At 67.1% G+C, this 455927-nt stretch carries 407 protein-coding genes, 1 tRNA gene and 6 pseudogenes (2 of these 414 running past the window's edge); 196 read left to right on the top strand and 218 right to left on the bottom strand.

Annotated features, from left to right (window positions below):
- Positions 1-380, bottom strand: partial view of an SDR family oxidoreductase gene (locus CFB47_RS22475; RefSeq protein ID WP_089462318.1) — the start only. It extends 430 nt beyond the left edge of the window; the window shows 380 of its 810 coding nt (coding positions 1-380); it begins with the start codon at positions 378-380; its stop codon lies off the left edge, out of view.
- Positions 377-1210: a molybdenum cofactor biosynthesis F family protein gene (locus CFB47_RS22470; RefSeq protein WP_089459002.1), complete on the bottom strand. Its 834-nt coding sequence runs from the start codon at positions 1208-1210 to the stop codon at positions 377-379. The genes CFB47_RS22475 and CFB47_RS22470 overlap by 4 nt, the downstream gene beginning before the upstream one ends.
- A 170-nt stretch (positions 1211-1380) precedes the next feature.
- On the opposite strand from CFB47_RS22470, the gene CFB47_RS22465 reads away from it, so the two are divergent.
- From CFB47_RS22465 to CFB47_RS22455, 3 genes are all read left to right on the top strand, one after another.
- Entirely contained in the window at positions 1381-2175 is a 795-nt protein-coding gene (locus CFB47_RS22465) for an AraC family transcriptional regulator (protein WP_089462317.1), read from the top strand.
- A 224-nt stretch (positions 2176-2399) separates the two neighbouring features.
- The gene (locus CFB47_RS22460; protein ID WP_256946741.1) at positions 2400-3368 is read left to right on the top strand and encodes a DMT family transporter; all 969 of its coding nucleotides are present in this window, start codon (positions 2400-2402) and stop codon (positions 3366-3368) included.
- Positions 3369-3631: 263 nt separating this feature from the next.
- The gene (locus CFB47_RS22455) at positions 3632-4180 is read left to right on the top strand and encodes a permease (RefSeq protein ID WP_089442008.1); all 549 of its coding nucleotides are present in this window, start codon (positions 3632-3634) and stop codon (positions 4178-4180) included.
- Between the two features lie 100 nt (positions 4181-4280).
- On the opposite strand, the gene CFB47_RS22450 is transcribed toward CFB47_RS22455, so the two are convergent.
- The gene (locus tag CFB47_RS22450) at positions 4281-4415 is read right to left on the bottom strand and encodes an entericidin A/B family lipoprotein (protein ID WP_006485835.1); all 135 of its coding nucleotides are present in this window, start codon (positions 4413-4415) and stop codon (positions 4281-4283) included.
- 233 nt (positions 4416-4648) lie between these two features.
- Here CFB47_RS22450 and CFB47_RS22445 point away from each other — a divergent pair, with 233 nt between their 5' ends.
- Positions 4649-5944, top strand: a complete 1296-nt coding sequence (locus tag CFB47_RS22445) for an aspartate carbamoyltransferase (RefSeq protein WP_089427078.1) — start codon at positions 4649-4651, stop codon at positions 5942-5944.
- Between the two features lie 111 nt (positions 5945-6055).
- Here CFB47_RS22445 and CFB47_RS22440 read toward each other — a convergent pair whose 3' ends face one another.
- Both CFB47_RS22440 and CFB47_RS22435 read right to left on the bottom strand, forming a co-directional pair.
- A complete protein-coding gene (locus CFB47_RS22440) occupies positions 6056-6475 on the bottom strand; it encodes a type II toxin-antitoxin system VapC family toxin (protein WP_089462315.1) in 420 nt (139 codons plus the stop codon).
- Positions 6472-6711, bottom strand: coding sequence for an Arc family DNA-binding protein (locus tag CFB47_RS22435; protein WP_089448087.1), 240 nt, complete (start codon positions 6709-6711; stop codon positions 6472-6474). Before CFB47_RS22435 ends, CFB47_RS22440 begins: the two co-directional genes overlap by 4 nt.
- A gap of 322 nt (positions 6712-7033) precedes the next feature.
- On the opposite strand from CFB47_RS22435, the gene CFB47_RS22430 reads away from it, so the two are divergent.
- The 6 genes from CFB47_RS22430 to CFB47_RS41265 all read left to right on the top strand — a co-directional run bounded on the left by CFB47_RS22430 (position 7034) and on the right by CFB47_RS41265 (position 12778).
- Positions 7034-9277 carry a TonB-dependent siderophore receptor gene (locus CFB47_RS22430; protein ID WP_089462314.1) on the top strand — a complete coding sequence of 748 codons (2244 nt, stop codon included), beginning with the start codon at positions 7034-7036 and terminating at the stop codon, positions 9275-9277.
- A gap of 3 nt (positions 9278-9280) precedes the next feature.
- Entirely contained in the window at positions 9281-10048 is a 768-nt protein-coding gene (locus CFB47_RS22425) for a tetratricopeptide repeat protein (RefSeq protein WP_089462313.1), read from the top strand.
- The gene (locus tag CFB47_RS22420) at positions 10045-10728 is read left to right on the top strand and encodes a Fe2+-dependent dioxygenase (protein ID WP_089462312.1); all 684 of its coding nucleotides are present in this window, start codon (positions 10045-10047) and stop codon (positions 10726-10728) included. Before CFB47_RS22425 ends, CFB47_RS22420 begins: the two co-directional genes overlap by 4 nt.
- A gap of 330 nt (positions 10729-11058) precedes the next feature.
- Complete coding sequence (locus CFB47_RS22415; RefSeq protein WP_256946740.1) at positions 11059-11739, top strand: M15 family metallopeptidase; 681 nt, start codon at positions 11059-11061, stop codon at positions 11737-11739.
- Positions 11740-11849: 110 nt separating this feature from the next.
- On the top strand, positions 11850-12434 hold the full coding sequence (locus tag CFB47_RS22410; RefSeq protein WP_089458584.1) for an NTP transferase domain-containing protein: 585 nt from the start codon (positions 11850-11852) through the stop codon (positions 12432-12434).
- A gap of 203 nt (positions 12435-12637) precedes the next feature.
- Positions 12638-12778: a hypothetical protein gene (locus CFB47_RS41265; RefSeq protein WP_021158153.1), complete on the top strand. Its 141-nt coding sequence runs from the start codon at positions 12638-12640 to the stop codon at positions 12776-12778.
- 71 nt (positions 12779-12849) lie between these two features.
- On the opposite strand, the gene CFB47_RS22405 is transcribed toward CFB47_RS41265, so the two are convergent.
- The 8 genes from CFB47_RS22405 to panE form a co-directional block, all read right to left on the bottom strand.
- Positions 12850-13608 (bottom strand): SDR family oxidoreductase, encoded by a 759-nt coding sequence (locus CFB47_RS22405; protein WP_089462310.1) that lies wholly within the window; start codon positions 13606-13608, stop codon positions 12850-12852.
- Positions 13605-15152 carry an FGGY-family carbohydrate kinase gene (locus CFB47_RS22400; protein ID WP_089463513.1) on the bottom strand — a complete coding sequence of 516 codons (1548 nt, stop codon included), beginning with the start codon at positions 15150-15152 and terminating at the stop codon, positions 13605-13607. Before CFB47_RS22400 ends, CFB47_RS22405 begins: the two co-directional genes overlap by 4 nt.
- Before the next feature lie 29 nt (positions 15153-15181).
- A complete protein-coding gene (locus CFB47_RS22395; protein WP_089462309.1) occupies positions 15182-16270 on the bottom strand; it encodes an alcohol dehydrogenase catalytic domain-containing protein in 1089 nt (362 codons plus the stop codon).
- A gap of 46 nt (positions 16271-16316) precedes the next feature.
- Entirely contained in the window at positions 16317-17330 is a 1014-nt protein-coding gene (locus CFB47_RS22390; protein ID WP_089458587.1) for an ABC transporter permease, read from the bottom strand.
- Positions 17317-18837, bottom strand: coding sequence for a sugar ABC transporter ATP-binding protein (locus CFB47_RS22385; RefSeq protein ID WP_089463512.1), 1521 nt, complete (start codon positions 18835-18837; stop codon positions 17317-17319). The genes CFB47_RS22390 and CFB47_RS22385 overlap by 14 nt, the downstream gene beginning before the upstream one ends.
- Before the next feature lie 62 nt (positions 18838-18899).
- Complete coding sequence (locus CFB47_RS22380; RefSeq protein WP_089462308.1) at positions 18900-19844, bottom strand: substrate-binding domain-containing protein; 945 nt, start codon at positions 19842-19844, stop codon at positions 18900-18902.
- Positions 19845-19965: 121 nt separating this feature from the next.
- The gene (locus CFB47_RS22375; RefSeq protein ID WP_089462307.1) at positions 19966-20925 is read right to left on the bottom strand and encodes an AraC family transcriptional regulator; all 960 of its coding nucleotides are present in this window, start codon (positions 20923-20925) and stop codon (positions 19966-19968) included.
- Between the two features lie 238 nt (positions 20926-21163).
- Positions 21164-22111 carry a 2-dehydropantoate 2-reductase gene (panE, locus tag CFB47_RS22370; RefSeq protein ID WP_089462306.1) on the bottom strand — a complete coding sequence of 316 codons (948 nt, stop codon included), beginning with the start codon at positions 22109-22111 and terminating at the stop codon, positions 21164-21166.
- 259 nt (positions 22112-22370) lie between these two features.
- Between panE and CFB47_RS22365 the strand changes: the two genes are divergently transcribed.
- A complete protein-coding gene (locus CFB47_RS22365) occupies positions 22371-23924 on the top strand; it encodes a methyl-accepting chemotaxis protein (protein ID WP_089462305.1) in 1554 nt (517 codons plus the stop codon).
- Positions 23925-23949: 25 nt separating this feature from the next.
- On the opposite strand, the gene CFB47_RS22360 is transcribed toward CFB47_RS22365, so the two are convergent.
- Positions 23950-24627: a response regulator transcription factor gene (locus tag CFB47_RS22360; RefSeq protein ID WP_089459004.1), complete on the bottom strand. Its 678-nt coding sequence runs from the start codon at positions 24625-24627 to the stop codon at positions 23950-23952.
- Between the two features lie 387 nt (positions 24628-25014).
- Here CFB47_RS22360 and CFB47_RS22350 point away from each other — a divergent pair, with 387 nt between their 5' ends.
- Complete coding sequence (locus tag CFB47_RS22350; protein WP_089462304.1) at positions 25015-25509, top strand: hypothetical protein; 495 nt, start codon at positions 25015-25017, stop codon at positions 25507-25509.
- Positions 25510-25541: 32 nt separating this feature from the next.
- On the opposite strand, the gene CFB47_RS22345 is transcribed toward CFB47_RS22350, so the two are convergent.
- The 7 genes from CFB47_RS22345 to CFB47_RS22315 form a co-directional block, all read right to left on the bottom strand.
- Entirely contained in the window at positions 25542-26048 is a 507-nt protein-coding gene (locus CFB47_RS22345; protein WP_089462303.1) for a hypothetical protein, read from the bottom strand.
- A gap of 133 nt (positions 26049-26181) precedes the next feature.
- Positions 26182-27603: a sigma-54 dependent transcriptional regulator gene (locus CFB47_RS22340; RefSeq protein WP_089462302.1), complete on the bottom strand. Its 1422-nt coding sequence runs from the start codon at positions 27601-27603 to the stop codon at positions 26182-26184.
- A gap of 111 nt (positions 27604-27714) precedes the next feature.
- Positions 27715-28299, bottom strand: coding sequence for a hypothetical protein (locus CFB47_RS22335; protein WP_089458594.1), 585 nt, complete (start codon positions 28297-28299; stop codon positions 27715-27717).
- A 156-nt stretch (positions 28300-28455) separates the two neighbouring features.
- Positions 28456-30282 (bottom strand): chemotaxis protein CheA, encoded by a 1827-nt coding sequence (locus CFB47_RS22330; RefSeq protein ID WP_089462301.1) that lies wholly within the window; start codon positions 30280-30282, stop codon positions 28456-28458.
- 44 nt (positions 30283-30326) lie between these two features.
- Positions 30327-30608 (bottom strand): hypothetical protein, encoded by a 282-nt coding sequence (locus CFB47_RS22325; RefSeq protein WP_089441983.1) that lies wholly within the window; start codon positions 30606-30608, stop codon positions 30327-30329.
- Between the two features lie 74 nt (positions 30609-30682).
- Complete coding sequence (locus CFB47_RS22320) at positions 30683-31273, bottom strand: hypothetical protein (protein ID WP_089441982.1); 591 nt, start codon at positions 31271-31273, stop codon at positions 30683-30685.
- A 112-nt stretch (positions 31274-31385) separates the two neighbouring features.
- Positions 31386-31709, bottom strand: coding sequence for a hypothetical protein (locus CFB47_RS22315; RefSeq protein ID WP_089458596.1), 324 nt, complete (start codon positions 31707-31709; stop codon positions 31386-31388).
- 1666 nt (positions 31710-33375) lie between these two features.
- Between CFB47_RS22315 and CFB47_RS22300 the strand changes: the two genes are divergently transcribed.
- The 5 genes from CFB47_RS22300 to CFB47_RS22280 are packed head-to-tail and all read left to right on the top strand — an operon-like array spanning position 33376 to position 39925.
- Positions 33376-33813, top strand: coding sequence for a hypothetical protein (locus CFB47_RS22300; RefSeq protein WP_242808612.1), 438 nt, complete (start codon positions 33376-33378; stop codon positions 33811-33813).
- Positions 33806-34813, top strand: coding sequence for a UDP-glucuronic acid decarboxylase family protein (locus tag CFB47_RS22295; RefSeq protein WP_089462299.1), 1008 nt, complete (start codon positions 33806-33808; stop codon positions 34811-34813). Before CFB47_RS22300 ends, CFB47_RS22295 begins: the two co-directional genes overlap by 8 nt.
- Positions 34810-35799, top strand: a complete 990-nt coding sequence (galE, locus tag CFB47_RS22290) for a UDP-glucose 4-epimerase GalE (RefSeq protein WP_089458598.1) — start codon at positions 34810-34812, stop codon at positions 35797-35799. The genes CFB47_RS22295 and galE overlap by 4 nt, the downstream gene beginning before the upstream one ends.
- Positions 35800-35834: 35 nt before the next feature.
- On the top strand, positions 35835-37238 hold the full coding sequence (locus CFB47_RS22285) for a UDP-glucose/GDP-mannose dehydrogenase family protein (RefSeq protein ID WP_089462298.1): 1404 nt from the start codon (positions 35835-35837) through the stop codon (positions 37236-37238).
- A 26-nt stretch (positions 37239-37264) separates the two neighbouring features.
- Positions 37265-39925 (top strand): glycosyltransferase, encoded by a 2661-nt coding sequence (locus CFB47_RS22280; protein ID WP_089462297.1) that lies wholly within the window; start codon positions 37265-37267, stop codon positions 39923-39925.
- Between the two features lie 45 nt (positions 39926-39970).
- Here the strand turns inward: CFB47_RS22280 and CFB47_RS22275 are convergent, their stop codons facing one another.
- Positions 39971-40894: an AraC family transcriptional regulator gene (locus CFB47_RS22275; RefSeq protein WP_089462296.1), complete on the bottom strand. Its 924-nt coding sequence runs from the start codon at positions 40892-40894 to the stop codon at positions 39971-39973.
- Between the two features lie 181 nt (positions 40895-41075).
- Between CFB47_RS22275 and CFB47_RS22270 the strand changes: the two genes are divergently transcribed.
- From CFB47_RS22270 to CFB47_RS22255, 4 genes and pseudogenes are all read left to right on the top strand, one after another.
- Positions 41076-41537, top strand: coding sequence for a (2Fe-2S)-binding protein (locus tag CFB47_RS22270; protein ID WP_006480868.1), 462 nt, complete (start codon positions 41076-41078; stop codon positions 41535-41537).
- A 2-nt stretch (positions 41538-41539) separates the two neighbouring features.
- Positions 41540-43750, top strand: a complete 2211-nt coding sequence (locus tag CFB47_RS22265; RefSeq protein ID WP_089462295.1) for a xanthine dehydrogenase family protein molybdopterin-binding subunit — start codon at positions 41540-41542, stop codon at positions 43748-43750.
- A gap of 466 nt (positions 43751-44216) precedes the next feature.
- Positions 44217-44615, top strand: coding sequence for a winged helix-turn-helix domain-containing protein (locus CFB47_RS22260; protein ID WP_089458603.1), 399 nt, complete (start codon positions 44217-44219; stop codon positions 44613-44615).
- Between the two features lie 512 nt (positions 44616-45127).
- Positions 45128-45319, top strand: a pseudogene (locus CFB47_RS22255) (lytic transglycosylase); the annotation flags it as partial.
- 19 nt (positions 45320-45338) lie between these two features.
- Here CFB47_RS22255 and asnB read toward each other — a convergent pair.
- Complete coding sequence (gene asnB, locus CFB47_RS22250) at positions 45339-47306, bottom strand: asparagine synthase (glutamine-hydrolyzing) (RefSeq protein ID WP_089462294.1); 1968 nt, start codon at positions 47304-47306, stop codon at positions 45339-45341.
- Positions 47307-47571: 265 nt separating this feature from the next.
- Positions 47572-48405 (bottom strand): autoinducer binding domain-containing protein, encoded by an 834-nt coding sequence (locus CFB47_RS22245; RefSeq protein WP_089462293.1) that lies wholly within the window; start codon positions 48403-48405, stop codon positions 47572-47574.
- Positions 48406-48688: 283 nt separating this feature from the next.
- Here CFB47_RS22245 and CFB47_RS22240 point away from each other — a divergent pair, with 283 nt between their 5' ends.
- Entirely contained in the window at positions 48689-49594 is a 906-nt protein-coding gene (locus CFB47_RS22240; RefSeq protein ID WP_089458606.1) for a LuxR family transcriptional regulator, read from the top strand.
- A gap of 127 nt (positions 49595-49721) precedes the next feature.
- Here CFB47_RS22240 and CFB47_RS22235 read toward each other — a convergent pair whose 3' ends face one another.
- Together CFB47_RS22235 and CFB47_RS41260 are read right to left on the bottom strand one after the other, a co-directional pair.
- Complete coding sequence (locus tag CFB47_RS22235) at positions 49722-51368, bottom strand: NRAMP family divalent metal transporter (protein ID WP_089462292.1); 1647 nt, start codon at positions 51366-51368, stop codon at positions 49722-49724.
- A gap of 119 nt (positions 51369-51487) precedes the next feature.
- Positions 51488-51625 carry a hypothetical protein gene (locus tag CFB47_RS41260; RefSeq protein ID WP_179243746.1) on the bottom strand — a complete coding sequence of 46 codons (138 nt, stop codon included), beginning with the start codon at positions 51623-51625 and terminating at the stop codon, positions 51488-51490.
- Positions 51626-52727: 1102 nt separating this feature from the next.
- Between CFB47_RS41260 and CFB47_RS22230 the strand changes: the two genes are divergently transcribed.
- On the top strand, positions 52728-52997 hold the full coding sequence (locus tag CFB47_RS22230; protein WP_089432988.1) for a hypothetical protein: 270 nt from the start codon (positions 52728-52730) through the stop codon (positions 52995-52997).
- A gap of 125 nt (positions 52998-53122) precedes the next feature.
- Positions 53123-54610 (top strand): carbohydrate porin, encoded by a 1488-nt coding sequence (locus CFB47_RS22225; RefSeq protein ID WP_089441968.1) that lies wholly within the window; start codon positions 53123-53125, stop codon positions 54608-54610.
- Between the two features lie 94 nt (positions 54611-54704).
- Here CFB47_RS22225 and treA read toward each other — a convergent pair whose 3' ends face one another.
- Entirely contained in the window at positions 54705-56444 is a 1740-nt protein-coding gene (gene treA, locus CFB47_RS22220; RefSeq protein ID WP_089462291.1) for an alpha,alpha-trehalase TreA, read from the bottom strand.
- Between the two features lie 377 nt (positions 56445-56821).
- Between treA and CFB47_RS22215 the strand changes: the two genes are divergently transcribed.
- The gene (locus CFB47_RS22215; protein WP_089441966.1) at positions 56822-58210 is read left to right on the top strand and encodes an MFS transporter; all 1389 of its coding nucleotides are present in this window, start codon (positions 56822-56824) and stop codon (positions 58208-58210) included.
- Between the two features lie 388 nt (positions 58211-58598).
- Complete coding sequence (locus tag CFB47_RS22210) at positions 58599-59813, top strand: winged helix-turn-helix domain-containing protein (RefSeq protein ID WP_089462290.1); 1215 nt, start codon at positions 58599-58601, stop codon at positions 59811-59813.
- Between the two features lie 58 nt (positions 59814-59871).
- On the opposite strand, the gene CFB47_RS22205 is transcribed toward CFB47_RS22210, so the two are convergent.
- Both CFB47_RS22205 and CFB47_RS22200 read right to left on the bottom strand, forming a co-directional pair.
- Positions 59872-60090: a DUF1653 domain-containing protein gene (locus CFB47_RS22205; protein WP_006480837.1), complete on the bottom strand. Its 219-nt coding sequence runs from the start codon at positions 60088-60090 to the stop codon at positions 59872-59874.
- A 57-nt stretch (positions 60091-60147) separates the two neighbouring features.
- Complete coding sequence (locus CFB47_RS22200) at positions 60148-60600, bottom strand: GNAT family N-acetyltransferase (RefSeq protein WP_089462289.1); 453 nt, start codon at positions 60598-60600, stop codon at positions 60148-60150.
- A 223-nt stretch (positions 60601-60823) separates the two neighbouring features.
- On the opposite strand from CFB47_RS22200, the gene CFB47_RS22195 reads away from it, so the two are divergent.
- Positions 60824-61084, top strand: coding sequence for a type II toxin-antitoxin system Phd/YefM family antitoxin (locus tag CFB47_RS22195; RefSeq protein ID WP_089441963.1), 261 nt, complete (start codon positions 60824-60826; stop codon positions 61082-61084).
- Positions 61081-61347: a Txe/YoeB family addiction module toxin gene (locus CFB47_RS22190; protein WP_011354451.1), complete on the top strand. Its 267-nt coding sequence runs from the start codon at positions 61081-61083 to the stop codon at positions 61345-61347. The genes CFB47_RS22195 and CFB47_RS22190 overlap by 4 nt, the downstream gene beginning before the upstream one ends.
- Positions 61348-61361: 14 nt before the next feature.
- Here the strand turns inward: CFB47_RS22190 and CFB47_RS22185 are convergent, their stop codons facing one another.
- The gene (locus CFB47_RS22185) at positions 61362-61802 is read right to left on the bottom strand and encodes a DUF4087 domain-containing protein (RefSeq protein ID WP_179250176.1); all 441 of its coding nucleotides are present in this window, start codon (positions 61800-61802) and stop codon (positions 61362-61364) included.
- Between the two features lie 137 nt (positions 61803-61939).
- On the opposite strand from CFB47_RS22185, the gene CFB47_RS22180 reads away from it, so the two are divergent.
- Positions 61940-62563, top strand: coding sequence for an HAD hydrolase-like protein (locus CFB47_RS22180; protein WP_089462288.1), 624 nt, complete (start codon positions 61940-61942; stop codon positions 62561-62563).
- 395 nt (positions 62564-62958) lie between these two features.
- Positions 62959-63537, top strand: coding sequence for a DUF4142 domain-containing protein (locus CFB47_RS22175; RefSeq protein WP_089458612.1), 579 nt, complete (start codon positions 62959-62961; stop codon positions 63535-63537).
- Positions 63538-63650: 113 nt separating this feature from the next.
- Here CFB47_RS22175 and CFB47_RS22170 read toward each other — a convergent pair whose 3' ends face one another.
- Entirely contained in the window at positions 63651-64250 is a 600-nt protein-coding gene (locus CFB47_RS22170; protein ID WP_089463511.1) for a GNAT family N-acetyltransferase, read from the bottom strand.
- A 54-nt stretch (positions 64251-64304) separates the two neighbouring features.
- Positions 64305-65219: a LysR family transcriptional regulator gene (locus CFB47_RS22165; RefSeq protein ID WP_089462287.1), complete on the bottom strand. Its 915-nt coding sequence runs from the start codon at positions 65217-65219 to the stop codon at positions 64305-64307.
- 109 nt (positions 65220-65328) lie between these two features.
- On the opposite strand from CFB47_RS22165, the gene lysA reads away from it, so the two are divergent.
- Positions 65329-66567, top strand: a complete 1239-nt coding sequence (lysA, locus tag CFB47_RS22160; protein ID WP_089462286.1) for a diaminopimelate decarboxylase — start codon at positions 65329-65331, stop codon at positions 66565-66567.
- A gap of 79 nt (positions 66568-66646) precedes the next feature.
- Here lysA and CFB47_RS22155 read toward each other — a convergent pair whose 3' ends face one another.
- Positions 66647-67534 carry a DMT family transporter gene (locus CFB47_RS22155; protein WP_089462285.1) on the bottom strand — a complete coding sequence of 296 codons (888 nt, stop codon included), beginning with the start codon at positions 67532-67534 and terminating at the stop codon, positions 66647-66649.
- A 126-nt stretch (positions 67535-67660) separates the two neighbouring features.
- On the opposite strand from CFB47_RS22155, the gene CFB47_RS22150 reads away from it, so the two are divergent.
- Positions 67661-69118, top strand: coding sequence for a PLP-dependent aminotransferase family protein (locus CFB47_RS22150; RefSeq protein ID WP_089462284.1), 1458 nt, complete (start codon positions 67661-67663; stop codon positions 69116-69118).
- Between the two features lie 13 nt (positions 69119-69131).
- Here the strand turns inward: CFB47_RS22150 and CFB47_RS22145 are convergent, their stop codons facing one another.
- Entirely contained in the window at positions 69132-70040 is a 909-nt protein-coding gene (locus tag CFB47_RS22145) for a LysR family transcriptional regulator (protein ID WP_089463510.1), read from the bottom strand.
- Positions 70041-70194: 154 nt separating this feature from the next.
- Here CFB47_RS22145 and CFB47_RS22140 point away from each other — a divergent pair, with 154 nt between their 5' ends.
- The gene (locus tag CFB47_RS22140; protein WP_089462283.1) at positions 70195-71061 is read left to right on the top strand and encodes an NmrA family NAD(P)-binding protein; all 867 of its coding nucleotides are present in this window, start codon (positions 70195-70197) and stop codon (positions 71059-71061) included.
- Between the two features lie 36 nt (positions 71062-71097).
- Here CFB47_RS22140 and CFB47_RS22135 read toward each other — a convergent pair whose 3' ends face one another.
- Positions 71098-71292 carry a hypothetical protein gene (locus CFB47_RS22135; RefSeq protein WP_089462282.1) on the bottom strand — a complete coding sequence of 65 codons (195 nt, stop codon included), beginning with the start codon at positions 71290-71292 and terminating at the stop codon, positions 71098-71100.
- Positions 71293-71485: 193 nt separating this feature from the next.
- Between CFB47_RS22135 and CFB47_RS22130 the strand changes: the two genes are divergently transcribed.
- Together CFB47_RS22130 and CFB47_RS22125 are read left to right on the top strand one after the other, a co-directional pair.
- The gene (locus CFB47_RS22130; protein WP_089462281.1) at positions 71486-72190 is read left to right on the top strand and encodes a M35 family metallo-endopeptidase; all 705 of its coding nucleotides are present in this window, start codon (positions 71486-71488) and stop codon (positions 72188-72190) included.
- A complete protein-coding gene (locus tag CFB47_RS22125; RefSeq protein ID WP_143330852.1) occupies positions 72187-72663 on the top strand; it encodes a hypothetical protein in 477 nt (158 codons plus the stop codon). Before CFB47_RS22130 ends, CFB47_RS22125 begins: the two co-directional genes overlap by 4 nt.
- An 87-nt stretch (positions 72664-72750) precedes the next feature.
- On the opposite strand, the gene CFB47_RS22120 is transcribed toward CFB47_RS22125, so the two are convergent.
- Positions 72751-74184, bottom strand: a complete 1434-nt coding sequence (locus tag CFB47_RS22120) for a nicotinate phosphoribosyltransferase (RefSeq protein ID WP_089462279.1) — start codon at positions 74182-74184, stop codon at positions 72751-72753.
- Positions 74185-74257: 73 nt separating this feature from the next.
- On the bottom strand, positions 74258-75298 hold the full coding sequence (locus tag CFB47_RS22115; protein ID WP_089458618.1) for a bifunctional nicotinamide-nucleotide adenylyltransferase/Nudix hydroxylase: 1041 nt from the start codon (positions 75296-75298) through the stop codon (positions 74258-74260).
- 191 nt (positions 75299-75489) lie between these two features.
- Here CFB47_RS22115 and CFB47_RS22110 point away from each other — a divergent pair, with 191 nt between their 5' ends.
- The 3 genes from CFB47_RS22110 to CFB47_RS22100 all read left to right on the top strand — a co-directional run bounded on the left by CFB47_RS22110 (position 75490) and on the right by CFB47_RS22100 (position 77954).
- Positions 75490-75942 (top strand): type II toxin-antitoxin system RatA family toxin, encoded by a 453-nt coding sequence (locus CFB47_RS22110; protein ID WP_027789550.1) that lies wholly within the window; start codon positions 75490-75492, stop codon positions 75940-75942.
- Positions 75943-76156: 214 nt separating this feature from the next.
- Entirely contained in the window at positions 76157-77044 is an 888-nt protein-coding gene (locus CFB47_RS22105; RefSeq protein ID WP_089458619.1) for a DUF4261 domain-containing protein, read from the top strand.
- 121 nt (positions 77045-77165) lie between these two features.
- On the top strand, positions 77166-77954 hold the full coding sequence (locus CFB47_RS22100; protein ID WP_089462278.1) for a lysozyme inhibitor LprI family protein: 789 nt from the start codon (positions 77166-77168) through the stop codon (positions 77952-77954).
- Positions 77955-78097: 143 nt separating this feature from the next.
- Here CFB47_RS22100 and CFB47_RS22095 read toward each other — a convergent pair whose 3' ends face one another.
- Genes CFB47_RS22095 through CFB47_RS22075 form a run of 6 tightly spaced genes read right to left on the bottom strand, consistent with a single transcriptional unit; the run spans position 78098 to position 82033 of the window.
- Positions 78098-78517 carry a hypothetical protein gene (locus tag CFB47_RS22095; protein ID WP_256946739.1) on the bottom strand — a complete coding sequence of 140 codons (420 nt, stop codon included), beginning with the start codon at positions 78515-78517 and terminating at the stop codon, positions 78098-78100.
- Positions 78514-78897: an adenosylmethionine decarboxylase gene (gene speD / locus CFB47_RS22090; RefSeq protein ID WP_089458622.1), complete on the bottom strand. Its 384-nt coding sequence runs from the start codon at positions 78895-78897 to the stop codon at positions 78514-78516. Before speD ends, CFB47_RS22095 begins: the two co-directional genes overlap by 4 nt.
- The gene (locus CFB47_RS41255) at positions 78894-79043 is read right to left on the bottom strand and encodes a hypothetical protein (RefSeq protein WP_155291822.1); all 150 of its coding nucleotides are present in this window, start codon (positions 79041-79043) and stop codon (positions 78894-78896) included. The genes speD and CFB47_RS41255 overlap by 4 nt, the downstream gene beginning before the upstream one ends.
- Positions 79040-80557, bottom strand: coding sequence for a DUF4178 domain-containing protein (locus CFB47_RS22085; protein ID WP_089462276.1), 1518 nt, complete (start codon positions 80555-80557; stop codon positions 79040-79042). Before CFB47_RS22085 ends, CFB47_RS41255 begins: the two co-directional genes overlap by 4 nt.
- Positions 80558-80566: 9 nt before the next feature.
- The gene (locus tag CFB47_RS22080; protein WP_089462275.1) at positions 80567-81619 is read right to left on the bottom strand and encodes an SPFH domain-containing protein; all 1053 of its coding nucleotides are present in this window, start codon (positions 81617-81619) and stop codon (positions 80567-80569) included.
- Between the two features lie 27 nt (positions 81620-81646).
- On the bottom strand, positions 81647-82033 hold the full coding sequence (locus CFB47_RS22075) for a DUF350 domain-containing protein (RefSeq protein WP_021163477.1): 387 nt from the start codon (positions 82031-82033) through the stop codon (positions 81647-81649).
- 121 nt (positions 82034-82154) lie between these two features.
- On the opposite strand from CFB47_RS22075, the gene CFB47_RS22070 reads away from it, so the two are divergent.
- The 6 genes from CFB47_RS22070 (at position 82155) to CFB47_RS22045 (ending at position 87865) form a co-directional block, all read left to right on the top strand.
- Positions 82155-83669: a polyamine aminopropyltransferase gene (locus CFB47_RS22070; RefSeq protein ID WP_089462274.1), complete on the top strand. Its 1515-nt coding sequence runs from the start codon at positions 82155-82157 to the stop codon at positions 83667-83669.
- Positions 83669-85288 (top strand): NAD(P)-binding protein, encoded by a 1620-nt coding sequence (locus CFB47_RS22065; RefSeq protein ID WP_089462273.1) that lies wholly within the window; start codon positions 83669-83671, stop codon positions 85286-85288. The genes CFB47_RS22070 and CFB47_RS22065 overlap by 1 nt, the downstream gene beginning before the upstream one ends.
- Positions 85289-85412: 124 nt before the next feature.
- Positions 85413-86159: an N-acetylmuramoyl-L-alanine amidase gene (locus CFB47_RS22060; protein ID WP_089462272.1), complete on the top strand. Its 747-nt coding sequence runs from the start codon at positions 85413-85415 to the stop codon at positions 86157-86159.
- Between the two features lie 54 nt (positions 86160-86213).
- Positions 86214-86603: a lysozyme inhibitor LprI family protein gene (locus tag CFB47_RS22055; protein ID WP_047849625.1), complete on the top strand. Its 390-nt coding sequence runs from the start codon at positions 86214-86216 to the stop codon at positions 86601-86603.
- Between the two features lie 93 nt (positions 86604-86696).
- The gene (locus CFB47_RS22050) at positions 86697-87275 is read left to right on the top strand and encodes a hypothetical protein (RefSeq protein ID WP_089463509.1); all 579 of its coding nucleotides are present in this window, start codon (positions 86697-86699) and stop codon (positions 87273-87275) included.
- Between the two features lie 50 nt (positions 87276-87325).
- Positions 87326-87865 carry an N-acetyltransferase gene (locus tag CFB47_RS22045; RefSeq protein WP_089458629.1) on the top strand — a complete coding sequence of 180 codons (540 nt, stop codon included), beginning with the start codon at positions 87326-87328 and terminating at the stop codon, positions 87863-87865.
- Here CFB47_RS22045 and CFB47_RS22040 read toward each other — a convergent pair.
- Entirely contained in the window at positions 87860-88780 is a 921-nt protein-coding gene (locus tag CFB47_RS22040; protein WP_089459007.1) for a LysR family transcriptional regulator, read from the bottom strand. The genes CFB47_RS22045 and CFB47_RS22040 overlap by 6 nt on opposite strands.
- Before the next feature lie 153 nt (positions 88781-88933).
- On the opposite strand from CFB47_RS22040, the gene CFB47_RS22035 reads away from it, so the two are divergent.
- The gene (locus tag CFB47_RS22035; protein WP_089462271.1) at positions 88934-90127 is read left to right on the top strand and encodes an FAD-dependent oxidoreductase; all 1194 of its coding nucleotides are present in this window, start codon (positions 88934-88936) and stop codon (positions 90125-90127) included.
- Between the two features lie 26 nt (positions 90128-90153).
- Here the strand turns inward: CFB47_RS22035 and CFB47_RS22030 are convergent, their stop codons facing one another.
- The 3 genes from CFB47_RS22030 to CFB47_RS22020 all read right to left on the bottom strand — a co-directional run bounded on the left by CFB47_RS22030 (position 90154) and on the right by CFB47_RS22020 (position 93517).
- The gene (locus CFB47_RS22030; protein ID WP_089462270.1) at positions 90154-91500 is read right to left on the bottom strand and encodes a glutamine synthetase family protein; all 1347 of its coding nucleotides are present in this window, start codon (positions 91498-91500) and stop codon (positions 90154-90156) included.
- Between the two features lie 152 nt (positions 91501-91652).
- Entirely contained in the window at positions 91653-92210 is a 558-nt protein-coding gene (locus CFB47_RS22025) for a helix-turn-helix domain-containing protein (RefSeq protein ID WP_089427004.1), read from the bottom strand.
- A 17-nt stretch (positions 92211-92227) separates the two neighbouring features.
- Positions 92228-93517 (bottom strand): FAD-binding oxidoreductase, encoded by a 1290-nt coding sequence (locus CFB47_RS22020; protein WP_089462269.1) that lies wholly within the window; start codon positions 93515-93517, stop codon positions 92228-92230.
- Between the two features lie 281 nt (positions 93518-93798).
- On the opposite strand from CFB47_RS22020, the gene codB reads away from it, so the two are divergent.
- Genes codB through CFB47_RS22005 form a run of 3 tightly spaced genes read left to right on the top strand, consistent with a single transcriptional unit; the run spans position 93799 to position 97110 of the window.
- Entirely contained in the window at positions 93799-95094 is a 1296-nt protein-coding gene (gene codB, locus CFB47_RS22015; RefSeq protein WP_373453152.1) for a cytosine permease, read from the top strand.
- Positions 95095-95138: 44 nt separating this feature from the next.
- Complete coding sequence (gene codA / locus CFB47_RS22010) at positions 95139-96392, top strand: cytosine deaminase (protein ID WP_089462268.1); 1254 nt, start codon at positions 95139-95141, stop codon at positions 96390-96392.
- Between the two features lie 40 nt (positions 96393-96432).
- On the top strand, positions 96433-97110 hold the full coding sequence (locus CFB47_RS22005) for a TetR/AcrR family transcriptional regulator (protein WP_089462267.1): 678 nt from the start codon (positions 96433-96435) through the stop codon (positions 97108-97110).
- A 72-nt stretch (positions 97111-97182) separates the two neighbouring features.
- Here CFB47_RS22005 and CFB47_RS22000 read toward each other — a convergent pair whose 3' ends face one another.
- Both CFB47_RS22000 and CFB47_RS21995 read right to left on the bottom strand, forming a co-directional pair.
- Positions 97183-97605, bottom strand: coding sequence for a hypothetical protein (locus CFB47_RS22000; RefSeq protein WP_089462266.1), 423 nt, complete (start codon positions 97603-97605; stop codon positions 97183-97185).
- 166 nt (positions 97606-97771) lie between these two features.
- Positions 97772-98698: a LysR family transcriptional regulator gene (locus tag CFB47_RS21995; protein ID WP_089462265.1), complete on the bottom strand. Its 927-nt coding sequence runs from the start codon at positions 98696-98698 to the stop codon at positions 97772-97774.
- Positions 98699-98811: 113 nt separating this feature from the next.
- Between CFB47_RS21995 and CFB47_RS21990 the strand changes: the two genes are divergently transcribed.
- The 3 genes and pseudogenes from CFB47_RS21990 to CFB47_RS41785 all read left to right on the top strand — a co-directional run.
- Positions 98812-99477, top strand: coding sequence for a DsbA family oxidoreductase (locus CFB47_RS21990; protein ID WP_089462264.1), 666 nt, complete (start codon positions 98812-98814; stop codon positions 99475-99477).
- A gap of 96 nt (positions 99478-99573) precedes the next feature.
- Positions 99574-100746 (top strand): FAD binding domain-containing protein, encoded by a 1173-nt coding sequence (locus CFB47_RS21985; RefSeq protein WP_089463507.1) that lies wholly within the window; start codon positions 99574-99576, stop codon positions 100744-100746.
- A 76-nt stretch (positions 100747-100822) separates the two neighbouring features.
- Positions 100823-101053: pseudogene (locus tag CFB47_RS41785) on the top strand (DUF488 family protein); the annotation flags it as partial.
- 69 nt (positions 101054-101122) lie between these two features.
- Here CFB47_RS41785 and CFB47_RS21975 read toward each other — a convergent pair.
- On the bottom strand, positions 101123-102418 hold the full coding sequence (locus tag CFB47_RS21975; protein WP_089462263.1) for a nitrous oxide reductase family maturation protein NosD: 1296 nt from the start codon (positions 102416-102418) through the stop codon (positions 101123-101125).
- A gap of 623 nt (positions 102419-103041) precedes the next feature.
- Here CFB47_RS21975 and CFB47_RS21970 point away from each other — a divergent pair.
- The gene (locus tag CFB47_RS21970) at positions 103042-103779 is read left to right on the top strand and encodes a sulfite exporter TauE/SafE family protein (protein ID WP_089462262.1); all 738 of its coding nucleotides are present in this window, start codon (positions 103042-103044) and stop codon (positions 103777-103779) included.
- A 100-nt stretch (positions 103780-103879) separates the two neighbouring features.
- Here CFB47_RS21970 and CFB47_RS21965 read toward each other — a convergent pair whose 3' ends face one another.
- From CFB47_RS21965 to CFB47_RS40605, 5 genes and pseudogenes are all read right to left on the bottom strand, one after another.
- A complete protein-coding gene (locus tag CFB47_RS21965; protein WP_089458639.1) occupies positions 103880-104458 on the bottom strand; it encodes an NnrU family protein in 579 nt (192 codons plus the stop codon).
- A 311-nt stretch (positions 104459-104769) separates the two neighbouring features.
- Positions 104770-105381, bottom strand: coding sequence for a TfoX/Sxy family protein (locus CFB47_RS21960; RefSeq protein WP_089463506.1), 612 nt, complete (start codon positions 105379-105381; stop codon positions 104770-104772).
- A complete protein-coding gene (locus tag CFB47_RS21955; RefSeq protein WP_089462261.1) occupies positions 105378-106487 on the bottom strand; it encodes a malate/lactate/ureidoglycolate dehydrogenase in 1110 nt (369 codons plus the stop codon). The genes CFB47_RS21960 and CFB47_RS21955 overlap by 4 nt, the downstream gene beginning before the upstream one ends.
- A gap of 55 nt (positions 106488-106542) precedes the next feature.
- Entirely contained in the window at positions 106543-107997 is a 1455-nt protein-coding gene (locus CFB47_RS21950; RefSeq protein ID WP_046548379.1) for a M20 family metallopeptidase, read from the bottom strand.
- 113 nt (positions 107998-108110) lie between these two features.
- A pseudogene (locus CFB47_RS40605) lies at positions 108111-108227 on the bottom strand (2-nitropropane dioxygenase); the annotation flags it as partial.
- A gap of 428 nt (positions 108228-108655) precedes the next feature.
- Between CFB47_RS40605 and adiC the strand changes: the two are divergent.
- Together adiC and CFB47_RS21940 are read left to right on the top strand one after the other, a co-directional pair.
- Entirely contained in the window at positions 108656-110188 is a 1533-nt protein-coding gene (gene adiC / locus CFB47_RS21945) for an arginine/agmatine antiporter (protein ID WP_089441921.1), read from the top strand.
- Between the two features lie 3 nt (positions 110189-110191).
- Positions 110192-112531 (top strand): Orn/Lys/Arg decarboxylase N-terminal domain-containing protein, encoded by a 2340-nt coding sequence (locus CFB47_RS21940; RefSeq protein ID WP_089462260.1) that lies wholly within the window; start codon positions 110192-110194, stop codon positions 112529-112531.
- A 160-nt stretch (positions 112532-112691) separates the two neighbouring features.
- On the opposite strand, the gene ftrA is transcribed toward CFB47_RS21940, so the two are convergent.
- Complete coding sequence (gene ftrA, locus CFB47_RS21935; protein ID WP_089462259.1) at positions 112692-113666, bottom strand: transcriptional regulator FtrA; 975 nt, start codon at positions 113664-113666, stop codon at positions 112692-112694.
- A 110-nt stretch (positions 113667-113776) separates the two neighbouring features.
- On the opposite strand from ftrA, the gene CFB47_RS21930 reads away from it, so the two are divergent.
- Both CFB47_RS21930 and CFB47_RS21925 read left to right on the top strand, forming a co-directional pair.
- Positions 113777-114196, top strand: coding sequence for a rhodanese-like domain-containing protein (locus CFB47_RS21930; RefSeq protein ID WP_089441919.1), 420 nt, complete (start codon positions 113777-113779; stop codon positions 114194-114196).
- 101 nt (positions 114197-114297) lie between these two features.
- Positions 114298-114624, top strand: a complete 327-nt coding sequence (locus CFB47_RS21925) for a superinfection immunity protein (RefSeq protein ID WP_059728940.1) — start codon at positions 114298-114300, stop codon at positions 114622-114624.
- Between the two features lie 15 nt (positions 114625-114639).
- Here CFB47_RS21925 and CFB47_RS21920 read toward each other — a convergent pair whose 3' ends face one another.
- Both CFB47_RS21920 and CFB47_RS21915 read right to left on the bottom strand, forming a co-directional pair.
- Complete coding sequence (locus tag CFB47_RS21920; RefSeq protein WP_089463505.1) at positions 114640-115815, bottom strand: cytochrome P450; 1176 nt, start codon at positions 115813-115815, stop codon at positions 114640-114642.
- A 104-nt stretch (positions 115816-115919) separates the two neighbouring features.
- Positions 115920-116186 (bottom strand): YodC family protein, encoded by a 267-nt coding sequence (locus tag CFB47_RS21915; RefSeq protein WP_089441916.1) that lies wholly within the window; start codon positions 116184-116186, stop codon positions 115920-115922.
- Positions 116187-116323: 137 nt separating this feature from the next.
- Between CFB47_RS21915 and CFB47_RS41250 the strand changes: the two genes are divergently transcribed.
- On the top strand, positions 116324-116473 hold the full coding sequence (locus tag CFB47_RS41250; RefSeq protein ID WP_179243748.1) for a hypothetical protein: 150 nt from the start codon (positions 116324-116326) through the stop codon (positions 116471-116473).
- Between the two features lie 50 nt (positions 116474-116523).
- On the opposite strand, the gene CFB47_RS21910 is transcribed toward CFB47_RS41250, so the two are convergent.
- From CFB47_RS21910 to CFB47_RS21890, 5 genes are all read right to left on the bottom strand, one after another.
- Positions 116524-117384, bottom strand: a complete 861-nt coding sequence (locus CFB47_RS21910) for an isocitrate lyase/phosphoenolpyruvate mutase family protein (protein ID WP_089462258.1) — start codon at positions 117382-117384, stop codon at positions 116524-116526.
- Positions 117385-117559: 175 nt separating this feature from the next.
- A complete protein-coding gene (locus tag CFB47_RS21905) occupies positions 117560-119227 on the bottom strand; it encodes an ankyrin repeat domain-containing protein (protein ID WP_089462257.1) in 1668 nt (555 codons plus the stop codon).
- A gap of 193 nt (positions 119228-119420) precedes the next feature.
- Positions 119421-119846 carry an N-acetyltransferase gene (locus CFB47_RS21900; RefSeq protein WP_089462256.1) on the bottom strand — a complete coding sequence of 142 codons (426 nt, stop codon included), beginning with the start codon at positions 119844-119846 and terminating at the stop codon, positions 119421-119423.
- 55 nt (positions 119847-119901) lie between these two features.
- Entirely contained in the window at positions 119902-120762 is an 861-nt protein-coding gene (locus CFB47_RS21895) for a MurR/RpiR family transcriptional regulator (RefSeq protein ID WP_089426983.1), read from the bottom strand.
- A 55-nt stretch (positions 120763-120817) separates the two neighbouring features.
- Positions 120818-121171, bottom strand: coding sequence for a YgiW/YdeI family stress tolerance OB fold protein (locus tag CFB47_RS21890; RefSeq protein WP_089462255.1), 354 nt, complete (start codon positions 121169-121171; stop codon positions 120818-120820).
- A gap of 232 nt (positions 121172-121403) precedes the next feature.
- On the opposite strand from CFB47_RS21890, the gene CFB47_RS21885 reads away from it, so the two are divergent.
- Positions 121404-122066 carry a response regulator gene (locus CFB47_RS21885; RefSeq protein ID WP_089441911.1) on the top strand — a complete coding sequence of 221 codons (663 nt, stop codon included), beginning with the start codon at positions 121404-121406 and terminating at the stop codon, positions 122064-122066.
- A complete protein-coding gene (locus tag CFB47_RS21880; protein WP_089462254.1) occupies positions 122063-123439 on the top strand; it encodes an ATP-binding protein in 1377 nt (458 codons plus the stop codon). Before CFB47_RS21885 ends, CFB47_RS21880 begins: the two co-directional genes overlap by 4 nt.
- Before the next feature lie 312 nt (positions 123440-123751).
- Here the strand turns inward: CFB47_RS21880 and CFB47_RS21875 are convergent, their stop codons facing one another.
- Positions 123752-124444 carry an NAD(P)-dependent oxidoreductase gene (locus CFB47_RS21875; RefSeq protein ID WP_089462253.1) on the bottom strand — a complete coding sequence of 231 codons (693 nt, stop codon included), beginning with the start codon at positions 124442-124444 and terminating at the stop codon, positions 123752-123754.
- Positions 124445-124637: 193 nt separating this feature from the next.
- Here CFB47_RS21875 and CFB47_RS21870 point away from each other — a divergent pair, with 193 nt between their 5' ends.
- From CFB47_RS21870 to CFB47_RS21860, 3 genes are all read left to right on the top strand, one after another.
- Positions 124638-125084 carry a MarR family winged helix-turn-helix transcriptional regulator gene (locus CFB47_RS21870; RefSeq protein WP_089462252.1) on the top strand — a complete coding sequence of 149 codons (447 nt, stop codon included), beginning with the start codon at positions 124638-124640 and terminating at the stop codon, positions 125082-125084.
- A gap of 32 nt (positions 125085-125116) precedes the next feature.
- Positions 125117-125485 carry an antibiotic biosynthesis monooxygenase gene (locus tag CFB47_RS21865; protein ID WP_039366539.1) on the top strand — a complete coding sequence of 123 codons (369 nt, stop codon included), beginning with the start codon at positions 125117-125119 and terminating at the stop codon, positions 125483-125485.
- A gap of 572 nt (positions 125486-126057) precedes the next feature.
- Entirely contained in the window at positions 126058-126258 is a 201-nt protein-coding gene (locus tag CFB47_RS21860; RefSeq protein WP_046548390.1) for a membrane protein, read from the top strand.
- A 479-nt stretch (positions 126259-126737) separates the two neighbouring features.
- Here the strand turns inward: CFB47_RS21860 and blaPEN-bcc are convergent, their stop codons facing one another.
- Complete coding sequence (gene blaPEN-bcc / locus CFB47_RS21850) at positions 126738-127676, bottom strand: PEN family class A beta-lactamase, Bcc-type (protein ID WP_089462250.1); 939 nt, start codon at positions 127674-127676, stop codon at positions 126738-126740.
- Between the two features lie 128 nt (positions 127677-127804).
- On the opposite strand from blaPEN-bcc, the gene penR reads away from it, so the two are divergent.
- Positions 127805-128695 (top strand): beta-lactamase transcriptional regulator PenR, encoded by an 891-nt coding sequence (gene penR, locus CFB47_RS21845; protein ID WP_089433036.1) that lies wholly within the window; start codon positions 127805-127807, stop codon positions 128693-128695.
- A gap of 501 nt (positions 128696-129196) precedes the next feature.
- On the opposite strand, the gene CFB47_RS21840 is transcribed toward penR, so the two are convergent.
- From CFB47_RS21840 to CFB47_RS21825, 4 genes are all read right to left on the bottom strand, one after another.
- Entirely contained in the window at positions 129197-129448 is a 252-nt protein-coding gene (locus tag CFB47_RS21840; RefSeq protein ID WP_011354368.1) for a hypothetical protein, read from the bottom strand.
- A gap of 96 nt (positions 129449-129544) precedes the next feature.
- Complete coding sequence (locus CFB47_RS21835) at positions 129545-131767, bottom strand: amylo-alpha-1,6-glucosidase (RefSeq protein WP_089462249.1); 2223 nt, start codon at positions 131765-131767, stop codon at positions 129545-129547.
- A gap of 138 nt (positions 131768-131905) precedes the next feature.
- Positions 131906-132565 carry a YdcF family protein gene (locus tag CFB47_RS21830; protein WP_089462248.1) on the bottom strand — a complete coding sequence of 220 codons (660 nt, stop codon included), beginning with the start codon at positions 132563-132565 and terminating at the stop codon, positions 131906-131908.
- Positions 132566-132799: 234 nt separating this feature from the next.
- The gene (locus tag CFB47_RS21825) at positions 132800-133840 is read right to left on the bottom strand and encodes a rod shape-determining protein (RefSeq protein WP_089441899.1); all 1041 of its coding nucleotides are present in this window, start codon (positions 133838-133840) and stop codon (positions 132800-132802) included.
- Positions 133841-134109: 269 nt separating this feature from the next.
- Here CFB47_RS21825 and CFB47_RS21820 point away from each other — a divergent pair, with 269 nt between their 5' ends.
- Positions 134110-136533: a patatin-like phospholipase family protein gene (locus CFB47_RS21820; RefSeq protein WP_089462247.1), complete on the top strand. Its 2424-nt coding sequence runs from the start codon at positions 134110-134112 to the stop codon at positions 136531-136533.
- A gap of 58 nt (positions 136534-136591) precedes the next feature.
- On the opposite strand, the gene CFB47_RS21815 is transcribed toward CFB47_RS21820, so the two are convergent.
- The 3 genes from CFB47_RS21815 to CFB47_RS21805 form a co-directional block, all read right to left on the bottom strand.
- Positions 136592-137215, bottom strand: a complete 624-nt coding sequence (locus CFB47_RS21815; protein ID WP_089462246.1) for an FMN-dependent NADH-azoreductase — start codon at positions 137213-137215, stop codon at positions 136592-136594.
- Between the two features lie 308 nt (positions 137216-137523).
- The gene (locus CFB47_RS21810; RefSeq protein WP_046548399.1) at positions 137524-138654 is read right to left on the bottom strand and encodes an ATP-binding protein; all 1131 of its coding nucleotides are present in this window, start codon (positions 138652-138654) and stop codon (positions 137524-137526) included.
- A gap of 64 nt (positions 138655-138718) precedes the next feature.
- Positions 138719-139429, bottom strand: coding sequence for a response regulator (locus tag CFB47_RS21805; protein WP_039366515.1), 711 nt, complete (start codon positions 139427-139429; stop codon positions 138719-138721).
- Between the two features lie 222 nt (positions 139430-139651).
- Between CFB47_RS21805 and CFB47_RS21800 the strand changes: the two genes are divergently transcribed.
- Positions 139652-140566: a glutaminase gene (locus CFB47_RS21800; protein ID WP_089462245.1), complete on the top strand. Its 915-nt coding sequence runs from the start codon at positions 139652-139654 to the stop codon at positions 140564-140566.
- Positions 140567-140701: 135 nt separating this feature from the next.
- Positions 140702-141076, top strand: a complete 375-nt coding sequence (locus CFB47_RS21795) for a cytochrome c (RefSeq protein WP_089441894.1) — start codon at positions 140702-140704, stop codon at positions 141074-141076.
- Between the two features lie 286 nt (positions 141077-141362).
- Here the strand turns inward: CFB47_RS21795 and CFB47_RS21790 are convergent, their stop codons facing one another.
- Positions 141363-142376, bottom strand: coding sequence for a hypothetical protein (locus tag CFB47_RS21790; RefSeq protein WP_089462244.1), 1014 nt, complete (start codon positions 142374-142376; stop codon positions 141363-141365).
- 371 nt (positions 142377-142747) lie between these two features.
- On the opposite strand from CFB47_RS21790, the gene CFB47_RS21785 reads away from it, so the two are divergent.
- Both CFB47_RS21785 and CFB47_RS21780 read left to right on the top strand, forming a co-directional pair.
- The gene (locus CFB47_RS21785; RefSeq protein WP_089462243.1) at positions 142748-143383 is read left to right on the top strand and encodes an isochorismatase family cysteine hydrolase; all 636 of its coding nucleotides are present in this window, start codon (positions 142748-142750) and stop codon (positions 143381-143383) included.
- Positions 143384-143635: 252 nt separating this feature from the next.
- Positions 143636-144589 (top strand): fatty acid desaturase family protein, encoded by a 954-nt coding sequence (locus CFB47_RS21780; RefSeq protein WP_089462242.1) that lies wholly within the window; start codon positions 143636-143638, stop codon positions 144587-144589.
- A gap of 21 nt (positions 144590-144610) precedes the next feature.
- Here the strand turns inward: CFB47_RS21780 and CFB47_RS21775 are convergent, their stop codons facing one another.
- From CFB47_RS21775 to CFB47_RS21765, 3 genes are read right to left on the bottom strand one after another with little or no spacing between them, the layout of a single operon-like run.
- Positions 144611-145759, bottom strand: a complete 1149-nt coding sequence (locus tag CFB47_RS21775; protein WP_089462241.1) for an aromatic ring-hydroxylating dioxygenase subunit alpha — start codon at positions 145757-145759, stop codon at positions 144611-144613.
- Entirely contained in the window at positions 145752-147350 is a 1599-nt protein-coding gene (locus tag CFB47_RS21770) for a GH3 auxin-responsive promoter family protein (protein WP_089462240.1), read from the bottom strand. Before CFB47_RS21770 ends, CFB47_RS21775 begins: the two co-directional genes overlap by 8 nt.
- The gene (locus tag CFB47_RS21765; RefSeq protein ID WP_089462239.1) at positions 147350-148288 is read right to left on the bottom strand and encodes a fatty acid desaturase; all 939 of its coding nucleotides are present in this window, start codon (positions 148286-148288) and stop codon (positions 147350-147352) included. Before CFB47_RS21765 ends, CFB47_RS21770 begins: the two co-directional genes overlap by 1 nt.
- Before the next feature lie 140 nt (positions 148289-148428).
- Here CFB47_RS21765 and CFB47_RS21760 point away from each other — a divergent pair, with 140 nt between their 5' ends.
- On the top strand, positions 148429-149271 hold the full coding sequence (locus tag CFB47_RS21760; RefSeq protein WP_256946738.1) for a metal-dependent hydrolase: 843 nt from the start codon (positions 148429-148431) through the stop codon (positions 149269-149271).
- Positions 149268-150167: a hypothetical protein gene (locus tag CFB47_RS21755; protein ID WP_089462237.1), complete on the top strand. Its 900-nt coding sequence runs from the start codon at positions 149268-149270 to the stop codon at positions 150165-150167. Before CFB47_RS21760 ends, CFB47_RS21755 begins: the two co-directional genes overlap by 4 nt.
- Here CFB47_RS21755 and CFB47_RS21750 read toward each other — a convergent pair.
- Both CFB47_RS21750 and CFB47_RS21745 read right to left on the bottom strand, forming a co-directional pair.
- The gene (locus tag CFB47_RS21750) at positions 150155-151270 is read right to left on the bottom strand and encodes a hypothetical protein (RefSeq protein WP_089462236.1); all 1116 of its coding nucleotides are present in this window, start codon (positions 151268-151270) and stop codon (positions 150155-150157) included. The two genes, CFB47_RS21755 and CFB47_RS21750, sit on opposite strands and share 13 nt — an antisense overlap.
- 9 nt (positions 151271-151279) lie before the next feature.
- Positions 151280-151990 carry a hypothetical protein gene (locus CFB47_RS21745; RefSeq protein WP_089462235.1) on the bottom strand — a complete coding sequence of 237 codons (711 nt, stop codon included), beginning with the start codon at positions 151988-151990 and terminating at the stop codon, positions 151280-151282.
- Between the two features lie 61 nt (positions 151991-152051).
- Between CFB47_RS21745 and CFB47_RS21740 the strand changes: the two genes are divergently transcribed.
- Positions 152052-153512 (top strand): fatty acid desaturase family protein, encoded by a 1461-nt coding sequence (locus CFB47_RS21740; RefSeq protein WP_089462234.1) that lies wholly within the window; start codon positions 152052-152054, stop codon positions 153510-153512.
- Between the two features lie 48 nt (positions 153513-153560).
- On the opposite strand, the gene CFB47_RS21735 is transcribed toward CFB47_RS21740, so the two are convergent.
- From CFB47_RS21735 to CFB47_RS21725, 3 genes are all read right to left on the bottom strand, one after another.
- Entirely contained in the window at positions 153561-154292 is a 732-nt protein-coding gene (locus tag CFB47_RS21735; RefSeq protein WP_089462233.1) for a ribonuclease T2, read from the bottom strand.
- A 211-nt stretch (positions 154293-154503) separates the two neighbouring features.
- Positions 154504-155082: a hypothetical protein gene (locus tag CFB47_RS21730; protein WP_089458671.1), complete on the bottom strand. Its 579-nt coding sequence runs from the start codon at positions 155080-155082 to the stop codon at positions 154504-154506.
- A 96-nt stretch (positions 155083-155178) separates the two neighbouring features.
- Entirely contained in the window at positions 155179-156582 is a 1404-nt protein-coding gene (locus CFB47_RS21725) for an HdeD family acid-resistance protein (RefSeq protein WP_089462232.1), read from the bottom strand.
- Positions 156583-156925: 343 nt separating this feature from the next.
- On the opposite strand from CFB47_RS21725, the gene CFB47_RS21720 reads away from it, so the two are divergent.
- The 8 genes from CFB47_RS21720 (at position 156926) to CFB47_RS21685 (ending at position 164901) form a co-directional block, all read left to right on the top strand.
- Positions 156926-157564, top strand: a complete 639-nt coding sequence (locus CFB47_RS21720) for a hypothetical protein (protein WP_089462231.1) — start codon at positions 156926-156928, stop codon at positions 157562-157564.
- A gap of 34 nt (positions 157565-157598) precedes the next feature.
- Positions 157599-158165 carry a helix-turn-helix transcriptional regulator gene (locus CFB47_RS21715; protein WP_089462230.1) on the top strand — a complete coding sequence of 189 codons (567 nt, stop codon included), beginning with the start codon at positions 157599-157601 and terminating at the stop codon, positions 158163-158165.
- 117 nt (positions 158166-158282) lie between these two features.
- Entirely contained in the window at positions 158283-158492 is a 210-nt protein-coding gene (locus CFB47_RS21710) for a hypothetical protein (RefSeq protein ID WP_089462229.1), read from the top strand.
- 95 nt (positions 158493-158587) lie between these two features.
- A complete protein-coding gene (locus CFB47_RS21705) occupies positions 158588-159169 on the top strand; it encodes an HD domain-containing protein (protein WP_089462228.1) in 582 nt (193 codons plus the stop codon).
- Between the two features lie 56 nt (positions 159170-159225).
- Positions 159226-159954: a bifunctional 2-polyprenyl-6-hydroxyphenol methylase/3-demethylubiquinol 3-O-methyltransferase UbiG gene (locus CFB47_RS21700; RefSeq protein WP_089462227.1), complete on the top strand. Its 729-nt coding sequence runs from the start codon at positions 159226-159228 to the stop codon at positions 159952-159954.
- Positions 159955-160260: 306 nt separating this feature from the next.
- Complete coding sequence (gene macA / locus CFB47_RS21695; RefSeq protein WP_089462226.1) at positions 160261-161442, top strand: macrolide transporter subunit MacA; 1182 nt, start codon at positions 160261-160263, stop codon at positions 161440-161442.
- 2 nt (positions 161443-161444) lie between these two features.
- The gene (locus CFB47_RS21690) at positions 161445-163514 is read left to right on the top strand and encodes a MacB family efflux pump subunit (protein WP_089462225.1); all 2070 of its coding nucleotides are present in this window, start codon (positions 161445-161447) and stop codon (positions 163512-163514) included.
- Positions 163515-163527: 13 nt separating this feature from the next.
- Positions 163528-164901: an efflux transporter outer membrane subunit gene (locus tag CFB47_RS21685; RefSeq protein ID WP_089462224.1), complete on the top strand. Its 1374-nt coding sequence runs from the start codon at positions 163528-163530 to the stop codon at positions 164899-164901.
- Positions 164902-164943: 42 nt separating this feature from the next.
- Here CFB47_RS21685 and CFB47_RS21680 read toward each other — a convergent pair whose 3' ends face one another.
- A complete protein-coding gene (locus tag CFB47_RS21680) occupies positions 164944-166482 on the bottom strand; it encodes an MFS transporter (RefSeq protein WP_089462223.1) in 1539 nt (512 codons plus the stop codon).
- A gap of 177 nt (positions 166483-166659) precedes the next feature.
- Here CFB47_RS21680 and CFB47_RS21675 point away from each other — a divergent pair, with 177 nt between their 5' ends.
- Positions 166660-167565, top strand: a complete 906-nt coding sequence (locus tag CFB47_RS21675) for a LysR family transcriptional regulator (RefSeq protein WP_089458680.1) — start codon at positions 166660-166662, stop codon at positions 167563-167565.
- 55 nt (positions 167566-167620) lie between these two features.
- On the opposite strand, the gene CFB47_RS21670 is transcribed toward CFB47_RS21675, so the two are convergent.
- From CFB47_RS21670 to CFB47_RS21645, 6 genes are all read right to left on the bottom strand, one after another.
- A complete protein-coding gene (locus CFB47_RS21670; RefSeq protein WP_089462222.1) occupies positions 167621-168760 on the bottom strand; it encodes an enoyl-CoA hydratase/isomerase family protein in 1140 nt (379 codons plus the stop codon).
- Positions 168757-169548, bottom strand: a complete 792-nt coding sequence (locus CFB47_RS21665; protein WP_089462221.1) for an enoyl-CoA hydratase — start codon at positions 169546-169548, stop codon at positions 168757-168759. The genes CFB47_RS21670 and CFB47_RS21665 overlap by 4 nt, the downstream gene beginning before the upstream one ends.
- Positions 169548-170447, bottom strand: a complete 900-nt coding sequence (gene mmsB, locus CFB47_RS21660; protein WP_069252269.1) for a 3-hydroxyisobutyrate dehydrogenase — start codon at positions 170445-170447, stop codon at positions 169548-169550. Before mmsB ends, CFB47_RS21665 begins: the two co-directional genes overlap by 1 nt.
- An 18-nt stretch (positions 170448-170465) precedes the next feature.
- Positions 170466-171980 (bottom strand): CoA-acylating methylmalonate-semialdehyde dehydrogenase, encoded by a 1515-nt coding sequence (locus CFB47_RS21655; RefSeq protein ID WP_089462220.1) that lies wholly within the window; start codon positions 171978-171980, stop codon positions 170466-170468.
- A gap of 115 nt (positions 171981-172095) precedes the next feature.
- Positions 172096-173802: an AMP-binding protein gene (locus CFB47_RS21650; RefSeq protein ID WP_089462219.1), complete on the bottom strand. Its 1707-nt coding sequence runs from the start codon at positions 173800-173802 to the stop codon at positions 172096-172098.
- A 159-nt stretch (positions 173803-173961) separates the two neighbouring features.
- On the bottom strand, positions 173962-175095 hold the full coding sequence (locus CFB47_RS21645; RefSeq protein ID WP_023477775.1) for an acyl-CoA dehydrogenase family protein: 1134 nt from the start codon (positions 175093-175095) through the stop codon (positions 173962-173964).
- A 137-nt stretch (positions 175096-175232) separates the two neighbouring features.
- Here CFB47_RS21645 and CFB47_RS21640 point away from each other — a divergent pair, with 137 nt between their 5' ends.
- From CFB47_RS21640 to CFB47_RS21625, 4 genes are all read left to right on the top strand, one after another.
- The gene (locus CFB47_RS21640) at positions 175233-176267 is read left to right on the top strand and encodes an AraC family transcriptional regulator (protein WP_011354321.1); all 1035 of its coding nucleotides are present in this window, start codon (positions 175233-175235) and stop codon (positions 176265-176267) included.
- Between the two features lie 125 nt (positions 176268-176392).
- Positions 176393-177964: a nodulation protein NfeD gene (locus tag CFB47_RS21635; RefSeq protein ID WP_089462218.1), complete on the top strand. Its 1572-nt coding sequence runs from the start codon at positions 176393-176395 to the stop codon at positions 177962-177964.
- Positions 177961-178734, top strand: a complete 774-nt coding sequence (locus CFB47_RS21630) for a slipin family protein (protein ID WP_089441872.1) — start codon at positions 177961-177963, stop codon at positions 178732-178734. The genes CFB47_RS21635 and CFB47_RS21630 overlap by 4 nt, the downstream gene beginning before the upstream one ends.
- A 157-nt stretch (positions 178735-178891) precedes the next feature.
- Positions 178892-179833, top strand: coding sequence for an Abi family protein (locus CFB47_RS21625; protein WP_089462217.1), 942 nt, complete (start codon positions 178892-178894; stop codon positions 179831-179833).
- 428 nt (positions 179834-180261) lie between these two features.
- Here the strand turns inward: CFB47_RS21625 and CFB47_RS21620 are convergent, their stop codons facing one another.
- On the bottom strand, positions 180262-181539 hold the full coding sequence (locus CFB47_RS21620; protein WP_089441870.1) for a haloacid dehalogenase-like hydrolase: 1278 nt from the start codon (positions 181537-181539) through the stop codon (positions 180262-180264).
- A 505-nt stretch (positions 181540-182044) separates the two neighbouring features.
- Here CFB47_RS21620 and CFB47_RS21615 point away from each other — a divergent pair.
- From CFB47_RS21615 to CFB47_RS21595, 6 genes are all read left to right on the top strand, one after another.
- The gene (locus CFB47_RS21615; RefSeq protein ID WP_089458686.1) at positions 182045-182944 is read left to right on the top strand and encodes a M24 family metallopeptidase; all 900 of its coding nucleotides are present in this window, start codon (positions 182045-182047) and stop codon (positions 182942-182944) included.
- A gap of 45 nt (positions 182945-182989) precedes the next feature.
- Complete coding sequence (locus CFB47_RS21610; RefSeq protein WP_089462216.1) at positions 182990-184777, top strand: SDR family oxidoreductase; 1788 nt, start codon at positions 182990-182992, stop codon at positions 184775-184777.
- 30 nt (positions 184778-184807) lie between these two features.
- Complete coding sequence (locus CFB47_RS21605) at positions 184808-185713, top strand: metal-dependent hydrolase (RefSeq protein ID WP_046548452.1); 906 nt, start codon at positions 184808-184810, stop codon at positions 185711-185713.
- A gap of 78 nt (positions 185714-185791) precedes the next feature.
- Positions 185792-186079 (top strand): hypothetical protein, encoded by a 288-nt coding sequence (locus CFB47_RS21600; RefSeq protein WP_089458688.1) that lies wholly within the window; start codon positions 185792-185794, stop codon positions 186077-186079.
- A gap of 457 nt (positions 186080-186536) precedes the next feature.
- Positions 186537-186695 (top strand): hypothetical protein, encoded by a 159-nt coding sequence (locus CFB47_RS41245; RefSeq protein WP_179250180.1) that lies wholly within the window; start codon positions 186537-186539, stop codon positions 186693-186695.
- A 153-nt stretch (positions 186696-186848) separates the two neighbouring features.
- The gene (locus tag CFB47_RS21595) at positions 186849-187439 is read left to right on the top strand and encodes a DsbC family protein (protein WP_089462215.1); all 591 of its coding nucleotides are present in this window, start codon (positions 186849-186851) and stop codon (positions 187437-187439) included.
- A gap of 130 nt (positions 187440-187569) precedes the next feature.
- Here CFB47_RS21595 and CFB47_RS21590 read toward each other — a convergent pair whose 3' ends face one another.
- Together CFB47_RS21590 and CFB47_RS41780 are read right to left on the bottom strand one after the other, a co-directional pair.
- Positions 187570-187848, bottom strand: a complete 279-nt coding sequence (locus CFB47_RS21590) for a hypothetical protein (RefSeq protein ID WP_011354312.1) — start codon at positions 187846-187848, stop codon at positions 187570-187572.
- A gap of 238 nt (positions 187849-188086) precedes the next feature.
- Entirely contained in the window at positions 188087-188497 is a 411-nt protein-coding gene (locus CFB47_RS41780) for a hypothetical protein (protein WP_256946736.1), read from the bottom strand.
- 140 nt (positions 188498-188637) lie between these two features.
- Between CFB47_RS41780 and CFB47_RS21575 the strand changes: the two genes are divergently transcribed.
- Positions 188638-189939 carry an NCS2 family permease gene (locus CFB47_RS21575; RefSeq protein ID WP_089462214.1) on the top strand — a complete coding sequence of 434 codons (1302 nt, stop codon included), beginning with the start codon at positions 188638-188640 and terminating at the stop codon, positions 189937-189939.
- Positions 189940-190037: 98 nt separating this feature from the next.
- Here CFB47_RS21575 and CFB47_RS21570 read toward each other — a convergent pair whose 3' ends face one another.
- The 3 genes from CFB47_RS21570 to CFB47_RS21560 all read right to left on the bottom strand — a co-directional run bounded on the left by CFB47_RS21570 (position 190038) and on the right by CFB47_RS21560 (position 193031).
- Positions 190038-191996 (bottom strand): serine protease, encoded by a 1959-nt coding sequence (locus CFB47_RS21570; protein WP_089462213.1) that lies wholly within the window; start codon positions 191994-191996, stop codon positions 190038-190040.
- A gap of 229 nt (positions 191997-192225) precedes the next feature.
- Positions 192226-192516, bottom strand: a complete 291-nt coding sequence (locus tag CFB47_RS21565; protein ID WP_039366385.1) for a DUF1488 domain-containing protein — start codon at positions 192514-192516, stop codon at positions 192226-192228.
- Positions 192517-192755: 239 nt separating this feature from the next.
- Positions 192756-193031 (bottom strand): DUF2964 domain-containing protein, encoded by a 276-nt coding sequence (locus CFB47_RS21560; protein ID WP_256946735.1) that lies wholly within the window; start codon positions 193029-193031, stop codon positions 192756-192758.
- A gap of 335 nt (positions 193032-193366) precedes the next feature.
- Between CFB47_RS21560 and CFB47_RS21555 the strand changes: the two genes are divergently transcribed.
- From CFB47_RS21555 to CFB47_RS21525, 8 genes are all read left to right on the top strand, one after another.
- Positions 193367-195271 carry a sigma-54-dependent Fis family transcriptional regulator gene (locus CFB47_RS21555; protein ID WP_089462212.1) on the top strand — a complete coding sequence of 635 codons (1905 nt, stop codon included), beginning with the start codon at positions 193367-193369 and terminating at the stop codon, positions 195269-195271.
- Positions 195272-195342: 71 nt separating this feature from the next.
- On the top strand, positions 195343-195645 hold the full coding sequence (locus tag CFB47_RS21550; RefSeq protein WP_089426933.1) for a 2Fe-2S iron-sulfur cluster-binding protein: 303 nt from the start codon (positions 195343-195345) through the stop codon (positions 195643-195645).
- Positions 195646-195701: 56 nt separating this feature from the next.
- Complete coding sequence (locus CFB47_RS21545; protein ID WP_089462211.1) at positions 195702-196196, top strand: SRPBCC family protein; 495 nt, start codon at positions 195702-195704, stop codon at positions 196194-196196.
- A gap of 92 nt (positions 196197-196288) precedes the next feature.
- Positions 196289-196666 carry a DUF2946 domain-containing protein gene (locus CFB47_RS21540; protein ID WP_089462210.1) on the top strand — a complete coding sequence of 126 codons (378 nt, stop codon included), beginning with the start codon at positions 196289-196291 and terminating at the stop codon, positions 196664-196666.
- A gap of 302 nt (positions 196667-196968) precedes the next feature.
- The gene (gene copC / locus CFB47_RS21535; protein ID WP_089462209.1) at positions 196969-197334 is read left to right on the top strand and encodes a copper homeostasis periplasmic binding protein CopC; all 366 of its coding nucleotides are present in this window, start codon (positions 196969-196971) and stop codon (positions 197332-197334) included.
- An 80-nt stretch (positions 197335-197414) separates the two neighbouring features.
- Entirely contained in the window at positions 197415-197861 is a 447-nt protein-coding gene (locus CFB47_RS21530) for a copper chaperone PCu(A)C (RefSeq protein ID WP_089462208.1), read from the top strand.
- 31 nt (positions 197862-197892) lie between these two features.
- The gene (locus CFB47_RS41240) at positions 197893-198066 is read left to right on the top strand and encodes a hypothetical protein (RefSeq protein ID WP_171026713.1); all 174 of its coding nucleotides are present in this window, start codon (positions 197893-197895) and stop codon (positions 198064-198066) included.
- 99 nt (positions 198067-198165) lie between these two features.
- Positions 198166-198795, top strand: a complete 630-nt coding sequence (locus CFB47_RS21525) for a LysE family translocator (RefSeq protein WP_089462207.1) — start codon at positions 198166-198168, stop codon at positions 198793-198795.
- A 15-nt stretch (positions 198796-198810) separates the two neighbouring features.
- On the opposite strand, the gene CFB47_RS21520 is transcribed toward CFB47_RS21525, so the two are convergent.
- On the bottom strand, positions 198811-200136 hold the full coding sequence (locus tag CFB47_RS21520; protein WP_089462206.1) for a leucine-rich repeat-containing protein kinase family protein: 1326 nt from the start codon (positions 200134-200136) through the stop codon (positions 198811-198813).
- A 141-nt stretch (positions 200137-200277) separates the two neighbouring features.
- Here CFB47_RS21520 and CFB47_RS21515 point away from each other — a divergent pair.
- Positions 200278-200362 (top strand) — tRNA-Leu (locus CFB47_RS21515).
- 194 nt (positions 200363-200556) lie between these two features.
- Here the strand turns inward: CFB47_RS21515 and CFB47_RS21510 are convergent.
- From CFB47_RS21510 to CFB47_RS21465, 10 genes are all read right to left on the bottom strand, one after another.
- Positions 200557-201804, bottom strand: coding sequence for a RhtX/FptX family siderophore transporter (locus CFB47_RS21510; protein WP_089463504.1), 1248 nt, complete (start codon positions 201802-201804; stop codon positions 200557-200559).
- 22 nt (positions 201805-201826) lie between these two features.
- Positions 201827-203338: a PepSY domain-containing protein gene (locus CFB47_RS21505; RefSeq protein ID WP_089462205.1), complete on the bottom strand. Its 1512-nt coding sequence runs from the start codon at positions 203336-203338 to the stop codon at positions 201827-201829.
- A gap of 1 nt (position 203339) precedes the next feature.
- A complete protein-coding gene (locus CFB47_RS21500) occupies positions 203340-203603 on the bottom strand; it encodes a hypothetical protein (protein ID WP_089462204.1) in 264 nt (87 codons plus the stop codon).
- Positions 203603-205834, bottom strand: a complete 2232-nt coding sequence (locus tag CFB47_RS21495) for a TonB-dependent siderophore receptor (RefSeq protein ID WP_089462203.1) — start codon at positions 205832-205834, stop codon at positions 203603-203605. Before CFB47_RS21495 ends, CFB47_RS21500 begins: the two co-directional genes overlap by 1 nt.
- A 113-nt stretch (positions 205835-205947) precedes the next feature.
- Positions 205948-207714, bottom strand: coding sequence for an ABC transporter ATP-binding protein (locus CFB47_RS21490; protein ID WP_373453151.1), 1767 nt, complete (start codon positions 207712-207714; stop codon positions 205948-205950).
- Positions 207711-209432, bottom strand: coding sequence for an ABC transporter ATP-binding protein (locus tag CFB47_RS21485; protein WP_089462202.1), 1722 nt, complete (start codon positions 209430-209432; stop codon positions 207711-207713). The genes CFB47_RS21490 and CFB47_RS21485 overlap by 4 nt, the downstream gene beginning before the upstream one ends.
- Entirely contained in the window at positions 209429-210481 is a 1053-nt protein-coding gene (locus CFB47_RS21480) for a Gfo/Idh/MocA family oxidoreductase (protein WP_089462201.1), read from the bottom strand. The genes CFB47_RS21485 and CFB47_RS21480 overlap by 4 nt, the downstream gene beginning before the upstream one ends.
- Positions 210478-215952, bottom strand: a complete 5475-nt coding sequence (locus tag CFB47_RS21475; RefSeq protein WP_089462200.1) for a non-ribosomal peptide synthetase — start codon at positions 215950-215952, stop codon at positions 210478-210480. The genes CFB47_RS21480 and CFB47_RS21475 overlap by 4 nt, the downstream gene beginning before the upstream one ends.
- A complete protein-coding gene (locus CFB47_RS21470) occupies positions 215949-220355 on the bottom strand; it encodes a non-ribosomal peptide synthetase (RefSeq protein WP_089462199.1) in 4407 nt (1468 codons plus the stop codon). The genes CFB47_RS21475 and CFB47_RS21470 overlap by 4 nt, the downstream gene beginning before the upstream one ends.
- A gap of 123 nt (positions 220356-220478) precedes the next feature.
- Positions 220479-221420: an AraC family transcriptional regulator gene (locus tag CFB47_RS21465; RefSeq protein ID WP_089462198.1), complete on the bottom strand. Its 942-nt coding sequence runs from the start codon at positions 221418-221420 to the stop codon at positions 220479-220481.
- A gap of 217 nt (positions 221421-221637) precedes the next feature.
- On the opposite strand from CFB47_RS21465, the gene CFB47_RS21460 reads away from it, so the two are divergent.
- Genes CFB47_RS21460 through CFB47_RS21445 form a run of 4 tightly spaced genes read left to right on the top strand, consistent with a single transcriptional unit; the run spans position 221638 to position 225798 of the window.
- Complete coding sequence (locus tag CFB47_RS21460; protein WP_089462197.1) at positions 221638-223290, top strand: (2,3-dihydroxybenzoyl)adenylate synthase; 1653 nt, start codon at positions 221638-221640, stop codon at positions 223288-223290.
- The gene (locus CFB47_RS21455; RefSeq protein WP_089462196.1) at positions 223287-224060 is read left to right on the top strand and encodes a thioesterase II family protein; all 774 of its coding nucleotides are present in this window, start codon (positions 223287-223289) and stop codon (positions 224058-224060) included. The genes CFB47_RS21460 and CFB47_RS21455 overlap by 4 nt, the downstream gene beginning before the upstream one ends.
- Positions 224057-224362 (top strand): isochorismate lyase, encoded by a 306-nt coding sequence (locus tag CFB47_RS21450; RefSeq protein WP_089462195.1) that lies wholly within the window; start codon positions 224057-224059, stop codon positions 224360-224362. Before CFB47_RS21455 ends, CFB47_RS21450 begins: the two co-directional genes overlap by 4 nt.
- Positions 224359-225798, top strand: coding sequence for an isochorismate synthase (locus tag CFB47_RS21445; protein ID WP_089462194.1), 1440 nt, complete (start codon positions 224359-224361; stop codon positions 225796-225798). Before CFB47_RS21450 ends, CFB47_RS21445 begins: the two co-directional genes overlap by 4 nt.
- A gap of 25 nt (positions 225799-225823) precedes the next feature.
- On the opposite strand, the gene CFB47_RS21440 is transcribed toward CFB47_RS21445, so the two are convergent.
- Positions 225824-226708 carry a LysR family transcriptional regulator gene (locus tag CFB47_RS21440; RefSeq protein WP_089462193.1) on the bottom strand — a complete coding sequence of 295 codons (885 nt, stop codon included), beginning with the start codon at positions 226706-226708 and terminating at the stop codon, positions 225824-225826.
- 77 nt (positions 226709-226785) lie between these two features.
- Here CFB47_RS21440 and CFB47_RS21435 point away from each other — a divergent pair, with 77 nt between their 5' ends.
- On the top strand, positions 226786-228087 hold the full coding sequence (locus CFB47_RS21435) for an aspartate aminotransferase family protein (protein ID WP_089462192.1): 1302 nt from the start codon (positions 226786-226788) through the stop codon (positions 228085-228087).
- Between the two features lie 35 nt (positions 228088-228122).
- Here the strand turns inward: CFB47_RS21435 and CFB47_RS21430 are convergent, their stop codons facing one another.
- Entirely contained in the window at positions 228123-229205 is a 1083-nt protein-coding gene (locus CFB47_RS21430; protein WP_089462191.1) for a LuxR C-terminal-related transcriptional regulator, read from the bottom strand.
- Positions 229206-229692: 487 nt separating this feature from the next.
- Here CFB47_RS21430 and CFB47_RS21425 point away from each other — a divergent pair, with 487 nt between their 5' ends.
- A complete protein-coding gene (locus tag CFB47_RS21425) occupies positions 229693-229965 on the top strand; it encodes a hypothetical protein (protein ID WP_089462190.1) in 273 nt (90 codons plus the stop codon).
- 291 nt (positions 229966-230256) lie between these two features.
- Here CFB47_RS21425 and CFB47_RS21420 read toward each other — a convergent pair whose 3' ends face one another.
- On the bottom strand, positions 230257-231006 hold the full coding sequence (locus tag CFB47_RS21420) for an SDR family oxidoreductase (RefSeq protein ID WP_089462189.1): 750 nt from the start codon (positions 231004-231006) through the stop codon (positions 230257-230259).
- A gap of 45 nt (positions 231007-231051) precedes the next feature.
- On the opposite strand from CFB47_RS21420, the gene CFB47_RS21415 reads away from it, so the two are divergent.
- The 3 genes from CFB47_RS21415 to CFB47_RS21405 all read left to right on the top strand — a co-directional run bounded on the left by CFB47_RS21415 (position 231052) and on the right by CFB47_RS21405 (position 233412).
- Positions 231052-232029, top strand: a complete 978-nt coding sequence (locus CFB47_RS21415; RefSeq protein ID WP_089462188.1) for an AraC family transcriptional regulator — start codon at positions 231052-231054, stop codon at positions 232027-232029.
- Between the two features lie 73 nt (positions 232030-232102).
- Positions 232103-232960: an AraC family transcriptional regulator gene (locus CFB47_RS21410; protein ID WP_089441849.1), complete on the top strand. Its 858-nt coding sequence runs from the start codon at positions 232103-232105 to the stop codon at positions 232958-232960.
- A gap of 44 nt (positions 232961-233004) precedes the next feature.
- A complete protein-coding gene (locus CFB47_RS21405; protein ID WP_089458703.1) occupies positions 233005-233412 on the top strand; it encodes a DUF2000 domain-containing protein in 408 nt (135 codons plus the stop codon).
- 30 nt (positions 233413-233442) lie between these two features.
- On the opposite strand, the gene CFB47_RS21400 is transcribed toward CFB47_RS21405, so the two are convergent.
- The 3 genes and pseudogenes from CFB47_RS21400 to CFB47_RS41235 all read right to left on the bottom strand — a co-directional run.
- Entirely contained in the window at positions 233443-233793 is a 351-nt protein-coding gene (locus CFB47_RS21400; protein ID WP_089458704.1) for a VOC family protein, read from the bottom strand.
- A gap of 66 nt (positions 233794-233859) precedes the next feature.
- Positions 233860-234783 (bottom strand): DMT family transporter, encoded by a 924-nt coding sequence (locus CFB47_RS21395; protein WP_089462187.1) that lies wholly within the window; start codon positions 234781-234783, stop codon positions 233860-233862.
- A gap of 13 nt (positions 234784-234796) precedes the next feature.
- A pseudogene (locus CFB47_RS41235) lies at positions 234797-234913 on the bottom strand (2OG-Fe(II) oxygenase); the annotation flags it as partial.
- Positions 234914-235306: 393 nt separating this feature from the next.
- Here CFB47_RS41235 and CFB47_RS21385 point away from each other — a divergent pair.
- Complete coding sequence (locus CFB47_RS21385) at positions 235307-236158, top strand: LysR substrate-binding domain-containing protein (RefSeq protein WP_089433083.1); 852 nt, start codon at positions 235307-235309, stop codon at positions 236156-236158.
- A gap of 82 nt (positions 236159-236240) precedes the next feature.
- Here the strand turns inward: CFB47_RS21385 and CFB47_RS21380 are convergent, their stop codons facing one another.
- The 5 genes from CFB47_RS21380 to CFB47_RS21360 form a co-directional block, all read right to left on the bottom strand.
- Positions 236241-236942: an ABC transporter ATP-binding protein gene (locus CFB47_RS21380; protein WP_039366289.1), complete on the bottom strand. Its 702-nt coding sequence runs from the start codon at positions 236940-236942 to the stop codon at positions 236241-236243.
- Entirely contained in the window at positions 236942-237715 is a 774-nt protein-coding gene (gene livG / locus CFB47_RS21375) for a high-affinity branched-chain amino acid ABC transporter ATP-binding protein LivG (protein WP_069252315.1), read from the bottom strand. Before livG ends, CFB47_RS21380 begins: the two co-directional genes overlap by 1 nt.
- Positions 237712-238983 (bottom strand): high-affinity branched-chain amino acid ABC transporter permease LivM, encoded by a 1272-nt coding sequence (locus CFB47_RS21370; protein ID WP_089462185.1) that lies wholly within the window; start codon positions 238981-238983, stop codon positions 237712-237714. The genes livG and CFB47_RS21370 overlap by 4 nt, the downstream gene beginning before the upstream one ends.
- Positions 238984-238994: 11 nt before the next feature.
- The gene (livH, locus tag CFB47_RS21365) at positions 238995-239921 is read right to left on the bottom strand and encodes a high-affinity branched-chain amino acid ABC transporter permease LivH (protein ID WP_041493199.1); all 927 of its coding nucleotides are present in this window, start codon (positions 239919-239921) and stop codon (positions 238995-238997) included.
- A gap of 182 nt (positions 239922-240103) precedes the next feature.
- Positions 240104-241219 (bottom strand): branched-chain amino acid ABC transporter substrate-binding protein, encoded by a 1116-nt coding sequence (locus CFB47_RS21360; protein WP_089426904.1) that lies wholly within the window; start codon positions 241217-241219, stop codon positions 240104-240106.
- 812 nt (positions 241220-242031) lie between these two features.
- Here CFB47_RS21360 and CFB47_RS21355 point away from each other — a divergent pair.
- The gene (locus CFB47_RS21355) at positions 242032-242655 is read left to right on the top strand and encodes a hypothetical protein (protein ID WP_089441846.1); all 624 of its coding nucleotides are present in this window, start codon (positions 242032-242034) and stop codon (positions 242653-242655) included.
- 85 nt (positions 242656-242740) lie between these two features.
- Here CFB47_RS21355 and CFB47_RS21350 read toward each other — a convergent pair whose 3' ends face one another.
- The 12 genes from CFB47_RS21350 to CFB47_RS21300 form a co-directional block, all read right to left on the bottom strand.
- Positions 242741-242962, bottom strand: a complete 222-nt coding sequence (locus CFB47_RS21350) for a SymE family type I addiction module toxin (protein ID WP_089441845.1) — start codon at positions 242960-242962, stop codon at positions 242741-242743.
- Between the two features lie 587 nt (positions 242963-243549).
- Positions 243550-243981 carry a hypothetical protein gene (locus tag CFB47_RS21345; RefSeq protein ID WP_089462184.1) on the bottom strand — a complete coding sequence of 144 codons (432 nt, stop codon included), beginning with the start codon at positions 243979-243981 and terminating at the stop codon, positions 243550-243552.
- Between the two features lie 70 nt (positions 243982-244051).
- Positions 244052-244321 carry a hypothetical protein gene (locus CFB47_RS40590; protein WP_143330851.1) on the bottom strand — a complete coding sequence of 90 codons (270 nt, stop codon included), beginning with the start codon at positions 244319-244321 and terminating at the stop codon, positions 244052-244054.
- 199 nt (positions 244322-244520) lie between these two features.
- Positions 244521-244730 carry a hypothetical protein gene (locus CFB47_RS21340; RefSeq protein WP_060314343.1) on the bottom strand — a complete coding sequence of 70 codons (210 nt, stop codon included), beginning with the start codon at positions 244728-244730 and terminating at the stop codon, positions 244521-244523.
- An 11-nt stretch (positions 244731-244741) separates the two neighbouring features.
- Positions 244742-249085: an RHS repeat-associated core domain-containing protein gene (locus CFB47_RS21335; RefSeq protein ID WP_256946733.1), complete on the bottom strand. Its 4344-nt coding sequence runs from the start codon at positions 249083-249085 to the stop codon at positions 244742-244744.
- Positions 249082-249540: a DcrB-related protein gene (locus tag CFB47_RS21330; RefSeq protein WP_089441842.1), complete on the bottom strand. Its 459-nt coding sequence runs from the start codon at positions 249538-249540 to the stop codon at positions 249082-249084. Before CFB47_RS21330 ends, CFB47_RS21335 begins: the two co-directional genes overlap by 4 nt.
- Positions 249541-249557: 17 nt before the next feature.
- Positions 249558-251696: a type VI secretion system Vgr family protein gene (locus tag CFB47_RS21325; RefSeq protein ID WP_089441841.1), complete on the bottom strand. Its 2139-nt coding sequence runs from the start codon at positions 251694-251696 to the stop codon at positions 249558-249560.
- Between the two features lie 405 nt (positions 251697-252101).
- Positions 252102-252614: an OmpA family protein gene (locus CFB47_RS21320; RefSeq protein ID WP_089459017.1), complete on the bottom strand. Its 513-nt coding sequence runs from the start codon at positions 252612-252614 to the stop codon at positions 252102-252104.
- A gap of 86 nt (positions 252615-252700) precedes the next feature.
- Complete coding sequence (locus tag CFB47_RS21315; protein WP_089441840.1) at positions 252701-253969, bottom strand: diguanylate cyclase domain-containing protein; 1269 nt, start codon at positions 253967-253969, stop codon at positions 252701-252703.
- On the bottom strand, positions 253966-254682 hold the full coding sequence (locus tag CFB47_RS21310) for a YfiR family protein (protein ID WP_089462183.1): 717 nt from the start codon (positions 254680-254682) through the stop codon (positions 253966-253968). Before CFB47_RS21310 ends, CFB47_RS21315 begins: the two co-directional genes overlap by 4 nt.
- Before the next feature lie 281 nt (positions 254683-254963).
- Positions 254964-257210, bottom strand: a complete 2247-nt coding sequence (locus CFB47_RS21305) for a xanthine dehydrogenase family protein molybdopterin-binding subunit (protein ID WP_089462182.1) — start codon at positions 257208-257210, stop codon at positions 254964-254966.
- Position 257211: 1 nt separating this feature from the next.
- Positions 257212-257706, bottom strand: a complete 495-nt coding sequence (locus CFB47_RS21300) for a (2Fe-2S)-binding protein (protein WP_089462181.1) — start codon at positions 257704-257706, stop codon at positions 257212-257214.
- Positions 257707-257833: 127 nt separating this feature from the next.
- Between CFB47_RS21300 and CFB47_RS21295 the strand changes: the two genes are divergently transcribed.
- Positions 257834-258727 carry a LysR substrate-binding domain-containing protein gene (locus tag CFB47_RS21295; protein WP_089462180.1) on the top strand — a complete coding sequence of 298 codons (894 nt, stop codon included), beginning with the start codon at positions 257834-257836 and terminating at the stop codon, positions 258725-258727.
- Between the two features lie 9 nt (positions 258728-258736).
- On the opposite strand, the gene CFB47_RS21290 is transcribed toward CFB47_RS21295, so the two are convergent.
- Positions 258737-259627: a LysR substrate-binding domain-containing protein gene (locus tag CFB47_RS21290; protein ID WP_089462179.1), complete on the bottom strand. Its 891-nt coding sequence runs from the start codon at positions 259625-259627 to the stop codon at positions 258737-258739.
- 243 nt (positions 259628-259870) lie between these two features.
- Between CFB47_RS21290 and CFB47_RS21285 the strand changes: the two genes are divergently transcribed.
- From CFB47_RS21285 to CFB47_RS21245, 9 genes are all read left to right on the top strand, one after another.
- Positions 259871-260773 (top strand): amidohydrolase family protein, encoded by a 903-nt coding sequence (locus tag CFB47_RS21285; protein WP_089458716.1) that lies wholly within the window; start codon positions 259871-259873, stop codon positions 260771-260773.
- 36 nt (positions 260774-260809) lie between these two features.
- Positions 260810-261715, top strand: coding sequence for an amidohydrolase family protein (locus tag CFB47_RS21280; RefSeq protein WP_089462178.1), 906 nt, complete (start codon positions 260810-260812; stop codon positions 261713-261715).
- A gap of 81 nt (positions 261716-261796) precedes the next feature.
- On the top strand, positions 261797-263191 hold the full coding sequence (locus CFB47_RS21275) for a UbiD family decarboxylase (protein WP_089462177.1): 1395 nt from the start codon (positions 261797-261799) through the stop codon (positions 263189-263191).
- On the top strand, positions 263188-263802 hold the full coding sequence (locus CFB47_RS21270; protein WP_089441833.1) for a UbiX family flavin prenyltransferase: 615 nt from the start codon (positions 263188-263190) through the stop codon (positions 263800-263802). The genes CFB47_RS21275 and CFB47_RS21270 overlap by 4 nt, the downstream gene beginning before the upstream one ends.
- Positions 263799-264911, top strand: a complete 1113-nt coding sequence (locus CFB47_RS21265) for a GTP-binding protein (RefSeq protein WP_089462176.1) — start codon at positions 263799-263801, stop codon at positions 264909-264911. The genes CFB47_RS21270 and CFB47_RS21265 overlap by 4 nt, the downstream gene beginning before the upstream one ends.
- Positions 264912-264972: 61 nt before the next feature.
- Positions 264973-266346, top strand: coding sequence for a nucleobase:cation symporter-2 family protein (locus CFB47_RS21260; protein ID WP_089462175.1), 1374 nt, complete (start codon positions 264973-264975; stop codon positions 266344-266346).
- Between the two features lie 85 nt (positions 266347-266431).
- Positions 266432-267814 (top strand): amidohydrolase family protein, encoded by a 1383-nt coding sequence (locus CFB47_RS21255; RefSeq protein ID WP_089462174.1) that lies wholly within the window; start codon positions 266432-266434, stop codon positions 267812-267814.
- 14 nt (positions 267815-267828) lie between these two features.
- Complete coding sequence (locus CFB47_RS21250; RefSeq protein WP_089462173.1) at positions 267829-268554, top strand: aspartate/glutamate racemase family protein; 726 nt, start codon at positions 267829-267831, stop codon at positions 268552-268554.
- A gap of 280 nt (positions 268555-268834) precedes the next feature.
- The gene (locus CFB47_RS21245; RefSeq protein ID WP_089462172.1) at positions 268835-270076 is read left to right on the top strand and encodes an FAD-binding oxidoreductase; all 1242 of its coding nucleotides are present in this window, start codon (positions 268835-268837) and stop codon (positions 270074-270076) included.
- 30 nt (positions 270077-270106) lie between these two features.
- Here CFB47_RS21245 and CFB47_RS21240 read toward each other — a convergent pair whose 3' ends face one another.
- From CFB47_RS21240 to CFB47_RS21200, 9 genes are all read right to left on the bottom strand, one after another.
- Positions 270107-270874, bottom strand: coding sequence for a FadR/GntR family transcriptional regulator (locus CFB47_RS21240; protein ID WP_089462171.1), 768 nt, complete (start codon positions 270872-270874; stop codon positions 270107-270109).
- 189 nt (positions 270875-271063) lie between these two features.
- Entirely contained in the window at positions 271064-271936 is an 873-nt protein-coding gene (locus CFB47_RS21235; protein WP_089463502.1) for an amidohydrolase, read from the bottom strand.
- A 60-nt stretch (positions 271937-271996) separates the two neighbouring features.
- Complete coding sequence (locus CFB47_RS21230) at positions 271997-272938, bottom strand: ABC transporter substrate-binding protein (RefSeq protein ID WP_089441826.1); 942 nt, start codon at positions 272936-272938, stop codon at positions 271997-271999.
- Positions 272939-273035: 97 nt separating this feature from the next.
- Complete coding sequence (locus CFB47_RS21225; RefSeq protein WP_089462170.1) at positions 273036-274073, bottom strand: ABC transporter permease; 1038 nt, start codon at positions 274071-274073, stop codon at positions 273036-273038.
- Positions 274074-274100: 27 nt separating this feature from the next.
- A complete protein-coding gene (locus tag CFB47_RS21220) occupies positions 274101-275639 on the bottom strand; it encodes a sugar ABC transporter ATP-binding protein (protein ID WP_089462169.1) in 1539 nt (512 codons plus the stop codon).
- Positions 275640-275651: 12 nt separating this feature from the next.
- Positions 275652-276428, bottom strand: a complete 777-nt coding sequence (locus CFB47_RS21215; protein ID WP_089462168.1) for an SDR family oxidoreductase — start codon at positions 276426-276428, stop codon at positions 275652-275654.
- A gap of 43 nt (positions 276429-276471) precedes the next feature.
- Positions 276472-277749, bottom strand: coding sequence for an L-fuconate dehydratase (locus CFB47_RS21210; protein ID WP_089462167.1), 1278 nt, complete (start codon positions 277747-277749; stop codon positions 276472-276474).
- A gap of 23 nt (positions 277750-277772) precedes the next feature.
- Positions 277773-278615 (bottom strand): ureidoglycolate lyase, encoded by an 843-nt coding sequence (locus tag CFB47_RS21205; protein WP_089462166.1) that lies wholly within the window; start codon positions 278613-278615, stop codon positions 277773-277775.
- A 41-nt stretch (positions 278616-278656) separates the two neighbouring features.
- Complete coding sequence (locus CFB47_RS21200; protein ID WP_089462165.1) at positions 278657-279421, bottom strand: SDR family oxidoreductase; 765 nt, start codon at positions 279419-279421, stop codon at positions 278657-278659.
- A gap of 663 nt (positions 279422-280084) precedes the next feature.
- Here CFB47_RS21200 and CFB47_RS21195 point away from each other — a divergent pair.
- From CFB47_RS21195 to CFB47_RS21185, 3 genes are all read left to right on the top strand, one after another.
- Positions 280085-280375, top strand: coding sequence for a DUF3331 domain-containing protein (locus CFB47_RS21195; protein WP_039366241.1), 291 nt, complete (start codon positions 280085-280087; stop codon positions 280373-280375).
- A 167-nt stretch (positions 280376-280542) separates the two neighbouring features.
- Positions 280543-281529 (top strand): oxidoreductase, encoded by a 987-nt coding sequence (locus tag CFB47_RS21190; protein WP_089463501.1) that lies wholly within the window; start codon positions 280543-280545, stop codon positions 281527-281529.
- Between the two features lie 214 nt (positions 281530-281743).
- Positions 281744-282040 carry a DUF4148 domain-containing protein gene (locus CFB47_RS21185; RefSeq protein WP_089426868.1) on the top strand — a complete coding sequence of 99 codons (297 nt, stop codon included), beginning with the start codon at positions 281744-281746 and terminating at the stop codon, positions 282038-282040.
- Positions 282041-282237: 197 nt separating this feature from the next.
- Here CFB47_RS21185 and CFB47_RS21180 read toward each other — a convergent pair whose 3' ends face one another.
- The 6 genes from CFB47_RS21180 to CFB47_RS21155 all read right to left on the bottom strand — a co-directional run bounded on the left by CFB47_RS21180 (position 282238) and on the right by CFB47_RS21155 (position 287967).
- Complete coding sequence (locus CFB47_RS21180; protein WP_089462164.1) at positions 282238-283434, bottom strand: TauD/TfdA family dioxygenase; 1197 nt, start codon at positions 283432-283434, stop codon at positions 282238-282240.
- Positions 283435-283456: 22 nt separating this feature from the next.
- On the bottom strand, positions 283457-284413 hold the full coding sequence (locus CFB47_RS21175; RefSeq protein WP_089462163.1) for an alpha/beta hydrolase: 957 nt from the start codon (positions 284411-284413) through the stop codon (positions 283457-283459).
- 33 nt (positions 284414-284446) lie between these two features.
- Positions 284447-284935 (bottom strand): thioesterase family protein, encoded by a 489-nt coding sequence (locus CFB47_RS21170; RefSeq protein ID WP_048243371.1) that lies wholly within the window; start codon positions 284933-284935, stop codon positions 284447-284449.
- Positions 284936-284947: 12 nt separating this feature from the next.
- Complete coding sequence (locus tag CFB47_RS21165; protein WP_039366226.1) at positions 284948-285913, bottom strand: L-carnitine dehydrogenase; 966 nt, start codon at positions 285911-285913, stop codon at positions 284948-284950.
- Positions 285914-286000: 87 nt separating this feature from the next.
- Positions 286001-286930, bottom strand: coding sequence for a 3-keto-5-aminohexanoate cleavage protein (locus CFB47_RS21160; protein WP_039366557.1), 930 nt, complete (start codon positions 286928-286930; stop codon positions 286001-286003).
- Positions 286931-287013: 83 nt separating this feature from the next.
- Complete coding sequence (locus CFB47_RS21155; RefSeq protein ID WP_089441815.1) at positions 287014-287967, bottom strand: choline ABC transporter substrate-binding protein; 954 nt, start codon at positions 287965-287967, stop codon at positions 287014-287016.
- A 62-nt stretch (positions 287968-288029) separates the two neighbouring features.
- Between CFB47_RS21155 and CFB47_RS40585 the strand changes: the two genes are divergently transcribed.
- Both CFB47_RS40585 and CFB47_RS21150 read left to right on the top strand, forming a co-directional pair.
- Entirely contained in the window at positions 288030-288416 is a 387-nt protein-coding gene (locus CFB47_RS40585; RefSeq protein WP_179258962.1) for a hypothetical protein, read from the top strand.
- Positions 288417-288578: 162 nt separating this feature from the next.
- A complete protein-coding gene (locus tag CFB47_RS21150; protein WP_089441814.1) occupies positions 288579-290162 on the top strand; it encodes an isocitrate lyase in 1584 nt (527 codons plus the stop codon).
- A gap of 54 nt (positions 290163-290216) precedes the next feature.
- On the opposite strand, the gene CFB47_RS21145 is transcribed toward CFB47_RS21150, so the two are convergent.
- Positions 290217-291095: a LysR family transcriptional regulator gene (locus CFB47_RS21145; RefSeq protein ID WP_089462162.1), complete on the bottom strand. Its 879-nt coding sequence runs from the start codon at positions 291093-291095 to the stop codon at positions 290217-290219.
- A gap of 121 nt (positions 291096-291216) precedes the next feature.
- Here CFB47_RS21145 and CFB47_RS21140 point away from each other — a divergent pair, with 121 nt between their 5' ends.
- From CFB47_RS21140 to CFB47_RS21105, 8 genes are all read left to right on the top strand, one after another.
- Positions 291217-291666, top strand: a complete 450-nt coding sequence (locus tag CFB47_RS21140) for a DMT family transporter (protein ID WP_089462161.1) — start codon at positions 291217-291219, stop codon at positions 291664-291666.
- Positions 291667-291906: 240 nt separating this feature from the next.
- Positions 291907-292851, top strand: a complete 945-nt coding sequence (locus tag CFB47_RS21135) for a GlxA family transcriptional regulator (RefSeq protein WP_089441811.1) — start codon at positions 291907-291909, stop codon at positions 292849-292851.
- 489 nt (positions 292852-293340) lie between these two features.
- Complete coding sequence (locus tag CFB47_RS21130) at positions 293341-295053, top strand: M36 family metallopeptidase (RefSeq protein ID WP_089462160.1); 1713 nt, start codon at positions 293341-293343, stop codon at positions 295051-295053.
- A gap of 79 nt (positions 295054-295132) precedes the next feature.
- On the top strand, positions 295133-296383 hold the full coding sequence (locus CFB47_RS21125) for a M20/M25/M40 family metallo-hydrolase (RefSeq protein ID WP_089463500.1): 1251 nt from the start codon (positions 295133-295135) through the stop codon (positions 296381-296383).
- Between the two features lie 265 nt (positions 296384-296648).
- Positions 296649-297008, top strand: a complete 360-nt coding sequence (locus tag CFB47_RS21120; RefSeq protein ID WP_089458737.1) for a YbjQ family protein — start codon at positions 296649-296651, stop codon at positions 297006-297008.
- A 947-nt stretch (positions 297009-297955) separates the two neighbouring features.
- Positions 297956-298765 (top strand): 2OG-Fe(II) oxygenase family protein, encoded by an 810-nt coding sequence (locus CFB47_RS21115; RefSeq protein ID WP_179258966.1) that lies wholly within the window; start codon positions 297956-297958, stop codon positions 298763-298765.
- 37 nt (positions 298766-298802) lie between these two features.
- Positions 298803-299429 (top strand): DUF47 domain-containing protein, encoded by a 627-nt coding sequence (locus CFB47_RS21110; protein WP_089462158.1) that lies wholly within the window; start codon positions 298803-298805, stop codon positions 299427-299429.
- Between the two features lie 13 nt (positions 299430-299442).
- Positions 299443-300453 (top strand): inorganic phosphate transporter, encoded by a 1011-nt coding sequence (locus tag CFB47_RS21105; RefSeq protein WP_089462157.1) that lies wholly within the window; start codon positions 299443-299445, stop codon positions 300451-300453.
- 56 nt (positions 300454-300509) lie between these two features.
- On the opposite strand, the gene CFB47_RS21100 is transcribed toward CFB47_RS21105, so the two are convergent.
- The 5 genes from CFB47_RS21100 to betC form a co-directional block, all read right to left on the bottom strand.
- Positions 300510-301760 carry an MFS transporter gene (locus tag CFB47_RS21100; RefSeq protein WP_089463499.1) on the bottom strand — a complete coding sequence of 417 codons (1251 nt, stop codon included), beginning with the start codon at positions 301758-301760 and terminating at the stop codon, positions 300510-300512.
- A gap of 227 nt (positions 301761-301987) precedes the next feature.
- Positions 301988-303400 carry a cysteine--tRNA ligase gene (cysS, locus tag CFB47_RS21095; protein WP_089462156.1) on the bottom strand — a complete coding sequence of 471 codons (1413 nt, stop codon included), beginning with the start codon at positions 303398-303400 and terminating at the stop codon, positions 301988-301990.
- Positions 303401-303774: 374 nt separating this feature from the next.
- A complete protein-coding gene (locus CFB47_RS21090) occupies positions 303775-304914 on the bottom strand; it encodes a porin (protein WP_089441785.1) in 1140 nt (379 codons plus the stop codon).
- Between the two features lie 260 nt (positions 304915-305174).
- Positions 305175-306143 (bottom strand): choline ABC transporter substrate-binding protein, encoded by a 969-nt coding sequence (gene choX, locus CFB47_RS21085; protein WP_089462155.1) that lies wholly within the window; start codon positions 306141-306143, stop codon positions 305175-305177.
- Between the two features lie 45 nt (positions 306144-306188).
- A complete protein-coding gene (betC, locus tag CFB47_RS21080; RefSeq protein WP_089462154.1) occupies positions 306189-307724 on the bottom strand; it encodes a choline-sulfatase in 1536 nt (511 codons plus the stop codon).
- A gap of 263 nt (positions 307725-307987) precedes the next feature.
- Here betC and CFB47_RS21070 point away from each other — a divergent pair, with 263 nt between their 5' ends.
- Positions 307988-308893: a LysR family transcriptional regulator gene (locus CFB47_RS21070; protein WP_089441782.1), complete on the top strand. Its 906-nt coding sequence runs from the start codon at positions 307988-307990 to the stop codon at positions 308891-308893.
- Positions 308894-309062: 169 nt separating this feature from the next.
- The gene (purU, locus tag CFB47_RS21065; RefSeq protein WP_089441781.1) at positions 309063-309947 is read left to right on the top strand and encodes a formyltetrahydrofolate deformylase; all 885 of its coding nucleotides are present in this window, start codon (positions 309063-309065) and stop codon (positions 309945-309947) included.
- An 18-nt stretch (positions 309948-309965) separates the two neighbouring features.
- Here purU and CFB47_RS21060 read toward each other — a convergent pair whose 3' ends face one another.
- Together CFB47_RS21060 and CFB47_RS21055 are read right to left on the bottom strand one after the other, a co-directional pair.
- Positions 309966-310958 carry a DMT family transporter gene (locus tag CFB47_RS21060; RefSeq protein ID WP_089462153.1) on the bottom strand — a complete coding sequence of 331 codons (993 nt, stop codon included), beginning with the start codon at positions 310956-310958 and terminating at the stop codon, positions 309966-309968.
- 168 nt (positions 310959-311126) lie between these two features.
- The gene (locus CFB47_RS21055; RefSeq protein WP_089462152.1) at positions 311127-311744 is read right to left on the bottom strand and encodes a TetR/AcrR family transcriptional regulator; all 618 of its coding nucleotides are present in this window, start codon (positions 311742-311744) and stop codon (positions 311127-311129) included.
- Positions 311745-312168: 424 nt separating this feature from the next.
- Here CFB47_RS21055 and CFB47_RS21050 point away from each other — a divergent pair, with 424 nt between their 5' ends.
- The 3 genes from CFB47_RS21050 to CFB47_RS21040 are packed head-to-tail and all read left to right on the top strand — an operon-like array spanning position 312169 to position 317409.
- On the top strand, positions 312169-315018 hold the full coding sequence (locus tag CFB47_RS21050) for a type VI secretion system Vgr family protein (protein ID WP_089441778.1): 2850 nt from the start codon (positions 312169-312171) through the stop codon (positions 315016-315018).
- A 3-nt stretch (positions 315019-315021) separates the two neighbouring features.
- Positions 315022-317106, top strand: coding sequence for a phosphatidylserine/phosphatidylglycerophosphate/cardiolipin synthase family protein (locus CFB47_RS21045; RefSeq protein WP_089462151.1), 2085 nt, complete (start codon positions 315022-315024; stop codon positions 317104-317106).
- Between the two features lie 3 nt (positions 317107-317109).
- A complete protein-coding gene (locus CFB47_RS21040) occupies positions 317110-317409 on the top strand; it encodes a hypothetical protein (RefSeq protein WP_306426907.1) in 300 nt (99 codons plus the stop codon).
- A gap of 112 nt (positions 317410-317521) precedes the next feature.
- Here the strand turns inward: CFB47_RS21040 and CFB47_RS21035 are convergent, their stop codons facing one another.
- Positions 317522-318514, bottom strand: a complete 993-nt coding sequence (locus CFB47_RS21035) for an IS5-like element ISBmu23 family transposase (protein ID WP_007182917.1) — start codon at positions 318512-318514, stop codon at positions 317522-317524.
- 79 nt (positions 318515-318593) lie between these two features.
- On the opposite strand from CFB47_RS21035, the gene CFB47_RS21030 reads away from it, so the two are divergent.
- Together CFB47_RS21030 and CFB47_RS21025 are read left to right on the top strand one after the other, a co-directional pair.
- Positions 318594-319640: a sel1 repeat family protein gene (locus tag CFB47_RS21030; RefSeq protein ID WP_256946730.1), complete on the top strand. Its 1047-nt coding sequence runs from the start codon at positions 318594-318596 to the stop codon at positions 319638-319640.
- Between the two features lie 219 nt (positions 319641-319859).
- Positions 319860-320897 carry a sel1 repeat family protein gene (locus CFB47_RS21025; RefSeq protein WP_179243754.1) on the top strand — a complete coding sequence of 346 codons (1038 nt, stop codon included), beginning with the start codon at positions 319860-319862 and terminating at the stop codon, positions 320895-320897.
- Between the two features lie 115 nt (positions 320898-321012).
- Here CFB47_RS21025 and CFB47_RS21020 read toward each other — a convergent pair whose 3' ends face one another.
- From CFB47_RS21020 to CFB47_RS20970, 11 genes are all read right to left on the bottom strand, one after another.
- Positions 321013-322668 (bottom strand): APC family permease, encoded by a 1656-nt coding sequence (locus CFB47_RS21020; protein WP_089462150.1) that lies wholly within the window; start codon positions 322666-322668, stop codon positions 321013-321015.
- A gap of 179 nt (positions 322669-322847) precedes the next feature.
- Positions 322848-323711, bottom strand: coding sequence for a glycine betaine ABC transporter substrate-binding protein (locus CFB47_RS21015; RefSeq protein WP_089426843.1), 864 nt, complete (start codon positions 323709-323711; stop codon positions 322848-322850).
- A gap of 134 nt (positions 323712-323845) precedes the next feature.
- The gene (locus CFB47_RS21010; RefSeq protein ID WP_089458746.1) at positions 323846-325000 is read right to left on the bottom strand and encodes a hybrid-cluster NAD(P)-dependent oxidoreductase; all 1155 of its coding nucleotides are present in this window, start codon (positions 324998-325000) and stop codon (positions 323846-323848) included.
- A gap of 29 nt (positions 325001-325029) precedes the next feature.
- Positions 325030-326271, bottom strand: coding sequence for an aromatic ring-hydroxylating dioxygenase subunit alpha (locus CFB47_RS21005; protein ID WP_089441772.1), 1242 nt, complete (start codon positions 326269-326271; stop codon positions 325030-325032).
- A 52-nt stretch (positions 326272-326323) separates the two neighbouring features.
- Positions 326324-327109: an electron transfer flavoprotein subunit beta/FixA family protein gene (locus tag CFB47_RS21000; RefSeq protein WP_089462149.1), complete on the bottom strand. Its 786-nt coding sequence runs from the start codon at positions 327107-327109 to the stop codon at positions 326324-326326.
- A complete protein-coding gene (locus tag CFB47_RS20995; protein ID WP_089441770.1) occupies positions 327106-328275 on the bottom strand; it encodes an electron transfer flavoprotein subunit alpha/FixB family protein in 1170 nt (389 codons plus the stop codon). The genes CFB47_RS21000 and CFB47_RS20995 overlap by 4 nt, the downstream gene beginning before the upstream one ends.
- A gap of 4 nt (positions 328276-328279) precedes the next feature.
- On the bottom strand, positions 328280-330205 hold the full coding sequence (locus tag CFB47_RS20990) for a (Fe-S)-binding protein (protein ID WP_089462148.1): 1926 nt from the start codon (positions 330203-330205) through the stop codon (positions 328280-328282).
- Positions 330206-330208: 3 nt separating this feature from the next.
- Positions 330209-332272, bottom strand: a complete 2064-nt coding sequence (locus CFB47_RS20985) for an NADH:flavin oxidoreductase (RefSeq protein ID WP_021160633.1) — start codon at positions 332270-332272, stop codon at positions 330209-330211.
- A gap of 76 nt (positions 332273-332348) precedes the next feature.
- Positions 332349-332882: a DUF5943 domain-containing protein gene (locus tag CFB47_RS20980; RefSeq protein WP_043180450.1), complete on the bottom strand. Its 534-nt coding sequence runs from the start codon at positions 332880-332882 to the stop codon at positions 332349-332351.
- Between the two features lie 140 nt (positions 332883-333022).
- A complete protein-coding gene (locus tag CFB47_RS20975; RefSeq protein ID WP_042588480.1) occupies positions 333023-333994 on the bottom strand; it encodes a dipeptidase in 972 nt (323 codons plus the stop codon).
- 31 nt (positions 333995-334025) lie between these two features.
- On the bottom strand, positions 334026-335300 hold the full coding sequence (locus CFB47_RS20970; RefSeq protein WP_069260596.1) for a serine hydroxymethyltransferase: 1275 nt from the start codon (positions 335298-335300) through the stop codon (positions 334026-334028).
- Positions 335301-335747: 447 nt separating this feature from the next.
- Here CFB47_RS20970 and CFB47_RS20965 point away from each other — a divergent pair, with 447 nt between their 5' ends.
- The gene (locus CFB47_RS20965; RefSeq protein WP_089462147.1) at positions 335748-336773 is read left to right on the top strand and encodes a GlxA family transcriptional regulator; all 1026 of its coding nucleotides are present in this window, start codon (positions 335748-335750) and stop codon (positions 336771-336773) included.
- A 58-nt stretch (positions 336774-336831) separates the two neighbouring features.
- Here the strand turns inward: CFB47_RS20965 and CFB47_RS20960 are convergent, their stop codons facing one another.
- The gene (locus CFB47_RS20960) at positions 336832-338244 is read right to left on the bottom strand and encodes a discoidin domain-containing protein (protein WP_089441766.1); all 1413 of its coding nucleotides are present in this window, start codon (positions 338242-338244) and stop codon (positions 336832-336834) included.
- 272 nt (positions 338245-338516) lie between these two features.
- Between CFB47_RS20960 and CFB47_RS20955 the strand changes: the two genes are divergently transcribed.
- The 3 genes from CFB47_RS20955 (at position 338517) to CFB47_RS20945 (ending at position 342031) form a co-directional block, all read left to right on the top strand.
- The gene (locus tag CFB47_RS20955; protein ID WP_089462146.1) at positions 338517-339938 is read left to right on the top strand and encodes a PLP-dependent aminotransferase family protein; all 1422 of its coding nucleotides are present in this window, start codon (positions 338517-338519) and stop codon (positions 339936-339938) included.
- A gap of 262 nt (positions 339939-340200) precedes the next feature.
- Complete coding sequence (locus tag CFB47_RS20950) at positions 340201-340959, top strand: hypothetical protein (RefSeq protein ID WP_089462145.1); 759 nt, start codon at positions 340201-340203, stop codon at positions 340957-340959.
- A 184-nt stretch (positions 340960-341143) separates the two neighbouring features.
- On the top strand, positions 341144-342031 hold the full coding sequence (locus CFB47_RS20945) for a DMT family transporter (RefSeq protein ID WP_089463498.1): 888 nt from the start codon (positions 341144-341146) through the stop codon (positions 342029-342031).
- On the opposite strand, the gene CFB47_RS20940 is transcribed toward CFB47_RS20945, so the two are convergent.
- The gene (locus CFB47_RS20940; RefSeq protein ID WP_089462144.1) at positions 342020-342937 is read right to left on the bottom strand and encodes a LysR substrate-binding domain-containing protein; all 918 of its coding nucleotides are present in this window, start codon (positions 342935-342937) and stop codon (positions 342020-342022) included. The genes CFB47_RS20945 and CFB47_RS20940 overlap by 12 nt on opposite strands.
- Positions 342938-343318: 381 nt before the next feature.
- Here CFB47_RS20940 and CFB47_RS20935 point away from each other — a divergent pair, with 381 nt between their 5' ends.
- Positions 343319-344341, top strand: a complete 1023-nt coding sequence (locus CFB47_RS20935) for a class I fructose-bisphosphate aldolase (protein WP_089458764.1) — start codon at positions 343319-343321, stop codon at positions 344339-344341.
- A gap of 152 nt (positions 344342-344493) precedes the next feature.
- On the opposite strand, the gene fdhA is transcribed toward CFB47_RS20935, so the two are convergent.
- From fdhA to CFB47_RS20890, 8 genes are all read right to left on the bottom strand, one after another.
- A complete protein-coding gene (gene fdhA / locus CFB47_RS20930; protein ID WP_027789739.1) occupies positions 344494-345690 on the bottom strand; it encodes a formaldehyde dehydrogenase, glutathione-independent in 1197 nt (398 codons plus the stop codon).
- Positions 345691-346034: 344 nt separating this feature from the next.
- Positions 346035-347225, bottom strand: coding sequence for an efflux RND transporter periplasmic adaptor subunit (locus CFB47_RS20920; RefSeq protein WP_089462142.1), 1191 nt, complete (start codon positions 347223-347225; stop codon positions 346035-346037).
- On the bottom strand, positions 347225-349189 hold the full coding sequence (locus CFB47_RS20915) for an efflux transporter outer membrane subunit (protein WP_089462141.1): 1965 nt from the start codon (positions 349187-349189) through the stop codon (positions 347225-347227). The genes CFB47_RS20920 and CFB47_RS20915 overlap by 1 nt, the downstream gene beginning before the upstream one ends.
- An 8-nt stretch (positions 349190-349197) precedes the next feature.
- Complete coding sequence (locus tag CFB47_RS20910; RefSeq protein ID WP_089441758.1) at positions 349198-350136, bottom strand: glycosyltransferase family 2 protein; 939 nt, start codon at positions 350134-350136, stop codon at positions 349198-349200.
- Positions 350137-350146: 10 nt separating this feature from the next.
- A complete protein-coding gene (locus CFB47_RS20905) occupies positions 350147-351748 on the bottom strand; it encodes a DHA2 family efflux MFS transporter permease subunit (protein ID WP_089462140.1) in 1602 nt (533 codons plus the stop codon).
- Positions 351745-353028 carry a glycosyltransferase gene (locus CFB47_RS20900; RefSeq protein ID WP_089462139.1) on the bottom strand — a complete coding sequence of 428 codons (1284 nt, stop codon included), beginning with the start codon at positions 353026-353028 and terminating at the stop codon, positions 351745-351747. Before CFB47_RS20900 ends, CFB47_RS20905 begins: the two co-directional genes overlap by 4 nt.
- A gap of 17 nt (positions 353029-353045) precedes the next feature.
- The gene (locus CFB47_RS20895) at positions 353046-353615 is read right to left on the bottom strand and encodes an isoprenylcysteine carboxylmethyltransferase family protein (protein ID WP_046549619.1); all 570 of its coding nucleotides are present in this window, start codon (positions 353613-353615) and stop codon (positions 353046-353048) included.
- A gap of 67 nt (positions 353616-353682) precedes the next feature.
- Positions 353683-354585 carry an alpha/beta fold hydrolase gene (locus CFB47_RS20890; protein WP_089441755.1) on the bottom strand — a complete coding sequence of 301 codons (903 nt, stop codon included), beginning with the start codon at positions 354583-354585 and terminating at the stop codon, positions 353683-353685.
- A gap of 732 nt (positions 354586-355317) precedes the next feature.
- Here CFB47_RS20890 and betI point away from each other — a divergent pair.
- The 3 genes from betI to betA are packed head-to-tail and all read left to right on the top strand — an operon-like array spanning position 355318 to position 359130.
- Positions 355318-355902 (top strand): transcriptional regulator BetI, encoded by a 585-nt coding sequence (betI, locus tag CFB47_RS20880; RefSeq protein ID WP_089462138.1) that lies wholly within the window; start codon positions 355318-355320, stop codon positions 355900-355902.
- A 32-nt stretch (positions 355903-355934) separates the two neighbouring features.
- Complete coding sequence (gene betB, locus CFB47_RS20875; RefSeq protein ID WP_089458771.1) at positions 355935-357404, top strand: betaine-aldehyde dehydrogenase; 1470 nt, start codon at positions 355935-355937, stop codon at positions 357402-357404.
- Positions 357405-357429: 25 nt separating this feature from the next.
- Positions 357430-359130 carry a choline dehydrogenase gene (gene betA, locus CFB47_RS20870; RefSeq protein ID WP_089458772.1) on the top strand — a complete coding sequence of 567 codons (1701 nt, stop codon included), beginning with the start codon at positions 357430-357432 and terminating at the stop codon, positions 359128-359130.
- Positions 359131-359214: 84 nt separating this feature from the next.
- Here the strand turns inward: betA and CFB47_RS20865 are convergent, their stop codons facing one another.
- The 9 genes from CFB47_RS20865 to CFB47_RS20825 form a co-directional block, all read right to left on the bottom strand.
- Positions 359215-359799 carry a dual specificity protein phosphatase family protein gene (locus CFB47_RS20865; protein ID WP_089458773.1) on the bottom strand — a complete coding sequence of 195 codons (585 nt, stop codon included), beginning with the start codon at positions 359797-359799 and terminating at the stop codon, positions 359215-359217.
- A 13-nt stretch (positions 359800-359812) separates the two neighbouring features.
- Positions 359813-360307, bottom strand: a complete 495-nt coding sequence (locus CFB47_RS20860; protein WP_089462137.1) for a hypothetical protein — start codon at positions 360305-360307, stop codon at positions 359813-359815.
- Entirely contained in the window at positions 360304-361446 is a 1143-nt protein-coding gene (locus tag CFB47_RS20855; RefSeq protein WP_089441801.1) for a glycosyltransferase, read from the bottom strand. The genes CFB47_RS20860 and CFB47_RS20855 overlap by 4 nt, the downstream gene beginning before the upstream one ends.
- Before the next feature lie 474 nt (positions 361447-361920).
- Positions 361921-363012: a hypothetical protein gene (locus tag CFB47_RS20850; RefSeq protein WP_089462136.1), complete on the bottom strand. Its 1092-nt coding sequence runs from the start codon at positions 363010-363012 to the stop codon at positions 361921-361923.
- A 235-nt stretch (positions 363013-363247) separates the two neighbouring features.
- On the bottom strand, positions 363248-363751 hold the full coding sequence (locus CFB47_RS20845; protein WP_039369510.1) for a hypothetical protein: 504 nt from the start codon (positions 363749-363751) through the stop codon (positions 363248-363250).
- Between the two features lie 121 nt (positions 363752-363872).
- Positions 363873-364697: an OmpW family protein gene (locus CFB47_RS20840; protein WP_089462135.1), complete on the bottom strand. Its 825-nt coding sequence runs from the start codon at positions 364695-364697 to the stop codon at positions 363873-363875.
- Positions 364698-364770: 73 nt separating this feature from the next.
- Positions 364771-366024 carry a DUF2957 domain-containing protein gene (locus CFB47_RS20835; protein ID WP_089462134.1) on the bottom strand — a complete coding sequence of 418 codons (1254 nt, stop codon included), beginning with the start codon at positions 366022-366024 and terminating at the stop codon, positions 364771-364773.
- 71 nt (positions 366025-366095) lie between these two features.
- Positions 366096-367709, bottom strand: coding sequence for a DUF2957 domain-containing protein (locus CFB47_RS20830; RefSeq protein WP_089462133.1), 1614 nt, complete (start codon positions 367707-367709; stop codon positions 366096-366098).
- Between the two features lie 617 nt (positions 367710-368326).
- A complete protein-coding gene (locus tag CFB47_RS20825) occupies positions 368327-368623 on the bottom strand; it encodes a cupin domain-containing protein (RefSeq protein WP_089458784.1) in 297 nt (98 codons plus the stop codon).
- 434 nt (positions 368624-369057) lie between these two features.
- On the opposite strand from CFB47_RS20825, the gene CFB47_RS20815 reads away from it, so the two are divergent.
- The 4 genes from CFB47_RS20815 to CFB47_RS20800 all read left to right on the top strand — a co-directional run bounded on the left by CFB47_RS20815 (position 369058) and on the right by CFB47_RS20800 (position 372849).
- Entirely contained in the window at positions 369058-370002 is a 945-nt protein-coding gene (locus CFB47_RS20815) for an ABC transporter ATP-binding protein (protein WP_089441744.1), read from the top strand.
- Between the two features lie 3 nt (positions 370003-370005).
- Positions 370006-370767 (top strand): ABC transporter permease, encoded by a 762-nt coding sequence (locus tag CFB47_RS20810; RefSeq protein ID WP_083266168.1) that lies wholly within the window; start codon positions 370006-370008, stop codon positions 370765-370767.
- Positions 370768-370940: 173 nt separating this feature from the next.
- Positions 370941-372362 (top strand): MFS transporter, encoded by a 1422-nt coding sequence (locus tag CFB47_RS20805; protein WP_089462132.1) that lies wholly within the window; start codon positions 370941-370943, stop codon positions 372360-372362.
- A 142-nt stretch (positions 372363-372504) separates the two neighbouring features.
- A complete protein-coding gene (locus CFB47_RS20800) occupies positions 372505-372849 on the top strand; it encodes a hypothetical protein (RefSeq protein WP_179258965.1) in 345 nt (114 codons plus the stop codon).
- A gap of 42 nt (positions 372850-372891) precedes the next feature.
- Here CFB47_RS20800 and CFB47_RS20795 read toward each other — a convergent pair whose 3' ends face one another.
- The gene (locus CFB47_RS20795; protein WP_039369487.1) at positions 372892-373122 is read right to left on the bottom strand and encodes a hypothetical protein; all 231 of its coding nucleotides are present in this window, start codon (positions 373120-373122) and stop codon (positions 372892-372894) included.
- Positions 373123-373283: 161 nt separating this feature from the next.
- Between CFB47_RS20795 and CFB47_RS20790 the strand changes: the two genes are divergently transcribed.
- Positions 373284-375047 (top strand): ATP-binding protein, encoded by a 1764-nt coding sequence (locus CFB47_RS20790; protein WP_089462131.1) that lies wholly within the window; start codon positions 373284-373286, stop codon positions 375045-375047.
- Positions 375048-375206: 159 nt separating this feature from the next.
- The gene (locus CFB47_RS20785; protein WP_089458787.1) at positions 375207-375638 is read left to right on the top strand and encodes a YciI family protein; all 432 of its coding nucleotides are present in this window, start codon (positions 375207-375209) and stop codon (positions 375636-375638) included.
- Between the two features lie 69 nt (positions 375639-375707).
- Here the strand turns inward: CFB47_RS20785 and CFB47_RS20780 are convergent, their stop codons facing one another.
- Positions 375708-376304, bottom strand: a complete 597-nt coding sequence (locus CFB47_RS20780) for a TetR/AcrR family transcriptional regulator (protein ID WP_089458788.1) — start codon at positions 376302-376304, stop codon at positions 375708-375710.
- A 182-nt stretch (positions 376305-376486) separates the two neighbouring features.
- On the opposite strand from CFB47_RS20780, the gene CFB47_RS20775 reads away from it, so the two are divergent.
- The 7 genes from CFB47_RS20775 to CFB47_RS20745 all read left to right on the top strand — a co-directional run bounded on the left by CFB47_RS20775 (position 376487) and on the right by CFB47_RS20745 (position 382370).
- On the top strand, positions 376487-377257 hold the full coding sequence (locus tag CFB47_RS20775; RefSeq protein WP_089441739.1) for an alpha/beta hydrolase: 771 nt from the start codon (positions 376487-376489) through the stop codon (positions 377255-377257).
- An 88-nt stretch (positions 377258-377345) separates the two neighbouring features.
- Positions 377346-378152 (top strand): DinB family protein, encoded by an 807-nt coding sequence (locus tag CFB47_RS20770; RefSeq protein WP_089462130.1) that lies wholly within the window; start codon positions 377346-377348, stop codon positions 378150-378152.
- Complete coding sequence (locus tag CFB47_RS20765) at positions 378149-378889, top strand: alpha/beta fold hydrolase (RefSeq protein WP_089462129.1); 741 nt, start codon at positions 378149-378151, stop codon at positions 378887-378889. Before CFB47_RS20770 ends, CFB47_RS20765 begins: the two co-directional genes overlap by 4 nt.
- A gap of 110 nt (positions 378890-378999) precedes the next feature.
- On the top strand, positions 379000-379878 hold the full coding sequence (locus tag CFB47_RS20760) for an alpha/beta hydrolase family protein (RefSeq protein WP_179243756.1): 879 nt from the start codon (positions 379000-379002) through the stop codon (positions 379876-379878).
- Between the two features lie 82 nt (positions 379879-379960).
- Positions 379961-380854, top strand: coding sequence for a LysR family transcriptional regulator (locus CFB47_RS20755; protein ID WP_089458791.1), 894 nt, complete (start codon positions 379961-379963; stop codon positions 380852-380854).
- Positions 380855-380985: 131 nt separating this feature from the next.
- Entirely contained in the window at positions 380986-381312 is a 327-nt protein-coding gene (locus CFB47_RS20750) for a carboxymuconolactone decarboxylase family protein (protein ID WP_039369463.1), read from the top strand.
- A gap of 50 nt (positions 381313-381362) precedes the next feature.
- On the top strand, positions 381363-382370 hold the full coding sequence (locus tag CFB47_RS20745) for an aldo/keto reductase (protein ID WP_089458792.1): 1008 nt from the start codon (positions 381363-381365) through the stop codon (positions 382368-382370).
- A gap of 97 nt (positions 382371-382467) precedes the next feature.
- Here the strand turns inward: CFB47_RS20745 and CFB47_RS20740 are convergent, their stop codons facing one another.
- Both CFB47_RS20740 and CFB47_RS20735 read right to left on the bottom strand, forming a co-directional pair.
- Positions 382468-382698 carry a hypothetical protein gene (locus CFB47_RS20740; RefSeq protein WP_089441800.1) on the bottom strand — a complete coding sequence of 77 codons (231 nt, stop codon included), beginning with the start codon at positions 382696-382698 and terminating at the stop codon, positions 382468-382470.
- A gap of 207 nt (positions 382699-382905) precedes the next feature.
- Positions 382906-383805 carry a hypothetical protein gene (locus tag CFB47_RS20735; protein ID WP_089441733.1) on the bottom strand — a complete coding sequence of 300 codons (900 nt, stop codon included), beginning with the start codon at positions 383803-383805 and terminating at the stop codon, positions 382906-382908.
- Between the two features lie 79 nt (positions 383806-383884).
- Between CFB47_RS20735 and CFB47_RS20730 the strand changes: the two genes are divergently transcribed.
- Together CFB47_RS20730 and CFB47_RS40565 are read left to right on the top strand one after the other, a co-directional pair.
- On the top strand, positions 383885-384223 hold the full coding sequence (locus CFB47_RS20730) for a helix-turn-helix transcriptional regulator (protein WP_011354126.1): 339 nt from the start codon (positions 383885-383887) through the stop codon (positions 384221-384223).
- An 81-nt stretch (positions 384224-384304) separates the two neighbouring features.
- Complete coding sequence (locus CFB47_RS40565; protein ID WP_143330849.1) at positions 384305-384961, top strand: hypothetical protein; 657 nt, start codon at positions 384305-384307, stop codon at positions 384959-384961.
- Here the strand turns inward: CFB47_RS40565 and CFB47_RS20725 are convergent.
- Positions 384958-385641: an alpha/beta fold hydrolase gene (locus CFB47_RS20725; protein WP_256946728.1), complete on the bottom strand. Its 684-nt coding sequence runs from the start codon at positions 385639-385641 to the stop codon at positions 384958-384960. The two genes, CFB47_RS40565 and CFB47_RS20725, sit on opposite strands and share 4 nt — an antisense overlap.
- Before the next feature lie 336 nt (positions 385642-385977).
- Between CFB47_RS20725 and CFB47_RS20720 the strand changes: the two genes are divergently transcribed.
- The gene (locus CFB47_RS20720; protein WP_089462127.1) at positions 385978-387192 is read left to right on the top strand and encodes an MFS transporter; all 1215 of its coding nucleotides are present in this window, start codon (positions 385978-385980) and stop codon (positions 387190-387192) included.
- A 28-nt stretch (positions 387193-387220) separates the two neighbouring features.
- On the opposite strand, the gene pbpC is transcribed toward CFB47_RS20720, so the two are convergent.
- Together pbpC and CFB47_RS20710 are read right to left on the bottom strand one after the other, a co-directional pair.
- Positions 387221-389617, bottom strand: coding sequence for a penicillin-binding protein 1C (pbpC, locus tag CFB47_RS20715; RefSeq protein ID WP_089463497.1), 2397 nt, complete (start codon positions 389615-389617; stop codon positions 387221-387223).
- Between the two features lie 72 nt (positions 389618-389689).
- A complete protein-coding gene (locus CFB47_RS20710; RefSeq protein ID WP_089462126.1) occupies positions 389690-395692 on the bottom strand; it encodes an MG2 domain-containing protein in 6003 nt (2000 codons plus the stop codon).
- Between the two features lie 286 nt (positions 395693-395978).
- On the opposite strand from CFB47_RS20710, the gene CFB47_RS20705 reads away from it, so the two are divergent.
- Positions 395979-397247 (top strand): lipoprotein-releasing ABC transporter permease subunit, encoded by a 1269-nt coding sequence (locus CFB47_RS20705; protein ID WP_089462125.1) that lies wholly within the window; start codon positions 395979-395981, stop codon positions 397245-397247.
- Between the two features lie 32 nt (positions 397248-397279).
- On the opposite strand, the gene CFB47_RS20700 is transcribed toward CFB47_RS20705, so the two are convergent.
- On the bottom strand, positions 397280-398092 hold the full coding sequence (locus tag CFB47_RS20700; protein ID WP_089462124.1) for a hypothetical protein: 813 nt from the start codon (positions 398090-398092) through the stop codon (positions 397280-397282).
- 591 nt (positions 398093-398683) lie between these two features.
- Here CFB47_RS20700 and CFB47_RS20695 point away from each other — a divergent pair.
- Complete coding sequence (locus CFB47_RS20695; RefSeq protein ID WP_089462123.1) at positions 398684-400630, top strand: Xaa-Pro dipeptidyl-peptidase; 1947 nt, start codon at positions 398684-398686, stop codon at positions 400628-400630.
- 136 nt (positions 400631-400766) lie between these two features.
- Here CFB47_RS20695 and CFB47_RS20690 read toward each other — a convergent pair whose 3' ends face one another.
- Positions 400767-401675, bottom strand: coding sequence for a LysR family transcriptional regulator (locus CFB47_RS20690; protein WP_089458802.1), 909 nt, complete (start codon positions 401673-401675; stop codon positions 400767-400769).
- A gap of 143 nt (positions 401676-401818) precedes the next feature.
- Between CFB47_RS20690 and CFB47_RS20685 the strand changes: the two genes are divergently transcribed.
- From CFB47_RS20685 to CFB47_RS20675, 3 genes are all read left to right on the top strand, one after another.
- On the top strand, positions 401819-402940 hold the full coding sequence (locus tag CFB47_RS20685; protein ID WP_089462122.1) for an alkene reductase: 1122 nt from the start codon (positions 401819-401821) through the stop codon (positions 402938-402940).
- Between the two features lie 74 nt (positions 402941-403014).
- Positions 403015-403455 (top strand): DoxX family protein, encoded by a 441-nt coding sequence (locus CFB47_RS20680; RefSeq protein ID WP_089441722.1) that lies wholly within the window; start codon positions 403015-403017, stop codon positions 403453-403455.
- Between the two features lie 76 nt (positions 403456-403531).
- Entirely contained in the window at positions 403532-404539 is a 1008-nt protein-coding gene (locus CFB47_RS20675; RefSeq protein WP_089462121.1) for a zinc-binding dehydrogenase, read from the top strand.
- A gap of 95 nt (positions 404540-404634) precedes the next feature.
- On the opposite strand, the gene CFB47_RS20670 is transcribed toward CFB47_RS20675, so the two are convergent.
- Positions 404635-405564, bottom strand: coding sequence for a 2-hydroxyacid dehydrogenase (locus tag CFB47_RS20670; protein WP_089462120.1), 930 nt, complete (start codon positions 405562-405564; stop codon positions 404635-404637).
- Between the two features lie 166 nt (positions 405565-405730).
- Between CFB47_RS20670 and CFB47_RS20665 the strand changes: the two genes are divergently transcribed.
- The 6 genes from CFB47_RS20665 (at position 405731) to CFB47_RS20640 (ending at position 410798) form a co-directional block, all read left to right on the top strand.
- A complete protein-coding gene (locus tag CFB47_RS20665) occupies positions 405731-406654 on the top strand; it encodes an ABC transporter substrate-binding protein (protein WP_089462119.1) in 924 nt (307 codons plus the stop codon).
- Positions 406651-407829, top strand: coding sequence for an ABC transporter permease (locus CFB47_RS20660; protein ID WP_089462118.1), 1179 nt, complete (start codon positions 406651-406653; stop codon positions 407827-407829). Before CFB47_RS20665 ends, CFB47_RS20660 begins: the two co-directional genes overlap by 4 nt.
- Entirely contained in the window at positions 407826-408764 is a 939-nt protein-coding gene (locus CFB47_RS20655; RefSeq protein WP_089458808.1) for an ABC transporter ATP-binding protein, read from the top strand. The genes CFB47_RS20660 and CFB47_RS20655 overlap by 4 nt, the downstream gene beginning before the upstream one ends.
- The gene (locus CFB47_RS20650; RefSeq protein ID WP_089462117.1) at positions 408761-409528 is read left to right on the top strand and encodes an ABC transporter permease; all 768 of its coding nucleotides are present in this window, start codon (positions 408761-408763) and stop codon (positions 409526-409528) included. The genes CFB47_RS20655 and CFB47_RS20650 overlap by 4 nt, the downstream gene beginning before the upstream one ends.
- A gap of 32 nt (positions 409529-409560) precedes the next feature.
- On the top strand, positions 409561-409956 hold the full coding sequence (gene arr / locus CFB47_RS20645) for an NAD(+)--rifampin ADP-ribosyltransferase (RefSeq protein ID WP_089458810.1): 396 nt from the start codon (positions 409561-409563) through the stop codon (positions 409954-409956).
- 158 nt (positions 409957-410114) lie between these two features.
- Positions 410115-410798: a lytic transglycosylase domain-containing protein gene (locus CFB47_RS20640; protein ID WP_089462116.1), complete on the top strand. Its 684-nt coding sequence runs from the start codon at positions 410115-410117 to the stop codon at positions 410796-410798.
- Positions 410799-410825: 27 nt separating this feature from the next.
- On the opposite strand, the gene CFB47_RS20635 is transcribed toward CFB47_RS20640, so the two are convergent.
- Positions 410826-411701 (bottom strand): LysR family transcriptional regulator, encoded by an 876-nt coding sequence (locus tag CFB47_RS20635; protein ID WP_089462115.1) that lies wholly within the window; start codon positions 411699-411701, stop codon positions 410826-410828.
- Between the two features lie 172 nt (positions 411702-411873).
- Here CFB47_RS20635 and CFB47_RS20630 point away from each other — a divergent pair, with 172 nt between their 5' ends.
- Positions 411874-412947, top strand: a complete 1074-nt coding sequence (locus tag CFB47_RS20630; RefSeq protein WP_089462114.1) for an alkene reductase — start codon at positions 411874-411876, stop codon at positions 412945-412947.
- Positions 412948-412973: 26 nt separating this feature from the next.
- Here the strand turns inward: CFB47_RS20630 and CFB47_RS20625 are convergent, their stop codons facing one another.
- From CFB47_RS20625 to CFB47_RS20595, 7 genes are all read right to left on the bottom strand, one after another.
- Positions 412974-413297, bottom strand: coding sequence for a helix-turn-helix domain-containing protein (locus tag CFB47_RS20625; RefSeq protein WP_089462113.1), 324 nt, complete (start codon positions 413295-413297; stop codon positions 412974-412976).
- A gap of 194 nt (positions 413298-413491) precedes the next feature.
- Positions 413492-413932: a dihydroneopterin aldolase gene (locus CFB47_RS20620; RefSeq protein WP_039346594.1), complete on the bottom strand. Its 441-nt coding sequence runs from the start codon at positions 413930-413932 to the stop codon at positions 413492-413494.
- Positions 413929-414561, bottom strand: coding sequence for a sarcosine oxidase subunit gamma (locus tag CFB47_RS20615; RefSeq protein WP_089441709.1), 633 nt, complete (start codon positions 414559-414561; stop codon positions 413929-413931). Before CFB47_RS20615 ends, CFB47_RS20620 begins: the two co-directional genes overlap by 4 nt.
- Positions 414551-417562, bottom strand: coding sequence for a sarcosine oxidase subunit alpha family protein (locus CFB47_RS20610; protein ID WP_089462112.1), 3012 nt, complete (start codon positions 417560-417562; stop codon positions 414551-414553). The genes CFB47_RS20615 and CFB47_RS20610 overlap by 11 nt, the downstream gene beginning before the upstream one ends.
- Complete coding sequence (locus CFB47_RS20605) at positions 417559-417855, bottom strand: sarcosine oxidase subunit delta (RefSeq protein WP_089462111.1); 297 nt, start codon at positions 417853-417855, stop codon at positions 417559-417561. The genes CFB47_RS20610 and CFB47_RS20605 overlap by 4 nt, the downstream gene beginning before the upstream one ends.
- Before the next feature lie 22 nt (positions 417856-417877).
- Entirely contained in the window at positions 417878-419122 is a 1245-nt protein-coding gene (locus CFB47_RS20600; protein ID WP_006480591.1) for a sarcosine oxidase subunit beta family protein, read from the bottom strand.
- 16 nt (positions 419123-419138) lie between these two features.
- Positions 419139-420524 (bottom strand): L-serine ammonia-lyase, encoded by a 1386-nt coding sequence (locus CFB47_RS20595; protein ID WP_089426777.1) that lies wholly within the window; start codon positions 420522-420524, stop codon positions 419139-419141.
- A gap of 289 nt (positions 420525-420813) precedes the next feature.
- Here CFB47_RS20595 and CFB47_RS20590 point away from each other — a divergent pair, with 289 nt between their 5' ends.
- From CFB47_RS20590 to denD, 8 genes and pseudogenes are all read left to right on the top strand, one after another.
- Complete coding sequence (locus CFB47_RS20590; protein WP_089463496.1) at positions 420814-421881, top strand: GlxA family transcriptional regulator; 1068 nt, start codon at positions 420814-420816, stop codon at positions 421879-421881.
- 189 nt (positions 421882-422070) lie between these two features.
- Positions 422071-422775, top strand: coding sequence for a FadR/GntR family transcriptional regulator (locus CFB47_RS20585; protein ID WP_011354089.1), 705 nt, complete (start codon positions 422071-422073; stop codon positions 422773-422775).
- Positions 422776-422803: 28 nt separating this feature from the next.
- Positions 422804-423733, top strand: a pseudogene (gene ltnD, locus CFB47_RS20580) (L-threonate dehydrogenase); the annotation flags it as partial.
- 19 nt (positions 423734-423752) lie between these two features.
- Positions 423753-425051 carry a 3-oxo-tetronate kinase gene (gene otnK / locus CFB47_RS20575; RefSeq protein ID WP_089462109.1) on the top strand — a complete coding sequence of 433 codons (1299 nt, stop codon included), beginning with the start codon at positions 423753-423755 and terminating at the stop codon, positions 425049-425051.
- Complete coding sequence (locus tag CFB47_RS20570; protein ID WP_089462108.1) at positions 425048-425686, top strand: aldolase; 639 nt, start codon at positions 425048-425050, stop codon at positions 425684-425686. The genes otnK and CFB47_RS20570 overlap by 4 nt, the downstream gene beginning before the upstream one ends.
- Before the next feature lie 112 nt (positions 425687-425798).
- Entirely contained in the window at positions 425799-427124 is a 1326-nt protein-coding gene (locus CFB47_RS20565) for an MFS transporter (protein WP_089462107.1), read from the top strand.
- A gap of 80 nt (positions 427125-427204) precedes the next feature.
- On the top strand, positions 427205-427981 hold the full coding sequence (gene otnI, locus CFB47_RS20560; RefSeq protein WP_089462106.1) for a 2-oxo-tetronate isomerase: 777 nt from the start codon (positions 427205-427207) through the stop codon (positions 427979-427981).
- Positions 427982-428009: 28 nt separating this feature from the next.
- Positions 428010-428981 (top strand): D-erythronate dehydrogenase, encoded by a 972-nt coding sequence (denD, locus tag CFB47_RS20555; RefSeq protein WP_089462105.1) that lies wholly within the window; start codon positions 428010-428012, stop codon positions 428979-428981.
- Positions 428982-429029: 48 nt separating this feature from the next.
- Here the strand turns inward: denD and CFB47_RS20550 are convergent, their stop codons facing one another.
- From CFB47_RS20550 to CFB47_RS20540, 3 genes are all read right to left on the bottom strand, one after another.
- Positions 429030-430118 (bottom strand): lysylphosphatidylglycerol synthase domain-containing protein, encoded by a 1089-nt coding sequence (locus tag CFB47_RS20550; protein WP_089441699.1) that lies wholly within the window; start codon positions 430116-430118, stop codon positions 429030-429032.
- On the bottom strand, positions 430115-431284 hold the full coding sequence (gene hpnI / locus CFB47_RS20545; protein ID WP_089458822.1) for a bacteriohopanetetrol glucosamine biosynthesis glycosyltransferase HpnI: 1170 nt from the start codon (positions 431282-431284) through the stop codon (positions 430115-430117). The genes CFB47_RS20550 and hpnI overlap by 4 nt, the downstream gene beginning before the upstream one ends.
- 62 nt (positions 431285-431346) lie before the next feature.
- A complete protein-coding gene (locus tag CFB47_RS20540; protein WP_089462104.1) occupies positions 431347-431697 on the bottom strand; it encodes a hypothetical protein in 351 nt (116 codons plus the stop codon).
- Between the two features lie 189 nt (positions 431698-431886).
- Between CFB47_RS20540 and CFB47_RS20535 the strand changes: the two genes are divergently transcribed.
- Positions 431887-432414 carry a cytochrome b gene (locus CFB47_RS20535; protein ID WP_089462103.1) on the top strand — a complete coding sequence of 176 codons (528 nt, stop codon included), beginning with the start codon at positions 431887-431889 and terminating at the stop codon, positions 432412-432414.
- Here CFB47_RS20535 and CFB47_RS40560 read toward each other — a convergent pair.
- From CFB47_RS40560 to CFB47_RS20525, 3 genes are all read right to left on the bottom strand, one after another.
- Entirely contained in the window at positions 432384-432614 is a 231-nt protein-coding gene (locus CFB47_RS40560; protein WP_105749932.1) for a hypothetical protein, read from the bottom strand. The two genes, CFB47_RS20535 and CFB47_RS40560, sit on opposite strands and share 31 nt — an antisense overlap.
- A 66-nt stretch (positions 432615-432680) precedes the next feature.
- The gene (locus CFB47_RS20530) at positions 432681-432956 is read right to left on the bottom strand and encodes a DUF4148 domain-containing protein (RefSeq protein ID WP_089463495.1); all 276 of its coding nucleotides are present in this window, start codon (positions 432954-432956) and stop codon (positions 432681-432683) included.
- An 80-nt stretch (positions 432957-433036) separates the two neighbouring features.
- Complete coding sequence (locus CFB47_RS20525) at positions 433037-433381, bottom strand: DUF4148 domain-containing protein (RefSeq protein ID WP_089462102.1); 345 nt, start codon at positions 433379-433381, stop codon at positions 433037-433039.
- Positions 433382-433624: 243 nt separating this feature from the next.
- Between CFB47_RS20525 and CFB47_RS20520 the strand changes: the two genes are divergently transcribed.
- The gene (locus tag CFB47_RS20520; protein ID WP_089462101.1) at positions 433625-434314 is read left to right on the top strand and encodes an aspartyl/asparaginyl beta-hydroxylase domain-containing protein; all 690 of its coding nucleotides are present in this window, start codon (positions 433625-433627) and stop codon (positions 434312-434314) included.
- 98 nt (positions 434315-434412) lie between these two features.
- On the opposite strand, the gene CFB47_RS20515 is transcribed toward CFB47_RS20520, so the two are convergent.
- On the bottom strand, positions 434413-434805 hold the full coding sequence (locus CFB47_RS20515) for an ASCH domain-containing protein (protein WP_256946724.1): 393 nt from the start codon (positions 434803-434805) through the stop codon (positions 434413-434415).
- Between CFB47_RS20515 and CFB47_RS20510 the strand changes: the two genes are divergently transcribed.
- Positions 434804-435073 (top strand): MoaD/ThiS family protein, encoded by a 270-nt coding sequence (locus CFB47_RS20510; RefSeq protein ID WP_089441691.1) that lies wholly within the window; start codon positions 434804-434806, stop codon positions 435071-435073. The genes CFB47_RS20515 and CFB47_RS20510 overlap by 2 nt on opposite strands.
- A 67-nt stretch (positions 435074-435140) precedes the next feature.
- The gene (locus CFB47_RS20505) at positions 435141-436289 is read left to right on the top strand and encodes a sialidase (RefSeq protein WP_089462100.1); all 1149 of its coding nucleotides are present in this window, start codon (positions 435141-435143) and stop codon (positions 436287-436289) included.
- A gap of 36 nt (positions 436290-436325) precedes the next feature.
- Here the strand turns inward: CFB47_RS20505 and CFB47_RS20500 are convergent, their stop codons facing one another.
- Positions 436326-437249 (bottom strand): LysR substrate-binding domain-containing protein, encoded by a 924-nt coding sequence (locus CFB47_RS20500; RefSeq protein WP_089462099.1) that lies wholly within the window; start codon positions 437247-437249, stop codon positions 436326-436328.
- Positions 437250-437396: 147 nt separating this feature from the next.
- Between CFB47_RS20500 and CFB47_RS20495 the strand changes: the two genes are divergently transcribed.
- Positions 437397-437822: a PACE efflux transporter gene (locus tag CFB47_RS20495; RefSeq protein WP_089463494.1), complete on the top strand. Its 426-nt coding sequence runs from the start codon at positions 437397-437399 to the stop codon at positions 437820-437822.
- 38 nt (positions 437823-437860) lie between these two features.
- Here CFB47_RS20495 and CFB47_RS20490 read toward each other — a convergent pair whose 3' ends face one another.
- The 6 genes and pseudogenes from CFB47_RS20490 to CFB47_RS20465 form a co-directional block, all read right to left on the bottom strand.
- A complete protein-coding gene (locus tag CFB47_RS20490) occupies positions 437861-438619 on the bottom strand; it encodes a hypothetical protein (RefSeq protein ID WP_143330848.1) in 759 nt (252 codons plus the stop codon).
- Between the two features lie 132 nt (positions 438620-438751).
- Positions 438752-439480, bottom strand: coding sequence for a trimeric intracellular cation channel family protein (locus CFB47_RS20485; protein ID WP_373453150.1), 729 nt, complete (start codon positions 439478-439480; stop codon positions 438752-438754).
- A gap of 199 nt (positions 439481-439679) precedes the next feature.
- Positions 439680-440627: a choline ABC transporter substrate-binding protein gene (locus CFB47_RS20480; protein ID WP_089441687.1), complete on the bottom strand. Its 948-nt coding sequence runs from the start codon at positions 440625-440627 to the stop codon at positions 439680-439682.
- Positions 440628-440725: 98 nt separating this feature from the next.
- Entirely contained in the window at positions 440726-441724 is a 999-nt protein-coding gene (locus CFB47_RS20475) for a GlxA family transcriptional regulator (RefSeq protein ID WP_011354068.1), read from the bottom strand.
- A gap of 108 nt (positions 441725-441832) precedes the next feature.
- A complete protein-coding gene (gene choW, locus CFB47_RS20470) occupies positions 441833-442729 on the bottom strand; it encodes a choline ABC transporter permease subunit (protein ID WP_089441685.1) in 897 nt (298 codons plus the stop codon).
- Positions 442722-444010: pseudogene (locus CFB47_RS20465) on the bottom strand (glycine betaine/L-proline ABC transporter ATP-binding protein); the annotation flags it as partial. The gene choW and the pseudogene CFB47_RS20465, both read right to left, overlap by 8 nt.
- A 485-nt stretch (positions 444011-444495) precedes the next feature.
- On the opposite strand from CFB47_RS20465, the gene CFB47_RS20455 reads away from it, so the two are divergent.
- The 3 genes from CFB47_RS20455 (at position 444496) to CFB47_RS20445 (ending at position 450032) form a co-directional block, all read left to right on the top strand.
- The gene (locus CFB47_RS20455; RefSeq protein ID WP_089462096.1) at positions 444496-447909 is read left to right on the top strand and encodes a DUF2339 domain-containing protein; all 3414 of its coding nucleotides are present in this window, start codon (positions 444496-444498) and stop codon (positions 447907-447909) included.
- Positions 447906-449249 (top strand): DUF3999 domain-containing protein, encoded by a 1344-nt coding sequence (locus tag CFB47_RS20450; RefSeq protein WP_089462095.1) that lies wholly within the window; start codon positions 447906-447908, stop codon positions 449247-449249. Before CFB47_RS20455 ends, CFB47_RS20450 begins: the two co-directional genes overlap by 4 nt.
- Before the next feature lie 129 nt (positions 449250-449378).
- Positions 449379-450032 (top strand): lytic transglycosylase domain-containing protein, encoded by a 654-nt coding sequence (locus CFB47_RS20445; protein ID WP_089441681.1) that lies wholly within the window; start codon positions 449379-449381, stop codon positions 450030-450032.
- A gap of 8 nt (positions 450033-450040) precedes the next feature.
- Here CFB47_RS20445 and CFB47_RS20440 read toward each other — a convergent pair whose 3' ends face one another.
- From CFB47_RS20440 to CFB47_RS20430, 3 genes are all read right to left on the bottom strand, one after another.
- Positions 450041-450739 (bottom strand): response regulator, encoded by a 699-nt coding sequence (locus CFB47_RS20440; RefSeq protein ID WP_089462094.1) that lies wholly within the window; start codon positions 450737-450739, stop codon positions 450041-450043.
- 40 nt (positions 450740-450779) lie between these two features.
- Complete coding sequence (gene kdpB / locus CFB47_RS20435) at positions 450780-452864, bottom strand: potassium-transporting ATPase subunit KdpB (protein ID WP_089463492.1); 2085 nt, start codon at positions 452862-452864, stop codon at positions 450780-450782.
- A 359-nt stretch (positions 452865-453223) separates the two neighbouring features.
- The gene (locus CFB47_RS20430) at positions 453224-454012 is read right to left on the bottom strand and encodes a GNAT family N-acetyltransferase (RefSeq protein WP_089462093.1); all 789 of its coding nucleotides are present in this window, start codon (positions 454010-454012) and stop codon (positions 453224-453226) included.
- A gap of 279 nt (positions 454013-454291) precedes the next feature.
- Between CFB47_RS20430 and CFB47_RS20425 the strand changes: the two genes are divergently transcribed.
- The 3 genes from CFB47_RS20425 to CFB47_RS20415 form a co-directional block, all read left to right on the top strand.
- A complete protein-coding gene (locus CFB47_RS20425; RefSeq protein ID WP_039346660.1) occupies positions 454292-454597 on the top strand; it encodes an NIPSNAP family protein in 306 nt (101 codons plus the stop codon).
- A 324-nt stretch (positions 454598-454921) separates the two neighbouring features.
- The gene (locus tag CFB47_RS20420; RefSeq protein ID WP_089458837.1) at positions 454922-455572 is read left to right on the top strand and encodes an NADPH-dependent FMN reductase; all 651 of its coding nucleotides are present in this window, start codon (positions 454922-454924) and stop codon (positions 455570-455572) included.
- Positions 455573-455800: 228 nt separating this feature from the next.
- A protein-coding gene (locus CFB47_RS20415; RefSeq protein WP_011354057.1) for a hypothetical protein crosses the window boundary here: on the top strand, positions 455801-455927 show its 5' portion. Its footprint extends 92 nt past the window's final position; only the first 127 of its 219 coding nucleotides appear in the window; the start codon lies at positions 455801-455803; its stop codon lies off the right edge, out of view.

Genomic DNA, 455927 nt, shown 5'->3' with positions numbered 1-455927 from the left:
GCCGACAGGTTGACCGACAGCGTCCGGTCGAGCGTCGGCTCGTCGATCTGCGTGAACGGCGTCAGCGGAAAATACGCGGCATTGTGGACGACCACATCGAGCCGGCCGCCGTCGCGCTCGACCGCCGCGACCAGTGCGCGCAGTTCGTCGCGGCTCGCGGCATCCACCCGATAGGCGCGCGCCTCGCCGCCCGTGCTCGCAAGCGCGTCGGCCTGCGCGGCGGCCGCCTCGCCGTTCAGGTCGGCAAGCGCGACGAACGCGTCGGATTCCGCGAACCGGCGTGCGATCGCCGCGCCGATTCCCTGCGCGGCGCCCGTGACGAGCACGACGCGCCCGCTGAAATCCGCCCGCAGGCGGCCGCTGCCCGGCACGGCATTCATCGCTGCGCCTCGCCGCCGAGCGGATGCACGGTTTCGTTGAGCACCTGCGCGTGCGCGCCGACGGGGAAGTTCGACAGCGTGCCGAAATCGCCGCCCTGGTAGCCAAAGATCTTACCGTCCGTCTTGCGCTGCGCGAGGTCGATCAGGACGACGCCGAGCGTGGGCACCACCTTTTCTCGCCACACGAACAGATACAGTTCGTCCGCAATCCTGAAGTAATGACAGCGGTCGACATCGGCCAGCCCGCCTTCGACACCCTGCAGGCACTGCCACGCGTAGAAATTCTCGTTCAGGTAGATGTGCTCGTAGCATTCGGTCGGGCTGTAGCGATACATCGTCCGCTTGCCGATCAGCTCGCGCGTGGGCTTGTGCAACGGCCCCGGCTGCGTATGGCCGCCGAGCGTGCCGTGCCGGAACTCGGCCTCGACGCCCGTCAGCGGCAGCCCGCGCGCAACCCGTGTGAACGCGTCGATGCGCGTGTCGGCTTCGGTCGGCAGCGCGCCGACGACCGACGTCCATACGCCGTTGTCGAGATCGATCACGAGGCTGACCGACGTCGCGCGGGCGGCCGAATCGATGTAGTCGACGAAGTACAGCCCGTCGCGCAGCCGCGTCACGCGGCACGGCTCGCGGCCGCCCGTGTCGGTCGCCGCATCGCGCCACTGCAGTGCGCCGGGCTCGAACGTATAGACGCGCCACGCGCCCGATGCGTCGCCGAGCGCAAGCGTCCGCCCGGCGAGCGCGTCGACGGATGCGAGGATGTTCGCTTCCGGCGCGAAGCCGTCCGCGAGCGCGCCAACCTGAATGAATACCGGATCCTGTCGTTCCACCTGCCGTCTCCCGCGCAGCTTCAGGCCCGGCGGGCCGTGTACGCTGCTCATGTGCACATGGTGCGGGCTGCGCGCGCCGCGCGGTATCGGCCAAAAGGATGAAGGGCGCGCGGCGCCGGAACGCGCTAAAGTGCACGACATCCGCGCCGCGCCCGGCGCGAGGAGCGCACATGCACCGCGTCACCCATTACCGACGGACCGACGAAGGCATCGAGGCAATCAGCCTCGAATCCGACCGTGCATTTCCACGCCACGCGCACGACGAATTCGGGGTCGGCGTGATCGTCAGCGGCGCGCATCGGTCGTGGAGCGGCCGCGGGCAGGTCGACGCACTGGCCGGCGACGCGATCATGGTCAACCCGGGCGAGATGCACGACGGCTCGCCGATCGAGGCCGGCACGGGCCGGCGCTGGCGAATGCTGTACCTCACACCCGCGCTGGTTGCTGGCGTGGCGGCGGAAGAAGGCCTCGGCGGCATCGAACTGGCGCATCCGGCGGTACGCGACGTGCGGCTCGCGGCCGCCGTCGGCCAGCTGCATGCACGTATCGTCGCGGGAGAATCCCAGCCGCTCGCCCGCGACGAGGCGCTCGTGATGCTCGTCGCCGGGCTGCTCGCCCGGCATGCGAACCGCACGCTGCCGGCGGCGGGCGTCGCACCGGCGATCCGCCTCGCCCGCGAGCGGCTCGACGCGGCGCCAGCCGCGCCCGTTTCGCTCGCCGAGCTGGCCGACCTGAGCGGCGTCAGCCGCTTCCAGCTGCTGCGCGGGTTTGCCCGCGAACTCGGCATCACACCGCACGCGTACCTGATCCAGTCGCGTGCGCGGCTGGCGCGTGCGCTGCTTGCCAGCGGCTTGCCGATCGCCGATGCCGCGGCCGAAGCCGGCTTTGCCGATCAAAGCCATTTGACGCGTGCGTTCGCGCGCCAGTTCGGGATCACGCCGGGGCGGTTCACGCAGGCCGTTTGACGCCGCCGTCATCCTGCAGGGCCCGTCGCCAAACATACCGACCTCGAAGGCTGCGACCACGTCGACTGCTGCGACGGCACGCCGCGCCATGCGCTGCTCGCGGTGACTGTCGCCCGCCCCGGTCATCCGAGCATGCCGAATCGCGCGCTCCGTATTCGACACGCCCGCGCACGCTGCAATTTCGTTCAAGACGTGCACGGCCGCCGTACGCGACGATGCGGCGCATGAAGACACGACTGATCGGCTATCTCTATCTCGCGGCCGCCATGGCGGGCGTCGGCAGCACCGTCATCGCGAGCCGTCTCGCGGCCGGCGGCCTGCCGCCGTTCGCGGCCACCGCGCTGCGCTTCCTGATCGCGACACCGCTGCTGTTCGCGCTGATGCGCGCGCAGCGCATGCGCTGGCCACGCCTCTCCACGCGCGACGCCGTGCTGCTCGTCATCCAGGCGGCGGCGGGCGGCGTCGGTTATACGGTGCTGCTGATCTGCGGCACGAAGCTGTCGTCGCCACTCGACGCGGGCGTGATGCTCGGCACGCTGCCCGCGATGTCGACGCTGATCGCGGCCGTCGTGCTGCGCGAGCGGCAGACGCCGCGCGATTGGGTGGCCGCCGCGCTCGCAACGGCCGGCGTGCTGTTCGTCACGTTCGCGCCCGGCCAGGCCCTGCCGTCGCTCCGCACGCTCGCCGGCGACGCGCTGGTGCTCGCCGCCGTCGCCTGCGAGGCCGTATTCATCCTGCTCAACCGGCGGCTGGCCGCACCGTTGCCGCCGCTGGCGCTGTCCACCGCGATGTCCGGCCTCGGCTTCGTGCTCGCCCTTGTGCCCGCCGCGTTCGAATGGCACGCGGTGGCGACCGGCTGGACTGTCGGCGCGGTGTCGGCGATCGCCTATTACGCGCTGGTGCCGACCGTGCTCGGCTACCTGTGCTGGTATGCGGGCTCGGCGCGCACGAGCGGAACCGAGGCCGCGCTGTTCACGGCGGTCGCGCCGGTCTCGGCGGTGCTGTTCGCGGTCGCGCTATTCGGCGAAACGCTCAGCGGCACGCGTATCGCGGGTATCGCGCTCGTCGTCGCCGGCATGGTCGTCGGCGCGACGCGGCGACGCGAACCGCCAGCCGAAGTACGCGATACGCACCCGGTGGATCCGGGTCGACCGTCCCGCCCCGCGCCCGCCGCACAGACAGCCACCGACTGACTCGCGCTCCTCGCGCCGTTGCGCCGTTGCGTCGTTGCGTCGTTGCGTCGTTGCGTCGTTGAGTCGTTGAGTCGTTGAGTCGTTGCGTAAACGGCGGCGGCTCCGCCCCGCCGTGTAACCGGGCGACCGCCGCGTTCCCCCGTGCGGCCGGCAACTGTAGGAATGTGTCCGCGCACCGCAAAACCGTTGCGCCCCACCCCGCAAGATGCAATATTCGCGTGGCCGGGACCTTTGACAACCATCGAACAACAATCCGCCACGCAATGAACAGGAAGGAAGCCAGAACAAGAATCGCGGTGCTGCTGTCCGCGGGAACGAGGAAGGCCGACGCATTGGCCGAACTGTCCGGACAAGGACTCAAGGATCGCGTGCTTGCGCACCTGATCGCGTCGCACCCCGATCCCGAACGCTGCCGCCGGAACAAGCTGCACGTCAGGATCCTGGTCGCGCTCGGCATCGCCCAGCTCGCGATCAGCCTCATGCTCGCGTACTACTTCTTTGCCACCGGCGCCGGCAACGGCCTCGTGCTGGTGTTCCTCGCGTTGACCGTGCCGCTGTCGCTGCTGTTCATCTGGGGCTTTGCAACCCATCGTGTCGGCGCGTACCACGCGTTCATCCTGCTGTCGCTGCTGCAGGTGCCGAAGACCATCGCCGCGCTCGGACGCGATCCGTCGACCGCGCTGCCGAGCCTCGCGATCACGGTCCTGCTGGTGGGCTATGTCTGGTTCGTCCGCAACCGCCTGTTCCCCGACTACGGCTGGTTCACGCCGCGCAAGGTCGAAGGCCGTTACGCGTTCGTCGAGCACGCCTGACGTCATCGGCATCGAGTGCTGGCCGCAAGAAAAAAAGGCGGCGGGCCGCCCCGCAATCGCGGGACGGCCCGGCGCCTTCTGCATTCCGGAACCGCTCGGCTTACTTGGCCTTTTCAGCCGAATCGCTGATCGCCTGGCCGCCCTTCGAAATGTCCTGCCCCACACCGGCGACCGTGTTGCAACCGGCAAGCGCGGCGGTCACCACCAGCAGCATTGCAGCAATCGTACGCGTCATTCTCATTCTCCTTGGAATCAACAAGCCCGACGGGCGAATCGTGTGCGGCGTCGCGCCCGGCAAGATGCCGGGCACGGGGCCTGACCTGATTATACGGAGACGGCCGCCGCGCGCCAGTCCGAACCCGCCGCCTGTCACATGGGCCACACAGCCGGTTCGCGCAGATTTTCCTTGACTTCAACGCGCCACGAACTAATATACGCACCGCGTATATTTTTCGTCAGGAGCCGCCGATGACCGTTCCCCAGCAAGCCTTCCTCCGCGACGCCATGCGCCGCCTCAACATGACGCGCGAAGCGTTCGCCAGCCGCATCGGTGTGAGCCGGCGCGCGCTGGATACCTGGCTGCTGCCCGACGATTCGCAGGAATCGCGCGGAATGCCCGAGATCGTCGAACGCTTCGTGTCGGAAATCGTCGAGCGCTCGGTACCGGAAGGCGGCAACTATACGCAAAGCGTAGATAACCAGGGGCTCGCCAAGCAGTTCTTTTTCGAGGGCAAGCCGCAATTGCTGTCGGTCGACCAGTTCTCGCGGGAATCGGTCGAGGCGCTGTTTCGCGTGGCCGACGTGATGCAGCCGATCGCGCGCCGCCACAAGATTTCGCGCGTGCTGGAAGGCGCGGTGCTCGGCAACCTGTTCTTCGAGGCCAGCACGCGTACGCGCGTGTCGTTCGGCGCCGCCTTCTGCCGGCTCGGCGGTTCGGTGTGCGACACGACGGGCTTCACGTTCTCGTCGATGGCCAAGGGCGAATCGATCTACGACACGAGCCGCGTGATGGCCGGCTATGTCGACGCGCTCGTGATCCGCCATCCGGAGAAAGGCTCGGTGGCCGAATTCGCGCGCGCGACCAACCTGCCCGTGATCAACGGCGGCGACGGCCCCGGCGAGCACCCGAGCCAGGCGCTGCTCGATCTCTATACGATCCAGCGCGAGTTCTCGCGGCTCGGCAAGATCGTCGACGGCGCGCACATCGCGCTGGTCGGCGACCTCAAGTACGGCCGCACCGTGCACTCGCTCGTCAAGCTGCTCGCGCTGTACCGCGGGCTCAAGTTCACGCTCGTGTCGCCGCCCACGCTCGAGATGCCGGCCTACATCGTCGACCAGATCGCGACGAACGGCCATGTGATCGAGCAGACGACCGATCTCGCAGCCGGGCTGCGCGGCGCGGACGTCGTCTATGCGACGCGGATCCAGAAGGAGCGCTTCACCGACGAGTCGTTCGAAGGCTACACGCCGGATTTCCAGATCAACCAGGCGCTCGTCGATTCGGTGTGCAAGCCGGACACGCTGATCATGCACCCGCTGCCGCGCGACAGCCGGCCCGGCGCGAACGACCTGTCGGTCGACCTGAACCGCGACCCACGCCTCGCGATCTTCCGCCAGACCGACAACGGCATTCCGGTGCGGATGGCGATCTTCGCGGTGCTGCTCGGTGTGGAGAACCTCGTCCAGCATTCGATGCGCGACGCGACGTGGCGCCCGCCGGCGTATCTCGGGCCGGAGGATGCGGTGTTTCACGGGGTCGATTGAGAAGGAACTGCGGGGGCGGGCCAGTCTGGGGCCCCCGCAGTTCAACGGAAAGCGCGCCGGGCAGCCCGGCGCGCTTTATTTTTTGGGCGGTGACAGGTGAGCAATCAGCGCCTAGGACGCCCACGGATCGATCACCCGCAGGCCGACCGCCTCGAATGGCGCGACGTCGCGCGTCGCAATGATCAATCCGTTCGCCTCGGCCGTCGCGGCGATGAAGCAGTCGGCGGGCGCGATCGCGGTGCCCGCGGCACGGGCCCGCGCGCGGATGCCGGCATAGGCTTTCGTCGCCACCTCGTCGAACGGCAGGATCCGACCGCGAAACAGCGGCACGACACGCTGCTCGATGCTTTGATGAAGCCAGTCGCGCCTGCGACCTTCCGGCAACGCCGCCACGCCGAAGCGCATTTCGGCGAGACTGATCGCAGCCAGAAACAGCGTTTCGACGTTCTGGGCATCGAGCCACTCGATCACGGCCGCGCTCGGCTCGCGCCGCAACGGCTCGGACATCACGTTCGTATCAACAAGGATCATTCGAAGCTCATCGGGTCGGTTAGCGTCTTGTCGCGCTGCGCGTCGAAATCGACACCGCCCGCCTCCCGTCCGATTTCCGCCAACAGCGTCCCCAGCTTGAGCCGGCCTCCGGGAAGAACGGCCTGCTCGAGGATGTCCCGCACCTCGGCTTCGGTGCTTCGCCCATGCTGGGCCGCACGAATCCGAAGCGCACGGTGAACTTCATCGGGCAGGTTTCGAACCGTAATCACAGGCATGATGCACCTCACTACATTTGCTTTCAATGCAGTCATATTAGCACCTTGATGTCATGGCTGGCGATCCGCGACAGAACCACTCTACCCCGCCAGACACGCCCGCCACACCTGGCCTTTCGGCCATCAACACCGCCCCGCGCGCCCCACCGCCACCCCGTCACATTAGTTGACACTTTCCTTACCAATGCTAACAAGAACGCTTCTCATTCAATAAAAAATTACATAGAATGCCGCCTGAAAACAAATCGTAATAATTCCCGGCGGCATGCACACTTCCGTAGCGCACCGCCCCCGGGGCCACACCGCGAGGTCGAAGCGCACCATGAAGTCACGTCCCGACGAGCTGAAGCTCGGCAAATTCACCACCCTGTGCAGCGTGCTCGCCGCAAGCCCGGCCTTCGCGGCGGACGGCACGCCGCCGCCCGCCCCGGCCGGCACCGAGGGCCATCTCGCGCCGATCGAAGTCCAGGGCAAGGCCGAACACAGCTACAAGGCCGACTTCTCCGCTTCCGCGAAATTCACCGCGCCGCTCGTCGACACGCCGAAGTCCGTCACCGTGATCCCGCAGGAACTGATCCAGAACAGCGGCGCGTCGACGCTGACCGAAGCGCTGCGCACCGTGCCCGGCATCACGTTCGGCGCCGGCGAAGGCGGCAACCCGCTCGGCGATCGCCCGTTCATCCGCGGCTACGACACGCAGGGCAGCATGTTCGTCGACGGCATGCGCGACACCGGCGCCACGACGCGCGAGATCTTCAACACCGAGCGCATCGAGATCACCAAGGGTTCCGACGGCGCGTACGGCGGCCGCGGCGGCGCGGGCGGCAGCATCAACCTGATCACGAAGGCCCCGCACCTCGGCACCACCGCCGCCGCGAGCGCGGGCCTCGGCACCGACCGCTACCGCCGCTTCACGGCCGACGGCAACTGGCAGTTCGCCGACCACGCCGCGTTCCGCCTGAACCTGATGAGCCACAACAACGACGTCGCCGGCCGCGACGCGGTGAACAACGAGCGCTGGGGCGTCGCACCGTCGATCGCGTTCGGCCTCGGCACATCGACGCGGGTCGTCGCGAGCTACTACCACCTGCAGACGGACGACCTGCCCGACGGCGGCATCCCGTACTACTACGGCTTCAACCTCCCGAAAGGCGTCGCCGCCGACGGCCCGGCGCCCGTCGACCGCCACAACTTCTACGGCCTGACCAACCGCGATTTCCGCAAGACGACGTCGGACATCAGCACGCTGAAGATCGAGCACGACCTCACGTCGTCGCTGACGATCCGCAACACCACCCGCTATACGGAATCGACACAGGACTACATCTGGACGCAGCCCGACGACAGCCAGGGCAACGTGGTCAACGGCAAGGTCTGGCGGCGCGCGAACAACCGCAACAGCGCAATCAACAGCATCGCGAACCAGACCGAGCTGTTCGGCGAATTCCGCACCGGCCCGTTCAAGCACAGCTTCACGACCGGTATCGAGCTGTCGCGCGAATGGGGCAAGCGCGACACGTACAACGTCGCCGCCGCGAACGGCAAGATCTGCCAGAACGGTGTCGGTGCCGCGTCCGGCTACAACTGCACGAGCCTGTGGTCGCCGAACCCGAACGACCCGTGGGCCGGCTCGATCACGCGCAACAACGACTACGCGTATGCGCGCACCGTGACGAAGTCGATCTACGGCTTCGACACGATCGAGATCACGCCGCGCTGGCAGGTCAACGGCGGCGTGCGCATCGACGACTACTCGACCCGCTTCACCGACACCAAGGCCAACGGCGGCAAGACCACCACGCGTGACGACACGCTCGTGAACTGGCAGGCCGGCCTCGTGTTCAAGCCCGCGCAGAACGGCAGCATCTATGCGTCGTACGCGACGTCGTCGACGCCGGCCGGCATGCTGCTCGGTGAAGGCAGCGAAACGCAGTCGCTCACGCCGGGCCGCGGCGGCGTCGGCTCGAACGCCGATCAGCTGTCGCCGGAGAAGAACCGCAGCATCGAGCTCGGCACGAAGTGGAACGTGCTGAACGACAAGCTCGCGCTGACCGCCGCGCTGTTCCAGATCGATACGACGAATGCGCGCGTGACGCTGCCGAACAACCAGTACGCGATGGTCGGCAACAAGCGCGTGCAGGGTCTCGAACTCGGCGTCGCGGGCCAGATCACGAAGCAGTGGCAGCTGTTCGGCGGCTATACGTACATGAAGAGCGAGCTGCGCGACAACGGCAAGGACACGGCGAACAACGGCAACCGGTTCCCGAACACGCCGAAGCACAGCTTCACGATGTGGTCGAACTACGACGTGACGCCGAAGTTCACCGTCGGCGGCGGCGCGTTCTACATGTCGCAGGTGTTCGGCGATCCCGCCAACCAGCACGCGGTGCCGTCGTACTGGCGCTTCGATGCGATGGCGCAGTACCGCATCAACAAGAAGCTCGACCTGCAGCTGAACGTGAACAACCTGTTCAACCGCACCTACTTCGACCAGGCGTATCCGGCGCACTACGCGTCGATCGCACCGGGCCGCTCGGCGTTCGTCACGCTGAACGCGCGCTACTGATCGATGGAGGCCGTGTCGCTGAAGGCGCTCGCGTCGGTTTCGCCGCGCGAGTTCGCCGACATCCTGGCCGGGCCGCCCGAGCGCGCCGCCGCGTGGGTCGCGGCGGCGGCCGACAACGGCATCGTCGATGCACAGGCCGTCTACGGGCAATACCTGCTCGACGGACACGGCGTCGCGCGCGATCCGGCGGCCGCGTTCAACTGGTTCCGGCACGCGGCGCGCGCCGGCCACGCGATGGCGATGAACATGCTCGGCCGCTGCTACGAGTTCGGCTGGGGCACGGCCGCATGCGCGCCGGTCGCCGTGTACTGGTACCGGCTCGCCGCGCAGGCAGGGCTCGACTGGGGCATGTACAACTACGCGACGGCGCTCGCGCTGGGTAACGGCGTCGACGAGAACCGCGCCGAGGCGCTCGACTGGTTCCAGCGCGCGGCCGCGCTCGGCCATGCGAAATCGATCAACCTGATCGGCGGCTTTTACGAGGACGGCTGGGTCGTACCGGTCGACCGCGACGCCGCGTTCGACCACTATCGACGCGCCGCCGTGGCCGGCGACTTCCGCGGCCAGTTCAACCTTGCGCGGCTGCTCGCCGAGCGCGGGCGCATCGATGAAGCGCTCGCGTGGCTTGCACGCGTGCCGGCCACCGCTACCCCCGCGTTCGTCGCGAAGATGCGCGCGTATCTCGCGTCGTCGCCGATCGACGCGTTTCGTGCGGCGGCGCTGCAGTTGCCACCCCAGCCGCAGCCACATTGTATGGACACCGCATCATGATGCTTCACATCCCCGGCGTACTGACGAAAGCGCAGGTCGCGCAATGTCGCGAACTGCTCGATGCGGCCGAATGGGTCGACGGCAATGCGACGTCCGGCACGCAGTCGGCGCTCGCGAAACGCAACCGGCAATTGCCGGAAGGCGCGCCGGCCGCACGCGCGGTGGGCGACGCGATCCAGGACGCGCTCGCACGTCATCCGCTGTTCTTCTCGGCGGCGCTGCCGCTCAAGGTGTTTCCGCCGCTGTTCAATCGCTACGAAGGCGGCGAGACGTTCGGCACGCACGTCGACAACGCGATTCGCCTGCTGCGCGGCACGGATTTCCGCGTGCGCAGCGACCTGTCGGCGACGCTGTTTCTCGAAGAACCCGATGCGTACGACGGCGGCGAGCTGTGTGTCGAGGATACGTACGGCACCCATCGCGCGAAGCTGCCGGCGGGCGACCTCGTGCTGTATCCGGCGTCGAGCCTGCATCACGTCACGCCCGTGACGCGCGGCGAGCGCGTCGCGTCGTTCTTCTGGATTCAGAGCATGGTGCGCGACGACGGCGACCGCACGCTGCTGTTCCAGCTCGATACGCAGATTCAGGCGCTTTCCGCGGAAAAAGGCGCGAAGGATCCGATGGTCATTTCATTGACGGGGATTTATCACAACCTGTTGAGGAAGTGGGCGGATGCATAACCAACGATATGCAAGGCAGCCGCTGGACGTATTGCGCGGCTCGGTCGTGCGCTACGACGGTCCCGTCGATCCAATCGAGGAAAGCGGTTGGGAGGCGCCGTCACACGACACGCGAAACGACGGCGTCCACGCGGGCACGACCATCGATACGCGAGGATAAGAGGCTCACGCCCCCGCAGCGGAAACCGCGACACATCCTCCGCCGGAGTCTGGCATATTGGCGATTCGTCTGACCAAATCAACCACGAGCACCCGGCCTCGCGCAACCGCGCTTCCTGCTGCCAGCCGGACGTGGCCCGCAACCGTCATTGCGCCACTTCGTCCACTATCGTGATTTCGCTCTCCGATCCCGTTGTCCGGTCCATTACCCTGCTGGAGTCGCACGAAGGGTTTGTCGATCTCGCAGGTTTCCATGTGCGCATCGCCGTCGATCTCGGCCGCCGCGACATCGAAAGCAGAAGCCCGCATTTCCTGAAAGTGCGTCGTGGCGTGGCGGACCGGCTGATCGCCGCAGCGCACGCACTCCCCGCTGGCCTGCGCCTGTACGTCAAGGAAGGCTATCGCCCGCTGGCCCTGCAGCGCGACTACTTCTCCGCACACCTCGCGCATCTGCGCCGCACGTTGAATCCGCTTCCGGACGAAGACGCGTTGATCGCCCTGACGAGCCACCACGTCGCGCCGCCGGAAGTCGCCGCGCACCCAACGGGTGCAGCCGTCGACCTCACACTGATCTCGGCAGAAGGCATCGAGCTCGACATGGGCTGCATCATGAACGCCACCGACCAGGAATCCTCCGGCGCGTGCTACACGCACAACCCGTTCATCAGCCGCGCAGCCGCCCGCAACCGTCAGGTGCTGATCACCGCGCTGTCGGGCGCCGGCCTGACCAATTACCCGTCGGAATGGTGGCATTGGTCGTTCGGCGACCGCTATTGGGCCGTGATGCATGATCAATCGCACGCCCTCTACGGCCCCATCGAGGAAAACAGGCTCGACGAAGCCGCGCGCTGACCGCTGACATTCTTTCCGACGAAACGCGCCCGGCTCGGTAACATCCTCACTTGTCGATCCCTGCCCGCTCCCGCACAATCGCAGCACCTGCATCACTCTCCCCCGCGCCGATGTCCTATGCGTCACTCGCCACCGGCGTCCTCCTCGCGGGCGGCCTCGGTCAGCGCTTCGACCCGAGCGGCCTGCACAGCAAGCTGCTCGCGCTGCTACCCGACGGCACGCCGGTGGCGGTCGCGGCCGCCCGCCATCTCGCGGCGGCCACGGCCGACGTGATCGCCGTCGTACGTCCCGGTGCCGAAAAACTCGCGATGCTGCTGAACGAAGCCGGCTGCCACGTCGTCTATGCGCCCGACGCCGTGCGCGGCATGGGCGCGAGCCTCGCGGCCGGCGTGCGCGCGACGCCCGACGCGAACGGCTGGCTCGTCGCGCTCGGCGACATGCCGTGGATCGCGGCGTCCACCTACGAAACGGTCACGCGCGCGCTCGACGCCGACGACGCGTCGATCGTCGCACCCGCGCACCACGGCGTGCGCGGCCATCCGGTCGGGTTCGCCGCGCACCATTTCGATGCACTGGCCGCGCTCGACGGCGACACGGGCGCCCGCGCACTGTTCGCCAGCGCGGCGGTCAGGCTGCTCGACGTCGACGATCCCGGCATCGTGCGCGACGTCGATACACCGGCGGATTTGCGCTGATCGGGATCGCACCACGCGCGCGGTGCAAAGCAGCGCCAGCGCCGCGCCCAGCGGGCTCCTGCTGAAACTCGTCCATCCGCGGCTTGCACCGACGACACACCACCCGCCGCCACAATCCCGCTGCAAACGCGCACCCGATTGGCTATAACGGAGACGAGGCGCCCCTGCCGCGCCACCGCCGTCACGCACTGCGCGAGTTCACCATGACCGATCACACGACCCCGACGCCCGAGCCACCGGCCGACCCGAACCGCGACCCGGAGGACGATCCGCTGTCGTCGCCGCCCGGCCATCACGACAACCCGCAGCAACCGGACGGACCGCCGAGCAAGGATCCGGTTTAGCCGCAAGGCGACCGTTCCACCCATTCGCCGCGCGGTTCCCGTCGTCATGCGCCATCGCCGCATGACGTTGCCTAGCGCGCCGTATACCCGCCGTCGATCGGCAGCGACACACCGCTGACCATCGACGCCGCATCGCTCAACAGGAACAGGATCGGTTCGACGACCTCGCCCGGCTCCGCGAATCGCCCGAGCGGAATCGCGGCCAGCATCGGCGCCCGCTTTTCCGGTTCGCTCCACGCGAACTGCGCCATCGGCGTGAGCGTGACGGTCGGGTTCACACTGTTCACACGAATGCCGTGCGGCCCGAGTTCGATGCACAGCACGCGCGTGATCGCATCCATCGCCGCCTTCGACGCGCAGTAACTCAGATGCGCGGGCAACCCGACGAGCGCGGCCTGGCTCGACACGTTGACGATGCTGCCCCGCGCCTGCGCGACACCACGCGCGTCGCGCGCGATCATCTTCCGTGCGACGGCCCGGGCAACGAGCGCCGCGCCGCGCGCATTGACGGCCATCACGCGATCGAAATGCGCGGCGCTCACCTCGAGCGCCGATTCGAGCGACGCGATCCCCGCGCAATTCACGAGGCCGTCGAATGCCTCGTGCGCGGCGAGCGCCGTATCGATCGCATGCTCGTCGCCACCGACATCGAGCCGCATCGTCTCGCACGCGGCCTCGCCGGCCAGCGCATCGAGCGCGGCCAGGTCGCGCCCGGCCGCGACGACCTGCGCGCCCGCCCGCGCCAGCGCGACCGCGCACGCGCGCCCGATCCCGCTCGATGCCCCCGTGACGAGCACCCGCGAACCGCCGAAATCGAATCGTGTCTTCATGATGGCGTGTGCAACCCGTGCATGATCGGTTTGAGCGCCGGATACAGCGCCGTATAAAGCGCAAAGCGCGCCGCGTACGCTTTCGCACGTTCGGCATCCGGCCGTGCGCGCTCGACGAGCGTGACCCAGCCGCCTTGCGCGTCGTCGTGTGATACGAGCCCTGCCCCGACGCCCGCGAGCAAGGCGGCCCCCATCGCGGCTTCGACATCCTGCTCGATCGTCCACACCGGGAAGCCCGTCACGTCCGCGATGATCTGCATCCACAGCGCCGAATGCGCGGCCCCGCCGACGACGATCAGCCGGTCATCCAAAGCCACCGCGCCGCGTCGGCCGGCCTCGATGTTGTGCCGCAACGCGAACGCGACGCCTTCGAGCACCGCGCGATACAGGTGCGCCCGTGTATGCGCGAGACTCAGCCCGACGAACGCGCCGCTCGCCTTCGCGTCCCACACAGGGCTGCGCTCGCCCATCAGGTACGGCAGGAACAGCATGCCGTCGGCGCCCGGCGGCACGCGTTCGGCCGCTTCCTCGAGCAGCATGTGCGGGTCGCCGTGCGGCAGCAGGCGCGCCGCTTCGATTTCCGCGTGGCAGAACTGGTCGCGAAACCAGGCGACCGACGCGCCGGCCGTGATCGCGCCGCCGAACACGTACAGGTCGCGCTGCCCGTTGAACACGTGCGGCATGCTGACGAGCCCGTGACGCGCATCGACGTGCGGGCTCACGTAACCCCAGCACATGCTGGTGCCGATCATCGCGACATGCTGCCCCGTGCGCGTCGCGCCGGCCGCGAAGGTCGCGACGGCCGCATCGACGCCGCCGGCGACGACCGGCGTGCCGGCCGGCAGCCCGAGCGGCTCCGTCCATTGCGACAACAGCCCGCCGACGATGTCCGTCGATTCGACGAGCCGCTCGGGCATCATCGTCGCCGGAATGCCGAGCATGTCGAGCGCGTCGTCGGACCACTCGCGGCGCGCAACGTCGTACACGCCGCCGATATTGCCGGCCGAACTGTGATCGACCGCGACCTCGCCGGTCAGCAGGTAGATCACGTACGCGTTCGGCGGCAGGAAATAGCGCACGTTCGCCCACACGTCCGGCCGCTGGTCGCGCAGCCACAGCATCTTCGTGAAGCCGTAGTAGCTGTCGACGCCGTTGCCCGTGATCACGCGCAGCCGCTCGACGTTCACGTTCGCGTCGACCCAGTCGACTTCCGCGGTCGCGCGCCGGTCCATCCAGATCAGGCACGGATGGAGCGGCCGCATGTCGATGTCGACCGGAATGCCCGAGCCGCCGTACAGGCTGCCCACGCACACCGCGCGGATCGCATCGGCCGGCACGCCCTGCGCGCGCGCATCGCTCACGCAGCCGGCGATGCACGCGAGCACCGCATCGAACCACACCTGCGGCCATTGCTCGGCCCACAGCGGGCGCGGCGTATCGGGCTGGTAGCCGGCCGAGCGCCGCGCGACGATCGTGCCGTGCCGGTCGACGAGCAGCGCCTTGGTGCTCTGCGTGCCGATGTCGACGCCTATGACGTATTCCATGATGTCTCCGGTGAGGCGCACGCGGGCCGTCAGCGGGCCGGCTTCAGCAGCACCTTGATCGATTCGGGCGATTTCGCGACGCGGATCGCGTCGTCCCAGTCCTCGAGCGCGAAATCGTGCGTGACGATGCCTTTCGACGTGACGAGCCCGCGCGCGAGCAGGTCGATCGCGATCGGATAGCAGTATGGCCCCAGGTGCGCGCCGCGTACGTCGAGCTCCTTGCGATCGCCGATGATCGACCAGTCGACGGTCGCATCCTCGCCGAACACGCTGAATTCGACGAAGCGGCCGAGCTTGCGGATCAGGTCGAGCCCCTGGCTCACGCCGACCGGCGCGCCGGTCGTCTCGATGTAGACGTCGCAGCCGTAGCCGTCGGTGAGCGACCGGACGATCTCGCGCGCGTCGTCGCGCGTCGGGTTGATCGTCACGTCCGCACCATACTCGCGCGCGAGTTCGAGCCGCTCGTCGATCAGGTCGATCACGACGAGCTTCTTCGGCGTCTTCAGGTGCGCGACCTGCGTCATCATCAGCCCGAGCGGGCCCGCGCCCGCGATCACGACCACGTCGTCGAGCTGGACATCGCCGCGGTTCACCGTATGGATCGCGCACGACAGCGGCTCGATGATCGCCGCATCCTCCAGCGACACGCCGAGCGGAATCTTGTGGACGATCGCGGTCGGCGGAATGCGCATGTATTCGGCCATCCCGCCGTCGGCCACCTCGCGCTGGAAGCCGAAGATGTTGTGCACTTCGCACATCCAGTATTGGCCCGACTTGCAATAGCGGCACTTGCCGCACGGCACGATCTGCTCGGCGATCACGCGCTCGCCCACCGCCACGCCGAAATGCCCGGCCGCGCCGTCGCCGAGCGCTTCGACATGGCCGAAAAATTCGTGGCCGGGAATCACGGGCGCCTTCACCCACGGGCTCGGGCCGCCCCAGAACATCTTCGCGCCCGTATAGCACTTGCAATCGCTCGCGCAGATTCCACATGCGGCGATGCGGATCACGAGCTCGTTCGCGCCGGGGCGCGGCTTCGCGACCTGTTCGACGCGATAGTCCTCGGGGCCGTGGCAGACGACCGCGGTCATCCGCGGCAGGGCTTCGGGTGTCGTCATGAGTTGTCTCTTTTGTAGATGATATGGATGACTGATGAATCGGCCGTTACCGCGACCGTTCGCGGCTGATGTAGATCGCGAGCAGGATGATTCCGCCCTTGATCACGTTCTGCACATACGGGTTCACGCCGATCATGTTCAGCCCGTTGTTGAGCACGCCGAGCAGCAGCGCACCGACCAGCGTGCCAAGGATCGCGCCGCGCCCGCCGGAGATCGACGTGCCGCCCATCACGACGGCCGCGATCGCGTCGAGCTCGAAGCCCACGCCCGCGTTCGGCTGACCGCTCATCAGGCGCCCGGTCAACACGATCGCGGCGAGCGCCGACGTGAGCCCGGCCAGCGTGTAGACGATCAGCTTCACGCGCGCGACCCGCACGCCGGTGAGCCGCGTCGCCTGCTCGTTGCCGCCGATCGCATACACGTAGCGGCCGAACGGCATCCGGTCGAGCAGCAGCCACGCGATCGCATAGACCACCAGCATGATCAGCACGGGCGCCTGGATGCCGAACACCTTGCCGCTGCCGAAGAACGCGACCCAGTCGGGCAAGCCGTCGATCGGATAGCCGCCCGTGTAGATCAATGCGAGGCCGCGCGCGATGCCCATCGTCGCGAGCGTGACGATGATCGGCGGCATCCCCGCGAACGCAACGAACACGCCGTTCAGGAAGCCGAAACCAAAGCCGACCGCGATGCCGATCGCGAGCGCGGCAACCGCGTTCACGCCCGCGACCATCAGCCCGGCCGCCAGCGTGCCCGACAGCGCCATCACCGAGCCGACCGACAGGTCGATCCCGCCGGTCAGGATCACGCAGGTCATGCCGACCGCGATGATCGCGTTGATCGACACCTGGCGCAGCACGTTTTCCAGGTTCGCGGCGGACAGGAAGCTCGGGCTCGCGATCATCATCGCGATGCACACGACGATCAGGCCGACGAGCGGATAGAACAGCGTCGAGCGCCGCAGCTGCGCCCACCTCGCGCGTGGCGGCGGGGCGTCGCCGTTTCCGGCGGTGGCCGTGAGCGTCGTGGAAGGCGTGGAAGAAGAATCAGGCAGGTTCATGGGTCGCTCCTCGCGTGCCGGCCGTGGCATAGGTCATGACCGTGTCGGGATCGATCTCGTCGCCGTCGAGCGTCGCCTCGATGCGGCCCTGCCGGAACACGGCGACGCGATCGCACATGCCGACGATTTCCGGCAGCTCGGACGAGATCATGATGATGGCGTAGCCTCGCGCGGTAAGTTCGCGCATCAGCCCGTATATTTCGGCTTTCGCGCCGACGTCGATGCCGCGCGTCGGCTCGTCGAAGATCAGCACCGACGTGTGATGGTTCAGCCAGCGCGCGATCACGACCTTCTGCTGGTTGCCGCCGGACAGCGTCGCGACCTCGGTATGGATCGACGGCGCCTTCACGCCGACGCGCCGCATCACGTCGAGCGTGGTGCGCGCTTCGCCGCGACGGTCGATCAGCCAGTGCATCGACCGGTACTTGCCGAGGTTGTTCAGCGAGATGTTGTCGCGGATCGAGAACGACGTGACGAGCCCTTCCGTCTTGCGGCTCTCCGGCAGGATGCCGATGCCCGCACGCAGCGCGTCGGCCGGATCGGCGAGCTTCGCCGCCGTGCCGCGCACGCGCACGTCCTTGCGGTGTGCACGCGTCGCGCCGATCACCGCGAGCGCGGTTTCCGTGCGGCCCGAGCCGACCAGCCCGGCGAAGCCGAGGATCTCGCCGGCATGCAGCGTGAAGCGGTTCACCGGGCCGCCGCGCTCGATCTGCAGTTCGTTGACCTCCAGCACCCGCGGCGCATCGGCCGCGCGCGCCGGCTTCGGCGGAAAGCTGCTTGCGATCCGGCGGCCGACCATCATCCGTACCAGTTGCTCGACGTCCGTGCGCGCGACGTCGGTCGTCGCCACGTACTGGCCGTCGCGCAGCACCGTGATGCGGTCGCACACCGCGAAGATCTCGTCGAGGTGATGCGAGATGAAGATCATCGCGACGCCCTGCCGCTTCAGCTCGCGCATGATCGCGAACAGGTGCTCGGCCTCGGCCGGCGTGAGCGTGGCGGTCGGTTCGTCGAGGATCAGGATGCGCGCGTCGAGCGACAGCGCCTTGCCGATCTCGACGAACTGTTGCTGCGCGACCGACAGCGCACGGATCGGCGCATCGAGATCGATCGCGACGCCGAGCCGCGCGAAGATCGCGGCCGCCGCGTGCCGCATCCGCTTGCGGTCGCGCGCGCCCCACCGGTTGCGCAGCTCGCGGCCGAGGAACAGGTTGTCGACGGCGTCGAGGTGCGGAATCAGGCTGAATTCCTGGAACACGATGCCGACGCCCGCCGCGACCGCATCGTGATAGTCCGCGAAATGGCGGGCGGTGCCGTCGATCTCGATCGTGCCCGTATCCGGCTGGTGAATGCCGCACAGGATCTTCATCAGCGTCGACTTGCCCGCGCCGTTCTCGCCGAGCAGCGCGTGAATCTCGCCGCGCGCGATCTCCAGATCGATGTCGGCGAGCGCCTTCACGCCCGGAAAGCTTTTCGTGATGTGGCTGAGCCTGAGTATCGTGTCCATCGGCTTCTCCGTGCGAAGAGCGCCGGCCGTGCCGCCGCCCTTCGTGTCGCATCGCACGTCGTTCACCATCTGAAACCCTTCGCGTTGCCGCGATCGACCACCTTCACGTCGACGGGAATCGCCTTCGGCACCGTCGCGCCCCACTTGCGCGCGATCGCGATGCCGAGCGCGATGCGCACCTGGTCGGCCGGGAACTGCGCGGTCGTCTCGATGAACTTCGAATTCGGCTTCTGGATCGCGGCGATCGCCTCGGGCGCGCCGTCGACGCTCGTCAGCTTGATGTCCTTGCCCGAGCTCTCGATCGCGGCGAGCGAGCCCATCGCGCCGCCGTCGTTCACGCTGAAGATGCCCTTCAGGTTCGGATGCGCGGAGATCATGTTTTCCGTGACCGACAGCGCGGTCGCGCGCTCCTGCTTGCCGTTCTGCGTATCGACGAGCTTCACGTTCGGGTATTTCGCGAGCCCGGCCTTGCAGCCGCGCACGCGTTCGAGAATCGGCACGACCGGGATGCCGTCGAGAATGGCGACTTCGCCGCTGCCGCCGATCGCTTTCGCGAGGTAGTCGCACGACATCACGCCCGCGTCGTAGTTCTTCGAGCCGACGAACGAATCGACCGGGCCGTTCGCGTTCGCATCGACGGCCACCACCACCGCACCGGCCTTCTTCGCCTGCGTGATCGCCGACTGGATGCCGGTCGAATCGGTCGGGTTCACGAGCAGGATGTCGATCTTCTTCTGCAGCATGTCCTCGACGTCGCTCACCTGCTTGCTGACGTCGTGATGCGCGTCGGTGACGACGACCTGCGCGCCGATCGACGCGGCCGCGTCGTTCAGCGCTTTCTGCATCGTCACGAAATACGGGTTGTTCAGCTCCTGGAACGTCATGCCGATGCGCAACGGCGCGGCCTGCACGGCGACGGCGGGCAGCCAGGCCGCGGCGGCGAGCGCGGCAATCACCGCCATGCGGGCGGCGCGGCGGGGGGATGAAGCGGGCGATGCATGCGTCATGACGGTGTCTCCGGTTATGTGTGCGGCTTTTTCGTGGGTGAACGCGCCCCTCGCGACGTGGGCGACGCGATTGCGCTGGGTGAAACGGTGCGGAAAATTCAGGCGGGCCGAGGCCCCGCGATCATCCGGGCTGCGGTGCGAGCGCCGGGATGCCGGGTGTGACGACACGCGGCGGCAGCGGATTGCCGGTGGGCGCCGCGTGCAGCGCGAGTTCGCGGCTGCGCGCGTTCAGGCGCTGCAGCGCGCGGAATTCGGACGGCGCCATTCCCTTCACCGCGCGGAACTGGCGGTTGAAGTTCGACACGTTGTTGAAGCCGGCCTGGAAACAGATATCGGTGATGCTCGCGTCGTCGGCGAGCAGCATCTGGCACGCGGACTCGATCCGCAGACGATTCACGTACTGCACGAACGGCATGCCCGTCTGGCGGTGGAACGCACGCGAGAACGCGCTGATGCTCTGCCCGGTCAGTTGCGCGAGATCGGATTCACGCAGCTCGGACGCGAGGTTCTTGCCGATGTACGACAGCGCATGGCTGAGCCGCGTGGGCGTGACGTCGGTCTGGTCGTACGCGGGGCTCGCGAGCAGCGTGCGTTCAGCCGCTCCGCAAAGCCGTTCGAGGATCGTCATGAACAGCGCGATGCGGCGCATGCCGCGCGCGGCCAGCAGCTCGTCGAACAGCGGCGCGATCGCGGCGCTGGTGGCCGCATCGAAGCCGACCCCGCGCCGCGCATCGTCGAGCAGCGCCTGCGCGTCGCGGCATTCGGGAAACGCGTCCATGCAACGGCGCACGAACGCCGGGTCGAACTGGATCACGAGATTGCGGCGCTCGACGGTTTCGCCTTCGGCCATGTCGCTGACCCAGTTGTGCGGCAGGTTCGGGCCGAGCAGCACGAGATGGCCGGGGCCGAACGAGCCGATGTGGTCGCCGACGAAATACTTGCCGCGCGTCGCGACGATCAGGTGCAGTTCGAATTCGGGATGGAAATGCCAGCGGATCGTGCGGTACGGATAGCCGTGCGACCAGACCTTGAACGACTCGTCGCGTCGCACGTCGACCACTTCCAGATCGGGGTGCATCATGTTGGCGTCTCCATTCCCATGTCTCGCTGGCCGGCCTGTTCGGCTGCTTGCGCGTCACCGCGCATTTCACGCGGCGACGCGACCGGTCGCATGGGAAGCAATGTAGGTCGATCGAGCGCGCGGCTCCACCAACTTTACGCCTGATTTCCGATACTTTTTTGCGCATTCCGGCCATACAGGGCGCCGGACGGCAAATTTGTGCAGCGCGGAACGGCCGCGCGGCCGCCCGCGCCGATGCTCATGCGGCCGCGTGCTCGCGCGCCGTCCGCACTTCGTATGCCTTCAGGTGGTTGTACGCGATCCGCAGCAGCGACAATGCATCGGCCGCCTGCGGGTCGCGACGCGCGAGCAGATCACCGATCACGTGATCGGCTTCGACGCGCGCATGGTTCTCGACGTCGCGCAGCATCGACGCGGTCAGCGGCGACGGCGTCAGCACCATCCGCTGCATCCGCTCGATGGCGGCCGGGTCGGGCCGGTGGCCGTTGTGCTCGGCAATCGCGCTGCATTCGCCGAGCATCGTCTCCAGCAGGCGACGGCCGTCCGGCGCGGCGAGAATGTCGCCCACCGAGCCGCGGAACAGCGACGTGCTCGCGGCGAGCGTCGCGAGGAACACCCACTTCTCCCACATCCGCGCGACCACGTTGTCGCTGAGCGTCGCATCGAATCCCGCGCCGCCGAGCACGTCGGCCACCGCGCGCACGCGCGGCGATTCGCCGCCCGCGAGTTCGCCGAAGGTGACCCCGTGCGTGTCGTTGAGGTGCACGATGCGCTGCTCGCGATCGAGCGTCGCCGCGATCACGCACAGCCCGCCGAGCACCTGAGCGGCGCCGAACCGGTCGCGCAGCACGTCGAGATGACGCATCCCGTTGAGCATCGGCAGGATCAGCGTCTGCGGGCCGACGAACGGCGCGAACGACTGAATTGCGTCGTCGAGGCTGTACGCCTTGCAGCTCAGCAGCACCAGGTCGAACGGCGCGACGCCGGCAGCCGCGTCGCCCGCGCGCACGGTCTGCACGTTCGCGAGCGTCAGGTCGCCGCGCGGGCTGCGGATCAGCAGCCCGTCGCGCGCCAGCGCGGCCGCGCGGCCGTCGCGCACCAGGAACGTCACGTCGCGCCCCGCCGCGGCCAGCCGGCCGCCGAAATACCCGCCGACCGCGCCGGCCCCTACTACCAGAATTCGCATCGTTGCCTCCTTTCGGTTTCATTTGCCGCCGCGCCGCCGAACCGCTGAGGCGGACGTGCGGCGCACACGCCATCGCCCCGTGAGTATAGCGACACCCGTTATGCATATGCATAGATACCCTTGCCGGGATGACAGGCATGCGTCCTCGGTACCGGTTCCTAGGGATAACCCGTCTACGGTGACGCCCGTCGGACGCCGTCAAGACACTTACCCCGTCACGCCGTTCCGGGGAGCATCCACGACTGACCGACCACACACCATGCGCAACCTTTCCCTGAATCAGAAACTCGCCTCGATGATCGTCATCCTCTGGCTCGGCCTGCTTGTGATCGCCGGACTCGGCGCATGGCAGACGCGCGCATCGATGATCACGGACCGCCGCGAACAGCTCGCGTCGCTGGTCGCGCAGGCCGCGAGCGTGACCGACCATTTCTACAAGCTGTCGCAGCAGAATGCGCTGCCGGAAGCCGAAGCGAAGCAGAAGGCGATCGAGGCGATCGCCGCGATGCGCCACGGCGCCGACGGCTACATCTCGATCAACGACTCGAAGCCGGTGATCGTGATGCATCCGATCAAGTCCGAGCTCAACGGCAAGGACGTGTCGAATTTCACCGATCCGAACGGCAAGCACCTGTTCGTCGAGATCGTGAAGGCCGGCAACCTGGAAGGCGGCAAGGGCTTCGTCGAGTATCTGTGGCCGAAGCCGGGCGCCGACAAGCCGCAGGACAAAACCAGCGCGGTGCAGCGCTTCGCGCCGTGGGACTGGTATCTCGTGACCGGCATGTACATGAACGACGTCCGCTCGGCGGTGCTCGAAAGCGTCGGCCGCTGGCTCGCGATGACGGCCGTGCTCGGCGGGATCGCGACCGCCGTGATGGTGCTGGTGCTGAAGAGCGTGCGCGCGAACCTCGGCGGCGAGCTGGAGGTGGCGCTCGACGCCGCGCAGCGCATCGCGCAGGGCGACCTGACCGCGCGCGTGACCGTGAAGCAGGACGATCGCGGCAGCCTGCTGCATGCGTTGCACACGATGCAGGGCGGGCTGATCGACATGGTGTCGCGCGTGCGGATGGGCACCGAGAACATCAACGTCGGCGCGAGCGAGATCGCGTCCGGCAACACGGACCTGTCGCAGCGCACCGAGGAACAGGCGGCCGCGCTCGTCCAGACCGCGTCGAGCATGGACCAGATGACCGCGAACGTGAAGCAGAACGCGGACAGCGCCGCGCAGGCCGCGTCGCTCGCCGACCAGGCCGCGCAGGTAGCGACGCGCGGCAGCGCGGTGGTCGACGACGTCGTGCGCACGATGAACGAGATCACCGACCGCTCGCACAAGATCGGCGACATCATCGGCGTGATCGACGGGATCGCGTTCCAGACCAACATCCTCGCGCTGAACGCGGCGGTCGAGGCGGCGCGCGCCGGCGAACAGGGCCGCGGCTTCGCGGTGGTCGCGGCCGAGGTGCGCTCGCTCGCGCAACGCTCGGCGACGGCGGCGAAGGAGATCAAGTCGCTGATCGTGTCGTCGAACGAGACCGTCGAACAAGGCGCGGCGCTCGTCACGCATGCGGGCGAGACGATGGCCGAGATCGTGCAGTCGGTGCGGCGCGTGAACGAGATCCTCGACGAGATCAGCCATGCGTCGCGCGAACAGAGCGCCGGGATCGAGCAGGTCAATCGCGCGGTGGGCGAAATGGACCAGGTGACGCAGCAGAACGCGGCGCTCGTCGAACAAGCCGCGGCCGCCGCGCATTCGCTGCGCGATCAGGCCGAGGCGCTGCGGGATGCGGTGACGCGGTTTGCGTTGCCGGTTTGACGGTGGCCGCCCGGCGCACGCGTGCTCACGCGGCGCGGCCGGGCCGTGACGCGGTCAGGCCAGTGCCAAGCCCCAACCCCGCCGCCCGCTGGATCAGCTCGACGTCGTTGCTCACACCGAGCTTCTTCATCGCACTGATCTTCTGCGCGCTGACCGTCTGCTTGCCCTTGCTCAGACGCTGCGCGATCGTCTTGATCGGCACCCCCGACAGATACAGGCGAATGACCTCGATCTCGCGCGCCGACAGCTTCACGGGCGCCTCGCCGCGCTCGCCGAATGCATCGACCGCGCGCCTGACGAGCGGCGACAGGTAACGCCCGCCGCTGTAGCTCGAATGAATGGCCGTGACGATATGGCCGACCTCGTCGAACTTGCTGACGATGCTCACGCCGCCGATCGCGAGGATCGACCCGAAGATCAGCGGATTCTCGTTCGCGACCAGCGCGACGATCCCGACGTTCGGACGCGTGCGCCGCAGCCAGTCGAACATCGCGAGCCCGTCCATCTGCTCGTCTGCCCGGATCGCATAGTCGACCAGCACGACATCGCAGTCGACGCCGCCGAGCGACGCGACCAGTTCGGCCACGCTCCGGTACACCGCGACGATCTCGATCGCACAGCCGCTGCCCGCGACCTGCTCGATGCCGGCCAGCGTCAACGGCCAGTCGTACGCGAAAACGACGCGAACATTGAATTTCCTCATGCGCAGTTCCAGGTGATTCATCGGCCGCGCGACACGGGGCACGCACGGCCGATTTGGCGTTGAAAGGACATTCAGGCTATTTTTAGCCTGAATGTCGATTCTATGAAGCTGCGCGCAGGCGGGATATCGGACGGCATCGGGATCGGTCGTCCGGGACGTAATACGAGTTTGATATTTGAGCCGGTTCGAACGCCCGACACGAGGCGGCCGGTCGCCGCTGACATCCGCCGAATGGCCAGCGTGGCGGCCGATCCGGGCCAAGCGACCGGCCAGCAGGTAAAATCGACGCCTTTGCATCCCGCGCCGGGCCACCGGCGGCGAGCGACGCGCCGATGCCGGCCGCGCGCCGCCGCCCGTTTGCCGGCTGCCCGTACCCCCGCTTTCCCCATGACCGAATCCGACCTGCAACCCGACGACACCTCCATCCACGAAGACGGCCTCTGGCGCGACAACGGCTGGACGGCCCGCATCATCAAGAACGAAGACGACGACGGCTGGGCCGTCGAGATGATCAAGGACGGCGAGTCCGAGCCCGCGCTCGTCGGGCCGTGGACCATGGGCCGCGACAAGAAGAACCCGAAGCCGATGGACGCGAACGCGTTCCGCACGCTCGTGAAGACCGCGACCGAGGTGCTGATGCGGCACGAGCAGCAGCGGCGCGCGATGCTGCACAAGGAAGTGACGGTTCAGGGCGAGGACGACCAGGAGGTGTCGGTGACGCTCGACATCGTGCCGGACGAATTCGAGCCGTACGCGCAGCTCAAGGCATTCGATCCGTATGGCGAGTTGCTGGCCGAAGCGAAGGTGTCGGCCGGGTTCAAGCTCAACAAGGCCAGTGCCGAGCGCTGGGTCGCATCGGGCTTCGAGCGGCCGGCCGCCTGATCGCGCGCGGCGCGGCGCGCCGGGCCGCGCGCTCAGGCGCCGGCGCCCTGCCGTGCGCGCCGCAGCCGGCGCGCCGCCAGCTTGCGCCGCACGAGCTGTTCGAACTGCTGCGTCGCGACCGCCGGGTCGCGCGCGGCCAGCCCGAGCGCATTGCGCACGAGCTGGATCGGCGTCAGCACGAGGCCCCACGGCACCCCCCACCAGCCGAACACGGCCGACGCCAGCAGCGCGACCGCCTGCTTCCTGCGGCCGCAACGCCTGCAGCACACATGGCGTCGCGTCGCCCAGCGCGTGACGAACAGCAGCGACACGACGCGATGCGACGCATGGACATCCACCGGCTGGTCGTCGCGACCGCAGATCGGGCACGGCCCGTAACGCCAGTCGTGCACGTACTCCCAGACTTTCGCGTCGGGCACCCGTTCCGCCTCGACGACGATCGGATGCGCTTGCGCGCACGCCGCACGGCAATAGCGGCGGCCATCGATCGACCGCCCGCCGGCCAGGAACGTCCTGCCGCAGTGACTGCACTCTGCCACGGTAACCTCGGATAAGCGTGATGCGCCGCGTGCCGGCCGCGCGCAGCATGGCTGCACCGGCGGTCCGGACGGGCCGTTTACTGTCTTAACGGCCGGCATCGCGCGGTCTTGAGCGGCGGTGTGCCGCCGCGCGTCAGGCGTGCAGCCCGTGCGCGGTCATCAGCCGGTACAGCGTCGCGCGCGAGATGCCCAGCTCGGCCGCCACGTCCGCATGCTGGTGGCGGTGGCGCATCAGCGTTTCCTCGATCGCGTGCCGCTCGGCCTGCCGGCGCGCTTCCGCGAGCGTCGGCGGCCGCCGCGACGTGTACGGGTGCAGTTCGAGATCCGCGGCCGAGATCATCGGGCCGTTCGTCATCACGACCGCGAACCGGATCCGGTTGATCAGCTCGCGCACGTTGCCGGGCCATGGGTAGTTGTGGATCGCTTCGATCGCGCACGGCATGAAGCCGCGAATCCGGTGCGAACTGTCGCCGCGATAGCGCCGCAGCACGTGGTCGGCGAGCAGCATGATGTCGCGGCCGCGCACGCGCAGCGGCGGCTCGTCGATGCGCAGCACGCACAGGCGGTAGTACAGGTCGGCACGGAACCGCCCCGCCTGCATCGCGGCCTCGAGATCGACGTGGGTCGCCGACACGATCCGCACGTCCACCGGAATCGACGCGTGCCCGCCGAGCCGCTCGATCGTGCCTTCCTGCAGGAAGCGCAGCAGGCTCGCCTGGCTCTCGAACGGCATGTCGCCGATTTCGTCGAGAAACAGCGTGCCGCCGTGCGCGGCCTCGATCCGGCCGATCTTGCGCTGGTGCGCGCCCGTGAACGCGCCGCGCTCGTGGCCGAACAGTTCGGCCTGCAGCAGCGTCGGCGGAATGGCCGCGCAGTTCACGGCGACGAACGGCGCGTCGGCGCGCGACGACTGCTGGTGGATCGCCGCCGCCGTCAGCTCCTTGCCGGTGCCGGATTCGCCGGCGACGAAGACGGTGGCGTCCGTGTTCGCGACCTTGCGGATCGTCGCGAACAGCCGTCGCATGGCGTCGCATGCGCCGATCATCGTGCCGCCGGGGGGCGCCGCAGCAGCGTCCGGGCTGCCGTCCGCGAGCTTCAGCATCCCGTATGCATGGCCGACCAGATAGCCGATCGTCGTATAGGCGTTCGCATTGCGCACATAGTCGAAGCAGCAGTGGCGAATCAGGCGCGCGACGGTGAGATCCCGCAGGCGCTCATGGTCGGCGAGTGCGACCCAGCCGACGCGCGGATCGCGCAGCAGCGTTTCGAACGACATGACGTCGAGCGACGCGAAGCTGCCGAAGTCGACGATGCCCGCATGCGGGCGATTCACCCTGACGAGATTCAGTGCGTCCGCAACGGTTTTCGCGCGCCACACGTCCCAGCCGCGTGACGCGAGGCAGTCGACGAGCGCGGCATCGTGCTGCTGCGACAGGTAGACGAGTGGCCGCGGCGGCACGACATGGTTGCGCCGGACGGCAACGAACGGCGCCGGTCCTGCCTCGCGTTCGAGATCCTGCGGGCCCGACACCCTGATCTGGCAGCAATAGTTCACGATGGCCTCGTCGCTTGGATGGGTGGTCGAAACGGCCGTTGCCGGATCGCGCGGGGCGGGACATCGTGGTCCCGCGGCGCAGCGCCGGGCCGTCCTCGGATTGACGTTTCGTTATCGGCAGAACACGACGCGCTGCGTGTAGATCTGCGGCTCGACGACCGGCTTCGCGGCACGGTTGAGGTCGTCACGATAGGCGCGGTAGGTCTTGCCGTTCACCGTCACCTCCGTCGCAGGGGCCGTCTCGATCGAGCCGAGCCCGTTGCGCTGCCACCCGCTCACCCGCTCCGCCGCCGTCACGCTCGACTCGCCGGCGATCTTCTGCGTGATCGCGCTGCCGTCGCTCCATGGCTGCGTCTGCATGTCCTCGGCATGCTGCATCGCGCCGATCGTCTTGCCGGTCGATGTCGGCCCCTTCTGCGCTTCGAACGGTGCGCCACGGCCGTACACCGGCGATTGCCACGACGGGGCGTGGCCTTCCTCCGGCATCATGTAGATCATCTGCGGATCGCCGATCATCATCATCGGCGCGCATGCCGTGTTGTCGGCGCGACCGAGCGTCGACAGCGCCTGCTGAACGCTCACGGCGTTCGCGGCGGTCTGCTCGCCCAGGATCACGAAGACCGCCGGGTTCTGAAATACCGACTGCGCCGCGGCTTGTGCGCTGTACAACAACAGAGCGATCAAAAAGATCCTCATGATTGAGGCCTCCTTGCATCCTCGTCAGGCAAAAAGAGGTGTTGACCTCGGGGATGGGATCAACACCCGTCAAACAGGAAACGACCGTCGGGCATCGGGTTCGAACGTCTCCCGTGCGGCCGGTGTTCCGGTCACACGGGAAACCGACCCGCATGCTTACGACGACGTGCTCGTCGAGATGACGGCCGGAGCCGGCACGACCGGTACAGCCGGGGCGGCCTGCTGGTCGACCGAAGCCGGCGGCAATGCTTGCGCCGGATCGGACAACGCCGGCATGTCGGCGGGCTGCGCAGCCGCTGCTTCCGGCGCCTTCGCGTCGGCGGCCGGCATGTCGGCAGGCGTCGCGGCGACGGCCGGCTGCGCGGCTTCCGGTGCGGGCGCTTCCGCGGCGACCGGCGCCGGCTCGGCGGCCTTCGCATCGGCTGCCGGCGCGGGCATCGCGGCTTCAGCCGCGGGCGCCGCAACGACGGCCGCCGCCGGCGTCGGGTCCGCAGCCGGCGCGGCAGCGGCCTGCGCTGCGTTGTCGGTCGCGGCCGGCATCGGCTCCGGCGCCTTGTCGGCGACGGGCTGCACGGGCTCGGGGGTCTTGTCGGCGACCGCCGGTGCGGGTTCCGGTGCCTTGTCGGCCACCACCGGTGCAGGTTCCGGTGCCTTGTCAGCGACTGCCGGTGCAGGTTCCGGTGCCTTGTCGGCGACCACCGGTGCGGGTTCCGGCGCCTTGTCGGCCACCACCGGTGCGGGTTCCGGCGCCTTGTCGGCCACCACCGGTGCGGGTTCCGGCGCCTTGTCGGCCACCACCGGTGCCGGTTCCGGTGCCTTGTCGGCGACCGGTTGCACGGGCTCGGGGGCCTTCGTCTCGGCGACCGGTGTGGCAGGCGCTTGCGATGCCTTGTCCGCGACTGCCGGTGCGGCGATCACGGCGGCAGCCGGCACGGCCGCAATCGCAGCAGCCGGGACGATCGACGCCGCAGGTGCGGCAGCCACCGCAGGTGCGGCGGCGACGGCCGGTGCCGCGGCTGCTACGGCGGGGGCTGCTACGGCAGGTGCGGCCGCAACAGCAGGCGCTGCCACTGCCGGTGCGGCGGCTGCGACAGCCGGCGCAGCAACAGCCGGCGCCGCGGCAACCGGCGCCATCGACGGCACGGGCACCGGTACCGGCACCGACACGGGTGCTGCCTGCACAAAATTCGTCGCCACCGGACGGGGCTGAGCCGGTGCCGGCGCGGCAGCGCCGAGCGGCGGCAAGCCCATGCGGTCGCGCACGATCGGATCTCGATACTTCACGTCGTCGGCGACCGTCGCTTCCACGCTCGGCGCCACGTTCGAACGGGCGAGCGGCGCGGTCGTGCCCGGGCACAGGTGCCCGGTCGCTTCCACCGCACGCCGGTTCGCGTCGCTCTGGCAGAGCAGCGCGAGCGCCACGTCGGTCAGGCCCATCGCACGGAATTCACGCGCATCGAGACGTCGCACGCAGGCCTGGTCGACCAGCGTCGTGCCGCCCGTCGCGCCGAAGCCCGGGAACGACACACCGACGCTCACCGAGCCCATGCAGGTATCGGACAGCGTGGTCGTGAGGCCCGGCGCCTGGATCGAGGGGTTCGTCTTGATCGTCTGCGTCCCGGAGTAATTGACGTTTTCCGAGGTCTGGGTGTTGTACGGGTTGGTGCCGGGCGCGCCGGACGACTGCAGCGAACTCACGCTCTGCGGCGTCACGTTCGAACCGCCACTCGTGCCGGACGGCATCGTCACGTTCACGTTCACGCTCGAATTGCCGCTGCCGCGGACCCCGCTGGAGCTGGTGGCATTGCCGCCGCGCGAGCTCGTGGTGTTCGTGTTCATGCTCGAGCCGCCGCCCTGGCTGATGGCCGTCGAGCCGCTCGACGACTGCGAGCTCGAAGTCGAGTCGGCGGTTTGCGCCTGGGCGCCGATCGTGGTCATCGCGAACATCGCAGCGCATGCCACCTTGATCCTGTTGCTGTTCATTTCACTCTCCGGACGAGGTTTGACCTCCCACCCAGGCAACCGTACTAGTTCCCCTGATTCCCTTCAGCTTTGCCTGCTTCCCCGAACTGTTTCCAGCCGTTGCCCAGCTGGGACCATGAGCCTGCCGACATGCCCTGCCACTGCTGGGCGTCGGATCCGCCGATGGCACTGCCCGAAGAAAGCGTTTGTTGTTCTGACGGTTTGGTTGTCTGGTCAGGTTTGTTTGACGTCTGCAAATTCGATTGCACGTCGTCGGCAATACGGTCAGCGCCATACGCCGTCAGAGACGCGAGCATCAGAGCGGCGGCAATCAGTTTCTGCTTCATGCCAACTCCTTACGTGACAACAATGTGGGGAAAAGAGACCAGCGTCGCTGGGAAACTGGTCCCCCCACACCTGACTAATGACTGCTTCCGGTCGCACTTGAACTGCCCTGGCTTCCACCCGATGCGGACGGCGAGCCGGCCGGACCCGTACTCCACACGGTCGACGAGTTGTAGTGATTCGAACCCGCGATCGCGCCCGAACCGCCACTGCCCGTCAGGCCAGCGGCACCCGCGTTGGCATTGCCCTGGTCGTTTCCGCCCGTTGCCGTGTAGTGGTTCGCGCCGAGTACGATCGTGGCGGTTACCCCTCCCGATAGCGCATTCGCGTTCTCGTTCGTGCTGCTGTTTCCACCGTACGAGCCTGCGGCACCGATACCGCCGCCTGCCGCAAATGCGCCTCCGTTCGTGCCAGAACCACTGGCCGTCGAAGTCGAGTTGTGGAAAGCGGATGCCGTGCCGGCGGAACCAGCGGGTGTGACGGTACTGCCTGCATTCGCGCCCGCCGTCGAAGTCGAATTGCTGGTATAGCTACCGGAACCGACCAGCACCGACCCTGAAACACCGGCCGCAACGGATTGCGTCTGGTTGGTCGTGGACGAACCCGCTGCCAATGCAGCCGACGATAAGACGGTGAGCGCTGTCGCTAATATGACGTTGGCTTTCATAGCAATCCCTTGCTGTGATGAAGTTCAGCGGTGGCGGAGCCGGGCCTGCCCCCCATCGGACGAAACCCGGCATCCGTACCGCCAGCCAATGACGAACGCTGCGCGTCGCGGCTTAGTGGTGATACGTCCAGCCGATTGAACCGGCATTCGCACCGCTGGTGCCACCTGCCTGTGCGCCGCCGAAGCCGAAGCCGCCCACTTGCGAAGTGTTGGTGTGGTCCGTGTACGAGATCGAGCTGCTGCTGCCATGGCCGGCCGTGGCGCCAGCTGCACCGAGCGCTGCACCGGAATCGGTCGCGCCGAAAACGCCGAACCCGACGACCCCGGCCGCCGTCGAACCGCCGCTCGACGAGTTGCTGCTCGACACCGTGCCGCTACCTGCGAACGCTGCACCCGAAACCGCCAGAACTGCTGCTGCAATCAGAAGCTTCTTCATGGTCGACTCCAAAACGGCGTGGACGGAGTGAATCAGGAAGATCGCACGCCTTCAATCTTCCCGACTTGAGCAATCCTCAAAATTAAGGATCACTATCTAATAAATAAAATCTCATTGCCTTTTAAATCACGTTTTTATGTTTTTGCCAGACGAAGCTTAGCTTCGAGATTTTTCGTTATCCAAATTTTTTTGGTAGGTGTTTTCTATTATTTTTATGAACATTGGCCTTGCACCGAAAACTCCCTTGCTTGATATGCCGGAACGATGCGCACATCTTTCCGGCTGGCGATATTCGATACCCCGCCGGACGGCATGTCATGAATCGACATCCCGTTTCCGGAATCGAAAATTCGCGAATACATTAACCACCGCAAATCGCAGCGCCGCTTGAAATACACCTTTTACGCGGGCGACAAGAGCCTGCATTGCAGCCGGGTGGCCTGTGTTCTCCCTGAGCTATCGACGAAGCGTCTTCCGGATAATCCGGCCGACAGGCTGTTCGGTCTAATCCGGCCGGCGCCGGCATGGGCCAGGCGCGATCGGAGCGGCCCTGCATGGCCGGGGACGAATCGGCATCACGCTGTCCGGCACGAACAGCCTGATCCATCCGGGTGAACTGAATGAGAGCGAGTACCGCTGTCGCCCGACTGCCGTGCGGCGCGACAACCGCGACAACCGCGCCAGCAGGCGGCGCGCGCGGCGGGCAAGAAACCGGGACAGCGCAACCCGCGAAGCTGGCACAGCGTCGCGAGCGTCACCCCGGCCTTTCCGACTACCCCAGTGATGCGTAAAGTACGCACCGATCAAGCCACTGCTTATGGTCTTCATCGCCGTTTCCCCGACTGCTTATTGACGAGTTGGCCGCCCCACCGCTTTGTTACATCGTTTCAGCCGCCCGCCGGTGCGTCGAATACCGCAAGCAGCGTGCCACGCGATATTCCACCGCAGCTTGCGCGCGGCACACGGCCGCCATGGCGGCCCACAGCGCCGGGAACGACATTTTTTGTTTCAGGAATGTATCGCAATAACAGTCTGACACCCGCTCCGATCGTTGAGCACCGCGACGCAATCGCCGGATTAGACGGACGAATCCGGCCCGCAGGCCCGCACCGGGCGGCCTGATGAACGAGTGTTTCAAACTTGAGAACGGGGCTGCCGCGCAAGGCCGGCGGCGCGGGCATTTCCGCCGGCAAACCGTGGGGCGCGGCGTGTGCGGCCCCTTCCCGTGCCATCACAAACGAGAATCGATTCGCCCGACACCGGGCACCGAAAGCCCGACACGGCAGCCTCGGGCGCGCCTTCGACATGCGTTTCTCCCGATGACCGAAACGAATTTGATTCATCCGTGAAAATACCGACAGGATCACGCACCGCTCGAGGGCCGAAATAGACCGTAAAAAAGAAAATTTTTGTGGCGGCGTAATCATTCAAATGAATGCAAACTCGGGCCTCGTCATGCCGCACATCATTTTTTCACCTTCATTCGCTCCGCCTTTCACGCACCGAATCGTCCGATTCGCGTCACATTCGGGAAGCGCCTTGAATCGTTTAGCGATGCATTTCTCACCGATGAAACATTCAAGCTCAACACCTGTTCGACGACGCCATTTCATAAAAAGCCTGATTCATCATGCGTTGCGTCGTATCGAATCGCATCGACCCGGCAATGGAATCGCCCGCTTTTCTGTCCCCACGATACATGCATGAAACAGAAGCGCGCATATCGCGCGGCAATTGCGCCGCCGCTCCCGTGCGCATCGCGGCGGCATCGTTCATGGCATGCCGATTGCCTTGTTTCCGGCTCTCACCGAGCGGCACGTCGAAGCACAAGATCACGGACGGCGGCCGGCTCGTCAATCAGCGTATCGGGGAAAAGGCGATGAAGATCACCACCGGGCGATCGACGTGCGCGTCGTTCAGGCATCAACGGGGTAGCCAACGAAACCGGAGCGCCTGTCGCGGCGCTTCGTCGACCTCGGCCCATGCGAGCCGGCGCTTGCCGAAGCGCTACCCGTGCGGCGGGATGGAACGCGTGCGCACCGCCGTCGAGCAAATCGACGTGTGGTTCCTCGATCTGCTCGACGAAGGTGAAAGCCATGAATGACCGGGTCGCGCTCGAGACGCGCGCCGGTCAGCGCGTCCTGGTGACGGGCGGCGCCGGCTTTCTCGGCAGCTACGTATGCGAACGCCTGGTCATGGAAGGCGCGTGCGTCACGTGCATCGACAGCCTGCTGACGGGGCGCAAGCTCAATGTCGCCGACCTGAAGGCGTCCGGCCGCTTCGAATTCGTGAAGGGCGACGTCTCGCTCGGCCTGCCGCAACTGCAGGTGGACGAGATCTGGAATCTCGCGTGCGCGGCATCGCCGCCCACCTACCAGATCGATCCCGTCCATACGATGATGACCAACGTGCTCGGCATGAACCACTGCCTCATGCTCGCGCGCAAGACGGGCGCCCGCGTGTTCCAGGCGTCGACCAGCGAGATCTACGGCGACCCGGACGTGCATCCGCAGACGGAAACCTATCGCGGCAACGTGAACACGATCGGCCCGCGCGCGTGCTACGACGAGGGCAAGCGCGCGGCCGAAGCGCTGTGCTACGACTACTACCGCACGCACGGCGTCGACGTGCGCGTCGCGCGCATCTTCAACACCTACGGCCCGCGGATGTCGCCGCGCGACGGCCGCGTCGTGTCGAACTTCATCGTCGGCGCGCTCAACGGCGCGCCGCTCGAGATCTACGGCGACGGCCGGCAGACGCGCTCGTTCTGCTTCGCCAGCGACCTGATCGACGGCTTCTTCTGCCTGATGAACGCCGAGCGCAACGTCGGCACGCCGGTCAACATCGGCAACCCCGGCGAATTCACGATGATCGAGCTCGCGGAGAAAGTGCTCGCGATGACGGGCGCGACATCGGAAATCGTGTTCCGGCCGCTGCCGATCGACGATCCGCACCAGCGCAAGCCCGACATCTCGGTCGCGTCGGCCGAGCTCGGCTGGCGGCCGGCCATCGATCTCGACGAAGGGCTGCGCCGGACCGTCGACTATTTCAGCCGCGAACTGTGGCTCGAGCCGGTGCTGCGCGTAACCGGGGCCCCGGCATGAAAGTGCTCGTGACAGGCGGAGCGGGCTATATCGGCAGCCATACCTGCAAGGCGCTCGCGGCAGCGGGACACGAACCGGTCGCCTACGACAACCTGTCGACCGGCCATCGCGATGCGGTGCGCTGGGGGCCGCTCGTCGCGGCCGACATTCTCGACCGCGACGCGCTGTCGAAGGCGTTCGCCGTGCATCGGCCCGACGTCGTGATCCATTTCGCGGCGCTCGCGTACGTCGGCGATTCGGTGCTCGCGCCCGACCGCTATTACACGGTCAACGTCACCGGCACCTGCACGCTGCTGAGCGCGATGCACGCGGCGGGCATCGGCCGGATCGTGATGTCGTCGTCGTGCGCGACGTACGGCATTCCGGACGGGCTGCCGATCTCGGAGCGCACGCCGCAGCAGCCGATCAATCCGTACGGTTTCACGAAGTACGCGATGGAACGGATGGCCGCCGATTTCGAGCGCGCGTACGGGCTGAAGTGGGTCGCGCTGCGCTACTTCAACGCGGCCGGTGCGGACCCTGACGGCGAGATCGGCGAATGCCACGAACCGGAAACGCACGCGCTGCCGCTCGCGATCCGCGCGGCACTCGGCACCGGCCGTGCATTCCAGGTGATGGGCACCGACTACCCGACCCCCGACGGCTCGGCGATTCGCGACTACGTGCATGTGAGCGACCTCGCCGACGCGCACCTGAAAGCGACCGCCTATCTGTGCGGCGGCGGCCACAGCGTCGCCCTGAATCTCGGCACCGGCAAGGGAACGTCGGTGCTCGAGGCGTTGCGCGCCGTCGAAGCCGTGACGGGCCGCCGCGTGCCGACGGTAACGGCCGCGCGCCGCCCGGGCGACCCGCCCGAACTGTACGCCGACGCCACGAAAGCCGCGCTCGTGCTCGGCTGGCGGCCGCGTTTCACCGCGATCGAACCGATGGTCGAACATGCCGCGGCGTGGTTTCAGAAAGCACTGCAATTCGAATCCGGCAATTGAGCAAGTTTCCTTGAACGCCACGCGGGGGAATCACCATGAAGGTACGGATCGCCATCGTCGGCACGGGCTACGTCGGGCTGGTCAGCGGCGCGTGCTTTGCGGATCTCGGGCATGACGTCGTCTGCATCGACAACAATCGCGGCAAGATCGACGCGCTGAACGAAGGCCGCATGCCGATCTACGAACCGGGCCTCGACGCCGTCGTCGCCCGCAACGTCGAACGCGGCACGCTGCGCTTCAGCAGCGACCTCGCGACGAGCGTGCGCGATCGCGACGCGGTATTCATCGCGGTCGGCACGCCGACGCTGCCGGGCACCGACCAGGCGGACCTGCGGTACGTCGAGGCGGCCGCGCGCGAGATCGCGTCGAACCTGACCGGCTTCGCGGTCGTCGTCACGAAATCGACGGTGCCGGTGGGCACCAACCGGATCGTCAAGCGGATCGTCGAACGCTGCGCGCCGGACGGCATCGACGCGGCGATCGCATCGAATCCGGAGTTCCTGCGCGAAGGCTCGGCGATCGACGATTTCATGCACCCGGACCGCGTCGTGTTAGGCGCCGAGCATCCGCGCGCGATCGAGATCATGAAGGCCATCTATGCGCCGCTGGAGGCGATGGGCCATCTCGTGCTCGCGACCGAGATCGAAACGGCCGAACTCGTGAAGTACGCGGCGAATGCGTTCCTCGCGGTGAAGATCAGCTACATCAACGAGATCTCGGATCTGTGCGAAGCCGTCGGCGCCGATGTCGAACTGGTCGCGAACGGAATGGGCCTCGACCGCCGCATCGGCGCATCGTTCCTGAAGGCCGGCCCCGGCTGGGGCGGCTCGTGCTTCCCGAAGGACACGCGCGCGCTGAAGGCAACGGCTTCCGAACATGCGGTGCCGCTGCGCATCGTCAGCGCGGCGATCGAATCGAATGCGCTGCGCAAGGAGCAGATCCTGCGCCGCATCGAGAAGGCCTGCGGCGGCTCGATCAAGGACAAGCGCATCGCGGTGCTCGGTCTCACGTTCAAAGGCCAGACCGACGACGTGCGCGAAAGCCCGAGCATCGACGTGATCCAGCTGCTCGTCGGCGCGGGCGCGCATATCCGTGCGTACGACCCCGCGCGTCCGCATGAAGCGTCGCGGCTGCTGCCGCAGGTCTTCATGGAGGGCTCCGCGATCGACGCGGTGCGCAGTGCGGACGCCGTCGTCGTGATGACCGAATGGAAAGCGTTCGAGGCACTCGATCTCGCCGACCTCGCGGATCACATGGCCGATCCCGTGATGCTCGACATGCGCAACCTGTTCAGCGAGCGGCTCGCCGTCGATAGCGGCTTTCGCCGCTATGAGCGCGTGGGCCGCGCGTGCGGCGAACGCACGCCGGCCGACCCGGCATCGGAACAACCGCCCGCCAGCGAGGACACCCGGCTGCCACGCAGCCTGCTTCAAGACTGATGATCTGACCTTGACGGGAGAGCACCATGAAGAAGCTGGTTGCGTCGCTTGCGGGCGGCCTTGCGCCGGATACCGCCGACACCATCGACACCGCCTCCTCCGGCGCGGATCGCGCCGCCTCGACGAGCGCGGACGTGCCGCTCGTCGTCCCGTTGATGGACAGCGGCACCCGCATCGTCTTCCACCTCCTCGCGCTGGCCTGGTTCGTCGCGCTGGGCATCTTCTGGCGCTGGTGGTTGCGCGACGAGCACTACGTCGACGCCTTCCGCTTCGGCGTCAACTGCTTCGTGCTGTTCTGGACCACCTTCATTCCCGGCTACTTCATCTTCATCATCCGCTCGGCGGTCGTGCCGAACCCCGCGCTACCGGTGCCGCGAGACTGGCGCGTCGCGATGGTCGTCACCAAGGCGCCGTCCGAGCCGTTCGACATCGTCCGCACGACGCTGCTCGCGATGCTCGACCAGACCTACCCGCACGATACGTGGCTCGCCGATGAGGATCCGTCGCCCGAGACGCTCGACTGGTGCCGCGCGCACGGCGTATTCGTGTCGACGCGGCGCGGCGTCGCCGCGTACCACCGGACGAGCTGGCCGCGCCGGACCAAGTGCAAGGAAGGCAATCTCGCGTACTTCTACGACAAGGTCGGCTACGACAACTACGATTTCGTGTCGCAGCTCGATGCCGACCATGTGCCAACCCGCACCTATCTCGAGGAGATGCTGCGGCCGTTCGTCGATCCGGCCGTCGGCTACGTGTCGGCGCCGAGCATCTGCGACAGCAACGCGGCCACGAGCTGGAGCGCACGCGGGCGCGTGAACGTCGAGGGGCCGCTGCACGGCACGATGCAGGCCGGCTATGCGGGCGGCCTCGCGCCGCTGTGCATCGGCTCGCACTATGCGGTGCGCTGCCGCGCGCTGCGCGAGATCGGCGGGCTCGGGCCCGAGCTCGCCGAGGATCACTCGACCACGATGATCTTCAATTCGAAGGGCTGGCGCGGCATGCATGCGCTGAACGCGATCGCGAACGGCGAAGGGCCGCGCACGTTCGGCGACCTGGCCACGCAGGAATTCCAGTGGTCCAAGAGCGTGATGATCATCATGCTGCGCTACACGCGCCACTATTTCATGGGGTTGCCGCTGAAGCTGAAGGCGCAGTTCCTGTTTTGCCAGCTGTGGTATCCGCTGTGCGCGCTCGCGATGGCCGGCGGCGTCGTGATTCCGGTCGTCGCGCTGCTGACCGGCCGCGTGTGGGCGCACGTCGACTACCTCACGTACCTCACCTACGCGCTGCCGCTGGCCGTGCTGCTGCTGTGCGTCGTGACCTGGGCCACGCGTTCGACCCAGTCGTGCCGCCCGCTGAATACGAAACTGCTGTCGTGGGAAGGCCTGTCGTTCGTGTTCGCACGCTGGCCGTGGGTCGTGCTCGGCTGCGTATCGGCGGTGCTCGACTGCGTGCGCGGCAAGGAATTCCCGTTCAAGGTCACGCCGAAAGGCGGCGCGGTCGAACAGGACGCGCCGCTGCGCGTGGTCGCCCCGTATCTGCTGATCTCGCTGTTCTGCAGCCTGCCCGTCGTCACGGTCGAGGATCCGCGCAACGCCGCCGGCTTCTATCTGTTCTCGACGCTGACGAGCATCCTGTATCTGGTGATCGCGGCCGTCGTCGCGGTGAATCATGGCCGGGAGCAAGGGCTCGCGTGGTCGGCGTTCAGGCAGATGTTCTTCAGCCGCCTGCCCGTGCGCAACGCGCTGTTCGTGGTCGCGCTCGCGATGCTGCTGTCGGGCATCGGGCTGCGCGCGCCAAGAGGCTGGCAGGCGATGATGTGGCGCTCGGGGTTGCCGGCCGTGGTCGCGCCCGTGCCGGGCGAACCGGTGAAGCAGCCCGAACTCGGCGCCTACGACCCCGAGAGCACGCTCGCGGGTGAGCGGAATCTCGCGTTCGATCATGTGTTCGTGTCGTGGAACGCGCCCGACATCCGTGCGGAAATCGACGATGCGTACCGGCGCGCGCAGGCGCGCAACCGCGCGCTGATGCTGACCGTCGAGCCCTGGGCGGCCGGCGACACGCGACAAGGCGCGCTGCTCGACGATATCGCGCACGGGCGCTACGACGCGCGGATCGCGGCCACCTGCTCGGCACTCGCCGCGTTGAAAAGCCCCGTGTTCGTGCGCTGGGGCCACGAGATGGAGGCCGACACCGGGCGCTATCCGTGGGCCATCGGCGATGCATCGGCTTACGTGCAGGCATACCGGCGGGTCGTGACCGCCTGCCGCGCGATGACCGACCAGATCCGCTTCGTGTGGTCGCCGGCCGGCAACCGGAACCTCGACGACTATTTCCCCGGCCGCGGCTATGTGGACGACGTCGGCCTGTCCGTGTTCGACTGCCCGCGCTGCGCGGTCTGGCCGGCCGGCGGCCACGCGTCCGCCGCGAGCATCCTGCGGACCAAGTACGAGCGGGTGGCCGACTACGGGCTGCCGGTGATGGTCACGGAGCTCGGCGTCGACGGGTCGAGTTCGCGCAAGCGCGAGGCGCTCGACGAATTCCAGCGGTCGCTGTGGCGCTATCCGCTGCTGAAGGCCGTGGTGTATTTCAACGCGGTCGACACGCCCGGCGCGTGGCCCGCGCATTACGTGCCGGACTGGCGGATCGCGCCGGCCTTCCTGCAGACGACGGTGGTCGCCCGGTGACACGCGCGGCGAGCGACCGCGCGCCGGCTTTCCGGCGATCCGCCGTCAGCCGAGCAGTTCCTTCCTGCGCAGCTGCACGACGTCGCGCATCGGCGGCGCGCCGAACAGCCGGCTGTATTCGCGGCTGAACTGAGACGCGCTTTCGTAGCCGACGACGGCGGCCACCGACCCGACGTCGCCGCCCTGCCGCAACAGCAACCGCCGCGCCTCGTGCAGCCGCAACTGCTTCTGGTACTGCAGCGGGCTCAGCGTCGTCACGTGCTTGAAATGATGGTGCAGCGACGACACGCTCATGTTGACCGCCTGCGCGAGCGACTCGACGCGCATCGGCTCGGCGAAGTGATCGCGGATCCATTCGATCGCGCGGGCGATCCGGTGCGTCTGGCTGCCCGCGATCGCCATGTGCCGCAGCCGCGTGCCCTGCCCGCTCGTCATCAGCCGGTACAGCAGTTCCTTTTCGATCAGCGGCGCGACGACCGCAATGTCGGCCGGCGTATCGAGCAGCCGCATCAGCCGCAGCGCGGCATCGAGCAGCGGCGGCGTCAGCTCGGCGAGCGCGATCCCCTCGCCTTCGGGGCCCGCATCGGGTTCGGGCAGCCGCATCTCGGCCGCGAGTTCGACGATGCGCTGCGGATCGAGCGTCAGCGACAGGCACAAATACGGCGCGTCCGGCGACGCGCTCGTCACGCGCGACAGGATCGGCAAGTCGATGGAGGTAATCAGGCAATTCTGCGCGTCGTACTCGTAAGCCTGACCGGCCACGATCACGCGCTTCGAGCCTTGGGCGGCGATCACGAGCGCGGCCCGCGACACGCCGCAGCCGAGATCGACCGGCCGCGTGTGCCGGTGCAGCATCAACCCCGGCACGGCCGTTGAATGCGAGCCGTCCGCGGGCGCGAAGCGGCTGATCAGCGTCGCCAGCTCGCGCTGCCCGGATTCGCGCGACGCCACGATATCGGTCATGTCCATGACGCTTCCTCGATCAATTTCCTCATGTCGCGGGAGCATAGCGAAACCGCCCGCCGCCTGCCGGGGATTTGCAGGATTGTTCAATAAATTTGCAGGATTGGGTAGACGCAAAAACCGGCTGCTCGCGCACACTGCCCGCTGACCGGGCGCATGCCGGGTTTTCCCCACGGAGACAATCACAATGCCTACCTCCTTTGTCCTGAACGGCAAGAACGTCACGCTCGACGCCGATCCGTCGATGCCCGTCCTCTGGGCGATTCGCGAACACGCGGGACTGACCGGCACGAAGTTCGGCTGCGGCATGGCGCAGTGCGGCGCGTGCACCGTGCATCTCGAAGGCCAGGCCGTCCGCTCGTGTGTGCTGCCGCTCGCCGGCATCGCGGGCAAGCACGTCACGACGATCGAAGGCCTGCAGAGCAAGCCCGCGCAGGCCGTGCAGGCCGCCTGGGTCAAGCTGCAGGTGCCGCAGTGCGGCTACTGCCAGTCCGGCCAGATCATGTCGGCCACCGCGCTGCTCGAACAGAACCCGAAGCCCACCGACGCGGACATCGACGCCGCGATGAACGGCAACCTGTGCCGCTGTGCGACCTACGCCCGCATCCGGGCGGCGATCCACGACGCGGCCGCGACGCTGGGAGCCTGACCATGACGATCGAACTCGACAACACCGGGTCGGTGCGTCCGTCGCGCCGCACGTTCCTGAAGGCCGCGGGCGCCGCGGCCGCCGTCAGCCTGACCATCGGCTTCGACTTCAGCGGCTTCGGCCGCCGCGCGCTCGCCGCGACCGCGCCCGCCGCCGGTTTCGCGCCGAATGCATTCCTGCGCATCACGCCCGACGGCACCGTCACGGTCATCGCGAAGCACGTCGAAATGGGCCAGGGCGCCTATACCGGCATCGCGACGATCGTCGCCGAAGAGCTCGACGCCGACTGGTCGCACGTGCGCGTCGAAAGCGCGCCCGCCGATGCGAAACGCTACGCGAACCTCGCGTTCGGCACGATGCAGGGCACGGGCGGCAGCTCGGCCATGTCGAACTCGTGGCAGCAACTGCGCGAAGCCGGCGGCAAGGCCCGCGCGATGCTGGTATCGGCCGCGGCGGCCCGCTGGAAGGTGCCGCCGAGCGAGCTGACGACCGCCAACGGCGTCGTCACGCATGCGAAGAGCGGCAAGACGGCCGCATACGGCACGCTCGTCGCCGACGCGTCGACGCTGCCGGTGCCGGACAAGGTCACGCTGAAGCAGCCGGCCGATTTCAAGCTGATCGGTCACGCCATTCCGCGCGTCGACGCGTCGGCGAAATCGAACGGCACCGCGCATTTCACGCTCGACACAACCGTCCCCGGCATGCGCGTCGCGCTGCTGCAGCGCCCGCCGCGCTTCGGCGCGAAGGTGAAGTCGTTCGACGCGACGGCGGCCAAGGCCGTGCCGGGCGTCGTGTCGGTCGTGCAGGTGCCGGGCGGGGTCGCCGTCGTCGGCACCGGCTTCTGGGCCGCGAAGCAGGGCCGCGACGCGCTGAAGATCGAATGGGACGAAACGAACGCCGAAAAGCGCGGCTCGGACGAGATCATGCGCGAATACCGGCAGCTCGCCGACAAGCCGGGCACGTCGGCGCGCAAGGACGGCGATGCCGACGCGGCGATCACGGGCGCCGCGCGCAAGATCAGCGCGACGTACGAATTCCCGTATCTCGCGCACGCGCCGATGGAGCCGCTCGACGCGGTCGTCAAGCTGACGGCGAACAGCTGCGAGATCTGGGCCGGCGACCAGTTCCAGACCGTCGACCAGGCCAACGCGGCCCGGACGGCCGGCCTGAAGCCCGAGCAGGTGCAGATCCACACGCTGTACGCGGGCGGCAGCTTCGGCCGGCGCGCGAACGCATGGTCGGACTACGTGGTCGAGGCCGTGTCGATCGCCAAGGCGCTCGGCGCGGACGGCAAGCCCGTCAAGCTGCAGTGGACGCGCGAGGACGACATCCAGGGCGGCTTCTACCGGCCGATGTACTTCCACAAGCTCGACGCGGGGCTGACCGCGGACGGCAAGCTGGTCGGCTGGCGCCACCGGATCGTCGGCCAGTCGATCCTAGCCGGCACGCCGTTCGCGGCGTTCATGGTGAAGAACGGGATCGACGCCACCTCGGTCGAGGGCGCGGCGAACCTGCCGTACGCGGTGCCGAACGTGTCGGTCGAGCTCACCACCACCCAGGTCGGCCTGCCCGTGCTGTGGTGGCGCGTGGTCGGCAGCTCGCACACGGCGTACGCGGTCGAGGCGTTCATCGACGAAGCCGCGCACACGGCCGGTAAAGATCCGTACGCGTTCCGCCGCGACCTGCTCGCGAAGGAGCCGCGCATGCGCGCGGTGCTGGACCTGGCCGCGCAGAAGGCCGGCTGGGATCCGGCCAAGCCGCTGCCGAAGGGCCGCGGGCGCGGGATCGCGGTCGCCGAGGCGTTTAAGAGCTATGTCGCGCAGGTGGCCGAGGTGTCGGTCGACGCGGACGGCAAGGTGAAGGTCGAGCGCGTGGTGTGCGCGGTCGATTGCGGGATCGCGATCAATCCCGACATCGTCGCCGCGCAGATGGAAGGCGGCATCGGCTTCGGGCTCGGCGCGGCGATGCACAGCGCGATCACGCTGAAGGACGGCCAGGTCGAGCAGCGCAACTTCGACGGCTACCACGTGCTGCGGATGGCCGAGATGCCGAAGGTCGAAGTGCATATCGTGCCGTCGGCCGAAGCGCCGACCGGGGTCGGCGAGCCGGGCGTCGCGCCGATCGGGCCGGCGGTCGCGAACGCGATCTTCGCGGCGACGGGCAAGCGGCATTACGTGCTGCCGTTCGATTCGGCGGATAGCGCGAAGGCTTGAGGATGGCCCGGAACGCCGGCCGCGGGCGGAGACGTCTCGCGGCCGGCGTTTTTTTATTCAGGAGGCTGGCAATGTAGGGTTCGATGTCGGCAAAAAACACCCGTAACACATTGATTCGCATGAACAATCCATCGACCCATGTAGGGCTCGATGTAGGGTTCGATATCGGGTTCGCCATTCGGCTGCAGCGACACTCCGCCGGCCCGCCCCCCGCCTCGCCCCGCACGTTACGTCGGACGTAACGCCCGTAACGTCGCCGGCCGATGCTACGTAACAATCCTTCAAAGTTATCCCGCCCCCGTTTCTCTCTGCCCCGCGCCTCCCGTTAAAATTTCTTTTAAATTCAAGGCTGCCGCGCCGCCTGCAGGGGCGCCGCCTCCGGTCGATCCCCGACGATCCGCTCCCTGGCCCGAAAGTTGCAGCACAGGACCCGCAAACACTCCTTTATGGACATGCGAGGGCCACCATGGATTGCAAATACCTGTACATCGACAACATAAAAATCAACTTCGTGCGCCGCACGATCGAAATCGACAACAAGATCATTGATGTGACGCCGCGTGAATTCGACGTCGTCGAATTCCTGCTCGACAACATGAACAAGATCGTGCCGCGGCAGGCAATCCAGGAAGCCGTGTGGGGTCGTGAGCTCGGCGTGTCGTCGCGCACGCTCGACACCCATATCTCGCGTATCCGTTCGAAGCTGCAGCTCGATCACGACAAGAACCTGCGGATCATCCCGATCTACGCGGTCGGCTATCGTCTCGTGCTGTTCGGTGCGGCGATGACGCACGTCGAGCGCCACGAAGCCGCGCCGATCCTGCGCGTGGCGCCGCCGGCCGTGATGGCCGCCGACTACGCCTGACGCTTTCCCCGCGCCGCTCGCACACGGCGCGCCGGTCACGCTCCCCCCAACGCGCTGCGGCGATCCGCAGCGCCTCGCGGCCCGCCCGTCGGGCGCGGCCTGCACGCCGCCCGGCCCGCCAGCCAGTCGCGACCCGACCGCCGCCTCCGGGCGGCGGTCGCTTTTGCGCGCCGGCAGCCGAACGTCCTCGCGCATCACGCTTCGTCGCGCCCGCTCCGTCCATCGCCGCCCATGCCGCCGTCCATGCCCGTGACGACGGATTCCGGCGTGACACTCGGCCTGCGTCGTCCCTACAATCGACGCAGCAGCCGCGCGCCCTTCGCGCCGCCGGCCCCGGAACGAACGGAATGACCATGAAAATGCGCGCGTCGCGAACCGTTGTCGCCTGCCTGTATGTGCTGGTTGCGCTCATGTGCGCCACGCCGCCACCCGTTGCGCATGCAGCCGACGATGGCGCGCTGCACGTCGCGTCGATGACGTCCGGCAATCCCGATGAAGACAGCGCGGGGCGCGACACGCCGCCCGCACGCCAGCGACGGATGGATGCCGCCGCGACCACCCCGCCCGAGCGCGCACGCCGGCAGGCGTCGCCCGCGGCGTCCGCCGATCCGCCTTCGTGCCATGCGCGGCCCGTGACGACGATGTGCCGCGGCCTGCACTCGAACGCCGCGAAGCAGCGCTGCATGCGCTGCCTCGACGAGTGACGACGCGCGGTGCACCGCTTTATGCGGCGCGCTGCGCTTCCAGCCAGGCCTGGAACATCAGCACCGTCCACAACTGGTGCTGCCAGTTCATCCGGCCGGTCACGTGCTGCCGCCACAGGCGCTCGACCGCGGCCGCATCGAAGAAGCCTTCCTCGCGCAACCGCGACGGCCGCAGCAGCGCCTCGGCCCAATCTCGCAGCGCGCCGCGCAACCAGTGGTCGACGGGCGCGCAGAAGCCCTGCTTCGGCCGGTCGATCAGCGCGGACGGCACGTACCGGTCGAGCAGCCGGCGCAGCAGCGCCTTCGATTGCCCTTCCGGCAAACGCACCGCCGCCGGCACGCGCCACGCGAATTCGACGACGTGATGATCGAGGAACGGCATGCGCGTTTCGAGGCTCACGGCCATCGCCGCGCGATCGACTTTCGCGAGGATGTCGGTCGGCAGGTACGTGAGCGTATCGATCGCCATCGCCTGCTCGGCGAAGCTCAGGTGCGCGGGCCACGCGGATGCGGTGTCGAGCGGCGTCGCCGGCTCCTGCCCCGACAGCGCGAGGCGCTCGGGATGATGCACCGACGACATCAGCAGCCGGTACAGCCCGATGCGGCTCTCGGCCGTCATCACGTGGCCGAGCTTGTGCAGGCGATCGCCGATGCGCGCGGCCGATTCGCGTGCCTCCACGCCGCCCCACGCACCCTGCGCGACGGCCGCGAGCTGGTCCGCATGATCCGGCCGCAACGCATGCAGCGCGGCGGCGATCCGGGCGCGCACGGCGCCGGGGACCCGATGCAGCTTGCGCCACAGGCGCGGCGTCAGGAAGTAGCGCGTATAGCCGCCGAACAGCTCGTCGCCGCCGTCGCCGGACAGGCTGACCTTCACGTGCCGGCGCGTCAGCTCGGACACGAGAAAGGTCGGGATCTGCGACGCATCGGAGAACGGCTCGTCGTAGATCGACGGCAGCTTCGGCACGACGCCGAGCGCGTGGTCGGCCGTGACGTAGAGCTCGGTATGACGCGTGCCGAGGTGACGCGCAACCGCCTTCGCATACCCGGCTTCGTCGTAGCCGGCTTCATGGAAGCCGATCGTGAACGTATCGACCGGCGTCGACGATTGCGCCTGCATCAGCGCGACGATCGTCGACGAATCGACGCCGCCCGACAGGAACGCACCAAGCGGCACGTCGGCCTCCATCTGCCGCGCGACGGCCTGGCGCAAGACCGCGTCGAGCTGGCCGACGGCCTCGTCGGCGCTGCCCTCGAACGGCTGCGCGCGACCGTCCTCGATCGCCTGATCGAGCGTCCAGTACGCACGCAGACGCGGCGTATCGCGCGCATGCTCGAACTGGATATACGTGCCGGGCGGCAACTTGCGGATGCCACGATAGATCGTATGCGGCGCGGGCACGCTCGACTGGCGCAGATACAGGCACAACGCGTCGCGATCGATCGCGCCGTCGAAGCCCGGATAGCCGCGCAGCGCCTTCAGCTCGGACGCGAACACGAGCGCGTCGCCGATCCGGCCATAGTAGAGCGGCTTCTCGCCGATCCGGTCGCGCGCGAGCGTCAGCACCCGCGATTCGCGATTCCACAGCGCGATCGCGAACATGCCGGTCGCGCGCCGCAACGTCGCCTCGACACCCCACGCGACGATCGCCGCGATCAGCACCTCGCTATCGGAGTGGCCACGCCACGCCGGTGCGCGCCCCGCGCGCTCGAGCTCCGCGCGCAGTTCGCGATGGTTGTAGATTTCGCCATTGAAGACGATGACGTAGCGGCCGCACGTGGATGCCATCGGCTGTCGGCCGTAGACCGACAGGTCGACGATCGCGAGCCGCCGGTGGCCGAGCGCGATGCCGGCTTCCGGATCGACCCAGATCCCCTGTCCGTCCGGCCCGCGATGCGCGAGGCTTGCCGTCATGCGCGCGAGCGTGCCGCGCGCTGTCTCCTCATCGAAGGCGACGCTATTCAGAAAGCCGTCGATTCCGCACATTGATTTGTCTGCCCCTGTTGACCAGTTCCGTCACGCATGGCGCAACCTCGCGGCCCGCCGTCCGGCGTGACGGTCGAGCCATATTACGAAGAAATAAATCAGCAATAATTCACTGGTGAATGCTGCAATCACTCGAAAAAAACGCTGTCAAGCAGCGTGCGTGCATCACGACGGTACGCGCGGCCGACGTGCCCCGCCGGGCAGGCCACGGACGGGCCGGCCCGGCGATCATCGGGTCACGCGGAAAAACGGGGAACGGACCGCGTCAGGACGGCAGCCGGCGCGCCGCCAGATACGCAAGCTGCGCGCGGTTCTGCACGTTGAAGAGTTTTTCGAGCGAGCGGATATGGTGACCGACCTTGTGCAGCGACGTGCGCAGCGCGCTCGCGATCTCCTGGTCGGACAGCCCGTGCACGAGACGGTCGAGCACCTGCTGTTGCTCGTCGCCGAGTGCGAAGCCGCGCATCCGTGCGATGCGTGCCTCGAGGAACGGCAACGCGACACGATGCACGGCGAGGCTCACCGACAGCGCACCGCCGATCACGCGATCGTCGATCCAGTCGGTGCCGTGCGTCTCCGACGTCACGTTCACCGCGACACGCAAATCGAGACGCGGCGCCGACAGCCCGAACAGCACGCCGCTGTTCATCGCGTGCGCGCGCAGATGGCCGGCGAGCGCCAGCATCTTGCGGTCGCCGCTGCCCTGCGCGGCCGCCTCGATCTCGTCGAGCCGCCACGCGACCGGAAAGCCGCTTTGCCGCACCTGCGCGAACCGCGGATCGCTCTCGTAGAGCATCCCTTCGATAAATGGCTGCATGAACGTCGCGGGCGCGAGGTCGCGCAGCAGATGCGCGCACAGGATGCGCCGCCCGATCATTTCGAAAGCGCCGTAACCGAGCGTACTGAAACCGATTTGCCGCAAGCGCGCATGGCATTGCGCGAAATCGACCGGAGTAAGGTCGGTTTTACCGGACTCAATTGGAGCGCCGGTAAAAACGTCGTGCCCGATTGCCTGATATTGATTCGAATAAGCCGCAGTCGTTGCGATATCGGCCTGCGAAAACCACTCGACGCGTGGTGCGCCGTCAGCATATGTCATGAGGAGCCCGCCCTTTCCCAATATGTGAACCTGCGCCCCGTCACGATCTGGTCTTTTCTTTTTGGATTGTCTGGTCTTCGTTATCGGCGTGCGAATAGGAATCTTCCGCCGCCATTAGTATTACGGCATATTACGCATACACAGGCATTTTTGTACAATGCCCCCGCGTTTCGTCAGGGATGACGATCGGCGCATATCACACGATGCTCGATCGCACCGCCACGAACGCCGTACACGATACGGCCGCCGCCAGGCGATGCGCGTCGATTCCGAGGGATGGCACATGTCCGATATTGCATTGCATGAAGAAGCGGTCGCCCCAACCTTTCCCCGCCCGACGCACGGGTTGAACGCGTGCCCGGACGTGCTGCGGGAGCGCCCCGTGCAGGTCGTCTGGTGCGACGACGTGAAGCGCGGCGAGCTCACGCAGCCGCACGCGCCGAAGCTCGGCGTCGCCGATACGCTCGCGCACGCGCAGAGCACGGCCGAACGCAGCCGCATCGTCGCAAGCCTGCTGCACCTGACGGGCTTCTCGACGTTCGCATATTTCGCGCTCGAATTCGCGCATGAGCGCGTCGAAAGTCTCTACCTGCACGAAGCCTTCACGCCGGCCACCTATCGCGGCGACTACGTGCGGCACAGCCATCACGACATCGACCCGCGCACGCTCGGCGCGCGCGTGTGCAACATGCCGATCGTGTGGGACCTGCAGCAGTTGCGCCGCGAACACCGCGAGCGCGACGCCGGCCCGCGCGCGACGCCGGCCGCGCTCGACGGCTTCCTGCAGACGATGCAGGACGACGGAATGTGCAGCGGCATCATGTATTCAATGGCCGTGCCCGGCACGCGGCTGCATGCGTTCATGAGCTTCACCGCACCACGCCGCACGCGCGAATGGATCACGCCGGCGACGATCGAGCAGGCGCTGTCGATCGGGCTGTCGGTGCACAAGTTCGCGTCGCCGCAGCTGATCTCGACGTCGCGCGAGCGCGCGGTGAACGGGCTCACGCCGTTCGAGCAGGAGTTGCTGCTCGGCATCGCCGAAGGCGCCTCCGACAAGGAGATCGGCCGGCGCCTCGACACCAGCGCACACAACGTCGACTATCACCTGCGCAAGCTGCGCAAGCGCTTCGGCGTCGCGAACCGCATCCAGCTCACGTACCTGACGTCGAAGCTCGAGCTGATCTGACGATCGCGCGGCGTGCGCGGCCTGTCGCAAACGGACGCGTAAACGCACATGCCGGCCTCGCGGGCCGGCATGTACGGGTTGCGGCGCGGTGCCGGGTCCGGCGCCGCTTCCTGGAAGACGACCTGCGTTACTTCAGCAGCGTCATCTGCACCACCTTGACGATCACCAGACCGACCGCGATCACGAGATAGCCGCGCAGCACGGCCATCCACACGCGCGTCGTCATCGTCATCTTCTGCGGCTCGAGCGTCTCGAGCGGCGGCATGCGCCACGTATCGCGCTGCGTACGGTCGACGCCCGGTTCGACGACACGCTTGTTGCGGCGGATCAGCACCGTCGCAAGATAGCCGACGATCGCGAGCACGCTGCCGCCCACCAGCACGTCGAGGATCGCTTCGCCGCTGATGTCCGGATACATCACCGATGCGGTCAGGATGATCGACAGCATCACGAGCACCCAGATCACCGCGCCGGTGAACACGTTGAGCTTCGTCGAGTTGATCCACGGGCCGAGCACCTGCTTGTCGTTGCAGAGCAGCAGCAGGAACACGGTGGCGCTCGGCAGCAGCACGCCCGCGAGCGTCTGCACGGCTTCCGTCAGCAGGCCCAGCGGGCTGCCCGGGATCAGCACCAGCGCAGCGGCGGCCGCGACGATGCCGAAGTAGACGAGATAGAAGCCCTTCGCGTCCGACACGTTGCGGTGCAGCGAGTGACGGATCTTGAACACGTCGCCGATCGCGTAGGCGGTCGACAGCGAAACGGCCGCCGCGCCGATGATGCACGCGTCGAGCAGCGCGACGGCGAACAGCGTCGCGCTCGTGCGGCCCGAATACTTCTCGAGGCCCGCGATGATGCCGCCGGCGTCGGTGAAGTTGCCGAATTCCGGATGGCCCGAGAACAGCTGGGCCGAGAACGCGATCATCGCCACTGCGCCAACCAGCACGAAGGCGATGCCGATCCACAGGTCCGCCTTTTCATACTTCATGAAGCGCGGGGTGATGCGCTTGTCGATCACGTAGCTCTGCTGGAAGAACAGCTGCCAGGGGGCGACGGTCGTACCGACGATGCCGATCACGAGCAGCATCACGTCCGACAGCTTCGAATGCGCGGGCCAGTTCGGGATGAAGAAATCGCGCGTGATCTGCCCGACCGGCGGATGGATCGCCACGAGCACCGGCACGAGCAGCAGGCTCAGCAGGCACAGCCCGATCGCGAACCGCTCGAAGCGCCTGAAGTCGCCCGTACTCACCGCGGCCATGGTCAATGCCGCGGCCACGCACACGCCGGCCACCTTCGGCAGCCCGAAGAAATCCAGCACGAACGTGATGCCGATGAACTCGGTGACGATGGTGAGCGCATTGAGCAGGAACAGGTCGATCACGCTGAACGCGCCCCAGAACTTGCCGAAGCGCTCGAAGATCAGGCGGGCGTGGCCGACGCCTGTGACCGCGCCGAGGCGCAGCACCATTTCCTGGTTCACGTACAGCACGGGCACGAGCAGCAGCAGCGTCCACAGCAGCGTCGTGCCGTAGTTCTGGCCGGCCTGCGTATAGGTACCGAATGCGCCGGCGTCGTTGTCGCCGACCATCACGATGAGGCCCGGGCCGATGATCGCGAGCAGCGTGCGCAGACGCGCCCACCACGTGCCGCGTGCACCGGTGTCGTGACGTGCGATCGTGCCGAGTGCGCCGCGGATATCGCCCAGGTGGGCTTCGTCGAGCACGGCGCTGCGTTCGGCGACGATCGGTGGAGAAACGTTGGATGGCGTGGACATGATTTATTCCGTACGGCTAAGGGTTATCTGAAGAGCGTGTGACCTTGGAATACGCGCGGGGCGGCCGCGCGATGGCGGCCGTGCGTGCGCATGCCGAGGCGCGCTCGGTACTTCCTGCTTCAGTGGATCAACGATTTCAGCTGGTTCAACAGGCGGGCGAACACCCGCGGACGGGCGTCGAGCGTCAGCATCGCTTCGTAGTGGTTGCGCGATTCGGTGACGTGCGGGAGATTCGACAGCAGAAGGCCGAAGTTCATGATCTGGCTCCGTGCGGCGACGGCAGGCTGCCGGCCGCGTGTGGGGCGCGGGGCCAGTCCGGGGCCTGAACGACGTGTCAGGCTAGTCGGCCGGATTGTCCCTGCGACCCGGGTTCAAAAGGGTCTGTGCGTGCAACGGGCATAAGGGACAACTGTCACTGTCGTTCATGGCGGCTCCTGTGCGGTGTTCCGGAGAACACGGTTGACCGCCGTCAGGCGGGCGGGCCGGCATTCGCGATGCCTGAAAAGGCGTGCGCGAACGCGGCCGCCTGCCGGGCGGCGGTGAAACCGGCGGGCGCATGCGAAAACGCATCACGCTAACCGGCGCGAATCAGGGTGCACGTAGGGGGTTACTGCGGAATACTGCTGCGCGCACCGTTTGCCTGGGAGACAAACGGCGGCTTCGATGAGGCGCGGACGTCGGTCGCTCAGGCGGAAATTTCGTTCGAAGATCGACTACTGCAGGCGTCCAAGGCGGCGGCCCCAAGAGTGAAGATGGCGGATTCTATGGACGCCCCGAAAGTGAAGTCAACCCCTCGAAACCCCATTTCTCGAAATAAATTTCGCGCGTCGCGGCACTGAAAGAATTGCCCTTGAAAACACGTGGCGCAACCTTTCAGGGCATGCGGTGCAGCCGGGAGGCGATGCGTATGAACAACGCGGCGGCGCGTCCGGTCGCGCGCCTTCGTTGCCGATCCGTTGCCGATTCGTTGCCGATTCGTTGCCCGCCCCGTGCCGGAACGGGCCGCCGAAGTGCCCGCGCAACGTGCGCCATTTTTTATGCGTTTTTTACTTGCGCTGCAGCAAACGACGCGAATACAATCCGCCGCAATTCATCAAGGGAGTCCCTCCGTGGACACATGCTCTAGTTGCAGTTCGATGCCGGTCCAGGCCGGCCAAGCCATCGCGAGATAGCAGCCAGACGCATGTCTTTCGCCGCTAACTCGCATTCGTCGGGTTAGCGCGCTTCCTCCCGAGCCGGTCATCGCCGGTTCGTCCGTTGCACGCTCCGTTACGTTCCACCCTCCGATCGCAGGCCGCGTCATGCGCCCGCGCTCGACCACGTCGTCCGGCCCGAGCCGGACACGACGGAGGCAGCGTCATGTTTTTTCAATCGTTCGCGGTCAGACTCAAGCGCATCGTGCATGTCGCATGCGACCGCTCATTCGTCTCCGGCCTGTCGCCGCTCGCCCACGCGTTCAGCAACTGGCGCGGCACGGCGCTCGCCCACGTGCCGGCGGCGCCCCGCCCGCTCGACTGCCTGCTGGTCGCCGTGATGGCCGCCGCGGTCGCCCTCGTCGCGCTGCTGTGCTCGGCCGCGCCGCGCCTCGGCTTCGCGCAGGTGGGCCGCATCGGCGGCTGGCTGCCGTAAGCCCCGCCGGCGTGCGGCAGCGCCACGCGCCAGGTGCCGCCGCGCGACCGTCTCGTCTCGCCACGCTTCCCGCAACACGTTTTCGTTTCTTCAGCCTAACTAATCAAACCGCCAACGGAACCCACATGAAGAACTACCTCGAACCCGTCCCGCGCAAGCTCCGCGTCAATGCGCTCGCCACGCTGCTGCTGTCGCTCGCCGCCACGTCCGCGTTCGCGCAAGCGTCGTCACCGGCCGCGGCCGAACCGGCGGCCGGCGCCAGCGACGCCGCCGCGCCCGCACAACAGGCCGCCGATGCTGCCGCGCCCGCCCCCACCGGCTTCTGGGAGCGCTCGAACCTGCTCGGCAACATGGGCGGCCTGCGCGACGTGCTCGGCGATCACGGCATCACGCTGAGCCTGCAGGAAACCAGCGAGTACCTGTACAACACGTCGGGCGGCACGCATCGCGGCGGCGCGTACCAGGGGCTCACGCAATTCGGTTTCAACGTCGACACGGGCAAGGCGGTCGGCCTGCCAGGCGGCACGTTCAACGTGTCGGCGCTGCAGATTCACGGCACCAACCTCACGCAGCGCTATCTGCAGACGCTGCAGACCGCGACCGGCATCGAGGCGAATTCGACCACGCGCCTGTGGGAACTCTGGTACCAGCAGTCGCTGCTCGACGGCAAGGTCGACGTGAAGGTCGGCCAGCAGAGCGTCGACCAGGAATTCATGGTGAGCCAGAACGCGGCGACGTTCATGAACGCCACGTTCGGCTGGCCCGTGCTGCCGTCGACCGACCTGCCGGCCGGCGGCCCCGCGTATCCGCTGTCGTCGCTCGGCGTGCGGCTGCGCGTGAAGCCGTCCGATGCGTGGACCGCGATGGTCGGCGTGTTCGACGGCAACCCGGCCGGCCGCAGCGACGGCGATGCGCAGGTGCTGAACGCGCACGGCACCAACTTCAACCTGCGCAGCGGCGCATTCGTGATCGGCGAAGTGCAGTACGCGCTGAACGCGCCGCCCGCCGATCCGAAGGCGCCGCAACCGGCCGGCCTGCCGGGCACGTACAAGCTCGGCTTCTGGTATCAGTCGCAGCATGCGAACGACCCGCGCTACGGCACCGATGGCCTGTCGCTCGCGGATCCCGCCAGCAACGGCATTGCCGCGACCCATCGCGGCAACTACTCGTTCTACGCGGTCGCGGACCAGATGGTATGGCGGCCGTCGGCCGACAGCCCGCGCTCGGTCAACGTGTTCGCGCGCGTGATGGGTGCGCCGGGCGACCGCAATACCGTCGATTTCGCGGCGAACGCAGGCGTGACGCTGAAGGCGCCGTTCAAGGGACGCGACAACGACGTCGCGGGCATCGCGGTCGGCTACGCGAAGATCGGCTCGCATGCGCGCGGCCTCGACGGCGACACCGGCGTCTACACGACGCCCGGCTATCCGGTGCGCCGCGCGGAGACGGTCGTCGAAGCGACGTACCAGTACCAGGTCACGCCGTGGTGGCAGCTGCAGGCCGACCTGCAGCACTTCTTCCGTCCGGGCGGCGGCATCCCGAACCCGAACGCGGCCGGCGCGCGCATCGGCGACGAAACGGTCGTAGGCGTGCGCACGACGATCACGTTCTAACGCGGGCCTGAAGCAAACACGGGCCGGACGGCCGCTTGCGCGACAGTCCGGCCCGTGCGTTCTCTTGCAACCCCAGCGCGGCCCGCGCCGCGCGTCACTCGCCGTACAGCCCGAGCAGTTTCAGCGTGACGCCGTTGGTCCAGCCGAAGCCGTCCTGCAGCGGATATTCACCGCCCCCGCCGCCGCCCGTGCCGGCGCCTTCGACCACGTACTTCTCGACGAGCTTGCCTTCGGTCGCATACACATGCTTCACGTCGGACAGGAAGCGCGTGCCGATGTCCTTCGCAAGCGCCGGTTCGCCATAGCGGCGCAGCCCGTCGATCGCGATCCACTGCAACGGCGCCCAGCCGTTCGGCGCATCCCACTGCTGCCCGGTGTTCTCGGTGGTCGTCGCGAGGCCGCCCGGCTGCAGCAGCGTCTTGCGCACCTCGCGCGCGGTCGCCTTCGCGCGCTCGGGCCACGCGACGCCCGCGAACAACGGATACAACGCAGCGGCCGTCACCGCGTCGCGCGGCTTGCGCAGTTGCCAGTCGTAGTCGCCGTAGTAGCCGCGGCGGTTCCACAGATAGCGGTTGATCGCGGCCGCCCGCCGCGCCGCGCGCGCAGAGAAATCAGTCACGCACGCCACGTCGCGCGTGATCGCGCAGCCCTTCACGATCGTCGTCTCGAGATGGAACATCAGGCTGTTCAGGTCGACCGGCACGATCGACGTCGTGCGGATCGTCGCGAGCGTCTTGCCGTCGCCGAACCAGCGCGAGCTGTAGTCCCAGCCGCTTTCGGCGCCCGCGCGCAGGTCGCGGTAGACCTCGTTTGCCGGACGCGCCGGCACCGACTTCGCGGTCGTCACGTCCTCGAGATACGACTCGTCGCGCGGCGTATCGCTCGCGTCCCAGTAGCGGTTCAGCACCGCACCGTCGGGCATCGCGACCACATGGCGCGTGGCCTGCCCGCGCGGCGTCGTGGCTTCGCCCTGCATCCAGTACGCATGTTCCTTGCGCAATTCCGGCAGGTATTTCTGATAGACCTTGTCGCCTTCGGCCTGCGCGGCGAGCGTGACCATGTACGCGAAGAACGGCGGCTGCGAGCGGCTCGCGTAGTACGTGCGGTTGCCGTTCGGGATGTGCCCGATCGTGTCGATCAGATGGGCGAAGTTGTCGAGCATGTTGTCGACGAGATCCTCGCGCCCGGACACCTGCAGCCCCAGCATCGTGAAATAGGTGTCCCAGTAGTAGCCTTCGCGGAAGCGGCCGCCGGGCACGACATACGGCTTCGGCAGCGGGATCAGCGAGCTGTACGGCGGCACCGTCGTGCTCGTGCGCGTGAGCTGCGGCCACAGCCAGTCGATGTGCTCGCGCAGCGTCTGGTTCGGCGGCGGCGTCACGCCGCCTTCCGGGGGCGGCGTGAAATGCTGCGCGACGAACGCCTTCAGCGAGAAGCCCGGCTGCGATTTCTGTTGCTGATACAACTGCACGATCGTCGCCGGATCGCCATCGGGCGTCGCGTCGACGAAGGTCTTCTGGTCGGGATAGATCTGCGCGGTCTGCACCGCGACGAACAGGTCGCCGTAGAGCTGGCTCGGCGGCGGCAGCAGCGTGCCCGAGGCGGCGACGACAATCGCGGTCGTAGCCGGCGGGGCCGGCTGGGTAGTTGCCTGCGCGGCGGCCTGGTTTGCGTTGTCGGCCTGGGCGGCGCAGCCGGCAACGGCGAGATACGCGACGGCCAGCGCGGCAGCCCAGCGAAGACGCGGCGCGGGTGGCGCGAGAGGCGGTGAGAGTCGGCTTGAGAAGCGACTCGAGAAGCGCGATGCGATCGATGCGGCACGACGTGACGTCATGACGTGTCCCCTCCTTTCGATGGTGAGTGGGTCGGCACGAGGTCTCGTTCGCGCGCGCGCTCGTCTCGATGGCCCTCGATCGATGCGCGTCGTTTGGTGATGCGAGTGGATCCGACTGTCGCACGAAACGTGCGGATCAAGCAAGTTTCGATTCGTGCAACTCGCGCGGATACAGATCACCGGACATGGCCCGCCACGCACGCGCGTCGAGCGCGGCGCATCGCGCAGCCCGAGCGCGCGCAGCAGCGTCATGCAGTCGTTCTTTCCCTGTCGCCGCCAACCAGGACGACTGTTGCAACATGCGGAACAACTGTTGTCGTACGTGACTCAACGGTCACATTGTGGGCATAATGGCGTCTTTACCGCGCGCCCAGCCCATGTCGCCCGTCTTTCTAGCACCGCTCATCGTTGCCTGTGCGTTGTTCATGGAAAGCGTCGACGCGAACATCATCGTCACCGCCCTCCCCGCGATGGCGCGGGACTTCGGGCACAGCCCCGTCACGTTGAACATTGCGATCACCGCCTACGTGGTCGGGCTCGGCGTGTTCATCCCGATCTGCGGCTGGCTGGCCGACCGCTTCAGCGCACGTTCCGTATTCCGCACCGCGATCGGCATCTTCGTCGTCGGCTCGCTGATGTGCGCGGCCTCCAATTCCCTCGGCGTGCTCACGTTCGCGCGCTTCATCCAGGGCGTGGGCGGCGCGATGATGGTGCCCGTCGGCCGCATCATCATCTTCCGCGCCGTGCCGCGCTCGGATCTCGTGCGCGCGATGAACTACCTCGCGATTCCCGCGCTGTTCGGGCCTACGGTCGGGCCGCTCGTCGGCGGCTTCATCACGACCTACCTGCACTGGCGGATGATCTTCTTCATCAACGTGCCGATCGGCATCTACGGGATCTACCTCGCCAGCAAGCACATCGCGAACACGCGCGAGCCCGATCCGGGCCCGCTCGACTGGTTCGGCTTCCTGCTGTCGGCCAGCGGCGCCGCGCTGCTGCTGATGGGCCTCACGCTGATCGATGGCGCGCTCACGTCACGCTCGAACGCGCTCGTCATGTGCGTGGCCGGCACCGTCCTGCTCGCGCTGTACGTACCGTACGCGCGCCGCAAGGAGCGCCCGGTGCTCGACCTCAGCTTCCTCAAGATCCCCACGTATCACGCGAGCGTCGTCGGCGGGTCGCTGTTCCGTATCGGCCTCGGCGCAGTACCGTTCCTGCTGCCGCTCGCGCTGCAGGAAGGGCTCGGCATGAGCGCGTTCCATTCGGGGCTCATCACGTGCGCGTCCGCGTTCGGCGGCGCGATGAGCCGCTCGACGGCCACCCATACGCTGCGCCGCTTCGGCTTCCGCACGGTGCTGATCTACAACGCGGCCTTCGCGGGGCTCGCGATCGCCGCGTACGGCGTGTTCCATCCCGGCATGGCGACCTGGGCGATCTGGCTGATCGTGCTCGTCGGCGGCATCTTCCCGGCGCTGCAGTTCACGAGCCTGAACTCGATGATCTACGCGGACATCTCGCCGCGCGACGCGGGCCGCGCGACGAGCCTCGGCAGCGTCGTGCAGCAGATGTCGCTCGGCCTCGGCGTGACGGTCGCCGGCCTCGTGCTGCACATTTCGCACTGGCTGCAGGGTCATCAGAAGATGATGTGGTCGGATTTCTGGCCCGCGTTTCTCGTGGTCGGGCTGTGCTCGTTCGCGTCGATTCCGATCACGCGGCGGCTGCCGCCCGGCGCCGGCGACGAAGTCGCGCGCGGCAAGCGGCAATAGCCACCAGGCAGACGGGCGGGAAATCACGAGAGGGACGGAACGGGCAAAAGAAAAGGAAAAACCGCCCGCGAAGCAAACCGGAAAATACAAAAAAATCAGCGGACATCCACACGGGGCCGGTGCACAGCCGCATGGATGTCCGCTCAGGGCTCCGGGTCTCCCGATGGGGGTTGAGAATCCCGGATTCGCTTCCTGCGTGCCATGGACATATGTGCGTCGGAAGCAAAAGCGTTGCGCGTGTTTATCGTTGCGCCATGAACTGCACTATAGGGAAACTTGCGCAACGCATCTGTCAAGCATTGTCAGACACGGTGCATCGGCACGTCGCACGCGTGCGCCGCTTTCGCGCTAAAGTGGTTCCCGACCATCACTCCCGGCCGCCCTTCCGATGCTTACGCTCTCGACCGCCGCCGCCCGCGCGCTGCATCTCGCCGCGCAAGGCCTGCTGACGCCGCCCCGCCGCAAGGCAACCAAAGCCGACGTGCTCGACACGATCCGCCGGATGGCGCAGCTGCAGATCGACACCATTCACGTCGTCGCGCGCAGCCCGTATCTCGTGCTGTTCAGCCGTCTCGGCGATTTCGCGCCGCAGTGGCTCGACGAACATCTCGCCGAGGCGCGCCTGTTCGAATACTGGTCGCACGAAGCGTGCTTCCTGCCGGTCGAGCAGTTCGGCCTGATGCGCTACAAGATGCTCGATCCGTCGGGAATGGGCTGGAAATACGCGGCCGAGTGGCATGAGCAGAATCGTCCCGAGATCGAGCGGCTGCTCGCGCGGATTCGCGCCGAGGGCCCGGTACGGTCGGCCGATTTTGCCCGCGAGGATGGCGCGAAAGGCAACGGCTGGTGGGATCGCAAGCCCGAGAAGCGCCACCTGGAAGTGCTGTTCACGACGGGCGACCTGATGGTGTCGGAACGCCGCAATTTCCAGCGCGTGTACGACGTGCGCGAGCGCGTGCTGCCCGACTGGGACGATACGCGCGACCTGCCGCCGCGCAGCGCCGTGCTGCCCGCGCTGCTCGACTACACGTGCCGGGCGCTCGGCGTCGTGCGCGCGGACTGGGTGGCCGACTACTATCGGCTGCCGCGCCGCTCCTACCGCGCGGAACTCGAGCAGCTCGCCGGCGCGGGCGACCTGATTCCGGTGGCGATCGACGACTGGAAGGAGCCGGCCTACGTGCATCGCTCGCTCGAAGCGTTGCTGCCGGCCGCGCAGGCCGACACGCTGCGCTCGACGGTCACGACGCTGCTGTCGCCGTTCGATCCGGTGGTATGGGACCGCCGGCGTGCGTCGACGCTGTTCGGATTCGACTACACGATCGAATGCTATACGCCCGGGCACAAGCGGCGTTACGGCTATTTCTGCCTGCCGGTGCTGCATCGCGGGCGGCTGGTCGGGCGCATCGACGCGAAGGCGCATCGCACGCTCGGCACGTTCGAACTGAAGGCGGTGCATGTCGAGCCGGGCGTGCGGTTCGGCACGGGGCTCGCAGCCGATGTCGCGAAGGCGGTGAGGAAGCTCGCGGCGTGGCACGGCACGCCGGACGTCACGGTCGGGCAGCAGGCCCCGCCGGAGCTGGTGAAGGCGCTGGCCGGCGGCTAGACGCCCACGCAGCCGGCTGGCACGACGGCGGCGCGGACGTGTACGTGCCGGCCGTCAATCAGTCGCGCAGCTTGCGGAAACGCGGGGTGCCGTCTTCGAGGTTCCCGTTGAACATCGCTTCCGGCCGGACCCACAGCCCGCGCGCATGCGGCCACAGGTGTTCGTACACGACCACCGATTCCTCGGTTTCAGAATGGCGGGCAACGCCGATGTAGCGGTACAGGCCGCCCTTGTAATGGCGATGCGTTGCGAGCTGTTCGGCTTCCTGTTCGGTCATGATGGGCTTCTCTTCGGCAAAAACGGAAAGCGCGTATTGTATGCGCTGCGCCGCGCGTCAGCGTTTCGCGTAGATGTCCGGGCGGCGGATTTCCATCACGCGCTCGGGATTCGCGCACGGCTCGAAGCCGACCGGCCGGTACAGCGCGTGCGCATCGGACGTCACGAGCATGATGCGGCGCAGCCCCTGCACCACCTCCTGTGCAAACACGTGGTCGATCAGCGCGCGGCCGTAGCCGTTGCCGCGCTCGGCCGGCAGCACGAACACGTCGCACAGGTACGCGAACGTCGCGTGATCGGTCACGAGCCGCGCGAACCCGACGAGCCGGTCGCCCACGTAGGCGCCGAAACACAGCGAGCCCTCGATCGCCCGCTCGACCACGTCGCGCGGAATGCCCTGCGACCAGTACGCGTCGCGATGCAGGAAGTCGAAGATCGCGTCGACGTCGAGTTCGCGCTTGTCGGTGGAAAATCTCAGCGTGGCGGGGGTGGCGGGGGTGGCAGCGGGCACGTCGGTCTCCGGTCGCGATGGCGGAAGGCGAGACGCTGACGATACCGCGCGGCGGGGCGAGCTACAAGCGCAGACACTTGTCGCCTCGGCCAGACGGCGCGCAGGCTCATTCCGGACGCTTCTGGTGTGTTACGCAACTGGGGCGGGTAGACTTGTACAGCAAACCGTACACCTCTATCGACTGTGCTAAACTTGTACGGTTATATGTACAAGTGAGGCAATCATGCGCACGATTCATTTTTCGGATGCCCGTGGCAATCTGAAGACCGTTATCGACCAGGTCGTCGACGACGCGGACGTGACGCTCATCACGCGCCGCGATGCGCCGAACGCCGTCATCATGTCGCAGGACTACTACGACAGCCTGATGGAGACGGTGCACTTGCTGCGCTCGCCGGCCAACGTCGCCCATCTCGAGCGCTCGATCGCGCAACTACGCAAGGGCAAGGCAAAGGAGCGCAAGCTCGCGGCGGATGACGAATGAGCGTACGCCGCGTGCTCTTTACTTCCGACGCGTGGGACGACTATGTCTACTGGCAGGGGCAGGATCGCAAGACGCTCAAGCGTATCAACCAGCTCATTCGCGAAGCCCAGCGAACGCCGTTCGAAGGAATCGGAAAGCCCGAACCGTTAAAGGCCAACCTCTCCGGTTTCTGGTCGCGCCGTATCGACGACACGAACCGCCTGGTCTACGAGGCTGACGACTTGCAGATCAGCATCGTGTCCTGCCGTTACCACTACGAATAGCATCGCCCCGCGGGTCATGGCGCCCGCAACGTGCGATCTGCCTTGCAACGCTTCAACGGCAGCGGCCGCGCTGCGACTATCCGCGTCACCTCGCGCGTGCGCGGGTCGATTTCGAGGTCGAGGCATGCGCAACCGTAGCCATGCCCGCCGGCGTTGGTGACGACCCAGCCCTTCGTCGACATGTCGGGCATCGTGTCGAGGCCCGGCACCGGCTCGTTGCCCATCGTCAACAGTGTCCAGGTGCCGTCCTTGTCGTTCAGCCACCAGTTGGCCGGCGACGGATTCTCAAGCCATCCGCAGCGCCTTTCCGGTGCGGCAGATACCTGCGTCGCGGCTGCCAACGTCAACGCTGCACCCAGCATCCACATTGCAAGACGTGCACGAGTGATTGTCATGTGATCGATCCGGAAACGAATGGGCATCGGGAAACCGTCATTGCGGGTGCCGGACAGCATACCGGGCTTTCTCTCGGATGTCGCTCGTCCGCACCGGCCGTCCGGTCGCATCGGTCGTGCGCGCGGCGACGACGAGATCGGCTTTCAGCAGATTCGGTGACAATGTCGCCTGCCCAACAAGTTCGCCACGCCGCTGCATGCCCTACCGCCTCATCGCATTCGACTTCGACGGCACGCTCGCCGATTCGCTCGACAGCTTTCTCGCGGCGCTGTCGGAAGCGTCGCGCCTGCACGGCTTTCGCGACGCCACGCCCGAGCTGCGCCCGGCGCTGCGCGGCATGTCGGCGCGCGACATCATTCGCGCGCTCGACGTGCCGATGTGGAAAGTGCCGCGCGTGACGATCGACATGCGCCGCCTGATGCAGCCGCGTGTCGCGCAAGTGGCGCTGTTCCCCGGCGTCGGCGAAACGTTCGACGCGCTCGCCGCGCGCGGCATCCGCATCGCGATCGCCACGTCGAATACCGAGGCGATCGTGCGTGACCGGCTCGGCCCGCACGCCAGCAGCCGTGTCGAGCACTTCGCATGCGGCATTCCGCTGTTCGGCAAGGCGCGTCGCCTGCGCGCGCTCGTTCATGAGGCCGGCGTGCACAGCGACGAAGTGCTGTACGTCGGCGATGAAATCCGCGACGCCGACGCGGCACGACGCGCGCGCATCGCATTCCAGGGCGTCGCGTGGGGCTACACCGCACCGGACGCGTTGCAGGCGCATTGCGCGACACCGTTGCTGCCGCGTCTCGACGCATTGCTCGATCGCGTGTGACGCATGCGCGCGCTTTGCGCGTCCGGTTCTCCCCATCGCTCGATGAATCACGTCATCGCACGACACAGCCGCACGACGATGAAACGCGGATGACACCCCCGTGCATCCCGCACGCGTCATGCGCGCAAAAATTGCCGCCGACGCACACGCAACAGGTACGCCCTACCTGTCGGCGTGCTGGCTCATCGATTCGTCTTACCAACCGTTACACAAACCACAGCGCGGTTGCACCTGCTACCGGATCGCTCTCCTAGAATCAGTCGGGCCGGGAAACGCTTCGACCGGCGCCGCGGCAGAGCGGCGGTCGAATCCGGCCCGGGCGCGCCCGGTCTCTCGCACAGCGACGGATCCCGTGATCCGTTTTTCAACCAGAGCCCCGATCGAAAGGAGGTCCCATGAACCGCTTTCCCCAACTCTCGCGCCTTGCTTTGTCTGCCGCTGGCCTGCTTCTCGTCGCCGTGACGGCGACCGCGCAAACCGCACAACCGGCACCGGCTTCACCCAACGCACCGGCCGCCGCCGCGACGCGGATCCACGAAGCCGACCAGGCCTTCATCACCGACGGCACGAAGACCGTGTCGACGCAGCACGACGCGGCACGCATCGCCGATTCGCGCACGTCGGACAGCCAGGTCAAGGCGTTCGCGCAACGCGTGTCGACCGACGATGAAAAGATCATCCAGGCGATGCGCGCGGCCAGCCCGCGCGGCGTCGACGTGCCGGCCAACGATCCCGACACGGCCGTGCTGGGCAGCATCAAGAACCTGCGCGGCGCCGAGTTCGACAAGGCGTATATCGAGCAGGTCGCGCTCGCCGGCCAGCAGAAGGCCATCTCGGCATTCCAGGCCGAAATCGCGTCGGGCCGCGACACCAAGCTGAAGGAAGTCGCACGCCAGTCGCTGCCGATCCTGCAGAAGCACTACGCGGACGCGCAGAAGCTCGCGGAACGCCACCACCTCGCGTCGGCGCAGTAACGCGCCGCAGCGCCGCGCATCACGCGCGGCGCACCGCTTCCCCTGTCGTCGCGTCGCCGCTCCTCTTCCGGCGGCGCGACGCACGCCAAACGTCACGCTTCACGCTTCCCTCGTTACGTCGCGAGCTTCGCCAGCAGCCGCGCACGCACTTCCGGCCATTCGTCGTCGATGATGCTGAAGCGCACCGAATTGCGCTTGCGGCCATCCGGCATGATCCGTTCGTGCCGCACGATCCCTTCCTGCTTCGCACCGAGCCGCAGGATCGCCGCGCGCGATTTCTCGTTCAGCTCGTCGGTCGTGAACTGCACGCGCACGCAGTGCAGCACGTCGAACGCATAGCCCAGCAGCAACCATTTCGCCTCGGTGTTCGCGCGCGTGCGCTGCGCCGATTCGCTCAGCCACGTATGGCCGATCTCGAGCTTGCGGTTCTTGCGATCGATCTTCCAGAAACGCGTGCTGCCAATCACGCGGCCCGATGCGCGATCGACGATCGCGAACGGCATGACGGTGCCGGCCGAACGCCCTTGCAATGCGGTGTCGATATACGCGTCGATCGTCTCCGGGCCCGGCACGACCGTGACCTTCAGGTTCCACAGCTGGCCATCGGCAGCGGCGTCCAGCAGCGCCTGCCGGTCGGATGAATCGAGCGGCCTCAGCTCGACGTGTTTGCCGGTGAGGATCGGTGGTTCGAGGGAAGCAGAAGCGTCGGTCATGAAGGATTCCGGAAAGTGGTGGCGATGGCGGCGAAACACGATCATACGGCCGCTTCAGCCGACGAGCGTGGCCAACCGGCGGCGAATCGCCTTCGCCTCGCCGCGCAACGCATTGGTAAACGCATCGACGAGCAGGCTCTTTGGCCGGTGCTCGGGCACGATCACGCTGACCCGGTACGGAAACGATCGCGTGAGCGGCCGCACGTGCAGGTCGCGCCCGACGAAATCGAGCGCGGTCAGCGGATTGACGATTGCGGCGCCGAGCCCCTGCCGCACGAACGCACACACCGACACGGCCGACGGTGTTTCGACGACCGAGCGCGGCGCCACGCCGAGCTGCGCGAACGCCTCGTCGATCAGGATGCGGTACGGATCGTTCAGCGACAGGCTCACGAACGGGCGATCCGCGAGATCCGGCAGATCGATCGCGTCCTGCGCGAGCAGCGGATGGCCATCGGGCAGCACGCACACTTCGTCGACTTCGAGCAGCGGCGTGAGCACGGTGCCGGCCGGCGCGACGTCGCGCTCGGTCAGCCCGAGGTCGTAACGCTGCGCGGTCAGCCATTCTTCGAGCACCGGCGATTCCTGCGTCGCCACCGACACGCTGACGCCAGCGTGCTGCTCGCTGAAACGCCGGCACGCTCCGGGCAGGATCGCGTGCGAGAACGCCGGCAACGCGATCACCGACAGTTGACCGTCACGAAACTCGCGCAGGCGCGCAGCAGTCGCCGCGACACGTTCAAGCCCCACATACGCAAGCCGCACGTCGTCGAACAGCGTGAGGGCGGCCATCGTCGGCCGCAGCCGGCCGTGCGCGCGCTCGAACAGCGCGAAGCCGACGACCTGCTCCATGCGCGCAAGCTCGCGGCTGATCGTCGGTTGCGACGTATAGAGCATCTCGGCCGCGCGCGTCGTGCTGCCGGTGACCATCAGCGCGCGAAAGACCTCGATATGGCGGTGCGTGAGCATGATCTGCTATATCAAATATGAATCGAATGTCGATAACCAGGCATTTTACTGGATAGACGATCAGGTGCATCATTGCCGTTATCCATTCATTCGCCCCGATTCATCCGCCATGTCCCTCGATTCCCGCCAGCTCGCGACGCTCGCGCAGCAATACGGCACCCCGCTGTGGGTGTACGACGCCGACGTCATCCGCGACCGCATCGCCCAACTGCGCCAGTTCGACGTGATCCGCTACGCGCAGAAGGCGAACTCGAACGTCCATATCCTGAAGCTGATGCACGAGGAAGGCGCGTGCGTTGATGCCGTGTCGCTCGGCGAGATCGAGCGCAGTCTCGCGGCCGGCTTCAGCCCGGCAGGCGAGCCGGAAGGCGTCGTGTTCACGGCCGACCTGATCGACCGCCCGACGCTCGCGGCCGTGCTGAAGCACGGCGTGACCGTGAATGCCGGTTCGCTCGACATGCTCGCGCGCATCGGCGAGCATGCGCCCGGCCACCGCGTGTGGCTGCGCGTCAACCCCGGTTTCGGCCACGGCCACAGCAACAAGACCAACACCGGCGGCCCGCAGAGCAAGCACGGCATCTGGATCGACGACGTGCCGCGCGCGATCGAGATCGTGCGCCAGTACGGGCTGAAGCTCGTCGGCATCCACATGCACATCGGCTCGGGCGTCGACTACGGCCACCTGTCGCAGGTATGCGATGCGATGGTCGATCTCGTCACGTCGCTCGGCCATGACATCGACGCGATCTCGGCCGGCGGCGGCCTGTCGATCCCGTATCGCGACGGCGAGCCGCGCGTCGACGTCGGTCACTACTTCAGCCAGTGGGACGCCGCGCGCAAGCGGATCGAGCGTCACCTCGGCCACCCGGTGCGCATCGAGATCGAGCCGGGCCGCTTCCTCGTCGCCGAAGCCGGCACGCTCGTCACCGAAGTGCAGGCCGTCAACCGCCGGCCGAAGCACGATTTCGTGCTGATCGACGCGGGCTTCAACGACCTGATGCGCCCGTCGATGTACGGCAGCTACCACGCGGTATCGGTGCACACGCACGATGGCGCGCTGCCCGCCGGACGGCCGCTCGTCGATCTCGCGATCGCCGGGCCGCTGTGCGAATCGGGCGACGTGTTCACGCAGGACGCGGGCGGCGTGGTCACGCACCGCAAGCTGGCACAGCCGCAGATCGGCGACCTGCTGTTCCTGCACGATGCAGGCGCATACGGCGCGTCGATGTCATCGAACTACAACAGCCGGCCGCTCGCGCCGGAAGTGCTCGTCGATCGCGGCGCGCCGCGACTGATCCGCCGCCGGCAGACGATCGGCGAATTGCTCGCGCTCGAAACGTTCGAGTAACGCTTGCGCGCCAGATGATCGAGTGTGAGCGGGCGCACCTTCGACAGGTCGCGCCCGTGCATCCGATCAGCCCCACACGTCAGCCCGCGCGCCGCACGGGCGCCATTTTCGAGAAGTATTTCGCGCCCGCCACGCAGCCGACCACGACGACCGTCACCACGACCATCGACGACGGCACTGCCTCGTGCAGGAGCCCGGCCGCCAGCAGCAGGCCGAAGAACGGCTGCAGCAGCTGCAACTGACCGACGCCCGCGATCCCGCCGAGCGCGAGCCCGCGATACCAGAACACGAAGCCGATCAGCATGCTGAACAGCGACACGTACGCGAGCCCCCACAACGCGGCGGCATCGACGTCGTCGAACGACGCAGGCCAGGTAAGCCACGTGAGCGGCAGCATCAGCGGCAGCGACAGCACGAGCGCCCACGAGATCACCTGCCAGCCGCCGAGCTCGCGCGACAGGCGTGCGCCTTCCGCGTAACCGAGCCCACATGCGACGATCGCGGCCAGCATCAGCGCATCGCCGACTACCGACGCCTGGCCGCCGTTGCGCAGCGCAAACGCGGCCACCGCACCGCTGCCGATGATCGAGAAGATCCAGAACGGCAGCCGCGGCCGTTCACCGCCGCGCCACACGCCGAACAGCGCGGTCGCGAGCGGCAGCAACCCGACGAACACGATCGCGTGCGCCGATGTGACGTGCTTCAGCGCAAGCGCCGTCAGCAACGGAAAGCCGATCACGACTCCGAGCGCGACGATCGCGAGCGACACGGCCTCGGCACGCGTCGGCCGCCGCTGCTTCAGCCCGACGAGCAGCAGCAGGCCGAGCGCGCCGGCGATCGTCGCGCGCGCAAAGGTGAGAAACAGCGGGTCGAGCCCCTGCACCGCGATACGCGTCGCGGGCAGCGAGCCACTGAAGATGATCACGCCCAGCAGGCCGCTGAGCCATCCGTCGGTCGTCTTTTGCACGGGAAATCCTGAACGGGGAAAGTGGATGACCGATGATCCGCCGCCCGCGAAAAGCGCGTAAGCTACAGCCCAATACAATTCGGACAAACTGTACTGGACAACCGGCCGTACAGTTCATTCTTCGCCATGAGCCAGGCCGCCCCGCTTCCCGTTCCACCCACCCCGTCGCGCACGCGCGTGGAAACCGTGATGGATACGTTGCGCGCACGCATCGCGAGCCGCGCGCTGGTGCCCGGCGCGCGCGTGCCGTCGATCCGGATGATGGCGGACGCGCTGGGCGTGTCGAAATCGACCGTCGTCGATGCGTACGAGCGGCTCGCGAGCGAAGGCGTGCTGGTTGCGCGGCGCGGCTCGGGTTTCTATGTGTCGGGGCATGCACCGCCGCTCGCGCTCGCCGATCTCGGCCCGCAGCTCGATCGCGGACTCGATCCGCTCTGGCTGTCGCGCCAGTCGCTCGAAGCGGCGCCGACGTCCGTGAAGCCCGGTTGCGGATGGCTACCGCCGTCGTGGCTGCCGGACGAGAGCCTGCGCCGCGCGCTGCGCGCCGCGTCGCGCGACGAAGCCGACGCGCTGACCGACTACGCGACGCCGCTCGGCCTGCCCGCGATGCGCCAGCAGCTCGCGTGGCGGCTCGCGCAGCACGGCGTCCAGGCCGACCCCACGCAGATCATGCTGACCGACGGCGGCTCGCACGCGCTCGATCTCGTCTGCCGGCTGCTGCTGGAGCCGGGCGACACGGTCGTGCTCGACGATCCGTGCTACTTCAACTTCCAGGCACTGCTGCGCGCGCACCGTGCGCGCATCGTCAGCGTCCCGTACACGCCGAACGGCCCCGATCTCGCGCGCTTCGAGCAGGTGCTCGCCGAGCACCGGCCGCGCCTGTACATCACCAACTCCGCGCTGCACAACCCGACCGGCGCAACGCTCTCGGCGCCCGTAGCGCACCGGCTGCTGACGCTCGCGGCCGAACATGGCCTGCTGATCGTCGAGGACGACATCTTCGCGGATTTCGAGACCACGCCCGCACCGCGCCTCGCGGCCTTCGACGGACTGTCGCGGGTCGTGTCGATCGGCAGCTTCTCGAAGACGCTGTCGGCCGCGATCCGCTGCGGTTACGTCGCCGCGCGCCCGGAATGGATCGAGGCGCTCGTCGACCTGAAGCTCGCGACGTCGTTCGGCCATGCGCAGATCGGCGCGAACGTCGTCCACCGGCTGCTCGTCGACGGCACGTACCGGCGCCACGTCGACAGCCTGCGCGCGCGCCTCGCGGACGCGATGGGCGAAACGCTCCGGCGCGTCACGCGCGCCGGGCTCAGGATCTGGACGGAGCCGCGCGGCGGCCTGTTCGTGTGGGCGGCGTTGCCCGACGGGCTCGACGCCGCGCGCGTCGCGCGCCATGCGCTGGATCACGACGTGGTGCTTGCGCCCGGCAACGTGTTCAGCGCGTCGCACAATGCAACGTCGTACCTGCGCTTCAACGTGTCGCGCTGCAAGGGGCCGGCGGTGTTCGATGCGCTGGCGCGGGCGATGGAGGCGGTGCGGGCGGCGGACACGACCGGACGCATGCTCGCCCGCGAATCGTGACGGCGGGCGCGCGCTAGCTGCCGTCCGCCACGATTTCCGCGACGAAATCGACGAACGCCCGCACCTTCGCGGGCGGCAAGTGGCGCGACGGGTAGTACGCGAACAGCGGGAACGCCTCGCCGCGCCAAGCCGCAAGCAGCTCGACGAGCCGCCCCTGTTCGATCAGCCCCGCCACCCCGCTCGCCTTGAAGCGTGCAATGCCGACGCCGGCCAGGCATGCACCGAGCATCGTACCGGCGTCGTTGACGAGCAGCCTGCCTGTCGTCTTCACAGGCACGCGCTTGCGGCCGAGCTGATAGACCCATTCGAGCGGCTGGCCGGTCAGCGTGTTGCGCATCTGGATGCACGCATGGCCGACGAGGTCGGCTGGCGCCTCGGGACGCCCGTATCGTTTCACGTACGCGGGTGCGGCGACCGTCACCGCTCGCGTCTCCAGCAGCTTGCGCGCCACCAGCGACGACGAAGGCGGTTCGCCGAACCGCACCGCGACGTCGAATCCTTCTGCAACCAGATCGCCGAGTTGCTCGCGCGCCGCCAGTTCAAGCGACAGATCGGGATGGCGCGCCAGGAGCGCGGGGAGATGCGGCGCCAGCACCCGCCGCGAAAAATACGCGTCGACATTCACACGCAGCCTGCCGCGCACGGCCGCCGCCGAACCGGCGGCCAGCGTGACCGCGTCGCCGATGCCGGCGAGCAGCGGGCCGATGTCCTCGTACAGGCGACGCCCCTCGTCCGTCAGCGTGACCGAGCGCGTCGTGCGATCGAGCAGCCGCACACCGACGCGCGCCTCCAGCCGGCCCACGGCCCGGCTGACACCGGACGGTGACAGGCCGAGCGCGTCGGCCGCGCGCGCGAAGCTGCCGCTTTCGACGATCGCGGCGAGCACGCCCACGTTCGCCAGGATCCGCCCGTCGATGCCCATGATTTCACTCATGACAAAAGATCACCAATCAAATGACATGGATTCGATTCCATCAGGAATCGCCGCTCCCTATCATGCAACCCGATGCATTGCGACGGCAAGCCCGGTCGTTCCGGCATGCCGCTTCTCCCCTTCTCGATGAGGATTTCGAATCATGTACGCCATTACAGGCATCACCGGACAAGTCGGCGGCGCGCTCGCCCGGACATTGCTCACCGCAGGCCAGCCCGTAAGGGCCGTCGCGCGCGACGCCAATCGCGCCGCGCCGTGGGCCGCGCGCGGCTGCGACGTCGCACTCGCCGACATGACCGACACCGCCGCGCTGACGACGGCCTTCTCGAACACGGCCGGCGTATTCGTGCTGCTGCCGCCCTGCTTCGATCCATCGCCCGGATTCCCTGAAACGCGCGCGGTCATCGACGCCGTCGGCGCGGCGTTGCGCGCCGCTCGGCCGCGCAAGGTCGTTTGCCTGTCGACGATCGGCGCGCAGGCGACGCAGGTGAACCTGCTGACGCAGTTGACGATGATCGAGCAAGCGTTCGGCGACCTGCCGATGCCCGTCGCGTTCCTGCGCCCCGCATGGTTCCTCGAAAACGCCGCATGGGACGTCCCGACCGCGCGCGACACGGGCGTGATCCACAGCTTTCTGCAGCCGCTCGACCGCCCGGTGCCGATGGTTGCCACCGAAGACGTCGGCCGCACGGCGGCGGCCCTGCTGCAGGACGAATGGTCCCGCACGCGCATCGTCGAACTCGAAGGACCGCGGCGCGTCAGCCCGAACGACCTGGCCGCCGCGTTCGCCCGCGTGCTCGGGCGGCCCGTACAAGCCGAGGCCGTCCCCCGTGACACGTGGGCCGGCCTGTTCGATGCGCAGCGGATGCGCTACCCCGAACCGCGCATGCGCATGCTCGACGGCTTCAATGAAGGCTGGATCGACTTCGCGTCGGCGCCTGCGGACGTCCTGAAGGGACACCTCGACGCAGACGCCGTGCTGCGCACGATTGTCACGCGCGCCGCCTGAGCCGGAACGAGGCGGCGGGATACACCGCCGCCTGCCTCACACCTCCCCCGCGTGCGCCCTCGCCCGCACTTCGGCAAACGAAGTATCGACGAGCAGGCGCCCCGTATCGAACACCGTTTCCAGTGCGTCCTCCCACTCGCCTTCCAGCATCCGGTCGTCCCACGCGGCGGGCTCAGGATCTGGACGGAGCCGCGCGGCGGCGTGCGGATGGGCGCGAGCCACCGTATCCATGCTGGAGAATGATGAAGCCCGGCAATCGGGCGGACAACTACGGAATGAATCGGCAATCTGCCGCCAAGCAGGCCGACATCCGATAAAGCATTTCGATTGGGTTACCTCGTTTCGCAAATCGTACACGTCCAATAGACGAGCATGCCTCCGTCAGTCGATAGTTTTCGTCCTCTTCCGGACAACTATCGAATCAATGAGCGAAAACTTCGATTCACGTGACGCCACGCACCAAGAAGACTGCGACGAATGGATATGCGTCGGAACCACTTATACAAACACCACACCGGGATCCACTCACACCATCGAACTCGACATGGCGCAAATCTGCGAAAACATGTCGAACAAAGCATTCAGGCGCCTGATTGCTCGGCTGCGCGATGCTGCGATTGTCCTGATTCGTGAGCGAATTCATGGCCTCGCCGCTTGGGATCACGAAGAACAGCGCCGCGCCCAGACTTGGTTCGGCCGATCAGATGACATGGTCCGCCGAAGACTCGACACCGGATTACCCAAACTTCTGCGCGTCATGCAAGAGCTGAAACCTGAGAACGTCATCAGGTGGGACGAGCAAACGCAGAGAAACATAACGTGCACCGTGTTTCCCGACAACGGAATCACGGATGCCGCAGTATGCAAACCCGATTCGCACCGGCGGATAATCGCGATTTATCCGCACTTCTGCACACTTCCCGATGCTCGGCTTTCTACCAACTGCAAGCTGAAAGTCCTGATTCATGAATGCACGCACTACGTCGACACATTCAACTCAAACGACGAAATCTACGGGTTCGGCACCGGTCTGAAGTACTGGGCTCAGACACACCACGATGTAGCGATCGACAATGCAGACAGCCTCGCCTGCTACATTTCATTTTTCGACGACAGGATTCTGTGGTGACATTTCTTGCACGCGCGATAAGCGTCGCGATCTGGTTCTGCCTCTCGTTTTCGATGTCATCCGTGGCTTGTACCATTTCCGAAGACATGCTCGACAGCGTCCCGCTCAATTCCGACGCGATCCCTAACGAGGATCGCGTCAAGATTGCAGAGATGGTTATTCGCGCTCGTCAATGGCCGGATGCAGAGATTCGTGGCATCGTCACTGCCGGCGCCTACATCGGGGAAGTCAATCCACACGCGCTTGCGCTGCGACGAGCGGTGAACCTGAAGGAATACCTGATACAACTCGGCGTCAAGAACGAGAACATCTGGTCTGATACCCACATCATCTCGAAACCGTATCCGAAAGACAGCGCCGGTTACGAAGGTTATCTTCAGATCGGACTGACACTGGTGCCGCTTTGCAACGATGGATGTCGGCACCTGTGCGGCGACCCGCGCGTCACGCCAACATCCAGAGCACTTCACTGAGGTCGTCCGCAACCAAAACGACATCGCAATCAAGTCGCGTCGGCGACGGCGTGACCCGAGCCTCTCACGCCGCCACCGCCGCCTGCTTCACACCTCCCCCGCGTGCGCCCTCGCCCGCACTTCGGCAAACGACGTATCGACGAGCAGGCGCCCCGTATCGAACACCGTTTCCAGCGCGTCCTTCCACTCGCCTTCCAGCATCCGGTCGTCCCACGCGCCGGGCAGCGTCGTCGTCCGATACTCACCGGTGCGGAAACTGCGCAGCAGCGTGAGCCGCCCCTTCTTCGAGCGCTTGCCCTGATCGGTGACCGGGTCCTTGCAGACGTCGTGCCACACGTCGCCACGCCGGATCGCCGAGCACTTCATCGCGAAGCGCTGCGTATCGCGGTTCACCTGTTGCAGCAGCCCGCCGCCCATGCCGAACACGACGTTGCCGGCCGCATAGCCCGCGTCGTCGAGCGCGGACAGAATCGCTTCGATCGACAGTTCGTCGACGCCATCGCCCTGGATCACGCGTACACGATTCAGCACGCGCCGCCCCTTGCCGTTCACGGTCGAGCCGAACGATGCATCGAGCGCGCGCACGGTCTGCAACACGATCGCCACCGGGTCGCCCGAATCGGGCCGCACGACCAGCGTCGCGCCGGAATCGAGCACGGCTTGCCGAAGCTCGCCGCCCCACAGATCGAGTGCGGCGAACAGATCATAGGAGTCCGACACGACCGACACGATCGCACCGGGCAGGCCGAAGCGGCGGATCATGTTCCGGTACGCATCGGCCTCGTGTTCGCGGCCCCACGACGTGATCGTGCTGTGCTCGGCCGCCGGCACCGAGTAAGCGGCCATCGGCTCCCGATAGAAGCGGTTCGCGGCCAGCACGCCGAGCACCGTATCCGAACCCATGAAGTTGACGAGGTGCGCGGCACCGCCGATCGCGGCCGACTCCGCGCTCGACACGCCGCGCGCGCCGAAGTCGTGCAGCTTGAACGGCAGTTGCGCGAGATCGTCGTCGGTCTTTTCCAGGAAGCGGCGAATCGTCTGCCGCAGGTGCCAGCTGCGCGTCGCGACCGTCACCGGATACCACACGCGCAGCAGCATCGTCTCGAGATACGACGCGAGCCAGAACACCTGCGGGTCGCCGCATTCGACCGTCATCAGCACGTTGTGCACCGGCACGACCGAGCCCTCGGGCACCGCGCGGATCCTTACCGGCAGGTAGCCGTCGTAGCGTTCGACGATATAGCGCCAGCCTGCCTCGTTGAACGGCTCGCCATGCACCGTGAAGAAATCGCGCGCCTCGTCGATCATCGCGTGCGTGATCGGCTTGCACAGATATTCCTTCAGCAGCATCTGCAGGCCGAAGAACACCGTGCGGTCGTAGCGGCCGCCGCGCGATTCGACGTACGAGAACATCGCCGATGCGTCGGGCGGATATTGCAGGAAGTGGGAAGCCTTGTACGAATCCGTGTTGAGGATCGGATTGGCGAGAACCGCGGCAAAGCCGCCGAGATCGTTTTGCATGGCTAGAGCTCCTCTAGGCCGTTGAAGTGCCGCCGCGTCTGTCGCGGCGGACGAAATGCGGGGAATCAGCGGATCACAGCTTCCCCAGGAAGTGATACGCGATGTCGAAGTGATCCTCGAACATCACGCTGCGCATCTGCGCGAATTCGTTGAGCGGCACCCAGCGCGCCTTGTCGGCATCGTCGCTGCCCTTCACGCGCGGCAGCTCGCCGGTCGGGAAGTTGAACAGGCACGCATGCGTGATCGTGCGGCCGCGCAGCGAGCGCGTCGGGTGATCGAACACCTGGCGATCCTTGATCGAGCCGCGCAGCACGGGCTCCGGCAGCTTCAGGCCGGTCTCCTCGCGCAGCTCGCGGATACAGGCCGCGTCGAGCCGCTCGTCCTGGTTCACGAACCCGCCGGGCAGCGCCCACAGGCCGCGGCCCGGCTCGCTGCGGCGGCGCACGAGCAGGATATGGCCCGAGTGCACGACCACCGCGTCGACCGTCACGAACGTGACCGGATACGGCGCCGCGGCCCACGCCTTGCGATATCCGGCGATGAATTCGGCTTCCGACTTCAACTGCGCGAATTCCGGCTGCGTGCGGAAACGTTCGAGCCAGCCGAACACAGGTTCCGGCACGGCCCACTGCACGAAGCTGTTGGTGCGTTCGGCGAAATACTGATCGCGGATCTCGGTGGCGGAAATGTCTTCCGTTGCGTCGACGTCGACGAGCTCCCATTGCGGGAACATCCGCAGGTAATACGAGGTGGCGTCCTTCTCGTGGCCGATCAGCCCGACCTTGCGCTGCGCGATGTCGCCGAGCGCGGACGCGACGGCGTCCTGCACCCAGCGCACCCAGTCGCCGTCGTTGTAGGTCGAATCCTGCAACGGCGCGATGGTGACGCGGTCGCGCTCGGACGCGTCGAGCAGCGAAGCCAGCATCTGGCGGCGCTCGTCGAACGAGAACGGATCCTTGATGGTGCGGGGCTTGTCGGTCGATCCGATCAGCACGCACACGCGCTCGGCCCGGCTCAGTGCCGACTTCAGCACGTTCAGGTGACCACGATGCGGAGGCTGGAAACGACCAATGAAAACGAGCGCGTCGAAGCGCCGGTTCTGTTGCGTACTCATGAGGCTCCCTCAAGAGATTGAAACGCTTCGGGTCTTTCCCGAAGGGTTGAAACGAATCCTAGGGGAAATCCCGAGGTGCGTCAATCCAGCCCATTCGAGCACACGCTCGACTTGACGAAGTCTGACGAAACACCGGTTATTGGCGCGGTACACTCGATTTCATCCCACTCCGCGCCAGGGCGCCCGCCATCATGAGGATCTCAGTCAGCCGCACCGTCGGCGTCGATCGCAGACGCCTCTTCACGTGGTCGCAGGATTATGCGCGGCGGCTCGTGTGGGACAGCTTCCTCACCGACGCCTACCTGCTCGACGGCATGACGGCCGACGTCGGCGTCGATGCATTCTGCCGCAGCCAGTCGGGCGCGACGATGGTGTCGCGCTACATCTCGTACCGTCCGCCGCAGGTGGCCGCCGTCGAAATGGTCGACGGGCCGAAAGTGCTCGAACGCTTCAGCGGCAGCTGGAACTTCACCGAGCACACACCCGGCACGACCGAAGTGAAATTCACGTACCACTTCCGCGCCCAGCCGGCCTGGCTGCGCTGGCTGCTCGAGCCGCTGATCGGCGCGTTCTACCTGGTGCAGACGCGCCGGCGTCTCGATTCGTTCAAGCGCTGGGCCGAAGCCGAAGCGCTGCCGCACTGAGCGGCGACGCGGGCCGCACGGCCCGGCGCGTCCGCGCCACCTCCTCCCGAATGCGTTCGAACACGCCATCGCCGCGCCGTCCCGGTATGCGCCACGCATTTGCCAGATTCGCCGAACCCGGGGAAACTACGGGCGGCCGTCACCCCGACGGCGCGCCCCGGCCGAGAGAACGGGGCACTTCTCCCCGCAACGGCTTCGACACGAACCTACTCCAATGAGCCTGATATCCCGATTCTTTGGCCGCAAGGAAGAACCCGGCAACCCCGTCGCGCTGGTCGCGGCACCCGACGTCGAGAACCCGCTGAGCGTGACGGTCGTCTTCGACGGCCCGCTGCAGGTCGATATCGCCGCGCTGACGGCAGCGCTGCGCGCGTACCACCCGAGCATGAAGCAGGCGCGCGTCGAGACCGAGCCGACACTGGAGCAGGTATTCGGGCTCGCCGGCTGGGGCAACCACGTCGTCCGGCTCGTCGGCTTCGACGCGCCCTATCCGTCCGAGGCACTGGAAACGTGTGTCGCACCGGCCCACTACGGGCAGGACCTGAAACAGCAGGTACGCGCGAGCCGCAGCCACGTGATCCTCTACTACGCCGGACACGAAGCCAATCCGCTCGACCAGTACGTCGCGCTGGCGGCCGTCGCCGGCGCGCTTGCCGAACAGAACGGCCTCGCGGTGCTGAACGAGCACGCGCACACGTCGCTGCCGGCCGGCGTCTTCAACGCGAAGGAACTCGGCGAGGAAAGCCTCGAAGTGCTGCGGGACATCCCGTTGAACCTGTTCTTCTGCGGCTTCGTGAAATACGAAGTCGAAGGCGTCGACGGCGTGTGGATGCGCACCTATGGCGCCGACGTGTTCGGCCTGCCCGATTTTGCCGCGCTCGCGGAAGGTCATCACGAAGGCGAACGCTATTCGGGCATCTTCAACAACGTGATGCACTACCTGCTGGAAAGCGGCGCGCGCATGCACGCGGGCGAAACGATGCAGATCGGCGCGGAAACGTTCATGAAGCTGCGCGAACCGCTCGAGCACGAGTATTACCTGCAGGGGCCGGCGCAGGTGCTGGTGGCCGAGCTGATCTCGGCGGATCAGATCAATCGCTGATTTCACCTCGCCGTATCTTGTTGCACGGCGTACGGGTTCAAGGCTACGTGAACCGCGTGCGCCGCCGCGTCACATGACGGCGGCGTGACAGCCGCCGCTCGAACCCGATGAGGAGCTCTCCGTGTTCGCTATTCGCCTGGGTCTCACGCTGGCCGCCATCGGCCTCTCTTTATCGGCCCATGCCGACAGCATCGACTGCTCGCGCGCGAAGACGCGCACCGACCGCCTGATCTGCAGCGACAAGGCACTCGTATCGGCCGACAGCACATTGGCAAGCGCCTACTACGGCGCGATCGACATCGCAGCCGACCAGCAGGCCGTCGTCCGGTCGCAACGTGCATGGCTCGCGCAACGCGATGCGTGCGCCGATGCAGCCTGCATCGCCACCGCTTACCGCGACCGTACGGCAGCGCTGAAGCAGGTGAAACACGCGGGCTGGAAAACCTATCGAGACCCGGCGCTCGGCATCTCGTTCGAGTACCTCGGGAACCGCCAGATCAAGAAGCCGTGCCCTGAAATCGGCGGCAACCGCTGCGTCGCGATCGTCGGCCGCAACATGACGAACAGCAGCTATTTCATCGCATTCGAGATCGTCGACGGCGCGCTCGAACCCGTTGCGGAAAAGGAAGCCGGATTCGAGCGGCAGGACGACGGCAAATGGATGTCGACGTACGGTCGCGGCGCGCCGCAGGCGGTCGAACGCTTCTCCGGCGTCGGCTGGCGCGGTATGCGCGCGACAATCACGTGCGGCATCAGCGATCCGGAAACCGGCTTCCACGCGGCCGGCGGCGACTGCTACTGGGCCGTGCTGAGCAACGGCAAGCGCGCGGCCGTCGCGAATACGCAGGGTATCGTCGGCACCGACGATGCGACGATGCACAGCGTGTCGTCGTTCCGGTTCGAGCGCTAGCGGGAACGTCGTGACATGCGATGCGTCATTGCAACCTCCCCTCAGCAGCTTGTCGCCGACACCCGCAGGCGTAAAAGCGCACTCTGCATGGCACGATCCGCAACGCTCGCTCCTCCAGCCGCGCCGTTCGAACCGCATCCGCGCTAACGCGCGCCGTCCCCGCGCAACGGGAACGTTTCCGCCCCGGCGTCTCGGCGCAACGTGACTTCCGTACCGGTCAGCCATCCTGACGATTTCAGGATCGGGCGTGCGATCGCGTACAGCCGATCCGCGCTCGCACCATAGAAGTACAGATAGCCGTCGTTACCATCGCGATGCAGTTCGGTCTCGCCCAGCTCGCCGGCCCCGGCCTGCTTCACCGCACGATCCAGCCGTTGCTCCAGCGCATGAAGGCGCGCCTTGTCCTTCTCGTCGTAATCGAAGTGCACCATCACGACCGGCCCGGGCGGCTTCGGCGGCACGTCCGCGGCGGTGGCATTGCCGGCGAGCAGCACCCAGCCAAGCCACGCAGCAAATCGAATTCTGTTACGCATATCGATAAAGGAAGTGAATCGCCCGCTCACGTCGACGCACGGCCTCGCGCAACCTGCTGCCGGACTTGCGCCTGCGTGCCGAGCGCAGCGGCGATCGCATCGACCGCATCGGCCGCACGCGCCGCGCCGCACATGAACGCGTCGACGGCCGCGAAGCAGTGCTCGGGCCACGTGTGGATCGTGATGTGCGATTCGGCGAGCAGCACGACGCCCGTCACGCCATGCTCGCCACCGAAATGATGGAAATGCGCGCCGATCACGCGCGCGCCCGCCTGGTGCGCCGCTTCGGTGAGAATCGACTCGAGCCGGGCGGCGTCACGCAGCAGCGCCGCGTCGATGCCGGCCAGATCGGCCAGCACGTGCGAGCCGAACGTCGCGCGCGGCGGCGCGATCCCGTCGCGCGCGGTCATTTGTGCGACCCGTACGACGAGTACCCGCTGCGCGCCGACGAACTGCCCCAGCCGCTGCCCCCCGAGCCGCTGCCGCCGATCGATGCGCAGCTGAACAGCGTGACGACGATCAGGCCGTAGATGCCGTAGAGGATGTACCGGATCACGCGTTGCCCCCGTCCGATGCAAAGGTCTTCCACAGCCACTCAGGCAGCCACAGCACCAGCAAGCCGACCAGCACGTAGACGGAACGGCCGCTGAACGAGAACAGCGCGCCCATGTTCAGGATCACGAGCAATGCGCTGAACACGAGCGGCAGCGGTGCGAAACTATGCGGGCCCTTCCGCCCGAACAGGCCCGTCGACGCGGTGGCGCCGGTTGCCGCCGCAGCCGCGGCCGTCGCGAGCGCCGGCGTGCCGAAGCGTTCGGCGAGTGTGCTGCCCGACAGCGGCCGCGCACGCGACCAGACGATCTCCGCGTCGCTGCGCTCGCGCGTCAGCTTGTCCTTCTGCCAGCCGTAGTCGATAATCGACGTGCGATCGCCGACCTGCACGCGCCAGTTGAACGCACCGACCACGTAGACGACCTCCGACTCGTATTCCTCGCGCAGGCGGTAGGTCTTGTCACCGTCGGTCACGTCGGCATCGCTGCCGATCGTCGGCCACTGGTCGAGCACCTGCACGCGTTCCCAGCGCCCTTCGCTCTGCACGAGCCACAGGAACCCGCGCGTCGGGTTCAGCAGCAGGTATTCGTCCCACGTCTCCTCGTCGTCCGGCACGCGGCAACGCATCATCCCGATCACCGTGTACTTCACACCGTCGAACGTGCCGATCGCGCCGAGTTCCAGCGCCCCCTTCACCGCTTCGAGCTTGCGCTGCGCCGCGAACACGGTCTGCTGTTCGGCCGTGCACTGCACGCCCGCATGGCAGGTGCCGCACACCACGTAGTCGGCCACGTTCGGCGCATACGACAGCGGCGCGCCGCAGCTCGGGCACGCGAACGGCACCATTTCCGCGCCGCGCTTCTCGCGCGTATCGTGGTCGGTATCGCGCAGCCCGGTGAAGGCGAGCGCATCGAATTCGAGGGCTTCGCCCGTGTAGACGGCCGGACTCCCGCCGTTCGAATCGGCGTCGGAATAGTCGTAGGTCGCGAACGCGTTGCCGGTGCGCAGGTCGACGACGCGCGCCTCCCAGCCGGCATCGACGCGGAACGGCAGTTCGCCGTCGCCGCCCGTGCAGCGCGCGGTGCGCACGTCCGACACGAGAAACGCGCGGCCGCCATGGTCGATCCGCATGCCCGGTTCCAGCGTGCCGAACGCAGGCCACGCGCCGCCGGACGCATCGTCGGGCTCGCGCACCGTGATCGCATACTGGCCCGACGCATCCGACAGCCAGCCGAACGTGCCGTCGTCGAACACGACGTACCACTCGCTCCACGCGCCGGCGTCGTAGGTCATCTGGATGCGCCCGAGCACCGTGAACGCACGCTTGCCGTAGCGACCGGCCGTGCCGATCTGGATCGGCGATGCATCGTCGAGCACCGTCGCCAGTTCGCCGATGCGTTCGACGTCGGTGCCGCGCTTGAGCAGCGTGCTGCGGCAGAACGCGCAGACGGCCATCACCGCCGCCGCCGAGCGAAACTCGACCGGCGCGCCGCACTGGGGGCACGAGGTACTGAACATGCGCGACGCTTACCGGGTGAGCTTCGCGAGGATCTCGGCCTTCGCGCGCGAATATTCGTCTTCGGTCACGAGACCCTTGTCGAACAGCGCCTTCAACTGTTCGAGCCGCTGCACGTAGTCAGTGCCCTCCGCCGGTGCGGCAGTCGGTGCGGCAGCCACCGGCGCTGCGGCGGGCGCGGGCGGTGCGGCCGGCGCCGGTTGCGCGGCACCCGCCATCTGGCCGGCCATCGCCTGCCCGATCGCCGCACCGGCAGCGAGCCCCGCGCCGATCCCGGCGATGCCGCCCGGGTTCTGCGCGGCGAGCGGAATCGCCTGCGCGGTCTGGTATTGCGTGGCGCGTGCAAGATCGCCGGCCATGCCTGCGCTGATCCGCAGGTCGAGCGCCTTCTGCAGTTCGGCCGGCAGCGACACGCTTTCAACCGCGAACGCGTCGAGCGCGAGGCCGTAGCGCGTGAACACCGGCACCAGCGCCTCGGCGACGCGCTGCGACAGCAGCGACTGGTTCGCGGCCATGTCGACGAACGGCACGTCCGCCGAGCCGAACGTCGTGCTCATCGCGGTGACGACCAGGTTGCGCAGTTGCTGTTCGAGATCGTCGACCGTGTACTGCGCGCGCGTGCCGCTGACTTCGCGATGGAACGCGCCCGCATCGACGATCCGGTACGAGTAGATGCCGAACGCGCGCACCTGCACGAAGCCGAATTCGCGATCGCGGATCGTCACCGGCTGCGCGGTGCCCCAGCGCCGGCCGAGCTGCAGCCGCGTGCTGAAGAAATAGACGTCCGACTTGAAAGGCGACTGAAAGAGTTTGTCCCAGTTCTTCAGGTACGTGAGCACCGGGAGCGTGTTCGTTTCCAGCGTGTACAGTCCCGGCTGGAACACGTCGGCGACCTTGCCTTCGTTCACGAAGATCGCGACCTGCGTCTCGCGCACGGTCAGCTTGCCGCCGTACTGGATTTCCTGGTCTTCCATCGGATAGCGCCAGGCCAGCACGCCGTCCGTGTCTTCCGTCCATTGCAGGACGTCGATGAACTGCTTGCGGATGAATGAACCCAGACTCATGTCGGTCTCCTCGAAACGCGTGGCGCGTCAGGTCAGGCAGGCGGCATTGATGATGCCGACGACGAGCGACGCGGTGCCCATCAGGCCGCCCATCGCGACGTTGCGATCCTCGATTGCATGATTCATGCCGGGCATCAGGCGTGTGAGCGCCGCATAGGTGATCAGTTGCACGACCATCGCGCCGACGGCCCAGATCACGACTTCGCCGAGCGTGGAATTGTGCGCGATGCTGGACGCGAGCGTCAGGCAGAAGCCGATCAACGCGCCGCCGAACGACAACGTCGCGGCGGCGTTGCCGTCGCGGATCAGCGCCAGTTCGTCGAATGGGGTGACCTTCAGGTACACTGCCGCGAACACAAGAAGCAGCACGAACGCCGACAGTAAATGAACCGCATAGAGATAGGCACTATTCATTCTTTCCCTCGGATTTTGTGCTCGGTTCGCCGCCCCGTCGCCGGCCGGCCCGCGCAGGGCCAGCGGACAAAATTCCGCGCCAGTATATCCACATTGCCGACCACCGCACAACGGACGCCCCATGCTGCATAGGCGCGCGCTCGTCCTGTCGATTCTCGTGCTCGCATCGTGCGGGCTCGGCTACGAACTGATCAGCAGCGCGCTGTCCAGCTATCTGCTCGGCGATTCGATCCTGCAGTTCTCGTCGGTGATCGGCTGCTACCTGTTTGCGATGGGGATCGGCTCGTGGCTCGCGAAATTCGTCGAGGACGACGACGTACTCGACCGCTTCGTCGACATCGAGCTGCTCGTCGGCCTGCTCGGCGGCGTGTCGGCCGCGCTGCTGTTCGTGGTGTTCGCGTGGCTCGCCGCACCGTTCCGCGCGGCGCTGTATGCGCTCGTGCTGGCACTCGGCCTGCTGATCGGGATGGAGATCCCGCTCGTGATGCGCGCTTTCCAGCAGCGACGCCAGGCGTTCCGCCATACCGTCAGCGAAGTGCTCACCTTCGACTATCTCGGCTCGCTCGCCGTGTCGCTGATCTTCCCGCTGGTACTCGCGCCGCGTCTCGGCCTGCTGCGCACCAGCTTCCTGTTCGGGCTCCTGAATGCGTTCGTCGCGCTGTGGACGACGCACCTGTTCCGCGACGAGATCCGCAACGTACGCGGCAAGCTGATGCGCGCGTCGCTCGTGATCGGGCTGCTCGTCGCCGGCTTCGCGCTGTCGGACCGCATCACGCACTGGGCCGAACACGGCGTGTACGGCGACGAGACGATCTATTCGGAAACGACGCCGTACCAGCGTATCGTGCTCACGCAGTGGCACGACGACATGCGGCTGTACCTGAACGGCAACCTGCAGTTCTCGTCGCGCGACGAGCATCGCTATCACGAGGCGCTGATCCACCCGACGATCGAGGCGCTGCCATGGGCGAAACGCGTGCTCGTGCTCGGCGGCGGTGACGGCCTCGCGGTGCGCGAGCTGCTGAAGCACCGCAATCTCGATCAGATCACGCTCGTCGATCTCGATCCCGCGATGACGAAGCTGTTCTCCACGTCCGCCCCGCTCATCAAGCTGAACCAGGGTTCGCTGAAGGATCCGCGCGTGCACGTGATCAACGACGACGCGGTACGCTGGCTCGAATCGAATGCCGACGTGTACGACGCGATCGTCGTCGACTTCCCCGACCCGACCAACTTCGGGCTCGGCCGGCTGTATTCGGTGCCCGTGTTCCGGCTGCTTGCGCGCCACCTGTCGGAGAACGGCTACGCGGTGATCCAGTCGACCTCGCCGTATTTCGCGCCGCACGCGTACTGGACCATCATCGCGACGCTGCACGAAGCCGGCCTCAACACGTGGCCGTACCACTGCTATGTGCCGTCGTTCGGCGACTGGGGCTTCGTGATCGCCGGCAAGCGCCGCGACTTCACGGTACCGACGCACTACACGGTGCCCACGCGCTGGCTCGACGCGCAGACCGCCGCCGAGATGTTCCACTTCCCGGCCGACATGCCGGCGCTGCCGATGTCGCCGAACGAACTCAACGACCAGCCGCTCGTGCGCCGTTTCGACGACGACTGGAAACACGTGCTGCGCTGATGGACCGCCGCACGTTCCTCGTCGCGTCGGCGGCTGCGTCGCTCGCCGCCTGCGGGCGCACCGGCTGGATCGAGACGACGCCGCAGGTCGGCTACCCCGGCATGCGCGAAGGCCATGCGCTGCGCGACCATGCAACGCTGCCGCCGCCGTCCGGCACGATCGAGACCGACGTCGCGATCCTCGGCGCGGGCGCGGCCGGGCTGTCGTGTGCATGGCAACTCGCGCGCGCGGGGCACCAGCGCTTCACGGTGCTGGCCGGCCCCGAATTCGGCGGCAACGCGGCCGGCGGCCGCTTCGGCGATCTCGGTTACCCGAAAGGCGCGCACTACCTGCCGCTGCCGTCGCTCGAATCCACGCACCTGCGCGACATGCTCGCCGATCTCGGCGTAATCGAATCCGCACCGTTCTCCGCGCGCCCGGTGTACGACGAGCGCGTGCTCGTCCATGCGCCGGACGAACGGCTCTTCATCGCCGGGCAATGGCAGGACGGCATCGTGCCGACGGCCGGCGTCGGCGCCGACGAACTCGCGCAGCAGGCACGCTTCTTCGCGTACACGGACGGGCTGCGCACCGCACGCGGCGCCGATGGCCGCAAGGTGTTCTGCATCCCGATCGCGGAATCGTCGCGCGACCCGCGCTGGCGCGCGCTGGACCGGCGTTCGTTCCGCCAGTGGCTGCTCGACGAGGGCTACACCGCGAAGGCGCTGCACTGGTACCTGAATTACTGCTGCCGCGACGACTATGGCGCAGGCTACGAGCATGTTTCGGCATGGGCCGGCCTGCACTATTTCTCGTCGCGCGGCGGCCATGCGGGCGATGCGAGCGATGGCGCAGTGCTGACCTGGCCCAACGGGCTGCACACGATGGTGACGAAGCTCGCCGATTCGATCACCGCGCGTACCGGCTCGACCGCATGGTCGCGCGACGGCTTCGCGGTGCGTGCGACCGAACGCACGGGCGGCGTCGACGTGCTGTGCGCGCGCATCGGCAACGACGGCGCGCTGTCGACGTTCACGCTGAAGGCGCGGCGCGTCGTCTGCGCGATGCCGCTGTTCGTCGCGACGCGCGTGTTTCCGCAGCTTGCCGCATACGGCTTCGATCCCGCGCGCGACTTGCCGCCGCGTGCGCCGTGGCTCGTGTCCAACTTCCTGCTCGACGGCATGCCGGCCGAGGAAGCGGGCGTGCCGCTCGCGTGGGACAACGTCGTCTACGACGGGGCGGGGCTCGGCTACGTCGTGTCGACGCACCAGTTGATCCGCCTGTCGCCGCCGACGCGCTCGGTGTTCTCCGCGTACCAGGCATTGAGCACGCAGGCGCCGGACGACACGCGCCGCTGGCTCGCGCAGGCCCGACCCGACGCGTTGCGCGAACAGGCGGCGACCGACCTGCAGGCCGTCTACGGGCGCGAACTGTGGAAACATGCGACGGCGCTCGAGATCACCGTGCGTGGTCACGCGATGGCCACGCCCGACGTCGGCTTCCTGAGCCGGCCGGGGCTGCTCGCGCTGCGCGACGCCGACGGCCCCGTCGTGTTCGCGCATGCCGATCTGTCCGGGCTGTCGCTGTTCGAGGAAGCGTCGTACTGGGGCGTGCTCGCCGCCCGGCGCGTGCTGGCCTGACGGCCGTCATCCGTCATTGCGGCGCCGCCGCCAGCCGCTATAATCGCCCGACATTCCGACTGCATTGAGCAGGCCGACGGTGCCGCGCCGTCCGACGCGCCGTATGCCCTCCTCGACAACAACAATGACGAACCGAACCATCCGACGCCTTCGCCCGTTCGTGCGCACCGCCGCGCGCGTGCTCGCCTGCGCCCCGCTGCTCGGCGCGCCGCTGGCGCTGCATGCGGCCGACTCCGCACCCGCCTCCGGGCGCTACATCGTCGTCGACACCGGCCATACGCCGGCGCGCCCGGGCTCCACCGGTGCGAGCGGCCGCGTCGAATACCTGTACAACCTCGACCTGTCCGCGGCGGTCGCCGAGAAACTCGCCGCGCATGGCGACCGCGTGCTGCGCACGTCGGCCGACGGCCGCGAGATCGCGCTCGAGCAGCGCTCGACGCAGGCGCCCGACGCGAACCTGTTCGTGTCGATCCATCACGACTCGATGCAGCAGCAGTTCATCGACGCGGGCCGGCAGCGCGAATTCCGCGGCTTCTCGGTGTTCGTGTCGGAACGCAATCCGCACTATGCGGAAAGCCTGCGTTGCGCGAAGGCGATCGCCGAGCGGCTGGTGGCAGCCGGCGAGCGGCCGTCGCTGTATCACGCGCAGCCGATCCGCGGCGAGAATCGCCCGCTGATCGATCCGCAGCTCGGCATCCACCGCTTCGACGATCTCGTCGTGCTGCGCACCGCGCCGATTCCGGCGGTGCTCGTCGAAGCCGGCGTGATCGTCAATCCGGACGAGGAAGCACGGCTTGCGCGTCGCGAGACGATCCAGAAGCTGTCCACCGCGATTGCCGGCGGGATCGACGCGTGCACGGCACCGCAATAAACAATGACAACGCCCGTCGGGCCCAACGGTTTTCACCCAGTCAGGAGCCTCACCATGAAAATGAAGAATCTGCTCGCATCCTGTGCGCTGCTCGCGCTCGCCGTTCCGTTCGCCGCACACGCCGCCGGCTGCGCAAAGCCGCACAGCGCGTTCGACCAGGTGTACTGCAGCAGCACGCAGTTCTCACAAACGGACCGTGACCTCAACGACGAGTACGGCCGCCTGCGCAAGCAACTGAGCAGCGACCAGCAGGCGACGCTGAAGGCCGGCCAGCTCGCGTGGCTGAAGCAACGCGACGCCCAGTGCAGCGAGACGCGCAACAACGGCTACCTCGTGGATCTCCAGTGCGCGACCGACATGACGCAGTCGCGCCTGTCGTTCCTGCGCGAGCGTGAGCGCGAATGCTCGAGCACGGGCTGCGTGACGTCGAAGCTCGGCGAGTAAGGGCGTCGCGCGTGCCGCGCCGCGAGACGTTTCGCGACGCGGCGCTTCGTGCCCTTGCGAACCCTGCGCATCGGCACCGCGAAAGGAGCCGCGATGCGACATGAATTCTCTGAAGTCCTCAACGATCTGGTCGATTATTTTCTCGTCGGCGATCTCCTGTTGCTGAAGCACTTCAAGGAACAACACGGGCTGCCGGACGACGTCGCATCTGCGTTCACCACGAGCGACAGCGGCGACCGCGCCGTGCTGGAAGGCATCGTCATTCCGTTGGCCGGCATCGAGAACCATCCATACACGGTCATCTTCACGCTGGACGATGCAACACCCGAATTGCTGAAAACGGGAAGCCGCCTGCAGCACCGACGCAGCGGGTACGTGCTGCGCGTCGAACATCGTTCGGTCATGCTCTACACATGGCGGATTCTCGAATGCTTCAACGACGCAACGGTCGATGCGCTGCTCGCGCGTTACCGCGAACCGGGCAGGCCCGTGATCGAAATCGACAACGGCTGGTATGACGTCGAGATCCTCGGTGGAGAAATCCCGCGCAACGGCTGGTTCGAGCCTGCGTTCGAATTCGTGCTGAAGAAAACCGACGTACCGGGCGACGCATCGCGGGTGGATATCAACTACCGTTTCGCGATAGAAGGCAGTCTGGATCCGGCGGAATGAATCCGGCGCGCGACGGCGCGGCACACGGCAACCGATCAGGCGGAATACACATGACACCGAACACGATGAACATCGACATCCGCCCTGCCACGCCCGCCGATGCCCCGGCCATCGCCGCCATCCACGTCGCATCCTGGCAGGCCACCTACCCGGGCATCATGCCGGCCCCGTTCCTCGCCGGCCTGTCAGTCGAAAAGCGCACCGCTTCGTGGCGCCATGCGCTCGACGCCGGACGGCCGCGTGTCGCACTCGCGTTCACCGAAGGCGAGCCCACCGGCTGGATCGCCTACGGTCCGACGCGCGACACCGACAAGGATCGCACCTGGGGCGAAATCGAAGCGATCTACCTGCATCCCGCGCATTGCGGGCAAGGTGTCGGTGCGGCGCTGGTCGACCATGCATGCCATGCGCTGCATGACACGGGCCACAAGTGGGTGTCGCTCTGGGTGCTGTTCAAGAACCACCGTGCACGGGCGTTCTATGAACGCGAAGGCTTCGTCGCCGAAGACGACATCAAGACGTTCGAGATCGAAGGCGCGCCAATCGAAGAATTGCGCTACTGGCGCGCATTGCCGGAACGATCGTCATGATGGCATCGCACCGTCCGCCGCAAGACGCGCCTGCATCAACTGCAGCAACTCGCGGATCTTCGCGTTGACCGAATTGCGGCTCGAATAGGCGCCCAGCAGTTCGAGCGGCGCCGGCGTCATCTCCAGCGGCACGCGCACCAGCCGCCCGGCGGCCAGCTCGGCCGCGCACCCGCGTTCGACGAGAATCGCGAACCCGATCCCTTTCACCGCCGCCAGCCCCGCCATCTCGCCGCTGTTGACGCGATACCGGCTCGCGACCGGAATCCTGTGAATCCGCCCGTCGCCATCGGCAAACTGCCACGGCTGCCCTTTCAGCGTGCTCAGCGTCGTGATGCACGGCAACTGCCTGAGCTGCTCCGTCCGCGTCGGCATGCCCGTGCGCTCGATCAGCGACGGCGCGGCCACGACGACGCTCGTCAGGCTCACGAGCGGCCTGACGACGAACGCACTGTCGTCCAGCCTGCCGCGATTGACGATGATCGACAGGTCGATATCGTCTCGCAACGTCGAGACGCCCGCGAGACTGGTATCGCAATCGATTTCGACACGCGGATGGCGGCTGGCGAATTCCGCGACGATCGGCCCGAGCATGCGCGGTCCGATTTCGCCGGGCACGCAGAGCTTCAGCACGCCACGCAACTCCGTTTGCTGCGAGGTCAGCTCGAACTCGGCAAGCGTCAGCGCATCGAGCATCGGCTTCCCGCGCTCGTGCAGCAGGCGCCCGGCCTCCGTCATGCGCAGGTGCCGTGTGCTGCGCTCCAGCAGACGCACACCAAGCCTCGACTCCAGTTGCGCCACATGGCGGCTCACGTTCGAGCCGGGTATCGACAGCACACGCGCGGCACCGGCAAAGCTGCCTTCGTCGACCACCGACACGAACACGCGCACCGCGTTCAGATCCAGCTTGCTGCGCATCATTATCCCGTTTCAGGTATCAAAGCTCGCCGATTTTCACGGCTTATCCCGTTCGCGACCGTAATTTACGATGCGGATTCAGTCAAGGCGTGGCCGCCGACGCACGAACCCGCGCCGACGCGAGCACGCGCACGAACCTACGGGAGCATCAACATGGATATCGCCATTCTCGGCGCCGGCGTGGCCGGCATGAGCACCGCGCTCGCGCTTGGCCGGCAGGGGCACCGGATACGGCTCTACGAACGCAGGCCGTCCGAGACGACGATGGGCGCCGGCGTCGTGTTATGGCCGAATGCCGGCTTCGTGCTCGAGCAACTCGGCCTGCTGCCGGACATCGTCGAAGTCAGCGGCCACTTGCGCGCGATGCGGTGCATGGACCGGGACGGCACCCCGTTCAAGCGCGTCGACATCGGCGAACTCGACCGCTACATGGGGTTTCCAACGCGCTCGATACTGCGGCGCGACCTGCAGGCCGTGCTGGCGCGGCACGTCGCCGCGCACGACATCGAAGTCTGCTTCGGCCACTGCGCGACAGCGATCGACACCGGCACCGACGGCCGCACCGTCGTTCATTTCGACAACGGCGTGGCGATCACCCCGGATCTCGCGATCGGCGCGGACGGCCGCATGAACTCCGTCGCGCGACGCTACGTAGTCGGCAACGCCACGCCCGTCTATCAGGGATTCGTCAACTGGATCGGCGTGGCGCAGAGCGATGTACCACTGGTCGACGACGTGTCGATATTCGACTACTGGGGCCAGCGCGAACGATTCGGCATCGTCGCGGTGGACCGGCATCGCATGTACTGGGCAGCGGCCCGGGCCGAGGCCGAAATCGACGATAACGACAGCAACAGCGACGCCGCGGCGCCGGACGATCCCGGCCGGTTGCTGGAACGGCTGTTCGACGGCTGGCCGGCACCCATTGCGGACGTGATGCGCGCAACGCCGCCGGGCTCGATCGCGAAGATCCGCGTGCACGATCTCGACCCCGTCGATGTATGGCATCGCGGCAATGTGCTGTTGATCGGCGATGCCGCGCACGCGCCGCTCCCCACCTCCGGACAGGGCGCATGCCAGGCGCTCGAGGACGCGTGGCATCTTGCCCGCTGCCTCGACGAGCACGGGAAGGGCAACGGCAGCGACCTCGACGCAGCGCTCGCGTCGTTCACGCTGCGACGCAGCCGGAAAACCACGGCGATCACGCTGCGCGCTCGCGAGTTCGCTCGGCGGCTATTCGGCAACGACACACACGAAGCCGCGCAGGAGGTCGATCCGATCGCCGAAATCGAAGCGCTCGCGAACGCGTGGGGGGCGGGCCTGCCGATGATGCCGGCGCGGGACTGACATGACGCGCAAGCGATGGCATTCGATCACAGAAACCACCGATACTCCCGCGCCCCGATCTCATTGCGAAAATCCAGCTCCTCCTGCCGCTTGTTCTCGCAATACACCATCACGAACTCGCTGCCGAGCCCATCGCGGACGACCGCGTGATCCTGCATCTCCGCGACAGCCGACAGCATCTCCTTCGGAAAGTCGATCCCGCTGCCGCGATCCTCGTTGAGCGGCGCGATCGGCTCGCGCTTCGCGCCGAGCCCATGCTCCATCCCGGTGAGAATCGCCGCGAGCACGAGATAAGGATTCGCGTCCGCACTCGCGAGCCGGTGCTCGATCCGCAGGTTGCGTGCATCCGATTCGGGAATCCGGATGCATGCATCGCGATCCTCGAAGCCCCAGCTCGCGCGGCTCGCCGCATTCACCATCGAGCCATAACGCCGGAACGCATTGTGGTTCGGCGCGAACACGGGCATGCAATGCGGCAGCAGCGCGAGGCAGCCGGCCACCGCGTGCCGCAGCGGCCGCTGCCCGTCCACCGCGAGCAGGTTGCGACCCGCATCGTCGTAGAGGCTCACGTGCACGTGCATCCCGCTGCCCGGCGCATGCAGGTACGGCTTGCCCATGAAGCTCGCGCGATAGCCGTGCTGCAACGCGACGCCGCGCGTGCTGCGGCAGAACATCGCCGACCAGTCTGCCGCGCGCAGCCCGTCGTCGCAATGGCCGAAATTGATCTCGAACTGGCCCGGCCCGAGCTCGGCGGTGATCACGGTCGCGTCGATGCCCTGCACGCACGCGACGTCGACCATTTCGTGCAGCACGTCGGAGAAGCGCGACAGGCGCTCGATATGCATGTTCGGCTGATCGTCGCGATCATCGGACAGGCGGTCGCGCGGATACTTCGGCATCCCCTCCTCGAGCTGCGCGGCGAACAGGTAGAACTCGAGCTCGAACGCGACGACCGGCCGGATGCCGCGCCGCGCGAGCCGCTTCAGCACGCGCGCGAGCACCTCGCGCGGCTCGAACTCGACCGGCGCATCGGTGCCGTCCGTCGTGATCAGCATCTGGCCGAGCGGCTGCTTCTCCCAGGTCACCGGCTTCAGCGTGCCGGGGATCAGCCGGCGCACGGCGTCCGGGTCGCCGTCGTTGAAACAGTAGTCGCCGATCTTGTAGAGCCCGCCCTGCGTGCCGAGCAGGATGCAGTTCTGCGGCAGCTTCAGCAGCGAGCCGGCCGCCACCTTCTCGAGCGCATCGATCGGGTAGCGCTTGCCGTAGAAATGCCCGGGCAGGTCGAGGCAGATCAGGTCGACATAACGGATCTCGGGATGCGCCTGCCGGAATGCGCGGACCTCGGCGACCAGCGCGGAAACGACGTCAGCCATGTCTCATCCTTTCCATGTCTTGTATGGCGGTGCCGCGGGGCGGCGAACCGGATTCATGCAGCACACTCGACAACGAACGCCGCATTTAAATCAGTACTGCAAACATGCTACGTGACGCGATGGCCTGCATCACCGCGCGCCCCGCCAACCACTCAGGTGAATACCCAGATCACGCGCGTTGGCGCATCGGTCAAATTGGCATAACGAAAGCGCTTGTGCGCGGGAAGCTGGAATGCGTCGTTCGGGCCGAGCGTGACGGGCGTATCGTCGCCATCGACCCAGATCGTCAGTTCTCCTTCGAGCACGAAACCGCCCTGCTCGTCACTGTCGTCGACGGGCCGCTCGCCGCTGCTCGCGCCCGGCGCGAGATGGCTTTCGAGGATCGAGAAGCGCGAGCGCATGTTCGGCGACACGAGGATGTCGGTAATGCCGGCCGCGTAATACACGGTGCGCCGCTCGTCGGGCCGCGTGACCCACGGCACGCTGCGCGGCTTGCTCAGGCTGTAGAAATAGGTGGTCGGCACGCCGAGCGCCTCGCCGATCGCGGTGAGATCCGCCACCGTCGGGCGCGACAGCCCGCGCTCGACCTGCGACAGAAAGCCGACCGAGCGGCCGATCCGTTCCGCGAGATCGTTGAGCGTGACCTTGCGATGCTTGCGCAGGTCGCGGATCAGGATCGCCAGGCTTTCTATCTCTTCCTGTTCATTCATGGTGGGTTCCGGTGCAGTCAGACGGTATCGCGCAGACGGTACCAGGCCTTGCCGATCGCTTCCAGTGGCGCGGCGAGCCGGTCGCCGCCGGGGAAGCGCGGGTTGCGGATGCGCTGATACTGCGCGAGCAGGCGTTCGTCGCCAAGCACCGCATCGGCCACCGCGCGCGCGCCGGCGAGCGTCGGCAGCACGCCATGCCCCGAGAACCCCTGCAGCCAGAAACGCTGCCCGCGGCGGCCGATGTCCGGCGTGCGGCGCATGCTGATGTCGATATGGCCGCCCCACGCGTAATCGAGCGGCACGCCGGCCAGTTGCGGGAACACGCGTTCGAGGTGCGGGCGCGTCGCCGCCGCGATATCGGCCGGAATTCCGCCGAGATACGTGCAGCCGCCGCCGAACAGGAGCCGGTTGTCGGGGCTCAGGCGGAAATAGTCGGGCACGAACTGGTTGTCGATCACGCAGCTGTTCTGCGGCAGCAGCGAACGGGCGACGTCGGGCGCGAGCGGCGCGGTGGCAACCTGGTACGTGCCGACCGGCAGCAGCCGGCGCGCGAGATCGCGATCGAGCCGGTCGACATACGCGTTGCAGGCCAGCACGAGCACGTCCGCACGCACTTCGCCGCGCGCCGTGCGGGCAACGTGACCGTTGGCCGTCTCGCGGCAGTCGAGTACGCGGCTCTGCTCGAAGATGCGGCCGCCCGCGCGCTCGATCGTCTGCGCGAGGCCGAGCGCGAGTTTCAGCGGGTTCAGGTGGCCGGCCTCGGGATCGTGCAGCGCCGCAAGGTAACGCGTGCCGCCGATCCATTCGGGCATCTCGTCACGGCCGATCACGCGCAGCCGGTCGTAGCCCCAGCGCTCGGCCGCCTCGTCACGCGCCTGCTCGAGCATCGCGACACGCCGCGGCCGCACGGCCGCCCACAGGCTCCCGGGCCGATAGTCGATGTCGAAACCGTGCCGCGCGGGCAGTTCGCGCACCTCGGCCGCGGCCCAGCGCATGCTGTCCCACAGCAGGCGCGCGCCGTCGCGGCCGAGCGCATCCTCGAGCGGCTGCATGTCGCACGACCAGCCGAGCAGCGCCTGCCCGCCGTTGCGGCCCGACGCGGCCCACGCGACGCGGCTCGCTTCGAGCACAACGACCCGCTTGCCGGCGAGCGCCAGGCGCAACGCCGTATGCAGCCCGCTGAAACCCGCGCCGACGACGAGCACGTCGGCGTCGATGCGTTCGTCCAGTGCCGGACGATGCGGGATCGGCGCCGGGTAGGTGCCGGCGTAGTAGCTTGCGACGTGACGGTCGGACTGCACGAACATGCGGACTCCCGTGAAAATTACGCCGAGAAATTTCATGAAAAATTAGCACGGCAATTTCACGGAGGCAAGCGGGCAAAAAAACGCCGGATCGGTCGATACACGACACGCGTTGCGCATGAACCGCATCGCCCCGGTGAAGGTTCCTGCCATCCACCCGGACGAAATTTTTACGGTTGTAAAAATTTTGGACTGAGAGAATGACCCGCTGAAACAGCGCGTCACCCCTCCAAGCACGGCCCCCCTTTCAGACCCGACCCAATCGCTGACGGGAGACAAGAAAGATGCCCACGAACCGGGATGCAAGCCCGATGGACGAATCGGATCACGGAGAATTCTCGCTGAGCGAAGTCCCGCTAGAGAAACGCACCGGATTCCTGTCCATCACGATGGTGTTGTTGAGTTTCACGTTCTTCACGGGAACGATGTTTGCCGGCGGCAAGATCGGTGTCGCCTTCGACGTCGTCAGCATGATCCAGATCGCCGTCATCGGAAACCTGTTGCTCGCCGCCTATGCGGCGTCGCTGGCGCTGATTGCCGCCCGCAGCGGCCTGAATGCGGTACTGATGGGGCGGTTCTGCTTCGGGGAAGTGGGCAGCAAGCTGTCCGACTTCCTGCTCGGCTTCGCCGAACTCGGCTGGTACGCATGGGGAACCGCGACGGTGGCGATCGTCCTGGTCAAGCTGCTGGGTTGGCCGCCCGCCGTGACCACGCCGCTGATGATCCTCTTCGGCTTCGGATTTTCCATCACGGCCATCATCGGCTATCGCGGCATGGATGTGCTGTCGCGCGTGTCCGTGCCGTTGATGTTCGTACTGCTGATGACGTCGATGTGGATCGCCACCCGCGATATCGGCGGGTGGGCCGGCCTCACGCATGTCACGCCGTCCCAGTCGATGCCGTTCTCGGCCGCCGTGACCATGGTCATCGGCACCTTTGCCAGCGGCGCGACGCAGGCCACCAACTGGACCCGCCTCGCACGCAGCGCGCGCAGCGCCGTCTCGGCCAGCATGATCGGATTCTTCGCGGGCAACGGCCTGATGATCATCGCGGGCGCATACTGCGCGATCGTCTATCAGCAAGCCGACATCGTCGAGGTGATGATGCTGCAGGGCCTGTCGATCGCGGCGGTCGTGATGCTGTGCCTCAATCTCTGGACCATCCAGGGGCCGACGATGTACAACGTGGCGGCCGCCGGATGCCATCTGCTGCGCACCGAACGGCGCCGCACGCTCGTACTCGTGGGGGCGGCGATCGGCATCGTGCTCGCGGTCGGCGGGATGTACGCGTGGCTGATTCCGTTCCTGGTGCTGCTCGGCTCGATCATTCCGCCGGTCGGCGGCGTGATCATGGCGGACTACTGGTACCGGCATCGCGGGCAATATCCGTCGCTCGCCGCCGCCCGCCTTCCGCGCTTCAACCTGGTCGGCCTGGCCGCGTATGCCATCGGCGCCGGACTCGCCTATACCTCGCCGTGGATCGCGCCGATCGTCGGCATCGCGGCGTCCGCTGGCGCCTACATCGTGCTGCTGCAGATTGCCCGCGCGTTCGCGCGCGAGCCGTCCGTTCAGGGTGAATGATTCCGCTGCGCACCCTCCCGCTCCCCCGAACCACAGGAATCCTCATGAAAATCATCAACGCCAGATTGCGCGGCCGTAGCGGCCTCTTCACGATCGACATCGATGCGGGCACGATTCGCGGCATCGATCTCCAGCCGTCGCCGCTGACGTCTGAAGGGGACGACGTCATCGATGCGGGCAGCCATCTCGTCATCCCGCCGCTGGTCGAGCCGCATATCCACCTGGATGCGACGCTGACCGCGGGCGAACCCGAGTGGAACATGAGCGGTACGCTGTTCGAAGGTATCGAGCGGTGGGGCCAGCGCAAGGCCACCATTACCCATGAAGATACGAAAGCCCGCGCCCACACCACGATCGGGATGTTGCGCGACAACGGCATCCAGCACGTGCGCACGCACGTGGACGTCACCGATCACACGCTTGCCGCGTTGAAGGCGATGCTCGAGGTCAGGGACGAAGCACGCGATCTCATCGATCTTCAGATCGTCGCCTTCCCGCAGGAAGGCATCGAGTCGTTCGAGAACGGACGTGCGCTGATGGAGCGCGCGATCGAGATGGGGGCCGACGTCGTGGGCGGCATTCCGCATTTCGAGAACACGCGCGACCAGGGCGTGAGTTCCATCAAGTTCCTGATGGAACTCGCCGAGCGCAAGGACCGCCTGGTCGACGTTCATTGCGACGAAACCGACGATCCGCACTCGCGCTTCCTGGAGGTGCTTGCCGAGGAAGCGCGGGTTCGCGGGATGGGCCCGCGCGTCACCGCCAGCCACACGACCGCGATGGGTTCCTACGACAACGCCTACTGCTCGAAGCTGTTCCGGTTGCTGAAGCGCTCCGACATCCATTTTGTTTCGTGTCCGACCGAAAGCATCCACCTGCAGGGGCGTTTCGACACCTTCCCGAAACGACGCGGCATCACGCGTGTCGCGGAACTCGATCGTGCCGGCATCAACGTGTGCTTCGGACAGGATTCGATCAAGGATCCGTGGTATCCGATCGGCAACGGCAACATCCTGCGCATCCTCGACGTCGGCCTGCACGTGTGCCACATGCTCGGCTACGAAGACCTGCAGCGATGCCTCGATTTCGTGACGGAGCACAGCGCCCGTGCGATGTCCCTGGGGGACCGCTACGGCATCGCTGTGGGGCGGCCGGCCAACCTGTTGATCCTCGACGCGGATTCCGACTATGAAGTGGTTCGCACGCAGGCCAAGGTGCGCGTGTCGCTCCGTGCCGGGAAGGTCATCATGCAGCGCGCGCCCGAACGCATCACCTACCCTGAAGCGGGCACGCGTTGAGCGGGCGACGCCGCCGGTCCGACATGCGGGAGGAAGCATCGTGAGGCCCCCGTCCGAGCCGACTGCGGGAACGCCCGGCCGGCCTCACGGCCGGCGCGAAGCGCTGCGCGACACGCTCGAGGCGACCATTCTCGCCGCGGCCGAGGAATCGTTTGCCGTTGACGGATTCGAGGGGAGTTCCGTTGCGACGATCGCAGCGGCCGCCGGCCTGTCGAAGCAGAACCTGATGTACTACTTCCCCACGAAGCTGGCGCTCTACCAACGCGTGCTGGACGACGTATTGCGGGACTGGCTCGGCAGGATGCGGGAGTTTGCGGCGCCCGATCGCGAGCCCGCGGAAGCCATGTCGGCGTATATCCGCGCCAAACTCGAATTCTCGAGAAATCGCCCGCATGGATCGCGGGTCTTTGCGCTGGAGATCATCGGTGGGGCCAGGACCTACGGAAAGGAAATCCGCAAGCAACTGATTCCGGTGTTGCGCGACGACATCCGGGTGCTCGAACGCTGGATCGGGGAAGGCAAGGTCAGGCAGGTCGATGCCGAGCATCTGTTCTTCCTGATCTGGGCAGCCACGCAGGCGTATGCGGATTTTGCTCCCCAGATGCTGCTGGTGCTCGGCAAGCGTGCGCTGGAAAGCGACGATTTCGACGCGGCCTACCGCACGATCTCGGATCTGGTGCTTAACGCGTTGATCACCGGCGACCGAAAGACGGATTGACCGCTTGACCACCTCCGTCGCCATTCATGCACGGCACCCCGGCGCCGGCGACGCACGCCGGGGAACCACCGGTCAGTCGTGCTTGTGGCGCTTCCTGTTGCCGTGGTGATGATCGTTGGAACGCGAGTTGTTGCGCGACACGTGGCCGCCCAGCGCCGCACCCGCGCCGCCGCCCAAGCCGGCGCCGACGAGCCCGCCGGCCGTGCCGCCCATCGCGTTGCCCGCAGCGGCGCCTGCGCCGCCGCCCAGTGCGCCGCCGACGATCGCGCCCGTGCGTTCGCGTTTGTTCGACGTCACCGCACCGCCCGCGCCACCGCCCAATGCCCCGCCGATCACGGTGCCCGTGCTGCCGCCAACCGCGTTGCCGACCGCCGCGCCGGCAACGCCACCCAGCGCGCCGCCCAGTGCGTTGTTCGTATCGCCTGCCACGGCCGGCAGCGACGCCACCGCCGCCGCACCGACCACCACGGCCATCCCTGCCAGTTTCTTCAGCATCTGTCTGCCCTCTCCGCCTTGCGAAATATCGATGGGCGAATCTAACACCTTTCCGAAAGGCCCATCGTAATGAAGCGTTAAATCGGGCATTGTCGTGGCCGGATCGTGCGTTTCAGCGGATTCAAGTGGCAAGCCGCCGGTTCGTGGAACCGCACGAGATCGCGACCTAGCTCGACGCATCCGAGAACGCGCCGGAGTGCGTGATGCGATATCGAAGAAATTCAAGCAACGCATGCACTTTGCGTGAGTGGCGGCGATTCGGAAGATAGGCGGCATAAACGCAGACGGTCTGGTCGAGCGGGTTGACCGAGTAGTCTTCGAAAAGACGCGTGAGCCGCCCCGCCATCACATCCTCTTCGACGAGCCATTGGGGAAGCAGTGCGATGCCAAATCCGCTGATCACGGCCTCGCGCAGCACGTCCGAGTTGTTCACCGAAAGTCTGCCGTTGATCTCGACATGCTCGGTGCTGCCTGCGCGAGTGAACGACCAACGCTGCGCAGCGGCCTGGTACGCAAAACGCAAGCATTGATGGTTTCGCAGATCGTCCGGAGAAGCGGGCATTCCGTTGCTTTCCAGATAGTCACGACTCGCGACGACATAGCGATGATGTTCCGCCAGGCGATTGACGATCAGATTCGGCTGGTTTGCAGGTGTGCCGATGCGCACCGCAACGTCAATTCGCTCGGTCGCCAGATCCAGGTACGAATCCGAAAGCACCAGATCCAGGGATACGCGGGGATGCTGCTGCAGGAAGCCGGCCAGGTGCGGCCCCAGGCACAGGCGCCCGAAGGTCACGGGCATCGAAACACGCAGCGGTCCAATCGCGTCGACACCCGTGTCGGACACACTCCCATCGGCTTCGTCGAGGTCCGACAGCACGCGCGTGATCTGCTCCAGATACGCGGAACCGGCATCCGTCAACGTCACGTGACGCGTCGTGCGAGTCAGCAACGCGCTGCCAAGAGACTTCTCCAACGCGTCCATCAGGCGCGTCACCGACGAAGTGGCCACCCCCATGCGGCGAGCCGCCTTCGAAAAGCCGCCCGTTTCCGCGACGTCGATGAATGCCCGCAACGCAAGAAGCTTGTCCACGCCATGTCCTTTATCTTTGCGCACACCGCAATGCTGGTTTGCGATTGGTTCATATTCTTTTACCCTGACGCAAAGCCTAAAGTGCTTGAACCGTCAACGCAAGGAGCCTCCAAATGAATCCGCTCGACATCCAGGTCACGTACGACTTCATCTGCCCGTGGTGCTGGATCGGCCACGCACATCTCAAGGCAGCGCTCCGGGAGGCCAACCTGGCCGTCGCACCGGCCATCAAGTACCTTCCGTATGAACTCAATCCGACCATGCCCAAGGACGGAATCGATCGAAAAGCCTATCGCAGCGCCAAATTCGGCAGCTGGGCACGTTCGCTGGCAATGGATGCCGACGTCACGCTGGCGGGCAAACGCGCAGGTGTCGAATTCAACTACGACCGCGTCGCGGTCACGCCCAATACGCGGCTTGCCCATCGCCTGATGTTCCTCGCTCAGTCCAAGGGAGATGCGGCCAGGACCGAAGCACTGTTCGAGGCGGTTTTCTCTGCCTACTTTTCCGACGGACAGGACATCGGCATGGCCGAGGTTTTGGTCAGCCTCGCGGAAAGGACGGATTTCGACGCGGACGAAGTGCGCAGTTTCCTGGCGACGAACGACGGCGAGCGCGAAGTCGTTGCCGACGAACTGCGGGCCGGGGCGGCCGGCATCCGGTCGGTGCCGGCAATCCGTGTGGGCGGCGTTCCGGTTAGCGGTGCACAACCGGTTTCGGTACTCGCTGAAGTGCTTCGGCATGCCATCGGCGACAAAACCGCCAACGCCGCCGTCTAAATCGACACCTGCCGGTGAACGCAAGCGCGCACGCTCGATTCGCTGAATCGGGCATGCGCGCCAAGCACCACACACGCTACTCGTTTGGAGAGATTCATGGTCGCCACCGCAAAAGCCAGGCCGCGCGCACTGATCATCGGCGGCTCGCTCGGCGGGCTCTTTACTGCAACGACGCTGCAAGCCGCGGGGTGGGACGTCGACATCTTCGAGCGCTCCCCGAGTGAACTGGACAGCCGAGGCGGCGGAATCGTGTTGCAGGGCGACGTCCTGTCAGCGTTTCATTTCGCCGGAATTCAGACCGGCGCCGCGCTCGGCGTGCGGTCGGGCGACCGCATCTACCTGGACCGTACCGATCGCGTCATTCAGCGCAGCTTCATGCCGCAGACCCAGACGTCCTGGAACATGCTCTACGGCACGATGAAGGCGCACCTGCCCGCGCAGGTCTTTCATCCGGGCGAGCGCTTCGTCCGCTTTGAACAGAACGGCGACCGGATCACCGCCTACTTTGCCAGCGGCCGCATCGAAACCGGCGATCTGCTCGTCGGTGCGGACGGCGCACGCTCCACGGTCCGAGAACAAGTTTCTGCTGGCCTGGCACCCACCTACGCCGGATATGTCGCGTGGCGCGGGCTCATTCCTGAAGCGGCACTCCCGGCAAGCGCCGCGGATGTTCTCAAGGGAACCTTTGCCTTCCAGCAAGGCCCCGGCCACCTGATGCTCGAATATCTCGTCCCGGGCGAAGACCTGTCGACGCAGGAAGGTCAGCGGCGCTGGAACTGGGTGTGGTACCGGAAGGTTGCCCACGGCGACGAACTCTCATCGTTATTGACCGACCGCTCCGGGATACGCCACTCGTTTTCGCTGCCTCCGGGCGCATTGAAAGACGAAGATCTCGCCAGCCTGACGCAGGCGTCGAAGGCGCTTCTCGCGCCAACTTTCCAGACGTTGGTCGAAGCCACCCACGAACCGTTCGTCCAGGCCATCCTGGATCTGCAGGTGAAGCAGATGGTGTATGGCAGAGCGATCCTGCTGGGCGATGCAGCCTTCGTTCCGCGCCCTCATACCGCGGGCAGTACCGCCAAGGCAGCCGCCAACGCATTGACGTTGGCCAAGGCGCTGCAATCCGCGAATTCCGACATCGATGCAGCCCTGTCGCGTTGGCAGGCTGAACAATTGAGTCAGGGCATCGACATGACCGAATGGGGAATGGACATCGGCGACCGGATCATGGGCATCCCGCGCAGCCATGTCGTCCTGACGAGCGCTTGAGCAACAACCGCCGCACATACTGGCGCAAACCCGTGTGGCGGCGCCGTCGGGCACACGTCGCGAAGCGAAAGCGGCTATCGTCACGGAACATGCGCCGCGCCGCGCGATCATGTGCTCGGAAGCGGTGTGGCGGCGCTGCCACCGGCGGATCGTGTCCGACTACCTGATCGCGCGCGGCGAAACGGTGCTGCACATCATGGCCCCCCACCGCGTGGAACCCGCGCACCTGACGGCCGGCGCGGTGATCCGGCCTGACGGCACGATCGTCTATCCGGTCGCCGGGGACGACGCCACGGCGTCGGGGGCAACCGCGCCCCCGAACGCATCGCGCGGCGCCCCGTTCGATGGCACGGCGGGCAGCGCATCGCGAACCTCGTCAGTTCCGCGCCGATGCGGGCGCGCCATTCGGCTGCATCAGGCTCGTGCGCACCACCGGCATCCCCGACGTCACCGCGCCGCCGGCCGGAATCGTCCCGGACGGGGACGCGCCGACCGGCGTCGCCAGCGCCACGCCACCCAGTGAATTGCCGTACGCGACGATATCGGCGGCCGGGCACTTGTTCGTCAGCAGCGACACCGGCATGCCGGCGATCGATGCGAGCGTCGTGTCGGCCACCGCGAAATGGCAGACGTTCCCCACCGCCCGGAAGCCGTCATAGCCCGAGCCCGATACGCGGTTGCCCTTCACGACGACGTACGACACCGTCCCCGACCAGGTATCGAGCTCGATCGCGGCCTGGTGGGTAGGCGGCAGGCCGTTGTTCGCATTCGTGCCGTCCTGGATCGCGCCGACGACGTTGTTCTCGATCACGACGTCCGACACGCCGTAGGTCTTCCAGCTATCCTCCTGCGCGACCAGGATGCCGGCCGCCTTCTGCACGCCGCTGACGGTGTTGTTCGATATCGTCACGGTCCGCCCGCCGACCACGGAGATGCCCCGCCCCCAGTAGTTGCCCGATACCGTATTCCCGTCGATCAACACGTTGGCGCTGAGGCGGCCGTCACCCTGGTAGCTGACGACGGCGATCAGGTCGTCCCCGGTGTTCTTCACCGTATTGCCGCGCACCAGCACGTTGGTCGAGCCGTACGTCGTGTGGATGCCGTCGGCCAGCGTCGCCTCCACGGTGTTGCCCACGATCGCCACGCTGCTGCCGCCGAACACGAAGATCCCGGCGCTGGCGCCACCCTGGATCGTCACGCCGAGCACCTGGACGCCGGTGCCCGTCACCTCGACCTTCGTCGAGGCGGGCGTCGTCAGCCGCGTCGTACCCGTGCCGACCAGCGTGACGCCGACGAGCGTCGAACCGCTGCCGCTCATCACGATGGTCTGATCAACCGGGTTGGTCGCAACCAGCGTCGCGCCATAGCCCGAGATCACGACGTTCGCCTTGGACACCGTCAGCGACCGGCCGACGGTGTAGCGTCCCGGCGCGAGCACGAGGCGCTGGCCCGGCTGCAATGCATCGAACGCGGCCTGCAGCGCATCGGCCTGGTCGCCGCCGTTCGCCGTCGGCTGGACGGTCACGGTCGAAAGCGCCGGTGCGCTGCGTGACGGATGCGCATGACGAGCACCGCCCGGCGTGTAGGCGGCCGCCGGCGATGCGGCAAAACAGGCGGTGCAGATCAGACAGACGGCCGTACTCGGACCGACCCCTCGAAACGACTTTTTCATGGTTGTTCTCTCACGCCCGTTCGCCCGCGACGACCGGCCAACGGCTGACGGTCGCGACGCGTTCGAGCAACGGCGATCGCACGGCGCGTGGCACACGCGGCGCACCATCCCGACTACGACATTCATTTGCTCCGCCGATGCGGCGGAGCAACGGCAACGAAGCGCCGTCGCGTGGCCGCGATCGACACCCGGTCGCCTGTTCGCCCGCCGGCGCGCATGCGTGTCCCCCGAGAAAAGGCGGCCCGATTCCGACGCGCCGGCACTGCGTGGCCGGAATCGAACCCGTCAACAGGAACTGCGTTCCCGAGCGCACCGGGCGCCGGCTGACCCCCAACCCTGCCGGTTCTTTCCCGCCGCTCATCAACCAGTCTATTTCACGCGCGTCGTTCGGCAATCCGACATTGGCCGCGCGACGTCGTAAGACCGCCCGTCCGCCCGCCCGAGCCATCCTCGACCTTGGTCGCGGGCGGTGCGGCATCGTCGCCTGCACCGGCCGGGAAAGCTCGCGACGACACTGCGATCGCAGCAGTTCACGTCGTCAGCGGTCCTGCATTACCATCATGCGTTCGCCGCGCCTGCCCGCCTCCGGCAGCCGAGCCCCGCCACCTTCCGCTCCCGCTCCGATGCTCGCTCTCGTCATCCTCGCCGGCCTCTGGGCCGGACTGCAGAACACCCTGGCCGGCGGCGGCTCGTTCGTCACGCTGCCCGCGCTGATCGTGTCGGGCATGTCGCCGCTCGCGGCGAACATCACGTCGACGGTCGCGCTGTTTCCCGCGCAGGTCACGACCGGCTGGGCGAGCCGCAAGATGGTGCGCGGCGTGGGCAAGCTGTCGTTTCGCGCGATGTTCTTCATCAGCGTGGTCGGCGGCGCACTCGGCGGATTGCTGTTGCTGAAAACGCCGTCGTCGATCTTCTCGCGCCTCGTGCCGTGGCTCGTGCTGTTCGCGACGATCGTGTTCGCGTGGGGCAGCTTTTTCCGCAAGCCGAGCGAAGGCTCGGCCCACCTCGGCACCGTCCCCGCCGCGCTCTCGCAGTTCATGATCGCGATCTACGGCGGCTACTTCGGCGGCGGGCTCGGCTTCCTGATGATGGCCGTGCTGACGATGGCCGGCCTGTCGCCGCGCCACGCGATGTCGACGAAGAACGCGCTCGCGGGCGTGATGAACGCATCGGCCGTCGTGCTGTTCCTGACGTCGCCGCACCTGCATTGGGGCAACGCGCTCGCGCTCGGCGGCGGCGCGATCGTCGGCGGGCTGCTCGGCACGTGGGCGCTGCATCGCGTGAACGAACGCGTGCTGCGGATCGGGATCGTCTGTATCGGCGCGGCGTTGACAGTCGGGTTGTTCGTCAAGCCGATCTGACGCGCGCCCATGCCTGCCGCCGTCGCGGCAATTGATGAACAAACCGCAAGACGTCTTTTCGCAGTCGCTCGACGTCTCAGTTGCTCAACTTCTCGGCCGCTCAGCCGAACGGCCGCACGCCGATCAACCAGCCGTGCAGGAACCGCGCGAAGAGCGCCCACACGACGAGCCCGGCCACGATCGCCACGACGTCGCCGGACAGCCTGCCCGCCGGATAGCGCACGCCATCGCGGCGATCCCGCGCGCGCCACACGACGAAATCGACCAGCGCCCACACGAAGAACGCGCCGAACAGCACGACCGCGTGCAGCGTGCCGTTCGCGAGCAGGTGCGCGATGGCCCACACCGCCACGCCGGCCACCATCGGATGGCCGACGAGCGTCTTGATGCGGTTGCCGGGCACGTAGGAGGCGGCGATCAGCACGAACGCGATCGCGGTCAGCATGCCGGTGAGGTGGCGCACGCCGACGGGCGACACCCACAGCAGCGTCGCGCCCTGGCGCGCGATGCCGTACCCCCAGATGATCAGCACGAAGCCGACGATCGACGCGATCGCATAGGGGCCCTTCCAGCGCTTCTCGCCGATCCGCTCGATCGTCGCTGACCGCCAGCCGTCCGCGACGATCCGGATCGAGTGCACACCGAGGAAGATCGCTAAACCGAGAATCAGGACGAGCATCGGCTGTCTCCGTCTGGAATGATGAGTGGGGGAAGCGTCCCGCGCGGCGTACGATGCGCCGTTCGCGGGGCCGGCGGCGAGGCTGGCGAGGGTCGCGCCGGGCACGGGTGCAACCCGCGCCGATCATAAACGCCGAGGCCGCCGTTGTGAAGCATGGGGGATGTGCGGTGCGGCACGCGCTTGACGCATTCGTGACTGTGTCCCTCCCGGCCGCCCTTGTGCCAGCCGGCGCATGTCGCGTGAATCACCGGGCGACGGCCGGGCCGACAAAAGAGGAAAAGTCGCGCGGCTTTCGCTTCGCGCGACGAGCACTAGGTTTGCTTGCGCTTCGCCGGGGATTTCGCTGCCGGTTTCGACGCCGGTTTGGTGATTCGCTTCGTTGCCGGCTTGGCTTCCTGTGCAGAAGCAGACTTTGGCGACGCTTTCGATGCGGGTTTGGCGGTTCGCTTCGTTGCCGGCTTGGCTCCCTGTGCAGAAGCAGGCTTTGGCGACGCTTTCGATGTCGGTTTGACGACTCGCTTCGACGCAGGCTTCGCTTCCAGCGCCGGCTTCACTTTCGGCACCGCCCTGGCCTTGCGCTTCGGCGGCCCTGCCAGCAACGCCGCGCGATACGCGCTGCGACACCAGTCGAACAGTGCGCCGGCATCCTCGAGCACGTCGGCCGGCGTTTCGTAATAACCGTCGAGCGAAACCGTGCGCGTGGGCCGCTCGTACGAGAACGGCCCCATCCCCGCCGCGACGAACGCCGGACGGTTCACATCATCCACCCGCAGGAACAGCGACCCGCGCGACATGAAGCCGAACATCACGCCGTCGAGCCGCATCGCCGCACCGCTGAAGAAGCGCACGACCGTGACGTTGCCAAGCGGCGCGAGCTGATACGCGATCTCCTCGCCGTGCGCCTTTTCCGATTGCCAGCTCATGCGGATGCCCTGCAGCGCTGCGTCCACGCGTCGAGCTCGGCTGCGTCGAAGCCGACCGCCGCCGCGCTCTCGCGAATCTGCCGCCACGTCGCGCGGTCGACCGGAATGCCGCCGGCACCGCGCGCCGCTCGGCTCGCCTCCTCCGGCTCGCCGGGCACCTGCACCGGCGCATCGCCCGCCTGCGGCGACGCCTTCGCCCATGCGACGAACGCGTCGGCTTCGCGCTGCGCGTCGGCCGCATCGAACGCGTTCGGATCGATCAGCACCGACAGCATCCCGTTGACGATCGCGCTCGTCTTCTGCAGCGTGTCACCGTAGGTCGTATGCCCGCCGACGAGCGCGCCGCCGAAAATCTCGCACATCGCCGCCAGCGCGTACCCCTTGTGCAGCCCGAACGGCAGCAGCGCACCGAACGGCTGTTCATGCATCACGGCCGGATCGTCGGTCGGCTGGCCGCGAGAATCGATCAGCGACCCGGCCGGCACGCGCTTGCCCTGGTTGTACGCGACGCGCGTCTTGCCGTACGCGATCGCGCTCGTCGCGAAATCGAGCAGCAGCGGCGGCTGGCCCGCACGCGGATACGCGGCGCAGAACGGGTTCGTGCCGAAGCGCGGATCGGTGCCGTGCAGCGGCGCGACCAGCAGGTCGCCCGGCACGTTGACGAAATGGAACGACACGAGCCCCGCGCGCGCGCACTGCTCGGCCCAGTGCCCGATGCGGCCGAGATGATGCACGTCGCGCAGCCCGATCGCGCAGATGCCCATGCGTCGCGCGCGGTCGATCCCTTCGACCATCGCCTCGAACGCGATCACCTGGCCGAAGCCGCGACCGCCGTCGATCGTCAGCACCGCGCCGCCGTCGCGCGCGATCGACGCGTGCCCGTTCAACTGCAACTGCCCTTCCCGCCACGACGCGACGTAGTTCGGGATCATCCCGATCCCGTGCGAATCGTGGCCCGCGAGATTCGCGCCGACCAGGTGATCGGCGACGAGCCTTGCCTCGCGCTCGCTGCTGCCGGCCCGCTCCCAGAGTGCCGCGACGAATGCATGCAGCGGTTCGGCGCGCATGCGCAGCGGTTCGGTATCGGGCGTCGGCAGTGCGGTCATCGGCAAGGTTCCGTGCGGTTGGGTCGGGCAGTGGTCACTACTGCGCGCGAAGCAATCAGCGCGCGGTCGCGATCACGTCCGCGACCGCCGCCGTCAGCTTCTTCGCATACGGCACGTGCAGGAATTCGTTCGGGCCATGCGCGTTCGACTTCGGCCCGAGCACCCCGCACACCATGAACTGCGCGGACGGGAACCCTTCCTGCAGCACGTTCATCAGCGGGATCGTGCCGCCCAGGCCCATGTACGCGCAATCGGCGCCGAAGTGACGGCGCGACGCGGCATCGAGCGACGACGCGAGCCACGGCGCGAGATCCGGTGCGCTCCAGCCCGTCGCGGCGCCCGCGTCCGGCTTGAACGTGACCTTCGCGTTGTACGGCGGATCGAGTTCGAGCAATTCCTTCAGTTGCTGCACGGCCTGCGCGGCGTCGACGAGCGGCGGCAGGCGCAGCGACAGCTTGAACGCGGTGCGCGGACGCAGCACGTTGCCCGCATCGGCGAGCGCCGGCAGGCCGGCCGCGCCGGTGACCGACAGCGACGGACGCCACGTCGAATTCAGCAGCGCCTCGCGCGGATCGGTCGTGGTCGGCAGCACCGGCTTGCCGTCCGCGCCGCAGGCCCACGGCAGCCCCTTCCACACGGCGTCGCCGAGGATCGACGCGGCTGCTTCGGCTTCGCGCACACGGCTGTCCGGAATCTCGCAATGGAACACTCCCGGCAGCAGGTTGCCGTTCTTCGCGTCTTCGAGGCGCTCGAACAGCTGGCGCATCACACGGAAGCTCGACGGCGCGATGCCGCCGAACACGCCCGAATGCACGCCTTCCTCGAGCACCTCGACCTGCAGGTCGCCGGACACGAGCCCGCGCAACGACGTCGTAAGCCACATCTGGTCGTAGTTGCCGGCGCCCGAATCGAGACACACGACGAGCGACACCTGGCCGAGCCGGTCGCGCAGCGCGTCGACGTACGGCAGCAGGTCGTAGCTGCCCGATTCCTCGCAGGTCTCGATCAGGCCGACGCAGCGCGGCCGCTCGATGCCCTGCTCGTCGAGCGCGCCGAGCGCCGCGAGGCTCGCGTAGATCGCATAGCCGTCGTCGGCGCCGCCGCGGCCGTACAGCTTGCCGTTCTCGTACTTCGGCGTCCACGGGCCGAGATCCGCGCGCCAGCCGTCGAATTCGGGCTGCTTGTCGAGGTGGCCGTACAGCAGGATCGTGTCGGTGCTGCCCGAACGCGTGGCGGGCGATTCGAAGAAGATCACCGGCGTGCGGCCCGGCAGGCGGACAATTTCGAGCTTCAGCCCTTTCACGGGCTGCCGCTCGGCCCACTGCGCGGCATCGGTGACGACCCGCTCGAGATAGCCGCGCTTCGCCCAGTCGGGGTCGAATGCGGGGCTCTTTGCGGGGATCGCGATGTAGTCGGTCAGGGCGTGGAGGATTTCATCGTTCCACTTGCGCTCGATGAAGGTAACGAGCTTGTCATGGTCGAGGACGGGGGTAGTGTCGACGGAGGTCATGGTGGGGGTGCCTGGATCGGGCTGACGAAAACCCAGATGATACGCCGATGCTCCCGCGCCGGCGCCCCCTGCCTGGTCGCTCAGACCGCCTGCGGGAAGGCGTCGCGCAGCCCCGCCGCACATACCAACGAGCCGAGCCCACCGGCTTCGCACACCGCGATCGCGAGCGGGCTCAGCGAACCGACCATCGGCGCCTGGATCAGCGGCAAACGGGAAGGCAGCGTCGTCATCGGAATCGTCCTCGGGGAAGAAGGTGGTCGCGCGCGCCGGCGGCGCGCATTTAATGCGCCCGATATTAACCGACAAACCCGAACCCCGATTGCGGCGCCATTTACGTCACGAATCGATTTACCCGATTCGGAAAAACGATTATTCATGGCAACTTCAGCAGCGCGATCCCTCCATCCATGGCCGAGACCAAAAAAACGCCCACTGCCTTGCTGCACGGCCCACTCACACCCATATTCAAACACCGATTTACCGGTTTCAATGACATCCATCAATATTCAAGTTATTAAATACCGGCGTTTACCCTTATTCAAAACCACCCAGGCGATAACATGAACACGTTAATTAAATCGACGATCCGCACCGGAATCGTCGACCGGCGCCGCCCCGCGCCACCTCAACCGCAACTCGTCTCGTCAAGGAGCGTCGCATGTCCGATGCCAGCTCGTCCTCCTCCCGCGCCGCCGCCTCCTCGGCCGCGGCTTCCGCGCCGAAAATCGGCGTCATTCCCGCCACGCTGATGGTCGCGGGCAACATGATGGGCTCCGGCGTCTTCATGCTGCCCGCGAACCTCGCCGCCACCGGCGGCATCGCGATCTTCGGCTGGCTGATCACCGTCGTCGGCGCCGTGTCGCTCGCGCTCGTGTTCGCGAAGCTCGCGGCGATCGACCCGGCCGCCGGCGGCCCGTACGCGTATGCGCGCAAGTCGTTCGGCCCGTACATGGGCTACCAGACCAACCTGATCTACTGGCTCGCGAACGTGCTCGGCAACGTCGGCCTCGCGGTCGCCGGCCTCGGCTACCTCACGCATTTCTTCCCGGTCCTGAAAGACCCGCTCGTGTTCGCGCTCGCGCAGATCTTCGTGATCTGGCTGTTCACGTACGCGAACATCCTCGGGCCGAACGTCGTCGGCCGCGTGCAGTCGGTCACGACGATCTTCGCGCTCGTGCCGATCCTCGGGATGGCCGTGTTCGGCTGGTTCTGGTTCAGCAAGGACGTGTACTTCGCCGGCTGGAACGTGTCGGGCACCAACAGCTTCAGCGCGATCGGCGCGACGCTGAACTTCACGCTGTGGGCGTTCATCGGCGTCGAGAGTGCGTCGGTATCGGCCGGCGTCGTCGAGAACCCGTCGCGCAACGTGCCGATCGCAACCGTCGGCGGCGTCGTGCTCGCGGCCGTCTGCTACGTGCTCAGCTCGACCGTGATCATGGGGATGATCCCGAACAAGGCGCTGCTCGCCTCGAGCGCGCCGTTCGCGGATGCCGCGCGCCTCGCGCTCGGCGACACGGCCGCGAACGCGGTCGCGATCTGCGCGGCGCTCGGCTGCCTCGGCTCGCTCGCGGGCTGGACGCTGCTGGTCGGCCAGACCGCGAAGGCGGCCGCCGACGACGGCCTGTTCGCCGGCGTATTCGCCCGCGTGAACTCGAAGAACGTGCCGTCGGCCGGCCTCGCGATCGTCGCGCTGATCATGTCGGTGCAGGTGCTCGCGACGATGTCGCCGAGCGCGAGCGAACAGTTCGGCAAGATCGCGTCGATCGCCGTGATCATGACGCTCTTGCCGTACATCTACTCGTGCATCGCGATCAAGGTGCTCGGCTACGGCAAGATGCCGTCGCACCAGTTCACGTTCTATACGATCGTCGGCCTGATCGGCGCCGTCTACGCGCTGTGGGCGATGGTCGGCTCCGATGGCCAGCAGACGCGCTGGTCGCTGATCTTCGTCGTCGCGACGATCGTCTTCTACGAGTTGTCGATCAACCGCCAGCGCGAGATCGAGGAAACCCACATCCATCCGGGCGGCCGCTCGCCGCGCTGGGTGCGCTATCTCGCACTCGGCGTGACCATCGCCGCGCTCGCCGCCACCTTCTGGATCTCCGTGGGCCGTCACCAGGCCGACACCCTTCACGCGCGCTCGCCGGCCGTTGCCGCGAGCGTCCAGGCAACCCAGCAAACGGGGGATTAAACAATGACTGCTTCCTTGACCCAACCGGCCTTCCGCCGCCTCGGCATGAAGGCGCTGCTCGTGCAGCACGACATCGATGAACGCACGGCCACCGGGCGCGCCGCGACGGCGCTTGCCGAGGAGCTGCGCGCGCGGCTCGTCGACGTCGTGATCGCGACGTCCGCCGACGATGCGTGCGCGGTGGTCGCCGCCGATCCGGCGATCCAGTGCCTGCTGCTCAACTGGGAACTCGGCAACGACGCCGACCATGCGCCCGCGCGGGCCGTGCTCGACGCGATGCGCGCCCGCAACGCGACCGTGCCCGTGTTCCTGCTCGCGAGCCGCGCGAGCGCATCCGCGATTCCGGTCGACGCGATGCGCAAGGCCGACGACTTCATCTGGATGCTGGAGGACACCACCGCGTTCATCGGCGGCCGCATCGTCGCCGCGATCGAGCGCTACCGCGAAACCGTGCTGCCGCCGATGTTCCGCGCGCTCGCGCAGTTCTCGCGCGTGTACGAATACTCGTGGCACACGCCCGGACACACGGGCGGCACCGCGTTCCTGAAATCGCCGGTCGGCCGTGCGTACTTCGAATTCTTCGGCGAATCGCTGTTCCGCTCCGACCTGTCGATCTCGGTCGGCGAACTCGGCTCGCTGCTCGATCACTCCGGCCCGATCGGCGAAAGCGAACGCTATGCGGCGCGCGTGTTCGGCGCGCATCGCACGTATCACGTGACGAACGGCTCGTCGATGTCGAACCGCGTGATCCTGATGGCGAGCGTCACGCGCAACCAGGTCGCGCTGTGCGACCGCAACTGCCACAAGTCGGCCGAGCACGCGATGACGATGTCCGGCGCGATTCCGACCTACCTGATTCCGTCGCGCAACCACTACGGGATCATCGGGCCGATCATGCCCGAGCGGCTGACGGCCGCCGCCGTGCGCCTCGCGATCGACGCGAACCCGCTCGTGCGGGGCCGCGACGGCATCGACCCGACGCCCGTGCATGCGCTGATCACGAACTCGACGTACGACGGCCTCTGCTACAACGTCGCGCGCGTCGAGGCCCTGCTCGGCCAGAGCGTCGACCGATTGCACTTCGACGAGGCATGGTACGGCTACGCGCGCTTCAACCCGATCTACCGCGACCGTCACGCGATGCACGGCGATCCGTCGCAACACGACGCGAGCAAGCCGACCGTGTTCGCGACGCAATCGACGCACAAGCTGCTCGCCGCGCTGTCGCAGGCATCGTTCATTCATGTTCGCGACGGCCGCAACCCGATCGAGCATGCGCGCTTCAACGAGGCGTACATGATGCATGCGTCGACGTCGCCGAACTACGCGATCATCGCGTCGAACGACGTGAGCGCCGCGATGATGGACGGCCCCGGCGGCGAGGCGCTGACCACCGACGCGATTCGCGAGGCCGTCGCGTTCCGCCAGATGCTGGCGCGCCTGCATACGGAATGCGCGGAGAACAACGACTGGTTCTTCAACGGCTGGCAGCCCGATAGCGTCGTCGATCGCAAGACGGGCCGGCGCGTGCGCTTCCACGAAGCGGACGAGACGCTGCTCGCCACCGATCCGTCGTGCTGGGTGCTGCATCCGGGCGACACGTGGCACGGCTTCGGCGAGATCGAGGACGACTACTGCATGCTCGACCCGATCAAGGTGTCGATCGTCACGCCGGGTGTCGCCGCGCACGGCGGGCTGATGCCGGTCGGCATTCCGGCGTCGGTCGTCACCGCGTATCTAGACCGGCACGGGATCGTCGTCGAGAAGACGACCGACTTCACGATCCTGTTCCTGTTCTCGCTCGGCGTGACGAAGGGCAAGTGGGGCACGCTCGTCAACACGCTGCTCGATTTCAAGCGCGACTACGACGCGAACGCGCCGCTCGAACAGGCGCTGCCTGAACTCGTCGCGCGTTATCCGGAACGCTACGGCAAGCTCGGCCTGCGCGATCTGTGCGACCTGATGTTCAGCGCGATGAGCGACCTGAAGACGACCGAGATGATGTCGCGTGGCTTCTCGACGCTGCCGACGCCCAACTACAGCCCGGCCGAGGCGTTCGAGCATCTGGTGCACAACGACATCGAAATGCTGGAGCTCGCGGAGATGGAAGGCCGCACCGTCGCGACGGGCGTCGTGCCCTATCCGCCCGGCATTCCGCTGCTGATGCCCGGCGAGAACGCGGGGCCGGCCGACGGCCCGCTGCTCGGCTACCTGAAGGCACTCGAGCAGTACGACCTGCGCTTCCCCGGCTTCACGCACGACACGCACGGTGTCGAGGTCGAGGATGGCGTGTATCGCATCGCGTGTATCAAGCAGAAGGCGCGCGATACCCACACACGCTGAGTACGCAATGCAACGCGACGCCGTGCCGCCGCCCGGCGGCAGGCGTCGCCACTTGCAGCCGGGGTCGGCCTTTCAGGCAGCCGGCCTCTCGCGGTGACGCGCGATCTTGCGCCACGGCGGTTCCATCGGGCGAAAACGTCGACAGGAATCGGTACCGCGCTCAGGCGTCTCGTGCGCTTTCGCCGCGACTCATCCCGCGCCGGTACGCGGCCGGGCTCGTCGCCGCGACGCGCCGGAAATGCCGGCGCAGCGATTCCTCGGAACCGAACCCCGCGCGCGCCGCGACCTGCGCGAGCGACAGCGCGGGATGCGCTTCGAGCATGTCCTTCGCGACGTTCACGCGTTCACGGATCAGCCACGCGAGCGGCGACATCCCCGTTGCATCCGCGAACTGACGCTGCAGCGTGCGCGTGCTCATCGCGGCCTGCGCGGCGAGCGACGCAAGCGTATGCGGCTCGGCCGCATGCGCGCGCATCCAGTCGATCAGCTTCGCGAGCCGGTCGGTGCCGCCCGGCGCGACCGGGCGCGGCACGAACTGCGCCTGCCCGCCGTCGCGATGCGGCGGCAGCACGAGACGCTGCGCGACGCGGTTCGCAATCGCGCCGCCATGATCGCGGCGCACGAGATGCAGCAGCATGTCGAGCCCCGCCGCCGATCCGGCCGATGTGATCACCTGCCCTTCGTCGATGTACAGCGCATCGGGATTCACGCGCAGCGCCGGATAACGTGCCTGCAGTTTCTCCGCATAACGCCAGTGGGTCGTCACCGTGAGGCCGTCGAGCACGCCGGCCGCGGCCAGCACGAACACGCCCGAACAGATCGAGCAAAGCCGCGCGCCGCGGCGATGCGCGGCCCGCAGTTTCTTCAGCAGCGGCTCCGGCGGCCGTTCGTCCGGATCGCGCCAGCCGGGAATCACGATGGTGTCGGCGCGATCGAGCGTCGCGAGCCGATAGGGCGCGGCGACCGTGATGCCGCCCGCCGCGCGCACGGGCCCGGGCTCACTCGCGCAGACCGCGAAGCGATACCAGTCGACCCCGAGCTCGGGGCGTTCGAGGGCGAACAGTTCGACCACGCAGCCGAATTCGAACGTGCAGAGGCGATCGTAGGCGAGCGCGACGACGAGATGATTGTGCATGGCGCGATGTTACCGGAACTTGTCGATCGCGCCACTGCCGCGAAACGCGCCGAACCGCGATACTGCCCCTCATTCCACCGCGTTCCACGCACTCTTCAGGAGAACCTGCCATGTCCTACGTCACCGACGTGCCCGCCGCCGACAGCCCCACCGCCCTCGCGCATTTCGAGGCATCGCTACGCTTCGAGACCGATTGCTGGGACGTGCACGACGCGCTCGCATCGGGCACGCCCGATTTCGTGCTGCTCGACGTGCGCGGCCCCGATCAGTTCGCCGCCGGCCACGTGCCTGGCGCGCGCAACCTGCCGCGCCGCAAGATCATCGAGAGCAAGCTCGCCGGCTATCCGGCCGGCACGCTGTTCGTCGTCTACTGCGCGGGCCCGCACTGCAACGGCGCCGCACGCGCGGCGATCGAACTCGCGCGCCTCGGCCGGCCGGTCAAGCTGATGATCGGCGGCGTGACGGGCTGGCTCGACGAAGGTTTCGCGTTGAGCAACGAAGTGCAGCCGGCGGAAGCCAAAGCCGGCTGATCGTCATTAAAAACGCAACAATCAATTGCTTGGCCACGGCCTGCACGCAAACGGAAAAAGCGCGATACTCGGTTCCATTGCAGTTCGGATGGAGCAGCAACATGCAGAACGCAGTCCTGATTCAAGTGGCCGGTTCGGTGGCCGCGATCGCGATCTATTTTCTGCCGGCGGTCGTGGCCGACCGGCGTGGCCGGCACGACAAGCTGACGGTCGCGATGTTCAACGCGCTGTTCGGGTGGACCGGCATCGGCTGGCTGATGACGCTGTACTGGGCCTGCCAGCCGAACCCGCGCACCGATGTCGCGCAGACGATCCTCGCGAAGCGCCGCGGCATCAGCATGCGGACCTTCTCGACCGGTCTCGTCGAACGCGTGCAACGCCGCGTGGCCGCCCAGGAGCAATGGGCGGAGAAGCAAGGCTGCCGTTAAGTCCCTCTTTCCCCTTCAGCTTACCGCGTCGAACTTCGGCATCCTGACGTTGGTCGACGCGCGGTAGTCCCACGCGAGGCCATCGTGCAGCGGTACGCCGCCCGCACGCAGCCACGCCCCGAACGCCCCCGCTGTCACCGCCCGCGCGATCCGCTCGCCCGGGCAACCATGCGGCCCCGTGCCGAAGCCGAAATTCGGCCCGGCCGCGCGGCCAGGGGTGAACCGTTGCGAATCGAGATGCACGGCCGGGTCGCGGTTCGCGGCGGCGAGGACGACGAGAATCGCGTCGCCCGCCTCGACGGTCACGCCTTCGATCGTCGTGCGCGCTGCGACGAAGCGGCGCGTGTTCTGCACCGGTGAATCGAAGCGCCCGACTTCGGCAACGAATGCGTCGAGCGCGGCATCGTCCGGCGTGACGTGCGCGGCGCTCGCCCCCGCTTCCCCGTTCCACGCCACCAGCGTATTGCCGAGCCATGCGGCCGTCGCCTCGCAGGTCTGCGACAGTAGCCCGACGAGATTCGCGACCAGCGCGCCGCTCGCGTGCCAGCCCGATGCGCGGGCCGCCTGCTGCACGGCGGCGACGAGCGTGCCGTCGTGCGCCTGCGTCTGCGCGACGCGCGCCGTCATCCGGTCGAGCAGCGCTCGCGCAGCGTCGCTCGCGCGGGCCAGTGCCGCGGCATCCGACAACGGCGACAGCGCGGCGACGAAATCCACGACCTGCGCCGCGATATCGTCGAGCTGCGTCTCGTCGAAGCCGAGCAGATCGGCAACCGCACAAACGGGCACCGTCATGCACCACGCGTTCAGCGCACCGGCATCGCCCGGCGCCGGCAAGCGCCGTGCGGCAATCCGCGCGGCACGGTCGCGCAGCGCCGCCGGGTCGATCGGCGCGAACGCCGCGCGCAGCGCCTGCTTCGGCACGTCGTGCCGCAACGCGCCATCGTTCATGCGCACCAGCTCGCCGAACAGCGCGCCGGCCGTCGTGCCGCGCAATGCGGGCGGCACGGGGGCGTCCAGCGGGCGAACCCGGCAGGCCGGATGGCCGAGCACGGCCGTCACGGCGGCCGCGCGGCTCGCGACCCATAGGCCGAGCGTGGCGTCGAACGCGAGCGGCGGCCCGTCGACGAGCGCCGCATAGTAGGGATAGGGATCGCGGTGCGTGACCGCTGCGATGGGATCGGTCGGGTTCATGCAGACAGTATCGAGGCCGTGCACGGCCGCATGTTTCGGGCTGACGTGAAATGTCGCGGCGCGGTTACCGGGCGTGGTGGCAGCATCGCGACGACAGCGGATCGTCAGGCAGCCGACCGGTAGCGATGCGACTGCATCCGCATGCGGACGCGCCCGGCCGAAATCGCGCGCGGCTCGGCCACCATCGTGTCGTGAGGGAACATTTCCTGGCGGAATTCGCCGTTTTCGTCGAACCACTGGCAGATCAGCCAGTCGCCGTCGTCGAATACGACCGGCCCGGCATAGGTGACGGTCATGCGCGGCCCGCCCGTCTTCAGCGTCACGACATCGCCGACGCGAAACCTGACGCGTTGATTTTCTCGGTTCGTCATCGCTCTCTCAGCATTTTTATATATCGATATTCTCGGCGGACCACCCACTGTCCTTTCGAACGTGCCGCAGATTATCAATCAAATAATCAGCCGGCAACTCCCGCGTTCGAAAACATACTGACCAAGGAAATGCAACAATGCGCGGCATCGACGCGCATGGCGAGCGCCCGATCGCCCGGTCCGGCGCGGTTTGTGCGCCGGCGCCGGTCGAACGGGCGGGAATGCGGAGAATAGACGATGTATTTTGCATCGTCACCGACGTTTATTTCAGACGCGAAATCGGTTGATTATTGTCAAGCAGCCTTCAATTGGAAACGATCCCACGATTTATCTGCGCTCATTTCCCGAACAAAACCGGCGAATTATCGGGTGACGCAAACCAGCGGTTGATATCGCGCCCGGGTACGGCCGCTTGCGTAAACGTAAACGTGCCGTCCTGCACCATCTCCTTCGCCGCGCGCAGAAAGGCGCCGAGCGCGACCCGCGCCAGCGCGCCGCCGACGCTCACGCGCTTCACGCCGAGCGCCGCCAGCGCGTCGAGGCTCAGCAAGCCGCCCTGCAGCCCCATCACGACGTTCACGGGCGCACCGACCGCCCGCGTCACCGCCGCGATGTCGTCCGCCTCGGTGATGCCCGGCGCGTACAGCACGTCGGCGCCCGCGTCGCGATAGGCGACGAGCCGCGCGATCGTGTCGGCGAGGTCGGGGCGGCCATGCAGGTAGTTTTCGCAGCGCGCGGTCAGCGTGAACGGAAACGGCAGCGCGCGTGCCGCGTCGACGGCCGCCGCGATACGCTCGATCGCCGCATCGCGTGCGTAGATCGGCGCGTCGGCGCGGCCCGTCGCGTCCTCGATCGAACCGCCCACCGCGCCGGCCTCGGCCGCGAGCCGGATCGTTTCGGCCACCGTGTCAGGCGCGTCGCCGAAGCCGTTCTCCAGATCGGCGCTGACGGGCAAGCCGCCCGCGGAGACGATCTCGGCGATGTGATCGAGCATCGCGTCGCGGTCGATCGCGTTGTCGGGCTGCCCTTTCGAAAACGCGTAGCCGGCACTCGTGGTCGCGAGCGCCTCGAAGCCGGCCATCGCGAGCAGGCGCGCGGTGCCCGCGTCCCACGGGTTCGGGATGATGAACGCGCCTGAGCGCGCATGCAGGGCGCGGAAGGCTTCGGCTTGGCGGGCTTGCAGGTTGGAACGGGTCATCGCGGACTCCGGAAGGAAGTTGACGATCGAGCTTACGCCGGTCGTGCACGCGACGTTTCAGCACTCGCCGAAATGTCGTCGCGCGACCGGGAAAACCCGGCACGCCGACCGTACGCCCGCAGCCGGCCACGCGCGGGCCGGCGCCGCCACCTGCCCGTCGCCGGCCCACGGTCGTTCAAGTCGTTGCGGGCGGCCCGTCGTCGATGCCGAGCAACACGTCGGTGACGGCCTCGGAGAAGCGCATTGCGCGGCCGTCGATCAGCACGTCGTCCGGATTCGACGGATCCCGCGTGGCGTGCGGCACGCCGTGCGCGAGCAGCACCCGCGCGCAGGCCTCCCAGTCGGCCGCGCCGACCTGCTCCGGTTCGTTGACGGATGCCCACGACAACGTGCCGAGCGCGTCGCTCCCGAACCCGTGCAGGTCGCGCCAGTTCGCGCCGTGCGCGAGCAGGAACGCCAGCAAGTCCGCGTCGCCGCGGAACACCGCGTGATTCAGCGCGCTCGCGTCCCAGTCGCCGCCCCGCGCGGCGATCGGCCAGCCCAGTTCGACCATGACCTTCACCGCGTCGCCCGAACCCCATGCCGCGGCGTCCGGCAGCAACCGCAGCCGTTCAGCGGGCAGCGCGCCGGGCAGTTCGGGATGCCGCGCCTGGATGCGCCGCGCATCGTCGGCGTCGGCACGCGCGCAGGCCGCCACGAACGCGTCCGCCGCGTCGAGCGCCTCCTCCGCGCCGGCCGCACGCAACAAGGCCGCGACGTCGGACAGCCCGGTCTGCATCGCCAGCCGGTACGCACTGATACCTGCGGGCGTTTGCGCGCGGGGATCGGCGCCGGCCGCCAGCAGCGCGGCAACGTGGCGCGCCGAGCAGCGCACGCCGATCGCCCGCAACAACGGTGCGCCCCAGGTCTGCGCGAGCCCCGGGCCCGGCGGCTCGTTCGGGTCGCCGCCATGCGCGAGCAGCAATTCGAGCGCATCCGCATCGCGCATGTCGAACGCGCGCCGCAACGCATTCGTCCCGCTCACCCGCGCGCCGTGTTCGAGCAGCACGCGCGTGCAGGCCGGATTCTCCACCGAGTGATACAGCGATTCGCCGTCGTTCGGGTCGGCGCCGGCCTCCAGCAGCATCGCGGTGAGCACCGGATCGCGATTGACGCCCGCCGCGCCGTACAGCGCCGACAGCGGCCCCGCGTCGTCGGGCTCGGCGAGCGACGCAGGCGGAAAGCGGTTGCCGATCCGCTGGTTCGGATCGGCGCCGGCATCGAGCAGAAGACGCGCGCAGGCGCGCAGCCTGGCGGCGAACCCGGGAAGCTGCCCGAGCCGCGAATGCGTGACGGCGACCAGCGGCGGCAGCTTCAACGCGCCGCCGGCGCGCGCGATCCAGCCGGGATCGGCGGCCAGCGCCGCCTTCACGGCGTCGAGGTCGCCGGCCGCGCAGGCAATGGTCGGATCGTCCGCGACGAGCTCGTGATGGTCGAGCAACAATTGCGCGGCGACGCGCGGCCGGGGCGCGTCGAAGCCGCCGGTCACGTCGCCGCCGTACGCCAGGTCGAGCCAGCGGCGGACGAGCTGCGCGCGCTGTTGCCCCGCCAGCGCGTGCATGTCGACGAACGCGCCGAGATCGGCCCATGACGCAAAACCGTACTCGCGCGCAATGCAGGATTGCGCGTCATGCAGCCGCAGCCCGAGCGCGAGCGCTTCGTCGTGCGTGCGGTTCGCGGCGGCGGGAAGAAACCGGACAAAGCGCGCGACGGCATCGGCGTCGCCTTGCCGGTACAGGCGCAACAATGCCTTGGCCTGCTTTTTCAGATGATCGGGATTGGCCTTGGGAGGCAGCTTTTTCATGCGAATCCTCGTGCAGTGAATGGCCGAAGGTCCGCAATACCGCCAGCACAAAGGACAGGGGGAAAGCTGAATTCGCTGCGACAGGTGGGTTCAACCCTTTCCGCGGACCCGGAAGCGACCTGCATCGCTGCCCGGTATCCTAGGCGACGGCCGGCGGCGACGTCAACCGCGCCGCGCCACGCGGCGGCGGCACTCAACCCGCGAGCTTCTTCATCAGGAAAATGCGCGCGTGTCCGACCGGATAATCCGGCAGCTCGCCGAAGCGGACATAGCCGCGTTTCTCGTAGAACGGCCGTGCCTGGAAGTCGAACGTGTCGAGCCACGCGCTGTGGCAGCCGCGCGCGACGGCCTCCGCCTCGGCCAGATCCATGATGCGCGTGCCCGCGCCCTGGCCGCGCGCGGCCTCGGGCACCACGAGCAGGTCGACATGCAGCCAGCCATACGCCGTGCTGCCCCACAGGCCACCCACCACCGCGCCGTCGCCATCGGTCACGACCACGGCCAGCGGACGCGCGTTGATCGGACCCGCCTGGCTTTCGTTGAACCGGATGAGCGGCGCGACGATCTGCTTGCGCACGTTCGCGTCGCCCGTATCCGTCACCTCGTATGTGAACGTCATCGGTTGAATCCGCTTGAATCCTGAATGAGGAAGGGGCGACGCCGCACGCACCGCGTCAGACGACGTACGCGCCCTTCGCGTGCAGTTCCGCTTCCGTGCGCTCGAGCGCGGCGATTGCATCGCTGCCTTCGAGCGCCAGCAACTGCGCGACCAACGCTTCGGCCATCGCATGCGCGGCCACCAGCGACGGGAAGAACGACGGGCTGTCGTGCGTGAAGATCAGTTGCGCATCCGCGTGCAGGGCGATCGGCGACACCGCGCTGTCGGTGATCGCGACGATCCGGCTGCCCTGTGCCTTCGCGGCCTGCGCGACGCGCGTCGCTTCCTGCGAATACGGCGCGAAGCTGACGACGACGGTCACGCTCTGCTTCGCGATCGTGCGCAGCTCCATCTCGAGCGAACCGGCGACGCCATTGAGCAGCGACACGGTCGGACGGAACAGCCGGTAGCCGTACACGAAGCCGAACGCGACCGGATAACACGAACGAAACCCCGCGACGTGCACGTGCGACGCCTTGCGGATCAGCTTCGCGGCATCGGCGAGCGCGTGCTCGTTCTGCGCGGCGGTGGCCGACAGATTGTGTTGTTGCGCGGCGAGCAGGTCGTGCGCGAGCGACGCCTGCGCATCGGGCCGCACGAGCGAGCGCGCCCGCTGCGTGAGCGGCTCGGGGCGCGTGCGCACGCGTGCCACGCACAGGTCGCGCAGCTCGTTCCAGCCGGGGAAACCGAATTGCTGCGCGAGCCGCACGAGCGAGGCGGGCTGCACCTGCGCGCGCTGGGCGACCTTGCGCATCGACGAGGTGGCGACTTCGTCGGGATGATCGAGCAGGAAGGCAGCGCCCGCCTGGAATTGCGGGCTCAGCTCGGAAAATTGCGCCCGGATCCGGGACGCGAGTTCGTCGAAATTGGCGGCCATCTTGGTGGGAACGGGAACCGGTCGTCCATGGTATCACCGGCCCCGCGCGCACCGGTCAGCGCAGCACTTCGACGTGATCGGCGTCGACCTTCACGCTGCCCGACCATTTGCGCTCGAATTCGCCGGTCACCTTCACTTCGTTCTTGTCGCTGACGGGCTGGCCGGCCGCCCACAGCTTGTGGTCGATCTCGACGCGGATCGTGCCGGTCGCATCGGCGAATTCGTAATCCTCGCCGCCGACGTGCTTGACGATGCGGCCCTGCAGCTGCACGTGCTGGTCGTCCTTGCCGTTCGCAAGCAGTTCCTTCACGGTGGTCGTGGTCAGCGTGGACGGCCCCGTGTATTGCGCGTAGACGGCGGCAGGCAGCGTGGCGAGCGCAACCGTCAGGATTCTGGCCAGGTGTTTCATGATCGTGGTCCTCTTCTTCGATGTGACGCCGCGCCCCGTTGAACGCGACGGCGCCAGATTACGGACCGTAAGATTAAGCAAACCTGAAGGTCGCCCGGAAGCGACGCGGTGCCGCATCGGACGCATGGGAGCGCCCGCCGTGCGCCGCCCACGTTTAAGCTGCGCCTAAGACACGGGCGCTTATCATGGGAACCCCGGGTGCCACGGCGCCCCGTTGAAGAGACACGAATTCATGCGCGTATTGCTCGTCGAGGATGATCCGCTGATCGGCAGCGGGCTCGAACAAGGCCTCAAACAGGAAGGCTTCGCGGTCGACTGGGTGAAGGACGGCGACGCCGCGTCGCTCGCGCTGCGCGCGACCGGCTACGGCCTGCTGCTGCTCGATCTCGGGTTGCCGAACCGCGACGGCCTGTCGGTGCTCGCCGCGCTGCGCCGCCGCGACGAAACCCTCCCCGCGATCATCATCACCGCGCGCGACGGCGTGCCCGACCGCATCGCGGGCCTCGACAGCGGCGCCGACGACTATCTCGTCAAGCCGTTCGAGCTCGACGAGCTGCTCGCCCGCATCCGCGCCGTGAGCCGCCGCCACGCGGGCCGCGCGCAGACGACGCTCGTGATCGGCCCGCTGCGGCTCGACCCCGTCAAGCACCTCGTCTGGCTCAACGACGACGAAGTGCCGCTGTCGCCGAAGGAGTTCGTGCTGCTGCACGAGCTGATGCGCGACCCGGGCGCGGTGATCTCCCGCGAGCAGTTCGAGGAACGGCTGTACAGCTGGGGCGAGGAAATCGAGAGCAACGCCGTGCAGGTGCATATCCACAACCTGCGCAAGAAGCTCGGCCACGACATGATCCGCACGGTGCGCGGCGTCGGCTACCGGATCGGTGACGGCGCATGACGCGCATCCAACGGGCGATCTCGCGCTGGCGCAACACGTCGCTGCGGCGGCGCCTGCTGACGTGGCTGATGCCGGCCGCCTGCGTGATCGGCCTCGTCGCGAGCGCGGGCACCTACTGGGGCGCGCTGCGCGAACTCGACGACCTGCTCGACGACCAGATGCGCAGCATGTCGAAGCAGATCGTCGTCGGCCCGAACGGCGAGCTGTCGTTCAGCAACCACGCCAACGGCAAGCACGGCTTCGAAGCGAGCGACCCCGACGCGGTGCTGCTGCAGGTCTGGCGCAACGGCGCGCTCGTGTATTCGACCGACCGCGATTCGAAACTGCCGCCGCCCGAGCAGAAAGGCATCGCGAGCGTCGACGTCGACGGCCAGCCGTGGCGCACCTATGTGACCGAACGCGGCGGCACGACGATCCGGCTCGCGCAGGCACGCCATGCCCGATGGGAAGCGATCGCGGGCATCGCCGTGCACCTGCTGTGGCCGGTGTTCTCGATGCTGCCGCTGCTCGCGATCGGCCTGTGGTTCGGTATCGGCGCGGGGTTGCGGCCGCTGCGCACGATCGCATCCGGCCTGAAACGCAGGAATGCGAACAATCTGGAGCCGGTCGACGTCGGCTCGATGCCGAACGAAGTCCGACCGCTCGCCGAAGCGATCAACGATCTGCTCGCGCGCCTCGACCGCTCGTTCACGCTGCAGCGTCACTTCATCGCCGATGCCGCGCACGAGTTGCGCACGCCAATCATGGGGCTGTCGATCCAGTCGCAGCTGCTGCGGCGCGCGGCGACCGCCGAGGAACGCGAGCACATCCTCGCGCAGATCCAGGCGGGCACGACGCGCCTCGGCCACCTTGCCGAGCAGTTGCTGACGCTCGCGCGCCTCGAGCCCGACGCGCAGGCGGCCGCCTCCGCGTCGGCGCCCGTCGATCTCGCCGCGCTGTGCCGATCGGTCGTATCGGATCGCACGCGCGTCGCCGACGCGCACCGGATCGATCTCGGCGCGATCGTGTCGACGCCGGTGATGACGTCGGGCAATGCGGACACGTTGCGCGTGCTGCTGAACAACCTCGTCGACAACGCGATCCGCTATGCGGGCGACGGTGCGCGCGTCGATGTATCCGCGCGGATCGACGGCACGACGCCCGTGCTCGAAGTCGCCGACGACGGCCCCGGGATCCCGGAAGCCGAACGCAACGACGTGTGGGAACGCTTCTATCGCGGCGAAGGCGCGCAGGCCGTCACGTCGTCGGGCAGCGGGCTCGGGCTGTCGATCGTCAAGCGGATCGCCGAACAGCACCGCGCGACGGTCGCGCTCGGCACGACGCACGGCGGGCGCGGGCTGACCGTGACGGTGCGCTTTCCCGCACCGGCGTAGCGCACGTATCGCACGGCTTGTCCACAGATTGTGTTGGCAAGCTTGTGGACAACCTGCGGGCTGCAACACCAAGTCGTTGATGGAAAAGGACTTGTTGGTCGTGCACCGGCAATGCGCGTTGCCGCGCCAGACGGATGCATTTCCCGGCCCGGCGCGCGCCGGATGCGCACACGTTCGAGGCAGTCCGGCGGGCACACGGCTGCCCTGCGCGACCCGCCCGACGGGTGGCCCGCCATCGTCGCCGCGGCGCGCTGCAACGGTCACGCCGCGCCATGCCTAACGACCCGGCGGCACGCGCGGCTCCGACATCGCCTATTCGACCGTCGCGCGGGCCGCCAACGCAGAGCGCGTACGGCGCCCGCAGATCGCCGGCGCGCGGCGGATCAGCGTATCGTCGGTCAGCGCCGCGACCATGAACAGCGCAAAGTCGATCCGGCGCGTGCGGTTGCTCGCGAGGATCGCGTCGCCGACGTGCTCGCTCCACACCGGCAACCCGTCGCTCTCCCCTTCCTCCAGATTGCTGCCTCGAACCACGGTCCAGCGCGCGTCGCTCGCGAACACGCGCCGGCAGGCTTCCACCTGATCGTCGATCTCGCCGACCCGCAACAGCCGCAGCAGCCAGCCGCCGATCGCCACCGCCGCGCGGATCGACATCGGATAGACATCCTTGCCATCCCGCGTGATGTGCCAGCCGCACGAGAACACGAGCCGCGCATGCGCCGGCGCGAAATCCAGCACGGCTTGCGCGGTTCCGGATGCGTAGCGCTGCATGCCCCACGGCACGAGCACGGTCAGCACGCCGTCGCAGCCGGCCACGGCCTGCTCGATCACCCGGCGATCGTCGGTCGCGCCGGGCACGATCGTGATGCGATCGCCGAAGCTGGCGAGCTTCGCCACGCTTGCCGCACGACACACGGCGACGACTTCGTAGCCGCGCTCCAGCGCATGCCGAACCATGTAGCGCCCGAGCTTGCCCGACGCGCCGACGATGCAGACTTTCTTCATGTTCTTCCGCCACCTCAAAAAAATCCGGGCAGGACGGTGCCCGGTCGTCCCCGGACCGGCATTGTGCACGCGCCGCCGGCGGGGCGGCAATGCCGGCGGCGGGCGCACCCGGCAGGCATACGGCGATAATTGACAACCAGTTGTCACTTTGGCAGAATGGTCATCGTTCGATACTCGACGACCCGCTTCGACCATGACGAAATCCGCGAAATTGACCGCCGTCGCGCTGTCTGTATTCCGGCTGAACGGCCTGCTGATCGAATGGGGCAACACCTTTTCCGGGCCGCACGGCCTGACCAGCGCGCGCTGGCAGGTGCTGGGCGCCATTGCGATGGCGACGGAGGCCCCGAGCATCCCGCAGATCGCCGACGCGATGGGCATCACGCGGCAGGCGGTGCTGAAACAGATCAACGTGCTGACCGGCGACGGGCTGGTCGACGCGCTGCCCAATCCGGCGCACAAGCGCTCCCCGTTGTATGCGCTGACGCCCCGCGGCGAGGCGGCCTATCAGGCCGTGGTCGGGCAGTGGCAACAGCATGTCCGCGAGATCGCGGGCGACTTCAGTTCGGCCGACCTGGACGCGGCCATTCGTGTGTTGTCGGCGATGTCCAGCGCTCACGGTGCCGATGCGCCGGCGTGATCGCCCCATCCCCCTTACCCACGGGAGTTTCCATGCTGCAATTCAAGCCGATGGATCCGGCGTTTCCGATCCAGCAACAGATTGGCGTCGACGCGGAGCCGGTCGTCCTTGTCAACGTGTTCACCCTGGCCCCCGAGGACGAAACGGCGTTTCTCGCGGTATGGCAGGACGATGCGGAATTCATGAAGCGACAGCCGGGATTCATCTCGACCCAGCTCCATCGCGCGCTCGGCGATAGCCCGACCTACCTGAACTACGCGATCTGGGAATCGACGGCGGCGTTTCGCGCGGCGTTCAAGCATCCCGAGTTCGCCTCGAAACTCTCCACCTATCCGTCGTCCGCCGTGGCCAGTCCGCACCTGTTCCGGAAAGTCGGCGTGGCCGGTATCTGCACGGCGTGAGCGCACGCGCGCGTCGGGGCAGCCTGTGGCATCCGCCCGTGCCTGGCACCCCGATGGCACGCCCCGACTTCTCCACAGAAAATGTTGGCAAGCTTGTGGATATCCTGCGCACCGCAACGCTAAGCCCTTGATCCGACGGACTTTGGCACGCGTGATGCAGACGAGGCGCTGGCGACGGACATTGCACCCGGCGCTTCGCCGCACTTCGCGTCACGACGCCACGACGATGCACGCCGCAGTCGGTTCACACGCCCCCGCCATGCGCGGCGCCACTTACCCACAGATTTTGTTGGCAAGCTTGTGGATATCCTGCGCACGCCTGCGCTAACCCGTTGATCGGGCTACGGTTCATGCGCGGCGTCACGGTTGCGGCACCCTACGGCCCGAGCCTGTGCGCAAGCGCACGATCCCGCGCAACAGCAGCGCCTCACCGTCGCCTTGACGCTCACGCCTGCCGCGCGTCAAGATCACGCGAGCCGGACGCGGCCGCGCACCATCGGCTTCGCGCGACGGCTCAACGGGCCGGCCGTTCCGCCGGCGCCGCACCACGACACCTCACTCCGAGGAAGACCATGGAACACTTCACCGCGTGGCAGCTGGTCGTCTCACTCGTGCTGGTCGCCGTCGTCATCTATCCGTACGTCCGCATCGTGCGGCGCACCGGGCATTCGGGCTGGTGGATCCTGACGATGTTCGTCCCGGTCCTGAACTTCATCATGTTGTGGGTGTTCGCGTTCGCGCGCTGGCCCACCGTCGACGATCGGCAGCCCTGATCGTCGCGGCCGCGGCTGCCAGGCTTGTCCACAGATTGTGTTGGCAAGCATGTGGATAGCCTGCGCATACCGCAATCAAGCACTTGATCCGTAAGACTTTGTCCGCGCCGCCTCAAATGCGGCAGGCGGCCGGGAAAGTGCTGCCCACACGCCCATTCGCCACATGACCGAGCGCCTTCCGCGCGAGCGACCCGGCTTGTCCACAGATTGTGTTGGCAAGCGTGTGGATAGCCTGCGCATACCAAGGCCAAGCGCTTGATCCGAAAGACTTTGTCCGCGCCGCCTCAAATGCGGCACGGCGGCCCGCGCCACGCCGGATGCGGCCGCGCGCGGGCTTGTCCACACTTTTTGTTGGCAAGCATGTGGATATCCTGAGCATGCGTGACCTAAGTCGTTGATCGCACAACGTTTGATCGCGCAGGTCACGGCTGCGGCACGGCATGCACGCGGATCGCGTCACGCACGTCGTGCCGCCCTCTTCAACCGAATGCCCGGACCACGATGCGTGCGGCCGACGCGATCACGTCGTCCTTCGCGCGCGCATCGGCACGCGCCTGCGTGTAGTACACGGCCAGCGCGATCGGCGCACCCGACGGCGTCCACACGACACCCGCGTCGTTGGTCGTCCCGTAGTCGCCGGTGCCCGTCTTGTCGCCGACCGTCCACCCGGCCGGTACGCCCGCACGGATCCGCTTGTCGCCGACCTTGTTGCCGCGCATCCACGCGACGAGCTGCGCACGCTGCGCGGCCGGCAACGCGTCGCCGACCATCAGCACACGCATGCTCGAGGCCATCGCGGCCGGCGTCGTCGTGTCGCGCAGGTCGCCCGGCAGCGCGGTATTCAGTTCGGTCTCCCATCGATCGAGGCGGAACGTGTCGTCGCCGATCGAGCGCGCGTAGGCCGTCACCGCCGACGGGCCGCCGAGCAGTTTCATCAGCAGGTTCGCGGCCGAGTTGTCGCTGTACTGGATCGCAGCCTCGCACAGCGCGGCGACGGTCATGCCGTCGTCGACATGCTTCCCCGACACCGGCGAATAGTTGACGAGGTCGGCCTTCGTGTACGTCACGCGCTGTTGCAGCAACGCCGGCCGATCGACGCTCTGCGCCAGCACCGCCGCACTCAGCATCGCCTTGAACGTGCTGCAGAACGGGAAGCGCTCGTCCGCACGATGTTCCGCGCGCCGGCCGGTCGCGATGTCGATCGCGCATACGCCGAGGCGGCCGCCCGCGCTGCGTTCGAGCTCGGCCAGCATCTGCCCGGCGGCAGCGGGCGTCACGGCCGCCGCCGCCGCCGCCGCCGCGGCCGTTGCGTCGTCCGACGCCGTGGCCTGCCGCGACGCGCATGCGGCAACGGTCAACGCAAGCGGCGCCGTCGCCGCGGCCAGCAACAGGGTTCGACGTTTCGATGAGTAGGTCATGTCGGTTGTCTCGTGGTGGAATGTGAGCGAAAGGGGGTTGAACGCGCCCGGCCGGCGAGTCAGCACTATCGGGACTTTACGGTTGCCTGACAAGCAACGATAATTGAGCGCTGACAAAAGAAATTCTTATGACCAAGCTCCGCCCTCATCTTCCGCTCAATGCGCTGCGCGCGTTCGAATCGTCGGCGCGCCATCTGAACTTCACGCGCGCCGGCCTCGAGCTGAGCGTGACCCAGGCCGCGGTCAGCCAGCAGGTGCGCTCGCTGGAGGAGCGGCTCGGCTGCACGCTGTTCACACGGCTGCCGCGCGGCCTCGGGCTCACCGACGAGGGGCGCGCGCTGCTGCCGGTGCTCAGCGACGCGTTCAGCCGCATCGAGACCGTGCTCAAGCAGTTCGACGGCGGGCGCTTCCACGAGGTGCTGACGCTCGGCGTCGTCGGCACCTTTGCCCTAGGCTGGCTAATGCCGCGCCTGAAGCAGTTCGGCGATACGCATCCGTTCGTCGAGCTGCGGATGCGGACCAACAACAACGTCGTCGACCTGGCCGCCGAGGGCCTCGACTTCGCGATCCGCTTCGGGGAAGGCAACTGGCCGGCCACGCGCAACGAGCGGCTGCTCGACGCGCCGCTCACCGCGCTGTGCGCGCCGGACATCGCGCGGCGCCTCGCGCAGCCGGCCGATCTCGCGAACGAAACGCTGCTGCGCTCGTATCGCACCGACGAATGGCATGGCTGGTTCGACGCCGCGCAGCTTGCGCCATGGGCGGTCAACGGGCCCGTGTTCGATTCGTCGCGGCTGATGGTCGAGGCCGCGATGCAAGGCGCGGGCGTCGCGCTCGCGCCGGCGTGCATGTTCGCGCGCGAACTGCAGCTCGGCCTGCTCGTGCGACCGCTCGACATCGACGTGCGCGCCGGCGGTTACTGGCTCACTTCGCTGAAGTCGAAACCGCTCACGCCGGCAATGACGCTCTTTCGCGACTGGATCGTGGCCGAGGCGGCCGCGACGGCGCAGGCCGAATGAGACGGCCCGGCTTGTCCACAGAAAGTGTTGGCAAGGATGTGGATATCCTGGGCACCTGGAACCTAAGCCCTTGATCGCGCACGAATTAGCGCGCCGACGCAGACATCGGGCAGTCGCTGTTCACGGGCTTCGCGAGCGGGCCCTGAGCGGCCCGATCCTCAACTGTCGCGACGCAATCGATTGCAAGTTATCCACAGAATATGTTGGCAAGCCTGTGGATATCCGTCACATGCGGCGCGTAACATCCTGATACAAAAGGGGATTCGATATACGGACCTTGCGAGGTCAACCCAGTGGCAGCGCCGGCGCTTTCGCACGGCCCGCGCGGCACCCGGCGCGGGGGCCGCACGGTTCTCCACAGATTGTGTTGGCAAGCTTGTGGATATCCTGCGCACCAGCCACCTAACTCATTGAGCGCACGGGGTTTTGTGCTTCATCTACAGAATCGGGCAGCCCCGGCGCAGCCGTGCGGCAGGCGCCGGGGCCGGGGCCATCCGGGCATCAATGCCGGTCGAGCCCGCCGCGCAATTCGCTCGCCTTGTCGCGCAGCGCCTCGTAACCCGAGCGCGCATGCTCGGGCAGGTCGGGATCGCCGATCAGCGCGCCGAGCGTTTCGATCAGGCTGAACAGGATGCCCTTCGCCGCGCCGACCGCGATGCTCTGCGATTCGATCGACTTGTGCAGGTGGTCGACCGCCGCTTCCAGATTCTCGAGCTTGTGCTCGCTGTCGTCGGGCCGGTTGTCGGTCGTCATCGTCTACCTCCGCCATCGTTCAAGGGTCATGTCACGATTCTATGCCGCTGCGCGCGAACGTGGCGCGACATCGCGCAACGTTCGCGCAGCGCCGCGCTACAGCACCGCGACCACCTTCACGCGGCCCGGCTGCTCCGCCGCCGCGACGACCTGGCCGTCGACACGGCGGAACGTGAGCGACACGGTTTCGTCACCGACGCGCAACGCGTCGATCCGCAGCCAGTCGACGCCTTCCGGCAGCGTCGGGCGCTCGACGCGCACCTCATGGCGCGATGCGTCGATGCTCACGCCGAGGCAGGCCTGCAGCATCATGAACGGCGCACCGGCCGCCCACGCCTGCGGCAGGCAGGCCACCGGATACGCGGTCGGCGGCTCGCCGCGCCGGCGCGGGAACCCGCAGAACAGTTCGGGCAGGCGCATCTCGAAGCTCACCGCCGCCTCGAACAGCGCGCGCAGCAGGTTCACCGCGGCGGTCTTGTCGCCGTAGCGCGCCAGCCCGCGCGCGATCAACGCATTGTCGTGCGGCCACACCGAGCCGTTGTGATACGCCATCGGGTTGAAGCGCGGCTGGCCGGCCGCGAGCGTGCGGATGCCCCACCCTGTCTGGAACAGCGCCGAGCCGAGCACGCCGGCGACCGCCGCGCCGCGTTCGGCGTCGGGCAGCCCGAACGCGAGCAGGTGGCCCGCGTTCGACGCGAACACGCGGCACAGGTCGCCATGACCGTCGAGCGCGATGCCGTAGAAATCGCCTTCCGGCATCCAGAACAGCGCGTCGACCTGCTCACGCAGCGTCTTCGCGCGCAACGCGTAGCGTGTGGCATCGGCCGCGTGGCCGCGCCGATGCGAGCACATCGACATCGCATCGAGCGCCGCGCACGCATACGCCTGCACTTCGACCAGCGCGATCGGCCCGTCCGGGAAGCGGCCGTCCGCGTGGAACACCGAGTCGTGGCTGTCCTTCCAGCCCTGGTTCGCGAGGCCGCGCTCCGACGTGCGCTGGTAATCGAGCAGTCCGTAAGGATTGCGGTCGCACTTGTCGATCACCCATTGCGCGGCACGCTCGAGCGCGGGCCACAGCTCGTCGATCAGCGCATCGTCGCCGGTGCGTTCGACGTACGCGCCCGCGAGCACGATGAACAGCGGCGTCGTATCGACCCCGCCGTAGTACAGCGCGAACGGCACCTCGCCGGTCGCGGCCATCTCGCTGCGACGAAACTCGTGCATGACCTTGCCGGGCTCCGCGTCGCGGAATGCGGAAGTCTCGCGCGCCTGGTGCTCGGCCAGGAAGCGCAGCACGCCGCGCGCGAGCGACGGCTGCAGCCACAGCATCTGCAGCGACGTGATCACCGCGTCGCGGCCGAACGGCGTCGAGAACCACGGAATGCCCGCATACGGGTACGGCCCCGTGTCGAGCTGCGTCGTGAGCAGCCCGAGATCCGCGAGCGAGCGGTCGAGCCACGCGTCGAACAGCGGATTGCCGGTGTTCACGCGCGCCATCGATTCGCGCCGCGCGCGCATCTCGCGGTGCACGCCGACGAGCGCGGTGCGCAGCGCGACGCGGCCGCATCCCGGCCCTTCCGCATGCGCGGGGCCGAGCGTCGCGTCGACGGTCAGGTAGATCGACACGCAGGCCTGCGCGGCGATCGTCAGCGTGTAGTCGGCACGATCGACCGACAGCGCATCGGGTGCCGGCGAGAAATGCACGGTCACGTTGCGCTCGACGCCGTCGAGGCCGTCATAGCGCAGCCGCACCGCGCCCGCGTCGACGCGCGGCGCCACCACGGTGCCGCGCTTCGGGCGCTGCGTGCCGCGCACCTCGAACATGTCCTTGAAATCGGCCGCGAACGACAGCGACAGCGGCACCTCGGCTTCGCTCGCGCCGTAGTTCGTCAGCGTCAGCGCTTCGTAAAGCACGTCGCCCGCGAGCACGCGCATCCGCTCGATGTGGATCACGCCCTCGGGCGTTTCGTGGCCGCCGAGCGGCGGCAGCGGACGGTTCGTCAGGTGTGCGGTGAACGACGCGTTGTCGGCGCTCGTCGCGCCCGACAGCAGCGACGGCGCGCGACCGCCGAAGGTCAGGCGCCACGTCGACAGCACGCGCATGTCGTCGACGAACAGGCCGTCGTCGTGACCGCCGATGTCGCCGAGCGCGTCGCTGACCACGAATGCGTCGCCGGATTTCAGGACGTACTGGTTGTTGCGCGCCAGTGCCTGCGGATCGGCTTCGGGCGCGATGAAGGCGGGGCCCGACGGCGGGGTCTGGGCAACAGGCGCGACTTGCGGCGCCTGGGTCGTCGTGGCTTCAGCGTGATTCGGCATCGATGCTCCTGTGTCGGGTCGCAACGCGCGGCGCGTCGCGTGTTTCGCACAGGATAGGACAGAACGGGGGACGCGCGCAGCGAGGAAAGCGACGCGATGCGATGCGGCGTGGTCGTCGCGGCAAGCCCCCGCCCCGCGTTACGAAAACAGGCTCATCAGATAAACCATCGGCCGGAACGAAACCGGCCGCGCATCGGGATTCACCCACAGCCGCACCGCATACACCGCGTAGGCCGGCACCTCGCGCCAGCTCGAATAGACGTCGCGCAACTGGAAACGGCGTGGATACGCGGCGGAGATGTCCGCCCGCGCGATGCCGACGCGCTCGAACGCGAGGCGCGCCCGCGCGAGGTGGTAATACTGGCTGACGATCACCACGCGCGACACGCGATGCGCCTGCAGATAGGCGAGCGTGTGCTGCGCGGTCGCGAGCGTGTTGTCGCCCTGGTCGTCGAGCGCGATCCGGTCGGCCGGCACGCCGCGCGCGACGAGATAGTCGCGCATCGCGGTCGCCTCGTTCAGCCCGGGGCCGTCGATCGCGCCGCTGACGAGGAACGCCGGGCACTGCCCCGTGCGGTAGCAGCGCGCGCCCACGTCGAGCCGGGCGGCGAGCACGGGCTTCGGCGCGCCCGCCTCGTCGAGCGCGTTGCCGAAGATCACGGCGACGTCGGCCGGCTCGCTCGGCATCCGCATCCCGTACGCGACGAGCGCAACGGCCGCGACGATCCAGAGGCAGGCGACGACGGCCAGCAGGCGGCCCAGGCGGGCAAACACGCCCCGTTTGGTATGGTTTTTCAAGGTTTTCGGTCTCTCAGGTCGTCGGGCGTAGCGGCTTGCCCCGCCCCGGACGGGCGCGTCACGCTAGCACGGTGCGCGTTCGGGTGTCCACGCAACGGACCGATGCCGGACCGCGGACGGCCTTCCTGAAAGTCGACCGGAGATACCTACCCGGCGAAGCGGGTACGCAATACGGAGATCGAATGAACGCCCATGCACGCGCCGCTCAGCGACACCCGGCCGGTGCGACCCGGATCAGTCGACCTGGCACATCGTGAGCCGCCCCATCGCCTCGCCCGCGCCGCGCACCGCGCAGGTGGCCGGCTCGTCGGCGATCCGGGCGACGAGCCCCGTCTCGTCGTACAGCAGGCGTTCGATATCCGCGAGCAGCGCGCCGCCGCCCGTCAGCACCACGCCGCGATTCGCGATGTCGGTCACGAGCTCGGCCGGCGCGTTCTCCAGCACCGACTTCACCGCGCCGATCACCTGCTTGAGCGGCGCGGCCAGCGCATCCGCCACGTCGTGGTTGGACAGTTCGATCGAGCGCGGCAGCCCGTCGCCGACACCCCGCCCGACCGCGCGCGTCGACCGGCGCGGCACCGCGCTGGTGGCCGAGCCGATCGTCTGCTTCACGTGTTCGGCCGTCTGTTCGCCGAGCAGCACGCCATACAGGTTGCGCACATGGTTGACGATCGCCTCGTCGAACTGGTTGCCGCCCACGCGAATCGCCTCGCGGTAGACGATGCCGCCGAGCGCGATCACCGCGACTTCGGTCGTCCCGCCGCCGATGTCGACGACCATCGAACCGACCGGCTCGGTCACCGGCAGGCCCGCGCCGAGCCCGGCCGCGAGCGATTCCTCGATCAGTTCGACCTCCGATACACCCGCGGCGAAGGCGGCCTCGCGGAGCGCGCGGCGCTCGACGGCCGTCGCATCGGACGGCACGCACAACGTGACTTCGACGCGGCGGCCGAAGCGCGAACGCGTGCGTGACATGTCGATGAAGCTGCGGATCATCTGCTCGGCCGCGTGCGCGTCGGCGATCACGCCGTGCCGCATGGGCCGCACGGCTTCGAGGTGCCCCGGTTCGCGGCCGAGCAGCGCCTTCGCGAGCTCGCCGACGGCCTCGAGCGTCGGCCGGGCGTCGGTCGCACCGGCACCCGCCTTGCGGAAGCAGACGACCGACGGCTGATTCAGCACCACGCCGCGTTCGTGCGTATAAATCCGCGTACTCGCCGTTCCAGGGTCGATCGCAACGGGTTGCGCAAACAACTTTCCGAACAGCGGTGTCGACATATCAAACCTTTGTAATCGAACGGACCAGGGCAGCCGCGCCATATTTCACGGCGCGTCCATGCCGCCCCATCACGAACTTAGCGGCAATTCGTTCCGATACTTTAGGCAATTCTGATGATTTTTTCGCGACTGAATTGTCAAAAATGCCGTTCCGGACGCCTCCGGCTACGCATCAGCCTCTCGCATTGCGCCTGTAAAACACGGTAATCTCTCGGTCTTGCCTGCTCCCGGCAGGCCTCAGACGCCCGATCACGCCAGGTATTTCCTCCATGACAGCGACCGTTTCCTTCCGCTGGGCGCGGGTGCGCCCGCTTTGCACGACGCTCGTCGCCTTCTGGTGCTGCACGGTCGCCGCGCAACCGCTGCCGGCCGCCGACTCCGCCGCCGCGGCCGCGGTCACCGCCGCCCCGATCCCCGCCCCGGTCGCTGCCGCCAGCGCGCCGGCTGCAACGCCCGCCGCATCCGGGCACACCTGCGAAGCCGACGGCGGCCCGGCCGGCCGCCCGTCGATCGGCCTCGTGCTGTCCGGTGGCGGCGCACGCGGCTACGCGCATCTCGGGATCCTGAAGGTACTGGAAGACAACCGCATCCCGATCGACTGCATCGCCGGCACCAGCATGGGCGCCGTGGTCGGCGGCCTGTACGCGAGCGGCATGGCCGCCGGCGAGATGCAGAAGCGGCTGTCGGAGGTCAACCTCGCGGACATCGCGTTCGACGTGACGGAGCGCGCGGACCTGCCGCAAACCAGCCGGGAGGACGAGCGCCTGTACATCAACGGGCTGACGCTCGGCTTCGGCAAGAAAGGCGTGAAAGTGCCGGTCGGCCTCGTGCAGGGCAACCGGCTGCAGGCGCTGCTCGCGAGCTGGACGGCCGCCGTGCCGACCAACCAGCCGTTCGACCGCCTGCCGATCCCGTACCGCGCGGTCGCGACCGACCTGCAGACGGGCCAGATGGTGGTGCTCGACCACGGCTCGCTGCCGCTCGCGATCCGCGCGAGCATGGCGATGCCGGGCCTGTTCGCGCCGGCCGAGATCAACGGGCGCGCGCTCGTGGACGGCGGGCTCGTCAGCAACCTGCCCGTCGACACCGCGCGGCAGATGGGCGCGAACGTCGTGATCGCGGTCGACATCGGCTCGCAACTGCGTCCGCTCGACGCGCTCGCGTCGCCGGCCGACGTGATGCAGCAGATGGTCGGCATCCTGATCCGCCAGAACGTGACCGCGCAGCGCAAGCAGCTCGACGCGCAGGACGTGCTGCTCACGCCGGACCTCGGCTCGCTCGCGTTCACCGATTTCCAGAACGCGAAGCAGGCGATCGCCGCAGGCGCTGCCGCCGCGACCGCGGCGCTGCCCAAGCTGAAGCGCTTCGCGCTCACGCCGGAACAGTACGCGGCCTACAAGTCCGCGCACGCGCAGCCGCTGCCGCCGCCGATCCGCATCACGCGCATCGACATCAAGACCTCCGGCGGCGTGCCGAAGCAGGTCGTCAGCAACGCGCTGCACGTGAAACCCGGCGACACCTACGATCCGGACACCGTCAGCCAGGATCTGCTCGGGCTCACGACGGGCGGCAACTTCGAGAGCGTCACGCAGCAGATCGTGAGCCACGGCAACGAAAACGTGCTCGAGATCGACGCGCGCGAGAAATACTGGGGGCCGAACTTCCTGCTGTTCGGGCTCGGCATGTCGAGCAGTTCGACCGACGAGGGCGGCTTCCGCCTGCACGTCGGCTACCGGCGGCCGTGGCTCACCGAATCCGGGCTCGAATTCCGCGCGGACACGACGATCGGCAGCGACCTGCAATCGGCGCGCATCGAGTTCCGCCAGCCGCTGTCGATGGCCTACGGCGTCTATCTGTCGCCGTACGCGGAATACCAGCGCCGCTACGCGAACCTGTACGACGACACCGGCGACGTGAAGATCACGCAGTACCTGATGCAGACCGCACGCGCCGGGCTCGATTTCGGGCTGCCGATCGGGCGGCTCGGCGATTTCCGGATCGGCCTCGGTTACGTGACCGGGCACGGCTCGCCGACCTACAACGTGCCGTTCGACGACGGCAACGGCCAGACGCTGCTGTGGCCCAGCTTTACGTCGCAGGCGCTGACCGCGCGCGCGCGGCTCGTGATCGACCAGCTCGACGATCCGCTGTTCCCGCGCAAGGGCTATTTCACCGAGCTGCGCGTCGAACGCTCGCTGGTGTCGCGCAACGGGGGCTCGGCGTCGGACTTCGACGACAGCATCAACACCGCGCCCTACACCGAGATCTACGGCAAGGCGATGGTCGCGCAGCAGTTCGGCCGGCACAGCGTCAGCGCGACGATCGAAGGCGGCAAGAGCATCGGCGGCACCAACCTGATCAACGCATTCAATTTCACGCTCGGCGGCTTCCAGCATCTGTCCGCGTATGCGGCCGACCAGTTGAACGGCAACGAGCTCGCGTATGCGCAGGTGACCTACATGAACCAGTTGATGACGTTCAACGCGTCGCCGGTCAAGGCGCTGTCGGTAGGCGCCAGCGCGGAAGTCGGCAACGTCTGGTCGAGCGGCCAGAAGGTCGGCGGCGGTGCGCTCAAGCAGAGCTATACGTTCTTCACGAGCCTGTCGACCGCGTTCGGGCCCGTGTACATCGGCGTCGCGCTCGCGCCCGGCGGCCGCCGCAACTTCTACCTGCAGCTCGGCCGGACGTACTGAGCGTGCGCGGCTGCCGCTTCGGTGGCAGCCGCCGTCTCCATCGCGCCGCGCGGCCCGGTCAGAACTCCGCCGCCATCGCGACCGCGCGGGCCTGCGCCCGTTCGATGCTGTCGCTGGCCCGCGCGCCCCACGTATGTTCGACGGTCAGGCTCCTGACCTCGCTCACGCCGATGAACCTCAACCAGAATTCGATGTAGTCGGCCTGATGCCGGAACCCGGGATTGTCGGCGCCCGCACCGGGCTCCCGGCTTTGCCCGCGAACATGGATCACCAGCGCGCGCGGAATCTCCAGCAACGGCGCGTACGCGTTCCCGTCGAATGTAAACAGCATGTTCCGCTGGCTGACGAGATCGATCAGCTGCTTGAGCTTGTACGGATAGCCGAAATTCCACATCGGCACGCCGACGACGATCCGGTCCGCCGCCTGAAAACGCTTCACGAGCGACTGGATGCGCCGCCAGATCGACTGCTCCGCGTCATCCATCGGCGCGTTGGCGACGCCCTTGTACTTGGCGCCGATCGCCTCGCTGTCGAAGTCCGGCAAGTCCTCCTCCCAGACATTCAGCGTATCGACGTCGAGCGTGGCGCCCGTCTCGCGGTACGCATCGACAAAGGCATTGGCGACCGCGATCGAAGCCGACCTGGCGCCGCGGGGAGAAGACACGATATTCAAAAGCCGCATGATGTGTGACCCGGACAGGAATGCATGAACAAGGGGGCGGCCATCGTGGCAGCCCCGGCTTCACTGCTGCGTCGCGGGCGGCCCGCCTGCGCTTTCAGGGATCGGCCCGCCGATATAGTTGCAATTGCAATCGTAATGCAAAGCGCGTACGCGTGGCAAACGAATCGCCACGCGATGGCGGTGCGCGGAGGCATCGAGACGAGGAAGGTACGGCGGGAACGGCCGGCGACGCGCTCGAGTCCGGCGCGTGCGGCTGTGTGCTGTCGTGCTGTTGTCGTTGTCGGGCTCGGCGCCCGCGATGTGTATCGCTAGACCGGCCAGCTGATCTCGAAGCGCGCGCCGCCGAGTTCGACGGGATCGACGACCGCGATCCGGCCGTTGTGCGCGTGGAGCACCTGTCGCGTGATCGACAGGCCGAGGCCGTAGCCGCCGGTGCGGCGGTCGAGACGCACGAATGCGTCGAAGATGCGCTCGCGTTCGCTCTCCGGCACGCCGGGGCCGTCGTCCTCGACGAAGATCCCGATGTTGCCGTGCACGAGCGAGATCCCGACGACGATCCGCGATTTCGCGTACTTGCTCGCGTTGCGCAACAGGTTGCGCATCGCATACGACATCAGCCGCCGGTCCATCTTCACGCGCAGGTCCGATGCGATCGCGATGCGCGACTCGATCGCGCGCTCCGGATACAGCAGCTGCGCATCGCTGACCTGATGCTCGAACCACGCGACGGGGGCCGTCATCTCGAGGTTCGACTGCAGCGAGCTGTATTCGAGCCGCGCATACGTGAGGCTCATGTCGATCAGTTCCTCGAGCTCGGTCACGTCCTGCGCGATGCTCTCGAGCGCGCCCTGGTATTCGGCCGCGGAACCCGGTTCGCGCAGCATTTCGAGCGCGAACCGCACGCGCGCGAGCGGCGTGCGCAGCTCGTGCGAGATGCCGTTCGTCAGGTCGCGCTGCGCGGCGATCAGCCGCTCCATGCGCATCGCGAGCGCATTCAGCGTCCGCGCGAGCGGGCCGATGATCACGCTGTGCGATTCACGCGCACGCGTGTTGAAGCGTCCGCCCGTGAAGTCGATCGCGCGCTCGCGCACCATCACGAGATCCGACCACACGGGCCGCATCCATCGGTATGCCGCGAGCGCCGGTGCGGCGAACACGAAGACGAGCACGATCCAGATGTCGCCGGGCAGCGAGTCGAATGCATGCCACACGACCTGCGGCGACAATTCGACGCACAGCGCGAGCGCCGGCACGAGCGCGGTCAGCAGCACGAGGCCCAGCAGATGCAGGTACGTGCGCACGTAAAGGCGCGACCAGCTCGGAATGCGGTCGGCGCGCGTGTCGGTCCACGCGCGGCGGAAATGCAGCCAGCGCCACTTGACGTAGCGCAGCGTCGGCAGCGGCGGTGCATCGGGGTGCGAACGGGTTCGTCGGATCATCTCGGCTCCCGGCCGGCGGGTGGAATGCCCGCGCGGAATGTGGCGGCGTCGTGCGAGCGCCGCGTCATTCCCACGCGTGCTTGCTGAATTGATAGCCCTTGCTGCGGATCGTCTTGATCCGCTGCGGGTTGCTCGCGTCGTCGCGCAGCTTGCGGCGCAGCTTCGAAATGCGCCCGTCGATCGTGCGGTCGAGGCCGTCGAATTCGACGCCGCGCAACTGCAGCATCAGGTCGTCGCGGCTGACGACTTCGCCCGCATGGCAGACGAGCGCCCACAACAGGTCGAATTCCGCCGAGGTCAGGTCGGGCGTGCTGCCGTCGGGCAGCACGACGGAGCGGTCGGTGCGGTCGATCGAGAACTTGCCGAACGCGTAGCGCTCGGGCTGCGGCGCGGTGCTCTCGGTCACGCGCGCGGGCGCGCGGCGTAGCTGGGCCTTGATCCGCGCGAGCAGGATGCGCGGCTCGACCGGCTTGTGCACGTAGTCGTCCGCGCCGAACTCGAGGCCGAGCAGTTCGTCGAACGGCTCGTCGCGCGCCGTCACCATGATGATCACGCCGTCGTACTGCTTGCGTGCCTCGCGGCAGATTTCGAAGCCGTCCTTGCCCGGCAGGTTCACGTCGAGAATCACGAGATCGGGACGAATGGACAGGATCGCCGGCACCGCGGCGTCACCATGCAGCACAGTGTCGACTTCATAGTCGTTCTTGCGCAGGTAGCCGGCGATCAGCGTGGACAGGCGGGTGTCGTCTTCGACGAGCAGGATGCGAAAAGACATGGGCAGCGGTCGGGTCATCGGGGAAGCCGCGGCGGCGGCGCCGGCCCGTGCCGGACGCCGGCCATTGGCCGAAACGTACCGCATGATACTGCGCCGGCCGATTGCCTGTTCAGAGGTCTTGAAAATAAGGGCGCGATATCGTCCAAGCTTGACGAATCGGCGCCGGGACGGTTCCATACGGGCTCGCCTGAATCCGGGCCGCTCACCTACCCGCCTGACTCGATGAATTACCAGACGATCCTCGAACGCATCCACACCGAACTCGCCCCCTGGATTGGCCAGGGCCGGGTTGCCGACTACATTCCCGAACTCGCGAAAGTGCCTGCCGACAAGTTCGGGATGGCCGTCGTGACGCTGGACGGAAACGTTTGCACGGTCGGCGATGCGTACGAACGCTTCTCGATCCAGAGCATCTCGAAGCTGTTCGCGTGCACGCTCGCGTTCCAGCTGCTGGGCGACGAACTGTGGGAACGGGTCGGCCGCGAGCCGTCCGGGAACGCGTTCAACTCGCTGGTGCAGCTCGAGAGCGAGCGCGGCAAGCCGCGCAATCCGTTCATCAACGCCGGTGCGCTGGTCGTCACCGACGTGCTGTGCCGCCGCTTCGTGAAAGCCGAGACAGCGCTCGTCGAATTCGTGCGGCGGCTGATCGGGGCGAACGACGTCAACTACGATTCGCGCGTCGCGCAATCGGAGCTGCAGCACGCAGAGCGCAACCGTGCGATGGCGCACTTCATGGCGAGCTTCGGCAACATGCAGATGCCGCCCGACACCGTGATCGATGCGTATTGCCGCCAGTGCGCGATCACGATGAACTGCGTCGAGCTCGCGCGCGCGGCGCTGTTTCTCGCGAACGGCGGTGTCGCGCCGGTCACCGGCGAGCGGATCGTCGATTCGAGTTCCGCGAAGCGGCTGTCGGCGCTGATGCTGACTTGCGGCACCTACGATGCGGCGGGGGATTTCGTATATCGCGTCGGGCTGCCCGCGAAGAGTGGCGTCGGCGGCGGGATCGTCGCGGTGCTGCCGGGCGAGATGGCCGTGTGCGTGTGGGCGCCGGGGCTCGATGCGAACGGGAACTCGTTGGCGGGGACACTGGCGTTGGAGTGGTTGACGACGTATTCGGGAAGGTCGATTTTTTGAGGCGGCGGGTTAGGCGCGCCTTATCCGGCGGAACGGCGCTAGGCGAATATCGGCGCGCTCAATGGAGAACTCGCCATTCGGCAGCAATCGACCCCGCCGGGACATGCACCGGTTCACACAGCGAGATTACAAAAAATGAAAATACTCCTCGTCGCTTCACTGGGAATAGCATTGCTTGCTCGATCATCACTCGCCTTCGCGGGTAGTGAAAACGGGAAACAGATCTTCCTGGCGAGATGTGCGATGTGCCACGGAGCAGATGCCAGAGGCACGGGGCCATTGGCCAATAAAAGCAATCCGCCCACGCCCGACCTCACGACGCCCGCCTTCAAAAAGCGGCTCAACGATTATCCGGGCGTCATTGTCTCGTCGATCATCCTTCGCCCCAATGGGGACCTGATTCCGAAGACGTTGCGAGAGAATGGCGTAAAACTCCCGCCCCACTCGTGGACAGTCCAGGATTTCCGCGATTTGAATCAATACATGAGTGCATTGATTTTAAAGAATTAAATATTTTGGCGCGGTTTTGTATTGCCGGCGTCCCGGCACGTTGGCGCTGGAGTGGTTGACGACTTATTCGGGACGGTCGATTTTTTGAGGCGGCGGGGTTAGGCGCGCCTTATCTGGCGGAACGGCGGCAGAGTCATATCGGCGCGTGCGCTTGATGGGGAATTCAGCCATCGGCTGTGCTCGACCCAACCGGGTCGCACAAAACGCCGAACTCCAAAAGGCCGTTTCCGAAGGTAAAACGGTCACTCGCCTGCAGGCCGATGTCGATTCGGTGCAAGCCGCGCCGCTAGAAATTGCGCGCCACGCCGACCATGAACATGTCCTGGTCCTTGTCGTTGCCGGTTGCGACACGATTAAAGCGTAAGCTCGCCGCCCAATCGTTCGTTACCTGATAGGTCACCTGCGCGCTGAGCAACGCATTGAGTCTCGTTTTACTCGCGACCTCGTCCCGATCATGCGAGAGATACGGGCCCACACCTGCCGAAAGCGTCCATTTGCTCTTGATCGGCGCGACATACCAGAATTGCGCCGCCACACCTCTTCGGCCGGCGACGCCGTTATTGCCTTCGTAGACGAAGCTCGCCGAATAGGCCCACGCATTGCCGAGCGGCCGCTTGACTTCGACCATATACCCTTTTTCGATAGGCACTTGGGGACGGTTCGTCTGCGATGTCCCGGCCCAAACGCCAACCTGCGTCTTGCCGTCCGACAAAGCCGGGCCAGGATCGCCGCCAAAATCCGAGCCGATGCCGAAGAGCACCGCGTCGGAGTTGAATCCGTCGATCATCTGCACGTGGTTGTATTGCAACTTGAGGAAGAAGCGGTTGGGAACGACGTAATAGCGCACCGCTGCCGAGGCGCGCACGCCCCACCGCTTTTCATTACGCGGCTGGTCGTTGACATGCGTCGTGTCCATGCTGAAATACGGCCCCGCCGACAACTCGAGCGCCAGGCGATCGCCGACCGGCCAACGAAACGAACCTATGGCGGCGAAGCCGTCACGGTGGTGATCGAGGGGATGCCCCTCGTTCAGATACGCGAGGTAGACCGAGAGGTAGTCATTCAAGACGTCGCCGAAGCCGACTTCGTAGGCACGCCAATGCATATCGCCACCGTTGGTCGCGCGTCCGTCGCCATACACCGCATAGGCGTTGATCGTTCTTTCCGATGGCTTGAACCCGGTCGGCACGCTCGAAGGAGCGTCCTCGGCGTACGCGAGACCTGCGCCTGCCAGACATCCCAGACCGACGATCGAGCTTGCGAGGACGAAGCGCGAATAGATGCGACGGCACTGTCCCATTTGGACACCCCCTCACCTTGGTAACCGCGATTTCTCGGGCAAGATGACGACGATTATAGGCAGCCTCGGGTAAGAGGGATAATAGGGGCAATCCGCACAACTTCGGCCGCTGCCCCTTACAGGCAAAGGTCGGGCGGCCATGATCCGATCCGTCGTCATCGCTGAATTCCGGATTCAGCGATCGGCTATCGTCGGAGACGATGACGGCGACCGCCAGTACATTGCCGGCAGGCAGGAATGCGACGCCGGCGTGACGGTCGCCGGCTCGCAGCACGATAAAACCTACGAAAATCGCATCGGCAGCCGACCCGCTTTTCCGGTACAAATCTGGGACGCTGACATTCCCCGCGGGCTATTGGAGACTCTCGTTCATGACTCGGCAACACGCACCGGATATCGCAACGACCACCCGCACGAACCCCGGCGACAGCCCGTCCGCGCCGATTCCCGCCATCGTGCCATCGAGCACCGCGCTGCTCGTCATGCATTACCAGACCGACATCCTCGGCCTCTTTCCGTCCGTTGCGCCCAAATTGCTCGCCAATACGCGCCGGCTCTGCGATGCGGCGCGGGCCGGCGGCGTCGGCGTCTGGTTTGCGAACCTCCGGTTCAGCCCAGGCTATCCGGAAGTCAGCCCGCGCAACAAGAACGGCCAGGGCATCAAGCAGCTCGGCCGCTTCATCAACGACGGCCCGTGCCCGGAGCTCGGCCGGCAGGACGACGAGCCGCTGATCGTCGCGCACCGCGCCAGCGTGTTCTTCGGCACCGATCTGCAGGCGCGGCTGGTCGAGCAAGGGGTCGACTCGCTGATCATGGTCGGCATCGCGTCGACGGGTGTGATGCTGTCGTCGATCGCCCACGCGAGTGATGCGGACTTCCGCTTGTATACGGTCAAGGATTGCTGCTATGACCCGGATCCGGTGGTTCACGAGCATCTGTTCGCCACCGCCTTCGAATCGCGCACGACGGTGCTGTCGCTCGCGGACGCGTTGCGGCTGCTTGAGTAAACAAGCGGGCGCGCGGGCGATGCCAAAGACCGGCAGGGACTGCGCGCCGTGCTCGCACGGCCCGACGGTGTCGCCGAGAAAGCCAGTGGCAATGCGTCGAACGTCGACGAAGCCGCGCACGCGGCCATGTGATGGTTCGGCACACCCTGCGCCAGGCGTTGAACGCTACCTCTCTTCGTCTGAAGAATCCGGTGTATATTGCCGCCGATACGCTTGCATGCGCGCCATCGACGGTGCGCCCGACCTCATCGAATGCCCACGCTATCCGCCCTGCCGACGCCTGCCGAACTGAACCGCACGCTGCCTTTCGCAGCCGGCGCACGGCCGTGGCGGCTCGTCCGCTATGCGTGCATCGACTGGCTCGGCATCCTGCTGTGCTGGGCCGCGATCCGCTTCGTGCCGAATCCATTCGTCTATGTCGTGGCCGTGCTGTTGATCGCGGGCCGGCTGCAGGCATTCGGCGTGATCCTGCACGACGCCTGCCATCTCCCGATGCGACGCATGACGCTGCCGCTCGCGCTCGTCGAAGCGCTCGCAGGCTGGACGATCGGTTCGTCGATCGCCGCGATGCGCTACCACCACCTGCGCCACCACCGTGCGGTCGGCACCGCCGAGGATCCGTACCTGCACCGGCTGGCCGCGCGCGGCGGCTGGGTGCAGCGCGTGATGATGCTGCGTGGCGCGCTGCTGCCGGTCTGGTGGCCGCTGCGCGCGCTGATGGCGCCGCTCGCGCTCGCGTGGCCGGCCTTCCGGCCGTGGTATGCACGCGGTTTCATGCAGGACCGCTCGCGCCAGGATTTGCGCCGTCACCCTGAAGTCATCGCCTGCGCGCGCGCCGACCTGCCGCATTGCGCGGGCTATCTGCTCGCGATCGCGGCCGTCGTGCACTGGGATCTGCCGTTCTTCACGTACTACGGACTGCCGTGGATCGTCGGCGGCATCATGAACGCGAACCGCGTGCTGCTCGAACATCAGCACGTCGAGATCGACGAACGCGCACCGGAATCGATCTGGCACATGACACGCACGATGACATTCGGCTGGATCGGCAAGCTCGTACTGTATCCGCGCAACATCGGCTATCACCAGGTGCATCACGCGTATCCGGCGCTCGCGCTCGAGCATCTGCCGGCCGTGCATCGCTACCTGACGGACGGCACCGCGTTCGCGTCGTCCGCCTCCGGCCAAGCCGGCTCCACGCGCTAGACGTCCTGCGCCGCGCGGCGCCTACAGCTCGAACCGCATCACCTTTTCACCGCACTGCCCGGCCGGCAGCGGCTCGTCGCGCTTCACGGCATCGAGCAGCCGGTCGATCGCGACGTGCACGATGTCGGCCCGCACGTTGTGCGGGCGGAAGCCCGGCGCGTTGTCGAGGCCCTGCCGGTGCGCACGCATGATCCGCACGTCCTGCTGGATCACGAGATGCGTGTACAGGTTCAGCAGCGGCCGCAGCGCGCGCAGCATCCAGCGCGGCAGCCGGAACCGATACGCAATGTATGTATAGACGCGCGAGCGGCGCGCATCGATCGGCGTGATCTGGCTGACGATCAGGAAACCGGAACGTTCGCCCCACAGGTAGTCGCAGCGCGTCACGTTCGGGGCGATGAAGCGGTCGACGTGCGCGAGCGGCACGCGATCGGGGTTCGTGAGCCAGTCGAGACAGAAGCCGATCTTGTCATCGCCGTCGTGATAGGTGACGGCCACGCTGTCCTGTGTCGTCGCGACCGTCGCTTCCATCGCCTGGCCGCGGCTGCTGCGAAAGATCCCGTCGTGCACGAAAACCGTATGCGGCACGTCCATGAAGTTCTGCGCGAGCATCGCGATGTCGCCGTCGAACGTGTTCACCATGATGTACGACTGCCACGGCGCGACATCGCGGAACGGCATCCGGAAGATCGCGCGCGCCGACGGATCGCCCGTGCCGAGGTACACCCACACGAGCCCGTCGAGCAGTTGCACGGGCAACGTGCGCTGCCGGAATGGATAGCGACCGGGCATGCCCGTCGGTTGCGTGCCGTCGATGCTCGGCACATGGACGACCTGCCCATCGCCGTCATAGCGCCAGCCGTGGTACGGGCACACGAGCGTGTCGCGGTCGACCTTGCCGGCCGACAGGCGCGTGCCGCGATGCACGCACTGGTCGATCAGCGCGGCGATCCGGCCATCGCGCTGCCGGAACAGCACGATGCCCGTATCGAGGATCCGCACGCCGAGCGGCTTGTCGCGCGGGAGTTCGCGTTCGGTGCACGCGACGAACCACTGCTCATGCAGGCCGTCGGCCGGCGGCGCATACTCGTGCGCCCCCATCGCGTCGCGCGACGGGCAGTCGTGCCCGCATCCGCGTGATTCGATCATGTCGTTCATCGCGTCAGTCATTCGTCATCGCCAGCAGCGCGTCGGCCACCGGCAACCGCGTCACGAGTGCGCATGGCTTCACGTCGCCCGCACGGATGCCGGCCCGTTCGGACGCCTGCTGCTGCAGGTCGCCGAGCCGCGCCGGCGACCGGCCCAGTATGCGCACGCGCAGCGGGCCGAGCTGGCCGAGGCGGCGTGCGTGCGCGTAGTGAAACGCCTGCACCAGTTCGGCTTCAACGGCTGCGCACATTGCGTCGGCTGCATCGGTGCCGATGTCGCCGGCAATGCACAGCACGTAGTGCGGCAGCCCTTCTTTCGCCACGCACGGTACGATGCATGCGCCGACTTCGCTGTGCTGTCCACGCGCGCGGTTCAGCGCGTCGGCCGCAAGCTGTTCGTCGAGCTTCTCGCCGACGAGATCGACGCTCGCCGCCGCGCGCCCGACGAACGCAATGCGCGGCGTGCGCGCAGTCATGCCGACCACGCGCACGCGATCGCCGAGCGCATAGCGATACAGCCCGCCGCCCGTAGTCAGCAGCACCTGCACGTCGTCGCCGGGGCGCAGCCCTTCAACGTCGCACACGCTGCCGTCGTCGCACACGAATTCAAGGTAGTGGCTACCGATCGCGAGCGGGCAACCGTCGCCCGTGCCGAACGGAATGCTCGCGACACCTTCCGTCGCGAACAACCCCTTCGGCAGCCATTGCGCCTGCGGAAACCGCACGCGCAACGCGGCGGCGTAATGCTTGCTCGGGCCATCCAGCCAGCAGCTCACGGCGGCCAGGCGCGGCCACAGCGCACGGCAATCGCCCGCCTCGATCGCACCGCGCAGCGCGGCGCGGCGGTCGGCCGGCAGCGACGCGTCGACCCAGGCGAGATCGCGCGCGCCGTCGACATCGTCGCGATCGAACAGCGGGCGCAGCAAGCTCGTCAGGAACGTCGGGCTCCATACGCTGATGAACGCGAGCGCTTCGTCCGCGACGAGCGCACGCAGCGTCTCGCGTCGCCACGTCGACGCGTTACCGGTCAGCGGCGGCACGAGCAGCGTCGACGCGAGCGCGGCCGCGCTGCTGTCGCCGAGGTAGTCGAGATCGCTTGTCGAGCCGACCGGAATCCCGTTGGGCGCGACGCCGGGCGCTTGCAGCGGCGGCGACATCGACCAGTACGCGCGCCCTTCGCCGAGCGCGGGACAGGCGTGATACATGTCGGCCAGCCATACGATCATCGCGGCCTGCAGTTCGCGCAGGAACGCGGGCGTATAGGGAATCAGTTTCTGGCGCGCGGTGCTGCCGCTCGTGCGTTCGAGGAACACCGGGCGCTCGGCGGTCAGCACCGGTTCCGGTTCTTGCGACACGCGATCGAGCCACGGCAGAAAATCGGCGGCCGCATGCACGGGCACGCGCTCACGGAACTGCGCGGGGCTGTCGATCCGGTCGAAGCCGAACCGGCGTCCGAATGCCGTATCGCGGTTCGCAGCGAGCAGCGCCATCAGCCGCCGCGCCTGCGTGTCGCCCGGTGCGTCGAGGCCGGCTTGCCAGCGATCGACGTCCGGCTGCGCGGCGCGTGCGAACGTGCGCCATGCGTCGGCCGGGCTGCGGGCGAAGATATCCATCAGAAATAGGTCTTGTCGAGTTGCGCGAGATCGTCGGGCAGCCGGCGCGGCGGCGCGAAGATCGTGAGCCAGCCGTACCACAGCGGCCGTGTCTCGCGCAGGTCCGACACCGCGTGCATGTCCTGCCAGCGCAATGCGGGGCGCCGATGATGCGTGAGGTTGTAGTTGAAGTTCAGCAGCAGCCAGCGCACGGGTGTCGGCGCGCGCATGTTGTACGTGCCTTCGACGACATCGAGCGGCGTGCGCATGTGGTACACCCATTGCAGCGACGACCACGAGAACGCGAACGCGACATACGCAACCAGCACCGCCGACGCCGACCAGTCGAGCAGCCAGCCGGCCAGCAGCCACGCGCCGACTGCGGCAAGCGTTTCGTAGCGGATGCGGCGAAAGTCGGCCGTGGTGAATTCCTTGAAAGCAGCCGCGTAGGTGTTGTCGTCGCCGCGTGCGGCGAGCCGTTGCATCGTGCGGCCGGGCACCAGCGCGAGCACGAAGCTGCCGACGAAACTGCCGAGCCAGATGCCGCCGAGGATCGCCGCGTAGTATTCGATGCGCTTGCGCAGCAGCGATTCGTCCGCCGTTGCGAAATCCGCGCGCTCGGCACGCGTGCGGTTGCGCACGTGATGGCCGAGATGGTTGACGTGAATGAGCGTCGCGGCCGCGCCGAACATCGTGGACGCCCACCACATCATCATATAATTCGCGATCGACCGGCGATGTCCGAACCCGTGAAAGGTTTCGTGCATCATCGAGAACACGCCCTGCATCACGAGGCAGAACGGCACGAGCACGAGCCATTTGATCGCGCCAACGCCGGTATGTGAGAGCCACGTGAGCGTGCCGGCCCATACCACGCTCTGCAGCGCGAGCACGAGCAGGTTCGCCCGGTCGTAACGTCGGGTCTGCGCGGCGGCGGCTTGCGCGCTCGGTCGGTTCATGGCTCGGAATGGCGGTTGTTTGCACGGGAGGATACAACAGATGCGTCAGCCGCCGGTAACGGCCCGCACCCCGTCCCTGGCGGGGCGGCACTAGCATGCGGCCGTTTCGCCGCCCGAGAGGCGACAGCCCCGCGTCGCGCATGCCGACCCGCGACGTGCGCTTCGCGATCGACGAACGCATTCCGCGCTTCTGGTATCGCGGCACGTGCCATGTCACGCGCTTCTTCGACGCGTTTTCCGTGATGTTCCCGCTCGGCGAGCGCTTCTTCATCGAAAGCGTGCGGCCGTTTCGCGACCAGGTGGGCGGCGATGCCGCGCTCGCGGCCGACGTCGATGCGTTCGTGCGGCAGGAAGCGTCGCATATCCGCGTGCACCGGCTCTACAACGCGCGCCTCGCGTCGCAGCGGGTGCCGGTCGACGCGCTCGAAGCGCTGCTCGAAAAACGCCAGCGCAATGCCGCGCGGCAGGTAGCGCCCGTCACGCGGCTCGCGCTGACGGCATGCCTCGAGCACTACACGACGATCCTCGCGCACCGCCTGCTGAGCGACCCGACGATCCTCGACGGCGCCGACCCGACGATGGCGGCCGTGTGGCGCTGGCATGCGATCGAGGAAACCGAACACAAGACGGTCGCATTCGACGTATTCGCGGCGGCCATGCCGAACGCGGTGCGGCGCTATGTCGTGCGCTGTGCAGCCATGCTCGGGATCTCCGTCTACTTCGTGATCGACCTGATCTACTTTGTACATCGCCTCGTCGCCGTCGACGGGCGGACCTGGAACCTGCGCGGCTGGCTGCAACTGCTGCGCTGGCTGTTCGTCGCGCCGGGCATCTTCACGCGCGTGATGCCGATGTGGCTGTTCTGGTTCTCGCCGCGCTTCCATCCCGATCGCCTCGACAGCGACGCGGCGCTGCGCGCTGCACGCGCCGCACTCGAACCGTACCTGGCCGCCGCCGAACCCGAGCCGGAGTCGCACGCATGACACGCGCGCCGTGGACGCCCGACGGGTTCGACGACTGGCGCCGTCACTATCCGGCGACGCCGTTCACGCGTGCCGTGCCGAACCTCGACCGGACCGACGCGTTCATCGAAGGCTGGACACGGCGCGCCGCCCGCATGCCGCTGGCAACGACGGTCGTGCTCGTTGCCGGGCTGTATTCGGAATGGCTGCCCGGCTGCAATCGCGGCGCGCGGCAGACGCTCGGCGCGGCCGGCTATCGCGTGCTGACAGTGCCGGTGCGCTCCGCGCGCGGCGTGTTCGATCAAGGCGCGCATATCGGTGCATACCTGCGCAAGCACCTGCCGGCCGGCGGCGAATTCGTCGCGCTCGCGCACAGCAAGGGCGGCATCGACACGCTCGCCGCGCTCGTCGGCGACCCGGCGCTGGCGGCACGTTGTGCCGGCCTCGCACTGATGCAGCCGCCGTGCGGGCCGTCCGCGATCGTCGATACGATCTTCCGCCACGGCATGCCGCCGCGGGCAGCCGCGCCGTGGCCCGACCGCATCGCACGCCGCATGCTGCGTACGCGCTGGGCCGATGCCGGCACGCGCGACATCAGCAGCCAACGCGATCCGCGCGTGGGCGACATGCTTGCCGCGCTGCCGCGCGACCTGCATCTCGTGCACGGCGTGAGCTGGTCCGTCGAGGCATCCACGCGCTTCGATTCGCATCACGGGCGGCTGAACGGGCATCGTCCCGGCTGCGCACACGACGGACAGTTCTATCTCGAACACCAGGTGATGGCCGGTATCCCCCAGATCTGCCTGCCACGGCTCGACCACGGCCAGCCCGTGCTCGGCGGGCTCGGCTTTGACGCCGGCCGCTTCTGGCTGGCGTTCGCCGACCTGCTGCACGTCACGCGCGCTCAGACGAGGTAGATCTCGAAGCCCGGCACGCGGCCGGCCAGCAGGCCATCGATCGGCGCGACCGGCTCGCCGGTCGACAGCGTATAGAGATCCATCGGCGTACGCGCCACGTGGTAGCGCGTGAGCGCCGCCCCGAGCGGATCACCGTCGTACAGGCACAACTGCATCAGCGCGTGACTGTTGCGCACCCGCAGCCATGCGGCATCGAGCAGCGTCGCGAACACGGACGGATCGCGGTCGCGCACCTGCAGATGCGTCAGATAGACGTCGCGCAACGGCTCGCCGGGCGCCGCGATAAGCGGGCGGCGCAATGCGGGCGCGAGCGCATTGAATGCGATACGGACCGCCTGGAGCGGCAACGGCAGCCGTTCGAGCACGATCCGTTTGATATCGCCGGCATCCCACGGGGCGACACAGCCGAGCAGGTTGTCGTGCGCGTCGAGCGCCAGCAGGAACGCGCCGATACCGAACGACGGCCACGTAGAGAGCCGGCGCGCGAATTCGTCCGCGGAAAACACGCTGCCGAACGGCTGGCGGCGCGATTCGGCATCGAGAAACGCGCGCAGTGGGTCCGCATGATGCGGCTGCGCGTCGACGATCCGCACGCCGGGCATGCTGCGCGGCGCCGACGACAGCCCGCGCTGGGCGTAGATCGACACGTTCTCGTAGCCGTGCCAGTGCGAGAAGCGCAGCCGGTTCTCGCGCCGCGAACGCGCCAGCGACTGCACCGCGAGCCGGTTGTCGCGGATCATGCAGCAATACGCATGCTGCACACCGGATTCGGCGCGCAGCGTCGCGAAGCGTGCGCGCACCGAGTCGGTCCACTCGCGCGACAGGCGCCGGTCAGGCATCAACCGAAGATCGCCGAGATAGGCGACCGGCTGCGCGCGTTCGCCGAGATAGCCGTCGCGCACGACGAGGCTCGCAAGCCCCTTCAGCGCCGCGCGCTCATCCTCGGCGAGCCAGACCTCATGACGCGGCGCGTGGCAGCGATGCAGCGCGAAGTAGTCGGGCGCACGATCGAAGCGCAGCGGCAAGCTGCCCTGCATCGCATGACGAGACTGGAAATCGAGAATGCGCGCGTTGTCGGCCGATTGCGCGAGACGGATCCGCATGCGCGTAACTCACACCCCGTCGAACAGCCGGCGCGCAAGCGGCCGCAGGTTCGACGCCGACAGCTCGCACAGGCACACGAGTTCGTCGCCCTGTGCGTAGCCGGGATTGCGTGCGAGGAAGTAGTCGACGTCGGCCAGCCGCCGGTGTGCGGCCGGCACCTCCGCGAGTGCGGGCGCGAGCCGACCCTGCGGCGTGTCGAACGACAGCAGGCCGGTGGCGGAGTCGTACGCGTGCCCGTAGCGGCTCGCGGCCAGGTAATCCATCAGGTCCTGCGTGGCCGGTGCGGTGAGGTTGTCAGCGCGCGGCGCGTAGTCGCGCGCGAACGCGCGCAGGTAGCGATAGGTGCGATGCCCCTTGCAGATCAGAAACCAGTACAGCGGCACGGCGGGTGCCTGCCGCCACACGTCGCCCGCGTGGCGGATCCACGCGAACGCGAGATGCTGCGTGCCCCAGTGCGCGGGATCGATGATCGTATCGCCGGAAAAGATCACGCGGATCGATGCGTCGCGCCAGCGCGTCTCGTACTGCTTGAGCGTCGAGAAGCCCTGGATCGCGCCGCCGCCGTCGCGCAGCACGATGCAGTGCGTCTTGTCGTCGAGGTCGCGGTCGAACTGCGCACGAACCGTGTCGCAATAGGACGCCGCATACAACGAGAACATCCGGTCGATGTCGTCCGGGCCCAGGGCCGCACGTTCGACGGCGGTGGCACGCAACTCCATCGGGTACTCCTGCAAGACTGAACAGCTTGCTATGATAGCCCGTTACCCGCCCGCTCCCGCCATGTCCAACGCCGTTTCCCACCAAGATGCGAACGACACGCCGATCGCCCGGCCATGGCCGTTGCTCGTCGCCTATCTGGTCGTGACGGGCGCCTTCTACTCCTTCGTCACGCACCTGCCGCTCGGGCCGGTCACGTTCACTCCGGCGAGCACACTCGATCGCGCGGTGCCGCTGCTGCCCGGCACCGTGCCGCTTTACCTGAGCTACCTGTTCGTGATGCCCGCGCTCGTGTGGCTCGGGCGTGGCCGTGCATGGCTGCTGCCGGCGTTCTTCGCCGGCACGCTCGCGGCCGGCATTTGCCTCGTGTGCCATCTGCTGTATCCGACCGCCGTTGCATGGCCACCCGCTCATGACGGCTGGATCGCGTGGCTGCAGCGGATCGACACGCCGCTTGCCGCATCGCCGAGCGGGCACGTCGCGCTGCCGGTCGCGATCGCCATCGTGCTGCTGGCGCTCCGGCGGCGGTCGGCCGTGCTGTTCGCTGCGTGGAGCGCGCTGCTGATGGTGACGGTCCTGACCACCGGCCAGCATCGTGCCGCCGACGTCGCATGGGGCGGCGCGACCGGCATCGCGGCCGGCGCGCTCACGCTCGGGCTGCTGCGCGCCAAAGCCGACCTGCGCACGATGGCGGCCGCGCTGCTCGAATGGGCGTGCATCGTCGTGGCGATCCGGGTGGCCATCGCGCTCGGCGCGTGGTATCTGTATGCGCTTGCCGTACTCGTCGTCGCAACGCGGCAGCATGCGCTGTTCATCCTGTATCACGACGCGACCCACTATCACCTGACGCGCCGCCGCGGTTTCAACGACTTCCTGATCAACGTCGCGATCGGCGTGCCGGGGCTCGTGCCGGTCGAGTTCTACCGGCCGCTGCATCTCGCGCATCACCGTCATCTCGGCACCGCGCAGGACCCGGAGCGGCAGTTCCTTTATCACGATCAGCCGTGGCGGTTCCGGCCGCTCGACGCATGGCCGCTCGCGCGGCAGTTCCTCGGTGACCTGTTCGTGCTGAACATGGTGCGCAACATGGTGGCATTCCGGCGCGCGGGCGGACAGAACACGCGGCTCGGCCTGCCGTTCCAGGCAGCCGCGGCGGTGTGGGTGGCGATCATCGCGCTGCTCGTTTGGACCTGTTCCGCGCAGACGATCCTGCTGATCGCGGCGCTGTGGTTCGTGCCGCTGCTCACGCTGTCGGTGCTGCTACAGAAGATCCGCAGCATGGCCGAGCACAGCGGCGGCCCGCATGTGACGCCCGGCTGGGCCGACTGGACGTATTCGTGGCGCACGGGCTGGATCGGCCGCGTGCTCGTGTGGCCGTATCACATCAACCTTCATTTGCAGCATCACCGAAATCCGGCGGTGCCGTGGCATGCGCTGCCCGATGCGGTCGACGAACTCGAGCCGCAACTCGACGCGCCGGAACTGGCCCGGCTGCTGTGGTCGGGCCTCCCGCCGAAGCCGTAACGGGCGACGGCGCGCACGTTATCGCGCGCACCGCCCCTTCTTTCCCCGTTACTTCGCGATATACACACCCGACGTCGGGCACGTGCCCTGCGTATTGCCGTCCGTCACGAGCGAGGCGGCGCTCGGGAACTGAGTGGTCGCATTCGTCTTCACCGCGATCCACGCTTCGGTGAAGTAGCTGACGCCATTCGTCTTCGTGCACTTCAGCGACACAGCGCTGCGCGTGTTGCTGCCGAACGCGCCTTCGAACGCCGACAGCAACTGGTTACGCGCGACCGTCTTGCCCGCGTTCGCCTGCAGGAACGCGTTGAACGACGTGTTGCCGAGCCGGCTGATCATGCCGGACGCCTGGTTCCAGTACGCGTCGGGCGATGCCGAATTCGAGCAGGTGCCGTGCTTGAACCACTCGTGCTTGTCGAGGCACGACGCGACGCCCGGCATGTACGTCGACAGCGTGTTGCGGGTCGCGCTGCTGATCGGGTACGCATCCATGCTGCACCACTGGTGCGCGTTGTCGAGGTCGATGTCGTTCTGCGGCACGCCGCAGTAGAACGGCTGGTTGCCGTCGTAGTTGTTCGGCCACAGGCCATGCAGCGACAGGCTCGTCGCCGCGTACGTGCCGGCGAGGTTCGTGCATTCGGGCGTGTCGTGCGACGCGCAGAAGCCGGGTTCCCACGACGCGGCGAGCAACAGGTAGTCGTAGCTGGTCTGCGCGGTGGCGTGCAGTGAAACGGAAGCGACGGCGAGTGCGGCAGCGGCGCGGGCGAGCGTCTTGAGCATGGCGTTTCCTCGGAAAAGGCTTGCGGTCGCGGGATGCGCCGCAAGGTTGTCGAATGTCTGCCCGCGATTGTTGCCGACGCAACATGGCACGAATGTGAAGGTGGACGAAAGATTTCCGGCGGCACGCGCGCAGGTGCGGGTACGCACCGGCGCGTCGCGCGCCGGCTTCACATGTCTGAAGCGCGCCGCCGACGCGGCGGCACGCCGCCCCTCACGACCCGGCGCCCAGCTGCGTGCACGCGCGTGTGATCGACTCGGGGCCTTCGAGCGCGAGGATCTGCCACACGCCGATGCTGACACGCTGGCGCGCCGCCGTCGACGCATCGGCCAGCAACGCCTCGACGCGCGGTGCGGCGTCCGGCGCCTGCTGCTTCAGCGCCGCGTGATGCCGCGCGCGCGACGCCGGTTCGGATTCGTAGACGTCGCACAGACGCACCATGCCGGCGAGACCGGCGAGGTCATCGTCCTTGTCGATCGCGCGCGGCTCGACCGGCGCGAGCCCCTTGCGCTCCGCCGCCGGCAGCTTGTTGCGCGCGCCTTCGTCGATCGACGTGGCGGATGCCGGCGGCAGGCCGCCGATCGCCGCGACGATCCGGCTGCCCGCGGCGATCATGTCGCCCTGGCACTCGATCTTCTCGGCGGCCGCGACGTTCGAGCAGAACGACACCGACGTGCGGTACACGTCGTCGCTCATGCGCGGCACTTCGTCCGCGCTCGCTTGTGCGAAGCCGGCGCTCGTCAGCGCCAGTGCGGCGGGAATCAGGATGCGGAATGCTCTCGTCTTGTTCATTGTTGTTTGCGTAGGGGAGTTCTCGTGGCGGGCAACCTCGCGCGGCCGCGCGGCGGCGGCCGCAGTGCCGCCGGGCCCGCGTCCGGCGGCTCGCGATCACTTCATCGACGCTGCCTCCGATCCGCCGGGCGACAGTGCCGCGTGGTCCTGCTCGCGCCACGTGCGGCGCGACGTCATGATCGCCTTCACGGCCGAGCGCGCGACCTTCCACCACGCGAACGGCCGCGGGTCGGCGAGCATGCTGAGCGCGCGCGCATAGTCGAGCGTGAGCCCGGGCGTCCACGCCATCGTCACCGCGCGCTTGCGGATCTGCGCGGCGACCCACAGCTCGGGCGTGAGCAACAGCCGCACGAACGCGCCCCACCCGGCCCGCGCGCCCTTCAGCCGCCACACTGCGCCATCGAGCGCGGCTTCGAGCGCGTTCGACACCGTGCTCGAGCAATTGCGGTGCGTGAGGTTGTACGTCAAGTTCTGCCGGTACGACGTCCAGAAGGCATCCAGCTTCGACGGATCGTAGTTGCGGATCCGCACGCGCACGGTCGACGGGCACCACGCCTTAGACTCGGTCGCGTAGTCGGGCTGGAACAGGCCCGGCACGTCGTTCTCGCGGGTCGCGCGCAGGATGCGCGTGAATTCGTCCGGAGAACGATCGATTTCGACGCCAGGATACAGGCTGATATAGATGCCCTCGGGCGACTCCAGCGCCGCGTGCCCGGTCGAGATCACGCCGTTGACGTCCACCGCCGCGATATAGCGGTCGATCACCGGATAGCGCTGCGCTTCGGCCTTCGACGTTCCGGTCGGCGTCCACACGTGCACGGTGAGCGCATGCTCGCCGTCGGACGGCGGGCCGTCCCATTCGGATTGCGCGAAATACGGCTGGTCGCGCGCATCGTCGAGATCCGGTGCGAGCGCCGGTGCCGGCGACGTCGCGAACGCCGGATTGCGCGTCAGCCGCCGCACGCGTGCGGCAAGGCTCAGCATGTGCATCCCGCCGAACATCAGCAGCAGCCCAAGGCAATACGGCACGGTGCCGACGTAGTGCGTCGGGTACGGCTGATAGAAGAAGATGGCCAGCATGATCTCGACGACGCCCCAGGCGAAGGCGACGTTCCAGCGGCGATAGCGCACCATCCACGCTGCAGTGCACTGCAGCAGCCCGTCGACGAGGAACAGCGTGCCGAAGATCATCGACAGCAGGAAATGGCCATGGTGATGCCCCGCGAACACGAGCCCGGCGGCAACCACCACCACGATCCCCTTCACGTAGCGCAGGATGCGCTGCCCGCCGACGCCGCTGCCGGCCACCGCGAGCGTCGCGAGCCCCTCGATCAGGAACAGCCAGGCAAAGATCTGGATCGGGAAATGCAGCGCGCCGTCGAGCGCATCGACGAAGATCACGACGCCCGCGACGACCCACACCCAGCCGAGCACGGTCAGCCCGCGCCAGCGCGTGCGCAAGTATTCGATGCCCAGCAGCAGCAAGACCAGTCGTACCATCGCGCCCTCTCGTCATTTTTTTGGGATACGCGCGGGTCACGCGTGTCCTGTCGTTTCGACCGCGCATCGTGCAGCGCGCCGGCCGAAAAAGCGGTAATTCGTACCGGCGCGTCATGCCTCGACATGACCGTTGGCGGCCGGTATCCCTCCGCACTGGCCGAATAATAAGATATGGCGGAGAGGGTTGAAAGCGGCGACGAGAACGTTGTCGGCACGGCACGGACGGGGCCATCGACCGCTGCCAAGGCAGATTTCCCGTTCGACAACACGCGGTGGATACGCGAGAATCCGGCTTCCGAGGGCGAAAGCCACTGAACTGAACCGCACAGACGGGACAACAACAATGAACATATCGATCACGCGCCGGCGCCTGCTGGCCGCCGGCGTGGCCGCCAGCAGCCTCGCGCTGTCGGGCTGCTTCACGCCGAAGCTGTACAAGGAAGACGGATACAGCGAGCACGTGTCCGGATTCATGATGACCGAGGACGGCAAGAAGCTCGTCGTCATGGGCATGGACTACCATTACATCTTCGATCTGCCGGCGCAGTTGCGGCCGGTCTTGATGTCCAGTTACCGTAAATCGCTGCGCACGACGTTCGCCGCCTTTCATGCGAGGGGCGGCAGCATCACGGGCCAATACCGTATCTTGCTGCCGAAGGACGTGTCGGACGACGATCGGCAGGCGGCCGCTGCCGACGGCTTCACCGCCGCGCAGGCCGGCCTCGTGCTCGAAGGCGACATCAGCGGCAAGCGCTATTCGACGGAAGGGTTCGTCGAAAAGTACAAGACGAGCACGCAGCCGTTCAACCAGCCGTACTCGGTCTACATCAGGCAATCGCCGTCCGCGCTCGGCATGGGGCTACGGATTCTCGCCACGCCGGTCACGGTTGCCGCCGACGGCGTGCTCGTGCTGGGCGGCATCGTGCTCTTGCCGTTCGCGGCAATTGCGATCAACGCGAACGGCGGCATCCGGATCATGTAAAGGCGTGCGGTACGAGCGCAACAGGAGCACCACCATGACTGCCTCCCCCCTTCACGCCCCGCCGCTCGGCCCGCAACTCAAGCGCTGGCGCGCGCTGCATCGCGTCAAGCAAAGCCATGCGGCCGAGCTGTTCGGCGTCGCGCAATCGACGATCTCGCGCTGGGAAGCCGGCCGCCAGCAGATGTCGCCCGACGAACGCGCGACCGCCGAGCGGTTGCTCGCCGCGCGCCTCGATTCGGCCGGCGATCACGCGCTCGCGCGGCTCGTCGCGGGCAGCGCGGGCCGCATGCACCTGGTGTGCGACCTCACGCACCGCCTGCTCGCATCGTCACCCGCTCGCGCGGCCGAATTCTCGCAACCGCTGTCGATGTTGCTCGGCACGTCGCTGTGGCGCTACGCGACGCCGGAGATCGTCCGCATGGAAACCGCGCTCGACACGCTCGGCTGGCATGACCACGCAGGGCCACCGAGCGTCGAATTCGATACCGGTGCGAACGCGTCGCGCGTCGTACCGATCCGCGGCAGCATGTGCCGGTGGACGCGGATGACGCTGTCGGACGGCTCGGCCGTGCGGCTCGTGGAGACGCTCCAGGATGCGTGATGGCCGGGTCGCGCTGAAGCACCGCATGCCGGCAACGGTGCGGCAGCCTTCAACGTGTCCGGCACGCCACGCAACCCATACCAACGTGAACGGCAGCACGCCCAGGGGACATGCCACATGTCGATGCTTGTCATGCGAGAACTCGTGATCGTCGCGTTCATGCTCTATATGGGCGCGGCCGTGCTCGTTGCGCTTCGCTCGGGTGTGGCCAACGCCGGCGGCAGGCGCGTGGCGCGCCGCCGCAGCCCCTGGCTGTTCAGCCTGATCGTCGGTGTTCAAATGGGCTTCTTCGCGCTGTTCTGCTGGGCCGGGCTGTTTGCAAAGTAGCGGCGCGGCAAGCGCCCCCGCCACGCATATTTCATGCGTGGACGAAGCACACCCACCCGCATTACGCTAGGCGGCTCATCGCAAGGACGCCGACCATGACCCCCGATACGATCCACGCGCGGCTCGCTTTCCTGCGCGAAGCCGAACGCCTGAAGGATGTGCTGCGCAGCGGCCACACGTCGTCCGGGCGCGCGGAAAGCACGGCCGAGCACAGCTGGCGGCTGTGCCTGATGGCGCTCGTGTTCGCCGACGCGCTGCCCGGCATCGACACGTTGAAGCTGCTGAAGCTGTGCGTCGTCCACGATCTCGGCGAGGCGCTGCACGGCGACGTTCCCGCGATCGAGCAAGCTGCGCACCCCGACAAAAGCGCGCAAGAACGCGACGACCTGCTGACGCTGACCGCGCCGCTCGATCCCGCGCGGCGCGACGAGATCGTCGCGCTGTGGGATGAATACGAGGCGGCGGCGACGCCGGAAGCACGTGCGGCGAAGGCGCTCGACAAGCTCGAGACGATCCTGCAGCACAACCAGGGCAGCAACCCGCCCGATTTCGACTACGCGTTCAATCTCGGCTACGGCCGCCGCTATACCGACACCGCGCCACTGTTCAGCGCGATCCGCGAGATCGTCGACGCCGACACGCAACGCCGGATCGACGCAGGCGGCCAGCGCGCGTAAGCTCGCGGGACCGGGCGCACGGCACCGCGCGCCCCTGCTCGCTCGAGGCCTGATGCATGACGCAAAACATCTACGACGACCCGGCCTTCTTCGAAGGCTACAGCCGCCTGAACCGCTCGATTCACGGCCTCGACGGCGCACCCGAATGGCCCGCGCTGCGCGCGCTGCTGCCCGACCTGCGCGGCCGCAACGTGCTCGACCTCGGCTGCGGCTACGGCTGGTTCAGCCGCTGGGCGGCCGACCAGGGCGCGGCAAGCGTGCTCGGCATCGATGTCTCCGAGCGCATGCTCGAACGCGCGGCCTCGACCGCCGCGCACCCGGCGATCACGTACCGCCGCGCGGATCTCGAAACGCTCGCGCTGCCGGATGCCGCATTCGATCTCGCCTACAGCTCGCTCGCGTTCCACTACGTCGCGCACCTCGACACGCTGCTGCGCACGATTCATCGCGCGCTCGTGCCCGGCGGGCGGCTCGTATTCTCGATCGAGCATCCCATTTACACGGCGCCGCGTCGGCCCGGTTTCGTCGTCGATGCGCAGGGCAACCGCGCCTGGCCGCTCGACGGCTACCAGCGCGAAGGCGAACGCGTGACCGACTGGCTCGCGCCGGGCGTCGTCAAGCAGCACCGCACGCTCGGCACGCTCGTGAACCTGCTGATCGGCAGCGGCTTCACGCTCACGCACCTGGACGAATGGGGACCGACGCAGGCGCAGGTCGATGCGCTGCCCGCGCTCGACGAGGAACGCGACCGGCCGATGATGGCGCTCGTCGCCGCGCAGCGCTGACGCACGTCAGCGCACGTCAGCGCACGCCGCGACACCCGCACGAACCTTCGCGTACCGTTGTCACGGTCCGCAACAATGACGCCGCACGGCCTCCGTTCCCGTGCGGCGTTCGCACAATTCAGCACAATTTCCACACGATTTGGCGTGATGTCCTCGCTTACCATGAGCGGCTGATTCGACTCGGCACGCCCGCGCGATGCGTACGCGGATGCCGTCGCGGGCACCCTGCCCCACCGGCGACGCCGACCGGATCGTCCCGCCCGGCCGCACGCATCGCCGGCACCGCCTGATCCTCGCCGCACGCTCATGACTCAGAAGACCCATCGCCGCCGGCGCATCGTGCTGGCTACCCTTGCCATCGTGGCGGTCGCCGCCGGCGTCACGCTGAAGGCGTGCGCGCCCGACAAGCATCCGCAATACCTGTCCGCGCCCGTCTCGCGCGGCGATCTCGAGAACGCGGTGCTGGCGACCGGCGCGCTGCAGGCATTCCGGCAGGTCGATGTCGGCGCGCAGGTATCGGGGCAGTTGAAGTCGCTGAAGGTGAAGCTCGGCGACAAGATCACGAAGGGCCAGTGGCTCGCCGAGATCGATCCCGTAATCTCCGAAAACGCGCTGCGCCAGGCGCGCGCCAGCGAAGAAAGCCTGCGCGCGCAGCAGCAATCGACCGCCGCGCAACTGACGCAGGCGGAGCTTGCATTCAAGCGCCAGCAGGCGATGCTGCCCGACGATGCGACCTCGCGCGAATCGTTCGAGGCCGCACGCGCGACGCTCGACGTGCAGCGAGCGACCCTCGCGTCGCTCGCCGCGCAGATCCGCTCGGCCCGCATCCAGATCGAAACCGCGCAGGCCAACCTCGGTTACACGCGCATCGTCGCGCCGATCGACGGCGAAGTCGTCGCGATCGTCACGCAGGAAGGCCAGACCGTGATCGCGCAGCAGCAGGCGCCGGTGATCCTGAAGCTCGCCGATCTCGACACGATGACCGTGAAGGCGCAGGTATCGGAAGCCGACGTGATCCGCGTGCGTGCCGGCCAGACCGCGTATTTCACGATCCTCGGCGAACCGGACAAGCGTCACTACGGCAAGCTGCGCGCGATCGAGCCGGCGCCGCAGAACTATGCCGAAGCGCAGAGCCCGCTCGGCGGCAGCACGAAGCCGAACTCGGCCGTGTTCTACAACGCGCTGTTCGAAGTGCCGAACCCCGAGCATCGGCTGCGCATCTCGATGACCGCGCAAGTCAATATCGTGCTCGACAATGCGCGCAACGCGCTCAACATTCCGGCCGCCGCGCTCGGCGAAAAACGCAAGGACGGCACCTACGCGGTGCGCGTGCTGCGCGCCGACGGCAGCACGGAAACGCGCAACGTCCGCATCGGCATCAACAACAACGTACGCGTCGAAGTCCTGGCCGGCCTGAAGGACGGCGAACGCGTCGTGATCGGCGACGCGGCCGGTGACGACCACGCACCGCTCGCGGACGTGGTGTGACGATGAGCCAGCCCCTGCTGAAACTCTCGGCCGTCACGCGACGCTTTCCGGCCGGCGACAAGGATGTCGTTGTCCTGAACAACGTCAGCCTGTCGATCCACGCGGGCGAGATCGTCGCGATCGTCGGTGCGTCGGGCTCCGGGAAATCGACGCTGATGAACATCCTCGGCTGCCTCGATCATCCGAGCGAAGGCACCTACACGGTCGGCGGCCGCGACACGCACATGCTCGACAGCGACGAGCTCGCGCAACTGCGCCGCGAACATTTCGGCTTCGTGTTCCAGCGCTACCACCTGCTGCCGCACGTCGATGCCGTCGCGAACCTCGAAATGCCCGCGATCTATGCCGGCACGCCGCGCGCCGAGCGGCACGCACGTGCACGCGAACTGCTCGCGCGCCTCGGGCTTGCGGATCGTGCGCACCATCGTCCCGGGCAATTGTCCGGCGGCCAGCAGCAGCGCGTGAGCATCGCGCGTGCGCTGATGAACGGCGGCCAGGTGATCCTCGCCGACGAACCGACCGGCGCGCTCGACACGAAAAGCGGCCAGGACGTGATCCGCATCCTGCACGAGCTGAACGCGCTCGGCCATACGATCGTCATCGTCACGCATGACAAGGCCGTCGCGCGCCATGCGAAGCGCATCATCGAGATCAGCGACGGCGAGATCGTCGCCGATCGGCCGAATCGCCACTATGCGGAAGCCCTCGCGGAAGCGGGCGTGGATGCGGCAGAAGCGGCAGATGCGACAGGAGCGGAAACCGGCGCGCTACCCGCTGACGATCGCCGCGACACGCCCCCGCCGCCCGCACCGGTCGATACCGATGCGCATCCCGATACCGGCACCGGCACGCGCACGCCACGCTTCGCCGCCGGCTCCGGCCGCTTCGCCGAGGCCTGCAGGATGGCGTGGATTGCACTCGTGTCGCACCGGCTGCGCACGCTGCTGACGATGCTCGGCATCATCATCGGCATCACGTCGGTCGTGTCGATCGTCGCGATCGGCGAAGGCGCGAAGCATTACATGCTCGACGAGATCGGCAGCATCGGCACGAACACGATCAACCTCTATCCGGGCACCGACTGGGGCGACAGCCGCGCGGACGCGATCCAGACGCTCGTGCCGGCCGATGTCGCCGCGCTCGCCGAACAGCCGTACGTCGACAGCGCGACGCCCGAAACGTCGCGCACACTGCTGCTGCGCTACCGCAACGTCGACGTGAACGCGCTCGTGAGCGGCGTCGGCGACCGCTTCTTCCAGGCCCGCGGGATGCGCTTCGCGCTGGGTGTCGCGTTCGACGAGGACGCGGTGCGCCGCCAGGTGCAGGTGGCCGTGATCGACCAGAACACGCGCCGCAAGCTGTTCGGCGCGACGCGCAACCCGATCGGCGAAGTGATCCTGATCGACAACGTGCCGTGCGTCGTGATCGGCGTGACCGCCGACAAGAAGAGCGCGTTTGGCAGCGTGAAGAGCCTGAACGTGTGGGTGCCGTACACCACCGCGAGCGGGCGCCTGTTCGGGCAACGCTATCTCGACAGCATCACCGTGCGCGTGCGCGACGGGCAGCCGAGCGCCGCCGCCGAGAAAAGCCTCGAAAAGCTGATGACGCAGCGCCACGGCCGCAAGGACTTCTTCACGTACAACATGGACAGCGTGGTGAAGACCGTCGAGAAGACCGGCCAGTCGCTCACGTTGCTGCTGTCGCTGATCGCGGTGATCTCGCTCGTCGTCGGCGGAATCGGCGTGATGAACATCATGCTGGTGTCGGTCACCGAGCGCACGCGCGAAATCGGCATCCGGATGGCGGTCGGCGCGCGCCAGTCCGACATCCTGCAGCAGTTTCTCGTCGAGGCCGTGCTCGTCTGCCTGTTCGGCGGCACGATCGGCATCGCGCTGTCGTTCGGGCTCGGCGCGCTGTTCTCGATGTTCGTCGTGCAGTGGAAGATGGTGTTCTCGGCCGGCGCGATCGTGACCGCGTTCGTCTGCTCGACGCTCACCGGTGTGATTTTCGGTTTCATGCCCGCGCGCAACGCATCGCGGCTCGATCCGATCGATGCGCTCGCGCGCGATTGAAGAAAGACCTGTCATGACGCATTCCTCCCCCCTTCACCGCCTGGGCGCATTCGCGTGCGCGGCCGCGCTGCTCGCCGGCTGCGCAGGCGCTCGCCACGAACCGCTGCCCGCCGTCGCGATGCCCGCGAACTGGGAGGCCCCGGTCGCGGCCGGCGCACCGTCCACCTCACGCGACTGGTGGCGCAGCTTCGGCGATCCGCAACTCGACGCGCTGATCGACGACGCGCTGCGTGCCAACAACGACCTCGCGATCGCGGCGATCCGCGTGTACCGCGCGCAACTGCAAGCCGGGCTCGCGGATACCAACCTGACACCGAACGTGTCGCTCGGCGCGAACGGCGCCGTGTCGCGCACGCTCGATACGCACCAGATGAGCCGGACGAGCGGCGTGACCGGTTCGCTCAGCTATGAAATCGACCTGTGGGGCCGCCTGGCCGCGCTGCGCGACGCCGCGCGCTGGGAAGCCGACGCGACGGCCGCCGATCTCGAAGCCGCGCGGCTGTCGCTGATCGGCACGACCGCGTCGCTGTACTGGCAGATCGGTTATCTGAACCGGCAGATCGCACTCGGCGACGCGAACATCGCGTATGCGGTCCGCACGCTCGCGGTCGTCCGGTCGCGGCACGCGGCCGGCGCCGTGTCGGGGCTCGATCTCGCGCAGGCCGAACAGAGCCTCGCCGCGCAACGCGCCGCGCAGACGCAACTGATCCAGCAGCGCACCGAGAATCGCCACGCACTCGCGATCCTGTTCGACCGGCCGCCGCAGCAGCGCGCGGCCGAACCGTCGGCACTGCCCGTCGCGGCGCCGCCGGAAGTCGTGGCCGGCCTGCCCGCGAGCCTGCTCGGCCGGCGCCCCGACCTGCGCGCGGCGGAATTCCGGCTGCGCGAGTCGCTCGCGCAGGTCGACGCGACGCGCACGAGCTTCTATCCGACCTTCACGCTGACCGGACAGGCAGGCACGTCGAGCACGAGCCTCGAGCGCGTGCTGATGAATCCGGTCGGCACGCTCGGGCTCGGCCTGGCACTGCCGTTCATCCAGTGGAACACGATGCAGCTGCAGATCAAGGTGTCGAAGTCGCAGTACGAGGAAGCCGTCGTCGGGTTCCGCCAGACGCTCTACACGGCGCTCGCGGAAGTCGAGAACGCGCTGTCGGCGCGCGTGCAGCTCGAGCGCGAGGCCGAACAGCGCGCGCTGTCGCTGGCCCAGGCGCAGCGCGCCGAACAGCTGGCCGCCGCGCGCTTCGCGGCCGGCGCGACCGCCGTGCAGCCGTGGCTCGACCAGCAGCAGCGGCTGCGCGACGCGCAAAGCGCCGACGAACTGACGCGCCTGAACCGGCTCAACAACCAGATGACGCTGTACCGCGCGCTCGGCGGCGGGATGTCCTGACCGACGCGCGCACCGGGCCGACCGCGCCGATCAGGCGCGGTGTCATTCACACACGGGCGCCCTGCGTCGCGCCGGCGCGAACGCCACCGCGCTCGCCGTCGCAAGCACGGCCACACCCGCCGCGCCGTACACCATCACCCAGCCGAACCCGTGCACGAGCGCCGCGTGCAGCGCCGCGCCGGTCGGGTCGGCCTGCGCGAGCGCCGGTGCGATCTCGTGCAAGCCGTCCGTGCGGCCCGATGCAATCTCCTGCGCGAGCCGGCGCAGCGCCGCATCGCCGATCGTGCCCGCGACACCGCCCTTCAGGCTCGCGACGATCCCCGCGACCAGCACGAAACCCATCGCCGCAATGTTCAGCGCGAGCGAGATCATGCGCGCGCTCATGTCGATGCCCGACGCCATCCCGGCCCGCGAACTCGGCACCGCGCCCGTCGTCGTGTTAGTCACGGGCGTGTTCGTGAGCCCGAGCCCGATGCCGGCGATCACGCAGCCGGGCAGCATCGTGATCCAGCTTGCATGGTCGGCCGCGCTGCCGATCCGCATCAGCGCGAACCCCGTGGCGATCGTGAACAGACCGCCCGGGATCACGACGCCCGGCCCGTAGCGCAGCGCGAGCCGTTCGCCGAACGGCGGCGCGACCAGCGTCGGCAACGTGTACGCGAGCAACGCGAGGCCGGCCGTCACGCTGTCGTAGCCGAGCGCGACCTGGAACCAGATCGGCAGGTAGATCATGAACGGCCAGAAGCTGAAGTTCATCCCCATCGAGCCGAAGATCGCGCCGGTGAACGCGCGAATCCGGAACACCGAGAAATCGAACATCGGCCGCGCACTGGCGCGTTCCGCGATGAAGAAACCGGCCAGCGCCAGCACGGTCGCGCCGAGCACGCCGAGGCCGGCCGCGCTGGTCAGCCCGAGCGCCGCGCTTTGCGTGATGTAGAACGCCAGGCCGAGCACCGCGAGCGACAGCGTGACGATGCCTGCGACGTCGAGCCTGCCCGCGTGCGGATCGCGCGACTCCTGCACCGCGCCGCCGATCAGCACGAGCGCGAGGGCCGCGAGCGGCGCATGGACGAGGAACACCCACGGCCAGCTTGCCAGCGCGACGATCGCGCCGCCGACGATCGGCCCGAACCCGAGCCCGATGCCGAACACGATCCCCCAGATCCCGAACGCGCGGCCGCGCTCGCGGCCCTCGCGGAACTGATGCGACAGCACCGCAATCTGGCAGATCAGCATCGCGCCGCCGCTGGCGCCCTGCAGCAGCCGGCCCGCGACGAGCACCGGCACGTTCGGCGCGAGCCCGCACAGCAGCGATGTCGCACCGAACAGCACGGTGCCGATCATATACACACGCTTGCGGCCGAACCGGTCGGCGAGCGTGCCGGCCGCCATCAGCACGGTCGTACACGCGATCGTGTACGCATTCATGATCCACTGCATGCCGTTGAAATCGCCATGCAGCACGTGTTCGAGCGTCGGCAGGATCACCGGCACGCTCGAAATTTCGAGGCCGAACATCAGCGACGTGAGACAGACGGCCGCGAGCGCGACCGCATTCCTGCGGGAGTCGGATTGCGTCATGCGTATTGCGCCGCGACCCGGCAACGGGCCGCGCGCCTCCAGGTAAGAGGGATGCGCCGCGTGCGGCCGGCGACGCACGCTGGGCGGGAATCGGTACTATAGTGAGAATTCCCATCCCCATTGACGCATGCATTTCTCCAGACTGGGGAATTGCAGGACTCAATCAACGACCCTCCCATGACCGACAGACTCGACGGCGTGACGACCTTCGTCCAGGTAGTGGAATCGGGCAGCTTCGCGCTTGCCGCGGAGCGCCTCGACATGACGCGTTCGGCCGTCGGCAAGGCCGTCGCGCGACTCGAGAAGCGGCTCGGCGCGCGGCTGCTGCAGCGCACGACGCGCAGCCAGAGCCTGACCGACGACGGCCAGGCGTACTACGACCGCTGCGTGCGCGCGCTCGCGGAACTGGAAGCGGCCGAAGCCGACCTCGACTGCGGCCGCAACGAGCCGCGCGGCAAGCTGCGCCTGAGCGTGCCGCTCGCGTTCGGGCATCACTGCGTGACGCCCATCGTGCTCGATCTCGCGCGCACCTATCCGCATTTGCGGATCGACGTGTCGATCACCGACCGTTTCGTCGATCTCGTCGAGGAAGGCATCGACCTCGCGGTGCGGATCGGCACGCTCGCGGACAGCACGAGCCTCGCGGTGCGGCGGCTCGGCACGCAATACGGCAGCCTCGGCGCGGCGCCGTCGTATCTCGCCCGCCACGGGATGCCGAAAACGCTCGACGACCTGAAAGACCACCGGACGATCGCGTATTCACGCTCGGGTGTGGTTCAACCGTGGGACTTGCGTGCGCTGGACGGCTCGACGGTGCGGGTCGACATGCCGCACCAGCTCAGTTTCGACGACGTGCAGGCGATCGCGGCGGCCGGCGCATCCGGGTTCGGGATCGCGTGGCTGCCGAGCTGGCTGCTCGATCAGTACGTGAAGCGCGGCGAGATGACGGTCGTGCTCGATCGCTGCTTCGTCTGCGAAGGCGACATCCACGCGATCTGGCCGAAGACGCGCTACCTGCCGCGCAAGACGCGCTGCGTGATCGACGCGCTCGCGCAGGCGGTGCCGCCGATGATCGGACGGTGAGCGGGACAGGGTGGGATGAAATGAACCCGACGCGCCGCACGGGCGCGTCGGAGCATCACGGCGCGCCGAGATCGGCCAGCGGATGCGCGAAGAACTTCCACGGCGACGTCAGGAAATGCCGCACGCGTTCGGCGCGCAGCTCGACGAGCGATGCGGGCGCCCAGCGCGGCTTTCGATCCTTGTCGACGAGATGCGCACGCACGCCTTCGCAGAAGTCGCCTTCCTCGATCGCGCGCGCGACGATGCCGAGCTCCATCCGGAACGATTCGGCCAGCGTCATCTGGCGGCCACGCAGCAGCGCCTCGCGCGTCACGCACAGCATCGTCGGCGAATGGCCGGTGAGCGCATCCAGCGTCGCCTGCAGCCATTGACGGTGCTCGCGCGACAGTTCCTCGCGGGCGAGATCCTGCGTCAGCGTCGCGACGATCCGCTCGACGGTCGAGCGCTTGTCGAAATGACGCACGATCCACGGCATCTGGCTGTCGAGCGCCGCATGCGGCACGACGTTGCACGGCGGCTCGAACACCTTGCGCAGCAACGGCAGCGCATCGCCTTCCCACTTGACGCTTTCGATGCGCGTCTCGAACGTGTCGAGCCACGCGGACGGCACGCACAGATCCGCGAGCTTCGCGGTCAGCGCGTCGGCACCCGACAGCATCGCGCCGGTCAGCCCGACGTACAGCTCGAGTTCGGCCGGCATGCGCGACAGGAAATGCGTCGCGCCGACGTCGGGCACGAGGCCGATGCGCGTCTCCGGCATCGCGATCTTGCTGCGCTCGGTCGCGACACGCAACGCCGCGCCCTGCGCGAGGCCCATGCCGCCGCCCATCGTCACGCCGTCCATCAGCGCGACCACCGGCTTCGGGAACGTATGGATCGCGTAGTCGAGACGGTATTCGTCGACGAAGAACGGCAGCCAGGTTTCGCGCTGCGCGACCATCCGGTACAGCGCACGCACGTCGCCGCCCGCGCAGAAGCCCTTCTCGCCCGCGCCGCGCAGCACGACCGCGACGATCTGGTCGTCGTTGCGGCAGCGCTCGAGGAGCGCGGCCAGCTCGCCGATCATCGGGTACGACAGCGCATTGAGCGCGGCCGGCCGGTTCAGCGTGATCAGCGCCACGCGGTTCACCACGCGGAACAGCACCTCGGGTGCGTGCTCCGCGAACGCGTCGTGATTCGTCACCGGCGTGCTCATCGTTGCGGCTCTCCGTCGTTGTGCCACTGCGGCGCGCGCTTGCCGAGGAACGCGGCCACGCCTTCGCGCGGATCGTTCGTCTCGAACAGGTCGACGAAACGTTCGCGTTCGACCGCGAGCGCCGCGCTGCGCGGCACGCCGCGGCGCGCGAGGCCGATCAGCTCCTTGCTGTAAGCGACCGCATGCGGGCTCTGCCGGGCGACGTTGCGTGCCAGCGCCAGCGCGGCATCGCGCGATGCGCCCGACTCCACGACGTCCTCGACGAGGCCGATCCTGAGCGCCGTGGCCGCATCGACACGCGCGCCGGTCAGGATGATCTTCTTCGCCCAGCCCTCACCGACGAGCCAGGGCAGCGTCTGCGTGCCGAGGCCGCACGGCAGCAGGCCGACCGACGGTTCGGGCAGCGCCATCTGCGCATGCGTCTCCGCGATCCGCAGGTCGCACGCGAGCGCGCATTCGAGCCCGCCGCCCATCGCATAGCCGTTGATCGCCGCGATCGTCACGACGCGCGCGTCGTGCAGCGCCTCGAACGCCGCGCCGAAACGCGACGCCATCGCGCGCGCAACCGCGCGGTCGCCTTCGGCGAACGTGTTGAGGTCGGCACCCGCGCTGAAGAACTTCGGGCCGTCGCCGGTGATCACCAGCGCGCGCACGCGCGGGTTCGCATTCAGTTCGGCGACGGTTGCCTGCAGTTGCCGCAGCCCGTCGGCGGTAAAGGCGTTCGCGGGCGGACGCTTGAGCGTCGCGCACGCGATCGCGCCGTCGTCGACGTAGTCCAGTTCGATCATCACGCGTCCTTCTTGGTTGCCGGTTGATACAGGCGGATCACCGCCGAGAAATCGAGCTGGCCGTCGCCGCGGCTGCTCATCGTCTGGTACAGCTGCTGCGCGAGCGCGCCGAGATAGACGGGCTGGCGCGCCTGCTTCGCGGCATCGTTCGCGAGGCCGAGATCTTTCAGCATCAGGTCGGTGCCGAAGCCGCCCGAGTAACCGCGCGACGACGGCGCGGTTTCGATCACGCCCGGATACGGGTTGTACGTATCCGAGCTCCAGCAGCGGCCCGTCGACGTGTTGACGATGCCGGCCAGCACTTTCGGGTCGATGCCGAGCGCGACGCCGAGCGACATCGCCTCCGACACGGCCGCCATCGAGATGCCGAGCACGAGGTTGTTGCAGACCTTCGCCACCTGCCCCATGCCCGTCGCGCCGCAGTGGACGATGTTCTTGCCCATGCCCGCGAGCACCGGCTTCACGCGCTCGAAATCCGCATCGCTGCCGCCGACCATGAAGGTCAGCGTGCCGGCCGCCGCGCCGCCGGTGCCGCCCGACACCGGCGCATCGACGAACGCGCCGCCGTGCTCGCGCACGAGCGCGCCGAACGCCTGCGCGCTCGCCGGGTCGATCGTGCTCGAATCGATCACGGTCGCGCCCGCGCCGAGGCCGGCGAGCACGCCGTTCTCGCCGGACAGCACCGAGCGCACGTGCGGGGCGGCCGGCAGCATCGTGATGACGAACGTCGCGCCCGAGGCCGCATCGCGCGGCGACGCGGCCACCTGTGCACCGGCATCCTGCAGCGCGCGCAATGCGTCGGCGCTCAGGTCGAACGCATGTACTTCATGGCCTGCTTTCAGCAGGTTCAGCGCCATCGGCGCGCCCATGTGGCCGAGGCCGATAAAACCGATTTTCATGTTGGGTTCCTCCGCCGCTCAATGCAGCCGGATCGTCGTGTTCACCGGGCCGGCCGTCGTGTCGTCGTCGAACCAGCGCGCGGTGACCGTCTTGGTCTGCGTGTAGAACTGCACGACCTGCTTGCCGTACGGGCCGAGATCGCCGAGCTTCGAGCCGCGCGACCCCGTGAAGCTGAAGAACGGGACGGGCACCGGAATCGGGATGTTGATGCCGACCTGGCCGATGTCGATCTCGCTCTGGAACTTGCGTGCGGCCGCGCCGCTTTGCGTGAACAGGCCCACGCCGTTGCCGAACGGGTTCGCGTTGACGAGCGCGATCGCGTCGTCGAGCGTGTCGGCTTCCATCACGACCAGCACGGGCCCGAAGATTTCATGCGTGTAGACCGACATGTTCGTCTTCACGCCCGAGAAGATCGTCGGGCCGACGAAATTGCCCTGCTCGTAGCCGGGCACCTTCACGTCGCGGCCGTCGAGTTCGAGCTTCGCGCCTTCCTTCACGCCCGCGTCGATCAGCGACAGGATGCGCTCCTTCGCGGCCTTCGACACGACCGGCCCGACGTCCGTGCCGGCTTCCGCGCCCGCATTGACCTTCAGCGCTTTTGCCTTCGCGACGATGTCCGGCAGCCAGTCGCGCGCGTTGCCGACGAGCACCGCGACCGACGTGGCCATGCAGCGCTGGCCTGCCGCGCCGAAGCCGGCGCCGACGAGCGCGTTGATCGCCTGCTCGCGGTTCGCATCGGGCAGCACGACGGCGTGATTCTTCGCGCCCATCATCGACTGCACGCGCTTGCCGTGCGCGCTGCCGAGGTTGTATACGTGCGTGCCGACCGCCGTCGAGCCGACGAACGAGATCGCCTTCACGAGCGGATGCGTGCAGATCGCGTCGACGACTTCCTTGCCGCCGTGCACGACGTTCAGTACCCCTTTCGGTACGCCGGCCTCGATCGCGAGCTCGACGAGCTCCATCGTCGACAGCGGATCCTGTTCCGACGGCTTCAGCACGAACGTGTTGCCGCACACGATCGCCATCGGGAACATCCACAGCGGAATCATCGCGGGGAAGTTGAACGGCGTGATGCCCGCGCACACGCCGAGCGGCTGGCGCAGCGTGTAGGTATCGACGCCGCCAGCGACGTTCTCCGCGAACTCGCCGAGCTGCAGCGAACCGATCGAGCACGCATGCTCGACCACTTCGAGGCCGCGGAAAATGTCGCCTTCGGCATCGGGAATCGTCTTGCCCTGCTCGGCCGTCAGCGTCTTCGCGATGCGCTGCTGGTTCGTGCGCACGAGATCCTGGAACTTCAGCATGATGCGCATGCGCGCGGCGATCGGCGTGTTCTTCCAGGTCGCGAAGGCGGTGTGCGCGGCCTGCACGGCTGCGTCGACTTCCGCGACGGTCGCGAACGGCACGCGCGCGAGCACCTGCTGCGTCGCCGGGTTGACGATGTCGCGCCACTCGTTCGTGGCGGACTCGACGAAGGCGCCGTCGATCAGCAGCTTGACCGTCGGCACGTCTTTCGAATTCGCGTTCATCGATCCTCTCTCCTTCCAGAGGGCCGCGAAGCGCGAGATCGCCGCGCGGCCGGTTCAATTCGGCTGCGGGCGGCGGCCGCGAAGGGCGGCGCGCGCGGCCCGCGGTCACGTCACTTCACTTGAGTTCGGCGGCGAAATCCTCTTCCCAGTATTCGCCGGGCATCCGTTCACTGGCATCGTCACCGCGCTCGATCTCGCGGCGACGCAATTCGACGCGGCGGATCTTCCCCGAGATCGTCTTCGGCAGCTCCGCGAACTGCAGGCGGCGAATGCGCTTGTACGGCGCGAGCTTCTCGCGCGAGAAGCGGAAGATATCCAGCGCGAGTTCGGGGCTCTCGTCGTAGCCCTGCCGCAGCGTGATGAAGGTCTTCGGCACCGACAGCCGCACGGGGTCGGGGCTCGGCACGACGGCCGCCTCGGCGATCGCCGGATGCTCGATCAGCACGCTTTCGAGTTCGAACGGGCTGAGCCGGTAGTCGGACGACTTGAACACGTCGTCCGCGCGGCCGATGTACACGTAGTAACCGTCGTCGCGGCGCATCGCGATGTCCGACGTGCGGTAGTGGCCATCGCGCATCGCGTAGGCCGTCGCGTCGGGGTTGTTCGCATAGCCTTTCATCAGCCCGACCGGGCGCGTGACGTCCGCGCCGATCGGCAGCGCGACCTCGCCTTCGGTCACCGGCGCGCCGTCCGGGTCGAGCAATTCGATCCGATAGCCCGGCAGCGGCCGGCCCATCGAGCCCGCGACGACCGGCTGGCCCGGCGAGTTGCCGATCAGGCAGGTCGTTTCGGTTTGGCCATAGCCGTCGCGGATCGCGATGCCCCACGCCTTCTTCACGCGCTCGATGATCTCGGGGTTCAGCGGCTCGCCGGCACCGACGATCTCGCGCAGCTTCACGTCGAACGACGCGAGCGGCTGCTGCACGAGCATGCGCCACACGGTCGGCGGCGCGCACAGCGTCGTCACCTGGTATTTGACGAGCGCATCGAGCACCACCTTCGGCTCGAAACGCGCGTAGTTGAACGCGAACACGCACGCCTGCGCGTTCCACGGCGCGAAGAAGCAGCTCCATGCGTGCTTCGCCCAGCCCGGAGAACTGATGTTCCAGTGGATGTCGCCCGGCTGCAGGCCGACCCAGTACATCGTCGACAGATGGCCGACCGGGTAGGTGCGGTGCGTATGCTCGACGAGCTTCGGCTTCGACGTCGTGCCCGACGTGAAGTACAGCAGCATCGGATCGTTCGCGTGCGTGATGGCGTCCGGCTCGAATTCGGCGCTCGCCGCGTAGCCGTCGTGCATCGCGAGCCAGCCCGCGCGCGGCGCGCCGGCGACGATCTTCTGCGCGAGGCCGAGATCCGGCTGTTCGAACTTGGCGGTTTCGTTCTCGTCGACGATCGCGTATTTCGCGCCGCCGATCTGCACGCGATCGCGTACGTCGTCGGGCGACAGTTGCGTGGTGGCAGGCAGCACGATCGCGCCGAGCTTCATCGCGGCGAGCATCGCGTCCCACAGCTCGACGCGGTTCGGCAGCATCAGCAGGATCCGGTCACCGCGCACGACGCCGATCGAACGCAGCCAGTTCGCGATCCGCGACGAACGTTCGGACATCTGCGCGAACGAATACGGATCGCCCGTGCCGGTCGCCGCGTCGACGATCCACAGCGCGGGCTGGTCGTTACCGCGCGCCATCGGGTCGAAGTAGTCGAGCGCCCAGTTGAATGCGTCGAGCACCGGCCACTCGAACGCGCGGTACGCGGTGTCGTAGTCGGTGCGGTGGCGCAGCAGAAAGTCGCGTGCGTCCAGGAATGCCTGTACCGTCATCGTGTCCTCCAGTCTCCATGCCTCACGGTCAACCGGGCATGCGCTGCAGCCCATGCCCGGTTGCCTCTGTTGCAGCGCGCGGTCACGTCGTTGCGTGCCGCGTTCGCCGCGCTGCCCTCGTGCCCTGCGTGATGTCGTCGCCGGGGCAACCGCCGCGGCTCAAAGCTGCCGCGCGATCACCATCCGCTGCACTTCGCTGGTGCCTTCGTAAATCTGCGTGATGCGTGCGTCGCGATAGTGACGCTCGACTTCGTAATCGACCAGGTAACCGTAGCCGCCGTGGATCTGGATCGCGTCCGAACACACGCGCTCGGCCATCTCCGATGCGAACAGCTTCGCCTGCGACGCTTCCGACAGGCACGGCAGCCCGGCCGTGCGCAGCTTCGCCGCGTGATGCACGAGCAGGCGCGCGGCGTTGATCTGCACGGCCATGTCGGCGAGCTTCTGCTGGATCGCCTGGTGCTCGGCGATCGGCTTGCCGAACTGCACGCGCTCGCCCGCATAGCGGCGTGCCTTGTCGAATGCGGCGCGCGCGATGCCGAGCGCCTGCGCGGCGATGCCGATGCGCCCGCCCTCGAGGTTCGACAGCGCGATCTTCAGCCCTTCGCCGCGATTGCCGAGCAGGTTCTCTTCGGGAATCGCGCAGTTCTCGAACGTGATCGGGCACGTATCCGACGCGCGGATGCCCATCTTCTTTTCGGGCTTGCCGACGATGAAGCCCGGCGTGTCGGTCGGCACCAGGAACGCGGAAATGCCGCGCTTGCCGGCTTCCGGGTCGGTCATGGCAAAAACGATCGCCACGCCCGCGCGCTGGCCGTTGGTCACGAACTGCTTCGCGCCGTTCAGCACCCATTTGCCGTCGCGCAGCTCCGCACGCGTGCGCAGGTTGTTCGCCTCGGACCCGGCGTGCGGCTCGGTCAGGCAGAACGCGCCGATCACGCGGCCGGCCGCCATGTCGGCCAGCCAGCGATCCTTCTGCGCCGGCGTGCCGAAGCCGAGGATCGGCCCGCAGCCGACCGAGTTGTGCACGCTCATCATCGTCGCGCACGCGGCGTCGCCGGCAGCGACCTCTTCCATCGCCAGCGCGTAGGCCACGTAGTCCGTATACGAGCCGCCCAGCTCCTGCGGCACGATCATCCCGAGCAGGCCGAGTTCGCCGAGCTGCGCGACGATCGCGTCGGGCAGGTGCGCATCGTGGTCCCACTGCGCCGCGTTCGGCGCCAGCATTTCGGTGGCGAACGCGCGCGCGGCGTCGCGGATCATCCGCTGGTCTTCGGTGTAAAGCTCGTCCATGGTGCTGCTGTCTCCCGCGGCCGCCGGGCGCGACCGTCCTTGCGTTTCGATGCAACAAGTGTAGGCAAGCAGGCGCGACTGTTCGATGCTCGCGTCGCTCATTTACACTGAGCGTTTTTGCCACACCGGCGGCACGGATGAAGCAGGAAGACAAGGGAACCGTCGCGATCAGCCTCGTCGCTTACAGCGTCGCGCTCGCGACCCGGCGCGGCGTCGCGGCCGAGCCGCTGCTCGCGCAGGCCGGCATCGCGCCCGCGCTGCTCGGGCAGCCGCGCGCACGGGTGTCCGCGCAGCAATACGGCGCGCTGTGGAACGCGATCGCGCGCACGCTCGACGACGAGTTTTTCGGGCAGGACCGCCACCCGATGCGCAGCGGCAGCTTCATCGCGATGAGCCAGGCGGCGCTGTCCGCGCGCGACGGCCTGCACGCGATGGCGCGCGCGGTGAATTTCATGCACTGCGTGCTCGACGATCTGCACGCGGAACTCGATGCGAACCCGCAGCGCGTGCGGCTGCGCTTCGTGCACCGCAACAACGGCGCGACGCCCGCGATGTTCACGTATGCGACCTATTTCATCATCGTGTACGGGCTCACCTGCTGGCTGATCGGGCGGCGCATCCCGCTGCTGCATGCGAGCTTCCGCTGCGACACGCCGCCCGCTGACCACGAATACCCGTCGATGTTCTGTGACGACATGCGCTTCAACGAGCCGGATTCGTATGTCGATTTCGATCCCGAATTCGCGACGCTGCCGGTCGTGCAGAACGCGAAGACGCTGAAGACGTTCCTGCGCAACGCGCCGGCGAGCTTCATCGTCAAGTACCGCAACCCGAACGCGCTCGCGCAGCGCGTGCGGGCGGTGCTGCGCGGGATGCCGCCCGCCGCCTGGCCGGGTGCGGGCGGGATGGCCGCGCGGCTGCACGTGGCCGAGGCCACGCTGCGCCGCAAGCTGCACCAGGAAGGCCACGCGTACCAGTCGATCAAGGACACGCTGCGGCGCGATCTCGCCTTCGAGGCGCTGGCCGACCCCGCGCGCACGATCGCCGACGTCGCGGCGGCCACCGGTTTCGCGGAACCGAGCGCGTTCTACCGCGCGTTCCGCAAATGGAGCGGGCGCAGCCCAGCCGACTATCGCGACGAAGTGCTCGCGCGAGGCGGCGGCGCGAGCTGAAGCCGGCCGGCCGGCGCGGCCGGCGCTTCGCGCTTTGTGCGGAAACCGCCTAATCTTTAAGCATCGGGCCCAGGCCCTTTCCGCCAGCCGGACGGCACGCGGCCGCGCGCCGACCGGACGCCGCGATGCACTTTCATCGTCACGGGCCGTCGCCGGCGCCTGCCACGCCCGGCGGCCACCCTCGTCACCCGCTGTCCGCGCGGGTCGCGCGCGCCGCGCTGTTCGCGGCGCTGCTCGTCGTGTGCGCCGCGGTCGCCGCGCCGCGGCCCGCCGAAGCCCCCGCCGCCCGCCCGGTCGTCGTGATCCCGATCAACGGCGCGATCGGCCCGGCCAGCGCCGATTTCATCGTGCGCTCGCTCGAGCGCGCGGCCCGCCAGCACGCGCCGCTCGCGATTTTGCAGCTCGACACGCCCGGCGGCCTCGACACGTCGATGCGGCAGATCATCAAGGCCATCCTCGGCTCGCCGGTGCCGGTCGCCGCGTTCGTCGCGCCGGGCGGCGCGCGGGCCGCGAGCGCGGGCACCTACATCGTCTATGCGAGCCACTTCGCGGCGATGGCGCCCGGCACCAATCTCGGCGCGGCGTCGCCCGTGCAGTTCGGCATCGGCGGTGCCGCGCCGCCGGGCGGGAATCCAGCGGCACCGCGGATGCCGGCCGGCACCTCGGGGGCATCGGGGGCGTCCGATGAGGCCGCTTCGCCAGCCGCGCTGCCGACCGATACGCAATCGACCGAGATCCGCAAGGCGATGCAGGACGCCTCCGCGTATATCCGCGGCCTCGCGCAACTGCGCGGGCGCAATGCCGAATGGGCCGAGCGCGCGGTGCGCGAGGCCGTGAGCCTGTCGGCGAGCGAGGCGCGCGCGCAACATGTGATCGACCTGATCGCACAGGATCCCGTCGATCTCGCCCGCCAGCTCGACGGCCACACCGCGGCGACCACCGCCGGCACGGTGCGGCTCGCGACCGCGCATGCGCCGCTCGTCGTGGTCGAGCCCGACTGGCGCAGCCGCTTCCTGGCGATCATCGCCGACCCGAACGTCGCGCTGATCCTGCTGACGATCGGCATCTACGGCCTGTTCTTCGAGTTCGCGAACCCCGGCTTCGTGCTGCCAGGCGTCGCCGGCACGATCTGCCTGCTGGTCGGGCTGTTCGCGATGCAACTGCTGCCGATCAGCTATGCGGGCCTCGGCCTCGTGCTGCTCGGTCTCGGCTGCCTGGTCGCCGAGGCGTTCCTGCCGACCTTCGGCGTGCTCGGGTTCGGCGGGATTGTGTCGTTCACGATCGGTGCGCTGATGCTGATCGACACCGACGTGCCCGGCTACGGGATTCCGTGGCCCGTGATCGCGAGCCTCGCGCTCGGAGGCGGGCTGCTCGTCGCGGGCGTATCGAGCGTCGCGCTGCGCGCGCGCCGCCGCCCGGTCGTGACGGGCGCCGAGGCGATGGTCGGCAGCATCGGCGAGGTGCTCGACGACGGCCTGCTGGCCGACCAGCCGCACGGTGCGGCCGGCGCTCCGTCGGCCGCCGGCTGGGCGCGCGTGCGCGGCGAGCGCTGGCGCGTGGCCAGCAGCGCGCCGCTTGCCGCGGGCTGCCGCGTGCGCGTCACCGGCCGCCACGGGCTGCTGCTCACCGTCGCCCCGCTCTACGACGTGCCGGGGCAGCAACCCCATCGAGAACAACGCCAGGGAGAACCTTCATGATCGGTTTCACGTTCGGCTTCAGCAGCCTCCTGATCGTCTTCGTCGTGGTACTCATCGCGTCGTCGATCCGCATCTTCCGCGAGTACGAGCGCGGCGTGGTGTTCATGCTCGGCCGGTTCTGGAAGGTGAAGGGCCCGGGGCTCGTGCTGATCATCCCGATCGTCCAGCAGGTCGTGCGGATCGACCTGCGCACCGTCGTGTTCGACGTGCCCGCACAGGACGTGATCACGCGGGACAACGTGTCGGTGAAGGTCAATGCGGTCGTGTATTTCCGCGTGGTCGATCCGGAGAAGGCCGTGATCCAGGTGGCGCGCTTCTTCGAGGCGACGAGCCAGCTCGCGCAGACGACGCTGCGCGCGGTGCTCGGCAAGCACGAACTCGATGCGCTGCTCGCCGAGCGCGAGCAATTGAACGCCGACATCCAGAAGACGCTCGACGCGCAGACCGATGCATGGGGGATCAAGGTGTCGACGGTCGAGATCAAGCACGTGGACCTGAACGAGACGATGATCCGCGCGATCGCGCGGCAGGCCGAGGCCGAGCGCGAGCGGCGCGCGAAGGTGATTCATGCTGAAGGTGAATTGCAGGCGTCGGAGAAGCTGCTGCAGGCCGCGCAACGACTCGCGCTGCAGCCGCAGGCGATGCAGCTGCGCTACCTGCAGACGCTGACGACGATCGCGGCGGACAAGAACTCGACGATCGTGTTTCCGCTGCCGGTCGATCTGCTGGGGGCGTTGCTGGAGCGGTTGGGGGGGAAGCGGGAGGGGTGAGCCAGACATTTGGATATGCCACGCTCCGCCGGTCGAGGGACGACTTGCGTCGACAGCGACCGGCGCAACCTCATCTGCCAAATGGTATGGATGATGGCAGCCCACGCTCCGTTGGCGTATACAACGAGATCCGCATGCATGGCAGTACGGATCAACGATGGGCAAGACTCGGACAAGGAAGACAGTATCGGCGACGCCAACCAGGGCCTATGCCAAGGTGGCCCTCAGTGCCGAGGAAACCCTGCATCGACTGTGGCAGCGCGGCCTGCGCATCGACGACCGTCCCTCGAATTTGCGAATGCTTCGGTCGATCGGCCATTTCCGGCTGCTGGTCTACATGCGCCGGTTTCAGAACCCCGCCACCAAGCGGTTCTGGCCTCGAACCCGATTCTCCGACGTCGTTGAACTCTACGCATTCGATCGACGCCTGCGCTCGGTCACGATGGACGCGATCGAGCGCATCGAGGTTGCGTTGCGCGCTGCACTGAGCAATCCCCTCGCCATCGACTACGGCAGCCACTGGTATGTCGAGCGGGACCGTTTCGCCGACCTGCGCCACTACGCGCGCATTCTGGATCAGATCGCCCGGGAATGCGAAACGCGGAAAGGCTCGGCACTGACTCACTACTATCGAACCTACGCCAGCCCCGACCTGCCGCCGATCTGGCTGGTCTGCGAGCGGTTGAGCCTGGGCGCGTTGTCCCGGATCTTCAGCGCGCTCTCGACTCACGACCGGAAGGTCGCCGGGCGCCACGTGTGGCCGGACATCCCGGATACGGTGCTCACCAGCTGGCTGCAATCGCTCACCGACTTACGCAATGCGTGCGCACACCACGCTCGCCTCTGGGGAATGAAGCTGACGGTATCGCCCCCCGCCAAGCCAGCCGGGCGACGTCTTGTCCGATATGCCCCGGAAATGACCCGCCCCGAGACGTTCTACGCCCGCGCGACGATGATGAAGGCCCTGCTCGACCCGCTCGGTCATGGCGGCGAATGGCGCGAAGCCTTGCGAGCAACGTTGACGGGGTGTGAGCACGTGGACCCGGCGACACATCTCGGCTTCACGACCGATTGGCATTCGACGCCGGCGTGGCAGTGAGTTCAGGGCGGATGCAACGGATTGCACCGTTTTCGGCGCGAGGCCTTTTGACATCCCGTCGATACTTCGCTAGCATCGTCGATGAAAACGCTGGGGACGCCTCTCGACGATGCGCAACACTTCAGACGGCAAAAGGACGCGCGAGCGTCCTTTTTTATTTCCAGGCCTGCTTCCTGTTCCGACCCATTTCCGGATTCCACGACGCGCCCACTCGCGGTCGACCGTGCACGCGCGCCGCGCCGATCCCCGCCTCTCGTACGGAAGGCGAACTGCTGTTTCCGCTCCCGGTCGATCTGCTGGGGGCGTTGCTGGAGCGGTTGGGCCCGCCACGCGAGCGCTGAGACGCTCGTTTTCGGCCCGCGCGGCGCGGCAGTCGATTCCGCTGGACGCTGGGCCGCAACAGCCCAGCGTCCAGCGCCCGGCGCGCGTCAAGCCAGCAGCTTGCGCTCGGTCTTGCCGTACTTGATCGACTTCTCGTCCGGGATCATCAGGCCCGTGTGCTCGTCGCGGCCCTGCAGCAGGAAGCGCGCGTCCGACTTGCCGATCTGTTCGGCCGCGAGTTTGCTGTCCGCGCCGATCTCGCCCTTCTTCATCCGGTTGACGATCACGCCGGCCGCGGTGTCCTTGAAGTCGCGCAGCATCCACGCGTCGCCGTCGCTGTCGCCGAACACCAGCAGCGGGCCATAACCCTTCTTCGACGCAAGGACGTTGCGGATGCCCACCGTCTTGCCGGGCCCCCAGTTGAAATGCCAGCCGGCCGGATACGTGCTCGTGTACTTGCCGTCCCGCATGTCGAGACGCAAGCCGATCACGTTCCCGGGCGGCACGCCGTAGCCATAGTTCGGATTGCCGGCGAACACACGCACGACATCGTCGAGCGATGCCGTGCTGACGTACACGTCGATGCCGTTGGCGCGCAGCGTATGCATCACCGCGCGGATTTCCTCGTGAATGCGAATGCCGTGGAAATGCGTGTCGGCCACCACGCCGGCCTTGCCCGGCAGCGTCTTCGGGCTTTCGTAACGGACCTTGCGCAACGCATCGCCGATGCCGTAGTTGTTCGACGCTTCCGCCATCGCCTGCAGCTCGGCGGTCGTCATGTTCTTGTAGAAATAGATGATCCACTTGTAGCCGATCTCGAGCGGATGCGTGTCGCAGATCGCGTCGTACATGAAGTACAGCTTCGCGCGGAAATCCTTGAACTGATCGGTCTCGCGAATCTCGTCGAGGCTCTTGTCGCCGCCGAATCCCTGGTAGTTCGCGTAGAGCCAGCGATAGTCGGATTCGACGTCGGCCGCGAGGTCTTCCATCGTCACCGGCTTGCCGTCCACCGTCGCGTAGTCCTTCATGAAGGCGCCCTTCGGCACGTCCTTCCACATCACGTCGACGAATTCGGCCGGCGTCAGCTTGTACTGCAGATGGTTGATCTGGTACATCAGCAGCGCCTCTTCGCAGTCGTTCATGATGCACGTGTTGTCCCAGTCGAACACCGCGTACGGGCGGCGCTTGTCGTCGTAGTGCGCGCTCGCGACGCCATGCTGGTCGAGCACCGCCTGCAGGCGCGCGGCGTTGAACGGCGACCAGCGGCCCGGGTCCAGCGCATCCGGCACGGCTGCGCTCTTCGCGCCGGCCGTGCCGGCCTTGAGCATCAGCGATGTCGCGGCGGTCGCCGCGGCAAGGGTATTCATGAACTGGCGGCGTTGCATGGTCTCTCTCCCTGGAAATGTCGAATCGGTTTCAGTCGCTATCCCGCGCGGCTCACCGCGCACCGGCCGCTGATCGGCGCGGCGAAGCCGGGACGGCTCCGAACCGGGGGCGAATGATGTGACGAAATTATTTCGGCAATTTGACAGCGTCACGTCGCGACACGACGGGGAGTTGATCCGGCGCGACATGTCGCGCCGTCGCAAGGCGGCCGCGCACGCGGCCATCCGGGCCGGCGCCGGAGGACGGCGCGTGACGATCCCGGTCAGTGTCCCGACCCGGACGGCTGCGCAGGGGGCCGTCCGGCCCAACTTCCGGAAATCTAGAGTTTCCACTCCACTTCGGCCCTTCATTAGGACAAATCCTCACCCTCGGGGGCTGGCGCGCGCCCCGGAACCGTCTATGATCATTACATCGATCAATGACACATTAAATGCTGACTGAATAACCCGCGACGGTGACGCCGGCGGGCGCATTCCGGATCAGCGCCCCCACCGGAGACACATCATGGCCGACCACCACCCGCTGCCGGAAGTCCACCTCGACGAGCTGCCGCAATTCCGTGCAGTTCAGCAGCTGGCATACCGCTGCGTCGAAACCGTCGGCGCGATGCTCTACCCCGGCATCACCGAAAAGGAAGCGGCGCGCCTGCTGACCGAATGGCTGCAGGACAACGGCGTGCACGACTGGCTGCACAAGCCGTTCGCGTGGTTCGGCGACCGCACCGCGTTCGAGGGCTTCTCGGGCCTCAAGCACATGGGCGGCTTCAATCTCGCGTTCTTCCCGAGCAACCGGCAGCTCGAGACCGACATGCCGGTGATCCTCGACGTCGCGCCGGTGCTCGACGGCATCGTGGCCGACGTCGGCTACGCGCACTGTCTCGGCCGCAACCCGATCCTCGAACAGCTGCAGGACGACCTGATCGACCACCGCGACATGATCGTGCGGCTCGTGAAGGCGCGCCGCTCGATGGCCGAGGTCGCACAGGAAGTCGACGCGCTGTGCCGCCGCCAGGGTGTCGAGCCGCGCCACAAGGCCTATCCGTTCAAGGTGCTCGCGCATCGCGTCGCGAAGATCCACAAGCTGTCGAAGCCGCGCTTCGTCGCACGCTTCGGGCTGAACGCGACGCGCAACCTGCTGCTCGACCAGGGCCGCGCGGCGAAACAGCAGGGCTGGTCGCCGCTGTGGTCGATCGACCGCCGCTCCGAGCATGCGCCGGTGCCGGGCCTGTGGGCCGTCGAGCCGCATCTCGGCTTCGCCGGCGTCGGCGCGAAATTCGAAGAGCTGCTCGTCATCACCGAAGACGACGCGTACTGGCTCGATGAAGACCTGCCGCACGTGCGCCGCTGGCAGCGCCGCCAGGCCGAGCGGATGCAGGCCGTCGCGACCGTGCCGGCCGCTGCCTGACCCGAACGCGCCCTTCCTCACGACTCCCTGAACGACGGACTCACGATGCAGCCTCTTTCCGACGAAGCGCCGCTGGCCCTGTTCGAATCGGTTCACAGCGAAACGGCGGTCGCCTCCGGCGACCTGACGCTCGCGGTCAAGACCTGGGGCGACCCGGCCCGCTCGCCGGTCGTGCTCGTGCACGGCTACCCCGACGACAGCAGCGTCTGGCAGCACGTCGCGCCGCTGCTCGCGCGCAAGCACTACGTGATCGCGTACGACGTGCGCGGCGCGGGCCTGTCCGGCGTGCCGAAGCGCACGGCCGACTACCACCTCGCGAAGCTGACCGACGACTTCGTCGCCGTCATCGACGCGCTCTGCCCCGGCCGCGCCGTGCATCTGGTCGCGCACGACTGGGGCTCGATCCAGGGTTGGGAATTCGTCACCGATCCGCGCCTCGCCGGCCGCATCGCGTCGTACACGTCGTGCTCGGGGCCGTGCCTCGACCATGTCGGCTTCTGGCTGCGCGAACGCGTGCTGCGCCCGACACCCACGTCGCTCGGCAAGCTCGGCGGGCAGCTCGTGCGGTCGTGGTACGTGTACCTGTTTCACCTGCCGTTCATCCCCGAGCTCGGCTGGCGGCTGTGGCTCGGCCGCGCGTGGCCGCGCCTGCTGCGCCGGCTCGAGAAAACACCCGCCACGCCGCGCCCGACGCAAGCCAACGACGGCGCGCGCGGCGTGCGCCTCTATCGCGCGAACTTCATCCGCTGCCTGTTCGCGCCGCGCGAACGCTACGCGCATGCGCCGGTGCAGACGATCGTGCCGCTCGGCGACAAATACGTGAGCCCGGCGCTGTCCGAGAACCTGTCGCGCTGGGTGCCGCAGTACTACCGTCGTGAAGTCGCGGCCGGCCACTGGCTGCCGCTCGCCGATCCGACGCGCTTCGCGGCGCTCGCCGGGCAACTGATCGACGCGGTCGAATCGGGCAAAGAACCGCCCGCGCTCGCGAACGCGCGCCGCCGCGCCACGAGCGGCCGCTTCAGCGGCAAGGTCGCGGTGGTGACCGGCGCGGGCAGCGGCATCGGCCGCTGCGCGGCGCTCGCATTCGCCCGCGAAGGCGCGACGATCGTCGCGTGCGACATCGATCTCGCGAGCGCCGAACGCACCGCGCTGCTGATCGGGCTCACCGGTGCGCAAGCGCACGCGAAGCGGGTCGACGTCGGGTCCGCCGATGAAATGGAAGCGCTGGCGACGTGGGTCGGCAGCGAACTCGGCGGCGCGGACGTCGTGATCAACAACGTGGGCATCGGCATGGCCGGCGGCATCCTCGACACGAGCACGCGGCACTGGGAGCGCATCCTGCACGTGAACCTGTGGGGCGTGATCCACGGCTCGCGGCTGTTCGCGCAGCAGATGGCCGCGCGCGGCACCGGCGGGCACATCGTCAATACCGCGTCGGCCGCCGCGTTCGGGCCGTCGCGCGACCTGCCCGCTTATGCGACGACGAAGGCCGCCGTGCTGATGCTCAGCGAATGCATGCGCGCGGAACTCGCGGAACAAGGCATCGGCGTGACGGCCGTGTGCCCCGGTTTCGCGGAAACGGGAATCATGGCGTCGACGCAATACGCGGGCGCCAATGCGCAGGACGAAGCGCGGCTGCGCAAGCGCGCGACGAAGCTCTACCAGATGCGCGGCCTGAAACCCGAAACCGTCGCACAGGCGATGGTCGACGGCGTGCTGCGCAACCGCCCCGTCGTCGCGGTCGGCGGCGAGGCGCACGCGATGCGCTTCGTCGGCCGCTTCATGCCGTGGCTCGGGCGGATGATCGCCCGCGTCAGCATGGCATCGCATTGACGGCGCATCGCGCCGCACAGGGAGACATAGATGACCGATACCGCCGACTATCACAAGATCAAGGCCCGGCACGTGAAGTTCGACTTCAGCGACACGCCGATTACCTGGGTGCCGAACGACCCGGGCAGCACGCACATCATCAACACGCTGAACCTGCTGTTCCCGGAAGGCGAGCTGTGGTTCTGCCGCGTGTACAACAAGGCGTTGCCGCTGATCACCGATGCGCGCCTGCGCGACGAGGCCGAAGGTTTCCTGCGGCAGGAGGCCGTGCATTCGCGTTCGCACGGCGGCGTGCTCAAGCACTACTACGACCGGCACGGGATCGACACGAAGCCGTTCACGCAGAAGCTCAATCGCCTCTTCACGCGCGTGCTCGGCGAACAGCCGCTCGGGCTGAAGATCGGCCACACGCGTTTCTGGCTGCGCCAGCAACTCGCGGTGATCGCGTCGCTCGAGCATTTCTTCGGCTATCTCGGCAACTGGGTGCTCAATGCACACGGGCTCGACGAAGGCAAGGCCGACCCGACGATGGTCGACCTGCTGCGCTGGCACGGCGCGGAGGAGGTCGAGCACCGCACGGTCGCGTTCGACATCTACCGGCACCTGGGCGGCACCTATCCGGAGCGCTGCGTGCACATGGCGTTCGTGATCCTGCTGCTGCTCTACTACATCACCACGGGCGCGAAGTTCATGTACCGGCGCGACCCGGCCGCCGGCCGCTACCCGGGTTTCGTGCTCGCGTGGTGGCAAGGCTCGCGGCGCGGGCACCTGCCGTCGTTCTGGAAGGTGATCGGCGCGGCGCTGCGCTATTTCAAGCCGGGCTATACGCCGCACCACGAAGGCTCGACCGAACAGGCGCTCGCCTACCTCGCCCGCTCGCCGGCCGCGCAGGCGGCCGCGCACGGCGGCAACTGGGGCACGACGAAGGGCGCGTGACCGGGCTTCCTGCCGGCTCGTCGGGCGGCGCCCGCCGAAATGCGTACAATCGCGGCTTCATTTCCCGGAGGTGCCGCGATGGCCATGAAGAAAACCGATCTCGAAAAGAACAAGGCGCTCAAGCTGACGCACGCGCTGAAGCAATCCAGCTCCGCGCGTTTCGGCAAGGGCGCCGAAGAAGCGGCCAAGCTCGACCGCCGCGCGCAGCGCAAGCTCGACCAGGAACAGGGCCTCGTGCCGTTCGCCTGCAAGCTCAACGCCGAACTCGTCGAACAGCTCAAGGCCCGCGCGGCCACGCACCCGGAAGGGATGACGGGCCTGTTGTCCGAGTTGCTCGTGAACGGGCTCGCGCAACGCGACGCGTGACCCGCGCCCCCGTCGAACACTGCCGTTGACGCCGCCGCCGCGCGACGACGCACGCGCTCGCGTGCCTGCGTTCGCGCTCATTGCCATCGCGATCCATCGCCGGCACAGGCACGAAACGGTGCGTCGTCGATAGCGCCGGCGCGTTAGCGCGCCGATGGGTACCGCCGCCCCTCATACAAGGCCTCGCCGGCAACGGCCGAGGCCTTTTTTTCGAGGTTGCGCGCCGTCCGTCCGGTCCAGTGAATCGAACGGAGAACACGACGGGCCGCGCAAGCACGTTGCCCCTCAGCCGCACGCGACGCTCGCGCCAGCGGAAACAAGGGACCGAAAGCACCCGCGTATTGAGATTCTCTTCAGGAAGTTGGTCGCATCGATGCGGCGCGGACACACTACGTATCCCGAACGCCTTGTGTCACCCAAGAAGGCGTTCCCACCCATCGAAACCGGAGATTATCTGATGAACGCATCCCGAGTGATCCTTGCTCTCGCCGCAGCATTCGCCGTCAGCGGCAACGCCGTCGCCTGCGACGATCCTGACCATGACGCGCCCGCTGCCCAGCAACAGACCAGCGACCAGGCAAGCGACCAGGCAAGCGCGGAAGCAGCCGGCCACTGAGCGCCGTGCGCGTGCCCGGGCAAGCCGGCGTGATGCCCGCTCGGCCGGGCATCGCCGACTCGTTCACGGCATGCACTGAACCCGACTCGCACTCGTTTGTCACGTACGTACGCGGCGTGCGGATCTTCCAAATTATTCGCATACCGAATCAATATGACAAAACGAACGCTGCTCCGGTTGACCGTGCTTTCGAGCCTGCTCGCGAGCCTCCCCTCGATCCTGAACGCGGCGCCCGCTCCGGTAAGTCAAGGCGCGCCCGCGGCGTCTTCCGGCGCGATCACGCTGGCCCCGGGCACCCGCATTGCGGCGCGCGACACCGGCGCGGTGCTGGCGTCGATGGCACGCGCCCACGCGATCCAGACGGTCCGCGGTAACGGCACGCGGACGCTCTACGTCTTCTCCGATCCGGATTGTTCCTATTGCAAACGACTGGAGCGCACGCTTGAACGGATCGACAACGTGACCATTCACACCTTCCTCTATCCGCTCGAGGGACTCCATCCGCAGGCCGCCGCGCATGCGCGCGGCATCTGGTGCGCGGATGACCGGAATGCGACGTGGAAAGCGTGGATGATCGACAACGTGCAACCTGCCGCCGGCACGTGTGCCGCACCGCTCGCGCAGATCCGCGCGCTCGGCCTTGCGTTGGGCCTGCGCGGCACGCCGACGCTGTTCAACGCGAACGGCCGCATGACGTCCGGTGCGGTGTCCGCACCCGCCATCGAAACGTTGCTGAACGACTGAACCTGCTCGAAGAAATGAACGCACCCGCGACGCGCTATCGCATCGCGGGTGCGCTTTCAATGACGCGGCACGCCGGTGCGTGCCGCGACCGATCGCGCGCCGTGCGCAGCGACGGGATGCACCAGGTGCATCAGGTGCTGGCGGCGAGACGCGGGCCCGTGCTCCGGGGAGTGGACTCGAGGTCGGGACGTTGCGCTGCCTGCGAGGTCACCCACGGATCGATGCCCTGCTTCTGCACCTCTTCCAGGAATGACACACGTGTGCGCCAGTAATCCGCTTGTAATTTCGCGTCGATGACGCGCTGTTCGGCAGCGAACAGTTCCATGCGCGCCGTCACGAGCATCGACGCAGCGGTTTTTTCCGGCGTGGGGGCGTGTCGCATCGCCCAACGGCTGATCCAGTTCAACATGCTGACCTCCGTGATTACGGACGAACCCGCATCGGGCAATCGCAAGCGGCCGTGCCTGCCCGAACACGCAACGGCCTTGACCGCACTTCACCGCCTGGCCTGCACGGACTGCGACTCCCCCGCGTCGGCAATTACCGGCCGGCGTGTGCATGCGCGGTGTATCTATCCTAGAAAGACTTGCCGGTTTACGCGATGGGGTCTTGCAATCTTTTACACAGAAACCACAGTCGCCCCCGCATCACGAAATGACAGTTGCGGGCGGGACGGCTTCGGCGCACGATAGCCCGATATCTGCACCCGCCTGGACTGACGAATGGCCGCTGCACGCCGCTGCCGGGCATCCGTACCGGCCGCGCATGTGCGTTCGCCCGCACGCGCCGCCTGCCCCGCGTTCGTGCAGCATGCGGGCGCGCCGTTTCAGCCGGATGTCATCATCGCGCACCCACGCCGCGTGATCGACCGCGCGTGCCGCCTTGCACGCCGTTGCGCACGCATCGGCCGGCGTCGTTCGCACATCCCGCTCCCGTTTCAGCCATTTCTGCCGGCCCGTTCCGTCCGAACCGGTAAAATGCGCGCCTTCGTCGCGCGGCCGGGCTGCCAGACCGCTCGCGCGCAGGCAGCCGATCGATCTTTCGATCGTGCCCTCCAACTATATCGTCCGAGCTATCCGCGCTATTACAATCCGCCGATAGCCGGGCAATAGTGGCTGGTTACAGTAGGCCGGCCGCGCTGCCTTTACAACAATTCGGCACAACAAGCAACACGACAACCGACCGGAGAAACGCCTTCATGGAATCCATCAAGCGGTATTTCGGCTTCGCTGAAGCCGGCACCGACTTCCGCACCGAAATACTCGCGGGCGTCACCACGTTCCTGACGATGGCCTACATCATCTTCGTCAACCCCGCGATCCTCGGCGACGCCGGCATGCCGAAGGAATCGGTGTTCGTCGCGACCTGCCTCGTCGCGGCGCTGGCGTCGCTCATCATGGGGCTGTACGCGAACTACCCGATCGCATGCGCGCCCGGCATGGGCCTGAACGCGTATTTCGCGTACACGGTCGTCAAGGGGATGGGCTTCACGTGGCAGGCCGCGCTCGGCGCGGTGTTCATCTCCGGCTGCCTGTTCCTGCTCGTCACGCTGTTCCGCGTACGAGAGGCGATCGTCAACGGCATTCCGAAATCGCTGCGGATCTCGATCACCGCGGGTATCGGCCTGTTCCTCGGCATCATCTCGCTGAAGACGTCGGGCGTGATCGTCGGCAACCCGGCCACGCTCGTCACGCTGGGCGACCTGCACAAGCACGACACGATCCTCGCGATCGTCGGCTTCTTCACGATCGTCACGCTCGACCACCTGCGCGTGCGCGGTGCGATCCTGATCGGCATCATCGGCGTCACGGTCCTGTCGTTCTTCTTCGGCGACAACCAGTTCCACGGCGTATTCTCCGCGCCGCCGTCGATCGACGCGACGCTGTTCAAGCTCGACATCGGCGCCGCGCTGTCGACCGGCATCATCAACGTGATCCTCGTGTTCTTCCTCGTCGAGCTGTTCGACGCGACGGGCACGCTGATGGGCGTCGCAAACCGCGCGGGCCTGCTCGTCGAAGGCAAGATGAACCGCCTGAACAAGGCGCTGCTCGCCGACAGCACGGCGATCGTCGCGGGCTCGGTGCTCGGCACGTCGTCGACCACCGCATATATCGAAAGCGCGTCGGGCGTGCAGGCTGGCGGCCGCACGGGCGTGACGGCCATCACCGTCGCGGTGCTGTTCCTCGCGTGCCTGTTCATCGCACCGCTCGCCGGCGTCGTGCCGGCGTACGCGACGGCACCGGCGCTGCTGTACGTGTCGTGCCTGATGCTGCGCGAGATGGTCGAGGTGCCGTGGGACGATGCGACGGAAGCCGTGCCGGCCGCGCTGACCGCACTGCTGATGCCGTTCACGTACTCGATCGCGAACGGCGTGGCATTCGGCTTCATCGCGTACGGCGGCCTCAAGCTGCTGACGGGCCAGGCCCGCTCGGTCAAGCCGATCGTGTGGCTCATCGCAGCCGTGTTCCTGTTCCGCTTCTTCTATCTCGGCAGCGAATGACGGCGGCGCTTCGGCGCGCGGCATGATGCACGATGAAAAAACGCCACCTTCGGGTGGCGTTTCTCGTTGTGCCTGCCGTGCGGTTCCGCCCAAGCGGATTACGGTGTCGCGATGCCCTTGAGTTCCTCGTCGTACAGCCGCTGCGCCAGCGTCGGATCGAGCGTCTTGACGCGGCGATACAACTGCACCGCGTCATCGAGCCGCCCGGTGCGGCGATAAGCGACCGCCAGGTTGGCCATCACTTGCACGTCATCGGGATACGCGCGGTTCATTTCCTCGAAGATCCCAACTGCCGCGTCGGGCCGCTTGCCGCGAATCGCCGCGATGCCCATCGCCTCCCGCGCCAACCGGTTCGACGGATCAAGCTTCAAGGCATGCGCAGCCGCGGTCGACGCTTCGTCGGGCTGGCCGATCTGGTTCAGTTCGCCTGCGAGCACCACCCACCCCGCTGCCAGCGAGTCGTCCAGCGCAACCGCACGCCGGAACGATGCGACGGCCTGAGCATGCTGGCCCAGCTGCGCCAGCGTCACGCCGTGCATCCGCCATGCCCGCGCGTCGCCGTCGTTCAGCTTGATGGATCGGTCGAGCGCGCTCAACGCATCGACGTAGTTCGATTGCGTCATGTACAGCGCGCCGAGCCGCAACCAGTATTCGGCACTGTTCGGCGCCGCTTCAACCGCACTGTGCATCGCACTGGAAGCGTTGCCGGACTGGCCTTGCAGCGCATACGCCTGAGTCAGCGCGCCCTGGATGAGCGCGGTCGCGGCCGGATCGCCGCCCTTCTGCGCCTTCAGCGCGTGCTGGTAACTGGCGATCGCGTCCGCCAGATGGCCGAGATCGTATTGCGCACGGCCGAGTGCGTACAAAAGCCGCGCATCGTCGGGAAAGGCCTTCAACCCGTCGCGCAACACGCCGATGGTTGCCTGCGCATCCGGCTGCGTCGAGGCCAGCAGACTCCACGCATCGGCCTGGCGCGAACCGGACAGCTCATGTACGCCCCGTTCGAACAACGGTCGCGCATCGGCCTTGTCGCCGCGCCGCAAATACGCGATGCCGAGATTCATCGGCAGCATCGCGTTCGACGGATCGGCGCGCATGCCGGCCTGAAACGCGTCGAGTGCGAGGTCCATCTGCCCCTGCTCGGCATAGGTGTTGCCGAGCGCCTCCCAGCCGAATGCGTACGACGGATCGATTTCGACCGAACGGCGATAGGCGGCCAGGCTGAGCGTACCGCGATCGGGCAGCCGGCTCATGCGATAGGCATTGCCGAGGTTGTACCACGCCCATGCGCTTTGCGGTCGCGCGGCCGTCCATGCACGGTCATGGCGAATCAGCCCATCGACGTCGTTCGCCACCGCGTACGCGCGCGCCTGGCTCATCCATGCGGTCGCTTCGAGCGGCAGGTCGACGGCCGGCATCTTCGCCGTCACGGTCGCCATCCATTCGACCGGCAGCACCATGTAGAGCGACGCGGCATTGTCCGCGTGGGCGCCCACCATGCCGATCAGGTTGCCCTGCTCGTCGTAGACGCCGGCCCCCGGTTCGGGCAGGCGGGGCGGCGCCGGATTCGGCGACGCGAGCACGCCGGAATGCATGCCGCCGTCCGCGGCCCATGCATGGCAGCACACGCGCAGCGCAACGGGATCGCGGCGGCCGAATCGCGCGCCCGCCAGATAGGCGGTCGTGGCCGCTTCCGGGCTTCGCGCCGTCAACGGCACGGCGGCGACGTCGAGCCCCGTCGCTTCGACGATGCAGATGTCCCGATCCTGGTTGCCCGCGACGAGTCGAGCGGGAAGACGACGGCCATCGGCCGATGCGATGTCGAATGCCGGCCGGCCCGCGAGCCGATGACACGGCGTCGCGACGCGACCCGGCGCCACGACGATGCCGCCCGTCGTGACGTCACCCGAGACGATGTCGACCTCACCGGGTGCGCTCCGACCGATCGCGTCGTCATCTGATCGAACGGCCCCGGCGGCCATCGACATGCCGGCTGCGAGCAACCATGCGCCGGCCACCAGACGGCACGCCTTCCCCCATCCCGAACGATGCTCCACGTGCGGTGCCCTCTTTTATTGTGTTGGAATTCGAATGATTTTCTCAGCGATCCTGACGAATCGAGATGCCGGTTCGTGTCCGCACACTAGCAGCCGCCCCGGTGCAGCGGCAACCCGGTACAGCCCGCATACGAAAATGCCGCCCGGCCCCACCGAACGGCATTGCGTGAAAGGCAACGTCTTCGCGTGCGCAGCGTTCAGCGACGCGCGCCGCAAGACGAACGTCGTGTCATCCGCGCCAGTTGGCCTCGTAGAAGCGGACGTAGCCGCTGCGCAGCGTCACGCACTGCGCGCGCGTCTCCGACAGCAGGCGCCGTGCAGCCGCCTCGATACGGTCGCGGTGCTGGTCGAATGCGCCGACCATGTCCTCGAAGCGCGGCGACGCCGCGCCGAAGTGATCTTCCAGCGCCTCGGCGGTGATCTGACATTGGACCCGCTCGCCATTGACCAACGCCGTGAACGCCAGCATCAGGTCGCGCCCCGAATACTCGGGCTTCTCGTTCGTGAAATGGATCTGCATGGGAGCCGCCTCGACCGGTAGAAAACGAATGACCGCGTCCGTCGTCCGCTACCGGCCGGACGAGTGTACGCGGGCTCGCCGGCGGAGGCACTGCCCGCGGGGATAGGCGCGGACACTGCATGCCGGTTGATTTCCACTTTAGACGGTTTCGCGCAGGAGACAAATTTTCCGGCGTGCGTCGTTCCGACGCGCATTTCATCAGATCAGCGCGGCATCCGGCACCGTTTCGGAAACCGGCGTCAGTGAGGGTCGTTCGGCCAGACGTTGAGCGCGATGGCAGCCGTCGTGGCACCCACCGCAATCGCGGCCGCCCCGTATCGCACCGCATCGGCCAGATCGAACAGCAGCCCGTGGATCGCCACGGCGATGCCGCCCAGCATGATGAATGTGGCGATGGCCGCCAGCACGACTCTCAGTTCCGTCCGAACCATGATGCGTCTCCCGAACGGATGCATGTCGCGTCGCATGCATGTTGCAATGCGGAACACGGCGCGTGCGTGTTCCATTTCCATCATTGCAGGCGGCCGCTTAAAAGCAAGGGGATTTTGTACGCAGTCGCGCTTCGTACGCGGCGCTTGTATGATGATGCGTACCCGGATGGTTGCCGTTCGCACGCTGATGGTGCGCCGCACGGGAAGGCGTAAATCTGTAGAGGATTTCGGTGCGCACGCGTGCGCCGGATCGGCCGATTTCGAGGAGCATGGGCCGGAGTGAGTGTTGAAATGCTCACCGGGCTCGACCGCGGAGCATGGGACCAGAGCAAGCGCTAAAGCGCTAACTCAGGTCGACCGCGAAGCATGGGACAGCAGTAAGCGCTAAAGCGCTAACTGCTGTCGACAGGAGACAAGTCATGCCGCAACCCTTCGTGCTGCCCGCCACCGTGGGTCGCACCGACCTGCTCGCGCAGGCGCATGCGCGTTCGACCGCGGTCGGCCTGCGCGCGCACGAACGCCCGGATTTCTCGCCGCTGTCGCGCCTCGCGCTGCGTGAACTGCTCGACACGAATCACGCACTGTTCTCGCACGCGCGCCCGGTGATGGAGAACCTCCACGCGCAGATCGCCGACACGCAAAGCCTCGTGCTGCTGACCGACGCCGACGGCGTGATCCTGCACAGCATCGGCGACGCGGACTTCATCGAGAAAGCCAACCGCGTCGCACTGTGCACGGGCGTGTCGTGGGCGGAAGGCGCACGCGGCACCAACGCGATCGGCACCGCGCTCGCATCGGGCCAGGCCGTCGCCGTGCATGGGTCCGAACACTTCCTGCGCGCCAACCACATCCTCACCTGCTCGTGCGCGCCGATCTTCGACCCGTTCGGCCGCACGCTCGGCACGCTCGACGTCAGCGGCGACCCGCGCGGCTCGAGCCCGCATACGCTCGCGCTCGTGCGGATGTCCGCGCAACTGATCGAGAACCACCTGTTCGCGAACCAGTGCGCGGAAGCGTTGCGGCTGCGCTTTCATGCACACGAGGAATGCGTCGATTCGCTGTTCGCCGGGCTCGTCGCCTTCGGCCCCGACGGCGGGCTGATCGCCGCGAACCGCAGCGCACAATTCCAGCTCGGCGCATCGTTCGACGCACTGCAACATCAGGCCAGCGACGCACTGTTCGGCATGCGCTTCGGCCAGCTCGCGCAGCAGGCAGCGCGCGCGCCGGGCGCGATGTTCCGCCTCACGCTGTCGACCGGCGTCCGCGTGCTGGCGCGCTGCGAATTCGCGGAAGCGCACAAGACCACCGTCGCCGTCACGCCGCCCGCGCCCGCCGTACGGTTGCGCACACCCGACCCCGACACGATCACGTTCGCGACGCTCGACACCGGCGACGCACGCATGGCCGCCGTGCTCGAACGCGTCGCGAAGATCCGCGGGCGCGACCTGCCGCTGCTGATCCTCGGCCAGACCGGCACCGGCAAGGAATGGCTCGCCCGTGCGCTGCACCACGCATCGCCGCGCGCGGACGGCCCGTTCGTCGCGGTCAACTGCGCGGCGCTGCCCGATTCGCTGATCGAGGCCGAACTGTTCGGTTACGAGGACGGCGCATTCACCGGCGCACGCAAGCGCGGCAGCCCCGGCAAGATCGTGCAGGCCGACGGCGGCACGTTGTTTCTCGACGAAATCGGCGACATGCCGCTCGCGCAGCAAGTCCGGCTGATGCGCGTGCTGCAGGAACGCGCGGTGATGCCGCTCGGCGGTGCACGCGCGGTGCCGGTCGACGTGCGCGTGGTCTGCGCGACGCACCGCGACCTGCGCGCGATGATCGCGGAAGGCACGTTCCGCGAAGACCTGTTCTACCGGATCAACGGGCTCGCGGTCACGCTGCCGGCGCTCGCCGCACGCACCGACCTGCCCGCGCTCGTCGAGCGGATTCTCGCGCGGCTCGCGCGCAGCGAACCGATGCCGCGCCGCATCGCGGCCGACGTGCTCGACGCGTTCACGCGCCACCGCTGGCCCGGCAACCTGCGCCAGATGACCAACGTGCTGCGTACGGCCGGCATGCTCGCCGAAGACGAAGCGGAAATCACGCTCGCCCATTTGCCCGACGATTTCTGGCTCGATTGCGACGACGCACCGGCAGCGCCCGCCACCGCAGCGCCGGCCGCATCGGCCGCCACGCGCGAAGGCACGACGCTGCAAAGCCACCAGGCCGCGGTGATCGACGCCGTGCTCGCGCGACATGGCGGCAACGTATCGGCGGCCGCGCGCGAGCTCGGTCTCGCCCGCAATACCGTGTACCGGCACCTGCGCCGGCATTGACGCCGGCGGCCGGCACGTTCGGGTATGCTTGGCGCGTTGCCGCCGAACCGCCGCCCGCCCCTGCCTCCGCCATGACCGACCCGGAACACCTGCCCCTCGTTCGCATCGAGCCGCTCGGCGCGACCTTCGATGCGCCCGATTCACTGACGCTGCTCGAAGCCGCCGCGTTCGCGCACGTATCGCTGCCGCGTTCGTGCCGCAACGGCACGTGCCGAAGCTGCCTTTGCCGGATCGTCAGCGGCAGCGTACGCTACACGATCGAATGGCCGGGGCTGAGCCGCGAGGAAAAGGCCGACGGCTATACGCTGCCGTGCGTGGCCGTCGCGACGTCGGACCTCGTGCTCGACGTGCCCGACGCGGTCATGCTCGACTAGCCGAGGCGCGCTCGCGCGTGCCGTCCTGCAACGGTTGATCCTGAGTGGAGAACGTCATGACCCAGCAAACCGATCGCATCGAAAAACAGGCCCAGCTCGACGCATCGCCCGAGCGCGTGTGGGAAGCCGTCAGCAATTCCGGCGAATTCGGCCAGTGGTTCGGCGTCACGTTCGACGGCCCGTTCGCGGCCGGCCAGCCGCTGTTCGGCCGCATCACGCCGACCCGCGTCGACGACGACGTCGCCAAGGCACAAGAGCCCTACGCGGGCACTGTGTTCGAAATCGTCGTCGACCGCGTCGAGCCGAAACAACTGTTCTCGTTTCGCTGGCATCCGTTCGCGATCGACCCGACCTTCGATTACTCGACCGAGCCGATGACGCTCGTCACGTTCACGCTCGCCGCACAGGCCGGCGGCACGTTGCTCACGGTCACCGAAACGGGCTTCGACCAGTTGATCGAAGCGCGCCGCGCGAAGGCCCGCGAGATGAACGACCATGGCTGGGCCGCACAGATGACGCTGATCACGAAATACCTGGCGAAACACGCGTAGCGCGCCGCCACGCCGCAGGTCTGTGCCGACATGCGCATCGACGTGCGTGGCATAATCCGCTCCATCGTCGCCTGTACGTCACCGCGCATCGCATGCTGAGTCGTCGCCTCCGGAAGATCGGCAGTCTGATCGGGATGCTCGCCATCCTGATGACGGCGCTCGCGCCGACGATCTCGCAGGCGCTGACGACGCAGCAGCGCGTCGATACGCTGCTGGCCGGCTACTGTACGGCCGCACCCGCCACCGGCGAGCGCGCCGCCGATGCGGCGCAGAAGAGCCTGACGGCCCACCTCCAGGCATGCGGCTATTGCAGCCTGCTTGCTCACACCCCCGCACTGCCCGCGCCCGAACTGACGTTCGCGGCCAACGTGCACGTCATTCAGCATCGCGAAGCGACCCGCTTCGACAGCCTGCGCCGCGCGCTGCCGCTCACGGCCGCGCAACCGCGCGCCCCGCCGATCGCGTCCTGATTCGTCGTCAATGCCCGTGATGCCCTAAGGCATCGCGTGGCCCGCACACGCCGCCGGCGTGTGCGGCCTGTCACGTTTCGAAGGACGATCATGTGTCACCGTATTGCGCTCGGCGTCGCGCCGTGCGTGCGGTTGGCTGCTTCCGGTTCGTACTGCCGCGCCGACATTCGCTCGAGGGCGAACGTCCGGCCGCGCACGGTCGCGCTGACGCCAGCTGCCCTCGGTGCTGCTACGAGGGTACGCGTGCATCTGTCCGTCGAATCCGTGTTGTTCCATCCGATTCGCCACTCGCACACTCGACCATGAAAACCTCCTCTTTCGTTCGCGGCGCGCTCGCCGCGCTCGGCTTCGTCGTCCTCCAGGCTGCCCACGCCCACGCGCTCCCGAAAACGCAGGAACCCGCCGCCAACGCCACACTTTCGGTCGCGCCGCACGCGGTCACGATCGGCTTCAGCGAAGCGCTCGAGCCCGCTTTCAGCTCGATCGCCGTCACCGACAGCCACGGGCAGTCGGTCGTCGACGGGAAATCGACCGTCGACGCAAGCAACCGGAAACGCATGCAGGTCGCGCTGACCAACCTGACGGCCGGTACGTACACGGTCGCGTGGATCGCGGTGGCCAGCGACGGTCATCGCACACAAGGCCACTACGCGTTCACGCTGAAATGATGTTCGCGACGCGCATCGGCGTTCCGCGCCGGCCGCGTCGCCCCCTTTCCCGCCGCATCTACCCATAAGGAAAACCAACCATGAAGCGCTCGATTCCGTCCGGCCTGCTGTTCGCATTGTTGGCACTGCAAGCCCCCGCCACGTTCGCCGCGCCGGCCGTGCAGGCTGAAAACTGCTGGATCCGCGCGATGCCGGCAACCGTGCCGTCGTCCGGCTACTTCACGCTGAAGAACGACGGCGATGCACCCGTCACGCTGACGGGCCTCGACTCGCCCGCGTACGGGATGGCGATGCTGCATGAAACGCAGACGAGCGGCAGCACCGCGAAGATGGTCCATGTCGACGCCGTCGAAGTGCCCGCGCACGGCACGGTGAGCTTCAAGCCGAAGAGCTATCACGTGATGCTGGAGCAACCGCGCCAGGCCGTCGCGCCCGGCGCGAAGGTGCCGTTCCGGCTGCATTTCGCGGACGGTTCGACCGTGTCTGTGACCTGCGACGCCAAGGCGCCGACCTACGCCGGCCAGTAACGTCCACCGCCCCCGATCGAAGGAGATGCACATGAAACATCGCCTGCCGCTGGCCGACCTGATCGTCCGCTACCGGACGCCGCTGAACGTCGCCGTGATGATCGCCTGCGGGCTATGGGCCGGGTGGATCGCGTGGATGACACGGCCCGCCGCGATCGACACACCGCCGTCGATCCCGGCGTACTGCATGCGCGACGCAAGCTGACGCGCCGCGACGGCGCGGTTCCGGCACGAGCCTGCGCCCATTATTGGCGTGGCATCATCGCTTCATCCCGACCGCCGGAACCGCCTCTCGGAGCGCCGCATGTCCATTCAGACCTGGATGCTGTTTGCCGCAGCCTATCTCGCCACGACGCTGTCGCCGGGGCCCAACGTGCTGCTCGTCATCCGCAACACGGTGCGCTACGGCACGCACGGCACGGCCGCGACGATCGCGGGCAACCTCGTCGCGCAAGGGGTGGTCGTGGTACTCGTCGCGCTCGGCGTCGGCGCGGTGCTGGCCGCGATGCCGCCGCTGTTCGTCGCGATGAAGGTGGTCGGCGCCGCGTACCTGATGTTCGTCGGGGTCCGGCAACTGCGTGGCGACCGCAAGGCCGCCGCTTCGACCGGGGAAGCGGAAATCGCCGCACCCGACCGCGGGAAACTGTTCCGCGAAGCGCTGTTCGTATCGGGCAGCAATCCGAAGACGATGATCTTCCTGTCGGCGTTCATGCCGCAGTTCATCGTGCACGACCGCCCGCTCGCGCTGCAGTTCGTCGTGATGTACGCGACGATCGCATGCACGGTGGTGATCGTTCACAGCGTCTATTCGGCCGGCGTGCGCCGGTTCCATCGCGGCTTCGGCATGAGCCGCGCGGTGCGTGCGCTCAAGCGCGCCAGCGGGCTGCTGTTCGTCGGGCTCGGGATCAGGCTGCTGACTGCGCGGCAGGCTTAAGGCGACGCACGCCCGTCAGCGCGCGTGTGCGGCCAGCTCGGCCGCGATCTCGCCAAACGATGGCCGCGCATCGACGTCTTCATTCACGCACGCCGCCGCGAGCGCATCGAGCGCGTTTCGGCCGGCCCACGTGCGCGGCTCGCATCGTTCGAGCAACTCGCCGAGCAGATGGCCGAACGCCCTTACCTCGATCCGTTCGAACGCCATAGCGCGTGTGCAATCGTTCACGTCATAGAGCGACGCCGCGCCGAAATCGCCGAGCAGCGCGCCGCCTTCGCCATCGTGCAGGATGTTGTGCGCGTACAGGTCGCCATGCATGATGCCGCGCTCGTGCAGATGGCCCGCCACCGATGCGATGCCATGCGCGATCCGCACCGCCTCCCCCGGCATGAATTTCGCATCGGCCGCATACACGTCGCGCGTGCAGGTCGCGAAGCTCGGCGGCCCGGCGAGGTTCGTGAGCGCAGGATCGACCAGCTCCATCACGAGGCCGTGCGTGCCGTCGGGATGCCCGCTCACCTTGCCGATCACCGGGATCATGCCCGGATGGCGGCCGGCGTGCAGGCACGCGGCCATTTCGCAATCGGGCAGGCCGTCGCTCGTCACCGCGCCCTTGAACAGCTTGACCGCAACCGCCCGTGGCGGATGCCCGCCCACGCGCCATTGCGCGCGGTAAATGACGCCCGATGCACCCTCGCCCAGCTTCTGCTCGCAGGCCAGCGATGCCCAGTCGACGTTCGCGACCTCGGGCCAGGTCGACGCCGCCGCTTCCGGCGCGGCGCCGAACGGGTTGCCTGCGGTGGCGAGCCATGCGAGGCGCGGCAGGCGCAGCAGCCAGTCGGGCAGTGCGTCCAGCCGGTTCACGGACAGGCGAACCAGTTCGAGCGCGCGGCATGCGGCCATTTCCGCCGGCAGCGTGCGCAGCCGGTTGCCCGCGAGCATCAGCTTCTGCAGCCGCGAGCAATCGCCGATATCGGCCGGCAGTTCGTCGATTGCGTTGTCGGTGAGGATCAGCCAGCGCAGCGCGCGCGGCAGCGACCCGCTCGGCACCGTCTGAATCCGGTTCGCCTTGAAGCCGATCATGTCGAGCTGCCCGCACGCGCCAAGCACGTCGGGGAACGCGGTGAAGCGGTTGCCGGACGCGAACAGGATGCGCAGGCGGTGCAGCCGCGGCAGGTCGTCCGGCAGCGCGGCGAGCGCATTGCCGGTCAGGTCGAGCACTTCGAGCGTGTCGGCGAGATCGAAGATCTCGCGCGGGAATTCCGTCAACCCGCATGCGAGCTTGAGTTGCCGTGCGCCGGCGAGCTGGCCGGCCTGCAGTTGTTCGAGGGTGTGTGTCACGCGGGGAAAACGGGTGGCGGTTGCGACGATCGTCGGGTCGATCGCCCGAATTCTACCGGGATCGCCTGCGCGCATTCACCAATCATGTCACACCCCCTTCACAAACGCGCAACGTCGCGCTAGAATTGCGCCCCTTGCAGTGCCGACGTGGTGAAATTGGTAGACACGCTATCTTGAGGGGGTAGTGGCGAAAGCTGTGCGAGTTCGAGTCTCGCCGTCGGCACCAGGATTTCTTCTCTCATCGTTGCGCGACATGCGACAAACGCATTCCGGCAACGATCGACGATCATCCCGCGCAATCGCGCACCGCTGTTTCCGATTCCCACATCAGGCTGCAACCGGGCACCATGCTGCTGCGAATTCGCGCGCGCTCCCGACTGCCGTCCGGACAGCCGGAAGCGTATGTGTACGCCGCGTCACTCACGACGCCAGCGCATCTTCCCCCTTCACCGCATACGCCGCCTCCCGCCGCCGCAACCGCATCGCGATCAACGCGGCCAGCACCGCCAGCGCCACACCGGCGAGAAACCCGCCCGTATAACCCACCTTCGCGGTCAGCGACAAAATCGTCGATGACGCGATCAACTCGCCGAGATCGCGCGTGCTCTGCACGGCCGTCACGTCGGTGCCGGCCTGGTCGCTGCCGCCCGCGAAGCGCATGCCGGCCGTCATGATCGACACCGACGTGATCCCGGTCGCCAGCGAACCGAGCACCGTGCACAGCCACGCCCACGACGACGCCACCGGCAGCCATCCGCTCGCCTGCGCGAACCACAGCAGCGCGGCCGCGCCCGCACAGCTCACGCCGGCCGTAAACGCAGGCCACAACCCGAGCCGCCGGACAAGCCACGCGCCGCCGCCGCACCCGAGCACGACCGTCACGATGCCGCCGGCCATCCCGAGCTTCCCGATCGCGTCGAGCGACCAGCCCGCATCGTTGAGAAACAGTTTCGACAGGCCGAAGCCCGACACGGCCGTCATCGCCGACAGAAGTGCCAACGACAGCAGCGACCACGAACGCGGCCGCTTCGCGAAGCGCACGAGGCTCGCGTTGGGTTCGGCTTGCACACGCGCACGGTCCGCATCGCGCGGCAGCACCCACAGCACGCACGCGAGGCTCGCGAGCGGCACGGCGGCCAGCGCGAGAAACGCGGCACGCTGCCCGAACAGGCCGATCAGCGTCAACGTGCCGGCGCCGCCGCCGAAGAAGCCGATCATCACGCCCGCGATCTGGATCGCGTTGATCTTCGCGAGCGTGTCGCCGCTGAAGTGCTCGGCCGCCATTCCGTCGTTCGCGATGTCCTGCGTCGCGCTCGCGAGCGACGCGACGGCCAGCAGGCCGACCGCCCACCCGGCCGTCGCGACCGTCATGCCGATCTGCGCGAGGCTGCCGAGGCACAGCACGACGAGCGTCTGCATCGGCAGCATCCAGCTGCGCCGCCGGCCGATGCGCGGCGACCAGCGGTTGTCGACGACGGGCGCCCACAGGAATTTCACGACCCACGGCAAACCGACGAGCGGCAGGAACGCCAGTGCGTGAAGCGGCGCGCCGTCGTGGCGCAGCAGGGTCGGCATCGCGTCCATCGCAATGCCGATCGGGATTCCCTGCGACAGGTAAAGCAGCGTGATCGTGATGACCAGGCGCCGATGTTCGAGCAAATCGCGCATCGAAGTCTCCAGTTGCATGACATTAAAAAGGTTCGGCGCCGGCCGGCATGCGCGCGGGCCGCATCGCATCCCGGCGCGGACGACGTGCGGCACGCAGCAGCAACGCGCCGAATGCGACGAGTGCCGCGTCGATCGGCCAGTACACGGGTTCGCTCGCGCCAAGGAGCGCAATCGCGCAGTGCGTCACGCCGGCCAGCCCGTACGCGGCGCCGGCCCCGCGCATCAGCCTGCGCAGCCAGGCCGCACGATCGGCCACGCACGCCGCCAGCGCGACCGCGCCGCCCCACACGGCCCAGAACAGCATCGCGAGCAGATGATCGACGTGCACGCCAGCGGGTAATGCACGCCCGGCAAACAGCAGTACGCCGCCCGCGAGCACGAGCCCGCCGCAGGTGCCGACGGCGACCGCGGCCAGCACGTTCGCGGAGCGATCCTGCTGCGCGCGCCGCCGCTCGATCCACAGATGCAGCCCCGTCGCGCACAGCGCGCACGCGGCGAGCCCCATCAGGAAATGCACGACGCGCAGCACGCCGCCCATCGCCCCCACCCAGCCGTATTGCGCGAAGTGCAGCGGCTGCACCGCGATGAAGGTGCGCAGCCAGAAGCCTCGGCGGCGCGACGTGGCATCCGCGAGCCACAGCCCGTCCGCCGGGCGATACAGGTGACGCTCGAACACCGCCGTACTCGGCAGGCCGGCAGTCGTGCCGGCGATCTCGACGCGCGCGTTCGCATCGCCCCAGCCATGCAGCACGACCGCTTCGGGCCGAAAATCCGGCATGCGCGCCGCGTCGCGCCGCAGCAGCGCATCGAGATCGGGCGCGCGTTGCCACGCGCCGCCGGCTGTTGCAGGCGGCGGCCCGCCGAGCAATTCGGCGAACGCGCGCTGCGGCTGCCCCGGATACGCGACGCCCGCGAGCGACACCGTGCCGAGCGCGCCGAGCCCCGACATCGCGCCGGTGAACGCGAACAGCACGAGCCACGGCGAGCCCCACAGGCCGATCCACGCGTGCAGGTCGAACAGCGCGGCGCGCAATCCTTTGCCGCGCCGGATGCGCGCGGCATCGGGCCAGCGCCGGTGATGCACGATCAAGCCCGCGACGATGAGCACGAGCAGCACGATCCCCCACAGGCTCACGAAGATGCGCCCGGGAAAGCCCGCGAACAGCGTCTTGTGCAGCGTGACGAGCAACGCCGCGCGTCCGCCGTCGGCCAGCCGCTCGCCCGTCGCCGGGTCGAGCGCCAGCGTGCACGCCTGGCGCGCGTCGCAGAAACGGATCGCCGGATCGTCCGGTCGCGGCAGCACGACGCGCGCCTCGCGCAATGGCACGCCGAGCGCCGCGGCACGCGCGACGAGTTCATTCAGCGAAAGCGACGGCCGCGCGACGGCGACCGACGTCGGCCGCCACCAGCCCTGCATCGAATCGGTCGCGAGGCTCCACGTGCCGCTGAACAGCACGACGAACAGCACCACGCCGAACAGCGCACCGGCGCCGCGATGCAGCGCGCGCCAGCGCGAACGCAACGACGCGTCCATGTCAGCGCCCTCCCCAGCACATCGCGCACGGCACGAGCACCGCGAGCCATGCGCCCGCGCGCCACGCGGCCTGCCGCCGCCCGGGCGCGACGAGCACCCACAGCAGCGCGGCGACGCCCGCCGCAAGCGACAGCAGCACGGCCGCGTAGAGCCGGTTCAGGGCGTCTGCCGGGTAATGACGGGCCAGCGTGACCGCGAGCGCGATCGCGCCCGGCAGCACGCCGCCGATCGCCAGCACCGCCCGCGTCCCCCAGCCGCCCGCCATCAGAACTGCCCGCGCACGGTCAGCATCACGTTGCGCGGTTCTCCGTAACGGTTGTTCCAGCCCGGGTTGCTCAGGCTCAGGTAGTACTTGCGGTCGAACAGGTTGTTGACGTTGACCGCCGCGCTCCAGTGCTTGTCGTAGCGGTAGCCGAGCCGCATGCTCGCGAGCGCGTAGCCGCCCTGGCTCATCGTGACGCCGTTGGCCTGCGCCGAGTAACTGCTCTGCACCTGCACGCCGCCGCCGATGCTCCAGCGCCGCTCCTGCCACGGCAGGTCGTAGTTCGTCCACAGCCGGAACAGGTGGCGCGGGTTCAGCAGCGGCGCGAACGACGAGCCCGCGTTCGCGAGGTTGTCCGCGTAGCGCATCGTGTCGTACGTGTAGCTCGCCCATACGCTCCACCACGGCGTGATGCGGCCGTTCGCCTCGAATTCGAAGCCCTGGCTGCGCACGCTGCCGCCATTCACGTAGTAGCAGTTCGGCCCCGCGCACGGGTGCGCGAGATCGACCTGCGGGTTGTTGTCGAGGTCGATGCGGAACGCCGCGAGCGACACGTTCAGCTTGCCGCCCGCGAGTTCGCCCTTCACGCCCGTCTCGTAGGTGCGCCCCTTCACCGGCGTCAGGATGCCGCCGCCCCACATCGACTTGGTTTGCGGCTGGAACACTTCCGCATAGCTCGCGTACCACGACCAGTCGCGCGCGAAATCCCAGATCAGCCCGCCGTACGGCGTGAACTGGTGGCCGGTGTTGTAGTGCGCGCCGAGGCTGTCCTGGTTCCACCAGCTCAGCCGCCCGCCGAGCACGAGCGTGACGGGTTCCGCGAGCTTGATGCGGCCGAGCCCGTACACGCCCTTCTGCGAGATGTCGTTCTGCTGCGACTGCTGGTACGGGCCGACGTCCGGCTCGGGCACGCTGCTCGGGTTCCAGCGGTACATGTTCACCGGCGTGCCGACCACGTTGCCCTGCAACTGCGCCGACATCTGCCCGCTGCTGCTGTTCGCGTAGGTCACGCCGAACAGCAAATCGTGCGTGAGCCCGAACGCATGCACCGGGCCCTGCACGTTCGCATCGAGGCTGCGGCTGTAGCTGCTGAACTGGTACGCACCGCCCGTAAGCGCACCGCCCGCGCCGGTCGCCGGGTTGATCGCGCCGAACGAGCCCGCGTACTTCAGGTCCGAGCGCACGCTCTGGTATTCGCCGCTGACCTTCGCCTTCCAGCCGGCGCCGAGCTTCTGCTCGACCGACGCGAACGCGCGCGTCGTGTCCCAGTCGAAGTGGCCCCACGCAGTGTCGAGGAACGTCGAGCGCGACAGGCCCAGGCTCGAGCCGTCGCGCGCCATCGGCACGCCGGACATGTCGGGTATCGATCGCGTCGTCTGGTACTGCGCGCCGAACGTGAGCAGCGTGTCGCGCGTCACGTCGACTTCCGTGATCCCGTAGATCGAGCGCGTGTCCTGCTTCGCATGGTCGTAGAAGAAATGGCGATCCTCGTACGCGGCGACGAGCCGGCTGCGCACGGTGCCGGCCGCGTTGAGCGGGCCGCCGATGTCGGCTTCCGCGCGATAGCGGTCCCAGCTGCCGACGCTCACGCTCGCGTTCGCCGAGAACTGGTACTGCGGCCGCTTGCGCACGAGGTTGACCGTCGCGGCCGGGTTCCCCGAGCCGTGCAGCAGGCCGTTCGCGCCGCGCAGGATTTCCACGCGTTCGTACACGGAGATGTCCTGCGGCGCGCTCGCCATGTCGCCGATCACCACCGGCACGCCGTCGAATTCGAACGAGTCGACCTTGAAGCCGCGCACGAAATACGCAGTGGTAAGCAGCACGTACGGCTGCACAGTCACGCCGGCCGATTGCTGCATCACCTCGTCGAGCGAGAACAGGTTCTGCTGGTCGATCCGCTCGCGCGTCGTCACGCTGACCGACTGCGGAATCTCCCTCAACGCCAGCGGCATCTTGCCGACCGTCGCCACCGACGGATCGTCGGCCGCGCCGCGCGACGCGGTCACCGAAATCGCCTTCAGCTCGCCCGCGGCGGGCTTCACGGCGGTCGTGTCCTCCTTCCGGACTTCCGCGCCGGACGCCGGCGCAGACGCCGTCTCGGCGAACGCCGCCGCCGGATGCGCGGCGATCAGCAGGCCCAGATACAGCGACGGACGCCAGCGCCGTCGCTCCAAACGGGCGACGCGCGCGCCCTTTGTCCTTGATCTCTCAGGTTCCAGCACCTCGTACCGCATTCACGCCCCCGCATTTGATAATCATTCTCATTATCAAATAGAACCGGCGGGCGATTTTTCGATCGAGGGGCTTTTCCTATCGATTCCGGGCATGCCGGATCGCATTGTTCACGTCAGTGTTCGGATTCGGCCGGCCGGGCGTCCACGTCCGAGTCGGCTGTCGGCGACACGTCGGACGGCCGCCCCGCGCGGGCGAACGTCGCGTACCACGCGTCGGTCTCGACCAGCTGCGCGTGCGTGCCGGTCGCCCGCACCCGGCCCGCGTCGAGCACGACGATCGTGTCGGCGGCCGCCGCCAGTGCCGGCTGGTGCGTGACGACGATGCGCGTGCGCTGCCCGCGCAGCGCGACGAGGCTGTCGCGCACGCGCCGCGCGCTCAGTTCGTCGAGGCTCGCGGTCGGCTCGTCGAACATCAGCACCGGTGCACGCGCCAGCAGCGCGCGCGCGAGGCACGCGCGCTGACGCTGCCCGCCCGACAGCAACTGGCCGCCCGGCCCCACGTCGGATTCGAGCCCGTCAGGCAACCGCTCGGCGTCGCGCAGCAGGCCGACCGCGTCCAGTGCATCGCGCAGCTCGGCATCGGTCGCGTCCGGGCGGCCCATTCGCACGTTCCACGCGAGGCTGCCGCGAAACAGCCCGTTGTCCTGGAACACGAGGTTGCGCGTCGCGGCGAGCGTCGCCTCGCTCAGGTGCCGCACATCGGCGCGGCCGAGCAGCACGCGTCCGGCGGCCGGATCGTCGAGCCGTGCGAGCAGGCCGAGCAGCGTGCTCTTGCCGGCCCCCGTCGGGCCGACGATCGCGACGAAGCCACCCGCCGGGCAATGCAGGTCGACGCCGTCGAGCAGTGTCGCACCGGCGGCCGACCGGTAGCCGACGCGCACCGCGTCGACGCTCGCATCGTGCACCGGCGTGCCGCGCTCGGGGCTGTCGAAAAGCGGCGCATGCAGCACCGCGAGCACCGTGTCGAGCGCGCGCCAGCCGCCGCGCAGCGCCTGGTCGAGCTGCGTGAGCTGCGCGAGCGGCTCGATGAAGCGCACGAGCAGCACGAGCACCGCCACGGCCGTCGCGGCATCGAGCCGGCCGGCGGAGACGGCCCACGCGCCGCCGACCAGCATCGCGACGAACACGCCCTGCACCGCGCCCGCGAAGCCAAGCTCGATCGGCAGCGAGCGCCGCATCAGCGCACGCGTGCGGCGATGCTGCTCGTCGAATGCGTGCTGTAGCGCCGCGCGCGCGTCGCCTTCCTGGCCCGCGAAGCGCAGCAGCCCCTGATGCGCGGCGAAGGTCTGAAGCTGCACGGCCATGTCGCGATCGCCCGCCGCGCGCGATTGCTCGAACGCGAGCGTGCGCGTGCCGCCGCGTTCGAGCAGTGCGAACAGCAGCACGGCCGCGGCCGCGAGGCACAGCGCGATGCGCCAGTCGATCCACGCGAGCCCCGCGACGACCGCGAGCGGCGTCACGACCGCGCCGATCAGCGGCCCGAGCAGGTGCGCGGGAATCCCCATCGCTTGCATCACCGGCCCGCGCAGCAGCCCGGCCGGATGACTGTCGCGCACGGCCTGCCACGACGCGATGCGCGGCAGGTGCCGCACGAGGCGCTCGACGAGACCGGCCGCGAGCGCGCCGCCCGCGCGATAGCCGCCGCGTTGTGCGACGTACAGCACGAAGGCGTGACACAGCGTCAGCGCGCCGAGCGCGGTCGTCCAGTGCAGCACGGCCGCCTGCGCGCCGGCAAACCATGCGCGGATCAACGGCACGAGCAGCAATCCGCAGGCACCGTCGAGCAATGCGGCGGCCACCGCCCAGCCCGCGCCGCGCCACAGCGCGCGACGGGTTTCGGCGGGCAGGCACTGCAAACGTTTGAGCGACTTCATCATCATGCGACCTCCTCGCCCGCGGCACCGCGTTCGCGCCATAGCCGCGCATACAACCCGCGCGTGGCCAGCAGCGCCGCATGCGTGCCGCGCTCGACGATGCGGCCGCGATCCATCACGAGAATCTGGTCCGCATGCCGGACCGCGTCGAGATCGTGGCTGACGATCACGCGCGTGCGCATGTCGCCGCGCAGCGCATTGCGCAATGCGCGCCCGGTTTGCGGATCGAGCGCCGAGGCCGGTTCGTCGAGCAGCAGCAGCGGCGCCGGCGACAGCAGCGCACGCGCGATCGCCAGCCGCTGCAGTTCGCCGCCGGACAGCCGCACGTCGCGCCCGCACACGCAGTCGTAGCCGCCCGGCAGCGCGTCGATGCGTTCATCGAGACAGGCCGCGCGCGCGGCCGCGCGAATCGCGTCGCGATCGGCATCGGGCCGGTAAAGCGCGATGTTCGCGGCCATCGACACGTCGAGCGCGGCGGCCTGCTGGAACACCATCGCCATCTGTTCGCGCCGCGTATCCGACGCGAGCAGCCGCAGATCGGCGCCGCCGAGCCGCACCGTGCCGTGGTCCGGATCCATGAAGCGGGCGAGCAGCATCAGCAGCGTGCTCTTGCCCGCGCCTGACGGTCCCACGATCGCGGTGGTCGTGCCGGCCGCGATCGTCGCGTCGATGTCGCGCAGGATCGGCGTGCCGTCGATGTCGACACGCACGCCGCGCAGCTCGATCGACGCATCGCGCGGCACCTGCGCGGCACCAACGGCAGGTTCAGGCAAGACCGGCAGTGCGAGCAACGCATCGACGCGTACCGCAGCCGCGCGCGCCTCGCACAATGCGTCGGCACCGTGGCCGAGCGCGCGCACCGGCGCGGCCACCGCCCAGATCAGCAGCGCGAACGCGCACAGTTCGCCGACCGGCAAGCGGCCGGCCGTGAGCCACATCGCGCCGAACACGACCCACGCGAGCAGGAACGGCGTGCCGAGCAGCACCTGCGTGCACGCACCGGGCCCGCCGACGCGGCCGACCCACGCCGAAAACGCCTGTTCGAAGCGCCCGGTCGACGCGAGCGCGGCCGCCTCGATGCCGGCGCCCGGATACTGCCGCACGAGCGCCGGGTTCTGCGCGAGCTGCGCGTAATCGCCCATCAGCTGTTCAAGCGCCGCGTTGCGTGACGCGACGGCCGGCACGAACCGCGCCGAACGCATCCAGCGAAACAGCGCGGCACCCGCGACGAGCGGCACGAGCGCGAACGCAAGCAGCGCGGGATTCAGGTAAAGCAGGCACGCCAGCGCCGCGCACGGCACGACGATGAGTTGCGTGACATCGGCCGGTGCGTGCGCGACGAGCTGGTGCAGCGCACGCACGTCCTGGTCGACGTGACGCGCGACGCGATCGCTGCCTGCCCGCGCGAACCAGCCGAGCGGCAGGCGTTGCAGATGATCGGCGAGGCGCCTGCGCAAGCGGTCGGCGAGATCGGCGTCGACCCGGTGCGTCAGGTGCAGCGCGACCGTCTGGCCGCCCAGCCAGCCCACGCCGGCCACCACGGCCGCGACGAGCCAGCCGCGTGCCGTTGCGTCGAGCTGCGCGGTTGCACGCCACGCGTCGGCGACCCGGCCGAGCGCGAGCCACGGCACGAGCGACGCGACACCCGCCAGCGCCTGCAACACGACCGCCGCGACGAGCGGCACCGCGAACGGCCGCAACATCGATAGCAAGGGCCCCTTCATGCGGCACGCTCCAGCAGCATGCCGAGCGTGGCCGCGCGCGCGTCGCCCGGCGGCTGCTCCGGAAACCCGAGCTGCATCGTCAGTTGCTGCCAGACACGTGTCACGTCGATGCTGCGCTGGTTGCACGCGTGCAGCCCTTCGCCCGACACGAGCCGATCGACCGCGCGCACGGCCGCTTGCGGCCAGCTGCGCGCATGAATCGCGCCCCACGTGTCGCGCGCGTCGTCGCAGATCTGGACGCTCGGCATGTCGCTGCCCGCCGTCTCGCCGAAGATCGGGAACAGCCCGTGTTCGTCGATCTCCGGTTCACGCAGCGCGGGGGCCCACCACAGCGGGCCGTGCGGCGACGCGAGCGTCCACGTGCCGGCGTCCGTCGTCAGCGTGATGCTGAACAACAGGCTCATCCGGCCATCGTCGGCCGCCGCCATCTCGTTGTGCACACGCAGCGACACGGGTGTTTCGGCGAGCACCATCGCGCATTCGCGCATCGACGACAGCGCCGGCCCCACCGGCTCGACTGACCACGGGCCCACGCCCTGCAGCGCGGCCGCGAGCACGTCGAGCGCCGCGAAACTGGCCTGCACCGAGCACACGACATCCGCATGCACGGGCGCGCTCGTTTCGCGCAGCCGTCGCGCGACGGCGATGAAACGCGAGACGACCGGCAGGTTCGGATAGAAGCTGTTGAGCAGGCAACGGCGGCCGTGGCGCGACGCGGTGCGCAGCACGCTGCTCCATTCGTCGGGCAGCAGCGGATGCTCGATCACGACATCGATCCCGCGTTCGAGCAGCCGGCACGCGAGCCCGGCCCCGTCGGCACCGCGCGCCGCGCCGCCGACCGCGACGCACGCGACCCGCACGTCCTCCGGCAGTGATTCAGGTGCATCGAACACGGGCGCGCCGACACGCGCGGCCAGCGCGGCGGTGCGCGCGCTGCCCTGCCCCAGGATGCCCGCGACACGATACGCGCTGGACGCCGCGAGGCCCGCCGCATAGAACTGGCCGAAGCGTGAGCCGGCCACGACGACCGGCAGCGGATGGACCTTCATTGCGCCTCCTTCAGGCGGGTGTCGACGAACGCGGTATTCAGGCAGTCGAAATGACCGCCGGGGATATCGACGGCCGTGATGCCGCCGAGCGCCTGCGCCGTCCAGTATTCGGTGAGCGCCGCGCGCTGCTGCGGAATCAGCGGGTTGCAGCGCTCCGGCACGAACAGCCGCAGCGCGCCCGCATACGGCGCGTCGCCGGCCCAGTGGCTCGCCTGCACCGAATGCATGAAGAGCCGGTACAACCGTTCGCGTTCGTCGAGCAGCGGATGCGCGACCGCATCCTGCATCGACAATCCGGCCGCCGCGCGCAGCACGCGGCGGCGCAACGCGTCGAGCGGCTCGCAGCGATCGCCGAAGATTTCCAGCTGCGCCTGCAGGCTGCCGGGCGCGAGACGCGCGGGGTCGGCCTTCAATGCGTCGGCGAGCGCGTCGGCCAGCACGTACGTTTCCGGAAACCCGAGCGCGTCGAGCGGCAGCCCGAGCGTCGCCGCGAAGTTGAACAGCACGAGCCGTTCGTCTTCGATCAGGTACGGAATCCGGTAGCTCGACACGATGTCCAGCGTGCGCACGTCGACGCCGAGCTGCACCAGCGACTTCGCCATTTCGAGCGCGACCAGCCCGCCCGAGCAGTAGCCGAGCACGTCGACTTCGCGCACGCCGGTGCGCCACAACGCGTCGGCATAGCGCCGGCCGAGCGTCGCGTTCAGGTGGCGCGCCGGCACCTCGAGATAGTCCTGCGCGTCGCGCACCGCGAAGCCGAGCACCGGGCCAAGCCGCGCGAGCGCCGGCATGACCGGACGATACGCATGCACGGTGCCGAGCCCTTCGTGGACGATCACGCGCGGCACGCCGTCGCCCGGCGCAAGCGGAATCGGGCGTACGTCGGCACGCACGCGTGGCGCAGGTGCGTGGATGACCGCCGACGCGTGAGTCGTGCGCGGGGCAGCAGGCGATGTCGCGGCCGCCCGCTGCTCACCCGCATCGCGCAGGCATTGCGCGAACGCAGCGGGTGTCGGTTGCGCGAGCACCCAGCGCAGCAGCCGGTCGAACGGATGCGCTTGTGCAAGCGGTTCCTCGCCACGCAGCCGCGACACGAGCTGTGCGATCAGCAGCGAATCGCCGCCCGCCGCGAAGAAGTCCTGATCCGGCGTGACGTTACGCGTATCGAGCACCGCTTCCCACAAGCCGATCAACCGGGCCAGCAACGGATCGGCGGCGGTCTGCGTGTGGACGGGTCGCGCGGCCGCCGGCTCCGGTTCGCGGATGTCGGCGATGCCGGCCAGCGTACGGCGATCGATCTTGCCGTTCGACGTCACCGGCAGACGGTCGAGCACGCGCAGTTGCGACGGCACCATGTAGCCCGGCACGCGCTCCGCGACGAACGCCAGCAGCGCGTCCGGCGCGATGCGCGCCGCACCGCGCTTCACGTGCGCAAGCAGGATGTCGTAGCCGAGCGCGTCGAGCGGCGTGCCGGGCGCCACGCAACCGAGCGCACGATCGCCACCGTCCGACTGCAGCCATTCGAGCCACTGCACGCGCGGCACGAACAATCGCGCCGACTCGGCACGCGCGTCGTTCGGCGTTTCCATCATCAGCCCCTGGCTGATGCTGATCTCCGGATGCTCGGTCGTCAGTTCCTGGATCACCCACCACGCATCGGCCGCCGACAGCGCACGCAGCCCGGCGATCAGCGCGACCGTATCGCGCGCATTGTTCAGCGCGCCCGAGCTGATCGTGACGTCGATCGAATGCGGCGCGATGCCCTGCGCGTCGAACGGTGCGTTCATGTCGAACCGCACGAACCGCATCCACGGATACGCAGCGAAGCGCTCGCGCGCCGCTGCAAGGAAATAGCTCGACACGTCGCTGAACAGGTAGTCGATCCGCGCACCCGCTTCGACCAGCGGTGCAAGGGCAGCGACGATCGAACGCGTCGCCGCGGCCGTTCCCGCGCCGATCTCGAGGATGCGCCACGGACGCTGCGGCTCGCGCGCAACGACCGCGCGCACGGCCTGCGCCATCCCGTTGTGCAGCGCATGCGCATGTTCGCCGTCGCTGTACATCGCGTCGGCGATATGCGATGCGCCTTCCGGGAACATCAGGCCGGCAGGCGACACGCTGCCGTCCACCTGCCCGTCGATGCATCCCGCGCTGTCGCGGAAATAGTCGATGAGGACGATCGGCCACAGTTCGGGCGAGGCGTCCTGCGCGAATGCATCCCAGCATGCGTGTGCGTCGGCGTGGCCGGCATCGGGCCGCAGACGCCAGCCGCCCGCTTCGGCGTCCGCCTGAAGCACGCCGTGTTTGTCGAGCATGGCGAGCCAGTGGCGCAGCAGATGCTGTCGCGCCGCCGGCACGCGCAACCGTTCGCACAACGTCGCGAAATCCGTCGCGGCGTCATCGGCAAGCTCGCCAGCCGGCACGATCCAGGCGGCCAGCGACGCGACGCAGGCCGCTTCGAGCTGGGCAACCGACTTCACCACGTCCGCCTGCTCGGGCCAGCGCGCGGCGTCGAACGCCGTACGCACCTGCTTCGCAACCTCGTGAAGCGCGTCGTCGTGCACCGACGTCGATGGCTCCGCTCCGTGCAGAGACACGAAGCTCGCGAGCCGGCGCTCCGCGCCTTCGCCGAGCACGATGGTGGCGGCTGCGCCGACGAGCGGATGCGCGGTCAGCGCCGCGTCGATCTCGGCCAGCTCGATCCGGTAGCCGCGGATCTTCACCTGATCGTCCTGCCGCCCGAGGAATTCGAGCGAACCGTCGGCGCGCACGCGGCCAAGATCGCCGGTGCGATACAGTCTGCGCCCGTCGCGATGACGGATGAAGCGTTCGGCCGTGCGCTCGGGATCGTTCGCGTAACCCGTCGCGAGCCCCACCCCGCCGATATGGATCTCGCCGCGCACGCCGGGCGGGCACGGCCGGCCGAGTGCGTCGAGCACTTCCATCGTCTGCCCGGTCAGCGCGCGACCATAGGGAATGCTGGCAAGCTGCGTGTCCGCCGCACGGATCGGATGCTCGATCGACCAGATCGACGCCTCGGTCGCGCCGCCCAGGCTGAACAGCGCGCAGTCGGGCCAGCGCCGCCACCAGCGCGCGGGCAGCGTGACCGGAATCCAGTCGCCCGACCACAGCACGCGGCGCGGGCCCGGCACGTCGAGCGCCGGTTCGCCTTCGAGGTAGTCGATCAGCATTTGCCCCTGCGCGGGCACCGAGTTCCACAGCGTCACGCGATGGCGCACCATCAGCTCGGCCCAGTGCGACGGATCGTTGCCGCGCGACGGATCCGGCAGCACGATGCACGCGCCGCGCGCGGTCGCGCCGAAGAAGTCGTAGACGGACAGGTCGAAGCTGAGTTCGGCCAGGCCGAGCACGACGTCGCCGTCACCGACTGCGTGGCGCGCACTGATGTCGGCGAGCGTGTTGCACACGGCCGCGTGGCTCAGCATCACGCCCTTCGGCTCGCCGGTGGAGCCCGACGTATAGATCACGTACGCGAGCGCGTCGCCGTCGATTTCGTGCGCCGCGCGCGGCGGCCATTGCGGATCGATCGGCAACGTGTCGATATCGATGCGCGCGCACCCATCATGGTCGAAATCGAGCGCCTGCACGCTGACAACCGCACGCACCCGCGCATTGCGCAGGATCGCCTGTTGCCGCAGCGCCGGCTGGCGGCTGTCGACCGGCACGTACGCGGCGCCCGACTGCACGATCGCGAGCACGGCCGCGAGCTGATGCGCGCACTTCGGCATCAGCACCGCGACGGTGTCACCCACGCCGACGCCGGCCCCTTCAAGCGCGGACCGCAGCGCCGCCGCGTGCTGCGCGACATCGCGATACGTGCGCGCGCCCTGCGCATCGATCACCACCGGCGCATCGGGCGTGCGCAACGCTTGCGCGGCGAAGCCGGCCGCGATATGCGCATCGGCATCCGGATGAACCTCGGCGGCGGGCGCGGCGGACGGCAGCACGATGTCCCCCTCGCGCGACCACCATTCGGCTTCAGCCGCGAGCCGGCCCAGCAGCGCGACGTACGCGTCGAACATCGCCGCGGGCATGCCGTCCGGAAACAGGTCGTCGCGCACATCCCAGCCGATTTCCAGCCCGCCGAACTGATCGGTCACCTGGCAGTCGAGCCAGACCTGCGGCGTCTGGCTGATCATGTAGAGAGGCGGCTCGGCGCGGCCCGCGTGCTCGCCAAGCAGGCGGCCCACGCTGCCGATGCCGCTCGTGAACACCACCGGCATCAGCGCCGCATCCTTGCCGCGCCGCCGCGCGAGTTCGCGCATGACGTCGACACCGGTAAACGCGCGATGATCGAGGTCGTCGAACATCCGCGCACCGATCGTGCGCGCACGCTCGACGAAATCGCGCCCTTGCGTCGCGTCGACAGCAAGCAGGCTCAATGCGGTGAAATCGCCGAGCACCGCGTCGATGCGCGGATGCACGGGCGGCCGGTTCAGCACCGTCAGGTTCAGGCAGAACGCGGGCGACTGGCTCCAGCGGCCGACGACTTCGGCGAACGCAGCCAGCGCGACGCTCGCCGCGCTCAGCCCGAAGCGGCTTGCGTGTCCGCTCAACGCGGTCCATTGCGCGCGATCGAGCCGCGCATGCCGGTGCGTGAAGCGCGGCCGCGTATCCGATTGCATCGCGGGCACCACCGGCAGATCGGGCCGCGCGGGCAGATCGTCGATGCGCGCCAGCCACCACGCCTTGTCACGCGCATGATCGGCACGCGTGCCCGCCTGGGCTTCATTGACCACGTAATCGCGGAACGTCGCATCGAGCGGCGCAGGCTGCCATTGCGGATCGTCGTAACGGCGCCGCCATTCGGCGAGCAGCAATTGCAGGCTCGCGTAGTCGATCAACGTGAAATCGACCGACAGGTGCAGCACCGCGCCGTCCGGCCCGAGGCTCACTTCCGGCTGCAGCACCGGCCAGCGGTCGAGCGCATGCACCGCATGATCGAGGCGCTCGCGCACGCGCTTCACGTGCGCGTCGAATCCGCTCGCATCGGCTTCGCGCAGGTCGTGCACCGTGAGCGGCTGCCACGGCACGTCGGACAGCACGCGCTGCCATGCGTTGTCCTCGACGATCGCGCGCAGCATCGGATGCCGCGCGACGCACGCATTCCACGCCGCCTCGAAGCGCACGCAGTCGAGATTCGCTGGCTCACCGTATTCGACATACAGATGGCACGCGTTGCCGCCGAACTCGAACGATTCGTGCCGGCCGAGCACATACGCGGCCTGCACCGGCGTCAACGCGAACCGCTCGTGGCGCCGCGCCGGATCGCTGCGCCACGCGCCGTCCTGCAGAAAGCGGATGAACGCATCGCGTTCGGCCTTGATGCGCGCGGCCAGGTCCGCATCGAGTGCGCCGGCCGGCGCGCGATAGCGCAACTGTCCGCCGTCGTCGCACCACAGTTCGATCCGGCGTTCGCGGCAAAGATCGAGCACGTCATCGAAGCTCACAGCACGCCCTCCTCGATCGTCGCGACGGGCGTGTCGCCCTCGGCCTGCGAGACAGGCGCGACCGGTGCTGCCGATGCAGCTTCGATGAGCTGTGCGGCGAGACCCGCGAGCGTCGGCTGCCGGTAGAACGCCGCCATCCCGACCCGCACGCCGAGCCGCTCGCGCAGTTGCGCGAGCAGGCGCGTCGCGAGCAGGCTGTCGCCGCCGAGCGCGAAGAACGTCGCGTCGCGCGCATTCGCCGGGCGGCCGAGCGCGTGCTCCCAGCACGCGAGCAGCGTCGCCTGCCGGTCGTCGGCCGGCACGAACGCATCGTGCGCGGCCGGTGCGTCGCCGAGCGCCCGCGCGAGCGCGTCGCCCACCGCTCGCCGATCGATCTTGCCGTTCGCGTTGAGCGGCCAGCGCGCGACGCACCACAGCGCATCGGGACGCATCGCGTCAGGTAACCGGTCGCGCAGCCAGTCGGCCAGCGCCGCTTGCGCAACCGGTTCGCCGACATGACGCGCGTCGATACAGGCAAAGGCAGTCGAGCGCCAGCTCCGCGAATCATCCAGCGCAAAGCCGCATGCGTGTGCCGCCGACGCCAGCGCATCGGGTGCAAACAGCCGCGGCAGCGACGCATCGCCCGTCACGCCCGCGACGAGTTCGCGCAGCGGCGAATCGCGCAGCACGTCGGCGAGCAGCAGGCGGCCATGCTGCGCCAGCAACGCTGCCGCGATCCGGAACGTCTCGCGCGGATCGTCACGCAGGTGCGCCGCCGCGAAGCTGATCACGCAATCGAACCGGCCGAGATGGCGGGCGGGCAGCAGGCCGTCCTGCATCGCCTGCAACGTCGGCATCGTTCGTGTGAAGTACGCCTGCGCGTTGTGCAGCAGACCCGGCGACGCGTCGAACAGCGTCACGTCGAAGCGCGGATCGTCGAGCACGCCGAGCCCCGCATCGAACCATTGCCCGGCGCGCGCGTCGAGCACCGCGACCCGCATCGGTTCGGTGCGCGCGGCGGCCTGGGCCTGCAGTGCATCGCCAAACTCGCGCAGTGCGCGTGCGCCGTCCGGCAGACGCGCCGCGAACGCCAGCGGTGCGATCCGCGGATCGAGCGGCACACGCCGCGCGGCGCCTTCCGGGTCCGCCGCGAGCGCACGCAGCGCTCCGGTCAGGTCGTCGAGATCGGCGGCAAACCAGTCGAGCCGATCGAGCGCGCCGTCGATCGACATCGATACGTCATCCTTTGCATGCCAATGCGCGCGCAGCGACGGCGGCAAACCGGCATCGCCGTCGAGCAGCCGATCGGCGACTGCACGCGCGACGGCCGCCTCAGCGTGCAGCGTATCGGCCACGTCCGCTTCCGCGAGTACAGGCGATGACGGTGTTGCATCCGGTGCGCGATCGGCCGGCACGAATGCCGCGGCGATGCGCGCGGCCTCGCCGCCGACCACGCTCGCACACGCACCGTCGATCAGCGAATGCGCGGCCAGCGCGGCCTCGATCTCGCCCAGTTCGATCCGGTGCCCGCGCACCTTCACCTGGCGATCCTCGCGCCCCAGGAATTCGAGCGTGCCGTCGGGCCAGTAGCGGCCCCGGTCGCCCGTGCGATACCAGCGGCCCGACGCTTGCTGCACGAAGCGCTGCGCGGTCAGCTCGGGATCGTTCCGGTAGCCGCGCGCGAGGCTGTCGCCGCCGATCAGCAGTTCGCCCGGCACGTAGTCCGGCACGTCGCGGCCGTCGGCATCGACAACGCGATAGGCCTGCCCCGGCAACGGACGGCCATACGGAATCGAACGCCAGTCCGGCGGCACGTCGCGCACCGTCTGCACGTTCGACCAGATGCCGGCCTCGGTCGCGCCGCCGAGCGCATGGAACGCACACGCGTCGCCGCACCGTTCACGCAGGCGCGCCGGCAGATCGAGTGCGATCCAGTCGCCGGACAACAGCGCCGCGCGCACGCTGCGGCACGCGTCGGCCGCGGCCGGCACCGCCAGCGCCATCTCCAGCAGCGCGGGCGCCGAATTCCACAGCGTCACGCGATGCTGCGCGATCAGCTCGATCCAGCGCGCCGCGTCGCGCGCGTCATCCTGGGTCGGCAGCACAAGCTCGGCACCGGCACCGAGCACGCCGAACAGGTCGTACACCGACAAGTCGAAATCGAGCGCCGATACCGCGAGCAAGCGATCTTGCGCACTCAGGCCGAGCAGCGCATCGATCGCATCGATCGTGTTGAGCGCCGCCGCATGCGTCATCTCGACACCTTTCGGCACGCCCGTCGAACCGGACGTGTAGATCACATACGCGGTGGCCTGCGGTGCCACCGCGAGCGGCGCGGCCAGCGGTTCGTGCCGCATCAGCGCCGCGACGCCGACATGCGGCAACGCTGCATCGGCGAGCGTCGTGTCGCCGATCACGGCCTTTACCCCGGCCGCGCGTTCGATCAACGCCTTGCGCGCGGCGGGCTGCGCGATGTCGAGCGGGACATAGCACGCGCCGGCGGCCAGTACGCCGAACACCGCGGCCACCTGTGCGGGCCCGCGCGGCAGACTGATCTCGACGGCGTCGCCGTGACCGATGCCGGCCGCACGCAAGCCGCCCGCGATCGCCAGCGCCCGTGCGGCCAGTTCGCCGCGCGTCACCGCTTGCTCGCCGCACCGCAACGCGACGGCTGCCGGCTCGCGCGCGGCCAATGCGAAGAAGTCGGCATGCAGCGTGCGCGGCCGCCCGGGTGCGGGCACCGCGTTGAGCGCCTCGCGCACGCGTCGCTGCGCGGACGGCAGCTCGACGGCGATCGGCAGCCGCCAGTCGCGATCGCACAGCGCCTGCACGAGCGCGACATACGCACCGAACATCGCATCGATCATCCCGTCGGGAAACAGGCCGTCGACGCTGTCCCACGCGAGCAGCGCGCCGTCCGGCACGCGATAGAGCTGATGGTCGAGCCACACCTGCGGTGTCTGCGAAATCATGTCGTGCAGATCGCCGAACACGCGCGCGAATGCATCGGGCACGAACGGCGCATCGCCGAGGTTGCACGAGAACACGACGGGCGCCGCACGCGACGTGCCCTGCCGGCGCGCATCGCGCAGCACGTCGAGCGCCGGATACGCGGCCTGCGCGATCGCGCCGTGCAGCCGCTGCTGGAACGCGCGCACCGCGTCGGCCGCGCTCGCGTCGGCGCGCAGGTCGCATTCGACGAGCAGCAGCGTCGTGAAATCGGCGATCACGCGGCCGAGATCGGGCGCATCGCCATGCCGGTCGAACAGCGGCACGTTGAGCAGGAACGCGTGACGGCCGCTCCAGCGTGCGAGCACCGCGGCGAACGCCGCGCCGAACACCGACGACAGCGTGACGCCATGCTGCGCGGCCCGCGCCTGCAGGCGCGCGAGTTCGGCCGTGCTCAGCGTATGCGCGACGCGGCTGAAACGCGGCGCACGGATCGTTTCCGGCGCACGGGCGAGCGGCAGCGCCGGCCCTTCCGGCAGCGTGGCGAGTCGCGCCCGCCATGCGTCGCGCGCCGCGGCCCGCGCATCGCGCGTATCGGCCGCGCGACGCGCGAGCCAGGCCGGGAACCACGTCGACGGCGCGTCTGGCAACGCCGACGGCTCGGCGTAGGCAGCGCCGATTTCCTGCATCAGGAGCCGCACGCTGTCCACGTCGGCCGCGAGCAGGTCGACGCTCAGCCACACGCGATCTTCACCACCGGGCATCTGCACGAGCCCCATCATGAAGACCTGCGCGCGCTCGACGTCGAGACATTCGTGCGACCGGCGCGCGCGCAGCGACACCCATTCGGTTTCCGCCTCGGCGGCCGTCCTGTCACGCCAGTCCGCATGCGCGAACACCGGCGCGTCCGGCGCCGCGACGATCTGCTGGCGGCCCCCGGTGAAGCGCGCACGCAGCATCGGATGGCGCTCGCGCACGAGCCGGCATGCCGCGTCGAGACGAACGGGATCGATCGCACGGCAGCGAAACTCGAGGAACGCATGACAGCTCACGTTGCCGAGCACTTCGCCGTCGCCGCGGCCGAGCCAGTACGCCTGCTGCACCGCGGACAGGTCGAACGGCGCATGCACGTCGACGTCGACGACCTCGGCCGCCTCGACGTCAGGCGCCGCGGGAACGACGCGCGGCGCATTCGCGAGCAGTTCGGCCCACGCGCCGAGCGTCGGCGTACGCGTGAGCGCATCGAACGTCAGCGCGTAGCCGAGGCGGTTCACGCGCGTCTGCAGATACATCAGCCGGATCGAATCGAGGCCGCAGCTCAGCAGGTCCTCGTCATCGTCGAGCGACGCGATTTCGTCGACGGGCTCGTCGAGCAGCTCGGCGATCATCGCGACGAGCTGCGAGCGAAAGGCAATGGGAGAAAAACGGGAAGGATCGGAATGATCGATGCTGGAATCGACAGCGGTCTGGCTCATGGGCACGCCTTGTATGGGTCGTTCGATGGCGGATCCGCGCGGCGGCGGCCACCCGTGAATGAGAATCTATCTCATTCACTCCCATAAGCCTTGTCGATTGCTTTAGGCTGCCGGTCAGTTGTTTTAGATTGCCGCGCGCTCCGTCTCGACGTCGTCGATCGCGTTCGACGACGCACGAATATCGCTCGGCGAAATGCCGTAGCGCTTGCGGAATGCGATCGAGAAATGGGCCGGGCTATAGCCGACGCGGTACGCCACGGTCGACACGTTCGCGTCCTCCGCGCACAGCATCGCGTGCGCGGTCCGCAGCCGGTATTCCTGCAGGTACGCATACACGCTCGTGCCGAACACCTTGCGGAAACCGGCCGTCAGCTTGCGTGAATTCATCCCCACCCTACCGGCGAGCGCGTCGAGCGTGGGCGGCTGCTGGAGCTCGCGCGCCAGGATGTCGCTCGCCGCATACACGCGCTCGACGTCCGACGACGTGACGCGCACGTCGGCCGGCGCGAACTGCCGCTGCGTCGCCAGCAATTGCGCGCTCAACGCGGTCAGCTCGAAAGCCTTGGCCTTCAGGTAGTACTCGCGCACCGCGCCCTCGAACGGGCAGGTCGCGATCTGCACCGCGAGCGCCTGCAGTGCCTTCGACGCCGGGCAACTGACGATACGCGGATCGCCGCCCGTCGGCGCGAGCATTTTCTCCGGCAACAGGCTCAGGTTGCGGTCGAGCGCGTCGAGACCGAGCTGCACGATCGTGTAGCGCAGCGGCGTGTCGCGGTCATAGATCTGGTGCGTCGTGAATTCGCCGTCGTTGGCGATCACGCACAGGCCCGGCCCCTTGATGCACTGCTCGGGCTGGCCCGGCACACGACAGCGCAGCTGCCCGCTCTGCACGAGGACGAGCTTCAGCCCTTTTTCGAGCGGCTCCTCGTACCAGTCGCGGCTATCCGAGCACAGCGTGCCGCTCATGAGTTTCATGCCCGCGTCGATGTGCACCACGCCCGGATGATTGCCGGGCACGAGCACCGGCGGGTGACGTCGTGACGAAGCGAAGGAGGTCGAGCTCATCGGAGGTCCGTTGGTTAGGCGGCACGCGCGGCCCGGCGCGCGCCGGCGGCAACCGGCCGATTGTCCGGCCGGGCCGGGCGGGCGCCGCGCGACAGGCGCCCGATCGAATGAAATTGCCGCGATATCGAAAGAAACGGCGCTATCGCAGCACTTGTTACAAATGATAATACCTCTCATTTACATTTTCTGACAACTTGCCGGAACCCAAGGTCAGCGCATGCAATCCTCCCTTCCCTCCGTGGCGCCGGCCTTCCCGGCCGACGCGCCCGACTGGCCCGACGACTTCGCGCGCCGCTACAGCGACGCCGGCTATTGGCAAGACACCACTTTCTTCGATGCGCTCGACGCACAAGTGCAGCGCGATCCCGATGCGCTCGCCGTCGTCGACGGCGCCTGCCGGCTCAGCTATCGCGACCTGCTCGCGCGCATCCGCCGGTTGGCGGGCGGCTTCGCGCGTCTCGGCCTGACGCGCGGCGACGCGGTCGTCGTCCACCTGCCGAACGGCGCACGCTTCATCGAGACGTGCTTCGCGCTGTTCCAGCTCGGCGTGCGGCCGGTGCTCGCCCTCCCCGCTCACCGGCACTACGAGATCGGCGCGTTCTGCCGCTTCGCCGACGCGCGTGCGTATCTGGGCGCGGCGCAACTCGGCGAATTCGACTGCCGCCCGCTCGCGGCCGCGTTGCAGGCCGACTGCCCGACGCTCGAGCACGTCGTGATGGCCGGCGACGATCACGCGTTCACGCCGTTCGACGCGCTGTACGACGCGCCGCCGCTGCGCGAATGCGCGGCACGCGCCGACGACATCGCGTGCTTCCAGCTGTCGGGCGGCACGACCGGCACGCCGAAGCTGATCCCGCGCCGTCACCGCGAATACCTGTACAACGTGCGCGCGTGCAGCGCCGCGAGCGGCTTCGACACCGACACCGTGTATCTCGCCGCGCTGCCGATGGCGCACAACTTCACGCTGTGCTGCCCCGGCACGATCGGCGCGCTGCTCGCGGGCGGCCGCGTCATCACGACCGGGCGGCCCGAGCCCGAACAGAGCTTCGCGCTGATCGCGCGGGAGCGCGTCACGCATACCGCGCTTGTGCCGCCGCTCGCGCTGCTGTGGCTCGACGAACAGCCGCAACGGCGGGCCGACCTGTCGAGCCTGCGCGTGCTGCAGGTCGGCGGCGCACGACTGATGGACCACGCGGCCGCGCGCGTGACGACCGTGCTCGGCTGCACGCTGCAGCAGGTGTTCGGGATGGCCGAAGGGCTCATCTGCTGCACGCGGCTCGACGATTCGCCCGAACGGATCGCGCACACGCAGGGCCGCCCCGTGTCGGACGGCGACGAAGTGCGCATCGTCGACGATGCCGGCGAACCCGTCGCGCCCGGTGAAATCGGCGAACTGCAGGTGCGCGGCCCGTACACGATCCGCGGCTACTACCGGCTCGCCGAGCACAACGCGACCGCGTTCACCGCCGACGGCTTCTATCGCAGCGGCGACCGCGTACGGCGCACCGCGGACGGCGACCTCGTCGTCGAAGGCCGCGACAAGGACCAGATCAATCGCGGCGGCGAGAAGGTCTCCGCCGAGGAAGTGGAGAACCTGTTGCTCGCCCACCCGCAGGTGCACGACGCGGCGGTGGTCGCGATGCCCGACCCGCTGCTCGGCGAGCGCACGTGCGCGTTCGTCGTCGCCCGTGCGCCCGCACCGTCCAGGCTGGTGCTGAAACGCTACCTGCGCGACTGCGGGCTCGCGGCGTTCAAGATTCCCGATCGCATCGAGTTCATGCCGCGCTTCCCGGAAACCGGCATCGGCAAGACCAGCAAGAAATCGCTGCGCGACTTGCTGCGCCGCCAGTTGCAGGCGGCGGCCGCATGAGCGCGCGGCCGACCGATTCGAACTGGATCCGCGAACTGCGCCTGTCGCCGTGCCCGCGCGCGCAACTCGTCTGCTTCCCGCACGCCGGCGGCACCGCGAATTTCTTTCGTGGCTGGAGCCGCGCGCTGCCGTGGGACGTCGACCTGCTCGCGCTGCAGTATCCGGGCCGCGAGGAACGCTTCGGCGAGCCGTGCCTGACGTCGATCGACGCACTCGCCGGCCCCGCCGCCGACGCGCTGCAACGCTATGCCCACGCGCCGCTCGTGCTGTTCGGGCACAGCCTCGGCGCGGCGCTCGCGTACGAGGTGGCGGCGCGACTCGAAGCGCGCGGCGCGGCGCCGCTTTACCTGGCCGTCTCCGCGCTGCCGCCGCCGCATCGCCAGCGCCTGTCGGACCTGCACCTGCAATCCGACGATGCGCTGGTAGGCGATGTCGCGCGGCTGTCCGGCGAGCACGCCGCGCTGCTCGCCGATCCGGAAATGCGCGCGCTCTACCTGCCGATGATCCGCAGCGACTACCGCGCGATCGAGACGTACCGCCGCGACCGGCCGCCGCGGCTCACGACGCCGCTCGGCGTGATGCTGCCGCTTGCCGATTCCGAGCTCGACCACGACGAGGCGCATGCGTGGCAGGACGTCGCGTCGCGCCCGATCCGCATCGAGACGTTCAGCGGCGACCACTTCTACCTGCGCCACCAATACCCGGCGGTGATCGCGCATCTGGTCGAACGGATCGACCAATCCCTTCGTTACGGAAAGGAGTACACATGAAGACACCGGACGCCTGCACGGGGCTGCCCGACATTCGCGAAGCCATCGATCGCCTGGACGCCGACATCATCGACGCGCTCGGCCGGCGCATGCAGTACGTGAAGGCTGCATCGCGCTTCAAGCCCGACGAAGCGAGCATCGCCGCGCCGGAACGGGTGGCCGCGATGCTGCCCGACCGGCGCCGCTGGGCCGAACAGGCCGGCCTCGATGCCGACTACGTCGAGACGCTGTTCTCGGGCCTGATCGCGTGGTACATCGCGCAGCAGACGCAGTATTGGCGGCAACAGCGGGGGCTCGCATGAACGCCGGCCTCCCGCTGCTGCACGACACCTTCGCCCGCGCGGCCCGCCGCGCCGCCGACACCGGCACGCCGACACTCGCGTCGGTGTCGGTGCCGCTGCGCCCGCTCGACTTCTTCGACCTGATCGCCGCGTGGGACGACGGCGCCACGCCGTGGTGCTTTCACGAAGCCGGCGATGCGTCCGTCACGTTGTTCGGCTGGGACGGCGTGCTCGAACTGACCGCCACCGGCGACACGCGCTTCGCGCAGATCGATGCACGCTGGCGCACGCTCGTTCGCGATGCGGTGATGGCCGGCCCGCAACCGCCGCGCCTCGTCGGCGGCTTCCGGTTCGACTCGCATGGCCCACGCAGCACACACTGGGCGCCGTTTCCCGACGCGAGCATGACGGTGGCGAAGCTGCTGATCGTGCGCGAAGGCGATGCGCACTGGGCCGTCTGCCAGCACATCGTCGCCGCGCACGACGATCCGGCCGCGCTCGCGCATGCATGCCTCGCGCGCATCGAGTCGCTCGGCACGCTCGCCGCCGCCCATGACGACGATGCCCCGCATCTGCTGCACACGCAGGCACTGCAGGCGAGCGAATGGCAGCACGAAGTCCGGCGCGCGGTGGACGCGATCCACGGCGGTGCGTTCGGCAAGGTCGTGCTCGCGCGCGACGTGCTCGAACAGTACGCGCGGCCCGTTGCCATCGCGCCGCTGCTGCGCCGGCTGCGCAAGCGCGACGCGCATGCGCACCTGTTCGCGGTCCGCCGCGACGGGGCCTGCTTCGTCGGCGCCACGCCGGAACGGCTCGCGCGTGTCGCGGCCGGCGACGTGCGCACGCATGCGCTGGCCGGGACCATCCGGCGCGGCGCCACGCCCGACGACGATCGCGCGCTCGGCGCGGCCTTGATGGATTCCGCGAAGGAACGGCTCGAACACGCGCTCGTCGTCGACGCGATCCGCGCGGCGCTCGCGCCGCTGTCGCGCACGCTCGACGTGCCCGAGCAACCGTCGCTGCACCGGCTGCCGAGGCTGCAGCACCTGAGCACGCCGATCCGCGCGACGCTGAAGGCGGACGCGACGCTGCTGCAGGTCGTCGCGGCGCTGCATCCGACGCCGGCCGTGGCCGGCCATCCGCGTGCCGAAGCGCTCGACCACATCCGTGCGCATGAAGGCTTCGATCGCGGCTGGTATGCGGCGCCCGTCGGCTGGATCGACGCGCACGGCAACGGCGACTTCATCGTCGCGCTGCGCTCGGCGCTGGTCGACGGCGGCGCGTGCCGGTTGTTCGCGGGCTGCGGCATCGTCGCCGATTCCGAGCCGGCCAACGAATATCAGGAGACCGAACTCAAGTTGTCCGGCATGCAGGCGGCGATCCGCATGCGCGATGCGGCGGCCGATGCCGACGCACGCGGCCCGGCCACGATGTCGGCCTCGTCGACGGTCGAGTGATGCGTCGGCGCGGCGGCCGCGCGCGTCACAACAGCGGCAGCGTGAGCCGGATATGCTCGGCGAACGCCGCCGTCAAATGCGACGGCCGCTTGCGATCGAACTTCAGCGCAATGCCCACCGCCGGCAACGGCGGCAGGCGCGGATCGCCGGTGACGATCGCCAGATCTGCCGGCACCGCCGTCTGCGTCATCACCGCGAACGCCTGCCCGGAACGCACGAGCGCGATCAGCCCCGCGAGACTGCTGCTCGCATACGCGACGCGGTAATCGCGACCCGCACGATCCAGCACCTCGCAGGCCGCGAGGTGATCGAGCGTGTCGCGATCGGACAGCGCCAGCGGCAACGGATCGAAATGCGCGGGCTCCAATCCCGGATAGCCGATCCAGACCAGTTGCTCGCGGCGAATGACGTCGTCGTTCGCGCCGTCGTCCGGCAATGAAATCATCGCCAGGTCGACCGCGCGTTTGTCCAGTTGCTCGATGAGCCGCGGCGTCGGCCCGCACACGACCTCGACGATCGCCTGTGGATGCTGGCTCGAAAACTGCCGCAGCAGCGACGGCAGCCAGACTGCCGCGTAATCGTCCGGGCAGCCGAAGCGGATCGTCCCCGACAACCCCGTGCCGCACAGGTCGGCCATCGCCTCGTCGTGCAGTCGCAGGATGCGCTGCGCGTGGACGAGCAGCCGCTCGCCCGGATGGGTCAGCACCACGCCGCGCCCGGTGCGCTGGAACAGCGGCTGGTCGACGGCCTCCTCGAGCCGCTTCATCTGCTGGCTGAGCGCGGACTGGGTCCGGCCGACGCGCGCGGCCGCGCGGCTCAGCGCGCGCACCTCGGCAATCACGACGAACGAGCGCAGCAGGTCGATTTCGAGCGAAAGCCCCAAGGTATTAGCTCCTTTTCTACCTTGCATTAGAACTATTCGTTTCCATCAAACCAGACGCGCGCCTAGACTGCAAGCGCCCCCTGCCCCTTTCCTGGAGACACCCGATGTCCCTGAACGACGACCCGACCTTCTGGCGCAATGCCAGGCAGCACCTGGTCCGCTACGGCGGCACGTTCGAGCCGATGATCATCGAGCGCGCGCAAGGCAGCTTCGTGTACGACGCGGACGGTCGCGCGATCCTCGATTTCACGTCGGGCCAGATGAGCGCGGTGCTCGGCCACAGCCATCCGGAGATCGTGTCCGTGATCGGCGAATACGCCGGCAAACTCGACCACCTGTTCAGCGGAATGCTGTCGCGGCCCGTCGTCGACCTTGCGACGCGCCTCGCCGACGTCACGCCCGCCGGGCTCGATCGCGCGCTGTTGCTCAGCACCGGCGCGGAATCGAACGAAGCGGCGATCCGGATGGCGAAGCTCGTCACCGGCAAGTACGAGATCGTCGGCTTCGCGCAGTCGTGGCACGGGATGACCGGCGCGGCCGCGTCGGCCACGTACAGCGCCGGCCGCAAGGGCGTCGGCCCGGCCGCCGTCGGCTCGTTCGCGATTCCGGCGCCGTTCACGTACCGGCCGCGCTTCGAGCGCAATGGTGCCTATGACTTCCTCGCCGAACTCGACTACGCGTTCGACCTGATCGATCGCCAGTCGAGCGGCAACCTCGCGGCGTTCATCGCGGAGCCGATCCTCAGCTCGGGCGGGATCATCGAACTGCCGGAAGGCTATATGGCGGCGCTCAAGCGCAAGTGCGAGGAACGCGGGATGCTGCTGATCCTCGACGAGGCGCAAACGGGCGTCGGCCGCACCGGCACGATGTTCGCGTGCCAGCGCGACGGCGTGACGCCCGACATCCTGACGCTGTCGAAGACGCTCGGCGCCGGGCTGCCGCTCGCGGCGATGGTGACGTCCGCGGCAATCGAGGAACGCGCACACGAACTCGGCTACCTGTTCTACACGACGCACGTGTCGGACCCGCTGCCGGCGGCCGTCGGCCTGCGCGTGCTGGACGTCGTGCAGCGCGACGGGCTCGTCGAGCGGGCGAACGTGATGGGCGACCGGCTCCGGCGCGGCCTGCTCGACCTGATGGAACGCTTCGACTGCATCGGCGACGTGCGTGGGCGCGGTCTGCTGCTCGGCGTCGAAATCGTCGAGGATCGCCGCACGAAGGAACCGGCGGACGGGCTCGGCGCGAAGATCACGCGCGAATGCATGAAGCTCGGGCTCAGCATGAACATCGTGCAGTTGCCGGGCATGGGCGGCGTCTTCCGGATCGCGCCGCCGCTGACCGTCAGCGACGCGGAAATCGATCTCGGGGTGTCGTTGCTCGAGCAGGCGATCCGGCGCGCACTGTAACGGCACGCCAGGCACCACGCCGCACGCGTCGAAGCCTAGTCGAGCCGCCCGGCCCGGAACACGCTGCGCAATTCGTCATGATTGTGGACGTTGAGCCGGCGATAGATCTTGCGGACATGATCGACGACCGTGCTGTCGCGCAGCGCGAAGTCGCGCGCAATCTCGCTGTGCGAGCGGCCCAGCACGAGCGGCACGCAGAGTTCGCGTTGTCGCTCGGTGAGGCCGAATGCGAAACCGAGCCGTTCGACCATCAGCCTGAGCGGCGGAAAGTGTTCGATATGAATCACGATCGCGGCATCGCGCTGCAACGCGACCGCGTCGGTACATCGATAGGCCTTGAAGCGGAAACGCCCCGCAAGGCTGCGACGCTCGAGCGTCGCGGGTGGCGCCGGGTAGCCGAGCCAGATCCGGTCGAGGTTCGAGCGCAGCGGCGCGAGCCAGTCCGGCAGGCGTTCGTTGCGGTAGAACGCGACCGGCTCGCCGGTCGCGAGCGCCAGCATCCGGATGCTGTCGGCGTTGTGCAGCAGGAGCCGGCCATCGTCGTCGACCACCAGGGTCGCGGACTCGCTGCATTCCGATTCGTGCAGCGTTGGCTGCACGGGCCGCGACAGCGCATGGGCCAGATGCCGCGCCACGGGTTCGATGTCGCGATGGTTCTGTTCCGAGAACGGACGCGCGCCCGGTGCGCGCGACAGCAGCAAGCTGCCCCAGCCGCGCGTGCCGTCCGTCGCGGTCAGCTCGAGACAGTGGCGCATCGACACCGGCCGCCACAGATCCGCATACATGTCGCTCGCCAGCAATGCATCGTCGTAGTGCGCGCTGTTGTCGAAGCCGCGCCCGCGGCGCATCGCATCGGAAAACGTGATGCCCAGCACCTGCTGCCGGGACGTGTTGTGGATGTTCGCGAAATACGTCGGCAAGAGCGAATAGACGACCTCGTTTTCGCTGCACACGTCCGACACGGCGTAGTGTTCGTCGGCATAGAAGAACATGCCCCAGTCGGCGCCGACGATGTGCCGGGCCGCCTCAATCACATGAGGAATGACGAGATGCGGCTCGACGGCAAGCGAACAGAGCCGACGAATATGGCTGGCAAGCGCGACGTGTTTGTCAGACATGAATGCGCTCCTCGAACATGCACCGGATTCGTTCGCGGGTCGCGGCGAGACGCTCGACTGCACACGCTCCGCGATGTCTGTGCAGTGTAGGCATTCCACATGACAACGGCGGCAAATACCCCCTTTCAAGAGGGCGTTAAACCGGCATGCGGGTTCTATCATTCCGCCATTCCGGCTGCATTTGCGTGACGAACTCACTCCTGCGTTCGGCATGGGGGATTTGTCCGGCGCGATGCCACGACGACGGAATGACCCGATTCACGATGCGCGAGTCAAACGCGCACGGGACGACTCGACACGCGTGACAGAACCATCGCGTGAATCTGCGCATGCCGACGCGTCAGTCGCCGTAAAACCTTGATGAATTGCCGGGGGCGGGTCGAGTTGCGCGTACGGGCAGCCGCACGCATGCGCCACGTCGACATACACGGACGATGCAGCATCCGCGTCGGGGTTGTTGCATTGCTTGTTCATGTGAGGTGCCACGATGAAAAGCATGGTCAAGGCGGCGCTCGCCGCCATTTGTGTGTTGAGTGCGTCAGGTCTCGCCCGGGCGCAGGACGATGGCGCCGCGGCGGCGTCGAGCAAGCCGTCCGACTCGGCGATCAGTGCGACGTCGATGGGCAGCATGCCCACCGGCGGATCGCAGGCAGGCGGGCCGGCCGGGCTCAGCCGCGCACAAGTCAAGGAGGAATACCTGCGGATGCAGAAGTCGGGGGATCTTCAGCGTCTCAACGAACTGTACCAAGGCGGCCAGTAGCGGCAGAGGTCCGGCTCGGCGTGGCCGCGCGTGTATCGGGTGGGGGTAGCTGGCGCGACCCTGCAGGGCCGGCGGATAGACAGGCAGCGAGCAGAAGCGCGCCCGGCGTGCTTTCATGCCGAGCGCGACAGGCTGAACCGCACGGATCGCATCCGTCCGTGATGCATGCACGTACGTGCCTGCCGCCGCGCGAGCGGCCGGTTTCAAGCCGGAGGCATCCCGCCTCACGCGAGCGAACGAGCCTGCCTGATCCGTTCATTGGCAAGCCGGTTCCCCCCATGTCGGCAAGCGTCAGCCCGCTTCCGCCGCCCAAGCGATCGCATCGGCGCCGGCCGGAATACGCATCGGGCTCGACGGATCGGTCGCCGCACGCCACACCGCTTCGGCGACGTCCTGCGCGTGGGTGACCGGCGCGGATTCGTCGACGATGCGCGCAAAGACCGCCGCGGCAAATTCCGCATAAGCCTCGTGCTCGAAGCCGTGCATGTGCGCGCGCGCGTTGTCGGCAAAACGCGTGTCGGGCGCACGCCCGGGCAGCACGAGATGCGCACGCACGCCGAACGGCGCGAGTTCGAGCGCCATCGATTCGGTGTACGCATTGACCGCCGCCTTGCTGGCGCGATAGGCGGCAAGCAGCGGCAGTACCTTCAGCGTGACGCTCGACGTGACGTTCACGACGACGCCGGCCCCACGCCGGCGCAACTGCGGCAGCACGGCTTCCGTCACCGCGATCGTGCCGATCGTATTGGTTTCGAACAGCGCACGCACGGTGTCGATCGGCATCAGTTCGGCCGGTGCGGCCGCGCCGAAACCCGCATTGTTGACGAGCACGTCGATCGGGCCGGCGGCGTCGATCGCCGCGCGGATGCTGTCGGGATTCGTGACATCGAGCGCCAGCACCCGCAGGTTCGGCGACGGCGGCAGCACGCCCTCGCGCGGCGTACGCATCGTCGCGACGACCTGCCAGTCGCGAGCCAGGAAATAGCGGGCGATCTCGAGGCCGAAGCCGGAGGAACAGCCGGTGATCAATACGGTCTTCATGCGAACTCACTCCTGTGACGTGTTGAGCATGTGTTCGTACGATAGATGGCCGGACCCGTATTCGCTACAATCGAAAATCCGATTTTCATTTGCGAGAGTCCGGCGATGATCGATCCGTTAGCCGAGGTCGTGACGCTGCTGCAACCGAGCACGCGGTATTCCAAGCTCGTTCACGGCGCGAGCCCCTGGCGCATCAACCGCACGGTCGCCGGCGAGCCGTTCTATTGCGTGGTCCTGGATGGCGGGTGCCGGGTCGCGATCGACGGGCATCCGCCGATCGACCTGCTGCCCGGCGATTTCGTGTTGATTCCGGCTGCCCACGGCGTCGCGATATCCAGCTTCGAACTGCCGCCGCCCGGCGTCGAAACCGCCGCGCCGGTCGCGCTCGACAACGGCGAATACCGGATCGGCGACGCGGATCGCCCGGTCGACACGCGCATGATGGCCGGCCATTGCAGCTTCAGTTCGCCCGACGCTGCGCTGCTGGTGTCGCTGCTGCCGCAATACGTGCACGTGCGCGGCGAACCGCGCCTGACCACGCTCGTGCAACTCGTGCGGGACGAATCGCGTGCGCAGCGGCCGGCACGCGAACTCGTGCTGTCGCGCCTCGTGGAAGTGCTGCTGATCGAGGCATTGCGGTTCTCGGCCGGCACGGATGCGTCGCCCGGCCTCGTGCGCGGGCTGGCCGACAACCGGCTGGCCGCCGCGCTCCGCCGGATGCACGAACGCCCCGCGCATCCGTGGACGATCGTGGAGTTGGCGAAGGAAGCCGCACTGTCGCGCTCGACCTTCTTCGAACGCTTCAGCCGCGCCGTCGGGCTCGCGCCGATGGAATACCTGCTCACGTGGCGCATGGCGCTCGCGAAGGATCTGCTCCGCCGCAACGACGGCCGCATCGCCGAGATCGCGGGGCGCGTGGGTTACAGTTCCGCGAGCACCTTCAGCGTCGCGTTCACGCGCCACGTCGGCCGGCCGCCCGCGCAATACGCACGCGACGAGCAGGCGACGGCAAACGAAGCATGATGCGCACCCGCCCCCACTGCCCCGCGACCTGCGTACACTATTCGTCACGCAACGACGACGCGCAACGCATCCGATGACGACACCCGCGAAGCCCATCGACACAACCGGCCACTGGCTCGTCGCACGGCGCGATGCGGAAACCGGCATCGAAAGCCTGCATGCGCATTTCAACGGCCATGCCTACGACGCGCACGATCACGACGACATGCTGGTCGGCTTCACCGAGCAAGGCGTACAGCAATTCCAGTGCCACCGGTCGGTGCATACGAGCGTGCCGGGCCGCGCGATCCTGATCGAGCCGGGCGCGCTGCACGACGGCCATGCGCCCGAAGCCGGCGGCTTCACCTACGGGATGCTGTACCTGCCGCAAGCGTGGGTCGAGCGCGCCGCACGACGGCTGGACCTGCCGGGCCTCGGCGGCGTCGAGGCGTCGTTCGGCCATACGCTCGTCGACGATCGCGGCCTCGTCGACGCGATCCGCCAGGCGTTTCTCGCGATCCACGGCAACGAAGGCAAGCTCGCGCGCGACCAGACGCTCGACCGCCTGCTGATCCGGCTCGGCGGCGAACTGCGCGGGCCGCTCGTGCTGGAAAGCGCCGTCGTGCCGCCCGCGATCGCACGCGTGCGCGATCTGCTGCATGAACACATGGACGGCAACATCGGGCTCGACGAACTCGCGCAGGTCGCCGGGATCGACCGGTTCCGGCTGACGCGGCTGTTCCAGCGGGCGTTCGGCACGTCGCCGCACGCGTACCTGGTGCGCTTGCGGCTGCGTGCCGCGCGCCGGCTGCTGGCGGCCGGCCGCACGCCCGCGCAGGCGGCCGCGGACGTCGGCTTCGCCGACCAGAGCCACCTGGGGCGCTGGTTCCGCCGCGCGTACCGGATCACGCCGGCCGCTTACCGGCAACTCTGCACAAACGTTCCAGACTGATCGCGCGCGGCCGCCGATCATGAGCGTCTCTACAAGGAGCACTCATGTTCGATACCAAGGTAGCGCTGATCGTGCGCGACGATCTCGCGGCGTGGCAAAAACTCAATGTCGTTGCGTTTCTCGCGACGGGCGTCGCGGCCGAAGCCCCCGAAGCGCTCGGCGAGCCGTACGAGGATGCGGCGGGACGCCGCTACGGCCGCATGCTGGGCCAGCCGATGCTGGTGTTCTCGGCCGACCTGAACGGCCTGCAGGCTGCCCACCGGCAGGCGCTGTCGCGCGAGCTCACGATCGTGCCCTACGTGCAGGCGATGTTTTCGACCGGGCACGACGCGGCCAACCGCGAGGTGTTTCGTGCCGGCGATGCGGAGAATCTCGACTTCGTCGGGCTGGCGCTGCATGGGCCGAAGAAGGCGGTCGACAAGGCGGTGAAGGGGTTGGCTTTGCATGCGTGAATACCCGCCAAGCCGCCCCGGCGTGCAGCGTCAGCGATGCGCAAGTACGTTGACCAGCTTGCCGAACGGATCGCGCACATAGAACCGCCGCACGCCCCACGGCTCGTCAGCCGGGCCGTACTCGACCGGAATCCCGGCCGCAAGCACGCGTGCGAGTGCGTCATCGACGTCGTCGACCTCGATCGACAGATCGGGCGTCGGCGTGCCCGATCCGCCCTCCGATGCGAAGCTGATCTGCACGTCCATCTGCTCGGCATTGCCGTAGGTCGCGATCCAGCCGTGGTCCATCAGCAGGTCGAGGCCGAAGATCCGTTGATAGAAGCGCCTTGCATCGTCGACTGACCGGGTGTCGATATTGGCGACGATCCGTTTGACTTTCATCGGGTTCCTGCGCGGGTCGTGACAGTACCGCGACGCTACACCGGAACCGCGCGCGCAACCAGTGCATCAACGGCCGGCCGCCCCCATGTTCGCCCGCCGCGCCCGCGCGGGCCGTTCCACGTGCTTGCCGGCCAGCCACACGCCGATCGCGACGACCACGATGCCGAGATAGGTCGTCACCTCGATCCGGTCACCGAACATCCACGCGGCCCACATCAGCGTCACGGGCGGTTCGAGATAGACGAGGGTCGCCACGCGCGTCGCAGGCATCCGCTTGAGCAGCGCCCACAGCGACAGGTAGGCGATGAAGGTCGAGAACACGGTCAGCCACACGACGGACACCCACACGTTCGGCTGGGTCGGCACGTGCAGGTCACCGGTGACGATCCCGCATACCGCGAACAGCACGAGGCTCACGCCGCCCTGCACGAACAGCGGCAGGAACAGCCCGTCCTCGTTGCTGCGCGCGGCCGTCAGCGCGCGGCGCCGCTGATAGATCGTCGCGATCGACAGCGCCAGCGCGGACACCAGCGGCAGCAGGTACATCACGAGCCCGACCGACCCGGCCGGCAGCGCATACTGCCCGCCGATCACGATGCCCACGCCGACGAACCCGACGACGAGCCCCGCCCACTGACGCGCCACGCTGCGCTCGCTGCCTTCGAGCGACGTCATCGCGGCCGTGATGAGCGGCTGCATCGCGGCGACGATCGCGGCAATGCCGGGCGGTAGGCCATGCTGAATCGCGACATACACGCAGGCCAGGTAAAGAAATTGCGACAGGAAGCCGATCACCGCGTGATAGCGCAGCTTCTCCCACGTCAGGCGCCCGAGCTGCCGGTTGAGGACGATCGCGAGGCACAGCGTGACGAGCAGGAACCGCCAGAACAGCAGGTTGAACGCGCCGGCCGTCTCCGCGCCGAGCTTGGCGCCGATGAAGCCGGAACTCCACGACAACACGAAAACGAACTGGAGCAGGAATAGCTGCATGGAGCGACGGTTCTCAGAAGGTTGCCGGGGACAGGCGCAGGTCCGCCAGATCCCCGGGGCGAATCGGTTCGAGCCCGAGGCGGTGATACTGCAGTTCGGCGTCGTCCCGGAGCGCGCGCTGCAGCGCCAGCCGCTCGCTCAACTTGCCGATCGCTTCGCACAACGAACCGTTGCCGTCGCGGTCCGCGCACAGCGCGAGGCTCTGCACGCCCAGCTCGTTCAGGTTGCGCATCAGCGAAAACACCTCGCGCCCGGCTGCCTTTCTCCTCGCGTCATCGTCGCTGCGCTTGAGCGTCGAATACTTTTCGTGATTCTCGACCGTCCACACCGACTCGGCCTTCAACTTCCTGTCCCGCACCCATGCATCTACAACGAAATCATTGATCGACATGAATCGTTCCCCGGATACGTGCAACGCGCGACCGGCTGCCTGCCGTTGTCTGCCTGTTGACCGAGAATATGGGATGCTCAATAATTCCGTCAATCGACATTACCTGAATCACTGATTCGGAAAAACCAAATCATGCCGCGCACCCTGGACGTCGACCTGCTGCGAACCTTCCACGCCGTCGCGAAGCTCGGCCGCTTCAAGGATGCGGCCGCTCATGTGAATCGCAGCCCGTCGTCGGTCACCGCGCAGATCCAGAAGCTCGAGGAGATGGTCGCGCAGCGCCTGTTCACGCGGAACAACCAGGCCGTCGAACTCACGCAGTACGGCCACAAGCTGCTCAGCGACACCACCGAGTTTCTGCTGAGCCACGACCGGCTCGTCGAATCGCTGTCGCCGCAGATGCTGACCGGCAAGCTGCGGCTCGGCATTCCCGATTCGTACGCCGCGCATTTCATGGCGGAATTCCTGCCGCGCTTCGCCGCCGACCGGCCGCTGCTCGAACTGACGGTCGAAGCACGCTCCAGCGAAGAGCTGCAATCGCTGTTCGCACGCGGCCAGCTGGACATCACGATCGCCGTGGTGCCGAAAGCGACGCCGCACGGCGAGCTGCTCAGCAAGACCCATCCGGTGTGGGTCGCCGCGCGAACCTTCAAGTTCAATCCCGACGCGCCGCTGCCGATTGCCGTGCAACTGCAGGGCTGCCCGTACCGCGACACCGCGCTGAACGCGCTGAAGAAGGCGAAGATCCCGCACCGGATGCTGCTCGAGAGCGCCAGTTCGCCGGCGGTCGAGGCGTGTATCGCGAACGGCCTCGCGGTCGGCCTCATCGAACACGATCGCGTATCCGGCAACCTGACGAGCCACGTCGCCGGGATCGTGCTGCCCGACCTACCGCCGCACCTGATCACCATCCTGACGGACGACAGCAATCGCGCCGCGCTGCATCTGCGCGACGTGCTGAAAAGCACGTTCCGGATCGGATGAAGACAAGGCCGGGAACCGGCCTTGCATGAGAAAGCAAAACGGGAAGCGCCGCCGGCCCGTTGCAGGCCGGCGGCTTTCGGCATCAACCGCCGAGGTACGCCTGCTTGATGCGATCGTTCGCGAGCAGGTTCGCGCCCGTATCGGCGAGCACCACGCGCCCCGTTTCGAGCACGTAGCCGCGATCGGCCACGCCCAGCGCCTTGTTCGCGTTCTGCTCGACGAGGAACACCGTGACGCCTTCGTCGCGAATCGTGCGGATGATGTCGAATATCTGCGCGATCACGAGCGGCGCGAGACCGAGCGTCGGCTCATCGAGCAGCAGCAGACGCGGCTTGCTCATCAGCGCGCGGCCGATCGCCAGCATCTGCTGTTCGCCGCCCGACATCGTGCCGGCCCGCTGCGTCGCGCGTTCCTTCAAACGCGGAAACAGCTTGAACACATGCTCGATGCCGTCGTCGATCTCGTGACGGCTCGCGAAGAAGCCGCCCATCTTCAGGTTCTCGAGCACCGTCAGGCTCGGGAACACGCGCCGCCCTTCCGGCGAGATCGCCATCCCTTGCCGCATGATCTGGTGCGTCGACATCGCGGTGATGTCCTTGCCCTCGAACAGCACGCGGCCCGACGACGCGCGCGGCGTGCCGCACACGGTCATCATCAGCGTCGTCTTGCCGGCGCCGTTGCTGCCGATCAGCGTGACGATCTCGCCCTTGTTCACCTCGATCGACACGCCCGCGAGCGCCTCGACCGCGCCGTAGTGCGTATGGACCTGTTCCAGCTTCAGCATCACTCTTCCCCCAGATACGCCTTGATCACGCGCGGGTCGTTGCGGACCGCTTCCGGCGTGCCGATCACGATCGGCCGGCCGTGCTCCATCACGAGGATGCGGTCGGACACGCCCATCACGAGGCTCATGTCGTGTTCGATCAGCAGCACCGATACGCCGAACTCGCGGCGCAGCTTGTCGATCAGGTGCTGCAGCTCGATCTTCTCCTGCGGGTTGAGGCCGGCCGCCGGCTCGTCGAGCATCAGGAGGCGCGGCTCGGTGATCATGCAGCGCGCGATCTCCAGACGCCGCTGGTGCCCGTACGACAGCGTGCCCGCCGGCCGGTTGGCGACCGACGTCAGCCCCATCCGGTCGAGCCACACGGCCGCGCGTTCGAGCGCTTCCTTCTCGGCCCGGCGATACGCGGGCGTCGAGAACAGGCCGGGCAGCAGCCCCGCCTTCACCTTGCGGTGCTGCGCGACGAGCAGGTTCTCGACGACGGTCAGCGACTTGAACAGGCGGATGTTCTGGAATGTCCGCACGAGGCCCTTCAACGCGATCTTGTGGCTCGGCAGCCCGCCAATCGCGTGGCCGTCGAGCACGACGTCGCCGCCGGTCGGCTTGTAGAAGCCGCCGACGCAGTTGAACACCGTGGTCTTGCCCGCGCCGTTCGGCCCGATGATCGCGAACACCTCATCGCGTCGCACGTCGAAATCGATCCCGTCCACCGCGAGCAACCCGCCGAAGCGCATCTGCAGCCCGGCGACCTTCAACAGTTCCGTATTCGCGCTCATTGCGGCAGCTCCACGTGAGGACGGCTCGCGGGCAGCAGGCCCTGCGGACGCCACATCATCATCAACACCATCACGAGACCGAAGATCAGCATCCGGTACTCGGCGAAGCCGCGCGCGACTTCCGGCAGCACGGTCAGCAGGATCGCCGCGAGAATCACGCCGAGCTGCGAGCCCATCCCGCCGAGCACGACGATCGCGAGGATCAGCGCCGATTCGATGAAGGTGAACGATTCAGGATTCACGAGGCCCTGGCGCGCCGCGAAGAACGCGCCGCCGATACCGGCGAACGCCGCACCCAGCGTGAACGCCGACAGCTTGATGCGCGTCGGGTTCAGGCCCAGCGAACGGCACGCGATCTCGTCGTCGCGCAGCGCTTCCCACGCACGGCCCATCGGCATGCGGATCAGGCGGCTCGTCACGAACAGCGTGAAGCCCACCAGCACGAGCGCGAGCAGGTACAGGAAGATCACCACGTGGTCGCCGCTGTATTCCAGCCCGATCAGTTCGTGGAAGGTCTTCGCGCCTTCGACGCTCGCGCTGCGCGCCATCTCGTAGCCGAACACGGTCGGCTTCGGGATGCCCGAGATGCCGTCCGGGCCGCCCGTGAGGCTCGTCAGGTTGTTCGCGAGCAGGCGGATGATTTCGCCGAAGCCGAGCGTGACGATCGCGAGATAGTCGCCGCGCAGCCGCAGCACCGGGAAGCCGAGCAGGAAGCCGAACGTCGCGGCCGCGATCGCGGCGAGCGGCAGGCATTCCCAGAACGACAACCCGAAGTACTGGTTCAGCATCGCGTACGTATAGCCGCCGACCGCGTAGAACCCGACATAGCCGAGATCCAGCAGCCCCGCGAAGCCGACCACGATGTTCAGCCCGAGGCCGAGGATCACGTAGATCAGCGCGAGCGTCGCGACGTCCACCGCGCCGCGCGAGCCGAAGAACGGCCACACGAGCCCGACCGCGAGCAGCACCCAGACGATCACGCGCTGCTGCTGCGCGCCCATCGCGGGCAGCGCCGGCAGCTTCATCGACGATTTCGCGCGCACGAGCCACGGCTTGAACAGCTGGAACAGGAACACGCCCGCGACCGCGATCCACACCGGCCGCCAGTGCGGCGTGAGCACCACCTGGTAGCCTTCGAGCTTCAGTTGTAGCCCGAGCACCGGGATCGTGAGAATCGCCGTCAGGAACGCGGCGGCCACGGCATTTTTCAGCGCCTGGCCGATCGAAGCGTCGGCGGCCGGGCGGCGAACGGAAATGACTTGACTCATCTGCGTCTCCCTCAAACCTTTTCGATGTCCGACTTGCCGAGCAGGCCGGTCGGGCGGAAGAGCAGGATCAGCACGAGCAGGCCGAACGCAACGACGTCCTTGTACTCGGCCGGCATGTAGCCTGCGGCGAAGGTTTCAGCGAGGCCCAGCAGCACGCCGCCGAGCATCGCGCCCGGGATGCTGCCGATCCCGCCGAGCACCGCGGCGGTGAACGCCTTGATGCCCGCGACGAAGCCGATATACGGATTCAGCTTGCCGATCGTCAGTCCGATCAGCACGCCGCCGACGGCCGCCAGCATCGCGCCGAGCACGAACGTGAACGAGATCACGCGGTTCGTGTCGATGCCGAGCAGGTTCGCCATCTTCATGTCCTCGGCGCATGCGCGGCACGCACGGCCCATCCGCGAATGCGAGATGAACAACGTGAGCGCGATCATCAGCACGAGCGTCACGCAGACGATCATCAGTCGCGAATACGGGATGGTCACGTCGAAATCGCCGCCGAGATGGATGTCGAACGCGCCGGAGATCAGCACGGGCACGGACACGTCGCGCGCGCCCTGGCCGATTTGCACGTAGTTCTGCAGGAAGATCGACATGCCGATCGCGGAGATCAGCGGCACGAGGCGCGGGCCGCCGCGCAGCGGCCGATACGCGACGCGCTCGACCGCGAAACCGTACAGGCCGGTGACGATCACCGACACGATCAGCGCGGCGCCGAGCACGAGCGGCAGCGGATAGCCGGCGGAAATGCCGATAGCGGTGAGAGTCACGAGGCCCACGTACGCGCCGATCATGTAGATCTCGCCGTGGGCGAAGTTGATCATGCCGATGATGCCGTAGACCATCGAATAGCCGATGGCGATCAGCGCATAGATCGCACCCAGCGTCAGGCCGTTGACCAGCTGCTGGGCGAATTGAGGAAAGAAGTCAGTCATGTGCGGGAAGCTCCCGTTGGCGTCGTGTCGCCTGCCGTCGCCGGATCACGGCGTGGCCGCGCGCAACGCACGGTGTCGTCTCGGGCCGCCCCAGGGCCGCGCAATGGGCCGATGCGCGGCCAATACGCACCCGCCCCGTCCGGGTCTCGGACAGGGCGGCATGCGCGGGCGGGTACTCCGTCTTACTTGGCGGCGGTCTTCGTCGCGTCCTTGTGCCACGTGTACACGACGAACTTGAACGCCTTCAGGTCGCCCTGGGCGTCATACGCGACCTTGCCGATCGGCGTGTCGAACGTCGTCTTGTGCATGTACGCGGCGACCTTGGTCGGATCGGTCGTCTTCGCTCCGGCGATCGAGTCGGCGATGATCTTCACCGCGGCGTACGACGGCATCTGGAACGGACCGTTCGGGTCGCGCTTCTTGTCCGCGAACGCCTTCACGAGCGCCGCGTTGGCCGGATCGGCCGAGAAGTCGGCCGGCAGCGTGACGAGCATGCCTTCCGAAGCCGGGCCGGCGATCGCCGTCACGTCCTTGTTGCCCACGCCTTCAGGCCCCATGAACGTGGCCTTCACGCCCTGCTCGCGCGCCTGGCGCATCAGCAGGCCCATTTCGGGGTGGTAGCCGCCGAAGTAGACGAAGTCGACGCCTTGCGACTTCAGCTTCGTGATGATCGCCGAGTAATCCGAATCGCCGGCATTGATGCCTTCGAACAGGACGACCGGGATCTTCGCGGCTTCGAGGTCCTTCTTCACCGACGATGCGATGCCCTGGCCGTACGACTGCTTGTCGTGCAGGACCGCGACCTTCTTCGGCTTCACGTTGTTGATGATGTAGTGCGCGGCGGCCGGGCCTTGCTGGTCGTCACGGCCGATCGTGCGGAAGATGAAGTGGCGCTTCTTGCCTTCGGTCAGCTGCGGCGCGGTGGCCGACGGCGTGACCATCACGATGCCTTCGTTCTCGTAGATGTCGGAGGCCGGGATCGTCGAACCCGAGCACACGTGACCGATCACGTACTTGATCTTCTGGCTGACGATCTTGTTGGCGACGGCGACGGCCTGCTTCGGTTCGCATGCGTCGTCCATCATCACGACCTCAAGCTTGTTGCCGCCCGCACCGCCTGCAGCGTTGACCTGCTCGATCGCGGTCAGCGCGCCGGCCTTCACCATGTCGCCGTATTGGGCGACCGAACCGCTCATCGGACCAGCGATGGCGATCTTCACGGTTTCCGCTTGCGCGGCGGCGGCGCCGGCGGCGAACAGCACGGCGGCGGAAATGGACGTAAGACGGGACAGCGTCATCTGGGAGCTCCTCGATGTTGTTTAGTCATACGGGCAAAGGCGGCATGACTTGCGCAATCGAACAGCACCCGGGGCGAGGACATGGGACACGCCCGAGACACATAGAAGACGGAACTCCGGCGGAATGTTGCGTAGCGGGGCCCGGCTCTTGCAGTCCCCGATGGGGACGTCTGGTTCGGAAAGACATCGTGATGCGTCTTGCATTGCGCAAGCGTTTCGCCTGCCCCGCTTGCCAAATCGCTTGTTCGGAGGGATGGTCCGACAGCCATTGGCAAGGCAGTCGAAATTATATGGGCGTTTTTAAATCGTCTGTCAAAAATGCCGGTCGACCGAGGGAAAACACGGAGGTTTTTGGGGGAGGTGGTGGCGATGGGGGCGCAACCGGTTGTGGGGTGGGAACGTTTGCCTGGGGTGCAATTGGGTTGCTATTAGGTGGGTCGGATTAGGTCGCTGCCTTGCTGCGCTTGGCTTTTGGCGGTCTCGGATTTCGTGTGATGCGTTTTCGGGTTGATAAGGGCCAGTTCATCGTCAATCAATCGACTGATGATTGATTGGGTCGGCACCAACTTGGGGCGGTGGGTCGAGGCGGTCAATCCTACTGTTTACAAACAAAACTAAACACTTGGAAGCTCGTTGTTATTTTTATGAAATAATACGAATTCGCTTCTGCAATCCAGCCAGCCTTCCTGTGAGTCGTATACCCAGCGCCTCGCAGTCGCTTCAGGGCCGCCTCGACGCCCGTCCGTCGCCCAGCCGCCAGCCAGTGATCTGCCGTTTTTTTCTCATCGCATATCACCTGCTTCGGAACGCTGATGAATCACCCTTTCTGCCTCTCTTCCGCCGCCGCGCTTGCTTGTGCGTTTTCTGTTTCTGCTGTCGATGCTTCCGGGCGCGACTCGCTGACCGATCGGTCGGTGGGTGCCAATGTGTTTCGGTCGGAGCGTAGGGCTGCGGCTCGGGATGACGGGCATGCGGCGCGTATGGGCCACGGTCGCCCGGAGTACGCCGCGCCGATGGAGCCCGGTCCGTTCAATACGCCGGATACGCGACCGCTGCGGGTGACGGGCGATGCGCTCGTGGTGCCGACGCCTTCGGTTGAACACGAGCCCGATTTTGTATTGCCGTCGAACCGAGTCGCGCTCGGCGCGGGTGGGAAGGATAGTTTTGGTCGCGCGGTGCCTGGATATGAACAGCGCGCGGAGAACTGGAATGAATACCTGCGCGCTAACGGATCGCGGCCTGCTGGTAGCGGCGGTTCGTATGCGCCGCAGCGGCCGTACGATGCGCCGCGCGGTCCGCATGGCGCGCCGAATCCGTTCGATCCTTCGGTGCCGCAACCGGAAACGCGGACGTTCTATGACAACGGCGCGGGGACGAAGTGCACGGCGACGGGCGGTGCGGGGACGTCGCGGTCGTCTTGCAATATTGGTTGGTGAGGGGCGGCAGTAAGCGGCAGCAGCAATCCCACCACACGCGCTGCGCGACATCGCGCAGCGCGGCCGCATCCTGCGGCGTTGCCTCTTACAGCTGCGTGATGATCAGCCTGCCCGACTCAATCGTGATCTGAGCCTTTCGGCCCGGAACAAATCCAGCATCGTTGACCAGCCACATTCCACCGATCTTCATATACGGATAAAACTTCTCCGGCCTGGGTTCCATCGTTTTCGGGGAACCCCACATTTCCTGGATCGTTACGAAACGTTCCGTCTTCGGCGGCCGTGCTTTATGATTCGCCTTAGCCATGGGCAACTCCTGCTTAGTTGGCTGTGGTTAGCGGGTCGTGAGTGTTGGTAGCACTTGCGGCCCGCGCTCGTTTACTGCGGCGTTTTTATGGTTTGGATTCCTCCTTTGTTGGTGGATCGATGGGAGCGATGCTTCGATTGAGGATCAGTGCGTGTGGCACTTCCGTTCGCGCGCACTGCACGCAACACGATCATCATCAGATGGACATTTCACATTAAACCATCGTTTGCGCGCATTTAAGCGCACGTTAGCCATTGGGCATAGGCACGCGGATCGGTCAGTTTTCTGGTTATTGCGCGTGTTGACGGTAATGGCGAGCATATCGACTCCTGCGCCATCTATTCGGAACACCATAGCGTCCGAACGTGACGATTTGAAACAGTTCTACGAGTTCTGACTCGACAATGTGCGCCGGGCTCGATACTTGTGTAGCCAATGCAAGATCTTTTGAGCGCGCACGTCTATGGATGCCACTTGTGCTGAGCGTGCGAATCCAGCAGCGTTACAACGCGCGGTCGATCATCTATCGAAGCTTGCACCTACGGTTTTCCTGCGAGCCGCCACACCAGAAACGATTGACTGGATACCTAAATGCCGAAAAACCACTCGATGAATTCATTGAAATTATCCCATCGAGCATTCAAGCCACCATTCGACAATTTCTCCAAATCCACACCCAACCCGATATCGAACACCTCTTCGGTTTGCGTGTTGTAGAAAAAACCTCGCCCGCCCGAAAACGAATCCATCGGCATGTATGACTCCGGCACATTGAAAACATCGCGAGCCATCCTCATCCTACCAGCATAATCTGATTTGCTTAAAAACCAGCAAACTTGGTATATTTCACCGTTTTTCGAAATGAACGTCGGCCCATCCTCGACATGCAGATAGAACAGTGAAAAATCTGACGATATATCGAACCCAATTTTCAAAAGAGCATCGCGATACGCCGGCTCGACATCATCAAACCACCAACCTTTATCTCGACAAAAAGAGATAATTTTACTTGACAACATATTAATCCCGATAATGCTCGATATTTATCTCCGATCTGTTTCGCACTAGCATACTATTTCCGGTATGCCTCTAGGGATTAGCCGTGGCCATCTTCCAGACGCACTCAAAATCCTCTCGTTTGATTTCGTCATTTGGGGAAATTTCAAGCTCTTCCTTCACTCCATCAAAGAGCAAGAATCCTATCTCAGGATTCCAGTCACCGACCGACGAAGATGCATAGAGAACCCCACCCTGGGGATGGCTAATCTGACGTGTTGCGACACCGTCAATAAATTCTGTATAAATCCATCCGGAACCACATGGAAATTCCGTCATCGAGCGAAAATATTCCATTCTCATGATTAACTCAATCCATCGCACTCGCGCAACCACCATATACGAGCCGAAGCAGCGCAGAGTGTATTTGCAAGTAGATCCTATGATGCAAGCCAAGCAAATTAGTTAAATTTGAACCGGAACTGATGCCATCCTCACGGCGCTTTGCATCGGGTTACCTCCAACATCCCAAGAATACCCCCGACAACCTCATTTACATAAGTTACAATTGAATCGGCCTATACGAGAGAATTTTGTCCACAACCTCCTCAAGTGACATATCCTCGTATTCCTTTTGAAAGATATAATCCATTGCATAAGGATCGGCCACACTTTTATTCAAAATCTCCACGTCATTTTCAGCCTCCTCATCGGAGGCGTAATTTGACTCCCTCATCCGCCCAACCAAAACAATCAGTTCATCCCTATTCATCACTTAACCTCTCAATAATGGTACGAAGGATCCAGCACTTCAGCGTGATATCGAGGCGTTACGATACGCAAATTATCCATATCATAGACACCCCCACCGTGCTGAATCGGTTCTATATGATGAAGCACATACGATGTGTTCTTCCCCACTCCCTGAGTAACCGATGCCTTCGGAGCCAATCCATTTGTCATTCTCGACACGTTGGACTTCGAGAACTGACTACTCAGATCGGGATCCATTGAGACTTCCTTCCAAAATTCTGATCTGAAATGGTCAAAATCTCTAAAAGAGCGTCCCTTCATCTTTTTTGCAATCGACTCCGGAAAGGCACCGGCGTTCCCATGGGTACCGCGTAGCCATCTTCCGGGAGTCACTTTACGCCCAGCTCCTGTCGCTTCGCCCGGCCCGCACCTCAAGCCCCACGGGTCAATCCAGCTTACCGGGTTCGGCGCGTACATGTGGAGGTTGATGCCACCAGCAAGTCCAATGGGATCATGCGTGATGAATCGCCCGATATCCGGATCGTAGAACCGGAAGGTGTTGTAGTGCAGCCCGGTTTCACGATCCAAATACTGCCCTTGGAAGCGCAAGTTCTGTGGTCGCGGTGCATGTATCGCCGTCGGCGCGGCCACCGACACCTCACCCCAAGTGGCTGTCGACCTCTGAGGCGCCCGCGCGATCCACTCCTCCTGCACCGCATTACCCCAAATCTTATAGCGCGCCTGCCAAACCAGTTCGCCACCAGCGTCAGTCAATTCCTCGGGCAACCCCGATACATCGTTGTGGAAGTAGTAAACCGCATCCCGCCCATCCGCATCATTAGCCGCCGCCTTCCCTTGATCGATCCTGGCAAGCGGCACATAACTATTCGACTCGTACAAGTACGTCAGCGCTTCCTCGCCCTGACGATCGTGATACGTTTCCTGCACCAACCGCATGCCGTCCCACAGGAAGTCGGTACTTGCATACCCCCCATTGAGCTTCCGAATCCGCCGACCGAACGCGTCGTATTCGAAATGCGTCGTCCCGACACCCAGCCGGTCCTTCGTCACGACGGTCTTCAACTGATTCCAGTCGTCGTACTCAAGCACCAACTCTTTGGCCGGCCCGTGCCCGCTCAACTTGCGAACCAGCCGTCCATAAACGTCGTATTCGAAGCGCTTGTCCTCGAACATCTTGAGCCGGTTGTGCTCAACGAAGCCTCCCGGGTGATCGCTCGACACGAGGTTCGCCGCCGCGTCCCAGCGAAACACTTCCGACGGCAATCCGGGCCCGACCGCCTGTTCAATGCGACCGGTCGCGTCATAGCGATAACTTGTCGTGCCATAGCGCAGATCCCGCTTCTGGATCACGTCTCCCGCAGCATCGTATTGCCACTGCTTCGCCAGCAACTCGTCCGCCGCCCTGCCTCGCTGCGCAACTTGCCGAGCACGACGGCCAACCGCGTCATACCCGAAATGACTCGTCAGCTTGCCTTGCGTCCGCAGAACTTCCCGATGCAAATCATCGCGCTCGATGTCCGCAACAGCAGTACCGTCAACGCGGATCTGGTGAACGTGTCCCGAACCGTAATGCAGCCAGTCGATCGTGCGCTCACCTGAAATCGTGGTGCTGACGCGATTGCCCAGCTCATCGTAGGTATGCGCAAGCCAACCCGTCGGCATGTATTCCTCAAGCACCTCCCCGCGCGCCCCGTACTTCAGACTGACCCGATTCTTCAGCAAAGGACCACGAGCGGCCAGCGTGTACAACTCGGCCGACGCGATTCGGCTCGCCTTGTCGTACAGGTATCCACAGCGCTCATGCGTGGCTTGCTTCGCCGTCAGTCGACCGATCGCGTCGCGCTCGTATAGCGTCTCGATCTTGCCATCCCGCACGACCGTACCTTGGCCACACACGTCGTATTCGTATGTGCGCTTGTGGCCATCAAGCCCGATCTGCGCAGCCACCAAATCGCGACGGTCATACTGGAAGCGATACGACTCACGATTTTCGTTGGTCAAGCTCGCGAGCCGGAACGCATCGTCGTACCCGAATCGCACCACACGATTAGCCGCATCGGTACGCGAAAGCAGCAACCCGCGCGGATTGATCTCATACCGCGTGCTGCGCTGATTCGCATCGACGACTTCGACGAGACGACCGGCCACGTCATACCGGAACGCCTGACGAGCACCATCGGCCGTCCCGATCGCCGTGACCCGCCCCATCGCATCCGTTTCGTACACGGTCGACTGCCCGGCCGCATCGGTCACACGCGCAAGCACACCGCGTGCGTCATACGCAAACCGCGTGACCTTGCCGGAACAATCGGTATACGACGTCAACTGCGCACGGCCATTCCACTCGAGGAACTTGTACCCGCCCCGCGCATCGCGAATCGTATGCACGAGCCCACGGTCGTCCCGGTGATACTCGGTTGCAAAACCCGCCGGATCACGCGTCATCGTCAAATTGCCGCGATCGTCATAGCGGTAAATCCACCGCGAATTCGCCGGATCGGTTTCCGCTACAGGCAGGTCGTAGTACCCATTCCACTCGGTCCGCTCAACCTGGCCAAGCGCATCGATGCGCTGCGTCTGACGCCCGCGCTCGTCATATTCGAAGCGCGTCGTGTTCCCGGCCGGATCGATCGTGCTGACCAACTGCCGCTTTGCGTTCCACTCCAACTGCCACACGTGGCCTTCGGCATCCGTATGGCTCGTCGGCTGCTGATCTTCATTCCACGTCCAGCGCGTCACGCGACCGATCTGGTCGGTGATCGTCACCGCACGCTGCGCGAGATCCGCGTCGAACGTGTACGCTTCGCCGTCGTTGGTCCAGTGGCGCACCACACGCGCATCGCGGCCGACACCCTGCCACGCATAAAAACACTGCAGGCCGCCAGGCAGCGTGTGCTGGACCATCAGCCCATGCTCGTATGCGAAGCGTCGCCCGATATGACCACTACGATCGGTAACAGCCACCAGTTCGCCGGCGTTGCCATACGCGTACCGCACCAGCGTGTCGGGTTGTTCACCGTCAACGCCACGGGTCAGCTCGATCGCGCCAATACGTTGCGGATGCAACTTGTCGTACGACAGGGTCAGCAAGCGACCGGCGCTATCGTGCAACCGTACGGGCCGCACAACCTCGTCGTGCGCTTCTCGCTCAACCTCGATCCAGTTACCGTTGCGATCCTCGAGACGCCACAGCTTGAGCGCTTCACTATCCGCGTCGGTACGAGCACGGCCGAAATCGCGATACATACCGTCGACCGTCTCGACGACATAGTGGCCACCTTCGGTGCAGATCAGGTAAATGCCTTCCGGCACGCTGAAATGGCTCTCACCCGGCAGCACGGCCGGGAACACGATATCGCGCCCCTGCTCGTCCCAGTACGTGATCGACACCACTTCGCCCCGTTCACGCGCGAGCCGCAACTCGACGCTGATCGGCACGCTCCACCCCGTCCCGAACAGGCTGTCGGCGCGATCATCGAGGCTGCTGTAGAAGCGCTGCCACACGATCGGCAGCGGCCCGGGCAGGACGAAGTCGGTATCGTCCGTGCCGTCGAGCACCTTGCTGCCGGTAATGACGTTGACCGGATGCCCCGCCGACGGCCGCGCCAGGCTACCCAGCCAGGTTCCGAACGCACCCGCCGCGAAATTCATCGCGATACACGGCACCTTGCTCTTCAGAAAGTCGCCCCAGCTCATCTTCCCGCGGCCGCACACCGCGAGCGCGATCCCAAGCGCGGCCCCCAGCCACCCGAGCCGCGTCGCCGATTTCACATCCCGCACCCGCTGCGTCCCACCGCCGATAAAGACGTTGTCCGAGCCTTCGGCAATCGTCCCGTCGCACGTCGTCTTGTCGCCGACCCGCGCGGCCGGTTGATTGTTGATATAAACGCTGCCCGACCCGTCGGCAATCATCTGCGGCCCGGGATGATCGGTACACGCAACGGTATCGAGATCGCCCGGCTTCGCCGCCCGCGCCGCCGGCTTGTCGTTGACGTAGACGTTCCCCGACCCACTCGCGATCTTGCCTTTGATCTCGGGCGGCACGAGCGAATTGGCCACCGACTTCGCGCCGTCGTCGATGGCATCGTTCATGCCGCTCGCTTCCATCAACGCGCCGGAGCCGACCGCCACGCCTACACCGATCGCAATCACAAGCGGCGTCGCCAACCCCGCCGTGCCGATTTCGAGCGCAGCGAGACCGGCGAATATCAGCCCCTCCATCGCCTCTGCCACCAACGCACCGACGATGGCGCCGCCGACCACCGACCCGACAGTGCCGACAAGCTCACCCAGGAGCGACGTATGCTGGATCGGATCTTCGAAGCGTGCGGCCGCGAAGTTCTCCGCGCTCACGACGCGTCACCCGGCCCGAGCAGGGACGGCCGCGCCGCGCGCGGCTGGAAACTGGCCAGCATGCGTTCGGCGATCGCCTGCTGTTCTTCGGTCAGCGGTGCTGCGCTGGTCAACGTCATCACCAGCACGCGGCCGGCATCGTCCGACGGAAACATCGTCTGCAGCTGATGCCAGAGCCTGCCGTCCCGCTCGAGCGTGGAATCGATCTGAATACCCGCACGGGAACCGACCGTCACCGGCCGGCGCGCCTTTTCTGTCAGCAGCTTGGCGTCGCGCGACGCGACTTCCCATTCGCGCGCGACGAACGCGTCGAGATTCTCCCCGTCGCGCAACCGCCCGCGCGCGATCACGAGATTGAGGCCGCCGGGGCCGACATTCATCACCAGGATGTTGACCGTACGGTCGAGCGCCGCGTCCGGCAGTTCGAAGGTGCCTTCGTGGATTGCGTAGTGCATGGCTGGTTTCGTTCGTATTATTTGTTGAGGTCGATACGCGTGCCGTTGATCATCACGCCGTCGTCGGTCATCAGGATCACGGAGCCCTTGTGCTCGAGGCGGATGCCTTCCGGCGCGAGCGAGATCGAGCTGTCCTTTACCTTCAGCAGGATGCCGCGCTCGGCCATGTAAACCTGTGTGCCACCGCCGCCATCCTTGGCCGGCGTCGTCACCTCGACGGTGGTCGCGGTCGTGCTGCGCTTCTCGGCGATCGTCTCGGTCAGGTTGCCCTGCGGGATCTGCTTCTCTTCACTCCCCGTTGCCACCAGCACAGTGCGCATCGGCCCCAGCACCTTGTGCGTCTCGTTGTTCTCGACGACGGTGTTCATGTCCTTCTGTGCATGCATGAAGAATTCCTGCATGCCGTTCGTGTCGGTCATGCGGATTTCGTTCGACCCCTGCCCCTTGTGCGTCTGGCTCTTGATCCCCATCGTCTGGCCGGCCGCCCCGTGATACGGGTTGCCCTGCTCGCCGTTGAACACGCGACCGACGATCACCGGGTTATCCGGATCGCCCTGGTTGAACGCAACCAGCACTTCCTGCTTGATCCGCGGAATCGCGGCCGCGCCCCAGCCGTCGCCTGCCCACGGCTGCGACACGCGTATCCACATCGAATCGGAGCCATCCTTCTTGCCGCGCCGGTCCCACGGAAAGTGCACCTTCACGGCGCTCCCGTTGGTGTAGATTTCCTCGCCCTTCGGCCCGACGACGATCGCCGACTGCGTACCGTGAATCACAGGCTTCGGCGTGCCGCGCGGCGCACGGTACGGAATCTTCTTCGGCAGCAGCGCGAAGCTGTTGCGATACGGCAGCTTCGCGCTGTGCTGCGTGTAGTCGTTCACCGCCTCGTGACGCACGTGCAGGATCACGTATTCCTGGTTGTTCTCGAGCACCGGGTGATTCGCGACGGTGACGGCGCCCGCCGTGGTCATGCGCCACGCGTAGCCGCCGCCGGTATAACGATGGGCCTGCGCCTCCTCGGCCTCCATCGCGAAACGCGCGTAACGGTTGCCGTCGTCGCCGTGGTCGTACAGCGACTGGTGCTCGAACCGCTCGGTCGCGTCGAGCCGCGCATGCTTGAGGTTCTGCGGCCCGGCCTCCACCAGCATCAGCGGCGACGATGGATTCTGGTGGTTGAAGTCGCGGAACGTGACCTTGCCCACGCCGAAGCGCCGGCCTTCATGCAACTGGTCGATGCCGCTGTCCTCGCTCGCCTCGGTGGCCGCGAACGGCACCGTCGCGAGCCCGTCGATCGGGCGGAACAGCAGGTTCGAATCGCCGATCACCAGGATGTGCTTGTCCTTCTCGTAGCGGTGCGTCCAGACCAGCCCCTCCTGCTCCATCAGCCGCGCGCAGAAGTTGTAGTAGCTCTCCTGGTACATCACGACGTACTCGAGCGGCTTCTGGGCCGTGCGGATATCGAATACGAAGTCGGAGAAGCCGTGCTCCTGGAAGATCTCGGTGAGGATGTCCTGCGCGGTCTTGTTCTGGAAGATCCGGCAGTCGGTCGAGCGCGTCAGGAACCAGAACCACGGCACCGCCGTCAGGTGATATTGCGTGACGTTGCCGGGGTTGCCGGCGCGGTCGAACGACGCGACGTAGCCGTCGAAGTAACGATCGTTGTCGGCGGCGCCCGATGCGACGACGCGTTCGAGCGTCGACAGGCGCGCCTGCTGGTCGAACCGGATCTTGACCTGCTGGCCGATCAGGTCCTCGGGGCGCAGGTCGTGGCGATGCGACAGCAGGTCGAGGTGGATCTCCGGCAACCGGTTCACGTGCTCGTCGACGACGGCAGCGCTGACCAGCAGCACGTCCGGGCCGAGCGGCGTATCGAGCGTCACGTAGCGGTTGAGCTGAGTCAGGCGCGCGGGGTTGGCGGCGCCGTTGATCGCCTCGGCAATCGCTGCGGGCGTCTTGTCCATCAGCGAGAAGCCGGTCTGCGCGAGCTGCATCGCGCGCTGGACGGTGTCGACGTGCCCGGCCAGGCCCGCAAGCGGCCCGAGGCTGCCGGCGACGCTCGACGCAACCGGACCGGCGAGACCGCCGAGCGCGCTCAACGAGCCGAGCGGACTACCGCCCATTCCAGTGGGAATACCCCCGTTCGGAGCGAAACTCATGCTTGTTCCTTCTTGTGTTCTCAGGTTCCTGGTGCCGGTTGACCGGCCCGAAGCCCCGATAATGTAGGACAAAATCCCCACGCGTGAAAGACACCTGCAAACGTTTCCGTTCAGGCCCTCGATAGCCCGAAAACAGGCCGGCGGCATGGCCGCCCGGACGCGGCGCCCATGCCGAATCACCGCGCCAGCACGCGCGGAACAGGACACAATCTGCATGAAACGTGTGACAGATCCGTACGGGGCGAGGCATCGCCCCCAGTCACGATGAAATAGTGCGAACGCTCGGAACGGAACGCGCGCTGGCAAACGCTGCCGTGCCGCTACGCTCTGCCGGTCGTCGCGTTCGATCGCGAGTTTTCTTAAACTTTCAAATTACTTTCATCCGGCCCACGGAAACCGCCGCGATCACCGCGGCGACACCACGATCGCCGCCCGCCGGTTCTGCGCCCTTCCTCCCGGCGTCCTGTTGTCCCCGACCGGATCGCTCTTCCCTTTCCCGACGACCGCGATGCGCTTCGCATCGAGCCCCACGTCGACCAGTTCAAGCGCGACGACCTCCGCCCGCCGCCTGGACAACTCGAGGTCATACTCGTCCACGCCTTCCTGGTCCGAATATCCGTAGACCCGTACCCCGTTGATCCCCGCCGAGCGGAGCGTGCGACCGATCCGTTCGACGATCCGCCGTACATCGGGCTTGAGGTTGTAGCGATCGAAATCGAACAGGATCGGCCCGGTCGAGCCGAACTCGAAACCCTGCTGGGTTTCCTGGAAACCGGCCGACTTGAGCGCGGTGACCTGCGTCTGCGTCAATCCACGATGAAGCGGCGGCGGCGTCTTGCACCCTCCCAGCAGCATGCATAAAAGCAGCGCGCTGCCGACGCACAAGCGCCCAAGCCCAACCGGAAACGTGTTGCTCATCATTGACCCCTTCGATTGCACGCGCATCGCGAGCGCTTTTTTCCACCCACTGCCGCAGCCTCGCCCGCAGCGTGAAACGATGAACCTCAAGCCGCCCCCGCGACCCCTTCCGCGAGTTGCCACGAGCCTGGCCGGGCGCGCTTGGCGCGGTACATCGCGGCATCCGCCGCCCGCAGCAAGCCGCTCGCATCCGACGCGTGATCGGGATACAGCGCAACGCCGGCACTCATCATGGTGGCCACCACGCGGCCGTCGGACAGCTCGATCGACGGCGCCATGCCGGACAGGATCTCGTCAGCAATACGACATACGCTACCCGCTTCGCGCACGGCCGGCAGCATGACCGCGAATTCGTCGCCGCCCAGGCGCGCGACCAGGTCGGCCTCGCGCACCTGCGTGCGCAGGCGCGACGCGATACCGATCAGCACCGCGTCGCCGGCGTCGTGGCCGAGGCCGTCGTTGATTTCCTTGAAGCGGTCGCAATCGAGATACAGGACCGCGACCCGCTGCCCCGTCACCCCGGCTTCGCCGAGGGCGAGTGCGAGACGCGACTCGAACTGCACGCGGTTGGGCAGCCCCGTGAGCGCATCGTGCGTCGCCTTGTGTTCGAGCGACGCGTTCTCGTCGCGCAGCGTGTTCTGCCAGTCTTCGAATTCGTCGAGCAGCGCATTGAAGTCGTCGCCGAGCTGGTTGAGTTCGGCAATCGATGCGGGCTCGACGCGCTGCGCGAACGCACGTTCGCGCCGCACCGCGTGGGCGACGCCCGCCAGCGCGCGCAACGGCGAAACGATGCTGCGCAGCAGGCGCTGCGAGCTGATGTACGCACCGATCACGCTGACGGCCAGGCAACCGAGAATGCCGCCCACGCCACCCAGCAGGAATCCGAAGAACTGATGGCCGCGGCCGCGCACGACGACGTGGCCGACGATGATGCCGTCGTGCACCACCGGCGCGGTCACGGGCCCCGGCAGCGCGAAGTCGGCGACGACGCGCTCGAGCCGCGCGATCCCGCTGCCGGCAGGCAACTGCCACGTCGCGAACGGCTGGCCCTGGCTATCCGTGACCGTCACCTGCGCGACGTCCTCATCGCCGGCGATCATCCCGATCGCCTCGGCCGCCGCGACGCGATCGCCGAACACGAGCGCGGCCTCCACCGTATAACCGAGCGAGCGCGCCAGCAGGTTCAGGTTGTTGCCGGCGTACGCACGCAATGCAATCACGGCCACCACGATCAACGACACGGCCGCCATCGTGACGGCGACGAACGCGAGGCGCAGGTGCGCGCGACGCAGCACGCTTTGCAGCGTCGGGCGCGGCACGCGCGACAGCGAGACCGGAGGGGTGGGCCGTGTCATGGTGCCCCCGGCCGCCGTGCGAGATTGAGCACGTTCGGATGCACGCGCACGCCGCTGCGTGCGACCGCGTCGAGATTGATGTCGAACGACACGCGTTCGCCGTCGACGTTGAGACAGAACATGCCGCCCGCCGTGCAGGACGGATCGTGTTCCGCAATCGTCAGCACCGGATGGCCGGCTACCGCCGCCCTCACGCGCGCGCGTTCCTCTTCGTTCAGGTTGCCCAGGTAGACGATGTCGCAGGCCATGCCGAGCGCGGGATCGTCGAAGCGCACACGCTGCACGTCGAGCAGCGTCGAGCCGGCCTGCAGCGTGTCGGTCAGGCCGCTTGCATAGTCGGGCCGGCCCGTGACGCACAGATGCAGGCGCACGGGTGTCGTCGGCCAGCGGGTAAAACTGATGATGCCCAGCACGACCTGGCGCACGGCCGTGTCGTGTGTCGCAACGGCCGGAGTGGCGGGATCGGCGGGGTCGGCGGGGCTTGCGGCCGCAACGATGCGCACCGTGTCGGACGGATCGACAGCCTCGGCGGAAGCCCCGGCAAGCACGGCCTGTGCGGCCCCCAGAACGCAAACGATTGCGACCAGCGCGTGGCGCAGCGGAGCGATTCGACCGGGACGGCCGGGCGCCGTTCGCGCGGCGATTGCCGCCGCGTCCGCTGGCGTCGCTGCAGTCGCGAGACTGGCAGCCGACGCGCACACTTTCGCATCCATGATGGCAACATCCGCTGGCGTCGCTCCGGCGCTGCCTCCCGCCTCCTTCCATGCGCGTGCAGGCACCGAATTACGCGCATGATGGCTTCATCTTAGGTAAAAATTCGCACCACCAACCAGTGGGAAACACCCGCGAGAAGCGGGGGAACGTATGCGGAATCGGCGCTTGCGCGCGACGATGCGGGCGAACGCATGCGCCGACGTCGATCGGGTTGCGACGTCGGCGAATTGATCAGCGGATTGGCGGTCGATGCAGGGCAAACTTCATACGTTCGGTCACGCTACGCCACCGCCGACAAATCGAAAGGCGTCTCCCGCAACCGCTTCCCCGTCAGCCGGAACACCGCGTTCGCGATCGCCGGCGTCACCGCCGGACTCGACAGCTCGCCGACCCCGCCCGGCTTCGCCGGATCGCCCTGCACGATGTGAATGTCGGTATCGGGCATGTCGCTCATCCGCATCACGCGATACGTATCGAAGTTCGACTGCTGCACGCGGCCGTGCCGGAAATCGATGCGATCGGACGTCGCATGGCCGAGCCCCCACATCAGGCCGCCGTACAGTTGCTCGTCGACGCCGGCCGGCGACACCGCGATCCCGCAATCGGCAACGCACGTCAACTTCTCCACGCGCACCGCGCCGTCCTTGCGCACGACCCGCGCGACCACCGCGACATAGCTGTCGTACGCCTGGTTCGTCGCGATACCGAGTGCGACACCGTCCGGCAGCGGCCGGCCCCACCCCGCACGTTGTGCCGCTTCACGCAGCACGGCCGCATGGCGCGGCCGGTCGCGCATGTGCGCGAGCCGGAACTCGACCGGGTCGCGCTGCGCCGCGTGCGCGGCCTCGTCCATCACCGATTCGACCGCGAACACGTTCGGGATGTAGCTCACCGCGCGAAACCAGCCGGTCGGCACGCCCGTCTCCATCCGGATCCAGCCGATGTCGCGATGCGGCGCCGCATACGCGAACTCCCATTTCGTGATTGCCTCGGTCGTGCTGAAATCCATCCGGTCGGTGCGCTCGAGATAGCCGGGCTCCCACTGCTGCGGCGATGCGGGCATCACGGCGCGCAGCCAAAGCGACGCGAGATTGCCCTGCGCATCGAGCACCGCGCGCGCCCGGTGGTAGCTTGCCGCGTGATAGAACAGCGCGCGCATCTCGTCCTCGCGGCTGTTCATCAGCTTCACGGGCTTGCCCGTCTTCACCGCGAGCCACGTCGCCTCGAACAGCCAGTACTTCGACTCGCGTGCGCCGAAGCTGCCGCCCGACACCAGCTCGTGCAGCGTCACCCGATGCGCAGGAATGCCGCCGATCACCTCCGCCGCTTCCATTGCGGTCGACGGCACCTGCAGCCCGCCCCAGTATTCGATGCCGCCATTGCGTGCCCACACGGTGAGGTTGATCGGCTCCAGCGGATTCGCGGCCTTGTGCGGCATCGCATACGACGCCTCGATCGTGCGTGCGCCGGCCGCCTGGGCCTTCGTCGGATCGCCGTCGGCGATCGTCGGCACGACGCGCGCAGCCGGATCGTCGAGCCACGCGGCCTGCCGCGCGGCGAGCGTGCTGCTGTCGAAGGTTTCGAACAGGCTGTCCTCCCATTCGATCGTCAGCGCGGCCTGCCCTTGATGCGCGGACCAGTAGTCGTCCGCGAGCACCGCGACGCCAGCCTGGTTGCCGCCGAGCACATCGGGGCGCGGCGGAATCTGCAGCACGTCGCGCACGCCGGGAATCGCGAGCGCCGCCTTCGCATCGACGCTGCGCACGCGGCCGTCGATCACCGGCGCGCGCGTGACGACCGCGACCAGCATCCCCGGCAGCGACACGTCGATGCTGTACGGAAACGAGCCGTCGGCCTTCTGCGCGGCGCCGCGCTTCCTGCGCAGCTTGCCGATATAGCGGAACTGCGCGGGCTCTTTCAGCGCGACCTGCTTCGGCGCCGGCAATTGCGCGGCCGCCTGCGCGAGCGAACCGTACGTCGCGCGGCGGCCGCTCGACGCATGCAGCACGGCGCCATCTGCCGTCGTACACGCAGAAGCGGGCACGCCCCATTGGTGCGCCGCCGCTTCGACGAGCATCGCACGCGCGGTCGCACCCGCTCGACGCAGCCGGTCGTACTCCATCGCGACACTCGTGCTGCCGCCGGTCGAGAACACTTTCCACAGCGGATGCAGGTAGTCGGCGAAGAACGGATCTTCCGGCGTGATCACGTCGACCCGGAACGGATCGACGTCGAGCTCCTCGGCCACCACCGCCGCGAGCGCGGTGCGCGTGCCGGTGCCCGAATCATGCTTGTGCACGACGAGCTTGATCGTGTCGTCGGGCAGCACGCGCACCCACGCGTTCGGTTCGAATTCGCCGGCGGACGGATGCGGATCGCCGCTCGCGTGCTTGCCTGCGGCCGCCGCGTCGGGCATCCGGAAGCCGATCGCGATGCCGGCGGCCAGCAGCGCCGAACCCTGCTTGAGAAAACGCCGGCGCGGCGTGCCGTCGCCATGCGGTGCATCCGCTGCGTGATCGTCGCGCATGTCACGCCTCCTTCGCGGGTTCGGCCGCGGCCGTCAGCGCCGGATCGCCGGACGCCGCACGCTTGATCGCGCGGTGAATGCGCGCATACGTGCCGCAGCGGCAGAGGTTGCCCGACATCGCCTGCACGATCGTGTCGTCGTCCACCGGCTGCCCGCCCTTCAGCAGCGCGGCCGCCTGCATCAGTTGCCCCGGCTGGCAATAGCCGCATTGCGGCACGTCCTCGGCGACCCACGCGAGTTGCAGCGGATGCCGCCCGTCCGGCGACAACCCCTCGATCGTCGTCACGCGCCGCCCGTGCGCGGCGACGGCCGGAGTCAGGCACGCGCGTACGGCCTGGCCTTCGAGATGCACGGTGCATGCACCGCACAGGCCCTTGCCGCAGCCGAACTTCGTGCCGGTAAGTTTGAGCCGGTCGCGCAGCACCCACAGCAGCGGCATATCCTCCGGTACATTCTCGAGCGAATGGCGTGTATCGTTCACGACGATGTCGATCATGCGCGGTCTCCTGATTCGCATTCATAGGTCGGCCCGCGCCATCGCGCGGTTCCGGAGCATTATCGAAACGCGATGCACGGCTACGCCAGCGATCATTTCGTCGAATCCCTGTCAGTCGGACTAACAGATGCTCAAGCGATACCCTTCGATCCAGTCGATGCAGGCGTTTCTGCATGCCGCGCGGGTCGGCAGCTTTTCCAGCGCGGCCCGCCAGCTGGCGCTCACGCACAGCGCGATCAGCCAGCAGATCCGCTCGCTCGAGGAATTCATCGGCCAGCCGCTGTTCGCCCGCGCCGGCGGCCGCGTGATGCTGACCGATGCCGGCACGCTGTTTGCGAACCAGTTGTCGGACGGGCTCGAGCAGATTGATCGCGCGCTGTCGTCGGTGAAGGGGCGCACGACCGGGCCGTCACTCCGGCTCGACGTCGATCCCGAGTTGATGCAGGGCTGGCTGCCCGCGCGGCTGCCGGCATTGATGCGCACGCTCGACGGCACGACGCTGACGGTGCTGTCGGCGCCGCGCCATGATCGCGATGCATTCGACCGCGTCGATGTCGCGCTGCGCTATGGCTACGGGGAATGGGAAGGCGTGGACAGCGCGCTGGTCTGCCCCGACCGGCTGACCGCGATGGCCGCGCCCGCGCTGCTCGAACGTTATGGGTTGACCGCGCCGCTCACACCCGAACAGGTGCTCGAACTGCCGCTGCTCGGCTATACGAAGCGGTCGTGGATTCCGTGGCTCGAAGCGGCGGGCCTCGAACCGGTCGAACCGCACACGATCGCCGTGTTCGACAACGCGGCGGGGCTCGTCGCGACGCTCGCGTCCGGGCTCGGCGCCGGGCTGGTGCGCGGGCTGCTCGCCGCCGATGCGCGCCACGACGGCCGGCTCGTCGAACTCTGCACGATCGCGATTCCGACGCACTACAACCTGCATGCGATCTGGCCGCGCGAACGGCATGCGCGCGTGAAGCCGCTGATCGACGCGATCGGCGCGCTCGTCGCGCAATCGCTCGAGCGCTGATACGCGCCGCTACGCGCTGAACTCCGCCGCGACCTCGCGCACGGTGTCGAGGAACGCGCCGAGCACCGCGGACGTATCGTCCACGCGGTAGCGCGCCTGCAGCGACACCTCGAGCGCCGGCGGCAGCAGCGGCACGAACGCGACGCCGCCCGTCGAGATCTGCCGCGACGACGCGGGCAGCAGCGCGACGCCCAGCCCTTCACGCACCAGCGACAGCAGCGTGTGCACCTCGACGACCTCGTGCGCGATCCGCGGCGTGAAGCGCGCATCGACACAGCTCTGTTGCAGGAAGCGCGCCAGTTGGGAATGCCGCAAGCCGAATGACACGAACTGCTCGCCAGCCAGCTCGCCAAGCGCGATCGCGTCGCGCGACGCGAGCGGATGGCCGGACGGCAGCACGACCACGGCCGTTTCGCGCACCACGATCTCGCTGCGGATCGACGGGTCGTCCTGGAACAGCCGGAAGAAGCACACGTCGAGCCGCTTTTCCTTCAGCGCATCGATCTGCGCGGCCGGTGTCATCTCGTGCAGCGACCAGTGCACGTGCGGATGCCGCTCGGCGAAGACGCGCAACGCACGCGGAATCGGCACGACCATCGCCGAGCTGATGATGCCGACCGCGAGCCGCCCCACTTCACCGCGCCCCGCGCAACGCGTGAGATCGATCGCGCGATCGAACTGCGCGACGATCAGCGGCACCTGCTCCTTCAGTGTTTTCCCTGCCTCGGTCAATTCGACGCGATGCTGCGAGCGCACGAACAGCGCGGTGCCGAGCTGCTCCTCGAGCAGCCGGATCTGCTGGCTCAACGGCGGCTGCGAGATATGGAGCCGCGCGGCCGCGCGCCCGAAATGCAGTTCGTCGGCCAGCACCGCGAAGTAACGCAACACACGCATGTCCATATCGCAAACGTATCAAGAGCGTCAGTAAAAAATATTGTACAGAGCACATTCGGCTGGTGACACTCGGTCCCAAGCAGCAGTGCACGTCGCAGTGTGTCACTCGATGCCGGCGAGGGGAAGGCGCAAAAAAATAATGCGCCTTGCAAAGGGCCGCATGAATCCGACCGACAGGTCGCTTCATCGACGTGCCTGCCCGCGATACGGCAACCGGCCTTTCCGGTTCCTCTCAAGGAGATCGAGTAGATGATCATCGACACCAGCTGTTACCCGACGAATCTCGTCGACCTCGCATGGCGTCACGACGGCCCGCCGTTCACCGGCGAGCGCCTGATCGAGACGATGAACGGCCCGTTCCTCATCAACGGCAAGCCGCGCCGCGTCGACAAGGCGTTCATCCAGCCGCCGCAAGGCAACACCATCTATACCTATACCGACGGCGAGAAGTCGGGCACCGAATCGATCGACGCGTACATGGCGTATACGGTCGAGATGGTGCGCAAGCACCCCGACCGCTTCATCGGCTGCTTCGTCTACAACCCGCGCTGCGGCGTGGAGAACGGCGTGAACGCGATCGATCATTACGTGCGCAAGCTCGGCTTCAAGATGGTGCAGTTCCAGGCCAACATGCATGCGTACCGGCCCGACCGCGCACTCGACTGGCTGCGTCCCGCGCTGAAGAAATGCGCGGAACTCGGCGTGCTCGTGAAGCTGCACACCGGCGACGGCCCGTACAGCATCCCGACCGAGTGGGTGCCGATGATCAAGGAATTCCCGACGGTCAATTTCATCATGGCGCACTTCGGGGTGCAGACGGGCGGCGTCTACTGCTTCGAGCCGTTCCAGCTCGCGATGGACCTGCCGAACGTGTATTGCGAATCGGGCTGGTGCCTGCAGTCGCGGATCGTCGAATTCGCGAAGGTGCTGCCGAAGCACAAGATCCTGTTCGGCTCCGACACGCCGCCGAACGAACCGGGCATGTGGCTGCGGTTGCTCGAAGTGCTGTGCTTCGATCCGCCGCAAGGGATGAATCTCGACGAGGACACGCTCGAGGATTACCTCGGCAACAACACCGCGCGAATGATCGGCCTCGAACCGACGCCCGCGCCGCGCACCGTCGACGAAGCGAGAGCGCTGCTCGCCGCCTGACGCCCGCACCCCTCTCTCCCGATTCCGGAGCATTGCATGATCATCGATACGCACCTGCACCCGACCAACCTCGTCGACGAGGCGTGGCGCCACACCGGCGAACCGTTCACCGGCGAACGCCTGCTGAAGATGATGGACGGCCCGTACATCATCAACGGCAAGCCGCGCCGCATCGACATGGGCTTCATCCAGCCGCCGCCGGGCAACACCGGCTATCGCGACGGCAACCGCCGCGGCCGTGAAGGCATCCGCGACTACATGGCGTATATCGCCGAACTCACGCAGAAATACCCCGACCGCTTCATCGGCAACTTCACGTACAACCCGCGCTGGGGCCCGGAGAACGGCGCGGCGGAGCTCGAATTCCACATCAGGGAGTACGGCTTCAAGATGGTGAAGCTGCACGCGAACATGCACGGCTACCGGCCCGATCGCGCGCTCGACTGGCTGCGCCCCGCGATGAAGGTCTGCGCGAAGTACAACATCGTCGTGCTGATCCACACCGGCGACGGCCCGTACACGATCCCGACGCAGTTCTATCCGATCATCCGCGAGTTTCCGATGGTGAACTTCATCATCGGTCACTTCGGCATCCAGACGGGTGGCAACTACTCGTTCGAAGCGTTCTGGATGGCGATGGATACGCCGAACGTGTACTGCGAATCGGGCTGGTGCTACCAGTCGCGGATCGTCGAGTTCGCGCGCGAGCTGCCGCGCAACAAGATCGTGTTCGGCACCGATTCGCCGCCGAACGAGCCCGGCATGTGGCTGCGCGAGCTGGAAATGCTGTGCGGACCCGCGCCGCAGGGGATGGATCTCGACGAGGACGGCCTCGAGGACTACATGGGCAACAACATCGCCCGCCTCGTCGGCATCGAGCCGACCAAGCCGCCGAAGGATCTCGACGAAGCGCAGAAGCGCCTCACGTCGACCTACCTGTAACGCGCCGGCAGCCGGATCGCGTGCCGCATCGAACACGCGCGCGATCCGGCCTTTCCCCTTCCGCATCCGACGGAGTGCATCATGGCGTCCAGCCTTTTCGCCGAGCAGCAGGATTTTCATCACTTCGCGAACGCCTATCGCGAACGCTTTCCGGACGACGTGCTGACGCTCGCGCAGCCGCTGTCCGCCGACCAGGACGTCACGGCCGTCGTCGCGTCGCTCGCCGCGCGCGGGCGGCACGAGATGCTCGTCTGCGAGCGCGTCGACGGCCTGTCGACACCGCTCGTCACCAACGTATTCGCGTCCCGCACGCGCATCGGCCGGCTGTTCGGCGTCGATGCGAACGGCCTGTTCGACGCGTGGCAGCAGCGCGCGAACGCGCCCGTCGCGCCGGTCGTCGTGCCGCACGGCCCCGTGCTCGATCAGGTGACCGAAGGCGACGCGGTCGATCTCGCGCAGCTGCCGATGATCCGCCACTTCGAAACCGATCGCGGGCCCTACGTGACCAACGCGGTGATCGTTGCCGAAGATCCGGTGACGGGCGTCGCGAACCTCAGCTACCACCGCTCGATGCCGCATGCGCGCAACGCGCTGGCGACGAGCCTGCATTCGCGCGGCCATCTGTGGCGGATGCTGCAGACCGCGAAGGCGCGCGGCGACACGCTCAAGGTGGCGATGGTGATCGGCGCGCATCCGCTGTTCATGCTCGCGGCCGCCGCGCGCGTGCCGTTCGGCGCGGATGAGCGCGCGATTGCCGGTGGGCTGCTCGGCACGCCGCTGCAGCTCGTGCGCACGCCGCGCCACGGCATCGGCGTGCCGGCCGCCGCCGAGTTCGTGCTCGAAGGCACGATCGATCCCGACGCACACGCGGAAGAAGGCCCGTTCGGCGAATTTACCGGCTACTCGTCGGACCGCTCGACCAACAACGTGCTGCGCATCGACGCGATGATGCGGCGCAAGGATGCATGGCTCGTCGACGTGGTCGGCGGCCCGTACGCGGAACATCTGACGCTCGCGCGGCTGCCGCGTGAAGCCGAGATGAGCGAGAAGCTGAAGGCGCGCTTTCCTGCCGTCACCGCGATCCACTATCCGAATTCCGGTACGCACTTTCACTGCTATGTCGCGCTGAAGCAGTCGCGCGACGGCGAAGCGCGCCAGATCATGCTCGCACTGCTCGGCTGGGACCCGTACCTGAAGAACGTCGTCGCGGTCGACAGCGACGTCGACATCACCGACGACGCGCAGGTGCTGTGGGCGATCGCGACGCACTTCCAGCCGCACCGCGACCTGTTCGTCGTCGACGGGCTGCCCGGCAGCCCGCTCGATCCGTCGTCGTCGGCCGACGGCACGACGTCGCGGATGGGGATCGACGCGACGCGCGGCTCGCGCTTCGACGGCGTGCGCGCACGCGTCGGCGACGCCGCGATGCAGCGCGCCGCGCACGTGATCACGCAACTCGGCGGAGCGTCGCAATGAGCGCGCGGCGGCTCGTCGTCGGCATCAGCGGCGCATCCGGCTTCGTGTACGGGATGCGGCTGCTCGCGCTGCTGCGCGAGCTCGACATCGAGACGCACGTGGTCGTGTCGCGCGCCGCCGCGCTGACGATGGCGCACGAGACCGACTTCCGGCTGTCCGACATCACCGCGCTCGCGAGCGTGCTGTACCGCAGCGACGACATCGCGGCGCCGATCTCGAGCGGATCGTTCCGCACGCTCGGAATGATCGTCGCGCCGTGCTCGATGAAGACGCTCGCCGAGATTGCGAGCGGCCTTTCCTCCGGCCTGATCTCGCGCGCGGCCGACGTCGTGCTGAAGGAGCGCCGCCGGCTCGTACTGCTCGCACGCGAAACGCCGTACACGCTCACGCACCTGCGCAACATGGCCACCGTCACGGAGATGGGCGCGATCGTCGCGCCGCCGGTGCCGGCGTTCTATGCGCGCCCCGCTTCGCTCGACCAGATGATCGACCACACGCTCGGCCGCGTGCTCGACCTGTTCGACCTCGATTCCCGCACCGTCCATCGCTGGAAAGACAACGCATCACAGCCGAACCCGCAGCCCAACCGACTCAACGGAGATGCATCATGACCCACATCCACACCACCCACAGCGACGTCGAGAAGATTCCGGTCACCGTGCTCACGGGCTTTCTCGGCGCGGGCAAGACCACGCTGCTGAACTACATCCTGCGCGAGAAGCACGGCCGCAAGATCGCGGTGATCGAGAACGAGTTCGGCGAGATCGGCATCGACGGCGGCCTCGTGCTCGAATCGACCGAGGAAATCTACGAGATGACGAACGGCTGCGTGTGCTGCGTCGGCGCGGTGCGCGAGGATCTCGTGCGGATCGTGCGGATGCTCGTCGCGCGCCCCGACCGGCTCGATCACATCATCGTCGAGACGAGCGGCCTCGCCGATCCGTATCCGGTCGCGCAGACCTTCTTCCTCGACGATCCGATCGCGAAGGAAGTCGCGCTCGACGCGGTCGTCACGATGGTCGACGCGAAGCATATCCGCGCGCACCTCGACGATCTGGTGCTCGACGGCCGCGACAACCAGGCGGTCGACCAGATCGTCTGCGCGGACCGCATCGTGATCAACAAGGTCGACCTCGTCGACGCACCCGACGTCGATGCGCTGACCGCGCGGCTGCGCGAGCTGAACACGACGGCGGAGATCGTCACGTCGAGCTACGCGCAGGTCGATCTCGACCGCATCCTCGGCATCGGCGCGAACGAATTCGCACAGATCCTCGTCGAGAGCGACGGGCTGCAGGCCGATGCACCGCATGCGGACGAACACACGCACGAGCATGAGCATGACGACCACGCACACGCAGCGCACCAGGCGCACGCACACGACGACGATCACGACCACCACGAACACGACGCCAGCGTGTCGTCGGTCGGCATCGAGGTCGATGCGGACGTCGATCTCGACGCGCTCGAAGCGTGGCTCGGCGAGCTGCGTCGCGCCGATACCGCGAACCTGTTCCGGATGAAAGGCATCCTCGCCGTGCAGGGCCGCGCGCAACGCTACGTGCTGCAGGGCGTGCACGGCGTGATCGAACTGCGCGCCGCGCAGGCGTGGGGGTGCGAGCCGCGCTCGTCACGCATCGTTTTCATCGGCCGCGATCTCGATCGCGCCGCGCTGACCGACCGTTTCCATGCCTGTCTCGCCGCGGCGGTCGCGGCCTGACGGGCACGCCAGGCGGGCGCATCGCGCGCCCGCCCGCAAACGAACCTCAGGAGACTCGCCCATGAACGCTGCTTCACATCCCGTCGATCGGGTCATGCCGCGCCGCCAGATGCTGACGCTCGGCCTGCAACACATGCTCGTCGCCTATATCGGCGCGATCGCGGTGCCGCTGATCGTCGCATCGGCGTTGAAGATGTCGCCCGCCGATACGACCGTGCTGATCAGCACCGCGCTGTTCTGTTCCGGCATCTCGACGATCCTGCAAACGGTCGGCGTCTGGAAACTCGGCGTGCGCCTGCCGATCCTGCAGGGCGTCGCGTTCAGCAGCGTCGGCCCCGTGATCGCGATCGGTCTGACGCCGGGCGTGGGGTTCGCCGGCGTGTGCGGCGCGGTGATCGGCGCGGGCATCATCACGACCTTCGCCGCGCCGCTGGTCGGCCGGCTGCGCCGCCTGTTCCCGCCGGTCGTGACCGGCTGCATCGTCACCGTGATCGGGCTGCAGCTGTTTCCGGTCGCATACCAGTGGGCCGGCGGCGGCGACGCGGCGAAGCTGCAGTTCGGCGAACTGTCGTTTCTCGCGGTCGCGCTCGTCGTCGCGGTCGTGATCCTCGCGGTCAACCGCTTCGCGAACGCGTTCCTGCGCAACCTGTCGGTGCTGATCGGGCTCGTCGCCGGCAGCCTGCTCGCGATCGCGCTCGGGATGGGCAATTTCACGAACGTGGCCGCTGCGCCGTGGTTCACCGTGCCCTACCCGTTCCACTTCGGCACGCCGGTGTTCGCGATCGTGCCGGTGCTGACGATGGTCGTCGTGATGATCGTGCAGATGGTCGAGTCGATGGGGCTGTTCGTCGCGATCGGCGATATCGTCGAGAAACAGGTGAGCGAGGAGGACGTCGTGCGCGGGCTGCGGGCGAACGGCGTCGCGAGCGCGATCGCCGGCACGTTCGCCGCGTTCCCGTTCATCGCGTTCATGGAGAACGTCGGGCTCGTGATCCTGACCGGCGTGCGCAGCCGCTGGATCGTCGCGGTCAGCGGCGTGCTGATGTGCGTCGTCGCGCTGGTGCCGAAGATCGGCGCGATCGTCGCGTCGACGCCGTCGGCGGCGCTCGGCGGTGCCGGTATCGCGATGTTCGGCGTGGTGGTCGCCGCCGGCGTGCAGACGCTCGCGAAGGTCGACTTCGAAGGCAACCGCTACAACGTGCTGATCGTCGGCTTCACGATCGCGACCGCGCTGATTCCTGTGATGGCGCCCAAGGTGTTCGCGCACATGCCCGACTGGACGCAGCCGTTCCTGCACAGCGGCGTCGTGCTCGCATGCCTCGTGTCGGTGCTGCTCAACGCGCTGCTCAACGGTGTGCCGGCGGCCGCCCCCGTTGAATCGCACGTCCACACCGACGCCGCGCACGGCAGCCCGATGGCGCGCGAGTGCGACTGACGGGCCGTATGCCGCGTGCGGCATCGAGCCCACGCGGCGCCTGACGAACCACAACCCGACTATCCGTATCCGAGGAGACCCAACCATGAGCGTTCCTTCTTCTTCGCTGCTGATCCGCAACCCGATCGCGGTCATGAGCGGCCGCACCGGCGACGCCGCGCGGCTCGGCCAGGCCGACCTGCGCATCCGCGACGGCCGGATCGACACGATTGCGCCCGATCTCGCACCGCTGCCCGGCGAACGCGTGATCGACGCGACCGACTGCGTCGTCTACCCCGGCTGGGTCAACACGCATCACCACCTGTTCCAGAACCTGCTGAAGGCCGTGCCGGCCGGGATCAACGCCGGCCTGCAGGAATGGCTTGCGGCCGTGCCGTATCCGCGTGTCGCGCGCTTCACGCCGGCGCTCGCGCGCATCGCCGCACGGCTCGGCTTCGCGGAGCTGCTGCTGTCCGGCGTGACGACCTGCGCCGATCACCACTACCTGTATCACGCGGGCGGCACGACCGAGACCGGCGACCTGCTGTTCGACGAAGCGGCCGCCTTCGGGATGCGCTTCGTGCTGTGCCGCGGCGGCGCATTACAGGCGGCCGGCGATCATCCGGGCTTCGCCGGCACGGCATTGCAGCCCGAGACGCTCGACCGGATGCTTGCCGATATCGAACGGCTGAAGGCGCGTTATCACGACGCGGGCACCGCATCGATGCGCCGCGTAGTCGTCGCCCCGACGACACCGACCTTCTCGCTGCCGCCCGACCTGCTGCCGGAAGTGGCGCGCGCCGCGCGCGGAATGGGCCTGCGGCTGCATTCGCACCTGTCGGAGACGACGCGTTACGTCGACTTCTGTCGCGAGCGCTACGGCAAGCTCCCGGTCGAATTCGTCGCCGAACACGAATGGCTCGGCCCCGACGTGTGGTTCGCGCACCTCGTCCATCTCGAGGAGAACGAAATCGCGCTGCTCGCCGAAACGGGCACCGGTTGCTCGCACTGCCCCGTCAGCAACGCGCGGCTCGGCAGCGGCATCGCGCCCGCGCCGCGCATGGCGGCGGCCGGCGTGCCGGTGTCGCTCGGCGTCGATGGTGTCGCGTCGAACGAATCCGGCAGCATGACGCACGAAGCGAATTTCGCCTGGCTCGTGCATCGTGCGGCGCATGGTGCGGCGGCCACCACCGCCGAGGAAGTGTTGCACTGGGGCACGCAAGGCGGCGCGCGCGTGCTCGGGCTGAACGCGGTCGGCACGCTGGAGGCGGGCCAGGCCGCCGATCTCGTGCTGTACAACGTGAGCGGGCCGCGCTTCAACGGCTTCCACGACTACGCCATTGCGCCGGTGACGGCCGGCGAGCCCGCGCCGGTGAAGTACAACATCGTGAACGGCCGCGTCGTGGTGGACAACGGCGAGATTCCGGGCCTCGACCTGGCCGCGCTGCGCCGCGAGGCGGTCGACGCCGTGCGGCAGTTGCTCGATTGAACGGACGCCCCGCGATGAATCCGCGCATCCGCATCGGCATCCTGACGCCGTCGTCGAACACCGCGCTCGAACCGTTGACGACCGCGATCGTCGCCGGGCTGCCAGACGTCAGCGTGCATTTCGCGCGCTTCACCGTGACCGAGATTGCGCTCACCGACGCCGCGCTCGACCAGTTCGACGCGGCGCGCATGCTCGTCGCGGCGCGGCAGCTCACCGACGCGCGCGTCGACGTGATCGGCTGGAGCGGCACGTCGGCTGGCTGGCTCGGATTCGAACGCGACGCGGCGCTGTGCCGCGTCATCGAGCAGGCCACCGGCATTCCGGCGACGTCGTCCGTACTCGCGTTGAACGAACTGCTCGAACGCACCGGCGTGCGGCGGCTCGGCCTCGTCACGCCGTATCTCGACGACGTGCAGCAGCGGATCGTGCGCCAGTATGCGCAACTCGGCATCGAATGCGTGGGCGAACAGCATCTCGGGTTGCGCGACAACTTCAGCTTCGCGGGAGTGCCCGATACGCAGATTGCGGCGCTGATGCGCCAGGCTGCGCGGGCGCGCCCGGATGCGGTGGCGACGTTCTGCACGAACCTGCATGCCGCCCATCTGGCCGCGCCGTTCGAGCAGGCGACCGGGATCGCCGCTTATGACACGGTCGCGACCGTGGTGTGGAAAACGCTGAGGATGGCGGGGGTCGATACGCGCGTGCTGGCGCGATGGGGAAAGCTGTTCGAGATGCGTTGACGGCGGACGCGGCGGACTGCGGGCGCACATACGCTTGGCGCCCCTGCGCTCAACTCGATCATCGCGTGTCACCCTCGAAGGCCGGAATCCGCGCATTCTACTGCCCGCGTCGTCGCATCAATCGCGAATCGTCGGGATCGGGCCACCTGCCTTGCGCAGGCCACGCGGGCCCTCTTGGTGCGTCGCGCCGCCGCGAGTATGCTGGCAGTTCGAACTGCTCTCCAACCCGGGCGCATCCGCATCATCGCGGGCACGCGCCGCTCACCGTCATTCACCACCGATGGATTTCGACGTCATCGTTCTCGGCGCAGGCATCGTCGGCGTCTCCGTGGCACTCCACCTGCAGGATCGCGGGCGCAAGGTCGCCCTCGTCGATCGCGGCGCGCCCGGCGAAGGCACGAGCTTCGGCAACGCGGGGCTGATCGAGCGCTCGTCGGTCGAACCGTATCCGTTCCCGCGCAGCCCGTTCACGCTGATGCGCTATGCGCTGAACCGCTCGACCGATCTCTACTGGCACAGCGCGTCGCTGCCCGCATTCGCGCCGTGGCTCGCGCGTTTCTGGTGGGAATCGGCGCCGCTGCGTCACGCGGCGGCGTCACGCGACATGCTGCCGCTGATCGAGCGCTGCATCGTCGAGCACGACGCGCTGATCGCGCGGGCCGGCGCCGGCGAGCTCATCCGCGCGAACGGCTGGCTGGAAGCGTTCCGCACGCCCGCCGTATTCGAGCGCAGCGTGACCGAAGCCGCACTCACCGCGCGCCGCCACGGGCTCGGCATCACGCCGCTTGATGCGGCCGCGCTGAGCGCGCACGAACCGAGCCTCGCGCCCGGCTTCTGCGGCGCGCTGCACTGGCTCGATCCGAAAAGCGTCGTCGACCCGTCCGCGCTCGTCAAAGCGTACGCGCAACTCTTCGTGCAAGGCGGCGGCACGCTGCTGACGGGCGACGCCGCAAGCCTCGACGCGCTGTCGCCAGGCTGGCAGGTCAGGACGCAGGACGGCATGGCGGCCGCGCCGGCCGTGGTCGTCGCGCTCGGCCCGTGGTCCGACACGGTGTTCGGCAAGTTCGGCTACACGATCCCGCTGCGCGAGAAGCGCGGCTATCACATGCACTACGCGCCGTCCGCGCGCGGCGTGCCGTCGGCGCCGATCGTCGATCGCGAATACGGTTACGTGATCGCCCCGATGAAGCGCGGGCTGCGGCTGACGACCGGCGTCGAGATCGCGCGGCGCGGCGTGCCGCCCACCGGCGTGCAGCTCGAACGCGCGGAACGCGTCGCGCGGCCCGTGTTCGGCTTCGGCGAGCGGCTCGACCCGCAGCCCTGGCTCGGCTTCCGGCCGTGCACGCCCGACATGCGCCCGGTGATCGGCCCCGCGCCCGCGCATCGCGGGCTGTGGTTCGCGTTCGGGCACAACCATCACGGGCTGACGCTCGGCCCCGTCACCGGCCGCCTGCTGGCCGAGATGATGACGGGCGAGGCGCCGTTCACCGATCCGGCGCCGTATCGCGCGGATCGCTTCTGAACGGGCAACCGGTCACGCGTCGACGCGCGCTCAATCGAGCGCGCGGCCGAAGATGCGGATCACTTCGTCGAGATGCTCGGCCATCGCGCGGCGCGCGGCGTCCGGGTCGCGTGCGCGGATCGCATCGAGGATCGCGCGGTGTTCGAGTTCCGACCGGTGCGGCATGTCGTTCGGCATGTACAGCGACTGCAGCCGCTGGAACATCAGGTCGTACTTGTGCGCGAGCAGTTGCTTGATCATCAGCGCATACGCGGCGTTGTCGCTCGCCTCCGCGATGCGGATATGAAACAGCCGGTCGCCCGGATGCGTGAGCGAGCCACTGAGGTTGTCTGCCTGGTTGCGCAGGAACGCTTCGTGGATCCCTTCGATCTGCTCGTCCGAGCCGTGCTTCGCGGCCAGCGCTGCGGCTTCCGGCTCGATCAGCCGGCGCGCCTGCAGCAACGCGAACGGCGGGATTTCGGTATCGAGGTCGAGTGCGATGCCGAGTTCGGGATCGATCTCGACGATCGTGAACGGCGCGGCCTTCTCCGCAGGGACAGGCGCGGGCTCAGGCGCGGCGGCCGTTTCGGGATGGCGCACCTTCACGCCGTCGCCGACGCGCACGCTCACGCACCCGCGCACTTCGAGCGCGATCAGCGCCTCGCGCACCGAGGTGCGCGACACACCGAACTGTTCGGCCAGTTCGCGCTCGGGCGGCAGGTAGCTGCCCGGCGGAAAGTCGCCGGACTCGATCATCGCACTGAGCTTGTCGGCGATCTGCTGGTAGAGGCGGCGGTTCTGAATCGGCTGGATGGACATACGTCGGGACTGTGATCGGTTTCGTTCCGGACGGCCGCGCGCGCATCGCACGCAACCGTTTGCGCATATTCTAAAGGTTCGGCCCCGGGCACCGGGTGAAGAATCGATGCGACCGCAACCATCTGAACACCGTGGCGCCCGTCGTCATTCGTCCGACGATGCGACACCCCCACGCGCACGCACGTGCGCTCACGTCGGCACCGCGTAGCAACGCGCGGCGGTGCCGCCCCACAGCGCGGTGCGCTCGGCCGCCGACAACCGCGATTCGGCCCAGCGCTCGATGATCGACGCCACTTCGTCATACGACGCGGCCAGCAGGCACACGGGCCAGTCCGACCCGAACATCAGCCGCTGCGGGCCGAACGCGTCGAGTGCCGTATCGAGACACTGCTCGATGCGCCGGACATCCTTCCCGCGCAGCCCGCGCTGCCAGTCGGCCTCGGTCACGAGCCCCGACAGCTTGCACACGACATGCGGCAGTGCGCCCAGCTCGCGCAACGCGGCGCGCCAGCGCGCGAGCGCCGTGTCGTCGCGCTCGAAGTCGGCGAGTGCGGGCTTGCCGACGTGATCGAGCACGAGCCAGTACGCGTCGTGCCGCGCACAAAACGCCCACACGTCGCGCAGCTGGCGCTCGAACACGAGCACGTCGTACACGTAGCCGTTCGCCTGCAGCCACGCGATGCCGCGGTTGAAACCCGGCTCCGCGACGAACGCGGCGGCGTCGGCTTCGTCCTGCACCTGGTGACGGAAGCCGCGCAGCTTCGGGCTGCGCCATTCGGCAATGCGATCCGCGAGCTGCGGCGCGGCGAGATCCTCCCAGCCGACCACCGCCGCGATGCGCGCATCGTCGCGTGCGAGATCGAGCAGGAACGCCGTCTCGTCGCGCCCGGCGCGCGCCTGCACCGCGATCGACGCGCCGAGCGCCTGCGCATGCATCAGCGGCCACAGCGCGTCGGGCAGGTAGTCGCGCGCGAGCACGCCCATGCCGGGGCCGATCCACGGGTAATCGGCGGCGCGATAGCGCCAGAAGTGCTGATGCGAATCGATACGCACTGCGCCCATGATGCCCTCGTGTCCGGTCGCCGCGGCGGCGACGCGCGCCACCGCGGCGCGACGCAACGTTCAGTCGTACAACACCGCCGCGATCTTCGGATCGTCGATATTGGTCTTGTCGTACCAATAGAAACCGGTATCGATGACCTTCGGCAGTTTCTCGCCCTTGATCGCCTTCACAGCCGCCTCGACCGTCTTGTAGCCGATCCCGATCGGGTTCTGCGTGATCGCGCCGGCCATCAGCCCGCTGCGGATCGCGTCCTTCTGCTGCTTGCCGGAATCGTACCCGACGATCACGACCTTGCGCTTCATCTCGCGCACGCCGTTGACCACGCCGATCGCCGAGCCTTCGTTGGTGCCGAACAGCCCCTTGAGCTTCGGATACGCCTGCAGGATCGACTTCGTCACCTCGGTCGACTTCAGCTGGTCGCCTTCGCCGTACTGCACGGTGACGACCTGCACCTTCGGGTGCGCCGACTTCATCCGTTCGAGGAAGCCGTCGCGACGGTCGATGCCGGTGCGGCTCGTCTGGTCGTGCGCGACCACGGCCACCTCGCCCTCGTCGCCGATCAGCGCGGCGAGCTTGTCGGCGGCGAGCGACGCGGCGGCCTTGTTGTTGGTCGCGGCCGTCGTCACCGGGATGTCGCTGTCCACGCCCGAGTCGAACGCGATCACCGGGATCTTCTCGGCCTGCGCCTTCTTCAGGAGCGGCAGCGCGGCCTTGCTGTCGAGCGCCGCGAAGCCGAGCGCGGCCGGCTTCTTCGCGATCGCGGCCGACAGCATGTCGATCTGCTTGTCGACCATCGCCTCGGTCTCCGGCCCTTCGAACGTCACCTTCACCTTGTAGTCCTTCGCGGCCTGCGTCGCGCCCGCTTTCACGGCCTGCCAGAACTGATGCTGGAAGCCTTTCGAGATCAGCGGGATGTAGGTTTCCTGCGCCTGCGCGCCGGCCGTGACGCCGACGGCGAACGTCAGCCCGACGATCGCATTCAACACCTTGCTCCTGATCACTTCGCGTCTCCTTTTTTCGTATCGACTCAACCGACTGGAACGACTGGGACGCCGGCCGGAACCGGCGATGAAGCACCTGCCTGCGTGAATGCGGCCATCAGCGGCGCCGCCGGCGCAGGATATCGACGTAGACGGCGAGGATGATGATCACGCCCGTCACGACCGTCTGCCATTCCTGCGCGACCGACATGATGCGCAGGCCGTTCGTCAGCACGCTCATGATGAACGCGCCGATGATGGTGCCGACGATGCTGCCCGCGCCGCCCGACAGCGACGTGCCGCCGATCACGACGGCCGCGATCGCATCGAGCTCGTAGCCCTGCCCGAGCGCGGGCTGCGCGGAATTCAGCCGCGACGCGATCAGGAGCCCTGCGATCCCGCACACCGCGCCGCTGAACGTATAGACCGCGATTTTCCACGCATCGACGTTCACGCCCGACAGCCGCAGCGCTTCCTCGTTGCTGCCGAGCGCGAACGTGTAGCGGCCGAAAATCGTGCGGTTCAGCACGATCGACGCGCCGATCGCGACGAGAAACAGGATCAGCACCGCGTTCGGAATCGGCAGCGCGGGAATCAGGTTGCCGATCAGCGAATCCTGCGCGATCGACGTGAAGCCCGGCGTGTCGTTGAAGTAGATCGGCCGCGTGCCCGAGATCACGAGCGACAGCCCCTTGAGCAGCATCATCATGCCGAGCGTCGCGATGAACGGCGGCACCTTCATCTTCGCGATCACGAAGCCCGATACGCTGCCCGACAGCGCGCCGAAAAACAGCGCGGCCAGGATCCCGAGCGGCAGCGGCATTCCCCATTTCGTCAGCACGACGCCGGCCATCACCGCGCAGAACGTCATCAGCGTGCCGACCGACAGGTCGATGCCCGACGTGATGATCACGTAGGTACAGGCGACGGCCAGCACGCCGTTCACCGCGGTGGCCTGCAGGATCGCGACGAGGTTGTCGACTTCGAGGAAGTTCGGCGACGCGACGCTGAAGAACACGATCAGCAGCACGAGGCTCGCGAACGCGAGCAGCTTCTGCCGCGCGGCCGGGTTGAAGAAGCGCGACTTCAGGCTCGATGCGCCGGCCGGCGTGTCGCCGGACGCGAGGGGCGGAACGGGATGCGTATCGTTGGACATGATCGGGTAAGCGTCTCGGCGTCTGGTTCAGGACAACACGGTCGACTCGCGCTGCGTCGCGAGCTGCATGATCTTTTCCTGCGTGGCGTCGGCCGCGCGTAATTCGCCGGTCACGCGCCCTTCGCACATCACGAGAATCCGGTGGCTCATGCGCAGCACCTCGGGCAGCTCAGACGAGATCATCACGATCGCCTTGCCGTCGGCGGCGAGCGCGTCGAGCAGCTTGTAGATCTCGCTTTTCGCGCCGACGTCGATGCCGCGCGTCGGTTCGTCGAAGAACAGGATGTCGCAGTCGCGCAGCAGCCACTTCGCGATCACGATCTTCTGCTGGTTGCCGCCCGACAGCAGCCGCGCCGGCTGCGCGACCGACGGTGTGCGGATCGCGAGCTGCCGCACGTACGACTGCGCGGTGTCGCGCAGCGCACGCGCATCGAGAAACACGCCGCGGCGCACGAAGCGGCGCATGCTCGACAGCGCGATGTTGTTCTGCACGTCCATCCCGACCGCGAGCCCGAAGTGCTTGCGATCCTCGGACAGGTAGCCGATCCCGTGCCTCACCGCGTCGGCCGGCGTGCGGATCGTCACGGTCCTGCCGTGCACGCGGATCTCGCCCGCATCGACCGGGTCCGCGCCGAACACCGCGCGCGCGACCTCGGTGCGACCCGCGCCCATCAATCCGGCGAAGCCGAGGATCTCGCCGCGCCGCAGCGTGAAGCCGACATCGCGGATCGCGCGGCCGCGCGACAGCCCGCGCACTTCGAGCGCGACGTCGTTCGCCGATGTATCGGGCGGCATGCGGAATTCGGTCGCGAGCTGGCGGCCGACCATCATCGCGATGATCGTGTCCATCGACGTGTCCGCCATCGGCACGGTCGCGACGTACTTGCCGTCGCGCATCACGGTCACGCGATCGGCGATCTGGCGCAGCTCGTCCATCTTGTGCGAGATGTAGACGATGCCGACACCGTGCGCGCGCACGTCGCCGATGATGCGGAACAGCTCGGCGATCTCCGCGTTGTTGAGCGCGGCGGTCGGCTCGTCCATGATCAGCACGCGCGAGTCGAACGACAGCGCCTTCGCGATCTCGACCATCTGCTGCTTGGCCACCGTGAGCCGGCCAACCGGCGTACGCGGGTCGAGATCGAGCCGCATCCGCGCGAAGATCGCGGCCGCGTCGCGGTTCAACTTGTCCTCGTCGACGAACACGCCGAAGCGGCCGCGCGGCTCGCGGCCGATGAAGATGTTCTGCGCGACGCTCAGGTGGTTCATCAGGTTCAGTTCCTGATGGATGATGCCGATCCCGAGTGCCTGCGCGGCGCGCGGATCGGCGATTTCCACCGCGCGGCCGTCCATCCGGATCTCGCCTTCGTCGCGCGGGTAGACGCCCGCCAGGATCTTCATCAGCGTCGACTTGCCGGCGCCGTTCTCGCCCATCAGCGCATGCACTTCGCCGGCACGCAGGTCGAAATGGCAGTCGTCGAGCGCCTGCACGCCGGGGAAGCGCTTGCCGATGCCGGTCAATGCGATCAACGGCGGTGCGGCGTTCGGAGTCGGGTCGGGTTGCATGGATCGCCGCCCTCAGCTGATCGCACGGTCGAGATGCGTATAGCCGCCGTCGACGAACAGCCACTGGCCCGTCGTGTGCGAGGCACGCGCCGACAGCAGGAACACGGCCGTATCGGCGATTTCGTCGGCCGTCGTGAAGCGTTGGCCGAGCGGCACCTTGCCCGCGATGCCGGCCAGCTTCGCGTCGGGGTCGTCGAAACTGTCGAGCCATCTCCGGTACAGCGGCGTCATCACCTCGGCCGGAATCACCGCGTTCACGCGCACGCCGTCGTCACACAACGCGACGGCCCATTCGCGTGTCAACGCGAGCTGCGCGCCCTTCGATGCGCAATAGCCGCTCGTGTTGCCCTGCCCGGTGACGGCCGTCTTCGACGAAACGTTGACGATCGCGCCGCGCGACGCCTTCAGGTGCGGCACGCAGTAGTGCGCCATCACGTAGTAGTGGATCAGGTTGCGTTCGAGCGACGCGACGAATGCGTCGCGCCCGGCATCGAGCCCGATGCTGTCGTTGACGCCCGCGTTGTTGACCAGGCCGTCGAGCCGGCCGAAGCGCGTGACCGTTTCCGCAACGGCATCGCGGCACTGCGCATCGTCCTGCAATTCGACCGGGATGCATGCGGCCTGCGGCTGCTTCTGCACGACGGTGCGCCAGAACGCATCGTCGGGCGCGTGGCGCGCGAACACCACCGGAATTGCGCCTTCCTCGGCCAGCCGCATCGAGATCGCGGCGCCGATGCCCGACGCGCCGCCGGTCACGATCACGACCTTGTGTTGCAGATTCAAATCCACTTCGCGTCTCCGTCGTTCATGGTGTCGGCACGCTCGACGCGTGTCAGCCGCGGAACCGGTATTGCTCCAGCGATTCGGGCTTCATCTCGATCGAGAAACCGGGCGCCGTCGGCGGCATGTACGCCGCGCCGCGCACGACGCACGGTTCGACGAAATGCTCGTGCAGGTGATCGACGTACTCCGTCACGCGCCCTTCCTTCGTGCCGGCAATGCAGACGTAATCGATCATCGACAGATGCTGCACGTACTCGCACAACCCGACGCCGCCCGCATGCGGGCACACGGGCAGCCCGTACTTCGCGGCCATCAGCATCACCGCGAGAATCTCGTTCACGCCGCCGAGCCGGCACGCGTCGATCTGCACGACGTCGATCGCGCCGCGCGCGATGAACTGCTTGAACAGCACGCGGTTCTGGCACATCTCGCCGGTCGCGACCTGCACGGGCGCGATCGCCTCGCGGATCTTGCGATGCCCCTCGACGTCGTCGGGGCTGGTCGGCTCCTCGATGAACCACGGCCGCGCGAACGCCAGCTCGCGCACCCAGTCGATCGCCTCGTCCACTTCCCACACCTGGTTCGCGTCGATCATCAGCTTGCGGTCCGGGCCGATCACCTCGCGCGCGATCGTCACGCGGCGAATGTCGTCCTCCAGGTTCGCGCCGACCTTCAGCTTCACGTACTCGAACCCGGCGTCGACGGCTTCGCGGCACAGCCGCCGCAGCTTGTCGTCGCTGTAGCCGAGCCAGCCGGCCGACGTCGTGTAGCACGGGTAGCCGTCGCGCTCGAGCAGCGCGATCCGGTCGGCCTTGCCCGGCGCCTGCCGCCGCAGCAGGTCGAGCGCTTCGTCCGGCGTCAGGCAGTCGGTCAGGTAGCGGAAGTCGATCGCGCGCACCAGCTCCTCGGGGCGCATGTCGGCCACGAGCCGCCACAGCGGCTTGCGTTCGGCTTTCGCCCACAGATCCCACACCGCGTTGACGACCGCGCCCGTCGCCAGGTGGATCGCGCCCTTGTCGGGGCCGATCCAGCGCAACTGGCTGTCCGACGTCACGTGCCGCCAGAAGCGGCCCATGTCTTCGCGGATCCAGTCGAGGTCGAGGCCGACGACGAGGTGCCGCATCGCGTCGATCGCCGCGCAGCAGATTTCGTTGCCGCGCCCGATGGTGAACGTGAGCCCGTGACCTTCGAGCCCGTCATGATCGGTTTCGAGCACGACGTAGGCCGCCGAATAATCGGGGTCCGGATTCATCGCATCGGAGCCGTCGAGCTGGCGCGAGGTCGGGAAGCGCACGTCGAGGACGCGCATCGATCGAATGATAGGCATGACGAACCGTCCGTTAAAGGAAATCAGGCCTGCACGGTGCGCTGGCGTTGCTCGCCGAGCCCGTCGATGCCGAGCGTGATCACCTGCCCGGCGCGCAGATAGACGGGCGGCTTCTGCCCGAGGCCGACGCCCGGCGGCGTGCCGGTCGAGATCACGTCGCCCGGCTGCAGGCTCATGAAGCGGCTCAGGTAGCTGATCAGGTACGGCACGCGGAACACCATCGTCGCGGTCGTGCCGTTCTGGTAGCGATGGCCGTCGACGTCGAGCCACAGCCGCAGCGCGTGCGGATCGGGCACTTCGTCGGCCGTCACGAGCCACGGCCCGAGCGGCCCGAACGTGTCGTTGCCCTTGCCCTTGTCCCAGGTGCCGCCGCGTTCGAGCTGGAATTCGCGCTCCGACACGTCGTTCACGACGCAGTAGCCTGCGACGTGCGACAGCGCGTCGGCTTCCGCGATGTAGCGGCCGCCCTGGCCGATCACCACGCCGAGCTCGACTTCCCAGTCGGTTTTTTCCGAGCCGCGCGGAATCTCGACGTCGTCGTTCGGGCCGGAGATCGCGCTCGTCCACTTGCCGAACACGACGGGCTCCTTCGGCACCTGCATCCCCGATTCGGCCGCGTGGTCGGAATAGTTGAGCCCGATGCAGATGAACTTGCCGACGCGGCCCACGCACGCGCCGAGCCGCGGCGTGCCTTCGACCAGCGGCAGCGACGACGGCGGAATGTCGCGCAGCCGCGCGAGGGAGGCGGGTGACAGCGCGTCGACGGCGATGTCGTCGATCACGCCGGACAGGTCGCGAATGTGGCCCTGCGCATCGAGCAGGCCCGGCTTTTCATGGTGTTTGTCGCCAAATCTCAGCAGTTTCATGTCGCGTTGAGCCGATACGGAAAGTGAATGGGAGGGCGCGGTCAGTTCGACCAGCCGCCGTCGATCAGGTGGATCGCGCCGGTCGTGAACGACGCTTCGTCGGACGCGAGGTACAGCGCGAGCGCGGCCACTTCCTCCGCGCGGCCGATGCGGCCGATCGGCTGGCGCGCGACGAACGCCTGGCGCACCTCGTCGGTCGACACGTGGCGCGTGCGCGCCTGGTCCGCGATCCGCTGCGCCAGCGACGGCGATTCGATCGTGCCCGGGCAGATCGCGTTGCAGCGGATGCCCCGCTCGACGAAATCGGCGGCCACCGCCTTGGTCAGGCCGATCACGGCCGCCTTGGTCGTGCCGTAGACGAAGCGGTTGGGCACGCCCTTCACGCTCGACGCGGCCGACGCCATGTTGATGATCGACGCGCCGCCCGCTTCGAGCATCGCGGGCAGCAGCGCGCGGATCAGCCGATACATCGACGTGACGTTCAGGTTCAGCGAGAACGCCCATGCTTCGTCGTCGCAGTCGAGGATCGAGCCGTGGTGCACGTAGCCCGCGCAGTTGAACAGCACGTCGAATGCGCGTTCGCTCGCGGCGAGCGCCGCGACGTCCCGCGCATCGGTCACGTCGAGCCGACGCGTGGCCAGCCGGCCGCCCGCGCGCTCGGCGTCGGCCTCGAGCCGCACGAGCGCGGCTTCGTTGATGTCGGTCGCCAGCACATCGGCGCCCTCGCTCGCGAAGCGCAGCGCGGTCGCGCGGCCGATGCCTTGCCCGGCCGCCGTCACCAGCGCGCGTTTGCCCTGCAATCTCATGAGCAACCTCCCGAAGAAGCCGGCCACCCGGCGGCCGATTGGCACAAAGGACTAAAGGTCCAACCAATCATAGGAAGTGAGGCCGCGTTTGTCACGGAATCGGGATTCAGTATTTACCCGGGTGGGGAAATCGGGCTGTTGAGCAAGGATTCGACGTTCGGTAGCGCCCACGAGCACACCCCAGGATTCGGACAAATCCAATACCGGCGGGCCTTCCAGTCGATTCTTTCGCACAAGCGGGGCACGACATCCCGCCAAACTGACGAAAAAGTCATGTTCACGTCAGGGTCTCAACGGGATGCGCGCGCCATCATGACGTACCGGACTGCGCATCCGGTCCATCGCCACCCCGCCCGCGTTCGATCCCTGCGGGCACCTCCGTCCCCCCGGCGATGGGCTCCGTGGCTGGGCGAGCAGACACGGCGCGCAGGCCGATTTTCCGCCCCGGGCTTCGTGTCCGGGGCGTTTTTGTCTGTGGTTTCCAAGAAAATAAGCCTGGATTGTTTCTAAATCGGCAAAAGGTAATTTGAGCCAGACAGGATGTTTTTTCCGGTCACAGACGCTTACATTTAGCGCACCACTCATGGAAACCGCTACGGATTCGCCATCGGGTAGTGACATCCACTGCCATGACCGAACCGCACGAGCTTTAGGAAACGGCAAATGAAGGCCTCCAAATCCCTGCCTGCGCTCGATCCCGCCGACGTTCACGTCGAAATCCTCGAACGTTCCGATACGCTGCTCGTCGTCCGCTGGGTCGAGCCCGGCCGCTGTCACTACGGTGAACAGCGCTGGCGCCGCCGCTTCGCGCAACGCACCGGCACCTGCGCGCTGTCGCGCCAGGTGATCCACCGCGGCGACGAAGTCTTCCGCCCGGCCGAACGCCCGGCGCCCGCGAACGCGGCCGCGATGATCTCCGCCGCCGAAGTGCTCGCACTGGCCGGCGGCAGGTAAATCCCGCCGGCCGCGCGTCACCGCACGCGGCGCCATCCGCTGCGCCGGCCCTAGAAGCGCCGGTCTAGTTCCCCCGCTTGTCTGCCACGCCCGCGCGCACTATCGTTACACCACTCAATGTAATGATTACGTGCCGCGGCCGCCCGGCCGCGCCGAGGGAGGCAGACATGCATGCATGGAGCGCGCGCCACGTCCCGGCGCAAGGCGGCAAGGTCGCGGTCGTGACCGGCGCCAACAGCGGGCTCGGCTGGCAGCTGGCGGAAACGCTGGCCGCGAAAGGCGCGACGGTCGTGATGGGCTGCCGCGACGCGGCCCGCGCCGCACAGGCGGCCGATGCGATCCGCCGGCTCCATCCCGATGCCCGTGTGGAAGTCGACGTGCTCGACCTCGCCGATCTCGCGTCGATCGCGCGCTTCGCAGCCGATGTGGCCGAACGCCATGGGCGCGTCGACATCCTCTGCAACAACGCCGGCGTGATGTTCCTGCCGCTGCGCCATACGCGCGACGGCTTCGAGATGCAGTTCGGCACCAACCACCTCGGCCATTTCGCGCTGACCGGCCATCTGCTGCCCGCGCTGCGCGCCGCGCGCCGAGCGCGGGTCGTGACGATGTCGAGCGGCTTGAACCGCGGCGGCCGGATCCGCGTCGACGACCTGCGCGCCGAACACCGCTACAACCGTTATCTCGCCTATTGCGACAGCAAGCTCGCGAATCTCGTGTTCGCGATCGAGCTGCAGTGCCGTTTCGAGCGCGCGGCGTTCGCCGGGATCAGCGTGTCCGCGCACCCGGGCTACGCGGCGACCAACCTGCAGTTCGCCGGCCCGGCGATGGACCGCTCGCCCGCCCGTGCCGCACTGATGCGCGCCGCGAACCGTTATCTCGCGCAGCCGGCCGACCAGGGCGCGCTACCCGCGATTCATGCGGCAACCTCGCCGGATCTCGCCGGCGGCGCTTACATCGGGCCGTCCGGCTGGTTCGAGTCGCGCGGGCTGCCGGCACCCGCGAGCGTGCCACGCGCGGCGCGTGACGTGGCTTCTGCTGCACTGCTGTGGGAAGCCTCGGAAGCCGCGACAGGCGTGCGCTTCCTCAGTTCGGGCGCACCGGCCGGACGCTCGCCGGGCCGGTCGTTCGACACGGCGGCCGAGGTGCGCTGAACCGCGCTTCGCCCGCCGCAATACTCGCCAGACTTGTTGCACCGACCGAAAAGAAAGCCGGTTGAAAGCCTGATTCGACGCGCCACTGTTACCACCCAGGAAACAATCTATCGTCAAAACCAGCGTTTACCCTGAACCTTCCGATGACTAAGATTTGATCAATCGCTTAAGACATGGTGTCGAGAGCGAACTCAATAAAACACCGGAGGTCATCATGAAATCGCTCGTTTCCGCAGTCGTTGCCGCTGCCGCCCTGTCCGCTTCGTTTGGCGCATTCGCTCAAAGCACCGTGACCCGCGCGCAAGTGCGCAACGAACTGGTCCAGCTCGAACAAGCCGGCTACAAGCCGGGCGTGGCAAGCCCGTACTACCCGAACGACATCCAGAGCGCCGAAGCGCGTGTTCATGGTGCCGACACCAGCGGCTACGGCGCACAACCGGCTCCGGCCGTCCACTCGGGCGCCCCGGCCGCATCGTCGAACGCTCGCGACTCGATCTTCTTCGGCCAGTAAGCCGATGCGCCCTCGGCGGGCGCCGCGCGTCGCGCGATGAAGAAATATCCGGACGAGCCCCCTTGCGGGGCTCGTCCATTTTTATGAAACGCATACCTCCGCCGCCCGGCAACGGGTGGCTTCGCCCGGGCGCCTGGCGTCCGGGTGTTTTTTCATTTTCGAGGGATGCGTACGAGCAGGACGAAACCGCGCGCCCGTCAGCGCGACGCGGTCGCAGCCGGCACCGATCGCGACAGCACGCGCCACCGCGACAGCAACTCGTCTCGATCGACGTAACAGCCCTGCAGGTGCCGGCGTCCGGTCGACGGATCGAACTCGGTGCGCGCATGCAGCACGCGGCGGTTGTCGAACGCCCACATGTCGCCCGCCCGCAGCCGGCGCTGCACGCGAAAGCGCGGCTCGCGCGCCAGCGCGAGGAACCGCCGGTACGCGCGATAGACGGCCGCGACCGAGCCGGCCGGCGCATCGAGCGGCCCGCGCAGGAAGTTCGCGACACGCACCTCAGTCACATTGCCGCGCGCGTCGAGCCCGATCACCGGCGCCGAGCAGCGGTAGTCGCTGTTCGCGCTCTTGTTCCAGAACTCGAACGGCGTCGACGCGAGCTGTTCGAAATCGGCCGGATGCTCGCGCCGCAGCGCATCGGCCAGCGCGAAGCCGTCGAGGAACACGCTGTCGCCGCCGGTCGCGTCGTTCGCGAGGCAATGCAGGAACTGCACGCCCGGCTGCAGCTCGCGGGTCGGCAAGTCGGTGTGCGGCGGCAGGTTCAGCGACGTATACGCATTGCTGTCCGGGCGCGGCTTCGATTCGACGTCGAACAGCACGCCGAAATTGCTTTCGCGGATCAGGCCGATGCGGCGCGCGATCTCGTCGACACGGCCACGCTCGGCCGGCACGCCTTCGACGAGCGTCAGCCCCGTGCGTTGCAACGCGGCGAGCCAAGCGAGCAATGCGCGGTCGTCCTCCATCACGTCGCGCCACGCGAACACGCCGATGGCCGTCGCGTCGTCACCGGCCCACACGTGCCGCCCGTGCGCGGCCTGCCGCTCCGCGCGCGACGCGTCGTCGTATGCATGCGCACGCAACCAGCCCGGCGACCACGCGCTGCGATGTCCGTCATTCCACTCGACATGCAGCGCGCCGTCGGTTTCGACGTGCACCGTGAGCGCGGAGAGATCCTCGCGCGCATCGGCGATCTCGAACACCTGTTCACGCGTGACGGCATGCACGCATGCGGAACACGCGCAGTTGTCGCGCAGCCAGTCGAAATGAAACGGCGATCGTCGCGTGTCACTCCATTCGACGTCCACCGCGCCGTCGCCAATCGTCGCCGTCGCAATGGCCACGTCGGCCGAAAACGTCCGCCAGTCCTCGATACGGTGTTGCGCTGCCTGCATCGTTGCCTCCCGGAAACGCCCGCTACGCGTGTGGTGCGAGCAGAAACTCGCCGACCGTCCGGTGCAGCCGCGCCGCCTGCGGGCTCGTTCCGAGCGCGCGCCAGCAGCCGTGCACCAGCCCTTCTCCCATCCAGTAATGCGCGGCCCCGCCGGCCGCGCGAATCCGTTCGACGTACACACGCGCGTCGTCGCGCAGCGGATCGTGTTCCGCACCGATCGCGAGCACGGACGGCAGGCCGTCGAAACGCGAAGCCGCGAGCGGTACCGACGCGCGCAGCAGCGGGTCGCCGTCTCCCAGCGCATCGAGCAAGCCGCCTTCCCAGTACAGTGCGCGATAGCGATGGACGTCGTCGAGCGTCAGCATCGGCGCATGCGCTTCCGTTTCGCACGCGGGCGATTGCGGTTCGAACCCGAGCATCGAATAGACGAGCGCGATGCCGTCAATGCCGCCTTCGCCCGCATCGCGCAACGCGGTGGCCACGGCTGCCGCGAGCATGCCGCCCGCGCTGTCGCCCGCGAGCGTCAGCGGATGCATGCACGGCCCGAACGGCCAGCGCGCATCGCGTGCAGCGCGCGTGACCGCCAGGCAATCTTCGAGCGCGGCCGGTGCGCGATGCTCGGGCGCGAGCCGATAGTCGACCGCGATCACGTCGAGCCCCGTATCGGCAGCCAGTTGCGCGGTGATCAGCGCATGACTGTCGAGCGAGCCGACGACGAAACCGCCGCCATGAAAGAACAGCACCGTGCCGCGTGGCGTGCCATGCGCGGACGTGTAACGCCGCAGCGCGATCGCACGGCCGTCGGCGGCATGCCAGACGGCGTCCTGCTGCACGATGCCGGCCGGCAGCACGGCCGGCGTCCATTCGGCCGCGAAGCGGTCGTACAGGCGGCGCTGTTCGGCGGGCGAGCGCGCCGCCGCGTCGGCCGGATACCACGCGTCGACAGCGGCAACGAACGTCGCGATTTCCGGTTCGAGCATCGTCTGCGCTCCGAGGTCGAAGGTTCGCGCAGGTTATCGGCGCGGCGGCAACCCGATCACGCGGCCCGCATACGCGGGCGCCGCGCAATCGCGCTGCAACGCATGCAGCTCGGCCACGCGTGCGGCCACGTCGTCGTCGAACGGCGCCGATTTCGCGCCGTCGCGCGTATCGACGTGCAGCAGCATCTGCTCGCTCGCCGATACCGCATCGTCGTGCCCGTCGGCGAACAGTTCGAGATACAGGTGCAGCCGCTTCGCGTCGTGCGCGAGCACGCGCGCGTCGACGCGCACCGGCGTGCCCTCCTTGATCTCGTGCAGGTAGTTCACATGTGCTTCGAGCGTGTAGACCGAGCGACCCCGCTCGCGACGCGCGGCGTCATCGAGGCCGATGCGATCCAGCAGCGCATCGGTCGCGAAGCTGAAGATCAGCAGGTAGAACGCATCGCGCAGGTGGCCGTTGTAGTCGACCCATTCGGGCCGCACCACGTCGCGGTAAATCGTCAGCGGGGTATCGCCGGTCATCGTCTGTCGTCCTCAGTCTTCGAATCGCATCCCGTGCCGCGCCTTCACCGCGGCGATCGACTTCAGCACCTCGGTGATGCACTCGTCGCGATAGCGTTCGAGCTCCTTGATGCTGCGCGTGCCCTGCTGTTCGGTCGTGCCTTCGACGACGCTGTCGATCAGCGCGTCGGTCAGCGTGGGCGCGACCAGCTTCGTCCACGGCAATTCGAGCGCGGGGCCGAACTGCTGCATGAAGTGTCGCATGCCCGCATCGCCGCCCGCGAGCGTATAGGTCAGGAACGTGCCCATGAACGACCAGCGGATGCCCGCGCCGAAGCGGATCGCGTCGTCGATCTCGCCGGTCGTCGCGACGCCTTCGTTGACGAGGTGCAGCGCCTCGCGCCACAACGCTTCGAGCAGGCGGTCGGCGATGAAGCCCGGCACTTCCTTGCGCACGTGCAGCGGCCGCATGCCGAGCTTGCGATAGACCTCCATCGCGCCTTCGACCGCTTCCGGCGACGTGCGCGCGCCGCCGAGCACCTCGACGAGCGGCAGCAGGTAGACGGGGTTGAACGGATGGCCGACCACGCAGCGCTCCGGATGCGTCGCCCGCGCGTAGAAATCCGTCGGCAGCAGCCCCGACGTCGACGACGCGATGATCGCGTCGGGCTTCGCCGCGCGGCTGATCTGCTCGTGCAGTTCGAGCTTCAGCGCCTCGCGCTCGGGCGCGCTTTCCTGGATGAAATCCGCGTCGGCGACGCACGCCTCGATCGTCGAGACGAAACGCAGCCGCGCAGGGTCGGCGCCCGGCGCGAGGCCGACGCGTTCGAGCGCGGGCCACGCATTCGCGACGTTCGCGCGCAGCCGCTCTTCCGCGCCCGGCGCCGGGTCCCACACGACCACGTCGAGACCGTGCGCGAGCGCGCGGGAAATCCATCCGCTGCCGATCACGCCGGTGCCGATGGCGGCGAACGTCTTGATGTCGGTCTTCACAGCCATGTCAACGCATCCTTCAAATCAGGGGAAATCGGTGAGCGGCGGCACCTGTGCGCGCCGCGGCGTCATGTCAATCAGTCTGGTCAAAACTCACGCGAACTCGGCGATCGCACGGCGTTCGAGCGGACGCTCGCCGCGTGCGGGCAGGCCGAGCTTGCGGCGGCCTTCGGCCGGCGTCAGCACGCGGGCACCGAGCCGTTCGATGATCTCTCTCGCGCGCTCGACGAGCGTGCCGTTGGTCGCATGCACGCCGCGATCGAGCCAGATGTTGTCTTCGAGGCCGACCCGCACGTGGCCACCCAGCAGCATCGCCTGCGCGACCATCGGCATCTGCATGCGGCCGATCCCGAAGCCCGCCCAATGCGCGCCCGGCGGCAGGTTGTCGACCATCGCCTTCATCGTGCCCGTGTCGGCCGGTGCGCCCCACGGAATGCCGAGGCACAGCTGGAACAGCGGCGGATCGTCGAGCAGCCCTTCCTTCAGCAACTGCTTCGCGAACCACAGATGGCCCGTGTCGAAGATCTCCAGCTCCGGCTTCACGCCGAGTTCCTGGATGCGCTTAGCGCCGGCGCGCAACTGCGCGGGCGTCGATACGTAGATGTAGTCGCCATCGCCGAAATTCAGCGTGCCGCAGTCGAGCGTGCAGATCTCGGGCAACAAGTCCTCGACGTGCGCGAGCCGCGTGAGGCCGCCGACCAGGTCGGTGCCCTTGCCGAAACGCATCGGGTCCTCGCCCGGGCCGATCTCGAGATCGCCGCCCATGCCGGCGGTCAGGTTGATGATCACGTCGACGTCGGCCGAGCGGATGCGGTCGACCACTTCGCGGTACAGGTTCGGGTCGCGGCTGCCGCGCCCCGTCTGCGGATCGCGCACGTGGCAGTGCGCCACCGTCGCGCCGGCCTTCGCGGCCTCGATCGCGGCGGCCGCGATCTCCTTCGGCGTGACCGGAATCGCCGGATGCTTGCCGACCGTATCGCCCGCGCCGGTCACGGCGCAGGTGATGATGACTTCGTGGTTCATGCTGGTTGCCTCGCTTGAATCGGGTTGTGTCGCAATGCGGATGTTTCGTCAGGGCGCGCCGCGTACGGCGCGCGGGCCATCGATCACAGGCCGAGATACGCCTTCACGGCCGGCAGGCCATCCTTGCCGTCGAACGTCTTGACGCCCGCGAGCCACGGATCGAGCACCTGCGGGTTCTTCTTCAGGTACGCCTTCGCGGCGTCGGCCGGCTTCGTCTTGTTCATCACCGACTGCATCAGCTGGTTCTCGAGCTGCGTCGAGAAGCGCAGGTTCGTGACGAGCTTGCCGGCGTTCGGGCAGCGGGAAATGAAGTCGGGGGCCGTGAGCGTGTACACGCGCGCTTCGCCGTAGTTCGGGCCGAACGACGCATCGCCGCCGGACAGATAGTTCATGCTGATCTGGATGTTCATCGGATGCGGTTCCCAGCCGAGGAAGACGACCCACTTCTTCTCGCGGATCGCGCGCTCGACCGTCACCAGCATCCCGGCCTCGCTCGATTCGACGAGCTTGAAGCCGCCGAGCCCGTACTGGTTCGTGTCGATCATCTTCTGGATCGTCGCGTTCGCGCTGCTGCCCGGCTCGATCCCGTAGATCTTGCCGTCGAGTTCCGCGCGGTGCTTCGCGATGTCCTCGAAGGTCTTCAGGCCGGCCTGGTATTCGTAGCTCGGCACCGCGAGCGTCGCCTTCGCGCCCGACAGGTTCGGCGGCTCGACGACGTTGATCGACTTGCTGTCGAGGAACGGCTGGAGCTGCTTCTGCTGCACGGGCCACCAGTAGCCGAGCGATATGTCGAGCTGCTTGCTCTTCAGGCCGGCGAACGAGATCGGCACCGACGCGATCGTCGTGGTCGGCTTGTAGCCGAGCGCCTCGAACACGGTCGACGCGAGCGCCGTGGTCGACGTGATGTCGGTCCAGCCGATATCCGCGAAACGCACGGTGCGGCACGTCGCGGCATCCGTTTCGGCCTGCGCCGCGTGCGTGAACGCGCCGGTCGCCAGCACGGCCGCGACAAGCGCGGCGATCTTCGTCGACTTCATGGTTCGTTACCTCCCGGTTTGACTCGCGGCAGCCGGTGCGCGGGGTGTGCCCGGCCTGCATCGTGGGAGTAAAAGTAACGAGCCATATTGGTCGCGAGAAGACCGGCGGCGACCTGTTCTTGACTATTTGCGACTATGAGTGGAAACCACTAGGTTTCTTGAGAGGCTTGGTGGGCGGGGTTTTTACGCGTATTCCCGATGGATTCGGCTTGTCCGCATGCGGCGCGATGTTTTCGATTCCGGCCCGGACGAAACGGCATGCCGGCGCGGCGTCGGTTCAGCGCCGCTCGCGCCGCCCCGACGAACGGGTGTCACGGGCGCGTGTGAAGCTGGCCCGGCCTCCAGCAGCCGAAAGAGCGTTTCGTATTGCGGAATCACCGCCAATTTCCCGCGCCGACGCCTTTTCGTCGCTTGAAAACTTGTTTTGCATTGCAAAAACTGAAACGTAACCCATTGAAAATAAACAGAAAATAATGTCTTATGTCTTATATAAGACATCGCCAAAAGCGCGATGGGCGGCGTTACTATTTATCCCATGCAGCCCGCTTCGACAGACGTAGCGGGCACGCTCAACCAGTTACTCAAACGCGCTTTGCTCCCAGGAGATTGACATGGCCCAGTATCAAGACGACATCAAGGCAGTTGCCGGTTTGAAGGAAAACCACGGCAGCGCGTGGAATGCGATCAGCCCCGAGTACGCCGCCCGCATGCGTGCCCAGAACAAGTTCAAGACGGGCCTGGACATCGCCAAGTACACCGCGAAGATCATGCGCGCCGACATGGCCGCCTACGACGCCGACCCGTCCAAGTACACGCAGTCGCTGGGTTGCTGGCACGGCTTCATCGGCCAGCAGAAGATGATCTCCATCAAGAAGCACTTCAACAGCACCGAACGCCGCTACCTGTACCTGTCCGGCTGGATGGTCGCTGCGCTGCGCTCCGAGTTCGGCCCGCTGCCGGACCAGTCGATGCACGAAAAGACCTCGGTCAGCGCGCTGATCCGCGAGCTGTACACGTTCCTGCGCCAGGCCGACGCCCGTGAGCTCGGCGGCCTGTTCCGCGAACTCGACGCCGCCAAGGACGCCACGGCGAAGGCCGCGATCCAGGAGAAGATCGACAACCACGTCACGCACGTCGTGCCGATCATCGCCGACATCGACGCCGGTTTCGGCAACGCGGAAGCCACGTACCTGCTGGCCAAGCAGTTCATCGAAGCAGGCGCATGCTGCATCCAGATCGAAAACCAGGTGTCCGACGAGAAGCAGTGCGGCCATCAGGACGGCAAGGTCACGGTGCCGCACGAGGACTTCCTCGCGAAGATCCGCGCGATCCGCTACGCGTTCCTGGAACTGGGCGTGGACGACGGCATCATCGTCGCCCGTACCGACTCGCTCGGCGCCGGCCTGACCAAGCAGATCGCCGTGACCAACACGCCGGGCGACCTGGGCGACCAGTACAACTCCTTCCTCGACTGCGAAGAACTGTCGGCCGACCAGCTGGGCAACGGTGACGTCGTCATCAAGCGCGACGGCAAGCTGCTGCGTCCGAAGCGCCTGCCGAGCAACCTGTTCCAGTTCCGCGCCGGCACGGGCGAAGCGCGCTGCGTGCTCGACTGCATCACGTCGCTGCAAAACGGCGCCGACCTGCTGTGGATCGAAACGGAAAAACCGCATATCGCCCAGATCGGCGGCATGGTCAGCGAGATCCGCAAGGTCATCCCGAACGCGAAGCTGGTGTACAACAACAGCCCGTCGTTCAACTGGACGCTGAACTTCCGTCAGCAGGCGTACGACGCGCTGAAGGCCGAGGGCAAGGACGTGTCGGCCTACGACCGTGCGCAGCTGATGAGCGTGGAATACGACGACACGGAACTGGCCAAGCTGGCCGACGAGAAGATCCGTACGTTCCAGGCCGACGCATCGCGTGAAGCCGGCATCTTCCACCACCTGATCACGCTGCCGACGTACCACACCGCCGCGCTGTCGACCGACAACCTGGCCAAGGAATACTTCGGCGACCAGGGCATGCTGGGCTACGTGGCCGGCGTGCAGCGCAAGGAAATCCGCCAGGGTATCGCCTGCGTGAAGCACCAGAACATGTCCGGCTCGGACATCGGTGACGATCACAAGGAATACTTCAGCGGCGAAGCAGCGCTGAAGGCGGCCGGCAAGGACAACACGATGAACCAGTTCTGATACCGGTCATCGCCACGCGAAACGCCAACCCGGTATGAACGGGTTGGCGTTTTTTTATTCGCCGATCACCTGCACGAACGTGTCCGCCAGCACCGTCGGTTCGACCGGTAACACCAGCGCGCACACCGACCTGGCGTCTTCATCGGAAATCGGCACGAAGACGACCCCGTCGATCCCGAGACTCGCCATCCGTTCCGGCACGATCGCCACGCCCTGCCCGGCCGCGACGAGATTCAGCATCGACGTCTTCGGCGACACGATCCGGGCGGTCGCCGGCACGAATCCGCGCTTCAGGCACAGATCGATCACGACGCGCGCGAGCCCGCCCCGCTCCCGATACACGGCCGATACGAACGGCTCGTGCCGCAGCCGCGCGATCGCCATGCGCTTGCGGCCCGCCAGCGGATGACCGGCCGGCACCGCCAAGCACAAACGCTCGGCCGCGAGTTCGACGAAGCGCACGCGCGGATCGCGGCGCAGCACCGGCAAACGGACGATCCCGATATCGGCATCGCCGTTCGCGATCTCCAGCACCTGATCCTCGGACGACGCACCGTCGAGATCGATCCGTGCGCCCGGACACGCGCGCATGAAGCGCTCGAGCACCGGCATCAGGCTGCCGACGGGAACGGAGCTCGAATGCAGGAGCCGCAAGACGCCCGCTTCGCCGCGCGACAACTGCGCGCCCTCGTCGGCTGCGGCGGTCAGGGTCGCCGGAATCGACGCCACACGTTCGCGATAGCGCGCGCCGGCCGGCGTGAGCCGCACACCGCGTGGCTCCCGGTCGAACAGCGGAAACCCCAGCTCGTCTTCCAGTTGACCGATCTGCCGGCTGAGCGCCGACTGCGCGATGTGGAGCGCGCTCGCGGCCGGCGTGAAGCCGCCGAGATCGGCCACGGTCAGGAAATACTGGATTTGCCTCAGGGATGGCATGCCGAAACGAGATGGATAAGCGCCCGATTTGATATTTGCGTTATACCGCCGCGCTTCCCAGAATGGAAGCCTGCCGTGCCGGAGCCGCCGTCACGGCCACTTCGCCGGAGCCTGCCTCGTCGTGACTACTCTCCTGTCTTATCTGCTGGTCGTCGCCGCCGGCGTCAGCGTGGCGTTGCAACAGGTGCTCAACGCCAATCTCCGTGCGCAGCTCGGCTCGCCGTGGTGGGCCGGTTCGGTCAGCTACCTCGTCGGGCTGGCCGCGATGCTCGTGGTCGCGCTGCTGACGCCGCATCCGCGCCTGAGCGGCACCGGCACCCTCACCGGCGCCGCGTCGTGGTTCAGCTGGACCGGCGGGTTCTTCGGCGCGGTGTTCGTCGGCATCGCGATCCTGATGGTGCCGCGACTGGGCGCCGCGACGACGCTCGCGCTGATCGTCGTCGGGCAGATGACCGGCGCGCTCGTGTTCGACCACTTCGGCGTGCTCGGCATCCAGCAGCACGCGGCCAGCCCGATCCGCCTGGCCGGCGCGGCGTGTCTCATTCTCGGCGTGGTGCTGGTTCGGGCGTGACGACGTCTCGCGCACGCCGCGGCGCTCACGCGTAGTTCACCATCACTGACTTGCTTTCCGTGTACTGGTCGACCACCGCGCGCCGGGCCGTGCGCGACGCAAAAACGCGCTGAGCCCACGCAAAACCCGCGATAATCTCCCGCTGACCGTTCGGCGTGCGCGAACCGGCCGCAGAGCCTGCCCGGCCGCTCGCCGCCCCGCACGACGCGCGACGACCACCGGATTCCATCTCCTGCCCCGATGCCCGAGGATTTCCATTTCCTGCTGCTGCCCGGCTTCTCCGCACTCGGCTTCATGTCCGCGGTCGAGCCGCTGCGCGTCGCGAACCGTTTTCGTACCGAGCTCTATCGCTGGCACGTGATCAGCGCCGACGGCGCGCCCGTCGCCGCGAGCAACGGCATTCCGGTCGCCGCCGAGGCCGCGTGCGCGGAGGTCGACAAGGTCGAGACGGTATTCGTCGTCGCGGGTTTCGATCCGCTCGTGTGCTACACCCGCGCGATCGGCGACTGGCTGCGCCGCCAGCACCGTCATGGTGCTACGCTCGGCGGCATCGACACGGGCAGCTTCGTGCTCGCGGAAGCCGGGCTGTTCGACGCGTCGCAGCCGCTCACGCTGCACTGGGAAGCACTGGCCGCGTTCCGCGAACGCTACCCTGGCCTGAACGCGACGCAGGAACTGTTCGAGATCGACGACCGGCGCATCACGTGCGCGGGCGGCACCGCGTCGATCGACATGATGCTCGACCTGATCGGGCGGCGGCACGGCGCCGATCTCGCGGCGGCGATCTCCGAGCAGTTCGTCGTCAGCCGGATCCGGCAGCGCTCCGACAGCCAGCGGCTCGAGATCGCCGCACGCTACGGCGTGCACAACCGCAAGCTGATCCAGGTGATCGGCACGATGCAGCGGCACATGGAAAACCCGCTCGGCTCCGATGCGCTGGCGCAGGAGGTGTCGATCACGCGCCGCCAGCTCGAACGGCTGTTCAGCGCGACGCTGAACGACACGCCAACCCATTTCTACCTGAACCTGCGCCTCGATCGCGCACGTGAACTGCTGCAGCAGACGGACATGAGCATCACGTCGGTTTGCGTCGCGTGCGGGTTCGAATCGCCGTCGCATTTCTCGCGCACGTATCGCACGCGATTCGGGCTGAGCCCGCGCAACGACCGGCGCGCGACGCGCTGATCGTCGCCGGTTTCACGCACAATCCGGCGCGGAATTGCGCGTTCCGGCAGCGATTCCCGCCGCTCGCTGAACAATGCCGACGATTGATCGACGGACCGAAGCGGTCGTCGAAAATAAATTGGAATGTCGTTGAAAATATTCTGTAACATACCAAAAAAAGTTAGATAGGCAGCCTAACGACATGCATGCCGCATCGCGACGTGCGTCGCGCCATGCGGGCTGCCACCGATATCGATCCGATCCGAGGGGTATGACATGACGATGCTCGCTTCGCCGTCGCCGCACCTGCCTGCCGTTCGCTTCTTCTCCCGCTTCTCCCCCGCTTCGCCTGCCTGTTTCATTTCGACCTGACATTTAGGGTTCCTTAGTCAGTCGACACTCCCAACACCGCTTCGCCGCACCGGCGCCATCGCGCCGGCGCGCGGGCCGTGTCGTGCCTGCGCGCCACGAACGCGCGGGCGTATCCCACCGTTGAGATGAGGATCACGTATGCAGACATCACGCAAAGCACTGCCGCTCGCCCTGGGTCTCGCGCTCGGTTTCGGCATCGTCGGCGGCACCGCGGCCGATACGAAAGTGTCGAACCCGCAAGCAACGAGCCTGCGCGAAAGCCTGACGCGCGGCGTCGCGCCGCCGGCCGCCAAGGCCGATACGGCCGCCGGGCAGTTCCGCGCGGACGGCGTCGCGGTCACGCTGTACAACCCCGCGTATCGCGCGAAGAAAACCGCCACGACGCCCGCCGCCACCGCGCGCGACTTCGTCGCGTCGCAAGCCGCGCAGCTCGGGCTCGACGCGACCGCGCTCGCGAGCCTCGTCGTCACGTCGGAGCGCACCGACGCCGACTTCACCGTCGTGCGCCTGCAGCAGCAGGCGGCCGGCTTGCCCGTGTACGGCAGCGACATCGCGGTGACGGTCGCGAAGGACGGCCGCATCCTGTACGTCGCGAGCAACACGATCAACGGCGTGGTCGCGACGTCGCGCAAGGCGCAGGCCGTCGACCAGCAGCAGGCGCTCGACCGCGCCCGCGCGTATCTCGGTGTGAGCGGCTTCTCGAACCTCGATGCGCAGCTCGTGGCGTTCGTCGACAAGGCCGGCACGCATACCGCGTGGAAAGTGCGCGGCCGCCCGAACGACGGCCCGAAAGGCGACTGGGAGCTGCTGATCGACTCGGGCAGCGGCGACGTGCTGCGCGCCGAGGACAAGGCGTTCTACGCGACCGACGGCACGGGCTTCGTGTTCCGGCCCGACCCGCTGTCGCCGACCAGGAGCAGCTACGGCAGCACGGGATTCAAGGACAACAACGACGCCGATTCGTCGCAGCTCACCGCCGCACGCGTGCGCGTCGCGCTGAAGGATCTCGCGCAGTCGGGCGGGCGCTATTCGCTGTCGGGCCCGTATGCGGTATGCGTGGATTTCGATGCGCCGCTCGACAAGGCGTGCCCGGTGCAGACGACGCCCGCGTTCGAGTTCACGCGCGGCAACCTGTACTTCGAGGCCGTGAACGCGTACTACCACATCGACACGTTCCTGCGTTACGTGAACCAGACGCTCGGCATCAAGGCGTTGCCGTACCAGTACACGGGCGGCGTGCAGTACGACCCGCACGGCGAATCGGGCGACGACAATTCGTCGTACTCGTCGAGCAGCGGCCGGCTGACCTTCGGGCAAGGCGGCGTCGACGATGCCGAGGACGCGGACGTCGTGATCCACGAGCTCGGCCATGGCATCCACGACTGGGTGACGAACGGCGGCCTGTCGCAACAGGAAGGGCTGTCGGAAGGCACCGGCGACTATCTCGCCGCCGCGTACAGCCGCGACTTCAACCAGTGGAGCCCGTCGGATGCGCAATACCACTGGGTCTACAACTGGGACGGCCACAACGAGTTCTGGGGCGGCCGCGTGACCAACTGGAACGTCGGGCGCACCTACGCGCAGGCACGCGGCGCGGAGATCCATACGGCCGGCCAGTACTGGGCGTCGTGCAACCTCGTTGCGCGCGACGCGATCGGCGCGCAGGCGATGGACAAAGCGTTCCTGAAAGGGTTGTCGATGACCAACAGCTCGACCAACCAGAAGGCCGCCGCGCAGGCCGTGCTGACGGCGGCGTCCGCGCTCGGCTACAGCAGCGCGCAGCTCACCGCGATCGGCAATGCGTACAACCAGAGTTGCACGTACGGCGTGACCGTACCGAAGAAGTCGTAATTCCGCAGCAGGCGTGGGCGTGTCGCACGACCTGCGGCGCGCCCCCTTCCTCGACATCGCCATCCTCACGAGATCGAACATGCCTACTCTGAAACTGACCCGCCTGAGCGCCGCGCTGGGCGGCATGCTGCTGACCGCCGCCGCGCATGCGACGCCGGTGTGGATCACACTCGGCGACGCGGCGTTCCGCCAGTTGCAACGCATCGATGCCGGCGCCACCGCGCGGTACAGCACGACCCTCGACGCGGGCAAGACGGCCGACGGCGCCGCGCGCCGCGAAGTCGTTCACGTCGTCGAAATCGACGATTCACGGCTCGGCGAGCTGGCCCATGCCGTCCACCACACGCGCGGCCACGGGCCCGGCTATGTCGTGCACGACTCGTTCGACGACGCGCGCCAGGCACTGCAGCCGTTGCCGCCGACGCTCGCGAAACAGGCCGCCGCCGTGTACAAGGTATCGAACGCGCCGCAGATCGGCACGTGGATCCAGCAGCTGCAGGCCAGCAACATCGTCGGCACGATCACGTCGCTGTCCGGCTTCACGAACCGCTACTACACGACGTCGCACGGCGTCGCCGCATCGGACTGGCTCGCACTGCAGTGGAAGCAGCTGGCGGGCTCGCGCGCCGACATCACCGTCGAACAGTTCGCGCACACCGGCTTTCCGCAGAAATCCGTAATCCTGACGATTCGCGGCAGCGATCCGGCCGCGGGCACCGTCGTGCTGGGCGGCCACCTCGATTCGACGGTCGGCCGCACGACGGAGAACACGCGCTCGCCCGGCGCGGACGACGATGCATCGGGCATCGCCAGCCTCACCGAAGCGCTGCGCGTGCTGCTGGCGAACCACTACAAGCCGAATCGCACGATCAAGTTCGTCGGGTATGCAGCCGAGGAAGCCGGGCTGCTCGGCTCGAAAGCGATCGCGAAGCAGTTCCGCGCGCAGAATGCGAACGTGGTCGGCGTGTTGCAGCTCGACATGACGAACTACAAGGGCGACCCGAAAGATATCTACCTGATCACCGACTACACGAACGCGTCGCAGAACACCTACCTGACGAACCTGGCGAAGACCTACCTGCCGGAACTCGCGATCGGCACGTCGCAGTGCGGGTATGCATGCTCGGATCATGCGTCGTGGAATGCGCAAGGGTACCCGGCATCGTTCCCGTTCGAGGCCGACCAGAACGACAGCCCGTATATCCATACCGTGAACGACACGCTGGAAAATTCGGATCGCCAGGCGAATCATGCGCTGAAGTTCGGCAAGCTGGCGCTGGCCTACGCGGTCGATCTCGGTGGCGATGGCGGGACGTCCGTGAAGCCCTGACGGCGTGCGGCCGGGAAGGTGGCGCGTGCGCGTGCTTCCTTCCCGGCGACTTCGGTCGAACGCGCGCGGCCAGGATCCGGTAACGATGCGTGCTCATCGCAGCTGCAATGGCCGCTGCCGGCATTCGCCGATACATTTTTTAAAGAATGCCGCCTCTTGATCGGACAACCTGCGGCATCGCGATATCGCTCAGGTCTCGCTGCCGGCTTCGCGCCCGCGTCCGGATAGAATCGTCGTTCGACCACTCCGCTACCCACGTCCCGTCATGACCGATACCCCCCGCTCCCTCGACGATCTTTCGCCCGCTCGCGTGACGACCGCGTTCGACCTGCCCGGCCACACGACCGTTCGCTCGCTCGGCGTCGCGCAAGGCATCATCGTGCGCTCGCGCTCGATCGTCGGGTCGTTCGGTGCGTCGCTGCAGACGATCTTCGGCGGCAACATCACGCTCTATACGTCGCTGTGCGAGAAGGCGCGCGAGCATGCGTTCGACAAGATGCTCGCCGATGCGCGCAAGCTCGGCGCGAATGCGATCGTCGCGATGCGCTACGACTCGACCGAGATCGGTTCGGGTGTGACCGAAGTGATTTGCTACGGCACGGCCGTCATCGTCGAACCCGCGTGAGGCCCGGCGCTGGCGCCAGCGCGGAGCACGAAAACCGCGCCGCCGTCACGGCCCGACGGGCGTTGCCCGATATGCCGAAATCGGCCCGGTGCATCGGCAACGCTGCCCGCCCGCGCCGACGCCACGGGCAGGCGAACCCCGCGCGAAAACCACGCGAAGTTTTCGATTGACGCGCCGCGCGGTTCCCTCTTACCATCGCACTCGTTTTCATTCATGGAGGCTTCTGTGCCTACCGATGCGAGTTGTAGTTGGTCCTGCACCAACCTGACTGCCGCCTGAGGAAGCTTCGCAGAGCCTTGTCTTCTGCCGCATCCCGGGATAGCAGGATGCGGTGTCTTTCAGGATCGGCCTGCCGTCGATCCGAAATTCCCGTACTCGACAATTCAGTTGCCGCTCGACACCCGGGCGGTGTCCGTACGTGACCCGCGTCGCGTGCGTGTATCCGGCCGCATGCCCGCGCGTGCATGGCCCAGGTTCACGCACGCGCTGCATCAATAGACAGGAGTTCGAAATGGACGACGACCCTAGCCGATTAAGCTGCGCCGGCACGCGTTCGTACGCCCTGCCGGCGAACCCCCGACTCCCAGCCACTTATCAGCCGATCGCGCCCGACGCGGCGCGGCGGGAAGCGCTCGTCCGTCGTTGACGTCATGACGCTCCCGCCGTGTGCAGTCCGGCGCCTGGAGCACGCATGAAACGACTCGATCTCTCCGCTCAGCCGAACCGGCCGCACCGGTTCGCACACCACGGCCGCCAGGACGCTCTCCCGCGTCGCCACCCCACCGGTCATTTACGTCGATCCACGGCGGCTTCGTCACGCACGCCGCGATGACGCCGACCGGGTCGCGCCGCCACGCCCCGCCTTCTCATGCGCCTGTCACGCGGCAATGCCCGCGCTCGGCGCCACGCCATGTCCGATGTACCGGGAGAACACCATGCACAACCGTATGAAACTCCATGCCAGCCGGCTGATCCGCGACAGCTACGTCTACTTCAAGATGCCGTGCGCACTGCTCATGCATTTCGACCGCCTCGCGGCCGCCTATGACCAGCTGGATCGCAAGCAAAAGCACGCGTTCTCGTTTCCCGACCAGACCGACGGCTTCCTGCCGTTCGGGCTCGAATACTCGCATACGCCCGAGCGCCCCGATCTGTGCGACCGGTTCTGCTACTGGGTTGCGCGGCGCGACGCACATCACGGCTTTGCGCTGGCCAAATCCGCGTTCTACCGCGAGATGGCCGCCTACGAAGCCTGCATCCACACGATCGCGCAAGACCTGCTCGATGCGGTATGCGACAACCTCGGCGGTACGCCGCAGCCGCCGGTCCGGCACAGCTCCTACCTGCAGTTCTGCGCGTACGAGCAGCATCACGGCAGCCACGACCGCGCGTACCTGCAGGATCCGCACGAAGACGGCCACCTGCTGTCGTTCATCCGGCCGACCGCACCCGGCCTGATCCTGCTCCCCGACTCGTCGCCGCTTTCCGCGCTGCCGCGGCCCGACGAAATGATCGTGCTGGCCGGCTCACTGCTCGAGGCGCTCACCGACGGCGAAGTGCCGGCGATGCAGCACGCCGTCGAACGCCCGCGCACCCGCACACCGCGCAAGTCGCTGATGTACTTCGTCAACCCGGACCTGTCGGCCGGGCACGCCAGCACGATCGTCAACCAGCGGCCGCTGGACTTGCGCGCACTCGCCGAAGGCCGGCACGTCGCGTTCGGTAACCGCGCGCTATGCCGCCCGTGCGCGGCCTGACCGGCGTCATCCCGCTCACCTTTTCCCCGGAGAATCCATGCTTGGACGCTTCCTCCCCGCCGAAAACCGTTTCTTCGACCTGTTCGACACGCATGCGCAGCACATCGTCCTCGCCGCGTGCGAAGTTCAGATGCTCCTCGACAATCTCGACGATGCCGAGCTGGCCATGGCCAACGTCCAGACCACCGAACGAACCGGCGACAAGCTCGCACACGATGCGATCGACCTGCTGCACAAGACGTTCATCACACCGCTCGATCGCGACGAGATCCACAAGCTCGTCACGACGATGGACGACATCCTCGACCTGATGGAGGACGTCGCGACCACCGTCGTGGTCTACGACCTGAAGTCGGTCACCGAGGAGGCCAGCGAACTCGCGGACATCGTCGTGCAGTCTGCACTGCAGACGCAGATCGCGGTCAACCTGCTGTCCGACATGAAAGAGTCGGCGCAGATCCTCAAGGCATGCGAAGAGATCGACGCGCTCGAGACCCGCGCCGACCGCGTGCTGCGATCGGCGATCTCGAAACTCTTTCGCGACGACATCGACGTGAAGACGCTCATCAAGCTGAAGGGCGTCTACGACCTGCTCGAACGGATCACCGACAAATTCGAGGATGTCGCGAACATCGTCGAAGGCATCGTGCTGGAAAACGCGTGAGCGAATCAACAAGATGCATTCGATACAACTCGCCCTATGGATGGTCGCGGCACTCGTGCTCGTCGCGCTCGTATTCGACTTCATGAACGGCTTTCACGACGCGGCGAACTCGATCGCCACCGTCGTGTCGACCGGGGTGCTGAAGCCCCAGCAGGCCGTCGTGTTCGCGGCCGCGTTCAACGTGATCGCGTACTTCATCTTCCACCTGAAAGTCGCCCAGACCGTCGGTAAAGGCACGATCGACCCCGGGATCGTCGACCACTACGTCATCTTCGGCGCGCTGGTCGGTGCGATCGGCTGGAACGTGATCACGTGGTACTACGGGATCCCGTCGAGCTCGTCGCACGCGCTGATCGGTGGCCTCGTCGGCGCGGCGCTCGCCAAGTCGGGCTGGAGCTCGCTGAACATCGACGGGCTGCTGAAGACGATCGCGTTCATCTTCATCTCGCCGCTGCTCGGCTTCATCCTCGGCTCGCTGTTCATGCTCGGCGTGTCGTGGCTGTGTTTCCGTACCGCGCCCAGCAAGGTCGACCGGCGCTTCCGCCGGTTGCAGCTGCTGTCGGCGGGGCTGTACAGCCTCGGCCACGGCGGCAACGACGCGCAGAAGACGATCGGCATCATCTGGATGCTGCTGATCGCGTCGGGCTACGCGTCGGCGACCGCCGATGCGCCGCCGGCGTGGGTAATCGGCGCGTGCTACCTGTCGATGGGCCTCGGCACGCTGTTCGGCGGCTGGCGCATCGTGCGCACGATGGGCCAGAAGATCACGAAGCTCAAGCCGGTCGGTGGTTTCTGTGCGGAAACGGGTGGCGCGATGACGCTGTTCCTCGCGTCGTTCCTCGGCATTCCGGTGTCGACCACGCACACGATCACCGGCGCGATCGTCGGTGTCGGCGCGACGCAGAAGCTGTCGGCCGTGCGCTGGGGCGTGGCCGGCAACATCGTGTGGGCCTGGGTGCTGACGCTGCCTGCGGCTGCATTGTTCGCGGCCGGCGGATGGTGGCTCGGTCACCAGATCTTCTGATCGCTTCGATGCGACCGTATGCGTGACGCAGGACGCATCCCGCACCCCACGTCACGTCACGCGTCGCGCTCGAGCGACTTCATGTTCGTGAGCTGCGGAAACAGTCGCATCCACGTGAGCGCGACCGCAATCGTCGCGGCGCCACCCACGACGATCGCCGCGGGCGCGCCCCACCATGCGGCCGTCACGCCCGACTCGAATTCGCCGAGCTGGTTCGACGTACCGATGAACAGCGAATTGACCGCGCTCACGCGCCCGAGCATGTCGTCGGGCGTGCGCAGTTGCACGAGCGACAGCCGCACGACGACGCTGACGACGTCCGACGCGCCGAGCGCGGCCAGCGCCACGAGCGACAGCGCGAAGTGCCGCGACAACCCGAACACGATCGTCGCGATGCCGAATGCGATCACGCCGCCGAACATCGCGCGGCCCGGCCGCCCCTTCAGCGGGAACCGCGTGAGCCACAGCGTGCCCGCGAGCGCGCCGACCGCGGGCGCCGCGCGCAGCGCACCGAGCCCCCACGGCCCGACCTGCAGGATGTCGCGCGCGTAGATCGGCAGCAGCGCGGTTGCGCCACCGAACAGCACCGCGAACAGGTCGAGCGACAGCGCGCCGAGAATCGCCGGCTCGCGCCGGATGAACGCGATCCCCGAAAACACCGAGCGCAGCGTGACCGGCTCGCGGGCGGGCGGCGCACTGCGCAGCGGAATCGTGCCGCTCAGGACCGCCGCGATCGCGAAGGCGACGACGCTCGTGCCGAACGCCGCGGGCGCGCCCACGCCATACAGCAGCCCGCCGAATGCGGGCCCGAGGATCTGCGCGGCCTGGTTCGCCGATGTCGACAGCGCGGTTGCGCGCGGCAGGTCGGTACGCGGCACGACGGCCGGCAGCAGCGACGACACCGACGGCGACTCGAACGCGCGGGCCGTGCCGACGATCGCCGCGAGCGTGTAGACGGCCGGTGCGGCCAGCCACCCTTGCGTGGCACCGAGCAGGAACACGCCGGCGGCCAGCGCCTCGACGCCCTGGCAGATCGTCGCGATGCGCCGGCGATCGTAGCGGTCGGCCACCTGCCCGACGACGAGCGTCAGCGCGAACATCGGCACGAACTGCGCGAGACCGACGAGGCCCAGCGCGAACGCACTGTGCGTGAGTGCGTAGACGTACCAGCCGATGGCAACCGACAGGATCTGGAACGCCAGGGAAGACATGACGCGCGTGCCCCAGAAACGCTGGAACGGGACATGGCGGAACAGGTTGGCGGGTAACGGGGATAAAGGACTGGGGTCGGGCACGGAGTCGGTCATCGAAGTCTCGGCAGGCGGCGCTGCGCGCCGGTACCGTTCGAGAAACGACGCCGCACGCCGACGCGTGCGCGCGACAACGGTGCCGACGCGGCCAAAGCGCGATGATATGCCAACCGCGGAAAACCGGCCGCAGGCGTGAGTGCCGACGATTCCTGCGGCCATGTCGAGCGCGGCCGCCGGGTGGATGCCTGGCTACAGGATCTTTCGATACAGGCGGCCCGCGCGCTTTACTGCGGCGGCCCGCCCGTATCGCTCGAATCCGTCGCGAAGCCGAACACGCGTTGCCCTTCCGGCGTGTCCTCGACTCTCCAGCCCTCGGCGCTCAACGCTGCCCGGATCCGGTCGGCCTGCGCCCAGTCCTTGTCCGCCCTCGCGCGCTCACGCTCACCGAGCAACCCGCGGACATGTTCCGGAACGTCGAACGCAACCGGCCGCCATTCGCGCAACCCGAGACCCAGCACCGCATCGAAGCTGTCGACGGTCGCTTTCAGGGTGGCAGGCGGCAGGTTGCTCCTGACCAGGTCCCACAGCACCGCGAGCGCCCTCGGCAGATTCAGGTCCTCGTTCACTTCGGCATCGAATCGCGCGGCGAAATCCGCGTCGACGCGCCCGCCGTCCGGCCAGCCGGCATGGAGGTGCCTGAGCCGATTCAGCGCGGTGTGCGCCGCGTCGAGCGACGCCCAGGTGAAATGGAGCTTGCTTCGATAGTGGGCCGTCAGGCACAGGTAGCGGTACGCGAGCGGATCGACACCGCGGCTCTGCAAGGTCTGCAGACGAACGAAATCGCCGCTCGACTTCGACATCTTCGTATCGGCGTCGAGCGTCAGGAAGTGCCCGTGCATCCAGTAGTTCGCGAGCTGCGTGCCGTGGGCCGCCCGCGTCTGCGCGATCTCGTTGCTGTGATGCACGGCGATATGATCCTCGCCGCCGCAATGGATATCGAACAACGTCCCGAGATACTTCGCCGACATCGCCGAGCATTCGATATGCCAACCCGGAAAGCCGCGCCCCCACGGGCTGTCCCATTCCATTTGCCGCTTGACGTCGGCCGGGCTGAACTTCCACAACGCGAAATCCGTGATGCTCCGCTTCCCGCCCAGCGCCACCCGCTTGCCCGCCTGCAACCCCGCGCGGTCCAGCCGCGCGAGATACCCGTAGTCGTCCTGCCGACTGGTGTCGAAGTAAAGGCCGTCGTCCGTCCGATAGACGTAGCCGCCCCGGTCGAGCGTCTCGATGAACGCGATCTGTTCGGCGATGTGATCGGTGGCGCGGCACCACACCGTCGGCTCGAGCAGGTTGAGCGCGCGCCAGTCGCGCACGAACGCCTCGGTGTAGCGCCGCGCGATGGCCCATGCCGATTCGCCGGTCCGACGGCTGCCCTTCTCCATCTTGTCTTCGCCTTCGTCCGCATCCGACGTCAGGTGGCCGACGTCGGTGATATTGACGACGTGCCGGACCGCGTAGCCGTTGCGCGCCAGTACACGGCGCAGGAGATCCTCGAACACGTAGGTTCTCAGGTTGCCGATGTGGGCGTCGTCGTAAACCGTCGGGCCGCAGCAATACATGCCGACCTGCCCGGCCCGGATAGGCGTGAAGGGGCGCACGGTACGCGACCAGGTGTCATACAGCGCAAGCGGCATCGAGTTTCTCCGTCCCGAAGGGGTGGGCCCAAAAACAAAAAGGCCGCCTGTCTTGCATCACAGGCGGCCGGAAGGCGATTGCTTGAATGTTTAGCGAATGCGCTAGACGCAACTTCCCCCTGGCATGTTCTGACAACATGCACGGATGAACGAGGAGAGGGAAAGGGCGCGATTCAGCATGTGGACGATGCTAGCGCCTATAGACGGCAATGGTCAATACCGTCCGACCGCCGTTCCCCGGGCGGTAGCCAGGCTGCCGGCACGGGCCGGGCGGCTTTCGTGCCCGGTCACGCCCGGCAAAAAAAAGCGCGAACCGAGGTTCGCGCCAAAGAGAGACCGCTCGCTGAAGACGTCGCTGCCCCACCCCATCCCGCTCAGAACGAATGCCGCATCCCGATCCGCACGTCGGCTTGCGTCTGCGTCGTCGACGGCGTGAAGCTGTAGCCGACCACCGCATCGACGCCTTGCGACGCGCGCAGGTAATCGCCGGAGATGTAGATGTCGGTGCGCTTCGACAGCAGGTAGTGCAGGCCGGCCGTGCCCTGGTTCCAGTGGTGGCCTTCGAAGCGCGTGTGCTGGTAGCCCGCGATGAGGCTCAGCGCCGGCGTGAACTGGTACAGGCCGCCGCCTTCGTACACCTGCATGTGCGACGACTGGCCGAAGCCCTTGATCGTCGTGTACGAGTAGTTGGCGTCGAGCGTCAGCTTGCCGATCGTGTAGCTGGTGCCGACGCCGAACGTGCCCTGGCTGTCGACGTCCATCGCGGTGTTCGCGAACAGGTCGGTGCGTGCGCCGGTCGCCGGATCGACGGTGACGGTCTGCTGGCCGAGGAACGTGTGCGTGCCGATCATCGCGTACGGGTCGAACGCATAGATGCCGTTCGGGTTGTTCAGGCGCGTGTACGCGGCGCCGATCGAGAAATCGCCCTTCGTGAAGCTCGCGCCCGCGCTCCACGCGCTGTTGCGATGGAAGTTGCCCGCGACGTTGCCGAACGAGTACATCGCGCCGAACTTGAAGCCGCTGAGATCGTTCGACAGGAACTTCACCGAGTTCGGCAGGCGGTCGCCGTTGAAGCGGTCGAAGTCGCCCTGGTGGATCGCATAGCCGCTGCCCCACGCGGAGATGTTGTAGATCGATACGAGTTCGTTCGTGATGTCGAGCTGGTTACCGAACGACAGCGTGCCCCAGTCGTTCTGCAGGCCGACATACGCCTGGCGGCCGAATTCCGCGCCGCCGAAGCCGAGTTGCCCGTTGCCGAGGTGGAAGCCGCTCTCGAGGGTGAACACGGCCTTCAGGCCGCCGCCGAGATCTTCGGTGCCCTTGAGGCCGAAGCGGTTTCCGTAGGCGACGCCGTCATCGAACTTGACCACGTGCGAACCGCCCGTGTTGTTCACGTACGTGATGCCCGCGTCGAGAATCCCGTACAGCGTCACGCTGCTTTGCGCATGCCCAATGGCGGGAATACAGGCCGCGCATGCAAGCGCGGCGGCTACGGCAACTTTCTTTTGCTTCATTGTCGACCACCCTCCCTGAACCGTTCGATGGATAGAATCTCGTCCCGGCGCGTGCCGCGATGCGCCGGTGGATTCCAATTCAGACCGCCCCGCTGGCTTCGGCATTTCGTTTTCCGCAATAACGCAGCCATTGGCGAAAAATACAAACCCATATTTCCGGTCACCCGTCTGAAGGCGACACCAAATGGTCACGATGCGACGGATCGGGAAAATACGTAGACAGGCGGCACGGTCAAAACCGGCCGCCCGGAGGGAGGGAATCAGCGCCCGTCGAGGGCGGCGCGCACGGCCGGCAGGCCCGGGGCGCCGGCCGCCGTCGTCACGCCGTCGAGCCAGCCGGCGACCAGCGCGGGCTCGGCCTTCAGCGCATGCTGCGCCGCGAGCGCGGGCGACGTCTTGTGGTCGAGCATGTCGGCGATCATCCGGTTCTCGACGTCGACGGAGAACGTCATCTGCCGGAACAGCCGCGCGAGGTTCGTGCACTGGCCGGCGAACCCGGCACGCGTGACCGTGTTGACCGTCGCGCCGCCGTAGTTCGGACCGAAATACGCATCGCCGCCCGACAGATACGTCAGATGGAACTTCGTGTTCATCAGATGCGGCTCCCACGCGAGAAACACGATCCAGCGCTTGTCGCGCACCGCGCGCTCGACCTGCGTCAGCATGCCCGTCTCGCTCGATTCGACGAGCGACCAGTTCGCGGACCCGAGCACGTGGTCGGACAGCATCCGCTTGATGTTCTGGTTCGCGGGCGCGCCGGGCTCGATCCCGTAGATCTTGCCGCCGAAGCGGTCCGCATAGCGCGCGAGATCGGCGAACGTATGCACGCCGGCGGCCGCCACGTAATCGGGCACCGCGAGCGTGAACTTCGCGCCGCTCAGGTTCGCGTGCAGCACGTCGATCGATTTCTCGTCGACGAACGGCTTCACGAGCGGCGCCTGCGCGGGCATCCAGTTGCCGAGGAACACGTCGACCTGCCCTTTCTTGAGCCCCTGGTACGTGATCGGCACCGACAGGTTCGCCACGTCCTGCCGATAGCCGAGCGCCTTCAGCACGACGCCCGCCATCGCGTTCGTCGCGTCGATGTCGGTCCAGCCGGGCGCCGCCATCTTCACGTCGCTGCACGTCTGCGGGTCGGCCGCGTGCGCGGCCTGCGTCGTCATCAGGCACGCGGCGGCGGCGAGCGCCGCGCCGATCCTTCGGATTGCTGCACTGCGTTGCCGTTTCATGGTTCGCTTCCTCCGTCGTTCGTCAATGATCGCGATGCGGTACGCTCAGCGCCCGACTCGCGGAAACCGCGCCATTGCCTCGAGCGTGTCGAGTTCGATGTGATTGCGCATGTAGCGCTGGCTCGCGTCGGTGAACGGCTGCCAGTCCCACGCCTGGATGCGGCCCTGCGTCGTGGCCGCGTAATGGAAGCGCCGGCGCCGCTGGCTCGCGCGCACCTGACGGTCCAGCTCCGGCAGGTTCCAGCGCCGCGCGGCTTGCGCGCGGAACGCGGCGAGCACGTCGGCCGCTTCCGGCGCGCCGGCCAGGTTCGTCAGCTCGCGCGGATCGTCCGACAGGTTGTACAGCTGGTCGGGATCGAGCGGGCAATGCACGTACTTCCAGTCGCCGCTGCGGATCATCACGACCGGCGCGACCGCGCCTTCCGCCAGGTATTCGCCGAGCGCGACGTCGTGCGTCGGCGTGCCGTGCAGGTGCGGCACGAGGCTCGCGCCATCGACCGGGTCGGGCCAGCCGCCGGCCGGCGCAGCGCCGGCGAGGTCGACGAGCGTCGGCAGCAGGTCGACGTGCGACACGGGCCCGCGCACGCGCGCGGCGTCGAAGCGGCCCGGCGCATGCACGATCAGCGGCACGCGGCAGCCGCCTTCGAAGAACGTCATCTTGTACCAGAGCCCGCGTTCGCCGAGCATGTCGCCGTGATCGGACGTGACGATCACGATCGTATCGTCGGCGAATCCGCACTGTTCGAGCGCGGTCAGCACGCTGCCGAACTGCGTGTCGACATAGGATGTCGCGCCGTAGTAAGCGCGGCGCGCGGCGCGGATCTGCGCATCGGTGGGCGGCGTGCGGTCGTTCTCGCAGACGAAGCGCAGCCGCTGCGAATGCGGATCGCTTTCCGCTGCATCGAGCCGCACGGCCGGCATGTCGATTTCATCGTCGCTGTACAGATCCCAGTAGTCGCGCGTAATCGCATACGGGTCGTGCGGATGGGTCAGCGACACGACCATGCAGAACGGCCGCGCATCGTGCCCGGCCGCGCGCTCGCGCGCGACGTCGTACAGCTTCTGCTTCGCCGCGAACGTGACTTCGTCGTCGAAATCGAGCTGGTTCGTGCGCACGCACGGGCCGGCCTCCAGCACCGAACTCATGTTGTGATACCAGCTCGGCCGCTCGGTCGGGCTGTCCCAGTCGGGCACCCAGCCGAAATCGGCCGGATAGATGTCGGTCGTGAGGCGCTCCTCGAAGCCGTGCAGCTGGTCGGGCCCGCAGAAATGCATCTTGCCGGACAGCATCGTCCGGTAGCCGCCCGCGCGCAGGTAGTGCGCGAAGGTCAGCGTTTGCGCCGGCAATTCGGCGGCGTTATCGTAGGCGCCGATCCCCGACGGCAGCTTGCCCGTCAGCAGCGAGAAACGCGACGGCGCGCACAGCGGGCTCGCGCAGTACGCGGCGTCGAACACCACGCCTTGCGCGGCGAGACGGTCCAGCGTCGGCGTACGCGCGACGCGATTGCCGTAGGCCGGCAGCGCGAACGGCGTGAGCTGGTCGGCCATCAGGATCAGGATGTTGGGTGTCGGGTTCGTCATCGGCTGTCGTGGGGAAAACGGTGTTCGAATGGAGCGGCGCGCCGCTCGCGCAGCGGGACGTCCGGCATGACGGAAGCAGCTCGGCGAAAGTGCCGCACGGGCGGGCCGCGCTGGCTAGAATCGCGGAATGCGTGGCGCGGTGCCCGTGAAGCGGGCTTTGAAGCAGGCCGCGAAGCGCAGGTACCGCACCGTCCGAAGCACTATCCCCTACCCGAATTCGCGCGGGTAGGTGTCCGGCCCTTATGGGGCCATTAGAGAGACTTATGTCGAAATCCGAACCGTTACCGTCGATGCAGGCGCTGCGCGCGTTCGAATCGGCCGCCCGGCTCGCGAGCTTCACGGCCGCCGCGCGCGAGCTCGGCTCCACCCAGCCGGCCGTGAGCCAGCAGGTGTTCCAGCTCGAAGCCGAACTGGGCGTGCCGCTGTTCGAGCGCAGCCCGCGCGGCGTCACGCTGACGGCCGACGGCGAGTGCCTGTACGAAGCCGTGCGGATGAGCCTCGACACGCTGCGCGGCGCGACCGCGACCCTGCGTGCGCGCCGCGAGCACGGTGCGCTCACGATCGTTACCGACTTCGGCTTCGCGACCTACTGGCTGATGCCGCGCCTGGCCGGGCTGAAGCGCGTGATGCCGGATGTCGACGTGCGCGTCGTCACGTCACAGGATTACGACGCGCAGCGCGACCATGGCGACATCGCGATCCTGTTCGGCGACGGCCACTGGCCGTCGTGCACCGCCGCACGGCTCTTTCCGGAATCGGTCACGCCCGTCTGCTCGCCGGCGTTCCGCGACGCGCACCCGCACGTCGCGCGGGCCGAGCACTTGCTGGCCCTGCCGCTGCTGCACGTGCAGCCGACGCGCCCCGAGCGCTGGCTGTCGTGGTCCGGCTGGTTCGACGCGCACGGCCTCGATACGGCCGCCGCCGCGCGCGGCGTGACCTTCAACAGCTACGCGCTCGTGATCCATGCGGCACTGCTCGGCGAAGGCGTCGCGCTCGGCTGGTCGCCGCTCGTGGACGAACTCGTCGCGTCGGGGCAGCTCGTGAAGCCCGTCGACGCGCCGGTCGTCACGTCGCGCGGCTACTTCCTGGTGCGGCCGCCGCAACGGCCCGAGCCGGACGCGACCCACGTGTTCCGGCGCTGGCTGCTCGACGCGTGCGCGAGCGCGTGACGGGCGCAGCGCGCCCCCGCGCGCTGGCGCGCCGATACCAGCCACACGGCGCGTTGGTTCTATCCGCCCCGAAATCGTCCTGATTTACTTGAGCCTCCCGCTACCCGCGCGGCGCGGCGCCTTCGTGCGCCGCCGCACGGCCGTGCGCCCATGCCATCCGAGGAGTCTCATGACCGCCGAGCACCGCCCCGATCAATTCGTCCTGACACTGTCGTGCCCGAGCGCGGCCGGCCAGGTCGCCGCCGTCGTCGGCTTTCTCGATCGCCATCGCTGCTATGTCGATGCGCTGAACGTGTTCGACGACGATCTCAGCAACCGCTTCTTCGTGCGCTGCGTCTTTCATCCGACGGATGAAACGCTGCAGATCGATGCGCTGCGCCACGAATTCGCACCGATCGCAGCCAGCCTCGGTGGCGAGCAGGGCGACATGCAGTGGGCGATCCACGACGTGAACGCGCGGCCCAAGGTGCTGATCATGGTGTCGAAGCTCGAGCACTGCCTCGCGGACCTGCTGTTCCGCTGGCGGATGGGCGAGCTGAAGATGGACATCGTCGGCATCGTGTCGAACCATCCCGACTTCGAGCCGCTCGCCGCGCAGCACGGGCTGCCGTTCCGCCACTTCCCGATCACGGCCGAGACGAAGGCGCAGCAGGAGGCGCAGTGGCTCGACTTCTTCGAATCGAGCGGCGCCGAACTCGTGATCCTCGCGCGCTACATGCAGGTGCTGTCGCAGGAGACGAGCGCGAAGCTCGCGAACCGCGCGATCAACATCCATCATTCGTTCCTGCCCGGCTTCAAGGGCGCGAAGCCGTATCACCAGGCGCATGCGCGCGGCGTGAAGCTGATCGGCGCGACCGCGCACTTCGTCACCGACGATCTCGACGAAGGCCCGATCATCGAGCAGGTAGTCGAGCGCGTCGATCATGCGCTGCGGCCGGAGCAGTTGCTTGCGGTGGGGCGTGATGTCGAATCGCTGACGCTTGCGCGCGCGGTGAAGGCGTTCATCGAGCGGCGCGTGTTCCTGAACGGGGATCGGACGGTGGTGTTTTCGTAACACGCGAAGGCGCGACGCTCATGTGGAAACCGACGGCACGCGCGCGGGCGTCGTGCCGATTCGACGCGCCCTGCGCCGCAGGTACAGGTTGTTCAGGATCAGCGCCGCACCGGTCAGCGCGGCGCCTGCGATCTGTGCATGATTGGGCACGACGCCCGTGAATGCGGAAACGGCGAATGCCGTAATGGGCACGATGTCCATGAACAGCACGCCGTTCATCGGCCCGAGAATCCGGTTGCCCGTCATCCACAGCAGGATCGCGCCGAAGCCGGCCACCGGCCCCATGTACGCGAGATGCGGAAGGACCGCCTGCACCGCGGCAAGTGACGGTGCCGCGATCCGGTGCGTAACGATCAGCAGCAGGTTGACCGCGACGATCGTGGTCAAGCCGAGCCACGTCGTGAAGGTCGTGTATTTCAACGCCGACCAGCGGGTGAAGCGTGCCGCGCCGAACGTATAGACGACCCAGCACAACGCGCCGACGATGATCAGTGCGTTGGCCGCATAGTGCTGCGGCTCGCGCAGCGCGGCGATCACGTCGCCGCGCGTGATGACGAGGGCCACGCCGGTAAAGGACAGCACGACGAACAGCACCGACACCGGCGCGGGCGCGACGCGCCGCACCACTGCGTTGAGCAGGAGCCCCATCATCGGCTGCGTCGCCATCATGATCGACGCGGTCAGCGCGCCTTCGTCGCCGGCCAGTTGCTGGCCCAGGAATACAAACGACCCGAATCCACAAAAGCCGATCGACCCGAGCAGCCACGCGAGCGCCACGTGCTCGCCTGCCGAACGGAAAGCGCCGGGGCCTTCGACGATCCCCAGCAACGCCAGGAAGCCCATGCCGGCGACCAGATAGCGCAGCGACGTGAATGTAAAGGGATCGATGTAGCGCAGCGCATCAGTCATTACCGGAAACATCACGCCCATCAGGATCGTCGCGGTCACACATGCGACGATGCCTTTGCCGTACGCGCTCGCGACAGGTGTTGCGGGAGTTGCGTTATTCATGACCGATCATTCCCAAATTAATTGAAAAATGATGCCGGTGCTGATGTGCGCAGCGGCAGCGTCTTATTACCTTCCTTGCTGTTCTCGCCTGCCCTTCACGGTCTCGATGCGGGCATCCAGCACGCTCCACATTTGAAACCGATCATTCTCAAAATTATCAAAAAAATATCAGGCCAGCGCCCGCATCGCGATATCGACGATCGATGCCAGCTCCGACTCCGACGCACTCGACTTGCCCAGCACGCGCATGCCCTGGATCAGGCACAGCAGGAACCGGCCTACCGCTTCCGGATCGAGATTCCGGTCGAAATCGCCCGACTGCTGCCCGCGTGCGACGGCCAGGCTGAATTGCGTGCCGATGCGCAGCAGCGTCGATTCGATGTATGGGCGTAATGCGTCGTCTCCGGGCAGGAGTTCGACGGCCGAATTCGTGATGAAGCAGCCGCGTCGCTCCGACAGCCGTACACCGATTTCCGTGTAGTACAGCAGCGCCTCCCGGAGTGCCTGCCGCGGCGGCAGATCCGTCGCGAGGCGCTCCTTGAGCCGCGCGATCGCACCTTCCGCATAACGGTCGAACGCGGCGACCAGCAGCCCGTGCTTGTCGCCGAAGGTTCGGTACAGGCTGCCGCGAAAGACGCCGGTCGCCTCGCACAACGCGTCGATCGACGTCGCGTGATATCCCTGCTCCCAGAAGACGCGTGCGGCCGCATCGATCACCTCGTCGGTGTCGAATTCGCGTGGGCGCCCCCTATCGCGGGCGCCGGAAGATGTCGGCGTGAGGCTCATGGAAGGCGATATTAGAACCGATCGTTCTCAAAATCAAGTTGGAGTATCGAATTAGATTAGGAGTACGGGCTGCACACAGGCGATGACTCTCTAAAACCGCAATTTTCATTCTTTCAATTACCAAACAAAATAGATGCCCGCAGAATACCCAACATCCCCAACATTAACCAAACCGAATACTTACAAAATCAATTCACTTAACAATGACTTTCAATCACCCGCAACTCGTCTCCATGTAAACGAGCATTCATCAAGTGGAAGAAAAACCTCTTCATGCCATTGATCTATCGTGAGAAATCAAAAAAATACTTCGTCCGACAAAGTTCCGATACCACCAATTAACATCCAGCGCGCGCTCTTCATATTTAATTTCAGCGCGCGTAGAATCGCGCGATATGCCTAAATAACGAGAGAGAGAGTCAGCATGGATGCGCGAAGCATGATTGGGACAATGACGGGAGGGCTGTCCCAAGAGGGACGTATTCTTAAGCTCGATACGCCGATCGGCACCGACGTGCTGATTCCCCACCAGATCATCGGACATTCGCGCATCGGGCGTGATTACCTGTTCATGGTCGATTGCGTATCGCTCTCGCGCGACGTCCCTCTCAAGACGCTGATTTCACAACCGGTCACGCTCTGGATCCAGCAGACCGACCGGTCCTATCTCCCGCATCACGGGTATGTCCACACAGCCCGGCGACTGGGCGAAGACGGCGGGCTGACCGGCTACCAACTGCACTTCTCATCCTGGATGCATTTCCTGAAGTTCCGTCGCGACCAGCGTCACTGGCAAGACCAAAGCGCCGACGCGATCATCACCGACGTACTGGATCAACATCCGCAAGCACGCGGTATGTATCGGTTCGAACTGGCGCAACCACTGCCGTCGCGTTCGTACTGCCGTCAGGACGAAACCGATTGGAACTTCGTGCACCGCATTCTGGAATCAGAAGGGCTATACGGTATCTGGAGGCAGGCGATCGACGGCAAATCACACACGCTGGTGATCACCGATCGCCTCGAAGTGCTCGAGCCGCTGTCTCCCCCGACAGTCGCCTTTTCGCGTGCCGGCGCCCATGGCGAGGCCGACACCTTCACGCAATGGTCGGCGACACGCACGCTGCAGTCCGTGCTGCTGTCGACGCGAACGTTCGACTATAAAAACCCGCCAACACCGGCCAACCCGAAGGCGACATCGATTCCGACGATGGCTCATCAAGGCGATGTGCCCGCGCAGATGGAAGTCTACGAATATACGGGCGCCTATACCTATCCGAAGCAGGATCGCGGCGACCATCTGTCCAAACTCCGCATGGAGGAGTGGGAATCGAAAGCCAAGCGCTATCACGGCGTGGCAAACCTGCGTCGAGCCGACGCGGGACGACGATTCACGATGACCGGTCATCCCGAGCACGACCTCGATCCAGCGAACCAGCGGGAATTCGCCGTGATCGACGTCGAATGGGCCATCGTCAACAATCTGCCGCTCTCCAAGTACGAGACGAACTTCCCGCACAGCCTGTATCACGTACTGAAGAACGTGCAGGACGACGACCCCGGTGGCCTGTTCTCGGTCCCGCACGCCGATGGTTCGACCGGCTTTTATCGTGTGTCGCTTGAAGCGCAGCGCACCACCGTCGCATATCGCAGTCCGTTCGAACACCTCAAGCCAGAGGCCAAACTGGAATCGGCGATCGTGGTCGGCCCGAGTGGCCAGGAAGCGTATACCGACGATCTGAATCGCATCAAGGTTCTTTTCACGTGGGATCGGCACAACGACGGCGACGAACGCGCATCGTGCTGGGTGCGCGTTGCCCAGTCCGACGCAGGAGACGGCTACGGTGGCGTCCATATGCCACGCACCGGTGAAGAACTGCTCATCGGACATATCGGCAACGATATCGATCGGCCGATCGCACTGCTTCGTGTCTACAACGGCGCAACCAAGCCACAATGGCATTCAAATGGCCTGCTGTCAGGTTATCGGTCCCGTGAGTTTTCGGGAACCGGATTCAATCAAATGGTGATGGACGACTCGACCGGACAGAACCGTGTGCAGCTATACAGTAGCAATACCAATGCGCAATTGCATCTCGGCTACCTGATCAACCACACGGGCAACGCTCGGGGCGACTATCTCGGCAGCGGTTTCGATCTCAGCTCGGACGCATATGGGGCATTGCGTTCGGGCCGCGGACTCTACGTATCAACTCATCCGGTGGCCAACCAGCCGCTCGATACGCGCGCAGCCACCAACCAGTTGACAAGCTCTGCCAACGTGCTCGACGGTCTCTCGCAAGCTAGCGAAACGGCAAGCGCGGAAAGCCTGAAGGACGGGCATGCGGCATTGCATGCCTTTGCGGATGCAACCACTCACAGCGAAACAGGGGCCACGGGCGGCGGCGGCGTAACGGCAGGCGGTGGAACGGGAAAGGCCAGCGTATTCAAACAGCCCGTGATTCTGGTCGCCGCACCGGCAGGCATCGCACTGTCGACTCAGAAGTCTGCACATGTCGCGGCAGATCAGCATGTCAATCTCGTCAGCGGCCAGAGCACGCACATCGCAACGGGACGATCGCTGGTCGCCAGCATCACCGAGAAGTTGAGCCTGTTTGTGCAGAACGCCGGCATGAAGCTGTTCGCGGCCAAAGGCAAGATTCAGGTGCAGGCCCACGCGGATAACGTCGAGGTCACCGCGCAAAAGTCCCTGCTGCTCGCGTCGGCAACAGAGAAGGTTCAAGCCTCCGCACAACAGGAAATCCTGCTGACGTCGGGTGGCGCATACATCCGGATCAAGGACGGCAACATCGAGATTCATGCGCCAGGCAGGCTCGATTTCAAGGGTGCCGATTTCACGTTCAGCGGCCCGACCCGCATGGATGTGACGAATCCGGCGTTCAAGAATCTACCGACGCGACGCCTGACGTTAAATACGATGGCATCCCCATCCGCCACCAGCGTGGTGCCGGCAGGCATGCCGTACAAGCTCTATGCTGATGGCGCTTTGGTCAAGCAAGGCGTGCTGGACCGTACCGGCCAGTTGCCGATCGACCATCACGTCACCACGCAAAAATACACGCTGGAGATGGCTAACGGCGTCACGCACGACATTCCGGTACCGGGCGACTACCGCGACGCGGCCAATGGCGCGCTCGCCAATCAGGGTTTCCAGTTTCACGAAACGCTCCCCGAGGGCGACGCGATCGCCCTCGATCGCGCCGCACACCGGCAACTCTACAGCGACCTGCTCAACCCTTCATCGGATGCATAGGCCATGGCGACGCCAAACCAGAAGATCACCACGCCCATCGCCCAGAACGAGACATCGGCCGCGAATGTCTGCCTCCCCTGGTATGTGCAAAACACGGAATATGGTCCAAAGTCCGGATCCTTCCGGCCATTGGTCAATGGCGAAACCGCGTTTCGGGCTGTATACGATGCCATCGCAGGCGCCAAGCATTCGATCGACATCATTTGCTGGGGCTTTCAGCCGTCCATGTACTTTCGCCGTGACGGTTCCGGCATGCGAATTGGTGCGCTGCTTGAGCAAAAGGGCAAGGAAGGCTGCAAGGTACGATTGCTGTGCTGGCACGATGACCTTTACGTGGCCGAACTGAGCGAAAACAACATGCCGGGCTTCGACGGCATCACGCGCCTCAAACAAAGCTTTAGCCAGAACATGTACGACAGCCATCCCCTGATGGCACCCGACTACCAGACAGCGGAAGAGCGCAAGTTCGATACGGAATGGTACAGACGAGCCAATCTGAACAACGTTACGAGAGGCGGATCGGCGTCCTTGGCCAATCGCGTCGTCGATGACGTGGTCATGGCCCCGGTAAAGGCGGTCCAGTCGCTCACGTCCCTGTCGGACGTGCCGACCAAGTTCCTGCATCGAAAGGAGGCCATGACCAACATCGAGATCGCGACGCGCGGGTTCAGCTTTTCCGAACGCGCCGAAATCATCGGCAGGGTCTGGAACTATGGCTCGAAGTCCGACTGGAACGCAGCCATGAAACGCGGCGCGGCCAAGGGCATGGGCTCCGAGCCGACGCATCACCAAAAGATGGTGTTGATCGATTACGAGGATCCCGATCTGGCCACCGGTTTCGTCATGGGTCACAACATGCTGGACCAGTACTGGGATACCGACGATCACCACTACGACCCCAAGACGCCGAGCACGGGCCGCAATGGCCCCTGTCCGTGGCAGGACATATCGAGTCGCGTAACGGGTCCCATCCTGGAGGACCTGAACAAGAACTTCTGCGAAGCATGGGACGATGCGACGGGGCAAAATCTGACGAAGCTGCGCGCCGGGCAAGCCGGGAAGCAAAAGATCCGCACTGACTCACCTGACGATCTCAAAGTGAGGGCGCAGGTTTTGCGCACGCAGTCGCAGAAGGGCAAGCGCGACATCGGGAAAATGTACCTGCAGGCGATCAACAACGCGACGCAGTACATATTCATCCAGAATCAGTATTTCCGCTGGCAGGAACTCGCAACGAAAATCAAGAATGTCGCGACCACGCATCTCCGATGGGGCCGGGATGTCGGCCAGGACGGGCCAATCTATCTGTTCGTGATTACGAACTCCAGCGATGCGGCAGTCGGCAACGGAACGGTGAGAACGTACCAAATGTTGAATTCGCTTGGATACGGAAACACGATGCCGGGCGTCGCATTGCTGGAGCGTGAGGAAGGCATGACGGGCCAGCAGAAAGCCGTCGATGACCAGCTCACCGCGCAGCAGCACTCGCTGGAGTCGCAGCTTGCTGCAGAGCAGGCGTCGTTACAAAAAATGCAATCCCAGGGAGTGAATCCGTTTGACGGGATGGCGATGCAAGGTGCCGCAAACTACTATCAGGCGAGCCAGTCTCGGCAGCAGGATATTCAGATCGGTCTGGACGAAGTGCAGCGGAAAAAGCGCGCCAATGCGAACATCCGCCCGGATGCGCCCCCCATGGACGTACCCGGGCTTAAGATACATATTTGCACGCTCGTGGCGCCCGACTCCCACCCAGACAATTGGTTGCCGGTATACGTCCATGCCAAACTGATGACGGTCGACGACGCATTCATGACGCTCGGGTCCGCGAATGTGAACATCCGAAGCATGAATGTCGATAGCGAACTCAATATTTGTCACGAAAACAGCGATATCACGAAGCCGCTGCGAAAGAAGCTTTGGGGGCTTCATACCAACGGAGCGGGAGACCTGGACGACTATGCAAGTTCCTTCAAAGCGTGGGGCACGATCCTGGATCGCAACAAGACGTTGAACAACAAAGGAATGAAGCCTATTGCCTCGCTCGTCCGATTCGAAAGAACCTCTGATAACCGTACTTACGACGATTGATCGATGAACAGATTCATCCTGTGCATTTCGCTAGCCCTTGTCCTGGGTGCGTGTACAAAAAAGGAAAATCCAGTGTCCCAGTCACCTCACCTTCCCGAGCTCAATAGCGTGCACACCAATCTCGCATTTACCTGCACGCACGAGGCCGACCATCTCCCTTCGCTCGATCCCAAGGCAGATGAGCTGTTTCAGTATGCTCGATACCTGCAAAAGAAAAGCGGACCGAAAGACTTCGACGATATCGTCCGTTACTATCGGATAGCGGCAGCGTATGGTCACTACAAGGGAAACGCTGATCAATGAGCCTGTCGTCCGCATAACGGACGAGGCAGGTTGCAATTTTCAGATTGACGTAGGAATTTGACGACATGCGAGGTGAGTTTCGCTCGTATTCGGGCCTCACTTCCCGCGTTTTTCACACACATGACGGATTGCTCCCATGAGTCGACAACAGCTGATTTTTCGCGATCACCAGGTTCGCCAGCGCGAACAGACTGAACAGCTGTGCCGTGTTCCTGGCTAGACCCTTGTAGCGCACCTTGCGATGACGAAACAGGTTCTTCACGACATGAAACGGATGCTCGACCCGGGCGCGGATCTGCGCCTTGGTTCGCTCGACCGCGATCACGAGGTCCTTCAGCGGACCTTCCTGCATCGCCCTGATCTTTCCGCGCTTGAGCGCCACGTGCCACTTCACCGTCTTGCCCTTCATCTCCTCGCGCTTGTCCACGCCGGTGTAGCCCGCATCGCCAAACGCTTCCTGCTCATGACCGTGCAGCAGGGCGTGGGCCTGCGATACGTCCGGCTCGTTGGCCGCCGTGGTGACCACGCTATGCACCAGACCCGAGTCGGCGTCGACGCCGACATGGGCCTTCATGCCGAAATACCAGTCGTTGCCCTTCTTCGTCTGATGCATCTCCGGGTCACGGCTCTTCCCGGCGTTCTTCGTGGACGGCGCAGCCTCGAAGATCGTCGCATCCACCAGCGTGCCTTCCTTCATCATCAGCCCGCGCTCGCACAACTCGATGCCGATCTCGTCGAACAGCTTTCGCGTCAGTGCGTGCTCGACCAGCAGGCGCCGGAATTTCAACAGCGTGGTGGCGTCCGGCACGTTCTCGCGCGCCAGGTCGATGCCCGCGAAGGCGCGCATCGCGATGCTGTCGTAGAGCGCATCTTCAAGCCCTTCGTCCGACAACCCGTACCACTGCTGCAGCAAGTAGATCCGCAGCATCCGTTCCAGGCCAATCGGCGGCCGGCCACGCTCGCCCTTCGGGTAATACGGCCCGATCACCGACAGCAGCCGCGACCAAGGGACGACCTTCTCCATCTCGGCCAGAAAGCGTTGACGCTTGGTCACCCGCTTCTTGCCCGCACTTTCCGCTTCCGCAAAACCGATCTGCCGCTGCATCGTCGTGGGTCCGTTCCGTGAGCTTCTTTCTACAACGCCCTTGGCCTCGTCAGCGATGACCGCCAAGCCGAATTGATCAGTGTTTCCCAAGGCGAACAACAACGCTCAACTCCTGATTTCGCAAGAACTGGCCCATTCTCCCGCCCCGGAAAAAGAGGTGGTTGATCTCGCTTCACAACTGGTCGAGCAAGGCATACCCGCCGGTTACTACAATATCGGCCACTATCTCGAAACCGGTTATGGCTTGAAGCAAGACAACGAGATGTCACTGCGCTACTTCCGAAAGGCCGCCGATCTGGGCAATCCCGACGCGCAGTACTACATCGGAGAATTACTCGCCCCGCGAGACAATGCACCGGCCATTGCAAAACAGATGCGGGAGTGTGCTACGGCTCAAGGCAATGGCAAAGCAGCCAACATGCTTGGCGCGGACTTGATGACCGACGGCTTCTATCAGGAAGCACTCAAGGCTTTCCAGAAAGGTGCCGAGTCGGGAGACTCGCAAAGTACGTTCATGCTCGAACATGCATTTCAGGGGCCGCCTAAATCCGACGCGCTGTATTACCTGGCCCTGTCCAACGATCCCGAACGAACACGACGCTACGAACTGATCGGAAAATTTATCGACAGCAACGACGGCCGCAATCCGAAGGTTCCCGACATCGACAAGATCGTCCCTCTGCCACCCGCAAAACTTCCGCCGTGGGACGGCAGCTTCCAGTGGCAGAAAGAGCAAGATGCCGCCACGCCTCCGCAAAAGCCTTCCGACGAGATGATCAACGAAATGGCGAAGGCGAAGCACCTCGATCCGGCAACGGGGCTACCGCTCGCCGGCGTCCAGGACAAAGTCTCGGAGGAACTGCAGCCGGTGACCGTCGCGACGCGACTGCCGATCGGAACGGTCGCTCGCACCGGGGAACGCTGCCCCGAGGACGGAGTCTGGTGCGCAACCCTGAAGGAAGGTCAGGCCGGCGACTCGGAACGGCGGTTTCTGAAGGGCGATACGCTGCCCTCGATCATCGTTCACGAATCAAGGGCACTCGCGCTTCTGGATCGCGTGATCGGTACGCGCCAGCAGACGACGCAGGTCGCGTGGCGACTCATCTCGTACCTCGATCAGGCCTGACACCCGCGAATGCGTCACATTCGGCACACTCCGCGGCTCCCGAGCCGGACTCGCCTCCGGCTCGGGAACCTCGTCGCGCGCTACGTGGTCAAGTGCAGATGCAACAACCAATCGTCAACGGCATGCGGGATCTGAAATGAGATTCGGTCAACCGTAGTGCTTCGACACTTCGGACTTCCTGTCGGGATGCATCTGAATCGTACCTACGATGATCGATCGATGAACAGACTCGCCCTGTGCATTTCATTCGCCCTTCTCATGGGCGCGTGTACGAAAAAGGAAAAACCGGCGCCCGAGTCAACCACGCTTCCCGATCTCAACAGCGTGCAAGCCAATCTCGCATTTACCTGCACACACAACGCCGACCATCTTCCTTCGCTCGATCCCAAGGCAGATGCATTGTTCCAGTACGCTCGATACCTGCAGAAGCGGAACGGACCGAAAGATTTCGACGATATCGTTCGTTACTATCGGATTGCCGCCGCGTATGGACACTACAAGGCCAACGACAACGCTCAACTCCTGATTTCGCAAGAACTGGCCCACTCTCCCGACCCGGCGAAAGAAGCGGTTGATCTCGCCTCACAATTGGTCGAGCAACGCATACCCGCCGGCTACTACGACATCGGCCAATATCTCGAGGCCGGATACGGTCTGAAGCAAGACAACGAGATGTCGCTGCATTACTTCCGAAAAGCTGCCGATCTGGGCAACCCCGACGCTCAGTACTACATTGGGGAACTACTCGCACCACGGGACAATGCACCGGTCATTGCGAAGCAGATGCGGGAGTGCGCTACAGCTCAAGGGTATGGGAAAGCCGCGATGATGCTCGGCCTGGACTTGAAGACCGACGGGTCATACCCGGAGGCACTCAAGACCTTTCAGAAGGGTGTCGAGGCCGGAAGTGCCGAATGTGCGTTTACGCTCGAAAATGCGTTTCAGGGGCCGGCGAAATCTGACACCTTGTATTACCTGGCCCTCTCGCATGACCCCGAACGCTCCAGACGATATCAAGTGATCGGAAAATTCATCGACAGCAACGACGGCCGCAATCCGAAGGTGCCTGAAATCGACAAGATCGTCCCTCTGCCACCCGCAAAACTTCCGCCGTGGGACGGCAGCTTCCAGTGGCAGAAAGAACAAGATGCCGCCACACCTCCGCAAAAGCCTTCCGACGAGATGATCAACGAAATGGCGAAGGCGAAGCATCTTGATCCGGCAACGGGGCTGCCGCTCGCCGGCGCTCGGGGCTAAGTCTCGGCGGCGCCGGGCACAGTCAAGCGCACATGTCGCGCGCACTGCGCCTCCCGTGCCTGACCCGTGCGCAGTTTCCGCGTCCGGCCCGAGAGTCGCGTTTCGCACTACACGTTCACTTCACCCACGCAAAGTAATACGACAACCAGATCGTGAGCCCCGCGCCAACCAGCGCAACGTAAGGCATCAGATTCAGCCACATCGCACGCTTCGGTACTTCGAGTTCCATGTCGCGCTGCATCTGCGCCGGAAAGCGGCCGCGATCCTGCCAATAGTGACGGAACAGGAACACCGGCACGATCAGCAGCATCGCGATCAGCCCGTTGCGCAGCGTGCCCTCGCCCTGCAGGTTCGCGCCTGCACCGACATACACCAGGTTCGCGTAACCGCAGATCGCACCGCCGACGAGCAACCACGTCGGGCAGCAGAACGGCCGATCCCAGTTGCCGCGATCCATCCGGTGGATCCAGCCCGACTGAAGATTCAGGAATACGAACAGCATGTAGCAGACGTTCGAGATCGACAGCACCGTCATGTAGTCCGACATCATCAGCAACACGAGGTTGAAGCCGAGATCGGTCCACATCGCGCGCGTGGGCGAGCCGTGCTCGTTCACGTGCGACAGGTACTTCGGCAGCCAGCCGTCGACCGATGCCTGGTACAGCGTGCGCGACGAGCCCATCATCGACGTCATCACGATCAGCAGGATCGAGAGCATCAGCATCACGACCACCGCATTCGCAACCCATGCACCGCCGCCGACGATCTTCGCCATCGCAGCCGCGACGCCGGTGCCGTCGCCGATCGACGGATCGAGCATCGCCTGCGTGCCGAGCGCGCCCTGGAACGCCATCGGCACGAGCGTCATCACGACGAGGCACAGCGCGCCCGACCAGAAGATCGCCTTGGCGGTATCGCGACGCGGGTCACGGAATTCACGCGTGTAGCAGACGGCCGTCTCGAAGCCGTACGAAGCCCAGCCGGCCATGAACATCGCGCCGAGCGCCATCGTGACGCCTTGCCCGTTCCACGAGCCGAACGTCGCGGCCGTGAGGTTGCCGTGCGCGTCGTGACCGAGCGGCAGCAGCGGGAGCAGGTTCGACATCGGCACGTCGCCCGTAATGAACGGCACGATGCCGACGATCAACAGCGGCGTAAGCGATGCGATGCCGAGAATGCGCTGCGTACGCGCAGCCTTCGACGCACCGCTGTGCTGAAGCTTGAACGTGATGAGAAGCAGGATCGTCGCGATGATGAACGTCGCATTGATCCGCAGGGACAGACCGGGCTTGATGAACCCGAGATCCGCAACCTTGAGCTGCCAGTGCAGCACCGCCGCGTCGGCGGCAAAGAGACTCGTGAGCGCATAGCTCGCCGCGAGGCCGCAGCCGAGCGCGAGCATCGGCGACCACGCGAGCCAGTTGCACCACACGGAAACCGGGGCAATCAGCTTGCTGTAACGGACCCAGCCAATCGCGCCATACACGGACGCGCCGCCCGATTTATGGGGAAATAGCCCCGATATTTCCGCATAAGTCGCGCTTTGAACCAGCCCCATCGTGATCGCGGCGATCCAGATCGCCCACGCGGGCTGGCCGATCGTCGCGCATACGCCGCCGATCGTGAACAGCACGCCTGCCGGCACGCCGCTCGTTACCCAAAAAGCGTCTTTCCAAGTCAGGCCACGATGCAGCGTGTGGCCCGGCGAATCATGTGAGATGGTTGCCTCAACATCACTGGTGCGATTCGCACGCAGTCCTGCTTGACTCATCCAATTCCTCCTGTGATGACTCCGCACAAGGGCGCTAGTGTAACAACTTACGCTCTTTTCTGCAGAATCAAAAAAATAATTCCGGGATAAGGTCGCGTCGCAGTGCGATTATTTCGCATTACTACCGACCCTTCCCGGACTGTCTCTTCATCTATTTATCGAGGCGATTCACTGCCGGCTTACTGCACGCCTTCCGTCCACGCATTCACACGATCCGCGTGCGCGGCGATCCACGCATCGGCTGCCGCTTCCGGCTTCGAGCCGTTCTGGATCGCCAGCATCACGCTGTCGATTTCACCCGGCTTCCACTGGAATTTCTTCAGGAACGCGACCACCGGCTTCGCCTTCGTTTCGAGCCCCGGATTCACGACGCTGTCGACGTGCTCCGCGCCGCCGAACACCTTCTTCGGATCCTCGAGGAAGCGCAGCTTCCACTTCGCGAACATCCAGTGCGGCGCCCAGCCCGTCACGATGACCGGCTTGCTCGCATTGACCGAACGCGACAGCTCGGCCGTCATCGCGCTGCCCGAGCTCGGCATCAGCGTGTAGTTCAACCCGTAGCTCTTGATCGCGTCGTCGGTCTTGCGCATCACGCCTGCACCAGCATCGATGCCCACGATCCGGCCGCCGAAGCTGCCCTTCTCCGCGTTCAGGTCGTCGATGCTCTTCGCCTTCACGTACGCAGGCACGATCAGGCCGATCTTTGCATCCGGGAAATTCGCGCCGAGGTCGACGACCTTGGCCTTGTATTCATCCCAGTACGAGCCGTGCGTGACCGGCAGCCACGCGGACAGCGTCGCATCGAGATCGCCGCGCGCGACGCCCTGCCACATGATCCCGGCCGCGACCGGCACGAGCTTCACTTCGTAGCCGAGCTTCTTCTCGATCACGCGCGCCGCGACGTTCGACGTCGCCACGCTGTCGTCCCAGCCTTCGACGTAACCGATCTTCAGCGTGGGCTTCGTATCGGCAAGTGCGGACGCGCTCAGCGCCACCATGGCCGACAGTGCGCCGGTCCACAACAGTTTTCCGAACAGCTTCATGGTCGATCTCCTTGATATGCGCACCGTGCGCGTTGCCTCTCTAGGTTCTTCAACCACAAATCCGCGGTATCGTTGTTTTCCGACGGATGCTTGTCCGGACGCGACGCGCCCGGACAGCCGATGGCGGGTTGCGACTACTTGTCGATCACGAGATCCGACAGCGGCTTGCTGCAGCACAGCAGCACCATCCCCTGGTCGATCTCGCGCTGGCGGATACCGCCGTTGTGCTTCATTTCGACCTGCCCCGACACGAGCTTCACCTTGCAGGTGCCGCACATGCCCTGCGTGCACGAGGCCGGCAGCCGCACACCTGACTGGCGCGCCGCATCCAGCACGTGCTGCTCCGAGCCGCACGAAATCTCGCGATTGCTCTTCGCGAAGCTGACCGTGTACTGCTTCGTTTCGGTGCCGGTGTCGGCGCCGTCGGCCAGCGGGGCGAGATCGGCGAGCAGTTCGTCGCTTGCGGTTTCGGCAAGCGTTTCGAACGAGAAGCTTTCCTCGTGATACTGCTTGCGATCGAAGCCGGCTTCGTCGAGCAGGTCGCGCACGGCCTTCATGTACGGCGCGGGGCCGCACGTGAAGATTTCGCGCTCCATGAAATCCGGTGCGATCAGCTTCAGCAGCGGCAGCGTCAGGAAGCCCGTGACGCCCGGCCAGTTGGTGCGGGCACCGACGCGCTCGACGACGAACGACGTGCGGAAGTTCGTGTGGTTCGACGCGATCAGGTCGAGCTCGCGCGCGAAGATGATGTCGTCCGGCGTACGTGCGCTGTGCACGAACAGGATGTCGCGATCCTCCGCGAGATCATGATGCGCGCGGCTCATCGACATCAGCGGCGTGACGCCCGAGCCGGCCGACAGGAACAGGTACTTGCGCGCCGGATGCCGGGCGCACGTGAATTCGCCGGCCGGGCCGAGCACGCGCACCGCGGCGCCCGGCTGCAGGTTGTCGTGCAGCCAGTTCGACACCTTGCCGCCCGGCACGCGCTTCACCGTGATCGACACCGTGTGCGGCCGCGCGGGCGACGACGAGATCGTGTAGCAGCGGTTGATCGTTTCGCCGTCGATCTCGAGCTCGAGCGTAAGGAACTGCCCGGGCTCGAACGAGAACGAGCGGCCCTGCGGCGAACGGAAGAAGAAACTCTTCACGTCGTGCGTTTCCTGCCGCACGTGGCAGCACACCAGCGTTTCCTCGACGTCGCTCGTCCAGCGCTCGGGAAGGGCGTTCCAGAACGCCGGGCGCGTGACCCGGCTGTCCGTCGGCTCGAAGTTGGCCGCATCTCGCATCATGTCTTGCTCCGCTTGTCCGCTTCTGGGTACTACGCGCCGGTTTTTTCGGCGAGCCGGCCGATGTACCAGGCCGAGAATTTTTCGACGAGACCTTCCGTGAACGGCGAATACGGGCCCGGCTCGTACGCGCTGCTGGTCGCGCCGCGCTGCGAGAATTCGACGAGCGCGCGATCCTGGTCGTTGGTCGCGTTCCACACGGCCGTGAGGTTCTTCACGTCGTAGTCGATGCCTTCCTTCGCGTCCTTGTGCACAAGCCACTTCGTGCGCACCAGCGTCTTGCCGGCCGACAGCGGGATCACCGAGAACGTCACGATGTGATCGCTCATGAAGTGGTGCCACGAGTTCGGCTGCGTCCAGAACGACAGCCCGCCGAGGTCGGCCTTGTCGAAGCCGCCGAGCAGCTTCTTCGATGCGACCTTCGCATCGAGCGTCTGCGATTCGCCGTGGCGATCGAGCGGCAGGCGCTGCGTGCGGAAGCCCGTCACGTCGAGCAGCTTCTCGATCTCTTCGGACGGCAGGCCCATCTCGGCCCACTCCTTGCCGCGCCGCACGCAGGTTTCCGCGAATGCATCCATGCCTTCGGCGTTGGCGTCGGAGCGCTGGTAGCCGAAGCCGTATTCGTACAGCGAGATGGTGAGCTCCGGATGGTTCGCGACGCAGTGATAGCACTCGCGGTTGTTCTCCATCGTGAGCTTCCAGTTGCCTTCCTCGATGATGTCGACCTGCGCGGCGATCTTCGTGTTCGGCAGATCGTGCGGCAGCAGGTACGGCTCCATCTCGGCGCGCAGCTGCGCGAAGTCGGCGGGCGGCTCGTCGGCGAGGCAGACGAAGATCAGGCCCGCGAGGTTCTCGACGTGCACCGACTTCAGGCTGTGCTTGCAGCGGTCGAACTTCTCGCCCATGTGCTCGGCGAACATCAGCTGGCCCGTCAGGTTGTAGGTCCAGCTGTGGTACGGGCACACGATGTTGCCGACCGAGCCCTTGTCCTCGTTGCACAGGCGCGCGCCGCGGTGACGGCACACGTTGTGGAACGCGCGGATCGCCATGTCGTCGTCGCGCACGATCAGGATCGAATCGCTCCCCAGTTCCACGGTCACGTAGTCGCCCGGCTCCGGAATGTCCGGCTCGACCGCCACCTGGATCCAGTGCTGGCGGAAAATCGCCTCCATGTCGAGCGCGAAGATGTCCTCGCTCGTGTAGAACGGTGCCTCGAGGCTGTAGCCTTCCTTGCGCCGCTCGATCAATGCACGAATGTCTGCCGATACTTTCATCGTTTGCTCCGGATTCCTTGCATCCCTGGGTTCTTGCCGACAGGCATCAAAATCAGTAGTCGATGAGCTGATGCTCGCGCAAATACGCGAGGATCACTTGTGCTTTTTCGACCGAACTCCCTTCATTTACGACGTTGCCGCCACGGCTTTCGGTCGTCGTCGCGGACAGCATCCGGGCATGCCCGGAGCGCTTCTCGGCGGCGACCAGCTTTACGGGTTTACGCTCGATCGGGCCGACCTTCCACGCGGCCGCGTCGGCGTCCGCGCCGGGCGCCGCGAGCGCCGGCCGGATCGCGCCGGCGCGCAGCCGCGCATACGCGTAGCGCGGCTCGGCATTGGCGAGCGGATGGACGGCGACGACGGCCGGCAGCGCCGCGTCGACGCGCCGCCGCAGCCCTTTCGGCAAAAATTGCCGGACGGCCACGCGGCCGCCGTCGACCGTCACGTCGACGGCCGAACCGACCAACGGATAGCCGAGCGTCGCGGCGACGCGATACGGCAGCATGCCGGTGTCGTACGCGCCCTCGGCGCGCGTGCCGGTCAGCACGAGGTCGTAGTCCTCGACACGCGCGGCGAGCGCATGCACGGCGTCGTCGCCGTCGCGGCAGGCCAGCACCTCGACCTCCCGTGCGCCGAGCGCGAGATATTCGGCAAGCGCCGCATTCGCGGGGTCGCCCGCATGGATCACGTCGAGCGTCGCGCGATGCCGCTCCGCGAGCTGGCGGCCGGTTTCGAGCGCGGCCGCGTCGTTGCGGCTGTAGCGCGCGACGCCGCTGACCGGATGACGGCCGACGGACACGAGCACCGCGATGCGTTGCAGCTGGCGGGGGGCGTTCATGCAGCGACTCCTTCCGGTTCACGGGTGCCGACCGCGGCCGGCGATTCGCCACGCGCGGCGCGCGCGGCCTGCACCTGCTCGATCAGCGCGGCGATCGTGCCCTGCGCGTCGCCGACCACCGTCAGGTTCGCGCGCTTCGCGATCGGCGCGCTGCCGTCGAGGTTCACCGCGATCACGTGGCGGCAGTCCTTGATCCCCTGCAGGTGTTGCACCGCGCCCGAGATGCCGAACGCGATGTACACGCTCGCCTCGACCGTCTTGCCGGTCGCACCGACCTGCTTGTCGCGCGTGAAGTGACCGTTGTCGACCGCGACGCGGCTTGCGCCGATCGCCGCGCCGAACGCACCGGCCAGCCGCTCGAACGCGCCGATGTCGGACACGCCGTTGCCGGCCGATACGATGAAGTCGGCTTCCTCGAGCGCGACCTGGGCCGCGTCGATTTCGTCGAGGCCGAGATCGCGGTACGGTTGCGCGGCGTCGTGTGCCGGGCGAATGAAGTCGGCAGCCACGCGTTCGCCCGCACCGACGAACGGCAACTTCGCGTCGACCGCGTTCTGCGCGAGCAAGATCACGTCGGGCAGCGCGCGGGTGGCAAACGCGCGCCCCGCGTGCGCATACGCGCCGACATGCTTCGCGTCGATCTCGACGACATGCGTCGCGACGCTCGCGCCGGCAGCCGCCGCGTAGCGCCGGCCGAGATCGCCGTCGCCCGTCGCGTTGTCGGGCACGAACACGTGTTTCGGCGCAAGCGCCGCCACGCACGCCTGCAGCGCTTGCAATTCGCTTTCAGGGTCGAACGCGCGCCGATCGAAGCCGGCGAGTTCAAGCAGCTTGTCGACGCCCAGTTCGGCCACGTCGTCCTTCAGTTCGCCGAACGCCAGCAGCGCGACTTCGGTCTGCGCATCGGCGAGCAATGCGGCGGCGGCAATCGCCTGCCGCGAATGATCGTCGAGCGCGCCACGTTCGCCGTGCGCGACCACCAGCATCACGTGCTTCGGATCCTGCACCGCGCGGCGCGGCTTCGCAGCCGCCGCGCCATGACCGTGCGCGATCCCGTGCACGGCGTTCGCATCGGCGCTGCCTTCCTCGCCGAGCGTGATGCGCTTCAGGCCGGCGGCCGTGATGATGAACGGGCGGCGCGGATCGATTCGTTTGATCGTGTTCATCGATTCACTCCAGCGAGGCGGCAACGAGTTCGGCCACGTCGAGCACGTCGGGGCGCGGGCCCACGACGCCTTCGAGCATCGCCGTGCAGTTCGGGCAGGCAACCGCGACCACGTCCGCGCCGATCGTGCGGGCATCGGCGATGCGGATGTCGGGAATGCGCTGCTTGCCGGGGATGTCGGTCAGCGGCGCCCCGCCGCCACCGCCGCAGCAGCGGCCGCGCATGCCGTTGCGCTCCATCTCGACGACCTGGATGCCGATCGTCTTCAGCAGCTTGCGCGGCGCTTCCGTCTCGCCGTTGTAGCGGCCGAGGTAGCACGGATCGTGATACGTGGTGCGCTTGTCCTGCAGCGCTTCGACGGCCTTCGGCGCGATCTTGCCGCTGTCGGCCAGCTCCGCGAGGAAGGTCGTGTGATGCTTGACCGTCACGCGCAGCCCGAGCGCACGGTATTCGTTGCGCAGGCTGTGCATCACGTGCGGGTCGGCCGTCACGATCTGCTTGTACGACAGCGTGTCGAGCGTGCCGATCAGGCGCTTCGCCATCTGCTGGAACGTCGCTTCGTCGCCGAGCCGGCGGGCGACGTCGCCCGTGTCGGTCTCGGTCGCGCCGAGCACCGCATAGTCGACGCCCGCCTTGTTCAGCACCGTGACGAATGCACGCAGCGTGCGCTGGTAGCGCATGTCGAACGCGCCTTCACCCGCGACGAACAGCACGTCGACCGGCTTGCCCGGTTGCGCGACGGGTGCGTTCAGGTCGACCGACCAGTCGTAGCGCGCAGCCGTGTCGTAGCCGCCCATCGTGCCCGTCTCGCGCAGGTTCGCGAGCACTTCCTGGCCCTTGCCCGGCACCGTGCCGTGCACGAGCGTGCGGTTGCGGCGCATGTCGACGATCGCGTCGACGTGTTCGATCAGCATCGGGCATTCCTGCACGCACGCGCGGCAGGTGGTGCACGACCACAGCGTCTGCTCTTCGATCAGGCCAGACACGATCGGGCCGTTCGGCTCGCCGCGATGCTGGCCGACCGCAATGCCCGGCGACGGGCTGCCGGCGTAAGCCGCATCGGTGCCGCCCGCCATCCCGACCACGAGATCCTGGATCAGCTTCTTCGGATTCAGCGGCTGGCCCGACGCGAACGCGGGGCACGCGGCTTCGCACTTGCCGCACTGCACGCACGCGTCGAAGCTCAGCAACTGGTTCCAGCGGAATTCGACCGGCTTCGCGACGCCGTACTCCTGATGCTCGATGTCCGGCAGCTTCAGCGCGGTCGGCGGCGTGGCCGTGCCGTTGCCGGTGAACGAGTCGCGGGTGGCCGCGAAACGCTCCTGGCGCGGGTGGAAGGCCAGGTGCAGGAGACCTGCGATCGCATGCTTCATCGGGCCGCCCTTCGCGGCGCCGACCGTCATCGTGAAGGCGCCGACACCGATCAGCACGGCGCAGAGCACCGCGAACGCGCCCGACATCGCGCCGGTCGGCACCAGCATGAACAGCACGAGGCCAAGCGCGAACGAGCCGAGCAGCCAGGGCAGCGTATTCCACGGGCCACGCGACAGGCGCGCCGGCACGTCCTTGGCCGCGCGCCGGCGCCACACGAACACCGCGCCGACCAGCATCGCGAGCGCCGCGAGGAAGATCAGCTTGTCGAGCCACGGCGAGTAGATCGCGAGGCCGTAGTTGACGAACACCAGCGCGAGCGCGCCGATCGCGCCGCCGGCCGTCGCGACGTGCGTCTTCGCGATGTACGGATCACGGGCGACCACATGGTGCAGGTCGACGAAGTAGCGCTTCGGGATCGCGAACAGGTTCGCGACGCCGAACGAACCGGGCGCGGTGGCCCGGCCCAGACGCCAGTAGGACGAGCGCTTCGCGACCGCGAACGCGAGCCCCGCCACCGACAGCCATAACAGGGCGGTAATGAGGAAGGACGGGTTCATCGTTTAGAAATCCTTCACGAGACGCAGCGAGTCGTAGATCGCCCCGTGGACGTTGTGCATCGAGATGCAGTCGCCGACACGGAACAGCAGGAAACGGCCGTTGCCGAGCTCTTCCGACAGGCACGGTTGCGGCTCGGCCGCGAACAGCGTGTGCGGATCGATCTGGCCACGGTTCACCGATTCCGGCTTGAGCTTCCAGTACAGCTCGTCGTTCGGCGACGAGCCGTTCTCGATCACCACCTGGTCGACCGCGCGCTCTTCCAGCTCTTCCGTGTACTCGTTGCGCAGCACGGCGATCAGCTTGCCGTCCTCTTCGTAGACGCGATCGAGCATCGTGTTCGGCGTCGGGATCACGCCGAATGCATACAGGCGGCGATAGAAGATCGGGAACGTCGTGCCGCCGCAATCGTCGGCGACCTTCACGTCCGGCGTGACGACCTCGACCTTCGAGCCGCGGCTCGCCATGAAGTCGGCCACGCCAGCGCCCGCATGCGTGCTCACGCCGTCGAACAGCAGCACGTTCTGCTTCGGCTCGACCTTGCCGGTGAGGATGTCCCACGAGCTGACGGCCAGCCCTTCGGCCACGCCCCAGCCCGGCACCTGCCACGTGAAGCTCGACCCGCCCGTCGCGAGCACGACGATGTCCGGCTTCTCGGCCATGATCATCTTCTCGTCGGCGGCCACGCCGAGACGGCGATCGACGCCCAGGCGCTTCGTTTCCATGTCGAACCAGCGGATGATCCCCGACATCTGTTCGCGCTGCGGTGCCTTCGCGGCGATCATCACCTGGCCGCCCACTTCGGCATTCTTCTCGAACAGCACCACATCATGGCCGCGCAGCTTCGCGACACGTGCGGCCTCGAGCCCTGCGGGGCCCGCGCCGACCACCACGACCTTGCGCTTCGGGCCGCGCGATTTCTCGATGATGTGCGGCATCGTCGCTTCGCGCGAGGTCGCCGCGTTCTGGATGCACAGCACGTCGAGGCCGTTGTACTGGCGGTCGATGCAGTAGTTCGCGCCGACGCACTGCTTGATTTCGTCCTCGCGGCCGTCGCGGATCTTGATCACCATGTGCGGATCGGCGATCTGCGCGCGCGTCATGCCGACCAGGTCGATCATGCCGGTCGCGAGCAGGCGCTCGGCCTGGCCCGCATCGCGGATGCTCTGCGCGTGCATCACCGGAATCTTCACGACCGACTTGATGCCGGCCGCGAGGTGCACGAACGGCTCCGGCGGTAGCGCCATCGGCGGCATGCAGTTGGCGATCGTGTTGTGCGTGTCGCCGCCCGAGCCGACCACGCTCAGGTAGTCGATCAGGCCCGTCTCCGACATCGCCTGCGCGATTTCCTTCAGCGCTTCGTGATCGAGGCCGTCCTCGTGGAATTCGTCGCCGCACATGCGCAGGCCGACGCAGAAATCCTTGCCCACCGCCTCGCGCACGGCCGTCAGCACCTCGATGCCGAAGCGCAGGCGGTTCTCCAGGCTGCCGCCCCATTCGTCGGTGCGGTGGTTCGAACGCTTGCTCCAGAACTGGTCGATCAGGTGCTGGTGCGCGGCCGAGATTTCGATGCCGTCCATGCCGGCCGCCTTCACGCGCTTCGCGGCAGCCGCGAAGTCACCGATGATGCGGCGGATTTCCTCGATCTCGATGATCTTCGCGTTGCCGCGGTGCACGGGTTCGCGCACGCCCGACGGTGACATCAGGTGCGGCCAGTGCTCGCCGTGGAACGACGAGCGGCGGCCCATGTGCGTCGCCTGGATCATGATCTTCGCGCCGTGCTTGTGCATCGTGTCGGCGAGGCGCGTGAGCGGATCGATGATCTTGTCGGTCGATAGGTTCACCGATTTCCACCAGCCCTGCGGGCTGTCGATCGACACCGGGCTCGACCCGCCGCAGATCGCGAGGCCCACGCCGCCCTTCGCCTTTTCTTCGTAGTAGCGGATATAGCGGTCGCCCGGCAGGCCGCCCGGCTCGGCATACACCTCCGCATGCGCGGTGCTGACGATCCGGTTGCGCAGCGTCAGCTGGTTCAGCTGCATGGGTTTGAACAGGTGGGGATAACGCATCGCTGGCGACCTCTGGCGTTCGAATGTCTCGTGTTGCGGGTGTTGTCGTGTTTCGGTGAATCCGTGCGTCAGGGCTTCAGTGCGCGATCGGCGACACTTCGAAGACGCAGTGGTCGTGATGCTCGGCCGCGCACTGCACTTCCTTCGATTGCGCACGCGGCGCGCCCTTGCCTTCCGGCGTCGTGTCGTTGACCCAGTCCATCGCGCCGGCGAACCAGCCCGCGAACATGTAGCAAAGCTTGCCTTCCTTGCCCGGCTGCTGGAGTACGAACGACGAGTGGCGCAGTTCGATCCTGGCGCGCGCGCTCGCCGGGTCGGCTTCGATGATCGAGAACAGGCCCCAGCCGCGCTGCGACAGGCGCTTCAGGTAGTGCTCGAACACGGCCATGCCGGTCAGGCCGTGCAGCTTCGCTTCCTTGTCGCACCAGTGGTAGGCGGACTTGTAGCCGGCCTTGTAGAGGATCTCGGCATACGCTTCGACGCCGAGCGCTTCCTCGACGGCGACGTGGTTGTTCGTGAAGAAGTGGCGCGGCACGTACAGCATCGGCAGCGCGTCGGTGGTCCAGACGCCGGTATCGGGATCGACGTTGATCGGCAGTTGCGGTTGCATCGTGGTGACTCCGTGAGGAAAGTGGCCGCGCGGCTCAGTGCACCGGCGCGACATCGTCCGCGCGCCCGTGCGGCTTGCACGGGCACGTCCCGATTTCTTTTAATGTTGAATCGCTGAAAGGGGTTCGGCGTTCGCGGCGCTTATGCGCCCCACACGTCCTTGAACACGCGCACCCAGTTCTCGCCCATGATCTTGCGGATACGCGACTCCTTCCAGCCGTGGCGTTCCATCGCCGCCGTCAGGTTCGGGAATTCGCCGATCGTGCGGATGCCGTCCGGGTTGATCACCTTGCCGAAGTTCGTCAGCTGGCGATAGCGGCCCTTGTCATGCGTCAGCATGTCGAAGAATTCCTTCGCGTAATCCTGCGTGAAGTCCGTGCCGATGCCGACCGCATCCTCGCCGATCAGGTTCACGACGTAGTCGATCGCCTCGATGTAGTCGTCGATGTTCGCTTCGATCCCGCGCTTGAGGAACGGCGCGAACATCGTCACGCCGACGAAGCCGCCCGCATCGGCGATCTCCTTCAGCTGCTCGTCGCTCTTGTTGCGCGGATGCTCCTTCAGGCCCGACGGCAGGCAGTGCGAGTAGCACACCGGCTTCTTCGAGAACGCGATCGCTTCCGACGACGTATTGCCGCCCACGTGCGACAGGTCGACCATGATGCCCACGCGGTTCATCTCGGTGATCACTTCGCGGCCGAAGTCCGACAGGCCGCCGTCACGTTCGTAGCAACCGGTGCCGACCAGGTTCTGCGTGTTGTAGCAGAGCTGCACGACGCGCACGCCCATGTCGGCGAACGCTTCGATGTAGCCGATGTTGTCCTCGAACGCATGCGCGTTCTGGAACCCGAGGATCACGCCGGTCTTGTCTTCCTTCTTCGCGCGGAAGATGTCTTCCGTCGTGCGCACCAGCGTCAGCAGCTCGCTGTTGTCGCGGATCTTCTTCTTCATCACGCCGATGTTGTCGACGGTCTTGGTGAAGTTCTCCCATACCGACACCGTGCAGTTCGCGGCCGTGATGCCACCCTTGCGCATGTCTTCGAACACCGGCTTCTCGAACTTCGAGATGTTCAGCCCGTCGATGATGATGCTGTCTTGATGCAGCGTGCTCATGTGTTGCTCCAGTATTGTCGGGTCGATGGGATCAGTAGATCGGGAAGCGTTCGCACAACGCGAAGATCTCGCGGCGCACGCGCTGTTCGGTCGCGTGGTCGCCTTCCGGGTTCGCGCGCAGCGCATCGAACACTTCCAGGATCAGGCGCCCCACCTCGCGGAATTCCGCGACGCCGAAGCCGCGCGTCGTGCCGGCCGGCGTGCCGAGGCGGATGCCCGACGTGACGGTCGGCTTCTCGGTGTCGAACGGAATGCCGTTCTTGTTGCAGGTGATGCCCGCACGCTCCAGCGCCTGCTCGACCGGCGCGCCCTTCAGGCCCTTCGGACGCAGGTCGACCAGCAGCAGGTGGTTGTCGGTGCCGCCCGTGACGAGATCGACGCCGCCCGCCTTCAGCACTTCGCCGAGCGCCTGCGCGTTCGCGAGCACGTTGTCGATGTAGGTCTTGAAGTCCGCGTGCAGCACTTCGCCGAACGCGACGGCCTTGCCGGCGATCACGTGCATCAGCGGGCCGCCCTGCAGGCCGGGGAACACGGCCGAGTTGATCTTCTTCGCGATGTCTTCGTCGTTGGTCAGCACGAAGCCGCCGCGCGGGCCGCGCAGCGTCTTGTGGGTGGTCGACGTGACGACGTGCGCATGCTCGACCGGGTTCGCGTGGCGGCCCGCGGCGATCACGCCGGCGATGTGCGCCATGTCGACCATCAGCTTCGCGCCGACGCTGTCGGCGATCGCACGGAAGCGCGCGAAGTCGAGCGCACGCGGGTAGGCCGAGAAGCCGGCGATGATCAGGTTCGGCTTGTGCTCGTGCGCGAGCGCCTCGACCTGGTCGTAGTCGATCCGCATCGTGTCGCGGTTCACGCCGTACTGCACGGCGTTGAACCACTTGCCCGACAGCGCCGGCTTCGCGCCGTGCGTCAGGTGGCCGCCGGCGTCGAGCGACATGCCGAGCACCGTGTCGCCCGGCTTGGCCAGCGCGAGCATCACCGAGCCGTTCGCCTGCGCGCCCGAGTGCGGCTGCACGTTCGCATAGCCGGCATTGAAGATCTGCTTGACGCGCTCGATTGCCAGCGCCTCGACTTCATCCGCGAATTCGCAGCCGCCGTAATAGCGCTTGCCGGGATAGCCTTCCGCGTACTTGTTGGTCAGCACCGAGCCCTGCGCCTCGAGCACGGCGCGAGACACGATGTTTTCCGACGCGATCAGCTCGACCTGCGACTGCTGACGCTCGAGTTCCTTCAGGATGGCGCTGCGCACCGGCGCGTCGCGCTCGGCGAGGGACTGCGAGAAGAAAGGCTGGGTGTTCGACATAGTGCGTCCGTGACGAAGAATAAGGGGCTGAAACCGAAGCTCAAGGCCCGCCCTGCCTGGGTTTCCCGCTCGTCCCGTACAAGGCTGCCGACGGCTCTATTCTTGTCGTTCGGATTTTCGGCGGATTGATGAATTTAGACGCGTTCTTTGCCTTTTCCGCCATCCGCGTCCGTTTTATACAAGTGACCGGTCGTGCTTTTTCGGATGACCAACAAAAGTGGTCGAGCCAGTTCACCTATGAACAGGCACGCCGGCGGTGCGATTGCCGCCCGGTCGGGGTGCAACCCGTCACGGATACGGTGCAGTGCAGCATGCCGCTTTCAGCCAGACAACGTATGGATCTAGGGTTTAGCCGTATGGCACGCTTGTTGCGCTGGCTCACACAATATCGCAGCCCGATCGGTGCCCCCGGGCGTAAAGCTATTAGAGATTCTAGGAACGCTCCCCATGTCGCCCGACCGCACAGCGTCGCTGTCCCACTTCGCGTTCATGCCGTTACCGAACTTCACGATGATCGCGTTCACCAATGCGATCGAGGTGCTTCGGATGGCGAACTATCTGAGCGGCCAGCCGCTCTATCGCTGGTCGGTCATCAGTCCGGATGGCGGCCCGGTCACCGCGAGCAACGGCCTGACGGTCGACACCGGCCCGGCCGAATGCGTGGGGCAGCCCGACATCGTGTTCGTGTGCGGCGGCGTCGACGTGCAGCGCGCGACCACGCCCGCCCATCTGTCGACGCTGCGCCGCTTCGCGCGCGCGGGCATCCCGCTCGGCAGCCTGTGCACGGGCACCTATGCACTCGCGAAGTCGGGGCTGCTCGCGGGCTACGCGTGCGCGATCCACTGGGAGAACATGTCGGCGCTGAAGGAAGAGTTTCCGGACACGCGCTTCCTGAAGGAACTGTTCGTGATCGACCGCGACCGCATCACGTGCACGGGCGGCGTCGCGCCGCTCGACATGATGCTGAACCTGATCGCCGCGCGCGTGGGCACCGCGCGCGTCACGCAGATCGCCGAGCAGTTCATCGTCGAACACGTGCGCGACACGAGCGCGCAGCAACGCATGCCGCTCGTCGCGCGCCTCGGCTCCGCGAACAAGTCGCTGTTCGAAGTGATCTCGTTGATGGAGAACAACATCGAGGAGCCGCTGTCACGCGAGGAACTCGCGCGGCTCGCGAACATGTCGCAGCGGCAACTGCAGCGCCTGTTCCGCGAACACCTCGGCATGACGCCGACGCACTACTACCTGACGCTACGGTTGCGCCGCGCACGCGAACTGCTGCTGCAGACCGACATGTCGATCATGCACATCACGATGGCGTGCGGCTTCCAGTCGGCGTGCCATTTCAGCAAGAGCTATCGCGACGCGTTCGGCGTCGCGCCGACCCGTGAGCGCCGCAAGCAGGTGGCGCCGCTCGCGCAGGGTGCGGCAAGCGCCAGCCCCGCCTTTCCGGCGCATGTGCTGCATGCGTGATCCGCGCCGCGCTTGATGCAAAAAAAAGCGACCTCGAAGGTCGCTTTTTTCTTTGCGCTTACGATCCCCACACCTGCATTTCGTCGAGCGAATACCCCCACGGCGTCGCGCGCTTCGTGCCATACATCCGCACGTAGCGGCCATGCCCGTTCAGATTCGGCAGCGTCACATGGCCATACGACACGCCGTTGTTCGTCGAGTAGATCGTCGTCCAGTTCGCATTGTCGTTCGACGTCTGGATCTGGTAGACGAGCGCGCCCGCATCCCAGTAGAGATCGATGCTGCTGATCGTCTTCGTCGCGCCGAGATCGACGGAGATCCATTGCGGATCGACGCCCGCGCCTTCCGGCGAATCCCAGCGCGTGCTCGTGGTGTTGCCGTCGAACGCCTTGTCGGGCGTGAGCGATGCGTTGTAGCTCGCCGAGGCAGCAGCCGGACGCCCCTGCGACAGCAGCGTCGGCTGCGCGGCGGCCGGGCCGCCGTAGTAGCTCGACCCGAGCTTGGCCTTCGTCGTGTCGGCGTTCACGCCGAACGGCGACAGGCTCCAGCGCTGGCCGGTCGTCACGTCACCGACGTAGAGCTGGTAGCCGCCCGCCGTCGTCGACGAGAAGAACACGTAGTTGGTGCCGCTCACCGGCGCCGGATCCGAGTTGTTGCTCACGCAGTCGTTGATCGGCAACGCGTTCGGCGTCGACGCCGGGTCCGCCGTCTTCGTATAGATCTGGTCGGCCTGGCCGCTGTCTTTCCAGCGCGCGTAGAACACCATGCCGTCCCCACGCACGATCGGGTAGTACGTCTGCAGTCCGGCCGGGGCGTCGAACACCGCAGTCGCGCCGGTCGCGAGCGTGCGCTTCATCAGCCCCATGTTCGCGCCCGTGCCGGTCGCGTAGTACACGGCGCTCGCATCGGGCGCGAGGAACGGCATCGAGTATTCGGCGCCGGAGGGGGCGTTCGTCAGGCTCACGACCGACGTGAACACCGGGCCCGCGCTCGTGTACGACAGCGTCGCCTGCTTGACGTCGCCGTTCTGCTTGAACACGAGCGTCTTGCCGTCCGTGCTGAATTTCGGATCCTCGTTGCGCGTGGCGCCCGTGCTGTTGGTGAGGTTGACGGGCGGCGTGCCGGCGCCGAGCTGCAGCATGAACACGTTCCATGCGCCGTTGCTGATGCCCATGAACGCGAGCCACTTGCCGTCGGGGCTGAACACGCCGTTCATCGGATCGGTGATGCCCCATGCGCTCTTGCTCAGTTGCGTCAGCGTATGAGCCGAGAAGTCGTACAGGAACAGCTGGCTCGTGCCGTCGCCGTACTTGACGTAGCTGTGATAGACGAGCTTGCCGGTCAGAGCGGCGGGGAACGTCGCGTTGGATTGCGTCGGGGGATTGCTGATGCAGGCGGCCTGCGCGGCGCCGCCGAGGAGGTTGAGGGCAACGCCGGCCACGAGGCCCGCGACGAGAGTGTTCAATTTCACGCTGTAGGTTTCCGGTTAGGGTCATGACACCGCTGACTAGACCTCGCACGCACAGGCGCACGGGGCACGGATCAGCCGGCGGACAGCGTGAATTCCGTATCGGTCAATGTCGGGAACAAGGATTGCTCGAGGAGCGAAAGCATGCCAGCGCATCGCGCCGAAAAACAGGATCAGTGCGCGTGAAAAACGAGCGGATCACGGATAACGACCTGTGGCGCAGCGCGCGCCGTGCTACTCTTTTTCGGCACAAAGTTGCTCGACTTGAGGCAGGCATGAAGCGTTATGCGATGCTCGCCCGGACGATTTCCGAGTCGATCCGGCGGGGAGATCTGGCCCCCGGTACGCGCATCCCCACCGTGCGCGCCGCGTGCCGCGCATATGGCGTGAGTCCTTCCACCGTGTTTCGCGCGTACTACGCGCTCGAAAGCGAGGGCCTGATCGTCGCGCGTGCACGGTCCGGCTATTTCGTTGCGAACCTCGAAGACAAGCACGTGCGGTTCGGCCACGAACCGCCGCGCAAGCCGGCCGCCCCGCCCGCAGGCAACGGCGATACGTTGTTCCGGCTGCTCGACTCGCTCAGATGCGAGGACATCGTCCCGCTCGGCTCGGCCTTCGCCAGCTATTCGCTGTTCCCGATGAGCAGCCTGTGGCGCGCGATGGCGTCGGCGGCCCGCAACATGGATCGCACGGCCCTGCTGTCCGGCGCGCCGCCCGGCCATGACGGGCTGCGCCGCCAGATCGCGCTGCGCTACCTGATTGCGGGCGCGGCGTTGCCGATGGACGAGATCGTCATCACGACCGGTGCGCTCGAAGCGCTGACGCTCAGCCTGCAGGCGCTGACACGCCCCGGCGATATCGTCGCGATCGAGCGACCGGCGTTTCATGCGGTCCTGGAGGCCGTGCAGCGCCTGCACCTGAAGGCCGTCGAGATTCCGGTCGACCCGCGCACCGGCCTCGATCTCGACGCGCTCGCGAAAGCGCTCGACACGCATCCGGTGCGCGCGTGCTGGTTCATGACGTCGTTCCACAACCCGACCGGCGCGACGCTGACCGACGAGCGCAAGCGCGCATTGATCGACCTGCTCGCGGCACGCAACGTGCCGCTGATCGAGGACGACGTCTACGGCGAGCTGCATTTCGGCACGGCGCCCACGCGTCCCGCGAAGCTGTACGACGACAGCGGTCTCGTCCTGCATTGCGGCTCGTTCTCGAAATGCCTCGCGCCCGGGTTTCGGATCGGCTGGGTCGCGGCCGGGCGCTACGTGCGGCAAATTCGTCAGGCCAAGGGCGCCAGCGCGCCAGCAGCTGACGTGCCTGCGCAGATGGCGATTTCGAGCTACCTGCGCGACGGCGCGTACGACCGCTTCCTGCGCAAGCTGCGTCGCAATCTTGCCGCGCACCAGGCACAGATGCTGGCGGCCGTGCGCGCGTATTTTCCGGCCGGCACCGAAGTGTTCGCGCCGCGCGGCGGGTATTTCCTGTGGATCGAACTGCCGCCGCGCGTGGATGCGATGCACCTGTTCGGCGATGCGATGGAAAGCGGCGTCAGCATCGCGCCGGGGCCGATCTTTTCCGCGACCGGCGGATTTCGCCGCTTTCTTCGGCTCAACTACGGCCGGCCGTGGACGCCGGCCGTCGAACACGCGATGGAGACCATCGGGACGCTCGCGGCCCGGCAGCGGCGGGACGGTTAGCGCGGAACCGACGCCTCACGACAGCCTGTTTGTGCCTTGCGTTTCACGCGCCAGCGACCAAAAATGAATCGGTAGGCCATCACGGACGAACGTGTTCCGCGCCCCCGATGTCACGGAGAATCCATGAACACCGCATGCGAACGACAGTCCACGAGGTACGCTCCACTGCATTCCGGCACGGGCCGATGGGCCGCCGTGCCGGAACGGCTCATGACGCCCGGCGCACGTTCGCGTCGTTGACGGCGCCCACCCGCTTCCAGCGATGCGAGTCCTCCTCAACCGTACAATTCGCTCACGCGACGACTGGCGCGCGATCCTGAACGCGCGAGCGCACGCGCGACGCACCGCCAGCTTCCGCTGCAGGGCATGCGGCTTCATGGCCTTCCGTGCGCTCGAGCACTGCCCCGACTGCGGACGGCGGAACTGGCCGTTCGATTCGATCCCCCGCGCACCGGATGCCACGCCTGCTCCGCACGCCGCTCACACGTGGTCGTCGCGCATCACGCGCGCGCTTCGCAACGCGGCGCTCCAGCAACCTCGCGCATCGACCGCGCCGATCCTGAGCATCCTGACACTCGTGCTGCTGGTCGGCGGCTATGTGGTGGTCGACCGGACCTGCAAGGCCGATCCGGCCTGTCGCGGTTCGAATGATTCGCGCGCGATGGCGAGCGATGCCGCCCCGTACGCATCGAACGACCCCGTGCTGCCGGTCTTGCCCGCCCCCGTCTATCCGTTTCATTCGACTGACGGAACACAGGCGGCGGTCGCCCGACCGGGCAGCCCGGGCCCGGAAGCCGCCCGTGCACCGGCGGGACGGACGGCAGTCGCGCGAGCGGCGCCGGCCATGCGCGCACCCGACCGGTCGCACTCCGCCGCCACGGTTCGCCTCGCGGGCTGGAACGGCAATCACGGTGCCGCGCATCGTCCACACACCATCCACCGCGTGAGCACGCACACTGCACATACGCGACGCGCCGCCAGCAATACGCAGCAAATCGCGCAGCTCTATCGCGGCCACTGAGCACGCAGGCGTAATGCACGCAGGCGCGTTCGTCGATTCATTTTTCTAAACCGCCCCTCACAAAACCTCGTTTGCGTCGCGACCCACGCGTGACGTTCAATGGGTCATTCGCCCGCGCCGGCGCATCTCGCATCTCGTGTATTGCGTTCCGGTCGGCCGCCTGATCCACCGAACGGAGTCGTCGATGAATGCACTACAGCTCGTGACCCTTGCCGCCATCTGGGGCGCGTCCTTCCTGTTCATGCGCATGGGCGCACCGGAATTCGGCGTCGTCCCGCTGATCGCGCTGCGCGTCGCGATCGCGGCCGTGCTGTTGTCGCCGGTGCTGCGCAACGCGCAGGCGCGACAGGAATTCCGCTCGCATGCCGTGCCGCTGTTCGTCGTCGGCATCACGAACTCGGCGCTGCCGTTCTGCCTGCTGACCTACGCGGCGCTGTTCGTGTCAGCCGGCACCGATTCGATCCTGAATGCGACGACGCCGCTATGGACCGCGATCGTCGCGTACGTGTGGCTGCGTGCGCCGCTGACGAAACCGCAGGCGCTCGGCCTCGCGCTGGGCTTTGCCGGTGTCGTCGTGCTCGCCGGCTCGGCGGTCGGCGCCGGCACGCCCGGCGCATCGCGCGCGATCGCCGCCGCGATGCTCGCGACGCTGTCGTACGGCTTTGCCGCGCATTACTCGAAGCGCAGGCTGGCGAACGTCAGGCCGTTCGTGTCGGCGTTCGGCAGCCAGTTGTTCGCGGCGGTCGCGCTCGTGCCGCTCGCGCTGCCGATGTGGCCGCACGGCCCCGTGCAACCCTCCGCGTGGATCGCGGTGGTGCTGCTGGGTGCGATCTGCACGGCCGTCGCCTATCTGCTGTATTTCGGGCTGATCCGCAACGCGGGCGCGCAATATGCGGCGTCGGTCACGTTCCTGATTCCGATCTTCGGCGTCGTATGGGGCGCGATCTTCCTGCACGAGACCGTCACTGTGCAGACGCTCGCCGGGTGCGCGATCATCCTGCTCGGCACTGCGCTCGCGACCGGCAAGCTCAAGGGGTTCACGCCCGCCACCGTGCGCAGGTCACGCCAGTAGATCGCGCGGGCCGTCGTCGTCGCAGCCGCCGATCTCGCTCGCGAGCCAGTCGCGGAATGCGGCGATCTTCCATTCGTGCTGGCGCGCTTCGCTGCACACGACGTAATAGGACAACTCGGTCGGCCAGGGCCGTGCGAGCACGCGAACCAGCCGGCCGGCCGCGACTTCGTCCCGCGCATAGATGTCGCGCACCAGCGCCACGCCCTGTCCGGCGACCGCCGCCTTGATCAGCAACGCATCCTCGCTGAAGCTCGCGCCGCGCGGCGCACGAGGATCCTCGATTCCCTGCGCGCGCAGCCACAGCGCCCAGTCGGCGCGATCCGCGTCCTGCAGCAGCGGATACGACAGGCAGTCGGCCGGCGCGGCGATCGGGCGGGCGGGATCGAGCAGTTGCGGGCTGCAGACGGGCCACAGCTCCGGCGTCCAGATACGGAACGATGCGTGCCCGGGATAGTGGCCCAATCCGTGCCGGATCGCGACGTCGACATAGTCGCGCCGCAGGTCGACCAGCTGCGCGCGCGTTTCGACGGTGATTTCGATTTCGGGGTACGCGGCATTGAACGCGCCGAGGCGCTGCACGAGCCACGTGTTCGCGAAGGACGCGGTGGTCGTCACCGCGAGGCGGACGATGCGCCGGTTCGCCCCGTGCACGTTCGCCCACGCGGCCTCGATTTCGTTGAAGCCGCCGGCGAGCTGGTCGAACAGCGCGCGGCCCGTGCCGGTCAGCTCGAGTTCGCGGCCGGTGCGCTCGAACAGCCGCACGGCGAGGCGATCCTCGAGATTGCGGACATGCTGGCTGACGGCGCCTGGCGAAATGCAGAGCTGGTCGGCCGCCTGTTTCATGCTGCCGCAGCGCGCCACTTCGACGAACGTGTGCAACGCTGCGAGGGGAAGTGACTTGGCCATCCGTGGATACGCCGCCGAACGGCGGCGATGGGGTCGGGAACGGGCGATGATTATCGCAGCAATTGCGCGTACCCGGGATGGCGGGGCGCTCGTGTTCCGGGCTGCACGAACGTATGCGGCGCCGGCTCTCCCCCTGCACCTTCCCGGCAAAAAACGGGCGGCCCTTTTCCGGCACCGCCCGTTTCGCGCGGCGCGTCACACGCGTCGAGCGACAGCCCATCACGCACCAGCCCCCGGGCACGAACGATGCGCCCGAGCACGCGCCTTGCGTTCCGGCCGATGCGCGACAAAGAATGAAGTCGGAACACGGCGTGACGACCGCGACGAAATGAACAGCGGGCGGTCGCCCCGGCCGCGTGGCGGTTTCAGCGGAGGAATTCCATGAGCACCGAGAGCACACTCCAGGCGACGATCCAGGCACTCGTTCAGGATGGCAAAGGCTTGCTGGCGGCCGACGAAAGCGGGCCGACCATCGCGAAGCGCTTCAAGACGATCGCGGTCGAATCGACCGAAGCGAACCGCCGCGCATGGCGCACCCTGTTGCTGTCGACGCCGGGCCTCGGTGAATTCATCAGTGGCGTGATCCTGTATGAAGAGACACTCGGGCAGTGTGCGGACGATGGCACGCCGTTGCCCGAACTCGCCGCTCGCCAGCAGATCGTGCCGGGCATCAAGGTCGACGCGGGCAAGATTCCGCTCGCGCTCGCGCCCGGCGACGAAATCACGCAAGGGCTCGACGGGCTTGCCGCGCGCCTCGACGGCTACCAGCGGCAAGGCGCGCGGTTCGCGAAATGGCGCGCGGTGTACAACGTGTCCGCCACGCTGCCGGGCCATGCGGCGATCGAAGCCAACGCCGAAGCGCTGGCGCGCTATGCGGCGATCTGCCAGGAGGCCGGCGTCGTGCCGATCGTCGAGCCGGAAGTGCTGATGGACGGCGATCATTCGATCGGCCGCTGCGCGCAAGTGACCGACGCCGTGCTGCACGCCGTGTTCAACGCGCTGCACCGGCACCGGGTCGCGCTGGCGTACATGTTGCTCAAACCGAGCATGGTCGTCGCGGGCAGCACGCACGCCGAACAGCCGGCCCCCGCCGAAGTCGCCGAAGCCACGGTGCGCCTGTTGCGCAGCATCGTGCCGGCCGAAGTGCCCGGCATCTTCTTCCTGTCCGGCGGACAGACGCCCGAGGAAGCGACCGCGCATCTCGACGCGATGAATCGCGTTGACGGGCGGCCGTGGGTGCTGAGCTTTTCCTATGGACGCGCGCTGCAGGAGCCGCCGCTGGCCGCTTGGAAGGGACAGGCGGCCAACGTACGCGCCGCGCAGGAGGCGCTGCTGCTGCGTGCACGCCTGAACAGTGCGGCCTGTTGCGGTCAGTACGATGCCGCGATGGAGCGCACCGCGTGAACGGCACCCGATCGATCGTTCACGCGTGAGCGTCTCGCCCGGCGCCATCGCGGGCACTGAGCGGGCACTGAGCAAACGCGTCCCGAACGCACAAAGGGCCGGGGCGCTTGCACGCCCCGGCCCCTTCGATTGCCGCGCGGTGTTCGGTCGCGTTACGCCGCCAGCAACCCGTGCGGGTCGATGACGAATTTACGCGGCGCGCCGCCGTCGAACTTCTTGTAGCCTTCCGGCGCCTGGTCGAGCGAAATCACTTCGACGTTGACGATCTTCGCGATCGGCAGCCGGTCGAACAGGATCGCCTGCATCAGGTTGCGGTTGTACTTCAGCACCGGCGTCTGACCCGTGAAGAACGAGTGCGACTTCGCCCAGCCGAGGCCGAAGCGGATGCTCAGGCTGCCGTGCTGCGCGGCCTTGTCCTTCGCGCCCGGATCGTCCGTCACGTACAGGCCCGGGATGCCGATCGCGCCGGCCGGGCGCGTGATTTCCATCAGCGAGTTCAGCACCGTCGCGGGCGCTTCCTCCGCATGGCCCGACGAACCGTGGCCGTGCGCCTCGAAGCCGACGCAGTCCACCGCACAGTCGATCTCGGGCACGCCGAGGATCTGCTCGATCTGCTCGCCGAGCGAGGCGTCCTTCGACAGGTCGACCGTCTCGAAGCCCATCGCCTTCGCGTGCGCGAGACGTTCCGCGTTCATGTCGCCGACGATCGTCACGGCCGCGCCGAGCAGGCGCGCCGAGGCGGCCGCCGCCATCCCGACCGGGCCCGCGCCCGCGATGTAGACCGTCGAACCCGGCTTCACGCCCGCGCTCACCGCACCGTGATAACCGGTCGGCAGAATGTCGGACAGGCAGGTCAGATCGCGGATCTTCGCCATGGCCTGATCGCGATCGGGGAATTTCAGCAGGTTGAAATCGGCATACGGCACGAGCACGTACTCGGCCTGGCCGCCAATCCAGCCGCCCATGTCGACGTAGCCGTAGGCGCCGCCGGCACGCGACGGGTTCACGTTCAGGCACACGCCCGTATGCGTGTCCTTGCACATCGCACAGCGGCCGCAAGCCACGTTGAACGGCACCGACACGAGGTCGCCGAGTTTCAGCGTCTCGACGTCGCGGCCGATCTCGACCACCTCGCCCGTGATCTCGTGACCGAGCACGAGGCCGACCGGCGCGGTCGTGCGGCCGCGCACCATGTGCTGGTCGGAACCGCAGATGTTCGTGCTCACCACTTTCAGGATCACGCCGTGGCCGATTGCGCGGCCGCTCGGGTCGACCATCTTCGGATAATCGATTTTCTGGACTTCGACCTGGCCCGGTCCAAGATAGACGACACCTCGATTGCTGCTCATCGTATTGTCTCCATGTCTCGTTGGATGGCGCCGCGGCGCGCCGGCTCATGCGGCGCACGCGCAACGTGCTGTTCGAGAGTAGTCCCGGAGGCAGGGGCGCCGATGTCTCAAACGCGACATGCGTTTGAACGGCGCCGACATCGATGGCGGAAATGCGAAAGTCGGGTGGAAACGACGGGAAGGTTTGGCGCACGGGGGGACGTGCTGGATGGTGATGGTGCTGGAGGTGCTGGAGGTGCTGGAGGTGCTGGGGGCGCTCGGGTGCTGGACGCGCTGGCGCGCGCCGCAACGCGCCGGGCGGCGGGCCGTTCGCAGCGACCGGCCGCCCTACTCTCGAACTGGCGTTACCCGCCCTGATTTTCGCGGATGATCGCGGCGGCGGCGCTTTCCGCGTCGCTCGCGACGCCGTCGTGCACGCGCGTGCTGACGGCCGGCGTCGGCGGCTCGCTGTCGAGCGCATGGCCGTTGCGATCGTGCGTGTCGACCGTCGCGCGCATCGACAGCCCGACACGCAGCGGATGCGCGGCCAGATCGCGCGCATCGAGCGCGATCACGACCGGCACGCGCTGCACGACCTTGATCCAGTTGCCGGCCGCATTCTGCGACGGCAGCATCGAGAATGCGCTGCCCGTGCCCGCCGAGAAGCCCTGCACGCGGCCGCGATAGGTCACGCGCGAGCCGTACAGGTCCGACACGACCTCGACCGGCTGCCCGATGCGCATGTGGCGAATCTGCCCTTCCTTGAAATTCGCCTCGATCCACAGCTGGTTGAGCTGCACGATCGACATCAGCGGCACGCCGGGCCCGACCTGCTGGCCGACCTGCACCGAACGCTGCCCGATCGTGCCGTCGACCGGCGCGACGATCGTCGTGCGCTTCAGGTTCCGGTACGCGAGCTTGAACTGCGCGGCCGCCTGCACGACCGCCGGGTTTTCTTCGACGGGCAACTTGGTGCCGAGCGCACGTGCCGCATCGAGCTGCGCCTGCGCGGCCGCGAGATTCGCCTGCGCACCGGCAACCGCCGCGCGCGCACGCGCGAGTTCCTCGGGCGCGACGATCTCGACCGACGCGCCCGAGCGTGCGGCGAACGCGCGCTGCGCGAGCGTCAGGTCGGCGCGCCGCGCATTCACGGCCTCGACGTACATCGTGTTCGAGATCTTCGCGTTCGCGACCTGCCGCACCGCCTGTGCAAGCTGCGCCTTCGCCTGCGCGAACGCGACGGACGCCTCGGTGTCGTCGAGCTTCACGAGGGTCTGGCCGGCGCGCACGGCCTGCGTATCGGCCACCACGACGTCGGTCACCGATCCGGGGATCTGCGCGGCGACCTGGACGATGCTGCCCGCGACGTACGCGTCGTCGGTGTCTTCGTAATAGCGATCGCTCAGCAGCCAGTACGCGATCCATGCGAGCGCGGCCACCAGCACGACCGCGAAGAACGCGATGAAGCGCTTGCGGCGCGTCGCGCGGCGCGCGTCGAGTGCCGGGTCGTTCAGTGCGGCCGGCGGCGCGGCGGTATGGAGGTTGTCGTGGTGCATCAGTCGCTTTGCGTAACGATCAGACGATCGTGCTGGAACAAGGGGATCGGCGGCATGACCGACGGGCTCGGCGCCGGATTCGCCGCGGCCGTGTGCGCGAGAACGGGGGTGACGCGAGGCGTCGCGGCAGCGGCCGGCGTGCGTGCCGCGTCGTCGCGTCGTGTGGAACCCGCATTCGATGCAGCGACGATCGGCGGTACGGCCACGCTCGCCGCACGCACATCGGCGGACGGTGCCGCCGCCGGTCGGCTCGGGGTCGGCGTGGTCGATGCGGTCGATGCGGTCGATGCGGTCGCGGCGGTCGGTGCAGTCGGTGCAGTCGGTGCAGTCGATGCGGTCGATGCGGTCGGTGCAGTCGATGCGGTCGGTGACGTCGGTCCGGTCACGGTGGCCGCCGCGGGCGCAGCAGTCGAAGCGCCCCGCTTCGCCACCCCGCCACGCGCCCGATGCGCGGCCGCCGCCTGCGCAACCGTCGCGCCCGCATCGAACCCGCCGCCCAGCGCGCCGATGAGCCCGATTCGCAGCGCTCGCTGCCGGCCGAGCAACGCGATCATCTGCGCGCGCTCGTCGATCAGCGTGAGATCCGCGACGTCCACGTCCTTCTGCATCAGCACGCCGCGCCGGTGCCGGTCGGTTGCGATCTCAACGATCTTCTGCGCGGCCGCGACTGCATCCTGCTGCTGCGCGACGAGCGTCTGCGACGTCTGAAGCGACGTGACGAACTGCGCGACCTGCCCGAGCGCGTCGTCGACGGTCTTGTTGTACAGCCCGATCGCGACGTCGGCCTGCGCGACATCCGCACCGAGCTTCGCCTTCAGCCGGCCGCGATCGAAGATCGGCAGCGAGATCGCCGGGCCGACGGACCCGGCGAGCGCATCGCGCGAGAACAGCGACGCGGGCGTGAGCGCAAACACGCCGCCGAGCGCGACGAGGTTCACGTCCGGATAGAACTGGGCGCGCGTCGAATCGGCGTTCGCGAACGCGGCTTCGACACGCAAGCGCGCGGCGACGATGTCGGGCCGGCGCCCCAGCAGATCGGCCGGCAGCCGCACGGGCAGCGCGCCGCCCGCCAATGCGCCGACCCGCGGCCGCTGCAGCGCGAGCCCGCGTTCCGGGCCACGGCCCGACAGCACGCCGAGCTGCAGCTGCGCGAGCTTGATCTGCTCGTCGTTCATCGCGATCTGCGCGAGCAGCTTGCTGCGCTTGATCGATGCGTCGCTCGCGTCGTACGCATTGTCGAGCCCGCGCGCGGTGCGCTCGCGCAGCACCGTCGTCACGCGCTGGCTGACCTTCAGTTTCTGCTGCAGCAGGTCCTGCGTCGCATACGCCTGGTCGAGCTGGCAGTAGACGGTGACGATCGCGACCGCCAGCGTGAGCCGCACCTGCTCGGCCTCGACCCGCGCCGCTTCGCGCAGCGACATCAGGCTCTTCGTCGCGGCGCGGTTCTTGCCCCACAGATCGAGCTGGTAGGTCAGCCCGACGAACACCGACGACGGCGACGTGTTCGGATCGCCGAAGATCTCCACCGGCACGCGATAGCCGCTGACCGACACGTTGGCGACGTCGTCGCCCGGCTTCGGCATTCGCGCGCGGCTGACCGTCGCGCCGGCCGTGCCCGTCAGCCCCGTCAACGCATCGAACTGCTGAAGCTGCGCCTGCGCGATCCGCAGCCGCGCCTGCGCGACCTGCAGGTCGGGGTTGTTTTGCGCAGCCTCGGCCACCAGCGCGTCGAGCTGCGGATCATTCAACTGCTTCACCCAGTCGGGCGCGGGCCACGCACCGTTCACGCCGGGGCCGGCCGTGTGCACGAGCGCATCGTCGGCCGGTGCGCGCAACGACAGCGACGGCAGGAAGCCTGACGGCACGCATCCGCTCAACGCCAGCGACGCGGCCGCGGCGACGATCATCATCGAGCCGCCCTTCACGCCACGCGCCGCATGCGCCGCTTGATTCACCCGCCTCATCGCGCCCCTCATCCCTGCTGCACACGTTGCGCACGCGCGGCCAGACGCGGCCGCGTGCGTTCGAGCGGGCCGAGCCGGCCGAACAGGCCGTCCGCGACGCCGAACAGGATGCCGGCGAGCTTCGCGCGCTTGTCGCGTTCGACGAGCGCGATCTGCACGACCTGCCATAGCGTCAACAGGTTCGGCACGATCGCTACCGGAAAGCGCAACCCATACTGCATCCCGAGCTGCACCGCATTGCGCGCGCTGTAGTAGCGCCGTTGCCACGAGTGATTCATCGACGTCATTTCAAAAGGGCCAAGCGCATGACGCTGCTTTGCGCCGATCCGGTGCGGCAGCACCAGCGACGGCACGACATAGAGCGGCACGTTGCGCGACAACGCGCGGAAACTGTATTCGGTATCGACGTGGTCGATGAACAGCGTCTCGTCGAAGCGGCCGAGCACGTCGAACGCGTCGCGCGACACGACGCAGCCCGACGAAATCAGGAACGCGCAGCGCTGCAACGGCGCGCCCGGCTCGATGCGCAGGCGGCGCAGCCCGATCCCGTTGGTCGACAGTTCAGGCAGGAAGCTGCGCGCGTTTTCGTCGAAGATGCGCGGGCCGGCCAGGAACGCGCGCCCGCCAAGCCCCGCGCAGACTTCGCGCATCGCGGGGAAATACGCGGCCGGCACCGACGAATCCTGGTCGAACAGCGCGACGGCATCGACGCGATCGCGAAACAGCGCCGCGAGCCCCGCGTTGTACGCGCCCGCGATCCCGCCGCGATTGCCGTGATGCAGCAGCGCGATGCCTTCGCGCGCGCACAGCTCGCGGGCCCGCGTATCGGGCTGCGGCGTGTTGTCGACGACGAGCAGCGCGTCGCACGCGTGCCGCCATGCGCGGAGCGCGTCGAGCTGGGCATCGCTCGGGTGATACAGGATCACGAGTGCGCCGAGTGTCGTCATGTTCCTCTCCTCAATGCCCGAACGACGCCGCCGCGCCGCGCTTCGGCCGCGTCAGCCACATCATGGCCGCGAGGGCGAGACACGTCATGCTCGCCATCCAGAACATGTCGTTGGTCGCCATCATGTACGCCTGCTGCATCACGACCTGGTGCAGCGTGGACAGCTCGCGCACGCCGTCCACGCCCATCGCGTTCAACGTGTGCACGAAGCGCTGCGTGTTCGCCGACGCGTGCGTGACGGATTGCGACACGACGTCGTAGTGATAGGTCGCGCGGTTGTCCCACAGCGTCACGCTCATTGCGGTGCCGAACGCGGCGGACAGCGTACGCAGGAAGTTCGACAGGCTCGACGCGGCCGCGAGCCGGTCGTCCGGGATGCGCGACAGCGTCGCGGCGGTCAGCGGAATGAAGAAGCACGGCAGCCCGATCCCCTGGATCAGCCCCGGCGCGGCGATCTGCGCGAACGTCATCTTCAGCGTGAAATGCGCGTCCCACGCGAGCACGGCCGCGAACACGAGGAAGCCGAAGGTCGCGAGCACGCGCGCGTCGAAGCGATGCGCATGCAGCCCGACGAGGATCGAGAACACCAGCGCGAGCACGCCGAGCGACGCCGTGGCGAGCCCCGCGTGAAACGCGTTGTAGCCCATCACGGCCTGCATCCACAGCGGAAACACGACGCCGACCACCGAGAAGCTCATCATCCCGAGCGAGATGATCAGCACACAGAACGAGAACGTGCGATCGCGGAACAGGCTGAGATCGACGACGGGATGCGCTTCGCCTGCCTCCCAGATCAGCAGCGACACGATCGAGAGCGCCGCGACCACCGCGAGCGTGACGATCAGCGGCGAGCCGAACCAGCCGCGATCGTGGCCGAGATCGAGCATCGCCTGCAGCGAGCCGACGCCGATCACGAGCAGCACGATGCCCGGCACGTCGATCGGGCCGGCCTCGCCGCGTTGCGCGTCAGGGCGCAGCATCGCGGTGCAGACCGCGAACGAGAACAACCCGATCGGCAAATTGATCAGGAAGATCCACGGCCACGAGAAGTTGTCGACGATCCAGCCGCCGACCACCGGCCCGAAGATCGGCGCGAGCAGCACCGTCATCGCCCACAGCGCGAGCGCGATCGTGCGCTTGTCCGGCGGGAACGTGCGCAGCAGGATCGTCTGCGACAGCGGCACCATCGGCCCGGAAAACAGCCCCTGCAGCGCGCGGCAGATCACCAGCACGTGCAGGTCGCGCGCGAGCCCGCACAGCAGCGACGTCAGCGTGAACAGCAGGATCGCGCCGACAAACAGCCGCAACTCGCCGACGCGGCGCGCGAGCCAGCCCGTCAGCGGCACCGCGATCGCGGCCGCGACCGAATACGAGCTGATCACCCACGTGCCCTGGCTGTTCGATACGCCGAGACTGCCGGAGATCGCCGGCACCGCGACGTTCGTCACGGTCGAGTCGAGCACCTCGATGAAGGTCGCGAGCGACAGCGCGAACGTCAGCAGCGCGAGCCGGATGCCGCGCACCGGCCGCGCGGCCGGCGCAGGCGCCGGCGCCGGCGCGTCGAACGCGGACGGCGCGACCGGCCCGTCGTGAAGCGGCGACGCGGTGCTCATGCGCCGGCCACCGCGACATCGGCCCGCGCGCGCGCCCGCCCGCGCTTCGGCACGAACCGTTCGATGAAATCGGCGGCCGCGTTGCAGCCGTCCGGCGCGGCCGCGAGCAGCGCACGCGTACGCGCCGCATGCACCGCGAACGCGGGTTCGTCGAGCACGCGCGCGAGCGCCGCGCCGAGCCGCGCGCCGTCGATCGGGCCGTCGACGCGCACGCCGCAGCCGTTCGCGACGACGCGTTGCGCGTTGTCGAACTGATCGTGCGCGAACGGCGTGACGACTTGCACGATGCCGGCTTCGCACGCGAGCGCCGCCGTGCCGATCCCGCCGTGATGCACGAGCGCGCGGCAGCGCGGCAGCAGCGTGCGCATCGGCACGAAGCGGCGCACGAGCAAGCGGTCACTGTCCGGCGCCGCATCGTGCGGCGTCAGCAGGATCCCGCGCGCGCCGGTCGTGCGCAGCGCGTCCGCCACCGCGCGCGCGTATGCCGCGTGATCGACGCGTGTCGAACCGGCCGTGAACACGACCGGGGGTTCACCGGCCGCGAGATACGCATCGAGTGCCACATCGTCTTCGGAGGTCGCAATATCGTTGAACAACGGGAAACCGCTTTGCAAATGATTCGACGGCCAGTCAGGCTGCGACGGCGCGAACCAGCCGGGAAACAGGCACAGCACGCCGTCGGTCGAATGCAGCCAGCGGCCCAGCACGCGCTGCGCGGGCGCGAGCCCGAGCGCGCGGCGCACCGCGTTGAGCGCGGGGCCGCACGTGCGATCGAGCACCTGCCGCTCGATCAGCGTCATCAGCGCCGTCTTCACGGGCAGCGGCCAGCGCGCGGGAATCGTCAGGCGCGGGTGCGTCGGCGGCGCATGCGCGGACAGCAGCGTCGACGGCGACACCTGCACCGACACGTAGGGCGTGCCGTGCAGCTCCTGCATGAAGCGCGCGGAGAACGCCCACAGCGTGCCGACGAGCACCGTATCGTCGTCGGTGAGCGCACGCAGCGCGTCGTAATGCGGGCGCAGCGTCGGCGCGATCACCGCCCACAGCGTGCGAAACGACGTGCGCGAATCCCACAGCGCGGGGTTCGCCATCGCGGCCTCGTAGTCGGCCGCGGTGCCGATCGGCACGAAGGCGAACCCGCAACGGCGCACGACCGCCTCGAACGGCGCATGCGTGCAGAACACGACGTCGTGACCGCGCGCCGCGAGCGTGCGTGCGACGCCGAGCAGCGGATGCACGTCGCCCGCCGAGCCGATCGCGGTCACGATCATCTTCGCCATCGCGTGCCTCGCGGGGTTCAGTAGAAGCCGGGAATCAGCGCCGCGACTTCGCGACGGTACTGCGTGTACGCCGGCCCGAAATACCCGGTCAGCCAGCTTTCCTCGACGCGCACTTTGTACGCGAGCGACGCGAACACGAGCAGCACGCCGATCGCACCGCGCCATTCGCCGCCGATCAGCGCCGCGCCGACGAGCGCGATCAGGCAGCCCGTATAGATCGGGTGACGCACGAGCCCATACGGCCCCGTGCGGACGAGCTCATGGTCTTCCTTCAGCGTGACCGACACGCTCCAGTTCGTGCCGAGGTGCAGCCGCGCCCACACCGAGAACAGCAGGCCGGCCACCAGCACCGCGAGCCCGCACTGCGCCTGCAGGCCGAAGCGCTGCCAGTCCGGCACGAGCGCCTGCCACGACGGATCGGGCAGGATGATCAGCGCGCCGCCGACGATCAGCGGAATCGACTGCAACGTGCGCGAGCGCGACGCTTCCTTGCGCACGGTCGTCTTCACGCCTTGCGAAGTGGCGATCCAGTAGGCGAGCCACACGGCCCACGGAACGACGATGGCGATGGTCTGAACGATATTCACGGCGGGCCTGCCTCGTTGGGATGGGAATTCGGGAGCGCCGCGCGTATCGGACGCACGGCGTGCGGCGTCACGACGACAACGCGTGCATCGGTGCGGGCACGCACGACTGCGCGGCGGCGAGCGCCATGCCGGCGGCGAGCGACGCCCCGCCGCAGAAAAAGTCGAGCAACGCCGAACGCGTGTATTCGCGCTGCGCGCGGCCTTCGATGTCGAGGAAGTGGCCGGCGTCCGGCACCGTCGCGAACCGGGCGCGCGGCACGTGCGCGCCGAGCTGGCGCACGTCGGCGGGCGTCGTGTATTCGTCGCGCTCGCCGTTCAGAAACAGCAGCTCGCAGCCGATGTTCGAGAACTCGCTGAGGTAGCGCTCCGGCTGCAGCGACAGGATCTGGTCGACGTGGAACGCGACCTGGTCCTGCTCGTCGCGCGGCAGGCGCGTGAGATACCGGTAGTTGTACAGCTTCATGATGCGCGGGAGGTAGCGGCCGACGGTGTCGTTCAGCAGCTGCGCGGCCTTCAGGTTCTCGCCGGCCGCGATGTGGTCGCGGGCACGCGTCACGTAGTCGACCATCGCGTCGTTCAGGAACGGCGAGAACGAGCAGATCGCCGCGCGCCGCACGCTCGGGCAGCCGCGTGCGAGCGCGAACAGCGACGCGACGCCGCCCCACGACACCGACACGAGGTACGCCGGCGCGAAGCGCTCGACCAGGTGCTGCAGGATCGCGGCTTCGTCGTCCTTCGTCAGGATGAAGCAGCCCGGGTTGTGCTGGCGCGACTGCCCCGCATACGGCAGGTCGAAGCAGATCGTGTTCATCCGCTCGCCGAGATACTGGACGGTCTGCCCGAACGACGCGGTCGTCGCGAGCGCGCCGTTGACGAGCATCGCCGTGTCGAACGCCGGGTCGAACACGTTCCGTTCGACATAGACCTTCAGACCATTCGGCAATGGGACCACGTGTTTTTCGGTCAGCATCGTCGTTCTCCGGTGGATGCGGCGTCTCGACGTCGCGGCATGCTGCAGGTGCGCAATGACTGCGCCGGTGTGTCACGCGCGATCCGAATCGCGCGATTGGCCAATGCACCGCGGCAATACCGGCGGCATCGATTCATTCCTCGTAGTGCGGCGCCATACTAATACGGACAATATTACTGACTCAAGTCATTCCAACGATAACCTCTACTCCGTTAGGAAATGCGGCAGATTCAAATTATTCCCACATTTTTTATGGTAAGCGGAATTCGGTCGAGGGCGGTCGCAATCGTTTGCGGAGCGGCAGTCGATCCCCGTTTATTTGACGAATTTTCATTTATAATCAATACGTTATTTCGTTTCATTCGCCCATTTGAAACGGACTTTCATGAATGAATCGTGACGCCGTTTCGCGCATCGACTTCCGCGCTTAAACAAATATCACACAGCTCATTACTCTTTCATTCCGTAATCGATTCGACACCTGCAACGATTAACCGGATTGAGTGCTCGCTTCAGGAAGCGTTTTAAACAAACTCCACCTTTTTTAAACATCTTTCAATTATTTTTCCGCACCTGCACAACGCGCGATCGGAGGTCCCATTCACCTGCCGCTCACCTGCCCGGTACCCGCCGTCGCCGTCAGACCCCGATTTTTTGTTGATTGAACGATCAATAAAAAACCGCTAAGCTCTCGACTTCCATGGACGGCCCGTCCGGGCGAAAGGAGTCGCGATGCCGAAAGTCGGAATGCGGGAGATTCGCCGCGCACAGTTGATCGACGCCACGCTGCGCTCGATCGACGAGGCGGGCCTGCCCGGCACGACGCTCGCATCGGTCGCGCAACGCGCGAACATCTCGACGGGCATCGTCAGCCACTACTTCGGCGACAAGGACGGCCTGCTCGAAGCGACGATGCGGCACGTGCTGCGCGACCTCTGGTCGGCCACCACGCGCCGCCGCGTGGCGGCACGCAAGGATCCGCGCGCCCGGCTGCGCGCGATCGTCGCCGCGAACTTCGACGACACGCAGGTCAGCGCGCCCGTGATGAAGACCTGGCTCGCGTTCTGGTCGCAGAGCATGCACGACCCAATGCTCAAGCGCCTGCAGCACGTCAACACGCGGCGCCTCCACTCGAACCTGTGCGCCGAATTCGCGAAGGCGTTGCCGCGCACGCAAGCGCGCGAAGCCGCCAGCGGCCTCGCCGCGCTGATCGACGGCCTGTGGCTGCGCGGTGCACTCGCCGGCGGCCCGATCGACACCCGGGCTGCATTGAAGCTCGCCCACGATTACATCGACCTGCTGCTCGCGTCCAACTGACGCGTCACGCAGTCGCCCTCAAGGAGATCCTCATGTCCGTATTCGGTTTGCAGCGCCTCTACATCGGCGGCGGTTACGTCGACGCCACGAGCGGCAAGACTTTCGACACCTTCGATCCCGCCACCGGCGAACTGCTCGCGCAGGTCCAGCAGGCCAGCGCGGCCGACGTCGACCGCGCGGTGGCGTCCGCGCAGGAAGGCCAGCGTGAATGGGCCGCGCTGACCGCGATGCAGCGCTCGCGCATCCTGCGCCGCGCGGTCGACCTGCTGCGCGAGCGCAACGACGAACTCGCGGCGCTGGAAACGCGCGACACGGGCAAGCCGATCGGCGAGACGCTCGCGGTCGACATCGTCACCGGCGCGGACGTGATCGAGTACTACGCGGGCCTCGCGACCGCGATCGAAGGGCTGCAGGTGCCGCTGCGCGCCGAGTCGTTCGTCTACACGCGCCGCGAGCCGCTCGGCGTGTGCGCCGGCATCGGCGCGTGGAACTACCCGATCCAGATCGCATGCTGGAAGACGGCTCCCGCGCTCGCGGCCGGCAACGCGATGGTGTTCAAGCCGAGCGAAGTCACGCCGCTCACCGCGCTGAAGCTCGCGGAAATCTATACGGAAGCCGGCGTGCCGGCCGGCGTGTTCAACGTCGTGCAGGGCGACGGCTCGGTCGGCGCGCTGCTGACGGGCCACCCGGACATCGCGAAGGTGTCGTTCACCGGCGGCGTCGAAACCGGCAAGAAGGTGATGTCGCTGGCCGGTGCATCGTCGCTGAAGGAAGTGACGATGGAGCTCGGCGGCAAGTCGCCGCTGATCGTGTTCGACGATGCGGATCTCGACCGAGCCGCCGACATCGCGGTGACCGCCAACTTCTTCAGCTCGGGCCAGGTCTGCACGAACGGCACGCGCGTGTTCGTGCACCGTTCGGTCAAGGACGCGTTCACGCAAAAGGTGCTCGAACGCGTGAAGCGCATCCGTGTCGGCAAGCCGACCGATGCCGAGACCAACTTCGGCCCGCTCGTGTCGGCCGCGCAGCTCGACAAGGTGCTCGGCTTCATCGAAAGCGGCAAGGCCGAAGGCGCGAAGCTGCTCGCGGGCGGCACGCGCCTGACCGACGGCCACTTCGGCAGCGGCCAGTACGTCGCGCCGACCGTGTTCGGCGATTGCCGCGACGACATGAAGATCGTCCGCGAGGAAATCTTCGGGCCGGTGATGAGCATCCTCGATTTCGAATCGGAGGACGAAGTGATCGCCCGCGCGAACGACACGCACTACGGGCTCGCGGCCGGCGTCGTGACCGAGAACCTGTCGCGCGCGCACCGCACGATCCATCGCCTCGAAGCCGGCATCTGCTGGATCAACACGTGGGGCGAATCGCCGGCGGAGATGCCGGTTGGCGGATACAAGCAATCCGGTGTCGGACGCGAGAACGGCATCACGACGCTCGAGCACTACACTCGAATCAAGTCGGTGCAGGTCGAGCTCGGCCGCTACAACCCGGTGTTTTAAGGATCACGAAAGGAGACTGACCGTCATGACGACACGCGAATACGACTACATCATCTGCGGCGCGGGTTCCGCGGGCAACGTGCTCGCAACGCGCCTGACGGAAGATCCGGACGTGACGGTGCTGCTGCTCGAAGCGGGTGGCCCCGACTACCGCTTCGACTTCCGCACGCAGATGCCGGCCGCCCTCGCCTATCCGCTGCAGGGCCGCCGCTACAACTGGGCCTACGAAACCGACCCCGAGCCGCACATGGACAACCGCCGGATGGAATGCGGCCGCGGCAAGGGGCTCGGCGGCTCGTCGCTGATCAACGGCATGTGCTACATCCGCGGCAACGCGCTCGACTACGACAACTGGTCGACGCACAAGGGCCTCGAGAACTGGACGTATCTCGACTGCCTGCCGTACTTCAAGAAAGCCGAAACGCGCGACGTCGGCCCGAACGACTATCACGGCGGCAGCGGCCCCGTGTCGGTCACGACCAGCAAGCCGGGCGTGAACCCGCTGTTCGAGGCAATGGTCGATGCAGGCGTGCAGGCCGGCTATCCGCGCACCGACGACCTGAACGGCTATCAGCAGGAAGGCTTCGGCCCGATGGACCGCACCGTCACGCCGAAGGGCCGCCGCGCCAGCACCGCGCGCGGCTACCTCGACCAGGCGAAGGTGCGCTCGAACCTCGAGATCGTCACGCACGCGCTCGCCGATCGCATCCTGTTCGACGGCAAGCGCGCGTCGGGCGTCACGTACCTGCGCGGCAGCGAACGCGCGACCGCGCATGCGCGCCGCGAAGTGCTCGTGTGCAGCGGCGCGATCGCGTCGCCGCAACTGCTGCAGCGCTCCGGCGTCGGCCCCGGTGCATGGCTGAAGGAACTCGACATTCCCGTCGTGCTCGACCTGCCCGGCGTCGGCCAGAACCTGCAGGATCACCTGGAGATGTACATCCAGTACGAGTGCAAGGAGCCGGTCTCGCTGTACCCGGCGCTCAAGTGGTGGAACCAGCCGAAGATCGGCCTCGAATGGATGCTGAACGGCACCGGCCTCGGCGCGAGCAACCACTTCGAGGCGGGCGGTTTCATCCGCACGCGCGACGACGATCTGTGGCCGAACATCCAGTATCACTTCCTGCCTGTTGCGATCAACTACAACGGCTCGAACGCGATCGAGATGCACGGCTTCCAGGCGCACGTCGGCTCGATGCGCTCGCCGAGCCGCGGCCGCGTGAAGCTGCGCTCGCGCGATCCGAACGACCATCCGAGCATCCTGTTCAACTACATGGCCGAAGCGCTCGACTGGCGCGAGTTCCGCGACGCGATCCGTGCGACACGCGAGATCATGCGGCAGCCGGCACTTGATCGATATCGCGGCCGCGAACTGAATCCGGGTGCGGACTGCAAGTCCGACAAGGAACTCGACGCGTTCGTGCGCGCCCGCGCGGAGACCGCGTTCCATCCGTCGTGCTCGTGCAAGATGGGTTACGACGACATGGCCGTGGTCGATGAAGAAGGCCGCGTGCACGGGTTGGAGGGGCTGCGTGTCGTCGATGCGTCGATCATGCCGATCATCACGACCGGCAACCTCAATGCGCCGACGATCATGATCGCCGAGAAAATCGCGGACAAGATTCGCGGGCGCAAGCCGCTTGCGCGCGTGGACGTGCCTTACTTCGTCGCGAATGGAGCAATGGCCCGCAATATCGCGAAGGCGGTGCGGCAGCCGGAGACGGTCTGACGGCGGCGGGCGTGGTGCCCGCATATCGACGTACTGACGAAACGCCGCCGACAGCCATTGTCGGCGGCGTTTTGCATGGGATCGTCAGCCGCTGTTCACTTCCCGCTTCAAGCGCTCGACGTCGACGTTTTTCAGGTAGTTCGTAATGTTCTGCCAGATCGGATGGAACCCGTAGCCGCCGTGCTGCAGTTCATCGAGCGCCTGCTCGCGCGTCCAGCCCTGGTACACCATCCGGTACAGCGCCGACACGAGGCCGGTACGATCGGCGCCGTGCTGGCAGTGGATCAGCACCGGGCCGTCCTGGTCGGCCGTGCGCAGCGCCTTCAGCGCGGTCACCATGTCCTCGTCGCGGATGTCCCACGTGTTGATCCGGATGCGCTGCATCCTGATCTGCGTGCCGGCCAGGATGGCGTCGTCCGCGTGAAACGAACGGAAGCTGATGACCTTGCGGATGCCGAGCTTCTGCAGTTCCGGCACGTCCGAGCGCGACAGCTGGGCGCTGCGATACAGCGTCGGCGTGATGCGGTGCAGGTTGTTCACATGCGCATCGGTCACGCTCTGTGCCCATTTGATCGGCCGGGCGGACACCTCGGAGGCCGGGTCCGCGTGGGCCGGCTGTACGCGCCCGGCAAACGCGACGGCGATCGCGGCAATGATGGCGATTTTCATGTCGGGTCGGAGATCAATAGAAGGCGCGCTTGCGCTCGCGGGAAACGACGAACAGCACGATCGCGGCGGCGCTCATCGTCCAGTAGTCGGTCGGGGCCACGCCCAGCCAGTGGATATGCCACGGCACGTTCGCCGGATTGAAGCGGGCCAGGCCATACGCCGGATTCAGCACGAACCACAGGAAATCCTCGGTCAGCCAGAACACCATGATGCACGCGATGATCCGCGCTTCGATGCGCCACGACCACCGTCCGTTGAACACGGCCGGCAGGTGAAAGAACAGCGCGACGAACGGGAACACCCATGCGTGGTAGCCGGTCATCGGCCGCCCGCCCCAGAAGAGGTCGAGCAGCCAGTGATGCTCGATGCGCCACGTCGGCAGGTTGGCGGCCCAGCCCGCGCTGCCTTCGATCTGGATCTCGACGTTCGCGAAGAAGTACGCGAGCAGCACGACCCATGCAACGACGAACACCATATGACGCGTCGGCACAAAGCGTGCGCCGCTCATGCGGCCGGCTCCAGGCCCAGCACGCGATCGAGCACGAAGCGGCCGGCGAGCGGCCGCCCGAGCGGCGCGAGACGGCGGCGCATGTCGGCGAGACGCTCGGGCGTCTGCAGTAACGCGCGGATCCGGTAGACGAGCGCATCGTCGTCGATCGCCTTCAGCGCGACGCCCTGTTCGAGCAGGAAATCCGCATTGCGCTCTTCCTGGCCCGGAATCGGCGAGTTGACGATCATCGGTAGCTGCATCGCCAGACACTCGGACGTCGTCAGGCCGCCCGGCTTCGTGATCACGAGATCGGCGCAGGCCATCAGGCGCTCGACCTGCTGCGTGAAGCCCTGCGGAAACAGCCGGCCCGGGTGCTGCGCGGCGAGTTCCTGCAACGACGCCAGCATCGCCTTGTTCTTGCCGGCCAGCGCGATCAATTGAAAGTCGGCCTCCATCTCGAGCAGGCGCGCGGCCAGCACGTCGAGCCCGCCGAGGCCCGCGCCGCCGGACATCATCAGAAAAGTGCGGCGCGCGGGATCGAGGCCGAATTCGGCCGCGCAGGCCGCGCGATCGAGCGGCTGGCCGAACGCCGGCATGATCGGGATGCCGCTGACGTGTACCGTGTCGGGCGCCATGCCGCGCGCATGCATGCGCCACGCGATTTCGTCGTTGGCCGCGAAATAGCCGCGCATGTTCGGCACGACCCACATGCTGTGCAGGTCGAAATCGGTGACCTGCACCCACACCGGCGTGTCGACGCGCCCCTTGCGGATCTCGCGCGACAGCAGCTCGGCGGGCAGGAAATGCGTGCAGATGATCGCGTCCGGGCGCTGCCGCTCGATCTCCGCGAGCAGTGCCCGGCAATTGAGCCGCTCGATCGCGCGCCGGATCTTCTGCGACGGCGCGGCGGGATCGACTTCGTCGGTCTTCTGGTACAGGTAGCCCCACAGCGCGGGCTGGCTGCTGACGAGCTTGATGTAGAGATCGGTGTACAGCTTGCGGAAGCCGGTGGATACGAAATCCATCACGTCCAGGTGGGTGGCTTCGATGCCGGCGGGATGGTGGTCGGCGAACGCGCGGATCGCTTCGGCCGCCCGGGTATGGCCGGCGCCGGCGCTGACGCTCAGGAGGAGGATCTTCTTGTTTTGCTTTGACATCTGACTGACCGTTTCGATGAAGGTGGCCCGGCGGCGGGTTCGCGGCGGCGCTCTCACGCGGCGGCGGTGTTCGTCCGGCTTACAACAAGCTTGGCAGATCTTGGGCGGTGCGGGCGGGCAGTTACAGCGCAGCGATCGCCTGCATCGACTGCGGAATCATACTGCGTTCGGTTGATGGTGCCTGGATCGGGGGTGGCGCGAGACGGTCTGTCGGTCTGTCGGTCTGTCGGTCTGTCGGTCTGTCGGTCTGTCGGTCTGTCGGTCTGTCGGTCTGGAAGGATAGATGGCGTGGACGGCGTGGGCACCGACAGCACGAAGGCTCAGCGCGCCGCCGCCTGACGCCCGTTCGCGCTTGCGAACGAGGCCGGCACTTCGGCGCGAGCGAGGGTGCTCGTGCGCGATTCGTTTGGAATCCTTGTATGTCGCTTCGGCCAAGGCGATGCATCAGTCGGCCGTGTCCCACGTGCCCCCGATTCAGGGCGATACAACACCCCGCTTCCGCATCCGCTTCCCGCGGACGATCGGATTCCATCGCGACGTCAGGCTCATTGCACCGCGCAGGCCTTCGAACGCGTCGTCCTCCTTCGGCCCGAATCGACTGACCGCCGGCCACGCGAGCACGTGATCGAGCCACGCCTGCCATTCATCACCATGCAAGCGGCGACCGACTTCCCGAACGGCATCCGGCGCTGCAATCACGATGCCCGCCAGCAGGTAGTACGCCCAAAAGCTGCCCGCGCCGACGAGCCAATCGAGTCGGCACACGGACAACGCCGCGAGCAGCCCGTCCACCGACGCGAGATCGGCACGATGCGTGTGAATCGCCCGCGCAACGAGGTTGTGCTGACCGCCATACGCGGCAACAGAGGTCCCGTCGCCAGCGGCGAGTGCGGCCGAGAACGTCACGAGCGCAGCCATCTCGTCGATACGCGACGCGTCATTGCGCGGCCCGCACACACGCAGCACGATCGCGTCGATGACGGCGCCCGGCATGGCCGACGTTTCTCCACTCGCCGCCGCGACGACGGCCAGCCTTTCTCTCAGGTTCTTCGCAGGCGGCATGTCGTCCTGCGCGCCCTTTTCATGTTCGGTACATTCACGGCCATCGCCCCCGTTGCATTCGACACCACCGGCAATCCGCTCGAGTGCGGCCCAGCCGACATCGGGGTCGTCGAACGCACATGCATCGATCACGCCGTGCGCGGTGTCGAACACGGCGCGCGAGCCGGGGCAGCTACGTTCGGCTTCGGCGAGTTGCTGCATCGACGGCACATGCGAGCATGCACCGCACGGGTCGCTCAGGTCGCACGCGCAGGCGTCGCCGTCCGAGGCGATCCACGGCGCGAGCCGGTGAAGCATCGCTGCCGCTTCCCGAGACAGGTTCGCGCCAGCCCGCATGCGTATCGCGTGCGACGCGATGACGGTCGTGCCGCCGGCGTCACCCGTGTCCGCCGCGCACGCGGCGGCGTCGAGTCGTTCGATCAGGTACTGCAGCCACGCGGCCGTGCGCAGCCGGTCAGGCGTCGCGCCGCGGGCATCTCCATACTTTGCTGGATCGGTAAGCATGGGTCTTCCGGGGGTGTTCTGGCCAATTGGAATAGTGGTTAATTCAGTCGAATCGGGCAGCGCGGCACGCCGCGCCGGCGCTGCCTGTCCACCCGGATCGGATCGCGACACGGGTGGTCAGCCGGCCGCCGCGCCGATACACGCGACGGCACGAACCCATCGAAACGGCGGAAACCCGCCGCACATACCGCACGGCCCTCGCACGCGGCGGGCACCCGCTTCGATCCGCGATCGCTTATTGCACGTGGAACTTCGGCGACGTCGCGACCGTGCCGCCCACCGTGCAATCCGGCGTCAGCGTGGCGTTGTTGAACGTCAGCGATGAGTTCGGATCGCTCCACGTCGTCACGACCTTGCTCGGCCCGCAGGTACCGAGCAGCGTGACGTTCACCTTGACGTTGTTGATCGTCAACTGCGTCGTGCTGTCGGCCTGCCCCGTCCACGGCGACGCGCTGCTCGCGCTGCCGTTGATCAGCCCGCACGTCGCACCGCCCGAGAACGTCGTCGACGTGATGTTGACGATGCCGGTCGACGTGATCGTGCCGTTGAAGGTCGCGTTACAGGCCGCGGTGATCTGCCCCTTGCTGAGGTTCGTGAGCCCGGTCGCGGAAAAAGGCTCGCCGTTCGGGTTCATCGGCTGACCGTCGGCCCGCGTAACGGTAACTGCGAAAGCAGGCGCGGCCGAAACCGCGGTGAAAGCCACTGCAGCAACAAGCGATACGATTTTGCGAATGCTCATTTGAACTGCCCCCTCTCTTCACAAATGGCGGCACGCCGCCAGGAACGCGACCTCCCGGCCGAAAAGGTCCGGCCAGCCAGTCGCAGGAAGCCGCCGACGCGCGTCATGCGCACCGGTCGGCTCAGAACTTGTAGGAAATCCCGACGAACGTGATCAGCGGGTCAGCCTTCAGCCGCGTGCGCGTGGTGGCAAGCGTCGAGCCGTCGGCCGCCTTGATCACGAGCGACGAGTAGGTCTTCAGCGGCATGTAGGTCAGCGTCGCCGTGAGCCCCCAGTGCTTGTCGATCGCATAGCTCGCGCCGACGTTGTAGACCGGCGTGAACGACGACGACGCCTTGCCCTCCACCGACGTCGGCCCCGGCTTGCCGGCACCGGCCGCAAGCACGCTGCCGAGGTTCTCGTTGATGTCCTTCGCGAAGTTGCCGTTCAGTTCGATGTTGCTGAACCAGCTGTAGGCCACGCCGATCCCGACGAACGGCCGGAACCGCGCCGTCGGCGAATTGAAGTAGTACTGCAGAATGACCGTCGGACTCCACTGCCGCGCGTTCTTCACCGCCGGCTGGTTCGCCGGGTCGTCCATGTTGACGCTGCCGAGCGCGCCGGCCGGGCCGGGCGGCCGGATCGTGCCGTGCCCGGTCAGCGTGAACTCGGGCGGCACGCCGAGCACCGACGTCACCGCGATGTGGTCGGTGAAGAAGTGCGTGAGCGTGAGGCCGACGGTATCGGCGTTGTTGACCGTCAGGCTCGTGCCCGGCGACGTGAACGACCCGGGCAGGCGCAGCGGCCCGTTGATCGGCATGCTCGCGAGATTCGTCGTCAGCCCGTTGGTCGAATCCTGCGGCATGATGTGCAGCCAGCCCAGCGTCGCGACGTTGTCGCCCGCCTGCTGGGCCGATGCGAGCGTCGACACGCCTGCGACGACACCCGCGACAATCAGCTTCTTCATGAAGTCTCCCCTCATTCTGTCCGGGCGCCGCGCATCTGCGCGCGGCGCCGCCGTGTCTCCATCCAGGCGTGCGTCACTGCACGAATGCGCCGACCGTGAAGTACGGGTTGCTCGTATCGTTCATGTCGAGGAACCCGAATACGCCGCCGGTGAACACGAACTTGCCGGTCGCCGGCCCCGATGCCGCATCCGCATGCACGGTCGTGACGACCCCGGGCACCTTCTGCGTGTAGTCGAGGTTCAGCGCACGCGTGAGCGCGGCCTGCGACGCATTGAACGGATCGAGCAGCGTGGCCTGCGCGCCGACGAGCGCGGTCGCGCGGTAGTTGAACGCGCTGTCGACACCCGTGTACTCGCCGTTCTGCGAGCCCTGAGCGATCGGCGTCTGCGGGCTCAGGAACGAAATGCCCGATTCGTCGTCCGCGCTCGGCGGGCCTTGCGTGAGGTCCGCGTTGGCTGCACCCGTGCGGATGAAGATCGGCACGAGCTGGTTGCGCAGCTTGCCGACGATCAGGATCCCCTTGCCGGCCTTCGCCGGATCGACCGCCGCGAGCGTCGGCGGAATCTGCGGCAGGTAGTTGAGCGACTGGAACGCCGGCGCATCGGGCCGCAGCGTGAACGGCTGGTTCACGGTCGCGCTCGATGCAAGCGGCTGCCCGCCGTTCTTCTTGCCGAAGTTGTCGGTCTCGACGTAGCTGCCGTCCGCGTTGATCGTCACCTGCTGGTCGAGCGCCACCGGCTGGAAGCTCTGCGACGGCACCTGGTGATAGCCGAGCTGGTTGTACTTGCCGGCGATCTTCGTCAGGTCGGTTTCCAGCGACGAGAAACTGATGAACGGGTAGTACGGGAACGTCGTCTTCGTGATCTTGCCGACGCCGATCACGCCGTCGAACTGAATCGTCGCGCCGGGAATCGCGCCGCCCAGCACACCTTCGCCGAGGAACAGCCGCGCGGGCCGGTTCGGGTCGAGGCTCGCGTTCTGCATCCGGAACGTGCACTGGTTCAGCTTCACGGTCGGCAGCCCCGTTTCGTCCGCGAGCGTGCCGTCGACCACGTTGGCCGGCGCCGTGTCGCGGGTCGGCTGCACGGTGCCCGTGGTGGTCGGCACCGGCGATGCGAGATACGTCATCCGGTACGTCATTTTCGTCGTGTCGAGCTGCACCTTCACGAGCTCGCCCGATCCCGACCCGCCGACGAACACCGTGTTGTAGTCGATCGTCTGCGGGCACAGCCGAACTACCGGTGCGGGCGGCGGGTCGCCGTCGCCGCCGCAGGCGGCCAGCACGGGTGCGAGCGACGCCGCTGCCATCCATTGCTTCAAATTCATAGGAATCCTCTTGAAATTCGATTCGCCGGCGGCGACGCATGCGCCGCCGGTTTTACGTGTTCAATGCAGGGTTACTGGACGAACGCGCCGACCGTGAAGAACGGGTTGACCTGGCTGTTGTTGACGACCATCGCGTAGACGTTGCCGGCCGTCACGATCCAGCCCGTATCGCCCTTCTTGAAGATCTCCACGTTGCCGCTCGCACCCTTCGCGTTGAAGTCCTGCGAGGCCGTGACCTTGATCTTGCCGGGCGTGGCCTGCGTATAGTCGAGCGCGAACTGCGAGGTCACCGACGACGTCTGCGGATCAATGAACGCCGCGGTATTGCCCTGGAACAGCGTCGACGTATAGTTCGCGGCCATCGTCGACACGGCAGTGCCGTCGTTACAGGTTCCGGCTTCCGTCAGGAAGGTGCCATTGACGAACTTGCCAGGCAGATCCGGGTGCGGCACGTTTGGATTGAAGCTCGGGCCTGCCGACGGGAAGAAGCTCGTCGTGCCGGGAGACGTCACGACGCCGCATGCGGATGCGCTGGTCGCGCCGATGTAACCGCCCTTCAGCGAATTGGCGGCAATCGCGGTGGCTGACGACAGCATCGAGATCCCGACTTCGGCATCGGCGACCGACGCGAGCGGATTGGCCGGATCGACATACGTATAGCCGACACGAATCACGACCGGTATCCGTACGCCGTTCAGCTTGCCGACGATCATGATGCCTTTGGCCTGACTCGACGCAAGGAGGATGAGCGACGACCCCTGCCCCGCGATCGGATACGAGGCCACGCCAAACGCATTCGGCAGCCCGTTGCTCACGAACACGTTGTCGGCCGACCCGTCCGCATTCTTGCGAAGCGTCCAGGGGGTCCCGGTCGTCTGACACGAGTAGTCGCTGCCTTGCGTGATCGTGCACGAACCGTCCGCATTGAGCGTCTGGTTCCAGTTGACGACGTCCGGCTCCCAGCCGATTGGCCCCGGCGCGCTCTGCCCACCCCCGCCGATCGGCGACAGATGGATGCCTACCTCGTTGTAATTGCCCGCGACCTTCGAAAAGTCGGTTTCCGTTTCGATGAAGCCGATGAACGGGTAGAAATCGAACGTCCGCGACGGCACGTAGCCGATGGGCGTGGGGGCCCCGAGGTCGATACCCTTGTACGCAATCGTCGCCCCCGGAATCCCGCCGCCGACCACGCCATTGCCGACGAACAGCATCGGCGGATCGGCACGGTTGATCGTCACCGAATACGCGCCATCACTCGTCGCGCCGCTGTCGAGCACGAACGCGCAGCGGTTCTGCTCGGCGGTCGGCAGCGTGGTCGGATGATGGAACGCGCCGCTGATCGTCAGGCCCGCGCGCGTGTTGTTGACTTGCCCGGCCGACGTCGGCACCGACGATTCGATGAACTGCATCTGATAGGTGAGCTTCGTGGTATCGAACTTCACCTTCACATACTCGCCGCTGCCTGCGCCGCCCGTATAAGTCGTCGTGTAATCGAGCGCGTCCGGACACAGCTTCGTCACGACCGGCGGCGTCGTTTCAGCCCCGCTCGGCCCGCATGCGCTGCCCGAGCACTGCGGCACGTTGATCGGCCCCGGATCGTCGCCGCCGCCGCAACCGGCAACGAACGGCAGCGCCAGCACCGCGCACGACAGAACCGCTTTCCGCCATTCAGGAATGCAAATCATCAACCCCTCCTTTTCAGGTACGACAAGTCTCGTCCGGACAGGCTGCATGGCCCGCCGGTTGGTATCGCGCCGCGGCACGAATGCGCGGCGCATGACGGTACGCGCAAAACGGCCGCGATGCCGGTCAGGCACATGCGGCACACGCCGCGGCGGCAGGCAAGCGCTCTCCCGCGGCGCCGTCATGCGGCACGGCGCCGTGAGAACAATCGAAACGGGAAGTGGTTCGCCGCTACACGGCGAGAGGGCAACGCAGGCACGCGCTCTGCATCGCGCCTGCATTCAGCGAAAAAACGGGAAACGGCAGTCCGACTGGCCCCGCGGATAGGCGTCTCATGAATTGGTCTCCATCCGTACGCTTGATTCGTTATCGTGATGCGTCGTTGGTGGAGACTATGATCGGACGATACCCACAAGTAAATGGATGCAGAGTTCCAAACGACGGAAACCACGCAATCCTAGCGTTTACACGGTATTTGACAGATTTTCAAACAGCCTTCATTTTATTTGCTCAGACAAATACCCGGGCGGTATAACACGCGTTTGAATGGCGACCGCGAATCCGCGCCTGGCCAAGCCAGCCGGGCCTCGGCCGCCCGGCCGCATGTTGCGGCGCAACCTTACACGTCGATGATCGCGAGCGTGCCGTGGCTGCCCGGCAGCACCGCATGAGGCACACCGGCAAGCGCGAGGTACATCTGCCCGGCCTCCACGATGATCGTCTCGCCTGCGACCTCGAGCATCATCCGGCCGTCGAGCACCAGCAGCCCTTCGTTGTAGTCGTGCACTTCCGCTTCGTAAGGCTGCGCATCCATGCGCAGCACCTTGATCCTGGCCGGCCCGACCTCGCCGACGATCGTGGATTTCCACGCGACCGGCTGCGCGGCCGCCACGGATTTGAAGTCGACCAAAGACATGCGCCCCGCTCCGAGAACGATGAAAGGAATGCATTATCGCGAGCACCGCGCACGCCGTCCCGGTACGGCGCGACGGCCTTCGGGCGGCACAGTCGGCCGGCCGGCCGCACTGCGGTCGCGCCGAAACGCGATCGCAGCACGGCTCACCGAAACCGGCACCCATTGTTCACGCACCACAAATAAATCGCCGCGTTATTCGGCGATGCGCGGTCAATTCGCGCAAATCCGGCACCGGCACCCCACGCCCTTTCCACGAGAATGCATTTCCATCTACCGATTGCTAATATGGCGGTCCTGCGATCCCGCACCACAACGCCGTTCGACATGACGCCCGTTCGCCATGCCGTCCCCGATCCCGGCCGCTTCGCAGCGGCGGCGACGCCGGGCACGTGCGGCGCACGCCATCGCGCCGGCCGGCCGTGCCCTCCGTGAGCATGCAACCGATCCTTTCCGTCTCCGACCTCTCCAAGACTTACGCGTCCGGCTTCCAGGCGCTGAAGCACGTGACCCTCGACATCCGCCCCGGCGAGATCTTCGCGTTGCTCGGGCCGAACGGCGCCGGCAAGACGACGCTGATCGGCTCGATCTGCGGCATCGTCACGCCGACCGAAGGCCGCGTGACGGTCGGCGGCCACGACATCCGCGATCACTACCGCGCGGCCCGCGAAATGATCGGCCTCGTGCCGCAGGAACTGACCACCGACGCGTTCGAGACCGTCTGGGCGACCGTGTCGTTCAGCCGCGGCCTGTTCGGCAAGGCGCCCGATCCCGCGTATATCGAGAAGACGCTGAAGGCGCTGTCGTTGTGGGACAAGCGCGACAACAAGCTGATGACGCTGTCGGGCGGCATGAAGCGCCGCGTGATGATCGCGAAGGCGCTGTCGCACGAGCCGCGCATCCTGTTCCTCGACGAGCCGACGGCCGGCGTCGACGTCGAGCTGCGCCGCGACATGTGGAAGCTCGTCGATTCGCTGCGCGAGAGCGGCGTGACGATCCTGCTGACCACGCACTACATCGAGGAAGCCGAGGAAATGGCCGACCGGATCGGCATCATCCTCGGCGGCGAGCTCGTGCTCGTCGAGGAAAAGCACGAGCTGATGCGCAAGCTCGGCAAGAAGCAGCTCACCGTGCAGCTCGAGCACCCGCTCGCGGACGTGCCGCCCGCGCTCGCGCCGTTCGGGCTCGAACGCGCGGCCGACGGCGCCGCGCTCGTCTACACGTACGACTCGCAGCGCGACGACGCGAGCATCGCGAAGCTGATCAACGCGCTCGGCTCGGCCGGCATCGGCTTCCGCGACCTGCACACGACGCAGAGCTCGCTCGAGGATATTTTCGTCAGCCTGATCGACAACCGCCGCAACGGCAAGCAAGGAGCCTGACACGTGAACCTGCATGGCATCCGCGCGATCTACCGCGCAGAAATGGCCCGCACGCGCCGCACGCTGATGCAGAGCATCATCGCGCCGGTGATCTCCACATCGCTGTACTTCGTGGTGTTCGGCTCCGCGATCGGCTCGCGCATCAGCGACGTGAACGGCATCGGCTACGGTTCGTTCATCGTGCCGGGGCTCGTGATGCTGTCGCTGCTGTCGCAGAGCATCTCGAACGCGTCGTTCGGCATCTACTTCCCGCGCTTCACGGGCACGATCTACGAGATTCTGTCCGCGCCCGTGTCGTACTGGGAGATCGTGATCGCGTACGTGGGCGCGGCCGCGTCGAAGTCGATCCTGCTCGGCGTGATCATCCTCGCCACGGCCGGCCTGTTCGTGCCGCTGCACATCCTGCATCCGTTCTGGATGGTGCTGTTCCTCGTGCTGACGGCGGTCACGTTCAGCCTGTTCGGCTTCGTGATCGGCATCTGGGCCGACAGCTTCGAGAAGCTGCAACTCGTGCCGCTCCTGATCATCACGCCGCTCACGTTCCTCGGCGGCAGCTTCTACTCGGTCGACATGCTGCCGCCCGCGTGGCGCGTCGTCACGCTGTTCAACCCGATCGTCTATCTGGTCAGCGGCTTCCGCTGGTCGTTCTACGGGATCGCGGACGTGCACGTGGGCGTGAGCCTCGGCGCGACGTCGCTGTTCCTCGTGATCCTGCTGGCGATCGTCGCGTGGATGTTCCGCACCGGCTACAAGCTGAAGAATTAATTGATGCAATTGATGCGCGATGGCCGCACCCCGCGCGGCCGCCGATGACGCATTTGAGCAAGCAGGCGGCGCTTTTCCTCTGATGCGGCATTTTGTGGTCGCGTCTACTGAAGACGAAGCATCGGGGCCGCGAAGCACGCGCTTCGCGGCCCCTTTTCATTTCAGAGGACGCCATGCCCGCCGCCACCGCTCCCGCCTCCGCCGCCGCCCGGCTCGAACGCCTGCCGTTCTCCGGCTATCACAAGCGGATCTTCTTCATCATCGCGATCGCGTTCTTCTTCGACTCGGTCGACCTCGGCACGATGACGTTCGTGCTCGGCTCGATCCGCAAGGAGTTCGGGCTGTCGACCGCGGCCGCCGGCCTCGTCGCGAGCGCGAGCTTCTTCGGAATGGTGCTCGGCGCGGCGGTCGCCGGCCTGCTCGCCGACCGCTTCGGCCGCCGGCCCGTGTTCCAGTGGAGCATGGTGCTGTGGGGCGCGGCCTCGTATCTGTGCTCGACCGCGCAGAGCGTCGACGCGCTGATCGTCTACCGCGTGCTGCTCGGGATCGGGATGGGGATGGAATTCCCGGTCGCGCAGACCTTGCTGTCGGAATTCGTGCCGACCGAGAAGCGCGGCCGCCTGATCGCGCTGATGGACGGCTTCTGGCCGCTCGGCTTCATCACGGCCGGCATCGTCGCGTACTTCGTGCTGCCGCAGTTCGGCTGGCGCACCGTGTTCGCGCTGCTCGCGATTCCCGCCGTGTTCGTGCTCGTCGTGCGCCGCATCGTGCCGGAATCGCCGCGCTGGCTCGAGCATGCGGGCCGGCACGCGGAAGCCGACACGGTGATGCACACGATCGAGGCGAAGGTGATGCGCTCGGCCGGCGTCACGACGCTGCCGCCGCCGTCGCGGCTCGCCGAGCCGGTCGCCGCCCGCGGGCGCGGCGCGCTGCGCGAGATCTGGAGCGGCGTGTACCGCCGCCGCACGGTGATGGTGTGGCTGCTGTGGTTCTTCGCGCTGCTCGGGTTCTACGGCCTCACGTCGTGGCTCGGCGCGCTGCTGCAGCAGGCCGGCTTCGAGGTCACGAAATCGGTGTTCTACACGGTGCTGATCTCGCTCGGCGGCGTGCCGGGCTTCCTGTGCGCCGCGTGGCTCGTCGAACGCTGGGGACGCAAGCCGACCTGCATCGCGTCGCTGATCGGCGGCGGCGTGATGGCGTACGCGTACGGCCAGAGCGCGCTGTACGGCGGCAGCATGGCGCTGCTGATCGGCACCGGCCTCGCGATGCAGTTCTTCCTGTTCGGGATGTGGGCCGCGCTGTACACGTACACGCCGGAGCTGTACGGCACCGGCGCACGCGCGACCGGCTCGGGCTTCGCGTCGGCGATCGGGCGCATCGGCTCGTTGATCGGGCCTTACGTGGTCGGCGTCGTGCTGCCGGTGTTCGGCCAGGGCGGCGTGTTCACGCTCGGCGCGCTGTCGTTCATCGCGGCCGCGCTGGCCGTGTGGACGCTCGGGATCGAAACGAAGGGCCTCGCGCTGGAACAGCTGGCGGCGGGCGATGAAGCGGGTGGGAGTGGCCGCTATGCGGCGGCGGCGGACGAGATGTCCTGAGCGCCTGATCGACCCGGATGTTCGCGATAGCCGGACGGTGCGCAGCGCCGTGCCCGGCTGCTGCGCGAAGCGGCCGGATCCGCGGCCGGACCGACGCTGCCGGACCGAGCCGAGGCACCGTGTCGCGCGCCTGCCCGGCACGGTGCCGACGCCCCGCTCCGGCGTCGAACTCGTGCCGATCTTCACGAAACACATCCATCAGTGGAATGGGTCAGTCGGGTACCTGCCGGCGTACAAGGCGCTGCTGTCGTCGGGCATCCTGATGCGCTTCGGCCGTGAAGCGACGGACGGCCCGCTGCCGGCGACCGTCGATTCGAGCCGGCGCCCGGACTACCTGCCCTCGCTCGCCTGCGTGGCCGGTGCGCTGTGCCCGATCCAGCCGCTCGATCTCGACCTCATCCTGCCGGGGCACGGCCCGGCCCGCATGCGCGACATCCCGCGCGTGCACGCCGATGCGCTCGCCCATTGCGAGACCGCCACCGCATAGGCGGCGGAGGCGGCAATCCAGCAGCGGTACAGCAGGTGCCGGTCAGGCCCCGGCGACGATGAACTCTTCGGCCGCCTTGCGCTGCACCGCGGCCATCACCGCCAGTTCGCGCTTGCTGCGCGAGTCGCCGGACACGACACCTGTCGCGTGCTTCGCCTTCGCACCCAGCGGGAAAAACACGAACGACGCGCCGGCCGGCGCCGCCGGCTCCGCGCGCAGGCGTTTGTTCAGGATTTTCAGGTACTTCTTCTTCGAGACTTCCTTAGCAGCCATGGCGTCCTCCGCGTGAACGTGGTGAGGATCAGCATACCAGTTTTGACGACGGGCTCCGGAACGGCGCAGCGTCGCCGCACGAATCGATCTGCCCTAGAATGGAGCACGCTTTCGCGACTTGTCCCCCGCCCGAGACCACATGTCCTCATCGGAGCGCTCCCATGCATGTCGAGTTGTTCGCGCAGCATCACGCTTGTACCGGCTGGCAGGGCGACATGGCCCGGCGCATCGCCGCATTCGACTGGGCCGCCACCGGGCTGGGCCCGCTCGACGGGTGGCCGGCCAGCCTCGTCACGGCCGTGCGCACGGTGCTCGCGTCGCCGCTGCCGCTGGTGATGCTGTGGGGCCGCCCCGGCTACATGATCTACAACGACGCGTATGCCGGGTTCGCCGGCGGGCGCCATCCGTATCTGCTCGGCCAGCCGGTCGAACTCGGCTGGCCCGAAGTCGCCGATTTCAACCGCAACGTGATGGACACCTGCCTCGCCGGCGGCACGCTGTCCTATCGCGACAAGGCCCTCGTGCTGCTGCGCAGCGGTCGCCCCGAAGACGTCTGGATGGATCTGCACTACAGCCCGATCCCCGACGACGACGGTGCACCGGGCGGCGTGCTCGCCGTCGTCGTCGAAACCACCGAACGCGTGCTCGCCACGCGCCACCGCGATCGCGCGGAAGCGGCGCTGCAGGCGTCCAATGCCCGGCTGCGCGACCTGACCGAGACGCTCGAGCAGCGCGTGACCGACGCGATCGCGGAGCGCGCGGCGATCGAGGAACAGTTGCGTCATGCACAGAAGATGGAAGCGATCGGCAACCTGACCGGCGGCATCGCGCACGACTTCAACAACGTGCTGCAGGTGATCAGCGGCAACTTGCAGATCCTCTCCGTCGAACTCGGCGCCCATGCGGGCGCGCAACCGCGGATCGAGAACGCGAACAACGCCGTGCGGCGCGGTGCGAAACTGGCGTCGCACCTGCTCGCCTTCGCGCGCCGCCAGCCGCTCGCGCCGACGACGCTGAATCCGCGGCAACTGATCACGGACATGAGCGAGATGCTGCGCCGCGCGCTCGGCGAAACGGTCCGGATCGTCCCCGCACTGTCACCCGATGTCGGCAACGTGCTCGCCGACCGGCACCAGCTCGAAAACGCACTCCTGAACCTTGCGCTCAATGCGCGTGACGCGATGCGCGGCGACGGCACGCTGACGATCGCCGCCTACAACGTGCAGCCAGGCGATGCGTCGGACGCCGGCCGCGCGCCGACGCCACCCGGCGAATACGTGACGCTCGAGCTCGCCGACACGGGCACCGGCATGACGGCCGACGTGCTCGAGCGCGCGTTCGAACCGTTCTTCACGACCAAGCCGGATGGCGAAGGCACGGGGCTCGGGCTCAGCATGGTGTTCGGCTTCGTCAAGCAGAGCGGCGGCCATGTGTCGATCGACAGCACGCCGGGCCAGGGCACCACCGTGCGCCTCACGTTTCCGCGCTGCCACGGCGCGGCCGAGGAGCAGGCCCGCCCACCGCAGCACGACGCGGTGCGCGGCCACGAGACCATCCTCGTCGTCGAGGACGATGCGGACGTCCGCCTGACCGTGGTCGACATGCTCGCGCAGCTCGGCTACAAGGTCATCACGGCGTCCAGCGGCGAAGCCGCATTGCGCGTGCTCGACAGCGAGACGCCAATCGACCTGCTGTTTACCGACGTGATCATGCCCGGCCGCGTGAAGGGCGGCGAACTCGGACGCCGTGCCGCGCTGCGCAAGCCGCCGTTGCCCGTGCTGTTCACGTCCGGCTACACGCGAGACGAGATCTTCCATGCGGGACGGCTGGACCCCGGCGTGATGCTGCTCGGCAAGCCATACCGGCGCGACGAACTCGCCGCCCGGATCCGCAGCGCGCTCGATGCGGGCGTCGGCACGACATGACGGATTGCCGGCGCAACGCCGCACACGCCGTTCACCCCTGAGATTTTTTCCCTGCGATGTCGATTCGCGCCGCCGTCGCGCGTCGTGTTGTCGTAACCGCTCGTTTTGCCGTCGGCACGACCGGCGGCGCCCCCTCATTCCACTCAAGGAGAGTTCACCATGCGCGTCCTCGTCATCGTCAAGGCCACCACCGATTCCGAATCCGGCCGGATGCCCGACCCTGAAATGATCGCCGCGATGGGCCGGTTCAACGAAGAACTGGCGCAAGCCGGCATCCTGCTCGCCGCCGACGGGCTGCACCCGAGCATGCGAGGCAAGCGCGTGCATTTTGCCGGCAAGAACCGCACCGTCGTCGACGGCCCGTTCGCCGAAACGAAGGAACTCGTCGCCGGTTTCTGGCTGTGGCAGGTGAAATCGATGGAAGAGGCAGTCGAATGGGTGAAGCGCTGCCCGAACCCGATGCCCGGCGACTCCGACATCGAGATCCGCCCGCTGTTCGAGGCGGAAGACTTCAGCCCGGCGTTCACGGATGCGTTGCAGGAGCAGAAAGCGCGGCTGAGCGCGCAGGCCGAGGCCGGAAAACACGCGTAAATCGCGGCGGCGCCGGACGGTTTCGCGTCACCGCCGGACGCCGCCGCTACCCGCTGATGCGTGCGCGGCTCACCCGCGTTTGCGCGGCACCGCGAGCCGCTCGACCGCGCCGCCGGTCACGTCCCGGAACATCGCGGCATTGCCGTACGCCCGCGCGGCAAGCATCGCGCCATAGACCAGCGACACGAATGTCGCGGCCTCGGTCTGCACCGACACGCCCGGCTGCACGACGCCCTCTTTCACCCCCGCCTCGAGCACGCGCACCAGCCACGCGGCGAGGTCGTCGAAATGCGCCCTCACCGCCCGCGCGACGTCGTCGGGCAGCGCCGGCAGTTCCGCGCCGAGCATGCCGGCGACGCAGAACGGCGCGCTGTCGTCCGCGATGCAGCGTTCCCAGTAGCCGATGTACGCGCGCATCTGCACCAGCGCGTCGGCGCCGCTCGCGTCGAGCAGAGACATGTCGGCATCGAATTTCGCCTGCGACTCCTGCAACACCGCGACCGCCAGATCGGCCTTCGTCGGGAAATGGTGATGGATGCTCGCCTTCCGGATGTCGATCGCGTCGGCGATGTCGGCATAGCTGAACCCGCTATAGCCGCGCCGCATGATCAGTTGCCGCCCGGCCTCGAGAATGCGGCCCGCCGTACTGTCCCCCGATACCGTCATATCTACCTACCATCTAGTCGGATGAAAAACAGCGATAGTTTACTGCCCTGAGATAGTCTTTTCCAGCCGCAAATTCTCCTTGTCGATACATCTACCTACTAGTAGGATGACTGCATCGACAGAACAAGACGCCTGTCGATATCCGACGGTTTCCCACCCTGTCTTCCATCTGGAGAATGAAAATGAAGCGCTTTTCCCAACTTCGCCACATCGCCGCCGCACTCGCCGTTTCCGCCGCCGCATTCGGTTCGCACGCGGCCGTCGCCGCCCCCGTCAAGAACGTCGTGCTGGTTCACGGTTACTTCGCCGACGGCTCGGGCTGGCAAGCCGTCTCGAATATCCTGACGCGCGACGGCTACAAGGTTTCCGTCGTTCAGCAACCGGAAACGTCGTTCGACGACGACGTGAAGGCAACCCGGCGTGTCGTCGACGCGCAGGACGGCCCGAGCATCCTCGTCGGCCACAGCTACGGCGGCGCGGTGATCACCGAAGCCGGCAACGACGACAAGGTCGCGGGCCTCGTCTACGTGGCCGCGTTTCAGCCCGACACCGGCGAAAGCCCGCTCGACCTGACCAAGAAGACGCCGCCCGCGACGAAGGCGATCAAGGCCACCGAAGACGGCCATCTGTATTTCGACGAAGCCTCGTTCCATGCCGACTTCGCGGCCGACGTGCCGGCCGCCGAAGCGAAATTCATGGCGATCTCGCAGGTCACGCCGGCCGCGCAGTCCTTCGGCGTGCCGATCACGCATGCCGCATGGCGGACGAAGCCGAGCTGGGCAGTGGTCGCCACGGCCGACCGCGCGATCAACCCCGAGCTCGAACGCTTCATGACACAACGCGCCGGCAGCAAGACGATCGAGCTCAAGTCGAGCCATGTCGCGTACATCTCGCACCCGGCCGAAGTCGCGAAGCTGATCGAACAGGCGGCCAAGGGCGTCGGCAAGGAGTGAGCCCAGGTCTGGCCCGATTCCACCTGTTGACGTCTCCCCGGCGAGTAACGTATCGTTTTGATACGTTACTCGCCGAGATGCTTTCGTCATGCATTCCCGCTTCGACCGTTTCCGCCTCACCGCGCTCGGCGCCCAGCTCGAAGCGCTGATCGCGCAACCCGAGCGTTACGTCGAATTCGCAGCGCTGTCGCGCGTGGGCGTCGCCGCGATCGGCGCGATCCAGCACGAGATCGCACACAAATTCCCCGAAATCGAAACCGACACGACAGCCCGCCAGTTCTGCGGCGCGATGGTCGCGGAAATCATGCGCCGTCACGGCCACGACGTCGTGCAGGCACGCGGGCGGCTCGGCGGCACGCTGTTCAGCTATGGCGCGGTGTTCAGCGCGCATCCGCAACGGCTGCCGTTCGCCGACGTCGTCGCCGCGCTGGCCCGCCTGCCCGATCGGCTCGCCGCGTATGCGGCGCACGTGCCGGCCGCACTATGGCCACGCCGCCCCGACGGCACGGGCTTCTCGCTCATCGAGCATGCGTGCCACCTGCGCGATCTCGATGCGATCTTCGCCGAGCGCATCGACGCCGTACGCACGCTCGACCTGCCCGTGATTGCATCCGTCGACGGCACTGCACTCGCCGCGCAACGCGACTATCTCGCGCAGCCGCTCGACGCCGCGGTCACGGCATTCCGCACGGGCCGCGCCGCGCTGTGTGCAACGGCGGCCGCGCTCGATTCCGCGCAACTCGCACGCTGCGGGCTGCGCGACGGCATCCGCCGCATGTCGCTCGACGAACTCGTGCGCGAATTGCTCGACCACGACCGTACCCACGTGCTCGAACTCGACGAACTGCTCGCCGAACTCGAATTACCGCCCCTTCCTGCCGCGCCCGCGCCATGACCCAGCCCACGCCCATCGTCTTCATCCACGGTTTCATCGGCACGCTCGACGTGCGCGGGTGGAACGGCCCCCATCTCGCGCCTGACCTCCTCGGCTACGGCGCGCACCGCACAGTACCGTCCGACACGATCACGCTCGCCGCGCAGGTCGAGCACCTTCGGCATACCGTCGCTACGCACTTCGGCGCGCAGCCGGTCGATGTCGTCGGCCACTCGGTCGGCGGCGCGATCGCGATGCTGTTCGCGCATGCGCACCCGGAACGCGTGCGGCGGATCGTCAACGTCGAGGGCAACTTCACGCTCGACGATGCGTTCTGGTCGGCGTCGGTCGGCCGCATGACGCCTGCCGAAGCCGACGCGATGCTGGACGGCCTGCGCGCCGATCCGCACGGCTGGCTGCGTGCCGCGATCGACGCGCCGTCGCCGGGCCTCGTCGACGACGCCCGCCGCTGGCTCGCGCATCAGCCCGCATCGACGCTGCGCGCGATGGGCCGCTCGGTGGTCGCGACGACGGGCGAACCGGGCTATCTGCAGGCACTCGCGCACGTGTTCGCGCGTCATCCGGTCTGGCTGATGGCCGGCGAACGCTCGCGCGCGGGCTGGCACCTGCCCGACTGGGCGCTCGCGCGCTGCGCCGGCTTCGACACGATCGCGCGCTGCGGGCACCTGATCCCGGTCGAGCAACCCGATGCGTTTCGCGCGGCGCTCGAGCGCATCGTGTCCGCGCCGCCCGCCTGACAACCCGTAGGATTCGCCGAAATATGGTTGAAAGGCGCGGTTGCTAGAGTCGTCCGAACAGGGTTTTCCCGGCGCCCGGCGCCGGATGGGGTCGACACATGCGAGGATCGATGTACCTGGCACGCGCCTTCTGGCTACTTCTGCTGGTCGCCATTTCAGGCCCTGCTCTCGCCTTCCACGCGCGGGTCGTCGCGATTCCCAGCGCCGCGATGAACGAGACGCTCAAGGCCACCGTCGTGCTGCCCGACGCCTATGCGCGCGGCACCCGCGACGGCGACCGCTATCCGGTCGTCTATCTGTTGCACGGCTCGGGCGGCGATCACACCGACTGGACGTCGAACACGCGCATTGCCGCGCTGGCCGACCGCTACCACGTGATCCTCGTGATGCCCGACGGCGGGCACGAGAGCTGGTACATCGACAGCCCGTTCGACTCGGGCAGCCGCTTCGAAACCTTCATCGGCGACGAAGTCGTGTCGTACATCGACTTGCACTTCCGCACGATCGCCACGCAACGCGCCCGCGCGATCACCGGGCTCAGCATGGGCGGCTTCGGCGCGCTGCGCATCGCGCTCGACCGGCCCGACACGTTCGGCGCGGTCGGCAGCATCAGCGGCGCGGTCGATCCGCGCTGTTGCGCGGACGAGCCGGGCATCGACCACGTATTCGGCGACCCCGGCCGCCATCCGTCGTTCTGGGATCGCAACGTGATCGTCGCCAGCGCCAGCGCGTTCGTGCGTGCGCATCTCGACCTGACGATCGATTGCGGCCGCGACGACGCGTTCGTCGGCTCGAACCGCACGCTGCACGAACGGCTCGTCGCGCTCGGCGTGCCGCACGACTATGCGGAACGGCCGGGCGGCCATACGTGGGATTACTGGGCGAATGCGATCCGCTACCAGATGCGGTTCTTCGCGACGTCGTTCCAGCAGCGCGGCTATGCGTACCATCCCGCGCCCCGTGCGCCGGGCATGACGCGGGCGGGCTGACGCGCGCCGCATCGCGGCGCCGCGACGCGGCCCGGCGAGCCCGGTGGTACGATGCGCGGGCCTCGACCACCCGACACCCGCCATGCCGCGCGACAACTTTGCGGACCTCCTCGCCTTCATCGCCGTCGCGCGCGAACGCAGTTTCACGCGGGCGGCCGCTCAGCTCGGCGTCTCGCAATCCGCGCTCAGCCATACGATCCGCTCGCTCGAAACGCGCCTCGGCGTGCGGCTGCTCACGCGCACGACACGCAGCGTCGCGCCGACCGAAGCGGGCGAGCGTCTGCTGCGCAACCTCGCGCCGCGCTTCGACGAAATCGAGGCCGAACTGACCGCGCTCGCGGAACTGCGCGACCAACCCGCGGGCACCGTGCGCATCAACGCGACCGACTTCGTGATCCGCACGCTGCTGTGGCCGAAGCTCGCGCCGGTCCTGCGCAACTATCGCGACCTGAAGGTCGAGTTCGTGAACGACTACGGGCTGTCCGACATCGTCGCGGAACGCTTCGACGTCGGCGTGCGGCTCGGCGACCAGGTGGCGAAGGACATGATCGCCGTACGCATCTCGGCCGACATGAAGATGGCGATCGTCGGCGCGCCCGCGTATTTCGCGGAACGCGCGCGCCCCGTGTCGCCGCAGGATCTCATCGCGCACGACTGCATCAACCTGCGCCTGCCGACGCACGGCGCGCTGTACGCATGGGAGCTCGCGCGCGGGGACGACATACTGCAGGTGCGCGTCGACGGGCAGGTCACCTTCAACGGCACCTACGAAACACTCGATGCGGCGCTCGCGGGCTACGGCCTCGCCTACGTGCCCGCCGAACTCGCGGCGCCGCATGTCGCCGCCGGCCGCCTCGACAGCGTGCTCGCCGACTGCTGCCCGACGTTCCCCGGTCATCACCTGTACTACGCGAGCCGGCGGCAGTCGTCGCGCGCGCTCGCGGTGATCGTCGAGGCGCTGCGCTATCGTGCATGAGCCGACCATGCGCCGCCCATGCGCCGCGATTCATGAATCGGGTCGATAAGTGCATGCGGATTGGCGGGGATTATCGATAGACGCATCGGTGGCTACCATCGACGGTGTTCCCCACCTTCCCGGAGCCCTCGATGTCCGAACCGACTTCCGCCGCACGCAAAGCGTTCGGCGCCATCGCCCCCGCCCTCGCCGACTACACCGACAACGTGCTGTTCGGCGACGTGTGGCAGCGCCCCGGCCTGTCGCCGCGCGATCGCAGCCTCGTCACGGTCGCGAGCCTCGTGTCGCTGTATCGCGTCAACGAGCTGCCGTTCCACCTGAAGAAAGCGCTCGACAATGGCCTCACGCGAGACGAACTGGTCGAAGCGATCACGCACCTCGCGTTCTACTCGGGCTGGCCGACCGCCAGCTCGGCGCTGACGATCGCGCAGCGCGTGTTCGACGAAGCCGGCGTGTAAGCGCCGCGCCCTTCATTCAACCGGCGGGCACGCGCCCGCATGGAGCCTTCATGGATTACCGCTATCTCGGGCGCAGCGCGCTCAAGGTGTCGCCGCTGTGCCTCGGTGCAATGATGTTCGGCGGCGAGACCGACGAAGCGACATCGGCGCGCATCATCGACAAGGCGTTCGACCAGGGCATCAACTTCATCGACACGGCCGACGTCTATCACGCCGGCCGCTCGGAAGAAGTCGTCGGCCGCGCGATTGCATCGCGTCGCGACAGCTGGGTCGTCGCGACGAAGTTCGGCTATCCGGCCGGGCCGGACGCAGGGCCGAACCGGCAGGGCCAGTCGCGCAAATGGATCGTCGAATCGGTCGACGCGAGCCTGAAGCGGCTCGGTACCGATTACATCGACATCCTCTATTTCCATCGCGCGCTGACCGATGCGCCGCTCGACGAAGGCATGCGCACGATCGCCGACCTGATCCGGCAAGGAAAGGTGCGCTACTTCGGGCTGTCGAACTTCAAGGGCTGGCGCATCGCCGAAATCGTGCGGCTCGCGGACCAGCTCGGCATCGATCGCCCGGTCGCGAGCGAACCGCTGTACAACCTCGTCGATCGCACGGCCGAGGTCGAACAACTGCCGGCCGCCGCGCATTACGGGATCGGCGTCGTGCCGTACAGCCCGCTCGCGCGCGGTGTATTGACCGGCAAATACGCAGTCGATGCGCAGCCGCCCGCCGATTCACGCGCGGGCCGCGGCGACCGTCGCATCCAGCAAACGGAATGGCGACCCGAATCGTTGCACATCGCACAGCAGGTGGCCGCGCATGCCGCCGCGCGCGGCACGACGTCGGTTGCGTTCGCGCTCGCGTGGGTCATGAAGAACCGCATCGTCAGCTCGACGATCGCGGGGCCGCGCACCGAAGCGCATTGGGACAGCTACATCGATGCACTGACACTCGAACTCGGCCCGGACGACGAACGGTTCGTCGATGCGCTCGTGCCGCCCGGGCATGCCTCGACGCACGGTTATACCGATCCCGGCTATCCGGTCGAAGGCCGCAAAGTTTGAAGTCGGAACGGGATGACTGAATGACATGCCGGGCGCGATGCCCGGTATGAAGATGAATGCGCGTCGCCCGACGCGCTTTCACGTATATGCCGCGCGATCAGTTGTCGTGCGCTGTGTCGGCACTGACGACGCGATCGAAAAATTCCTGCGCACGCGCCAGCTCGTCGAGCGCGCGATCGAGGCGCGACATCGCGCGTGCGTATTCGGCCGACGAAACGTCGTCGTCGCTTTCGCCGCGCACGGCGCGAAACGCCTGATCGACGTTGCGCGTGGCTTCGACGAAGCGCTGCGCGGCCCGGGCTTCCCGCGAACAGATGTGGGTCGACATCGACACTTCTCCCTCAGGGTTGCAGTGTGAAGCACGCCGACGCTCAGTGTGCGTGGTGCGCATGTCGGCGGCGTGAACCACGACCCATCGAGTATCGACGCATCGGCCGCCGCGCAGCGCGCTTCGTGCCGATTGTCTCTCTGCGCTCGCCGCTCCGCTATGGCGAGATTGCAACAAATTCTTGCGCGATCCGCTGCGCGCGTTTCGTCACGCGCGCCCGATACGCGGATGCGCAAGGCCCGCGAACGCGGCGGCTTCACCCGGCGACAGGTCGAACAGGTCGCCGGTGAGATCACGCGGATGCTCGGCCGCCGGCCGGTTGCGCAATCGCGCCACGTGTGTGGGCGCAACATACGCGGCAGCCGTTTCGATCGGCGGCACGTCGAACAGATCGCGCGTGACGCCGCGCACGGCGTCCGTCGGCGAACGGCCGCGCAAGCGCGCGACGAGCTCGACGAAGCGATCGAAATCGCCCGCACGGGTGGCCTTGTTCACTTCCGCGAGATCGCGTGCCTTCAGCACGCAAGGTTGCGCGAGCCGCACGAAATACGGTGCTTCGAGTTCGACCGACAGCGCGAGCGGATAGCTCTTGCCCGTCTGCTCCTTCGCACGCCCGACGCAATCGACCACGGCCGCGCCCTGGGCGGCACCAAGCGGCTGGCCGGTGCTCACGCTGCGCAGGTGATCGGGAAACACGCGCAATTGCGTGCCGACCGTCAGCGCGGTGGACGACGCGCACACGAGCGCGTAGTGCTGTTCGCGGCGCCGGCCCGACGGCAAGGTCGAGCGGCTGGCGATGAACGTGTGCGGCGGCAACGGCCGCACCTGCCCGCTTGCGTCGACCCATGCGTTCCACAGCAGCATGTCTTTGCGCTCGCCCGCGCGCGGGCGCGATGCGACCGGCGAAAACAGTGCGAGCAGCGAACCCGTGCGATGCGCGGCGACTTGCGCGCTGCTGCCGAGCGGCTGGTTGATGCCCCACAGAAAACGCCCGCCCCCGAGCCGGCGCTCCCATTCCTTGCGGAGCACGACGGTCGGCAAATCCTCGCCGGACTCGGTACCGATCTTGGTCCAGCAGAACGTGGGTGGGAGGTGTTTCAGTGTCATCAACTTTCTCGGGGATACAGCCTCGCTGGTGACAGCAAGCCCATTCAACAGCCGTAACTGTATAGGTATAATGCATCGCATGGAAGCCCCGGACCAAGATTTTCCCGTTCAAGACCTGTTGCGCCGCCTGATGGCAGATACACGCTCGTCCAGCGAAATCGCGCGACTCTCCGGGGTCAGCCAGCCGACCGTATCGCGCCTGAGGCTGTCGAACGGGCATCGGCTGCGCCGCAGCGCGCCATTCAATAAGCTATGCAGTTTCTATGGTGTCGATACCGGGCCGTCGCGCCGCCAGTACAACGACCTGCTGCGCGACGCGATCGTCGACGCGTGGGACGGGTCGGATGAGCACGGGCGTGCGCTGCTGGTCGTGATTCAGGGGTTGAAGGGGCTGCAGGCGAAGGCGGATGATGGGTGATGGGGGGTGCGCTGCTTATGCACTGCAGCGGCTGGCACCGGAACGAAGAGAAGGCACATCGGAGATTGCGGTGGATGTCGCTTGACGCCCCGAAGCGGCCAGCCCGCGCACCCGAAAGAGCATGGGTTCAGTTTCGCCGATCAACGCCTCGCGCAAGATACTATCGACTGTCAACCCGCATACCCTACCCACCAAATGGGCACATCGTATCGATTTATCTCCGCCCCAAGCGACAGCGATGCTGTTCTGACATGGTTCCGTGAACTGCCGGAACCACCGCGAGAAATCGCGGCAGCACAACACATCGTTCTGTATTTTGCGCACCTTGGAGGGCTGCAATATGGGGAGGAGGGCGAAGTCGACGCGGAGAAGTCGCCAATCGTTACGATCGTCCCCCCTCGAACGGCTCGAGGCGCACTATGGACGGTCGGCGAAGTTCATTTTCTTACCAGCGCGCTCGGAAAACTCTACCCCGCGCTTTACCGCGTTAGCCGGTCGTTCGGCAAATGGCTTGGCGGTTACCAATGCGTCTATTCATCCGCGGACCGCGACAACGGGTATAGCTACTATCTGGAAGGATCCGTCAAAAATCAGGTCACTCCGATTTTCGCCCTTCAGTCCGGCATGGACGCGCTCGGCAACGAGCGCTATTTCGTCGGAGCGCGGGATAACGACGCGGTGTTAGACACGGTGTGCAAGACACTGCGGTTACGCGGCCTTTCTGTTGATGCAGGTTAGCCATCACTCGCGGGTTTCGTCTGGTCTCTGATCGACAAGATGTGAAGCACCGATTCCAACAACCACTCACGCGCAATCGCCGTGCATCGCGACGGCCGCTCCAGCGTCGGGAAATGACCACACCCTTCTATCGGTTCGAACCAGGCATGTGGCACCAAGCCGGCGATGCGCCGACCAACGTCGACGGGAACAAAACGGTCAGCGGCCCCCCAGACGAGCAACGTAGGCACTTTGCTCGCCGCAAGCGTCGACCAATGATCCGAGCGCGTCAGCGTGGCATCAGATTGACGTGCAAACAGATCCGCCCCGGCATCGCGGGCCATCTGCATGAATGCAGCCCGTGACGTGCCGTCGTGCCCCGGGATTGCCTGCTCGGCGAACTCCGCCATGACCCGCTCGTGCTCTCCGGTACGAATGCGCCGGCTGGTGGCACGACCGGCGTCCGGATCCGGATGAACGCCCGGCTGACAATTCATCAGCCAGAGCCCACGAACGCGGTCCGGCGCCCTCGCGAGCACTTCCATCGCGAGACATCCGCCGTATGCCGTGCCCGCAAGAATGAACTCACTGCTTGTCGATGCAAGGAGTTGCTCGGCACTCTCGGCGAATGTCGGTTGCGCCAGTATCTTCACGGTCGGTGAAACAAGATCCTTCAGCGCGTCGACCTGATCGGCATACATGCGAGCGTCGCACGGCATCGCGGGTAGAAATATGAGCGGTAGCAACATCGGAATGACTCAGGCAGGTAGTGGATCGCGTTTCGAAACCATCCAACGTAATCTTGGTCGACTTCAAGTTCCTGAGCCCAGGCTCATGAGCAACGACACGTACTGTGCAGAAGAAAATCGGCTTCACTGTACATTTCATCGTGCTTCTACCTAAAACACAATGCCCGTCAGGCTCGGGATCAGAAAATCCGGAGGACCTTGCGCACGCCGTAGGTGGGTACAAGACGACCAACGAAATCCGGCCCGCTCGAGGCATCACGGCGGCGATAAAGACGGGACGTCAATTCCATGAACACATCCGCAGACCCGCTTCCGTCTTCGCTCGCCGCTGCCACGTTCGTTCCATTCCTCATCGCCAGCATCGCACTGGCCGCCGCCTACGGCGCCAGCTTCCTCCTTTCCGAGCATTTGCATCAAAGCGGCCTGGATTCGTCGATGGCAGGCGCGGTGATCTCGACCGGCATCCTCACCATGATCGTCAGCTCCCTCGTCGCGGGATGGGTAGCACAACGAATCGGCTTGATGTCGACGATCGTCGCGGCTGCTGTCGTCATGGCGCTTTCCATGCTCGCATTCAGCCTCGCGGCGCGCGATTTGAGGATCGCATTCATCGGCGGCCTGCTTTTGGGAATGGGATGGTCGACCTTCTACATACTCGCACCGCTTCAGATCATTCATCACGTCAGCTCCTCAGCACGGATCAAGTACCTGACCTTGCTCTCGGGTGGTCAAATGGTCGGGCTGGGTCTCGCGTCACCGATGGGCCATTTCATCGCCAGCCGCTTCGGGTCGTATGCCATCGTCTATGCCGGTCTCGCGTGTCTCTGCGTGGTTGCAGCCGTCGTATTTTCGATTGTCCGAAAACAGACGGAACGCCTACCGCACCCGCCCGCAGATGCAACCGGCCTGACGGCCGCGCGCGTGGCTGAAATCCTGCGCAACGTCACCCGCCTGCCGATCATCATGATCGGACTTGCCGCCTGCGTCTTTTCCGCGTTATCGAATTTTCAGGCGATCTATGCGGAGTCGCGCCACCTGTCGCCTGATCTCTTCTTCGTGACCTTCACGTTGACGACCGTCTTCTGCCGGTTCACGCTGGCGCAGACGATCAGCCGATTGCCGGTCCGAAAGCTCGCCCTCACGCTGTTCGCCATGACGCTCCTGGCGCTGGTTCTCTTCGTGTTCAATCCGAGCAGTGAAATCCTGTACGTGACCGGCTCGTTCGTCTTCGCGATCGGCTACGGACTCAGCTACTCCACCTTGAACGGCATGGCGGTCAATCTCGCCAGTGAAAAAGGCTTGTCTGCATCAGCAAGCTCGCAGGTCTTCACGATCGCCTACTTCACGGGCCTGTTTGGATTTCCGTACGTAGCGGGCGTATTGGTGACCCACGTCGGCGTGAACGGGATGATCGTCGCGACGATCTCCGTCGTCGTCATCAACTTGCTGATGCTCACTCACACGAGTCTGCGCCGCGACAACGCGCAGATCGCGGCACGCTGACCACGAACGCGCGATACGGATACAGCACCTACTGCTCCAACCCCACCGCCAGCGGCCGCTGATCGCTGCGCCCGTGATCGTCGACCACCCGCACCGTATAGCTCCCAGCCGTCCGCGGCTGCCAGAACAGCGCATCGCCCGGCGCACTACGCCCGACAAACGCATCGTTGACGAACCAGTACAGCGCATGCGCGCTCGCATCGGCCGTCGCGTTGAACGCGATGCGCGTCTCCTCCGTACTCTTCACACGCATCGCATATGTACTGCCGCGCAGCGGCGACGTGATGCGCGGCGGATCGCCCTCGACCTGCCCCGCGTCGCGACAGTCCGCGTTCTGCGGCGGCCGCCGGCGCGGAATGCCGGCCTGCGCGAACACCTGCTGCAAATCCGACGGCCAGAACTCGAAGATCTCCGCATGCGTACGCTTGCCGTCATACGGCGGGCACGCGGCCTTCCCCGTCGCATCGTCGATCACGACCGGCCGGTGCACGGTACTCACGCGGATCGGCGACGTGCCCGGAATAAACCACGTCCAGCCCTGCTGCGGGCACCACTCGTTCGGCAAATCGCCGCTCGCGAGGCAAATCCGCACGCGCTTCAACTTCGGCGGCACCGCGCGCGGCGGCTCGACGAGCGTGCGCTCGGCATTCAGCGCGTCGACGACCTGGAAGAACAGCGGCGCGGCCGCATCGACGCCGACGAACGCCGTGTTGGTCGAGTTGTCGAAGTTGCCGACCCATACGACCAGCACATACGGGCCGAACACGCCGGCCGTCCACGCATCGCGGAACGACCATGACGTGCCGGTCTTCCAGTAGACGGGCACGCTCGACGGCTGCGCGCCGCTCGTCTCGTCGGGGCGCAGATGCTGGCGCAGCATGTCCATCGTCATGTAGCTCGCCTCGGCGCTCAACAGGCGCTTGCCAGGCAGCGCCGGCTCGTCGGCGCGCAGCCGCAGCGGCCGGAACTCGCCGCGATTCGCGAGCATCGCATAGAGCGCCGCGAGATCCTGCATCGTCACTTCGCCGCCGCCGAGCACCAGCGCAAGCCCGTAGTGCTGAGCGCTTGCGAGCCGGCGCACGCCGGCTTCCTGCAGGAACCGGTACAGATCGGGGGACTTGAGCTGCGACGCGACCCACACGGCCGGCACGTTGCGGCTGCGGTTCAGCGCATCCGTCGCGGTGATCGGCCCGAGGAAATGGCCGTCGAAATTCTCCGGCGCATACGGGCCGAACGCGGTCGGCACGTCACGCAGCACGGTCTGCGGATGCAGCACGCCCTGGTCGAAACCGAGCGCATAGATGAACGGCTTGAGCGTCGAGCCGGGTGAACGCCGCGCAAGCGTGCCGTTCACCTGCCCGTCGATCGTGCGGTCGAAGAAGTTCGCGGAGCCGACGAGCGCCTTCACGCCCATGTCGCGCGTATCGACGAGGATCGCCGCCGCGTTGCGCACGCCGCGCGTGTCGTTGCGCGCGACATAGCGTGCGATCTGCCGTTCGAGTGCGCGTTGAAGGTCGAGATCGAGCGTTGTCACGAGCCGCGCGTCGGCGTCGCTGTCGTTTGCCGCGGCACTCGAGTTCGTACGCCATGCGTTGCGCGCGGCGAGCGCCTGGTCGACCGCATGCGGCGCATCGAATGGCAGTGCGGACAATGACCGCATCGCAAGCGGCAACGCAAACAGCGGCTTGAGCGACGCATCGCCCGGATGCTTCGTCAGCCAGCGCGCATACAGCCGGTTGCGCGACGCGGCCAGCGCGCGGTTGATCTCGTCCTGCCCGCCCCGCACGCGTCGCGCCGGGTCCTGCGGAATCACCGCAAGCGCGAGCGCCTCGGGCAGCGTCAGCGCGTCGGGCATCCGGTCGAAATAGACGACGCTCGCGGTGCCCGCGCCTTCGACGTTGCGGCCGTACGGCGCATCGTTCAGATACGCTTCGAGGATCTGCCGCTTCGAATAGAACAGTTCGAGCTGCACCGCGCGCGCCACCTGCTCGAGCTTGCCGGCCGGCGTGCGCGTGTTCAACCGCCACAGCGAGCGCGCGAGCTGCATCGTCAGTGTCGAGCCGCCCTGCGGATTGCCGCCGCGCACGTACGTGATCCATGCGCCGCGTGCGAGCCCGTACGGGTTGAAGCCGGGATGCCACCAGAACCAGCGATCCTCGTGCAGCATCACGGCTTCGACGAGCTGCGGCGACATCCGGTCGAGCGGCACCCACAGCCGGTAGCGATCGTCCTTCGCGAGCGTGAGCCGCAGCAAGCGGCCCTGTGCGTCGGCTACCGCGACCGACGACGGCTTCCAGTCGCGCAGCGGCGGATGCGGCCACAGCCGGCACGCGGCCAGTGCGCCGAACACGAGCAGCACGCCGGCGATCCAGTTCTGCCAGCGATGCAGCCAGCGGCCGGCGCCGTGCAGCACGCGCCGGCGCATCGAAACGTCGTCAGCCACGCGCGGGCGCTCCTCGCACCCGGCGCGGCCGGCAACGACGTTGCAGCCCCATCGTCATCGCACGCGCTCCACCGTCAGGGTCGACCCGCCGGGCGCCTGGGCCTGCAAGCGGCGGTCGTACATCGACTCGCCGTAGGCCGGCGGCGCGATGAAGCGGCCCGCATTGCTCGCCTTGATCCGGTAGACAAACTCGCGCACGTCGGTCGTCGCGGTGCCGTAGATCACCACGCGATCCTCGCGCACGTCCGCGAACTGCGGCTGCCACGTGGAACCCTTCACGCCGATCGGCGAACGCCACGGTGCATCGGCCACCGGCGCCGACGCGCCGCCGTCGCCGTTGCTGTCGCCCTCCTGCGTGTCGGTGACGGGCGGCGGCGCGATGACCGGATCGAAGCCGCCCGGCAACAGATCGACGATCGCGATGTTGCCGACGCTCGCCGAACCCGTCGCACGGATCTTCAGGTGCACGTCGATCTCCTGGCCGACCGTGATCTTGTCGAGCGGCTTGCCGTCCGTACCGGTGTAGTCGCGCACGATCTCCAGCCCGTTCTTGATCGCCTTCGTCGACGTGCCGCGGTCGTAGCCCGACTGGCTCGTGATCCACCACGCAGGCAGCGTGCTGCCGTTCACGAAGTCGACGCGCGACGCACCGGCCGACCACGTGCCCGAACGCACGAGATTCGCCTGGATCGACGACACGTCCTTCGGCGCGGCGCCCGCGCGCACTTCGTCGATCGCGAGCTGGTCGAGCTGGCCCGCGCTCGACGCCGCGTACGCATCGAGCGCGAGGATCGTCATCGCCGACGACAGCGTGTTGTAGCGATTGTCGACGAGCGGCGCGGCGAGGTTGTCCATCGCGCGCGGCGACAGCTTGCGTACGCGCTCGGGGAAGTGCTTCGCGATCAGGTACAGCACGCTCGCGTCGCGCGTCAACGGATCCAGGTAGTAGCCCGTCACGTCGCCGCCGTCGGACGCGCGCTTGCGCTCGAGCAGCGCCTGCGGGCCCGCGATCAGCGCCGCGGCCTCCTTGTCCTGCTTCAGCAGCTGGTACGACGCGGCAAGCCATGCGGCCGCGAGATCGTTCTTCCAGTCGTTCGGATACGCATCCTGAAGCCGCTTCTGCACGGCCGCGAGGCTGTTGGTCGTCACGTTGCCCTGGCGCGTCAGCAGATACACCGCGTACGCGCGCTGCCGCAGCAGGTCGAGCGAGCCGAGCGAATCGTTCGCCGCGAGCTTCTGCAGATACTGGTTGCCCGCGTCGAGCGTGTCCTTCGGCACTGCGATGCCGCGCTCGCGTGCGTCGAGCAGCACGTGCATCGCGTACGCGGACACGAACGGATCGGCGTCCGGCGTCGCGCTCCACAGGCCAAAGCCGCCCTGCGCGTTCTGCCGGCTGCGCAGCACCCCAAGGAACTGCGTGATCGCCGCCGCGTTCGTCGCGTCGGCACCGGCGTCGGTCGCATGCATCGCGCTCGTCAGCGCCCGCACCGACAGCCACTTCGCCGCGAACACGCGCGGCACGGCCGCACTCACCAGCTGCTCGCTGCAGGTGTGCTCGAAGTTGACGAGATACGACGACAACCCTTCGGACAGCACGAGCGGCGCGGTCGAGATGCTCGCGTCGCGCGACGCATACGCGTCGTACATCGATCGCAGGTTCGGCACACTCGCCTTCTTGCCCGGATCGAGGCGTGCGATGTCGAGCTGCGTGCGGAACGCGGCGGCCGGCCGCACCGACACGTCGACGCGCTGCTGCGCGCCCTTCGCGCCATAACGCGCGCCGAACGACAGCGAACCCGAGCCGAGCGTGTCGGTCGCCTTCACGCGGAACATCGCGACACCCTCGTGCTGCGGCGCGAGCGCGACGTTCTGCGTGGCCGGCCCGATCACCTGCAACTGCGGCCCCGTCTTCAGCGTGACCGCGACCGGCACCGGCTGGTTGCCGACGCCCGTCAGGTTGTTCGCGACACCGACGCTGACGTCGGCCTCGTCACCCGGCGCAAGCGTCGTCGGCACGTTCGGCGACAGCACGAAATCGCCGCGCACCGTCGTCGCGCCTTCGAACGTACCGACCAGGTCAGGCGACACCGACACGGCCATCACGCGCAGCTTGCCGTTGAAGTAGTCGGGCACGGTGTAGCTCAGCCGCGTGTCGCCGTTCACGTCGACGATCCCCGACCAGTAGACGACCGGCTTGTCGCGCTTGCGCTTGAACGGGTTCAACTGGCGGCCGATTGCATCGTCGGCGTCGCCGCCGGGCGCGGCCATCGCCATCAGCTTCTCGAAGTCCGGCAGGATCAGGTCGAGGATCTGCGACGTGCCGACTTCGAGCATCCGCTTGCGGAAGAAGAACTTCAGCGGATCGCCGAGCTTGTAGCGCGCGACCTGCAGGATGCCCTCGTCCACCGCGAACACGACGACCTTCGCGGGCTTCGCCGAATGCACGGTGAAATTCACCGTGTCGCCTGGCTTCACGAGCGCCGGCGCATCGACCGATACCGCGTTGCGGCGCGCATCGAGGTTCACCGAGAACGGCACGACGCCGTAGCTCAGCGGGCTCATGAAGATTTCATCGGACGACGGATCGCGAATGTACTGCACGTTGATGTAGCCGTTGCCCTCGAAGCCGGCCGGCACCGTGATGTGCTGGATCGAACTCGTCGTGTCCGCATGGAACCATGCGTGCGCATACACCTTGTCGCGCTCGATCGTGATCAGGCCGCTGCCCGCGTAAGGCGCGCGGATCGCGATCTCGACCTGCTCGCCCGGCTTGTAGTCGTGCTTCGCGAGCGTCACCTGCAACTCCGCATTGCGGTCGAGCGAGCGCGTGACGTTCGCGTCGCCCGTGACCGAATACTCGATCCGGTTCACCGCGGCGCCGGCCGCGTTGCGGATCACGAGCGCATAGCTGCCCGGCTTGTCGGTGCGCAGCGTGAAGTCGAGCCCAGCCGCCGGAATCGCCAGCGGCTTGTCGTCGACCGGCACTTCCTTCAGCCGCGAATCGTATTTGTACGCGCCGGAATCCTGCTTGGTCAGCACCGACACGTAGCGCTCCTCGACGAGCTGCGCGCGCAGGTCCTTCACGTCGATCGCCTTCGCGTTCGGATCGATCGCGACGAGCCGCACCGTGCGCGGGCTGCCGCGCTTCACGTAGCCGAGATCGTCGACCGACTTGTAGCCGACGAGCCAGTCGTTGTTCGACACGAGCGTCTGCGCGTTCGCGGCGACGTTGCGCCCGCCCTCCGCTTCATAGGCCTTCGCCTGGAAGTAGAGCTGGTAGGTCGCGTCCGCGTACTTGTCGAGATCGAGGTCGAACTCCGCATGGCCCTTGTCGTCGGTCGTGCCGTCCTGCAGCGTCGTCGTATAGCCCTCCTTCGCGCGGCGGGCATCGAAGAAGTGATAGCCCTGCCAGCTGCGGAACGACGGCCACACCGGGCGCAGCGTCAGCGTCGCCGCGACGCGGCGCTTCTCCGCCGGCGTGCCGAACAGGTTCTGCGCATCGACGATGCCCTTCAGCCCCTTCGGCTTCACCCATCCTTCGACGACCTGCTGCGACAGCTTCGCGTCGACCTTCATCCGGTCGGGCAGGAACTCCTTCACCTGCACCGTCGTGCTGCCGATCGGCTCCGCACCGGGCTGGCCGTCCTTGACGATATACAGGTTGACCGTCCACGTGCCGGTCGGCGCCGTTTCGGCCGTCGTATAGCCGAGCTCGGTGAAGCCGGTCGCGTCGACCGTCACCGGCTTGCGCTCGACGGTGATCCCGCGCGGGTCGACGATCTCCGCCTGCAGCGGCACGCCGGCCGGGCTGCGCGCCCAGCTCGCCGCGCGCACGATCAGGCCGATGTGGAACGGATCGCCGGGCCGATACAGCCCGCGATCCGAGAACAGGTACGCGGACAGTTGCCCCTGGCCCGTCGCGTTGCGCTCGCCGTCGACGTCGAAACGCGAGAAGTCGAGCTGGCGATCGCGCCCGGCCACCGGCAGGAACGACAGGTCGGTGTCCTTCTTCACGACGTACAGCTGCGGCCGCTTCTCGCGGTCGAGCCCCTTGAACGCGGGGAAATGCACGATGCCGTCGGCGCTCGTGGTCTGCGTGAACAGCGCCTGGCCGTTCACCGCGAGCACCGACACCGTTGCGCCCGCAACCGGCTTGCCGGTGCGGATCGACTGGATGAATACGTCCTGGCTGCCGTCCAGCGCCTTCTTCACCAGCATCCCGAGATCGGTCACGACGATCAGGCGCGTGTCGCCGAGCGCGCTGTCGTTGTCGTCGCCATTGCCGCTGCTGTCGCCCGAATCGGCGTTGTCCGACTGATCCTGGCTGCCGTCGCCGGACGATGCATCGCTGTCCTTCGCATCGTCGGCTTTCTTCTTCTCCGCCGCCGGATCGTATTTCGTCAGGTGCAGCAGGAACACGCCGCGCTTGCCGCCCTTCAGGTACTGGCCGAGATCGATGCCTTCGTAGTGCGCCTTGCCGGGGTCGCCGGCCGGGAACGCGCGCGTCTGCACGAAGCGCTCGACGATGTGATCCTCGCTGAACGAATACGACAGCTCGGGCCGTGCATACGTGCCGTTGTTGAAGCTCACGAGATGCTGGATCTGGTCGGGCAGCACGCGGCCGATCTCGACCTTCATCCCCGGCAGGTTGCGCGACACGACCGACAGCCGCTTGCTGCCGCTCATCGACAGCAGCGAGCCGTCAGCCATGAAGCGCAGCAGCTTCGGATAGTCGGGCACCGTGAACGCGGTCGTCACCGGCTCGGCGAGCAGGTAGCCGCCGGCGGATTTCAGGTTTTCGGCGAACCGCACGAAGATGCGATCCCCCGGCGTCGCGTGATATTTGAAACTTTGCAGCGTCGCGTAGTCGTTCTCGGTCGGTACCACGTCGAGTGCCAGCGGCTTCGACTGCTTCAGCACCGCGTCGCTGATGTCGGCCACGTTCCATTCGTACGGCGGATCGTCGTCCGACTGGTCGACGCCCGGCTTGCGCTTCGGCAGCACCCACGCCTTGGCGCGCGCGGCCAGGTCGGCGCTGCGCACGCCGTCGGATGCCTCCGCGACGAGCACCTGCTCGGGCTCGTAGCGCTCGTTGTCGACGAGCGTCGGCGCGATGTTGTCGATCGACAGGCTGTAGAGCCCCGGCACGTCGACCGATGCATGCAGCACGTCCGGCGTGCCGTTGCCGCCGCGCGCACTCTTCACGCCCTTGTCGACGTCGAGCCGTGCCGCCATCGAGTTGAGCGGGATCTCGAGCGACTGCGAGCGGACCCATGCGCTCGTCTTCATCTTGTCGTAACTGACGGTGTAGCGCAGCGGCGTCGTATTCTTGCCGTCGCGGCCGACCAGCACGAGGCCGATGCGCTTCTCGAACTCGGCGGGATCGACCGGGTAGTTGAAGCGCAACTGCAGCAGCGCCTGCTTCTCCGCCGGATTGTCGGGGTTCTGGTAGAACTCGTTGTTGCCGACCGTCGCAGCGAACGCCGGCACGTCGAAAGCAAAACGGTCGTCGTGCATCAGCACCTGCGGCGCGAACACCCGGTGCACCGCAAAACGCACCTCGACGTGCGCGCCGACCGGCCAGTCGGCCGCCGGCGTGAAGCGCAGCGTCTTGTCGTCGGCCCACTCCCATGCGCCCTTCAGCGCAGGCGTCATCTCGATGCCGTCGCCGGCCGGCTTGCCGACCTGTTCGATCGGCGCCGCCGATTGCGCGAACACGACTTCGAGCGGATGCACGGTGATCTTCGGCTTGTCGGTGTCGTCCACCTCGTAGGTGGTGATCGCCGGCGCCTTCACGGTGAAGCTGACGGTCGCGGGCTCGGGCGGTTTCGGGCGATGCTTGAACCAGTAGCCGCCGTAGCCGAGCGCGGCCGCGAGCAGCACGAGGCCGCCGGCGTGCCACGGGCGGCGGCGCACGGCCGCGGCGGTCACGCCCATCCATGCGGGCGCCGTCCACGACACGTCGCCCACCAGCGGCCGCAGCGCGCAGCCGAGCAGCCACCACACGAAGCCCGCCACGCGAATCGGCAGGAGCAGCAGGAAGCGCAGCAAATCCATTGTTATTTCCTTGTCAAGGACATGCTGCCGGGTGCGGCAACCTTCCCCGAATTGTTATGGGTCTGTGACGGCGCGGCCCGGTTGCGCCGTAATTGCTTGATATGTTCGACCGGATGCTGGGCGCCATTATCGATCAGACCCGAAACGATGGAAATATCGGTGTGCCGGCGCGCAACGCCGCCGGATGACCGGCCGGTCGGGCGGATCTCGGTCGTCCACGGCGCAACCTCTGCGCACGGCGGCGCCGCGTTCGCTAGAATGCGCGGCTCGGCAGGATCGAATCGAAATGAAAGGAAACCGCTTGAAACTCCCGTTCGAATGGCAGATCGGGCTGCGCTATGCGCGCGGCGGCCGGCGCTCGGCCGGCGACGGCTTCGTGTCGTTCATTGCCGGCGCCGCGATGGCCGGCATCGCGCTCGGCGTCGCCGCGCTGATCGTCGTGCTGTCGGTGATGAACGGATTCCGGACCGAAGTGCGCGACCGGATGCTGTCGGTGCTCGCCCACGTGGAAATCTTCTCGCCGACGGGCGCGATGCCCGACTGGCGGCTCACCGCGCACGAATCGCTGCAGAATCCGGCGGTGCGCGCCGTCGCGCCCTATGTCGACGCACAGGCGCTGCTGACGAACGCGGGCAGCGTGACGGGCGTCGCGCTGCGCGGCATCGATCCCGTGCTGGAGCCGCGGGTGTCCGAGATCGCGCGCAAGCTGAAGACCGGGCGGCTCGACGCGCTCGTGCCGGGCGAGATGGGCATCGTGCTCGGCTCGGCGCTGGCCGACGCGCTGCACGTGAAGATCGGCGACCGCATCACGTTCTTCGCGCCCGGCAACACCGCGCGCATCGGCGACGCGCTGCCGCGGTTCCGGCAGTTCAACGTCGTCGGCACGTTCGAGTCGGGCCACTATCAGTACGACAGCGCGCTCGCCTACATCCACCTCCGTGACGCGCAGACGCTGTTCAACGTGCGTGCGCCGACCGGCATCCGACTGCGCCTCGACGATCTGCAGCGCGCGCCGGACGTCGCACTGGAACTGTCGCGCACGCTGTCGGGCAACCTCTATCTCCGCGACTGGACGCGGCAGAACCGCACGTGGTTCGAGGCCGAACGGCTGCAAAAACGCATGCTGTCGCTGATCCTGATGCTGATCGTCGCGGTCGCCGCGTTCAACCTCGTGTCGTCGCTCGTGATGACCGTCACCCAGAAGCAGGGCGACATCGCGATCCTGCGCACGCTCGGCGCGCCGCCCGGGTCGATCATGAAGATCTTCGCGATCCAGGGGATGACGATCGGCCTCGCCGGCACGCTCGCGGGTGTCGTGCTCGGCTGCGCGATCGCGGTGAGCATCCCGTGGGTGCTACCCGCGATCGAGCAGGTGCTCGGCATCCGCTTCCTGACACCGTCCGTGTACTTCCTCAGCTCGCTGCCGTCGAAGCTCGCGACGGCCGACGTGATCGAGATCGCCGCGGCCGCATTCCTGATGTCGTGCGTCGCGACGCTCTACCCGAGCTGGCGCGCCGCGCGGGTGCGGCCGGCCGAGGCGCTGCGCGACGAATAGGCGCGCGGCGTCGGGCTCCGTGACGCGCGTGGCTACGCGATCTCGTGAAAGCCGATGCTGTTGCGGCCGTTCAGGATGTTCTCGAACGCCTCCCCGAAGCCGACGTCGATCAGGCCGGCACGCCGGCCGTAGGTCTTCTGCCCGGAATCGTCGACGAAGATCGCCGTACCCGACGACAACTGGCGGTCGGTATCCAGCAGCGCCAGCGTGCCGCGCGCGGTGCCGGCCGACTGATCGAACGCCAGCCGCGTGCCGTCCTGCGTGGTGAAATGCCCGCCGGCCTCGTCGAACTTCCGGTTGCGCGCGACGGACGCATTCATCTCCTTCATGAAGCGGAAATCCGCGTCGGCGCGCTGGCTGGCCACCTTGCGATCATCGTCCGTGAACGTCTCGCCGACGGCGGCCGCGCCCTGCTCCGCGAAGTCGATGGCCTGCTGGTGAAACGCGCGCGTCGCGAGCACGAGGCCCGCGTTCGCGTTCAGCGTCGACTCCACCCACGCGCGATCGCTTTCCGTCATCGTCTTCGACACGACCTTGATCTGGCCGTTGTCGGTCATGAAGTCGAACTGCGCGTCGGCCAGGTCCGGCCGCTTCGCGATGATCTCGTGCAGGCTCGTCGCGAGCTGGCTGGTGACGTCGCGCAGCTTCGTCGACAGGTTGCCCAGGATCGACATCTGCTTCATGCGCGCCGCGTGCATCGCGTCCTGGTCCAGCGCCCGGATGGTGATCGGCGTGTCCTGCGCTTGCCCGGCCGCCGCGGCCGTCTGCCGGCCTCCGTCGAGCGCAGCCTGCTGCGCCATCTGCACGAGCGAAAGGCCGCTCGCTGCCGTGACTGAAGTCGTCATGCCCTCTCTCTCCTTTCAATCCGCTTTTTACCGTTTACGGACAGATTGCCCGGAAATTTAGACCGATCGCCGGTCCGTCTCCTCGCACGCTTTAAAACTTTGTTTGACTCAAACTAAAAAAGTTTGACACCGAGATTTCACTGAGATAAGTTTTGCGCAAGCTTCCGGAAAGCATTCCGGCCGGCCCCGCCGACTCGCGTCGCGCTTTCCTGCCGTTGCAGCACCGCCGTTCGTACCATCCCCGCCTCATCGCATCGTGCCGTTCCGTTTCATCTGAAACCTGAAGGAAGATCGGGCATGCCCGCATTTGATTCGCACTCCTGTATTCATGTCGTGCCGCCGGCCTCGCTTCGACTGGGCGGCCCGAATCAGCCGCCGCGCTGACGCTTTCCGGTCGAGGCGATGCAATCGCTCCGACGCTCGCCGGGTTGCGCGATGCGTGACGCGCGTCGACACCGGCCGTGACACCCGGGCATCGCGCCCGGCGCTTTCGAAGGTGCAGTTCCGTTTCATCCGAGGCAGCACCCGGCCGGCCGCAGGGGGCATATCGCGGGCCGTCCGGTTCCAGACAATCACAAGAAGAGGTCGACAATGGACATTCATCGAACCGGATTGCGTCGCGCGTGGCTTCCCGCGCTCGTTGCGGCCGCAACGCTCGCCGCGTGCGGCGGCGACGACGGCGGCAGCGTGGCGGGCGCCTCCGCGCTCGCGCAGGGCCAACAGGAGGGGGCCGCCGCGTCGGCGGCCGACAAGCAGTCGCTCGCGTCACGCATTTCGCCGTCGGGCGTGCCGTACGCCAACCCGGCCAGCGGCGGCCGCTATCGGCCCGTGATCACGAACGGCCAGGTGCAGCCGTCGCTGTCGGGCGGCACGATCGAGGAGAACGCGTGGGTCGACACGCCGGTCGATTCCGACGGCGACGGCAAACGCGACCGCATCCACGTGCGCATCGTGCGCCCGACCGAAACCGCGAACGGCGCGCGCACGCCTGTCATCGTGCTCGCGAGCCCGTACTACGCGGGCCTCGCCGACAGCCCCGACCACAACGTCGACGTCGAACTCGACGGCACGCCGCATCCGGCGGCCACGGCAGCGACCGGCGCCTCCGCGCGCATCATGGCCGCCGCGCCGCAGGTGCGGATGCTGCAGCAGGTCGAGGCGGCCGCCGCCGGGCGCTCGTGGATCGAGGGCTACTTCATTCCGCGCGGCTTCACGATCGTCTACGCGGATTCGCTCGGCACAGCCGGCTCGGACGGCTGCCCGACGATCCTCACCCGCGACGAATCGGTCGCGATGGCCTCGGTGATCCGCTGGCTCGGCCGCGACGCGACCGCGAAGGACGCGAACGGCAAGACGGTCGTCGCGAACTGGTCGACGGGCCACGTCGGCATGTACGGCGTGTCGTACGACGGCACGCTGCCGAAGATGGTCGCGAGCCTGCGCACGCGCGGGCTCGACGCGATCGTGCCGGTCGCCGGGCTGACGAACATGTACGGCTACTACCGCTCGGGCGGGCTCGTGCGTGCGCCGGAAGGCTATCAGGGCGAGGACGTCGACGTGTACATCAAGGCGCTGCTGACGAACGCGCATCCGGAGCGCTGCACGCACCTGATCGACGAAGCGCTGCAGCAGGAAGACCGCAAGACCGGCGACTATTCGCCGTTCTGGGCCGCGCGCGATATCCCCACCGCGTACGCGGTCGCGCCGGCGCTCGTCGCGCAGGGGCTCACCGACGACAACGTGCGGGTCGACCAGTCGACGCTGTGGCATCTCGCGATGCGGCGCCAGGGCGTGCCGACGCAGCTGTGGCTGCATCGCCTGAAGCACACCGACCCGACCCGCGTGCCGGCGATGGCCGATGCGTGGACCGCGGAAGTGAACCGCTGGTTTACGCGCTACCTGATCGGTTTCGACAACGGCGTCGAACGCGATCCGCGCGCGGTGATCGAGCAGGCGGACGGCACGCTGCTGAAGGAAGCGGACTGGGCCGCGCGCCACGCCACGCCGGTCACGTATTTCGCGGGTGGCGACGGCGCAGGCACCGGCACGCTGCTGCGACTGCCGACCGGCGGCCCGCTCGCGCGTTTCACCGACGATGCGCGCATCACCGCGCTCACGCTGGCGAACGCGCCGACGGGCGAGAACCGCAGCCGCTTCGAAACCGCGCCGCTCACGGCCGCGACACGCCTGTCCGGTTCCGCGACCGCGCGCGTCAGGCTGACCTTCACGGCCGTGGCCAACGTGACGGCCCTGCTGGTCGACCGCGCGCCGGACGGCACGGCGACGATCGTCACGCGTGCGTGGACCGATCCGCGCAACCGCGTGTCGGAGTGGGTCTCGCAGCCGGTTCTGCCCGGCATGCCGTACGACCTGAAGCTGACGTTCATGCCGCGTGACTACAAGCTGGAAGCCGGCCACCGGCTGGGGCTGGTCGTGCTGTCGAGCGACAACGAGGCGACGCTGCGGCCGACGCCGGGCACCGGGCTGACGCTCGATCCGGCCGGTACGTCGGTGACGGTGCCGCTGGCTTCGTCCTGAGCGGGCGTGCGCCGCGCGGAACGCGCTTCCGCCGGCGCGCGTCGCTCACACGGCCGAACGTCCGGCCAGCCTTCAATCGTCGCGTATTGCAAGGCTGGCCGGGCGGCCTGCCCGGCCGCTCACCGCTGGGCATGGGTCAGGCCCGCCGGCCATTCGGATCGCCCTGACGACTCAAATAATCGATCAGCCACTGCGCGGCCGGACCGCTCGCGCGATCGGCACGCCGGATCAGCGACAGTCCGTAGCGGAACGTGCGCCGGTCGGCCAGTTGCACCGGCACGAGACGGCCCGACTGCAGATCGTCCTCGATCAGATGCATCGGCATCGATCCCCAGCCCAGCCCGGCGAGCAGCAACCGATGTTTCGCGCCGAGGTCGGCCACCTTCCAGGTGCGGGTCGCATGGATTCCGAACGATTGCCCGTCGGTGACCTTGCTGCGGTCGGTGAGCACGATCTGCGTATGTTCGCGCGCCTCCGAGAGCGGAATCGGCAGGTCGCGCAACCCGAGTGGATGCACGGGCGCCGCAACGGTCAGCAACTCGATCGCCCCCATCGAGGTCGCGTCGATCGCATCCGGCCAGTTCGGAATCGGGCCGCTGATGCCGAGCGCACAGCCGCCGTCGAGCACCAGCTTCATGACGCCGCCGAGCGCTTCGATCGCCAGGTTGAGTGCGACGGTCGGGAACGCCTCGGCAAACGCCTGCATCCCTTCGACCAGTTTCGGCAACGGAAACATCACGTCGACGGCCAGCGACAGCTCGGCTTCCACGCCGCCCCGCAAACCGGCCGTCTTCGCCTGCAACTGCCCCATCAGCATGTCGAGCCGACGCGCATCGGCGAGCACGACCTCGCCGGCCGCCGTCAGCTGCGGACGGCGCCTGCCGCGTTCGAACAACGGCATGCCCAGCTGTGCCTCAAGGCTGGCGACCGCATAACTCACCACCGATTGCGCCCTGCCGAGCCGACGCGCCGCCCCTGAAAAACTGCCGGCCTCGACGACGGCGACGAACGCACGAAGCTGATCCAGATTGGGGCTGCGATCCACGATCTATCCAGAAAATTGATTTTAACGATCCATTCTAGCCAATTGTTTCGATCGAAACGATCCCCTACATTCCTGTCACGCCATGTCGATCGCGGCGCCCCCGCGTCGACAGTCTCCCCTCAATGTCACAGGAACATGGAACCATGACGACCGACCGCTTTCTCTCGCCGCCCCGGGCGCCTGCGCGTCCTACGCTGTTCGACCCGATCGAGCTCGGGCGCATCACGCTCAGGAATCGCATCGTGATGGCGCCGATGACGCGCAGCCGTGCCGGTGCCGGCGACGCGCCCGGCCCGATGAACGCGACCTACTATGCGCAACGGGCCTCGGCCGGCCTGATCGTCACCGAGGGCGCGCAGATCTCGCCGCAGGGCAAGGGCTATCCGTTCACGCCGGGCATCTACAGCGATGCGCAGATCGCGGGCTGGAAACAGGTGACCGACGCGGTACACCGTGAAGGCGGCCGCATTTTCGTGCAACTGGCCCACGTCGGCCGCATCGGTCACCCGGACCTGCAGCCGGACGGTGCACGACCGGTCGCGCCGTCGCCGATCCGGCCCGACGGCGACGCCTATACGCCGACGGGCCCGCAGCCGTATCTGGTACCGCGCGCGCTCGAAACCGCCGAATTGCCCGCCATCGTCGACCAATACGTGCTGGCCGCTCGTGCCGCATTGCAGGCCGGGTTCGACGGCGTGGAGATTCACGCCGGCAACGGCTACCTGCTCGACCAGTTCCTGCGCGACGGCACGAACCACCGGACCGACGACTACGGCGGCACGATCGACAACCGGCTTCGGCTGCCACTCGAGGTCGTGCGCGCAGTCGGCCTCGTTTCAGGCCCCGATCGATTAGGTATCCGTATCTCTCCGGTCACGCCGCATTTCGGTGGAATCGCGGATAGCGATCCGCAAACGCTGTTCGAGCGATTCGCCAACCGGCTGAGCGGCCTCGCGGTCTATCTCCATGTCGTCGAAGGCGTCCCCCAGGCCGCACCGGACGCGGTGCCCGCATTCGACTACGGCGCGCTCAAGCGCGCGTTCGGCGGGCATTACATCGCGAACAACGGCTATACGAAAGCACGCGCGGAAACGGCGCTTTCCACGGGCCACGCCGATCTCGTGTCGTTCGGCTACCCGTTCATCGCGAACCCGGATCTTGCCGAACGCTTCCGGCACGACCGGCCGCTCGCGCATGCGGACATGTCCATGGCCTATGGCGGCGGCGAAGCCGGCTATACCGACTACCCGCCGTTCCGCGCATGAGCGCGGCCCCGAACCCGAACCGCTGAACACGGCGGCGGATCGCCGATCCGCCGCCTCACGAACAAGGACTCACCATGATTCGATCGATCAACCGCACCCTGTACCGAACCGCTACGCAGACGCCCGCCGTCAACGCCATCCTGTCCGTCCTGGTGCGCACCCTCATCGCCGGCGTCTACGTCGGCGCGGGCATCAGCAAGATCTTCAACTACGCAGGCACCGAGCAATACATGGCGCACATGGGCGTACCGGGGGCACTGCTGCCGCTCGTGATCTTCGTCGAGGTCGCCGGCGGCCTCGCGTTGATCGCGGGCTTCATGACGCGACTCGCCGCGCTCGGGCTCGCGATCTTTTCGGTCATCGCCGCGGTGATCTTCCATAGCGGCGGCGACCAGACGCAGCAGACCTTCTTCATGATGAACCTGTCGATGACGGGCGGCCTGCTCGCGCTCGTGCTGAATGGCGCGGGCCGCGCGTCGTTCGATCGCGGCGATCGAACGTCCCTGCCGGAGTGATCCGGCCGACGCCGCGTCCTGCCCGACACCTCACACACCCGGGGGGCAATGCCCCCGCATCCAGCGAGATTTTCCCGTGAATACCATGAATGCCATTCAGATCGATCGTTTCGGCGCGCCGTCCGTACTCCTGCCGGTCGTGATCGCGCGCCCGACGCCGGCTCCCGATGAAGTCCTCGTGCGCGTGACGCGCATCGGACTGAATTTCGCGGAAACGCTGCAACGCGCCGGTACCTATCCGGGCCCGGCGCCGGCGTTGCCGGCGATATTGGGATCGGAAACGGTCGGCACCGTCGAAGCCGTCGGCGCGAACGTGCGGGACTTCCGGGCCGGCGATCGCGTGGCCGCGGCGCTGTTCGGCGCAACGAGCGGAACCGGCGGCTATGCCGAATATGTGACGGTACGCGCTCCGCTGGTCGTCGCGATTCCCGACGCCGTTTCGGACGACGACGCCGTCGCGGTCATGCTGCAGGGGCTGGTCGCCCGCATGCTGCTGCGCGAGACGCCGGTGGCCGCACGATCCGTCGCCATCACCGCCGCGGCCGGCGGCGTCGGTTCGATGCTCATCCAGTTGGCGAGACTCGACGGTGCCAGGACGATCGTCGGCCTGGCCGGTTCCACGGAGAAGCTATCGACGGTGCGGGCGCTCGGTGCCGATCAGGCCGTGAGTTATCGCGACGACGCGTGGGTCGATCGACTCGGCGCCGCAACCGGCGGCACGGGCCCCGACGTCGTGTTCGATTCGATCGGTGGCGCCGTGGCCCGCACGCTGGCGTCCAGCCTTGCGCCGCACGGTCGTTTCGTCGCCTATGGCGCGGCAAGCGGCCAGTTGCTCGCGGTCGATGACAGCCTGATGAACGCGCTCATCTTCGGCTGCCGCTCGCTATCGGGTTTCGCGTTGCATGCGTTCCTCACCGATCGCGTCGTCCAGCAAACGCTCGGCGAGTTGTTCGGCTTGCTGGCCACCGGTGCGCTGAAGCCGCTGATCGGGGGCAGCTATGCGCTCGACGCGATCGTCGACGCGCATGTGGCGCTCGAGTCGGGCGGCACGACCGGAAAGCTCGTGCTGCGTATCGATCGATAGCACTCCGCCTCCGCCGTCGACCATCGCGTGGCGCCTCTCACGCGACCATCGATCACGCGCGAAACGGTGGGCGGCGAATCATCGTCCCGCGCCGCTCACACCGGCGTCAACACCGGCCGCCCTGAAAAGTGCCGCTCGGCATTGTCGATGAACTGCCGCACCGACCGATCGAGCGCCTCGGGCGACCAGCCGCCCATGTGCGGCGTCAGCACGACGCTGTCGAGATCCGTCAGCGCGCGCGGCGGCTCGGGTTCGCCTTCGTACACGTCGAGCCCCGCACCCGCGATACGCCCTTCGCGCAACGCCTCCGCCAAAGCAGCGGTATCGACAACGCTGCCGCGTGACACGTTGACGACGAATCCGCCAGGGCCGAGCGCGTCGAGCACCGCGCGATCGATCAGGTACCGCGTGCCCGCGCCGCCGGGCGTCGCGACGATCAGGAAATCGGCCCACTGCGCGAGCGCGTCGACGCGGTCGAAATAGCGGTAAGGGACGTTCTTCTGCGACCGGTTGTGATAACCGATCTCGATATCGAAGCCCGCCGCGCGGCGCGCGCACTTCTCGCCGATCTTGCCCAGCCCGACGATGCCGAGCTTCTTGCCCGACACGTTCGGCGGCATCGCCAGGCCGTCGCGCCACACGCCCGCGCGGGTTTTCGCATCGAGCTGCACGACGTTGCGCACGGCCGCGAGCAGCAGCGCGAACGCATGATCGGCGACGCAATCGTCGTTGGTGCCGGCGCCCGTGACCACGGTCACGCCACGCGCTTTGGCATGGGCGACATCGATGTGCTCGTAGCCGGCGCCGAGCGCGCTGACGAACGTGAGCTGCGGAAGGCGATCGATTTCGGCGGCGGTGAGCCCCGTGCTGCCGTTGGTCAGCACCGCGCGTATCGTGCCGCCGTGTTCGGCGATCGCACGTTCGCGTTCATCGGATGTCGGGGCGTAGCGCACGTCGAACGACGCGGCGATCTCGCGATGCGCGTCACCGCGCAATGCGATGAGAACCAGCAACTCGGGCTTCATGTCAGGAAGTGTCGGCAAGGCGGGAACGGATTCAGTGTAACAAGCCTGCCACACGGATGCGGGTAATCCCCACACGGGCTGTGGGCACGCCGCCGCACGCGGTTTGCCAAAGCCGGCTCAGTCAAGTAACTTTCGGCGTACGCCCCCGTCCTGGAGATTGGCCCGTATGAAGCTCGCCCTGCCCGCCCGGATCATGGGCCTCGCGTTCGCCGCCGCGATCGTCGCGCCCGGCGCGCATGCCGACACGCCCGTCGTGGTGTCGTCGAAGATCGACACCGAAGGCAACCTGCTCGGCAACCTCATCGCGCAGGTGCTGAAGGCCCACGGCATCCCCGTCACCGAAAAGATCGCGCTCGGCACCACGCCGATCGTGCGCAAGGCGCTCACGAGCGGCGAGATCGACGTCTACCCCGAATACACCGGCAATGCCGCGTTCTTCTTCAACAAGGCGGACGATCCGCTGTGGAAGAACGCGAGCCAGGGCTATGACACCGCGAAGCAACTCGACTACGCGGCGAACCATCTCGTCTGGCTCACCCCGGCGCCCGCGAACAACACGTGGGGCGTCGCCGTGCTCGCACCGGTCGCGCAGTCGCAGCACCTGAAGACATTCTCCGATTTCGGCAAGTGGGTGGCCGGCGGCGGCAAGGTGAAGCTCGCGGCGTCGGCCGAATTCGTGAACAGCGCGTCGGCGCTGCCGTCGTTCGAGAAGGCGTACGGCTTCAAGCTGAAGCCCGATCAGCTCGTCGTGCTGTCCGGCGGCGACACGGCCGCAACCATCAAGGCCGCCGCGAACCAGACCGACGGCGTGAATGCGGCGATGGTCTACGGCACCGACGGCGGCATCGCGTCGAGCGGCCTCGCGGTGCTCGACGACGACAAGCACGTGCAGCCCGTCTATGCCCCCGCGCCGGTGATCCGCGAAGCCGTGCTGAAAGCGCATCCGCAGATCGCCGACTACCTGAAGCCCGTGTTCGCGAGCCTCGACCTGAAGACGCTGCAGACGCTGAACGCGCGCATCCAGATCAACGGCGAACCGGCCGCCGGCGTCGCGAAAAGCTACCTGAAAGCGAAGGGCTTCGTTAAATGACGGGTCGCGCGGCGGCGTCCGCGCGGCGCATCACGGCGGACAAGGTCGGCATCCTGATCGGGGTCCTGACGATCGTCGCCGTGCTCGGCCTGCCGTTCGCGGTGCTGCGGCCGAACCGCATCGCGGCCGGCGCCGACCTGTCGGTGTTCGCCGCGCTGCCGGCCCTGCAGGGCGCCGGGCTCGCCGCGCTGTGGATCGTCGGCGCGCTGTGGGCAATGACGGCGAGCCGCCCCGCGTGGCGCCTGATGGCCGGCTGCGCGTGGCTCGCCACGCTCGCGTACGCGGTCGGCGCGGCCGCGACGCACCTCGTGGCACCTGACGACACGCTCGCCCGCGTATCGCCCTCCTCCGGCGTCTGGCTGCTGCTGTTCGCGTGGGCCGTGCTCGTCGCGGATGCGCTCGCACGGCTCGCGTTCGGCCCCTGGCGGCGTCTCGCCGCGCTCGTCGTCGCGATAGCAGCGATTTCGGTGCCGCTCGCGAGCGGCTGGTGGGACGGCCTCTCGGTGATGCGCGAATACGCGGTGCGCAGCGACGACTTCTGGATCGAGGCGATCCGGCACGTGTCGCTCACCGGTGGCTCGGTGGCCGCCGCGCTCGTCGCGGGCGTGCCGCTCGGCATCGCCTGCGCGCGCATCGCGGCGGTGCGCACCGTCGCGATGCCCGTGCTCAATATCGTGCAGACGATCCCCAGCATCGCGATGTACGGGCTGATGATGGCGCCGCTCGGCTTGCTCGCCGCACACGTGCCGCTCGCGGCCGCGCTCGGCATCCGCGGCATCGGCGTCGCACCGGCCGTGCTCGCACTGTTCCTGTATTCGCTGCTGCCGATCGCGTCGAGCGTCGTGGTCGGGCTCGGCCAGGTGCCGCCGCACGTGACCGAAGCGGCGCGCGCGATGGGGATGACGCGCGCGCAGCGGCTGCTGCGCGTCGATCTCGTGCTCGCGCTGCCGGTGATCCTGAGCGGCGTGCGCATCGTGCTCGTGCAGAACATCGGGCTGACCGCGGTCGCCGCGCTGATCGGCGGCGGCGGCTTCGGCACCTTCATCTTCCAGGGGATCGGGCAATCGGCCGCCGATCTCGTGCTGCTCGGCGCGATCCCGACGATCGCGCTCGCGCTGGTGGCGGCCGTCATATTCGAAGCCGCGACCACGCTCGCGAAGGGGCGTGCAGGATGATCGAGATCGAACGTGCGGGCAAACGCTTCGGCGATATCGTCGCCGTCGACGACGTGTCGCTGACGATGAAGCGCGGCACGATCACCGCGCTCGTCGGCGCATCAGGCAGCGGCAAGTCGACGCTGCTGCGCATGATCAACCGTCTGATCGCGCCCACCAGCGGCACGATCCGCATCGACGGCGTCGATACGGCCACCGTGGCGCCCGAGCAGCTTCGTCGCGGCATCGGCTATGCGATCCAGGGGCACGGGCTGTTTCCGCACTGGAGCGTCGCGCGCAACATCGCGACCGTGCCGCGCCTGCTCGGCTGGCCGGCCGATCGCATCGACGCGCGCGTGAACGAATTGCTCGACCTGTTCCATCTCCCGCCGGCCGAGTTCGCGGACAAGCTGCCGCATGAACTGTCGGGCGGCCAGCAACAACGCGTCGGCGTGGCGCGCGCGCTCGCGGCCGAGCCCGCGATGCTGCTGATGGACGAGCCGTTCGGCGCGCTCGATCCGATCATCCGCAACAAGGCGCAGGACGACCTGTTTGCATTGCAGCGCCGCCTCGGCATCACCGTCGTGATCGTCACGCACGACATCGAGGAAGCGCTGAAGCTCGGCGACACGATCGCGGTGATGGACGGCGGCCGGCTGCTGCAGGTCGCAACGCCTGCCGAGATTCTCGGCAAGCCGGCAGCCGGCGTCGTCGAACAGTTGGTCGCCGGCGTCGACCGGCCGCTGCGCCTGCTCGCGCTGACGCCGATCGATGCGGTGGCCGAACCCGGTCATGCCGATGGCGAACCGATCGCCGCGACGCGCACGCTGCGCGACGCAGTGTCGGAGCTGCTGTGGCGCGGTGTCGATGTGCTTCCGGTGGAAGATGACGACGGCCGCAACACGCGCCGCATCACGCTCGATGCGATCCGCGCGCACGCAAGGAAGCCCGCATGACGACGCGCGGCAGCACGCGGCCCGGGCGGTCGGCCCTTCCCGCCTACCTCGCACGCGCGGCCGCGCTCGCGCTGCTGCTCGTGCTGCTGCTGCGGCCCGCATGGCTGCAAGGCTTGTTCGCGCCGTTCGCGGACAACGGCGCGCCGGTCATCTACGATCGCGCGAGCCTGCTCGACCTCACGCTCGCGCATCTCGGCACGGTCGCATTGTCGAGCGTGATCGGCACGCTCGTCGCGGTCGCGGCCGGCATCGCGGTCACGCGGCCGTGGGGCGCGGATTTCCTGCCGGTCGCGCGCAGCGTCGTCGACATCGGCCAGACCTTCCCGCCCGTCGCGGTGCTCGCGCTCGCGGTGCCGGCCGTCGGCTTCGGCTTGAAGCCCGTGCTGATCGCGCTCGTGTTGTACGGCCTGCTGCCCGTGTTCGAAAGCACGATCGCGGGGCTCGAGGACGTGCCGCGCGACGTCGTCGATGCCGCGCGCGGGATGGGGATGAGCGGCTGGCAGCAACTGGTGTCGGTCGAGCTGCCGCTCGCGTTTCCGGTGATCATCAACGGCGTGCGGCTCGCGGTCGTGATCAATCTCGGCACCGCGACGATCGGCTCGACGGTCGCCGCGCGCGGGCTCGGCGACGTGATCATCGCGGGGCTGCAGACGTCGAACACCGCGTTCGTGCTGCAGGGCGGCGTGATCGTCGGGCTGCTCGCGGTGCTCGTCAGCGATGCGATCGGCGCGATTGCACGGGTGGCGGCCGCACGGCGCGCGTAGAAGCCGTTGCGCGATTCTTGGAAGGAGAAACCATGACCATTTCGGACACCGGCCCGTTTTTTCATGGCACGAAAGCGGATTTGCGGATCGGCGACTTGCTGACGGCAGGCTTCCGATCGAATTATCGCGATGACGTCGTGATGAATCACATCTACTTCACGGCGTTGCCCAAAGGCGCCGGCCTCGCGGCGGAAATGGCCAAAGGCGACGGCCGGCCGCGCGTCTACATCGTCGAACCCACCGGCGAATTCGAAAACGACCCGAACGTCACGGACAAGAAATTCCCGGGCAATCCGACGCGATCGTATCGAAGCACATCGCCTTTGAAGATCGTCGGCGAACTCGATAGCTGGGAACCCTACGATCCGGCGTTCATCCAGCAGCTCAGAATCCGCATCGAGACCGGCACCGGCGAGATCATCAACTAGCGTTCGTCCGGACTCCGATGCGTGTCCGCGCAACGATCGGCGCCTCGATCGACTCCCCACGACACAAGCCTACATGCCGCTTTCATTCGAACCGGCACTCGACCACCAGCCGCGATTGGCCGATATACTAGGCGCCTTCCCATTCCCCGCACTCCACCATGCGACGGTTTCTCTGGCTGATCGTGCTTTCGCTCGGCATCGCGCAACAGGCGTCGGCGCAGCAAGCGCCCGCACTGCCTGCGTCCGCGCCGGAAGCAGCCGCATCGGCGCCGTCCGTCGCATCCGCACCGCTCGCCGACGCCAACGATCAGCCCAACGAAGCAAACCGCCGCATCACGTCCTACCTGACGAAGAAGTTCGGCGTCGCACGAGAAAAGGCCGCGAAGCTCGCCGATATCGTGAGCGTCACTGCGACGAAATATTCGCTGCCTCCCGCACTCGTTTACGCCATTATTTCGATCGAATCGCGCTTCCAGGAAAAGGCGCGCGGCCAGCATGGCGCGACCGGGCTGATGCAGGTCGTGCCGACCGCGCACCGTGGCCTGGTGCGCAACGTGAAGGACCTGACCGACCCGAACGCGAACGTCGAAGTCGGCTCCGCGATCCTGTCGGGCTACGTGAGGGCGGCCGGTGGCGACGTGCGGGCCGGACTGAGGAGCTACAGCGGCGGTTCGAACGCGTACGCGGCGAAGGTGATGCAGCGCGTCGATTCGTTCCGCTTCGTTCTTGAACCCGACGACGACGCAAAAGCCGTGAATCCCGCGAACTCCGCGAACGATGCGAAGGCCCGCATGGTGCCGGTCAGCGAAAAGACGACCCCGACGTCGGCCCGCGGCAACTAAACTGAACGACGAACGGCTACCCGCCCGTCACGCCTGCGCGAAGCGCTCCCGCAAGAACTCGATGAAATGCTGCGTCTTCGCGGGCAGCAGCCGCGTTTCCGTCATCGCGTAGACCGGAATCGGCTCGCCCTCCCATGCGGGCATCACGCGGCGCAGCCGGCCGGCGGCCAGGTCATCCGCGACGATCGCCTCGGACAGCACGATGATGCCCGCATCGAGCGTGGCCAGGCGCCGCAGCATGCCGACGCTGTTTCCCGCGAAACGGCTGCTCACCGGTACCGCGACGGTGTGCGTGCCGTCGTGCAGCGTCCACGTGCCGGCCCTCGCCAGGCTGAGGCACGCGTGCCGCGCCAGGTCTTCCGGCGTGCGCGGCTCGCCCTCGCGCGCGAGATAGCCGGGCGACGCATACAGGTAGTTCCCGAGCGTGGCCAACCGCCGCGCGATCAGTTGAGAATCTTCGGATTCACCCAAGCGGATCGCCACGTCGAACGGTTCGCTCACCAGATCGACCCGCCGCGACGTCAGCTCGAAATCGAATGTCAGCTTCGGGTAACGCGTCGAGAACTCGACGATCAGCGGCGCCAGGTAGGTCACCGCGAAATCGACCGGAAACGACGCGCGCAGCACGCCGGTCGGCTCCGCCAGCAACCCGCCGAGCTGCTCGTGCGCGAGCCGCGCCTCGTCGACGATGCGCTTGCAGCGCTCGAAGTAGAGCTGGCCGGCCTCGGTCAGCTCGATCCGGCGCGTCGTACGATGCAGCAGCCGCAGCCCGATCGCCTTCTCCAGCGCGCTGATGCGCCGCGACAGCGTCGAGTTCGGCATCCCCAGCGTCTCGGCCGCACTGCGAAAGCCCTTCGCTTTCACGACTTCGACGAACAGCGCCATGTCGTTCAGCAGTTCCATGCCCACTGCTCCATCAATGGATCAATGCTATCCAGATTACCCGGTTTATCCCGAAAAGGAAGCAATGGATGATGGACGTGTGGAGGCGAGGTCGGCACACCCGTGCGCGGCCGACGCCAGAGGCGGCACCGACCCGGTGCCGCCGTCCCGACTCTCGAGGAGCTGACGCATCATGAGCCAACTGTTCACCCCGGTCCGCGTGGGCCGATATACGCTGGAAAACCGCCTGGTCATGGCGCCGATGACCCGCAGCCGCGCCGCCGCCGACGGCACGCCCGGCGAATGGGCCGCCGAGTATTACGCGCAGCGATCGAGCCTCGGCCTGATCGTCAGCGAAGGCACGCAACCGTCGGACGACGGGCAAGGCTACCTGACGACGCCCGGCATCCATACCGACGCGCACGTCGCCGGCTGGAAGGCGATCAGCGACGGCGTACATGCACGCGGCGGCCGGTTGTTCATCCAGCTGATGCATGTCGGGCGCATGTCGCATCCCGACAATACGCCGCATCACCGGCAGGGCGTGGCACCGTCGGCGATCGCGCCGAATGCGCCGATGTTCACGATGAAGGGCATGCAGGACATCCCCGTGCCGCGTGCGTTGACGACCGAGGAAGTGCGCGCGACCGTGAACGACTTCCGCCTCGCCGCGCGCCGCGCGATCGAGGCGGGCGCGGATGGCGTCGAGATCCACGGCGCGAACGGCTACCTGATCCAGCAGTTCTTCGCGCCGAATGCCAACACGCGCACCGACGCGTACGGCGGCTCGATCGAGAACCGCGCGCGCTTCGCGATCGAGGTCGCCACGGCGATCGCCGACGAGATCGGCGCGGATCGCACGGCCATCCGCGTATCGCCCGGCAATACGCTGGGCGGCCTCGACGAAGGTGAGGAAGGGCCGGACCTGTATCGCCATCTCGCGACGGAACTCGACCGTCTCGGCCTCGCCTACCTGCACGTGATGCATCAGGGCAATGAAGCGCTGCTGGCCGACCTGCGCGCGCGCTGGAGCGGCACGCTGATCCTGAATCGTCCGGGCCGCACGCGCGACGCGATCGGCACCGACGTGACGTCGGGGCTGGCCGATCTCGAAGCGTACGGGCAGATGGTGCTGGCGAATCCGGATTTCGTGACGCGGGTGAAGACCGGCGCGCCGATGAACGACGCGCGGCGCGAAACGTTCTTCGGCGGCGATGCGCGCGGGTATGTCGACTATCCGGCGCTGGATGGGGCGGCTGCGGCTTGATGTATCGGCTCAGGGTGATCGCAACGTCACGCGCCCTCCCGCGACTCCGCCGGCACAGTCGGCTCGGCAAGTTCATGCAATGCCTTGCGTGCGACGGGCACTTCGCGCTTCGGTACGACGAGCAAATTGAGTCCCAGACCGTCGAGTACCTTGAACAACTTGTCGAGGCCCACCGCCCGGCCGTTTTCGAGCCGCGACAGCACGTCCTTGGAGACGCCGAGCATGTCGGCTGCGTCGTCGATCCGCATCCGGTTCTGCGCCCGCCGGTTGCGGACGAGTGCACCCAGCGCCGCGAGATCCTGCGCGAGCGGGTCGGGTGATGCAATGGGGCGGGGTAAGGTGCGGGCCATAATTCCGGGATACCGGGAACAAAACGCCGACGAACGGCATCGACGGCATTGTTACGAGAATATCGGAATTAAAGGCTTGAACGTCAGCGACGGCGAATTGTTCGCATATTTCAGGAACTATAAAGACCAACAAGTGCCACGGCCGGCAACCGACCGGCATCGTCTCGATGCGCTCGTCGGCCGCCGCTCCTGCGTCAAAACTGCCCCACCGCCCCCGTCCACCGCAAATAATCCCCGCGCGTCCAGTCGAGCGACACGCCAACCCGCTTCGTGCCGGGCCGGATCTTCGGCTTGTACACCGACAGCGTCAGCGACTCCAGCGCCGGCCACTCGCGGAACGACAGCACCGCGATATCGGCGACGAGCGTCTCGAGCAGCCGCGTATGCGGCTTGTGCGACAGGAACGCCGCAAGGCGCGCGCAATAGCCGTCGTAATCGATCCACTCGCCCTGCTCGCTCGGCTCGCACCGATAGCCGAGCCGCGCATCGATCACGATCGGCTGCGGCGCTTCATGCTCGTGCGCATGAATGCCGATCCGCGCGGGCACCTTCAGTTCGTCGACGAACACGCTCCAGCCGCGCCCGCGCAGGCGCGGCGCGTCGATCGCCACGAACGGTTCGTCGAACGGCTTCATGATGCGAGCGGCGCGGCCGCGTCGAGCATGATGCGCACGAAGTAGTCGGCGAAGCTGCGGCGCACGACGATCTCGAACGCATCGTCACCGGTCGGGATCAGCACGATCGACGACTTGAAGTAATGCGACTGCGCGCACTGGCCCGGCTTGAACGCACGCGGATGGAGATCGAGCGGGCAGCCGCGTGCGAGCACGTCGCGCACGCGTTCGCCGCTGAGCTCGACGACCGTATAGCCGCTGCCGACGTCGACGGCCGCCGCATACGTGCCCTGCACGGCTTCCGCGAGCTTCGCTTCGAGCACGCCCGCCGGCACCGGCCCGTTCGAGCGCACGAGCCACTCGTCGGGGCCGAGCCACAGCACGTCGTACTCGGCGCCGCGCGCGACCGTGTTCGGCGCCGCGGGCGGCCGGCAGCCGACCACGCGCTCGAACGCGCTCACGAACGCCGGATCGCTCAATTCGCCGCGCACGTTGACGAGATCGAGGAACGGCCGCTCGCGCAGCGTGAACTTCTTCGAGGCGCGCGCCTGGTGCGGCTTCAGCACGTCGGCCGCGCCGACGAACGGCGATTCAAGCGTCACGCCGCCCGCGCCCGCCACCTGCGTCTGGTTTCTGGTTTCATTCCACATGCTGGCGCACCCCTTCGGTATCGTAGAAAACCGGGCTCGAGATCTTCGCGGTGATGCGGCGGCCGTTGGCCAGCGGAATCACGACGCTCTCGCCCATCTTGTTCAGGCCGCCCTTCACCACCGCGAGCGCGATCGAGCGCTTCAGGATCGGGCTGTAGTAACTCGACGTCACGTGGCCGAGCATCGGCGTCGGATCGACCGCCGACACCTGCGTGTCCTTCGCGATGATCTGCGCGCCTTCCGGCAACACGAACTGCTCGTCCTCGGTCAGCAGGCCGACGAACTGCTTGCGGCCTTCCTTCGCGGTGTCCGAGCGCGCAAGCGAACGCTTGCCGAGGAAGTCCTTCGACTTCGCGACGAGCCCGCCCATCCCGAGATCGTACGGCGTGATCGAGCCGTCGGTATCCTGGCCGACGATGATGTAGCCCTTCTCCGCACGCAGCACGTGCATCGTCTCGGTGCCGTACGGCGTGATGTCGAACTCGGCACCGGCCGCCATCAGCGCTTCCCACACCGCGCGGCCCGCATTCGCCGGCACGTTCACTTCATACGCGAGCTCGCCCGAGAAGCTGATCCGCATCACGCGCGCCTTCGCGCCTGCAACCGTGCCGTTCCGGTAGCTCATGAACGGGAACGCCTCGTTGCCGAAGTCGATGTCCTGGCACACCTTCTGCACGACCTTGCGGCTCTTCGGGCCGACCACCGCGAACGTTGCCCAGTGATCGGTGACCGACGAGAGCCGTACCTTCATGTCGGGCCATTCGGTCTGCAGCCAGCGCTCGAGCCACGTGAGCACGCGCGCCGCGCCGCCCGTCGTGGTCGTCATCATGAAATGCTGGTCGGCGAGGCGCACCGTCACGCCGTCGTCGAACACCATCCCGTTCTCGTCGAGCATCAGCCCGTAGCGGCACTTGCCCACTTCGAGCTTGTTCCACGGGTTCGTGTACATCCAGTTCAGCAGCTTCACCGCGTCCGGGCCCTGGATGTCGATCTTGCCGAGCGTCGACGCGTCGAGGATGCCGACGCTGTTGCGCACCGCCAGGCATTCACGCTTCACCGCGGCATGGAGATCCTCGCCGTTCTTCGGGAAGTACCACGGCCGCTTCCAGTTGCCGACGTCCTCGAACAGCGCGCCGTGCTCGACGTGCCACTCGTGCACGCAGGTCTTGCGGATCGGGTCGAGGAAATCGCCGAGCTCGCGGCCCGCGAACGTGCCGAACGACACGGGCGTGTAGTTCGGGCGGAACGTCGTCGTGCCCGTTTCCGGAATCGTCTTGCCGAGCGCGCCCGCGAGGATCGCCATCCCGTTGATGTTGCCGAGCTTGCCCTGGTCGGTGCCGAAGCCCATCGCCGTGTAGCGCTTCACGTGCTCGACCGACTCGAAGCCTTCGCGTGCGGCCAGCAGGATGTCCGCGGCCGACACGTCGTTCTGGAAGTCGACGAACTGCTTCGGCCCGCGTGCCGCGGCTTCGCGGCTGCCGACCAGCCACAGCGGCTGCAGTGCGCCTTCGACGGTTTCCGCGACCTGCGGCGCGACCGCGCGCTGCTCGGCTGTGAAACCCGCTGCCTTCGCGGCTTCCACGCCCGCATCGACCGCGAGTCGCAGCGCACGGGCCAGGCTGAATTCGCCGGCCGCGGCACCGATGCTCGCTTCCGCCTGCACGGGCTTGCCCGGCAGGAAGCACGCCTTCTCGTCGTTCCAGCAGGCCTTGCCGCCCGACTGCGCGAACAGGTGCAGCACCGGGCTGAAGCCACCCGACATCGCGACGAGGTCGCACGGCAGCGTCTGCAGCTTGCCGCCGGTCTGGCCGTTCGAGTAGGACGCGACGTCGACCGACGATACGCGCCACTTGCCCGATGCGCCGGTCACGACTGCGCCGCTCATCACCGTCACGCCCTGCCGCTTCGCGGCGGCCGGCAGCGCGCCGTTCGACGATGCGCGCGAATCGACGACCGTCACCTTCGCGCCGCACGCCTTCAGGTCGAGCGCGGTCTGGTACGCGCGATCGTTGTTCGTGAACACGACCGCGTTGCGGCCCGGCAGCACGCCGAAGCGATGTACGTAGGTAGACACGGCGCCTGCGAGCATCACGCCCGGCAGGTCGTTGTTGCCGAACACGATCGGACGTTCGTGCGCGCCGGTCGCGAGGATCACGCGCTTCGCGCGGACCTTCCACAGCAGCTCGCGCGTGCCCTTGCGCATCGACACCGGCAGGTGATCGGTCAGACGCTGCGTGACCGTCACGAGGTTGTGGTCCTGATAGCCGAACGCGGTGCTGCGCGACAGGATCGTCACGTCGGGCAGCTTGCGCAGCTCGGCCTCGATCTTCTCGACCCATTGCAGCGCGGGCTTCGCGTCGATCTCGGCGCGGCACGACAGCAGGCTGCCGCCGAGTTCGCGCTGGTCGTCGACGAGGATCACGCGCGCGCCGGCCGTGGCCGCCGCATGCGCGGCCGCGAGGCCCGACGGGCCACCGCCGACCACGAGCACGTCGCAGTGCGCGTAGCACTTGTCGTAGCGATCGGCGTCGAGCGCTTCCGGCGCCTTGCCGAGGCCGGCCGCTTCACGGATCTTCTCTTCGTACTTCGGCCACATGTTGCGCGGCCACATGAAGGTCTTGTAATAGAAGCCGGCCGGCAGGAAGCGCGACAGCTTCTGGTTGATCGCGTACTTGTCGTTCTCGAGCGACGGCTCCGCGTTCACGCTCGTTGCGACGAGCCCCTGGTACAGCTCGATCTCGGTCGCGCGTGCGTTCGGCACCGTGTACGGGCCCGATTCGAGCTGCACGACGGCATTCGGTTCCGCGACGTCGGCCGTCACGATCCCGCGCGGACGGTGGTACTTGAAGCTGCGCGCGACGAAGTGCACGCCGTTCGCGAGCAGCGCGGACGCGAGCGTGTCGCCCTGGAAGCCCTGATACGTGCGGCCGTTGAACGTGAAGGTCAACGGAATCGCGCGATTGATGCGGCCACCGGTGCCGAGGCGGTCTTTCTGGCTCATTTGCTCGTGCCCTCTTCGTGTGCGTTGCCGGCAGCTTCGCCGAACTTTTCGTAGCCCTTGATATCGTAGGTCACCGTGTCGCGCGTGGCCTTGAACCAGCGGCGGCAGCCCTGCGTGTGCAGCCACTGCTCCTTGTGCAGCCCGCGCTTGTTCTCGCGCATGAACACGTACTCGCCCCATTCGCGGTCGGTCATGTTCTCGTTGTTCACGGGGCGTACGATGTCGGCTTCACCGCCGCACGAGAACTCGGATTCGGCGCGCGGCCCGCACCACGGACATTCGATCAGCAACATGTTTTTCTCCTCGTATGCGTGGTCAGTGCGCGACGGCGGCAGCGCCGTGCTCGTCGATCAGGTGGCCCGTGTAGAAACGGTCGAGCGCGAACGGCGCGTTCAGCGGATGCGGTTCGTCGCGGGCGATCGTGTGCGCGAACACCCAGCCCGAGCCGGGCGTCGCCTTGAAGCCGCCGGTACCCCAGCCGCAGTTGAAATAGAGGCCCTTCACGTCGGTCTTGGTGATGATCGGGCACGCGTCCGGCGACACGTCGACGATGCCACCCCACTGGCGGTTCATCCGTACGCGCGAGAACACGGGGAACATCTCGACGATCGCCTGCAGCGTGCTTTCGATGATGTGGAAGCTGCCGCGCTGGCCAAAGCCCGTGTACTGGTCGATGCCGGCGCCGATCACGAGGTCGCCCTTGTCGGACTGGCTGATGTACGCGTGCACCGCGTTCGACATGATCACCGAGTTGACGACCGGCTTGATCGGCTCGGACACCAGCGCCTGCAGCGGGTGGCTCTCGATCGGCAGGCGCACGCCGGCCATGTCGGCGAGCGTCGTCGTGTTGCCGGCCGCGACCACCGCGACCTTCTTCGCCTTGATGAAACCCTTCACCGTGTCGACGCCGACCACCGCACCGCCTTCGCGGCGAATGCCCGTCACCTGGCAGTTCTGGATGATGTCGACACCGGCGCGATCCGCGCCGCGCGCGAAGCCCCAGGCCACCGCGTCGTGACGCGCCACGCCTGCACGGCGCTGGATCGATGCGCCGAGCACCGGGTAGCGGCTGTTCAGGTTGATGGTCGGCTCGATTTCCTTGATCTGCGCGGGCGTCAGGAATTCGGCGTCGACGCCGTTCAGCCGGTTCGCGTTCACGCGGCGCTCGGTGTCACGCACGTCCTGCAGCGTGTGGGCCAGGTTCATCACGCCGCGCTGGCTGAACATCACGTTGTAGTTCAGGTCCTGCGACAGCCCTTCCCACAGCTTCATCGCCTTCTCGTACAGCGCGGCCGATTCGTCCCACAGGTAATTCGAACGGACGATCGTCGTGTTGCGCGCGGTGTTGCCGCCGCCGATCCAGCCCTTCTCGAGGATCGCGACGTTCGTGATCCCGTGCTCCTTCGCGAGGTAGTAGGCAGTCGCGAGGCCGTGGCCGCCGCCGCCGACGATCACGACGTCGTATTCCTTCTTCGGTTCCGGGCTCTTCCACTGCTTTTCCCAGTTCTCGTGATACGAGAGGCCGTTGCGGAACAGGCTGAATATCGAGTAGCGGCTCATGTGAGTGATCCTTCGTTTAGCATTCGATGACGTTCACGGCCAGACCGCCGCGCGACGTTTCCTTGTATTTCGTCTTCATGTCGGCGCCCGTTTCGCGCATCGTCTTGATGACCGAATCGAGAGACACGTAGTGCTGGCCGTTACCCTTGAGCGCCATGCGCGACGCGTTCAGCGCCTTGATCGCGCCCATCGCGTTGCGCTCGATGCACGGGATCTGCACGAGCCCGCCGACCGGGTCGCAGGTCATCCCGAGGTTGTGCTCCATGCCGATCTCGGCGGCGTTCTCCACCTGGTCGGGCGTGCCGCCCATCACCGCGGCGAGCGCGGCGGCGGCCATCGAGCACGCGACGCCCACTTCGCCCTGGCAACCGACTTCCGCGCCGGAGATCGACGCGGTTTCCTTGTAGATGATCCCGATCGCCGCGGCCGTCATCAGGAATTCGACGATGCCGGCTTCGTTCGAGCCCGGCACGAACTTCACGTAGTAGTGCAGCACCGCGGGAATCACGCCGGCCGCGCCGTTGGTCGGCGCGGTGACGACCCGGCCGCCCGCCGCGTTCTCCTCGTTGACGGCCATCGCATACAGGTTGACCCAGTCGAGCATCGACAGCGGGTCGCGCAGCGACTCTTCCGAACGCGCGCGCAGGCGATTGTTCAGCTCGGCCGCGCGGCGCTTCACGCGCATCGGGCCCGGCAGGTCGCCCTCGACCTTGCAGCCGCGCTCGACGCAGGCGGCCATCGTGCGCCAGATCGCGAGCAACCCGGCGCGTACTTCGTCGGCGGGACGCAGCGCGCATTCGTTGCGCATCATCAGCTCGGCGATCGACAGCCCGTGCTCGCGGCACTGGCGCATCAGGTCGTCGCCGGTGCGGAACGGATACGGCACCTCGACCGCCGCACGCACGCCGTTCACGCGATCGCCGTCGCGGTTCACGACGAAGCCGCCGCCGACCGAGTAATACTCTTTCTCGACGAGCAGCTGGCCGTGCTCGTCGAAGGCCTGGAAGCGCATCCCGTTCGGGTGCACGATGCTCGTGCCGCTCATCAGCTTGCGATAGAAGCCGATGTGCTCCTTCTCCTCGAAACGGACGGTCTGCTTGCCGAGCAGCGACAGCGACTTCTCCGCCCGGATCGCGGCGAGCCGCGGCTCGATCAGGTCCGGATCGATCGTGTCGGGCAGGTGGCCCTCGAGACCGAGCAGCACGGCCTTGTCGGTGCCGTGGCCCTTGCCGGTCGCGCCGAGCGAGCCGTATAGTTCGACCCGCACGCGGCGCACGAAACCGAGCAGGTTCGCGTCCTCCACGTGCGACGCGAAGCGGCACGCGGCGATCATCGGGCCGACCGTATGCGAACTGGACGGGCCGATGCCGATCTTGAACAGGTCGAAGACGCTGACGTTCATTGGCTTCCTCTGGGTGGCACACACGTGAAATGACGTTGGCGCCAGTACATCAAAGCGTAAAATCGGCCGATAGAACAAAAACGGCATCGGCGTGGGATACCGCCGCCAAGCGCCCCGCCGGCAGGCCCGAAAGTGCGTTTTGGCGATGGTTCGCGACGGAAAACCACAAGTCGTGCCGGAACCGATCAGCGACGCTGGCTGCATCCGCCCCGCCCGGCCGCCGTACCCGCATGCCCCGTATCAACAGACTGAGTGAGACCGCCCGCCCGGCGTGAAGAGATTGGCCGCGATGACAACCGACGTACCCGCTTCCCCCCTCGCAGAACCCGCGCCGCGGCGTATCCGCTTCGGCATCGTGCTGCTGCCGAACTTCACGCTGACGGCCTTCTCCGGCTTCGTCGACATGCTGCGGCTGTCGGCGGACGACGGCGACTACAGCAAGCCCGTGCGCTGCGCGTGGAGCGTGATCGGCGAGACCCTCGCGCCGGTGCGCGCGAGCTGCGGGATCCAGATCACGCCGTGGGAAACGTTCGACGCGGCCGAGCCGTTCGACTATGTCGTGATGGTCGGCGGTCTGCTGCATTCGGGGCCGCAGGCCGGCCCCGAGACGCTCGAGTTCATCCGCCGCGCGGCGGCCGGCGGCGCGACGGTCGTCGGTATCTGCACCGGCGTGTTCACGCTGATGCGGGCCGGCGTGCTCGACGGCTACCGCACCTGCGTGAGCTGGTTCCACTACTGGGATTTCATCGAGCGCTTTCCGGCTGCCGATCCCGACCTGCTGATCGCCGACCGGCTGTTCGTGATCGACCGGCGTCGCATCACCTGTTCGGGCGGCCGCGCGTCGATCGACGTCGCCGCCGCGATCCTGCTGCGCCACTTCGATCACGCGACCGTGCAGAAGGCGCTGCGCATCCTGCTGGTCGGCGAGATGCAGAAAGGCAATGCGCCGCAGCCGCATCCGCCGGGCCTCGAGCCGGCCACGCACCCGAAGGTCAAGCGCGCGATTCTCCTGATGGAACAGCATGTCGGGCGGGCGCTGTCGCTCGACGAGCTCGCGAGCAAGCTCGATTTGTCGACGCGCCAGCTCGAGCGGCTGTTCAAGGCGGAGACGGGCAAGAGCCCGCAGGCGTTCGCGAAGCAGGTGCGACTGCGCACGGCCGCGTGGCTGCTCACGAGCTCGGACCGCACGGTGGCCGATATCGCGTCGAGCTGCGGATTCGCCGATGCGTCGCACCTCGGGCGCGAATTCCGCAAGCAGTTCGGCGTGCCGCCGGCGACGTATCGGGAGCGTGGCGGGGAAGTGGCGGAAGCCGGCGCGGCCATCGCGGCGGACACCGTCGAGGACATCGCCGACTGACGGCGACGGGCCCCCGCTCCTTTTCCAACCGATCGCGACACGACACTCGAACGCATCGATTTCAGCTCAGTTGGAACCGGTTTCAATCAATTTAACCGACGTTGCACTCCGTTAACCAAGGGTTATCCCGGATGCTGTCGCCCATTCAAATTTGTATGATGACCACATAACCTGACAATCCAGAGCACCATGTTCGAGAAAATTCCCGCCCGCGCGATGAGCGACCATGTCGCGCAGCAACTGCTCAAGCAGATCGAAGTCGGCAGTTTCTCCGCCACCGGCAAGCTGCCCACGGAGGCCGTGCTCGCGCAGGAATTCGGCGTGAGCCGCACGGTGATCCGCGAGGCGATCTCGCGGCTGAAGAACGAAGGCGTGGTCGAGCCGCGCCAGGGCAGCGGCGTGTACGTGAACCAGCACGGCGCGATCCGGCCGCTGCGGATCGACTACGCGGAAGCGGTCGAAGCCACGTCGCTGCCGCACCTGCTCGCGGTGCGCCGCGCGATCGAGGCCGAGGTCGCGGCCGAGGCCGCGCTGAACCACACCGATGAAGACATGGCCGACATCGACGATGCGCTGCGCAAGATCGACGACGCGGTGGCCGAAGGGCGCGATGGTGTCGCGGAAGACGTCGCGTTCCACCGCACGATCGCGGCCGTCACCGGCAACCCGTATTTCCTGAAGACGCTGCAGTTCCTGAACCAGTACCTCGAAGCCGGCGTGAAGGTCACGCGGCGCAACGAAGCGACGCGCGAGGACTTCTCGCGCCAGGTGCGCGAGGAACACGCGGCGATCGCCGACGCGATCCGCGCGCGCGACCCGATGGCCGCCCGCAACGCGGCGCGCACGCACATGTACAACGCCGCCCGCCGCCTCGCGGAAGCCGGCATTTGCTGAAGCCCGCGGCCGCCGCCTCCGCAGGCGCCGCTGTCACGAACCTCTCCCGAATCGATCAAGGTTGACCATGTCACGAAATGTTGGAGTCATCGGCCTCGGCGCGATGGGCCTCGGCGTCGCCCGCTCGCTGCTGCGCGCCGGCCTGCGCGTGCACGCATGCGACGTGCGCGACACCGTGCTGCAGGCGTTCGCCGCCGAAGGCGGCATTGCCTGCGCGACGCCGGCCGAACTCGGCGCGCAGTGCGACGTCGTCGTCACGCTCGTCGTCAACGCCGCGCAGACCGACACGGTGCTGTTCGGCGAGCAGGGCGCGGTCGCGGCGATGAAGCCGGGCGGCGTCGTGATCGCCAGCGCGACCGTCGCGCCCGAATTCGCGGTCGCGCTCGGCGCGCGCATCGAGGCGGCCGGCCTGCAGATGCTCGATGCGCCGGTATCCGGCGGCGCCGCGCGCGCGGCCTCCGGCGAGATGACAATGATGACGTCGGGGCCGGCGGCCGCCTATGCGGGCTGCGAGGACGTGCTCGCGGCGATCGCCGGCAAGGTCTATCGCCTCGGCGACGCGCACGGCATCGGCTCGAAAGTGAAGATCATCAACCAGCTGCTGGCCGGCGTGCATATCGCGGCAGCGGCCGAGGCGATGGCGCTCGGCCTGCGCGAAGGCGTCGATGCGGACGCGCTGTACGACGTGATCACGCACAGCGCCGGCAACTCGTGGATGTTCGAGAACCGCGTGCCGCACATCCTGAACGGCGACTACACGCCGCTGTCGGCCGTCGACATCTTCGTGAAGGATCTCGGCCTCGTGCTCGATACCGCGCGCCGCAGCAAGTTTCCGCTGCCGCTGTCGGCCACCGCGCACCAGATGTTCATGAGCGCGTCGAGCGCCGGCCACGGCGGCGAGGACGATTCCGCCGTGATCAAGACTTTCCCCGGCATCACGCTGCCGCCCGCCCGCTGATTCGACCGACGCTTCCGCCATGACCGCTTCCGCTTCCCGTCCCCTGCTCGGCTGCATCGCCGACGATTTCACCGGCGCGACCGATCTCGCGAACATGCTCGTGAAGAGCGGCATGCGCACCGTGCAGACGATCGGCGTGCCCGCCGACGGCGCCGCAGACACCGCGCTCGATGCCGACGCGATCGTCGTCGCGCTGAAGTCGCGCACGATCCCCGCGGCCGACGCCGTCGCGCAATCGCTCGCCGCGTACGAATGGCTGCGCGCGCAAGGCTGCCGGCAGTTCTTCTTCAAGTACTGCTCGACGTTCGATTCGACCGACGCGGGCAACATCGGTCCCGTCGCCGATGCGCTGCTCGATGCGGCCGGCGGCGGCTTCACGATCGCGTGCCCGGCGTTCCCCGAGAACGGCCGCACGATCTATCGCGGCCACCTGTTCGTCGGCGACGTGCTGCTGAACGAATCAGGCATGGAGAATCATCCGCTCACGCCGATGCAGGACGCGAACCTCGTGCGCGTGCTGCAACGGCAGACGAAGTCGCCGGTCGGCCTGATCCGCTACGACACGATCGCGCTGGGCGCGGCGGCCGTGCGCACGCGGATCGAGCAACTGCGCGCGGAAGGCGTGCGCTTCGCGATCGCCGACGCGCTGTCGGATCGCGACCTCTACGTGCTCGGCGAAGCGTGCGCGGGCCTGCCGCTCGTCACCGGCGGCTCGGGCATCGCGCTCGGCCTGCCCGCGAATTTCCGTCGCGCGGAGCAACTGCCCGAGCGCGACAACGCGGCGTCGCTGCGGCGCATCGAAGGGCTCTCGACGGTGCTCGCCGGCAGCGCGTCGAAGGCCACCAACGCGCAGGTCGCCGCATGGCGCGCCACGCGGCCGAGCTTTCGCATCGATCCGCTCGCGGCCTCGCGCGGCGAACCCGTCGTCGACCAGGCGCTCGCGTTCGCGCGCGCGCACCTGCCGCAGCCCGTGCTGATCTACGCGACCGCGACGCCCGACGAAGTGAAGTCGGTGCAGCAGGCGCTCGGCGTCGATGCGGCCGGCCATCTCGTCGAAGCCACGCTCGCGGCGATCGCGCGCGGCCTGCGTGATCTCGGCGTGCGCAAGTTCGTCGTCGCCGGCGGCGAGACGTCCGGTGCGGTCGTGCAGGCGCTCGACGTGAAGTCGCTGCAGATCGGCGCGCAGATCGATCCGGGCGTGCCGGCGACGGCCACCATCGACGCGCAGCCGCTCGGCCTCGCGCTGAAGTCCGGCAACTTCGGCGCCACGGACTTATTCGACAAGGCGCTGCGCGCGCTGGACGGAGCCGCACGATGAGCGTCGAAGCAAAACTGCGCGAAGAAATCTGCGTGGTCGGTGCAAGCCTGTATGCGCGCGGCCACGCGGTCGGCAGCGCCGGCAACATCAGCGCACGCCTGCCCGACGGCTGGCTGATCACGCCGACCGATGCGTGCCTCGGCCGGCTCGACCCGAACGACATCGCGAAGGTCGGCCTCGACGGCCAGCCCGTAGCGGGCGGCAAGCCATCGAAGACGCTCGCGCTGCATCGCGGCATCTACGCGCGCAATGCCGAAGCGAACGGCGTCGTCCACACGCATTCGACGCATCTCGTCGCGCTGACGCTCGCGGGCGTGTGGCGCGACACCGACGTGCTGCCGCCGATCACACCGTACTACGTGATGAAGGTCGGCCACATTCCGCTGATCCGCTACCGCCGCCCCGGCGATCCGGGCGTTGCCGCCGAAGTCGCAGCGCTCGCCGACCGGGTGCGCGGCGTGCTGCTCGAGCGCCTCGGCCCCGTGATGTGGGGACCGTCGGTGTCGCACGCGTCGTATGCGCTCGAGGAGCTCGAGGAAACGGCGCGGCTGTGGCTGATGACGCACCCGAAACCCGAGCCGCTCGACGACGCCGCGCTCGACGAGCTGCGCGCCAGCTTCGGCGCGCGCTGGTAGCGACGCGCCACGCAACGATTCCCATGCCCGCCGTGTGCGCGGGCCCTTCCGTCAGCACACACACGACCGGCGACGTACGCGCCGCCGGCACACGACATCATTGGAGACGACGATGACTGCTCTCGACGCGGCCGCTGGCCGCTCGCCCGCCGCGCCCGCCCATGCCGCGGAACTCGACCGCACCTACAAGAAAGTGTTCTGGCGCATCGTGCCGTTCCTGATGCTCTGCTACGTGGTTGCGTATCTCGACCGCGTGAACGTCGGCTTCGCGAAGCTGCAGATGTCGCAGGATCTCGCGTTCAGCGAAACGGTGTTCGGGCTCGGCGCCGGCATTTTCTTTCTGGGTTATTTTCTTTTCGAACTGCCAAGCAACCTGCTGATGCATCGCCTCGGCGCACGCATCTGGATCGCACGGATCATGATCACGTGGGGCCTGCTGTCCGCGCTGTTCGCGTTCGTGCAGACGCCGACGCAGTTTTACGTGCTGCGCTTCCTGCTCGGCCTCGCGGAAGCCGGCTTCTATCCCGGCGTGATCCTGTACCTCACGTACTGGTTCCCGTCGCATCGCCGCGCGAAGATCATCGCGGTGTTCATGTCCGCGATTCCCGTGTCGGGCATCTTCGGCAACCCGCTGTCGGGCTGGATCATGGAGCGCTTCCACGGCGGCTCGGGCTTCCACGGCTGGCAATGGATGTTCATGATCGAAGCCGTGCCGGCCGTGCTCGTCGGTATCGCGACGATCCTGTATCTCGACAACAGCATCCGCAGCGCGAAGTGGCTCGACGAGCGCGAAAAGCAGTTGCTGGAGGACGAGATCGCCGCGCAGCCGCAAGAACAGCAGCAGCACGGCCATTCGCTGAAGGCCGTGTTCGCGGACCCGCGCATGTGGTGGATGTCGCTGATCTACTTCGCGTTCGTCACGGGCCAGTACGGCCTCACGTTCTGGATGCCGACGCTCGTCAAGTCGACCGGCATCACCGATACGCTGCAGATCGGCCTGCTGTCGGCCATTCCGTTCCTCGTCGCGATCGTCGTGATGAACCTGTTCGGCCACAGCGCGGACAAGCGCCGCGAACGCCGCTGGCACCTGATCGTGCCGGCGCTGATGGGTGCAATCGGGTTTGCGGTCGCCGCGTCGTACTCGCACAATACGGCGGTGTCGATCGTGTTCCTGTCGCTCGCGGCGGGCGGCGTGCTGACCTGCGCGCCGCTGTTCTGGTCGCTGCCGACCGCGTTCCTCGCGGGCTCCGCGGCCGCGGCCGGGATCGCGATCATCAACTCGGTCGGCAACCTCGCCGGGTTCGCGAGCCCGTACGTGATCGGCTACCTGAAGGACGTCACGCACAGCACGGCGTCCGGCATGTACGTGCTCGCCGCGATGCTCGTGATCGGCGCGATCGCCGTGTGGCTCACGCCCGCGAAACTCGTGAACCGCTGATTCGCCGAGTCGCCGATCCGGCCGCCATTCGACGCGGGGCGCCGCGCGCCCCGCCCCATTCATTCACAGGACCCGCTGCCATGCCACGCTTCGCCGCCAACCTCTCGATGATGTACACCGAGCATGCGTTCCTCGAACGCTTCGCCGCTGCCGCCTACGACGGCTTCAAGGCCGTCGAGTACCTGTTCCCGTACGACTTCGCCGCCGAGGACATCCGCGCGCGCCTCGATGCGCACCACCTCGAACAGGCGCTGTTCAATGCGCCGCCCGGCGACTGGGCCGCGGGCGAACGCGGCACCGCGTCGCTGCCGGGCCGCGAGGACGAGTTCCGGCGCGGCATCGACCAGGCGCTCGACTATGCGCGCGTGCTCGGCAACGAGAAGCTGCACGTGATGGCCGGCATGGTGCCGCCGGGCGCCGACCGCGCCCGCCATCGCGACACCTATCTCGCGAACCTGCGCCATGCGACGCAGGCTGCCGCCGCGCACGGCATCACGATCCTGATCGAACCGATCAACCAGCGCGACATGCCCGGCTATTTCCTGAGCCGCCAGGACGACGCGCAGGCGATCTGCGCGGAAGTCGGCGCGCCGAACCTGAAGGTGCAGTTCGACTGCTACCACTGCCAGATCGTCGAAGGCGATCTCGCGATGAAGCTCAAGCGCGATTTCGCGGGCATTGGCCATATCCAGATCGCGGGCGTGCCCGAGCGCCACGAGCCGAATGTCGGCGAACTCAACTATCCGTACCTGTTCGCGCTGATCGATGCGCTCGGCTACGACGGCTGGATCGGCTGCGAGTACCGCCCGAAGGCCGGCACGTCCGAAGGGCTCGGCTGGCTCAAGCCGTACCTGTAATTCCAGCATTCTTCCGAGGGTAAAGAACATGAAAGTACTGATCACCGGCGGCGCCGGCTTTCTCGGCCAGCGTCTCGCGCGCAAGCTGCTCGAGCGCAGCGAACTCACCGGCCCCGACGGCCGCAGCGAGAAGATCGACGAGCTGGTGCTGCTCGACGTCGTCGCGGGCAGCGATTTCGGCGACGCGCGCGTGACGTCGATCGTCGGCGACATCGCCGAGCGCGCGGTACTCGACCGCGCGATCGACACGCAGACGGGCGCGATCTTCCACCTCGCGGCGATCGTCAGCGGGCAGGCCGAAGCCGATTTCGATCTCGGCATGCGGATCAACCTCGACGCATCGCGCACGCTGCTCGAAGTATGCCGCGCGCGCGGCCATCGGCCGCGCGTCGTGTTCACGAGCTCCGTTGCGGTCTATGGCGGCACGCTGCCCGACGTCGTGCAGGACGACACCGCGCTGAACCCGCAATCGTCGTACGGCGCCGAGAAGGCAATCGCCGAGCTGCTGCTGTGCGACTACGCGCGGCGCGGCTTCGTCGACGGCCGTGTGCTGCGGCTGCCGACGATCAGCGTGCGGCCGGGCCGCCCGAATGCGGCGGCGTCGTCGTTCGCGAGCGGCATCATCCGCGAGCCGCTGAACGGCGAGGAAAGCGTATGCCCGGTGCCGGGTTCGACGCGGCTGTGGCTGCTGTCGCCGCGCGGCGCGATCGAAGCGCTCGTCGCGGGCTGCGAGATCGACAGCGCGAAGCTCGGCAACAAACGGGTGATCAATCTGCCCGGCCTGTCGGTGTCGGTCGACGAAATGATCGCGGCGCTGCGCGAGGTCGCGGGCGACGACGTCGTGAAGCGGATCCGCCATGTGCCGGACGAACGCGTCGAGAAGATCGTCGGCAGCTGGCCGGGCCGTTGGGATACGTCGCGCGCGGAAGCGCTCGGGTTGACGGGCGATACGTCGTTCGCGGACGTGATCCGCAGCCATCTCGCCGACGAACGGCGCTGAGTCCCGCGCAGCCCGCCGCGCGTGGCGGGCAGGGGTTGCCCGGTCACATCAACGCGACCGGGCCGACTCCCCGATGGGCAACGGCGCGTTTTTCGTTCCGCCCGGCCGGTTCGCCGAACCGGCCGCCCACTGCCATGCCAGCAGGCCCGGCAGATAGAACAGCAGGTCGCGCACGCGGCGGGCGCCGGCCAGCGCGAGACAGGTCGGCGGGTCGAACCCGAGCAGCCCGCCGATCAGCACGAACCCGCCCTCCTGCACGCCGAGCCCGCCCGGCATCAGGAACGCGATGCTGCTCACGAGCTGGATCAGCGCCTCGATCGCGAGCGCCTGCGCGAACGTCGGCTCCGCGCCGAGAAAATACAGCGCGAGCCAGATTTCCAGCGCATAGCCGACGAACTGGAGCGTCTGCCAGATCACGAGATAACGCACGACGATGCCGGTCTTTCTCCAGATCATCCGGATCGACTGATCGGTGCGCGCCGATTCGCCGACCAGCGCCACCACCTTGCCGCTCGTGACGCGGTTGAGCACGCGCATCGCACGTTCGAACGGCCGCGCATGCTGCACCAGCGCGAACAGCAGCAGCACCGGTACCAGCGCGGCCATGGCGATCGCGAGGTTGCCGGCCACGCGCGCGGCGTCGGACGACACGTGCTCGAGCACGTACCCGATCGCGACCAGCGCGAACACCAGCTGGCTGATCAGCGTCAGCTGCATGTCGGCGACGAGGCTGGCGACGACGGTCGCCGGCCGCACACCCGCCTGCCGCAGCAAGCCGAACGACACGATCTCGCCGCCGATCCGCGCGACCGGCAACAACCCGTTGATCGATTCGCGGATCCACACGAGCTTCAGCATCGTCGCGAACGACGGCCGGCGCGGGCCGCGGATCAGCATCCGCCAGTCCCACGCATTCGCGAGCATCGGCAGGATGTGCGCCAGCGCCGCGAGCAACAGCCCCGCGCCGGCGATCTGCAGGCGATGCAGGATGTCGAGCGGATGCTCGCGCCAGATCAGCCACACGGCGAGCGCGAGCCCGCCCAGCGCCGCCACCTGCCCCACGTGGCGCAGCCGTGCGTCGCCCCGCGCGGCGTTACGCTCCGCGGCATCGGCAGCGGGGTTCGTCCGGGTCGTCATGATTCGCTCGCGGGCGACAGCAGGCCTTCCCGGTCGACGCGAAAACGCGTGCCGCGCCACACGACATGCGACGAGAAGAAGCTCGACACGAACACGAAGAACTGCAGGAGATCGACGAACGGCAGCCAGAGCGCGCCGCGCAGGCCCGCGCCGGTGGCCCGGCTCGTTTTGAGCATCAGCAGCGAGCGCGCGGCCAGCGCCGCGACCGCCAGCCCGCACGCGACGGCCGTGCCGCCGGAGAACAGCAGCGCCAGCAACGCGAGCGGCACCGGATGCATCAGCACCGAGCCGGCGTGACCGAGCCGGTCCGCCGCGCGGATCGTGCAGCTCCAGCGCAATTCGTGTGCGTACAGCTTCGCGAACGTCTCCTCGACGCACGCATGCCCGACGACGAACGGCGGGATGACGACCTGCGCGCCCACCTGCCGCACCGCCTCGCCCAGCGCATGATCCTCGGCCAGGTGATGCGCGAAACGCGTGAGCCCGCCGATGCGCTCGAGCGTCGCGCGCGTGATCGCGATCGTCTGGCCGAAGCAGGGCCGTGCGCGCCCGATGAAGAGCCCGGTAATCACGCCCGGCAGGAAATGGTAGTTCGTCATCGCGACGGCGACACCGGGCCAGAAGCCGGGCGACGCGATGCCGCGATACACGCTCGTCACGATGCCGACCTCCGGCTGCTGCAGCGCGCCGACGACGGCGCGCAGATAATCGGGCTCGACCAGCACGTCGCTGTCGGCGAGACAGAGCACCGAATGCTCAGCGTGTTCGAGCATGTTCACGAGATTGGCGATCTTGCGGTTCGGCCCGTAGAGCCGCGCATCGGCGACGACCTTGATGTTCGCGTCGGGGTAGCGCGCCCGCAGCGTCTCGACGGCCACGAGCGCCTCGTCATTCGCGTCGTGCACGCCGAACAGGTGCTGGACCGGCCCCGGATAATTCTGCACGAAGAAGCTTTCGAGATGCTGTACGAGTTGCCACTCGTCGCCGTGCAGCGGCTTCGCGACGGTGACGCCCGGATAATCGCGCGGCTCGGCCGCCGCCCGGGAAAAGAACCGGCCGACCAGCACGCTGGCCGTGATCGTGTAGGCAATGCCCAGTAATACGCCCAGCCCGCAGACGATCGACATTGCTCCGGCCAGCCCGCGCAGCACATGCAGCAAAACCATGCTTCTCCCCAGTGGTGACCCGTGCGACCACGACACCCGGGAGCCGCCGCGCGCACGCAGGGTCACCCGTGCACGCCGCCGTATCGATTCCCGTGGAGCCGGATGTGAAGGACGACCAAGCGACGATACGCGCAATTGGATGACACAACTACCGTGCGGTGATCGATTCCTGTCACGCGCACGTAGCCGCAGGCGAGCGCGGCGCGGAACGCGACGTCGGCAAGCTTGCGGGCCGAAAGGATCGCGGTGGCCAACGCGATGGCGACCCATATACGAAACGTCATCGTGGTGAAAAATGCTTCGGGTACGTGCCATGCAAGCAACGACACCAGCATGAAACACTGGATGAACACGCCGGCCAGCGCGGCGATCAGCAGGTGGGCACGCCATCGCTCGATCGTCGAAGACGCCATGGTGAAAGAATCTCCCGTGCGGACGACCGCTATCGATCTGAAAGATTCGAAAGGTCGCGTGGGTCAGGATCAGGAACAGCGACAGTCCAGCGAAGAACGATTGTGGCGACGCCTGCTTAACGTTTCGTTAAGAAAGCGAACGTAGAATCCACCCGACCGATATCGTCCCCGTCGTCCGCAGGAGTCTCCATGTCCACGCCCGCCCGATATGACACCGTTGCGCGCTTGCTTCACTGGCTGATCGTCGCGCTGGTCGTCGCGCAATATGCGATCGGCTGGACGATGCCCGACGTGCATCGCGACACGCAGCCCATCGGCCTGATCGCCGCGCACCTCCTGGTGGGAACCGCGCTGCTCGCCGCGATGGCTTGCCGCGTGCTGTGGCGCGTGACGCATCGCCCGCCCGCGAGTGACCTGCCGCCCGCGATGCGCGCACTGTCGGGCGCGACGCATTTCGCGCTCTACGCGCTGCTGATCGCGGTGCCGCTGCTCGGCTGGATCAATGCGTCGTCGCGCGCCTGGAGCGTGACGTTGCTCGGGATCGTGCCGTTGCCCGCGCTGTCGGCGGCCGGCTCCTCATTCGGCCACGCGATGGGCGACGTGCACGGCATCCTCGCGTGGGCACTGTTCGTCGGCATCTGCCTGCACGTGGCAGCCGCGCTCGCGCACCGCTTCGTGCTGCGCGATCAGGTCGTGCAGCGCATGATGCCCTGGTGATCGTCATGCCGGCGGCACCGCATGCCATCGCGCGCGTGCGCCGGATTGCCGCCGATACCGATACCGTCTTCGTTCCGGTTCATCGCATGCGCGGCCGGCCGCTCATCGCACGCGGCCGATGAGATGATCGCGCCGCCGCGCAAAGCGGCGCGCGATGACGGGCAGCGCGGCCGGCGCCCTTCTGCCGCGTCGAGCGGCACGAAGGGCTGCGGTACTGCCGTGTCGCGAACACGACGGCCTGAAGTCGCACAAGACCATGTCGACACCTAGTTGCTGGTCTGCGCCGGCATACCGGAGGCCGGTGCGTGCGCGGCGGCAGCCGCCATCCGGGCCCGGTCCTGCTCGGCAAGCCTTGCTTCCGCCGCCTGGATGTCCGCCGGATACTCGCCGTCGTCTCCCTTCGCCGGGTCGTACCCGGCCGCTTCCAGGCGCATCAATTCATCGCGAACCTGTGCACGCGTCAACGGCGCGGCCGATTGCGCGAAGGCCGACTGAGCGACGATCGCGCCGATCATCGTCAGGACTGCGATATATGTTTTCATCATGAACTCCTTCAATGTTCCGTATCGATCAACCGTGTCGAATCCCTCGAATGCCTGACCTGCAAACGCAGGCGGTTGCGTCAGCTTCCGAAATAGACCGTGCAGAAGCTCGCGGGGCCGACGCATGCGGCAGAACCCCGGCGCGACGACATCGTCGCCGGCTTGCCCGCTCCGGATGACGCGGCCGGATCGCTGCCGACCGCCGTGCTGGCCTGATGCGCCGGCATCTGTTCGGCCTGCCGCTGGAACAGCGGGCTCACGTCCGGATACGACGTATCGGTCACGAAGCGCAGCCCGTTGTGTTCGGCGTCGATCAGTTCCTGCCTGACCTGCGCGCGCGTCAGTTCCTGTGCCGACGCTTGCGTCGCGATACCCGCGAGAGAAATCGCCGCCACCGCGGCGGCCACCAGCCCATGCGTGTCCATGTTCCACTCCTTGAGAAGTCAACGAGACGACGTGCTACACCCGTATGACGACGGAGCGCATGCGTTTATTCCCGCGCGTCGCGCAACCCGGATCACGCGGCTTCTCCCGCGCCGGGAGTGCCTGAAATGGACGTTCATGCAACTGTCATTCTTTCGTCAGCCGGCGTAACCTGACGTAACGCAGCGCCCGCCGCGCTTCGGGCAGACTGACGTCACCCCTTACGGATCGCCTTTCGATCGATCATGTCCGTCGCTTACGACTATGCAGCCGGCCTGCTGCGCACGCTGTTCGACCGCCATATCGACGGCGACGCGGTGCTCGACACGGCCGCGTTTCCCGACGCCGAGCGTTTCGTCCGTGCATGGACCGACATCCAGGCAGAGGCATTCGCCGTGGCGCGCGACATGGCGCGCATCCCGCGCTTTCACGAGATCATGCGCGAGCAGTACGACATCTCGGCCAACGATGCACGCGACTGGCGGATGTTCATCATGCAGGCGTACGGCCAGCCGTTTCCGCGCAACCTGTCGCGCTGCCCGACCGTCGCGTCGATCGTCGCGGCGTCGCCGGACGTGCTGTCCGCATCGCTGTCGTTCCTCGCACCCGGCAAGCACATTCCACCGCATCGCGGGCCGTTTCGCGGCATCCTGCGCGGCTATCTGGTGCTGTCGATGCCCAAGCGCGCGGACGGCACGCCGGCCGCCGTGCTGAAGGTCGACGGCCGCGAATACCGGCTCGAGGAAGGACGCTTCCTGCTGTGGGACGACACCTTCATGCACGAGGTGTGGAACGACAGCGACGCTGTGCGGATCGTGCTGCTACTCGATATCCGCCGGCGCGGGATGCCGCGCCTGCTCACGTGGCTGTCGAATGCGGTGATCGGCGTCGTGCGGATCGGGATCAGGATGCGCGGGCGGTCGATTCCGGTTTAGCGCACGTAACCGGCATGCGCCGGGCGACCCATCGTTTCGCGACTGCCCTCTCTTGTGTCGGGAAGGCGCTCAGCGCATGCCGGATGCAGGCGCAATCATCAGGACACCTTTCCGGCATCTTCATCCAACGCGTAGATGCCGCGCCTGGCGACACACGGGAACGGCGGATCGATCGCCCGAACGTTCGTCAATTCCCAGCACACGTATCCGGCACACCACTGCTTGCCTTGCGCGCGGGCTTCATCCGGCGTCCAGTCGTGTACGCCCACGACGTCGACCAGCGCGAGCGCGATACCGTCAGGGTCCTCGTGCCCGTCCTGTCGCAGGAAGATCGTGTTCTGCACCAGCACGAGATCGCGCAGCGACGTGTCGACCGGGACGAATCGGACACGCCGGCGCACCGCGACTACGCGATGCCGGCTTTCCGCCCCCGCCGGATCGCCTAAACTACAGACCGTCCCTACAGCGCGGCTCCTGCCAGCCACCGCCATGGCGCACCTCTTCTTCGCCGCCTCGATCCAGCGGCATATCGAAACGCCCGAGCGCGAAGTCGACGCCCACTCGGTCGGCGAAGCATTCGACACCGTTTTCGGCGAGCAGCCGCGACTGCGCGGCTACATCCTCGACGACCAGGGTGCGCTGCGCAAACACCTGTCGGTATTCATCGACGGCCAACCGATCCGCGACCGGCAACACCTGTCCGATGTGCTCGGCGACGCCAGCCGGGTCTATGTCGTGCAAGCATTGACCGGCGGATAAGGGGACGTATGCACCAGCACCGACCGCGGCCCCCAACGTCAGGCCGGGCCATCAGGAGATTTCTCACATGAACGATCGACTGCTCGTCGCCACCCGCAAGGGCCTGTTCGTCCTGCAGGCCGACGGCCACGGCGGGTGGACGCTCGGTGAACCGCACTTCGCCGGCGAGCCGGTCAGCATGGCGCTCGCCGACCCGCGCGACGGCACGCTGTATGCCGCGCTGAACCTCGGCCATTTCGGCGTCAAGCTGCACCGCAGGCGCGCAGGCGCCGCCGACTGGGAAGAATGCGCGGTTCCCGTCTATCCGCCGCAGCCCGCCGAAGCCCCACCCGCCAGCGCCAGCGTGAATGCCGGCACCGGCGACGCGGACGACGTGCCACCCGGCCCGCCGCAGCCGCCGTGGACGCTCCAGCAGATCTGGTCGCTCGAAGCCGGCGGCGCCGACGAGCCGGGCGTGCTGTGGGCCGGCACGATTCCCGGCGGGTTGTTCCGCTCCGACGACGGCGGCGGTTCGTGGGTGCTCAACCGGGCACTGTGGGATCGCCCGGAGCGCGCCGAATGGGGCGGCGGCGGATACGACGCGCCGGGCATCCATTCGATAATGGTCGATCCGCGCGACAGCCGGCACGTGACGATCGGCATCTCGTGCGGCGGCGTGTGGCAGACCGCCGACGGCGGCGCGACGTGGCGCGTGACCGCGGACGGCATGGAAGCCGATTACATGCCGCCCGAACGACGCGGCGAGCCCAACGCGCAAGACCCGCATCGCGTCGTGCAGTGCGCGGCTAACCCGGACGTGGTGTGGACGCAGCATCACTGCGCGATCTTCCGCTCGACCGACGGTGCCGAACACTGGCGGCGCATCGAGGCGCAGCCTTCGAGCTTCGGCTTCGCGGTAGCCGTGCATCCGCACGAACCGGATACCGCGTGGTTCGTACCGGCTGTGAAGGACGCGTGCCGGATTCCGGTGAACGGCCGGTTCGTCGTCACGCGCACACGCGACGGCGGGCGCAGTTTCGAGCAATTCTCGAACGGGCTGCCGAGTGCACCGGCGTACGACCTCGTGTATCGGCACGGGCTCGCGATCGATGACACGGGCTCGCGCCTCGCGATGGGATCGACGACTGGCGGGTTATGGACGTCCGGCGACGGCGGTGAAAACTGGCAACTGGTGTCTGCGCATTTGCCGCCGGTCTATTGCGTCAGGTTCGGGTGATGGTGGGGGAGCGGGTCGGTTCGCATCCGGCCTTGCTCAACGCCAGCCCCCCATCCGCCCCACCGCCTCCCGCGTCTGCGCAATCTCCGCCTCGAGCCAGTCGAGAAACGACCTGACCTGCGGCTCCCGCTCCCGCCCGGGCCGGCACAGCGCGACAAAACGCGCGCCGTCGATCCGCACCGAAGGCTCGATCGGCATCAGCGCCCCATGCGCGACATGCTCGGCAGCGAGCACCGAACTGAGCAACGCGATGCCCTGCCCGTGCAGCACCGCTTGCAACGCGTAATGCTCGTCGTCGTAATGACGAAACACCGCGCGCTCGAGCCACGCTTCGCGACCGGCCGCGCGACACCACGACACCCAGTCGACCGACACCGGCAGCGGCGTATCCCACACGGTCTCGATCAGGTCGAGCGGCTCGTCCGTGCGATGCGCGTCGAACCCGGCGGCCGCATACGCGCCGAAATACTCGTCGATCAGCGCAATCTCGTGCAGCGCCGGAAACGTGCGCGACGTCGCGCGAATCGCAAGATCGATCCGCGCATCGCGTTCGAGATCCACGAGCGTGTTGCCGGTTTCCACCTTGATGTGCAGTTGCGGATCGACCCGACGAAACCGCCCGAGGCGCGGAATCAGCCACATCGCGGCGAACGCGGGCGTGGTGGTCAGCACGAGCGTGCGCTCGCCGGCCGCCCCGGGCCGCACCGCGTCGAGCCCGCGGCTCAATGCGAGCAAGGCGTCGTGACTCGCACGAAACAGGCGTTCGCCTTCTTCCGTGAGCCGCACGCCGCTCGCGCCGCGCTCGAACAGCAGCACGCCGAGCCGGCTTTCGAGCGACTTGATCTGATGCGACACGGCGGCCGGCGTCACGGACAGTTCGTCCGCGGCAGCCTTGAACGCGCCGAGCCGCGCCGACGACTCGAATACACGCAATGCGGTCAGGGGGATTTTCGAGAACACGGGGCCTCGCGGGCCGGATCGGGCCGGGTTGAATTCAATTGAATCCGGGTGAGATTAGGTGAATTGAAGCGCGCATGCAACGCGGATAGCCTTGCGGAACGTCGCGGCACGGTGCCGCGGCGCGTCGTGTCGAACCGGAGCAACAACGTGCAAGGCCTACCGCGCAGGATCGCGCAGGCGGTGCTCTACGAAGCGATCGCGATTTCCTGCATCTCGCCCGTGATCGCGGCGATCTTCAAGCAGGACCTCGTCTATTCGGGCGCGCTGTCGGCGACGATGTCGGCGATCGCGATGCTGTGGAACATGATCTTCAACGCGCTGTTCGAGCGCTGGGAAGCGTCGCGTCGTCAGCCGACACGCACGCTCGGGCGGCGGATCCTCCACGCGACCGGATTCGAAGGCGGGCTGATCTTCATCCTGGTGCCGGTCGTGGCGGGGTGGCTCGACATCTCGTGGCTCGACGCGTTCGTCGTCGACATCGGGCTGTTCGCGTTCTTCTTCTGCTACGCGTTCGTGTTCCAGTGGGCGTTCGATCGGGTGTTCGACGTGCCGGCGGCGACGAAGGGGTCGTGAGGCGGGTGCGAGGTACTCCCCCCGCGAGGCGGGCAAAGTCAGATCCGGTCGAAGTTGAACGGCGTCACGCCAGGCAAACCATCGACCCGCTGCACGTCGACACCGCACCAGGCGCCGATCATGCCGGCCATGCGGCGCGCCTGCTCGCCGTCGTTGATCCGCCCCATCAGGTCGATCGGCTGACGGCTACGAAACACGAGCACGAGCTGCGCCAGGTCGCTCTGGATCTTCACCCGCGATCCGCCCACGACCGCGCCGTCGATACTTTTCCGGCCACCGACCAGCAGGTGCTCCAGATCGCGGCACGCGTAGCTACTCAGCACCGGCTTGCGCAGCAGCCGCGTGGTGCGAATATCGATCCAGCGTTCGTCGTCGCGCCAGCAAAAATGCGCTTCGCGCAGCGGACCGGCAAACCAGCGCGCGCGCATCAGCTTGCGGCCGATCCAGATCAGCAGCACGCCCGCGCCGGCGACGAACACACCGAAAACGCCAAGCCCGAGCCATGCGTACCACGCATGCAATTCGTCACGGGTGACGCTCCCGGCAAGCAGCGGTACGACCATCATGCAGGCCAGTCCCAACGCACTCAGCCCGAAGCCGAACGACCACCACACGAAGTGACCCATGCGCATGCGCCGCGGCGACAGGATCAGGTCCCGGCCGTCGGGCACGCACGCATAGCCGGCCTCGAACACCCACCGGTCCGGCGTCAGCGGCCAGATCATCATGCAGATCAAGCCCAGTGCGCCCAGCGCGACTATGGCCCAACCCAGGATTGCTTCGACGAGAGGCGGCATAGGCGTACCCGATTGCGATCCATTGCGCTGCGCGAAACGAACGTCCGGTCCGGATCAGTCGGCGCGATTCTGTCCTATCCTTTTCCGCGCGGCAAGCGGCTGCGGCTCCGTGAAGTGTGCTGGAAGTGCCGTTTACGCCCCGCCCACGATCTTCGGCAACTGCCAGCCGAAGCGCACGGCCGCCATCCGCAGCGCAAAGCAGGCGATGCCGCCGAGCACGGCTGCGACGACCGGCGGACAACCGAGCCGCCGGCACGACACGACGACGACCGCGCCAAGCAGCGCCGCGCTCGCATAAATGTCCGTGACCAGCACGACCGGTATCCGCGCGAGCAGCACGTCGCGCACGACACCGCCGCCGCAACCGGTCACGGCGCCCATCAGCGTCGCAATGAACGGATGAACCCGGAATTCGAGCGCCTTCACCGCGCCCGCGACCGCGAACAACGCAAGGCCTGCTGCATCGAGCGTCGTGACCAGCGATGGAGAAAACGCGGCGACCCGCTCATGAAACACGAACGCGAACAGCCCTGACGCGAATGCGAGCGCCGGATAGCGCCAGTCGCTCACGGCGCTCGGCGGCCGTGCGCCGATCAGCAGATCGCGGATCACGCCGCCGCCGAGCGCGACGACGAGCGACAGCACCATGACCCCGAACAGGTCGAGTCCGGCACCGATCGCCGCATTGGCGCCCTCGATTGCGAATACCGCCGTGCCCGCGAGATCGGCGGCCAGCACCACGTGCTCGATGCGCTTCATGCGCGTGAATGGCCGTAGTGCGGCATCGTCCGGCTGCAGCCTGCGTCGCGACAAGCCGACGCGCCGTTCGGCCTCGGCCGCCTGCCGGCCACCTGCCGCCATCCGGATACCTCAAGCGCACTGCGTATCATGACCGCCTCCTCGATCGGAATCGGGCAGTCTAGCGCATCGACCGCTCACGGTCGGGCCGCGCATGAAGCCGAATGCAAAAAGCCGGCGGCAGCAGGATGTGTACCCTGCTTCCGCCGGCTCGACCGCACGCCGGGCCTCGGTCAGGAGCGCGAGGCCCCGCGCACCTCGCTCAATGCACGCCGAGATAGGCCTTCACCGCCGGCAGGCCCGGCTTGCCGTCGAGCGTCGTCACGCCCGCGAGCCACTTGTCGAGCGCCTGCGGATTCGCCTTCAGCCACTCGGCCGCCGCCTTGTTCGGGTCTTCCTTGTTCATGATCGGCACCATCACGTGGTTCTCGATCGTCGTCGTGAACTGCAGGTTCGACACGAACTTCGCGACGTTCGGGCAGCGCTGCGCGTAGTCGGGCGGCGTCGCCGTCAGCACCTTCGCTTCGCCGTAGTTCGGGCCGAACACGTCGTCGCCGCCGCTCAGGTAGTCGATCTTCATCTGCACGTTCATCGGATGCGGCTCCCACCCGAGGAACACGATCCACTGCTTGTCGCGGATCGCGCGATTCACCTCGACCAGCATCCCGGCCTCGCTCGACTCGACCATCTTGAACTTGCCGAGGCCGAACTGGTTGCCGTCGATCATCTTCTTGATCAGCAGGTTGCCGTCGTTACCCGGTTCGATCCCGTAGATCTTGCCGTTCAGCTTGTCCGCGTACTTTTGAATGTCCGCGAACGACTTCAGGCCGCCCTGGTACACGTAGTCGGGCACTGCGAGCGTGTATTTCGCGCCGGTCAGGTTCGGCGTCGACAGCACCTTGATCTGGCCGGCCTTCGTGAACGGCTGGATGATCGGGTCCATCGTCGGCGACCAGTAGCCGAGGAACACGTCGATCTGCTTGCTCTTGATGCCGGCGAACGTGATCGGCACCGACGCGATCGTCTTCGTCGGGCTGTAGCCAAGCCCCTGCAGCATCGTCGACGCGAGGCCCGTGGTCGCCGCGATGTCGGACCAGCCGACGTCCGCGAAGCGCACGTTCTTGCACACGGGCGGATCGGCCGCATACACGGCCGACATCGGCGCGGTTATCCCGATCCCGCACACCGCTGCGATCAATAGGCGCTTCATCTTGCTTCTCCTCAAAGTGATGTCGTTTGCTTGAATGCGGGATCGTTTATTGAAGCCGCGCGCCGCGATCCCGGCGGCGTCGCGGACCATGGGTTCGGTCAGCGCCCCGGCAACCGGCGCTCGTAGCTCGGCGCGTGGCCGAACTGCGCACGGTAGGCCTTGCTGAAATGGCACGGCGAATGAAAGCCGCAGACCGTCGTCACGCGTGCGATCGACGCGTCGGTCGTACGCAGCAGGTCGCGTGCGCGCTTCAGGCGCAGCGTCAGGTAATAGTGGGTCGGCGACACGTTCAGGTACACCTTGAACATGCGCTGCAGGTGCCGCTGCGACAGCCGCACGAGCCGCGCGAGCTCCTCGAGCGACAGCGGCTCCTCGATATTCGCCTCCATCAGCCGAACGACCTCGATCAGCTCCGCGCGCGAGAAGCCGACGCGTGCATCGACCGGAATCGGCTGCGTGTCGGTCGAGCTGCGGATGCGCTCCAGGATGAACTGTTCGGATACCTGCGCGGCCAGCTGCTGGCCGAAGCGCATCCCGACGAGGTTCAGCATCAGGTCGAGCGGCGCGGTGCCGCCGGTGCAGGTCAGCCGGTCGCGATCGACGACGAACAGTTCGTCGGCGAAACCCACTTGCGGAAACTCGGCATGCAGCGCGGACAGGTTCTCCCAGTGGACGGTGCAGCGATACCCGTCGAGCAGCCCGCTCGACATCAGCGCATACGCGCCCGTGCAGATGCCGCCGAGCGGCAGGCCACGTTCGGCGAGCGCCGCGAGCGTATCGCGCGCGCCTTCGTCGACCACGTCGCGGATGCGGATGCCGCCGCACACGATCATCACGTCGGGCAGGTTCGTGTAGTCGAGCGCCTGCGTGGGCCGTACCGCGATGCCGTTGCTGGCGTGAACCGGGCTGCCGTCGAGCGAATAGATCGACCACTGGTAGTGATCGGCGCGCCCGACGTAGTTCGCCATCCGAAGCACTTCGACGGCGCTCGAGAACGCGATCATCGAAAAGTTCGGCAGCGTCAGGAAGCCGAAATGGGCGAGCGATGAAACCGGTGAAACGCAGGCTGCGGGCGCGACAGCGACGGCGGACGTCACATCGGTCTCCTGTCGAGGAGGTTGCAGGGGGCCAGCCCCGCGGCCGAAACCGCGGAGGCCATCATCTATGTTCAGGATGAGCGGCCGGAGGGTTCCGGCCGCCGGAGGTCAAGCCTGCGCGGGCGAGGCCTTCACGCGAAACAGCTGCTTGAGACCCGAGAACAGCGGCGCCTTCACGGTGCCCGGCGCACGGCCGAAGCTTTCGGTGATGCGGTCGAGAATGATCGCGAGCAGCACGACCGACAGACCGCTTTCGAAACCGAGGCCGATGTCGAGGCGCTGGATACTGGCGAGCACGTCGTTGCCGAGGCCGCCCGCACCCACCATCGACGCGATGATCACCATCGACAGCGCCATCATGATCGTCTGGTTCACGCCCTGCATGATCGACGGCAGCGCATTCGGAAACTGCACCTTGTACAGCAGCTGCCACGGCGTGCAGCCGAAGGCCTGACCGGCTTCGACGATCTCGCGGTTCACGTGGCGGATCCCGAGGCTCGTCAGGCGCACCGCCGGCGGCATCGCGAAGATCACCGTCGACAGGATCCCCGGCACGCGACCGAGACCGAACAGCATCGCGGCCGGAATCAGGTAGACGAACGCTGGCATCGTCTGCATCAGGTCGAGGATCGGGCGCACGATCGCGGCGACCCACTTGCTCTTCGCGGCCCAGATGCCGAGCGGGATGCCGAGCACGAGGCTGATGATCGTCGACGACAGCGTGAGGCCGAGCGTGATGACCGTCTGGTCCCAGAAGCCCGTCGCGAAGATCAGCAGCAGCGACAGCGTCGTGAACAGCGCGAAGCGCCAGCCCACCCGCCACAGCCCGACGCCGATGAAGATGGCCATCATCAGCCACATCGGGATCGCCTGCAGGCCGTGCTCGACGAATGCCGCGAGCCCTTCGATCGCCTGGCCGATCGTGTCGAACGTCTTGGCGTCGTGGTCGAGCAGGTAGTGAACGGACTGGTCGACCCAGGTACCGAGCGGAATCATTTCAGACATGGGAACCTCGCGAACGCGTGATGGCCTTCAGGATGAGCGCACGATCGACCGAGCCGCAGTAGCAGCCGTCGTCGTCGACGACCGGCAGTGCGTTCGGGCTCGCGACCACACGCGCGACGACATGTTCGAGCGACGCGTCGCGCCGGATGGATTCGATCGGGCTCACGGACGGCGTCGCCTGACCGATCGCATCGCGCGTGACGAAGCCGCGGATCTTGCGTTGCGCATCGAGCACGAACGCATAGTCGGCACTGCCGTTCAGCGTCGCCGCGACGTTCGCGGCATCGCACTTCGACACGATCGGCACGGCGCCCGTCTGCATCAGGTCGCCGGCGGTCAGGTAGCGGCTGGTGTCGATGCCGTCGAAGAACGCGCGCACGTAATCGTCGGCCGGGTTCGCGATGATGTCCTGCGGCGTGCCGACCTGCACGAGCCGGCCACCCTCCATGATCGCGATGCGGTTGCCGATGCGCAGCGCTTCTTCCAGATCGTGCGACACGAACATGATCGTGCGGCGTTGTTCCTTCTGCAGTTGCAGCAGCACATCCTGCATTTCCCGGCGCTTGAGCGGATCGAGCGCGGAAAACGCCTCGTCCATGATCATCAGCGACGGGTTCACGGCCAGCGCGCGGGCAAGGCCGACGCGCTGCTGCATGCCGCCCGACAGCTCGGACGGCAGCTTGTGCGAGAACGGGGCAAGGCCGACCTGCTCGAGCACTTCCATCGCGCGGCGCTCGCGCTCCTTCTTGCCCATCCCCCCGACTTCGAGTCCGAACGCGGCATTCGACACGACGGTGCGGTGCGGCATCAGCGCGAACGACTGGAACACCATGCTCATGTCCTTGCGGCGCAGCGCGGTCAGCGCCGAGCGGCGCGCCGACGCGACGTCGAGCCCGTCGATCATCACCTTGCCGGCGCTGGGATCGACCAGCCGGTTCACGAGGCGGATCAGCGTGGACTTGCCGGAGCCGGACAGGCCCATCAGCACGAAAATTTCGCCTTCCTGCACATCGAAGGAGACGTTGTGCACGCCGACGACCTGGCCGGTGCGCTTGAGCACCTCGTCCTTCGTCGCGCCGGCGGCGAGCATGTCGAGCGCCTGCTGCGGGTTGCTTCCAAACACCTTGCACAGACCTTCGACCACGACCTTGGGGGCATCCATCGAAACCTTCTCCTCGTGTAGCGGGGACTCGCGCTTGTCTTAGCGTGCCTACATAGTTGCCAGAAAAAACCCCGACCTGCCGACGAATTACGACAAACGCTTGCGCAAATACGACACGGCTGCCAGCCCCGCCGGGCGGGCCGCGGCACGCGGAGGCACCCGATTGCGGCGGCGCAATACGCGCACGGCCAGCAACGACGGGCATCGCGCGTCGGACTTGTGCGCAGCAGCGCAGCGCGGATCGCGTCGCGCGTTGCGCCAATTCGCATCGGGCACGCGTCGCTTTTCGACAATTTCACGTCCGATCATGCGTCGATCTGCTCAGACGAAAGCGCATCGTCTCCCCCAATAAAAAGCATGACCGTGCAAAAAAGCCGCGCGGCGACACCGGACGGTGCGCGCCGCGATACCGCGCCAACCCGGAAAATCCCCAACGGCCGCTGTGATACATTCCCCGCCAATACGCTGATCGCGACGCAGGCCGCCACGCGGCCACCGTGTCAGCAGCGCATGCCGGTTCGCCTGCCGGCCATGCCGACACTGCCTCGACGGGCAAACATCCGATCGCAGGCCGATAACGATACGAGAGAGGGAGCAAGGCGAGATGAACTGGGCTTTTACCGCAATCGGCTTCATCGTGGGCGGGATTGCCGCATTGATCGGGGATTTCTCCGCCATCACCGGCGCAGTGCTCGGCGCCGCGATCGGATTCTGCCTCGACAACACGCTGCAACAGCGCAAACGCAAGAACAAGGGCACGGCCCCCGGCGCGCCAGCGATGCAGGCACCGCCCGCCCAGCCGCCGGTGCCACTGGCCGAGCGCGTCGCGCGCCTCGAGGCGACCGTCGAGACGCTGACGCGCGAAGTCGCATCGCTGCGCGGCCAGCTGGCCGGCGCGAAGGCCGGCTCGGCCGCGACTGACGCGACCGCGTACACGCCCACCGGGGCCGCCTCTGCCTCTGCCTCGGCAGCCCCATCCGCATCCTTCCCGCCTTCGGCCGTCCTGCCACCGCGCGTGCCTGCCCAGCCGGCCGCCGCACGCGCGGACGCACCGGCGTCCGCCTCGGCACCGGCTCCCAGCCCCGTTCGCGCCGCCACGCCGGCACCGACACCGGCCGCCGCGATCCGCGCGAGCACAACACCTGCCGCCCCAGCGCCCGCACCGTCGGCGCCCCCCGCGCCGCCCAAACCGCGCGAACCCGACCTCGTCGAGCGTGCATTGCGCGCCGCGCGCGACTGGCTGCTCGGCGGCAACACGGTCGTGCGCGTCGGGATCATCGTGCTGTTCTTCGGCGTCGCGTTCCTGCTCAAGTACGCGGCCGACAACAACATGCTGCCGATCGAATTCCGCCTCGCCGGCACCGCGCTGGCCGCGGCCGCGCTGCTCGCGATCGGCTGGCGCGTGCGCGCGCGCCGTGCGGCGTACGGGCTCGTGCTGCAGGGCGGCGGCGTCGGCATCCTGTACCTGACGATCTTCGCCGCGACCAAGCTTTACGCGTTGCTGCCCGTCGGCGCCGCGTTCCCGCTGATGGTGGCCGTGTGCGCGCTGAGCGCGTTCCTCGCGGTGCGGCAGAACGCGCTGCCGCTCGCGTTCATGGGCACCGCGGGCGGCTTTCTCGCGCCGGTGCTGCTGTCGACCGGCCAGGGCAACCATGTCGCGCTGTTCAGCTACTACGCGCTGCTGAACGCGGGCATCTTCGCGATCGCCTGGTTCAAGGCCTGGCGTCCGCTGAACCTGCTCGGCTTCGTCTTCACGTTCACGATCGGCTCGGCATGGGGCGTGACGGCCTACCGCCCCGCGCTGTTCGCGAGCACCGAGCCGTTCCTCGTCCTGTTCTTCCTGATGTACGTCGGCATCGCGCTGCTGTACGCGGTGAAGCGCGAGCTCGCGCTGCGGCACTACGTGGACGGCACGCTCGTGTTCGGCACGCCGATCGTCGCGACCGCGCTGCAGGCGTCGCTCGTGAAGGACATGCCGTTCGGGCTCGCGTGGAGCGCCGTCGCGCTGTCGGCGTTCTACGTCGTGGTCACCGCGTGGCTCGCGCGGCGCCGCGACCGCCTCGCGCTGCTGTTCGAATCCACGCTCGCGCTCGCGGTGATCTTCGCGACGCTGGCCGTGCCGCTCGCGTTCTCCGGTCCGACGACCAGCGCCGCGTGGGCGATCGAAGGCGCGGCCGTCGTCTGGCTCGGCGTGCGCGAGAAACGCATGCTGCGCTTCGGTTTCGGGCTGCTGATGCAGGTTGCCGCGGCCGGCGCGTTCTTCACGAGCCTGCTCGGGCCGGCCGACGCCACCGCGCTGCCGGTGCTCAACAGTCCCTACATCGCGATGCTGCTGATCGCGCTCGCGGGCCTGTTCACCGGCTGGTGGCTGCACGGGCGCAGCGAAGCGCGCGCGTGGCATGCGTGGATGCCGGAGATCGGCGCCGCAGCCGCCGCATGGGGGCTGCTGTGGTGGGTGAGCGGCGGCCTGCACGAGATCCTCGTCTACGCGAGCCGTCACGTCGACCTGCATGCCGACCGCTTCGTCGTCGATACGACCGCACTGTTCGCGGCCGGCACCGCGTGGCTCGCGCACGTCGCGCGCCGCCGGCTGGCGTGGCCGCTCGCCGAATGGCCGGCGCTCGCGCTGACGCCGGTGCTGGCGCTGCTCGCGCTGCGTGCGTTCGATGCGCACGAAGCGCCGCTGTCGGGGATGGGCGCATTCGCGTGGCCCCTCGCCGTCGGCGCAGGCCTTGCGCTGCTGTGGCGTCAGTCGCGCGGCACCGCAGGCGTCGATGCCGCACCGGGCTCGGCGCGCGGCGTCGCGCCATCCCTCTCCGCAGGCATCATCGCACCGCTGCATACGCTGATGTTCTGGACCGTATGCGGGCTGCTGTCGTTCGAAGGCTTCTGGCGCCTGCGTGCGTACGTGCCCGAAGGCGCGTGGAGCTGGAGCGCGTGGGCCTATGGCCTCGGTGCGCTGCTCCTGCTGGTGTCCGGCCCCGGCTCGCGGCTGCGCTGGCCCGTCGCGGCGTTTCCGCGCGCGTACCAGGTGTGGGGCGCGGCGCCGCTCGCGGCGTTGCTGTGGCTGTGGAGCATCGCCAGCGTGATCAGCGACGGCAACGCGGCGCCGCTCTTCTGGCTGCCGCTGCTCAACCCGCTCGACATCGCGCAGTTCCTCGTGTTCGTCGCGTTCGCCGTGTGGCTGCGCCGCCTGCGGACGCTCGGTATCGCGTGGCATCCGCGCGTCGTCGACTACGCGGCCATCGCGACCGTGTTCCTGTGGTTCAACGCACTGATGCTGCGCACGCTGCATCAGCGCTTCCACCTGGCCTACGACATCGACACCGTGCTGTCGTCGTTCGGCATCCAGCAGGTGTTCATGGTCGGCTGGAGCCTGTTCGCGTTCGCCGGGATGTGGCTGACGCGTCGCGACGGCATCGCCCGCATGTGCGCGCTCGCGTCGCTGCCGCTGATCGTCGTGATGTGGGTGTGGACCTTCTACGCGAACTTCACGCAGGACGGCGGAAGCTGGGCGCGCGTGCCGCTCTTCAACCCGCTCGACCTCGTGCTCGCGGTGGTCTATGCGCTCGCCGCGTCGTGGTTCGTGCGCGCCCGCAAGCTCGGCTGGTCGTTCGGCAAGTATCGCGTCGAGCTGCTGAGCGCGGCCGGCGCGACCGCGTTCCTGTGGCTGAACGCGATCCTGCTGCGCACGCTGCATCACTGGGCCGGCGTGCCGTACGAACTCGGCGCGATGGCGGAATCGACACTGGTGCAGGCGTCGGTGTCCGTGTACTGGACGCTCTGCGCGCTCGCCATCACGATCTGGGCCACGCGCCGTGGGCTGCGTCCGCTGTGGTTCGTCGGCGCCGCGCTGCTCGCGCTCACGGTCGTCAAGCTGTTCCTGTTCGACCTGTCGCACGTGTCCGGCATCGAGCGCATCGTGTCGTTCATCGGCATCGGCGTGCTGCTGCTGTTGATCGGGTATTTCTCGCCGCTACCGCCGAAGGCCGCCGCGCAACAGGACGACCACGCATGAAGCGACTCGCCGCCCTGCTCGGACTGAGCGTGCTCGCATCGTTCGCGGCGGCCGACGGGCGCGTCGCGCAGCGCTTCTCGCTCGACCTCGACGGCGCCGCCGCGTATTACCAGCTCACGGTGCCGCAGCCCGTCTATGCGGCGAGCCGGCGCGACGACCTCGGCGACGTGCGCATCTTCAACGGCGCAGGCGAGCCGGTGCCGTATTCGCTCGATGCCCCCGCGGCGGCCGCGCCCGCCGTCCCGCCGAAGCGCACACCCGTGCACTGGTTTGCGCTGCCCCCCGCCCGCGCCGACAAGGGCAACGCGCCGCTCGGCGTGACGGTCGGCCCCGACGGCGCGCTGCGCGCGGGCGTCGCCGCACCGGTGCGCGCGGAGCACGGCGCGGATCTCGTCGACCTGTCGCATGCGGACGGCGAGATCGACGCGCTGCTCGTGCACGTGCGCGACGACAGCTACCAGGGGCGTGTCACCGTCGAAGCCAGCGACGACCTGCGCAGCTGGCGATCGCTCGGCAGCACGCAACTGCTGAAGGTGGGCCACGGCGACGCGATGCTGGTGCAGGAACGGATCGCACTCGAAGGCGCGGCGCCGCGCTACCTGCGGCTCGACTGGCTCGACGGTGCGCCCGCGATCGCGTCGATCGACGTCGAGACGCACCCGCGCGATGCACGCGGGACCGACACCGCATCGGTGCCGCGTCAATGGCGCGACGCCGTGCGCGTGCGGGCCGGCGGCACGCCTGGCGAGTATCTGTTCGATACCGATGGCGCGTATCCGGTCGACCGCGTGCGCATCGACCTGCCGCAGCCGAACACCGTCGCGCGCGCGACGCTGCAGAGCCGCGCCGACGCGCAGGCACCGTGGCGCGACGTCGCGGGCGCCGTGCTGTTCCGGCTGCAGGGCAAGGCCGGCGAACAGCGCAATCCGCCGCTCGAATTCGCGGCGAATACGGATCGCGCGTGGCGGATCGTCGTCGACATGCGCAACGGCGGATTCGGCGGCGGCCAGCCGGCCGTCGCGATCGGCTGGCATCCGGCCGCGCTGACGTTCGTCGCGCGCGGCGCGCCGCCGTTTACGCTCGGCGTCGGCGACGCGTCGCTTGTATCGTCGGCCGTGAGCCGCGACGCATTGCTGGTGGGCATGGCGCCCGAAGTGCGGCCCGCGCGGGTCGGCGCGGCGTTGCCGGTTTCGGCGGTCGCGCCGGCGCCGGCCGCCGATCCGGACGCACCGCGCCGCTACGTGCTGTGGGGCGCGCTGGTCGTCGCGGTCAGCGTGCTCGGCACGATTGCGTGGCGCCTCGCGAGAGGCGGCGGCGACACGCACGGCCGCGACGGGTGACGCCGCGCAGCCATGCGCACCGCCCGTCCGCCCGTCTTTACGCGCCGTTTATCTCGCGTGCCGGTTTCTTTCGACGGTCGCAATGCATAACTGCGTACAGTCGTCGCATCGGAACCACGATGCGACGACATGCAGGAAACCTATCCATCGTATGACCGGCCGGCGCCGCGCACGCGCGTGCGCCCGGCCCTGCGGCTGAAGCGGCTTTTGCTGCTCTTCCCGATCGTGCTGCCGCTGTCGATCGCATGGCCCGCGCATGCCGACGACACGCCTGCGGCGCCGATCAGCGCCGCCAGCACGCCCGAACCCTCGCTTCCCCCGACGCTCGACACGATCGTCACCGCGCTGCGCAACCGCTTTCACGTCGCATACGCCGACGCGCGCACGATCGCGCGCGCGGTGCAGACCGAATCGGATCGCTACGGGCTCGCACCGGCGCTGCTGCTCGCGATCATCGCGGTCGAGTCGGGCTTCGATCGCCACGCGGTCAGTGTCGCCGGCGCGCGCGGGTTGATGCAGGTGATGCCCACCGCCCATCGCGATCTCGTCGCGCATGTGAAGGATCTCTCCGATCCGGCCACCAACGTGCGGATCGGCGCGGCGATCTTTCGCGGCTATCTCGACGATGCGGACGGCGACGTCGAAACCGCGCTCGTGCGCTACAACGGCGGCACGAAGCGCTATGCGCAGCGGGTCGCGCTGCGCGTGCAGCAATTCGATGCGCAGCTGCGCCGTTCGAACGGCGCGGCGAGCGACGCGCTGCGGACGGCCGCGAACCCCTGAGCGCGGCGCTACCGCGCACCGTCGAGCCGGTAGCCGGCGCCCGTCTCCGTGACGATGTACGCGGGCCGCCGCGGGTCGCATTCCAGCTTGCGCCGCAGATGGCCGACATACACGCGCAGGTCGTGCGCATCCTTGCCGTGCGCCGCGCCCCACACCTCGCTCAGCAGGCGGTCGTGCGTCAGTAGCCGGCCTGCATGATGCGCGAGCGCGGCCAGCAGCCGGAATTCGATCGGGCTCAGATGCACGCGCGCCCCGCCGCGCAGCACCTGGCGATCGCCGAGATCGACGGTCACGTCGCCGAAGCGCACGCACACCGCATCGATGCGCCCGCCGCCCGCTTGCCGCCGCAGGTGCGCACGCATCCGCGCGATCAGCTCGGCGGCGCCGAACGGCTTGGTCACGTAATCGTCCGCGCCCGCATCGAGCGCGGCCACCTTGTCGCTTTCCGCGCTCAGCGCCGACAGCACGATCAGCGGTGCGGCCGAGCACGCGCGCAGTGCACGGATCAGGTCGGTGCCGCCAAGGTCGCGCAGGTTCGTGTCCGCGACGATCAGGTCGGGACGTCGCACGCCGACGGCCGCCACGCCCGCCGCACCGGTCGCGGCCTCGAAGACATGCATGTGTTCGGCCTTCAACGCGACACGGACGAAACGCCGGATGAGCCTGTCTTCGTCGACGATCACGATGACGATGCCCGGTTCGCTCATCCGGCAGCGCCTTCGTCCGGTGCGTGATGCGCGCCCATGCTCAGGCCCATCCGCATGCCACCAGCACCATGTCGATCAGCTTGATGAACGGGAACGGCAACAGTACGCCGCCGAGCCCATACAGCAGTAGGTTCCGGCGCAGCAGCGGCGCGGCGCCGAGCGGGCGATAGCGCACGCCCTTCAGCGCGAGCGGGATCAGCGCGACGATGATCAGCGCGTTGAAGATCACCGCCGACAGGATCGCCGACGCCGGCGACGCGAGGTGCATCACGTCGAACACGCGCAGTTGCGGATACGTTGTCGCGAACGCGGCCGGGATGATCGCGAAATACTTCGCGACGTCGTTCGCGATCGAGAACGTCGTCAGCGAACCGCGCGTCATCAGCATCTGCTTGCCGATCTCGACGATCTCGATCAGCTTCGTCGGGTTCGAGTCGAGGTCGACCATGTTGCCGGCTTCCTTCGCCGCCTGCGTGCCGGTGTTCATCGCCACGGCGACGTCGGCCTGCGCGAGCGCCGGCGCGTCGTTGGTGCCGTCGCCGGTCATCGCAACCAGACGGCCCGCCGCCTGATGCTCGCGGATCGTCGCAAGCTTGGTTTCCGGCGTCGCTTCCGCGAGGAAGTCGTCGACGCCCGCTTCCGCCGCGATCGCCGCGGCCGTCAGCCGGTTGTCGCCCGTCACCATCACGGTCTTGATGCCCATCTTGCGCAGTTCCGCGAAGCGCTCCTTGATGCCGCCCTTCACGATGTCCTTCAGCTCGATTACGCCGAGCACGCGGGCAACGCCGTCGACGCGCTCCGCCACCACGAGCGGCGTGCTGCCGCGACGCGCGATGTCGGTCACGACCGCGTCGACTTCGCGCGTGACATGACCGCCGTGGGACTCGACGTAATGCTTGATCGCGTCCGCCGCGCCTTTGCGGATCTCGCGCCCCGGCGCCCCGGAGGACGTCCCCGTGGGGAACAGGTCGACACCGCTCATCCGCGTCTGTGCGCTGAACGACAGGAACACCGGATGCAGCGCCTGCATGTCGCGCTCGCGCAAGTTGAAGCGCTGTTTCGCGAGCACGACGATGCTGCGGCCTTCCGGCGTTTCGTCGGCGAGCGACGACAGTTGCGCGGCATCGGCCAGCGCTTCCTCGGTCACGAACGGCGCGGGTACGAACGCCGACGCCTGGCGGTTGCCGAGCGTGATCGTGCCGGTCTTGTCGAGCAGCAGCACGTCGACGTCTCCGGCGGCTTCCACCGCGCGGCCCGACGTCGCGATCACGTTGGCCTGCATCATCCGGCTCATCCCGGCCACGCCGATCGCGGACAACAGGCCGCCGATCGTCGTCGGGATCAGGCACACGAGCAGCGCCACCAGGGCTGTGATCGTCACCACGTGGCCGGCCTTCATCGCTTCGACCGCGAACGTCGAGAACGGCAGCAACGTGGCGGTGGCGAGCAGCATCACGATCGTCAAGGCAACGAGCAGGATCGTCAGCGCGATCTCGTTCGGCGTCTTCTTGCGCTTCGCCCCTTCGACCATCGCGATCATCCGGTCGAGGAACGCCTCGCCCGGATTGACGGCGACGCGCACGACGATCCAGTCGGACAGCACGCGCGTGCCGCCCGTCACCGACGAGAAGTCGCCGCCCGCCTCGCGGATCACCGGCGCGGATTCGCCGGTGATCGCCGATTCATCGACCGACGCGACGCCTTCGATCACGTCGCCGTCGGCCGGGATCGTGTCGCCGGTTTCGACGAGCACGACGTCGCCCTTGCGCAGGTCGGTCGACGCCATCACTTCGACGACCGACTTCGCACGCGGCGCCGCGAGCTTTTTCGCGACCACGTTGTGTTTCGCACTGCGCAGCGACGCGGCCTGCGCTTTCGAGCGCCCTTCGGCGAGCGCTTCGGCGAAGTTCGCGAACAGCACGGTGAACCACAGCCACAGCGCGATCGCGACGATGAAGCCGGCGGGGGCTTCGGCCTGGCCGAACAGCGCGGCGATCCACAGGATCGTCGTCAGGATGCTGCCGACGTACACGCAGAACATCACCGGGTTGCGGAACTGCGTGCGCGGCGTGAGTTTGCGGAACGAATCGGCGATCGCCGGGCGCACGAGCGCGGGGTCGAACATCGAGCGTACGGCCGTGCGCGGATGGCCCGGCTGCGCGGGGCGCGGGCCTGTCATGGGTGAGAGAGACATGGCGGTTTCCTTTTGCCGGCGCGCCCGCGCATCGGCAGCCGGCATCGGTCAGGCGAGCCGGCTGCCGACGCGGGTTGTCGCGTACGGCTTCCGTTTCCACGCAACCATCTTATGAAGGTTCGCGTGAAGATCGCGGCAAAGGATCGCGTCAGGGTATAAAAAGCGCGTAAACGTCCGTTTCGCCGCGGCGCGGCGGGGGTGTCTCGAGGGCCGTACACGAGCGGGAGCGCCACACTCCGCTCATCCGACGCTTACGCGGCAAAGCAGGAAAACGAACCGGGGCGCGGCGTTCAGCCGAACGTGTAGCGCCCGTGCTGACGCGGGCGCCACGGCGACGAGCGGCAACTCGCGGCACCGGCCGCGCGTCGTGCCGCCCAGCCTGCGCCACGGCGCACGTGCTGGCCGCGCCGGGCCACGGCGACCATGCGCGACGGCAACGCATACGCAAGACGCCGCACGGCCGCCACGCGCGCGGCCATGCGCGACGCCGGCGACACGCGGCGCGCGAGGTGCGCGACGGGCCGCTTGCAGAGGATCGCGCTGTCGTAGCGCTTGCCGTCGAAGCGCATCACGTCGACGACCTCGAAACCCTGTGCGCCGTAGAACGCAAGCAGGTGCGAAGCGGGATGCGGCGTATCGAGTGCGAGCAGCGTATAGCCGCGCAGCGCGGCCCACTGTTCGGCGAACGACAGCAGCAACGCGCCGATCCCGCGGCTCTGGCAATCGGGGTCCACCGCCACCTGCCGCACGCTCGCGACGCCTTCGCGCCGGTACAGCGAGCACGCCGACGACGGATCGGTCGCATACAGCGTGGCCGTGCCGATCACGCGCCCGCCGCACACGGCGACGTAGCACTCGCCCGCTTCCGCGCGGCGGCGCGTGACATCCTCGCTCTGGTCGACGCACGTGCAGTTGAGTCCCATCGCGCCGAGCCGCACGAACGCGCGATGCAGCATCGGCGTGAGTTGGGCATAGCTGTCGAAGGCCGGATCGAAACGCCGCACGATCACCCGATCGGCGCACACGGAAGGCGGCGCGGCGGGAGTGTGTTCGGCGATCGCGTTCCAGGGTATCGACATTGCCTTGCTCCGTGGTTGGGATGCCCGAAGTCTATGAGCGCGCCAGCCGCCCTCGCAAGAAAAAATGTCGTAAAAGTTTGGAGAAATGCGTGCGGGAGAGAGGGTTGCGACAGTGCGCGCCGTGGCTTCGCGTGCGTCGTGGCGATCGCATGACGGAACGCCGATCGTTGTTTGCGCAAGCAATGCATCCCGTGGCCGGATCACGCGTTGGCATGTGCCGTTGACACATGCGGCGACGCCTTCCAGACTCGCGGGTTCCATCCCTCCCCGAGCGCGCCCATGATCACCTGCTACCTTCGCTACGTCATCGATCCGTACAAGCTCGACCAGTTCGAAACGTACGGCAAGATGTGGATTCCGCTCGTCGAAAAATTCGGCGGCACGCATCACGGCTACTTCCTGCCGTCCGAAGGGGCGAACAACATCGCGCTCGCGATGTTCTCGTTCCCGAGCCTCGCCGAATACGAGCGTTACCGCGAACGCTCGATGGACGATCCGGCCTGCCAGGCCGCGTTCCGCTACGCGGAGGAAACACGCTGTATCGTCAGCTACGAGCGCAGCTTCTTCCGGCCGGTGTTCGAGTAATAGGTGATGGGCGACGGGCAACGGCCCGACGCATCGCGCCCCTTTTTCTGACCGGGACGAAAAAAAGCCCCGCCTGCATCCGCGCGGCGGGGCCAACCCATGTCAGTAGAGACATCATGGAGGAGACGGGCCCATCTTATCGACCACGGCGCGCCGTCCCAACCAAGCATTTCTGCTATCGATCTGGGCGGCCTCGCACACGATTGCCCCTGCCGCGCGGCATATCGATAGAACGAAAAGTCGTTTTCAGAGTGGCGGCGGGGTCGTTACCATCTGGTTTTAAGCCTGTGCTTAGCCGGGCAAGCCATCCCCAAGGAGCGCCCCTTGACTGCATTCGATCAACACCGCCGCCCGTTCGTCGTCGGCATTGGCGGTACCACCCGCGCAGCGTCGTCGACCGAACGCGCACTGTCGTTCGCGTTGCGCGGCGCGCAAGCGGCCGGCGCACGCACGCGGCTGTTCGACGGCCCGTTCCTGCATACGCTGCCGCACTACGCGCCCGAACACAAAACGCTGACCGACGCGCAGCGCGAACTGATCGACGCCGTGCGCCAGGCCGACGCGATCATCATCGCGACGCCCGGCTATCACGGCGGCGTTTCCGGCCTCGTGAAGAACGCACTCGACACGCTCGAGGAGCTGCGCGCCGACGATCGCCCGTATCTCGACGGTCGTGCGGTCGGCCTGATCGTCACGGCCTACGGCTGGCAGGCGGCCGGCACCGTGCTGACGTCGCTGCGTTCGATCGTGCACGCGCTGCGCGGCTGGCCAACGCCGTTCGGCGCCACCGTGAACACGCTCGAAACGCGCTTCGACAGCGCCGACAGCTGCTCGGATCCGAAGGTGGTCACGCAGCTCGAGACGGTCGGCACGCAGGCGGCCGAGTTCGCGCTCGCGTTCGCCTCGCATCGCGCGGCCTCGCATGCGGCATCGGTCGATGCGCTCGCACCCGTGCTGAAGATCGCCAACCAGTAATTTTCCCGCCTTCCGCCGCCCGCGCCCGGACGATTCCATTCGCCCGCGCGGGCGGCGCGCATTCGGACGCGCGGCGACGCGCCGTGTCCGTCGACGCCCCTCCCTGCCGCCCTTTCCCCGCACCGATAAGAATTCGGCCCGCCGCGTGATTTGCATTGGCCGAAAGATTGGTTCACGCCGCGGGCGGGTTTTCGTACGCTGAACCTCCGAACTTTCTCCGCGCACGCCATGAACCGTACGATCCGCTACAAGGGCTACGAAGTCGCCCCCGCTGCCGCCCGGTTGCCGAACGGGCTGTTCGCCGCCAACCTGACCATCGAGAAGGCGAGCGGCGGCCCGTCGCCGCGCGCCGTTT

It is taken from the genome of Burkholderia sp. AU27893 (assembly GCF_002223205.1).
GTDB lineage: Bacteria > Pseudomonadota > Gammaproteobacteria > Burkholderiales > Burkholderiaceae > Burkholderia.
Note: the sequence above shows the minus strand (reverse complement) of the source record. Positions and strands in the feature narration are given on the sequence as shown.

Bases quoted from the DNA above. Each gene is read 5' to 3' on its own strand.
- CFB47_RS21835 (WP_089462249.1), bottom strand. From the start codon at position 131,767: ATGCCGAATCACGCTGAAGCCACGACGACCCAGGCGCCGCAAGTCGCG.
- CFB47_RS22205 (WP_006480837.1), bottom strand. From the start codon at position 60,090: ATGACCGAACAGGAAGCCGAACAGCTCGCAACGCATCGCCATTACAAG.
- CFB47_RS21900 (WP_089462256.1), bottom strand. From the start codon at position 119,846: ATGACGTTCACATACGAGGTGACGGATACGGGCGACGCGAACGTGCGC.
- CFB47_RS22325 (WP_089441983.1), bottom strand. From the start codon at position 30,608: ATGAAGCAGAAACTGATTGCCGCCGCTCTGATGCTCGCGTCTCTGACG.
- CFB47_RS21090 (WP_089441785.1), bottom strand. From the start codon at position 304,914: ATGAAGCAAAAGAAAGTTGCCGTAGCCGCCGCGCTTGCATGCGCGGCC.
- CFB47_RS21925 (WP_059728940.1), top strand. From the start codon at position 114,298: ATGCAGAACGCAGTCCTGATTCAAGTGGCCGGTTCGGTGGCCGCGATC.
- CFB47_RS20790 (WP_089462131.1), top strand. From the start codon at position 373,284: ATGCATGTCGAGTTGTTCGCGCAGCATCACGCTTGTACCGGCTGGCAG.
- CFB47_RS21130 (WP_089462160.1), top strand. From the start codon at position 293,341: ATGCAGACATCACGCAAAGCACTGCCGCTCGCCCTGGGTCTCGCGCTC.
- CFB47_RS20855 (WP_089441801.1), bottom strand. From the start codon at position 361,446: ATGTCAAAGCAAAACAAGAAGATCCTCCTCCTGAGCGTCAGCGCCGGC.
- CFB47_RS21635 (WP_089462218.1), top strand. From the start codon at position 176,393: ATGCACTTTCATCGTCACGGGCCGTCGCCGGCGCCTGCCACGCCCGGC.
- CFB47_RS21530 (WP_089462208.1), top strand. From the start codon at position 197,415: ATGAAGCGCTCGATTCCGTCCGGCCTGCTGTTCGCATTGTTGGCACTG.
- CFB47_RS21500 (WP_089462204.1), bottom strand. From the start codon at position 203,603: ATGGCGGGCGGCTGGGGGACGCGGGCGGTGCTGGCGATCGGCGGCGTG.
- CFB47_RS41245 (WP_179250180.1), top strand. From the start codon at position 186,537: ATGAACGCATCCCGAGTGATCCTTGCTCTCGCCGCAGCATTCGCCGTC.
- CFB47_RS22225 (WP_089441968.1), top strand. From the start codon at position 53,123: ATGAAGAACTACCTCGAACCCGTCCCGCGCAAGCTCCGCGTCAATGCG.
- CFB47_RS22230 (WP_089432988.1), top strand. From the start codon at position 52,728: ATGTTTTTTCAATCGTTCGCGGTCAGACTCAAGCGCATCGTGCATGTC.
- CFB47_RS20515 (WP_256946724.1), bottom strand. From the start codon at position 434,805: ATGGCGGTGGCTGGCAGGAGCCGCGCTGTAGGGACGGTCTGTAGTTTA.
- CFB47_RS21025 (WP_179243754.1), top strand. From the start codon at position 319,860: ATGAACAGACTCGCCCTGTGCATTTCATTCGCCCTTCTCATGGGCGCG.
- CFB47_RS21880 (WP_089462254.1), top strand. From the start codon at position 122,063: ATGACGCGCATCCAACGGGCGATCTCGCGCTGGCGCAACACGTCGCTG.
- CFB47_RS21790 (WP_089462244.1), bottom strand. From the start codon at position 142,376: ATGGGACAGTGCCGTCGCATCTATTCGCGCTTCGTCCTCGCAAGCTCG.
- CFB47_RS21120 (WP_089458737.1), top strand. From the start codon at position 296,649: ATGACCGATACCCCCCGCTCCCTCGACGATCTTTCGCCCGCTCGCGTG.
- CFB47_RS21305 (WP_089462182.1), bottom strand. From the start codon at position 257,210: ATGCGCGACGATCACGCAGCGGATGCACCGCATGGCGACGGCACGCCG.
- CFB47_RS22380 (WP_089462308.1), bottom strand. From the start codon at position 19,844: ATGACGCATGCATCGCCCGCTTCATCCCCCCGCCGCGCCGCCCGCATG.
- treA (WP_089462291.1), bottom strand. From the start codon at position 56,444: ATGACGTCACGTCGTGCCGCATCGATCGCATCGCGCTTCTCGAGTCGC.
- CFB47_RS21540 (WP_089462210.1), top strand. From the start codon at position 196,289: ATGCTGAGTCGTCGCCTCCGGAAGATCGGCAGTCTGATCGGGATGCTC.
- kdpB (WP_089463492.1), bottom strand. From the start codon at position 452,864: ATGTTCGACCCCGCGCTCGTGCGCCCGGCGATCGCCGATTCGTTCCGC.
- CFB47_RS20770 (WP_089462130.1), top strand. From the start codon at position 377,346: ATGCATTCCCGCTTCGACCGTTTCCGCCTCACCGCGCTCGGCGCCCAG.
- CFB47_RS22425 (WP_089462313.1), top strand. From the start codon at position 9,281: ATGGAGGCCGTGTCGCTGAAGGCGCTCGCGTCGGTTTCGCCGCGCGAG.
- penR (WP_089433036.1), top strand. From the start codon at position 127,805: ATGACCAAGCTCCGCCCTCATCTTCCGCTCAATGCGCTGCGCGCGTTC.
- CFB47_RS21700 (WP_089462227.1), top strand. From the start codon at position 159,226: ATGACGCAAAACATCTACGACGACCCGGCCTTCTTCGAAGGCTACAGC.
- CFB47_RS22445 (WP_089427078.1), top strand. From the start codon at position 4,649: ATGACCGTTCCCCAGCAAGCCTTCCTCCGCGACGCCATGCGCCGCCTC.
- CFB47_RS21595 (WP_089462215.1), top strand. From the start codon at position 186,849: ATGACAAAACGAACGCTGCTCCGGTTGACCGTGCTTTCGAGCCTGCTC.
- CFB47_RS20765 (WP_089462129.1), top strand. From the start codon at position 378,149: ATGACCCAGCCCACGCCCATCGTCTTCATCCACGGTTTCATCGGCACG.
- CFB47_RS21715 (WP_089462230.1), top strand. From the start codon at position 157,599: ATGACTGCCTCCCCCCTTCACGCCCCGCCGCTCGGCCCGCAACTCAAG.
- CFB47_RS21160 (WP_039366557.1), bottom strand. From the start codon at position 286,930: ATGAACCACGAAGTCATCATCACCTGCGCCGTGACCGGCGCGGGCGAT.
- CFB47_RS21295 (WP_089462180.1), top strand. From the start codon at position 257,834: ATGCTCAAGCGATACCCTTCGATCCAGTCGATGCAGGCGTTTCTGCAT.
- CFB47_RS20755 (WP_089458791.1), top strand. From the start codon at position 379,961: ATGCCGCGCGACAACTTTGCGGACCTCCTCGCCTTCATCGCCGTCGCG.
- CFB47_RS20825 (WP_089458784.1), bottom strand. From the start codon at position 368,623: ATGTCTTTGGTCGACTTCAAATCCGTGGCGGCCGCGCAGCCGGTCGCG.
- CFB47_RS20670 (WP_089462120.1), bottom strand. From the start codon at position 405,564: ATGAAGCCCGAGTTGCTGGTTCTCATCGCATTGCGCGGTGACGCGCAT.
- CFB47_RS21105 (WP_089462157.1), top strand. From the start codon at position 299,443: ATGCATTCGATACAACTCGCCCTATGGATGGTCGCGGCACTCGTGCTC.
- CFB47_RS21350 (WP_089441845.1), bottom strand. From the start codon at position 242,962: ATGGCTAAGGCGAATCATAAAGCACGGCCGCCGAAGACGGAACGTTTC.
- CFB47_RS21485 (WP_089462202.1), bottom strand. From the start codon at position 209,432: ATGAAGGGGCCCTTGCTATCGATGTTGCGGCCGTTCGCGGTGCCGCTC.
- CFB47_RS22420 (WP_089462312.1), top strand. From the start codon at position 10,045: ATGATGCTTCACATCCCCGGCGTACTGACGAAAGCGCAGGTCGCGCAA.
- CFB47_RS21705 (WP_089462228.1), top strand. From the start codon at position 158,588: ATGACCCCCGATACGATCCACGCGCGGCTCGCTTTCCTGCGCGAAGCC.
- CFB47_RS21155 (WP_089441815.1), bottom strand. From the start codon at position 287,967: ATGAAGTCGACGAAGATCGCCGCGCTTGTCGCGGCCGTGCTGGCGACC.
- CFB47_RS22000 (WP_089462266.1), bottom strand. From the start codon at position 97,605: ATGCTGAAGAAACTGGCAGGGATGGCCGTGGTGGTCGGTGCGGCGGCG.
- CFB47_RS21785 (WP_089462243.1), top strand. From the start codon at position 142,748: ATGACTCGGCAACACGCACCGGATATCGCAACGACCACCCGCACGAAC.
- CFB47_RS20550 (WP_089441699.1), bottom strand. From the start codon at position 430,118: ATGACGACCCGGACGAACCCCGCTGCCGATGCCGCGGAGCGTAACGCC.
- hpnI (WP_089458822.1), bottom strand. From the start codon at position 431,284: ATGGTTTTGCTGCATGTGCTGCGCGGGCTGGCCGGAGCAATGTCGATC.
- CFB47_RS21960 (WP_089463506.1), bottom strand. From the start codon at position 105,381: ATGAGCTGGCAATCGGAAAAGGCGCACGGCGAGGAGATCGCGTATCAG.
- CFB47_RS20665 (WP_089462119.1), top strand. From the start codon at position 405,731: ATGAAGCTCGCCCTGCCCGCCCGGATCATGGGCCTCGCGTTCGCCGCC.
- CFB47_RS20510 (WP_089441691.1), top strand. From the start codon at position 434,804: ATGGCGCACCTCTTCTTCGCCGCCTCGATCCAGCGGCATATCGAAACG.
- ftrA (WP_089462259.1), bottom strand. From the start codon at position 113,666: ATGCACAATCATCTCGTCGTCGCGCTCGCCTACGATCGCCTCTGCACG.
- CFB47_RS21655 (WP_089462220.1), bottom strand. From the start codon at position 171,980: ATGAACGCGAATTCGAAAGACGTGCCGACGGTCAAGCTGCTGATCGAC.
- CFB47_RS21050 (WP_089441778.1), top strand. From the start codon at position 312,169: ATGGATGCGCGAAGCATGATTGGGACAATGACGGGAGGGCTGTCCCAA.
- CFB47_RS20655 (WP_089458808.1), top strand. From the start codon at position 407,826: ATGATCGAGATCGAACGTGCGGGCAAACGCTTCGGCGATATCGTCGCC.
- CFB47_RS20750 (WP_039369463.1), top strand. From the start codon at position 380,986: ATGTCCGAACCGACTTCCGCCGCACGCAAAGCGTTCGGCGCCATCGCC.
- CFB47_RS22150 (WP_089462284.1), top strand. From the start codon at position 67,661: ATGAGCCAGGCCGCCCCGCTTCCCGTTCCACCCACCCCGTCGCGCACG.
- CFB47_RS21965 (WP_089458639.1), bottom strand. From the start codon at position 104,458: ATGCTCGTCCTGATTCTCGGTTTAGCGATCTTCCTCGGTGTGCACTCG.
- CFB47_RS20630 (WP_089462114.1), top strand. From the start codon at position 411,874: ATGAGCCAACTGTTCACCCCGGTCCGCGTGGGCCGATATACGCTGGAA.
- CFB47_RS21895 (WP_089426983.1), bottom strand. From the start codon at position 120,762: ATGGCCGCCAATTTCGACGAACTCGCGTCCCGGATCCGGGCGCAATTT.
- CFB47_RS20595 (WP_089426777.1), bottom strand. From the start codon at position 420,524: ATGAACGTCAGCGTCTTCGACCTGTTCAAGATCGGCATCGGCCCGTCC.
- CFB47_RS21930 (WP_089441919.1), top strand. From the start codon at position 113,777: ATGTCCTACGTCACCGACGTGCCCGCCGCCGACAGCCCCACCGCCCTC.
- speD (WP_089458622.1), bottom strand. From the start codon at position 78,897: ATGACCGCGCGCGACGGGATCGCGCCGCCGCGCGCGACGTTCGGCTCG.
- codB (WP_373453152.1), top strand. From the start codon at position 93,799: ATGCCCACGAACCGGGATGCAAGCCCGATGGACGAATCGGATCACGGA.
- CFB47_RS21885 (WP_089441911.1), top strand. From the start codon at position 121,404: ATGCGCGTATTGCTCGTCGAGGATGATCCGCTGATCGGCAGCGGGCTC.
- CFB47_RS22060 (WP_089462272.1), top strand. From the start codon at position 85,413: ATGACGAACCGAACCATCCGACGCCTTCGCCCGTTCGTGCGCACCGCC.
- asnB (WP_089462294.1), bottom strand. From the start codon at position 47,306: ATGTGCGGAATCGACGGCTTTCTGAATAGCGTCGCCTTCGATGAGGAG.
- CFB47_RS22190 (WP_011354451.1), top strand. From the start codon at position 61,081: ATGAGCGTACGCCGCGTGCTCTTTACTTCCGACGCGTGGGACGACTAT.
- CFB47_RS20830 (WP_089462133.1), bottom strand. From the start codon at position 367,709: ATGATTTGCATTCCTGAATGGCGGAAAGCGGTTCTGTCGTGCGCGGTG.
- CFB47_RS21210 (WP_089462167.1), bottom strand. From the start codon at position 277,749: ATGCCTATCATTCGATCGATGCGCGTCCTCGACGTGCGCTTCCCGACC.
- CFB47_RS22260 (WP_089458603.1), top strand. From the start codon at position 44,217: ATGGATTGCAAATACCTGTACATCGACAACATAAAAATCAACTTCGTG.
- CFB47_RS21180 (WP_089462164.1), bottom strand. From the start codon at position 283,434: ATGCAGGCAGCGCAACACCGTATCGAGGACTGGCGGACGTTTTCGGCC.
- CFB47_RS21435 (WP_089462192.1), top strand. From the start codon at position 226,786: ATGTCCCTGAACGACGACCCGACCTTCTGGCGCAATGCCAGGCAGCAC.
- CFB47_RS21290 (WP_089462179.1), bottom strand. From the start codon at position 259,627: ATGGACATGCGTGTGTTGCGTTACTTCGCGGTGCTGGCCGACGAACTG.
- arr (WP_089458810.1), top strand. From the start codon at position 409,561: ATGACCATTTCGGACACCGGCCCGTTTTTTCATGGCACGAAAGCGGAT.
- CFB47_RS21125 (WP_089463500.1), top strand. From the start codon at position 295,133: ATGCCTACTCTGAAACTGACCCGCCTGAGCGCCGCGCTGGGCGGCATG.
- CFB47_RS21360 (WP_089426904.1), bottom strand. From the start codon at position 241,219: ATGACGCTGTCCCGTCTTACGTCCATTTCCGCCGCCGTGCTGTTCGCC.
- CFB47_RS21195 (WP_039366241.1), top strand. From the start codon at position 280,085: ATGAAGGCCTCCAAATCCCTGCCTGCGCTCGATCCCGCCGACGTTCAC.
- CFB47_RS21055 (WP_089462152.1), bottom strand. From the start codon at position 311,744: ATGAGCCTCACGCCGACATCTTCCGGCGCCCGCGATAGGGGGCGCCCA.
- CFB47_RS21605 (WP_046548452.1), top strand. From the start codon at position 184,808: ATGACCGATACCGCCGACTATCACAAGATCAAGGCCCGGCACGTGAAG.
- CFB47_RS21250 (WP_089462173.1), top strand. From the start codon at position 267,829: ATGAATCCGCGCATCCGCATCGGCATCCTGACGCCGTCGTCGAACACC.
- CFB47_RS22285 (WP_089462298.1), top strand. From the start codon at position 35,835: ATGAAGGTACGGATCGCCATCGTCGGCACGGGCTACGTCGGGCTGGTC.
- CFB47_RS21000 (WP_089462149.1), bottom strand. From the start codon at position 327,109: ATGAACGCCCCCCGCCAGCTGCAACGCATCGCGGTGCTCGTGTCCGTC.
- CFB47_RS21545 (WP_089462211.1), top strand. From the start codon at position 195,702: ATGACCCAGCAAACCGATCGCATCGAAAAACAGGCCCAGCTCGACGCA.
- CFB47_RS21685 (WP_089462224.1), top strand. From the start codon at position 163,528: ATGACGCATTCCTCCCCCCTTCACCGCCTGGGCGCATTCGCGTGCGCG.
- CFB47_RS21985 (WP_089463507.1), top strand. From the start codon at position 99,574: ATGGTCGCCACCGCAAAAGCCAGGCCGCGCGCACTGATCATCGGCGGC.
- CFB47_RS20615 (WP_089441709.1), bottom strand. From the start codon at position 414,561: ATGTGGAATGAAACCAGAAACCAGACGCAGGTGGCGGGCGCGGGCGGC.
- CFB47_RS21815 (WP_089462246.1), bottom strand. From the start codon at position 137,215: ATGCGGCTTTTGAATATCGTGTCTTCTCCCCGCGGCGCCAGGTCGGCT.
- CFB47_RS20490 (WP_143330848.1), bottom strand. From the start codon at position 438,619: ATGCCGCCTCTCGTCGAAGCAATCCTGGGTTGGGCCATAGTCGCGCTG.
- CFB47_RS22395 (WP_089462309.1), bottom strand. From the start codon at position 16,270: ATGACGACACCCGAAGCCCTGCCGCGGATGACCGCGGTCGTCTGCCAC.
- CFB47_RS21810 (WP_046548399.1), bottom strand. From the start codon at position 138,654: ATGATCCGACGAACCCGTTCGCACCCCGATGCACCGCCGCTGCCGACG.
- CFB47_RS21170 (WP_048243371.1), bottom strand. From the start codon at position 284,935: ATGACCGGCGATACCCCGCTGACGATTTACCGCGACGTGGTGCGGCCC.
- CFB47_RS21875 (WP_089462253.1), bottom strand. From the start codon at position 124,444: ATGAAGAAAGTCTGCATCGTCGGCGCGTCGGGCAAGCTCGGGCGCTAC.
- CFB47_RS22330 (WP_089462301.1), bottom strand. From the start codon at position 30,282: ATGAACAGCAACAGGATCAAGGTGGCATGCGCTGCGATGTTCGCGATG.
- CFB47_RS21640 (WP_011354321.1), top strand. From the start codon at position 175,233: ATGAAGCAGGAAGACAAGGGAACCGTCGCGATCAGCCTCGTCGCTTAC.
- CFB47_RS22130 (WP_089462281.1), top strand. From the start codon at position 71,486: ATGAGCGAAAACTTCGATTCACGTGACGCCACGCACCAAGAAGACTGC.
- CFB47_RS20710 (WP_089462126.1), bottom strand. From the start codon at position 395,692: ATGGATTTGCTGCGCTTCCTGCTGCTCCTGCCGATTCGCGTGGCGGGC.
- copC (WP_089462209.1), top strand. From the start codon at position 196,969: ATGAAAACCTCCTCTTTCGTTCGCGGCGCGCTCGCCGCGCTCGGCTTC.
- CFB47_RS21710 (WP_089462229.1), top strand. From the start codon at position 158,283: ATGTCGATGCTTGTCATGCGAGAACTCGTGATCGTCGCGTTCATGCTC.
- CFB47_RS22145 (WP_089463510.1), bottom strand. From the start codon at position 70,040: ATGGGCATCGACGGGCGGATCCTGGCGAACGTGGGCGTGCTCGCCGCG.
- CFB47_RS21600 (WP_089458688.1), top strand. From the start codon at position 185,792: ATGGCCATGAAGAAAACCGATCTCGAAAAGAACAAGGCGCTCAAGCTG.
- CFB47_RS21260 (WP_089462175.1), top strand. From the start codon at position 264,973: ATGAACGCTGCTTCACATCCCGTCGATCGGGTCATGCCGCGCCGCCAG.
- CFB47_RS20985 (WP_021160633.1), bottom strand. From the start codon at position 332,272: ATGCGTTATCCCCACCTGTTCAAACCCATGCAGCTGAACCAGCTGACG.
- CFB47_RS21345 (WP_089462184.1), bottom strand. From the start codon at position 243,981: ATGTTGTCAAGTAAAATTATCTCTTTTTGTCGAGATAAAGGTTGGTGG.
- CFB47_RS21070 (WP_089441782.1), top strand. From the start codon at position 307,988: ATGTCGAAATCCGAACCGTTACCGTCGATGCAGGCGCTGCGCGCGTTC.
- CFB47_RS20935 (WP_089458764.1), top strand. From the start codon at position 343,319: ATGAGCACCGAGAGCACACTCCAGGCGACGATCCAGGCACTCGTTCAG.
- CFB47_RS21575 (WP_089462214.1), top strand. From the start codon at position 188,638: ATGGAATCCATCAAGCGGTATTTCGGCTTCGCTGAAGCCGGCACCGAC.
- CFB47_RS41265 (WP_021158153.1), top strand. From the start codon at position 12,638: ATGACCGATCACACGACCCCGACGCCCGAGCCACCGGCCGACCCGAAC.
- CFB47_RS21890 (WP_089462255.1), bottom strand. From the start codon at position 121,171: ATGAAACACCTGGCCAGAATCCTGACGGTTGCGCTCGCCACGCTGCCT.
- CFB47_RS21455 (WP_089462196.1), top strand. From the start codon at position 223,287: ATGAGCGCGCGGCCGACCGATTCGAACTGGATCCGCGAACTGCGCCTG.
- CFB47_RS22320 (WP_089441982.1), bottom strand. From the start codon at position 31,273: ATGAAAGCCAACGTCATATTAGCGACAGCGCTCACCGTCTTATCGTCG.
- CFB47_RS21280 (WP_089462178.1), top strand. From the start codon at position 260,810: ATGATCATCGATACGCACCTGCACCCGACCAACCTCGTCGACGAGGCG.
- CFB47_RS20725 (WP_256946728.1), bottom strand. From the start codon at position 385,641: ATGTATGCCGATCAGGTCGACGCGCTGAAGGATCTTGTTTCACCGACC.
- CFB47_RS21150 (WP_089441814.1), top strand. From the start codon at position 288,579: ATGGCCCAGTATCAAGACGACATCAAGGCAGTTGCCGGTTTGAAGGAA.
- CFB47_RS22280 (WP_089462297.1), top strand. From the start codon at position 37,265: ATGAAGAAGCTGGTTGCGTCGCTTGCGGGCGGCCTTGCGCCGGATACC.
- CFB47_RS22350 (WP_089462304.1), top strand. From the start codon at position 25,015: ATGACCGAATCCGACCTGCAACCCGACGACACCTCCATCCACGAAGAC.
- CFB47_RS21315 (WP_089441840.1), bottom strand. From the start codon at position 253,969: ATGACACGGCCCACCCCTCCGGTCTCGCTGTCGCGCGTGCCGCGCCCG.
- blaPEN-bcc (WP_089462250.1), bottom strand. From the start codon at position 127,676: ATGACCTACTCATCGAAACGTCGAACCCTGTTGCTGGCCGCGGCGACG.
- CFB47_RS21730 (WP_089458671.1), bottom strand. From the start codon at position 155,082: ATGAACAAGACGAGAGCATTCCGCATCCTGATTCCCGCCGCACTGGCG.
- CFB47_RS21495 (WP_089462203.1), bottom strand. From the start codon at position 205,834: ATGCGGTACGAGGTGCTGGAACCTGAGAGATCAAGGACAAAGGGCGCG.
- CFB47_RS22065 (WP_089462273.1), top strand. From the start codon at position 83,669: ATGGACCGCCGCACGTTCCTCGTCGCGTCGGCGGCTGCGTCGCTCGCC.
- CFB47_RS21320 (WP_089459017.1), bottom strand. From the start codon at position 252,614: ATGAGCAACACGTTTCCGGTTGGGCTTGGGCGCTTGTGCGTCGGCAGC.
- CFB47_RS21355 (WP_089441846.1), top strand. From the start codon at position 242,032: ATGAATCACCCTTTCTGCCTCTCTTCCGCCGCCGCGCTTGCTTGTGCG.
- CFB47_RS21135 (WP_089441811.1), top strand. From the start codon at position 291,907: ATGCCCGAGGATTTCCATTTCCTGCTGCTGCCCGGCTTCTCCGCACTC.
- CFB47_RS20685 (WP_089462122.1), top strand. From the start codon at position 401,819: ATGACGACCGACCGCTTTCTCTCGCCGCCCCGGGCGCCTGCGCGTCCT.
- CFB47_RS21740 (WP_089462234.1), top strand. From the start codon at position 152,052: ATGTCCAACGCCGTTTCCCACCAAGATGCGAACGACACGCCGATCGCC.
- CFB47_RS20520 (WP_089462101.1), top strand. From the start codon at position 433,625: ATGTCCGTCGCTTACGACTATGCAGCCGGCCTGCTGCGCACGCTGTTC.
- CFB47_RS21430 (WP_089462191.1), bottom strand. From the start codon at position 229,205: ATGTCTGACAAACACGTCGCGCTTGCCAGCCATATTCGTCGGCTCTGT.
- CFB47_RS21380 (WP_039366289.1), bottom strand. From the start codon at position 236,942: ATGCTGAAGCTGGAACAGGTCCATACGCACTACGGCGCGGTCGAGGCG.
- CFB47_RS21445 (WP_089462194.1), top strand. From the start codon at position 224,359: ATGAACGCCGGCCTCCCGCTGCTGCACGACACCTTCGCCCGCGCGGCC.
- CFB47_RS21470 (WP_089462199.1), bottom strand. From the start codon at position 220,355: ATGAGCCAGACCGCTGTCGATTCCAGCATCGATCATTCCGATCCTTCC.
- pbpC (WP_089463497.1), bottom strand. From the start codon at position 389,617: ATGCGCCGGCGCGTGCTGCACGGCGCCGGCCGCTGGCTGCATCGCTGG.
- CFB47_RS22360 (WP_089459004.1), bottom strand. From the start codon at position 24,627: ATGAGGAAATTCAATGTTCGCGTCGTTTTCGCGTACGACTGGCCGTTG.
- CFB47_RS21735 (WP_089462233.1), bottom strand. From the start codon at position 154,292: ATGCTCAAGACGCTCGCCCGCGCCGCTGCCGCACTCGCCGTCGCTTCC.
- CFB47_RS20835 (WP_089462134.1), bottom strand. From the start codon at position 366,024: ATGAATTTGAAGCAATGGATGGCAGCGGCGTCGCTCGCACCCGTGCTG.
- CFB47_RS21395 (WP_089462187.1), bottom strand. From the start codon at position 234,783: ATGCAGCTATTCCTGCTCCAGTTCGTTTTCGTGTTGTCGTGGAGTTCC.
- CFB47_RS21225 (WP_089462170.1), bottom strand. From the start codon at position 274,073: ATGTCCAACGATACGCATCCCGTTCCGCCCCTCGCGTCCGGCGACACG.
- CFB47_RS22195 (WP_089441963.1), top strand. From the start codon at position 60,824: ATGCGCACGATTCATTTTTCGGATGCCCGTGGCAATCTGAAGACCGTT.
- CFB47_RS21185 (WP_089426868.1), top strand. From the start codon at position 281,744: ATGAAATCGCTCGTTTCCGCAGTCGTTGCCGCTGCCGCCCTGTCCGCT.
- CFB47_RS20975 (WP_042588480.1), bottom strand. From the start codon at position 333,994: ATGAGCACGCTGCATCAAGACAGCATCATCATCGACGGGCTGAACATC.
- CFB47_RS21240 (WP_089462171.1), bottom strand. From the start codon at position 270,874: ATGTCCATCCAGCCGATTCAGAACCGCCGCCTCTACCAGCAGATCGCC.
- CFB47_RS21020 (WP_089462150.1), bottom strand. From the start codon at position 322,668: ATGAGTCAAGCAGGACTGCGTGCGAATCGCACCAGTGATGTTGAGGCA.
- CFB47_RS21825 (WP_089441899.1), bottom strand. From the start codon at position 133,840: ATGTCGACACCGCTGTTCGGAAAGTTGTTTGCGCAACCCGTTGCGATC.
- CFB47_RS21235 (WP_089463502.1), bottom strand. From the start codon at position 271,936: ATGGGCGCAGTGCGTATCGATTCGCATCAGCACTTCTGGCGCTATCGC.
- CFB47_RS21725 (WP_089462232.1), bottom strand. From the start codon at position 156,582: ATGGTACGACTGGTCTTGCTGCTGCTGGGCATCGAATACTTGCGCACG.
- CFB47_RS20455 (WP_089462096.1), top strand. From the start codon at position 444,496: ATGAACTGGGCTTTTACCGCAATCGGCTTCATCGTGGGCGGGATTGCC.
- CFB47_RS21465 (WP_089462198.1), bottom strand. From the start codon at position 221,420: ATGAGCTCGACCTCCTTCGCTTCGTCACGACGTCACCCGCCGGTGCTC.
- CFB47_RS20945 (WP_089463498.1), top strand. From the start codon at position 341,144: ATGAATGCACTACAGCTCGTGACCCTTGCCGCCATCTGGGGCGCGTCC.
- CFB47_RS22410 (WP_089458584.1), top strand. From the start codon at position 11,850: ATGTCCTATGCGTCACTCGCCACCGGCGTCCTCCTCGCGGGCGGCCTC.
- CFB47_RS22105 (WP_089458619.1), top strand. From the start codon at position 76,157: ATGAGCCTGATATCCCGATTCTTTGGCCGCAAGGAAGAACCCGGCAAC.
- CFB47_RS21220 (WP_089462169.1), bottom strand. From the start codon at position 275,639: ATGCAACCCGACCCGACTCCGAACGCCGCACCGCCGTTGATCGCATTG.
- CFB47_RS22375 (WP_089462307.1), bottom strand. From the start codon at position 20,925: ATGATGCACCCCGATCTGGAAGTGGTCGACGTGCGACGCGACGAGTCG.
- CFB47_RS21975 (WP_089462263.1), bottom strand. From the start codon at position 102,418: ATGAAAAAGTCGTTTCGAGGGGTCGGTCCGAGTACGGCCGTCTGTCTG.
- CFB47_RS22390 (WP_089458587.1), bottom strand. From the start codon at position 17,330: ATGAACCTGCCTGATTCTTCTTCCACGCCTTCCACGACGCTCACGGCC.
- panE (WP_089462306.1), bottom strand. From the start codon at position 22,111: ATGCGAATTCTGGTAGTAGGGGCCGGCGCGGTCGGCGGGTATTTCGGC.
- CFB47_RS21440 (WP_089462193.1), bottom strand. From the start codon at position 226,708: ATGCAAGGTAGAAAAGGAGCTAATACCTTGGGGCTTTCGCTCGAAATC.
- CFB47_RS20990 (WP_089462148.1), bottom strand. From the start codon at position 330,205: ATGAACCCGTCCTTCCTCATTACCGCCCTGTTATGGCTGTCGGTGGCG.
- codA (WP_089462268.1), top strand. From the start codon at position 95,139: ATGAAAATCATCAACGCCAGATTGCGCGGCCGTAGCGGCCTCTTCACG.
- CFB47_RS21955 (WP_089462261.1), bottom strand. From the start codon at position 106,487: ATGACCGCACTGCCGACGCCCGATACCGAACCGCTGCGCATGCGCGCC.
- CFB47_RS21665 (WP_089462221.1), bottom strand. From the start codon at position 169,548: ATGATCGAACTGGACTACGTCGACGACGGCGCGATCGCGTGCGCGACG.
- CFB47_RS21100 (WP_089463499.1), bottom strand. From the start codon at position 301,760: ATGACCGACTCCGTGCCCGACCCCAGTCCTTTATCCCCGTTACCCGCC.
- adiC (WP_089441921.1), top strand. From the start codon at position 108,656: ATGTCCGATGCCAGCTCGTCCTCCTCCCGCGCCGCCGCCTCCTCGGCC.
- CFB47_RS22215 (WP_089441966.1), top strand. From the start codon at position 56,822: ATGTCGCCCGTCTTTCTAGCACCGCTCATCGTTGCCTGTGCGTTGTTC.
- CFB47_RS21800 (WP_089462245.1), top strand. From the start codon at position 139,652: ATGAATTACCAGACGATCCTCGAACGCATCCACACCGAACTCGCCCCC.
- CFB47_RS20795 (WP_039369487.1), bottom strand. From the start codon at position 373,122: ATGGCTGCTAAGGAAGTCTCGAAGAAGAAGTACCTGAAAATCCTGAAC.
- CFB47_RS21310 (WP_089462183.1), bottom strand. From the start codon at position 254,682: ATGGATGCGAAAGTGTGCGCGTCGGCTGCCAGTCTCGCGACTGCAGCG.
- CFB47_RS20590 (WP_089463496.1), top strand. From the start codon at position 420,814: ATGACAACCGACGTACCCGCTTCCCCCCTCGCAGAACCCGCGCCGCGG.
- CFB47_RS22460 (WP_256946741.1), top strand. From the start codon at position 2,400: ATGAAGACACGACTGATCGGCTATCTCTATCTCGCGGCCGCCATGGCG.
- CFB47_RS20735 (WP_089441733.1), bottom strand. From the start codon at position 383,805: ATGACACTGAAACACCTCCCACCCACGTTCTGCTGGACCAAGATCGGT.
- CFB47_RS21245 (WP_089462172.1), top strand. From the start codon at position 268,835: ATGGATTTCGACGTCATCGTTCTCGGCGCAGGCATCGTCGGCGTCTCC.
- CFB47_RS21300 (WP_089462181.1), bottom strand. From the start codon at position 257,706: ATGATCGACATCGTCGTGAACGATACACGCCATTCGCTCGAGAATGTA.
- CFB47_RS20860 (WP_089462137.1), bottom strand. From the start codon at position 360,307: ATGAGCGGCGCACGCTTTGTGCCGACGCGTCATATGGTGTTCGTCGTT.
- livH (WP_041493199.1), bottom strand. From the start codon at position 239,921: ATGACTGACTTCTTTCCTCAATTCGCCCAGCAGCTGGTCAACGGCCTG.
- CFB47_RS21420 (WP_089462189.1), bottom strand. From the start codon at position 231,006: ATGAAGACCGTATTGATCACCGGCTGTTCCTCCGGCTTCGGCCTCGAG.
- mmsB (WP_069252269.1), bottom strand. From the start codon at position 170,447: ATGAAAATCGGTTTTATCGGCCTCGGCCACATGGGCGCGCCGATGGCG.
- CFB47_RS20570 (WP_089462108.1), top strand. From the start codon at position 425,048: ATGAGCGTCGAAGCAAAACTGCGCGAAGAAATCTGCGTGGTCGGTGCA.
- CFB47_RS21615 (WP_089458686.1), top strand. From the start codon at position 182,045: ATGGCCGACCACCACCCGCTGCCGGAAGTCCACCTCGACGAGCTGCCG.
- CFB47_RS20620 (WP_039346594.1), bottom strand. From the start codon at position 413,932: ATGAAGCCGTTCGACGAACCGTTCGTGGCGATCGACGCGCCGCGCCTG.
- CFB47_RS21370 (WP_089462185.1), bottom strand. From the start codon at position 238,983: ATGAGTCAAGTCATTTCCGTTCGCCGCCCGGCCGCCGACGCTTCGATC.
- CFB47_RS21425 (WP_089462190.1), top strand. From the start codon at position 229,693: ATGAAAAGCATGGTCAAGGCGGCGCTCGCCGCCATTTGTGTGTTGAGT.
- CFB47_RS21865 (WP_039366539.1), top strand. From the start codon at position 125,117: ATGCTGCAATTCAAGCCGATGGATCCGGCGTTTCCGATCCAGCAACAG.
- fdhA (WP_027789739.1), bottom strand. From the start codon at position 345,690: ATGAGCAGCAATCGAGGTGTCGTCTATCTTGGACCGGGCCAGGTCGAA.
- CFB47_RS22465 (WP_089462317.1), top strand. From the start codon at position 1,381: ATGCACCGCGTCACCCATTACCGACGGACCGACGAAGGCATCGAGGCA.
- CFB47_RS20950 (WP_089462145.1), top strand. From the start codon at position 340,201: ATGCGAGTCCTCCTCAACCGTACAATTCGCTCACGCGACGACTGGCGC.
- CFB47_RS22240 (WP_089458606.1), top strand. From the start codon at position 48,689: ATGTCCGATATTGCATTGCATGAAGAAGCGGTCGCCCCAACCTTTCCC.
- CFB47_RS22430 (WP_089462314.1), top strand. From the start codon at position 7,034: ATGAAGTCACGTCCCGACGAGCTGAAGCTCGGCAAATTCACCACCCTG.
- CFB47_RS22175 (WP_089458612.1), top strand. From the start codon at position 62,959: ATGAACCGCTTTCCCCAACTCTCGCGCCTTGCTTTGTCTGCCGCTGGC.
- CFB47_RS20505 (WP_089462100.1), top strand. From the start codon at position 435,141: ATGAACGATCGACTGCTCGTCGCCACCCGCAAGGGCCTGTTCGTCCTG.
- CFB47_RS41250 (WP_179243748.1), top strand. From the start codon at position 116,324: ATGCGCGGCATCGACGCGCATGGCGAGCGCCCGATCGCCCGGTCCGGC.
- CFB47_RS20965 (WP_089462147.1), top strand. From the start codon at position 335,748: ATGTCGCCCGACCGCACAGCGTCGCTGTCCCACTTCGCGTTCATGCCG.
- CFB47_RS20980 (WP_043180450.1), bottom strand. From the start codon at position 332,882: ATGCAACCGCAACTGCCGATCAACGTCGATCCCGATACCGGCGTCTGG.
- livG (WP_069252315.1), bottom strand. From the start codon at position 237,715: ATGAGCGCGAATACGGAACTGTTGAAGGTCGCCGGGCTGCAGATGCGC.
- CFB47_RS20680 (WP_089441722.1), top strand. From the start codon at position 403,015: ATGATTCGATCGATCAACCGCACCCTGTACCGAACCGCTACGCAGACG.
- CFB47_RS21650 (WP_089462219.1), bottom strand. From the start codon at position 173,802: ATGACGGTACAGGCATTCCTGGACGCACGCGACTTTCTGCTGCGCCAC.
- CFB47_RS21255 (WP_089462174.1), top strand. From the start codon at position 266,432: ATGAGCGTTCCTTCTTCTTCGCTGCTGATCCGCAACCCGATCGCGGTC.
- CFB47_RS21840 (WP_011354368.1), bottom strand. From the start codon at position 129,448: ATGACGACCGACAACCGGCCCGACGACAGCGAGCACAAGCTCGAGAAT.
- CFB47_RS20425 (WP_039346660.1), top strand. From the start codon at position 454,292: ATGATCACCTGCTACCTTCGCTACGTCATCGATCCGTACAAGCTCGAC.
- betA (WP_089458772.1), top strand. From the start codon at position 357,430: ATGACGACACGCGAATACGACTACATCATCTGCGGCGCGGGTTCCGCG.
- CFB47_RS20760 (WP_179243756.1), top strand. From the start codon at position 379,000: ATGTACCTGGCACGCGCCTTCTGGCTACTTCTGCTGGTCGCCATTTCA.
- CFB47_RS20485 (WP_373453150.1), bottom strand. From the start codon at position 439,480: ATGGCGGCAGGTGGCCGGCAGGCGGCCGAGGCCGAACGGCGCGTCGGC.
- CFB47_RS21110 (WP_089462158.1), top strand. From the start codon at position 298,803: ATGCTTGGACGCTTCCTCCCCGCCGAAAACCGTTTCTTCGACCTGTTC.
- purU (WP_089441781.1), top strand. From the start codon at position 309,063: ATGACCGCCGAGCACCGCCCCGATCAATTCGTCCTGACACTGTCGTGC.
- CFB47_RS20805 (WP_089462132.1), top strand. From the start codon at position 370,941: ATGCCCGCCGCCACCGCTCCCGCCTCCGCCGCCGCCCGGCTCGAACGC.
- CFB47_RS22140 (WP_089462283.1), top strand. From the start codon at position 70,195: ATGTACGCCATTACAGGCATCACCGGACAAGTCGGCGGCGCGCTCGCC.
- CFB47_RS22385 (WP_089463512.1), bottom strand. From the start codon at position 18,837: ATGGACACGATACTCAGGCTCAGCCACATCACGAAAAGCTTTCCGGGC.
- CFB47_RS22265 (WP_089462295.1), top strand. From the start codon at position 41,540: ATGACGATCGAACTCGACAACACCGGGTCGGTGCGTCCGTCGCGCCGC.
- CFB47_RS22040 (WP_089459007.1), bottom strand. From the start codon at position 88,780: ATGCGCAGCAAGCTGGATCTGAACGCGGTGCGCGTGTTCGTGTCGGTG.
- CFB47_RS21745 (WP_089462235.1), bottom strand. From the start codon at position 151,990: ATGGAGTTGCGTGCCACCGCCGTCGAACGTGCGGCCCTGGGCCCGGAC.
- CFB47_RS21525 (WP_089462207.1), top strand. From the start codon at position 198,166: ATGTCCATTCAGACCTGGATGCTGTTTGCCGCAGCCTATCTCGCCACG.
- CFB47_RS21045 (WP_089462151.1), top strand. From the start codon at position 315,022: ATGGCGACGCCAAACCAGAAGATCACCACGCCCATCGCCCAGAACGAG.
- CFB47_RS20745 (WP_089458792.1), top strand. From the start codon at position 381,363: ATGGATTACCGCTATCTCGGGCGCAGCGCGCTCAAGGTGTCGCCGCTG.
- CFB47_RS21870 (WP_089462252.1), top strand. From the start codon at position 124,638: ATGACGAAATCCGCGAAATTGACCGCCGTCGCGCTGTCTGTATTCCGG.
- CFB47_RS21970 (WP_089462262.1), top strand. From the start codon at position 103,042: ATGCTCGCTCTCGTCATCCTCGCCGGCCTCTGGGCCGGACTGCAGAAC.
- CFB47_RS21560 (WP_256946735.1), bottom strand. From the start codon at position 193,031: ATGATGGAAATGGAACACGCACGCGCCGTGTTCCGCATTGCAACATGC.
- CFB47_RS21480 (WP_089462201.1), bottom strand. From the start codon at position 210,481: ATGAAGGTCCATCCGCTGCCGGTCGTCGTGGCCGGCTCACGCTTCGGC.
- CFB47_RS20905 (WP_089462140.1), bottom strand. From the start codon at position 351,748: ATGAGCACCGCGTCGCCGCTTCACGACGGGCCGGTCGCGCCGTCCGCG.
- CFB47_RS21940 (WP_089462260.1), top strand. From the start codon at position 110,192: ATGACTGCTTCCTTGACCCAACCGGCCTTCCGCCGCCTCGGCATGAAG.
- CFB47_RS20635 (WP_089462115.1), bottom strand. From the start codon at position 411,701: ATGGAACTGCTGAACGACATGGCGCTGTTCGTCGAAGTCGTGAAAGCG.
- CFB47_RS22080 (WP_089462275.1), bottom strand. From the start codon at position 81,619: ATGAGTCTGGGTTCATTCATCCGCAAGCAGTTCATCGACGTCCTGCAA.
- CFB47_RS20450 (WP_089462095.1), top strand. From the start codon at position 447,906: ATGAAGCGACTCGCCGCCCTGCTCGGACTGAGCGTGCTCGCATCGTTC.
- CFB47_RS21145 (WP_089462162.1), bottom strand. From the start codon at position 291,095: ATGCCATCCCTGAGGCAAATCCAGTATTTCCTGACCGTGGCCGATCTC.
- CFB47_RS21760 (WP_256946738.1), top strand. From the start codon at position 148,429: ATGCCGACCCGCGACGTGCGCTTCGCGATCGACGAACGCATTCCGCGC.
- CFB47_RS21165 (WP_039366226.1), bottom strand. From the start codon at position 285,913: ATGGCTGTGAAGACCGACATCAAGACGTTCGCCGCCATCGGCACCGGC.
- CFB47_RS21770 (WP_089462240.1), bottom strand. From the start codon at position 147,350: ATGGATATCTTCGCCCGCAGCCCGGCCGACGCATGGCGCACGTTCGCA.
- CFB47_RS41240 (WP_171026713.1), top strand. From the start codon at position 197,893: ATGAAACATCGCCTGCCGCTGGCCGACCTGATCGTCCGCTACCGGACG.
- CFB47_RS21555 (WP_089462212.1), top strand. From the start codon at position 193,367: ATGCCGCAACCCTTCGTGCTGCCCGCCACCGTGGGTCGCACCGACCTG.
- CFB47_RS21780 (WP_089462242.1), top strand. From the start codon at position 143,636: ATGCCCACGCTATCCGCCCTGCCGACGCCTGCCGAACTGAACCGCACG.
- CFB47_RS21675 (WP_089458680.1), top strand. From the start codon at position 166,660: ATGACCGACAGACTCGACGGCGTGACGACCTTCGTCCAGGTAGTGGAA.
- CFB47_RS22405 (WP_089462310.1), bottom strand. From the start codon at position 13,608: ATGAAGACACGATTCGATTTCGGCGGTTCGCGGGTGCTCGTCACGGGG.
- CFB47_RS21630 (WP_089441872.1), top strand. From the start codon at position 177,961: ATGATCGGTTTCACGTTCGGCTTCAGCAGCCTCCTGATCGTCTTCGTC.
- CFB47_RS21490 (WP_373453151.1), bottom strand. From the start codon at position 207,714: ATGATGATGAAGTCGCTCAAACGTTTGCAGTGCCTGCCCGCCGAAACC.
- CFB47_RS22450 (WP_006485835.1), bottom strand. From the start codon at position 4,415: ATGACGCGTACGATTGCTGCAATGCTGCTGGTGGTGACCGCCGCGCTT.
- CFB47_RS21115 (WP_179258966.1), top strand. From the start codon at position 297,956: ATGAAACTCCATGCCAGCCGGCTGATCCGCGACAGCTACGTCTACTTC.
- CFB47_RS22400 (WP_089463513.1), bottom strand. From the start codon at position 15,152: ATGGAATACGTCATAGGCGTCGACATCGGCACGCAGAGCACCAAGGCG.
- CFB47_RS21460 (WP_089462197.1), top strand. From the start codon at position 221,638: ATGCAATCCTCCCTTCCCTCCGTGGCGCCGGCCTTCCCGGCCGACGCG.
- CFB47_RS21275 (WP_089462177.1), top strand. From the start codon at position 261,797: ATGGCGTCCAGCCTTTTCGCCGAGCAGCAGGATTTTCATCACTTCGCG.
- CFB47_RS21750 (WP_089462236.1), bottom strand. From the start codon at position 151,270: ATGCGGATCCGTCTCGCGCAATCGGCCGACAACGCGCGCATTCTCGAT.
- CFB47_RS22210 (WP_089462290.1), top strand. From the start codon at position 58,599: ATGCTTACGCTCTCGACCGCCGCCGCCCGCGCGCTGCATCTCGCCGCG.
- CFB47_RS20850 (WP_089462136.1), bottom strand. From the start codon at position 363,012: ATGCTTACCGATCCAGCAAAGTATGGAGATGCCCGCGGCGCGACGCCT.
- choX (WP_089462155.1), bottom strand. From the start codon at position 306,143: ATGAAACGGCAACGCAGTGCAGCAATCCGAAGGATCGGCGCGGCGCTC.
- CFB47_RS21550 (WP_089426933.1), top strand. From the start codon at position 195,343: ATGACCGACCCGGAACACCTGCCCCTCGTTCGCATCGAGCCGCTCGGC.
- CFB47_RS20530 (WP_089463495.1), bottom strand. From the start codon at position 432,956: ATGAAAACATATATCGCAGTCCTGACGATGATCGGCGCGATCGTCGCT.
- CFB47_RS21200 (WP_089462165.1), bottom strand. From the start codon at position 279,421: ATGAGATTGCAGGGCAAACGCGCGCTGGTGACGGCGGCCGGGCAAGGC.
- CFB47_RS21400 (WP_089458704.1), bottom strand. From the start codon at position 233,793: ATGAAAGTCAAACGGATCGTCGCCAATATCGACACCCGGTCAGTCGAC.
- CFB47_RS22020 (WP_089462269.1), bottom strand. From the start codon at position 93,517: ATGTTCGTGCAGTCCGACCGTCACGTCGCAAGCTACTACGCCGGCACC.
- CFB47_RS22335 (WP_089458594.1), bottom strand. From the start codon at position 28,299: ATGAGGATCTTTTTGATCGCTCTGTTGTTGTACAGCGCACAAGCCGCG.
- CFB47_RS21915 (WP_089441916.1), bottom strand. From the start codon at position 116,186: ATGACGAACCGAGAAAATCAACGCGTCAGGTTTCGCGTCGGCGATGTC.
- CFB47_RS20920 (WP_089462142.1), bottom strand. From the start codon at position 347,225: ATGCACCACGACAACCTCCATACCGCCGCGCCGCCGGCCGCACTGAAC.
- CFB47_RS20970 (WP_069260596.1), bottom strand. From the start codon at position 335,300: ATGTCGAACACCCAGCCTTTCTTCTCGCAGTCCCTCGCCGAGCGCGAC.
- choW (WP_089441685.1), bottom strand. From the start codon at position 442,729: ATGTCTGAAATGATTCCGCTCGGTACCTGGGTCGACCAGTCCGTTCAC.
- CFB47_RS21680 (WP_089462223.1), bottom strand. From the start codon at position 166,482: ATGACGCAATCCGACTCCCGCAGGAATGCGGTCGCGCTCGCGGCCGTC.
- CFB47_RS21340 (WP_060314343.1), bottom strand. From the start codon at position 244,730: ATGAATAGGGATGAACTGATTGTTTTGGTTGGGCGGATGAGGGAGTCA.
- CFB47_RS22315 (WP_089458596.1), bottom strand. From the start codon at position 31,709: ATGAAGAAGCTTCTGATTGCAGCAGCAGTTCTGGCGGTTTCGGGTGCA.
- CFB47_RS21905 (WP_089462257.1), bottom strand. From the start codon at position 119,227: ATGAAAAAGCTGCCTCCCAAGGCCAATCCCGATCATCTGAAAAAGCAG.
- CFB47_RS21765 (WP_089462239.1), bottom strand. From the start codon at position 148,288: ATGAACCGACCGAGCGCGCAAGCCGCCGCCGCGCAGACCCGACGTTAC.
- CFB47_RS20900 (WP_089462139.1), bottom strand. From the start codon at position 353,028: ATGGCGAAGATGATCGTGACCGCGATCGGCTCGGCGGGCGACGTGCAT.
- CFB47_RS21010 (WP_089458746.1), bottom strand. From the start codon at position 325,000: ATGATGCGAGATGCGGCCAACTTCGAGCCGACGGACAGCCGGGTCACG.
- CFB47_RS22085 (WP_089462276.1), bottom strand. From the start codon at position 80,557: ATGTTCAGTACCTCGTGCCCCCAGTGCGGCGCGCCGGTCGAGTTTCGC.
- CFB47_RS21175 (WP_089462163.1), bottom strand. From the start codon at position 284,413: ATGCTCGAACCGGAAATCGCGACGTTCGTTGCCGCTGTCGACGCGTGG.
- CFB47_RS21405 (WP_089458703.1), top strand. From the start codon at position 233,005: ATGTTCGATACCAAGGTAGCGCTGATCGTGCGCGACGATCTCGCGGCG.
- CFB47_RS22120 (WP_089462279.1), bottom strand. From the start codon at position 74,184: ATGCAAAACGATCTCGGCGGCTTTGCCGCGGTTCTCGCCAATCCGATC.
- CFB47_RS20940 (WP_089462144.1), bottom strand. From the start codon at position 342,937: ATGGCCAAGTCACTTCCCCTCGCAGCGTTGCACACGTTCGTCGAAGTG.
- otnK (WP_089462109.1), top strand. From the start codon at position 423,753: ATGACCGCTTCCGCTTCCCGTCCCCTGCTCGGCTGCATCGCCGACGAT.
- CFB47_RS20890 (WP_089441755.1), bottom strand. From the start codon at position 354,585: ATGCTGACCGAAAAACACGTGGTCCCATTGCCGAATGGTCTGAAGGTC.
- CFB47_RS21775 (WP_089462241.1), bottom strand. From the start codon at position 145,759: ATGACTGACGCGATGAACGACATGATCGAATCACGCGGATGCGGGCAC.
- CFB47_RS22440 (WP_089462315.1), bottom strand. From the start codon at position 6,475: ATGATCCTTGTTGATACGAACGTGATGTCCGAGCCGTTGCGGCGCGAG.
- CFB47_RS22070 (WP_089462274.1), top strand. From the start codon at position 82,155: ATGCTGCATAGGCGCGCGCTCGTCCTGTCGATTCTCGTGCTCGCATCG.
- CFB47_RS22185 (WP_179250176.1), bottom strand. From the start codon at position 61,802: ATGCTGTCCGGCACCCGCAATGACGGTTTCCCGATGCCCATTCGTTTC.
- CFB47_RS22115 (WP_089458618.1), bottom strand. From the start codon at position 75,298: ATGAGTACGCAACAGAACCGGCGCTTCGACGCGCTCGTTTTCATTGGT.
- CFB47_RS22295 (WP_089462299.1), top strand. From the start codon at position 33,806: ATGAATGACCGGGTCGCGCTCGAGACGCGCGCCGGTCAGCGCGTCCTG.
- CFB47_RS21910 (WP_089462258.1), bottom strand. From the start codon at position 117,384: ATGACCCGTTCCAACCTGCAAGCCCGCCAAGCCGAAGCCTTCCGCGCC.
- CFB47_RS21610 (WP_089462216.1), top strand. From the start codon at position 182,990: ATGCAGCCTCTTTCCGACGAAGCGCCGCTGGCCCTGTTCGAATCGGTT.
- CFB47_RS21385 (WP_089433083.1), top strand. From the start codon at position 235,307: ATGCCGCGCACCCTGGACGTCGACCTGCTGCGAACCTTCCACGCCGTC.
- CFB47_RS40590 (WP_143330851.1), bottom strand. From the start codon at position 244,321: ATGAGAATGGAATATTTTCGCTCGATGACGGAATTTCCATGTGGTTCC.
- CFB47_RS21670 (WP_089462222.1), bottom strand. From the start codon at position 168,760: ATGAGCACGCCGGTGACGAATCACGACGCGTTCGCGGAGCACGCACCC.
- CFB47_RS20785 (WP_089458787.1), top strand. From the start codon at position 375,207: ATGCGCGTCCTCGTCATCGTCAAGGCCACCACCGATTCCGAATCCGGC.
- CFB47_RS22455 (WP_089442008.1), top strand. From the start codon at position 3,632: ATGAACAGGAAGGAAGCCAGAACAAGAATCGCGGTGCTGCTGTCCGCG.
- CFB47_RS22035 (WP_089462271.1), top strand. From the start codon at position 88,934: ATGGATATCGCCATTCTCGGCGCCGGCGTGGCCGGCATGAGCACCGCG.
- CFB47_RS22180 (WP_089462288.1), top strand. From the start codon at position 61,940: ATGCCCTACCGCCTCATCGCATTCGACTTCGACGGCACGCTCGCCGAT.
- galE (WP_089458598.1), top strand. From the start codon at position 34,810: ATGAAAGTGCTCGTGACAGGCGGAGCGGGCTATATCGGCAGCCATACC.
- CFB47_RS20705 (WP_089462125.1), top strand. From the start codon at position 395,979: ATGAAAGGAAACCGCTTGAAACTCCCGTTCGAATGGCAGATCGGGCTG.
- CFB47_RS20815 (WP_089441744.1), top strand. From the start codon at position 369,058: ATGCAACCGATCCTTTCCGTCTCCGACCTCTCCAAGACTTACGCGTCC.
- CFB47_RS20995 (WP_089441770.1), bottom strand. From the start codon at position 328,275: ATGAACACGATCAAACGAATCGATCCGCGCCGCCCGTTCATCATCACG.
- CFB47_RS21795 (WP_089441894.1), top strand. From the start codon at position 140,702: ATGAAAATACTCCTCGTCGCTTCACTGGGAATAGCATTGCTTGCTCGA.
- CFB47_RS20730 (WP_011354126.1), top strand. From the start codon at position 383,885: ATGGAAGCCCCGGACCAAGATTTTCCCGTTCAAGACCTGTTGCGCCGC.
- CFB47_RS20840 (WP_089462135.1), bottom strand. From the start codon at position 364,697: ATGAAGAAGCTGATTGTCGCGGGTGTCGTCGCAGGCGTGTCGACGCTC.
- CFB47_RS20780 (WP_089458788.1), bottom strand. From the start codon at position 376,304: ATGACGGTATCGGGGGACAGTACGGCGGGCCGCATTCTCGAGGCCGGG.
- CFB47_RS21690 (WP_089462225.1), top strand. From the start codon at position 161,445: ATGAGCCAGCCCCTGCTGAAACTCTCGGCCGTCACGCGACGCTTTCCG.
- CFB47_RS20565 (WP_089462107.1), top strand. From the start codon at position 425,799: ATGACTGCTCTCGACGCGGCCGCTGGCCGCTCGCCCGCCGCGCCCGCC.
- CFB47_RS21620 (WP_089441870.1), bottom strand. From the start codon at position 181,539: ATGCAACGCCGCCAGTTCATGAATACCCTTGCCGCGGCGACCGCCGCG.
- betC (WP_089462154.1), bottom strand. From the start codon at position 307,724: ATGACGAACCCGACACCCAACATCCTGATCCTGATGGCCGACCAGCTC.
- CFB47_RS20445 (WP_089441681.1), top strand. From the start codon at position 449,379: ATGCAGGAAACCTATCCATCGTATGACCGGCCGGCGCCGCGCACGCGC.
- CFB47_RS22045 (WP_089458629.1), top strand. From the start codon at position 87,326: ATGACACCGAACACGATGAACATCGACATCCGCCCTGCCACGCCCGCC.
- CFB47_RS20775 (WP_089441739.1), top strand. From the start codon at position 376,487: ATGAAGCGCTTTTCCCAACTTCGCCACATCGCCGCCGCACTCGCCGTT.
- CFB47_RS21505 (WP_089462205.1), bottom strand. From the start codon at position 203,338: ATGGACGCGTCGTTGCGTTCGCGCTGGCGCGCGCTGCATCGCGGCGCC.
- CFB47_RS21205 (WP_089462166.1), bottom strand. From the start codon at position 278,615: ATGAAACTGCTGAGATTTGGCGACAAACACCATGAAAAGCCGGGCCTG.
- CFB47_RS21450 (WP_089462195.1), top strand. From the start codon at position 224,057: ATGAAGACACCGGACGCCTGCACGGGGCTGCCCGACATTCGCGAAGCC.
- denD (WP_089462105.1), top strand. From the start codon at position 428,010: ATGAAAGTACTGATCACCGGCGGCGCCGGCTTTCTCGGCCAGCGTCTC.
- CFB47_RS21330 (WP_089441842.1), bottom strand. From the start codon at position 249,540: ATGCACTACGCAATCCACGAAGGCACCTTCGAACTGCCGGACGCGGCG.
- CFB47_RS22275 (WP_089462296.1), bottom strand. From the start codon at position 40,894: ATGGACATGACCGATATCGTGGCGTCGCGCGAATCCGGGCAGCGCGAG.
- CFB47_RS21415 (WP_089462188.1), top strand. From the start codon at position 231,052: ATGGCCGGACCCGTATTCGCTACAATCGAAAATCCGATTTTCATTTGC.
- CFB47_RS22055 (WP_047849625.1), top strand. From the start codon at position 86,214: ATGAAAATGAAGAATCTGCTCGCATCCTGTGCGCTGCTCGCGCTCGCC.
- CFB47_RS21990 (WP_089462264.1), top strand. From the start codon at position 98,812: ATGAATCCGCTCGACATCCAGGTCACGTACGACTTCATCTGCCCGTGG.
- CFB47_RS20605 (WP_089462111.1), bottom strand. From the start codon at position 417,855: ATGTTGCTGATCGAATGTCCGTGGTGCGGGCCGCGCGCCGAATCCGAG.
- CFB47_RS21590 (WP_011354312.1), bottom strand. From the start codon at position 187,848: ATGTTGAACTGGATCAGCCGTTGGGCGATGCGACACGCCCCCACGCCG.
- CFB47_RS20740 (WP_089441800.1), bottom strand. From the start codon at position 382,698: ATGTCGACCCACATCTGTTCGCGGGAAGCCCGGGCCGCGCAGCGCTTC.
- cysS (WP_089462156.1), bottom strand. From the start codon at position 303,400: ATGCCGCTTGCGCTGTATGACACCTGGTCGCGTACCGTGCGCCCCTTC.
- CFB47_RS21565 (WP_039366385.1), bottom strand. From the start codon at position 192,516: ATGCAGATCCATTTCACGAACGAGAAGCCCGAGTATTCGGGGCGCGAC.
- CFB47_RS20610 (WP_089462112.1), bottom strand. From the start codon at position 417,562: ATGAGCCAGAAAGACCGCCTCGGCACCGGTGGCCGCATCAATCGCGCG.
- CFB47_RS20430 (WP_089462093.1), bottom strand. From the start codon at position 454,012: ATGTCGATACCCTGGAACGCGATCGCCGAACACACTCCCGCCGCGCCG.
- CFB47_RS20660 (WP_089462118.1), top strand. From the start codon at position 406,651: ATGACGGGTCGCGCGGCGGCGTCCGCGCGGCGCATCACGGCGGACAAG.
- CFB47_RS20720 (WP_089462127.1), top strand. From the start codon at position 385,978: ATGAACACATCCGCAGACCCGCTTCCGTCTTCGCTCGCCGCTGCCACG.
- CFB47_RS20535 (WP_089462103.1), top strand. From the start codon at position 431,887: ATGTCCACGCCCGCCCGATATGACACCGTTGCGCGCTTGCTTCACTGG.
- CFB47_RS22075 (WP_021163477.1), bottom strand. From the start codon at position 82,033: ATGAATAGTGCCTATCTCTATGCGGTTCATTTACTGTCGGCGTTCGTG.
- CFB47_RS20910 (WP_089441758.1), bottom strand. From the start codon at position 350,136: ATGACGACACTCGGCGCACTCGTGATCCTGTATCACCCGAGCGATGCC.
- CFB47_RS21005 (WP_089441772.1), bottom strand. From the start codon at position 326,271: ATGAAAGTATCGGCAGACATTCGTGCATTGATCGAGCGGCGCAAGGAA.
- CFB47_RS22435 (WP_089448087.1), bottom strand. From the start codon at position 6,711: ATGCCTGTGATTACGGTTCGAAACCTGCCCGATGAAGTTCACCGTGCG.
- CFB47_RS20480 (WP_089441687.1), bottom strand. From the start codon at position 440,627: ATGAAGCGCCTATTGATCGCAGCGGTGTGCGGGATCGGGATAACCGCG.
- CFB47_RS20440 (WP_089462094.1), bottom strand. From the start codon at position 450,739: ATGAGCGAACCGGGCATCGTCATCGTGATCGTCGACGAAGACAGGCTC.
- CFB47_RS41260 (WP_179243746.1), bottom strand. From the start codon at position 51,625: ATGAACTTCGGCCTTCTGCTGTCGAATCTCCCGCACGTCACCGAATCG.
- CFB47_RS21190 (WP_089463501.1), top strand. From the start codon at position 280,543: ATGCATGCATGGAGCGCGCGCCACGTCCCGGCGCAAGGCGGCAAGGTC.
- CFB47_RS21325 (WP_089441841.1), bottom strand. From the start codon at position 251,696: ATGAGTTTCGCTCCGAACGGGGGTATTCCCACTGGAATGGGCGGTAGT.
- CFB47_RS20845 (WP_039369510.1), bottom strand. From the start codon at position 363,751: ATGAGCATTCGCAAAATCGTATCGCTTGTTGCTGCAGTGGCTTTCACC.
- CFB47_RS22110 (WP_027789550.1), top strand. From the start codon at position 75,490: ATGAGGATCTCAGTCAGCCGCACCGTCGGCGTCGATCGCAGACGCCTC.
- CFB47_RS21755 (WP_089462237.1), top strand. From the start codon at position 149,268: ATGACACGCGCGCCGTGGACGCCCGACGGGTTCGACGACTGGCGCCGT.
- CFB47_RS20640 (WP_089462116.1), top strand. From the start codon at position 410,115: ATGCGACGGTTTCTCTGGCTGATCGTGCTTTCGCTCGGCATCGCGCAA.
- CFB47_RS21270 (WP_089441833.1), top strand. From the start codon at position 263,188: ATGAGCGCGCGGCGGCTCGTCGTCGGCATCAGCGGCGCATCCGGCTTC.
- CFB47_RS20540 (WP_089462104.1), bottom strand. From the start codon at position 431,697: ATGGCGTCTTCGACGATCGAGCGATGGCGTGCCCACCTGCTGATCGCC.
- CFB47_RS21285 (WP_089458716.1), top strand. From the start codon at position 259,871: ATGATCATCGACACCAGCTGTTACCCGACGAATCTCGTCGACCTCGCA.
- CFB47_RS21035 (WP_007182917.1), bottom strand. From the start codon at position 318,514: ATGCAGCGGCAGATCGGTTTTGCGGAAGCGGAAAGTGCGGGCAAGAAG.
- CFB47_RS20695 (WP_089462123.1), top strand. From the start codon at position 398,684: ATGGACATTCATCGAACCGGATTGCGTCGCGCGTGGCTTCCCGCGCTC.
- otnI (WP_089462106.1), top strand. From the start codon at position 427,205: ATGCCACGCTTCGCCGCCAACCTCTCGATGATGTACACCGAGCATGCG.
- CFB47_RS20650 (WP_089462117.1), top strand. From the start codon at position 408,761: ATGACGACGCGCGGCAGCACGCGGCCCGGGCGGTCGGCCCTTCCCGCC.
- CFB47_RS22050 (WP_089463509.1), top strand. From the start codon at position 86,697: ATGCGACATGAATTCTCTGAAGTCCTCAACGATCTGGTCGATTATTTT.
- CFB47_RS20865 (WP_089458773.1), bottom strand. From the start codon at position 359,799: ATGAAAATCGCCATCATTGCCGCGATCGCCGTCGCGTTTGCCGGGCGC.
- CFB47_RS20700 (WP_089462124.1), bottom strand. From the start codon at position 398,092: ATGACGACTTCAGTCACGGCAGCGAGCGGCCTTTCGCTCGTGCAGATG.
- CFB47_RS22235 (WP_089462292.1), bottom strand. From the start codon at position 51,368: ATGTCCACGCCATCCAACGTTTCTCCACCGATCGTCGCCGAACGCAGC.
- macA (WP_089462226.1), top strand. From the start codon at position 160,261: ATGACTCAGAAGACCCATCGCCGCCGGCGCATCGTGCTGGCTACCCTT.
- CFB47_RS22270 (WP_006480868.1), top strand. From the start codon at position 41,076: ATGCCTACCTCCTTTGTCCTGAACGGCAAGAACGTCACGCTCGACGCC.
- betI (WP_089462138.1), top strand. From the start codon at position 355,318: ATGCCGAAAGTCGGAATGCGGGAGATTCGCCGCGCACAGTTGATCGAC.
- CFB47_RS22025 (WP_089427004.1), bottom strand. From the start codon at position 92,210: ATGAATGAACAGGAAGAGATAGAAAGCCTGGCGATCCTGATCCGCGAC.
- CFB47_RS20600 (WP_006480591.1), bottom strand. From the start codon at position 419,122: ATGAGCCGCTACTCGATATTCAGCCTGTTCCGCAACGGCCTCTCGTAT.
- CFB47_RS21820 (WP_089462247.1), top strand. From the start codon at position 134,110: ATGACAGCGACCGTTTCCTTCCGCTGGGCGCGGGTGCGCCCGCTTTGC.
- CFB47_RS21920 (WP_089463505.1), bottom strand. From the start codon at position 115,815: ATGAACCCGACCGATCCCATCGCAGCGGTCACGCACCGCGATCCCTAT.
- CFB47_RS21805 (WP_039366515.1), bottom strand. From the start codon at position 139,429: ATGTCTTTTCGCATCCTGCTCGTCGAAGACGACACCCGCCTGTCCACG.
- CFB47_RS20625 (WP_089462113.1), bottom strand. From the start codon at position 413,297: ATGGCCCGCACCTTACCCCGCCCCATTGCATCACCCGACCCGCTCGCG.
- CFB47_RS20915 (WP_089462141.1), bottom strand. From the start codon at position 349,189: ATGAGGCGGGTGAATCAAGCGGCGCATGCGGCGCGTGGCGTGAAGGGC.
- CFB47_RS20955 (WP_089462146.1), top strand. From the start codon at position 338,517: ATGAAGCGTTATGCGATGCTCGCCCGGACGATTTCCGAGTCGATCCGG.
- CFB47_RS21720 (WP_089462231.1), top strand. From the start codon at position 156,926: ATGAACATATCGATCACGCGCCGGCGCCTGCTGGCCGCCGGCGTGGCC.
- betB (WP_089458771.1), top strand. From the start codon at position 355,935: ATGTCCGTATTCGGTTTGCAGCGCCTCTACATCGGCGGCGGTTACGTC.
- CFB47_RS21040 (WP_306426907.1), top strand. From the start codon at position 317,110: ATGAACAGATTCATCCTGTGCATTTCGCTAGCCCTTGTCCTGGGTGCG.
- CFB47_RS22245 (WP_089462293.1), bottom strand. From the start codon at position 48,405: ATGACATATGCTGACGGCGCACCACGCGTCGAGTGGTTTTCGCAGGCC.
- CFB47_RS22135 (WP_089462282.1), bottom strand. From the start codon at position 71,292: ATGGATACGGTGGCTCGCGCCCATCCGCACGCCGCCGCGCGGCTCCGT.
- lysA (WP_089462286.1), top strand. From the start codon at position 65,329: ATGTCCCTCGATTCCCGCCAGCTCGCGACGCTCGCGCAGCAATACGGC.
- CFB47_RS21060 (WP_089462153.1), bottom strand. From the start codon at position 310,958: ATGAATAACGCAACTCCCGCAACACCTGTCGCGAGCGCGTACGGCAAA.
- CFB47_RS21265 (WP_089462176.1), top strand. From the start codon at position 263,799: ATGACCCACATCCACACCACCCACAGCGACGTCGAGAAGATTCCGGTC.
- CFB47_RS22300 (WP_242808612.1), top strand. From the start codon at position 33,376: ATGGAATCGCCCGCTTTTCTGTCCCCACGATACATGCATGAAACAGAA.
- CFB47_RS21645 (WP_023477775.1), bottom strand. From the start codon at position 175,095: ATGGACGAGCTTTACACCGAAGACCAGCGGATGATCCGCGACGCCGCG.
- CFB47_RS21015 (WP_089426843.1), bottom strand. From the start codon at position 323,711: ATGAAGCTGTTCGGAAAACTGTTGTGGACCGGCGCACTGTCGGCCATG.
- CFB47_RS20525 (WP_089462102.1), bottom strand. From the start codon at position 433,381: ATGGACACGCATGGGCTGGTGGCCGCCGCGGTGGCGGCGATTTCTCTC.
- CFB47_RS22170 (WP_089463511.1), bottom strand. From the start codon at position 64,250: ATGACCGACGCTTCTGCTTCCCTCGAACCACCGATCCTCACCGGCAAA.
- CFB47_RS21860 (WP_046548390.1), top strand. From the start codon at position 126,058: ATGGAACACTTCACCGCGTGGCAGCTGGTCGTCTCACTCGTGCTGGTC.
- CFB47_RS22165 (WP_089462287.1), bottom strand. From the start codon at position 65,219: ATGCTCACGCACCGCCATATCGAGGTCTTTCGCGCGCTGATGGTCACC.
- CFB47_RS21950 (WP_046548379.1), bottom strand. From the start codon at position 107,997: ATGACCTCCGTCGACACTACCCCCGTCCTCGACCATGACAAGCTCGTT.
- CFB47_RS20585 (WP_011354089.1), top strand. From the start codon at position 422,071: ATGTTCGAGAAAATTCCCGCCCGCGCGATGAGCGACCATGTCGCGCAG.
- CFB47_RS22030 (WP_089462270.1), bottom strand. From the start codon at position 91,500: ATGGCTGACGTCGTTTCCGCGCTGGTCGCCGAGGTCCGCGCATTCCGG.
- CFB47_RS21410 (WP_089441849.1), top strand. From the start codon at position 232,103: ATGACGACACCCGCGAAGCCCATCGACACAACCGGCCACTGGCTCGTC.
- CFB47_RS21625 (WP_089462217.1), top strand. From the start codon at position 178,892: ATGGGCAAGACTCGGACAAGGAAGACAGTATCGGCGACGCCAACCAGG.
- CFB47_RS21510 (WP_089463504.1), bottom strand. From the start codon at position 201,804: ATGCGCGATTTGCTCGAACATCGGCGCCTGGTCATCACGATCACGCTG.
- CFB47_RS22365 (WP_089462305.1), top strand. From the start codon at position 22,371: ATGCGCAACCTTTCCCTGAATCAGAAACTCGCCTCGATGATCGTCATC.